Source organism: Scytonema sp. NUACC21, from assembly GCF_054684315.1.
The window spans coordinates 173015-606505 of sequence record NZ_BAAFZH010000109.1; the positions used below are offsets into that span (position 1 = coordinate 173015).

General features: G+C 41.9%; 349 protein-coding genes, 3 tRNA genes and 11 pseudogenes. 209 read left to right on the forward strand and 154 right to left on the reverse strand.

Annotation, left to right across the window (positions count from 1 at the left end; all coding sequences use genetic code 11):
- Positions 1-688: 688 nt before the first annotated feature.
- The 4 genes from ACYRY3_RS42960 to ACYRY3_RS42975 all read left to right on the forward strand — a co-directional run bounded on the left by ACYRY3_RS42960 (position 689) and on the right by ACYRY3_RS42975 (position 5696).
- Positions 689-1507: an SDR family NAD(P)-dependent oxidoreductase gene (locus ACYRY3_RS42960; protein ID WP_460207950.1), complete on the forward strand. Its 819-nt coding sequence runs from the start codon at positions 689-691 to the stop codon at positions 1505-1507.
- A gap of 14 nt (positions 1508-1521) precedes the next feature.
- Positions 1522-2532: a DUF389 domain-containing protein gene (locus tag ACYRY3_RS42965; RefSeq protein ID WP_460207951.1), complete on the forward strand. Its 1011-nt coding sequence runs from the start codon at positions 1522-1524 to the stop codon at positions 2530-2532.
- 283 nt (positions 2533-2815) lie between these two features.
- On the forward strand, positions 2816-4018 hold the full coding sequence (locus ACYRY3_RS42970; RefSeq protein ID WP_460207952.1) for a PQQ-dependent sugar dehydrogenase: 1203 nt from the start codon (positions 2816-2818) through the stop codon (positions 4016-4018).
- Between the two features lie 301 nt (positions 4019-4319).
- Positions 4320-5696, forward strand: a complete 1377-nt coding sequence (locus ACYRY3_RS42975; RefSeq protein ID WP_460207953.1) for a glycoside hydrolase 100 family protein — start codon at positions 4320-4322, stop codon at positions 5694-5696.
- Positions 5697-6098: 402 nt separating this feature from the next.
- Here the strand turns inward: ACYRY3_RS42975 and cysH are convergent, their stop codons facing one another.
- Positions 6099-6824 (reverse strand): phosphoadenosine phosphosulfate reductase, encoded by a 726-nt coding sequence (gene cysH, locus ACYRY3_RS42980; RefSeq protein ID WP_460208306.1) that lies wholly within the window; start codon positions 6822-6824, stop codon positions 6099-6101.
- 696 nt (positions 6825-7520) lie between these two features.
- Between cysH and ACYRY3_RS42985 the strand changes: the two genes are divergently transcribed.
- A complete protein-coding gene (locus ACYRY3_RS42985) occupies positions 7521-9245 on the forward strand; it encodes a pentapeptide repeat-containing protein (RefSeq protein ID WP_460207954.1) in 1725 nt (574 codons plus the stop codon).
- A 322-nt stretch (positions 9246-9567) separates the two neighbouring features.
- Here the strand turns inward: ACYRY3_RS42985 and ACYRY3_RS42990 are convergent.
- Positions 9568-9708, reverse strand: a pseudogene (locus ACYRY3_RS42990) (RNA-guided endonuclease TnpB family protein); the annotation flags it as partial.
- Between the two features lie 115 nt (positions 9709-9823).
- Here ACYRY3_RS42990 and ACYRY3_RS42995 point away from each other — a divergent pair.
- Both ACYRY3_RS42995 and ACYRY3_RS43000 read left to right on the forward strand, forming a co-directional pair.
- A complete protein-coding gene (locus ACYRY3_RS42995) occupies positions 9824-10453 on the forward strand; it encodes a restriction endonuclease subunit R (protein WP_460207955.1) in 630 nt (209 codons plus the stop codon).
- 56 nt (positions 10454-10509) lie between these two features.
- Positions 10510-10803 (forward strand): glutaredoxin family protein, encoded by a 294-nt coding sequence (locus tag ACYRY3_RS43000; protein WP_460207956.1) that lies wholly within the window; start codon positions 10510-10512, stop codon positions 10801-10803.
- A gap of 69 nt (positions 10804-10872) precedes the next feature.
- On the opposite strand, the gene ACYRY3_RS43005 is transcribed toward ACYRY3_RS43000, so the two are convergent.
- Positions 10873-11775, reverse strand: coding sequence for a nucleotidyltransferase (locus tag ACYRY3_RS43005; protein WP_460207957.1), 903 nt, complete (start codon positions 11773-11775; stop codon positions 10873-10875).
- A gap of 180 nt (positions 11776-11955) precedes the next feature.
- Between ACYRY3_RS43005 and ACYRY3_RS43010 the strand changes: the two genes are divergently transcribed.
- From ACYRY3_RS43010 to ACYRY3_RS43020, 3 genes are all read left to right on the forward strand, one after another.
- Positions 11956-12714, forward strand: coding sequence for a metallophosphoesterase family protein (locus tag ACYRY3_RS43010; RefSeq protein WP_460207958.1), 759 nt, complete (start codon positions 11956-11958; stop codon positions 12712-12714).
- A gap of 464 nt (positions 12715-13178) precedes the next feature.
- On the forward strand, positions 13179-13970 hold the full coding sequence (locus ACYRY3_RS43015; RefSeq protein WP_460207959.1) for an RNA ligase family protein: 792 nt from the start codon (positions 13179-13181) through the stop codon (positions 13968-13970).
- Positions 13967-15106 carry an AAA family ATPase gene (locus tag ACYRY3_RS43020; RefSeq protein WP_460207960.1) on the forward strand — a complete coding sequence of 380 codons (1140 nt, stop codon included), beginning with the start codon at positions 13967-13969 and terminating at the stop codon, positions 15104-15106. Before ACYRY3_RS43015 ends, ACYRY3_RS43020 begins: the two co-directional genes overlap by 4 nt.
- 6 nt (positions 15107-15112) lie before the next feature.
- On the opposite strand, the gene ACYRY3_RS43025 is transcribed toward ACYRY3_RS43020, so the two are convergent.
- Positions 15113-16330, reverse strand: coding sequence for a S8 family peptidase (locus tag ACYRY3_RS43025; RefSeq protein ID WP_460207962.1), 1218 nt, complete (start codon positions 16328-16330; stop codon positions 15113-15115).
- Between the two features lie 192 nt (positions 16331-16522).
- Between ACYRY3_RS43025 and ACYRY3_RS43030 the strand changes: the two genes are divergently transcribed.
- Positions 16523-19072 (forward strand): metallophosphoesterase family protein, encoded by a 2550-nt coding sequence (locus ACYRY3_RS43030; RefSeq protein WP_460207963.1) that lies wholly within the window; start codon positions 16523-16525, stop codon positions 19070-19072.
- Between the two features lie 22 nt (positions 19073-19094).
- A complete protein-coding gene (locus ACYRY3_RS43035) occupies positions 19095-19793 on the forward strand; it encodes an SAM-dependent methyltransferase (RefSeq protein WP_460207964.1) in 699 nt (232 codons plus the stop codon).
- Positions 19794-19806: 13 nt separating this feature from the next.
- Here the strand turns inward: ACYRY3_RS43035 and ACYRY3_RS43040 are convergent, their stop codons facing one another.
- On the reverse strand, positions 19807-20211 hold the full coding sequence (locus ACYRY3_RS43040) for a VOC family protein (RefSeq protein WP_460207965.1): 405 nt from the start codon (positions 20209-20211) through the stop codon (positions 19807-19809).
- A gap of 297 nt (positions 20212-20508) precedes the next feature.
- On the opposite strand from ACYRY3_RS43040, the pseudogene ACYRY3_RS43045 reads away from it, so the two are divergent.
- Positions 20509-20751 (forward strand): annotated as a pseudogene (locus tag ACYRY3_RS43045) (zinc-binding dehydrogenase); the annotation flags it as partial.
- Positions 20723-20896 (forward strand): zinc-binding dehydrogenase, encoded by a 174-nt coding sequence (locus tag ACYRY3_RS43050; protein WP_460207966.1) that lies wholly within the window; start codon positions 20723-20725, stop codon positions 20894-20896. The pseudogene ACYRY3_RS43045 and the gene ACYRY3_RS43050, both read left to right, overlap by 29 nt.
- 161 nt (positions 20897-21057) lie before the next feature.
- Here the strand turns inward: ACYRY3_RS43050 and ACYRY3_RS43055 are convergent, their stop codons facing one another.
- Positions 21058-22926, reverse strand: coding sequence for an aminopeptidase P family protein (locus ACYRY3_RS43055; protein WP_460207967.1), 1869 nt, complete (start codon positions 22924-22926; stop codon positions 21058-21060).
- A 345-nt stretch (positions 22927-23271) separates the two neighbouring features.
- On the opposite strand from ACYRY3_RS43055, the gene pepE reads away from it, so the two are divergent.
- Positions 23272-23994, forward strand: coding sequence for a dipeptidase PepE (gene pepE, locus ACYRY3_RS43060; RefSeq protein WP_460207968.1), 723 nt, complete (start codon positions 23272-23274; stop codon positions 23992-23994).
- 249 nt (positions 23995-24243) lie between these two features.
- Positions 24244-24642 (forward strand): hypothetical protein, encoded by a 399-nt coding sequence (locus ACYRY3_RS43065; RefSeq protein WP_460207969.1) that lies wholly within the window; start codon positions 24244-24246, stop codon positions 24640-24642.
- 165 nt (positions 24643-24807) lie between these two features.
- Here the strand turns inward: ACYRY3_RS43065 and ACYRY3_RS43070 are convergent, their stop codons facing one another.
- The 6 genes from ACYRY3_RS43070 to ACYRY3_RS43095 all read right to left on the reverse strand — a co-directional run bounded on the left by ACYRY3_RS43070 (position 24808) and on the right by ACYRY3_RS43095 (position 31056).
- On the reverse strand, positions 24808-24981 hold the full coding sequence (locus tag ACYRY3_RS43070) for a hypothetical protein (RefSeq protein ID WP_460207970.1): 174 nt from the start codon (positions 24979-24981) through the stop codon (positions 24808-24810).
- Positions 24982-25187: 206 nt separating this feature from the next.
- Positions 25188-26264: a glycosyltransferase family 2 protein gene (locus ACYRY3_RS43075; protein WP_460207971.1), complete on the reverse strand. Its 1077-nt coding sequence runs from the start codon at positions 26262-26264 to the stop codon at positions 25188-25190.
- A gap of 89 nt (positions 26265-26353) precedes the next feature.
- A complete protein-coding gene (locus ACYRY3_RS43080) occupies positions 26354-27631 on the reverse strand; it encodes an ABC transporter ATP-binding protein (protein WP_460207972.1) in 1278 nt (425 codons plus the stop codon).
- A gap of 2 nt (positions 27632-27633) precedes the next feature.
- Complete coding sequence (locus ACYRY3_RS43085; protein ID WP_460207973.1) at positions 27634-28506, reverse strand: ABC transporter permease; 873 nt, start codon at positions 28504-28506, stop codon at positions 27634-27636.
- A gap of 89 nt (positions 28507-28595) precedes the next feature.
- Entirely contained in the window at positions 28596-29663 is a 1068-nt protein-coding gene (locus ACYRY3_RS43090; protein ID WP_460207975.1) for a glycosyltransferase family 2 protein, read from the reverse strand.
- Between the two features lie 97 nt (positions 29664-29760).
- Positions 29761-31056: a glycosyltransferase gene (locus ACYRY3_RS43095; protein WP_460208307.1), complete on the reverse strand. Its 1296-nt coding sequence runs from the start codon at positions 31054-31056 to the stop codon at positions 29761-29763.
- Positions 31057-31528: 472 nt separating this feature from the next.
- Here ACYRY3_RS43095 and ACYRY3_RS43100 point away from each other — a divergent pair, with 472 nt between their 5' ends.
- The 14 genes from ACYRY3_RS43100 (at position 31529) to ACYRY3_RS43165 (ending at position 41048) form a co-directional block, all read left to right on the forward strand.
- A complete protein-coding gene (locus ACYRY3_RS43100) occupies positions 31529-31738 on the forward strand; it encodes a DUF433 domain-containing protein (protein ID WP_460207976.1) in 210 nt (69 codons plus the stop codon).
- Positions 31739-31768: 30 nt separating this feature from the next.
- A complete protein-coding gene (locus ACYRY3_RS43105) occupies positions 31769-31984 on the forward strand; it encodes a type II toxin-antitoxin system HicB family antitoxin (protein WP_460208308.1) in 216 nt (71 codons plus the stop codon).
- Positions 31985-32014: 30 nt separating this feature from the next.
- Complete coding sequence (locus tag ACYRY3_RS43110) at positions 32015-32560, forward strand: hypothetical protein (protein ID WP_460207977.1); 546 nt, start codon at positions 32015-32017, stop codon at positions 32558-32560.
- A 657-nt stretch (positions 32561-33217) separates the two neighbouring features.
- Positions 33218-33682, forward strand: a complete 465-nt coding sequence (locus ACYRY3_RS43115) for a hypothetical protein (protein WP_460207978.1) — start codon at positions 33218-33220, stop codon at positions 33680-33682.
- Positions 33683-33941: 259 nt separating this feature from the next.
- Positions 33942-34304 carry a single-stranded DNA-binding protein gene (gene ssb, locus ACYRY3_RS43120; protein ID WP_460208309.1) on the forward strand — a complete coding sequence of 121 codons (363 nt, stop codon included), beginning with the start codon at positions 33942-33944 and terminating at the stop codon, positions 34302-34304.
- Between the two features lie 9 nt (positions 34305-34313).
- A complete protein-coding gene (locus ACYRY3_RS43125) occupies positions 34314-34625 on the forward strand; it encodes a single-stranded DNA-binding protein (protein ID WP_460207980.1) in 312 nt (103 codons plus the stop codon).
- Positions 34626-34722: 97 nt separating this feature from the next.
- Positions 34723-35013 carry a hypothetical protein gene (locus ACYRY3_RS43130; protein WP_460207981.1) on the forward strand — a complete coding sequence of 97 codons (291 nt, stop codon included), beginning with the start codon at positions 34723-34725 and terminating at the stop codon, positions 35011-35013.
- A gap of 142 nt (positions 35014-35155) precedes the next feature.
- A complete protein-coding gene (locus ACYRY3_RS43135; RefSeq protein WP_460207982.1) occupies positions 35156-35800 on the forward strand; it encodes a DEAD/DEAH box helicase in 645 nt (214 codons plus the stop codon).
- 73 nt (positions 35801-35873) lie between these two features.
- A complete protein-coding gene (locus ACYRY3_RS43140) occupies positions 35874-37988 on the forward strand; it encodes a DEAD/DEAH box helicase (protein WP_460207983.1) in 2115 nt (704 codons plus the stop codon).
- Between the two features lie 178 nt (positions 37989-38166).
- Positions 38167-38556 carry a hypothetical protein gene (locus ACYRY3_RS43145; RefSeq protein WP_460207984.1) on the forward strand — a complete coding sequence of 130 codons (390 nt, stop codon included), beginning with the start codon at positions 38167-38169 and terminating at the stop codon, positions 38554-38556.
- A 108-nt stretch (positions 38557-38664) separates the two neighbouring features.
- Complete coding sequence (locus tag ACYRY3_RS43150; RefSeq protein WP_460207985.1) at positions 38665-39021, forward strand: DUF6876 family protein; 357 nt, start codon at positions 38665-38667, stop codon at positions 39019-39021.
- Between the two features lie 74 nt (positions 39022-39095).
- Positions 39096-40037 (forward strand): bifunctional DNA primase/polymerase, encoded by a 942-nt coding sequence (locus ACYRY3_RS43155; RefSeq protein ID WP_460208310.1) that lies wholly within the window; start codon positions 39096-39098, stop codon positions 40035-40037.
- Between the two features lie 21 nt (positions 40038-40058).
- Complete coding sequence (locus ACYRY3_RS43160) at positions 40059-40439, forward strand: hypothetical protein (RefSeq protein ID WP_460207986.1); 381 nt, start codon at positions 40059-40061, stop codon at positions 40437-40439.
- A 192-nt stretch (positions 40440-40631) separates the two neighbouring features.
- Complete coding sequence (locus tag ACYRY3_RS43165; RefSeq protein ID WP_460207987.1) at positions 40632-41048, forward strand: DUF4326 domain-containing protein; 417 nt, start codon at positions 40632-40634, stop codon at positions 41046-41048.
- 269 nt (positions 41049-41317) lie between these two features.
- Here the strand turns inward: ACYRY3_RS43165 and ACYRY3_RS43170 are convergent, their stop codons facing one another.
- The 8 genes from ACYRY3_RS43170 to ACYRY3_RS43205 form a co-directional block, all read right to left on the reverse strand.
- Entirely contained in the window at positions 41318-42703 is a 1386-nt protein-coding gene (locus tag ACYRY3_RS43170; RefSeq protein ID WP_460207988.1) for a hypothetical protein, read from the reverse strand.
- A gap of 135 nt (positions 42704-42838) precedes the next feature.
- The gene (locus ACYRY3_RS43175) at positions 42839-43498 is read right to left on the reverse strand and encodes a hypothetical protein (protein WP_460207989.1); all 660 of its coding nucleotides are present in this window, start codon (positions 43496-43498) and stop codon (positions 42839-42841) included.
- A gap of 30 nt (positions 43499-43528) precedes the next feature.
- Entirely contained in the window at positions 43529-45250 is a 1722-nt protein-coding gene (locus ACYRY3_RS43180; protein ID WP_460207990.1) for a type IV secretory system conjugative DNA transfer family protein, read from the reverse strand.
- Positions 45251-45254: 4 nt separating this feature from the next.
- The gene (locus tag ACYRY3_RS43185; RefSeq protein ID WP_460207991.1) at positions 45255-46088 is read right to left on the reverse strand and encodes a Mov34/MPN/PAD-1 family protein; all 834 of its coding nucleotides are present in this window, start codon (positions 46086-46088) and stop codon (positions 45255-45257) included.
- A 4-nt stretch (positions 46089-46092) separates the two neighbouring features.
- Positions 46093-46623 (reverse strand): ubiquitin-conjugating enzyme family protein, encoded by a 531-nt coding sequence (locus ACYRY3_RS43190; protein ID WP_460207992.1) that lies wholly within the window; start codon positions 46621-46623, stop codon positions 46093-46095.
- 3 nt (positions 46624-46626) lie between these two features.
- Positions 46627-46965 carry a ubiquitin-like domain-containing protein gene (locus tag ACYRY3_RS43195; protein WP_460207993.1) on the reverse strand — a complete coding sequence of 113 codons (339 nt, stop codon included), beginning with the start codon at positions 46963-46965 and terminating at the stop codon, positions 46627-46629.
- Positions 46962-47432 (reverse strand): ubiquitin family protein, encoded by a 471-nt coding sequence (locus tag ACYRY3_RS43200; RefSeq protein ID WP_460207995.1) that lies wholly within the window; start codon positions 47430-47432, stop codon positions 46962-46964. Before ACYRY3_RS43200 ends, ACYRY3_RS43195 begins: the two co-directional genes overlap by 4 nt.
- Before the next feature lie 16 nt (positions 47433-47448).
- Positions 47449-48612, reverse strand: a complete 1164-nt coding sequence (locus tag ACYRY3_RS43205; protein WP_460207996.1) for a HesA/MoeB/ThiF family protein — start codon at positions 48610-48612, stop codon at positions 47449-47451.
- Positions 48613-49018: 406 nt separating this feature from the next.
- On the opposite strand from ACYRY3_RS43205, the gene ACYRY3_RS43210 reads away from it, so the two are divergent.
- The 4 genes from ACYRY3_RS43210 (at position 49019) to ACYRY3_RS43225 (ending at position 51313) form a co-directional block, all read left to right on the forward strand.
- A complete protein-coding gene (locus ACYRY3_RS43210) occupies positions 49019-50119 on the forward strand; it encodes a hypothetical protein (RefSeq protein ID WP_460207997.1) in 1101 nt (366 codons plus the stop codon).
- Between the two features lie 55 nt (positions 50120-50174).
- Positions 50175-50372 carry a hypothetical protein gene (locus ACYRY3_RS43215; protein WP_460207998.1) on the forward strand — a complete coding sequence of 66 codons (198 nt, stop codon included), beginning with the start codon at positions 50175-50177 and terminating at the stop codon, positions 50370-50372.
- 66 nt (positions 50373-50438) lie between these two features.
- A complete protein-coding gene (locus tag ACYRY3_RS43220; protein WP_460207999.1) occupies positions 50439-51011 on the forward strand; it encodes a siphovirus Gp157 family protein in 573 nt (190 codons plus the stop codon).
- Positions 51008-51313, forward strand: a complete 306-nt coding sequence (locus tag ACYRY3_RS43225; RefSeq protein WP_460208000.1) for a hypothetical protein — start codon at positions 51008-51010, stop codon at positions 51311-51313. The genes ACYRY3_RS43220 and ACYRY3_RS43225 overlap by 4 nt, the downstream gene beginning before the upstream one ends.
- Before the next feature lie 127 nt (positions 51314-51440).
- On the opposite strand, the gene ACYRY3_RS43230 is transcribed toward ACYRY3_RS43225, so the two are convergent.
- The 4 genes from ACYRY3_RS43230 to ACYRY3_RS43245 all read right to left on the reverse strand — a co-directional run bounded on the left by ACYRY3_RS43230 (position 51441) and on the right by ACYRY3_RS43245 (position 56321).
- Entirely contained in the window at positions 51441-52634 is a 1194-nt protein-coding gene (locus ACYRY3_RS43230; protein WP_460208001.1) for a hypothetical protein, read from the reverse strand.
- Complete coding sequence (locus ACYRY3_RS43235; protein ID WP_460208002.1) at positions 52591-53028, reverse strand: hypothetical protein; 438 nt, start codon at positions 53026-53028, stop codon at positions 52591-52593. The genes ACYRY3_RS43230 and ACYRY3_RS43235 overlap by 44 nt, the downstream gene beginning before the upstream one ends.
- Positions 53029-53043: 15 nt before the next feature.
- The gene (locus ACYRY3_RS43240; RefSeq protein ID WP_460208003.1) at positions 53044-55053 is read right to left on the reverse strand and encodes a hypothetical protein; all 2010 of its coding nucleotides are present in this window, start codon (positions 55051-55053) and stop codon (positions 53044-53046) included.
- A 359-nt stretch (positions 55054-55412) separates the two neighbouring features.
- Positions 55413-56321, reverse strand: a complete 909-nt coding sequence (locus tag ACYRY3_RS43245) for a PD-(D/E)XK nuclease family protein (protein WP_460208004.1) — start codon at positions 56319-56321, stop codon at positions 55413-55415.
- A 223-nt stretch (positions 56322-56544) separates the two neighbouring features.
- On the opposite strand from ACYRY3_RS43245, the gene ACYRY3_RS43250 reads away from it, so the two are divergent.
- From ACYRY3_RS43250 to ACYRY3_RS43260, 3 genes are all read left to right on the forward strand, one after another.
- Positions 56545-57468, forward strand: coding sequence for a hypothetical protein (locus ACYRY3_RS43250; protein ID WP_460208005.1), 924 nt, complete (start codon positions 56545-56547; stop codon positions 57466-57468).
- A 117-nt stretch (positions 57469-57585) separates the two neighbouring features.
- Positions 57586-57822: a hypothetical protein gene (locus ACYRY3_RS43255; RefSeq protein WP_460208006.1), complete on the forward strand. Its 237-nt coding sequence runs from the start codon at positions 57586-57588 to the stop codon at positions 57820-57822.
- Positions 57823-58152: 330 nt separating this feature from the next.
- Positions 58153-58806 (forward strand): hypothetical protein, encoded by a 654-nt coding sequence (locus ACYRY3_RS43260; RefSeq protein ID WP_460208007.1) that lies wholly within the window; start codon positions 58153-58155, stop codon positions 58804-58806.
- A gap of 29 nt (positions 58807-58835) precedes the next feature.
- On the opposite strand, the gene ACYRY3_RS43265 is transcribed toward ACYRY3_RS43260, so the two are convergent.
- A complete protein-coding gene (locus tag ACYRY3_RS43265) occupies positions 58836-59336 on the reverse strand; it encodes a hypothetical protein (RefSeq protein ID WP_460208008.1) in 501 nt (166 codons plus the stop codon).
- A gap of 1102 nt (positions 59337-60438) precedes the next feature.
- On the opposite strand from ACYRY3_RS43265, the gene ACYRY3_RS43270 reads away from it, so the two are divergent.
- A complete protein-coding gene (locus ACYRY3_RS43270) occupies positions 60439-60813 on the forward strand; it encodes a transposase (protein ID WP_460208009.1) in 375 nt (124 codons plus the stop codon).
- A 568-nt stretch (positions 60814-61381) separates the two neighbouring features.
- Here ACYRY3_RS43270 and ACYRY3_RS43275 read toward each other — a convergent pair.
- Positions 61382-64480, reverse strand: coding sequence for a plasmid replication protein, CyRepA1 family (locus tag ACYRY3_RS43275; RefSeq protein ID WP_460208010.1), 3099 nt, complete (start codon positions 64478-64480; stop codon positions 61382-61384).
- Complete coding sequence (locus ACYRY3_RS43280; RefSeq protein WP_460208011.1) at positions 64480-64611, reverse strand: hypothetical protein; 132 nt, start codon at positions 64609-64611, stop codon at positions 64480-64482. The genes ACYRY3_RS43275 and ACYRY3_RS43280 overlap by 1 nt, the downstream gene beginning before the upstream one ends.
- 483 nt (positions 64612-65094) lie before the next feature.
- Here ACYRY3_RS43280 and ACYRY3_RS43285 point away from each other — a divergent pair, with 483 nt between their 5' ends.
- Positions 65095-65331: a hypothetical protein gene (locus ACYRY3_RS43285; protein WP_460208012.1), complete on the forward strand. Its 237-nt coding sequence runs from the start codon at positions 65095-65097 to the stop codon at positions 65329-65331.
- A gap of 244 nt (positions 65332-65575) precedes the next feature.
- Positions 65576-65899 (forward strand): hypothetical protein, encoded by a 324-nt coding sequence (locus ACYRY3_RS43290; protein ID WP_460208013.1) that lies wholly within the window; start codon positions 65576-65578, stop codon positions 65897-65899.
- Between the two features lie 197 nt (positions 65900-66096).
- Here ACYRY3_RS43290 and ACYRY3_RS43295 read toward each other — a convergent pair whose 3' ends face one another.
- Positions 66097-66708 (reverse strand): hypothetical protein, encoded by a 612-nt coding sequence (locus ACYRY3_RS43295; RefSeq protein WP_460208014.1) that lies wholly within the window; start codon positions 66706-66708, stop codon positions 66097-66099.
- A 594-nt stretch (positions 66709-67302) separates the two neighbouring features.
- A complete protein-coding gene (locus tag ACYRY3_RS43300) occupies positions 67303-69186 on the reverse strand; it encodes a helix-turn-helix domain-containing protein (RefSeq protein ID WP_460208015.1) in 1884 nt (627 codons plus the stop codon).
- Between the two features lie 564 nt (positions 69187-69750).
- On the opposite strand from ACYRY3_RS43300, the gene ACYRY3_RS43305 reads away from it, so the two are divergent.
- A complete protein-coding gene (locus ACYRY3_RS43305; protein ID WP_460208016.1) occupies positions 69751-70224 on the forward strand; it encodes a hypothetical protein in 474 nt (157 codons plus the stop codon).
- Positions 70221-70829 (forward strand): PIN domain-containing protein, encoded by a 609-nt coding sequence (locus tag ACYRY3_RS43310; protein ID WP_460208017.1) that lies wholly within the window; start codon positions 70221-70223, stop codon positions 70827-70829. Before ACYRY3_RS43305 ends, ACYRY3_RS43310 begins: the two co-directional genes overlap by 4 nt.
- 53 nt (positions 70830-70882) lie before the next feature.
- On the opposite strand, the gene ACYRY3_RS43315 is transcribed toward ACYRY3_RS43310, so the two are convergent.
- On the reverse strand, positions 70883-71092 hold the full coding sequence (locus tag ACYRY3_RS43315) for a hypothetical protein (protein ID WP_460208018.1): 210 nt from the start codon (positions 71090-71092) through the stop codon (positions 70883-70885).
- A gap of 141 nt (positions 71093-71233) precedes the next feature.
- Between ACYRY3_RS43315 and ACYRY3_RS43320 the strand changes: the two genes are divergently transcribed.
- The 3 genes from ACYRY3_RS43320 to ACYRY3_RS43330 all read left to right on the forward strand — a co-directional run bounded on the left by ACYRY3_RS43320 (position 71234) and on the right by ACYRY3_RS43330 (position 76458).
- A complete protein-coding gene (locus tag ACYRY3_RS43320) occupies positions 71234-74995 on the forward strand; it encodes a hypothetical protein (RefSeq protein ID WP_460208019.1) in 3762 nt (1253 codons plus the stop codon).
- 303 nt (positions 74996-75298) lie between these two features.
- On the forward strand, positions 75299-75667 hold the full coding sequence (locus ACYRY3_RS43325; RefSeq protein WP_460208020.1) for a transposase: 369 nt from the start codon (positions 75299-75301) through the stop codon (positions 75665-75667).
- A 260-nt stretch (positions 75668-75927) separates the two neighbouring features.
- Complete coding sequence (locus tag ACYRY3_RS43330) at positions 75928-76458, forward strand: hypothetical protein (protein ID WP_460208021.1); 531 nt, start codon at positions 75928-75930, stop codon at positions 76456-76458.
- 68 nt (positions 76459-76526) lie between these two features.
- On the opposite strand, the gene ACYRY3_RS43335 is transcribed toward ACYRY3_RS43330, so the two are convergent.
- Positions 76527-77126, reverse strand: coding sequence for a hypothetical protein (locus ACYRY3_RS43335; protein WP_460208022.1), 600 nt, complete (start codon positions 77124-77126; stop codon positions 76527-76529).
- Between the two features lie 279 nt (positions 77127-77405).
- Between ACYRY3_RS43335 and ACYRY3_RS43340 the strand changes: the two genes are divergently transcribed.
- Positions 77406-77768, forward strand: a complete 363-nt coding sequence (locus ACYRY3_RS43340) for a hypothetical protein (RefSeq protein ID WP_460208023.1) — start codon at positions 77406-77408, stop codon at positions 77766-77768.
- On the opposite strand, the gene ACYRY3_RS43345 is transcribed toward ACYRY3_RS43340, so the two are convergent.
- Genes ACYRY3_RS43345 through ACYRY3_RS43365 form a run of 5 tightly spaced genes read right to left on the reverse strand, consistent with a single transcriptional unit; the run spans position 77765 to position 81991 of the window.
- Positions 77765-78808 (reverse strand): hypothetical protein, encoded by a 1044-nt coding sequence (locus ACYRY3_RS43345; protein WP_460208024.1) that lies wholly within the window; start codon positions 78806-78808, stop codon positions 77765-77767. The two genes, ACYRY3_RS43340 and ACYRY3_RS43345, sit on opposite strands and share 4 nt — an antisense overlap.
- Positions 78809-78824: 16 nt before the next feature.
- Complete coding sequence (locus ACYRY3_RS43350; RefSeq protein ID WP_460208025.1) at positions 78825-79520, reverse strand: DUF6753 family protein; 696 nt, start codon at positions 79518-79520, stop codon at positions 78825-78827.
- The gene (locus ACYRY3_RS43355; protein ID WP_460208026.1) at positions 79520-80416 is read right to left on the reverse strand and encodes a nucleotide-binding protein; all 897 of its coding nucleotides are present in this window, start codon (positions 80414-80416) and stop codon (positions 79520-79522) included. Before ACYRY3_RS43355 ends, ACYRY3_RS43350 begins: the two co-directional genes overlap by 1 nt.
- 4 nt (positions 80417-80420) lie before the next feature.
- Complete coding sequence (locus ACYRY3_RS43360; protein WP_460208027.1) at positions 80421-80870, reverse strand: hypothetical protein; 450 nt, start codon at positions 80868-80870, stop codon at positions 80421-80423.
- Entirely contained in the window at positions 80867-81991 is a 1125-nt protein-coding gene (locus ACYRY3_RS43365) for a ParM/StbA family protein (protein ID WP_460208028.1), read from the reverse strand. Before ACYRY3_RS43365 ends, ACYRY3_RS43360 begins: the two co-directional genes overlap by 4 nt.
- Positions 81992-82540: 549 nt before the next feature.
- Here ACYRY3_RS43365 and mobV point away from each other — a divergent pair.
- The 3 genes from mobV (at position 82541) to ACYRY3_RS43380 (ending at position 85856) form a co-directional block, all read left to right on the forward strand.
- Positions 82541-84394 carry a MobV family relaxase gene (mobV, locus tag ACYRY3_RS43370; RefSeq protein WP_460208029.1) on the forward strand — a complete coding sequence of 618 codons (1854 nt, stop codon included), beginning with the start codon at positions 82541-82543 and terminating at the stop codon, positions 84392-84394.
- Between the two features lie 195 nt (positions 84395-84589).
- Entirely contained in the window at positions 84590-84850 is a 261-nt protein-coding gene (locus tag ACYRY3_RS43375; protein ID WP_460208030.1) for a hypothetical protein, read from the forward strand.
- A 223-nt stretch (positions 84851-85073) separates the two neighbouring features.
- The gene (locus ACYRY3_RS43380) at positions 85074-85856 is read left to right on the forward strand and encodes a hypothetical protein (RefSeq protein ID WP_460208031.1); all 783 of its coding nucleotides are present in this window, start codon (positions 85074-85076) and stop codon (positions 85854-85856) included.
- Positions 85857-86017: 161 nt separating this feature from the next.
- On the opposite strand, the gene ACYRY3_RS43385 is transcribed toward ACYRY3_RS43380, so the two are convergent.
- The 3 genes from ACYRY3_RS43385 to ACYRY3_RS43395 form a co-directional block, all read right to left on the reverse strand.
- On the reverse strand, positions 86018-96331 hold the full coding sequence (locus ACYRY3_RS43385) for an amino acid adenylation domain-containing protein (RefSeq protein WP_460208032.1): 10314 nt from the start codon (positions 96329-96331) through the stop codon (positions 86018-86020).
- Entirely contained in the window at positions 96328-97920 is a 1593-nt protein-coding gene (locus ACYRY3_RS43390) for an MBL fold metallo-hydrolase (protein ID WP_460208033.1), read from the reverse strand. Before ACYRY3_RS43390 ends, ACYRY3_RS43385 begins: the two co-directional genes overlap by 4 nt.
- A 1290-nt stretch (positions 97921-99210) precedes the next feature.
- The gene (locus tag ACYRY3_RS43395) at positions 99211-99360 is read right to left on the reverse strand and encodes a hypothetical protein (protein WP_460208034.1); all 150 of its coding nucleotides are present in this window, start codon (positions 99358-99360) and stop codon (positions 99211-99213) included.
- Positions 99361-99893: 533 nt separating this feature from the next.
- Here ACYRY3_RS43395 and ACYRY3_RS43400 point away from each other — a divergent pair.
- From ACYRY3_RS43400 to ACYRY3_RS43460, 13 genes are all read left to right on the forward strand, one after another.
- Positions 99894-100928 carry a DUF2235 domain-containing protein gene (locus tag ACYRY3_RS43400; RefSeq protein WP_460208035.1) on the forward strand — a complete coding sequence of 345 codons (1035 nt, stop codon included), beginning with the start codon at positions 99894-99896 and terminating at the stop codon, positions 100926-100928.
- A 59-nt stretch (positions 100929-100987) separates the two neighbouring features.
- Entirely contained in the window at positions 100988-101368 is a 381-nt protein-coding gene (locus ACYRY3_RS43405; protein ID WP_460208036.1) for a DUF4342 domain-containing protein, read from the forward strand.
- A 408-nt stretch (positions 101369-101776) separates the two neighbouring features.
- The gene (locus ACYRY3_RS43410; protein ID WP_460208037.1) at positions 101777-102088 is read left to right on the forward strand and encodes an acyl carrier protein; all 312 of its coding nucleotides are present in this window, start codon (positions 101777-101779) and stop codon (positions 102086-102088) included.
- Between the two features lie 175 nt (positions 102089-102263).
- On the forward strand, positions 102264-103658 hold the full coding sequence (locus ACYRY3_RS43415) for a hypothetical protein (RefSeq protein ID WP_460208038.1): 1395 nt from the start codon (positions 102264-102266) through the stop codon (positions 103656-103658).
- 130 nt (positions 103659-103788) lie between these two features.
- Positions 103789-108651, forward strand: coding sequence for a type I polyketide synthase (locus ACYRY3_RS43420; protein ID WP_460208039.1), 4863 nt, complete (start codon positions 103789-103791; stop codon positions 108649-108651).
- Between the two features lies 1 nt (position 108652).
- A complete protein-coding gene (locus ACYRY3_RS43425; RefSeq protein ID WP_460208040.1) occupies positions 108653-113365 on the forward strand; it encodes a type I polyketide synthase in 4713 nt (1570 codons plus the stop codon).
- A gap of 11 nt (positions 113366-113376) precedes the next feature.
- Positions 113377-118194, forward strand: coding sequence for an aminotransferase class III-fold pyridoxal phosphate-dependent enzyme (locus tag ACYRY3_RS43430; RefSeq protein WP_460208041.1), 4818 nt, complete (start codon positions 113377-113379; stop codon positions 118192-118194).
- A gap of 61 nt (positions 118195-118255) precedes the next feature.
- On the forward strand, positions 118256-119989 hold the full coding sequence (locus tag ACYRY3_RS43435; RefSeq protein WP_460208042.1) for an ABC transporter ATP-binding protein/permease: 1734 nt from the start codon (positions 118256-118258) through the stop codon (positions 119987-119989).
- Positions 119990-120076: 87 nt separating this feature from the next.
- Complete coding sequence (locus ACYRY3_RS43440; RefSeq protein ID WP_460208043.1) at positions 120077-121225, forward strand: tail fiber domain-containing protein; 1149 nt, start codon at positions 120077-120079, stop codon at positions 121223-121225.
- A 216-nt stretch (positions 121226-121441) separates the two neighbouring features.
- Positions 121442-121747 (forward strand): acyl carrier protein, encoded by a 306-nt coding sequence (locus ACYRY3_RS43445; protein WP_460208044.1) that lies wholly within the window; start codon positions 121442-121444, stop codon positions 121745-121747.
- A 72-nt stretch (positions 121748-121819) separates the two neighbouring features.
- On the forward strand, positions 121820-123691 hold the full coding sequence (locus tag ACYRY3_RS43450; RefSeq protein ID WP_460208045.1) for a fatty acyl-AMP ligase: 1872 nt from the start codon (positions 121820-121822) through the stop codon (positions 123689-123691).
- 148 nt (positions 123692-123839) lie between these two features.
- Entirely contained in the window at positions 123840-125543 is a 1704-nt protein-coding gene (locus ACYRY3_RS43455; protein WP_460208046.1) for an HAL/PAL/TAL family ammonia-lyase, read from the forward strand.
- 13 nt (positions 125544-125556) lie between these two features.
- Positions 125557-127086 (forward strand): class I adenylate-forming enzyme family protein, encoded by a 1530-nt coding sequence (locus ACYRY3_RS43460; RefSeq protein ID WP_460208047.1) that lies wholly within the window; start codon positions 125557-125559, stop codon positions 127084-127086.
- 145 nt (positions 127087-127231) lie between these two features.
- On the opposite strand, the gene ACYRY3_RS43465 is transcribed toward ACYRY3_RS43460, so the two are convergent.
- Together ACYRY3_RS43465 and ACYRY3_RS43470 are read right to left on the reverse strand one after the other, a co-directional pair.
- Entirely contained in the window at positions 127232-131629 is a 4398-nt protein-coding gene (locus tag ACYRY3_RS43465; RefSeq protein WP_460208048.1) for an nSTAND1 domain-containing NTPase, read from the reverse strand.
- A 295-nt stretch (positions 131630-131924) separates the two neighbouring features.
- Complete coding sequence (locus ACYRY3_RS43470; protein ID WP_460208050.1) at positions 131925-132641, reverse strand: rhomboid family intramembrane serine protease; 717 nt, start codon at positions 132639-132641, stop codon at positions 131925-131927.
- Positions 132642-132865: 224 nt separating this feature from the next.
- Here ACYRY3_RS43470 and ACYRY3_RS43475 point away from each other — a divergent pair, with 224 nt between their 5' ends.
- A complete protein-coding gene (locus ACYRY3_RS43475; RefSeq protein WP_460208051.1) occupies positions 132866-134965 on the forward strand; it encodes a tetratricopeptide repeat protein in 2100 nt (699 codons plus the stop codon).
- 49 nt (positions 134966-135014) lie between these two features.
- On the opposite strand, the gene ACYRY3_RS43480 is transcribed toward ACYRY3_RS43475, so the two are convergent.
- Entirely contained in the window at positions 135015-136817 is a 1803-nt protein-coding gene (locus tag ACYRY3_RS43480) for a protein kinase domain-containing protein (RefSeq protein WP_460208052.1), read from the reverse strand.
- Between the two features lie 303 nt (positions 136818-137120).
- Between ACYRY3_RS43480 and ACYRY3_RS43485 the strand changes: the two genes are divergently transcribed.
- Positions 137121-137336 (forward strand): hypothetical protein, encoded by a 216-nt coding sequence (locus tag ACYRY3_RS43485; RefSeq protein ID WP_460208053.1) that lies wholly within the window; start codon positions 137121-137123, stop codon positions 137334-137336.
- Between the two features lie 28 nt (positions 137337-137364).
- Entirely contained in the window at positions 137365-138537 is a 1173-nt protein-coding gene (locus tag ACYRY3_RS43490) for an RNA-guided endonuclease InsQ/TnpB family protein (protein ID WP_460208054.1), read from the forward strand.
- On the opposite strand, the gene ACYRY3_RS43495 is transcribed toward ACYRY3_RS43490, so the two are convergent.
- Positions 138518-140086: a YcjF family protein gene (locus ACYRY3_RS43495; RefSeq protein WP_460208055.1), complete on the reverse strand. Its 1569-nt coding sequence runs from the start codon at positions 140084-140086 to the stop codon at positions 138518-138520. The genes ACYRY3_RS43490 and ACYRY3_RS43495 overlap by 20 nt on opposite strands.
- A 320-nt stretch (positions 140087-140406) precedes the next feature.
- On the opposite strand from ACYRY3_RS43495, the gene ACYRY3_RS43500 reads away from it, so the two are divergent.
- The 4 genes from ACYRY3_RS43500 (at position 140407) to ACYRY3_RS43515 (ending at position 144113) form a co-directional block, all read left to right on the forward strand.
- Complete coding sequence (locus ACYRY3_RS43500; RefSeq protein ID WP_460208056.1) at positions 140407-142104, forward strand: sensor histidine kinase; 1698 nt, start codon at positions 140407-140409, stop codon at positions 142102-142104.
- Between the two features lie 275 nt (positions 142105-142379).
- Entirely contained in the window at positions 142380-142904 is a 525-nt protein-coding gene (locus ACYRY3_RS43505; RefSeq protein WP_460208057.1) for a DUF937 domain-containing protein, read from the forward strand.
- Between the two features lie 446 nt (positions 142905-143350).
- Positions 143351-143635, forward strand: coding sequence for a hypothetical protein (locus ACYRY3_RS43510; RefSeq protein ID WP_460208058.1), 285 nt, complete (start codon positions 143351-143353; stop codon positions 143633-143635).
- 286 nt (positions 143636-143921) lie between these two features.
- A complete protein-coding gene (locus ACYRY3_RS43515; RefSeq protein WP_460208059.1) occupies positions 143922-144113 on the forward strand; it encodes a hypothetical protein in 192 nt (63 codons plus the stop codon).
- A 51-nt stretch (positions 144114-144164) separates the two neighbouring features.
- On the opposite strand, the gene ACYRY3_RS43520 is transcribed toward ACYRY3_RS43515, so the two are convergent.
- Positions 144165-144404: a hypothetical protein gene (locus ACYRY3_RS43520; RefSeq protein ID WP_460208060.1), complete on the reverse strand. Its 240-nt coding sequence runs from the start codon at positions 144402-144404 to the stop codon at positions 144165-144167.
- Positions 144405-144430: 26 nt separating this feature from the next.
- Between ACYRY3_RS43520 and ACYRY3_RS43525 the strand changes: the two genes are divergently transcribed.
- From ACYRY3_RS43525 to ACYRY3_RS43535, 3 genes and pseudogenes are all read left to right on the forward strand, one after another.
- Entirely contained in the window at positions 144431-144919 is a 489-nt protein-coding gene (locus ACYRY3_RS43525) for a HugZ family pyridoxamine 5'-phosphate oxidase (protein WP_460208061.1), read from the forward strand.
- Positions 144920-144999: 80 nt separating this feature from the next.
- Positions 145000-146475 carry an Asp-tRNA(Asn)/Glu-tRNA(Gln) amidotransferase subunit GatB gene (gene gatB / locus ACYRY3_RS43530; RefSeq protein WP_460208062.1) on the forward strand — a complete coding sequence of 492 codons (1476 nt, stop codon included), beginning with the start codon at positions 145000-145002 and terminating at the stop codon, positions 146473-146475.
- A 381-nt stretch (positions 146476-146856) separates the two neighbouring features.
- Positions 146857-147720, forward strand: a pseudogene (locus tag ACYRY3_RS43535) (amylo-alpha-1,6-glucosidase); the annotation flags it as partial.
- Positions 147721-147768: 48 nt separating this feature from the next.
- On the opposite strand, the gene ACYRY3_RS43540 reads toward ACYRY3_RS43535, so the two are convergent.
- Both ACYRY3_RS43540 and ACYRY3_RS43545 read right to left on the reverse strand, forming a co-directional pair.
- Positions 147769-148098, reverse strand: coding sequence for a DUF2973 domain-containing protein (locus ACYRY3_RS43540; protein ID WP_460208063.1), 330 nt, complete (start codon positions 148096-148098; stop codon positions 147769-147771).
- A gap of 214 nt (positions 148099-148312) precedes the next feature.
- Positions 148313-148636, reverse strand: coding sequence for a DUF2605 domain-containing protein (locus ACYRY3_RS43545; RefSeq protein WP_460208064.1), 324 nt, complete (start codon positions 148634-148636; stop codon positions 148313-148315).
- A 1083-nt stretch (positions 148637-149719) separates the two neighbouring features.
- Between ACYRY3_RS43545 and thrS the strand changes: the two genes are divergently transcribed.
- From thrS to ACYRY3_RS43570, 5 genes are all read left to right on the forward strand, one after another.
- The gene (gene thrS / locus ACYRY3_RS43550; protein WP_460208065.1) at positions 149720-151546 is read left to right on the forward strand and encodes a threonine--tRNA ligase; all 1827 of its coding nucleotides are present in this window, start codon (positions 149720-149722) and stop codon (positions 151544-151546) included.
- Between the two features lie 75 nt (positions 151547-151621).
- Positions 151622-151810 carry a hypothetical protein gene (locus ACYRY3_RS43555; protein WP_460208066.1) on the forward strand — a complete coding sequence of 63 codons (189 nt, stop codon included), beginning with the start codon at positions 151622-151624 and terminating at the stop codon, positions 151808-151810.
- Complete coding sequence (locus tag ACYRY3_RS43560; RefSeq protein WP_460208067.1) at positions 151795-152100, forward strand: type II toxin-antitoxin system RelE/ParE family toxin; 306 nt, start codon at positions 151795-151797, stop codon at positions 152098-152100. Before ACYRY3_RS43555 ends, ACYRY3_RS43560 begins: the two co-directional genes overlap by 16 nt.
- Before the next feature lie 249 nt (positions 152101-152349).
- Entirely contained in the window at positions 152350-152817 is a 468-nt protein-coding gene (locus tag ACYRY3_RS43565; protein WP_460208068.1) for a MarR family winged helix-turn-helix transcriptional regulator, read from the forward strand.
- Positions 152818-152932: 115 nt separating this feature from the next.
- On the forward strand, positions 152933-153502 hold the full coding sequence (locus ACYRY3_RS43570; protein WP_460208069.1) for a hypothetical protein: 570 nt from the start codon (positions 152933-152935) through the stop codon (positions 153500-153502).
- 5 nt (positions 153503-153507) lie between these two features.
- On the opposite strand, the gene bcp is transcribed toward ACYRY3_RS43570, so the two are convergent.
- From bcp to ACYRY3_RS43585, 3 genes are all read right to left on the reverse strand, one after another.
- Positions 153508-153993: a thioredoxin-dependent thiol peroxidase gene (gene bcp, locus ACYRY3_RS43575; protein WP_460208070.1), complete on the reverse strand. Its 486-nt coding sequence runs from the start codon at positions 153991-153993 to the stop codon at positions 153508-153510.
- Positions 153994-154075: 82 nt separating this feature from the next.
- A complete protein-coding gene (locus tag ACYRY3_RS43580; RefSeq protein ID WP_460208071.1) occupies positions 154076-154582 on the reverse strand; it encodes a pyridoxamine 5'-phosphate oxidase family protein in 507 nt (168 codons plus the stop codon).
- A 167-nt stretch (positions 154583-154749) separates the two neighbouring features.
- The gene (locus tag ACYRY3_RS43585; RefSeq protein ID WP_460208072.1) at positions 154750-155217 is read right to left on the reverse strand and encodes a GNAT family N-acetyltransferase; all 468 of its coding nucleotides are present in this window, start codon (positions 155215-155217) and stop codon (positions 154750-154752) included.
- 548 nt (positions 155218-155765) lie between these two features.
- Between ACYRY3_RS43585 and ACYRY3_RS43590 the strand changes: the two genes are divergently transcribed.
- The gene (locus ACYRY3_RS43590; protein ID WP_460208073.1) at positions 155766-155948 is read left to right on the forward strand and encodes a DUF4278 domain-containing protein; all 183 of its coding nucleotides are present in this window, start codon (positions 155766-155768) and stop codon (positions 155946-155948) included.
- Positions 155949-156101: 153 nt separating this feature from the next.
- Positions 156102-157802 (forward strand): tetratricopeptide repeat protein, encoded by a 1701-nt coding sequence (locus ACYRY3_RS43595; protein ID WP_460208074.1) that lies wholly within the window; start codon positions 156102-156104, stop codon positions 157800-157802.
- 121 nt (positions 157803-157923) lie between these two features.
- On the opposite strand, the gene zwf is transcribed toward ACYRY3_RS43595, so the two are convergent.
- From zwf to ACYRY3_RS43610, 3 genes are read right to left on the reverse strand one after another with little or no spacing between them, the layout of a single operon-like run.
- The gene (gene zwf / locus ACYRY3_RS43600) at positions 157924-159462 is read right to left on the reverse strand and encodes a glucose-6-phosphate dehydrogenase (protein ID WP_460208075.1); all 1539 of its coding nucleotides are present in this window, start codon (positions 159460-159462) and stop codon (positions 157924-157926) included.
- 9 nt (positions 159463-159471) lie between these two features.
- A complete protein-coding gene (gnd, locus tag ACYRY3_RS43605) occupies positions 159472-160488 on the reverse strand; it encodes a phosphogluconate dehydrogenase (NAD(+)-dependent, decarboxylating) (RefSeq protein WP_460208076.1) in 1017 nt (338 codons plus the stop codon).
- 11 nt (positions 160489-160499) lie between these two features.
- Positions 160500-160922 carry a hypothetical protein gene (locus ACYRY3_RS43610; protein ID WP_460208077.1) on the reverse strand — a complete coding sequence of 141 codons (423 nt, stop codon included), beginning with the start codon at positions 160920-160922 and terminating at the stop codon, positions 160500-160502.
- 985 nt (positions 160923-161907) lie between these two features.
- Between ACYRY3_RS43610 and glgX the strand changes: the two genes are divergently transcribed.
- The 6 genes from glgX to ACYRY3_RS43640 all read left to right on the forward strand — a co-directional run bounded on the left by glgX (position 161908) and on the right by ACYRY3_RS43640 (position 171270).
- Positions 161908-164028, forward strand: coding sequence for a glycogen debranching protein GlgX (gene glgX, locus ACYRY3_RS43615; protein WP_460208078.1), 2121 nt, complete (start codon positions 161908-161910; stop codon positions 164026-164028).
- 37 nt (positions 164029-164065) lie between these two features.
- A complete protein-coding gene (locus ACYRY3_RS43620) occupies positions 164066-166240 on the forward strand; it encodes an AGE family epimerase/isomerase (RefSeq protein WP_460208079.1) in 2175 nt (724 codons plus the stop codon).
- 151 nt (positions 166241-166391) lie between these two features.
- A complete protein-coding gene (locus ACYRY3_RS43625) occupies positions 166392-168116 on the forward strand; it encodes an FAD-dependent oxidoreductase (RefSeq protein WP_460208080.1) in 1725 nt (574 codons plus the stop codon).
- A gap of 2 nt (positions 168117-168118) precedes the next feature.
- Entirely contained in the window at positions 168119-169510 is a 1392-nt protein-coding gene (locus ACYRY3_RS43630; RefSeq protein ID WP_460208081.1) for an ATP-binding protein, read from the forward strand.
- 87 nt (positions 169511-169597) lie between these two features.
- Positions 169598-171013, forward strand: a complete 1416-nt coding sequence (locus ACYRY3_RS43635) for a sensor histidine kinase (RefSeq protein ID WP_460208082.1) — start codon at positions 169598-169600, stop codon at positions 171011-171013.
- Positions 171010-171270, forward strand: a complete 261-nt coding sequence (locus ACYRY3_RS43640) for a ubiquitin carboxyl-terminal hydrolase 14 (RefSeq protein WP_460208083.1) — start codon at positions 171010-171012, stop codon at positions 171268-171270. The genes ACYRY3_RS43635 and ACYRY3_RS43640 overlap by 4 nt, the downstream gene beginning before the upstream one ends.
- Positions 171271-171881: 611 nt before the next feature.
- Here the strand turns inward: ACYRY3_RS43640 and ACYRY3_RS43645 are convergent.
- On the reverse strand, positions 171882-171953 hold the full coding sequence (locus ACYRY3_RS43645; protein ID WP_460208311.1) for a hypothetical protein: 72 nt from the start codon (positions 171951-171953) through the stop codon (positions 171882-171884).
- Between the two features lie 433 nt (positions 171954-172386).
- Here ACYRY3_RS43645 and ACYRY3_RS43650 point away from each other — a divergent pair, with 433 nt between their 5' ends.
- The 22 genes from ACYRY3_RS43650 (at position 172387) to ACYRY3_RS43755 (ending at position 192703) form a co-directional block, all read left to right on the forward strand.
- Positions 172387-173070 carry a DJ-1/PfpI family protein gene (locus tag ACYRY3_RS43650; protein WP_460208084.1) on the forward strand — a complete coding sequence of 228 codons (684 nt, stop codon included), beginning with the start codon at positions 172387-172389 and terminating at the stop codon, positions 173068-173070.
- A 31-nt stretch (positions 173071-173101) separates the two neighbouring features.
- Positions 173102-173929: a type 1 glutamine amidotransferase domain-containing protein gene (locus tag ACYRY3_RS43655; protein ID WP_460208085.1), complete on the forward strand. Its 828-nt coding sequence runs from the start codon at positions 173102-173104 to the stop codon at positions 173927-173929.
- 111 nt (positions 173930-174040) lie between these two features.
- A complete protein-coding gene (locus tag ACYRY3_RS43660) occupies positions 174041-175771 on the forward strand; it encodes a thiamine pyrophosphate-binding protein (protein WP_460208086.1) in 1731 nt (576 codons plus the stop codon).
- A 34-nt stretch (positions 175772-175805) separates the two neighbouring features.
- Complete coding sequence (locus tag ACYRY3_RS43665; protein ID WP_460208087.1) at positions 175806-176255, forward strand: hypothetical protein; 450 nt, start codon at positions 175806-175808, stop codon at positions 176253-176255.
- Between the two features lie 137 nt (positions 176256-176392).
- Positions 176393-176773: a nuclear transport factor 2 family protein gene (locus ACYRY3_RS43670; RefSeq protein ID WP_460208088.1), complete on the forward strand. Its 381-nt coding sequence runs from the start codon at positions 176393-176395 to the stop codon at positions 176771-176773.
- Positions 176774-176820: 47 nt separating this feature from the next.
- Entirely contained in the window at positions 176821-178353 is a 1533-nt protein-coding gene (locus ACYRY3_RS43675; protein ID WP_460208089.1) for a GMC family oxidoreductase, read from the forward strand.
- A 35-nt stretch (positions 178354-178388) separates the two neighbouring features.
- On the forward strand, positions 178389-178832 hold the full coding sequence (locus tag ACYRY3_RS43680) for a VOC family protein (protein WP_460208090.1): 444 nt from the start codon (positions 178389-178391) through the stop codon (positions 178830-178832).
- A 117-nt stretch (positions 178833-178949) separates the two neighbouring features.
- Entirely contained in the window at positions 178950-179702 is a 753-nt protein-coding gene (locus ACYRY3_RS43685) for an SDR family oxidoreductase (protein ID WP_460208091.1), read from the forward strand.
- A gap of 69 nt (positions 179703-179771) precedes the next feature.
- Positions 179772-181169, forward strand: a complete 1398-nt coding sequence (locus ACYRY3_RS43690; protein ID WP_460208092.1) for an ATP-binding protein — start codon at positions 179772-179774, stop codon at positions 181167-181169.
- A 405-nt stretch (positions 181170-181574) separates the two neighbouring features.
- Positions 181575-182003 carry a nuclear transport factor 2 family protein gene (locus ACYRY3_RS43695; RefSeq protein ID WP_460208093.1) on the forward strand — a complete coding sequence of 143 codons (429 nt, stop codon included), beginning with the start codon at positions 181575-181577 and terminating at the stop codon, positions 182001-182003.
- Between the two features lie 192 nt (positions 182004-182195).
- A complete protein-coding gene (locus ACYRY3_RS43700; RefSeq protein ID WP_460208094.1) occupies positions 182196-182654 on the forward strand; it encodes a nuclear transport factor 2 family protein in 459 nt (152 codons plus the stop codon).
- 76 nt (positions 182655-182730) lie between these two features.
- Positions 182731-183159: a nuclear transport factor 2 family protein gene (locus ACYRY3_RS43705; protein ID WP_460208095.1), complete on the forward strand. Its 429-nt coding sequence runs from the start codon at positions 182731-182733 to the stop codon at positions 183157-183159.
- A gap of 39 nt (positions 183160-183198) precedes the next feature.
- Positions 183199-183675 carry a nuclear transport factor 2 family protein gene (locus ACYRY3_RS43710; RefSeq protein WP_460208096.1) on the forward strand — a complete coding sequence of 159 codons (477 nt, stop codon included), beginning with the start codon at positions 183199-183201 and terminating at the stop codon, positions 183673-183675.
- A 27-nt stretch (positions 183676-183702) separates the two neighbouring features.
- Positions 183703-184131: a nuclear transport factor 2 family protein gene (locus tag ACYRY3_RS43715; protein ID WP_460208097.1), complete on the forward strand. Its 429-nt coding sequence runs from the start codon at positions 183703-183705 to the stop codon at positions 184129-184131.
- A gap of 67 nt (positions 184132-184198) precedes the next feature.
- Positions 184199-184615: a nuclear transport factor 2 family protein gene (locus ACYRY3_RS43720; protein ID WP_460208098.1), complete on the forward strand. Its 417-nt coding sequence runs from the start codon at positions 184199-184201 to the stop codon at positions 184613-184615.
- A 13-nt stretch (positions 184616-184628) separates the two neighbouring features.
- A complete protein-coding gene (locus ACYRY3_RS43725; protein WP_460208099.1) occupies positions 184629-185870 on the forward strand; it encodes a cytochrome P450 in 1242 nt (413 codons plus the stop codon).
- Positions 185871-185967: 97 nt separating this feature from the next.
- Positions 185968-186984 carry an alcohol dehydrogenase catalytic domain-containing protein gene (locus ACYRY3_RS43730; RefSeq protein WP_460208100.1) on the forward strand — a complete coding sequence of 339 codons (1017 nt, stop codon included), beginning with the start codon at positions 185968-185970 and terminating at the stop codon, positions 186982-186984.
- Positions 186985-187064: 80 nt separating this feature from the next.
- On the forward strand, positions 187065-187529 hold the full coding sequence (locus ACYRY3_RS43735; protein ID WP_460208101.1) for a nuclear transport factor 2 family protein: 465 nt from the start codon (positions 187065-187067) through the stop codon (positions 187527-187529).
- A 150-nt stretch (positions 187530-187679) separates the two neighbouring features.
- Positions 187680-188084: a nuclear transport factor 2 family protein gene (locus ACYRY3_RS43740; protein WP_460208102.1), complete on the forward strand. Its 405-nt coding sequence runs from the start codon at positions 187680-187682 to the stop codon at positions 188082-188084.
- Positions 188085-188244: 160 nt separating this feature from the next.
- Complete coding sequence (locus tag ACYRY3_RS43745; protein WP_460208103.1) at positions 188245-189333, forward strand: aldo/keto reductase; 1089 nt, start codon at positions 188245-188247, stop codon at positions 189331-189333.
- A gap of 149 nt (positions 189334-189482) precedes the next feature.
- A complete protein-coding gene (locus ACYRY3_RS43750) occupies positions 189483-191141 on the forward strand; it encodes an FAD-dependent oxidoreductase (RefSeq protein ID WP_460208104.1) in 1659 nt (552 codons plus the stop codon).
- A gap of 368 nt (positions 191142-191509) precedes the next feature.
- Positions 191510-192703 carry an MFS transporter gene (locus ACYRY3_RS43755; RefSeq protein WP_460208106.1) on the forward strand — a complete coding sequence of 398 codons (1194 nt, stop codon included), beginning with the start codon at positions 191510-191512 and terminating at the stop codon, positions 192701-192703.
- A gap of 63 nt (positions 192704-192766) precedes the next feature.
- On the opposite strand, the pseudogene ACYRY3_RS43760 reads toward ACYRY3_RS43755, so the two are convergent.
- The 13 genes and pseudogenes from ACYRY3_RS43760 to ACYRY3_RS43820 form a co-directional block, all read right to left on the reverse strand.
- A pseudogene (locus tag ACYRY3_RS43760) lies at positions 192767-192886 on the reverse strand (IS5/IS1182 family transposase); the annotation flags it as partial.
- Positions 192887-193888: 1002 nt separating this feature from the next.
- Positions 193889-194020, reverse strand: a complete 132-nt coding sequence (locus tag ACYRY3_RS43765) for a hypothetical protein (protein WP_460208107.1) — start codon at positions 194018-194020, stop codon at positions 193889-193891.
- Entirely contained in the window at positions 194017-194955 is a 939-nt protein-coding gene (locus tag ACYRY3_RS43770) for an NAD-dependent epimerase/dehydratase family protein (RefSeq protein WP_460208108.1), read from the reverse strand. Before ACYRY3_RS43770 ends, ACYRY3_RS43765 begins: the two co-directional genes overlap by 4 nt.
- A gap of 270 nt (positions 194956-195225) precedes the next feature.
- A complete protein-coding gene (locus ACYRY3_RS43775) occupies positions 195226-196890 on the reverse strand; it encodes a CARDB domain-containing protein (RefSeq protein WP_460208109.1) in 1665 nt (554 codons plus the stop codon).
- A 397-nt stretch (positions 196891-197287) separates the two neighbouring features.
- Positions 197288-198094, reverse strand: coding sequence for an SDR family NAD(P)-dependent oxidoreductase (locus ACYRY3_RS43780; RefSeq protein ID WP_460208110.1), 807 nt, complete (start codon positions 198092-198094; stop codon positions 197288-197290).
- Positions 198095-198245: 151 nt separating this feature from the next.
- Positions 198246-199334 carry an aldo/keto reductase gene (locus tag ACYRY3_RS43785; RefSeq protein ID WP_460208111.1) on the reverse strand — a complete coding sequence of 363 codons (1089 nt, stop codon included), beginning with the start codon at positions 199332-199334 and terminating at the stop codon, positions 198246-198248.
- A gap of 67 nt (positions 199335-199401) precedes the next feature.
- Complete coding sequence (locus ACYRY3_RS43790) at positions 199402-200967, reverse strand: MFS transporter (RefSeq protein WP_460208112.1); 1566 nt, start codon at positions 200965-200967, stop codon at positions 199402-199404.
- Positions 200968-200994: 27 nt separating this feature from the next.
- Positions 200995-201174, reverse strand: a complete 180-nt coding sequence (locus ACYRY3_RS43795) for a hypothetical protein (protein WP_460208113.1) — start codon at positions 201172-201174, stop codon at positions 200995-200997.
- 238 nt (positions 201175-201412) lie between these two features.
- Positions 201413-202129, reverse strand: coding sequence for an SDR family oxidoreductase (locus ACYRY3_RS43800; RefSeq protein WP_460208114.1), 717 nt, complete (start codon positions 202127-202129; stop codon positions 201413-201415).
- Positions 202130-202309: 180 nt separating this feature from the next.
- Entirely contained in the window at positions 202310-202543 is a 234-nt protein-coding gene (locus tag ACYRY3_RS43805) for a hypothetical protein (protein ID WP_460208115.1), read from the reverse strand.
- 831 nt (positions 202544-203374) lie between these two features.
- A pseudogene (locus tag ACYRY3_RS43810) lies at positions 203375-203770 on the reverse strand (S-adenosylmethionine:tRNA ribosyltransferase-isomerase).
- A gap of 186 nt (positions 203771-203956) precedes the next feature.
- Complete coding sequence (locus ACYRY3_RS43815) at positions 203957-204130, reverse strand: hypothetical protein (protein WP_460208116.1); 174 nt, start codon at positions 204128-204130, stop codon at positions 203957-203959.
- A 231-nt stretch (positions 204131-204361) separates the two neighbouring features.
- A complete protein-coding gene (locus ACYRY3_RS43820) occupies positions 204362-205228 on the reverse strand; it encodes an NmrA/HSCARG family protein (protein ID WP_460208117.1) in 867 nt (288 codons plus the stop codon).
- A gap of 1218 nt (positions 205229-206446) precedes the next feature.
- Here ACYRY3_RS43820 and ACYRY3_RS43825 point away from each other — a divergent pair.
- A complete protein-coding gene (locus ACYRY3_RS43825) occupies positions 206447-207676 on the forward strand; it encodes an efflux RND transporter periplasmic adaptor subunit (protein ID WP_460208118.1) in 1230 nt (409 codons plus the stop codon).
- Between the two features lie 83 nt (positions 207677-207759).
- Positions 207760-210429 carry an efflux RND transporter permease subunit gene (locus tag ACYRY3_RS43830; RefSeq protein WP_460208119.1) on the forward strand — a complete coding sequence of 890 codons (2670 nt, stop codon included), beginning with the start codon at positions 207760-207762 and terminating at the stop codon, positions 210427-210429.
- A gap of 63 nt (positions 210430-210492) precedes the next feature.
- Here ACYRY3_RS43830 and ACYRY3_RS43835 read toward each other — a convergent pair whose 3' ends face one another.
- Together ACYRY3_RS43835 and nfi are read right to left on the reverse strand one after the other, a co-directional pair.
- The gene (locus tag ACYRY3_RS43835; RefSeq protein WP_460208120.1) at positions 210493-211191 is read right to left on the reverse strand and encodes an FHA domain-containing protein; all 699 of its coding nucleotides are present in this window, start codon (positions 211189-211191) and stop codon (positions 210493-210495) included.
- Between the two features lie 100 nt (positions 211192-211291).
- Positions 211292-211960: a deoxyribonuclease V gene (nfi, locus tag ACYRY3_RS43840; RefSeq protein ID WP_460208121.1), complete on the reverse strand. Its 669-nt coding sequence runs from the start codon at positions 211958-211960 to the stop codon at positions 211292-211294.
- A gap of 290 nt (positions 211961-212250) precedes the next feature.
- Between nfi and ACYRY3_RS43845 the strand changes: the two genes are divergently transcribed.
- Positions 212251-213090, forward strand: a complete 840-nt coding sequence (locus ACYRY3_RS43845) for a prohibitin family protein (RefSeq protein ID WP_460208122.1) — start codon at positions 212251-212253, stop codon at positions 213088-213090.
- A gap of 158 nt (positions 213091-213248) precedes the next feature.
- Here ACYRY3_RS43845 and mnmH read toward each other — a convergent pair whose 3' ends face one another.
- Positions 213249-214334: a tRNA 2-selenouridine(34) synthase MnmH gene (gene mnmH, locus ACYRY3_RS43850; protein ID WP_460208123.1), complete on the reverse strand. Its 1086-nt coding sequence runs from the start codon at positions 214332-214334 to the stop codon at positions 213249-213251.
- Between the two features lie 380 nt (positions 214335-214714).
- On the opposite strand from mnmH, the gene ACYRY3_RS43855 reads away from it, so the two are divergent.
- Entirely contained in the window at positions 214715-215800 is a 1086-nt protein-coding gene (locus ACYRY3_RS43855) for a hypothetical protein (RefSeq protein ID WP_460208124.1), read from the forward strand.
- 80 nt (positions 215801-215880) lie between these two features.
- On the opposite strand, the gene ACYRY3_RS43860 is transcribed toward ACYRY3_RS43855, so the two are convergent.
- On the reverse strand, positions 215881-216123 hold the full coding sequence (locus ACYRY3_RS43860; RefSeq protein WP_460208125.1) for a hypothetical protein: 243 nt from the start codon (positions 216121-216123) through the stop codon (positions 215881-215883).
- A gap of 393 nt (positions 216124-216516) precedes the next feature.
- Here ACYRY3_RS43860 and ACYRY3_RS43865 point away from each other — a divergent pair, with 393 nt between their 5' ends.
- From ACYRY3_RS43865 to ACYRY3_RS43875, 3 genes are all read left to right on the forward strand, one after another.
- A complete protein-coding gene (locus tag ACYRY3_RS43865) occupies positions 216517-216678 on the forward strand; it encodes a hypothetical protein (RefSeq protein ID WP_460208126.1) in 162 nt (53 codons plus the stop codon).
- A 188-nt stretch (positions 216679-216866) separates the two neighbouring features.
- On the forward strand, positions 216867-217160 hold the full coding sequence (locus tag ACYRY3_RS43870) for a hypothetical protein (protein WP_460208128.1): 294 nt from the start codon (positions 216867-216869) through the stop codon (positions 217158-217160).
- Positions 217161-217292: 132 nt separating this feature from the next.
- Complete coding sequence (locus tag ACYRY3_RS43875; protein WP_460208129.1) at positions 217293-218258, forward strand: aldo/keto reductase; 966 nt, start codon at positions 217293-217295, stop codon at positions 218256-218258.
- A gap of 429 nt (positions 218259-218687) precedes the next feature.
- Here ACYRY3_RS43875 and ACYRY3_RS43880 read toward each other — a convergent pair whose 3' ends face one another.
- A complete protein-coding gene (locus ACYRY3_RS43880; RefSeq protein ID WP_460208130.1) occupies positions 218688-219179 on the reverse strand; it encodes a DUF3368 domain-containing protein in 492 nt (163 codons plus the stop codon).
- Positions 219176-219418, reverse strand: a complete 243-nt coding sequence (locus ACYRY3_RS43885; protein WP_460208131.1) for a hypothetical protein — start codon at positions 219416-219418, stop codon at positions 219176-219178. The genes ACYRY3_RS43880 and ACYRY3_RS43885 overlap by 4 nt, the downstream gene beginning before the upstream one ends.
- Positions 219419-219735: 317 nt before the next feature.
- Between ACYRY3_RS43885 and ACYRY3_RS43890 the strand changes: the two genes are divergently transcribed.
- On the forward strand, positions 219736-220041 hold the full coding sequence (locus ACYRY3_RS43890) for a hypothetical protein (protein WP_460208132.1): 306 nt from the start codon (positions 219736-219738) through the stop codon (positions 220039-220041).
- Positions 220042-220191: 150 nt separating this feature from the next.
- Positions 220192-220380: a hypothetical protein gene (locus tag ACYRY3_RS43895; protein ID WP_460208133.1), complete on the forward strand. Its 189-nt coding sequence runs from the start codon at positions 220192-220194 to the stop codon at positions 220378-220380.
- Positions 220381-220524: 144 nt separating this feature from the next.
- Here ACYRY3_RS43895 and ACYRY3_RS43900 read toward each other — a convergent pair whose 3' ends face one another.
- Together ACYRY3_RS43900 and ACYRY3_RS43905 are read right to left on the reverse strand one after the other, a co-directional pair.
- Positions 220525-222165, reverse strand: coding sequence for a hypothetical protein (locus ACYRY3_RS43900; protein ID WP_460208134.1), 1641 nt, complete (start codon positions 222163-222165; stop codon positions 220525-220527).
- A 1-nt stretch (position 222166) separates the two neighbouring features.
- Complete coding sequence (locus tag ACYRY3_RS43905; RefSeq protein WP_460208135.1) at positions 222167-224329, reverse strand: CHAT domain-containing protein; 2163 nt, start codon at positions 224327-224329, stop codon at positions 222167-222169.
- A gap of 55 nt (positions 224330-224384) precedes the next feature.
- Between ACYRY3_RS43905 and ACYRY3_RS43910 the strand changes: the two genes are divergently transcribed.
- The 5 genes from ACYRY3_RS43910 to ACYRY3_RS43930 all read left to right on the forward strand — a co-directional run bounded on the left by ACYRY3_RS43910 (position 224385) and on the right by ACYRY3_RS43930 (position 227287).
- On the forward strand, positions 224385-225896 hold the full coding sequence (locus tag ACYRY3_RS43910) for a caspase family protein (RefSeq protein ID WP_460208136.1): 1512 nt from the start codon (positions 224385-224387) through the stop codon (positions 225894-225896).
- A complete protein-coding gene (locus ACYRY3_RS43915) occupies positions 225862-226752 on the forward strand; it encodes a hypothetical protein (RefSeq protein WP_460208137.1) in 891 nt (296 codons plus the stop codon). Before ACYRY3_RS43910 ends, ACYRY3_RS43915 begins: the two co-directional genes overlap by 35 nt.
- A 2-nt stretch (positions 226753-226754) precedes the next feature.
- A complete protein-coding gene (locus ACYRY3_RS43920; RefSeq protein ID WP_460208138.1) occupies positions 226755-226946 on the forward strand; it encodes a hypothetical protein in 192 nt (63 codons plus the stop codon).
- 112 nt (positions 226947-227058) lie between these two features.
- Positions 227059-227193, forward strand: coding sequence for a hypothetical protein (locus ACYRY3_RS43925; protein WP_460208312.1), 135 nt, complete (start codon positions 227059-227061; stop codon positions 227191-227193).
- On the forward strand, positions 227144-227287 hold the full coding sequence (locus tag ACYRY3_RS43930) for a hypothetical protein (protein WP_460208139.1): 144 nt from the start codon (positions 227144-227146) through the stop codon (positions 227285-227287). Before ACYRY3_RS43925 ends, ACYRY3_RS43930 begins: the two co-directional genes overlap by 50 nt.
- A gap of 410 nt (positions 227288-227697) precedes the next feature.
- On the opposite strand, the gene ACYRY3_RS43935 is transcribed toward ACYRY3_RS43930, so the two are convergent.
- The 3 genes from ACYRY3_RS43935 to ACYRY3_RS43945 form a co-directional block, all read right to left on the reverse strand.
- Positions 227698-228192: a TIGR00725 family protein gene (locus ACYRY3_RS43935; RefSeq protein WP_460208140.1), complete on the reverse strand. Its 495-nt coding sequence runs from the start codon at positions 228190-228192 to the stop codon at positions 227698-227700.
- Between the two features lie 42 nt (positions 228193-228234).
- Complete coding sequence (locus tag ACYRY3_RS43940) at positions 228235-228840, reverse strand: hypothetical protein (RefSeq protein WP_460208141.1); 606 nt, start codon at positions 228838-228840, stop codon at positions 228235-228237.
- Between the two features lie 318 nt (positions 228841-229158).
- A complete protein-coding gene (locus ACYRY3_RS43945) occupies positions 229159-230040 on the reverse strand; it encodes a 4-hydroxybenzoate solanesyltransferase (protein WP_460208142.1) in 882 nt (293 codons plus the stop codon).
- 277 nt (positions 230041-230317) lie between these two features.
- On the opposite strand from ACYRY3_RS43945, the gene ACYRY3_RS43950 reads away from it, so the two are divergent.
- Positions 230318-231970, forward strand: a complete 1653-nt coding sequence (locus ACYRY3_RS43950; protein WP_460208143.1) for a Ppx/GppA phosphatase family protein — start codon at positions 230318-230320, stop codon at positions 231968-231970.
- A 190-nt stretch (positions 231971-232160) separates the two neighbouring features.
- Here the strand turns inward: ACYRY3_RS43950 and ACYRY3_RS43955 are convergent, their stop codons facing one another.
- The 3 genes from ACYRY3_RS43955 to ACYRY3_RS43965 form a co-directional block, all read right to left on the reverse strand.
- On the reverse strand, positions 232161-232496 hold the full coding sequence (locus ACYRY3_RS43955; RefSeq protein ID WP_460208144.1) for an element excision factor XisI family protein: 336 nt from the start codon (positions 232494-232496) through the stop codon (positions 232161-232163).
- The gene (locus ACYRY3_RS43960; protein WP_460208145.1) at positions 232484-232840 is read right to left on the reverse strand and encodes an element excision factor XisH family protein; all 357 of its coding nucleotides are present in this window, start codon (positions 232838-232840) and stop codon (positions 232484-232486) included. The genes ACYRY3_RS43955 and ACYRY3_RS43960 overlap by 13 nt, the downstream gene beginning before the upstream one ends.
- A gap of 208 nt (positions 232841-233048) precedes the next feature.
- Positions 233049-233597 carry a GNAT family N-acetyltransferase gene (locus ACYRY3_RS43965; protein ID WP_460208146.1) on the reverse strand — a complete coding sequence of 183 codons (549 nt, stop codon included), beginning with the start codon at positions 233595-233597 and terminating at the stop codon, positions 233049-233051.
- Between the two features lie 345 nt (positions 233598-233942).
- On the opposite strand from ACYRY3_RS43965, the gene ACYRY3_RS43970 reads away from it, so the two are divergent.
- The 7 genes and pseudogenes from ACYRY3_RS43970 (at position 233943) to ACYRY3_RS44000 (ending at position 241950) form a co-directional block, all read left to right on the forward strand.
- Positions 233943-235019: a DMT family transporter gene (locus ACYRY3_RS43970; protein WP_460208147.1), complete on the forward strand. Its 1077-nt coding sequence runs from the start codon at positions 233943-233945 to the stop codon at positions 235017-235019.
- Positions 235020-235322: 303 nt separating this feature from the next.
- Positions 235323-236201, forward strand: a pseudogene (locus ACYRY3_RS43975) (peptidoglycan-binding protein); the annotation flags it as partial.
- Between the two features lie 320 nt (positions 236202-236521).
- On the forward strand, positions 236522-237133 hold the full coding sequence (locus ACYRY3_RS43980) for an IS607 family transposase (RefSeq protein ID WP_460208148.1): 612 nt from the start codon (positions 236522-236524) through the stop codon (positions 237131-237133).
- A 42-nt stretch (positions 237134-237175) separates the two neighbouring features.
- Entirely contained in the window at positions 237176-238354 is a 1179-nt protein-coding gene (locus ACYRY3_RS43985; RefSeq protein ID WP_460208149.1) for an RNA-guided endonuclease InsQ/TnpB family protein, read from the forward strand.
- Between the two features lie 196 nt (positions 238355-238550).
- Positions 238551-239516 (forward strand): S66 peptidase family protein, encoded by a 966-nt coding sequence (locus ACYRY3_RS43990; protein WP_460208150.1) that lies wholly within the window; start codon positions 238551-238553, stop codon positions 239514-239516.
- Positions 239517-239520: 4 nt separating this feature from the next.
- Positions 239521-240600, forward strand: a complete 1080-nt coding sequence (locus ACYRY3_RS43995; protein WP_460208151.1) for a glycosyltransferase family 4 protein — start codon at positions 239521-239523, stop codon at positions 240598-240600.
- A 96-nt stretch (positions 240601-240696) separates the two neighbouring features.
- Positions 240697-241950: an ABC transporter substrate-binding protein gene (locus ACYRY3_RS44000; RefSeq protein ID WP_460208313.1), complete on the forward strand. Its 1254-nt coding sequence runs from the start codon at positions 240697-240699 to the stop codon at positions 241948-241950.
- Between the two features lie 188 nt (positions 241951-242138).
- Here ACYRY3_RS44000 and ACYRY3_RS44005 read toward each other — a convergent pair whose 3' ends face one another.
- From ACYRY3_RS44005 to ACYRY3_RS44015, 3 genes are all read right to left on the reverse strand, one after another.
- Positions 242139-242885 (reverse strand): FkbM family methyltransferase, encoded by a 747-nt coding sequence (locus ACYRY3_RS44005; protein WP_460208152.1) that lies wholly within the window; start codon positions 242883-242885, stop codon positions 242139-242141.
- Between the two features lie 103 nt (positions 242886-242988).
- The gene (locus ACYRY3_RS44010; protein ID WP_460208153.1) at positions 242989-245061 is read right to left on the reverse strand and encodes a S9 family peptidase; all 2073 of its coding nucleotides are present in this window, start codon (positions 245059-245061) and stop codon (positions 242989-242991) included.
- Complete coding sequence (locus ACYRY3_RS44015; protein WP_460208314.1) at positions 245054-245686, reverse strand: hypothetical protein; 633 nt, start codon at positions 245684-245686, stop codon at positions 245054-245056. The genes ACYRY3_RS44010 and ACYRY3_RS44015 overlap by 8 nt, the downstream gene beginning before the upstream one ends.
- A 325-nt stretch (positions 245687-246011) precedes the next feature.
- On the opposite strand from ACYRY3_RS44015, the gene hemE reads away from it, so the two are divergent.
- Both hemE and ACYRY3_RS44025 read left to right on the forward strand, forming a co-directional pair.
- The gene (gene hemE, locus ACYRY3_RS44020) at positions 246012-247067 is read left to right on the forward strand and encodes a uroporphyrinogen decarboxylase (RefSeq protein ID WP_460208154.1); all 1056 of its coding nucleotides are present in this window, start codon (positions 246012-246014) and stop codon (positions 247065-247067) included.
- 127 nt (positions 247068-247194) lie between these two features.
- A complete protein-coding gene (locus ACYRY3_RS44025; protein WP_460208155.1) occupies positions 247195-248151 on the forward strand; it encodes an NAD-dependent epimerase/dehydratase family protein in 957 nt (318 codons plus the stop codon).
- 162 nt (positions 248152-248313) lie between these two features.
- Here ACYRY3_RS44025 and ACYRY3_RS44030 read toward each other — a convergent pair whose 3' ends face one another.
- Positions 248314-250833 (reverse strand): protein kinase domain-containing protein, encoded by a 2520-nt coding sequence (locus ACYRY3_RS44030; RefSeq protein WP_460208156.1) that lies wholly within the window; start codon positions 250831-250833, stop codon positions 248314-248316.
- A 596-nt stretch (positions 250834-251429) separates the two neighbouring features.
- Here ACYRY3_RS44030 and ACYRY3_RS44035 point away from each other — a divergent pair.
- Positions 251430-253013, forward strand: a complete 1584-nt coding sequence (locus ACYRY3_RS44035) for a B12-binding domain-containing radical SAM protein (protein WP_460208157.1) — start codon at positions 251430-251432, stop codon at positions 253011-253013.
- Between the two features lie 242 nt (positions 253014-253255).
- Here ACYRY3_RS44035 and ACYRY3_RS44040 read toward each other — a convergent pair whose 3' ends face one another.
- Positions 253256-255409, reverse strand: coding sequence for an ATP-binding protein (locus ACYRY3_RS44040; RefSeq protein ID WP_460208158.1), 2154 nt, complete (start codon positions 255407-255409; stop codon positions 253256-253258).
- Between the two features lie 869 nt (positions 255410-256278).
- Between ACYRY3_RS44040 and ACYRY3_RS44045 the strand changes: the two genes are divergently transcribed.
- The 6 genes from ACYRY3_RS44045 (at position 256279) to proB (ending at position 261281) form a co-directional block, all read left to right on the forward strand.
- Positions 256279-256476, forward strand: coding sequence for a hypothetical protein (locus tag ACYRY3_RS44045; RefSeq protein WP_460208315.1), 198 nt, complete (start codon positions 256279-256281; stop codon positions 256474-256476).
- Between the two features lie 201 nt (positions 256477-256677).
- Positions 256678-257937 carry a GNAT family N-acetyltransferase gene (locus tag ACYRY3_RS44050; protein ID WP_460208159.1) on the forward strand — a complete coding sequence of 420 codons (1260 nt, stop codon included), beginning with the start codon at positions 256678-256680 and terminating at the stop codon, positions 257935-257937.
- A gap of 28 nt (positions 257938-257965) precedes the next feature.
- On the forward strand, positions 257966-258460 hold the full coding sequence (gene ruvX, locus ACYRY3_RS44055; RefSeq protein WP_460208316.1) for a Holliday junction resolvase RuvX: 495 nt from the start codon (positions 257966-257968) through the stop codon (positions 258458-258460).
- 125 nt (positions 258461-258585) lie between these two features.
- Positions 258586-259155 carry a DUF3727 domain-containing protein gene (locus ACYRY3_RS44060; RefSeq protein ID WP_460208160.1) on the forward strand — a complete coding sequence of 190 codons (570 nt, stop codon included), beginning with the start codon at positions 258586-258588 and terminating at the stop codon, positions 259153-259155.
- Positions 259156-259356: 201 nt separating this feature from the next.
- The gene (locus tag ACYRY3_RS44065; protein ID WP_460208161.1) at positions 259357-259905 is read left to right on the forward strand and encodes a YqeG family HAD IIIA-type phosphatase; all 549 of its coding nucleotides are present in this window, start codon (positions 259357-259359) and stop codon (positions 259903-259905) included.
- A 266-nt stretch (positions 259906-260171) separates the two neighbouring features.
- On the forward strand, positions 260172-261281 hold the full coding sequence (gene proB / locus ACYRY3_RS44070; RefSeq protein ID WP_460208162.1) for a glutamate 5-kinase: 1110 nt from the start codon (positions 260172-260174) through the stop codon (positions 261279-261281).
- A gap of 192 nt (positions 261282-261473) precedes the next feature.
- On the opposite strand, the gene ACYRY3_RS44075 is transcribed toward proB, so the two are convergent.
- Positions 261474-262562 carry a helix-turn-helix domain-containing protein gene (locus tag ACYRY3_RS44075; RefSeq protein ID WP_460208163.1) on the reverse strand — a complete coding sequence of 363 codons (1089 nt, stop codon included), beginning with the start codon at positions 262560-262562 and terminating at the stop codon, positions 261474-261476.
- Positions 262563-263030: 468 nt separating this feature from the next.
- Positions 263031-263939 carry an alpha/beta hydrolase gene (locus tag ACYRY3_RS44080; protein ID WP_460208164.1) on the reverse strand — a complete coding sequence of 303 codons (909 nt, stop codon included), beginning with the start codon at positions 263937-263939 and terminating at the stop codon, positions 263031-263033.
- A 182-nt stretch (positions 263940-264121) separates the two neighbouring features.
- On the opposite strand from ACYRY3_RS44080, the gene ACYRY3_RS44085 reads away from it, so the two are divergent.
- Positions 264122-265066, forward strand: coding sequence for a RodZ domain-containing protein (locus ACYRY3_RS44085; protein WP_460208165.1), 945 nt, complete (start codon positions 264122-264124; stop codon positions 265064-265066).
- A 65-nt stretch (positions 265067-265131) separates the two neighbouring features.
- Here ACYRY3_RS44085 and gatA read toward each other — a convergent pair whose 3' ends face one another.
- Positions 265132-266586, reverse strand: coding sequence for an Asp-tRNA(Asn)/Glu-tRNA(Gln) amidotransferase subunit GatA (gene gatA / locus ACYRY3_RS44090; RefSeq protein ID WP_460208166.1), 1455 nt, complete (start codon positions 266584-266586; stop codon positions 265132-265134).
- Between the two features lie 255 nt (positions 266587-266841).
- On the opposite strand from gatA, the gene ACYRY3_RS44095 reads away from it, so the two are divergent.
- The 3 genes from ACYRY3_RS44095 (at position 266842) to ACYRY3_RS44105 (ending at position 269960) form a co-directional block, all read left to right on the forward strand.
- Positions 266842-268191 carry a helix-hairpin-helix domain-containing protein gene (locus ACYRY3_RS44095; protein ID WP_460208167.1) on the forward strand — a complete coding sequence of 450 codons (1350 nt, stop codon included), beginning with the start codon at positions 266842-266844 and terminating at the stop codon, positions 268189-268191.
- A 687-nt stretch (positions 268192-268878) separates the two neighbouring features.
- Positions 268879-269448: a hypothetical protein gene (locus tag ACYRY3_RS44100; protein WP_460208168.1), complete on the forward strand. Its 570-nt coding sequence runs from the start codon at positions 268879-268881 to the stop codon at positions 269446-269448.
- A 182-nt stretch (positions 269449-269630) separates the two neighbouring features.
- Positions 269631-269960 (forward strand): DUF6464 family protein, encoded by a 330-nt coding sequence (locus ACYRY3_RS44105; protein WP_460208169.1) that lies wholly within the window; start codon positions 269631-269633, stop codon positions 269958-269960.
- An 11-nt stretch (positions 269961-269971) separates the two neighbouring features.
- On the opposite strand, the gene ACYRY3_RS44110 is transcribed toward ACYRY3_RS44105, so the two are convergent.
- The 5 genes from ACYRY3_RS44110 to ACYRY3_RS44130 all read right to left on the reverse strand — a co-directional run bounded on the left by ACYRY3_RS44110 (position 269972) and on the right by ACYRY3_RS44130 (position 276991).
- Complete coding sequence (locus ACYRY3_RS44110) at positions 269972-270769, reverse strand: pantothenate kinase (RefSeq protein ID WP_460208171.1); 798 nt, start codon at positions 270767-270769, stop codon at positions 269972-269974.
- 29 nt (positions 270770-270798) lie between these two features.
- Positions 270799-272415: a WD40 repeat domain-containing protein gene (locus ACYRY3_RS44115; RefSeq protein ID WP_460208172.1), complete on the reverse strand. Its 1617-nt coding sequence runs from the start codon at positions 272413-272415 to the stop codon at positions 270799-270801.
- Positions 272408-274327, reverse strand: a complete 1920-nt coding sequence (locus ACYRY3_RS44120) for an ATP-binding protein (RefSeq protein WP_460208173.1) — start codon at positions 274325-274327, stop codon at positions 272408-272410. Before ACYRY3_RS44120 ends, ACYRY3_RS44115 begins: the two co-directional genes overlap by 8 nt.
- A 218-nt stretch (positions 274328-274545) precedes the next feature.
- Complete coding sequence (locus ACYRY3_RS44125) at positions 274546-275763, reverse strand: NACHT domain-containing protein (protein ID WP_460208174.1); 1218 nt, start codon at positions 275761-275763, stop codon at positions 274546-274548.
- Positions 275764-276172: 409 nt separating this feature from the next.
- The gene (locus tag ACYRY3_RS44130; RefSeq protein WP_460208175.1) at positions 276173-276991 is read right to left on the reverse strand and encodes an SDR family oxidoreductase; all 819 of its coding nucleotides are present in this window, start codon (positions 276989-276991) and stop codon (positions 276173-276175) included.
- Between the two features lie 210 nt (positions 276992-277201).
- Between ACYRY3_RS44130 and ACYRY3_RS44135 the strand changes: the two genes are divergently transcribed.
- From ACYRY3_RS44135 to ACYRY3_RS44155, 5 genes are all read left to right on the forward strand, one after another.
- Complete coding sequence (locus ACYRY3_RS44135; protein WP_460208176.1) at positions 277202-279397, forward strand: hypothetical protein; 2196 nt, start codon at positions 277202-277204, stop codon at positions 279395-279397.
- A gap of 18 nt (positions 279398-279415) precedes the next feature.
- Complete coding sequence (locus tag ACYRY3_RS44140; RefSeq protein WP_460208177.1) at positions 279416-280387, forward strand: Rab family GTPase; 972 nt, start codon at positions 279416-279418, stop codon at positions 280385-280387.
- A 121-nt stretch (positions 280388-280508) separates the two neighbouring features.
- Positions 280509-281267: a hypothetical protein gene (locus ACYRY3_RS44145; protein ID WP_460208178.1), complete on the forward strand. Its 759-nt coding sequence runs from the start codon at positions 280509-280511 to the stop codon at positions 281265-281267.
- A gap of 130 nt (positions 281268-281397) precedes the next feature.
- Positions 281398-282264, forward strand: coding sequence for a tetratricopeptide repeat protein (locus ACYRY3_RS44150; protein ID WP_460208179.1), 867 nt, complete (start codon positions 281398-281400; stop codon positions 282262-282264).
- A 419-nt stretch (positions 282265-282683) separates the two neighbouring features.
- The gene (locus ACYRY3_RS44155) at positions 282684-283274 is read left to right on the forward strand and encodes a hypothetical protein (RefSeq protein WP_460208180.1); all 591 of its coding nucleotides are present in this window, start codon (positions 282684-282686) and stop codon (positions 283272-283274) included.
- On the opposite strand, the gene ACYRY3_RS44160 is transcribed toward ACYRY3_RS44155, so the two are convergent.
- The 3 genes from ACYRY3_RS44160 to ACYRY3_RS44170 form a co-directional block, all read right to left on the reverse strand.
- The gene (locus tag ACYRY3_RS44160) at positions 283251-283433 is read right to left on the reverse strand and encodes a hypothetical protein (RefSeq protein ID WP_460208181.1); all 183 of its coding nucleotides are present in this window, start codon (positions 283431-283433) and stop codon (positions 283251-283253) included. The two genes, ACYRY3_RS44155 and ACYRY3_RS44160, sit on opposite strands and share 24 nt — an antisense overlap.
- A 104-nt stretch (positions 283434-283537) precedes the next feature.
- Positions 283538-285886, reverse strand: coding sequence for a sensor histidine kinase (locus ACYRY3_RS44165; RefSeq protein ID WP_460208182.1), 2349 nt, complete (start codon positions 285884-285886; stop codon positions 283538-283540).
- Positions 285887-286323: 437 nt separating this feature from the next.
- Complete coding sequence (locus ACYRY3_RS44170; protein WP_460208183.1) at positions 286324-287169, reverse strand: sucrose-phosphate phosphatase; 846 nt, start codon at positions 287167-287169, stop codon at positions 286324-286326.
- A gap of 155 nt (positions 287170-287324) precedes the next feature.
- Here ACYRY3_RS44170 and ACYRY3_RS44175 point away from each other — a divergent pair.
- Both ACYRY3_RS44175 and ruvA read left to right on the forward strand, forming a co-directional pair.
- Positions 287325-287675, forward strand: a pseudogene (locus tag ACYRY3_RS44175) (HAD family hydrolase); the annotation flags it as partial.
- Positions 287672-288307, forward strand: a complete 636-nt coding sequence (ruvA, locus tag ACYRY3_RS44180; protein WP_460208184.1) for a Holliday junction branch migration protein RuvA — start codon at positions 287672-287674, stop codon at positions 288305-288307. The pseudogene ACYRY3_RS44175 and the gene ruvA, both read left to right, overlap by 4 nt.
- 400 nt (positions 288308-288707) lie before the next feature.
- Here ruvA and ACYRY3_RS44185 read toward each other — a convergent pair whose 3' ends face one another.
- Positions 288708-288983 carry an RNA-guided endonuclease InsQ/TnpB family protein gene (locus ACYRY3_RS44185; RefSeq protein WP_460208185.1) on the reverse strand — a complete coding sequence of 92 codons (276 nt, stop codon included), beginning with the start codon at positions 288981-288983 and terminating at the stop codon, positions 288708-288710.
- A 180-nt stretch (positions 288984-289163) separates the two neighbouring features.
- Positions 289164-289391 carry a hypothetical protein gene (locus ACYRY3_RS44190; RefSeq protein ID WP_460208186.1) on the reverse strand — a complete coding sequence of 76 codons (228 nt, stop codon included), beginning with the start codon at positions 289389-289391 and terminating at the stop codon, positions 289164-289166.
- Between the two features lie 329 nt (positions 289392-289720).
- On the opposite strand from ACYRY3_RS44190, the gene ACYRY3_RS44195 reads away from it, so the two are divergent.
- The 5 genes from ACYRY3_RS44195 (at position 289721) to bioF (ending at position 293978) form a co-directional block, all read left to right on the forward strand.
- On the forward strand, positions 289721-291136 hold the full coding sequence (locus tag ACYRY3_RS44195) for a M23 family metallopeptidase (RefSeq protein ID WP_460208187.1): 1416 nt from the start codon (positions 289721-289723) through the stop codon (positions 291134-291136).
- 173 nt (positions 291137-291309) lie between these two features.
- A complete protein-coding gene (locus ACYRY3_RS44200) occupies positions 291310-291510 on the forward strand; it encodes a T6SS immunity protein Tdi1 domain-containing protein (RefSeq protein ID WP_460208188.1) in 201 nt (66 codons plus the stop codon).
- A 17-nt stretch (positions 291511-291527) separates the two neighbouring features.
- Positions 291528-292079: a DUF6939 family protein gene (locus ACYRY3_RS44205; RefSeq protein WP_460208189.1), complete on the forward strand. Its 552-nt coding sequence runs from the start codon at positions 291528-291530 to the stop codon at positions 292077-292079.
- A gap of 295 nt (positions 292080-292374) precedes the next feature.
- Positions 292375-292626 carry a hypothetical protein gene (locus ACYRY3_RS44210; RefSeq protein WP_460208190.1) on the forward strand — a complete coding sequence of 84 codons (252 nt, stop codon included), beginning with the start codon at positions 292375-292377 and terminating at the stop codon, positions 292624-292626.
- A gap of 182 nt (positions 292627-292808) precedes the next feature.
- Positions 292809-293978, forward strand: a complete 1170-nt coding sequence (bioF, locus tag ACYRY3_RS44215) for an 8-amino-7-oxononanoate synthase (protein ID WP_460208191.1) — start codon at positions 292809-292811, stop codon at positions 293976-293978.
- Positions 293979-294207: 229 nt separating this feature from the next.
- Here bioF and ACYRY3_RS44220 read toward each other — a convergent pair whose 3' ends face one another.
- A complete protein-coding gene (locus ACYRY3_RS44220; protein ID WP_460208192.1) occupies positions 294208-297999 on the reverse strand; it encodes an NB-ARC domain-containing protein in 3792 nt (1263 codons plus the stop codon).
- 292 nt (positions 298000-298291) lie between these two features.
- Here ACYRY3_RS44220 and psbA point away from each other — a divergent pair, with 292 nt between their 5' ends.
- From psbA to ACYRY3_RS44245, 5 genes are all read left to right on the forward strand, one after another.
- On the forward strand, positions 298292-299374 hold the full coding sequence (psbA, locus tag ACYRY3_RS44225) for a photosystem II q(b) protein (protein WP_460208193.1): 1083 nt from the start codon (positions 298292-298294) through the stop codon (positions 299372-299374).
- A 297-nt stretch (positions 299375-299671) separates the two neighbouring features.
- Entirely contained in the window at positions 299672-300268 is a 597-nt protein-coding gene (locus tag ACYRY3_RS44230; RefSeq protein WP_460208194.1) for a TetR-like C-terminal domain-containing protein, read from the forward strand.
- Between the two features lie 2 nt (positions 300269-300270).
- The gene (locus tag ACYRY3_RS44235) at positions 300271-301143 is read left to right on the forward strand and encodes an alpha/beta fold hydrolase (RefSeq protein ID WP_460208195.1); all 873 of its coding nucleotides are present in this window, start codon (positions 300271-300273) and stop codon (positions 301141-301143) included.
- A 663-nt stretch (positions 301144-301806) separates the two neighbouring features.
- Entirely contained in the window at positions 301807-302451 is a 645-nt protein-coding gene (locus ACYRY3_RS44240) for a TetR family transcriptional regulator (protein ID WP_460208196.1), read from the forward strand.
- 236 nt (positions 302452-302687) lie between these two features.
- Positions 302688-303269, forward strand: coding sequence for a hypothetical protein (locus ACYRY3_RS44245; protein WP_460208198.1), 582 nt, complete (start codon positions 302688-302690; stop codon positions 303267-303269).
- A 57-nt stretch (positions 303270-303326) separates the two neighbouring features.
- Here the strand turns inward: ACYRY3_RS44245 and ACYRY3_RS44250 are convergent, their stop codons facing one another.
- The 4 genes from ACYRY3_RS44250 to ACYRY3_RS44265 all read right to left on the reverse strand — a co-directional run bounded on the left by ACYRY3_RS44250 (position 303327) and on the right by ACYRY3_RS44265 (position 308388).
- Positions 303327-304058 (reverse strand): PAS domain-containing protein, encoded by a 732-nt coding sequence (locus ACYRY3_RS44250; RefSeq protein ID WP_460208199.1) that lies wholly within the window; start codon positions 304056-304058, stop codon positions 303327-303329.
- 367 nt (positions 304059-304425) lie between these two features.
- Positions 304426-305469 (reverse strand): terpene synthase family protein, encoded by a 1044-nt coding sequence (locus ACYRY3_RS44255; RefSeq protein WP_460208201.1) that lies wholly within the window; start codon positions 305467-305469, stop codon positions 304426-304428.
- Between the two features lie 215 nt (positions 305470-305684).
- Positions 305685-307100: a cytochrome P450 gene (locus ACYRY3_RS44260; RefSeq protein ID WP_460208202.1), complete on the reverse strand. Its 1416-nt coding sequence runs from the start codon at positions 307098-307100 to the stop codon at positions 305685-305687.
- A 178-nt stretch (positions 307101-307278) separates the two neighbouring features.
- The gene (locus ACYRY3_RS44265) at positions 307279-308388 is read right to left on the reverse strand and encodes an alkene reductase (RefSeq protein WP_460208203.1); all 1110 of its coding nucleotides are present in this window, start codon (positions 308386-308388) and stop codon (positions 307279-307281) included.
- Between the two features lie 1049 nt (positions 308389-309437).
- Here ACYRY3_RS44265 and ACYRY3_RS44270 point away from each other — a divergent pair.
- From ACYRY3_RS44270 to ACYRY3_RS44325, 12 genes are all read left to right on the forward strand, one after another.
- Positions 309438-310028 (forward strand): TetR/AcrR family transcriptional regulator, encoded by a 591-nt coding sequence (locus ACYRY3_RS44270; RefSeq protein WP_460208204.1) that lies wholly within the window; start codon positions 309438-309440, stop codon positions 310026-310028.
- Between the two features lie 240 nt (positions 310029-310268).
- Positions 310269-310667, forward strand: coding sequence for a carboxymuconolactone decarboxylase family protein (locus ACYRY3_RS44275; RefSeq protein WP_460208205.1), 399 nt, complete (start codon positions 310269-310271; stop codon positions 310665-310667).
- A 638-nt stretch (positions 310668-311305) separates the two neighbouring features.
- The gene (locus ACYRY3_RS44280) at positions 311306-311809 is read left to right on the forward strand and encodes an acyl-CoA thioesterase (RefSeq protein ID WP_460208206.1); all 504 of its coding nucleotides are present in this window, start codon (positions 311306-311308) and stop codon (positions 311807-311809) included.
- 567 nt (positions 311810-312376) lie between these two features.
- Positions 312377-314158, forward strand: a complete 1782-nt coding sequence (locus tag ACYRY3_RS44285; RefSeq protein WP_460208207.1) for a fatty acyl-AMP ligase — start codon at positions 312377-312379, stop codon at positions 314156-314158.
- Positions 314159-314278: 120 nt separating this feature from the next.
- A complete protein-coding gene (locus ACYRY3_RS44290; protein ID WP_460208208.1) occupies positions 314279-315754 on the forward strand; it encodes an acyl-CoA-binding protein in 1476 nt (491 codons plus the stop codon).
- Positions 315755-315939: 185 nt separating this feature from the next.
- Positions 315940-321156, forward strand: a complete 5217-nt coding sequence (locus ACYRY3_RS44295; RefSeq protein ID WP_460208210.1) for a beta-ketoacyl synthase N-terminal-like domain-containing protein — start codon at positions 315940-315942, stop codon at positions 321154-321156.
- Position 321157: 1 nt separating this feature from the next.
- Positions 321158-324031, forward strand: a complete 2874-nt coding sequence (locus ACYRY3_RS44300) for a type I polyketide synthase (RefSeq protein WP_460208211.1) — start codon at positions 321158-321160, stop codon at positions 324029-324031.
- Positions 324028-326898, forward strand: coding sequence for a type I polyketide synthase (locus ACYRY3_RS44305; protein WP_460208212.1), 2871 nt, complete (start codon positions 324028-324030; stop codon positions 326896-326898). The genes ACYRY3_RS44300 and ACYRY3_RS44305 overlap by 4 nt, the downstream gene beginning before the upstream one ends.
- The gene (locus tag ACYRY3_RS44310) at positions 326895-331121 is read left to right on the forward strand and encodes an amino acid adenylation domain-containing protein (RefSeq protein WP_460208213.1); all 4227 of its coding nucleotides are present in this window, start codon (positions 326895-326897) and stop codon (positions 331119-331121) included. The genes ACYRY3_RS44305 and ACYRY3_RS44310 overlap by 4 nt, the downstream gene beginning before the upstream one ends.
- Before the next feature lie 23 nt (positions 331122-331144).
- Positions 331145-335437, forward strand: coding sequence for a thioester reductase domain-containing protein (locus ACYRY3_RS44315; protein WP_460208214.1), 4293 nt, complete (start codon positions 331145-331147; stop codon positions 335435-335437).
- A gap of 45 nt (positions 335438-335482) precedes the next feature.
- Positions 335483-336235 (forward strand): class I SAM-dependent methyltransferase, encoded by a 753-nt coding sequence (locus tag ACYRY3_RS44320; RefSeq protein ID WP_460208215.1) that lies wholly within the window; start codon positions 335483-335485, stop codon positions 336233-336235.
- 87 nt (positions 336236-336322) lie between these two features.
- Positions 336323-337315 carry a Rieske 2Fe-2S domain-containing protein gene (locus ACYRY3_RS44325; protein WP_460208216.1) on the forward strand — a complete coding sequence of 331 codons (993 nt, stop codon included), beginning with the start codon at positions 336323-336325 and terminating at the stop codon, positions 337313-337315.
- A 390-nt stretch (positions 337316-337705) separates the two neighbouring features.
- On the opposite strand, the gene ACYRY3_RS44330 is transcribed toward ACYRY3_RS44325, so the two are convergent.
- Positions 337706-339106, reverse strand: a complete 1401-nt coding sequence (locus ACYRY3_RS44330; protein WP_460208217.1) for an RNA-guided endonuclease InsQ/TnpB family protein — start codon at positions 339104-339106, stop codon at positions 337706-337708.
- Positions 339107-339168: 62 nt separating this feature from the next.
- On the opposite strand from ACYRY3_RS44330, the gene ACYRY3_RS44335 reads away from it, so the two are divergent.
- The 4 genes and pseudogenes from ACYRY3_RS44335 (at position 339169) to ACYRY3_RS44350 (ending at position 342691) form a co-directional block, all read left to right on the forward strand.
- Complete coding sequence (locus tag ACYRY3_RS44335; RefSeq protein ID WP_460208218.1) at positions 339169-339354, forward strand: hypothetical protein; 186 nt, start codon at positions 339169-339171, stop codon at positions 339352-339354.
- Between the two features lie 347 nt (positions 339355-339701).
- A pseudogene (locus ACYRY3_RS44340) lies at positions 339702-339929 on the forward strand (response regulator); the annotation flags it as partial.
- A gap of 768 nt (positions 339930-340697) precedes the next feature.
- The gene (locus tag ACYRY3_RS44345; RefSeq protein WP_460208219.1) at positions 340698-341348 is read left to right on the forward strand and encodes a hypothetical protein; all 651 of its coding nucleotides are present in this window, start codon (positions 340698-340700) and stop codon (positions 341346-341348) included.
- Positions 341349-341371: 23 nt separating this feature from the next.
- Positions 341372-342691, forward strand: a complete 1320-nt coding sequence (locus ACYRY3_RS44350; protein WP_460208220.1) for a hypothetical protein — start codon at positions 341372-341374, stop codon at positions 342689-342691.
- Between the two features lie 261 nt (positions 342692-342952).
- Here ACYRY3_RS44350 and ACYRY3_RS44355 read toward each other — a convergent pair whose 3' ends face one another.
- Positions 342953-343891: a DMT family transporter gene (locus ACYRY3_RS44355; protein WP_460208221.1), complete on the reverse strand. Its 939-nt coding sequence runs from the start codon at positions 343889-343891 to the stop codon at positions 342953-342955.
- Between the two features lie 296 nt (positions 343892-344187).
- On the opposite strand from ACYRY3_RS44355, the gene ACYRY3_RS44360 reads away from it, so the two are divergent.
- Positions 344188-344535 (forward strand): hypothetical protein, encoded by a 348-nt coding sequence (locus ACYRY3_RS44360; protein WP_460208222.1) that lies wholly within the window; start codon positions 344188-344190, stop codon positions 344533-344535.
- 228 nt (positions 344536-344763) lie between these two features.
- Here ACYRY3_RS44360 and ACYRY3_RS44365 read toward each other — a convergent pair whose 3' ends face one another.
- The 5 genes from ACYRY3_RS44365 to ACYRY3_RS44385 all read right to left on the reverse strand — a co-directional run bounded on the left by ACYRY3_RS44365 (position 344764) and on the right by ACYRY3_RS44385 (position 348639).
- Positions 344764-345576 (reverse strand): lecithin retinol acyltransferase family protein, encoded by an 813-nt coding sequence (locus ACYRY3_RS44365; RefSeq protein WP_460208223.1) that lies wholly within the window; start codon positions 345574-345576, stop codon positions 344764-344766.
- Positions 345577-345946: 370 nt separating this feature from the next.
- A complete protein-coding gene (locus ACYRY3_RS44370; RefSeq protein ID WP_460208224.1) occupies positions 345947-346087 on the reverse strand; it encodes a hypothetical protein in 141 nt (46 codons plus the stop codon).
- A 421-nt stretch (positions 346088-346508) separates the two neighbouring features.
- Entirely contained in the window at positions 346509-347639 is a 1131-nt protein-coding gene (locus ACYRY3_RS44375; RefSeq protein WP_460208225.1) for a substrate-binding domain-containing protein, read from the reverse strand.
- Between the two features lie 548 nt (positions 347640-348187).
- Positions 348188-348526 carry an element excision factor XisI family protein gene (locus ACYRY3_RS44380; protein ID WP_460208226.1) on the reverse strand — a complete coding sequence of 113 codons (339 nt, stop codon included), beginning with the start codon at positions 348524-348526 and terminating at the stop codon, positions 348188-348190.
- Positions 348514-348639: a hypothetical protein gene (locus tag ACYRY3_RS44385; RefSeq protein ID WP_460208227.1), complete on the reverse strand. Its 126-nt coding sequence runs from the start codon at positions 348637-348639 to the stop codon at positions 348514-348516. The genes ACYRY3_RS44380 and ACYRY3_RS44385 overlap by 13 nt, the downstream gene beginning before the upstream one ends.
- 536 nt (positions 348640-349175) lie before the next feature.
- Between ACYRY3_RS44385 and ACYRY3_RS44390 the strand changes: the two genes are divergently transcribed.
- Positions 349176-349556, forward strand: a complete 381-nt coding sequence (locus ACYRY3_RS44390; RefSeq protein WP_460208228.1) for a hypothetical protein — start codon at positions 349176-349178, stop codon at positions 349554-349556.
- 275 nt (positions 349557-349831) lie between these two features.
- Here the strand turns inward: ACYRY3_RS44390 and ACYRY3_RS44395 are convergent, their stop codons facing one another.
- Positions 349832-350041 (reverse strand): TOBE domain-containing protein, encoded by a 210-nt coding sequence (locus ACYRY3_RS44395; protein ID WP_460208229.1) that lies wholly within the window; start codon positions 350039-350041, stop codon positions 349832-349834.
- A gap of 387 nt (positions 350042-350428) precedes the next feature.
- Here ACYRY3_RS44395 and ACYRY3_RS44400 point away from each other — a divergent pair, with 387 nt between their 5' ends.
- The 14 genes and pseudogenes from ACYRY3_RS44400 to ACYRY3_RS44465 all read left to right on the forward strand — a co-directional run bounded on the left by ACYRY3_RS44400 (position 350429) and on the right by ACYRY3_RS44465 (position 361793).
- Positions 350429-352303: an iron uptake porin gene (locus ACYRY3_RS44400; RefSeq protein WP_460208230.1), complete on the forward strand. Its 1875-nt coding sequence runs from the start codon at positions 350429-350431 to the stop codon at positions 352301-352303.
- 196 nt (positions 352304-352499) lie between these two features.
- Positions 352500-352763, forward strand: coding sequence for a hypothetical protein (locus ACYRY3_RS44405; protein ID WP_460208231.1), 264 nt, complete (start codon positions 352500-352502; stop codon positions 352761-352763).
- Positions 352764-352878: 115 nt separating this feature from the next.
- Positions 352879-353187, forward strand: a complete 309-nt coding sequence (locus ACYRY3_RS44410; RefSeq protein WP_460208317.1) for a type II toxin-antitoxin system VapC family toxin — start codon at positions 352879-352881, stop codon at positions 353185-353187.
- Between the two features lie 48 nt (positions 353188-353235).
- A pseudogene (locus ACYRY3_RS44415) lies at positions 353236-353357 on the forward strand (2Fe-2S iron-sulfur cluster-binding protein); the annotation flags it as partial.
- Between the two features lie 49 nt (positions 353358-353406).
- Positions 353407-354294 carry a helix-turn-helix domain-containing protein gene (locus ACYRY3_RS44420; protein WP_460208232.1) on the forward strand — a complete coding sequence of 296 codons (888 nt, stop codon included), beginning with the start codon at positions 353407-353409 and terminating at the stop codon, positions 354292-354294.
- Between the two features lie 194 nt (positions 354295-354488).
- Positions 354489-354905 (forward strand): hypothetical protein, encoded by a 417-nt coding sequence (locus tag ACYRY3_RS44425; protein ID WP_460208233.1) that lies wholly within the window; start codon positions 354489-354491, stop codon positions 354903-354905.
- Between the two features lie 392 nt (positions 354906-355297).
- Positions 355298-355522 (forward strand): hypothetical protein, encoded by a 225-nt coding sequence (locus tag ACYRY3_RS44430; RefSeq protein ID WP_460208234.1) that lies wholly within the window; start codon positions 355298-355300, stop codon positions 355520-355522.
- Between the two features lie 12 nt (positions 355523-355534).
- Complete coding sequence (locus ACYRY3_RS44435; RefSeq protein ID WP_460208235.1) at positions 355535-355840, forward strand: hypothetical protein; 306 nt, start codon at positions 355535-355537, stop codon at positions 355838-355840.
- Between the two features lie 153 nt (positions 355841-355993).
- On the forward strand, positions 355994-356356 hold the full coding sequence (locus ACYRY3_RS44440; RefSeq protein WP_460208236.1) for a hypothetical protein: 363 nt from the start codon (positions 355994-355996) through the stop codon (positions 356354-356356).
- A 292-nt stretch (positions 356357-356648) separates the two neighbouring features.
- Positions 356649-356840 (forward strand): annotated as a pseudogene (locus tag ACYRY3_RS44445) (PIN domain-containing protein); the annotation flags it as partial.
- Positions 356841-357198: 358 nt separating this feature from the next.
- Complete coding sequence (locus ACYRY3_RS44450) at positions 357199-359034, forward strand: glycoside hydrolase family 15 protein (RefSeq protein WP_460208237.1); 1836 nt, start codon at positions 357199-357201, stop codon at positions 359032-359034.
- Positions 359035-359183: 149 nt separating this feature from the next.
- A complete protein-coding gene (locus tag ACYRY3_RS44455; RefSeq protein WP_460208238.1) occupies positions 359184-360170 on the forward strand; it encodes an ABC transporter ATP-binding protein in 987 nt (328 codons plus the stop codon).
- Between the two features lies 1 nt (position 360171).
- Positions 360172-360990, forward strand: a complete 819-nt coding sequence (locus ACYRY3_RS44460) for an ABC transporter permease (RefSeq protein WP_460208239.1) — start codon at positions 360172-360174, stop codon at positions 360988-360990.
- A gap of 2 nt (positions 360991-360992) precedes the next feature.
- The gene (locus ACYRY3_RS44465) at positions 360993-361793 is read left to right on the forward strand and encodes an ABC transporter permease (RefSeq protein ID WP_460208240.1); all 801 of its coding nucleotides are present in this window, start codon (positions 360993-360995) and stop codon (positions 361791-361793) included.
- 146 nt (positions 361794-361939) lie between these two features.
- On the opposite strand, the pseudogene ACYRY3_RS44470 reads toward ACYRY3_RS44465, so the two are convergent.
- Positions 361940-362104 (reverse strand): annotated as a pseudogene (locus ACYRY3_RS44470) (MFS transporter); the annotation flags it as partial.
- A 207-nt stretch (positions 362105-362311) separates the two neighbouring features.
- Here ACYRY3_RS44470 and ACYRY3_RS44475 point away from each other — a divergent pair.
- Positions 362312-362791: a hypothetical protein gene (locus ACYRY3_RS44475; protein WP_460208241.1), complete on the forward strand. Its 480-nt coding sequence runs from the start codon at positions 362312-362314 to the stop codon at positions 362789-362791.
- Between the two features lie 161 nt (positions 362792-362952).
- Here ACYRY3_RS44475 and ACYRY3_RS44480 read toward each other — a convergent pair whose 3' ends face one another.
- Together ACYRY3_RS44480 and ACYRY3_RS44485 are read right to left on the reverse strand one after the other, a co-directional pair.
- Complete coding sequence (locus tag ACYRY3_RS44480; RefSeq protein WP_460208242.1) at positions 362953-365178, reverse strand: GumC family protein; 2226 nt, start codon at positions 365176-365178, stop codon at positions 362953-362955.
- A 671-nt stretch (positions 365179-365849) separates the two neighbouring features.
- A tRNA-Gln gene (locus tag ACYRY3_RS44485) sits at positions 365850-365921 on the reverse strand.
- A gap of 401 nt (positions 365922-366322) precedes the next feature.
- On the opposite strand from ACYRY3_RS44485, the gene ACYRY3_RS44490 reads away from it, so the two are divergent.
- The 9 genes from ACYRY3_RS44490 (at position 366323) to ACYRY3_RS44530 (ending at position 375804) form a co-directional block, all read left to right on the forward strand.
- Positions 366323-366643 carry a hypothetical protein gene (locus ACYRY3_RS44490; protein ID WP_460208243.1) on the forward strand — a complete coding sequence of 107 codons (321 nt, stop codon included), beginning with the start codon at positions 366323-366325 and terminating at the stop codon, positions 366641-366643.
- Positions 366644-367354: 711 nt separating this feature from the next.
- Positions 367355-367669: a PqqD family protein gene (locus tag ACYRY3_RS44495; RefSeq protein WP_460208244.1), complete on the forward strand. Its 315-nt coding sequence runs from the start codon at positions 367355-367357 to the stop codon at positions 367667-367669.
- Positions 367653-368105: a lasso peptide biosynthesis B2 protein gene (locus ACYRY3_RS44500; protein WP_460208245.1), complete on the forward strand. Its 453-nt coding sequence runs from the start codon at positions 367653-367655 to the stop codon at positions 368103-368105. Before ACYRY3_RS44495 ends, ACYRY3_RS44500 begins: the two co-directional genes overlap by 17 nt.
- Positions 368102-370132: a lasso peptide isopeptide bond-forming cyclase gene (locus tag ACYRY3_RS44505; RefSeq protein WP_460208246.1), complete on the forward strand. Its 2031-nt coding sequence runs from the start codon at positions 368102-368104 to the stop codon at positions 370130-370132. Before ACYRY3_RS44500 ends, ACYRY3_RS44505 begins: the two co-directional genes overlap by 4 nt.
- Before the next feature lie 188 nt (positions 370133-370320).
- Positions 370321-370524 carry a lasso peptide gene (locus ACYRY3_RS44510; protein ID WP_460208247.1) on the forward strand — a complete coding sequence of 68 codons (204 nt, stop codon included), beginning with the start codon at positions 370321-370323 and terminating at the stop codon, positions 370522-370524.
- A 177-nt stretch (positions 370525-370701) separates the two neighbouring features.
- The gene (locus tag ACYRY3_RS44515) at positions 370702-371622 is read left to right on the forward strand and encodes a serine kinase (RefSeq protein WP_460208248.1); all 921 of its coding nucleotides are present in this window, start codon (positions 370702-370704) and stop codon (positions 371620-371622) included.
- Positions 371623-371650: 28 nt separating this feature from the next.
- Positions 371651-373489 (forward strand): ABC transporter ATP-binding protein, encoded by a 1839-nt coding sequence (locus ACYRY3_RS44520; RefSeq protein WP_460208249.1) that lies wholly within the window; start codon positions 371651-371653, stop codon positions 373487-373489.
- 130 nt (positions 373490-373619) lie between these two features.
- Positions 373620-374408, forward strand: coding sequence for an FkbM family methyltransferase (locus ACYRY3_RS44525; RefSeq protein WP_460208250.1), 789 nt, complete (start codon positions 373620-373622; stop codon positions 374406-374408).
- Positions 374409-374544: 136 nt separating this feature from the next.
- Positions 374545-375804 carry a nucleotidyltransferase domain-containing protein gene (locus ACYRY3_RS44530; RefSeq protein WP_460208251.1) on the forward strand — a complete coding sequence of 420 codons (1260 nt, stop codon included), beginning with the start codon at positions 374545-374547 and terminating at the stop codon, positions 375802-375804.
- Here the strand turns inward: ACYRY3_RS44530 and ACYRY3_RS44535 are convergent.
- The 7 genes from ACYRY3_RS44535 to ACYRY3_RS44565 form a co-directional block, all read right to left on the reverse strand.
- The gene (locus tag ACYRY3_RS44535) at positions 375769-376950 is read right to left on the reverse strand and encodes a glycosyltransferase family 4 protein (protein ID WP_460208252.1); all 1182 of its coding nucleotides are present in this window, start codon (positions 376948-376950) and stop codon (positions 375769-375771) included. The genes ACYRY3_RS44530 and ACYRY3_RS44535 overlap by 36 nt on opposite strands.
- A 41-nt stretch (positions 376951-376991) precedes the next feature.
- A complete protein-coding gene (locus tag ACYRY3_RS44540) occupies positions 376992-378128 on the reverse strand; it encodes a hypothetical protein (protein WP_460208253.1) in 1137 nt (378 codons plus the stop codon).
- A 477-nt stretch (positions 378129-378605) separates the two neighbouring features.
- Positions 378606-379502: a phytanoyl-CoA dioxygenase family protein gene (locus ACYRY3_RS44545; protein ID WP_460208254.1), complete on the reverse strand. Its 897-nt coding sequence runs from the start codon at positions 379500-379502 to the stop codon at positions 378606-378608.
- Positions 379503-379607: 105 nt separating this feature from the next.
- The gene (locus ACYRY3_RS44550) at positions 379608-380834 is read right to left on the reverse strand and encodes a glycosyltransferase family 4 protein (RefSeq protein ID WP_460208255.1); all 1227 of its coding nucleotides are present in this window, start codon (positions 380832-380834) and stop codon (positions 379608-379610) included.
- A gap of 30 nt (positions 380835-380864) precedes the next feature.
- Positions 380865-381998: a glycosyltransferase gene (locus tag ACYRY3_RS44555; RefSeq protein WP_460208256.1), complete on the reverse strand. Its 1134-nt coding sequence runs from the start codon at positions 381996-381998 to the stop codon at positions 380865-380867.
- Positions 381999-382116: 118 nt separating this feature from the next.
- Positions 382117-383256: a glycosyltransferase family 2 protein gene (locus ACYRY3_RS44560; protein WP_460208257.1), complete on the reverse strand. Its 1140-nt coding sequence runs from the start codon at positions 383254-383256 to the stop codon at positions 382117-382119.
- Between the two features lie 9 nt (positions 383257-383265).
- Positions 383266-383469: a hypothetical protein gene (locus ACYRY3_RS44565; protein WP_460208258.1), complete on the reverse strand. Its 204-nt coding sequence runs from the start codon at positions 383467-383469 to the stop codon at positions 383266-383268.
- A 490-nt stretch (positions 383470-383959) separates the two neighbouring features.
- Between ACYRY3_RS44565 and ACYRY3_RS44570 the strand changes: the two genes are divergently transcribed.
- The 3 genes from ACYRY3_RS44570 to ACYRY3_RS44580 all read left to right on the forward strand — a co-directional run bounded on the left by ACYRY3_RS44570 (position 383960) and on the right by ACYRY3_RS44580 (position 391801).
- Complete coding sequence (locus ACYRY3_RS44570) at positions 383960-386044, forward strand: glycosyl hydrolase family 28-related protein (protein ID WP_460208259.1); 2085 nt, start codon at positions 383960-383962, stop codon at positions 386042-386044.
- Positions 386045-386862: 818 nt separating this feature from the next.
- On the forward strand, positions 386863-388932 hold the full coding sequence (locus tag ACYRY3_RS44575) for a glycosyl hydrolase family 28-related protein (protein ID WP_460208260.1): 2070 nt from the start codon (positions 386863-386865) through the stop codon (positions 388930-388932).
- Positions 388933-389746: 814 nt separating this feature from the next.
- Positions 389747-391801 carry a glycosyl hydrolase family 28-related protein gene (locus tag ACYRY3_RS44580; RefSeq protein WP_460208261.1) on the forward strand — a complete coding sequence of 685 codons (2055 nt, stop codon included), beginning with the start codon at positions 389747-389749 and terminating at the stop codon, positions 391799-391801.
- A 120-nt stretch (positions 391802-391921) separates the two neighbouring features.
- Here ACYRY3_RS44580 and ACYRY3_RS44585 read toward each other — a convergent pair whose 3' ends face one another.
- From ACYRY3_RS44585 to ACYRY3_RS44720, 28 genes are all read right to left on the reverse strand, one after another.
- Positions 391922-392929 carry a hypothetical protein gene (locus tag ACYRY3_RS44585; protein WP_460208262.1) on the reverse strand — a complete coding sequence of 336 codons (1008 nt, stop codon included), beginning with the start codon at positions 392927-392929 and terminating at the stop codon, positions 391922-391924.
- Positions 392930-392972: 43 nt separating this feature from the next.
- Positions 392973-394100, reverse strand: a complete 1128-nt coding sequence (glf, locus tag ACYRY3_RS44590; protein WP_460208263.1) for a UDP-galactopyranose mutase — start codon at positions 394098-394100, stop codon at positions 392973-392975.
- A gap of 136 nt (positions 394101-394236) precedes the next feature.
- Positions 394237-396267, reverse strand: a complete 2031-nt coding sequence (locus ACYRY3_RS44595; protein ID WP_460208264.1) for an HAD family hydrolase — start codon at positions 396265-396267, stop codon at positions 394237-394239.
- A gap of 109 nt (positions 396268-396376) precedes the next feature.
- A complete protein-coding gene (locus ACYRY3_RS44600; RefSeq protein ID WP_460208265.1) occupies positions 396377-397372 on the reverse strand; it encodes a ribose-phosphate pyrophosphokinase in 996 nt (331 codons plus the stop codon).
- 47 nt (positions 397373-397419) lie between these two features.
- Complete coding sequence (locus ACYRY3_RS44605) at positions 397420-398685, reverse strand: glycosyltransferase (RefSeq protein ID WP_460208266.1); 1266 nt, start codon at positions 398683-398685, stop codon at positions 397420-397422.
- A 450-nt stretch (positions 398686-399135) separates the two neighbouring features.
- Complete coding sequence (locus ACYRY3_RS44610) at positions 399136-400227, reverse strand: glycosyltransferase (protein ID WP_460208267.1); 1092 nt, start codon at positions 400225-400227, stop codon at positions 399136-399138.
- The gene (locus tag ACYRY3_RS44615) at positions 400208-401530 is read right to left on the reverse strand and encodes a prenyltransferase/squalene oxidase repeat-containing protein (RefSeq protein ID WP_460208268.1); all 1323 of its coding nucleotides are present in this window, start codon (positions 401528-401530) and stop codon (positions 400208-400210) included. The genes ACYRY3_RS44610 and ACYRY3_RS44615 overlap by 20 nt, the downstream gene beginning before the upstream one ends.
- Positions 401531-401619: 89 nt before the next feature.
- Positions 401620-402813 carry a glycosyltransferase family 4 protein gene (locus ACYRY3_RS44620; protein WP_460208270.1) on the reverse strand — a complete coding sequence of 398 codons (1194 nt, stop codon included), beginning with the start codon at positions 402811-402813 and terminating at the stop codon, positions 401620-401622.
- A gap of 27 nt (positions 402814-402840) precedes the next feature.
- A complete protein-coding gene (locus ACYRY3_RS44625) occupies positions 402841-403977 on the reverse strand; it encodes a glycosyltransferase family 4 protein (RefSeq protein ID WP_460208271.1) in 1137 nt (378 codons plus the stop codon).
- 43 nt (positions 403978-404020) lie between these two features.
- On the reverse strand, positions 404021-405652 hold the full coding sequence (locus ACYRY3_RS44630) for a GMC oxidoreductase (RefSeq protein ID WP_460208272.1): 1632 nt from the start codon (positions 405650-405652) through the stop codon (positions 404021-404023).
- A 73-nt stretch (positions 405653-405725) separates the two neighbouring features.
- Positions 405726-406376 (reverse strand): class I SAM-dependent methyltransferase, encoded by a 651-nt coding sequence (locus ACYRY3_RS44635; RefSeq protein WP_460208273.1) that lies wholly within the window; start codon positions 406374-406376, stop codon positions 405726-405728.
- A gap of 85 nt (positions 406377-406461) precedes the next feature.
- Entirely contained in the window at positions 406462-407739 is a 1278-nt protein-coding gene (locus ACYRY3_RS44640) for an ABC transporter ATP-binding protein (protein WP_460208274.1), read from the reverse strand.
- A gap of 188 nt (positions 407740-407927) precedes the next feature.
- The gene (locus ACYRY3_RS44645) at positions 407928-408881 is read right to left on the reverse strand and encodes a hypothetical protein (protein ID WP_460208275.1); all 954 of its coding nucleotides are present in this window, start codon (positions 408879-408881) and stop codon (positions 407928-407930) included.
- Between the two features lie 28 nt (positions 408882-408909).
- Positions 408910-411165 (reverse strand): N-acetylneuraminate synthase family protein, encoded by a 2256-nt coding sequence (locus ACYRY3_RS44650; protein ID WP_460208276.1) that lies wholly within the window; start codon positions 411163-411165, stop codon positions 408910-408912.
- Positions 411155-411841 carry an acylneuraminate cytidylyltransferase family protein gene (locus tag ACYRY3_RS44655; protein WP_460208277.1) on the reverse strand — a complete coding sequence of 229 codons (687 nt, stop codon included), beginning with the start codon at positions 411839-411841 and terminating at the stop codon, positions 411155-411157. Before ACYRY3_RS44655 ends, ACYRY3_RS44650 begins: the two co-directional genes overlap by 11 nt.
- Complete coding sequence (locus ACYRY3_RS44660; RefSeq protein ID WP_460208278.1) at positions 411841-412641, reverse strand: class I SAM-dependent methyltransferase; 801 nt, start codon at positions 412639-412641, stop codon at positions 411841-411843. The genes ACYRY3_RS44655 and ACYRY3_RS44660 overlap by 1 nt, the downstream gene beginning before the upstream one ends.
- 64 nt (positions 412642-412705) lie before the next feature.
- Entirely contained in the window at positions 412706-413995 is a 1290-nt protein-coding gene (locus tag ACYRY3_RS44665; RefSeq protein WP_460208279.1) for an ABC transporter ATP-binding protein, read from the reverse strand.
- Between the two features lie 2 nt (positions 413996-413997).
- Entirely contained in the window at positions 413998-414777 is a 780-nt protein-coding gene (locus ACYRY3_RS44670) for an ABC transporter permease (protein ID WP_460208318.1), read from the reverse strand.
- Between the two features lie 541 nt (positions 414778-415318).
- Positions 415319-416239 (reverse strand): NAD-dependent epimerase/dehydratase family protein, encoded by a 921-nt coding sequence (locus tag ACYRY3_RS44675; RefSeq protein ID WP_460208280.1) that lies wholly within the window; start codon positions 416237-416239, stop codon positions 415319-415321.
- Positions 416240-416243: 4 nt separating this feature from the next.
- Positions 416244-417293 carry a polysaccharide deacetylase family protein gene (locus ACYRY3_RS44680; protein WP_460208281.1) on the reverse strand — a complete coding sequence of 350 codons (1050 nt, stop codon included), beginning with the start codon at positions 417291-417293 and terminating at the stop codon, positions 416244-416246.
- A gap of 6 nt (positions 417294-417299) precedes the next feature.
- A complete protein-coding gene (locus tag ACYRY3_RS44685; protein ID WP_460208282.1) occupies positions 417300-418916 on the reverse strand; it encodes a glycosyltransferase in 1617 nt (538 codons plus the stop codon).
- 255 nt (positions 418917-419171) lie between these two features.
- Positions 419172-420119, reverse strand: coding sequence for a glycosyltransferase family 2 protein (locus tag ACYRY3_RS44690; protein WP_460208283.1), 948 nt, complete (start codon positions 420117-420119; stop codon positions 419172-419174).
- Positions 420116-421246 carry a glycosyltransferase gene (locus tag ACYRY3_RS44695; protein ID WP_460208284.1) on the reverse strand — a complete coding sequence of 377 codons (1131 nt, stop codon included), beginning with the start codon at positions 421244-421246 and terminating at the stop codon, positions 420116-420118. Before ACYRY3_RS44695 ends, ACYRY3_RS44690 begins: the two co-directional genes overlap by 4 nt.
- On the reverse strand, positions 421239-422651 hold the full coding sequence (locus ACYRY3_RS44700; protein WP_460208285.1) for a glycosyltransferase: 1413 nt from the start codon (positions 422649-422651) through the stop codon (positions 421239-421241). Before ACYRY3_RS44700 ends, ACYRY3_RS44695 begins: the two co-directional genes overlap by 8 nt.
- Before the next feature lie 115 nt (positions 422652-422766).
- Complete coding sequence (locus ACYRY3_RS44705) at positions 422767-424071, reverse strand: ABC transporter ATP-binding protein (protein ID WP_460208286.1); 1305 nt, start codon at positions 424069-424071, stop codon at positions 422767-422769.
- Positions 424072-424086: 15 nt separating this feature from the next.
- On the reverse strand, positions 424087-424914 hold the full coding sequence (locus ACYRY3_RS44710) for an ABC transporter permease (protein ID WP_460208287.1): 828 nt from the start codon (positions 424912-424914) through the stop codon (positions 424087-424089).
- Between the two features lie 219 nt (positions 424915-425133).
- Positions 425134-425955: a WecB/TagA/CpsF family glycosyltransferase gene (locus ACYRY3_RS44715; RefSeq protein ID WP_460208288.1), complete on the reverse strand. Its 822-nt coding sequence runs from the start codon at positions 425953-425955 to the stop codon at positions 425134-425136.
- A 466-nt stretch (positions 425956-426421) separates the two neighbouring features.
- A complete protein-coding gene (locus ACYRY3_RS44720) occupies positions 426422-426685 on the reverse strand; it encodes a hypothetical protein (protein WP_460208289.1) in 264 nt (87 codons plus the stop codon).
- Between the two features lie 784 nt (positions 426686-427469).
- Between ACYRY3_RS44720 and ACYRY3_RS44725 the strand changes: the two genes are divergently transcribed.
- Both ACYRY3_RS44725 and ACYRY3_RS44730 read left to right on the forward strand, forming a co-directional pair.
- Positions 427470-427673 (forward strand): type II toxin-antitoxin system HicB family antitoxin, encoded by a 204-nt coding sequence (locus ACYRY3_RS44725; protein ID WP_460208290.1) that lies wholly within the window; start codon positions 427470-427472, stop codon positions 427671-427673.
- A complete protein-coding gene (locus ACYRY3_RS44730; RefSeq protein WP_460208292.1) occupies positions 427670-427876 on the forward strand; it encodes a type II toxin-antitoxin system HicA family toxin in 207 nt (68 codons plus the stop codon). The genes ACYRY3_RS44725 and ACYRY3_RS44730 overlap by 4 nt, the downstream gene beginning before the upstream one ends.
- Positions 427877-428067: 191 nt before the next feature.
- Here ACYRY3_RS44730 and ACYRY3_RS44735 read toward each other — a convergent pair.
- From ACYRY3_RS44735 to murA, 3 genes are all read right to left on the reverse strand, one after another.
- Positions 428068-428151: transfer RNA gene (locus ACYRY3_RS44735), tRNA-Leu, on the reverse strand.
- Positions 428130-429008, reverse strand: coding sequence for a M48 family metallopeptidase (locus ACYRY3_RS44740; RefSeq protein WP_460208293.1), 879 nt, complete (start codon positions 429006-429008; stop codon positions 428130-428132). The genes ACYRY3_RS44735 and ACYRY3_RS44740 overlap by 22 nt, the downstream gene beginning before the upstream one ends.
- A gap of 214 nt (positions 429009-429222) precedes the next feature.
- Positions 429223-430620, reverse strand: coding sequence for a UDP-N-acetylglucosamine 1-carboxyvinyltransferase (gene murA / locus ACYRY3_RS44745; protein WP_460208294.1), 1398 nt, complete (start codon positions 430618-430620; stop codon positions 429223-429225).
- A 306-nt stretch (positions 430621-430926) separates the two neighbouring features.
- On the opposite strand from murA, the gene ACYRY3_RS44750 reads away from it, so the two are divergent.
- Together ACYRY3_RS44750 and ACYRY3_RS44755 are read left to right on the forward strand one after the other, a co-directional pair.
- Positions 430927-431008: transfer RNA gene (locus tag ACYRY3_RS44750), tRNA-Leu, on the forward strand.
- 62 nt (positions 431009-431070) lie between these two features.
- The gene (locus tag ACYRY3_RS44755; protein ID WP_460208295.1) at positions 431071-431859 is read left to right on the forward strand and encodes a TrmH family RNA methyltransferase; all 789 of its coding nucleotides are present in this window, start codon (positions 431071-431073) and stop codon (positions 431857-431859) included.
- A 21-nt stretch (positions 431860-431880) separates the two neighbouring features.
- On the opposite strand, the gene ACYRY3_RS44760 is transcribed toward ACYRY3_RS44755, so the two are convergent.
- A complete protein-coding gene (locus ACYRY3_RS44760; protein ID WP_460208296.1) occupies positions 431881-432132 on the reverse strand; it encodes a hypothetical protein in 252 nt (83 codons plus the stop codon).
- A gap of 112 nt (positions 432133-432244) precedes the next feature.
- Positions 432245-432670, reverse strand: coding sequence for an acyl-CoA thioesterase (locus ACYRY3_RS44765; protein WP_460208297.1), 426 nt, complete (start codon positions 432668-432670; stop codon positions 432245-432247).
- Positions 432671-433076: 406 nt separating this feature from the next.
- On the opposite strand from ACYRY3_RS44765, the gene ACYRY3_RS44770 reads away from it, so the two are divergent.
- Complete coding sequence (locus tag ACYRY3_RS44770; protein ID WP_460208298.1) at positions 433077-433406, forward strand: S-layer protein; 330 nt, start codon at positions 433077-433079, stop codon at positions 433404-433406.
- Positions 433407-433491: the final 85 nt, after the last annotated feature.

Sequence of the window (433491 nt, forward strand, 5' to 3'; positions counted from 1 at the left end):
ATGTATCTTCAATTGTCTTTGTGACGGCGAGCCTGACCCTTGTACAACACCGCTTTCTGTGAGTTCTTGGGGGGACTCGAATAGAGCCTAGGTATCAGTACCATGAGAGCGCATAGGGCTTCAATGATTCAAAAAGGTATTTTTTCTATTACTTCAATTAAAGCATTACAAATTCCCAATGTGTTCATCAAAGGTTCAGCCTCTGTAAAAATCACAAATTCCACTTGTGCTCCCTTCGCTTTCGGTGTTTAGCAGCACCCTTTTTTGACAGTGCTGATGCACCATAAAGCTAATACAGTTCAGTTAGCGTTACAACAGTAACAAACCTAGGTTGGGTTTCGATCCTCAACGCAACACAATCTTACATTTGTTGGGGTTCGCGCTTCACTCAACTTCTAGGACAATTCTTCTTAACTGAACCGTATTGCACCATAAGACGCTGATAACCGTCAAAAAAAGTTTCAACCTGTTTAATCCTTTTTAACAAGTTTGTACTCTGGGTTCCGGAACTTTCGTTCTGGTTATAGTACAAGATATGTTGATTCAATAAAAAAACAGACCCGAGATAGGTGTGACTAATGCTCTTCATGTCTAGACTGCAAGTCAGATCCAAAAATAGAGAAGGGTAAAGACAACCCTGTCTTGCTTACCCCGAACTCTTACTACTTAACATTTTTCAACCAATTTTATGGCTAAAACAGTAATTGTCACAGGGGCAACTCAAGGTATTGGTAAAGCAACAGCACTTTTATTTGCCCGTAATGGGTATGATGTCGTGCTAGCCGCCCGTCAAAAGGAGCGTTTAGAAGCTACAGCAACCGAGGTGCTTGCCTTGGGTCAAGATGCACTTGCTATCTCTACTGATGTTAGAGATCCAGTGCAAGTCAATCATTTAGTTGAGAAAGCTCTTGCTCATTTTGGTCATATCGATGTACTGATTAATGATGCTTCAATTTATTTTATGGGTCCTGTAGAAGAGAGTTTACTGAGTGATTGGCACCAAGTCATAGATACAAATCTCTGGGGGTACATTCATACTATTCATGCACTCTTACCCTATTTTTTAGAACGGGGAAGCGGCACAATTGTTAATGTTAGTTCTATTGGTGGTCTAGACCCAGTTCCTTTTCAAGTACCATACACCACAAGTAAATATGCTGTCACGGGACTCACCAAAGCGTTACGAGCAGAATTATCGCCCAAAGGTATCCATGTTTGTGGGATTTATCCTAGTTTTATCAGGACGAGTCTTATAGAAAGAGCCATCTTGCGCGGTAAAGATAAGGAGACTGCTCACAAACGCTACCAACTTATGGATAAAGCTTTCCACAGCCCCTTCCTAGAAAAGCCTGAAGATGTGGCAAAGGCAATTTGGCATGGAGTTCAGTATCAACAGTCTGATGTATTGGTTGGCACAGCAAAGTTTTGGACAACAGCTTTTCATTTATTTCCTGGCTTGATGAAGTCGATGACACGGCGGGTTTTTGGCATGAGAGAACGTCATTGAAGAGGAATCATACTTTGATAAATCTTAACAATATTCGCAACCGTTTTAATAACTTAACCAAAAAAACGATTATACCACAAGAACTCCAGGAAATCCGAAACGGGCTTTTGGAAGAATCAAGTATAGATGCTAATTATCTTGTACTGATTTTGGGTTCCTGTGCGATCGCCACCTTGGGATTGCTGTCTAATAGTGCTGCTGTCATTATCGGTGCTATGATAATCGCTCCCTTGATGTTACCAATTCGGGGGTTGGCATTTGGAGCCCTAGAAGGTGATATTGTTCTTTTTCGCAAAGCCTTAAGTGCGATCGCAGTGGGGACAGTTTTGGCTGTTGCGTTGGCGCTGATGATTGGGTTTTGTGTTGGACTGCCAGAGTTTGGTAGCGAAATTATCAGCCGTTCCAAACCAACGTTACTGGATTTGGGAATTGCAGTAGCAGCCGGGGGAATCAGTGGTTTTGCAAAAGTTCAACCAAAAATTTCTGCTTCTGTTGCTGGTACTGCCATTGCCGTTGCTCTTATGCCACCTGTCTGCGTTGTTGGCTTAGGGTTATCCCAGGGAAATTTGGCGTTGAGTACTGGTGCGACCTTGCTTTATCTCACCAATTTGTTGGGAATTACCTTGTCTTGCATGGTGACTTTTCTTCTGACTGGTTGCACTCCACTGAAACAAGCACATAAAGCCCTTTGGTGGACACTCGCTCTTACAGCAATACTGGTCATTCCTTTAGGCATAAGCTTTTTTCAGTTGGTTAGGCAAGCCCGACTTGAAGCCAGTCTGAAACGAGCACTCCTCAACCGAACTGTCACATTTCAGCGCCTGAGATTGCTAGGGAGTGATGTCAATTGGTTAGCCAATCCTCCAGAAGTCCGTTTAAGCGTTCGCGCCAAGAAGCCTGTCACACCAAGACAAGTCATGCTTTTAGAAAAGTTTTTAGAAAAAGAAATGGGTCAGCCATTTATTCTGATTTTTGAAGTAGGTGATATTGAGGAAGTTACAAGTACAGCACCAGAGGATATGTAAATCAAAAAATGACAAAAATTTGTTTTCTCTTATACAAAGTTTAAATCTATCTATAGAATGAGCGAGCAAGACAAGAAATAGGCATTTAACAAGTATAAGGTATATATCGCTACTTCATTAGAAAGATGTGGCGATCGCTTGATTTGTTTTAAACTGTATCCCAATATTCAATCTGTAATGATTATCAAATTAAAGGATGAAGGATAAACAGTTTTCTACTTTATACTTTTGCCTTCAGTAGCTTAGTTTTCTTCTACCAACTCAATACTTAAGGAAAAATACCGTGAAAGCTAAAAGCTTACTCATCGGTTGTGCTTTACTGCTGACCATGACTTTTCCTGGCAATGCACAGCAAACCCAGGAACAAAGGATAGAGCAACTTGAGGGTTATTTAGTCACGCCTGGGCAACTAGAATTTAACGAATCGCTTTTGCAACAACTCAAATTGCCTGCGGGATTTCGCATCAACGTGTTTGCTAAGGACTTAGGCAATCCCCGGATGTTAGCAGTAGCCCCTGATGGTACTATTTTTGTTACCCGTCGCCAACAGGGTGATATATTGGCATTACTTGACCCTGATAGAGATGGGCGTGTTGACGAAATACAAACAGTTACATCGGGTTACGAATACATTAATGGCATCACAATTCATCAAAATCGTCTTTACTTTGTCACAGATAGAGAACTTTATGCTGCAGATTTGTACTCCAATGGAGCAATAGGCGAAGTACAGGAGTTGATTAACGATCTGCCAGATGCAGGACAGCACCCCAACCGCACTCTTGCGTTTGGTCCTGACGGAATGCTCTATATTACTGTAGGGAGCACTTGTAACGCCTGTGATGAGACCAACCCAGAAAACGCGACTATCCTGCGGGCGCAACCTGATGGGAGTATGCGAAGGATTTATGCCGAGGGTTTGCGAAACACCATTGGTTTTGATTGGCATCCGGAAACAGGGGAACTGTGGGGCATGGATCATGGTTCTGACTGGCGTGGTAATGAGCAACCGCCGGAAGAATTGAATCTCCTTGAGGAGGGTGCAAACTACGGCTGGCCCTTTTGTTATGGCGATCGCCGTCCGGATGTGTACCTGCCTGCAAACCCTACAGGTACAACCAAGGAAGAATATTGCGCCAATACAAAACCGCCCGTGCTGACTTACACGGCTCACAGTGCGCCCTTAGCAATGTTATTTTATACAGCATCTCAGTTTCCTGAGGAATATCGTAACGGTGCTTTTGTAACTATGCGCGGTTCCTGGAATCGCAACCCTCCGTCTGGTTACAAAGTTGTACGAGTCCGTTACGAAGATGGCAAACCAATAGAGTTCGAGGACTTTATCACTGGGTTTTTCAACGAAGAGCAATTGACGCAGTTTGGCAGACCGGTGGGTCTTGCGATCGCACCTGATGGTTCGCTCCTGTTCACAGACGATACTAACGGTGTCATTTATCGCGTGTCATATGTAGGGGAAAACGATTAGTATACAGCCAAATACCAGAAATTACTCCCTTTAGCTGAGGGAAAATATCACTGTATATAGGGTGCGTTATAGCTGATATAACGCACCATATATTTTATTAAGTGATATTTATACTTGATGCGGTGCATTAGCTGGTACTAATGCATACTCCTAGAGTGTCTATTTAAAATGGTGCATAAATTTTTGCTCTCAGTAGTTCTTCTATAGGGTAGGTACTGTCAACCTTTGTTGAACTCTTAGAATCATGCACCAAATTAGGGTAGGCACGCCACTACACAATCGTTCTGCTGGTGCGTAGGTGATGAGAATAAAACAAGATATACAAGCAGAGGCTTGGAAACTCCTGGAACAATCAGTTATCTATTATCACGGTCGTCCAATTGGAACAGTAGCAGCTATAGATCCGGGTTTAGATGCACTGAATTACGATCAATGTTTTGTTCGAGATTTTGTCTTATCAGCGTTAGCTTTTTTAATAAAAGGTGAGCCAGAAATTGTACGCAATTTTTTGATAGAAACTCTTGCCTTGCAGAGCCACGAACCACAGATAGACTCTTTTAAACCGGGACCTGGGCTCATGCCCGCTAGTTTTAAGGTGGAATCAGAGGATGGTCGAGAGTTTTTGACTGCTGATTTTGGAGAACACGCGATCGCCAAAGTGCCACCTGTTGATTCTTGCTTGTGGTGGATTATCTTACTGCGTGCTTATGTGAAAGCCACAGGTGATATTTCACTTTTTCATCAAAAACAATTTCAGCAAGGAATCAAACTCATTTTACAAATGTGCCTTGTTCATCGGTTTGCCATGTATCCAACGATGTTGGTTCCCGATGGCTCTTTTATGATCGACCGTCGCATGGGTGTTTACGAACATCCTTTAGAAATTCAAATTTTATTTTATACAGCTCTACGTGCAGCTGGCGAGTTACTTTTGAAAAATGATGATAACGCTTGCAGCCTTTATGGCAGTGTGAATAAACGTTTAGAAAGTTTAATGTATCATCTTAGGGAATATTATTGGATCGATCTCAATCGCCTAAATGAAATTTATCGCTATAAGGGTAATGAATTCGGCAAAGAAGTTGCTAACAAATTCAATATATATGCTGATTCTATTCCTACTTGGTTGACTGAATGGTTACCAGATGATGGTGGTTATCTAGCAGGAAATCTTGGTCCGGGACGCATGGACTTTCGTTTTTTTACTGTCGGCAACTTAATGGCAGTTATCACCTCTCTGGCAAGCGATCGAGAATCTCAAAGTATCATGAACTTAATAGAGCAACGCTGGGGCGATTTGGTAGGAGCAATGCCGATGAAAATTTGTTTCCCTGCCCTTGAGGGTATGGAGTGGCGAATTGTCACAGGATGCGACCCAAAAAATACCCCTTGGTCATACCATAATGGTGGAAATTGGCCCGTTTTGCTTTGGTTATTAGTAGCAGCTGCTCAAAAAACAAATCGTCTGGAACTCGCTCACAAAGCTATTGAAATTGCTGAAAAGCGTTTGGTAGAGGATTCTTGGCCAGAATACTATGATGGTAAGAATGGTCGATTGATTGGTAAAGAAGCAAGAAAATATCAAACTTGGACTATTGCGGGATTCTTAGTTGCAAAAGAGTTTATCGCAAACCCTCGGTATTTGGATTTACTCAGTTTTGATAGTTATGATTTTTGACATCCTCCCCTGGCTAAAGCCTTTAGGGATTCCAAGCATCACTGTTTGGGTTTCCTCTTTCTACGAGTCGGCTTACCGTGAGCTATCCGCTTCAAAGAGACGGAGCTTTAGCCCAGAGCAAAGCGATAATGGTTTTCTTATAGGATGGGGGACACGAGTTAACCTAGAGCAACAGTCCAATCCCACGCGACCCAGTTTTTTTGCCTGTAAAGACTGAAATTTCGTTGGCTAAATTTTGATAGTTATTGGTCGAGGAAAAGTAGGCGTATGTTGAGGAAGATTTCCTTAATCCAAAAATGAATATTAACCCCCATCCTTATAAAAGGGGATGGGGTTCTTTTGTCTGATGAAATACCCCGCCCTCCACAATATAGAGGGATGGGGAATTCATGACGGTTTGCACTAAATGTGGATGCCACATTCTGTTTTACCAGTTCCCCTCCAGCGTCCGGCACGTTCATCTTCGCCATCAGCTACTGGAGTTGTAATGGGTTCATCACCAATGCTTGGATAACCTTGGTCGTGTAGGGGGTTGTAGATCACACCATGTTCGGCGACGTATTCCCAAGATTTTTGCCGTGTCCAATTAGCTAGGGGATTTATCTTAATGCGGTTCTTCGTGTCGAGTTCAAAGATGGGCATATTTGCACGAGTCACAGCCTGATCGCGGCGGCGTCCGGTAATCCAAGCAACAGTGTTTAGTTCCGATAGACCTCTTTGCAAAGGTTCAATTTTGGTGATTTCGTGGAATTTAGCAATATCTGTATCCCAAAGTGCTTCACCAAATTTTGCAGCAAAAGCTTCGCGAGTATCTACATCTGGGGTTTTGTAAACTTTTAAATCCAGATTATAGATGTCTTTTGCTTTGGCAACTAGTTCTAGAGTTTGGCTAAAGTGGTAGAGCGTATCCAGGAATATCACGGGGACTGGACGTTTGAGGTCTCGGTAAAAAATATCGGTAATAATCAAGTCATCTACGTTAAAAGCACTAGTCTGCACTAGCCCTGTGGGAATATTTTCCACAGACCATGCCAGTATTTCTCTTGGATGCGCTGTGTCATATCTCTCATTTAACTTATCCAAGTCAAAACTGGTAGCTTGGGCTCTTAACGTGGTTGAAGCAGTCATCATAATTTTCCAGTCCAATGGTTTCCTAGCTTAGTTAGCTTTATTTTACACTAAAAAGGCACATAACTTGACCGGAATTATGTACATACCATATTCGGGAATTACTGCCAAGGGGGTAGGGGATGAGGTGCAGGGGAAGGTATGTTAAAAAATATATTTACAAAACTACACATTTTCAGGGCTTTCGTAAAGCCATGTATACCTAATTAAGTGATTACTGTAGATTTTACGAAGATAGGTAACGCTTGTTTAACTTTTAAGATGTTTTTATTTGTATTATGAGTTCTACTGATATTGTTAGGATAATTCCTTAGAATCAGAGGTTTTAACAAATGAACGGTTCAAATACTCCAAATCCATTCGGCGTATCTGTAGCAATGGGCGCTTTGGTTATGCTGACCAGTGCGGGTATCATTACTATCATGAGCCTCTTCTAGGGCAAAAAGCTTAAAATTTAACAAAAAAACTTTACAAAAACCCCTTCAGGAAATGAGAGGGGTTTTTACATTTGGAAATACTGTTCTTTAAAACGAGGGTTTACCAGAAAAAGGCAGAGGGTGGATGGCAGTGCGCCGAAGGAAACAGCTTCAGGAACAAATATATTTGGAGAGCCATCACTGATATTAGTAGCGTTTTAGATACATTAGTGCCTTGCTACATCAGTAAAATACGCCTTCGGTCAAAGTAAAAAAAGTAATGTTGAAATCTATTACCCTTGATAAAAAAAACTCTAAAAAATTTTTAGCTACTATCGCGTTCTTTGCCCCGCTACTGGTAGCGCTTCCTGGTTATGCTGAAAAACCAGAACACGTGAAACAGTTACTAGATACCAACAAGTGTTCTAAATGTGACTTAAGCTACACTAACCTCAGCCGAAAAAATCTTGTTCGGGCTGACCTCTATGATGCTAACTTAACTAATGCAGATTTAAGTGGTACAGACTTAAGTGGTGCAGATTTGAGAGACTCTGAGTTAAACAGTGCCAAACTGTTTCGTGCAAATCTATTTCGCGCTGACTTGGGTAGAGCAAATTTAAGTAATGCTGATTTGAGTGGTGCTAACTTAAGTGGTGCAGATCTAAGAAATGCCAACTTAAATAACACAAATCTCAGTCAGGCTGACCTCAGTGGTGTCAATCTCAGTGGAGTTACCCTGACTAATGCTGACCTTCGGGGTGTGCGGTTAGATAATGTCAACCTGAATGGTGTCAGCCTGAATGGTGTCAACTTGAGTGGTGTAGACCTGAGAAATGTCAACCTCATTGGTGTAACTCTTAATAGTGTAAATCTTAACAGGGCAAACTTGGATGGTTTTAACTTGAGAGGCGTTCAATTGATGAATGGTAATCTCAGTTATGCCAACTTGCGGCGTGCGGATTTGAGTAATGCCAACCTGCAAGGCACTGATTTACAATATGCCAATCTCGATAATGCTGACTTAAGAGGCGCACAACTCATTGGAGTGAATTTTAAGGGTGCAAGTTTACTTGATGCCGATTTGAGAGGAGCTAATTTAGATACAGGGAAGCTACCTAGTGACGGATTTATTGCGGATGCTGCTGACTTTACTAGGTGGGGAGATAACCGTTATAAAAAGAGTGATTATAGAAACGCGATCGCATATTACAAACGGGCAATTGAAGTTAATCCCAAATTTGCGGAAGCCTACGCCAGTCGAGGTTTAGCTAAGAGCCAGTTGGAAGATTATCAAGGGGCAATAGCTGACTATAACAAAGCTATAGAAGTTGACCCGAACTATGCCAGAGCATATCACAATCGGGCGTTAACCCGTATCGAACAAAAAGACTACCCAGCTGCTTTAGCTGATTTCAACAAAGCAATTAGTCTAAACCCCAGATATGCCGATGCGTACAACGGACGGGCAACAATTCGCCGTATTCAAAAAGACTATGCAGCAGTTATTACAGACGCTTCTGAAGCTATTCGCCTGAATTCCAAATTAGCTGAAGCATATAATAATAGAGGTTTGGCACAGTATGCTTTGAAAGACTACCAGGCAGCAATTAAAGATTTTGACAAAGCCATTGATAACTCTGACAATTGGGCTTGGGCTTACTTAAACCGGGGCCTCGCCCGCCAAGCTATGGGAGACTATAGGAATGCAACTAAAGATTTTGATAAAGCAATTGATATAGATAAGGATTACACTGATGCCTACTACCACCGCAGTGTAGCCCGTTTTGAGAGGAAGCGGTATGAGGATGCCATTAAAGATTGCGATCGCGTGATTCAACGCAATCCCAATTACGCAGAAGCCTATGAAAATAAGGGGAATTCCCTGTTAGCTTTGAAAAAGGCAGCCTTAGCAAAGCAAGCGTTTGAGCAAGCCGCAAAAATTTACAATCAGCGCAATGATGCTAGCAGTGTGGAGAGGGTGCAACAGCTGATTGCTGGGCTGTAATCCCAGTGGAATGAAAAGTCTAATTTCTCCTATCTTGTACCATCGCCTTATTGCAAAAATAGAAGCCCAAAAATCTTATTATTTCGTGGTGGTCGATCGCAAAAGTTTTGATAGGTTCCTAGTTGCGCTGTCTTCGCGGTAAAAATCAAATACAACTCAGACCAACCCCCCAAAATTAATGCGATAGACCAGTAGTGGTCTGTCCCAAAAGTTTTGATAGGTTCGTAGTTGCGCTGTCTTCGCTATTACAACTCAGACCAACCCCGCAAAATTAATGGGACAGACCAGTAGGTACAGCTAAATAAACTAAAAATAACTGTATGATGGCTTGACGTAAGAATGTCACTGCAGCCAATCCCCTTTTCTTCCTGTATTTAGGCAAAGAAGGCTTGTCAACTTTACCCTGGTAATAGGCATTCACCAAGCCGTTATAGGAAGTGATTGGTTCTCCCACGGATTTTAATTAGCATTTCCTTGTAGGATGGGCGGCACGAGCCGTCCATGAAGAGCAAGTTAGACCGCCAGTATAAAGCTTGGCTATACAATATAAATTTACCAATGCTCGCTTGGATAGACCTATGGTTCAAACGCTTCAAGCAGAAAATATGACTCTTGAACAATTGATATCGCTTTACGGATTGGAATTGGTTGAATCCGAGCAATTTTTTCGAGAGTGGCAAGATGATTTACCAGAATTGACAGAACAAGAACAGCAGTTATTAGATCGAGTAAAAGCAGGTTACATTAACTTACGAAATTATCCTCCTTTACTAGAAAATACAGTTAATACCGTCGTATTATCACCACTGCTATTCATTGGTCAGTTTTACCTACCTCCCTTTCATCTTAAATTAGAGAAATCTGTTGAAATTGAAACGAGCGATCGACAAACTATCATTAAAGGACGAATTGACTTCTTACTTCTCAACCAAAAATTTTGGGTAACAGTTATTGAGTCAAAACAGGTAGCTTATTCTGTAGAGGCAGGGCTTGACCAGATTTTAGCGTATATGCTGGCTGCGCCTTTGTCACAGGATGAAGTGTTTGGCATGATTACCTCTGGTGGCAGTTTTATGTTTTTGAAACTCCTGAAAGGCAATCCACCTCGCTATGCAACCTCAGATATTTTTGATGTACGTAATCGCGGCAACGAACTGTATTGTGTTCTTCGCATACTCAAGCGTATTAGTCAACTGACATCACTCTAGCTCTGCTAAGGTGGGATAGTTCAGAATAAATTAGTAGTGCTACTTGGTTGAGGTGAATGCGATTAATCTTATATAGTAAGCCGGGATGCCATTTGTGTGAAGGTTTGCAGGAAAAGTTAGAACAAATTATACAGACTGAACATTTCCCGTCTCTAGAACTGGAAATTCGGGATATTATGACTCGTGAAGATTGGTTCCAAGCATATCAGTATGAGGTACCAGTACTTTTTTTAATGAGCGGTAGAGGTGCAGAGGGCACAGAGGAAGGCAAGAGAGAACAACCTTTGCCCCGTCCTTCTCCTAGAGCAACGGTACAGCAGTTAGAGAAAATGCTTCAGAATTATCTTTAGAAAATTTGGTGAGGGTTGGTATATTATCTGTCGTTTCCAACCCCTTTGATTTTAGAAATGTTTTCCTTCTCAATGAGATTTACTTTCGATTTCTTCAGTGAGTGTTGTTGTCCATTGAGAAACTTCTTCTGCTGTCAGATTGCCTGCAGGCTGAAGTCTTCCATCCTTATATCCCCACTGTTCTACATCAATGAGATACTGTAATGGTGAGAGTAGTGTTCCCTGACAGAGTTTTTCCTTTGGGGGGGGATTGTTGATTTCATCCTGCAACCGCTTGGATAATTCTTGCATCACCCAATTTGGTATGAGCGATCGCTCTGTTGGGTAGATAAAACCAAAAAGAATCAAATGGCTGAAAAGGACTCGCCAGTCTGAGCCAAAGCAATGAAGCAGGTATGACCAATCTAAACGTTCACCACAAGTGAGAAGTAGGTGGGCAACATCTGCTCCGTCATAGCGATCGCGAGCCATTACGAAGGACTTTGACCACAATAGGTCTTCAGGGGAACAAATTTGGACGGGAATGCCCAGCACTTCAACATTGACAGCACGTTGAAACCAGCCATTATCAACTTCAGTAATACCATTAGCGGAGTTAAAGATGATATCAACAAAGTTTTCACCACAGAAGGCTTTCGCTAACCAGTGTTGCGAATGAACTTCAGTTTCACAACTCGCCGCAGACAGAACCTCCATAGTTCGTTCTTTATCTTGTGGGCGAACGAAAATATCTAAATCCTTTGTTGGACGTGCAATACCTGTGTGACGCTCAAAAGCAAATGCTCCTGCAACCAGAAATGGCACTTTAGACTCATTTAGGAGTTGGAGTGCTTGACAGTAAAAAGCGCGAGTTTGTGGCTCAAGTTCAATTTGAGTGATTTTTTCAGTTTGCATATTATTCTTTATATTTGACCTTGCACATCCTTTTAACCCCCTCGTTTTCAGGTTTCTACCTAAAAATGAGGGGGACAAGTGCGTAACTGCTTAAGAACTCGATCGTCCTTGAAAAATCAAAATAAATCTTCAATCCGGAGAGCGAACCAGTTATCTGTAAAAATACTGATATATTTTAAAAACAAATGCTCCTATTGATGCATGAAAATCAACCCAGTAACTGCGCCATGATTTAGTTAAGTTTAAGGGGAAAAACTGATGGCGACAACGAAGGATGTAGTGCGTATAGCAGCAGTAGGAGATATCCATTGTACCAAGACATCTCAGGGAGCCTTGCAACCCCTGTTTGAGCAAGCGGGCGAGCTTGCCGACGTACTGTTGCTATGCGGCGATTTAACAGACTACGGGCTACCCGAGGAAGCCCACGTCCTCGTCAAGGAGCTAGCATCTACCAGAATTCCAACCATTGCTGTGTTTGGCAATCACGATTATGAATCTGGAAAGCAAGATGAGGTCAAACAAATTCTGACTGAAGCAGGTGTGCGGGTGCTTGATGGGGATGCCTGTGAGGTTAAGGGTGTTGGTTTTGCTGGGGTAAAGGGATTTGCTGGTGGCTTTGGTTCTAAGGCATTAGGAGCTTGGGGTGAAGAAGCCATCAAGCACTTTGTCCATGAAGCAGTGAATGAAGCTTTAAAACTAGAATCTGCATTAGCGAGATTAGAAACTTCTCAGCGCATTGCTGTACTTCACTATTCCCCAATCCAGGCTACCGTTGAGGGTGAACCGCCAGAAATTTTTCCATTTCTCGGTTCCAGTCGTCTTGAGGAACCCCTCACCCGATATTCGGTGACTGCTGCTTTTCACGGTCACGCTCATAACGGTCACTTAGAGGGGCGAACCATAAGTAACATTCCGGTGTATAACGTATCCATGCCGCTTCTGAAGAAAACGCTCCCCGACAAACCACCTTTTCACCTGTTAGAAGTTGCAGTTGATGCAGGCGTTGTGAATGCGTAATTGTTACCAATGTTGAATTAAGCACGTAATGCATTTTGTAGGGTAGGCATCTTTGCCCGCCCTTGAATTTAGACAATGAACAACTTTTTTTATACAGCAATACGGTTTAAATAAGACTACAACCCTTATTAGAAGCCAATGTAGAGACGAGCCATGGCGCGTCTCTACTAAAATGTTGTTTGTACACTTAATTTTCAATTAAATAAACACATCACTCATGCATCTTGTGGGGTGGGCATCCTTGCCCGCCTTAAAATCCGAAAAACCTTCCAGAGCTAGTGAAGTAAACAATATAAAATATCTACTCTTGGAAACCAACGGTTACCGCGTATGTAATCTCACATCTCACTTCAAGTTACCTCAAGGGCGAATGGCGGCACTTCTCGAATGAAATCGAGTTGCAAATCCGTGCAAGTTCGCTGCCATTCGCTGTGAAATCGCATCGCAGTTGCCAAGGTAAAGCAATGGAAAAACAAATATACAAATATCCGCGTACTCATCATATTGAGGGTTCGCGCTTGCAACCAGGGGATGAAGACCTCGATAGTGTCCCCTTTAGTGCTATACAATACCAGTATGTAGTCGTCGAAGAAAAAGTAGATGGGGCGAATGCTGCCATTAGTTTCCGTGCTGATGGTCAAATTCAACTGCAAAGTCGGGGGCACTATTTGACAGGAGGACAGCGAGAAAAGCACTTTAACTTGTTCAAACAGTGGGCAAATACCCATGCTGTTGCTTTTTGGCAGGTATTGGGGACTCGCTATATTCTTTTTGGGGAATGGCTTTACGCCAAGCACACGGTATTTTATGATGCTCTACCCCACTACTTTCTAGAGTACGATGTGCTCGATTTAGAGCAGCATGAATTTCTCAGTACAACCAAGCGCAAGCAGTTATTAGCTGGATTGCCTTTGGTTTCGGTACCCGTGCTGTTTGCTGGGGAACTTCTATCTTACAAACAACTGATAGGATTGCTGGGCAATTCTCATTACCAAACTCCTCAACATTTAGAACGCTTTCAGGAACTTTGCAAGGATTGGGGACTGGATGTGGAACGTTCTCTCAAACAAACTGACCAAACGTCTCTCATGGAGGGTTTGTACATCAAAGTCGAACCGGGAAATACGGTTATTGCCCGCTATAAGTACGTTCGTTCTAGCTTTTTAACAACTATTAAGCAATCGGATGGGCATTGGCTTAACCGCCCCATCATACCTAACATTTTGCGTCCTGATGTCGATTTGTTCCAACCATGAATACCTCTGTTTCTTCAATATCTTGGTCGTTTCCTCACTGTCCCAATGAAACGAACTGGTCGATCGATTGGTCGGCGCTGGAATCTGAATTTGACTGGCTCAGTGCTTTGGCTGACTGTCCTCAAGACCCACGCTACCATGCTGAAGGTAATGTTCTGATACACACACGTTTGGTATGCGAGGCATTAGTTGCCTTACCGCAATGGCGATGGCTTCCTCCAAACGAGCGCTCGGTTTTATTCGCAGCTGCTTTGCTTCATGATGTTGCAAAACCCGCTGCTACTCAAATAGAAGAAGATGGTGCTATCTCCTCTAAAGGTCATGTCCTACAAGGAGCAAAAATGGCACAAGAGATTCTCTGGGATTTGAATGTGCCATTGAGAGAACGGCAGGCAATTGTTTCTTTGGTCAAATACGGCAGTTTGCCCCTGTGGTTTTGGGATAAGCCCAATCCAGAACGGTCTGTTATCAAAGCCAGTCAAATCATACGTTGCGATCTGCTGGCAATGCTTGCTGAAGCAGATGTTCGGGGGCGTTATTGCAATGACCAAGCGCAGTTGTTTGAGCGTATTGAGTTTTTCCGCGAATTTTGTCAGGAAAATACGTGCTTGGAGCATCCGCGATCGTTTCCATCGGCTCACAGTCGGTTTGTTTATTTTCAAAAAGAGAATAGCTACCCAGATTATGATGCTTATGATGACACTCGCTTTCAGGTTGTTCTCATGTCAGGATTGCCTGGTTCTGGTAAGGATACTTGGATTCAGGAAAATCTGGCAGATTGGGAGGTTATTTCTCTAGATGAATTGCGAACAACAATGGGTGTTGACCCGGAAGACGATCAAGGTGTTGTTGTCAATCAAGCAAAAGCGATCGCCAAAGAATACCTGCGCTCCGGACAATCCTTTGTTTGGAATGCTACGAATCTCAGTCGCCAGTTGCGTGGGGGATTGATTCGTCTGTTTTCTGGCTATCAAGCACGGGTTCGCATTGTTTACCTAGAAGCACCTTGGGAAGAATTGCTGGAAAGGAATCGCACTCGCGAGGCTAAAGTACCGGAGCGAGTGCTTTACCGATTGAGGAATCGTTTGGATGTACCCGATATTACCGAGGCGCAGCAAGTCGATTGGATGGTGTAAGGAATATCAATCAAGTGGTGCCTGTACAACCCCTGCGCCAATATCCAAGGGGTCAACACCGGTTGCCATTCGGGCTTTTGTTGCTTGACCAATCAATCGAGCAGTCAATTCCGTCGCATTCACAGTTCTTGTCTCGGTTATGATTTTCTCAGCCCACAGCGCCGCAACTCCGGCTACATGAGGAGTTGCCATGCTCGTACCGCTCATATCGATATAACCACCACCTACTGCTGCAGAGTAAATGTCCACACCAGGAGCAGAGATATTAACACCTGTATTGGAAAAATCGGCTACTGTCAAAGCTCTATGGGGTTCTCCTTCTGTTTGGAGTGCGCCTACAGAAATAATTCCATCTGCTGTAGCCGGAGGTGTGACAGCCAATTCATAGTCAGGTTTAATATCTCGCTTACTTTCATTTCCTGCAGCTGCGATAATCACCGCACCTTTTTGAAACACTGCACCTCGCGATCGCGTTAATTCAGCCAAACTTTCAAATAAACGAATATTTGCTCGATAAGCCTCCAAAGCTTTAGAAGTTGCTAACTCCATAGGATAGTCCTGCTGCGCGACCAATTTATTCACCAAACCGGGAAAATCCAAGCTAAGTGACATGGAAATAACCTGTGCTCCTTCATTGATAGCCCATAAAATAGCTTGATATATGCCCTCAGTGGTACCGCGACCTACCCCATCCAAAACTTTACCAATCAAGGCACGTTGAATGCCAGGTGCTACGCCAAAACGCAAGCCATTGATTGACTGACCAAAGATGGTACCAGCACAATGGGTACCATGACCGTAATTATCGCCATTCCCTTCACCAGTGAAATCCCGTTGTACCAGTTGAACGCCTCGGAAAGCCTCATGCTCGGCATCAATTCCACTATCGAGAACCGCAACTGTTACACCCTTGCCAGTGTAGGGGCTTTCTGCCGCCCTCGTGACATTTACCCCCCAGGTTACTCCAGTTTCATGGGAAGTCTGTCTTTGTTGAGTTGCTACAGGTTTGACAAGTGCAACTGGCATCAGTGGTGCAATGCTCACAACCTCGGGATCTCGTCGCACTTCAAAGATACCTCGTTTGTCCAGGGATTCCACATCAAGGCGAAGACTGATTTCTTCCAATCCTCGAACTGATTGCAAAGAAAGCGATCGCCCTGAAAACGGATCGCTTAAATCTACACGGCTAGTGTTACGGAGAATGATATGTTGGTCTTGTTTCATAAGTCACGAAATTTGATTTGTATAAACCTACACTTTTAAGGGGTATAATAACGGTGCTAAAATGTAAAAGTTTTTTTAAACTTGTGTAGCAAAGCGATAAGTCAGCAACGTAGTGGTTTTGGCAGAATGGTATTTTCAGCGTTTCTCCTATAATTTAATAGAAAAAACTTATCATCTCCTCTTAATTAATAAATGACATGGACATCTGTAAAGGAACGGTTGAACAAGCTACCACTTGTTCTTGCCGGACCAATCCTAAGACGAACTGACAGTCATTCTGTCACTGTATGGTTGGCTTTGAAAGAAAGCCGCACTGTGACTTTAAAAATCTTCGACATTTGTAACAAATTATTATTCACAGGTAGTCAAACAACAATTCGAGTAGGCATCAATTTACACATTGTTGCTGTCACTGCTAAGACTTCATCGAATGTACTTATATATGGTGAAAATTATCTGTACGATCTAGATTTTGGGAATGAGGCAACACTGAACCAACCAGGTATATTAACTTTGGATGGTTCAATAAAAGACATCATCTATCCTCAATACGAATTGCCAAGCTTTGCACTTGTTCCCAATAATTTAAATAATCTGCGAATCATTCACGGTTCTTGCCGCAAACCGCATGGAGAAAGCCTAGATGCACTTGCAACCTTGGACAAAATCATTAGAGAAGCATTAGAAGAAGATCCAAAAAAACGACCCCATCAACTTTTTCTCACAGGTGACCAAATCTATGTGGATGATGTGGCAGATTCTTTACTTTTCATGCTTGTGGATGCGGCTGAAACTCTTTTAGGCTGGAAAGAAAGCCTTCCTAGTGTTAACAAGATTGAAGAGTTAAATCCCGGACAACGCAATAATTTAGCAACGCATATTGCTGGATTGACAGCTAGTCTGGGTAAATTTAATAAAATTTCTACCCTTGCTAAAAGTCACTTATTCACATTAGGTGAGTTTTTAGCAATGTATTTATTCACCTGGAGTGATGTATTATGGTCTCAATCTGAAGATATGCCTGCATTTGAAGATGTTTATCCTAATTTACCAAAAGTTGGAAGGGGTAAATCTTTATTTGAAGAAGAAGTAAACTGCTTGCAAGAGTTTAGAACAACCCTGAAAGAGGTGAGACGTGCCTTAGCGAATATTCCTACCTACATGATATTTGACGACCATGAAATGACAGATGACTGGTTTCTGAATATGGCATGGTGCTCCCGCGTTCTCAAACAACCTCTAGGCAAACGCGTGCTGCAAAACGGATCGCTTGCCTATGCTTTATGCCAAGGGTGGGGAAACACACCAGACCAGTTTGAAAATGGCAAACCGGGATTTGCATTACTCAAAGCAACGGAAGCGTGGTCAAATTCCCTAGGGACAAACCCACAGTACGAACAGGAAATAGCCCAGTGCATGGGGTTACCCACCCTTGCGGAGATTGAAGAAACTCAGCCCAGGCAAATACCTCAAAAACCCAACTCTCTCAAATGGCACTACACGGTGAGAGGTCCGGGTTTTGAAGTTATAGTACTGGATACGCGCACCTGGCGGGGATTCCCTGGGGAAAAAGACTTTCATTTTCCCGCACTTTTAAGCCGAGAAGGTTTCGATGAACAGATATCAAAAGTCCCTCGCCCAGATGATACAAAGGTAACAATTGTAGTATCACCCAGCCCAGTTATTGGCTTACCCTTTTTAGAAACCGTACAAAAGATAGCCAAAAACATGGCAGAAAAACTAGGAACTGCTGCTTGGGGTTTTGACCCTGAAGCCTGGGGGTTAGAAGAAACAGCAATTGAACGGCTACTTGCTAGACTTGCACTGAGGGCACTACCGAATCAAAAAAGCCGTGTCATTTTCTTATCTGGTGATGTTCACTACAGTTTTGCAGCCCGCTTGCAATATTCTGCAACACGTCCCTTCCAAAGTTCACCCAATGTAGAGACGCGTCATGGCTCGTCTGTTGATGGCGCGTCTGCTGATGTCATGTCTGCCAATGTCCCATCTCCTGATGGCGCGTCTTTACAGATGGTCATTGCCCAATTTACTAGTAGTTCTTTAAAGAATGAAGCTAAAGGATTTGGGGGCAGTCATTCATTGCATAAAAAAGGTTTTGTTCCTTTTGCGATCGCAAATAATCTCCCAACAGTAGAGATATTAGGATGGGAAAATCCAGAAAACAAGGGGCTTGAAATAGGTAATGTCTATACGTTCATTGACCAAAGTATTGACCAGGGAATTCACTGTCTTCCTTTGATACTCCAAGGTAGCCCTGCTAGGGTGAACTTAGTGAATGAGCGAAGTTTCTTGAGAGCATTACAAATCAACAAAAAACCTGAATGGTGGTATCGAATTGACTTTTTATCAGCCAGTTCAGAAGAGATCGACGAGCCACAAAACTCTCATAAAGTCAAATCAAATTCTGTCAAAGCACCCCTACCAGGACAAGACCGAAAGCAACCTTTAGAAGAATATTTAGCGATGGCGAAAAATTATCGGGACTACACTTCCAATAAAACAACAGGCAAAGAAATTGTAGGTTTAAATAATATCGGTGAAATCACGTTTGAGTTTATTGATGGTCAAGAAATCGCAGTACAAACATTGTGGTGGCGGTTAGAAAGTTGGGAAAAAGATAAGCTTTTGGAACCTTTTCCATTAACTCGATGTGAGGTGTCTCTAAATTTTGAAGATCCAAATTATCCAATGGATGAATTACTCAAGGAAGTCGAATTGTAACCAGTGTTAGGAAAAAACAGCAATGAGCGTAAAACTAAAAAAAATCGTGCTTTGGGGACGTTCTCTACAGGAATACATCAAAATGTTCGATCTCACTGCTGAGGAGCTCAAGTTGACAATCCTTGATTGCGGCGGTGGACCCTCAAGCTTCAATACTGAGATGGCTCATCAGGGGCATCAGGTTTACTCTTGTGACCCAATTTATCAATTCACCGCTAGCGAGATTGAACAACGCATCCAAGAAACCTATCCAATTGTTATAGAAGCTGCTAGAGCAAACGAAGAGAGATTTGTTTGGAAGGACATTGAGTCTGTTGAACATCTTGGAGTCATCAGGTTGGCAGCTATGCAAAAGTTTCTCGAAGATTTCCCGTTAGGAGTGGGACAAGGGCGTTATGTAGTAGAGGAGTTACCTGCTCTTTCTTTCAATTCAAACCAGTTCGACCTATCTTTATGTTCTCATCTGTTATTTACCTATTCAGAGCAGCTGTCATTCGACTTTCATTTAGCTTCAATCCAAGAACTATGTCGAGTCGCTAAAGAAGTGCGGGTGTTTCCAGTTCTTGTGAATTACAGTGGTGAAACCTCTCCGCATCTTCACCCAGTGATGACTCAACTGTCAGCGCAAGGATATCAGGTAGAATTAAAGCAGGTATCCTATGAATTCCAAAGAGGCGGGAATCAACTCTTACGGGTATACCGCTCTAAAAGTGATATTTAGATCGCTAGTTTTGTTAAACAATCCTTCCACCAGTATGTGAGGAAGTTATTGTAATTAAGTAGCCATCCGGTCCAGTAAGAACAAAGGATTTGTGAACTTTGCCCGTTTCTATTTCAGAAGCAGTTAGTCCCAAATCTATATAGGCTTGCCTTGCAACCAAGATATCATCCACCATCAGGTCAAAAGGAACCTTTGTCCCCAAAGTGATGGTTTCTTCTGTCTGTCGCAATACTAAGTGTGTTCCACCCCGTAACTCCAAAACAGCGAATTCTTTTGAATGGGTAATGTAGCGCAACCCTACCCTGAGGAAAAAATCAGTAGCTTTTGAGACATGTCTCACAGCTAATCTGATATGCCCTATTGCGACAGAAGGGCGGCTGTCCTTTGTTTGTGTTTCAATTGTGTCTTGTACTTGCATAACGGCTATCCTAAGAGTAGTTGGTACATTTTCTAAAAAAAACTCAATTAGTAATTATTAATTAGTAATTATGGCTTTTTATCAGGGGCTTGTTTGTTATGGATATTCGTAATGATTTACTTTTTGAAGCTTTAAATAACTAAAATAGTATCGTTTTACCGTAGATTAACAGATATCATTAATTTAGTCAAAGGCGATCGGAGTTAGCAAAACTCGAAATCTTAAGTACAGGCGCTCCCTTAAGGTTTGCTTGTACAAAAATTCATTTTGCATTCAACCAAAAGCAGGACATTTTCTATGGGTAAAATACGTGCTGTTGTTGTTGACCCCAGTGTACAAGGGCGTTTAGCGCTCCATGAAGTGGATGCACCAACACCTGCTCCCAATCAAGCAGTAGTAAGAGTCGCGGCAATCTCCTTAAATCGGGGGGACGTGAGACGTTCAACTACTGCAGATGCAGGTTGGCAACCCGGTTGGGACTTGGCTGGTACGGTGGTCACTCCTGCGGCTGATGGATCTGGTTCTCCTCAAGGGGCGCGTTCTGAAACGTCTTGCGAATTTAGTAGCAGTCGGTCAATTGCGTCCCCACATTGAAGTGGAAGCTCCTTGGACACAAGTTGCCGAGGTCGCACAACAATTGCTTGAAAGGCGCTATGTTGGCAAGGCTGTATTGCACGTTAAATAAATTAGTGAAGAGCCATTTGTAGGAGCGCTTTTGCCTTGCGCCCCCAAATCTCTAATTAGACTTATTAGAGAATGGCAATAACTAGAGTGTGGACTAGAAACTAATTTTTTGTCTTTTTTGTAGAGGCATTGGATACAACGTCTCTACAAAATGCAATTTTACTATAAACTGCAAGCCTCTCTCAGCCAGTCTGCTTCACTGGGTTCTAAGGTAGGAGCAACCTTCTCGATAATAGCTGCATAGTAATTTTCCAACCACTGACGTTGCCTTTGTTCCAGTAGATCGAGAGCAATCAAGCGTTTATCGAAAGGAATGTATGTTAGGGGTTCAAAGCCATACCAGGGGGTTTTGCTTGGATCTGCTTGGAGTTCTGTCTCTGGCGTTAAATTTTTCACTACGTAGAGGTTTTCAATCCGAATTCCTCCCCAACCCAGTAGGTAGAAACCCGGTTCAATGCTTGTCACCATACCCGGTTCCAAAGGTTCAGAAGCACGCTTGCTAATTCCATTGGGTCCTTCATGGACATTTAAGAAAGCACCAACTCCATGTCCCGTGCCATGACCGTAGTCAAGTTCTAACATCCACATGGTAGATCGGGTAATTCCATCGAGCTGGACACCAGTAGTACCTTTAGGAAACCGCTGCATGGCACAGTTAATATGTGCTTTTAAAACTTCGGTGTAGCGTAAAATTTGTTCCGGAGTTGGCTCACCTACAATAATAGTTCTCGTGGCATCTGTTGTCCCTCCCAAATACTGTGCTCCAGAATCTAGTAAAAAGAATTCACCGGGAGTGAGAAATTGCTCGGGGTTGGGTGTGCCATAGTGGACAATGGAACTGTTAGTGCCACTGCCAGCAATTGTATTAAAACTTAAGCCTTGGAAGTCGCCTTCTTGTTGATAGAATTGAGCGATCGCGTTTGCTACATCAAACTCACTCAAACGTTGACCCTTTGCCAGTTGTTCCGATATCCACTTTAAAGTTTTGATTTTCCCTCGACTTGATTTCAAATTTGCTGCTTTCATTTGCTCGACTTCAACCGCATTTTTTCGAGCCTTTATCCCCTCAATCGGATTGGAGGTTTCCACAATCTGAGCATTTTCTATCAACTGATAGGTACCCATTGTTGTATGTTTGGGATCTAAAAGTACCCGTTTGTACTTTTCTTGAGCACTCAAAGCTTTCAAAGTTTCTGCATATTGTTCGTAGGGAAGTAAAGTCACATAATCTTGCAAACTTTGCCGAACTTCTGCGTCAATACGCTCCAAATTAGTCAATAGAAACGCTTCATTTGGGGTGACGATCGCATAGGATATGAAAACCGGATTGTAAGAAATATCCCAACCTCGCAAATTAAACAGCCATGCCACTTGGTCAAGCTTAGTTATGGGGAGGATGTCGGTTTTAGCCTTTTGCATGGCTTCCCTCACCTTAGTGAGTTTCTGCCCTGTTGTTTCCCCTGTCACTTCATTTGACAAGGCAAATACCTTTGAATCTCCTGATGCAGGTATGGGTTCTGATTCAACCCAAGGACTTTGAGAACGAACAATGTCTACTAAATTTTTTTCCACGGGCACCAGTTCCACGCCAGCAGATTTGAGTTGCTTATTGTACGTCCGAAATTGCTCCACTGCAATGGTAAAAGGATCGAACCCCAGGCGAAAACGAGTAGCTTCTTGCCCCAAGGATTCCAACATTTCGACCAAAGTTTTGTGCCCTTCAACTCCCAACTTAGAGACCTGAATCAGCGACAAATCCACCTCTAAGTCTGCCTGTTCGTGGTAGCGGAAATCAACAAACAGCCAACTCGATTCCCGCCCCGCCAGAAAATCCCCTGCAGATCCTGTAAAGCCACTGACCCACATACGCCGCTGCTTGGCTTCTGGCAGGTACTCATTTAGGTGTTCATCAGCAGAGGGAATTAGGTAAGCATCTAACTGATACTCATCCATCAGCTTACGCAAATCAGTTAACTTTGCTTGGGTAGAGCCAACACGAGATGGAGAAGTTAACAATTCTGAGGGTGTCATGAACGATAAGATTTAGTATGATACATTAGTTTTTCAATTTTAACCTGACTCAGAAAGAACCAAGTACAAAAAGGCGCTCAGTATAAAGGCTAAAGGATGAAAGTAAAACGCTTATATTGCAATCTTTACAACGAGCGTGCAATGGGAGCCTTGTTTTCGCGCCCTGTGTACTAGTAAATTCCGTTGTTTGAGCGATTTGCTACATACACAAGCTCGGCTTTTATTTCTTTAGTGCAAGCCAACCAATTTCGTGTATTTTTAAAAAAGACTTGTCATTGCCCTCTCAAGTGCTTTTTATGCATTGCAACTTAATTTATCCATTCTTTGCTACATAGGAAATCAATCATGGCAAAACGATTGTTATTGCTGAGTAATTCCACAAATCCTACTGAAGACTATTTGTATTATCCACGTCAAGCCATTAAAGACTTTCTAGGAGATTCTATTAAAAAAGTCTTATTCATTCCCTTTGCAGCTATAACTTTTAGTTACGATAATTATACTGAAAGAGTTGACAAAGTCTTTCAAAAAATAGGTTATAAAGTTGAGGGTATCCATCAATATAATAATTATCAAGAAGCCATCAAAAAAGCAGAAGCAATAGTCATCGGCGGGGGAAACACTTTTCATTTAGTTCACTGGCTGCATAAGGCTGAAATTATCGAGTCCATAAAAGAGAAAGTTGACAATGGAACTCCTTATATTGGTTGGAGTGCCGGTTCTAATCTAGCTTGCCCTACAATAAAAACAACCAATGATATGCCAATTATTGAACCGATAAGCTTTCAAGGATTAAATTTAGTTCCTTTTCAGATCAATCCTCACTATACAGATGCAGTTATACCCAATCATAATGGAGAAACAAAAGCACAAAGAATTAAAGAATTTTTAGTTCTAAATCCAAAGGTCGCTGTTGTGGGATTACAGGAAGGCACTCTATTGAGAATTGAAGATTCTTCAGTAAGATTGATGGGCGACAAAACACTTATCTTATTTAAATCTGGAGAAGAAAGAAAAGAATACGACGCCAATTCTAACTTAGATTTTCTTCTTGTAAAAGGCTATTAAATGCTGAAGCAAAGCCGTAGAAGTGCTAAAAAAGTCTTTGCGGCTTTGGGTGAAAAACAAAAAATTTATACAATCGGTCTAGTGAAGTTTACTCAATATGTTGGTTAAAAGTATCTTAAATATTGATAATGCTGATAATCTTTTTTGGGAATGCAGTCATACTAGAAAATATGGGAATCGCAGTCAGCGTATTAAAGAGCTAGTGTTATTTAACAGAATTCTCTAGAGCGAACACCAGAGGTAAAGAGTATGAGCCGGAAAATTCTATTCAAAATCTGCTTACCCTTGATAGCAGCTCCTTTGCTGTCTATGTTTACTACTCCTGCTGCTATTGCATCATCATCTAGCCAACAAAGGCTTTGGTTGGAACCCGAAGTTGCTACCACTAAGGATAACTTACTACTCATATCACAGTGGGACGATGACAACTACCGAGAGCGCCGCCGAGAAATCCGTCAACGCCGTCGAGAAATTCGTCGAGAAATTCGTCGCTTGCGTGAAGAGGATAGAAAACTCCAGAATCGTCGGTACTCCAATCGCGATCGCTACTACCGAGGTAGAGATTATGACCGCCGTTACCGCAACAGGGACTCGGATCGCTACTACAGATACAGAGACTCATACCGTCGCTACCAAATTTGGCGTTGAACAGTCAAAGATTGGGCTTTAGCTGGAACAAAACAATATGGAACGGGCGTCCCCGCCCGTGCCACAACAAAATGCAGGGGACGTGCCACAACAAAATGCAGGGGACGCCCCTTGCATAACAAAATGCAGGGAACGTCCGTGCCACAACAAAATGCTGTGGTTCATTCACTTGAAAATTGCTGGAACTTGTGTTAAATTAAAGACCAGTAGATTGGTAAACACTTTGGCTTGTAAGTTCATTTCTGCCGAAGAGCTAGCTATCGTAGGTTGGTGAAATCCACAAGTTATAAGTGCGATCGTTAAAGCGCTAGATTCTACTACCAATCGTAATTTCTCCATAGCTCCTCTGTTGAATTTTGGTTAGTTGATATCTGAGTTATCAACACAGTAGATCCGTGTTCAACAGTTACGCTTCGTCCTGTGGAGTAGCCCGAAAGGGTGATTTTAACTGGATATTAGTCTCTGTAGCGGTCAGGCAGCAATTGTTAAAGGATTTGAAATTTTAGGAGATATGGATCGTCTAAAAAAATGATTGGATGAAAAAGTTATCTACAGCAATCCTCGACGCGGCTGCGAACATTGTTTGTGGTGTAAGCTTCTAGGCTGCCCTGGGTGGAGGTCTGTAAGGCAAACCGTTGTTCGTATATCGTTTGTATTTGCTGTATGAATGAATCGACAGTTTTTTTGGCTAACAAAAGACGACAAACAATGCTTTCAGTACGGCGGAAACCACAAAGGGATTGAATTAGATAGTAAACTCGTCTTCCGTTGTCTCGCTTAAAGTCAGGAAAGACAATCAAAGCCTCTTCTAACAAGCTTAAGTATTGTGAATAGTTGTCAATCGACAAAGCTTCTCTAGCCAGTTGAAAATAAGACTTAGCTAAGGCACACCGATACTTCACGGACATTAGGTTCAGTTGTTTCAGTTTTTGTTCAGCCTTAACTAAGACTGCCTGATGACTGGCTATCCAACGGGGTTTAGAGCTACTAGAGACTGTCACATCACCATATCGTCTGTAGATGGAATAACAACCTGGTTGATAGAGAACTTTAGCACCTTTTAGTACCACTGATAAGAAAAAATCTCTATCCTGTGCAGCTTGGAAATTTTCATCCCAACCACTAGTTTTTTCAACCGATGTTCTTCTATAAAGTAAAGAAGCAACCGCAGTCCACCAATTAGCTAGTAGAGATTCCAGAATATCTGCCTGTGCGCCGGGGAATTCTATATTATCCAAATAACTTGTTCCATCAGGTAGATGATGCTGATATCTCCAATCACCATAGACAACATCGGCTCCTGTTTCCTCCATGAAACACACTTGCCTTTCTATTTTTTCAGGCAAGATGTAATCATCTGCATCTAAATACTGGATGTACTTACCCTTTGATAATGCAAAGGCTTTATTCCGGGCATGATTTCCTCCTCTATGGTTGACACTTCGCCAGATAATTTTATTACCGTAGCTTTTGATAATTTCCAAAGAATTATCAGTTGAGCCATCATCAACAACAATAATTTCTACATTCGAGTATGTTTGTTGCAAGCAGCTATCAATTGCTTCTGATATCCATTTTTCTGCATTGAAGCAAGGGATAATAACGGAAACGAGAGGTGGCATAGATTCTTTCCTGTTTTCTAAAGAACATGGGGTAACAAATTAGGTAACAAGCCAATGCTCTGTTTATCCATTGATTGGTTGAACCTGGCTTACTGATTAATAACTTTCCAATGCCGGGGTTGATAAAACAAAGATTGACTAATAACCTTATTTGCTCTTACGGCAAATCTAAAAGACTCCACGATATCGAAAGAGCATACACCTTCTTTGACATATACTTTGGCACTGTACAAACCAGGTAATAAGCAACAGTAAGGCATCTGCATCTGGATTTCAACTTTTCCTGGGAGTATTTTAAGAATTTCGTTGTCACTAGCTGATGTTATATACAAAATTCGCTCGTTTTGTCCGGATAAAGCAGTAATCAATATACCTATATTTGCATTTTCAACTTGTATGTGTGCTTTGCATTCCACGCACAAATAGGCTGGTTCGCCAGAAAGGAGAGTGCCAAGTAAATTTCCTTGCTCATCCTTCAAGCTAAGGGAAACAATGTCAACACCCAAACTTTCACTTTTCTGTTTTTCTGGTAAATACATCACCCCTAAAGGTGCTTCTGTACCACCCAAACTAAGGTCATCTTCATATTTGCGAATAACCGCTTCTGTCTCACCAGAAGTGACCAAAGTTCCCTTTTTTAAGTAGATGGAAGATTCACAAACATTTAAGACAACATGGGGATTGTGAGAAACTAAGATAAAAGCTGTGCCCTTTTCTCTGAGTTTTGCTAGTCTTTGATAACACTTCATTCTAAACGAAATGTCTCCTACAGCTAGCACTTCATCAATCAGCAAAACGTCTGGTTCTATATGAACTGCACAGGCAAATCCCAATCTGGCTGCCATCCCAGAACTGTAAGTTTGAACTGGTGCATCGATCGCATCTTCAATTCCAGCAAAATCAACAACCTCCTGAAATCTTGACTCGATTTCTTTCGTTGGTAAACCCAGGACTGACATATTTGCATAAATATTTTCTCGTCCCGTTAGGATAGGATTAAACCCCGCACCAAGAGCAATAAGAGGAGCAACTCTGCCCCTCACTTTCACGCTTCCGGTGTCAGGCTTAATCAAACCACTAATGATGCGAAGTAGCGTACTTTTTCCGGCTCCATTTGACCCAACCAAACCTAACGCTTCCCCGCGCTTTAAGTTAAAGCTGACATCTTTAAGCGCCCAAAACTCTTTTGCTCTTAAACTATCACCCCTTCTATTTCCTCCTGTCAACTCTGTTGCAATATCCTGAATTCCATATAACAGGGAGCTTTTTAAATTTCTACAAAATTTTTTAGAAACGTTTTTAGCTGAAATGACAATCTGGCTATCTTCTGGGTGAACAGTAATTGGTTTTTCTATTAAATTAGTCATTGCTAAGAACTCACTCTCTCAACAACAAAAGGCATGGCAAGTCGAAATGCAATCCAAGTTAGTAGTAATCCCGCAAAGGAAAATGCACTGACGACCCAAAATCCTGAAGGGTTTGATACAACTCCTGTTGTTGCTAACTCTCGTGCTGTGACTAATAGAGGGGTGACTGGATTCAACTTTACTAATAACCCAAATGTTCCTTCTGTAGGAACTGGATAAACAACTGGAGTCAAAAATAGCCAGAACCCTGTTATCAGATTCAACCCTTTAGATATATCTTGATATAAAATTCCCAATGGAGCTAACAGAACACCAAGAAATGTTCCCAAAATCACCAAATGAATTAAGGCAACTGGTACTAAAACCAATGTCCAGGTCACAGAAATGTGAAACCAAATGTACAGCCCCATTATCAAAACCAGCTTGATAGCAAAGTTAAAAAAGACTTCGCCTACCTTTGCTAAAATTAGGGATTCTCGGGGAAAATTGACTCTGGCTAACATGGGTTTTGCCACTGTCACTGCCTGCACTGGACCATTTAACGCTTCTACAAAAGTTTGCCACAATGCAGTACTGAACATAACATAGGCTGGATAGGGTATATCTGTTTTTCCAACATTAATGACATTGGCATCATTAGCGAGGGTAAATCCAGCAGCCATGACAATTGGCGGTAAAAATGCCCAGATTATACCTAAAAATGACTGACGGTATTGAGCGCTAATATCGCGTATCATTAACCGCCATGCTAGTTCGCGAGAAGCTAGCAAGTCCCGCCACATTTGTTGAAATAATTCAATTGGACGTCGCAGTTGACTTTCTGGTGTGTAAATCACCTCAAATGGTTGAGATTTCAATTCCTCTTTCTGTTTCAAAATTTTTCACCTTACTGCTGCACATTCTACATCTGCGTATGGTAGACAATTCCTACATACATTCAAAGAAGAGCGCATTCTACAGAACATTATCCTTGCGTTGAGGCGGCGATAGTAGAATTCACGTCTGATGGAACAGGGTTTTGCGTCTTTTGCAAATGTCTTCTTGCATAACGGCTGGTTATATACCTGTTCAATAACTTGTCTATTTCGTATAGCGTTTTCCCGGCGACCCGTGAGCCAATTTTACCAAAGGGTACTTTACGGGCGAGGGGGCTAATAATGGTCATATCGCGCCGCCAACCCAACCGTTTGTACTTATTTTTAAAGTACTCATCTTCAGTGAGGCTCCACTTGTCGCGCAGCCGTTTTAAGCTAGCCAGTTCCCAAGCATCGCTCCAACGCAACATATAGTAATGTAGGTCTGTCCAATCAAGAGGAGGTCCTGGTACGTAAGTTACGAGGGATTCTGGTTCTAAGTAGACCGTACCACCAGCCTCAGAAACCTGTATGCACAAATCTACGTGTTCTTTCGTATTCAGTAGGGCTTCATCCAAAAGACCAATTTTTTGAAAGATCTCAGTACGTACCATCATGCAGTGGAATTCCGCTAAGCCCGTTTTTTGCCTTTGCAATTGGGGACGCACTTCTGCCACTCGCCGACCTTGCTTGTAAATTTTTTCAATGATTCGCCGTCTTGTTGTTTCGCCCTTGGTTTCTACCACAACCCCAGATTCTCCACCCGCACAATGCACTTCTTGATGTATGGGCGTTCCCTGACAAATCAAGGGGCTCACTACAGTAGCGTCCGTTTCTTCCGCACAGGACACCAACGCCTTTAGCCAGCCTGAGGTGACGACTACGTCGTTATCAATGAAAACGACATACTTGCTGTTCACTTGACGCAAACCAATGTTTCTAGCGTGATTGGGAGACAGGTAATATTCAGTACGAATCAGTTGAAATTGCTTTTGGAGCGCTTGTTCTGCTAGATACTGCTTGACATGAAATGGTGAACCTCCATCTACGTAGATTAACTGAAAAGGGGTTTCAGTATACTCGTAGATACTTTCAAGGGACTCACGGGTGTAACTGAAGCGTTCCCGTGGGACGACAACAATCGTAACTTGCGGGTTTGTTGTTTCTGATAAGTTCATATCCAAATCCTCTGCTAATGTCAAACGATTGTGTAATTGCAAATAAAGTTAACTCAGAAAACACCCCTTTGATTGCCTTCTACCATTTTAAACGTAATTACGAACTGATGTATTTACGATTTATCGTGACTGCTGGCAATTCCTCCTCACTTGCTTCATAGGGTTTCATCGCTACTTTTTGGTAAATCTTGACTAGTTTATCATTTAGCTTATTAATATCATAGTGTTCCTCTACGTAAGAACGACCTGCTCGACCCATTTCTTCCCACACCTCAGGACGATTGATAAGATAAATTAATTTTTCTGCTATGGCATTTTCATTTCTCTCGGGAACGAGAAATCCAGACACACCATCTTGTACGAGTTCGGGAATACCACCATGTAAGGTGCCTATAACTGGTAAACCCATTGCCATTGCCTCTTTTAAGGTGTTGACTGGAGCGTCTTGATTGCCATTCTCAGCAGTTACACTCGGAGCTATAAAAAGATGAGAATTGTCTAAAATTTCAATAATTTCTTTCTGATTTTTCCAGCCAAGAAGATTGACTTTGTCAGTTATTCTCAGTTTTTTTATCAGCAAATGTAACTCTTCTTTTAAATATCCGTCACCTATGATATCGTACTCAACATTTGGATAAATATTTGCCAAATTGGCAATAGCACGGATACCATATTCTATCCCTTTCTTCTCAACAAGGCGACCAACAGTAACAACTCTAATTTTATGATTTGGTTGAGGATGCCGCACTTTAAATTGGAATCTACTGCAATCTATTCCCGAACGCAAAACAAGGATTTTATTGCGATCGCAACCTAGGGTAATTGCTCTTTGCCGGAAAAATTCACAGTTGGAGAGAAAAAAATCTCCTTTCGTAAATAGTTCATCGTAAATGTGCTCGCCGCATTCCTGTACGTAGTAGCTGATATCATAACCCCGGAAGGAAGTGATTAGCTTTCCCGTAATAGCACCTAGGTCGCGGAAGATCTGACCCTCAATCCCGTGCATTCCGAACTGACCGTGTATAATATCGTATTGTTCGGGTTTTAATAATGGTATGACTGAGTACAGCAGCCTTAGGGAAGCAGCTCGTTTTCCATATTTAAAAAAGTTTAGCGATCGCAGTAAAACTACGGGACTTTTGTGAAAGTTCATCAGTATTAACCCCAGCCCTTTGAGCGATCGCCATAAGTAATTTGTGGGAATTAAAGGTACATAGCGAGTCCGCTTTAACACCTCATATTTTTCCACATCTGGGTGTACTTTAGAAATCTCATCCGGACGGTGACCGTAAATAACAACCTCATGTCCTCTGGAAATTAATCCTACAATTTGATTCAGGATAAAGGTTTCTGATAATACAGGGAATTCCCCTACAATGAAAGCAATCTTCATAAAAAACAACAGCCTAGCAGCTGTTTCCATACTGCTTTGATGCCTACTTTTCGAGTTGTAGGACAAATAATCACTAACTAAGATAATTACTTTTTCTAATATAAGGATAGTTTAAAGTATCTTCTTTACCGTATCTTTAAGTATATAAAGAAAATATAAAGTTGTTATTAAACTAATTATTTAGCAATCGTGCGGAGGATATGACAGTAGAAAAAGTGAGCTACAACCCAAACACCAAGCGCAAATCACACCTCAAGCCAAATAAGTATCACAATCTGCACCCATATCAACCCGGAACTCAGAGCTAAAGTCAGTTGACTTGACTAAAAGCTTGAATTCATCACTAATAACTTGCCAAAAGACCTACCTACTGCTTAATGGTTCTAGACCGTTGATGGTTGGGAGCGTAATGTCCTCATCTAACAGTTAAAATAATAAATATTTAAACCTTACTATTAAAAAAATCTTAATTATGGACTGGCGGCAATACATTCATTCCAACCCAAACGTATTATCAGGTAAACCAACAGTAAAAGGAACTCGATTATCAGTCGAATTCATACTAGGCTTGTTTGCTCATGGCTGGACAGTACAACAAGTATTAGACAACTATCCCACTATGACACCTGAAGCATTACAGGCTGTATTTGCGTTTTCTGCTGAGTTTATGCAATACGTATAGTGATTCTTAAGTACAATTTAGGAGGTCAAGATCGTGCTTCGCTATGAAGTTATTCTATATTGGAGCCAGGAAGACGAAGCATTTATTGCAGAAGTGCCAGAATTACCAGGCTGTGCAGCTGATGGTTCTACGTATCAACAAGCACTGGAAAATGTAGAAATTATCATGCAGGAGTGGATTGAGACAGCCAAGGAACTAGATTGTCCAATTCCACAACCAAAGCAGCATAGTAAGTATACTATTTAATAAATTCACTCCTAGAGATTTAACTAGACAATGGGATTAACAATTCATTATAAATTTAGTTTAAAAAATGCCACTATTAACGAGGCAAGGGAAAAAATTGTAGCTTTACGCAATTTGGCATTGCAACTTCCTTTTCAGTTCGTTGATGAGTTAGTGGAAATTGCAGGAGATAGTTGTTATTTTGATAAGGATGATTTCGAGGATCCTCATGCTTTTATTAAAATCAGGGCATTAAAACCAGTAGAAATTGCTATGAATGGCTTTTCTTGGGAAAATCCTACCTATATTATTGGTTTTAATTCGCTCCCAGGCAAAGGTTCTGAAACTCCTATTTTTGGTTTGGCTACCCACTCAGAAGTCAAAGATGTTAATGATTGGTCGTGGACGAGTTTTTGTAAAACCCAATATGCTAGCAATCCTGAATATGGAGGTTTGGAGAATTTTCTTAAGTGTCATTTGCTGATTGTGAAAATGCTTGACGCTGCTAGTGAGTTAGGAATTACTTGTGATGTTAGCGATGAAGGCGGTTACTGGGAAAACCGAGATATAGAAGAACTTGCCAAAATTATTCGCTGACATAATGTTTTAATAGCGGCTTTCACAGGTACAATCAAAGATGATTTAGCTGTTATGGGTAATATTCCTACTCAGTCTCCTATTTCATTGAGAAGTTACAACTCCGTCCGGCGCGTAAAATAGCCAAGGCACTAAACATAGCTCAGAAAGTGCAGGGCAAAAATGTACCCTTATCCTGGTTAAGATCGCAAATTAAAGCACGACTCAAAGAGCAACCAATCCAGACTGCCGAGGTGATTTCATCGGTACTACAACAAGCTAGTTAGCACAAATACTTAGGGGGCGGCAACTACTGCCCCAACAGCCACTAATAAAAGCGAAACAGCATTACTTAACGTACACTTACCTCACCAATGAAGCAAAAAAAATCACTCTCCACGCCTTAATCCCAAACAAAAGAAATGGGTCAAGAAGTTTGTTGAACAACACCCAGGCGCGTGTGTTCGGGAAATCAGGGAAGGCTTATCCGGCGATCGCATTGTCGTTATTGAGTGGCAAACAAATATTATTCCACCCCTTTTAGCAGGAAAAGAGAGGGGATGGGGGTGGATATCTCATCAATTAGTTGTAAAGTTACGAGTATCTGGTGTTCCCCGATACAGTGCCGACTACACAACTCGCATCACCTATCCACATTGTTCAATTGAGAAAACGCAAGTGGAACAGGAAGGACAACTGAGTTTACCGATTCCTGAACTAACACTACTTCCACCCTCTACTAATCCTGTAGTAGTCAAATACAAACCCCGTAATGCAAGAGCACCAAAACAAGCAATTCAACAATCACTCCCATTGTTCGGGGCTAGCGCCAAACTCCACTCTATCGCCATAGAAAAAGGTTATCCAACTTTGTCTGAGCAAACTCTACTAACTGAATCAATAGAACATTGGGACTCGAACCAAAACAAAATCATCAATCTTCCTGTAGCCCTGGTTGAACTTCTTAAAAAGGCAAACGCCAGCCAAGAAGAGTGGGAAAATGCAATCTCACTTTTTCAAGTTGCAGGCGCTGATGCTGCCCTCAAATACATTGAAGGACTACCCACTTTACGATTATTGCAACAACAAAAGGCAACAAAAATCAATAATGTGTTCGCACACAAAGATAATTGCAATAACTGAGCCAATCACTTCCCTTTGTGGGAAGTTTTCTTTTTAAGATGACAACTGCCACATTTAGTTATTTGTTTTTATTAAAACCACCCTGTTAATCATTTTGGCTCACGCCAAAGCATTATTGATATTTCATTTAAGTGACATGGGAAAAACATCCACTACTATTAACCTTGCACCCACTGATGACTCGCTGCCAACATCAGATACAAAAACAGTAGAAACAACAGAGCCAACAGTTGAGGATACAATTGCCCCTACACCTCAAATTCTCACCCTCAACTGTGTCAACTTAGTTGGTCGAGTTGGTGCAGATCCAGAAATTCGCTTTTTTGAGTCAGGGTGTGTCAAAACAACTTTATCTCTGGCGGTACGACGGCGAGTTAAAGATGCACCTCCGGACTGGTTCAGCATTGAATTGTGGGGAAAGACGGCAGAAATTGCTGTCAACTACATTCGCAAAGGCGACCAAATTGGTGTAACTGGTTACCTAAAAATTGAAACCTGGAATGACAACACCACAGGCACTTTGCGTTCCAAACCTGTTGTTAATGCCAATCAATTATACCTGCTGGGGTCTAGACAAGACAAACCTCAAGCAGAATATGACACTAATCTTGACACCTTTTAGGACTCACCTATGAATAACTGCACAATAGCAATTACGGTAGTCGCCACTCCTGAATACCGATACACCCGCGACGGAGACCACATCGCTCAGTGCTTGGGGGCATTCTACAGTCCTCACCACAATGAGAAGGAAACACCACCCTCTCCCTCAACTATCAAAGTAGTGGCGTGGGGGGAAACCCTCGCTACGCAGTTAACTAGTCTGCGATCCTCACAGCAATGCGTAATCCAAGGACGGCTTTCCATGAACACTATAGAACGTCCAGAAGGGTTTAAAGAAAAGATAACTGAGTTGACAGTGGAGAGAATCATCCCGTTGTAGCTTTCTGCCATAATACCTTTCCGTACCAAGCGGAAAGGTCGTTCATTTTCAATGGCTCACGCCATGAAGATGGTGAAATTTATCTCCACTACTATGCATGAAAACCATCACAATCAAATTCAATCACCCTAAAGCCGAACCTCCCAAATATACTTTCGGCTCCCGCGTTGCAATTACTAGTAGCTGTCAACCCAAACAATGGGCAACAGGCAGAATTACTGGGTTGCGACTTGATGACCGTTCTGTAAATCACTGGAATTACACGGTTGATTTAGATTCGCCACAAGGGTACTGCGAAGAATGCTCTCAAGAGGATTTGGTGGCAGAAAATGAACTTCCCGTGCGACAGCAGGAGTGGGAAGAAACCAACTCTTGCAATGCCATCTAATGAAGGTGGTATGCAACTACTGTAGCAGGGTTGCGTGAAATCGATGGTGTTGGGTGAATACACAGGGTCTCAACACTATCGGTTTTTTATATTGCTGCCTCACGGCAGTCCGGGGAAGAAATTTAGGTTTATGCAGATTGTCATGAGTCAATCAGAATCTTCCAAACCCGACTACGCGGCTCTTGTCAAAGCAGTATCATACTCTTCACCTACGCCACCAGACTGGCTTGCAGTTGGACAGCTAATTTACTCTCCTACTTATGGTTTTGGTCAAGTGATTGGGGTATTAGGGTCCCGGCTAATCGTTGACTTCGAGAAGTTAGACTCTCATGTATCTTTCTCCAACTGGCAGAACGCGGTGGAATCTGAAAACATCGTCAAAGCGGAAGACGCACCTGTGCAAGCGGCTAGTCCAGCTTTAGACCTAAAGCAGATTTGTCATCCCGTCTTCTTTGATGTTGCACTAGAATTAGCGAATAACCTGAAAGCAGTGGAGATGACTCCGCCCTCTGATGGCGAACTGTACCCTCTGCCTGACGATCTGCCTGCTGCACTCAGAACCGCTCTCTTGCATATTGGTATCAACCAAATTTACTCCCATCAACTAGAATCCTTAACAGCACTGCGTTCTGGTAAGGATATCTCCATCTTGACTCCAACTGCTAGCGGTAAGACCTGGTGCTTTAACATTGGTGTTGTTGAGTCGTGTCTCACCAGTGATGCAACTGCATTGTACTTGTACCCGCTAAAGGCGCTGGCAGTCGATCAAATAGGTAAGTTGCGATAGCGAAGCGCTGCTGCCTTGCGGCAGATCGCTTGTCACTGCCCTGCCTCAAGCCGCACAAATTAAGGTAGGCTTGATGACGGGTGACACCTCAATGGCAGAACGGCAGAGGTTGTTTAGCCCAAATCCACCCCAGATTTTGGGAGTCAGCCCCGACCTGCTGCACTACCAGCTTTACAATGTGCGAAAAAAAGACGAAGGAGAGCCGTTCCGTGAGTTCTTACGGCGGTTGCGCTACATAGTGATTGATGAAAGCCATACTTATGTAGCGACGTTTGGTGCCAACTTCACTAACCTCATGCGACGGCTGCGGGTTGCAGTTGATAGTGTTGGCGGGGATTCAAATTGTTTGCAATGGGTCTTCAGCAGTGCTACTATTGGCAATCCTGCTGAAATGGCACTGCACTTCTCCGGACGGGAGACGACACCTGAGCGGTTGCAGTTGATTGAGCGCAGTGGGGCTTCTATTGCAGGACGGACAACTCTATGCTTGAAGCCAAGCAGTAATGCCAATCCCGATACTGCCAAAATAATCCTTGGAATGCTGCAAAAGGAACTCACGGGAATTTGTTTCTGCAACAATCGCTCTGCTGTTAAGAGTTTGTTGAGCATAATCAAGCAAGAAGCCCGCAAACAGGGGTGTTCGCACCTTGCTGAAGGAGTGGCTATTTTCTACGGCTCACTCAAAAGCGATCGCCGCAGTGATATTATTGGGCAATTGCAGTCAGGTAAGATTCGGTGGATTCTGAGTACATCAGCCCTTGAAGCGGGAATCGATCTCCCCGAACTTGATTGCTGCTTGGTGCGCGGTTGGCCTGGAAGCTTAATGTCGTTCAGACAGCGAATTGGTCGCGCTGGTCGGCGAAATCCTGGGCTAGTGGTCTTCCTACCAGTAGCTCAAAGCCCTCTAGATAACTATTATGGCACCAACCCCGACGTACTCTTACATTCAGTAGCTGAGAGCGCTAGTTTCAATCCCGATTATCCCATACTGCTGGGCAAACACTTGATGGCAGCTGCTGTGGAAAGCAGCATTCCCATTGCTATGCTAACTCATTACTTCGGAGAACGAGCGGCAGCTGTAGCTAATGCACTCATGAACCAGAATCAACTGTTCCTCAACCGAAACGGACAACTGTGGGGACGGGGCTATCCTCACAAGGAAATCAATTTACGAGGAAACGCCATGACAAGTGTCAAGTTGATTGACAATGGCACTGGTGAGGACTTTGAGGAAATGTCTCTTGACATGGCTTTTCGAGAGGTATTCCCTGGTGCTATCTACAGCGCTCAAAATTCGGAGGGTGAGATTGCCAAATACAAATCTACCGTGTTGGATGTCACCCAACGAATAGCCATCCTCAACCCAATTGATTCCAAAAGCAATACTTTCACTATAGCTGAGACTGACCTAGATATCGAGATGCTCGAACCGCTGGCAGACTCCAAAACAGTCGTGCTTTCTATCCCTAAAGGTAAGTTAAAACTAACTCTGGGCTGGGGTGAAATTACATCATCAGTGACTGGCTACAAGCTGTGCGTCAAACAGTACGAACTCACTTGCACTTCTTCAGGATGTTGCAATTATCACCGTCCTATTTCTGGCAAGTCCTGTATGTATTGCGGTACTTGCCTCAAGAACGTCGAACTCGTAACCGTTATTGACGAAATAGTGTTTGACAAGCCCTACTGCACTCAGTACAAAACACCTATTGTCAAGGTGGAAATCAACGATGAGGCTAAACGGGCAATTTCAACCCTGGTTGGACAGTTTAAGGAACAAGTTCTTCGTTCCAACTACGAGAGTATTACACCTGCTTACGATGTTTTGTGGGAAGCGGCTGCTGACTCTATCGCCCTACACAGTATGGGTCATCAAATGATCTTTGCTGTGCCTCTTGTCATCCTGGGTTCTAGTCTGGATTTGAACTACATTGTTGTTGATGAAGGCGAAACAGTAGGCTATTTCTACGATGCGGTAGATGGAGGAAATGGCTGTAGCGAAGCGATATTCCATCAGTTTCAGAAGTTTGCTCATAGCGCTGCATTGCTCTCAAAAGCTTGTAGTTGTGAAACAGGCTGTCCCAAGTGCTTGCACTTGCACAGTTGTCCGCAAGGTAACTCGGCGCTCAACAAAACCGTCGGGCTAATGCTGCTAGAAGCGATCGCGTTTGAGGAGCGCGTGCCTTAGCCTTAGTACGTAGTGCGGCTGCCTTCAAACATCAACCAAACTAAGAACCAAGTGTTGTCTTAATCGCCAGTTTCTTTACCCATAACAACATGAGCCGAAAATTTGGTTCATGTTGTTTTTTTGGGGTTAGGCTCACGCCTTGGGGCAAATGAAATGTACCAAGAAACCCAGAGGTTCAATGGCTAAGACAAAAAATATGTCTCCTGAAAATAGGGTCAATATAGTAACAGAAAAGTTAATTGCAGCTTCACGTAAAGCTGTTCAATCAGCAACGCCAGTTGAGGCATTGGCAGTTTGGAAATTCATCAAAACCCAACAGTTAAGGCGTATTCCCGGACTGACTTCAGAGCAGATACAAAGCTTGGTAGAAAATCAAGCTAAAGAGTTAGGCGCTGATTGCATCATGGCAACTTCAAAAACATCTACCAACACGTTAGAGGCTGCTGTAGAAAATAACTCTTCGGATACTAACTTATTACCAACATCACCAGCAGATACCAGTATAGAAAGCTCTGGAGGGGCTAACGGAACCAAAGCAAAAACCGCGATCGTTAGCAAGTCTAGATAAACTTCTCACTTTACGCAACTCCTAAAAACAGCTTTTCCGCATTCTGACGGGAGAGTTGTTTTTGTTGTAGCTCAGAACATTTCATACCCTCTTCACTTAACACTAAAAATGACACTCAAGCAAACAGACCTTGACCAGTTTACAAGTTCAGAATCACTGTACAAACATTCAATGGGGCTGCTTTATACTTGCGGAGTCAGGTATGTAGCCACTGCTGGGAACGCCTACTGGCTAATTGATGCTATTGCTTCTTATCAAACTAACAAGTTGCTTGCGTTACCCAACTTGCAGAATTTCCAAATTTGGCAGTTAGTCGTAAATGAGAACAAATCTGCCACATTAATTTGTGAAGAAGATACAAACTTGGAAATTTTACGGCAGGAGATTGAGTCCACTGATTTTCCATTGCCTAGCATCAAACTTTATCTAGTTGAAAAGGTGTTGATGCTGCCCTCGGAATATTAGCTTTTGTCTTGAATGAAACGCATAGTAAAACAGTTTCTAAAACAACTTAAAGAAGTTGAAGAATTTGAGCAGTGATGCAACAACTTCATAAACAATTAAGCTCACTTCCCCCAGACTGGGGGTTAATTCCTGTCTTAGGGAAACAACCCCTTGGAGGAAAGGGCTGGAATCAGCGTCCTTATACTCCGGCGCAGCTCATCAAGTGGCTTGCTAATGGTCATCACTGTACGGGATTTGGCTTGCTGACTGGTACGGCAATTGAGTCGGGGTGTAACTATCTTTTAGCACTTGACCAAGATGGAGCAGCCGCAGCCGAAAGGTTGTTTCTACTGGCACAAGAAAACCCTCTGCCCGATACAATCGCCTTTACGTCTGGGCGACCGGGGCGCTGTCAGAGGTTGTTCAAAGTGTCAGCTGATATAGCTGCCTCACTCCACTCTCGCAAGCTGGACTGGGGATTGGAATTACGGTTTAAAGGATTGATGTCTGTTCTCCCCCCATCAATTCACCCTATTACCCACAAACCTTACCGTTGGCTAAAGAATTGCAGTCCCAGTGAAAGAGCGATCGCCATTGCTCCAGATTGGCTAATACAACTGATGGTCAAAAAGCAACCTAAACGCCGTGCGCCAATCACGAGGTATCCCGCTCATGTGACGCAGTTGCCAGCAGGGTACACTACGTACCGTCACATTGCTGCACTGCTGTCGCGACTTCATCCTCACCGCGCCGATGATTATCAAGATTGGATCAGAATCGGAATGGCGCTGTACTCCCACTCACCAGCACTGTTGCCTTTGTGGGAAGACTGGAGCCGACAGTCGAGCAAGTACAAGCCGGGAGAATGCGCTTATAAGTGGTCAACTTTCAACCCCACTAGGATTAGTATCGGAACGCTGTACTATCTAGCTGAACTTGATTCGCCCATGCATAACAAAACTAAAAAAAGCCACCTACAACACTCAGTTGTGCCTCCTGGTTCTTCAAAAGAATCGCTAACGCTCATGAAAAAGTGAAATTAAATTGGTTCTACTACTATGGCATCTCGTAAATCCACCACTGCTTCTGTCCAACCCATCGATACCTCTGCTCTCGGTGAGTACAACACTTCCGATTACTGTGAAAAGCGGTATGCCACGGTGTACTACGCTTTACGAGAGTTGCAGGGATTGTCGGTGAAGCGCTCTTTAGGAGATTCTTTCTCTTGGGAGCAACTCAAAGAACGGTTTACTGAAGTCTTCGGTACTGTTGAAGAACGGCGCTATTCTCTTGAGCAGTTGTTGGAATATGCAGAGCGTAAGTTCGGTAAGTCCCTGCAAGACTTACAGGAAATCAACGATCGTTCTTGGGCGCGGCGTAAGGCTCGTTCCCTACAGCAGAACAATGTTGTAGAACTTCCAACTGCTGCTGACTTCTAATCTAGTTGTCTGGTTCCTGTTTACACAGGAGCTTGACAATTCTTTTTTCTGGTGTCCGTTTTAACCATCATTATTTATCATTTTTAAACCATAAATTTCAATAAATATTAATAAGAAATACAAACTTAGCTTCATAAAAAATTTTAATAGCTCACGCTTCTAAAGGTGATGAAATACTTGCAATATTCAGTTATGAAAGGTCATATTACAGTAGGTAGCATGAGAAACTTGTCGCCTAAGTTAGGCTTTGTTGATATAGTATGCGATCGCACTTCTGTCCTCGGCAATCCGTTTGATATGCAACGAGATGAACAGAGGCGCGATGTAGTATGTGATGCTTTCAGACAGTGGCTCTGGCAAAATATTAAATTAGCCAGTACTGGCAGTAATGCAGTGGTTGACCCTACTGAATGGGGACTGCCAGTTACTAAAACTTGGTGCCGACCGACAAGTGCTCAGGTGTGGGAGGAATTAAATAAAATTGCCAATCTCGTAAGAGTAGGTAGTAATGTGCGACTGTTGTGCTGGTGCAAGCAACCAAATAAAAATGTTCGATGTCACGCAGATACAATAAAAGCTTGCGTTGAGTGGATGATCGATAAAAGTTAGCACTAAGTAGTTTACGTCTTATATCATGTTCGGATAAACACTTGTCATTACGAACGAAGCGACAGCGTAGTGAAGTAATCTCAAGATCTAGAGATTGCTCGCTAGGGCGAAATGTATACCCAGTCCAAGTACAATTGACACCAGCCTCAAAAGTTTCCATTTCCAATATTTGATAAGATTTTGAATAAATGACTCAAGTTATCTTGTGCATCTTCGCGTTGACTTTGATAGACACAAGTGCGATTCCCATAGAAGTCTATGATTTTTGCTTAGGTTTTATTTGGTGTCCTCGAATATCCCAGCCAAGGGCTAACTTCCAGAAGCCCTTGTTTGCGAAAATTTACTCTAAATAGAGCTATAGGTTCATTAATTATCCCATCACTTTTATCAGAACCATAAAGTAAGTTAGGTAAGGGAGTTTGTCCTGCTGCATAATTTGCCTCTTTGCTAAGTGCCTCGTAACCTACGACTGTACCATCAGCCACCACACCCACGCGGTAGATCAAATCTTGTGTCAGGCTAGAACGATTAGTCCAAGCTGGATTAATCTTGTTATAAATTTGGCGATTTAATGCACGTAGTTGTGAAGGATTGGTAATTTCAGGAACTTTTCTTATAAGTGCCTCTAAATTTCTAGGAGAATCAATCAGCCAACTGCTATTTTTTTTATCCCATACTAAAAATAAACGGTAAGCTTCCTCAACAGATTTATTTTTATCTTTTATAAAATATCTGGCTTGAACATATACTCTGGCATTCTCTTCCGTGTTGAATTCGATATTTGTGTCTAAAACCTCTACTCTTTCAATAGTTTTCCAAAAGTTTGTATAAGACGTATAACCTGCCTCATTAACTAATTTATTATTTTTAAAATTTGCCGATAAACGATTCCATGCTGTTGAATATTCACCATTATTAATAAGTGAGTAATAATCTTGCAAAAATTTATCTGGGGATTGTCTATTGAATTTAGATAATTGAAATTTTTCTTGTGAGACTAAAGATTGCCAAAATAGAGGGTTAATTAAATTTTTAAGTGGTGTTATATATGTAACAAACACTAAAAAAACTACAACACCAACAAACTTAAGTAATTTAAAAGATAAATTTGAATTATTTGTAGAGGGATTGTTAGTATTATTAGGAATATTGGTATTTATATTAGTCTGATCAGATGTTGAAAACTGCCTAATGTGAGTATTAGTATTACCTAAATTTACAGGGTTAGTAGAACTTGTTGAAGTGTTTGCGGGAGTAGTGTCGTGCGAATCTATAGGTATCCTCGTAACTTGGCGATTAATGGTTAAATTTGTTGGGTTAGAAGTCGTTGCTATTGCCTCAACAGCGTTAGTGCTTCCACAGAAGCAACGTCTTTTTTCATTCCATGCAGAAATTGTCATAACCCGTGGACAATTCGGATCAAGACATTTCATTCCTCGCTCACCTGATGCAAAAGTGTGCATTGTGTAGGGACATTTGACACCAGCCTCAAAAGTTTCTATTCTGGAATTTTCTATATCTGTGAAAGTTAGGTGAGTTTGTTCTATGTTCGCTTGAGTTTGTACTGGATTGATACTAGAAAACGCTATCGCTTCAACAGCGTTAGTACTTCCACAAAAACAGCGTCTTTTTTCATTCCATGCAGAAATTTTCATAACTCGTGGACATTGAACACATTTCATACCTCGCTCGTCAGCGCGAAATGTATATCCAGTCCAAGCACAATTAACACCAACCTCGAAAGTTTCCATCTCCAAATATTTACTAAGGTTTTAGGTAGATAGCTTAAATTATCTTGTATTTCTTAGCGTTGACTTTCTAGTTTTTTTAGATAAATTTTGTTGGTGTGTTATGGGTTCAGAGGCTGTTGTACTATCTTCATCTCGCCAAGTTAATATTTTTGTACTTGACTTAGATGTAGAGGCTGTTGTGCTATCTTCATCTCGCCAAGTTAAGGATAGTTTAGATTGTGTAGAAGTTTGATACTGCTGAACTTGCTTATTAAGAATCTCGGCTACGTTGCTATCTACTTCAACACCATGATTAGTACCTCCATATCCGGCATTACCATAAGCTTGACGCGCTCTGTAACCTGCTAATTTTTCAACTTCCCTGCGTGTAAAAGTGCGTTCTTCCTCATTTGTTAAATTAAGTTCTTGCTTTTCGGCTTCTGTTAAATCGAGCCTTCCTGTTTGATTTTGTCTTGCAATTCCTTCTATTAGATCGTCCTTACCAATTATGTGCTTATCACCACGTCTGCCCTGAAAATACCATTTTCCATTACTCTGCCAGTTGTGATCGTGATATACAACGCTATTTTTTTCTAGACTATCTTTATCGCCAGAAGACAAAATATGCCAATTTCCATTGTTATCTTTTCCAAACTTAAACCAAAGACCACTATTACTATCTAATTGTTGTGCTTGGCTCCAATTTATATTACCTGACATAAAAATATCTCTCAAATAACATACAATTTATTAATCTCGCCAGTCTAATCTTCGCCTACTTCTTTCCTGCTCCGGTGCCTCTTCCGCAACATCACTATCACGCCAGTTCAAGCTGGGATAATTTGAACCAGTAATAGCTCGTGGTTGAGACGCGGTATCACGCCAATTTAATCTGAATCTTGCTGAAGGTTGCCAAATAATACTTGGTTCTAACGTTCTTTCGTAATCCACTAGAAAAGGTTTGCGGCAAGCTTGTCTACAATGGACAATAGCTACATACTCATTTCCAACAGGATACTGAATTTCTCTAATATCTAGTACAGCAGTAGATTCACGCCAATTTTCATACCTTTGTCGTTCTGAGCGAGTCCGTAACCAAGGAAGTTCATCTTGCGGGTTAGGTTCGTGATATCTACGTTTTCTCTGATTTTGATTGCGGGAACCGATTCGGTTACTCAGCCACTCTGCTGCCCCATAACCAACACCGCGACAGAGAACAACAGTATCAAAATTCTCCATAACCTGTTCTCGATAATCTGGCTCAATTTGCTCTAAATTTTGAGCGGCAATAACTATACTTCCTCTAGCCGAACGAGCTACGCTGCTAAACTCCGCAATATCAATTTGTTTTTGAATTCTGGGAAATTCGTCTATCCAGAAAATAATACCTGTACCTTCTTCGTCTTGAGTCCATCGCTCATAGAATATGGTCATTAAAACATCAATAAGAGCAGACGATATTTTTTTAGAAATATCACGTCCTGCTAATTCAGCACCAATTACCAGTAAAGTAGGTCTTTCTTGAATATCCCTTAGTAAAATGTCGCTATGTTGTGTTACTTGTTCAAAATTAGACCAAGAAAAAAAGCTAATAGCATCTTGAATAACCCACGTAAAACTTTGCTCTGAATCATCACTTTCTTGCATCAATCTTATTTGAGATTGAATTGAATTTTGTAATCGAGCATCCTGCGATTGTTGTAAAAGTTCTGTTAATCTTTCTACAGGATTTTCAGTGATTTGGTAAATATGACTTAATGTTGCTGTATTACCATAAATATGCTTAACCAGCATTATCCACTGAGCAATCCAAGAGATATCTCTCATGGCGAAGTTCCGATTTTCTCCTAAGTCATCAGTGGTGCCATATAAAGACTTAGCGAGTATTTTCGCTTCGTGTAGAGAGCTAACATTGTCTAGAAGGTTAATACTATGGCTGCGATAAGCTTCCTGGGGAAGCGCGCTCCAATAAATTACTCTAACTCCTCTCTGCTCCGCATATCGTCCGAGTTTATCTATTAATGAACCACCTTTTACATCAATTACTATATTAGATAAACCCGCATCAATAGCTGCTTTAATACCCGGAATAACTAACCCTTCGGTTTTGCCAGAACCAGGAGGACCAATAATTGCTATATTTTTATAAATAGATTTTTCTTGCAACCAAATATTTTCAGTTTGGTTAGCTCTACCCCCAGCTATTTTCAAGAATCGACCTAAATTAAAAACAGGCTGTGTTGCAAATCTGTCTGAATTTTTGATAATTCTAGCTTGATTAAATGGAGAACTAGGACTGTCAAGAATATTAGTAATTTCGTTAATACTAGCAGTTCCAGAATAGTCTCTTATATCTCTAACATTTATATCTGTGGGAGGTAAAGGCTCGTTAGGACCAATTACAGTTTCTCCTCCCCCGAATAAGTTTCTTAGTCCCCATACCCAATTTTCAAATGTATCTTGCCATGTCATGGTGTTATTTTAAAAACGCTAATAAGAAGTTGCAACATTTTTCTAATATTACGAAAAAATTATCTAAATCTGATAATATTTCATCTTCCTCTTCGGCATCTGGAGATAAACTTCGCTGTTCATATAATATAGGTTGACTTCTATTTCTATTTCCTTGCTCTTGAATTACTTGTGCATTACTATTACTTAACTGCTCTGGCTGTAAATTAATATTTGATTCTGACTTGATATTTTCAGGCAATGCGGATGATTTATCTTTGATATATATAAGGCAAGAATTTTCAATTATTCTCCCGTTTTCCCCATAAAAATAGCCTATCTTATGTTGTATTGGGTCGTAAACTGTAGCAACTTGCCAAATCTGTTTGAAAGATAATCTCTGTGTATTCAAATCTGTACCAGAGAGAAAAATTCCATGACCTGGGTGAGAATGATACCAACCGACAATTGTAGTATTAGAAAAATCTTGCTTTTGAATTCTAAGTATTTCCTGCCAACATTCAGGAGTAAATTTAAAGTGAACTCGATTACCAACTGTGTATGGTGCTGGTATTGAGCCTACTATTTCTGTATAACGGGTTTGTGTTTCTTGACAAAAATATGCTTGTCCAACTAAAATACCTCCTGTTTCATTGTTAGGATCAAAACTTAGGTGTTTCATGAGTTTATCTTCAGCTTCCTTAACAACGAAAACACTCATTGTTTTTGTACAAAGAGTTTTGTATAGCTGTCTAATATTTAGTTCAATCAATATTTCTTTTTCTTGTAAGAAAGTCTTAAGAGGACGGTTAATAGGCTTGTAGACATCTTCAGAATCACGCCAATTAAGCTTGGACATGAGTTTACCTCCAGTTCAGCTTAGGCTTAGATTGATTACTTGTTAAACCTGTATTTAGAGGAAATAAGTTTTGATTTCTGTTTGCCCACTCTCTAGCATTTCCATTAGCAGGTGATCCAAACCGGAGATTTTCATACTGAATCATGCTAATAATTCTTTTGACTAAAGCATCTAGGGGTTGATTGAGAGTATCAATATCTTTTCCTTGAAAGCAAAAGGTTCCCGCAGGCTTAAAACTGCCTTCTGGATAAATATTTGGATGAAAAAGTGGAGTTTCCATTCTTACATTAGGTAGTTTTCCAGGATCGGGATACTCTGATGGAAAGTCACTAATGATAATGATGTGTTCCATCCGATAATTTGGTGTATCACCAATGACTGACTCCACCCCTTTACAGTAAGAAAACCGGATGCGGTAGAAATCTGGAGGTTGACCTCTTTTTTCTAAGATTTTGATTTTGACTGGTTCATTAAAAACGCAGAGCGTTTGCAAGGCTTGATAGTCGTTTGTCAATCTTTCCTCACGAATCGACATAATTCAACCTCCTTCAGCTTCAGGTGTAAGAACAAATACAGCACCAGGCTGAATACCAGCACTTTGGAAGGTGTCGTCATCTCTCATCACCTTATTTGTTTTCCCTTCTAGCACTAAAGTACAAGGAACAGTAGATAAACCAGCTTTTTCTTGCGCTTGCTGACGAAAAATTCCAAACAACATCTCTGGCGGTACGTCAACCGTTTTTTTAAAAGTTCCACTGATATCCCTTACAGTTACGGTAATTTCTTCCATAATTTCGCTGTCCTCCTGATTTAAATTAACTTCATTTGCTTCTGCTTGTGCTTCTGCTTCCGGTTCCACTATTGGTACAATTTTCAACCGTAACTTTCAGGCGCAAGAATAAATTCAGTACCAGACTGAACACCAGCACTTTCAAAAGTGTCATTATCTTTCATGACCTGGCTGGTTTTCTCTAGCGCTAGAGTACAAGGAACATTAGATAAGCTAGCAATTTCTTGTGCTGCTTGCCGAAATTCTCCCAAAGTCATATCTACCGGAACATCAACTGATTTATAGAAAGTCCCATTGGCAGTTTTTACGGTCACGGTAATATCTCCTGGTTGAAAGTTTGATTGTTCCCACTCAAAGGAAATTTGAATTACATTTTTGTGCCCATAATTTTTAATTTTTGATGTCAAAGTTACTTCCCTACGCTCCATAAATAAATTTCTTACTTTTTCATCGCGTACTTGCTGCAACAGGCTAGTTGCTAACTCTACCTTTTCTTTAAAAGAAAGCTGATTCGTTAAAGTTTCTACCTGTTGTATTAATGTAATCTCTTCCATTAGGTTGTTTTTGTAATTAAATGTTTTTACAATCAGAAACTAGCTCAATGTTGATGCACTGCTTATGATGAACGTACTGAATGACCTCGCGTTCGCATAAAGCAAAAGTCCAAAATGTCCGATCGGCATCTTCAGATACACTAGTAATTTGGAAATACTTTGTGGCTTCTCTATGGGATTCGCCACACTTGGGACATTTAAGCTGACCTTGTTTTATTTGTTGAAGAGGCTTTTGGATAGGTTCAACATATCCACAGTTATAACAAGTAAGCTTTGATACGAAATCAAAAGGTAGTTCTAACTTCCAATCATCACCCAGATCTAGTTTGGTTGCTACCTGTCTAGGTGTATGGTCAAGACTAAATTGTTGGTAAGGGATGTCTTGGGTTTTTGGAATTGACCAATGATCGGGACATTCTCTATCCAAGCTAAATTCGATTGTACGGAAACCGATTGGAACACTAACTGGCAAAATTAATTGTGTTCCTGGCTTGAGGCTGCTATCTCCTAGCAACAACTGTACTGCAACTTCGACTTGGTAAGCTGCAATTATAGAGGCAGTCATAATCGTTGTGGCAAGTTTTGGCTCTTGGTAATTATCTTTTAAAAATCCACAGGAGTACTTTTCATTGAGCCTTTCCCACGCTGATGTATCCATTTTGCAGCGATAGCAAGCTGCTTCAGGAACTCTTGGATCGAAAAGAGCAACGTTTCCCGAAGAGTGGCTAATTCCTCCATCTATCCAAGGAACGCCAGCAAAGTAGCATCGCTTGTTTAGTAAGCGTCTAGCACCAACGCTATCCAAACAACCAATTACTACATCCATTTCACGAACCAAGCCTCGACCAAATGCTAATTCTAACTTGCCGATAACTGGATATACTTGGATATCAGGGTTAAGTTCTTTTACCCTTTCAGTGACTACTTCAGCTTTGTGTCTACCTATGTCAGATTCTCGAAACAATACTGAGCGAGTCAGATTATGAATTTCTATGGTGTCATAGTCTACAACCCAAATGTTACCGATACCGAGCAAAGCTAGGTTTTTCAGTACCTCGTTACCTAGTGCGCCACATCCCACAACAGCAATCTTGGCTTTAGCAAGCCTTTCCTGCTTCCAGTTAGGAATTAATTTGAGGCGGTCGTATTTGGAGTCTGATATGGATAGTTGACTACTCACCTTTGCATCTTCCCAAAAACGAAAGTATAGAGATCTGGCATTTGTAATTTACTCTTATTTACTGAACTTAATGCCCTGATAACTCAACTACTTTAGACAGTGATAATGAGTACATACTTACGTAGTGTTACTTAAGTAATAAATTTATAATGTGATTTAAATCAATTAATGCTATGAACTTAATCACTTACAGAAAAACCAAATCCTGATTTAGTCAGTAGGCAACTGGTAAAATTTAGAAATCACTTTCACATCCACATCTGTTGCGTTTGCCATGCCGACACGATTAATAAGTGTAATATTGTTATCATGAAACAGCGCTTTTGGAAAGAGCCGTGATAAATCTGAATACAAAGGTTGCAGCCTCACGGCTGGGAGAGGGAGAGGTTTTTCCTATCCCTTATTTATGCAACAACTAGAACTCTGGGACTTGCTTTCCTCTGTAGAAAATGGCTCTCAAGACACAAAGTCACTACTGTTTCCCAATCCCCGCAAAGCTGAGAAGTTACGATCGCTAGCTGACGGCATGACTGAGGCAATAGCAGCAAAGAAACATCCGCCCATCGCTTCTCTCCCCTCTACCCGCCGTCGCGCCCAAATTGCTGACTCCCTTTATCAAGAGGGTTTGAGGTTGGAGCAAATACAATCCTGGCTTTACGCTATAGCTGACCGTGCAGAACAAGGAAACTTGCCCTCTATCTTAGAAGGAATCAGCGCCAAAACTCAACTAGAAGTCTTGGCGTCCATGAGCAAGGACAGCTGGGGCGACAAGGATATAGAGAAAGTATTTGCCTCAGACGGTTGGTACAAGGATTGGGTGAAAAAGCTGAAAAGTGCTGGCATCTCCACTCCCCAACAGTGTCGGAAAGCGATCGCAACTCTCAAGGAGTTAGGCGCGGAGCATTCTAGTAGTAACGAGGAAGCCGAAGCTTTAGAAATTAGCCAACTCAAGCGAGAGGCAGTATGGCAGGAAATACCCGATTACTTTCCTACCCCGCAGCACTTATTGGAGCGAATGATTCAACTTGCCAGACTCGAACCGGGAATGCGAGTGCTGGAACCGAGTGCAGGTTCGGGGTCGATCTGCTTGGAAGTCAGGGCAGCTGGCATTGAACCTGATTGCTTCGAGGTGTCGCCTACCCTGCGAGAAATCCTCACTCGCCAGGGATTCAACTTAATTGGTGACGACTTCATGGAAGCCACTCCAAAACCAATATATCACCGCGTCATTATGAACCCGCCGTTCAGTCTTAGCAACGACATTCACCACGTCCAGCAAGCTTTCAAATGGCTCATTCCTGGCGGACGCCTGGTGAGCATTGTTAGCTGTTCCTACACTTTTGGAGCAAAGCAAAAATACCAGCACTTCCGCTCTTGGTTGCGTTCTTTGGGAGCAACGGAGTTTGACAACCCAGCAGGTTCTTTCCTCCAGTCGGATCGGCGGACTAACGCGAACACAAGAATGCTTGCGATTGATAAACCTATCCACGACAAAGCAAATCTTTAATAACCCTAAGAGCGCTCACGCGCTAGAGGGAGTGATGTATGAGGAAAATCCTGGCATGATGAGCAATTCCACATTGACCCCACTCCAAAAAGCCGATTTATCCAGATGGTTTGACCAACTGGAACAACAATGGCTGACTGCGATCGAGCAACCTGAATCAGCCGAAGCTATTGCCTTAGCCGAGGCTGAGGCTGCTTGGGAGCAAGAACGTCAATATTACCACGATGCTTACCTGTATTCTGACCTCTGCTAAACCATCAACAAAACTATTGCTTGCACAGCCTCAATTGCTATGGAAGCGCACTCATTAAGAATATCTATGACAACAACCACCGATATCAACCATGCCAGCCTTGCAGTGCTATCAATCACCTCTGCCCAACTGTGGGAGGAGATCGACAACTGTGAGGACGAATTAGAGTTGCAAGAGTTGCTACAAGACCAACTCAATGTGCAACAAGCAACATTCGCCAAAGTAGACGCGATCGCCTACGTTGTTGACCAGTTGAAGCTAGACCTGGAAACCTGGGAGGCGCGGTTAGAAAAGATTGTAGAACTGCACTCTACAGTCATTCAACGACGTCGCAACCAGATAGCTCAAATAAAGGGGTATCTCTTGAAGTTGCATACTTCGGGAGTGCTGAGCGAGCAGGTAGCTGGAGTTGAGCGCCGCATTGACTTCCAAAACAATCCGCCCTCAGTTGTGCTGTTGGTTGAACCCAATGAACTACCAACTGAATTTCAGGATGTCAAGGTCAGTGCCAAGTCCAAAGACATCCTGGCTGCATACAAATGCGGTGAGGACGTGAGTGCCATTGCAGAAATCGTTACTGGAAAGCACGTTCGCTTCCGACACATGAAACAATCTAAATCACAACGGAGTCAGAAATGAACATTAGCAGAAACACAAACATTGCGATCGCACCTAACAGCTATCTCAGTTGTTTCATCAATGAAAACTTGGGAACAGCAACCCTGTACCTGAGTGGTTCAAGCGAGTCAATCGCGATTCAATTCAACCCAGATAATCTGCCAGTTTTGGAAACGCTAATATTGGAGCTACGAAAGCTAGAAGTACAGTCTCAGCAATTGAAACTGCAAGATTTGCAGCATCAAATCTCTGAGCTAAATCTGTCGCTCAATAATGGCAACAGCGACTGCAAGGCAATTGTATCTGTAGGTGAGTCTTTCTAGAAACCACCATTGGAACCATAACGCGTCCAGTCCATAGTACACAACGTTATGGTTCCTTTGATTTTAACTTAATGAAATGGATATTTAATCGTCTACACATTTGGAATAGGATTATTAATTTTTATTATCAACATGATACGGGTTGCAACAAAAGCGATTTTAGTTGCTCCACTGTTTGAGTTTCCCACTCTGCATACCCGGTTGGATTATCGTGAAACTGCTGCCATGCTTGTTGCATTAGCGACGGTAAGTTGTCGTTACTATTAGGTTGCTTGTAGTAAGGAACTAACCCAATCTGTTCGCATACAGCAATTACCTGTTGGGCAAGCTTGCGTAAAATTTCATCTGGGTAACAGTACCCGTATTCTCCATCAGGCAAGCCCACCATAATTGATTTAAACTGTTCCCATTGCTGAGAAATCTTCTCTACTTGCTCAGTTTCTCCAAGTTCTTTTAGTGTTAACAAGATTGCTCGCATCCTGGCTTCATCCGCAGGATGTGTTCCTTCATCTCCAAAACTTGGGTAATAAATTTCTGTCTCCGATTCAAGTACCAGTCTTAAATGAGACCAACCATAAGCAGAACCAACAAGATAAGTAGCAAAAATATCACATGAAAATTCAATAATGTACTCTTGCAGCCAGGTCTGTTCTAACAACTTAAAGTAATTCTGATAGCTTTTTGAAGCAGCTTTGTTTTTTAGACTTTCTCGCTGTTCTTTAATATACTGACGTATATTTTTTGTAAAAGGTTGAAGAATTTCGTTTTCATAGCAGTTGTAAAATAAATGCCCTAGTTCATGCACAAAATCTGGTATTGCTAATAAAAAATTATCTTCACATAAGGGAATATTAATTATATTTACCGTAGGAAGAGCAGAAAAGTAATCTGAACTGTGGGCACTGACCAAAGGAGATTCGTCAGAATATTGTACATTTTTGCAAAAGAGTTTAGCAAATCTGTAAAAATAGTAATCTTTCTGATTAAAGTGATATAGTAAAGTCAGCTTTGAGGTTTCTAAAATATTAACTTCTTCTGCACTGCGTCTATAGGAGTTTACTTGGTTTTTCAACAGATAACTGACACCAAAGTCTGGGTCATCAATAATTTTTTGTATATCATGTGTCAACTTTTCTAATTCAGTATCTATGTTGTTAAGGTACAAGTTCAGTTCTTTTGGTAAAGTCTTCAAAGACTGCAAATCCTTCCTTAGCGCCCAGCAACGTTTAAGCAGCAACCGAACTTGTCCGCAGAAAAACTGTGATGGCATCTTTAATTTACCTTCTTCGTAGCTTGCGATAAAGTCTTGTAGTCTCGGCATCAAGTTGTTCGCACAACTCATCAAGACGATTTATAAATTCGTCTGTTAGTTGTTGATTGTTACTTAAAATTTGTTGAACTTCTTTAAGGTCATCCTTATACCAATCAAGATCTCCTTTATGCTGTTCTTGTAGGCGTTTGATAAAAAATGGTGGTATTTGGGGCAAATCTTGTTCATTATCCTCAGACAAATTATTATCATTTAGTTGTGTAACAACTTGACTCAAAATACTAGCAAGGTTCTCTCTTGCAATTGAAAGTTCTTGTACTGTAATATTCTCTGCACTCTTTAAATGAAAATGATGTTTTTTCAGCAAAATAATAGACTCATTAAGAATTTTAAACAAATTAGCAGTATTTTTGTATTCTTGCGAAATTATTCCGATTCCACTCACCGCTTGTAACCTCCTTTAGGTTTCCACTTCATCTTCCTCACTCAAGTGCGTACTGACTTCCTCCTCGTCTGGTTCATCTTCACTATAAAGAGCAGCCTCATTATCAGAATCGCTCGCAATGGGTTCAAGGAAAGTATCTCCTACTTTAATCGTAGCTGGATACCGAGCAGCTTTATCTGGGGCCGACCAAGAACCTAGCTGTGCCAGCCCAAAGACATCGCTAAGTACATTTTTAATCTCTAAACTGCCGTATGCAACTTTTATGTGCAACGGATTGGCTGTACCGGAAAAGTTAAAGGGCCACCCAGTAGTACAAATAATGCCCTCCTTGTCATTGATAATGAAGTAGTCCCCAATAGTAGGATTATCTATGATTTCATCCTGTTCGTAGTAAAGCCTGAGACGCGCCGAACTGGTTTTGTGAATCTCAACCACTCCTACCTGGACATCTTCAGATAAAAATCCTTCTTTTTGTAGTGGATGAATTGCCTTGACAAATCCTTTATGTTCCTCGGCATAACTACGTCCGTCTCTGTGAATAACAATTGAGTTTGGCTGTAAATTCAGTGCGCTAATATCTTTTTGTAAATCTTTTTTGAGGATGCTAGTAATTTGTCTCTCTGTAAGTTTTTCTCCTTGCACAGATGGGTAATATCGGAAATAGCAGTTTTTGCCGCCATTGTATATGTAAGTGAATCCTGCAACATTATTAAGTACATCAATACCAATGTATACATGGTAGGAAAGAGGAGTTTTAAGTGCAAAGGGCCATTGGCGGTTAACTAATAACATTCCCAGCACTGTGTAGCGTATGTATGCATAATATTTTCCTTTTTTCTTGTCGTTGAGAACGTGTTCATTATTTGAATTTAAGAAGAAAAACTGTTTTAATTTGGCTGCATTTATACATTGAAACTGCAAAGTTTCAAATAGTTCTCGTTTAATAAAGTTATGAAGGTCTGGATGAGCTTGTTCTGGCAAGATTAATAATGCACATCCTCTATCAATGTTATTTTTTTCAACTTCTCCTTTAATTGCTTCTACCTGCTGACGTAGATTTTTTGCTTTTTCGTCATCATAGACAATCTTTTCCAGATTGTAAGAGTGAGACAAAAACTTTTTCATTTGATACTCGAAATTACTTTGGAACTTCTTAGCAATAGAGCGATGAAGAGACTTGGGTATAAAAATATATTGGAGTTGGAGTGGCTCTTTTACAAGTAATCCCGCTTTTTCGTCTAGCAGCAAGCTCAAGCGTGTTTTTCCGTAGTCTGGAATATTTACTCCTGTATCTTCATTATGTTGCTTAACATGGAGAACTTGTTCATTACCAAAAAGTAAATCAGGAATTTCAAACTTTTCTACAGATTTCTTTAAAGGTTGTACCGGAACTAGCAGTTTTGTACTGCTGCCAAAAGAAATTTCTTGAAAGTATTCATCTATGAATTTTTTACTTTTTTGTAATCGTTGTGCTGCTTCTAAAATAGAGTGTGGATGTAAGTTACATACTTTGGAATCATGAGTTTTATACGTTTTAAAACATAAAGCAGCCGCTCCATAACGTTCTATTGTCTTATATGGGTACTGATAGTTAATAGCAATTGAATTTGGGTCTAGCTGCTCTATGAAAATTGGACGAGAAGAGCCACAGTTTTCCAGCGTATAATCATAAACATTGTATGTTTTATTGTCTTTTTCTGAATAGAATAATTGCTCAACAATAGAGCTATCTGTGGTTCCCATGAGTTGTATTCGATACCATTGTGAACCAAACTTGTAAAGAAAATGTTGAAATTTATAATGATTTAACTCTTCACCATTATTAAGATACTCTAAAAGAGATAACCTATCAACATAACGTATTGTAGAGTCTAAAGAGATGTAAATCCTTTTATCTGGTAAATAATGAAGGCGGTAAACGAAGCCCGGTAGCACATCTACCTGACTATCGTCCTTTGAATTTACTGCTTCTCGAAAATAAAATGACCCATAAGTATCATTCCAAATTTCTGGGGCTTTGCTCAACGCAGTACGGATGTCATAGCTTAGTAACCTAAGCGCTAACTTTACTTGATCGGGGGCAATATTGCTATAGTTGAGTTCATATATCTTAGAGTCTGGTACAAGTCGTGCAACGTGGGGTATTAAACGCCATTCTGTTTTTATGGTATTTACAGGAGCAGTGGTAGCAAGATAAGCTTTTTTATCCTGCCAGTACACACAAACAGGCTTGCGTACTGAAGATGCTACCATTCCAGCTAACCGATGAACATTTTCCAGGTAATTTTTATGTTTCTCTGAGAGGTTAGTGATCTCTAGTAATTGGTAGGTACAGTGCAATTCTGATAAGTTTTCGATAGCAAAGAGGTTGAGAATATGGTTAGTCATGAAGAGAACCTCACACACATTTTTTCAAATTTACAATATTCGCAGGACATCGGACTATTTGCATACTCATAGTCATCTAAATTATCGAGATTATATTTGTGGTCACCAGTTAGCGCTCGAATATCTAAAAGACTGCGGTAAATTAAGTCCTCAATTTGAAGCAGATTTTCTCCACGAACAAAATGTTTTACCAATTTCCCCTGAAGAAGATTTGCTTCAACCAAAAATAAATCTCCTACTTTATAGCTACGCCACTTATTCAAAGCTGCAAGTGCATAGAAATTTAACTGTTTGGAGTAATCACTAGTTTGACTGCGGCTGATTTTCCAGTCAATAATGCAGAGCTTACTGCTACTGTAACTCATCACCAAATCTAGCTTAGCGACTAGCGTACAGCCGTTAAATTTAAAATTTATTAGAGGTTCTGCAATATAGCTATCACCATCTAGCAAAAATCTCAAGAATTTTGTGTGTGAGTAAAGAAACTTATAGCATTGCCTAATGTCTTCGTAAAAATTATCTATGTCTATTTGAGGAATTGATATCCCATACTCATGTTCTCGTAAGGCGAGAAAAGAATCTCCTGCGTCCTTTTTTTTAAAACTAGCATCTTTATATGTTTGTTGTTCAGAAAAATCGAACTGCTTTTTTGCTAAAGTAATAGTTTTTTCAGTGAGATCGCTTTCTGAAATGAGTTTGCGTTCCTGCAAAGATGGGATTAAGTATTTCTCGATGGCACGGTGGACTAAAGAACCTCGCCATTCATCAAGACTGCTTAGTTGTTTGAGTATAAATGCTTCCCGGCGAATTGGGTCTTTGGCATTATGGGATGCCATTATGTTGTTGAAAAAGTACTGCCTTGGACATCTGCGAAAGCAATTATATGTAGATATAGACCACTTCATTATCAGTAAGGCGAGGTTTTCCCAGTCACAACTTCTCTCAATTGTTACTCTTATACCGCCATTTACTAATAAAAGCCAGTAATTTTTTCAAAAATCTTAGCTTTTAAGCTATCGGCTAGTTTCTTCATATACTCAGTCTGCTTAGGAGATGAAGTTGAAAATAGATTTTTTGGGTACAATTGCGCTCACGCGCCGTCCGGGGTGATGTTTTTTACATAAATAGATGGCGACAACAATTGAATTCAATGGGTCTGCGTTTCCGTCTCTCATTTTAAGAGATGACCTGACCCAAACGTGGAATACTATCGGACTGGATTCTCTACCACCTGCGGAATCCGAACCATTGCTCAAGTTTCTGGAACTCATTGAATACGAGAAACTTGAGCATTTCAACCCAGATAGCGTACTCCTAGTCAAAGCGAATGGTGGTGTCATGCAAACAGTGTACGCCGCCGCCATCTTCCGGGATGGTGAAAGCATCGTCTTGAAGCTAGGAGATAACCAATTTCCTATTACTCAAAAGGGCGACTTGCTACACTGCGGTAAGCTCAAGGGGAAGGTAGTTGTTACCGAGGAAGAAGACCTTAGCGGCAATAAGTACCCCAAAGCTACCTGCTCCTTCGTGTCCAAGAATCGAGATGTATTTCGGGTTCCCATCCAGCTAGCTAGCCGGGATTTGAATCTTAGCGTAGCAGACGTAGAAGCCACAGTCATCAACGAAGAACCTATCTTACCTTTGTTACGGCAAATTCCAGGTAACTCCTTCAAAATGCACGAGCTTGGAGTTGGAGAGTACCAGCTTCACTCTTATATTTCATCCTCTGATGGAGAATACGGAACGGTGTACAAGTTGCACCTTTTGGATGGTCGAACAGTGCTATCGCGAGGCAATGTCACCATCTTACTAGAATCTGGCTGGCGACCCAATCCTGAAAAGCCATTGATGCTCGTCATCAGCAGGATTGAGAAGTTGGGTGAAAACAAGTTCTCCGTGGACTGTGCGCTACGGGAACGGTTGCCAATGCTAGGAGCCTCGACGCGCCCAGTAGTCACAGTAGACGCGCAGTCCCAAACTGTACCCGAGCCAGAATTGGTGACTGTAGGGGCAAACGACTTTTCAGAGGACGACGACGATATTCCTTACTAACGCTTTTTGACAGTAACTTTACCCATCACCGATAGCCCACTGGTAAAACATCAGTGGGTTTTTCCTCTTTAATTCAAGCTCACGCTTGCACGGAGATGAAGTTTCACCTGTAACCTCATGTATCCAGAATATTTTGAAGGATTTCACTACGTTGTGCAGGACTGGGAACCAGTTGAACGTGAGATTCCCCCTCTTGAAGAAAGGCTGAAAGACCAAAACCTTTGGCAAAGCGGTGATTGGTGCTGCTTTAACCGAGGTAAATATCATGGGGGCTTTGGCATTCCCCAACAGTGTCAAAATCCTTTTTATCTTTTGGGATATGCCAAAGGCTACGAGAAATACCAACAACACTGATGCTTCAGTCAGCTCCTAATTGTAGGGGCTGGTTAATTTTCTGCAATTGAGAGCGCGAGACAGTTTGAGAGCACTGATAGACAACAAACAGTGAACGACTCGGGAGATTGCCCTGAGGGGAAATGCCGTCACGTCACCGCACACAGATACCAGGCGGACTTTGTTTATATAGCTGCGATTTCTAGTCGCCAAGGCAAAAAGGGGTTGTAAAAGCGCCTTTAGTATTATCTCAATAAACTCATATTTTAAAAAAAGTTTTACTAGCTGATTTTTTCTATATGCGTAGTATACTTAAGAGTAATTTGTATTTGTTTATCTGAGGTATATTCAATGTCAAATGAAGAACACTTACTAAAATCAGAAGAACCCGCAAGGGAACCGAAAACGGGAAATCCGGTAGAATATCTTTTAATGCCATTTATAAGCCTTATAGATTTATTAAAAATCCCCGTACAGAAACTAACAGGGGAGAGTGGTTATCTGGTAACGGGTTCAGTTATTATCCTATTTTTAATTGCAGTAGCTCTAATCTTACAGATTCCGCAGGAACAAGTATTACCTCTATTATTAATTGGAATCTTTCTTTTATTGCTTGTTTGGTTGATTTTATACTTTACTAATGCAAGATATAAAGCTATACAAAGAAGGCTAAATGCTGTCAACAAAGACAACCAAAATTTAAACAAGGAAATACAAGAAGAATTCGAGAGGTATTCATCAGCTTTAGAAAATGAACTGTTATTTTTGGATAATAATATAGCTCGATTAAGTAGTTTGAGTAAAAAACTTAATGAATCAGAAGTTGATTTGATAAAAGATGTCAATGAAATTGTAAATACACTTAACTATAGAAAAAATAATATTCAACAAAAAATATCTTATAAATTAAGCCAAGCAAAACAGGGTCTAGAGCGATCTGAAAGCTTTGGCAAAGGATTAGACGAACTAAGGGCTAGCAAGCAGAGTAAAAGCTCTAGCCCCTAATAACTTGTTTATCTTGGAGTAGACTTAGTTTATTTAGATTTGTATTGTTTGAGCTGTTCTACCAAGTAACCAAAGTACGGTTTGAATAAGTTATGATCCAAACTATTATTTGATTCTCGGTCAAAGGTAAGTTGTTCAAACAGTTTTTTGTCGTCACGACACTTGGTGAATGCATCGATGTATTCTGAGACAGATTCAGCTAGAAGAGATTTACCCTTACCCAGAGGTAAATCAACTCCCCAGGTTTTTAGAAAGTTTTGAGAATGATCGGGGTCAATAATAATGCAATATGAGATAAGATCCAAATATTGTTTGCAGTCTGTAGCAAAATTCTTCGGTTGAGAAGGGAAAGGGTTGTTTTTATCTAAATATTTTTTTATCAAGGTACCGTACTTTTCCTTAGCTTTCATAATGTTAATCTCAAAGCTAAGTAGTGATTCAGAAATCTCTCTAATTTTCTCTTTAGATAAATCATTGCTAGATAGGCTTTGCTCTAGATTTTTTAAAAACATTTTGAACTGCTCAATCATGATCTTTCCAGAGGTTTAGGCAACTCGTGAGTAGAAACTGACTAAAAAGATACGTTAAGCCCAACTTTATCTAAAACAGAACTGAACTGAACTTTTTTGAACAAGCTCAACCCCTTATTTTTTCGTTCAAAGGCTGTTTGACTTTAACTTAGTTTATAAGGGTTCAAAGTAGGCTTTTTAGTGTGATTAAAAGGATAATATTGCTGCACCTGGAATTATAATCTGGCCGACGAAAGCGTGGCTTAAAAGAAAAGCTTGCTGTCAGCCTGAGAATCAGAAGTGTAAGCACTATTTGGTGGCAATGTTATCGTTTCACGGATATTTAGTAAGCTTTCTTTCTAGCCCGCAGCTACTCAAGTTTGATGTACAACTTAGATGATATTGATTACTTCTAACAGGAACTATACCGTTAACTAGGACAGTAGATAGTGTGGTTTCGCACATTTATATGTACTTTCAACTGTTGAAATGGCTGAAAGTCTGGTCAAAAGGTAATTCTACATTCTAGACACTGTCTACAGTGTGAATAGTTAGGAGCATTTGATAATTCAGGTACAAACCAGAAACTCAACTTTATAGGGTTCTGGGCATAGTGGTCAAAACTCTGACATATGTGCTCGTATTAGAACTTGGCAAAATTGTCAAATTTCTGTGTATATGAAATAAACTGCTTTTATTAAACAACTCAAAAATACATGACACTATAAAACTTAATTTTTAAGTAAGGACGCGCTAATCGTTGGGGCAGCGCTGCAAATAATTTTGCGACAACTAACGCCAAATGACTAAGTTTTGAAACTGAACGTTAGCGTGCTCTTGGATAATTTCATGTCACTCAGAATAAAATACTGCTCGGATTTTGCTTTGTTAGCAAAATTTTTAGATATGCAGAGACGCACTGTTTGAAGTTAATAATTTTTTTTCTGAGAGTATCAAAAGAAGGTTATAGAGAGTTAATTAATTATAGTAAATAAAACATATCAAGTATAAAGACACAGACATTTTAGGTAAGTTGCCTCTGTGCTTTATTTTAGTATTTTATCCATTTTTTTATTCAGGAGTAATTTTTGACATCTTTAGACTCAGAGTTAGGAGTCTAAAGATGACGCTAAATCATGAACAATGTCTTGCTATTCTTGAGCAAATCCGATGGAATGGAAAATCAAAGTGCCCATATTGTGGTTCCAACAATGCTACAGCATACAAGAACGAACATAGATATCATTGTCATTATTGTTACACTTCTTATAGCGTTACAGTTGGTTCTATTTTTCATAAGACGCATGTAGAATTACAAAAATGGTTTGTAGCAATTCATCTTGTACTAAATACACCTGGAGGTATCAGTGTGCGTAAGCTTGCTAAGGAAATTGGTGTTAATAAGAATACAGCTTGCTATATGATTGAGCGTATCCGTAAAGCAACGGTAGAGGAAAAGGAACTACTACAAAGACTTGTAGAAAAAGCAAATTTATAAGAGATTGAGCCAAGATAACGGCTAGAATGGAATTACGGCACTACGATCCTTTTTACTCCCTAAACCTAGCAGAAAGCGATCGCGCTTGCAGCCTTGCTGTTTAGCAGCATTCACCCCCTCAACTTCCACACGGAATGAAGCACTGAACAAATTTAATTGCCGGATGATACCGCGATTTGATCGCGGTTATGAGTTCATCCAATCACAACTGTCGTCTTAAAGAAGAATCAAAAATCAGTCAACTCAAAAGTGAACAAGATGTGGTTGTTGAGGGTCACAGCAGCTCCTATTTCGTGTATCTTAATCGCTGTAAAGGTTTTGGGTTTCGCACCGTCAACTAGGATCTTGGCAACTGTTGATGATGATTTTTGCAGTTTGCTACACCTAGTAATCATCCACTACACGGATTCTCTGGGCTGGGTTTACCATGTATTACACCATTGCTATCAATCCCCCTTTTCCACGTATTACACGGCTGGGTTTTTCCCCGATCCACAGCCGCATTGAAACCTTACCCTGTCAGGCATTAATTCCTCTCTCCCTTCAATCAGGAGCGAACGTACAGTTATCACTCATCTGCTTGTTCTTTATCAATGTCTACTACTTCTATTCGGATATTGGTATCTACCCCCATCTCTAGAGATGAATAGTCTCCATTAGTAGGGGGGGAGGATACGGAGTCATTACGTGGTGCAACACCGTACTGAGCTTGTATTCCGGCTTGATATCTTTGTTGTTCTTCTGCTACATCCTGCTCGCGTTTTTCCTTTAACGCCCGCTTGTGCTTTCTATGAGCAATGACCGCTAGAGCAAACTTTAAATCCTCTTGTGAAAGAGAATACAGTTTGACTTGTTGACCTCGTGCTCCTTTTTTACGAAAAGTCAGCTTTAATCCTAGTTGTTCCACTAAAATAGCTAGCAGCCACATGGGTTTGCAGTCAGGGGGAACTGTGAAACCTAAAATGGCTTTAACGTGAGCAGCACAATATATGGCATTTTCAGTCATTCTCAGTAAGTCTGGATCGGTGGCAGTCATTTCCTCGCCTGCTACTAATCGCTTCAAAATGCCACCCAATCCCAAATTAAATCTCGCTAACCAACGTGCTGAATAATTACTCCAGTCCATGCATAATGGCAGGTGTAATCTCTCCGAGCGGTCTTTCTCTGCAACAATTGTTGGTGGTGCGGGATATTGCAGTCCGGTGTGACCATCTTTTATTAGACCATCTGGTGCTGATAATATCGCTTCTAGTGATGCGATCGCAGCAAGCAATCGACCACCATCGTCTTTCTCGACAAGTGATTCTGTAACCTCCATACCATAAGCATCTTTGATACGAAATTTCTCACATTCAAAAATTTCTTCTGGCTTTAAATAGTCTTTACTTTGACGCTGGCGATATTCAGTAGGCGAGATATCTTTGGCTTTAGCAACACTTGTATAATAGGCAGTGTCTAATACCAAGGCAGCATCTTTTAGGGATTTTTGGGCAAGATAATTTGCCTCAGCCCCCATAGGTATAATTTGATTACCCATTTCGGTCAACAAATTACGTAAATTAGTCCGAAGATTATTTATCGATTGGTGACGAGCTGCTTGAATTTTGCAATACGCATCCAATGCCCAATCTTTTTCAGCACCTCTCTTACCTGTCTCGCGGTCAATCCTGATGAGGAAAGCTGTTATTTCATTCGTTTGCAACAACCGCTCTTTAATTTTGCTGGCATTGGTGTCAAGATAGCCAAAGGGTGGTCTTGGTGCAACCCATATATGAATGGGTACATTTGGACGATATCGATAAAGTTGTTGAGCGCACTCAGTAGCGGTTTGAGAAATTGCGTGAAATGCCCCAAAAACTGCATCAAAATGATATTCAGGAATATCTACCCCAGTTCCCAGGCTAGGGGAAGCTAGCAAGACATCTAAATTTTTAACGGAATTGGTAATATCCTTAATAAAAACTATATTTTCTTCGCTACCAGAATTATCAGAATGGATCGCCCATACCTTTAGTCCTTGTAAGGAATTGCCAGAATCAGGATTTTCCACCCGTACTTGGATAGCTAGCGAGTGTTCCAGTTTTTTTATAAATCGCTTGGAGTCAGAAACCACCATAATTTTCTGCCCCATCATGAGGGAAGCTGAAATTTGGGCAACCAGAGCAGAAGAATCTTCACCTTCATACCAATGAACAGTGCGATCGCCATTTTTCCACCCATTTTTGATAATGAACGGCTCTTCCCCATGAGGACGCATCGCCCTAAAAAAGTCCACCGTTATATCGTCCATGTGCGCGTCGGCAATAACCACCAGCGGTGCATTGTAAACTATATATTCCAGTACCTCCAAAATCTGCGCTCGATGTTCTTTACAGGTTTTGCTGTGCAGTAGGTGAGTCAAGTACTGACAAGCTTCATCAATAAACACGCATCCATAAGTTAGGGCATCAGTGTTGAGTTTGTACAAGCTGTCAACAGTAATACTAAGAGCTTTTGCTTGGGTTAAACCTGTATAACCTAAATCGCAGTACATCTGCGTGTTGAGGCGTTCTGCCAAATTTTTAAGCAGGTTAACTCGGTGTCCGTTATTCAGAAATCGCATTTCTGGATGCTCGTTGCGCCATTGTCGAAGCAACTCAGTTTTCCCCGTTCCCATGTCGCTCGACAATACAACCAAACCGGATTGTGGTAATCTAACAGCTTCGGAGAGATACTTGACATTGACTTGAAGGTGTGGTTTGTATTTATTGCTTAAACCCCGGTGGCTGATGAAGAAGGAGCGCTGATAATCTTTCAAGCTTCTGGCATCATCAATAATAGCAGTCAGTAGGGTGTTAGCTTCTTCTCCACGTTCGACTACAAAATCATCGACACCTTTTTCCGGTCCCGGTAGTAATGCTACCTCACAGGCACAACCACAAGCTTCAATTACCTTGCCAGTACGAATCGTTGCTTGGAAGACTGACCACCGTGTTTTAAGTTTTGTTTCATAATCGAAAAGAATAACAAACTGGCGTCCCTTTTGTGCTAATGGCAACAAGTCAGGGTGCAGGCGTTCATCAAAGTCTTTTTTGCCAACCCGACCGCTCCATATACCGGGGAGTGCGATCGCAACAAATCCAAGACTGAGCAAGCAAGCAGCTTTCTTCTCCCCCTCGCACAGTATCACAGGGATTTCTGGATGCCGCCGTACCCACTCCCAAAAATTTAGAGGATGCAAAAAGTCTTGTAACCGTAAAGCAAGCGGAGAGTGATATCGTTTTATCTTATACCGTCGCGCTACTAAGTCCCAAATACAGTTGGGAACATGAAAATAGGTAACGCGGTTCTGGGTTTTGGGAGGAGATTCGTATTTTACGGGTTTGTTTTTTACTGTATTAATACGGGGATTGGAGGGCTTAAAGCGTCCCCACTCCATCCTGTTCCAATTGTCGAAGGGATCGAGTCCAGAAATCCACAATCCACCACTGCTTGCGTGCTCATAAAGCTTTAAGAAACCATCGCGGACTCTCCCGGCGTTCTTACGAGGGATTTGGTTAGAAATAAAAAGATAAGAGTAAACGGCATCTCCTTCTAAATGAATGAAATTGCCCTCAAGGAGTGCGGGATGGATGGCACTACCAGTAACAAGCTCTTGGTACTCAGCAGGACTTAGAGAAGTATTCATTAATTCTCACCTCCCTTAAGCATCAACACATCTTCTAAAGGTTGATATTCCTTTAACAGAGAAAAAGCTGATGGATCTTGCGAGGGATTGCAGATGGTATAGGCAAAGGCACTAGGTATAAAAATCTTCACAGAGTTATCTCGGCAAAATTAGACACTCTGAATAAACCACATTCCGTACTAGGCACTTGGCAAGCCGATCAAAATTGATCAATATGATCTATTTGTTAACAACGTCTAAAACCATTATCTAGTAAGGATTCCAAAAAAAGTTTATCCGGCGATGGGGCGTTTTTATCCGGCGATGGGGCGTTTTTATCCGGCGATGGGGCGTTTCTTGTTAACCGCCGAAAACCTTACTCTGTAAAGATTTGAAGCCAATTTTGACAAGTTTTTTATTGTTAACAAAAAGCATATCCGGAGATGGGGCGTTTTTATCGGGGTAAAAGTAGCCAAGACGCATTTTGCCGCCATGCGTCGTCTGAAAATATTACTCAGACTATGTTTCAGAAAAAAAACTGACTTTTCCCTAAAAAGAGCGGATTTGGCAGACCAGATCCATTGCTTTTAGCCGTACCATTTGAACCCCTCTCATTTTTGTAACCTGAAACCCTTGTGGCTACGTTTCAAAACGCTGTGCCAAAAACTAGTGACTTTAATTGGTACAGCCAAAACAAGCTTTTTCTCCGGTTAGGGGTGAATGAGAGCGATTTTATTTCTGTAACTCTTTCACAGCAAAGTTTTCAAGCTGTGCATGGCGGCAAAATTTGTCTTCGCTACTTTTACGCTTTATCAGGCGATGGGGCATTTGTTGTTAACCTGTTGTTAACAGCCAAAAGCCTTATTATGTAAAGGTTTTAAGCCAATTTTGACAAGTTTTTTATTGTTAACAAAAAGCATATCCGGCGATGGGGCATTTGTTGTTAACAGCCGAGAATCTTGTAAGAGCGTGCATTCCGGGTTTGAAAACTACTGCTATGTCTACCTTTTAGCTATTATTGAAAAAAATGTGCTACACCAAAAAGCATGAACATACGGTTGACAAGAGATGGGATGAGCAAATTATGTGAAAAGAAAGAAATTAACTGAAACGATCTTGGAAAGCTCTTTCCAACTGGGATTGATTAATGTCACCCAGACAAAATACCGTCGCCGAACCAGCGTTGCATCACGATGCGCGTGTCTGCCGCCATGCTTTTTGATGGCTTTCATCATTGCATCCACTTCTTTTGGTAACAAGTATTCCCACGAGCGCACATCCTCATCTCTACGTTGGTTCCGAGACTTGCGGCTGGAGACAGTAGGCTCACTTTTTCCCTTTTTGCCAACTTTTGATGAAAGTACGGTGCGGAGTGCAAAAACTCAAGCATACTTTAATAGTTTATTTTGCCAACAAGTTTACGAACATATCGTAACTTGACTCCAGCATCCCTTACAGGGATCTCAGAGTACTGTCCCTATCGAGGAGTAAGCAGTCTAACGGTTAGCGCGTCACCGGACGGCGACAACATTTGCATCATACCCAACAGTATATATCTCCGTTCCGTATGCACGCGCTTGTTAGGCAACATATGCTAAGGGATTTCGATCTATCAACCACAGATTTTTATGTAAATACTATCGAATTGAAACTCTAAAAGGTCCCACTGCAATAGCTGTTCCTAGCAAAGTTTCCTGAAGTATTTCGCCCATCGACGGTGCCTCAACAAAACGAATTGGATCTGGAGAAGACAGCTTAATATCAGCAGGTTGTGCATCACCCTCTAAAGAAACTACATACAACTTAAGACGATATATGTTACCTCGATGAAAAGGCTGACAAGTAAAGTCCATTTTGGTTAGGGGGGTACTAGGACAAGCGACTTCAGCAGGAGTCATTACGTGATGCCGATCTTGCCCCTCTGTTTCAGCAAATATAATTTTCTTGGCTCCATCGAGAGAAATACCATAAGTAAGTTTATCTAAATCTTTATTTCCTCGGTTGATTAGCTCTACTTGTGCAATAAATAAATTATTAAAACTGTAAGGTTCATTGTCATGTAAGACAGTAATGCTGACTTGAAGAGTGGAAAATTCTTGAGTAGGAGTAAAAAGGCGATCGTTTTCAATTCTGTAGGCGATAGGTGTAATTCTATTTCTCCATTCAGTCCATAAATTAGTGATAAGAGAGCCTACTAAACCACCACCAGCTAGTCCAAAAGCAATTTTTATCCATTCATCTTGCGTCATACAAGTGTCCAGGTCGTTAACAAGATTTTTCCAAATCTAAAAAGGTTATTAAATTGGTTCACTAAAGAACATAATGTGTAGCCTAACTATTTATTATGCGAAAAATTTCTATATAACTACCTCAAATCGAGTGATTATACAGAATTTTCTATATAATATTCATATTTGGATCTTATAGGGAATTTTTCCGTATAACTACCTTAAGTAATCTTATTATATAAAATTTTTCCACATAACATCCTTCTAAAGTTCTTTAATCGCGACACGTCAGTCAAGTTTTTTCTTTCTGGCATAATTCCAATCACACACGCCGGAGTCATGGTTCTTTCCACAGTCAAGACCAGCCAGCTGCACAATGGTGTTAGAAGCGTTGACTCTGTTGGCGAATTGAGCTCACTATCCGGAAACCTTTGAGATGTCGTAGTTAATCGCGCCAGAAATTGCGGCTTACATGAATTCGCCAACAGAGTCAGGATCTCGGCTCAATACCAAGTAAGTTTCTCAAAAAAGAATAAGCTTAGACAGTTAATTATGACTCATATAACTTTATAACTCTAAAAATGCTTAACCGATTAGGGAGTACAGGTGACCTGATTAAACTTGGGTTGAATTTAGTGTCAAAAAGTCGATCCCCTTAATTAGCTCTTTTGCTTCTTTCTGGCTGATTTTCCGTTTACCTTTCTCTACCATACACAGCCAAGCTCGGGTTTTCCCTATCCAATTAGCCAGGGCTGTTTGGGTTATTCCTTTAGCTTCCCTTTGTTTCCGAATATCAGATCCAGTCAACATCGGTTGAGATTGGGCAGGTTTATCTGGCTTCGGTTTTAGTGGTTTATTTTGAATTGCTAGCTTGCTAGGAATAGGCTCTGGAGGTTTAATAATTAACATAGCTTGCCAGAGTCGGTCAATAATTTTCTCTTTTTTCCCATTAGATGGTTTCTGAGCTTCGCTATTGGGTTTTAGCCATTCTGGGTAAGTGGTATCGTCAAAGGTAACTTGCCAGCCCATAGTCATTAATAACGTTATTGCATTATCCCATTGTTGCTTCAGATTGTAAGCTTCTCGAGCACCTTGACGCGCTGCATTAATTCGAGCTTCAAGTTCTACGGCTTCTAACAAGCTACCAACTTTATGTTTGTACTGATTTTTGTCTCGTAATTTAATGCGGCTAGTCATTGTTAAATGAATCGCAAGCTTTAATGCTAATTCATCATGATATGGATCGATTTTTAGTATCTCTGTGGCTAACCAACCAAATTGATAGAGTGCTTCCCCTGCTTTGTGTCCCATTTTATTTAGCCATTTTTCTGCCCAAAGACCGGGAGCTACAGTAATATATACTTCATCTGGGTCATCACTCTTTCCTGTCAATACATTCATCTGCCCGTGAGCTTCAACCTCAACTACCCAAAGAGGAGAAACGCTTACACTAGCATCAACTTTTTTACCTAATGGTTTTCCTTCAATCCAAGTACATTGTATTAGCATCCTTCCTAAATGAAATGCCATACTAGCAATTGCAGCCAATTTTTTAGAAACCGTTAAACGATGTTTCTTATCCCAGCCAATTTGCTTAATAATATCCGTCCCTTTTAAAGTAAATTTAGATGAGACAGAATTCGTTTGCTTAAATAGATGAGAAGCAAATACTAACTGCATTTTAGCAGCATCAATACCCATTAACTCAATGACTTGACGTGCTGCTTCTAATGCTAGAAAATCACTGTCTTCACCGGAGATAAAAACTTCTACTCGATTATTCGGGTTACTTTTACTCTTTACTTCATAAACGCCATAGTTATCTGTATTCTCCTTCCATTTATCGGGACGGTAGTGAGCCTCAACTCCAACTCTCAGAGGTGCAGGCGTAGGGAAGGGTGTAATTTTAGATAGCTTGGGTTCAGTCTTGGGTTTTAGTTTTGGCGTTATGCCTAATAAATTTTCTAAATCTGATAAATTGAGTTTATCTACGTCTAAAGTCTTTTCTAATTCTACTACATTATGGGTAGCCAATAAGAAAATCAGGCTATCTTCAGTTAAAAAAACTTGACGGTTAGGATTGAGACTTAGGTTATCTTCTTGTTGGCTCCTGCTACTCTTATCCTCTAAGGTAACTATTGCATCAAATATATTGTTTTTATCCGTATCTTCATCATTAGAGAAATCAAAAGCTGATGGAGCGTGAGGATTTAATAAATTAAAGTTCCCGTCATTTCTTTGAAATACACCATAAACTTGCTTGAGAAATTCATATTTCTGTATCCAATAATTTTCAGGAATTATTAAATGAGTTTTTATCAAATCTCGTTTAGCTTGAAAATACATATCGTCAGGAACAGTCTCTGCTGAGATGGAAGCAGAAAAATCTTTTTGAGTTTTGGCATCTGCTTCTAATTGAGCAATCTTCTCCAAGAGTGAGTGTTCTAATAAATCTATTGTTGTCAGTTTTAATCTGGTAAAAAAATCTTCAGAAAACATAATTTTTTATTGATATATCTCTAATTATAAACATATGAAATTAATCAGTCTATTGCAACTGATGATATTCTCATTTTCATTCAATGAAGTTTGATGTAATAATTTCCCTTAATTCTACCTTTTACCACAGATAACCGTCATTTTTAGTTAGCACTTGAGCTAATGACCGTCAATTCTTCATCAGCTGGAGCTTCCCTGTAAAATTAATGCTCCTAACCTTGTAGAATTTAATTTAGCAATTCTCGCAAGTGCCTCAATTTCTAGTTCTTCCTATAACCAAAAGCGGTTTTTAAATTCTAATTTGTTTTAATTCTAATTTGATTAAAGTAGCGAAGGGGGACGGGGGAATATTTAAGGAATAGGTAGGGCGATACGGCTGAAATTGAAAATGACTCCTATTAGTACCATGCCAAAACTTGCATCGTACCATTCAGTACCCGCAGTGATGGTACGGTATACCATAGGCAGCATTCACACCTTCAACTGAGCCATGAAATTTAGCGACGAATATCTCGTCCTGCGTCACAATAGTAAGTAGTAAGTCATACGAGAAAATCTTCGCTCATGTTTGCTCAACGGGATACTGGCTGGGATTTAGCAGTTTACAACAAAGACGGTCAACTGGTGCTTGCCGTTCAGGTTAAGGGTAAACTCAATGCTTCGCAGGAGTGGGCTTCCCAACTACGAAGCAATATTCTCGCCCACGGGATCTACCCAAAAGCCCCTTACTTCCTCATGGTCTTCCCTGACAAGTTTTATCTGTGGGCTAATGAAGATGCACAACTTGACATGAGCGAGCCGACTTATGCTATCGATGCACGTCCCATCATTCAGCCTTATCTTGATAAAGCTGGAATAACACAAGAGCAAAAAATAAGTAGTCAGAGCCTCGAACTCATAGTAGTAGCTTGGCTATCAAAAATTATTTATAACGAGCTGCCTCTTGATGAAACGGATGAACTAGAGCGATGGCTAGTTGACTCAGGTCTTTATGCTGCTATCGCAGGAGGCAGTTTCGGTCGCGAGGCAGTTGCGTGAACGTTTACGTTGAAACTAACTTTGTCTTGGAACTTGTTTTTCAGCAAGAGCAGTTTGTCAGTTGCGAGCAAATTCTGCAACTAAGTGAGGCAGGACGTATAAAGCTTGTCGTCCCAGCGTACAGTCTAGCCGAACCACATGAGAAATTGAGTCGTCAAGCAAAGAATCGTAGAGAAATCCAGCAAGTACTTGATACTGAGTTACGGCAGCTTGCACGCACCGCATCTTACACAACTCGCATCAATAGCATTCAAGATATTGCAAATCTGTTGGTTCAGAGCAACAAGGATGAAAGTCAACGCTTTATGCAGTATAGAGATCGACTTTTGAAGAATACGGAAGTCATTCCATTAACTGCTGATATTCTTACTGAAGCAGCAACATACGAAGAGCCGTATGATTTGAAACCACAAGATGCTCTTGTTTATGCATCAGTAATTTCGCACCTCCAAATGAATCAACCAACCGTTGCGTGTTTTCTCAATCGTAACTCAAGAGATTTTGATAGTCCTGATATTATAAATGAACTGAACAAATTTAATTGTAGGATGATACCACGATTCGATCGCGGTTATGAGTTCATCCAATCGCAACTGTCGTCTTAAATGCAAATAATTGTTGATTTGTCAAGTAGACATCAATCGCAGTTAAACATATCTTAAAACTCCTCTCCTTCACCAATCTCCACATCAGGAATACCGTTTCTAATCAATTCAGCAATTGTTGGGTCTTTTTCATCATTATCTTCGTCTTGCGCTGGGTTATAAAAGTCATCAGCCTCCATATAACCCTCACTCATAAGTTCTTCAGGCATCAAACCGCGCATAGACTGCTCGCGAGTCAACTTGGGTAATTTTTGGTTAGTCATAAGTTTACAATAATCCATCATTCTATCTTAACTCTGTTAAGAATGAAACAAGTTTCTTTAATCTACCTACAAAGGCAGATCTCAACAGAAAATTCTATAATCCAATCTGGATATAAATGCGCTCACATTTCCAGATAAACCATGACTCTAATCCTCAAACATTTTGATACAAAGCTTAAGCAAGATACTGGGGTAGAAGAGAAGATAGAAAATTCCTTAGCGGAATACTTATATCCCGGTGTCGAATTTGCCATCGGTACGGTTTATCCTGGATCTACAACAGCCCAAGACTTGGGAGAACATGAGGGTAAGACGCTACAGTTCGCCGCAGGGGAACGAATGTATTTTGCCAGTGACGACAAAGTGCGCGATCGCATTTACCCCAATGCTTCAGACGGTGCAGCCTATGGTTCGCTGCTGTTCACTCCTTGTCGGGACTTCAAGGAACTTAAGAACTTACGCATTTTGGTGATAGACGACGCAACTGGGGAAAACGGAGGTTTTCTACCACTGGATATGGCAAAAAACTTAGTAGGTGACTGCAAAGGCTTAATCAGCCTGGACTTGGCAGAAGAACTTACAGGCAGCAGCAACACTCCATTTCAGTTTCGATTGGGGATCAAGGAGCAAGAGGAAAACCCCGTAGCCCGCATTGCTAAGGGAACATTAGCCCCCTTTAGACTTGAGCAAGTAGGAGAGGCGTTAATTAGGGATAAGGGCAAGACGGGTTATGACATCGTGCTAGCGACATCTTCTTTTAAAGGTAGGAAAGGGCAAGATGCAATTGCACCAGGTGAATATAACTTAACAGTCGGCTTAGGAATCAAAACACTGGCTGAGTATGGAGAACATAGCCTTGGCACGCAAATACTGGTCAATTACCCTCGTGCAGTTGAAGCTGATATGCTACCCCGGCTAGAAATGGATGCGATGATTTTGGCTTCCACCCAATCAGAACCCCACAAAATTGCTCAGCTTTATGTTGAAACTTACGAACGGCGCAAAGCACTTGTCAACTCCGCAGAGTCCGAAATGTCAGACTTTGAAGGTGACTTAGCTGAAGAAGTTGAATCAGTTTTCAGCAACTTGGGGGAAAGCGGTGAACTTAATCCAGAACAACAAGACCAGTTAGTTTATCGCCTGCTCAAAGCCGATTTAGAGGGTCACTTCCAAATACTGGAACACCCCAAAATTATTGCCGAGTTACAAGAATTTGTTCGCGCTTCCTGGGTAGATATCGCTACCGGACGGGCGATTAAATTTGACGCAGGGTTGGCTCAACCAAGTTGGCAGCTGGGTGAGGATGAAATTTGCGTTCCATATATTCCTGAAGGGGAAGAAATCATTGTCACTCGCTCTCCCTTGGTCAACTCAAATGGGGTAATTGTACTGACCAATCGGCATTTACCCGAAGCAATGAAGCTTTCTGGGACAGTACACATCCATCCCCAAACTGCTGCTGATAACTTGCAAGCGGATTTCGATGGCGATCGCTTGGCATTTGCCAAAGCGAGTGATTTTCCCACTCTAGCTGCTGAAGTCAAGGAATACAATCTGCCAGCCAACCGCTATCCCGATGTAGTCAAAAAAGCTAAAGTCCCCTATCAAGGAACTTTTGCAGAAATCGCCGTCAGCGCGATGGAAAATAAAATTGGACTCATTGCCAACGAAATTCAAAAAAATGTAGCGTTGCAATGGGAAACTCAGCTAATGCCCAAAGAAGAACAGTATGGGTATCTCAGACGCATATCCGCTCACTTAAGTCATATCGAAGCTAAACACAAAAACGGCGAGATTCATATTCCAGAAGAAATCTTAAAACAAATGGCTCCCATTGCTAAACTACCAGCGAGCCTAACGACACAACAAGTAGAACAAGGATTGAGCCAGGTAAGAAATTTATTGCGATCGCTTGTAGGACAACTTTCAAACGAGTTACAAGTAGCCGTAGATGGTCCTAAAAGCGCACTCCGCCCTGATGAATCTATCCTCAAATACTGCCAGGAAATATGCAATTACACCTCTGTTGGATGGTTGACAGATAAGAAAAACCCAGAAGCTTTCTTGAATCGGGGAATGAAAACCACGAACCACAGCCCCATTGACTTGATGGTAAAGCAGACTAATCAGCACTTTGAGTCAAACCAACTCATCGCCCGACAACCAGAGCAATTTAGAGCTTTATATTTTGGAGTTGAATTTACCCAAACCCATAAAGAACTAGCTACAACTATTAAAAATACCTACAACAGCTTGATTAAAGAAGCCATTAGATTAGAAGAAAAAAGAAAGTCAGAACCTGGTCCAAGTTTCGTAATTACATCACCAACAAGTGGTCGGCAGATCGAAGTCACTAATTTAATTAAATTTGATACCTCCCAAAATTCTAACTTATGGAAAGCTACAGAGCTAAGTATTAGGTTAGAAGATCGTAAAGCCACCAAAGATATGCCTCAAACACTGGCTGCCAATGTTACATTCAAAGACCCTATTACCGGAGAAAAAACAAGTCAAAGTATTGGCACGGTGTCCGTTGCCTCAGCCAAAGAACATAATCTCAAAGCTGGTATGACAATCAAACAAGGAAAAGTCGCCTTTCAGCCAGGAGTCAGCAAGAGTATGGTAGAAGCTGCCTTCTCAAAAGCGAGTGAATACCTAGAAACAGTCAGGAACGCTACAGCCCAATCCGAAAAACTTCCACTGGCTGCAGCTCTCCACAATATTACCCATACTGAAGAAAGTCAAAAGTACCAGGGGCGTAAGAAAGCCAGTGTAGCATTTGCTGCTTTCCCCGACCAAATCATCGGACAACTGAAGGAATTACAATTCACTAACCTTTCTGTAGTTGGCACGCACCAACCCAGCAGCGAACACAATGGACGCAACTGGCATGGTGAGAAAGTCCCCATCAAAATTGAATTGGATAGCGATCCCCGCGATCCCACCCGCTCCCAACGCTGGGTGGTAGCAGAAGGCAAGAAGCTCGCTATCTTTAATAGTGAATCACCCCAGCTGCCTACTGGCACAGAAGCGGTAGCAACAATCACTTCTCCCCCCAGCGCCTCAGTCATTATCACTTCCAGCAAAGGCAATCAGTTAAAGGTGGGGCAGATTAAAAAGTATGCCTTTGCCGATCGCGCATTCCAAGGAGAATCATGCACCGTCTCCATTGGGTTCAAGTCAAACTCCGACCCTCGTAAACCGCCTATGCCCCTTGCCCTAGTTAATGGTAAAGTGTTGGGGGTCATTGACAAGGATTCGTTTGCAGCACTGAGTGAAAAGGTGCAAGCCGCTCATCAATCCATAGACGGCTTTAAATTTAGTGCTACTATCCAATCTGCCCCCGCAACAACCGCTCATCTCATTATTGACCCAGCTACTGTCAGGTATCCCGAAGAGTGGACAAAGAATAAAGATGCGATCGCTCTTAGCGCAAGCCGTACCCGGCTTATCGCCCGTAACGGTATGCAAAGCGCGATAGGCGATCGCGAAGCGTGTCCGCAGAACTTAGGCTCAAAGGAGGCGATCGCCCAAAGCGAAATCATTAAAACCGAACCCTTGATTGACATCACGCCAACGTCCTTAAAACCTGCAAAACCTACCCCTACTCCAACCACAATCCGTGAAAAATGGGAGCAAAATTTAATCACCGCCAGTCTCAAAGCGATTCGCGCCCTACCCCACAATCAAAATGCCATTATTCAGACGGCGACCATTGGCAGTAAACACACCGCTATTTATTCAACATCAAACGACACATTGCAAATCATTAACGATCAACACCAAGTAGTTTACCAAGCTACAAGGGATCAAAAAGCCACGATTAACCGCCTCACAGAAAAGCAAAAATCTTATTGGCAATCTATGACAGTTAAAAACCAACAGTTTCAATCCGAACGCTAATACAGGAAGGAAATCACTACAGCAGCAAATGCTCATCAAGGTAGATTGGTAAATAGCAGACCGGGTTCGCATATATGACAACAGCACCATTCCCCAACAAGTTGTCGTTATCGAAAATGGTCAAATATCAGGTTCAATCCCTTGATGAGCGCTATCAAAGCCGCCCACAAGAAAATAACATTATCTAAATAATTCGGCTCTTCAGTACTTGTTATTTTAGCATAACAAGTACTGAAGAACCAAAATTCTGACGTGTCTTTAACAGGAATTTGACATCTTTAGCTCAGAGTTCTGAACTTAAAGATGTCACGAAATCACGAAGATTGCCTTGTCCTTCTTGAGCAAATTCGTTGGGATGGAAAGCCAAAGTGTCCCTATTGCGGTTCAACCAACGCCACAGCTTATAAAAGTGAGCGCAGATATAACTGTAACGAATGCTTTACTTCATATAGTGTTACAGTTGGTACTCTTTTTCATAAGACTCATGTAAAATTGCATAAATGGTTTTTAGCGATTCGTCTTGTGTTGAATTCGTCAGAGGATATCAGTGTGCGTCAGCTTGCTAAAGAGATTGGGGTTAATAAGAATACTGCCTGCTACATGATTGAACGGATTCGTAAGGCAATGGTGACGGAATATGGACTACTACAGAAGTTAATAGACATAGAGTAGTAATCATTGTTAGTCCGTTGTACAATCGGCTAAGATCTTTTAACAAGAAAGGCAGAGGGCAGAAGGGATTTATCACTTCTGCCTAATACCCGAAGCCTCTGCACGACCGCTCTGAGCAAGGGTTTAAGTCCCCCACCATAATTGTTATTTGGTGGCTCGCAATTGGTAGTGGGTTGAAGCCCCCACTATATTGCATCCTTCTGCCTTCTGCCTTCTTCACTTAATACAATAGCAAACAGCAATTTATTGAGGGTGTTTGAATGTCTAACGAACAACAGCCCGAACAAGGGCAAGACATTTTCACAGGCATAAGCGAAATCTTCAAAAAACTTTCTCCAGATGTTGTAGTTTTGGCATTACTTGCTGTAGCGATAGTATGGTTCTTGCCAGCTACAATTGATAAATTTCCAAATGAACAAAGACTTTTTGTATTATGTCTAGTATTGTCATTGGCTTTTGGGGTTGGTTTTTTTGTATTTCTTAAAGATAGGAAAATTGCAGCAATACGCAGACGTAATAGTAAATTACAAGAAGAAAAAAATAAGGCGAACATAGATACGTCAAGGTATCAGCAGAAGTTAAGAACAACGTTAGAAGAAGAAAGGAATATCTTGTTAAATACTCTAGACTTATTAGTACAAATTAACGAAGAAACCCCAAGAAGAAAAATTCAAAATTTAATAACAGAGAGAATGAAAAAAATTGATGAGGCTCTATCTAACATAGACGCATACTCAGTGTACACCGATGAAATAATAGAAGCCGCCACTCGAGAGGTAATCAGTGAATGAGTAATCACTCCCGTAAGGATAAAAACATGATCTATTAATTCTGAACCTAATTATAACAGGTCTACTTTTCAAGCTTTTACGTACTTAGGTAGTTCATCAACTAGATACACAAAGTAAGGTTTCACTTGTAGAGGTATCTTGTTCTCAATCAAAAAATTCGGTTGAGTAAAGAGTTGAATTTTTTCTACAAGTTCGTCAACATAACCACCAAGAAAAACACTTTTTTCTTGTTTATTAGAAGTTTTATCACTAATACAAAAATATTTAAGAGGGTAATTAATTCCCCATTTACGGATTATATAAGAATTCTCAGTGGGTAGACAGTATCTTACCAGTTTTTGATATTGCGTAATAACAGGAGCTAGTTTCTCCAAGCGATCTTTTTTATTAGCGGGAACTGATTTTTCAATAGGTGTAGAAAAAGGCTTATTTTGATTAAGATATAGATCGACCGATTTTATGTACTCTCGCTGAGATCTAGTTAGTTCTTCGTCAAATTTTTTGATTGTATTAAGCAATGGTTTTAAAGGATTATGTAATTTTTTATCATCGCTAAAATTATCAGGTATAATTCCTAAACCTATAGATTTTGTCGGTAACCAACAATCATCTGGTTGATAATCGTTAACTGTAAAGTCTTTATTGTTTTCAACTGCGAAATACACCACCAGCAAGTCCTCAAATCAAGTACAGACTTCTTTTATGAGAAAAATTTCTATTACTCTTAAATGTTATTTATGTACTTCTTGAGAGTCCACCCCGCTAACTAGGACACCGCAAGTTTATTTTTGTTGGTTGGAAACTAGGGTGTTGACTCTGAGGGTTTTTAGGCGATAATTTTTCAAGCAAAATCTATGTCTGAAAGCACAAAGATGAAAGCCTTATTAAATGGGCTGTTGTCCAAAAATTGACGACACAAAAACTGCATGAACTTTTTTCCTCAAAAAATGCACAAAGTCAACACCCTAGTTGGAAACCCTAAAACTGTCGTCAATGCTCCCGAAACCAATAAGTTTGGACTTTGGACAAAAAAGCGAGTTCGCGAAGATTTTGACTTTGTTGGCGAATTCGTTCAAGTCAAACTTTATACAGCTAAAGCAGCAAATCGAGAAATGCACGAACCAAAATTATTAGCTTCTGTCCACCACTGCCAAACCCTAACCAAATTCATAGCAGCAGCTGTCACTATACCTGTCACCCAGACAAATTATCGTCTGGGTGACAAAAAGCTCAAAATGGGGTTTTCCAGATGCCGTGAAAAGTCAGGTGAAGGAGAACGAAAAACCGGAGTCGCTGAAGCAATAAATTAATATCGTGTCCTATTTCGCACGAACTCTGGTATAATTCCGTTTTGAGTAAAACCATTAATTGCGAGATACCGATCGCGGTATTTTAACTTTGCCATCTTCTTAGCCTGCCGTTTCGTCCATTGCCGCATTTGAGGGACAGTACGCACATCCTGAAACTTCTTTTGATACCGCCTTATCCCCGTAATCAAAGCGATCGCACTAGCAATCTGCTTACAGCAAGACTCTGGATACCGCACCACCTGCTCTTCCGCAAACCGAATTACAATCCAATTGCCCTCTAAAAAGAAAGAATTGCGTTGAGAATCTTGGGGCTGGTCTACACAGTGAGTTGGCTTTCTTGAATTATAAGCGTAGGGTTCATCAATTTCACAATCAATAGCGAGTCCAATCTCATCAAATAAAATTGCAAAGTCGATGCTATAAGAATACTCTGTCCCGTCTATCGGAAACCTCAACTGAGTTTGTACCCGCCCCGGAAAATGCCGCTCCAGAACTTGTTTGAACAAAACCTCAGATGCGCCAACCGGAGCATTACTCACACCATCCGGTTTTCTCACTCGATTGTGGAGAGTGAGTTTGAGCTTTTTTAGTCGTTGTTGTAGGAATTGCCTTTGCTTTAAGTCCCCACGATTCACGACTTGGGGAGCGGATAATTTTTCACCAATGATGTCAGTTGAATGTTCATTAACACTCTTCTTAGTTGAAGAATTTGAGAAAAAGCGATTTATATCTGCCTTCAAACGCTGATAAAGCCAGAACCCACTCCCAATTGCCCCACCTCCTAACACCATCCACCCCCAATCTCCAAAAACCCCTAAAATGTTTAACACCATCAAACTGGCATATCCCATCACAATACAGGGATAGAAAAACCAATAATTTTGATGTTCCACAGTGCGAGCATCCATCAATTTTTTGGAGGTTTCATGAGGGATCGTTCGCACCTCGATCGCGCCTACCCCTGGTTCCACATCTGGTATTGGATTATCTGCTATAAAGTCAACTAGCAGCTTTGGATAGAGGACAACGGGATAGCTCATGATGCAAGTGCGTTTCTTACTTCTCAAACTCGCGCTTATCGGTTGGCACTACCCACACCAAACAAAATCCCGACTTAGCTCGCCGACCGTCCAAATTCAATACCACTTTTAGCCTTTGCACATCTTTAACACATTCTTTATTATCCAAGTACCCCCGATTCCACTGCATGAGATTACGGGCAAACTTCCCTTCCCCCGACTCAGCCCAGCGCAATGTTTCGGCTTGGGTTAATGTCAGGTGGCGGGGTCCGGTTGGATCGAATCCACCAGCCAACCAGGGGGGAATACTCATACCCATGATAAACCCGACACCCAGTATTGCCAAAAGTAAGCCAGCAGCTGGAACCAGGGAAGCGAGCAATCTTTGCCCTTCGGAAATCTGAGCTTTACGAATCAATTCCCCAGCTGCTTTAGCGATCGCTAACTTCTGGCGTTCTACAGTTGCTGACTCGACCAGTTCGAGGTTACGAGCAAGTTCGCGACTCCAGTTCTTAAATAGCTGCTCTAAAGTATCCGGCGCATCTTCTAGCAACACTTCTAACCTGCCCGTTGCCGCTAGAACGAGGAATAAAGGGTCATCCGGTTCTAACCCAGTTTTACGAACAATGTCCAAGACTCTGCCTTTAAATTCATCGCCGTAGCCCTCAAGCGCAGCATCTAATCGACTCTTGTTGACTGACTTTTCACCCGATCGCTCAAGTTCACTCCCCATCACGGCAGTAACCCCACTTTATCCAACTCGCCATGTGCCTGTTTCAAGAATGAATGCACCCGCTGAATTCCCAATACCCCCAGCTTGGATGTATAATTCTTTGCAGCACTAAACGTTAGCTTTTCTTCTAAGAGAATATCCCGTTCTCGGTAAGACAGTTTAGGAAAGACAACTTGCTTCACTTTATACTTTGCAATCGCACTTTTTAGTTCTGGTTTTTCTAATACCCGATCCCACTCATCACACATTGCGTAGTTCTTCACCAAAACATGAGTAATAGTGTCTTTAAACTTGTCAAGTGATTCCATAAATAACTTCACACTATCGTATGCCCCAGTACAAACGAACCATTTGACCAGACTCACATCATATTGAGCGCCGACTTCAAGAACATCGTTGCGTGAAATCCATTCGTTAACGAGGAGATAAACCTGCGCGGGGAGATTCACAATCACCGATTGAGTTAATGCCAAATTAAAAATCTCGTCAGCAGCATAAGATTTTTTCTCATCTTCACTAAATGAGGCAGTTATGGCTCCAGCTGGGTACACTTCACTCACATCGGCATTTGTGCGATCGGCATCTACCAGCGTTATCTTCATTTGCTTATCTACAACGTACTGCATCAAAGTTCTGGCAAACAACGACTTACCAACTCCTCCCTTCTCACCATCAATAAGATGAATTTTGGTCGGAGTTTTAGGATTTATCGGAGCTTCTTTTGAGCCATTTTCTGCATCTAATTCACTTATAGGAATAGCGCTCGTTGCAGCCCTAGACTCCTGATGCTCGTTCCCTTCATCTTTCCGATCTAAAGGTGGTGATATTATCGAATTTTCTAGTTGCAATTGCTCAATTTGCTTATCCATTGTTTCCGTCTTTTTTACTCGTGGCATCGTCTTATCCAAAAAGTTCTTGACTATCTAAATACAAATTCCTTTTCGAGCCGCCTTCCAAATTCGCGGATTCTTCCCTACTCTCACCATTCGTAGATATATTCCTAACAGTTGGTGGCGTGTTCGCATACATTACTGGAGTCATCGCTTCTCGAAAAGTTGAGTTCTGGGCGGTTGGACTCTCTAACCGAAATGCAGCCCGAATATAGCTAATATGTTTCTCCAAAGCATCCACACAGCCGAGTGCGACTAACCGCAATTCCTCTGGAGGTAGATTCCCTTGCTCTTGGTAAGCCAGCGCTAACCAACACATTGACAGAGTTTCTAGCACTGTTTTCTTCAGCACCCGCATTTGAGAACAATTGAGATAAGTCAGAACCACCCCCTCAGGGCTATCAGCATAAGGCGTATATCTTAGCGTCAGGTTTATCCTTTTTCTGGTTTGCCCACTCATACAACTGCCGCCTCCCGTTCTTGGAGATAAAGAAATAACCCGAATCCATCGAGCAGTCGAAATGCTAGCGCTGTTGCATTGGGATAATCGGCGAATATTGTGGTTTGTACCTGCTTCATTAATTCATCTCCCCAATATGTCGGTGTGTCAGAGAAATACTCTTGCAATTCCTTCTTAAAGTAATGTGCTGCACCACCACACAGAATGACTTCTGCTACATTCAACTGGGGTCGCAGTGTTGTATCCAGCCAAGCACTGAGCCGTCGCCAGTATGCCGTTCGGGATGATGCGATCGCATTGCTAATTACCCTCACTTCTTCAGCCCTGAGATGCTCATCTCGACTTTGTGCCAATGCTGCTATTACACTTTGGCTCTCACTAATCGCAGCACCAGCACTAAAAATTGCCTTAGTGAGCGTGTCCGCACTTTGCCCACTCGTTCGCCGCACTACCATCTCAACCATTTGGTGAAAGCCCAAATCTGTTGTAGTGGTATGAATATGGTTCAGCTTGCCCTCTATAAATACTAAAGCACTTGTGTTTCTATGCCCAAACATCAGCGTGGCAATTGACCGGGAACGAAACCAGTTCAGCCCTTTGGTATTGAGCAAACTCATTGCCAACCCACTCCCTTCAGGACGGCATTCAAAGTGTTCCAACTTCACCCGTAACCGCTCATCCCGAAATGTGTAATTCTTCAAACTTACCCGAAGCAGACGTTCAAAGCGCCCTCGGTCTGGATATTCATTCCAAGGCAACAACACTGCCAAACAGATAGAGAATTTAGTCGGAAGTCCCAGAATTTGCTTAATTGCTCCAACTGCTGCCAGTACCTTGTACACCGCTCGTTCGTACTTCAGTTCCCGCATTCCCGCATCTGCCAGAAACTCCCGTGCAAGACATCCGACCACAAAACACTTGTCATTGACTACCCCCCAAGCTTCGGCTTCAGGGCGGGGATTACCAATGCGGTTCGACACATAGCTTTTAATTGCCTCGTGTGTCACTAAAATGACTTCCGGTTGCATCACGAGCAGAGTTGGTGTTTTTTCATCCTTAACCTGATACACCACTTTATTCAATGAAGCACCAGGGTCAAAACTCATTGTTAAGTCCGTCATTCGTTTGTCATGTTTCTTATCTTTGTTCCCAACTATTTATTGATAACTTGTATGACTTTTCTCTTACCTCAGAATAAAGTTAGAGGTACGCTACGGAATTGTTTTTGTATTGAAATTTACTTTTCGTCAATTGCGACTCTTGTTATTTTTTGTTCCGATATGTTACTGTTGTGTTCTATTTGTGTTTTGTGGTTGATTGATTCTTGTTCTTAATCTGTCTGTAGGTTGACCTTTTATTGACTCGATTGTGTTTTCATTGTGAAATGACATAATGACTTCTCATATCGTTCATTTATATTTAATGAACCGACACTACAACATCGACTTTTTGACATTTACCAAACACATATTTGTCACTTGATTGACTCAATTATTATCTGCTTGCAATTTGTTTTCGGTTAGTCTTAAACTAGTTGTGGACTCACTCCACAATTTTTGCCCTCACGGGCATCGCTGCCGCTAAAATTGTTCCGTTCGCAACGTCAATTCAACCACCCTGAAACCAGACGCGAAATTCAACTGCTGTAGAGCCATTGTGGGAGCGTGCGATTGTCCGATCGCGCCCCAGCAGATGCTCTGCATCATTGCATCTTTGACATAGAGAAATTAGAAAAGAATTGCCTACAACTGTATTTCATGGCTTACACAGTTTGTCGCATCCAGAAAATAAAGGATTGGGGAACTCTGGCTGGTAGTGAACTACACACCACCAGGGAGCGGAATACACCCAATGCAAATCCAGCCGTACACAACATCCGCCTAATTGGTCAGGAGTCAGATCCAGACTTGGTGACGATGTTCAAAACTTATATTGGCGATCGGAAAATTCGCTCCAATGCAGTGCTGGGTGTTGAATTTGTCCTAAGTGCCAGTGCTGAATATTTCCGTCCCGATGACCCATCCATCGCCGGAACGTATAACCAAAAGCGTTTGGACGACTTTGCACAAGCAACGACAAAGTGGCTCAAACAATCTTGGGGCGATCGCGTTGTTCGCTGTGAATTACACTTAGATGAGGCGACTCCCCACATTCATGCCTACCTAGTGCCACTGGATGAACGAGGTAAACTTAACTGTCGGGCGCTGTTTGGTGGAACCCGCAAAAGACTGTCTGAGCTTCAAGACAGTTTTGCAGCTGCTGTTGCCCATCTGGGGATAGAGCGGGGTATCAAAGGTAGTACTGCCAAACATACCAAGGTCAAAGAATATTACGCCTCTGTGAATCGCCAATCTCTCAACTTGGACTTGGAACAAACTCTACCGACTGCCACAGAAACTGAGAGTGCGATCGCCTACCGAAAGCGCGTCAAGGAAACTTTGCAACCCTCCCTCGACATCATCAACCACCAGCTATCAGATCGTACTGCGGCAATAAAACGTTATCAAGACATGGAGCAAAAGGCAAGAGCATCTGAACTCCAAAGGCAGAAGTTGGAGCAGCGCGTACTGGAGTTAGAAGCAGAAGTTTTCAAGTATAAGAAAGAACTACAAGCGCTGCGAGACTTGCCCCTAGAAGATGTTGCTTACAACTTGGGACTCGATCCAGACTACAAGAATCAGCATCAGTGGAAGGGTCACGATCACATCATCAGCATTACCAACTCCAAGTTCTACGACTTCTCAGGTGAGCAGAAAGGTGGTGGTGCGATTGACTTAGTGATGCACGTTAAGAAGTGTAACTTCCGACAAGCTGTGGCGTGGCTGCGCGATCGTTTTGGTGAATCGGGGATGATAGCTGCTGTAACTCTTCATGCAATTAATGAAGCCCAGCAAATAGCGATCGTAGAACCAGTTCCCAAATTTACACCCCCAGTGCCCAATGAGAAAGGGTGGCAGGCAGTGCAACACTACCTGACGAAGGAACGCAAACTAAGCGAAAACTTAGTGCAGGCTCTGCGCGATCGCGGATTGGTTTATGCTGACTCTAAACAAAATGCCGTGTTCATCATGCGCTCTCTAGATGGAGATGTGACAGGTGCTTTCTTGAGAGGAACAGTAGGTAAGGATAACACCTTCATGGGTTTGGCTGCTGGCACAAAGCGGAACGCTGGTTGGTTCTACGTGCGGAGTGGTGGAACTGAAGACGATCCGATTCAAAGAGTGGTGCTAACCAAATCCCCAATCGATGCTTTATCTATATCTATGCTAGAGCAGCCGCAACTTAGGAAAACCTTGTACCTCGCAGTTGATAGCGATCGAAGCGTACCAGTGGAGTTTTTGAGAAAGATACCATCGGTAGTTGTTGCTTACGATAACAACACAGCTGGAAACGAAACGGCAAGACTTATCAAGCAGCTTTTACCACAAGCCACCAGGCTTAAACCAAAAGCCAAGGATTGGAACGAGGAATTGGACAAGCATCTCTACTTTGAGAGACAAAAGCGACAGCAGCAAGAACTGTAAGGCATTGAGCCACGAGCCTGATACTGTTGGCGAAATGTTACAAATTTTATTTACAGCAAAAATATACAGAAGTTATACAAGATACAAACTGTACTGTTTTGGTTGCTGTGCTGTATAATACCTTAATCTCCACGGGTTCTTCATTTTTCTTGTTTACTTTAATAACAGTACTCTCAAGGAAATGAAGACAAATTAATGAATTATAATCGCCGTACTAGCGAAGGAATGGCTTCCTTAGCTTCTAACGTTCTTAATGATCCGCGCTCTAGCGCTACCTGTAGACAACTTGCTGCATCTGTTTTGTCTCAGGCAGCGCCAGCAGATCCTAGAGGTATTGGTCAAAGGAGAACCAGTAAAGAAATGGCAACTCTAGCTGCTATTATTCTTGCAAGTTCTCATTCCCCTTATTTTGCTAAGGAATTGGCAGGTTCTGTCCTTTCACAGAGAGCGCTTTAGATTATTGGTAGGAGCCCCACAGTCATGCCATAAGCCGCAGGCTTAACGGAGTACAGCCGTATCGCGTACACGTCATGTGGGGTATAACATTTTAAGAGATTTAATATACTCTAAAAGCTCCCTATAAATCCCCTGCATAGGGGTTAATTCGAGATAAAAATTAATGGGATATGCACACCCCCTATTTTATACCCCAGTAAACCTAGTAAATAAAATAAATTTTATGGCTCAATGGCAACCAAAACCCAAAATAATTACTCAAAAAATTCCCAATCAGCACGTTTTTCTTTATCAAGGTTTTGCTGAACTGATTAATAATGAGCAAGTAGTTGAAGGCAAAGTTTTTGTCAAAATATCTTGGCATCCATCACCTAATATCAATTTTAAATTTGTCTATTCTGGTGAAGATAGGATTGACTTAGACAATCAAGATAAACTGGAACTAAAGTTAACTGAGCTAGTTCCTCAACATCGTTTAAGAGTACATATCTCTAGTAGTACACACTGGGGAAATAAAAAGAACCAGCTTTCGGGACATTTAACAGAACCTTTTATTCAAGGAAATACAAATAATTTAGCCTCAGTAGTTTTTCATATTCCTAACTTTTTGTGGTTTAATATTTCTAACCACTTTGATTATCAAGAAGATGAACAAGGCAATCCAGTTGAAGACGAAGAAGGTAATCCGGTAGCAATAGAACTAGAAGGCTGGTTAATGTTTGATGGTCAATTTATATTTGACCATGACAACTGGCATATCGTTCTATCAACCTTGGATAATTGTTATGAGCTAGAAGAATTGCTGAAATCTGAAGGAGGTTATGGTGTTACTCACATCTGCAAGATAGAACGTTTAGATAACACTACATTTACTTTAGATGATGCATATGAAATAATTAAAGCCTTTAGTTATTATTTGTCATTTGTAAGGGGGATTTGGATAGCACCCCTTTTGGTATCGGGTTTTGACAGTGAAGGTAATCAATTATTAGAAGAATCAGAGTAGGGCTGATAGGTTTTTCCAGTATACTGCCACAGGTTTTGACGCAATTTAGTCTGACTCATAACACCATCCTTTTTTGCCCAAAAAGAATTCCGAAAAAATACCATCAACACTTGGTTGGAGGAAGGAAATTTCAGGCAGATTAATTAACCTGCCAATTTATGTCAAAACTTCTCTGTTGTGCTTGAGAAGCTATCAGTCTCTTCCGTGAGAGAAGAACGCTTTAGGCGTCGTTTCTCACGAGGAATAAACTGGATTGAAGGTGATTGAACTCCAGCATCTTGTTTTACTAACTTGTGAATGACTTCAGCCATTTCTGCAATGGTAGGGTACTTAAACAACTCCCGTAATGGCAGTTCGATTGAGAAAGTTCCTCGTATTCGAGAAATGAGTTGGGTAGCTATTAGAGAATGTCCCCCTATATCAAAGAAGTTGTCATAAATACCAATCTTCTCTAATCTCAAGATTTGAGACCAGAGAGCAGCTAACGTTTCTTCTGTTGGAGTGCGGGGTGGCACAAATTCTAAAGTAGTCGTGTCAAGAGTGGGTGCTGGCAACTCCTGGCGATCGAGTTTACCATTCGGACTCAAAGGTAAACCTTCCAACTGCACAAAAGCTGTGGGAACCATGTATTCTGGCAATTTTTCCTTGAGGAAACCACGCAATTCTTGAGTATTCAGTACTCCCTCATAAAGAACAACATAAGCAACTAAGAGACTGTCACCTAGTTGGTCTTCACGGATAGTGACTGCCGTTTCTTGAACACAAGGATGCTGAGCGAGCACCGCCTCAATTTCTCCCAACTCAATGCGAAAACCCCGCAGTTTTACTTGATGGTCTAGGCGTCCGAGATACTTAATATTTCCATCAGCTAAGTAACAAGCTTGATCCCCAGTTCTGTAGAGGCGGGTTTTGGGTCTGTCACTCCAGGGACTGGGAATAAATTTTTCTGCTGTCAGCTCCGGGCGATTTAAGTAACCACGAGCAACACCAACACCACCAATGTACAACTCACCTGGAATTCCAATCGCCACTGGTTGACCCTCGTCATCCAGAATATAACTTTGGGTGTTAGCAGTGGGACGGCCTATCGGCACTGTCTGCAATTGGCTGTTGTGTCGCTCACATTCCCAGAAAGTCACATGAATCGCGGCTTCTGTTGGGCCGTAAAGATTGTACAATTCGCACCCCAAATGCTCAAAGAACCGATGTTGTAATTCAACAGATAGAGCTTCTCCACTGCAGAATACCCGCTTCAAACAACTGCAAGTTTCTAACTCCTGCTGTTGTAAAAATACCTGAAGCATTGAGGGGACAAAATGCACTGTGGTGATTTTTTGCTCTTGGATTAACTGTGCTAAGTAAGCACTATCTCGATGCCCACCGGGTTGAGCAAACACCAAACAAGCCCCACTTAACAACGGCCAGAACAACTCCCAAGCTGAGACATCAAAACTAAAGGGTGTCTTTTGCAAAACCCGGTCGGTTGCCGTTAGTTCAAACTTTTGCTGCATCCACAGCAAGTGATGGGCGATTCCCGAATGGGTGTTCATGACTCCTTTAGGTCTGCCTGTGGAGCCTGAAGTATAAATGACGTATGCTAAGTTTTCTGGCTTGACTTGATTGGACAGATTCTGTTGACGTTCCTGGGAAATGACACTCCAATCTGCATCCAAGCAAACTACCCGTGCAGGATTTTCGGGTAAACAACTCAGCAGATGCTCCTGGGTCAATAGCACCGATACCTGAGCGTCATCTACCATGAAGGCTAGGCGTTCTGTGGGATAACTGGGGTCTAGGGGAACGTATGCTCCACCTGCTTTGAGTATTCCCAATAGTCCGACTATCATCTCCATTGAGCGCTCAGTACAAATGCCTACGAGGACTTCTGGTCCTACCCCAAAGGATTTGAGATAGCGGGCTAATTGATTTGCACGGGTGTTTAATTCCTCATAGCTAAGCTGTAACTTTTCAAATACGACTGCAGGAGCGTGAGGTGTTTGTGCGACTTGTGCTTCAAACAACCGATGAAGACATTTATCTTGAGGATATTCTAGTTGAGTGTCATTCCACTCCACAAGTAACTGATGTCGTTCTGCTTGTGTCAGCAGGGGTAATTTGCTGAGTCTTTGGTCTGGATGAGCGACAATTCCCTCTAGTAGAGTTTGGAAATGCCCTGCCATCCGGGTAATTGTATCACTATTGAACAAATCGCTGTTGTATTCCCATGACCCAAGGAGCCCAAACTCTGTTTCTGACATCAACAGAGTTAAATCAAACTTCGCAGTTACATTTTCTATTTCTAAAGGAGTTAAGACGAGACCGGGCAATTCTAATTTGCCCATTGGCGCGTTTTGCAAGCCAAACATAACTTGAAACAAGGGGCTGTGGCTGAGATTTCGTTCTGGTCTTAGCTCTTCGACTAACTTCTCAAAAGGTACATCTTGGTGTGCGTGAGCATCTAAGGTAGTCTGTTGCACCCTTGTTAATAGCTCTCTAAAAGTAGGATTTTCCGTTAGGTCAACGTGCAGTACCAAAGTATTGACAAAAAAGCCAATTAAGGGCTCAATTTCGGTGCGGTTACGGTTAGCAATTGGAGAACCTATGACAATGTTTTCCTGCTTGCTGTAGCGTGAGAGTAAAGTTGCAAAAGCAGAAAGCAAAGTCATAAACAAAGTTGTTCCCGACTGTTGACTTAGGGTCTTCAGTTTTTGAGTTAGCTGGGCATCAAGTTGAAATTCCTTAGTACTGCCTTGAAAGATCTGTACGGGCGATCGCGGTTTGTCTGCAGGTAGTTCTAAAACGGGTGGAACCCCCATCAAATGCTGTCGCCAGTATTGAAGTTGACTCTCTAATACCTCCCCATCTAACCACTGCCGTTGCCATAGAGCAAAATCACCATATTGAATTGACAATTCTGGCAAAGGAGAAGGTTGTCCTTGAGAAAAAGCCTCATACAAGCTGGCAAGCTCTCGAAGCAATATCCCCATTGACCAGCCATCGGAGATAATGTGATGCATCACAATGAGCAACACGTGGGATTCCGATCCTAGTTCCAATAGAGTGACGCACACTAAGGGTCCTACTGCCAAGTCAAAGGGTTGTTGAGCTTGTGCAAATGCCATCCGTTGAACCTCTAACGATTGCTCAACTTCTGGTAAAGAGCGCAAGTTTATTACTGGTAGAGCTAGAGCTGAGACGGGAGCAACAAACTGCACCGGAAAACCATTTACCATTTTGAAGGTAGTTCGCAGGGTTTCGTGTCGGCGAATGATTTCACCGATAGCTTGCTTTAGAGCAGGTACGTGGAGCAAACCATTGAGGTGTACAGCAGCTGGCACGTTGTAAGTGGTGCTTCCCCCTTCTAATTGATCGAGGAACCAAAGTCGTTCCTGTGCCCATGACAGGGGTAAGTTTCCATTCCTGGGAATTGATTCGATAGCTGGTAATGATACTCCCGATTTATCCTGCTGAGCGGCAATAATACACTGAGTAAATTCGGCAACAGTAGGTAATTCAAATAAGCAGCGCAGAGGTAACTCCACAGAGAAAGTTGAACGCACCCGAGAAATGACTTGGGTAGCCAGTAGGGAATGTCCTCCCAATTCAAAAAAGTTGTCGTAAATCCCAATTTCTTCCAGTCCCAGCACCTGAGCCCAAATTTTCACTAGGGCTTCTTCTTCCGGAGTCCTCGGCATTACCAATGCTTCATCCAACTCAGGTCTGGCTGTATTGGGAGTAGGTAGAGCCAGACGATCCACTTTACCGTTTGGTGTCACCGGCAGTGCTTTCAGTCCGATAAACGTACTGGGCACCATGTACTCAGGCAAACTCTGTTCCAGAAAACTACGCAGTTGTGAGAAAAGATGGCGTGTCAATTGGCTTTGCAGAGGGTTATTCGCGTAGCTATTCCAAGGTTGGGACTGCTTTGTTTCTGCCAACACGGGAGGCATTGCAACAGACGCTAAAGCTGAGGAATGTCGTTGAAAGACAATATTGTAACAACTATGTGCTTTGGTGTTTGACCAGCTAATGTTGATAGTGTAAGGTATTTCATCAGCCAAACTCCATACATCTTCAGGTTCTATCCCCTGTTGATGAGACATTTCTTGCAAAGAACTTCGGAGTTCACCTACTGTAGTAAATTCTTCACTGACTTTCGATAATTCTAACAGCTGGACTTGATTCCAAACGCGGGCATTAGGCACATCTTCGATCGCCAGATTTTCTGGTTGCGTCTCTACTAAAATTTGGCGAACAGTTGGTAATGTCAGTTGCGCCTGCTGCCAATTCATAAACTGAGGCTGGATTGTAGGAGAAACTGCGTTGCCTATATGGAGAATAACGTCATAGCGGAAGCGAGTTAACTCATTGTGATAATGACCTCGCTTAAGCTGAATCTCAACTCGAGTAATTTGTGGAAGATAATGCTTAAGAGCAGTGAAAAAGACAGGAGCGATGACCAATTCTTGCTCTTCTTCCAGATTTTTTTGCACGCGCTGATGCCAATCTTTTACGGGCAAGTTATCGGGAACCTGATGCAGCAGTAGGTCAGCATGAAAAGCTTCCAGGAGTACTAAGTTACGTACATCGCCGATAAAGATAAAACCCCCTGGTGCGACAACTTGTACCGCATTTTCTAAGACATTGACTAAGTAATCAATGCTGGAAAAATACTGGACAACGGAGTTAAGGATAACTGCATCAAATTGTTCTGCTTGCAAGCCCTCAAAGTTATGGGCTGGTTTTTGACAAAGTGTGACTTGCGACCAGGAACCTCCCAACTTTGTCATTTGCTCTTGGATATAACTCAAAGCCGTTTGGGAAATATCAGTACCCAAGTAATTTGAGCAGTGGGGAGCAATTCGGAACAACAGCATACCCGTACCGCAACCAATTTCTAGCACGCGTTTTGGTTGTTGCGAAAGAATCCGCGTCACCGTAAAGTCCAACCATTCGCGCATCTCCGGTTCTGGAATGGGCAGACCTGTATAACTGTCATTCCAACCGATGATGTTGAATGTTGAGTCTTGAGTAAGTGCTGACTGACTGTAGGTATTATTAAATATTTGCTCCCATTGAGAAAGCTGGTCTCCATAAAACTCAAATTCTGAGGATTGAGCAGCAGATGAGTTGTTTTGGTTGGGAACTACGTAAGCTACTAACTGTTGCTCACCTGATTGATGTGTTCGGGCAATAACAACATTTTCAGCGACAGCCATGTGCTTGGCTATTGCAGCTTCGATTTCTCCCAACTCAATGCGGAAGCCCCGAATCTTAACCTGAGTATCACTCCGACCGAGATACTCAAGTTCTCCATTCGCTAAATAGCGTGCTAAGTCGCCTGTTTTATAAAGTCGCGCCTGAGGCTGGTTGCTAAAGGGGTTAGTAATGAAGCGCTCTGCATTCAGGTCGGGACGATTGAGATAGCCCCGCGCCAATCCCAGACCTCCAACATACATTTCACCTACAACTCCGATTGGCACTGGTTGTAGGTGTCGATCCAATACGTAAACTTGTAAGTCTGGTATTGGACGACCAATAATACTTTTGTGGGCAAGATTAATATCGGCTGCAGTGAGTGGGCGATAGGTCACATGAACGGTTGTTTCTGTAATACCGTACATATTGACCAACTGGGGAGAGCGATCGCCATAGCGTTCAAACCAAGGTTTCAAGCTTTGAAATTCCAGCGCTTCTCCACCAAAAATGACTAAACGTAGATGCTGAAGTTGTTCAGCACGCCCTAAAGCTTCCTGTGCCCAAACAAGTTGGCGAAAAGCTGAGGGAGTCTGATTCAGTACCGTTACCTGCTCTTTAGATAACAATTGGTAAAACTTTTCTGGTGTTCGGCTCACCCAGTAGGGTACCACAACAAGCCGTCCGCCGTGAATCAGGGCTCCCCAGATTTCCCAAACCGAGAAGTCAAAAGCGTAAGAATGAAACAACGACCACACATCATTTTTGCCAAAGTGAAACCATGACCTGGTTGCTTCAAACAACCGAACAACATTAGCATGAGTGACCAGGACACCCTTTGGTTTGCCTGTAGAGCCTGAGGTGTAGATGACGTAAGCAACATTGTCAGCCCGTACTTGTGCTAGTGGATTCTGCACCTTCTGTTGAGCAGATACACAACAGTCGCTATCGAGGCATAGCACCTGGGCATTATGCTCCGGAAGCTTATTCACCAAGTGCTGTTGAGTTATCAATATTGGTACCCGTGCATCTGCTAGCATGAAGACCAATCGCTCTTGAGGCAAGGATGGATCTAGTGGTACGTAAGCTCCTCCTGCCTTGAGGATGCCTAAGAGTCCCACTATCATCTCAATGGAGCGCTCTACATAGATGCCCACCAGCACCTCGGGTCCTACACCTAAGGCTTGTAGTTGATGTGCTAATTGATTGGCACGGCTATTGAGTTCTTGGTAGGTCAAGGCTGAGTCTTCACAGACCACAGCCAGAGCATTGGGAGTGAGTTCTACTTGCGCTTCAAATAACTGATGAATGCACTTGTCTGAGGTGTATTTGGTTTGGGGATGATTCCACTCTACCAATAACTGATGCCGCTCAGCTTCTGAGAGTAGGGGTAATTCCGCTAGAAGTCGATCTGGATTGATGACAATTCCTTCTAACAAGCTTTGGAAATGCTCGCTCATCCGACGAATTGTAGTGGCATCAAATAAATCGCTATTGTATTCCCACAATCCCTGAAGCCCCTCTTCCGTCTCAGAGATTGCTAAGAGTAAATCAAACTTAGCTGTATCGCTCTCTGTCTTGATGGGAGTTAGAGTTAAACCAGGAAGTTCTAGTTTCTTCATTGGGGCATTCTGCAGCACAAACACGACCTGGAACAGAGGGCTATAGCTGAGAGAACGTTCTGGCTGCAAAGCTTCTACTAATTGCTCAAAAGGCAGGTCTTGGTGGGCATAAGCATCTAGCGCCACCTGCACGAGTTGCCGTAACAGTTGTACAAATGTGGGGTTTCCTTGGAGGTTGGCGCGTAATACTAAGGTATTGACAAAAAAACCAATTAATGGTTCTATTTCCTGGTGATTCCGATTAGCGATTGGCGAGCCAACGACTATATCCTGCTGACCGCTGTAGCGTGCCAATAAGGTGACAAATGCTGCCAAGAGTGTCATGAACAATGTTGCCCCTGACTTGTGACTGAGGGTGACAAGTTTCTGTGTCAGGTGCTGCTCAATTTGAAAATACTCAACTCTTCCTTGATAAGTTTGTACCGATGGACGTGGACGGTCAGTCGGCAACTGTAGTAATGCAGGTGCTCCAGCTAACTGTTGCCGCCAGTAGTTTAATTGGGCTTCGAGTCCTTCACCACTCAGCCACTGGCGCTGCCAGCAAGCAAAGTCAGCATACTGAATGGGTAACTCCGGTAATGGAGAGGGCATCCCCTGGCTAAAGGCTTCATAAAGTGCAGCGACTTCACGAATAAGTATTCCTATTGACCAAGCATCGGAAACAATGTGGTGCATCGTCACAAGCAGTATGTGGGACTGCTCACCTAACCGCAGCAACGTTAAACGCACTAACGGTTCTGTTGCTAGATCGAAAGGACGTTGGGCTTCAGAGGTAGTCCATTGTTGCACTTGAAGCGATCGCTCTTGTTCGGGTAGCGACTGCAACTCTATGACAGGTATGGCCACATTTAAGCTGGGTGCTATCGCTTGAACTGCATGTCCATCTATTGTCAAAAAAGTGGTTCGTAAAACTTCATGACGCCGAACAATTTCTGTAAAAGCTTCTTCTAAAGCACGAATGTGCAGTACTCCTGCCAAATGTAAAGCAGTAGGAATATTGTAAGTAGGGCTTTTTCCTTCTAGTCGATCCAAAAACCAAAGCCTTTGCTGAGCAAAAGATAGAGGCAGTAGTTTGTTCCTAGTCACTGGTTCAATCGCAGGTCTGTGCAATCCCAACTCAGCTTGACGGGTTGCTTGAGTCAGTTCGCTGAGTCCAGCGATGGTGGGTGCTTCAAACAAACTGCGTTGGGGAAGTTCGACTGACAAGGCTTTTCCGATCCGCGAAATCACTTGGGTTGCTAAGAGAGAATGTCCGCCGATGTCAAAGAAGTTGTCGTGAATTCCAACTTGTTCTAAACCCAACACCTCAGCCCAAACAGCTGCAATAATTTCTTCTGTAGGGTTGCGGGGTAAAACCAAGTTTTTTTCTACATTGTTATTTTTATGGGGTATTGCTGATGCCAAAAGTGCTTGACGGTCAATTTTGCCGTTAGGGGTGAGTGGCAATTGCTCCAGTAGCACAAAAACCCCAGGCACCATATATTCGGGTAGCACATCGCTCAAGGCAACACGTAACTCCGAGCTAGCCAATTCCGGTTCGCCAACAACGTAAGCCACAATTTCTTGATTCCCGTCATGACCCGTTCTTGCCAGTACAACTGCCTGCTTGACTTGTTTTTGACGGCTGAGGGCGACTTCAATCTCGCTTAGTTCAATGCGGTATCCCCGGATTTTCACTTGGCTATCCTGACGCCCGGTGAAAATAATCTCTCCCGATGGCAGTCGCTTGCCAAAATCTCCTGTGCGGTAAAGCATCTCCCCCGGCACAAACGGGTTTTCTACAAACTTGCTGGCTGTTAAGTCCGGATTGTGCAAATATCCTCGGGCTACCCCAATCCCGGCTACACAAATTTCCCCAACCACTCCTATTGGTACGGGTCTTAAGTTTTGGTCTAGCAAATAAACGGCTGTATTGGCGATCGCTTGCCCAATGGGGATCGCACCTACAGCAATTGCTGACGGCTCAAGTTTGTAAGTCGTTGCACAAACTGCTGTTTCCGTCAGACCGTAAGCGTTAAAGTAGTTCAATTGATGAGCATAGTAACGGGCATCTTCCAACTGGGTGGCTTCACCCGCAGTAATCATCACCCGCAAATACTTAAAATCAGGTTGCTCTAGGGAGCGCAAGTAGGAAGGTGGAAAGGTGGCTACCGTGACCTTGTGTTTGTCCAAGTAACTGAGAAACTGTTTGCGTTCGCCAATGGTGGGCTTGTCAATTAAGACTAAAGTCGCGCCGCACAACAGCGCCATAAATATTTCTGATAGAGATGCATCAAAGGTGGCGTTGGCAAACTGCAGCACTCTGTCGCTGGGTTGGAGCTCAAAACTTTGAATTTGCGATAATGCCATGTTCACAAAGCTGCCGTGCTCGACCATCACCCCCTTGGGTGTGCCTGTAGAGCCAGAGGTGTAGAGGATATACGCCAAGTCTGAGGGTTGGCTTTTGGATAAGAGCACATCTTTTGGCTCGGAGAGTGCCGACAACTGCACGTCCATAGCAAACATTGGGATGTCCAGCAGGTTTTGCAGTTGGGGTAGTTTGTCTAGCTCCATCAACAACACTTTCACTTCGGCGTCTCGAATCAGCCATTCGGTACGCTCGCTTGGGTTGTCTGGGGCGATAGGTACATAAGTTCCACCAGCTTTGAGAATCGCCAGCAATCCGATAATTAAGCTTTCGGAGCGTTCGAGTAGAACACCAACCGGGTCATTCGTTTGAATGTGATATTGTTTTTGAAGATAGTGGGCCAGCTGATTTGCACCTTCGTCGAGTTCTTGATAGGTGATTGAGCCGTGGGCAGTTTGGATGGCGTGACGTTGTGGGGTCCGTGCCACCTGAGCCTGAAACACTTCATGGATAGTTTGCGGTTGACGAGCTTGCTTTTGACCCACCGCCCAATCCACAAGTAAGTGAGTTTTTTCTTCTACTGAAAAGATTTCTAGTTCTACTAAACGCGTCTCCCGACGTGCATAAGCTGAAAGCACATTCTGCAAATGCCGTGCAAAGCCACTGACAAAAAACTTATCGAAGCGATTCGGGTTGTAGTGCAGTCTCAAACTCACAGATGCTTCGGTGCAAATTTCGATGCCCAAATCATAATGATTCAGACGAGGGCATGAACCGTGAAGCTGGGGTAGCCAAACGATGACATTCGTTTTCAAATAATCTTTTGTTTCATCAGTTGCAATCAATTCTTGCAACGGGAAGTTTTGATAACTATAACTTTTAGAGATAATTTGGGAAATCTCAGCAATGTAAGCTTTTAAAGAATGTTGCTCATCCACTTGAGCAATCAGTGGCACTTGCTCTACGACTGCTTCAAAATCTGAGTTGGCTTTCAACAGTGGAGAATCGATTAAAATAGTAGACTTCCCACTATAACGACTACACAAGTAAACAATGGCTGAAACCACAACCACATAGGTTGCTAAGCCATCTTTTCGGGTAATGTCGTTGATGGTTTGGGTTGCTGTTTGATTTAACTCTAATTCGTGGGTTTGTTTTTCACCTTGGCTGGATAAGCCAGCTTGGCTGTTTCCCTCCAACACAAAAGGTGCTGCCATCTGACCCAGTTGTAATTTCCAAAAATCAGAGTAGGGCTGATAGGTTTTTCCAGTATACTGCCACAGGTTTTGACGCAATTTAGTCTGACTCATAACACCATCTCTTTTTGCCCGAAAAGGAATTCCGAAAAGATATTTCTTGACTTGCATTCAGCAATTAACCGATTGGATTCAACTATTGGGTTAGAATCTTCTTGGAGTTCAAGCCCTAAAATATATCTCAGCCAAGGTTCTTGCCCCATTGCGTAAACATAAACTTCTTGGGGATGGAAAAAATCGACTAATTGTATAGCCTCCTTATAATTACAGCCTCGTCCTAAACGGCTGCGATCCATTGCTCGCGGCAAGGTGGAGTTAAAGAGTGGGTTGTAGACCCAGGAAGGGGGTGAACCGTCACATTCCATGCCCAAAAACATCAAATCTATATCACCTACAAATGAGTGGATGCGGTTATACAAAATTGGATCTATATTGCAGGAATCTGCCAACACCAGTATGGAACGGTCGAACAGGCGCACTAAATAAGTCAATTTGCTACAAACTAAAAGGTCATGATGCTCGCCAATGAATGGAAGTCCAACAATGGCACCTCCAGGAATTGCAATCTCGTCTAGTTCCCTCAATTCAATCACGTTTTTGAAACCAAGATGTTTCAGCATCAAAGCAAGAGAGGGGTCTTGAAGAGAGCCTTCATAGTTATGACCTACAACAACGTGTCCTACTTTATGCCTTAATTGAATTAAAGTTTCCGGCAAACAGTGGTCTTGATGGCTGTGAGTAATCAGAACATAATCGATCCAGCTAGGTAAATCCTGGTAGGTGTAACGCTCAATCTCTGATTCATAAGCGTAGCTGATTACGGGATCGAATAAGATGCTAACATCTTTTGTTTCCAACAATATACAGGCATGACCGAAATACCGAATTCTCACTCCATCACCACTATACTTTTGGGGGGGTAATGGAGGCTGTTCTGTGAAAAATGATGCAAAAAGTTCTTTATCTTCAATTGCTATACCCAATTGACTGTAGATGTAATCATAGGTTTGCGGTACAGCCCTCATCTTAAACAACTCATCCAATCCCTGATGAGCAAACGGAATTGGTAAATGAATTGTCTTGTCACGCTGCAACCTGGGCGTACTGAAAATAAATGGACGACTGCGATCGCATTCAACCTTAGAGAGTGCAATACTCTGACAGGTTACATCATAAAAGTGGCTGCGATAAAGAAGTGGTTCAAAAAATCGGAATGTCGGGTTATTGTTCAGGTCATAGCACAGTTCCACATATCCTTGAAGAATGTCTGGCACTTTGGCATAAAGGGGTTCCAGACTGTAGCCTTTGGCATCTGAGTTTAAAAGTGTTTGTAGCTGTTTGACTGCACTGACAAAGTCAATTAAGTGTCCGTGCCGTTCTTTGGTTTGTTGCAAAAGTTCTTTAACTGCCGAAACCCATTTTCCATCTAGTGCTATGAACGGACCACCTTGCATGGCTGGGTTTTTCAGAGCCACAGCATGGAGCTCTGGAGAATTGATATATGAAGTCATTATTGCCATATGGCGTTCAACCATATTCATGGCAGCAGTTGCTGGGGGAATTAGCGCGATCCATGCCACCCACATATTAAATAGGGGTTCAACTTGGATATCCTGCCTGAGGTACAATTTTTGGCTCGACATTACATTTACTTGTAGTGAAGGGAAATTTAATGACGATATCTAAATAAACTTCGTTTCAACAAGTGGCTCGCCACAAATAAAGTGAACTAGTTGAAGCCCTCTTTTTTATTTGTCATCGATTTAGCATCAGGATTCTAGCTATTTTTACATTCCTTAACGTAAGTTACTTTTAATTGCGCTTACCTACTTATTAATCTTGTTTGCTTTTTCCTGTAACATAGGAAACATACACTGTAAAAAGTATATCTCACAAAAGTTTCATAATACTTTAATTTTAATGATTATTATTTTTTATAAAAGGTGTAGGAGAGTAATATTAATTTTTTCATGGAAATTTACTGTCTATACATTGCATAAATCACCTTAAATACGTTTTGTACAGAACCATCAAAAGTATAATCCATATATAAATATTTTTTATATATAAAAATATTTTAATTATTTCTTCAGCAATAGTTAACCTCAAAATGAAATAGTCAATTTTTTCTAAACATAAAGAAATGCAACCTTATGTAAACGAAGATAAGCTTATGTAATTTTTTAGAGAAAAAGTAGAGAGGGTTAACGTAAATAAGAATTTGAATGCAGCCATATTATGGCATCTGCAAAACCTTCAGTTCATCCACTTGAATCATATTATAAGTTCCATCCTAAAATCACGATTTTCAATAAAAAACAGATAACAAGCCTCTTCCTTAGATATATCAAGGGTTTTAGACGATTATCTGATGAAAAGAAAAAACAGCGTTATTTTGTGTCTTTCTAGCTTTATCTAGGACTGACGCGCTGTCATTAGCTAACGCAGCTACATCCTTAATGAAACTTTATTTAAAAAAATTTACAAAACCCCATAAGATTCTCACATCTCGGGTGTAGTCTCAATAAAGTTACTATTGGGACGAAATAATGTATCTCAACAGTTCAAACTGAAGGTTTACCTCAATTCACATAATCAAATTTTTAGCTCTGTAGCAATGGATGGCAGTGGCCAACTTTGGCGAACGCATAATTTATATTTTCTTTAGCAATGCCTGCGATTCCCAGGAAATACAACATTGGGCATATTTCGTGTTTCTTTCTTGAGACCATTTCCATATAAATGAGGTCTCATCCAACCCCCTATAATCCCCCAAGGTATCAAAGGGAAGGTGTTTTAGCCCTTGGAGCAAACACTTTATAATTTTAGAATAGAAATGATATGAGTTTTCAATAGCTCAGAAAAACATTATCTTCTCGAAGAGGGTGTAAGCAGAGTTAAGACAGTTAAGACAGTTAAGACAGTTAAGACAGTTAAGCAATATCTCTACTTTTGTTACTCTCTGAGAAGTAAAATACGAGCGACAGTGCTTGCAGATATTTTAAGGCTCCAGCCACAAATAAATGTAGTGCTAGAAGTATTGCAGCACAAAGCACGACTATCGCACGCCACTTGTCGTTCATATATCTATACGTAAATGAAATATGTTCCACTGTTAGAGACAGTAGTGTAAGATATTAGCGAACCCATCGTTAGCAGGTAAAAGCTAGTAAACTTGAATTATGTGAACAATAGTTAAGTATGGGATATCATTGAAAAAATTTACGTATTATGTAAAAAATATGACTTCAGATACTCATGTACGGTAAGAGACTAGAGGAATTAAATTTTGCAACAATTCAGGTCAAATCAAATACTTTAGCTTTATAAAAAAAAGATAAAGTTATATAGATTGCACTAAAAACTGTTGTTGACTTATTACACGAAGACTAGTTTTCGTTTTTAGACTGACGTTCAATATTAAATCCGCTATCCCATAGTTGAGAACTTAGGCTAGTACACGCGTCGCAGCGTTAATCTTAATTACGAGTATTCAAACAAAATTTGTTATGGGAGCATTTTGCTACTTGGCAATTTTGATTGCTTGTACACTAAAAGAAAGTATCTGGAACAAATTTTTCGTCGTACAGCTTTTAATGTTAGGAGAGTTTACACTGTGAAACGTCTTGTAGTTTGTAGTGAAGGGACTTGGCAAAAATTAGAAAGCCCTTATCCGTCTAATGTGGTAAAGCTAGCTCAAGCAGTGAAACCAGTTGCTGATGACGGAATTCCACAAATCGTATTTTATGATGAGGGAATTGGAACTGATAGTAATATAGTTGAACAGATGTTAGGGGGAGCCACTGGATCGGGAATTGATAAGAATATCCAGGATGGCTATCGTTTTCTTTGTCTCAACTATGTTCCTGGGGATGAAATTTATCTGTTTGGCTTCAGTCGTGGCGCTTATACTGTCAGAAGCTTAGCTGGTATGATTTATTGTTCGGGATTGCAATCGCGCTCTTACATTTCAGAGGCACCAGAAGCTTACGAACTTTATCGCAACAGAGGTATTAAACCCAAGGATCAAGAAGCCGTTGATTATCGCCAGGAACACGGCGAGCGCGTTCCAATCAAGTTGCTCGGTTGTTTCGACACTGTCGGTGCGCTTGGTATCCCACCACTTGCCATTTCCCTGGGAATTGGAGCGCAGTTCAATCAAAGGTACAAATTCCACGATACAACTTTAAATCCATGCATCGAAAATGCATTGCACGCAATGGCGTTAGATGAGTTTCGTGATGCTTTCACGGTAACTCCCATGACAAAGAACCCCAAAGCAGAGAACCAGAGGGTGCGTCAAGTTTGGTTTCCAGGCGAGCATGGCTGTGTTGGTGGTGGGACAGAAGAGTACAGTGGATTATCAGACGCAGCATTGCAGTGGATGATAGATTCAATTCGCGAGCTTGGATTGGGTCTAGATTTAGATCCAAGCGCCATTCCAAGCGGTATTAACCCTGACTGTGAATGTGATTTTAAAAACGATCCTGGATTGTTCTTATTGGGGGGAGTTCGCGATCGCCAGGTAAACCCTGAGTTGGATGAGCTTCACATAACCGTGGTTAAGCGTTGGAAAGCTCGAAAAGAATACCGTCCTCGAAGTTTAGCAAAATATGCAGATAAACTGAGTGAGATATTAGACAAGCTGTAGAAAATATTTTCTTCATCTTCAGCTTCTTAATGTTTATACTGTCAAAAGGAAACATAAAAATGAGAAAATCAACCAATAAAAATCAGGAAGAAGTAACTACTACACAAGAAATTACAACTATTAAACTGGAAACAATCCATACAGAATCCTCCGATGCTGATGTTGTTGTAAAACCAAAAGTTCGTGTAGAAGAATTAAGTATTGGTAGCAATCTTATTGACGATCTCAATCAACTAGTATATCAAGCTAATATTAGGAGGATTTTAATTAAGACAGAGGATGGAAATACGCTGTTAAACATTCCCTTAACAGCAGGGCTAGTAGGTGGAGCCCTGGGTTTGTCTTTCTTCCCCTTAGCATCAGTGTTGGGTAGTGCTGGTCTGTTGGCTACTAACTTTTTGTTTACTCGTGTAAAAATTGTAGTCGAAAGGGAAGAGTAGACAAACTAAATTCCTTAATGAAAAATTTCTCTACTAATATCAGTGAGGTTTAGATGTACGTTAGACAATGCTGATTTATCTGACATCTTCCAGCAGGTACCTACAATCGAGCTAACTTTTTAGGGTGGGCGCTGCCCACAGATGACGAAAACGTTCATTTTGATGTTGTAGGCACTGCCCACCCAACTCATATTGAGAGAAAGATATCCCACTGAGATTTATGACAGTTTAGATGTCACATATATGATGAATTGAGTGAAAACGCTGACTTAAGAAGGAATCTTGGTAAAAAAACACAAATCATCAATGAGAAATTAGCAGAAAACTAAGATTTGCTTCATTGACTGTAATTAAGCATCAAAAATTTGCAGAAAACCCAGTATTTTCTTAAGTAATAAGGTGAGAGCGATGGACAGCAAAATTATTCAAATATCAGACAAATTTGAGTTGGAAAAAAGCCAGAATAATTCTCTGCAAAAGCCCCTCACATCAGACGAAATACAAGATTGGTTGGTTTCTTACATGGCTGAATTATTAGAAGTCAATCCAGATAAAATTAATACGTCGATTCCTTTCGATCGCTACAATCTCAATTCCTCATCAGCTATCGAATTAACTGGAGAATTGGAAGACTTGTTAGGGAGAGAATTACAACCTACTTTAATTTATGATTACCCTAATATTGAAGCTTTATCAAAAAAACTAGGTAGTTCAATGTAAAAAATAGGAAAAATTAGGGTGTGTAAAGCAAAGCTGTCATACACCCATTTGTTAAATTTCCTGACATTTGTTTGTCTTGGAAGACAAAAGACAGAATTAATGGAAAATTTTGTTGACTTTTTCTCTAAAAAAGTAAGTCTTAGGCTTAAGTTATCAAAAAAAGGAATGATAAAAAATGCCAGAAGCTACCGAGGGAAAATCTACAAGCGATCGATCTTTAAAAGTAGATCGAACAGTGTCACAAAAACCTGTTAAACTCATACAAAGTGTTTATGAAAATAATCTTAAATCTGGTTATACAGAGACAATTCACGAGTTAGATAAAAAATTTGATTACGATAGTAACAGCGATAAATATTGGAGTGAACCTCAGCAATCCCTTCTATATGGTACACCGCTGTATGAAGCAAGTTCTTCTTCACAAAAATTAGCTCTAAATCACCTGTACTGGGCAACACAATATAGCAAAATAGCTACTGATGAAATCACAGCCTTGATATTCAATCCAATGACGGGTAGTGTTTTCTCTAAATTCCAAGACCTGGGAACTCTCTGTCAAGAATTAGACCTGGAAACAGAGCAAGAACGCTATCATATTCACGCCTTTCAAAGGATTAGCCGCTTAACGAAGAAAGCTCTAAAATGCGATCGACTAAAGCAATCCACTGTAAAAAAATCTTCGATACTAGATAATAAACATAACTACTTCTCAAAGCATGATTCTTTTGTCGCTCGTTTTGAGATCGAACGTTCTTTGCGTAAGTCATCTTATTCGAGCTTACGGTTCATTAATAAATTTTTGTTAGAAACACAAGAGAAAGAACCTTGTAAATTTTTACAAGAACTAGAACAGCAGAAAGAGGGTGTTCAAATACCAGTAAATGGAGTCTTTAGCAAATTCCCATTTCGGTATCAAACAATGCAACTGCTAACTATCAACTTTGGGACTTCACCTTTCTTAGCATCTACTTATTATGCTATCCGCTTAATTGCGAATATGATGCTCAAGAACTGGGAATACAATTACGTTCAATATTTTAGGCAGTTAGAAAAAAACGGGGAGTTTATTCCAGCGCCAACATCTGTCTCCTATTGGCATTTTTTGGATGAGTCTTTCCATACTACAATTTCCAAAACTATTAGTCTTGATGTGTATAAGTTGTTCTCCAAGCCAACAGCTTATGAGCAATTTATTGCTAATATGTCATATTATGCCATGCAACGGAATCTTAAGGGACTTTCTGGTGCTGTTCCTTACCGTTTTATTGAAGATGACCCTTCTTTTTTAGATTTTATCTACCAGATCCTACAAACTCCCGTCTTTAATATGTCTGCTTCTGAAGCACTCTACTGGTTAGAAAAATGCTTCTGTCAAGAGCATGAGGGTTTTCATCTGACTTTGAATCATCACCAGAGGTTACTGTCAAATCTCCGCCAAACCTTTGCTGATGTTGATTATCTGTGGCCTGTAAACCGGGAAATGCGTTTGGTGAGTTCAGGAGCGAGTATTAGTAGATCGGTTCATCATAACATTAAAGCTTTTAAAAGATTTTCTCAATCTGTTGCCTAAATTCAGTAGCCAGTCATAGGTGGTTTTGGATGAATAGTACGTTATAGCTTCCCTCCCCACATCTCACTTATCTGCTAACTATCAATGTTGTACGACCACAAGTATCCATTTTTAAGGTGATTAAGTGTAAATGGAACCCATAGCAATTATTGGTCTTGGCTGTCGCTTTCCTGGTGCTGAGAATCCAGAGTCCTTCTGGCAACTTTTGCATAACGGGGTAGATGCTATTACTGAAGTACCACCAGAGCGATGGGACGTTAATGCGTGTTATCACCCAAAACCAGCTACACCAGGTAAAATGAACACTCGCTGGGGTGGCTTTTTAGAGAAAGTGGATTGCTTTGACGCTAGTTTTTTCGGTATTTCGCCTGGTGAAGCAGAGCGTATGGATCCCCAACAGCGGCTGGTTTTGGAGGTCGCCTGGGAAAGTTTAGAAAATGCAGGAATAGCACCGTCAAATCTTTCTGGTACTCAAACAGGGGTTTTTCTTGGAGTCGCCAACTACGACTATAGCAAGTTACTGGCAGCAGATTACAGCCGTATGACTGCCTATGATGCCACAAGTAATGTTCTATGTATTACTGCTAACCGCTTATCTTATATTCTAAATCTACAAGGACCGAGTTTGGCGATCGGCAGCGCTTGTTCTTCTTCATTAGTGGCATTGCATTATGCTTGTAGAAGTTTGCAAAGTGAAGAATCTGACTTGTGCTTGGCAGGAGGGGTAAACTTAATTTTGTCTCCTGAGGCAACCATGAATTGCTCTCAAGCTTTGATGCTTGCACCCGACGGTCGATGTAAGACATTTGATGCGAGTGCTGACGGTTATACTCGTGGAGAAGGATGCGGTCTTGTTGTACTTAAACGTCTTTCTGATGCTAAAAAAGATGGAGACAATATTCAGGCAATTATCAGAGGTTCTGCAGTTAACCAGGATGGTCTTAGCAATGGACTCACAGCCCCTAATGGTCCTTCTCAGCAAGCCGTTATTCGTCAGGCTTTGAAAAATGCCCTTGTAGAACCTGCCCAGATTAGCTATGTAGAAGCTCATGGTACTGGCACATCTTTGGGTGACCCAATAGAGATGAATTCTATCAAGGCTGTATTCCTGGAAAACCGCCAACAGAACAAACCATGTTGGGTTGGTTCTGTCAAGACTAATATTGGTCATTTGGAAGCAGCAGCTGGAATTTCTGGTTTGATAAAGGTAGTGCTTTCCTTAAAACACGAAGAGATTCCACCCCATTTACACTTAAAGCAGTTAAACGCATACATTAAAATTGAAAACACTCCTATAGCGATTCCTACTGAGGGACAGCAATGGGGTCGCGAACAACAAAGATTTGCTGGGGTGAGTTCTTTTGGATTTGGTGGAACCAATGCACATATTATAGTTGAAGAAGCTCCTGCATTCCCATATCTTGTAAGAACCATCGACCGCTCGCGGCATATACTGACCTTATCGGCTCAAAGCGAGCAAGCCTTGGGGGAACTGGCGCAAAGGTATAGAAATTTCTTGGCATCTCATGCCGATCCTGAAGTATTGTTAGGAGATATTTGCTTTACAGCCAATACTGGGCGATCGCATTTTCACCACCGTTTGGCTGTTGTCGCTGAGTCTGCATCACAGTTATGTGAAAAGCTGAGCCTAGCCTATTCTGAAAACACTCCTCAACTTATTAGAGGTGAGGTACTTAATAAAAAGCGTCTAAAAATTGCATTCTTATTCACAGGTCAGGGGTCACAGTATATTAACATGGGGCGTGAACTTTATGAACAGGCTCCTACTTTCCGCCGAACCGTAGACAAATGCGATGAAATTTTACGCCCCTACTTAGGAAAATCCCTGCTTAGCATCTTGTATCCCAAATCAGGAGAAACTTCACTAATTGATGAAACTGCTTACACCCAACCTGCTTTATTTGCCATTGAGTATGCTCTAGCGGAATTATGGAAATCTTGGGGCATTACCCCCAGCACAGTCATGGGTCACAGTGTGGGAGAATATGTTGCTGCTTGTATAGCGGGTGTATTTAGTTTAGAAGATGGTCTAAAACTGATTGCCCAACGGGGACGTTTGATGCAAGCACTTCCCCAAAATGGCAAGATGATAGCAGTGATGGCATCTCAAAGCCAAGTTCAAGCAGTTCTAAATGATTGTGGCGAAAAATTGACGTGTTTGGGAGAGCCTTCCGTAGGGAAGCCGGATAAAGTAGTGGCCATTGCAGCTATTAATGGTCCCCAAAGTCTTGTGATTTCCGGGGAGTATCAAAGTATTGATACTATCTGTGCAATTTTGGCAGCACAAGGAATCAAGACAAAGCCATTACAAGTGTCCCATGCCTTCCACTCTCCGCTAATGCAACCTATATTAGCGGAGTTTGAAAGTGTGGCTGGGGAAATCACTTACTCACCGCCTCAAATTCCCTTTATTTCCAATCTCACTGGAAAACCTGCTACGGTGGAAATCACCACTCCCAGATACTGGTGCGAGCATTTGCTACAGTCGGTGCAATTTGCAGCAAGTATGGAGCATCTGTCTGAGAAAGAATACAGGTTTTTTGTAGAAATTGGTCCCAAACCCATCTTATTAGGAATGGGTCGCAACTGTCTGTCAGCACTCAAGACAAACAGCGGAGAGACTGTACATTGGCTACCGAGTTTACAACCGGGTCAATCGGATTGGCAGCAGATCCTGCAAAGCCTTGCAACATTATATGTGCATGGAGTAAAAGTAAACTGGTCAAGCTTTGACCAAGACTATCCTCGGCGACGGGTAGAACTACCGACTTACCCATTCCAGCGTCGGCGTTACTGGGTTGAGAGAGGGCAACAGGGCAACCAAACAAATGGATCTTTATCCCCTCAGCTCGCCCAAATGCCAATGCTCAACCTCTTGCACAAAGGTGAGACGGAAAAGATTGCTCAAGAGTTAGCAATGACAGGAGAACTTTCAGAAGATGAGATGCAATTACTGCCTAAAGTGATGGAACTCCTAGTTAAGAAACACCAGGAGCAACTAAGCGCTAGTAACATTAATGATTGGCTCTACCACCTCAATTGGCAAGCCAAACCCCTAAACAGTTCCAAAAAGACTATAGTTACAGCGACTGGTAGCTGGCTCATTTTCGCTGACCAAGAAGGGGTGGGGCAAACTCTAGCCAAACTTTTACAACACCAAGGTCACAGTTGTCTCCTTATCTATGCTGAAGAGATTTATCAGAACAAAGGAGGCGGAATTTGGAGCCTCAACCCATGTCAATCAGAAGATTTTGAGCGTCTGTTCCAGGAAGCCATAGAAATCCTCAAATTACCTTTGCAAGGAGTTGTTCACCTTTGGAACTTAGACGTAACGCTGTTCAATGAGTTGACCATCTCTACCCTGGAGAAAACACAGGCTTGGGGATACGCTAGTGTACTGTATTTGGTGCAAACTTTAGTTAAACACAAGCCGCTAAGTTCGCCCAAGCTTTGGCTCGTTACTCGAGGAGTGCAGCCAGTCAAGTCGGAACCCAGTTCTCTAGCAGTGGCACAATCTTCTTTGTGGGGATTGGGCAGAGTGGTGAGTTTAGAACACCCTCAACTTTGGGGAGGAATGGTAGATTTAGCTCCTAAAGGGACAGCTGATGAAGTAAGGATGCTGTTGACAGCCATTGAGAATTCACCAGACACAGACCATATCGCTATACGAGAAGGAAAGTATTATGTTGCTGCTCTAGCACCACGTCGATTGTCAAAATCCTCAAAAGTTAAGATAAAGTCAGATAGCAGTTACCTGATTACTGGTGGGCTTGGGGCATTAGGGCTAAAGGTCGCTCAGTGGATGGTCAAGCAAGGGGCAAGATCTTTAATTCTGACCGGACGTAGTGCTCCTTCCAGTGAGGGACAGGAGGCGATCGCTCAAATGCAACAAGCAGGGGTGAAGGTTTTAGTTGCACAAGCAGATGTGTCTGAACAAAGCGATATGCTCAAAGTCCTCAAGGATCTTGAGGGCTGCATGCCACCCCTGGGAGGAATCATTCATGCTGCTGGTGTCTTAGATGACGGAATCTTGTTACAACAAGATTGGCAGCGCTTTTTACGAGTGATGGCTCCAAAGGTCAAAGGGGCGTGGAATCTACATATATTGACGAAAGATTTGCCGTTAGATTTCTTTGTTGTATTTTCTTCCGCCGCCTCTTTGCTTGGTTCACCAGGGCAAGGAAATTACGCCGCAGCTAACGCTTTTATAGATACTTTAGTCTATTATCGTCTCTTTTTGGGTCTGCCAAGCTTAAGCATCAACTGGGGACCTTGGAGCGATATTGGTATGACAGCTCGTTTAGGCAGTCATTACCAAAACCGTATGACTGGGCGGGGAATCAGTTCCATTTCTTCAGAACAGGGATTACAGGTGTTAGAGCAGTTATTAGGACAGGTATGGGGACAGGTTGGTGTAATTCCCTTTGATTGGTCAACCCTAAAGCGGCAGTCTAGGACAACTCCTCAATGGTCGTTATTGTCCGATTTAGTTCGTGAAAACGGGTTGCAAGAGGAATTTAAACAAGTACGAACACAAACAGAATTTTTACAACGATTAGAACAAGCAACCGCAAGCAAACGTCAAGAACTTTTATTAGCCCACGTACAAGCTCAAATTGCTCAAGTGCTGGGACAAGAACCATCTCAGTTATCAACAACTCAAAATGTTTTTGAGATGGGAATGGACTCTCTCATGGCAGTTGACTTCAAGAATCGTTTGGAAATGTCTTTAAATTGTTCTCTTCCTGCAACTTTAGCAATAGAGTTTTCTACTATAAAAGATATTACTGACTATTTGGTAAACGAAGTCTTCAAGTGGAACCAATCTGTTGTTTATGCTGAAAGACCACTGAAAGAAGAAGAGCAACGAGATAGAGTTTTATCAAAGATAGAACAGCTTTCCGATGATAGAGTAGAAGAGTCGCTTTCGGAGGAACTGGCAAAATTAGAAATCTTACTGAGAGGTCAGTAAAATGAGCAGCATTTCCGAAAGAGTCGATCGACTATCTTCATCAAAGAGGCTGCTTCTTGCTCTTATGGAAGCGCAAAGTAAGCTGGAAGCTGTTGAGCATTCCAAAACAGAACCAATCGCTATTATTGGCATGGGTTGTCGATTTCCTGGAGGGGTCCAAAACCCAGAAATGTTTTGGCAACTCTTACGTGATGGAATGGATGCTGTCACAGAGATTCCTTCAGAGAGATGGAATATTGATGCTTATTACGATCCAAAGCCTGAGAGTTTGGGGAAAATATATACCAAATTTGGTAGCTTTTTGCAGCAGGTAGACCAGTTTGACCCCCAATTTTTTGGGATTTCTCCTCGGGAAGCGAAAAGTATAGACCCCCAACAGCGTTTGTTGTTGCAAGTGAGCTGGGAAGCACTAGAGAACGCGGGAGTCGCACCCGAGCGACTCAGTGGTAGCAATACGGGAATTTTCGTAGGCGTTGGTCAAAACGATTACGCTCAATTACAACTCAACTGTGGCGATCCAACACGCATTAACGCCTATGATGGCACGGGTAATGCCTTTTGCTTCGCCTCGGGTAGGTTGTCTTATACTCTGGGTTTACAAGGACCGAGTATGACAATCGATACAGCTTGCTCGTCTTCCTTGGTCGCCGTTCATTTAGCTTGCGAAAGCCTGCGTAGGAAAGAGTGCGATATGGCTTTAGCAGGCGGGGTACATCTTGTCCTGTCACCGGAAGCTACTATTTTTCTCTGCCAAACTCATGCTCTCTCCCCTGATGGTCGCTGTAAGACCTTTGATGCAACTGCAGATGGTTACGGGCGAGGTGAAGGATGCGGGGTTTTAGTTCTGAAACGCCTCTCTGATGCTGTGGCACAAGAAGACAATATCTTAGCTTTAATTCGGGGTTCGGCAGTGAACCACGATGGTTCTAGCAATGGGTTAACGGTTCCTAATGGCTTAGCTCAACAAGCCTTGCTTCGCCAAGCCCTCAAAAGAGCAAAGGAAATCCCCGCTCGCATTAATTATTTAGAAACCCACGGTACGGGAACATCTTTGGGAGATCCGATTGAAGTCAGAGCCTTAGCAGCCGTGTTTGGAGAGGGGCGATCGCCACAAGAACCCCTAGTCATTGGTTCAGTTAAGACCAATATCGGTCATTTGGAAGCAGCAGCGGGAGTTGCAAGTTTAATAAAGGTAGTCCTTGCCCTTCAAAATCAGGAAATACCGCCCCATCTGCACTTTAAGAAACCCAATCCTCATATCAACTGGCATGAACTACCAGTGGTGGTACCTACAAAACGGATGGCATGGGTCTCCAATGGAAGACAAAGATTAGCAGGAGTTAGCTCCTTTGGCATGAGTGGCACCAATGCCCATGCTGTGTTAGAAGAGGCACCAGTACCACAACCAAGACAAGGGCAAGTAGAACGCCCCCTGCATTTGCTGACGCTCTCAGCTAAGACCGAGGAAGCACTACAGCAATTAGCTATTCGGTATAAAAACTATCTAGCAGACAACCCTTCTTTAGCTCTGGGAGATATTTGCTGTACTACGAATATTGGGCGATCGCATTTTCAATACCGACTTAGTATAGTAGCTTCCTCAACTGCCGAACTGAGTGAACAGCTAGTCGCCTTTACTTCTGGACAAGAAGCACTTTTCCAAACGGGGCAAGTGCAAGAAATAACTCAGCCTAAAATAGGTTTCCTATTTCCAGGCAAAGGTTCCCAGTCGCTGAAAATGGGTCATCAACTCTATGAAACCCAACCCACCTTCCGCGCTGCCCTCAACCACTGCAATGAAATTCTGCAGTCTTATTTAAAACAATCCCTGCTGGAATTGCTTTACCCCCAATCTCATAACACTGGTCTGCTGGATGAAATTGCTTACACAGAGCCTTTACTATTTGCAGTAGAGTATGCCTTGGCGCAGTTGTGGCAATCCTGGGGAATCAAGCCCGCAGTTGTTATGGGTCACGATCTTGGGGAATATGTAGCCGCTTGCGTCGCAGGAGTCTTTAGCCTGGAGGATGGGCTTCGCCTAATATGTACGAGGGCTGGTTTGATGCAGCCCAAAACGCAGAATGGGCGGGCTTGGGAGCAAATAAGCCAGGAAGTGACTTACTCATCTCCACAAATCAGTATCATTTCCACTGTCACAGGGGAACTCGTGACAACAGAGATGCAGAATCCTAAATACTGGTATTATCGATCGCAAGAACCAGTCAATTTAGTAGCGAGTATGAAAACTCTGCAGCAGGAAGATTATGAGCTGTTTGTAGAGTGTGGACCAAACCCAGTTTTATCAGAAATGGGTCGCAACTGTTTCCCTGAAGGAGTAGGTACTTGGTTACCCAGCCTGCGTGCAGACCAATCCGATTGGCAGGTCATCCTTCAGACTTTAGGGATATTGTACAACCGTGGAGTACCTATAGACTGGTGGGGCTTTCACCGGGATTATTCACATCGCCGTCTGCAATTGCCAACCTACCCCTTTGCCAAACAAAGGTACTGGGTTGATAAAACTAAACAGGAGCAACAAAAAACTCCATCCTTATCACAAGAACAAATTCCAACCCCAATTGTGCAACTTTTGCACCAAGGGGATAGTAAAAAACTATCGGAACTGTTACAACAAATAGGGAATTTTGCAGAAGAAAAGATAAAATTAATACCTGAAATACTGGAAGTATTGGTTCAGCAACACCAACAACAGATGAGAGGAGAATTCATCAAAGATTGGTGTTATCAATTGGAGTGGGAACTCAAACCACGTTTGGCAAACACCGCTCGAGAAAGAATTTTGAGCCAACAACAAGGTTTGTATCTCATTTTGGCTGACTTTAGTGGTGTAGGACAAGCGCTGGCAGAACTTTTAAAATTGCTGGGTTATACTTGTGTTCTTGTTTATCCTGGGGAAGCATACCAAAGTTTAGCAACTCAAGGAACTTGGTATCTTAACCCTGCTCATCTTGAAGATTTTGAGCGTCTGTTCAAAGAGATTTGGAAAACTTATCAACTTTCAATCCTGAAGATCGTCCACTTATGGAGTTTAGAGGCAGCACCTCTAAATAAGTTAGCACTTTCTACGCTCAAACAAGCTCAAATTTTAGGATGTGGTAGCGTCTTACATCTCGTGCAGACACTCGTTAAGCAGGATAAAATCGCTTTACCTCGATTGTGGTTGGTGACGCGAGGTGCAATGGCTGTAAGTTCCGCATTACCAGCCGTAGGGCAAGTTTCTTTATGGGGCTTTGGGAAATCTCTTTCTCTTGAATACCCAGATTTATGGGGTGGTATCCTCGATTTAGCCCCGAAACCTGTCTTAGATGAAGCAAGGACATTGTTAGCAGAAATTGAGGATTCCCAAGGAGAAGACTATCTCGCCTTTGACTCAGGAAAACGACACGTAGCCCGTTTAGTAAAAACCCAGGTATCAGAACCTCAAAAACTACTATTGTTAAAGCCAAATGCCACTTACTTGATTACGGGAGGGCTGGGATCTTTAGGGCTTAAAATAGCTGAGTGGATGGTAAGAAAAGGAGCCCGCTACTTAGTTCTTGTTGGACGTAGCCAAGCTTCCACTCAGGCACAAGAAACCATTCGGGCTTTTGAAGAAACAGGAGCTAAAATCTTAGTGGCTCAGGCTGATGTCTCTAATGAGACAGATATGGTGAAATTGCTAGAGCACGTTAAGTTAACAATGCCCCCGGTGCAAGGTATTATTCATGGCGCTGGTGTACTGGGGTTCCAAACTATTGAGGATATGAATTTAGATGCACTCTTAGCTGTGCTTAGTCCCAAGGTGTTTGGAACTTGGAATTTGCACGTACTCTCCCAGAGTCTAAAACTAGACTTCTTCGTGAGTTTTTCCTCAATTGCTGCGGTGTGGGGCTCAAAAGGACAAGCTCATTATGCCGCAGCCAACCATTTTCTTGATGGACTAACCCATTACCGTCAAGGATTGGGATTGCCGACATTAAGCATAAATTGGGGTCCGTGGGCTGACGCTGGGATGGCTGCTTCTTTGGAAGCACAGCAGTGGTTAACTCAGGTAGGAATTAAAGCGCTGGAACCAGAGCAAGCTCTGACGGCTTTAGAATTTTTGCTCCAAGGCAATTATTCCCAAATGACAACAGCTAATGTAGATTGGGCTCTCTTTAAGAGACTTTATGAAGTGAGGGGTCCACGTCCGCTGTTAGAAAAGATAAAAGTACTGCCACAGATTGTCACCACTCAGCAGAAGCAGCAGTCAGCAATTCTACAAAGATTAGAGGTAGCGACCGAAAGTGAGCGCCAGGATCTTTTAATTAGTTATCTTCAAACTGAAGTTGCTAAGGTTATGGAACTGGAACTTTCTCAATTACCAGAACCACAACAAGGTTTTTTTGATATGGGTATGGATTCCTTGATGGCTGTTCAGTTAAAGGAGGAACTAGAAGCCAGCATAGGCTGCTCTCTGCCTACAACGTTAATCCTGGAATGTCCAAATATTAGAGAGTTGGCTAGGTATTTAGGGCAGAAATTGTTACCAAAGGGGGTTTCTTTAGCATCCACTGTAACGTCAAAACAAGCACATTCTGTAAAGCCACAACCAACAGGTACTGTAACGTCACTACAAGCAGATGAGGATGGTGAGTTATCAACCCACTTGCAAACATTGTCTGAAGAAGAAATTGCCGACTTACTGGCTCAAAAATTAGCTTGCTTAGATTGAAGGGGGTAGGGATGAGCGATCGCTCAACAAGTATCAATTATAGATCGTTGATGGAAAATGCACTGCTGAAGCTGGAAAAAATGCAATCCAAGCTCAGTGCTTTAGAAAATGCTCAAACTGAACCTATAGCCATTATTGGCTTATCGTGTCGTTTTCCAGGGGGAGCAACTGACCCAGAATCATTCTGGGAACTTTTGATGAATGGGGTAGATGCCATCACAGAAGTACCTCCACAGCGATGGAATATTGATGCTTACTACGATCCCAATCCAGATACTCCAGGGAAAATGTGTACCCGACACGGAGGGTTTTTGCAGGAGATAGACCAGTTTGACCCTAAATTCTTTGGTATCTCCCCCAGGGAAGCAATGAAAATAGATCCCCAGCAGCGCTTAATGCTTCAAGTCAGTTGGGAAGCGTTGGAAAGAGCTGGGATTGTTCCAAATCCGAATGATGCTCCTCAAGCTGGGGTTTTTGTGGGAATTACAACCCATGATTACGCACAACTTCTTGTACTATCTGGCGTTAACCAAATAGATGCCCATTATCTGACAGGTAACCCCCTGAATGCTGTTGCAGGACGCTTATCTTATATTTTGGGACTGCACGGTCCTTGTATGGCGATCGATACAGCTTGCTCGTCGTCCTTAGTGAGCGTTCATTTGGCTTGTCAAAGTCTACGCAATTACGAGTGTACTTATGCTCTAGCAGGTGGAGTGAACGTAATTCTTTCTCCAGAAAACAGTGTAGCCCTTTCCAAAGCTAAAATGCTTTCTGTAAATGGTCGCTGTAAAACCTTCGATGCTGATGCCGATGGAATCGTCAGAGGCGAAGGCTGTGGAATGTTGGTACTCAAACGCCTTTCTGACGCAGTTGCAAATGGAGATAACATTCTAGCAATCATTCGCGGTTCTGCCGTAAATCAAGACGGTGCAAGTAGTGGGTTTACGGTTCCTAATAAAACAGCTCAAGAAGTTGTTATCGGTCAAGCGTTGGCAAAAGCAAAGATAAAACCATCTGATGTGGACTATGTAGAAACTCATGGCACGGGGACTTCCTTGGGAGATCCCATTGAAGTGAAAGCCTTGGGGGCTGTGCTAGGTGAGGGGCGAACAGCAGAATCTCCCCTCATGATTGGTTCGGTCAAAACCAATATTGGGCATACGGAATCGGCAGCTGGAGTGGCAAGTTTAATCAAGGTGGTGTTAGCACTGCAACACCAGCAAATTCCTCCCCATTTGCACTTTTCTCAGCCGAACCCTTATGTAAATTGGGATGAACTGCCTATAACTGTAACAACCAAGCAAACACCTTGGTTGAGGGGGGAAAAGACACGGATTGCAGGAGTGAGTTCTTTTGGAGCCAGTGGTACTAACTGTCATATCATCTTGGAAGAAGCCCCCGTTTCAAAATCTGAGGAAACTCATCCAAAATCCCTAGAACGTCCTTTGCACTTGTTGACGCTTTCCGCTAAGACAGACGAAGCCTTATTACAGTTAGCCCAAAGGTATGAAAAACACCTGACAAGCCATCCAGAGTTGCCATTCGAGAATATTTGCTTTACCTGCAATACAGGGAGAAAGCATTTTAATTACCGACTGGCGGTGTCAGGTTCCACCACTGCAGAAGTTTCTCACCAACTCGCTACCTATATTCGCGATCGCATTGCCCCAGGCGTGCTGACAGGTCAAGTGGAAAGAACAACATTTCCCAAAATAGCATTCTTGTTTACCGGTCAGGGATCGCAGTACATCGGAATGGGTCGCCAACTCTATGAAACGCAACCTATTTTCCGGCAAACTCTTGAATGCTGCGATGACATTTTGCGGTCTTATTTAGAACAACCTTTATTGGAAGTACTTTACCCCCAATCTGAAAATTCACTACTCGACCAAACTGCCTACACGCAACCAGTATTATTCGCTGTGGAATATGCCCTCTTTGAGTTATGGCGGTCTTGGGGAGTGGAACCAGCAGTCGTTATGGGTCATAGTCTTGGGGAATACGTCGCTGCAACTGTTGCGGGAGTCTTCAGTTTAGAAGATGGGCTAAAACTGATTGCCGAACGAGGGCGACTCATGCAAGGACTACCTCCAATTGGGGGAATGCTGGCTGTATTTGCGGATGAAGCGCAAGTAAACGCAATTATTCAACCTTATATCCGAGATATTTCTATTGCTGCTATCAACAGTTCCCAGAATGTCGTGATTTCCGGTCAGAGCCAAGTGTTGGAGGTTGTACAGGCTATTCTGAAAGAACGGGGTATTGAAACAAAACCTTTAAAAGTTTCCCACGCCTTTCACTCTCCTTTAATGGAGCCGATTTTAGCGGAATTCGAGGAAATAACACGTCAGGTTCCTTGGCAACCACCATCCATTCCACTCATTTCTAATTTGACAGGTCAAATAATATCCCCCTCCCACACACTTGATGCTAAGTACTGGCGACGCCACTCTCGGGAGGCAGTGCAATTTGTCTCAGGTATCAATACTATATTGCAACAAGGTTATGAAATATTTTTAGAAATTGGTTCAAAACCTATATTATCTAATTTAGGCAGGCACTGTCAGCAAAAAGCCAAAGCAACTTGGTTACCTTCTTTAGTGCAAGGACGGGATGATTGGCAGGTGTTGCTTGAAAGCTTATCTGCTCTCTATGTACGAGGAGTTAATATCAACTGGACTGGCTTCGAGAGTCATTACACAAGAAGTCGTCTATCGCTGCCCACCTATCCTTTCCAAGAAAAACGTTATTGGTTTGAAGAAGTAGGTTTGCCTGTGAATCATCATTTAAATCACACAGCTAAAAAGAACCTAAGTGAAAAGGAGCCTGAACTTCAAGTTGCGGCACCTCCAGTCAAGACCCAGCGAGACATCATACTTTCAAGATTAATTTCTCTAGTAGCGGAATCGCTTCGGATCTCTGTGTCTGAAGTGGATATTCATGCTCCTTTTTTGGAGATGGGAGCTGATTCCATCATTCTTATAGAGGCATTGCAAACTGTTGAAAGTCTTTATGGGCTTAAGATTGCTATTCGCCAGGTGTTTGAGAATTTGACAGACGTCAGTAAACTAGCAACTTACATAGACCAGAATTTGTCTCCAGAATGGATTTTGACGAATAACCCACAACCTTCTGAAGCTGAAGTACAAATGCAACCTCCTAACCAGAGGGATGCGATCGCATCGGTGTCTATAGAGACACCAAGGCAGAACATCCAAGCATTTGCACAGGGAGAAATCTCTGAGACTGCATTGGAACGTATTATGAGGCAACAACTTCAAATTATGTCCCGACAGTTGGAGATTCTCAGTAACAATAGTCTGCCTGCAGACAATGTTTCATCAGATGAACATCAATTGTTACAGTCTGCTCATCCAGCAAAACAACCTGCTACCGATTTGCCAAGAAAACATTATCCCTCTGAACAAATTTCTTCCATTCCTCCCTTACAAAATTCAGAAAATGGTCTAAAGACAAAGCAACAGCAGCATTTGGAAGCGTTAATAGCAAGCTATACTAAACGTACTCAAAAATCAAAACAGAAAGCACAAACTTATCGCCAAGTTTTAGCCGACAGCAGATCTGTGGCAGGTTTTCGTTTTTCCATCAAAGAAATCCTATATCCTGTCATTGGAGAAAAAGCTCAAGGCTCGAAATTGTGGGATATCGACGGTAACGAGTACGTGGATTTAACAATGGGATTTGGAGTTCTTCTTTTTGGTCATAATCCACCATTTGTCAAAGCAGCTATAGAATCTCAACTTCAACAAGGCTTACAAATTGGTCCACAGTCAAATCTAGCAGGAGAGGTGGCTGAACTCATTTGCGAACTAACGGGTATGGAACGAACAGTCTTTTGTAACTCAGGGACAGAAGCTGTGATGACAGCCCTGCGTCTGGCACGTACTACAACTGGGCGTCATAAGATTGCTCGATTTACTAATTCTTATCACGGTCATTTTGATGGAGTTTTAGCAACAGCATCAAAGCATGAAGTTGATGCTGTGCCAATGGTAGGAGTATCTCCGCAAGCAGTTAAAGATGTTTTAGTACTGGATTATGGGTCTTCCGAATCAATTGATATTTTGCAAGCCCACGGTCATGAATTAGCTGCAGTGCTAGTAGAACCCGTTCAGAGTCGTCAACCCGAATTACAACCCAAAGAGTTTTTACACAAATTAAGACAACTAACACAAGCAGCAGGAACAGCCCTGATTTTTGATGATGTATTGACAGGCTTCCGCATTCACCAAGGTGGAACGCAAGCGTGGTTTGGGGTTGAGGCAGACATGGCTATTTATGGCAAAATCATAGGCGGTGGCTTGCCAATTGGGGTTGTCGCCGGTAAAGCAGCTTATATGAATGGAATCGATGGTGGTTGGTGGAACTATGGAGATGCCTCCTATCCTCAAGCAAACAAGACATTTTTTGCAGGAACTTTTAATAAAAATCACATGACTATGACGGCTGCAAAAGCAGTCCTTCAGCATCTTAAGGAGCAAGGCAATAACCTTCAGCAGCAATTAAATCAGCGCACCTTGTATTTAGCTGAAACTCTGAATACTTACTTTAGAGCGGAAAATGTACCTATTTCCATTGTTCATTGTGGTTCTCTGTTTCGCTTTTCTTTTTCCGGCAATCTAGATTTGCTATTCTATCACCTATTGGAGAAAGGAGTTTACATTTGGGAAGGGCGCAACTGTTTTCTTTCTACAGCCCATAGTGATGCAGATCTTGATTATGTAATTCAGGCAGTTAAAGATAGTATAAATGCTCTACGAAAAGGAGGTTTTTTATCTGCAATTGGATATAAGCATTCATTGTAATGTTTATTTATAATATCGGCAATAAGCCCTACTTCAATATGCTTTTCAGCAGTGAAAATATATGATGAATATATTTGATAATCAATTTTGGAAGCAATTTTTAGCAATTGCCAAACCTTACTGGTTTCCAGTGAAGGAAGAAGGAAGAACAGTTCAAGAAAGTTTTTGGTCATGGTCGATGGTAGCTATGTTGTTGGCATTGCTACTAGTCATTAATGGAATTGGTGCATTTAATAGCTATCTAGTTGCAAACTTAATAGATTTACTCGAACTACATGATGTTTCAAATTATACTAAGCAACTAATTATCTACGCTCTTTTGCTTGGTCTGCTAGCACCAATTTTAGCCTTAAATAATTATATCAAAAGAACACTTGCTATCGATTGGTATAAATGGCTAACAAATCACGTTTTGGATAAATATTTCCGCGATCGCGCTTATTATCATATAAATTTTGAACCTTCTATTGAAAACCCAGACCAAAGAATATCCCAGGAAATAGAACCAATACCCAGGACAATTATAAATATATCTTTTACTTTAATTGATAAATTTATAGAAATAGTTATTTTTACTAGCATTCTGTGGTCAATTTCTAGATGGGTGGCAGTTTTACTAGTGATTTATGCTATTGTTGGCAATGGGATAGCGCTTTTTTTTGGTCAAGAGTTGATTAGAATTAAATCCGAACAAGTTGACACTTTAGCAGACTACAGATATAGTTTGACCCATGTACGTGATAATGCTGAATCTGTGGCTTTTTATCAGGGTGAAATTCAAGAATCACGTATTGTCAGGCAAAAATTCACTAACGTCATCCAAGATGATGAGCGAGTGAATGGCTGGCAGAGAAATAAAGAATTGTTTACAAATGGATATCAGTTTCTTATCCTTTTAATTCCATTTATAGCGCTTGCCCCCTTATACTTTATGGATACAATAGAGCTAGGAGAAATTATCCAAGCAAGCACAGCTGCTAGTGTGATTTCATCAGCTCTAGGAGTGGTTGTGGGTGAATTAGGTTCGGGAGGTCGGGTAGCTAATTTGATAAATCGTTTAGCCACCTTCTCTGATGTTTTGGAAGCAGTCACTAGACAACAGCAATTGGCAAGTAGAATTGAAACAGTTGAAGAAGATCGTATCGCCCTCGATCGACTCACATTGCAAACTCCCAACTCAGAGCGGGTTTTAGTTCAAGATTTATCAGTCTCGGTAGAAACAGGTACGGGATTGCTGATTGTAGGTTCAAGTGGTCGTGGGAAAAGTTCTCTTTTAAGGGCGATTGCTGGGTTATGGCAAGCGGGCATCGGTCACATCATTCGACCCAACTTAGAAGAAATTTTGTTTCTACCACAACGTCCATATATGATTTTGGGAACGTTGCGAGAACAAATGTTATATCCCAACAGGAATCGCCAATTGACAGACGAGGAACTTGAACAGGTGCTGCAACAAGTTAACCTTCAAGACTTATTGACAAGAGTTGGTGGTTTTGATGCAGAAAAATATTGGGAAAATATTTTATCTTTAGGAGAACAACAACGTCTTGCATTTGCGCGAGTATTAGTTACACGTCCTCACTACATCATTTTGGATGAAGCAACAAGTGCTTTAGATTTAGAGAACGAGGAGAATGTTTATCGTCAGTTGCAACAAACTGGCTCGACTTATATTAGTGTTGGGCACCGACAAAGCTTATTACAGTATCATGACACAGTTCTAGAATTTTCAGGAAATGCTAGTTGGCAAGTGGTACCAGCACAAGACTATCGCAGTAATTATGGCTGGGAGTAAATTTTATCTTTACATTCTTCGTAAGCTTTTTTGCGATCGCGGAAATCATGCAATCTTCTCATTCAGTGACATAAGGAGGAAAAAAGTATGGCTCAGCAAACAATTGATGGCGAACTTCATGTAACGTCTAACCTTTCCGTAGGATTGATTGATTTTGGTCAAGGCGAAGGTCAAATTGTTGCTTCGGGAAAATTAGCAGGTATATATCTTTACAGACGTAATCTAACTTCTTATCCTAACCCACACGTAGCGGGTGATAATTTCTCTCTGTATAACGCTGACGGTACACTTCGTCTTGGTTCAAGTGAAACAGGTGCTTTGCTCGGAGTTACAGCTAATGGCAATGTTGGTATTGGCACAACTACACCTCAAGCAAAACTGCAAGTACGCAATGGAGCTATCATGCCAGAAGTAGGAAGAAGTGATACAGCAGGAATTTTATTTCCAAGAGACCCTGGTGGAGGTTATGGTGATAAAGCTTACATTCGCTACTTCATTGATGGTGGTGGAGAAAAAACCAAGTTGTTGATTGGGTGTGAAAATGATGCAGATGATAGAATTAGTTTCTTTCAATTTGGTGCTGAAAGATTAACTATTAACAACGGGAACGTTGGTATTGGTAAAGGCATCACTAATTTCAATCGTCCTCTGATCGTTGAAGCTGCTGGGGCTGCTCAAGAATTGATTAGCTTCAATGAACCAAATGGTTCTACCAAATGGCACATTAATCAGAAGTTTAACAATAAATCTGGGCTCAACTTTGTAGAATCGGGAGTTGCAGATGGTCGATTATTTCTTCAAGCTGGAGGGAATGTTGGCATTGGAACAACAACCCCCAGTGAAAAATTGGATGTGAATGGCAATATTAAAGCGACAAATATCACCGCACCTTCCGACCTGCGTTACAAAGAGGATATAAGTCTCATATCCGATGCTTTGGAGAAAGTGCTGGCAATGCGCGGTGTGCGTTACCAATGGAAGCAAAAAGAATTTTCCGAAAAAGAATTTGGCGATCGACCGCAAATTGGCTTCATTGGACAAGAGATAGAAACGGTTTGTCCGGAGTTGGTTTTTACTGACTCTCTTGGTTACAAAGCTCTTGATTATTCTCGGTTAACGCCGATTTTAGTCGAAGCAATTAAGCAACAGCAGGAACTCATTAACCAACAGAAATTAGCACTGGAAGCCGTACAAGAGGAATTAGCCACCTTAAAAGCAACTATGCAAAATAATTAAAAGGCATATTCTACAGAGCGTTAAAGTGACAGAAGTTTAGACTGTGAGTAGGTCGGCATTAATAACTAACTCTTACTTTGTAGTAGTATTGTTGAGCCTACAGCAGCTAGCACTTTTTGCCCTAATACAAGCTAATTTTCACTTAGTTTCCTTTGTTCTTGCCTACTTACTTAATTCACTATTGATTGATAATTGGTAACTAGGAGTAGATTGAAAATGCAACAAAACCAAGTAAATCCAGTGAAAGCAGATAACAGCAGTCAAGCCTATTCTGAGGTAGAAATTCAAAATTGGTTGATATCATATATGATTGAGCAGTTAAAAATTGACTCAACAAGACTAGATATAACAGTTCCTTACGATCGCTACGGGCTTGATTCTACAATTCTCATAGGGATGGTAGCAGATATAGAAGATTGGTTAGGTTGTAGTTTACCTCCAACATTAGTGTATAATTACCCAACTATCCAAAGCTTGGCTGAACATTTATTTTCTCAAATTATAAACAAGAAATTTGAATAAATAAGCTCTTCTAAAAAATTTAATTTTTTGACTGGTAAAGAGTTTCTAATTGTTTGACAAATTCCCAAAATTATGGCAATTACAAATAATCCACAAGGTGCAGAAGATCTATTTCCAATTTTCTCGAAGACATTACAGAAAAAACACATCCAAGTTAATGAAATTTTTCCTCGCAACAACATTAACTTCAATTCCATTGAAGCTATAAAAAATTTAGAAAAAAACAATGTGCGGTCTTGGGTAGATCTCCTGATGTACAGGGCACGGCACCAACCCGACCGGACAGGATACATTTTTTTAGGGGATGGAGATCGAGAAACTGCCCGACTGACATATCAAGAGTTAGACACAAAAGCCAGAGCGATCGCTGCATACCTGCAATCACAAGGCATGACTAACGACAGGGCTTTACTAGTGTACCCACCTGGTCTAGAATTTATCACTGCTTTCTTTGGGTGCTTATATGCAGGTATACTAGCAATTCCTGTGAACGCTCCTCGTCCAAATCGTCCCATGTTGAAACTACAAGCAATCATAGCTGATGCTGATGTATCAATGGCTCTCTCCACAGAATCTTTTCTTCACACGATACAACCTCAGTTAAAAGAATATCCTGATTTAGGAACATTAAATTGGATAGCTACTTGTACGATTGGTGACGAGCAATCCGAGACTTGGCAACCCACTACAGCTAGCTGTGATACCTTAGCATTCTTGCAGTACACCTCTGGCTCTACTGGAAAACCGAAAGGAGTGATGGTTAGTCATGGAAATTTGTTTTCCACTGCAGCAGACAATGACTATGCGTGGAAGCACAACTCCGAGAGTGTTATGGTGACATGGCTGCCAACATTCCACGATATGGGACTGATTTATGGGCTGCTTCAGCCCCTATACAAAGGGTTTCCAGTCTACATGATGTCACCTCTGTCGTTCGTACAGCGTCCATACCTATGGCTAAAAGCAATTTCACGGTTACGGGCAACCCACAGTGGAGGTCCTAACTTCGCCTATGACCTTTGTATACGTAGGATTACAAAAGAGCAACGAGCGACTTTAGATCTCAGTAGCTGGCAAGTGGCTCTCAATGGATCTGAACCAGTGAGCGGAGACATTTTACAGAAGTTTGTAGAAACCTTTGAACCATGCGGTTTTAAAATGAGCAGCTTTTGCCAAGGCTACGGCTTAGCGGAAGCTACGCTGAAGGTAACAGCAACAAGAAAAGAAGATGTGCCAACTTTTTATAAAGTTGACGCTGAAGCGTTAGCGCAAAATCGAATCGTGCAAGCAAATGGCTTTCAGTGCAAAGCACATACTCTTATTGGATGTGGATATTCTGAGATTAATGCCAAAATTGTCATTGTTCATCCTGAAAACTTAACTTGTTGTGCGCCCTTAGAGGTAGGAGAGGTTTGGGTATCAAGCACCAGTGTAGCTGGGGGCTACTGGGGATTACCCGAGGAGACAATCCAAACTTTTCATGCCTATTTAAAAGACACAGGAGATGGTCCATTCTTACGCACTGGAGATTTAGGTTTTTTCAAAGATGGCGAATTATTTGTTACAGGGCGCATTAAAGACGTACTGATTATTCGGGGTAATAACTTTTATCCTCAAGATATTGAGCGCACGGTTGAACAGAGCCACCCCGCACTGCGCTCTAGTTGTGGAGCAGCTTTTACTGTTGAGGTTCAATCTCAAGAACGGTTAGTGATTGTTCATGAAATTGAGCGAACCTATCTACATAAATTAGATGCACATGAAGTCGTGGGAAATATTTGTCAAGCATTAAAAGTCGAACATGAATTGGAGGTGTACACTATAGTGCTACTCAAAACTGGAACCATTCCTAAAACGTCTAGTGGTAAGATTCAGCGTCAAGCCTGTCGAACAAAATTTTTAGAAAAAACTTTAGACTCTGTGTATCTTCTGAGTAATTCCTGAAGTTAAGAAACTGAATAAACCTCTTTTGTCACTGGTTTTTACATACTTTTACAAAAAGTTTAATGAAATGTTTTTGTAAAGATGCCATTTCTGGCAAAAATTCTCCAGTTTTCGAGACTAGATACATAGGCGCGGCAAGGAAATCGCAATGAATACAGCATCACCACCAAGTAATAAAAGCTCCGTTGGTTCATTAACATTTACAAAAAATTCAAATTCAACCGTAGTTGTAGGCAAACAGAACTTAACAATAGACGATGTAGTCAGCGTGGCACGTTATGGCGCACGAGTATGCTTAACAGATAGGGATGATATCTTGCAAGGTGTTCAAGCATCGTGCGATTACATTGCCAATGCTGTGGAATCGGGAATGCCAATTTATGGAGTGACAACGGGCTTTGGTGGCATGGCAAATATCGCTATTTCCCCTGAAGAAGCCGCTTTGCTACAAAATAACCTCCTTCGTTTTCTGAAGTCAGGAGTAGGAAAGCGATTACCGCATCCAGATATCCGTGCAGCCATGCTTTTGCGTGCTTGTTCGCACTTGCATGGTGCATCCGGCATCCGCCTCGAACTTATCCAGCGTATTGCAACTTTCCTCAATGCTGGTATTACACCACACGTGTATGAATTTGGCTCAATTGGTGCCAGTGGGGACTTAATCCCTTTGGCTTATATCACTGGTGCGTTAATTGGTCTCGATAACAACTACACAGTTGACTTTCAAGGCGAAGACATAGATGCTCCAACAGTGCTTCAAAAAATTGGTTTGCCGCCACTGCAACTGCTACCAAAAGAAGGGTTGGCAATGACAAACGGCACATCAGTGATGACGGGAATTGCTGCTTTATGTGTATATGACGTCCGAGTTTTACTAGCCCTATCCATAAGTGTTCATGCCTTGATCGTCCAAGGTTTGAACGGAACAAATCAGTCGCTTCATCCATTTATTCATCAAGGTAAACCACATATCGGTCAAAAATGGGTAGCAGCACAATTGCTAGAACTTCTTGCTGGTTCTCGTTTAATTTGCGACGAGTTAGATGGTTCTCACAATCATCGAGGTCAACAACCAATACAGGATCGTTATTCTCTCCGTTGTTTGCCACAGTACATGGGACCAATTGTCGATGGGCTAGCCCAGATAGGAAGGCAAATTGAGATTGAAATGAACTCTATCACTGATAATCCAATCATTGATGTTGAGAATAAAGCCAGTTATCATGGTGGCAATTTTCTGGGACAGTACGTAGGTATAGGTATGGATCACCTGCGCTACTATATGGGGTTATTAGCTAAACACTTAGATGTACAAATTGCACTACTTGTTGCACCAGAGTTTAACAATGGATTACCACCATCTCTGGTCGGTAACCAAGAACGTAAAATCAATATGGGGCTTAAAGGTCTGCAGATAGCTGGAAACTCACTCATGCCGTTGTTGGCATTTTACGGAAATTCAATCGCAGACCGCTTTCCAACCCATGCTGAACAATTTAACCAAAACATTAATAGTCAAGGATTTAATTCGGCAACTCTAGCACGACATGCGGTCGAAATTTTTCAGCAATACATGGCGATTGCTCTTATGTTTGCAGTGCAAGCCGTTGACCTACGGACATATTTAACAGTTGGTCATTACGACGCACGTTCTTGTTTGTCACCTGCAACAACTGAATTGTACACTGCAATGCGTGAAGTTGTCGGACGAGCACCAAGTACAAACCGACCATACATCTGGAATGATGATGAGCAATCCTTAGATGAGCATATTGTGCAGATTGCAGTTGATATTGCTGCCAATGGCAAAATTATACAAGCAGTTAAAGAGCTTGTGTCCAACTTAAAGTGAATCTTCAAAAATTATGAACATTGCACAGCATGTAGAACGGGGACACCACTTTTTTCCCAATAAAACTGCTCTCATCTTTGAGGAAAGATCTTTTACTTACAAGGAGCTTAATGAAATAAGCAACCGCGTTGCTAATGCTTTACGTAAATTAGGTATTGAACGCGGTGAAAGAGTGGCACTATTATTACCAAACATTCCTGAATTTATCTTTTCATATCTTGGTATTTTAAAAATTGGTGCCATAGCAGTTTCACTAAATTTCAACCTTCAAAAGAACGAAGTTAAATTTATTCTTCATGACTGCTCTGTCAAAGTACTCATAACAACAGATTCACTTAGCGAAAATGTACCAGATTCAGAAATACCCGATCTGAAACACATTTTAATTGCAGAAGGTCAAGCAAGAGTTGGAACTAGCTTGCAAGATTTAATCTCAAATGCTTCACCTAATGCGTGTGCTTTAGATATGGATTGCAACGATCCAGCTATCATTATCTACACATCAGGTACAACAGGCTTTCCTAAAGGGGCTATGCTTTCGCATGGCAATGTAATTTCCAACATTGACGCCGCTAACCATTGTTATCAAACTAAGCCTGAAGACCGATTACTGCTTTACTTACCCCTATTCCATTGCTTTGGGCAAAATGCTATTCTCAATGCTGGACTGAACTCTTACGCAACCATCATTCTGCAACGCCGTTTTCATCCCAAGCAAGTCCTGAAAAGCATTGCCACTGATGGTATTACCCTCTTTTTCGGTGTGCCAACAATTTTCATCAAACTACTGAATACAGATACATCAGACTACGATCTGACATCTGTACGCTATTACTTTACAGCGGCAGCACCCATGCCAAAAGAAGTCATACAGAAATGGCAATCAAAATATGGTATGGTCATCCATGAAGGATATGGTCTGACGGAAACATCTCCTTTTTCCAGTTATAACCATCACTTGAAATACAGATTTGGTTCAATTGGCACTCCTGTTAAGGATGTGGAAATGAAGATTGTTAATCTTAATGGTGAGCCAGTACAACCAGGGGAAATTGGTGAAATCGTTGTTCGTGGCCCAAATGTCATGCTTGGTTATTGGAACCGCCCTGGTGAAACTGCTCAAGTTCTCAAAAATGGTTGGTTTCATACTGGAGATCTTGGACAAATGGACTCAGACGGCTACTTCTATATTGTTGACCGCCTCAAAGACATGATCAATGTCTTTGGCTTGAAGGTTTATCCCAGCGAAGTTGAGAATGTGATTTATCAACACCCAGCAGTTGCTGAATGTGCGGTCTACGGTGATTCCCATCCAATAAAAGGTGAGATAGTTAAAACCAAGATCGTCCTAAAACCAGGTGAAACCGTCACAAAAGAACAAATTATTACTTTTTGTTCTAAAAGAATAGCAAACTATAAAATACCTCGTGTGGTTGAGTTTATTGATTCACTGCCAAAAAGTGAAACTGGCAAAATTCTGAAAAAGCTTCTACGTCAGGAAGCTACCCACAATTTGTCAACAGCTAGAACAGTATCTGTTTAGGAAATTTGACCAGAAACAAGGTAGAGAGCATATTTTTTATCATGTTTGGTGAAATAGAAATACTCCTCCCCTTATCTAACTAAGGGGAGGATGCTGTCAGGCGGGTTTGGTTCCCTCAACCCAACCTACCAACACATCGGGCATTTTATTCCCAAACGTGTTTTTTACAAGTTTCGCAGGCTTGTTTCTCAACTTCAGTAGGAAGTTCGTTGAAGATGGGATGATAGCGCAAGCGATCGCAAGCAACTTGGAGCCAGTTTTTCCAGTTACCACCTTGCCACAACCGTACTATTCCATCCCAGCTGCCACTGACAATCGTTTGACCATCATGGCTGATAGCGACAGCGCTCACAACGTCGGTGTGTCCTTGAAGGGGTTCACCGATGAGGTTACCCTGCCGATCCCACAAGCGCACGTAATTATCGCGACTGCCACTGACAACATACTGTCCATCAGGGCTAACGGCGATTGACCAAGGAATTGGATTGGGCAAAGGTTCACTGATAGGCTGACCCCACCTATCCCACAATCTTAAAGTTTCATCATCACTACTTGTAACAATAGTTTGCCCATCGGCACTAATAGCTACTGAAATAATGAAAGAGGAATGGCCCTTAGAAATTTCAGCGATAAGCTCACCCTGCCCGTTCCAGAACTGAATCTTCACAACATCGCTGATACTCACAATACTCTGTCCATCAGCACTAATAGCGACTTTCCGCAAAGGGGTTATCTGACCTTCAAAGAAAATCTCATCAATTTTGTTGCCCTCTAAATCCCACAACCGTATCTTATCAACACTCATGTCGTCACTTCCACAAGTGATGATTGTCCTGCCATCATTACTGACAACAATTGAATTGACAACAGCTTGATACGCCTGAAAATCCTTAATTAAATGACCCTGTGAATCCCACAAACGTACAGTTCCATCATCGCTGCCACTGGCGATGGTTTGCCCATCAGTGCTAATAGCAACTGACTTAACAGCAGACTTATGCTGAAGTTGCTGGCAAATAGTATTTCCCTTAAGATTTCGCAGCCATGCAATTCCATCATCGCTGAGGCTCACAATGCTTTGCCCGCTAGCACTGACAGCCACAGAATTGATAGCAGCTTTATGTTCTGAGAAGACATCAATTTCATTGCCTTGCAAATCCCATATCGTCACCTTACCACGGTTGCCACCACTTCCTGTCACTGCAAATTTTCCATCTGCAGTGATAGCAATATTGCTAGGATAGAGTGCGGGTTTTTGTAAGAGATCCCCTTTTAAATTCCACAATCGCAGTATAACTGATTGTGTGTCTTCCTCACATTGGCTGATACAAATAATCTTGCGCCCATCAGTGGTGAAAGCAACAGATTTAACGCCATCTTCGCAAATGTTAAGCTCCTCCTCATTTAACACGAAGCTTTTGATGAGCTTGCCTTTAAAACTCCATAACTGAACTTTTCCTGGGCTACCAGCACTACCAATAACAATATATTGACCATCAGGACTAAAAGCAACGGAATTAACTCCCTCCTTAATCGCTGGAAATTCTTTGACTAAACTACCTTTGAGATTCCATAACTGAACTTTACCAGGGTTCCCAACACTAGCAGTGACAATGTATTGACCATCAGGACTAAAAGCAACGGAATTAACTCCCTCCTTGAACACCGTAAAATCTCGGATTAAATTGCCTTGAAGATTCCATAATTGAACTTTCCCCGGACTCCCAGAACTGCCCGTGATAATTTTTTGACCATCAGGGCTAAAAGCAATAGAGTTAATAGTATCTTCAGACACAGCAAAGTTACTGATGAAATTGCCGTTCACGTCCCACAGGTATACTTGATATTCATGACTGACTGCCACAAGGGTCTGACTGTCAGGACTGAACGTGAGGGTTCGGATATGATTGCTATTGGGTATAGGCAAATCTATGATGACATCACCATGGAAATCACACAAATGTAATGAGTGAGGATGAGATATACTGTAAGCGATGTACTGCTTGTTGGGGCTAATGGCAACAGCCGATATATATCCATCTCCTAAAATATCGCGTTCTCTGGCTTTTTCTACAGCAGTCCTTAAACTGGATTGTACGGGGCTGAGAATTTCCACTGGCAGTTCTTTTAAATTCTGTCCGATTGTCGCTACTGCGAGAACTAAACCATCGAGAGGTTTTATCGGAAGTAGATTTTGGACTCTGGCTGCTTTGAGTTGCAGTTCTGCTCTTGCTCGACGCTCTTCCGAAATTTGTAGCAGTTTCTTAGTTTCCTCAAGCTCATCCTTCCTTCTCAGAATGCTATCTCGAACAAATTCCGTTTCTATCTGATTCAGCCAGTTATTATCCTTAGACTGCAGTGCTTTTTCTAGCTGAACGAGCCGAGGGTCGCGAATCCATAAGTAATTCGTGGCTCGATTATTCTTGCACCAATCATTAACAGCTGGTGTTAAACGTTGTTGCAATTCTATATTTTCTTGTTCTTGGAGCTTCCATTGCTGTAACTTTTCCCAGCCGCGTACCAACACATCATGGGCTGGTTCCACATAAGGTTCACCGCCTGTTTCTTGTCCTCCAACAATCAAACGAGCTTGAGAAAGACGTGTGAGGACTTCTTGCACGCGCTGATTTTCTCGCGCATTTGCATACACCAGTTCTAACAAAGGCACTCGCCGCCGTGCTGACTCCCCACCCTCATTGGTTACCATTCGTAACATGACTCGTTTCATCGTTGCCCGTTGCGCTGGGGTCAGTTTGTTATATTCTTCTGTGGCTCGACGTGTTAAAGAACCTGCAACTCCTCCTAATGTTTCATAATCTTCTTCTCTCAAAGTTCGCTTTTCTCGTTCTACACATTTTACATACAGTTCGCTGAGGGTAAAAGATAGCAGCGACAAAGCCCCTGGCATCTGCCCAACTTCATCGCTCAAGCGTTCGACAAGAGTTGGGGGATCGAAGTCCAACATCTTTTCACGAGCAGGTCTTTCAATGCAGGCACGTAATTCCTCAGATTTCATGGCTCGTACTGGAAAGCGTGCGGCAATCCAAGTAGATTTGAGAGGACAATCAATAAAACGTGGTTCAAAGTCAGAGCGCAATGTCAATACAATATAAAGTTGAGGATTTGCCTCTAATGCTTGTGCAAGGAAATTCAAGAAATCCTCTCGCTCTTTTTGTTTGCACAGTGTAAAGAGTTCCTCAAATTCATCAATGACTAGTAAAAATTTGATATTAGCAGGAACTTGGCTGTACTTTTCGATAATATTGGTAAGTTGTGTTGGCTCTTGTTTGAGTGTTTTGCTTAAGCGATGGATTTCCTCTTGTTTCTCTGCTATCGCTGTGTAAGCATTTTGTAAAACTGACTCTGAAAGTGCTGTAAAGGGAGACTTCCCCGGTCGAAACGTAGGTAGAATCTCAAATTCTTCCTTATGGTGGTTGCGTAAATAAGGAATAAGCCCTGCTTTAACCAAGCTTGATTTGCCAGAACCAGAAACTCCTAAAACTACAGTCAGTTGGCGATCGCTTTGATTAACATGGGTGTACAGTTGGCTAATGAGTTCATCCCTACCAAAGAACAATTGAGAGTGTTTTTCCTCATAGCTTTTTAGCCCCCGGTAAGGGTTGTTTTCTGGGTTAAGTGCAGGTGCGTCCTCTAACTTATCGCGATTAAAGTGAGGTAGTACAAAAATAAACTCACCTTTGTCATGCTTTTTAAAAGGAAATAAAAGAGGTGTTTGGCGGATGTTACGATCCTCTGTAATTTGCTCAACTTTATCGCGGACGTAGGAATAAATTTCTGTGGCAGTGATAATACCATCGCCTCTCTTGAGGGTTGTGTCGGCATCACCTTGCAACGCTTCAAATAATGCACTTGCAAACGGTGAATGCCCTTCCGTATTTTCAGTTTCTCGCTTCCCAAAGAAACCCAATAAATCAAGTGCTTTTTGATCGTTAGCTGCAGAGGCAATCGCTTGCCATGCAGGTTCGCTAATAAAGCGATCGTAACGTTGCTTGTATACCTTTCGTACAGGCATAACGTTCCTATAAAAACTTGAACGAAATGCTCCCGCAAAACAGCAATCTAAAATAACTAGCATATGACGGCACGGTAGTTTTGCTAGAGCATCATGCAAAACTTGCATGGGAAGGAGAAGATTTTGTTTTTGAAAGAGAATATCAGTTTTTGCATCACAAGGGACAAGATACCCTCTGCAATCATCGTTGTTTTCCAGTGCATCAACAGGAGCAATCCCGTGTCCGGCAAAGTAAAACAGCACCCGGTCATTTTCTTCTACCTGGACGGTAGTATCACCGAGAGGAAATTTCTTGTTCTCAAAATTGGCAAGCAGAGAGTTTAATCCAGAAAAGGTGGCTTGTGAGTTGAGTAGAAGCTGAATCTCATATTTGTAAACACGCTGAAGAATTTCTGCAAGTTTCTTAGCATCAGCAGCAGGAGTCTTTAAGGATGGAATACCATTTGAGTATTCATCGATACCGATAACAATAGCTAAATTACGTTTAAAATCGTACTGAGATTTAGCCATAAGTTTAATAGATAAATCAATAAATAGATTGAAAGGTCAGAACTTGTGCAGTCGAATAAATAAAAAAAAGTTTTTATTATACTTAAAGCTACACTGAGGGGTAGCTCTTTTCCGGAGATTTGACTATGTCAGCAAAATAATTTTATAATCAAATCTACAGGAATTAACTTACCTAATGCACCTACCTGTAGAATTTATCGGAGATAGATACGGATTTTACGCAGATTCCAAGATGGTGCTTATTTTGTTTACATTACTTTATATTTGGTTGAATTAGCGTGAGTGCCCTTCTTAACTAAGCTTGATTCAGTGAATCTGATAACTTCATATAAACCGCGCCGATAACTATTCCCAAACCATGTGTCCAGTAACCAGGGCTAAAAGGGTTAACACCACTGGAAATATTTAAACTCCCAATTCCATAAGATAATTGCTGCACAAACCACCAAAATAGATAGAAAAAAGCTGGTAGTTCTAGGGGAATAAAGATAATTATTGCAGGAAAAATAGTATCAATTTTAGCTTGAGGAAATTTCAACACATAGGCTCCTAATATAGACGCAATAACCCCATTTGTACCAATTAACGGTACCGTTAAACTGGGCTCGGTTACAACTTGTATAAGCCCAGTCAAGAGACCGGAAACTAAGTAAAACAATAAAAACCGTTTAGATCCAAGAATACTTTCAATAGTTGTCCCAAAAACCCACAGAAAGATTAAATTCCCTAAAATTTGGCTAAAACTTCCGTGTAGGAACATTCCTGTCAGTAGAGAAGTCGAACGCATGAGAACAGCTATCCAAGCTGCTGGGTTACCGGACAATGCAGTTGCGATCGCTCCACTTATCTGTACGGGAACAACACCCCAAGCATTCAAAAAAGTACTTAATTCCCCACTGTACTCCAGTTTTAATTCCCATAAAAACAAGGCAATATGAAAACCAATCAGCCAGTAAACGATAATTGGCTTTTTACGCGTGAAAAAGAAAACGTTATCACCAACAGGAATCATGCGGATTTGAGATTATAGATTTGAATTGTAATTAAATTAGTACACATTGGCGAAAATAAGGCTACCATTGCACGCTCGTTATAAAGATTACAGCATAAACCTGTGACTTTCATCCTTTAGCCTTCATACTTCAACCTTTTTGTACTACTACCCACGAACCCCTACTTTAAAAAGCTGTGGCAAGATTGGAATCAGAATAGTCAGTATTAGACCGGGCAAACAGAATGTTAGGAAACATACTTGTTGGAAGATACCAAATTATCAGTCACTTGGGAGGAGGAGGATTTGGCGAAACTTTTGTTGCTAGTGATACTCAATTACCAGGATCGCCGCAATGTGTTGTCAAAAAACTTAAACCTCAAGCTAACGATCCTGTAACTTTAGGAACGTCAAGACGCTTATTTGATACGGAAGCTCAAGTTCTTCATAAATTAGGGACTCATGACCGCATTCCCCAACTTTTAGCTTACTTTGAGGAGAAAGAGGAATTTTATCTCGTACAGGAGTTTATTGAGGGGTCAAACCTCAGCCATGAAATTATACCTGGCAAACCTCTGGAACAAGACCAGGTTATTGCTTTGTTGGAAGAAATTTTGACAATTTTAGAATTTGTTCACAATCAGAAGGTCATTCACCGCGATGTCAATCCACACAACATCATTAGACGTCAGGTTGATGGTAAGTTAGTCTTGATTGATTTTGGTGCGGTTAAACAGATTGCAACTCAAGTTGTCAGCCCTGGGGGCTATACAAAATTTACTGTCGCTATTGGGACTCCTGGCTATATTCCAAGCGAACAAGCCCAGGGCAATCCAAAGTTTAGCAGTGATATCTATGCTGTGGGAGTTATGGGTATTCAAGCACTGACTGGATTGTCCCCAGAACAATTAGATAGAGATCCAGACACCTGCGAAATTATTTGGCAAGACCGTGTCTCAATCCGCGAAGATTTTGCCAAAATTCTAGACAAAATGGTACGCTATGACTTTCGGGAGCGCTACCCTTCAGCATCGCTTGCCTTGCAGGCTTTGAAAGAATTACACAATTCTCAATCTCATACTATAACATTGAGCCCTGCTATATCAAAGAATAATAATATAAAAAGTCATACAACAACTAACAAACCCCGTAAAAGTATATTACTCAAATTGTTGGCAGCCATCAGTTTAATCGGTATAGGTACAGCAGGGTCTGTCTATGTTGTCAATGCTATTAACTCTACCAATGCCACAGAATTGTATCAGCAGGCAAATACTCTTTATGAATTGCAACGTTACCAAGATGCTCTCTCAAACTATGAAAGAGCGTTAAACCTCAGACCAGATTATGCTAAAGCATGGAATGGTCAAGGAAAAACATTATATGAGTTAAAAGAATATAAAGAAGCACTTGCTGCTTATGATAAAGCAATTCAACTTAAGCCAGATTACTTTGAATCTTGGCGCGGGCGGGGCTTTGCTTTGAATCAGTTACAAAGATATCAAGAAGCCATCGCCTCATTAGATAAAGCCTTATTATTCGATAGCAATCAGCCGGAAATTTGGAATGCGAAGGGAGAGGCTTTAACGCAAATAAAGCAGTACGACCAAGCTATTCAATCTTACGAAAAAGCTATTGAATTAAGGCAAGACTATTATGAAGCTTGGTATAATGTGGCGCTGGTATTGAATAATTTAAAACGTTATGATGAGGCACTTGTTGCTTATGATAAAGTCACTGAACTCAAACCTGCTTACGATAGGGCTTGGTACAATCGCGGTAATGTTTTAGTAAATTTGCGACGCTATCAAGATGCGATTGCATCATATGATAAAGCAATACAATACAGACAAAATTACTATCTGGCTTGGTTGTCTAAAGGAAATTTACTCAACAGTTTACAACGCTATCAAGAAGCAATAGAATCCTTCGAGCGAGTTATCAAATACAACCCCAATAACTACCAAGCATGGTACGGTCGGGGTTGGTCGTTCCATCAAATACAACGCTATGAAGATGCAGTTGCATCATATGATAAAGCTGTTCAATTTAAACGAGGAAACTATCACACATGGTATAGTCGGGGAAATTCTTTGTATAACTTAAAGAAATATCCAGAAGCGATCGCGTCTTACAATAGGGCTATCAGTCAAGAACCAAACCGCTACGAACCTTGGTACAGCAAAGGTAATGCTTTATTAAATCTAAAACAATATCAACAAGCTATTGCAGCATATAATAAAGCTATTAAACTGAAACCGGATTACCAACAAGCGATCGATGCTCGCAATCAAGCGCAACAGCAGTTATTGCCAAGTTTAGGGTCTACAGTTAAAAGTCAATAGTCACAAACTTTAGACTATTGACTAATGACCATTGACTGTTAACCATTGACTACCTTATGTTCGCCTCGTTTAATACAGTACCTAGCTCGAATTGTTGCAAGCTTGTAGCAGAACTGTTATCTACAAATGGCTCTACCATATCTAAGGGAGTATTCGTTATTTGTGAGGAAGCCACTTTTTGACCTTCTGCTTGCAGGCGCTGCTTTTGACTGTACTCAGTTAGTTTGACTTGAGCAGTATTGTAGACAGGAGTGTCCTTGGGAACCTGTTGGAGAAATTGGACAGCACTCCCAAAATCTCGTTCCGCCGCTTTGCTATAAGCTTTTTGCAATAAGTAAGCCGCTCTAATTTCTTTCTTCTTATTGTACTCAGTTAACTTTTGTTGAACGAGGGCTCCTGCAGAAGTTTCTTCTGGAATTTGGCGGAGATAATTGAGTGCGGTACTAAAGTCTTTTAATGATGCTCTTTCATAAGCTTTGGATAATAACTTTTTGGTTTCTTCTTCGATGTTGACTTGTGCTTGCTCGACTAATTTGTCGGTTTTCGACTGCCAATACAAATTATCAGGTATTTTAGAAGCTGTGCGAAGGACTTCCGACCAACGACCTTCATGAAAAGCTTTTTCAGCTGCTTTATACTGTCGATCCGCATCTTGCCATTGTTGTTCCCATTCTTCAATGCTAGCTTGTGCCTCAGGATAAACATTACTATTTGAGGGAATAGACTTAGCTAGAGCAATTGCTCCTTGCAAATCACCAGATTGAAATTCCTCAGTTGCTTTGTATAAAGTCTCTGTTTCTGAATAGGCAGGGGTATTGTAAACAAGCGAATAAACACCAAATCCCATTACTAAGGAATTAGCCGCTAAACCCACCTTCACTCCCGTTAAAACTGGAGATGACTTGGGTGAAGAAACACTGCGATTGGTCTTAACTTTTGAAGAACCATTGTTATCTGTATCTGAAACCGTATACGGCACATCTACGACTGTTTGCGATTGCCAAGTTTCTAGTGGCATTTGCTGAAGCGCCCGCAATACTTCACCTACTGATTGATAGCGGTCTTTACAATTATGACGAACCATCTGGCTAATGACAGCAGAGAGATAATCACTGACTGGGGTAGTATTGGAACGCCAGATAATTTCTTGAGTGTTGGGATCTAACTTTAATTGCAGTGGTGTTTGCCCTGTTAAAGCTTGTATGGCAATCATACCCAAAGCATAAATGTCACTGTTGGCTTGAGTTTGACCGATAAATTGTTCTGGTGGAATATACCCTAAGGAAGTTACGGGGATTCTATAGATGGGCAATACCGTATCAGATCCAAAGTCGATAGGCTGAATTGAACCGAAATCAATCAGCACTAAATTGCTATCACAAGCACGTCTGATCAAATTCTCTGGTTTTACATCACAGTGAATCACTCCTTGAGCGTGAACAAAATCCAGAATATTCAAAACTTCTTGTAAAAATTCAACTACTTCGCTTTCACTCCAGAGATAACCCAATTCTGGATTAATTGGCAGTTCTGCTGTGAGTGCGTGTCCTTCGATAAACTCCTGTACTAAGTAGAAACGTTCGTTTTCCTCAAAACAGCTTATCAGTTCGGGAATTTGATTGTGGTGTCCCAGATGTTTGAGTGTTTCGGTTTCTGTTAGAAAACGCAACCTGAGAATTTGTAAGTAGCTAGGCTGAACGCTAGTCACTTTTAGTTGTTTAACAACGCATTTGGGATTCTCTGGATTTTCAATATCTACGGCAACATATGTTTCACCAAACACCCCAGCCCCCAAAGTCTGGACTATTTGGTAACGTCCTTGTAGTACCTTGCCTATCATATGATTAGTCATTAGCTAGTTACTGAGTCACTGCTTATATAGGTTTTCTATTTTTGCCCCCTGTTTCCGGAATGGGTTGTAAAGAAATGAACAAAGTAACTATCTATTGTAATAGTAACTCTTATATTAGTTATTATTACGGAGAATAGCACAAACATTTGTGTTTTATGTAACAATTATTGGATGATTTGCATCAGGAACACTGAAGGTTAAAGTCTAGAATTTTCAGTATAAAAAGAATAATGGCGTGTTTTATCCTTTAGCGGTCTAATTTAATTATTTGTTGGTAGAGTTAAATTCTTCATCATCTAGAAAATGCGGGAGCGGGGAAACCTTGCGGCTTCAGCCCAAGGACGCCAGTTGCTCTACTTGGGGAAACCCCAAGACCGCACTGGCTCAGGAACCGCGACTCGTGCCCTTCGGGTTCGCAGTTGCTGTAGCCTGTGGAACCCGTCCACCGCACTGCTCACCATTTTAATGGCAGTCCAAAATTCTTGGGAACCCATTGCGCGGATTGCTTGTTCTAGGTGATAATTGGATGAGTTATTAAAGCAATCAGATGCAAACAATATCTGTAAAATGCAAGATTGAAGTCCCGGTAAAGTTACGACAAGAGGTTGACGCAACTTTGCAGGGATTTGCTGATGCTTGCAACCAGATATTGTTCGTGGCAAAACGCGAACGGTGTTGGAACACAACCAAGCTTCACCATCTGGTTTATAAACCAGTTCGTGAGTCTACTGGGTTGAAAGCCAACCACGTTTGTCAGGCAATCCGCCGGGTGATTGGCAACGCTAAGGCAGTAAAGCAAATCCACGCCTTCAAGCCAACTTCCATGAGCTTGGATATTCGGACTTTTCAATATATTGAAGAATCTCAAACTGTTGGCGTGACCTTGATAAGCGGTCGCAAAAAGTTTAAGTTGAGCATCGGCAACTATCAATTGGGCTTGCTCAAAGGGCAATCTCCGACTGCGGCCACTCTCAACAAAACCAAACGAGGCGATTACTACATCAACATCGCTGTCGATGTCCCAACCCAGCCACCTGGTAAAACACCCAAAGTTATTGGTGTCGATCTCGGTAGGCGAGACATTGCTACTACAAGTACGGGAAAATCTTGGAGTGGCAAAAAGATTCAGATCGTCCGTGACCGCTACAGCAAGGTCAGGGCTAATGTTCAACGCAAACGCACTCGGAGTTCCACAAGACTCCTGAGACGGCTCTGTGGCAGAGAACAAAGGTTTCAGAAATGGTTGAATCACAACATTTCCAAGCAAATCGTCAATGAAGCAAAGCAAAATAATGCGGCTATTGCTTTTGAGGATTTGACAAACATTCGAGAATCGCTCAACGAAAAACCACGTTCCAAAACCGAACGACGCAGAACTCACAATTGGGCTTTTTATCAGTTGCGGATATTTACTCAATACAAAGCGAATATTGCTGGAGTGCAAGTAGTTTTGGTTCCACCCGCTTATACGAGTCAAACCTGTTCGCGGTGCCACCACATCCATCCGGTTCAGGGTAAATCGTATCGTTCTGGTAAGTCGTTCAAGTGTGAACATTGTGGTTTTGAATGTGACGCCGATTTGAATGCAGCTGCCAATATTGCAGTTTTGGGGTTGTCCGTAAGTCAGCCTGAAAGTCCGGGGATGAGTTGTTTGTTGGAAGGACAGCTTAGCCTGTTTCCGACAAATACCTTGAACTGGGCTAAAGCCCCGTCTCTTTAGAGCGGGGTTGCTTACACTCAGCTACCTCTGCTGTATCAGTTAACGGTTTCACCACTCTTGCGATCGCCTCTTGAATAAACGCCTTAATAAATTCATCTCGGCGATTGAGTTGAAACTGACGCTGCACAACTTCAGTTATGCCACCATCGCCCCAATCTTGGTCATTGCGAAAATACTCAATAAAACTTTTCCCAGCAATACGCGTTAGATAAGCCGCTGTCACACCTTGAATTGCTCTACCAATAATAAAAGTACCGATATTTGTCTGTAGTGCTATGGAAAGTAACTGTACTGCCCCTTTCACTATTCCCAAACTAGCGAGGGTTTTCCCCAAAGACAGCGCCAATTCCCGCCCGCGTTCCAAATTCAGTTCGCAACCGTAAACCCTACCAATTTCTACCACCATCTGGGCATTAACAGCAGCTGTTGCTAGCAAATCGACTACTGGCAAAGGTGTCACTGAAACCACACCCGCAACAATCCACTGGAATCGCTCGACTATTTTGTTAGCTTGTCGGCGGCGCTGGGCATCAATAATTTTGCGTGCTTCTTCTCCCAGGCGTAGGGATTGCAGGAGAATATTATCTGCTACCAAATCTTCACCCTCTGCCCGTAAAATTGCTGCCATGCGTTTGAGTAATGGTGAAATGTCGGCATCTGGTTGAAAAATTCCGCCATTGTCTAACTCTACTGCTTGGGGATTGGCGGCAATTGCCAAAACATCATGAGGAGCAATAAACCCCCGCACCCGCGATCGCAAACGTGCCAAAATGACTTCTTTATCCTCTTCTGTATATAGATCGGTTTTATTTAAAACAACGAGCGATCGCTTGCCAATTTCAGCCAGAGCCCGCAATGGTTCGTATTCAGAGCTACGGATATCATTATCGACTACAAATAACAGTAAATTTGCTTCTGTTGCCAATGCTCGTGCAAGTTGCTCTCTTTCGGTTCCTGCGACCCCCGCTTCTAATATCCCTGGTGTATCCGTGATTAAAATCTTCCGTTCTAATCCTTTTAATCTCAGACAGTAAGTTTCTCCAACTTGTGTTGTTCCCATTGGCGCACTTACCTTGCCAACCACGCGTCCCATGATTGCATTTACCAAAGAGGTTTTGCCAGCACTTCCAGTTCCAAAAACGACAACTTGAATCTCTCCACGAGCCAGGTTAGCTTCAATCTCTCGTGATTTACTCAGTAAAGCTTGGCGGGAAACTTCATCTTGAATTTGCTCTACCTGTTGCCGCACTGCTTGTAGAGTCGAAGAAGCAGCATCCGGTCTAGTATCTGGAACTGGGACATTTGCACGTTGTCTGCGCCTGCTTTGTTGGCGCTGCTCACCTGCCTGAATAACTAATATATAGTAGACAAACGCAGCAATTAACGCTCCTATAAAAACGATCGCTAATAACAATAGTAAATTGCCCAGGAGCGGAGATGTCCAGGATAACTGCCAGTAAAGCTGAATCAGAGAATTAATCAACCACAGGCTGAGTCCCAGAATGGTTATTAAACCAACAATTAATGCGATCGCACGCGGTAGAGACATGAGTAAAAAGGGCTATTAGGTAAGTACTCTGATGCTTCTCATCTTAATAGTTTCAGAAGGTTTCAGCCGTTTTCTTCAAGGTATAAAATGCCTATTTTGCTTAATTATTGATATATTTTGTATAAAATTTATCGTAAAATACTGAGTAAATAGTTCCTTCTATGATATGCAAACGCCTTTGGCTATCTCAGGCGCGGAAGCGCTACACGTTGCGGCAAGGCTATGCCCACAGGGCTATACGCCAGTTGATTGGATTGGGCTAACCCTCTTTAAGGACTGGTTTCACCACCTGCACTTCCCAAATTAAAATTGAGTTCATTATGACTTCTACACCTCAATTGAGTTACTCTAACTTGGTTAAACGAGTCTTCCATCAACTGAGTATTCGACAAAAAATTGTTGTTGGATATGTTCTTGCCTTGGGGATAGCGGTTTTGGGGACAATAGCAGGTTTGGACGTTGGCGAGCGCTACTATCAACGAGCCAGATATCAAATGATAGTAGCAGATGAAGAAGGAGCATTATTGAGTGAATTGCAAGGAGTTTTACTAGAAATCCAAAGCCATCACCAAGAAATTGTGCCTATTTTAAGCCAACCACAAAGTTTACAAACAGAAAACTCTGATTTATTGAGGAATTTAACGGCAGCCGAAAAGTTACTTTCTCAGTTACATAAATTTAGCCAAACTCATTCACAAAAAGATTTACAAGCTCTACTAGAGAAACATAAAGCTGTAGTAACAGAGCATTTTCAAGAATTTAGGCTTCTGCCACAAAAAATAGCATCACTTAATTTAAACGCACAAGATCCTTCAAAAGTGCAGCCCTTCTTTTGGCAATTTTATCAAAATCCTACTGCAATTCAATTTAATCAATTTATCCACGAATTAACTGACTTTGCTGTAACAGTTCGCCGGCGTCAAGAAGAAGCTGATGTAGCCCAAAATCAGGCAGCTATACTACAAGCACAAATTATCATCGGAAGTATACTGTTATCCACTGCCCTTGCAGCTGCCTTAGCTCTTTACGTAAGTCGTACTATTGCTCGTCCTATAAAAGCAGTGACAGAAGTTGCACAACGAGTAACCAGAGAAGCCAATTTTGACTTACAAGCATCAGTCGTGACAGAAGATGAAATTGGCGAGTTAGCAATTTCTCTTAACCAACTGATCCAACAGGTCAAGCAGCTTTTAAAAGAACAAGAAGCTGAAACCCAAGCACGACTGATTCAAAGTGAAAAAATGTGCAGTTTGGGAAATATGCTTGCGGGTGTTGCTCATGAAATTGTCAACCCCGTTAATTTTATTTCTGGCAATCTCGTACACGCAAAAAACTACATTGATGACCTTCTCACTCTATTGCAAACCTACAAAACTGAAATTCCCAATCCTCCCCTTGCAGTGGAAGAACTAGCTGAGGAGATAGATTTAGAGTTTTTAGAAGTTGATTTACCCAAATTATTAAATTCGATAGAATTTGGAGCTACTCGAACCCGTGAAATAGCTTTGAGCTTAAAAGATTTTGCCCGTTTGGATGAGGGTGAAAGCCAGTTTGTAGACCTACACGCTTGTTTGAACAGTACTTTATTGATTTTACAAAATAGGTTGAAGAAAGGTATCGACGTTGTTCGGAAATATGGGGACATACCAGCTATTCCAGGATATACAGGTTTACTCTATCAAGTGTTTATGAACTTGTTATCTAATGCCATTGATGTTTTAGAGGAAAAGTCAGCTTTAGAGTCCCAGTTTTCACCCAAAATTACCATTATAACTGAAGCTGATGATAATTGGGTAGTCGTGCGAATTCTAGATAACGGTTTAGGGATTCCACTAGAAAACCAAAGCAAAATCTTTGAAACATTTTTTACAACTAAGCCAAGAGGTGTTGGCACTGGTTTAGGTTTAGCAATTACCCATCAGATTGTTGTTAAAAAACATAGTGGTAAAATTACTTACCAGTCAGAATTAAATAAAGGTACAGAGTTTAGCATTTATTTACCAATGGCTCACAACTAAAAATACAATTTTTATGTAGGTGGTTGGGAATAAACAGAACTTGGGGCATTCAGGGTAAGCTAGTCAAATAAACTAAAATTATTAACAAATTGAGGCATAATAGCATCTTTGATGCTATAGGCACACAAACAATGACTACTCAATTGATGTTCAACCCTCATCCTTATGATGCCTGGTAGGGAAATGCTTATTTTTTGCTAATAGGTAGAAACAAGAACCAGTTTACGTGTCAAAATTTGGTTTTGGTGGCATGAGGATATACGGAGAAGAAACTCATGGGACTTTTTGACCAAATTATCAACGCGCTTGACAATCCCAATCAACAAGCCAATTCCGATCAATTGGGCAGTATCATCAACACCGTGCAGCAACTAAGCGGCAATACTGGTGCAGACCCCTCGACAATGCAGTCAGCTTTGGGCATTGTCGGGAACTATGTACGTTCTGCGTTACAAGAAAAGCGCAATACAGAAGGCAACGAGGCAGCACAAGAGGTAGTGAATCAATTTGGTGGTACCTCTCCCAACCCCCAAGCTGTTGATTCACTGTTCTCTTATGGGTTACAGCAGCAGGTTGCCAACGTTGTTGCCCAGCATACAGGGTTGAATACTGGTATGGTTCAACAATTACTGCCAATTTTGGTTCCTTTGGTGCTTAATTTATTGAAATCTGGAGCTAATTCCCAAAATCCCCAAGCTGGGGGAAATTCTGTACTCAATTCTTTCCTTGATTCTGACAACGATGGTGATGTTGATATTGCTGACGTAATGCGAATGACTAGTCGATATTTGGGAAGATAATGGGAATTAGTTAGTGGTTAGTGGTTGGTGGTTAGTAGTAAGTATTAATTCACAACCAATGTGGAGAAGTGCTGAATAAAGGCGTTTCTACAACTAACAATATTGCAGTTGTCAGTTGGTAAAATACACAAATTATTATCGGGGCGCAAGGTATTGTGCCCTTTTACTGTCTTAAATTCATTTGAGAATGGCTATATTGCAAGTTAGCACCTCTACCCAAGGGAGTACAACTTAAGATAGAAAAATTAAGTGACACTCGAACACTATAAAGAGTCTAACTAAACTTAATTCATCTTAATGAAGAAGCTTGAGGTTCCCTCACAAGTTCCTCACATTTGCAATCTATTTTTAAAACTTGAACAGTTTGTTTTCCATCTCCTATGGGTTGTCAACAGGCTCTTCTGATGTGCAAATAAACACATTTAGTATTAGAACCTTTAGAAATTATGAATTACTGTCCTTGCTGTTCTCATCAACTTTTACGGCACATACGTAGTAATGAAATTTACTGGTTTTGTCGTAGTTGCTGGCAAGATATGCCAGTAGTGAGTTGGGAAAAATGCACTTTAGTCCCTGAGGTACCCAAGGGAGGTATAAAGGAGTTACCCGTGAGAGCCAAGAGAACAGAAAAGACACATATCCCCCATTCCTTAAACAACGGAAGTATTCGCGATCGATTGATGGAAGGGCAAAATTTGCACCAAACCGTCAAAGTAGCTGATTGTGGTTAAGTTTCACAACATTAAGTTACCGTCAGGGAACTAAAAAGCAAAATTTTAAATCTTTTTTTAAAAAGCTAAATTATTGATATCCCACAAAGCAATAATTTGGTAAATTTTAAAACAACCTGATTTCCAATTGCTCTTTGCATAACCCTCGGATAGAATCGAGGGTTTTTTATAATGGGAAGGAGGCTCGTTTTGATATCACCGTCAATTGTGAAAAAGTTTTGGGCACATCATTAAATATGATTGAGCAAAATTACCTTTATTTCTTATTTGTTGGAGGTTTATAAGTATGCAAGACTCACAGTTCCTCATATTCATCATATTTGGGTGTATTTGGATATTAATGGGAGTCGGAGGCTGGATTGCTGTACTCAAGTCTGAGGGAGAAGAAATTCGCTTTGGTAAATGGGGGCTTATAGTTGCTATCCCTATCGTTATCCCGATAATTTTTACCCTCATTATTGGCGCACTGTACTACTAGTACAAAAAGGCTGAAGTATCAAGGCTAAAGGTTAAACTGAACCCAGCTGTTTCAAGTTTGGGGTATTTTCCTGACACCTGTTAAATTGACACTCCCTGCCTCAATATGTTTTTCCACCATTTCTGGACTGAAGCGATCGACATAATTAAGTCGGTATTGATTGGGTGCGACGAAATTTTGAGCATTTCCCAATGGTCGTTGAACCAAATCTTTCACGGTAAATCTTGAGTTTTCGCTAACATGAGGTGTGTTGGCGAAAAGAGTACTTTGCTGTTGGCGAATTAAAATCATAAGCAAGTCGTATATTTTCTTTCTCCATGTCACAATTTGAAACTGCCCTTGCCGCATTCCAAGGCTTCACAGATCGGTTCCAAAGTGTTGCGATCGCAACTGTAAACACAGATGGTATGCCCAACGCTAGCTATGCTCCATTTGTAATGGATGAGAGCAAGAATATTTATATATATGTCAGCGGTCTTTCTACCCACACTCAAAATCTACACGCAGTTCCCAAAGTCAGTGTACTTTTTATTGAAGATGAGTCCCAAACCAAACAAGTGTTTGCTCGCAGGCGTCTTACCTTTGACTGTACGGCGACCTTAGTAGAACGTGATAGTGAACCTTGGAAGCAAATAGTCGATAACTTTGAAGCCCGTTTTGGCGACATTATTCAGATGTTGCGCGATTTGCCTGATTTTCGTATCTTCAAGCTGATGCCAAAAACAGGTCGCTTTGTGATTGGTTTTGGAGCAGCTTACGAAGTAGACCCCAATGACTTTGGCACCTTAAAACATATCACTCAATGAAAGCAAAAGCTGATGGGAGAGTAGAGCAACCGCTAAAATACCTTAGTGATTGATTAAATAAAGCCACAATTAGCAATCTTATGACTTCTTCTGCTCCAGTCAAAACTGAGTACGAGGCAATCATTGGTCTTGAAACCCATTGTCAACTCAGCACGGAAACAAAAATTTTCTCCACAAGTTCTACAGCGTTTGGTGCTGACCCCAATACCAACATTGACCCGGTTTGCATGGGTTTGCCCGGAGTTTTGCCCGTACTTAATGAAAAGGTACTAGAATACGCTGTCAAAGCAGGTTTAGCGCTCAATTGCCAAATCGCTAAATACAGCAAATTCGATCGCAAGCAGTATTTTTATCCTGACTTGCCTAAAAATTACCAAATTTCTCAGTACGACCTTCCCATTGCCGAACATGGCTGGTTGGAAATCGAGATTATTGATAAGGATGGTAACCCCACCCGCAAGCGGATTGGAATTACGCGCTTGCATATGGAGGAAGACGCAGGTAAATTAGTTCATGCAGGTAGCGATCGCCTCTCAGGTTCCACCTATTCTTTGGTAGATTACAACCGTGCTGGTGTGCCCTTGGTGGAGATTGTTTCAGAACCCGATTTGCGTTCCGGACAAGAAGCTGCCGAGTATGCCCAAGAATTGCGCCGGATTCTACGCTACCTTGGTGTTAGCGACGGCAATATGCAAGAAGGTTCTCTACGTTGTGATGTCAATATTTCCGTGCGTCCTGTGGGACAAAAGGAGTTTGGCACCAAGGTAGAAATTAAGAACATGAACTCCTTCAACGCCATTCAACGGGCGATCGAGTATGAAATTGAACGGCAAATTGCAGCGGTAGAAGCTGGTGAGCGTATTATCCAAGAAACTCGCCTGTGGGACGAAGGCAGTCAACGCACAGTTAGTATGCGGACTAAGGAAGGTTCTAGCGACTACCGCTACTTCCCCGAACCAGATTTGGCTCCAATTGAGGTTTCACAAGAGCAATTGGAAATCTGGCGCAATCAACTCCCCGAACTACCAGCCAAGAAACGCGAGCGTTATGAAGGTGAGTTGGGTCTTTCTGCTTACGATACACGAGTGCTGACAGAAGAATGCTCGGTGTCTGAGTATTTTGAAGCGACAATAGCAGCAGGCGCTAGCCCCAAACAAGCAGCTAACTGGATCACTCAGGATATTGCAGCATATCTCAACAAAAATAAACTAAATATCAGTGAAATTGGCTTAACACCTGCCAATCTTGCTGATGTCATCACTCGCATTGAAAAAGGCAAAATCAGCAACGCCATAGCGAAAGAGAACTTGCAAGAGTTACTGAATGGTCGTTCTCCTGACGAATTGTTCAAAGGTAAGGAGCTCATTAGCGATCCTAATGTGCTTGAAGCCATCATTGATGAAGTTATGGCAGCCAATCCCAAAGAGTTAGACAAATACCGCAAAGGCAACACCAACCTCAAAGGCTTTTTTGTGGGGCAAGTTCTCAAAAAGACTAATAAACTGGCTGAACCCAAACTCACTAATGAATTAGTGGAGAAAAAGCTGAATAGCTAAGTGGATAGTGGTTAGTGGCAAATAACTACCAACTACTAACCACTAACTACTAACTAATAGCAGCCCTAAAGATTTCTTAATCTTATCTTTAGAAAAACAAAATAAATGAGGGGTCGTACCCCTCACTACTAAAATGATATAATGTGCTAAGTAGATGCACCCTGATGATTCGGAGAGCTGCCCAAGTTGCTCTCCTTTTTCCTATAACTAAACCAATTGTTACTGGTAAGTTATTTTCTAGCAAGAGGATAATAACGGAAAATTGATAAGTCCTCCTTATAAGCTTATAACAGCCTCTTAAGAAATTTTTGACTAAAGATATAATGAGGGGTCTTGCCCCTCAGCCCAAAAGTGATATACTGTGATAAGTAGATGCACCCTTCTGGTGATTGTATTGTCAATCGCAAAGGAGAGTTAGCTAACGGTTCTATTGCTCTTTGTGAAGTACAAGCTTATGTTTACGCTGCAAAATTGCGCCTTGCAGAAATTGCCAGGATGAAAAAGCGCATTGATTTGTCCGACCGATGGACAGAAGAAGCTAGAAACCTTAAGCTTCGCTTCAACAGGGACTTTTGGATGGAGGAACAAGATTTCTGTGCCCTGGCTTTGGACGGTGAGGGCAATCAGGTGGATAGTATTACGTCAAATCCCGGTCACTGCCTGCATTTAGGCATTTTCACGCCAGAAAAAGCTTACAGCGTTGCCGAGCGATTGCGGGCACCGGATATGTTTAATGGTTGGGGTATTCGTACCCTCAGCAGTTTGTCACCCGCTTACAATCCAATGGGGTATCATATCGGTTCGGTATGGCCCCACGATAACTCCCTGATTGCAATGGGTATGCGTTCCCTCGGACTTATTGACCAAGCCTTGGAACTTTTTGAAGGTTTATTCGACATGACTAATCAGCAGCCTTATGCTCGACCTCCAGAACTGTTCTGCGGTTACGAGCGCAATGGTGATAATGCTCCGGTGCAATATCCTGTTGCCTGTACGCCTCAGGCTTGGGCTACTGGCAGTATCTTCCAACTGCTGCAAATGATGGTTAATTTAGTGCCTGATGCTCCCAATAATTGCCTGCGAATTATCGATCCTGCCCTCCCAGAGTCAATAAATCGCCTGTCTCTACACAATTTGCGCGTCGGTCCTACCATTCTCGATTTAGAATTCGAGCGTTCTGGAAGTACGACAGCTTGCCGTGTTGCTAAGAAACGCGGAAATCTCCGGGTAGTTATTGAAGCTTAGAATGGGGCAAATGGAGTGGGGAATCCACAACTACTCCCCACTCCGCGTTTATCCTTCCTCTTGTTGGTTTTCGATTTTCTGTCCTGGAGAAGCTTCGTATAATGCATCTAACTTTTGACGGGCGTCTTCAACGTTGATCGATCGCATAACCAAGAGTGGCTCTCTAATAAGGTTGCCGGTTGCGTCTAGTAGTTCCGGATGTGGTGTAAATTGCTTTTTCGATGAAATATAAGGATTTCCCCGCTCTCCTAGAGGTGCGGATCTTGGTGGGTACATCCGCTCTCTATCAAAACTAAACATAATCAAATTGCGGATTAAGTTAGCCACGGCTATAAAAGCAAGCAGGGTAAAAGCAAAAATGTAAAGCAGGTGTAACATTGTTTTTTCCTCCAAATTTAACAATTTTTAACAATTCGGTTTTTAAATGCAGTTAATCCCAACTATGCCAAATGGTTAACGCACTCAGAGTGCGCCTATTTCTGTAAAAATGAGAACTTTCAACTCAGAAAAAAGAATGGTAGCTTAGGGTACATATTAGTTTTTCAAAAAATGTTATAGAATTCTGACTATCTAACTTAATACTGCGGTCTCTCTACTGCTCATTATCTCTGATTTGACGAAAGCGCATCGCCACATTCCAACATTGTGATAGCAATTGATGCCAAGGCGTTAAAGTTGCCATATCAATCCCAACTTTGCCGTCCGTTGCATTAAAGAGCATCTTGGCTGTGTTCACTTCGTCTTGCGCTTGTTTAACACGCATAAGTAAGTCCGATTGTTCATGTGGACTCATAAATAAGAGCTGCTCTGTTTCCAGAAGTTCACGCGAGCGTGCAAACCAATACTGAAAATCTTCCAACAATGGCTGCAAAACCGTTTTTAGCAACTCCGATTCTGGTAAATTAGAGTCTTGCATAAATGAGATGCATATTCCTAACTTTATTACTAATATTAACCTTATTTAAGATTCTTAACATTTTTCCTCTCTCTCCCATAAGTCAGAAAAATCTAAAAATATGTAACATTAGTTACAGTTTATCCATTATATAAAGTCTTTCAGGCGGTTGTACAGATTCCCCAGAGGGATCTCAAAAAACCTTAATCAGTGGAGGCAAAGTCGCTGAAGAATTCCGAAGATGTATGTATTTTAAATCACATAGTAACTCCTGTCTCCCTGGTTACAAAAATTTTCACGTATTTGCTTGCTGTGTTACAAGTTACTCAGAAATGGGACTTTGTGACTGGTGTGAATACGCTCCAACACGATCGGGCAGCATTATTGTAATGCTAAACTTACAGATGCTCGTATAATTAACAGTTAGTGATATACAAGTTAAACTTGTGTACAGTTAAAGAAAACTATAAAATCAAAAAAGACACTTCCGTGGTTAACTCCTGTTAATAGCAGAAGGTCTTGACAATTGTATTGGTTGCTAGAGCGGTTACTCAAAGTCTTGTTCTAACTCTTTATTAGAAAAAACCTAGTAGCTGGGACTATAAAAATAAACCTAAAGCAAACAAACTCGTTATATTTAGAGTAGAGCCCGCACTTGAATGTGTATGCTAACTGTAGTTTAGTAAGGGAGAGACTGGAGGCGGCAAGTCTCTAGTGCGCTCTATTACTAGTAAAAAGTAATCAGGAACTCGCGATCGCATCTAGTTAATTTCTAAGCCTGTAGGTGGAGAAAAATCCAATTATGTTAAAAAAAGTTAAAAATCGGAAACCCTTACAAATGGGAGAGGACAAATGACAGCGTTCAGAAGTCCACTGTATTTGTACCGAGTTATTTATTGGTGACTTAATAGTTAGCTAAAAATAACTTGTTGAAAATATTAACGATGCATGCGTTTATTTGATGATACAAAATGCTAAGAGGATTAACCTAAGACAAACAAAAGTTTATGGACTTGAAATCAAGTTATGTTATATTTTTGTTTGATTTTTATAAATGAAATTCATAAGTAGATTTCAATCACTTCGCCAATACTTGTATAGCAGATGTCGCCAGAATCATCTAATAAACTAGAACAACCTGAAAAAATGTATTTGCCGCGTACTAGCGAGTCGGAAACTTTAAAAAAAATTCGCCACACGGCTTCTCATGTCATGGCGATGGCAGTACAAAAGCTCTTTCCCAAGGCACAAGTTACAATCGGTCCTTGGATTGAAAATGGCTTCTACTATGACTTTGATAATCCAGATCCTTTCTCAGAACAGGATTTGAAAGCCATTTATAAAGAAATGGTTAAAATTATCAACAGGAAATTACCAGTCATTCGGGAAGAAGTCAGTCGCGAAGAAGCTGAACGGCGTATCAAAGAAATTAATGAGCCTTATAAGCTAGAAATATTAGCAGATATTAAAGAGGAACCAATTACAATTTACCATTTGGGAAATGAATGGTGGGATTTGTGTGCCGGACCTCATGTAGAAAATACAAAAGACTTAAACCCAAAAGCAATTGAATTGGAAAGTGTGGCGGGAGCCTATTGGCGAGGAGATGAAACCAAACCCCAGTTGCAACGCATCTACGCTACCGCTTGGGAAAACCCAGAACAACTGGTTGAGTACAAACGGCGTAAAGAAGAAGCGCTGCGACGAGATCACCGAAGACTGGGTAAAGAACTGGGATTATTTATATTTTCTGACTTGGTGGGACCGGGGTTACCATTGTGGACGCCAAAGGGAACTTTGTTGAGGAGCCTTTTGGAGGACTTCCTCAAACAAGAACAGCTCAAACGTGGATATCTACCAGTAGTAACACCACACATTGCTAGAGTAGATTTATTCAAAACCTCCGGTCACTGGCAGAAATATAAGGAAGATATGTTCCCCCTGATGGCAGAGGATGAAGAAGCCGAAAAACAAGAGCAAGGTTTCGTTCTCAAGCCAATGAACTGCCCGTTCCACATTCAAATCTATAAAAGCACTCTACGCTCTTATAGGGAACTACCTATACGGTTGGCAGAGTTTGGTACCGTTTACCGCTACGAGCAATCTGGGGAATTGGGCGGGTTGACAAGGGTGAGAGGTTTCACTGTTGATGATTCTCACTTATTTGTAACGCCGGAACAGCTTGATAATGAATTCCTAAGTGTTGTGGATTTGATTCTGTCAGTCTTTAACAGCCTGCAACTAAAGAATTTTAAAGCCAGACTCAGTTTCCGCGACCGGGCAAGTGATAAGTACATTGGCTCGGATGATGTTTGGGACAAAGCAGAAGGAGCCATTCGCCGTGCTGTGGAACAACTGGGCATGGAGCATTTTTTGGGAATTGGGGAAGCAGCATTTTACGGACCCAAGCTGGACTTTATCTTTCGTGATGCCCTAGAGCGAGAGTGGCAACTCGGAACGGTGCAGGTGGATTATAACCTACCAGAACGGTTCGATCTGGAATATGTCGCTGAGGATGGTTCTCGCAAACGACCGGTCATGATTCACCGTGCGCCTTTCGGTTCCCTAGAACGGCTCATCGGCATCTTGATTGAAGAATATGCGGGGGATTTCCCATTGTGGTTAGCCCCAATACAAGCAAGATTGCTGCCAGTGGGCGAAGGACAACTCGATTTTGCTCAAGAGGTAGTAGCGAAGATGAGAATGCTGGGTATCCGCGCTGAAGTTGATACTAGTGGCGATCGCCTAGGCAAACTCATTCGCAATGCCGAGAAAGAAAAAATTCCTGTTATGGCAGTCGTGGGAGCAAAAGAGGTAGAAACAAATACCCTCAGTATCCGTACCCGCACTTCGGGAGAGTTAGGCACAATGCCTGTCTCCGAGGTGTTGGACAAGATGAAGGATGCTATTGCTAAGTACGAAAACTTTTAACAGAATGTAGAGTAAGGGTAGGTTCTTTGCCTACCCTTAAAAAATAATTCATATAAATTTACTAAAAAAAATGCTATGAGTACTACAAAGGAAAAAGTCCAATCTCTGCTGAGCAACCTACCAGACGATTGTTCTGTTGAGGATGTTCAATATCATCTCTACGTGCTTGAAAAAGTACGTCAGGGTTTGTTGGCAGTAGATAGTAAGGACACTATCTCTCAAGAGGAAGCCGAAGCGCTTTTACGTAAATGGCTTATCGAGTAGTTTGGTCTCCCAAAGCGCTTGAAGATGTAGACGCGATCGCGGCATACATATTTCGTGATTCTGCTTCCTATGCTGCCACGGTAGTTCAGAGAATACTTGACTCTTCTCGTAAGTTGGGCAAGCTTCCCTTTTCTGGACCTGTAGTTCCAGAATTTAATGACGATACCATCAGGGAACTGTTTGCTTACACTTACCGAATCATTTATCAGATTCAAGGTAACACTGTAACGATTGCGGCAGTTATTCATGGCAAAAGACTCTTAGCACAGGCACATTTGGAGACGGATTAATAAGATGAAAGACAATCAAAACACTGGAAAAGACAAAGTATGAAGGATAAAGGGTGAAGGATAAAAAAATTCATCCTTTATTCTTGAGCTTCATCCTTTCTTTACATAATTGCTTCAAACCCGATACCACTACCATCGGGTTTGTTTATTGGGAAAGTAGTGGAAATTTAGTTAATGTCTTGACTAAATATGTATTGAGTACTTATAGTTAAAGAACAACAGCCAACAAAAAATCAAACCTGCCTTCTCATGTCCGATCCGTCCACTCATCAAAACTTTCTGAAACAGTGGCGTCATTTTTTAGCACCATATGACATGGGGTATAAATTTAGGCTGGTTTCCCAGCTGATGTACCGAGATTTTTTGGGAAAACTAGAACCTTTTGGTCTGACTCCCTTTCATTGGTTTGTACTGTGTTGTCTGTGGGAAGAAGATGGTCTGCCAACTTCAGTTATTGCTGAGAAACTTGGACAGTTAGGTGCGACTTTAACCGGTGTTGTAGACCGGATGGAAGAACGTCACCTAGTGCGTCGAGAACGCGATACTTCAGACAGGCGGATGGTTCGGATTTGGCTAACCCCTGAAGGTGAACGATTAAAAGAAGTTTTACCTCCGTTGGGAGAAAAAGTGATTGAAAAAGCTTTGGCTGGAATTACAGAGCCCGAGCGGGAATTTCTGGAGAACATTCTGGAGCGTATTGTGTCGAATCTCGATTAAAACACGAGTCCGATCCAAGAAGATAATTTTGGCTTCATTACTTAAAACATTAAATATCAACCTATTAATAAAAACCCAAATGCAAATACCCAATGTCAAGCACCAGGAGAGTAAAATGACTGCCGTCAATGGGAAAGAGAAGGAAAACAAAGCTCCAAGACTCAGCATCGCGCAGAAAAACTGGCTGCTAACAGCTCATGTAAGTTTTGCTGCGCTTTGGACGGGAACCGTGTTGAGTATGTTTCTCCTGGCTTGGAGAAATCAACATTCAACCCATGCCGATATTCTGTATGCTCTGAACTCAGCTATTAACCTGTTGGACGATTTCATTGTGATTCCCTCTGCGATCGGTTCTTTAGTAACTGGTACATTGCTGTGCTGGCTGACAGTCTGGGGATTTTTCAAGTTTTACTGGGTGATTGCGAAGTGGATTGTGACCGTTGTTCTAATTGTCTTCGGTACGTTCTGGCTTTTTCCTTGGGGAAATGCTGCAACTGCCATGTCCCAGGAGCAAAGACTGCAAGCATTACAAAATCCGCTTTATACGTTTGATGCCAAAGGAGTACTTGTTGGTACTTTTGTGCAGGTTTTGTGTCTCGTAACCATGATTGGTATTTCCATTATCAAACCGTGGGGAAGACGACTGACAAAGGACACTGGACAAATGACCACCAAAACTTGTTAACTGTTTTAAGCCTGACCGGATAATTTTTGCAATTGAGTGAGTACTGCAGCTGCATGACCCTTTGCTTTAACTTTTGCCCAGGTGTAGGCAATAGTTTGGTCAGGTGCAATGAGAAAGGTTGAACGCTCGACACCCATGTATTCCTTACCCATAAACTTTTTCAATCGCCATGCTCCATAAGCGTCAGCCATTTGGTGCTCTGGATCGCTTAATAATGTAATGGACAAGTTATGCTTGTTGATAAATTTACAATGAGATTTTTCCGAATCTACACTCACCCCTAGAATTTTGGCACCCAATTGGCTAAATTCTTGATTTAACTCAGTGAAGTCCTTAGCTTCAGTTGTACAACCAGGAGTGTCATCTTTGGGGTAAAAGTATAGGACAATCCACTGACCGGAGAAATCACCCAAACTCACTTGATGACCATCTTGGTCTGGTGCGGAAAAATCAGGTGCTTTTTGTCCTGGTTGAGGTATTTTATCTACCATAAAATAGTCGGGGCGATGTGTTAAATTAAACGCACAAAAACCCGGTCTTTTCAAAAAACCGGGTTTTTCTACTGCAGTTATTTTACCTCAAGCTGACTTTTTCATTTTCGCCAACATTAGCTTTTTCGCCTGTGGTTATTGCCTTTACCAAACCAATTGTATGTGCTACAAAACCTGATGGGGCATCCCAGTATTCAGCCTTTTCTACATTGACTTTCAGTAAAGCAAGATCGGGTTCTTCCAGTTCTTTGGGAAACCAAGCTTTGAGTTGGGGTTTCCACAACTGTTGTATCTTGTTGCGATCGCGCACCAGTTGAGCTTTACCCGACATCGAAACATAGGTTTGCGCTTTAGGGTCAGAAAAACTGACGTTGACCTCTTGGTGCTGCTTAATTTCTATAACTTTATGGGAACTGGCATAGGTGAAGAACCAAAGGTCGCCGTCAAATTCGACCTCTGAGTTGGTTGACATGGGACGGCTGTGCAGACTACCGTCTTCATCGACAGTAGTTAGCATCCCAATGTCCATATCTTCGATCAGTTCACGCAGCTTCTTAAGTTGTTGATTGCGGTCTTGTGAATCTGTCATTTTTACTACTCTTATCTCTACTATCTTCAATCAGCAACCAGTGAACAGTAACCAGTGAACAAATCACCAAGTAATTCATAAGTAACTGGTAACTGATAACTGATAACTATTTTTAGTGTTAGCGCCTATACAAAATTAATACTTGAGCCTAGAGATGGAGTTTTACCTTATTTCTCACCTTGGTAATGCATAAATACTACGGGAACACCTATCAGCCTCTTCCCTAATTGAGATAATCCAAACTTACGTTTGAGCGATGGCGGTAAATCCTCAAAAGAGACTGGTATAAAGCCAAAACGGCTGTAAAACAATGGTAGCTGCTGACCCAGACATTCCAAATACAATGGCAAAGTGGCTTGGTTAATCAGATGCTGTGTCAAAACAGACCCCAAACCACAACCTTGATGTGCAGGTAATACCACCAAACTACCAAGTTCTTGTGCGCCAGAAAAGTTGCGGAGTTGTCCGCACGCTACGATATGCCCATTGCACTCTATGAGCCAAAACTGCTGCCATTGGATTTGAGTGGGGTCAAGTTTTGCCCTAAGTACTAGTAACCGAATAGACCAGATGTCCTCAGATATGGCTTTGCGAAGGATACATCCTGTTGGCAACGAAAGATTGCTTTGGGTCATAGCAGTTTATAAATCATATATCATCTTTTTTGACAAGCTGAAATTGAATGTTAAATCGCTATCTCAATGTTACATGAAATTAAGTTTGTCATAAAATGTCATAAAAAGTAATAGCTTAACCGCTAGGAATTCAACTTTTACGAAAACCTTCCAATTGCAGATGAATCTAGGTATAGAGTCAAATTCGGAAAGAAAATTCCAAACCAAAAAATCCAGATAAAGTTAATAAATTTGAAATCAATAAAAACTAAATTTCTTAAACAAGGAGTTGTAAATCGTGCAAGTGAATTCCCAAGAATTATGCGATAAATTGAATCCTCTAGTTCATGAAAATTTTGACAATATCTTTGCCCAAAATCCAGGCTGTACTTCAAATTCTAACTATGTGAAAACTAGTGCTGGAAAACCTCGTATCACTGCTAAATGGTATAAAGAAAACGGCAAAATGATTTGTAAGTGGATACCTATGTAAAAACTGTAAGTTCTGACATCACTAGAAATTCTTCATAATTTATTAAACAATATAACAGCAAAAGGAGCCTTATAGTATGCGTCTAACCTATCGTGGTTTACCCTATACCTCTAGTTCTCAAACTGTTGAGACTATTGCATCTGATATTTCTGCACGGTTTCTCGGACAAGTCTATCAAATTCGTCTTCCAGCAGATCCTTATGTACCTCAGCCAGCAACTAGTCTCCGGTTTCGCGGGTCTTTATATTTCAAAGTTTAAACATCTTGAGACATAAGTAGGTGAGTGAGAATAAAGCCAAGTAAATGAAGAAATGTAAAAAAATAACAAATAACAAAAAATAATCTGAACTAACTAACTTTATTTATGCGAACCTACTTATACGAAAGTTAGAGATTCCAATGGGAGATTTTAATGAACAAAAAATTGATTTTATTTACTTTGTTTGTTGTGATGGCAGTTGGACTATTTGCATATCCCAACAAAATATTTAAACAAGCGATCGCAAATCAGTCTAGTAGCATTCATAGTGGTTCGCCTCATCCCTGGGTGAAGCTGCTGGATAATTTGGGCAATCACCATCATCCCATCTCCACCAGATCGAAACTTGCCCAACGCTACTTTGACCAAGGGCTTATCCTATCCTATGGATTCAATCATGCTATGGCAGCACGCTCTTTCCAAGAAGCAGCAAGGCTAGATCCTAACTGTGCCATGTGCTATTGGGGACTTGCACTGGTACAAGGGCCAAATATTAATGCACCGATGAACCCAGAAGCTATACCACCAGCATCTCAAGCATTGCAAAAAGCAATTGAATTAAGTAGAAATGCGACCCCGAGAGAAAAAGCTTATATTCAGGCGCTAGCAAAGCGCTATTCTTCACAACCAGTTGAAGACCGCAAACCTTTAGATATTGCCTACGTTAATGCAATGCGAGAGGTAAAACAACGTTATCCAGATGATTTGGATGCAGCGACTCTGTTTGGTGAAGCCCTTATGGATACCATGCCTTGGAATTACTGGACAAGAGATGGTAAAGCCAATCCAGGGACAAATGAACTTCTTTCTACATTGGAATCTATCTTAGAACGCAATCCCAATCATCCAGGGGCACTTCACTTACATATCCATGCTGTGGAAGCATCTTCTTATCCAGAAGGCGGTGTAGCTAGTGCAGACCGCCTCCGGGATTTAGTTCCGGCTGCTGGTCATTTGGTGCATATGCCCGGTCATATCTATATTAGAGTAGGGCGATATCATGATGCAGTTATTGCAAATCAAAAAGCGATCGCTGCTGACAAGAACTTCATGTCCGAGACCCAATGCCACACGAAAGGTCTTTACCAGCTGGCTTACGTACCCCATAACTATCATTTCCTTTTAGCAGGTGCTGTGATGGCGGGAGAGGGTAAACTAGCCATTCAAACAGCCCGCGAGACATCTGAGATAGCAGATCCAAAAGTGATGCGGCAACTGGGATATGGGACTTTGCAGCATTACTACGCATTGCCATTTTACACTTTAACAAAGTTTGGTAAGTGGGATGAGATTCTCAAAGAGCCAGCACTAGCAGCAGACCTAAAGTATCCCAATGGAGTTTGGCATTATGCAAGGGGAATGGCGCTTACAGCAAAAGGTCAACTCAAGCAAGCAGCAGAGGAATTAGACAAGGTAAGAGCTATTACTGCTGACCCAGCCTTGCAAAAAGTCACGGTTTGGGATATAAATTCCAGCGTCAGCTTGATGAAAATTGCATCTGAGGTTTTAGCGGGTGAACTAGCTGCGAAACAAAAAGATTATACACAAGCGATCGCTCACCTAAAAACTGCTGTTTCACTGGAGGACAATCTGAGATATGACGAGCCTGCAACTTGGTACTCTCCAGTTCGGCAATCATTAGGAGCCGTTTTGCTTGAGGCTAACCGCGTGACAGAGGCTGAAACTGTGTACCGGGAAGATTTAGAACGCTATCCCGAAAATGGATGGTCACTTCTAGGACTTGCACAAAGTTTAACTGCACAAGGCAAGACAAAGGAAGCTCAGTCCGTGCAAAAGCGCTTCGAGCAAGCCTGGAAGTATGCCGATGTCAAGCTGGTTGCTTCGCGGTTGTGATTCTATACTGAATCTAGTACACGGGGCGCGAAAATAAGGCTACCATTGCAAGTTTGACAACGATTTGCAACGGTAGTCTGTTAATTTGATCCTTTAGCCTTGATACTTCACCCTTTTTGTACTAGTCTATTCTTCGCCATTGCCTACCGTCGCGCTCTAGCAAATGGTCTGCTTCTAATGGTCCCCAAGTTCCGGCAGCGTAATTAGCAAAATCTCTTGCTGGTAAAGCTTTCCAGACATCTAGAATTGGCGTAACTACACTCCAGCTTAATTCTACGTTGTCTGACCGCTGAAACAGGGTTGCATCACCAATCATGCAGTCGTAGAGCAGAGTCTCGTATCCTGTGGTTCGCGTAGTGGCAAAATAATCACTGTAGGCAAAATCCATTTCTACTAAGCCCATGCGTACCGTAGGACCGGGAATTTTTGCTCCGAATTGCAAGCTAATGCCTTCATTTGGCTGAATGCGGAGTACAAGGAAATTGGCACTTAGTTGAGAGATTGAGGTTTGACGGAACAGTAAAGAGGGAACCTGTTTGAACTGGATAGCAATTTCCGTTACCCGGTGAGGTAAGCGTTTACCAGTCCGCAGATAAAACGGCACACCTGCCCAACGCCAGTTATCAATCATCAACTTTAAAGCGGCGAAGGTTTCAGTTTGCGAATCGGGGGCAACGCGAGGCTCGGAGCGGTAGGCAGGCACTTGCTCACCTTTGATGACCCCTTCACCGTACTGTCCTCGAACAGTTTGGGTAAGAACTTCTTCCGGTGTTAGGGGTTGTATCGCCTTCAATAGTTTAGACTTTTCATCTCTGACAGCATCAGCTTCAAATGAGACTGGTGGTTCCATTGTGACCATTGCCAGTAGCTGGAACATATGGTTTTGTACCATGTCCCGAACTGCCCCTGCCCCTTCGTAAAAACCGCCTCTACCCTCGACTCCCACTGTTTCCGCTACAGTGATTTGTACATGGTCGATGTAGCGGCGGTTCCAAACTGGCTCAAATAATCCGTTGCCAAACCGGAAGACTAGGATATTTTGCACAGTCTCTTTACCGAGGTAGTGGTCGATGCGATAAATCTGGTTTTCCGCAAGCACGCTACTAATAGTTTTGTTGAGGGCGCGGGCAGACTCTAAATCGTGCCCAAAGGGTTTCTCGATAATCACGCGCCGCCAGTGTCCGTTTTCTTCCTGAGTCAGCCCAATAACACCAAGTTGCCAAATGATGTCGCAGAAGTAGTTGGGTGCAGTTGCTAAGTAGTAAAGGTAATTGCCGCCTGTACCGCACTCTTGGTCTACAGTTGCCAGCAAACTTTGTAACTGGTTATAGGTGTTGGGATCGTGGAAGTCACCCATGAGATAATAAAATCTCTGCTCGAACCATTGCCATAACTGTGCATCTACGGTTGTGGTGGCAAATTCATGAATTTCTCGGCTCAGTTTAGTGCGAAAGTCATCGTGACTCATGGGAGCCCGACCCACACCAATGATTGCAAACTCCTTGGGTAGTAAGTTACTGCGGGCCAAATTGTAGAGGGCGGGTATTAACAAGCGCTTGGTCAAATCTCCCGCAGCACCGAATATCACCATAGCGCAAGGACCCGCAGGTTGGCTGAGTTTTTTTTCTCCTAGAACGTTGGCTGTGTTTGTTAACGTCATGGCTTACTCTCAACTATGTTGTTCAACGTGTCCGCCAAATTGATAGCGCATGGCAGAGAGCACTTTGTCGGCAAACTCATCTTCTCCACGTGAGGTGAAACGTTGGTAGAGTGCAGCGCTGAGAACTGGTGCTGGAGTTCCGGTATCAATAGCCGCGTTTATTGTCCAGCGCCCTTCGCCAGAGTCTGACACACGACCAGCGAATTTTGCTAGGTCTGGTTGCTCAAGGAGTGCGATCGCAGTCAAGTCTAGCAACCACGAGCCAATGACACTACCGCGACGCCATACTTCTGTAATGTCTGTGAGGTTCAAGTCGTACTGATAGTGTTCGGGATTTCGCAATGGTGCTGTCTCTGCATCGGAACTCCGATTTTGCTTACCGATGTTGGCATGGTGAAGAATGTTCAAACCTTCGGCATAGGCTGCCATAATGCCGTATTCAATTCCATTGTGAACCATTTTTACAAAGTGCCCAGCACCGCTAGGTCCACAATGCAAATAGCCCTCTTCAGCTGTACCACCGACTTTCTCCCGCCCTGGTGTGCGTGGATTGGCACCGCGTCCTGGTGCAAGTGTCTTGAAGATGGGATCGAGGTACTCAACTGCTTCAGATGGTCCACCAATCATCATGCAGTATCCGCGTTCCAGCCCCCATACACCACCGCTAGTTCCAATATCAAGATAGTGAATGCCTTGAGATGCAAGTTCTTGCGATCGCCGAATATCATCTATGTATTGGGAGTTACCACCATCAATGATTATGTCTCCTGTTTCCAGTTTCAAAGAAAGTTCTTGCACCATCTTCTCAGTTGTATCGCCAGCTGGAAGCATGAGCCAGACAACACGAGGCTTACTGAGTTTTTCAATAAAATCTTCTAGAGTGTAAGTCCCTTTTGCTCCTTCTGCAGCTAATTGTTTTATTTTTTCTGGAGTCCGGTTAAATACTACACACCCATGCCCGTAGCGCAGCAGGCGTCGCACAATATTTCCACCCATGCGTCCAAGACCAATCATACCAATTTCCATTTGTTTTCTCCTTAGTGTCTTATTGCTTTGCTTTCCTCCGATGCTTCTAGATCGGAGAGTTCAACTAATTTTTTTAATTGGAGATATGCTTCTTCTGGAGTCAGAGGATCGGATTCATTTTCATGAGGGATATAGAATTGCCAGGTATCTGAAAAATAACGGATAACAAAACTAGGAATTAACCCTAACTCCATTGCCCTTTTTCCCAGTTCTTCTGCTCTTTCTGCCAAAGTGGTTTCATCGTGGAAAGAATAGTCAATCATATACTGCAAAACCTTATTTTGAAGGAACATTTGAGGAAAGATTATCTCTAACGGAAAACTCGATGCGTAAGCGTAAGAGTTGAGATATGATGAATGCGGACGGAGATAAACTTGTCCGCAAGCAAAGTTAACCTTTAAGCTGAAGAGAGAGCGAGACAAGTGAGTCTTCATAAATCTTCAAAGAAACTTCTACACATATCTGAAATTTTTTATCAAGTTTTAATTTGTCTGAGAACGTTATGATTTTCGGTGTATTAAATACAACTTTTTGTTATGAGTTTGTAAAAATCAATACTTCAAAGATATACAGTACCACTAAAATAGTGACAAGTCCCCCCTACTTAAGCAGAGGAAATATAGTAGCTGACAAGTAGATATTCTAGAGAACTCCTACCTTTCTGAATCTAACTTGTTGTAATCTTCCATCTTCATATAGAGTTTTAGCAAGTTAAGATAGAAAAGTCAAGCAGAAAATTTTGAGTGTTTGGTTGTTAAGAATGCAGCCCAGATTCCGTATCCTGAAGTGTCACATACTCTAAGCTGTAGGTAAATTATTTTTTGGAATTCTCTAACCTATTGACAAAATATATGTTTTTTAACCTGTTAAAGATGGTTATTTTAGTTGTAATTACATTATTTTGCAGACCAAAAAAAATACAAACTTATTCCAAAATTTCAACCCTTGCAATCATGCTTTACGTTCCTTAAAGTTAATCATAATAGTCAATAAAAAACATGATGTTTTTGAGCAATCAATTCATTTATGGTTGTAAAAACAAAAAATTCTTGAGTTTGTCTTAATGAAAATAAGCTTTTGATTCCATATTAATTCTAGACAAAGGATTGAACCAATAGATATGAAAAAAATTGTAATTCTAAATCTTTTTTTTCTAGAACCACCAAACTTAGGTTTCACTCATAGCTTTCTTACTGCGCTTGTAGAAAGCATGAATAGCAGCAATTCATAACAGGTGCCTTATTTTCACATAAACAATTGAGAACAAAGCAAAATAACCTTGCCGAGTGGTCTCAACATTAAATGCGATGAAATTGCGACAGTATTTAACCCAGATGTTAAAGTCGAAAAGCCTGACCGAAGTAATAGATATAGGCAAATAGCGATAAGTTCAAATTCTGTAAAGAGCAAAAAAACAAAATGAATGCAACAATATTTACTAATCAAGGTGAATCAGCTACAACTATTTATCAAGTAGAACCTGGACGCTCGCATCCTTTAGGTGCGTTGTTAGACAAAAACGGAGTGAATTTTTCAATATTTTCAGAATATGCCACATCTGTCGAATTGTTGTTGTTTAATAAACATGACGATTTAGAACCTATACAGATTATTCAATTAAACCCAAAAATAAATAAAACTTTTTATGTATGGCATGTTTATGTAAGAGGATTGAAAGTCGGCGCTGCCTACGCCTATCGAGTTGACGGTCCTCAGGATTTACACGGTTCGGGACACCGATTCAACAAAAATAAGGTATTGATCGATCCTTACTCTAAAAGTAATAGTAATGCCCTTTGGAACCGCATAGATGCTTTGGGACCGGAAGACAATTTGACTACTTCGATGCGTAGTGTCGTCATTGATATCTCAGATTATGACTGGGAAGGCGATTGTCCTCTCAAACGACCAATGAGTGAGACCATTATTTATGAGATGCATGTTGGCGGATTTACTAAGTCACCTACTTCAGGATGCAAACATGACGGGACTTTCTCTGGAATCATTGAGAAAATCCCTTATCTAAAAGAATTGGGCATCACAGCTGTTGAACTTTTGCCAATATTTGACTTTGATGAACAGGATACTATTCGAGAAGTCAACGGTACACCACTCAAAGACTACTGGGGATACAACCCGCATAGCTTTTTTGCCCCTGAAACTTCATATTGTGCTTCCCCTACTGAAAGAAGCCCAATTAAGGAGTTTCGAGACATGGTCAAAGCATTGCACAAGGTCGGAATCGAGGTTATTTTGGATGTGGTCTTTAACCACACTGCTGAAGGCAATCATCTTGGTCCAACAATCAACTTCAAAGGTTTTGATAATAGCGTCTACTATCACCTTGTGCCGCATGACAGACAGTACTACATGGACTACTCCGGGTGTGGAGACACTGTTAACTGTAACCATCCTATGGTAACTAAGTTGATTGTGGATTGTCTGGAATTTTGGGTGAAAGAAATGCACGTTGATGGCTTCCGCTTTGATGAAGGCTCCATCCTTGCTCGCGGTCAGGACGGAACGCCAATGACCCATCCACCAGTCATCTGGAATATTGAGACATCGGAAGTCTTAGCTGATACCAAAATGATTGCTGAGGCTTGGGATGCCGGTGGGCTCTATCAAATTGGTGACTTTCCTGGTTATCGTTGTGCAGAATGGAACGGACGTTTCCGAGATGACATTCGGCGTTTTGTTAAAGGGGAACCGGGACTTGTGGCGGCAGTTGCTTCGCGTATTGCTGGAAGTGCCGACCTCTACGAGGCACGCTCGCATTTACCAATTAACAGCATCAACTTCATCACTTGTCATGATGGGTTTACGCTTAACGATTTAGTTTCATACAACTACAAGCATAACGAAGCCAATGGTGAGGATAATAGGGATGGCATCAATGACAATTTGAGCTGGAACTGTGGGGTTGAAGGAGAGACTGACAATCCAGAAATAAATGCATTGCGGCGGCGACAAATTAAAAATTTTGCCACTATTCTCTTGGTTTCTCAAGGTGTACCAATGATTTTGGCTGGGGATGAAGTCAGACGCACTCAAAAGGGCAACAACAACGCCTACTGCCAAGACAATGAAATGAGTTGGTTTAATTGGGATTTTGTAGAAAAGAATTCTGATACACTCAGGTTTTTTAAGTTAATGATTGATTTCCGCAAGCGCAGTTGTAATCCTACCTTGCGCCGCCGCCATTTCTTCACTGGAGAAATTAATGAGCGCGGTTTAGCAGATATTTCTTGGCATAGTTGCAAGTTATTCAGCCCAGGTTGGGACGATCCGAATGCCAGAGCCCTAGCATTTACTCTCGCAGGCTTTGAAGGGGCAGCAGATATACACGTTATGCTCAATATGTACTGGGAGGCTCTCAATTTTGAAATTCCCTTTGTTGAGGGTAGAGAATGGTACAGAATTGTAGATACGGCTGAGCCTTCACCCAGAGATATTGCAGATTTGGGGAAAGAGACTGTAGTTTCAGATAATTCCTATATTGTTCAAAACCGTAGCATTGTCGTTTTAATTTCCAAGTAGTTTTTAGCTATTTAATTTCCACTTATGGAGAAAATCAATGAATAATATGGGCTTCTCGTTTTCAGATTCAATCGCTGGCTATATTACTGATTTTGACTCACAAAAGGGAGCTTTTGGTACCTTTTGTCTGAAAACGTCAGATGGGAGGATCTTTGAGGCAGCATTAACCGAAATGACCTCTGCTGAATTAGTACGCAATTTGGGAGAGCCTTATTATGATTGTACTGTTCAGATGAGTACAATGCTTGTACCAGATCGGTATATCTTTGTATATGGCATTTTCTATCCTGAGGATCTTCAGTACAACTTTGAAGCCAAACACATCGTCTTTCTAGGTCGGGTAGAAACTGAGTATGTTTTTGAAAAACCAGATTGGTGGATTAATCAAATACGAAGTCTTGCGAATTTTTATCTGAAAGCACAGTTTGAGGACGGTGAAATTGACTATCGCAAATATCGCACCGAGATAAACTGGGTTGGTGCAAAATCAGGAACTAATCGTCAAGAAACTGACACCATTTCGCGCCTGGTTTATGGTTTTGCCACAGCCTACATGATGACCGGAGAAGACCGATATCTAGAAGCTGCGGAAAAAGGGACTGAATACTTACGCCAACATATGCGTTTTCTTGATGAGGGCGAAGGAATTTGTTATTGGTACCATGCGATTGACATTCAGCCCGATGACAGCGAACAGAAAATATTTGCCTCAGAATTTGGGGATGATTATGATGCTATCCCAGCATATGAACAGATTTATGCCCTAGCAGGTCCTACCCAAACCTACCGAGTCACGGGCGATCCACGTATCATGAATGATATAGAGTTGACCGTCAATCTGTTTAATCGCTATTTCTTAGATAAAACGGACAACGGAGGGTATTTCTCACACATCGATCCGATTACCCTCAGCCCCCACTCTAAGAATTTGGGTCATAACCGGGCGAAGAAAAACTGGAACTCGGTAGGTGACCATGCGCCAGCCTATTTGATCAATCTCTGGCTGGCGACAGGTGAGGAAAAGTACGCCAATTTCCTCGAGTACACTTTTGATACGATTGAAAAGCGTTTCCCAGATTACGAGCATAGCCCGTTTGTTCAAGAACGTTTTTATGAGGATTGGAGCCACGACACGACATGGGGATGGCAGCAGAACCGAGCCGTTGTGGGTCATAACCTCAAAATCGCCTGGAACCTCATGCGTATGCACCAGTTGAAGCCAAAAGAGAAGTATGTAGCTCTAGCCGAAAAGATTGCAGATATCATGCCGGAAGTTGGTAGTGACTTGCAACGTGGAGGGTGGTATGATGTTGTAGAACGCATACTAATACCAGGGCAAAAAATACATCGCTTTGTATGGCATGACCGGAAGGCTTGGTGGCAGCAGGAACAGGCAATTTTAGCTTACTTCATCCTTACTGGCTCACTAGGTAACCCTGTATATCAACGATTGGGTCGTGAATCAGCAGCTTTTTATAACTCTTGGTTCCTCGATACCGAGATGGGGGGTATCTATTACAATGTTTTTGCCAATGGGCTTCCTTATCTACTGGGAAAAACTGAGCGAGGCAAGGGCAGTCACGCGATGAGTGGTTACCACTCCTTCGAACTGGCATATTTAGCTACAGTTTATACAAATCTGTTGATTACTAAAGAGCCGATGGATTTATACTTCAAACCTCAACCAGGAGGATTTAAGGATAATATCCTGCGGGTTGCCCCAGATATTCTTCCACCTGGTAGCGTGTACATTAGTGAAGTATGGATTAATGGTCAACTCTATTCCAATTTTGATGCTGAAAGTCTAACTGTCAATCTGCCTGTCACCCAAGACGAACTCAAAGTTCGAGTGAGAATTCTCCCCACTCAAGTATCTTTCAACGCAACACTGCTAGAATTAACTGAAAGCACTGCTCAAATATCTTTGAGCGGGTTACTAGATGCTAATGCTGTGCGATTGCTTCAGGAAGAGTTGGACAAAGCAATGTCTCGGCCAATCAAACGTCTCGTATTGCTGCTACAAAACCTGAAATGTATATCTAGTGCGGGTTTGCGTGCCCTAATTTTCACTAAGCAAAAGTTAGGCGCTGATATTGACATCTATGTAGTTGGCGCGAGTGAGCATGTGTTGCATTTCCTCAAGATGAGTGCATTCTGCGAAGGCATCACCGTGTTGGATCGTTATGACGCTGTCGAGATGGCGAGCGTGTAGAATTCCGTTGTCAAAACTTTTTAAAGTTTTTCCCTGCCTTGTGTGATACCCAAAACAGAGAGCGTATTTAAGAAGTTAACAAAACAGCGATACCGGTAACAAGATTGTACCTGTGGTCGTATACTTATTAGGTTTTAAGGAGCAACTGTGTGTGGCTAACCCTGTACTAGCAAAGCCTATACTGCTGACGGTAGACGATGACCCTGAAGTTCTGCGGTCAGTGGAGCGCGATCTTCGAATGGAGTACGCCAAGGACTTCCGGGTAATGCGAGCAGACTCGGGTACAACAGCCCTGGAGGTGCTGCAAAAGCTGAAACTACGCAATCAGCCAGTAGCGCTGTTGCTCGTGGATCAGCGTATGCCGCACATGACCGGAGTAGAGTTCCTCGAACATGCAATGCAATTCTTTCCCGAGGCTAAACGGGCGTTGCTGACGGCCTATGCAGACACAGATGCTGCTATCCGTGCCATTAACACTGTGAAGATTGACTACTACCTGTTGAAACCATGGGACCCCCCTGAAGAACGCCTGTATCCTGTGCTAAACGATTTGCTTGATGACTGGAAAGCATCTTTCCATGCTCCATTTGCGGGGATTCGCGTTATCGGTCATCGGTGGTCACCTAAATCGCACCAAACCAAAGACTTCTTAGCTCGCAATCAGGTGCCCTATCAGTGGTTGGACATTGAGACAAATGAAGAAGCACGTTGCTTGGTCACCTGTGCTAGCTCGAATGCCCCACACCTGCCGCTCGTGCTCTTCCCCGATGGCACGCAACTTATAGAACCGACAAATGTCGAGATCGCCCAGAAAATTGGGCTGAGGACGCAGGCTGAACGACCGTTTTACGACCTGATTATTGTAGGTGCTGGTCCATCTGGTTTAGCTGCGGCGGTCTATGGGGCATCTGAAGGGTTAAGTACAGTCATGATTGAACGAGAAGCTCCTGGTGGGCAGGCGGGCTCGAGCTCCCGCATTGAAAACTATTTAGGCTTTCCAATTGGACTTAGTGGAGGGGATCTAGCTAGACGTGCCGTAACTCAGGCTAGGCGGTTCGGCGTGGAGATCCTTACACCTCAGGAGGCAATTGGTGTACGCGTGGAAGATGCTTATCGGATAGTCACTCTAGCAAATGGAAGTGAGATCGGCTGCCACGCACTTATGATTGCGTCTGGCGTGGCATGGCGCAAACTAGACGTGCCCGGTATTGAGAAATTGACTGGTGCTGGCGTGTACTACGGTGCAGCACAGAGCGAAGCGATTGCCTGTAGCGGTGAAGAAGTCTTTATTGTTGGTGGGGCAAACTCCGCTGGACAAGCCGCAATGTACTTTTCTAAGCACGCCCGTCAGGTAACCATGCTGGTACGCGGTCATTCCCTTGCTCAAAGTATGTCACAATACCTGATCGAACAGATTTCGGCGACAGACAACATTACAGTACAACTACATTCCAGCATCGTTGAGGTCAAAGGTGAAACTAGCTTGGAGGCGATATCGATCGCTAATACTATCACTAGCGAGACGCAAACTGTTCCTGCAACTTCGCTGTTCATCTTTATTGGTGCGTTGCCGCGTACCGATTGGTTGGATGGTCTTGTGGAGCGAGATAAACAAGGGTTTATCTTGTCTGGACCTGACCTGATGCGCGTTCGTGTTGGCGAAGCCTCTCAACAAGGAGAGGGGTCTCTAATCGAGAATCGCCGTCGCCTAAAAGGATGGACTCTCGATCGCGATCCCTTTTTACTTGAAACAAGTGTACCCGGCATCTTTGTTACTGGAGATGTGCGTTCTGGGTCGGTAAAGCGAGTCGCATCTGCGGTGGGCGAGGGTGCGATCGCGGTTCAATTTATCCATCAATACCTTAGCAAAGTATGATCATGCTCAACAACATAGACGTTTTACGCCAGGTGCCGATCTTCACACAATTAACAGAGGAGCAATTGCACTTGTTGTCCAAACAGGGGAGCAAGGTATGGCTGGAACCAGGTGAGTACATATATGTTGAGGGATCTCCGGCTAACAATTTCTATGTGCTGGTAGAAGGCGAGCTTCAAATTACAAAAAAGGTCGGCAATGTAGATAAATATGTAATGACCTTTAAACCCGGAACATTTTTTGGCCATGAACTGATATTACTAAATACTTCTTACCTTGCTAGTTGCCGTGTTTCAAGCAAAAGCCATTTATTGAAATGGGATACAAATGGTTTCTGGCAGATGCTTAAAAGTTTTCCTGCAATTATATGTGAGCTTCTAATCGTGACTACACAAAGGGTGCAAACCTTGGAGTCGATGTCACGACAACACGAAAAGCTGATTGCGCTTGGTACTTTAGCCGCTGGACTCGCCCATGAGATGAATAACCCCGCTGCTGCGGCCCAAAGGGCAGCGAGCCAATTACACGAAATTGTTCAAAAGTTATTATCACTGAAAGTCAATCAGCAGCAAATGACGAAAGCGCAAGTGGCGTTTATTGCCGACTTGCAGCGCAATCTGACAGAGAAATTAACGACACCGTTACAGCTCGATCCACTGGTACAGAGCGACCAAGAAGACAAAATCATAGCTTGGCTTGATGCACACAACGTGGCTGATGGCTGGAGTTTAGCTGCAACTTTTGTAGAAGCAGGTTTGGACACAGAGTGGTTAGACACGTTTGTGGATTGTTTAAATGCCGACTCAATAAACGACGTACTAATCTGGTTAAAGACGACACTGACAGGTGTTGGGCTGTTATCTGAGATTGAACAAAGCACGAAGCGTATTTCCGATCTGGTGAAAGCGATCAAGAGCTACTCGTATATGGATCAAACCTCGCTACAGGAAGTGGATGTGCATGAGGGGCTTGAAAGCACGCTAACGATCTTGAATCATAAGCTCAAGCGAGGGGTGGTTGTGACGCGCGATTATCAAAAGAGCCTTCCATATATCAAAGCGTATGAGAGCGAACTTAAGCAAGTGTGGACTAACTTGATCGACAATGCCATTGATGCAATGGGTGGACAGGGTCAGATTTGGATACGCACTTTACAAGAAAATAACTGCGTGCTGGTGGAAATCATCGACAATGGACCAGGTATTCCGTTAGATATCCAGCCCCGCATCTTCGAGGCGTTTTTCACAACCAAGGGTGTAGGAGTAGGCACAGGGTTAGGTCTAGACATCAGCTACCGCATTGTCGTCGGGATGCACCACGGCGACATCAGCTTTTTTTCCCAGCCAGGGGACACCCACTTTCTGGTTCGTCTGCCTATCAATTTGTCCCGCTAATACCATTTCTCTTTTGTATTGGAGGAGAATCAGGGAGCCAGTCTTATCTGAATAGTATTGCATCAGTATCTTCAACAAGGTGAGAGCATGATCGACATCGACGCTTTACGCCGAGTGCCCCTTTTCTCTAACTTAACCGATGAGCAGTTCAGATTCGTCGAACACGGAACCGAATTATGGCTCAATTTAGGAGAGCGACTTCTGACAGAAGGAGATCCTCCTGGGGCTTTCTACGTGCTACTTCAAGGCGAGGTTGAGTTTACGAAGATGATCGGCAACCAAGAAGTACACATCATAACCTACGAAACTGGGACTTTCTTTGGTCACGAGCCGATCTTGTTAGATATGCCAATTCCTGTTACAGGACGCGCCGTCCGCGACAGTCACCTGCTTAAATTGGAAGAATCTGTTTTCTGGCAAATGCTTGCGACCTGTTCCTCGATCGCACGCGAGTCGCTGCGAACGATCGCGCAACGACTGCAGAATTTGGAAGCAGTGACACAACAGCACGGAAAGTTGATTGCACTTAACACCTTATCTGCTGGGCTTGCCCACGAGTTGAATAACCCCGCCGCTGCAGTCAGACGAGGTGCGAGGCACTTGGAGGAGATATTTCAAAGTTTACTTTCTCTGACACTAAAGCTGAATTGCCAGCAGATGAGAAATGCACAATTAACGCTTCTTTTTGACTTGTTGCAAGATACAACAGAGCAGGTTAAAAAACCTTCTCAACTCGATCCACTGACGCAGAGCGACCGGGAAGACGAGATTGCAAGCTGGTTAAAAGCGCACGGTGTAGCTGATGAATGGAAACTTGCTCCAACTCTCGTGGGAGCAGGACTGGGAACTGATTGGCTAGACACCGTTGTAAATTGCGTCCCTACTGACTTACTCGGCGATGTACTGACCTGGTTGACAACGGCACTGATAGGGGTAGGATTGTTATCCGAGCTCGACCAAGGAAGTATGCGTATCTCCCAATTAGTCGAAGCGATTAAAAAATACTCCTATATGGATCAGACCCCCTTGCAAAACGTGGATGTGCACGAAGGGCTCGAAACTACACTGACAATCCTGAGTTATAAGCTCAAGCAAGGGGTAATCGTAACACGTGAGTACGATCGCAGCTTGCCCCGCATCTACGCCTATGGCAGCGAACTTAATCAAGTATGGACTAATTTGATTGACAACGCCATTGATGCAATAGATGGACAGGGTCAAATTTGGATACGCACGTCACAGTTAGACAACCGGATTTTAGTAGAAATTGCCGACAATGGATCGGGTATTGCGCCAGAGATCCAATCTCGTATCTTCGAGCCGTTTTTTACTACTAAAGACGTGGGCAAAGGAACCGGGTTAGGATTGGACATTGTCCGCCGTATTGTCGTTGGGAGGCAAAAGGGAGACATTCGCGTCTTTTCCAAATCTGGAGAAACGTGCTTTCAGGTGCGGTTACCTATTAATATATCCAAGAGATCTGTCAAAAGGAAGATTTTATGAATCTAATTTGTACACACCTTAATCTAATCCAGAAGGTTACACCTAGCGCGGATGGTTGTAAAGAATGTCTAGCACTTGGGGATAGCTGGGTGCATCTGCGAATCTGCCAAACCTGTGGCAACGTCGGGTGTTGCGATTCCTCAAAGAATAAGCATGCCACCAAACACTTTCACGCCACTGGCCATCCAATTATAAAGTCCTTCGAGCCGGGTGAGGATTGGGGCTGGTGTTATATCGACAAAACTTACATCGAATAGTCCGGACGAGATCTGGACGGTATTAGGCTTTGTTGCAAAAGTAGTCTACTCCCACTATTCTTTAAATCTATTGTATTGCGCGACTAAAATACTTCTCTTGCTTGAGGGTTAACGATTGCCTCAAAGAATGGGAAGGAGCTTCAGCCAAACGGACTAAGTTTTAGCATAAAATATGCTTTCTTTTTTGCTTATAAAAGTTTGCTATTAGCGCTAAATTCTTTAACGAGCGCAATCTCTAAAATTTTGGATTTAACATAATAGTGTTCGGTTAAGTTTTCTGAGTGAGTGTTTCAGGCGTACAGAGACGCGAAATTTCGCGTCTTTATAGAAATTATGACTGAGTATAGTGCCTTATTACAAATCATATTGGTCAAGAGTAAAATAGAAAATTAAAAGTTTTATAAAAAATAATTAATCGCTTGCATTAGATAAATATTATCATAAAATTTATTGAATTTCAAAAAGAATAATATTAGTGCTTTTGAGTGAAGCACTATATTTCTATTCTTCTTCAAAAAGAGTTAATTTTCTTGCTAGTAGTGCTGAATGAGAATACAAATTTCTTGATATCCTTCCTGTCCCAGTTTCTCGACGTAGCTTGGTAAAAACCATTAAGCTTTCTGTTGGCTAAAAAAAGAGCCAAAGTAGTGGGTAAAGTAGGGTTGCTTAGTGATAATTTTTATCCACCAGGCTAATTATATTCCAGGGGTCGTATTTCGGGCAAAGTTTACATTGTTTCGGTTTTGCAAAAGTTTTTCTAGCATTGAACTCTTGCTTTGCCAGAACCCGATACTGAGTAAACATTTAAGCCAAGTGACATGTGCTTGCTGATATGTAGTGTATACTCCAGTTTCATAAATTAAATAGGATTGCTATATGAGGAATTTGGAAGCCTCTTAAACTGGACTTTGACTGTTCCAACAATCGCAATCTATCATTAGATTAAACTAGTTTGTTACTAAGTAAATAAGTAGAAACGAAACAATACCAACACATTCCGAAATATTACCCCTTGCGGATATTTTTCGTAGTTTCTAAACTGATTAACAAAGACTTAAGAAAAGTCCCTGGCATTTCCAGTTAAGAATCTAGTAAATCCAAGGAAATTTAAACAGTATGATACCTAGATCGCTGGGAGGGAAAAAAATTGCTATTCTCGTCGAAAGTGAGTTTATTCCTGAGGAAATTGAGTGCTATCAGCAGCGCTTTGCAGAGCTCAGGGCAACTGTGCATTTTATGTCTAGACTTTGGGGCAAACCGAGTGTTCGCTTCTTCAGCGATGAAGATACGGGCAAGACGCCTCAAACCCTAGAAGTGCATATCGATTTTCAAGATGTGGACGTTAACGACTACGCGGCTGTAATTATGGCCGCTAACTACACTAGCGTTCGCTTGCGTTACTTCGAGCCGCCACCAGGTGTTCCAATTAGTCCCGAACAAGTTGCCAGTTCACCTGCGGTTCAGTTTTATGCCAAGGCGATGGCGAATCCCAGGATAATTAAAGGTGCGCTCTGCCACGGACTGTGGCTAATGACACCTATGCCAGATCTGCTTAAAGGGCGACGGGTTATCTGCCATGAGGTAGTCCTTGCAGATATCATCAATGCTGGTGCCACTTACGTACCATCACCTTCAGGTGTTGTAGTAGACGGTGACCTTGTTACCGGTCGCTCAAGACACGAAGTTAACTCATTCATCGACACCATCACCGAACAAATCCAAAAAGTTTCTTCTGCAACAAATCGCTTCTCACTCAAAAGGTCTGTCACTCCTCTATCAAGAGTAAAAAGTGCGAGCTAATTAACTTAAAATAAATTCATGAGGTAATTGCATGAAAAAGATTCTCACAATTTTATCAGAGTGGGGTTATTGGGGTGAAGAACTGGTAGGCCCTCTAGACAGCTTTGATAATGAGGGCTACCATGTTGACTTTGCAACGCCGACGGGAAAAAGACCTGTAGCACTTCCTCCTAGCATGGATCCTTATTTCATCGACCCACCTTTGGGAAAGACAGTCGTGTCACAGGAGATGGCAGAGAAGGTCAAGAGGCTGGACGATCCTACAAACCCTCGACTTGACAACCCGATTGTATTGTCAAAATGGTTACCAGATCGACCTTACTGGAGTTCTCCAAAACTTCTTCGGGAAATGGAAGCTTATTACAAAGCGCTTGATGAAGTGCAACAGGATTTGGAACAATACGATGCCATGCTGATAGTCGGCGGCAGTGGTCCGATCATCGATTTAGCAAATAACCATAGGGTTCACGATCTCATCCTTAGCTTTTACAGGATGGGGAAGCCGATTGCAGCAGAATGTTATGGTGTTACTTGTCTTGCCTTTGCTCGCGATCTTGGAGACCGCAAGAGCATTATCTGGGGTAAACATGTTACAGGTCACTGTAAGGAATACGACTATCTGGATGGAACTGGATTTGTAGGAACTGACCTTAACATGGGTCCACCTCCATATCCCTTGGAGTATATCCTCCGTGATGCTACGGGTCCAGACGGGCAATATCATGGCAATGTTGGTAAAGCGATCTCTGTAATTGTTGATTATCCGTTTATCACGGGTCGCTCTACCCCAGACTCTTATATGACTGGTCAGAAGTTGGTAGAAGTTTTGGAAAAAGGACTTACGCGCTACGGGTGGTAAATTCTTCTAGGTCAGCCTTTAATAGGTCAGCAAGAATTATGACTGCCAAAGAATTTGGATTTAACCCATCGAACTTTGAACAACTTTGTGAGTACCGCCAGAAAACAGATTATGCCTAAGGAAGCGGAAGTTATGGTAAACAGAAATGGTCGCTTTGCCATCATCGAACAACTTCTTGCAGATGGTATACGCTATATGTTTGGCAACCCCGGTACAGTTGAAGAGGGGTTCCTGGACGCGTTGAGCGACTATTACCCGAAATTTGAATATATCTTTGCATTGCAAGAGACAATAGCAGTGGCGGCTGCCGACGGTTACGCCCGCGTCACTAAGAAGCCAGCAGTTGTGCAACTCCACAGCGGAGTTGGTACGGGAAACGCTATTGGGACGATGTACCAGGCAATGCGCGGTCATGCGCCCCTGGTAGTACTGGCTGGTGAGGCTGGTATCCAATACGATGCTATGGATGCCCAAATGGCTGCCGATCTTGTAAGTATGGCTAAGCCTGTCACAAAATGGGCAACTCGGGTCGTCCATCCCTCTTCTCTATTGCGCGTGCTGCGTCGGGCCATTAAAATAGCTGCAACACCCCCTATGGGACCCGTGTTCGTGTCCCTGCCAATGGATGTTCTGGATGCTCCTAATGACGAACAAGTGGTTCCGTCTTCCTTTCCAGTCACACGGGTTGCCCCTGAGCCCGACCTACTGGCAAAGGCGGCAGGTATACTAGCCGATGCATCGGAGCCATTGATGATTGTGGGCGACGGTGTAGCTTTTTCTGATGCACAGGTTGAATTGACCCGCGTAGCCGAACTCATTGGAGCCCAAGTATGGGGAGCAGATTCATCTGAACCAAACATGAGCGCCACGCATCCTCTATTTAGAGGACTGTTGGGTCATATGTTTGGGGATGACAGTCGCCGCATCACCTCGCAGGCGGATGCGATATTGATTGTTGGAACTTACGTTTTCCCCGAAGTATTCCCTGCTCTGTCTGGCGTTTTTGCTAAGAGCGCAAAAGTTATTCACATTGATTTGGATACTTATGAAATAGCAAAAAACTTTCCAGTAGATATCGGGCTGCTGGGCGATCCGAAAACCACGCTTGCCAAGCTGGCTAGTGCGCTCGAATCAACTATGACGGTTGGCAAGAAAGAGGCGGCAAACGAGCGGGCTGCCCTAATAGCAGAGACCAAGAAGCAGGAATTAGCTGCTCAGTTTGAGGCTGACAAGTCAGTTCGCGACTTAGTGCCTTTGCATATGACACGTTTTGCAGAGGAGTTAGCTGCACAATTGCCACCAGATGCGATCGTTTTCGATGAAGCACTTACCAATTCTCCAGAACTATGTCGTTACATACAACCGACAACCATAGGACAGTATTTCCAGACACGAGGTGGCTCTTTAGGCGTCGGCATTCCTGGGGCAATTGGTATCAAGTTAGCCCATCCAGATAGAACGGTAATTGGGTTCACGGGCGATGGCGGCAGTATGTATACTATCCAGGCGCTCTGGACCGCAGCACACCATAATATTAATGCCAAGTTCGTCATCTGCAACAATCGCAGCTATAAGATATTGAAGCTCAACATTCTGCATTATTGGCGCGAGCATCAAATACCAGAGCACAACTATCCATCTTCTTTTAGCTTATGCGATCCAGATATCCATTTCGTTGAATTAGCTCGTGGCATGGGGGTTCAAGCTATCCGGGTCGAGAAGCCAGACCAAATTGCTTCTGCAATCCAAAAAGCGTTGGACCATGATGGGCCTTTCCTGATTGATTTGGTGCTTACAGACGAGATTGTAGGTACAAAGATTGGCGTTAAATGTGGTCAGTAGCCAAGTAAATTTTTCATTAAAACGGAGAAAAACAATGACAGTAACTAATTTAGCACCTTTAACTGAGCAGGAAATAAAGCAGTTTGCGGCAAATTGGTATCAGAAATTAGACGTTCACGCTCCGCTTGAGGAATATATTTCCTTGCTTGCTGAGAAAGATTTAGAAATGCGCTTCCCTGAAGTTACGGTGTATGGCTTTGATGGATTCAAAGGTTGGTACGAGCGCGTTATCGGTATTTTCTTTGATGAAGTACACACCCTAAAAGAAGTTACCGTTACCCCTTCAGGAGATAAGGCGAATGTTAAGGTTGTCGTCAAATGGGAAGCTAGTGTTTGGAAGGCACCAGCAGCAAAAAGTGAACGGATTATTTTAGATGCTTATCAAACCTGGGTTATGGAGCGCTCGCCCAAGACCGAGAACCCAGTGATAAAAACTTACATTGTTGACTCACTGGATTATGCAGAGGGATCTGCTAAGCTTTGAGCTTGACCAAGACAAAGAAAATTTGACACAGCACATAGCGTCGAGAGTTAACTGGTCGGGTAAACTTCTCCTTACTCGATCAATACAGCCACTCCTATTGAAAAAACGGTTTTCTACACACCCCCCAAGAGGCTCTTATGAATACTAACGAAGTAATCGGCAACTACTACAACTATGTCAATGCTGGTGACTGGAATAATTGGCTAACCTTATTTGATGAAAACATCATTATGGATGAACAGTTAGCAGGCCATCTTGAAGGTCTTAAAACCTTGAGGAATGCAATAGGAGGACTTGAAAAGGGCTACTCCAAGTTCCTCATGCATCCCCAGCAAACCGTAATTGAGGGTAACAAAGCCTGTGTTATTTGGCACTGTGAGGCTGCAAATGCCAATGGTGTGCCAATTGATGCCAAAGGCGCTAATTTTTTCCAAGTGGAAAACGGAAAAATCACTTATATGTCCAATTTCCATGACACAAGACCTTTTGACCCGTTTATGAATCAGAAGTTGAGTTGAACTTAGCACTGAATGATGATTCTTAACTAAGAGGGGTAGGGCTTGCTGTGAATGAATACGATTTTATTATTGTCGGAGCGGGTTCAGCAGGAACAGTCGTTGCCAATCGGCTTAGCGAGAACCCAACAGTAAAGGTACTTGTTTTAGAAGCTGGTGACTCTAAGGTTCCGCCCAATGTCGAGAATCCTTCATTGTGGTACACCTTGCTTGGTTCAGAAATTGATTGGGCTTACACTAGTGTACCACAATCGGGACTCGAAAACCGGGTAACCCGTGAACCACGTGGCAAATTACCAGGTGGAAGCAGCAATTTATACATTATGATGCACATCCGGGGGTGTCCATCGGATTATGATAATTGGGCCTACAATGGTTGTCCTGGCTGGAGTTACAAAGAGGTTTTACCCTACTTCCAAAAACTAGAGGACCAGGAAGATGACACTAGTGAGTGGGCTGGCAAAGGCGGTCCGCTTCACGTTGCCAATGCCAAATTGCACAACCCAAACCCGACTTCTAAAGCATTTCTCGATGCTTGCTTGGAACTCGGTTATCCCTTGACTCGGGATTTTAACAGCCCTCAAATGGAAGGAGTTGGCTGGCATCATGTCAATATTAAGGACGGCAAGCGTCAGAGTATGGCATTGGCCTACCTCAACCCAGCGTTAGTTCGATCCAACCTCACGCTCAGTACTAAATCTCAAGCTACTCGGCTGTTGTTTGATGGCAAACGTTGTGTGGGAGTAGAGTATAGCCAGGACGGTGAGATTAAGACCGCTAATGCTAACTACGAAGTGATAGTTTGTGCAGGTGCAATTGAGTCTCCTAAGTTACTGTTACTTTCTGGTATTGGCAATCCTACTCACCTGAAGGAGTTCGATATTCCTGTAAAAGCTGATTTACCTGGTGTGGGCGAGAACTTCCACAATCACGTTCTGGTAGGAGTCATCAATGAAGTATCGCAGCCAGTTCCATCTCCTCACTTAAACCTGTCGGAATGCGCCCTGTTCTGTAAATCAGATCCAAATTGGGTTGGACCAGATTTGCAAATGGCTTTTGTACACGTGCCATTTGACATCATTGTTGGTCAGAAACACCCGAACTCCGTCAGCATTTTACCTGGTATTGTCCGCCCGATGTCGCGTGGCTGGATTAAACTAGCTAGTAAGAATCCGCTAGAAAAACCGCTTGTGAACCCCAACTATCTAAGTGCCGAAGCAGATGTCGAGAGGTTAATTCAAGCTATTAAGCTTGCTCGTGACATATTTGCAACAAAGGCTTTTTCAAGTTGGGTGAAGCAAGAATTAATGCCAGGACCAGACGTGCAGAATGACGAGCAACTGCGTGCATTTGTTAGACAAAATGCCGACTCTTATCATCACCAAGCTGGGTCGTGCAAGATGGGTTTAGATAATATGGCAGTTGTAGACCCTCGATTGCGTGTTTATGGCGTTGAAGGACTCAGGGTGGCTGACGCCAGCATCATGCCTGCCGTACCTTCAGGAAACTGCCACACAGGTATTGTCATGATTGGCGAGAAAGTCTCTGATTTAATCAAAAAAGAGCACAATTTGCTCCCATAACTTTAGTTATGGGTTAATAATGGAGAAAGTGAAGTATGACTTTACAAATTTTTTCTCAAGTGGCACTCACTTGCAAAGATCCAATTGCCACTGAAAAATTCTACACTAAACACTTCAGTTTTAAACGGGCTAGGGTTGCAAAGCTTCCAGACGGCGAGCAGATTGTCTTCATCAAGATGGGTGATAGTGCATTCTACTTTGAGCTTTTTAAGGCAAAGGAAGAACTTCCTGTAAGCCCTCCTATTAACGATGGACCCCAATACCCCTCAGTGCGTCACCTTGCTTTCAAAGTTGATAATGTAGACGCTAAGCTTGCAGAAATTGGTGATGATGCGAAAATTACCCTAGGACCCCTTAACTTTGATGATTACATCCCAGGGTGGCGTACAGCCTGGATAGCCGATCCAGATGGTAACATCGTTGAGATAAGCCAGGGATACGTGGATGAAGATAGTCCACCACCTTTAAAGGCAGATTGAGCAAAATGGTCTCCTCAGGCAGCAAAAATTCAAGACATTCTCTGGAACACCTGAGAGGACCCTATATTTTCAATATTTTTCCTCAAAGTCAATCTTTATCAAACGCGAGCAATACTTATGGAATTTTCAGGTCAAAGAGCATGGGTCACTGGTGCAAGCAGTGGTATTGGTGCTGCCACGGCGAAAATGCTGGCAAGTGCAGGGGCTGAAGTTGTGCTTTCTGCCCGACGTAAAGAACGTTTGAACAACCTTGCGGAAGAAATCACTGCGACTGGCGGTAAGGTCCTAGTCAAAGTGGTGGATGTAGCAGATAAACAGGCTATGACAGCGGTAGGACAGGAACTTGATGCGTTGGGTGGTGTCGATCTTCTCATCAATAATGCTGGTGTAATGCCGCTTTCCCCTTTGTTAGAAGGTCGAGTAGATGAGTGGGATAGCATTATAGACATCAATATCAAAGGCGTTCTCTACGCCATTAATGCCGTCTTACCCGGCATGGCAAAGCGTCAAAGCGGCCACATCGTCAATTTAAGTTCAGTTGGAGGTCGTAATACTTTTCCAACTGGGGCTGTCTACAGTGGCAGTAAATTTGCTGTACGTGCTATCTCAGATACTTTGCGCAAAGAAGCCATTTATTATGGAGTGCGAGTAACCGATATCCAACCAGGAGGGGTGGACACGGAACTTGTGAACTCCATCAAATACGCTCCGGTACACCAAGCAATGACCAGCAAAGGAGGATTTTATGGACAGGATAGCGAAAATCTTCAGTCAGAAGACATTGCCAATGCAATTTTCTATGCTCTTAGTCAACCAAAGTACGTGGATGTCAGCGAAATTTTGATCCGTCCGCGAACTCAGGAAATATAAGCTTTTTAACCAAGTTAACGTCTCACCTCTAGCATGGGTGACCCTCAAGGTGGGAGCCTGGAAAAGAACATGATCCACATCAAAGAAGAACTCCACAAGCTGCCACTTTTTGCACAACTTTCAGACGATCAGTTCGAGTCTATCTTACACGGTACAGAGGTTTGGCTGCAACCAGGTAATCAAATAGTAAAGCAAGGAGAGCCTTCTATTGCTTTTTACATTTTGCTTGAAGGTCAAATTGAATGGACAACAAAAGTTAACCAGCAGGATGTTTATGTACTGACTCATCAACCTGGGATGGTTTTTGGGCATGAACCTCTTCTTCTGAACATATCTTATCCCGTCAGTGGACGTGCTTTGAGTGCAGTTCGGATGTACAAGTTGGAAATTCACACTTTTTGGCGTATGCTCTCTATCTGCCCTTCAATTCTGCCCGACCTTCTCACCGTGATGACACAGCGCTTCCAAAGCTTGGAGGCAGTAGTACAACAGCATGGCAAACTTATTTCCTTGGGTACTATGGCCGCTGGCTTGGCACATGAATTAAATAATCCAGCAGCTGCAGCACTCCGGGCAACCGCATTGTTGCGAGAGAAATTTGGAACCATGCAAATTGTTACCCTCAAGCTTTTTCAAGAATGTCCTTCTCCGGAACAATTAAAGTTTTTTACCCAGTTTGAGCGTCACACTATTCAGCGTGCACTTACACCGCCTTTACTCGATCCTCTCACGGAAAGCGATCGCGAAGACAGCATTCTTAACTGGTTAGAGGCACACGGTATCACTGAGGGGTGGAAGTATACTCCAGTTTTGGTAAGGGCGGGATTTGACGCCCAAGAACTCAATGCGATCGCAGAACACTTATCGACCGCTTTGCTTGGCAAAGTCTTGGACTGGATCGAGGTGGAAGTTTTAATTGCAGAACTATTGGAGGAAATGGAACGAAGTACCACTCGCATCTCTTCTCTGGTCGGATCTGTTAAAGAGTACTCCTATATGGATCGGGCTCCCTTGCAGGAAATTGACGTACATAAGGGGTTGGAGAACACGCTAGTTATCCTGAATCATAAATTGAGACAAGGCAACATTATTGTGTTGCGTGACTACGATCCAAACCTAGGGTGCATTACTGCATATGGTAGCCAACTCAATCAAGTATGGACAAATCTGATTGACAATGCCATTGATGCACTGGATGGAACCGGACACATTTGGATACGAACATTGCAAGAGCCCGAGCGCGTGTTGGTCGAGATTGCCGACGACGGACCAGGGATTCCTTCGGAGATCCTAAATCGGATCTTTGAGCCTTTTTTTACAACAAAAGAAGTGGGTAAGGGGACTGGGTTGGGTCTGGATATAAGCCAGCGCATCATCGTCGGACGCCATCGCGGTGATTTGCGCGTGCAATCAAAGCCAGGCGATACACGCTTTCAAGTTCGTCTACCCATGCATCAATATAAGTGACAAAAGACTTGTGCTACAACAAAAAATGCAACCTAGTTGCAAAACATTAACCCTTATGATTACGTTTTTAGTTTTTTAAAATGAATGCATGAATACTCAAAAAACTCATATGACTGCCACTAAGAATCTAATATCTCTGATTGATGACTTTCTCTGAGTCAACTAAAAAACTGGAAAAGTCACGTGATAAGCCTTACTATGCACAAGCTAGAACATATTAGCATGAAAATTTAACTCTAAGCTTTCACTGATGCTCCTTCAAAAGTGACTTTAGATCGTGACCTTAAAAGAGATAAGATTGCTGGGTTCTAAGACAGTAATGAGTATAAAGTCCTGAAGAGTTCACCAAATTGTTAGGTTTAACCGGATTGTGAAAAGTTAACCGTAGCCAATGAGGAACTAAAAATGTCGAATCAAAATGTATCCGTCGTCGAAAAAATGTATGAGTGCTTTAATCAAGGAGACCTAGAAACCATCCGTAAAGAAGTTTTCGATCCCAATCTAATTTGGAATCTACCCGGACGTCATCCACTAGGTGGCACCAAGAAAGGTGTTGATGAAGTGCTTGCTTTCTTTGGCGAACTTGTTAAAACAAATATTAAAGTCGATCTCATCAAAATCGATGCTTTTGGTGAAGACACCGTTGTAGAAGTCCACCGTGGACATGGAGAAGCCAATGGATTTGCTCTAGATGCCCTTAACTGCACTCATTATCATATACGTAATGGCAAAATTGCAGATGTACAAGTTTATATGAGCGATCAATATTCAGCAGATAACTTTTTCTCTGCTGTTTTTGAATACAAACCGATACCAGCACGTTTGGCAAACTGAACTTTCATAGCAGGCAAGGGAGATTCAATAGTGACAAAATAATTGCAAACCATGTTAGCAATAAAAGCGAGGCATTAGGGGTAGGTAACTAATGACTCCCTTGTTATTTTAAAGTTTGCTAAATTCATGAGAACGTTAAGGTTCAATTTCTCAAATTCAAATATCAAATTTAAAAATAGGAGAGAGCTAAAAATGTCAAATGCTAATGTAGCCACAGTTGAAAAAACATCAAATGCTAATATAGCTATTGTTGAAAAAATGTGGGAATGTTTTAGTAACGGAGATATGGATACGCTGCGTAATATTTTTGCGCCAGATATTACCTATCGCATGCCCGGTTACCACCCAATTGCAGGCACTAAAAAAGGCATAGAGGAGCTTTTTGGCTTTTTTGGTGAACTTGGAAAATCGAATGTAAAAGTTGACCTCCTTAAAATTGGTGCTTTGGGTGAAGACATGGTTGTAGAAGTACATCATGGTTATGGGGAAACTCAGGGAGCCGTTTTGGATGTCACCAATTGTAATGTTTACCAGATTAGAGACGGCAAAATTGCCAAAGTAGATTGTTACAACGGTGACCAACATACAATCGACAACTTTTTCAACGCTATTTATAGACTTAAACCCATAACAGAGCGCTTAGCAGACTAAACCTGCAAGTATCTAAAAGTTTTAAGAACAACAAATGTGTCTGAAACCGTGTCAACAGAAGTAAGGAGAAATAAAGGTGACACATCCAAATGTAGCTGTTGTCAGCAAGATGTACGAATGCTTTGGTAAGGGCGACATGGAAACGCTCCGCAAAGAGGTTTTCTCTCCCGATCTAGTGTGGAACTTACCAGGGCACCATCCGTTAGCGGGCATTAAGCAAGGAGCCGATGAGGTAATTGCCTTCTTTAGTCAGTTAGCTAAGACAGGGATAAAAGTTGACCTAATCGCAATCGATGCAATTGACGAAGACACGGTTGTAGAATTACATCGTGGGTATGGTAGTGCTCAAGGAGAAGTTCTAGATGCAATCAACTGTACCCATTACCAAATTAGTGATGGCAAGATTGCAAATGTTCAAGTGTATATTGGTGACCAACACCCAGTAGATATCTTTTTCTGGGGAACCTATAATCTCAAACCAATACCCGCTCGCCTAGCTAACTAAATTGTAAGTTGTTTTTAAATTAGGGAAGAAGAACTAAAAATGACACATCCAAATGTAGCCGTTGTCAACAAGATGTGGGACTGTTTAAAGGCCCTTGTTGGTTATGGAGATGGAACTGAGTCTGACAGTTCATATGCACAAAGCTTGCAAGCTCTTCATAATGAGGTTTTTACACCCGATCTAACGTACTATATGCCAGGACACCACCCGATTGCTGGTGTAAAACACGGTATAGATGAAGTGCTTGCCTTCTTTGGTAAAATGGTCGAAAAATCGGGTTTATTGCAGGACGATCAAAGTATCCACGCATTTGGAGAGGACGGCGCTGTGGAAGTACACCGTGCTCACGGAGGAAATGGTAAAGCTTATTTAGATATCATTAACTGTTTCGTGTTCCAATTGCGTGATGGAAAAATCGCAGAAATTCGAGTTTTTAACAATAATCAACAAGCAGTTGATAACTTTTTCTCCACCATTTATTCTTTCAAACCGATACCAGAGCGCTTAGCTGACTAAGTTTTGTAATTTCATGAGGGACTTGAAATGGCTCATTCAAATATAGCTATTGTTGAGAAGATGTATCAAAGCCTGGGTAAGGGTGACCTGGAAACCCTTCGCAATGAGGTTTTCACTGCCGATGTTGTATGGAAGTTACCTGGGCACCATCCACTTTCAGGCACCATGCAAGGTATTGATGAAGTGCTCGCCTTTTTTAGGAAACTAGGTACGTCGGGTCTACAGGCTGAGGTGATTAAAATTGATGCAATTAATGAAGACACGGTTACGGAAGTACACCGGGTGTATGGGGAATCTAAAGGCGTCTCTATGAATATTCTGACCTGCACCCATTACCAAATTCGCAATAACAAAATTGCTCAAGTTGAAGATTACATTCACAACCAAGCTGTTGCCGATAGGTACTTCTGGGCTAATTACAGTCTTAAATCCATTCCAGAGCGTTTAGCTAGTTAAACCTTTGAATGTCTATAAGTCAAAAAACGGTTCAGTCAAAGTCATAATTTAAACAAGGAGATCTCGCGTGCTTGCAGCAGAAAATAAGGCGACAAACATAGAAGAGAACAAAAAGCTTGTACTGAATTTCTTTGAAAACTTCTCCAGAAGAAATACCGATGCGGTGTTAGCAGCAATGGAGGACACTTCAACTTGGGAAATTGTAGGTAGTATTTCCTTAGCAGGTGTAAGAACTAAACAGGAGTTTGGTGAGGCGTTCAAGGGCTTGGCTTCTATCGTACCACAAGGTGTCAGGATAACCCCTAAAGGCATAATCGCCGAGGGAGACCGAGTGGCGCTGGAAGCAGAAGCTTACGGCGAACTTATTAACGGCAAGATTTACCACAATCGGCTCCATGTCCTGATTGAAGTACGCGATGGTAAAATTCAAGCGGTACGCGAGTACTTTGACACCGCGCACGCTAACGAAATTTTTGGTAGCTAGTAAAGAGGTAATTATGACGCAAACAGTGGCCTCAGAAGCATTACCTTTGCAGGCAGGAACTTCATTCAGTGACCTCTTTCAATTAGGAAACGATCCCTATCCGATCTACCACCGCATGCGTGCTGAAGATCCAGTACATTGGAGCCCTGATGTCATACAAGCATGGTTCATATTCCGCCACGCAGACGTATTGACGATCAAAGAAGATGATATAAGGTTTAGCAGTAGTAAGGTCATACCAGAATTCCTCAAAGCAGACCAGCGTAATACCTTGTGGTGGGTTGAAAGTAAAGGCATCCTCTTCCTGGATGGTGTTGACCACACTCGGGCACGTAGGTTGGTATATAAAACTTTTACGCCTGAGTGGCAAGAAAGTATGCGTCCCCGCATCAATGAACTTGCAAATGCCCTGCTCGATCAAGTTCAAGATGTAGGAAGCATGGATGTAATTGCTGATTACGCCGTTCCATTGACCATTACGCAAATCTGCGATGTTTTGGGAACAACATGTCACGATCTCAAAATACTCAAGCAGTGGTCAATTGATATTTTTCGTGGGCTCGATCCAATTACAAAGCCCGATCTTGTCGAACGCGGTCATGCATCAGCACGACAATTAATAGATTACTTAAGGGCTGGTATAAGAGAAAGAGCCAAAAATCCTCAAAATGACCTCATCAGCGCCATGCTAACAGTTGAGGAAAATGGAGTTAAGCTCACTGAAGACGAGATTTTAGGTAACCTCTTTCAAATGTACATTGGAGGTCATGATGAAGCAACCAACTTAATTGGTAATGGTGTGCTTGCTTTGTTGCGTCATCCTGACCAATTAGATCTGCTCAAACAGAATCCTTTGCTCATTGAGGATGCTGTAGAAGAATTTTTGCGTTATGATGCTCCATTGCTTGGGATAATGCGAGCAGCGACAGAAGATATGCACATTGGTGGTAAGACTATCCAAGAAGGACAACGCGTCTTTCTCCTGTATGGGGCAGCAAATCGAGATCCAGAAAGATTTCCCGATCCTGACAGGTTAGACATCACCCGCCGCTATTCTCTTCACTTCTCTCTTGGCTGGGGTCGCCATTTTTGTATAGGTGCAAAGTTGGGGCGTCTACAGGCGCAGGTTGCTATTAACACGCTGATTCAAAGGCTGCCCAATTTGAGGTTAAACACAGACGAACTTGAGTGGCGCAAGAGCTTTACTATTCGTGCTCTGAATGCTCTCCCTGTTGCTTTTACACCAGGGAAGTAAAAGTGCTAGTGGGATGATTGATTGAAGCCAAGATTTTGAAAAGTCATCAAGTATTCAACGGATATTGCAAAAATGTGATTTCAAGGAAATCCTTTGCATGAAAGCTGCTGTCTTACCAAATTATCATCAATTTCTCCAAATCCGTGACCTGCCAGTACCATCTATTAGTCCCCAAGAAGTTCTCATTCGTGTTCGCGCTTGCGGGATCTGCGGTTCAGATGTCCACTTACTAGATGGGGATTTTGCTCCATATTCTCAAGTACCGATAATTCCCGGTCACGAAGTCGTGGGAGTGATTGAACAGGTTGGTGAGCAAATTAATTACCTCAAGCTTGGAAACCGGGTTGGTCTTCCCTGGACTCAAGGAACCTGTGGTCACTGCCGCTATTGTGTGCGTGGTGAAACAACTCTGTGCCCCGAACAACAGACTACTGGTATCAACCTTAATGGGGGTTACGCGGAGTATATTAAGGCTCCTGCCCGCGATGTCACGGTGATTCCAGATGCTATATCTTTTGAGGAAGCAGCGCCTTTATTTTGTGCAGGAATAACTGTCTTCACCCCCTTCAATTACACGAACTTCCAACCGGGGCAGAGAGTTGCTGTTTTAGGTGTAGGGGGACTTGGGCATTTAGCGCTTCAGTTTGCCCATGCGCTTGGAGCACACACTGTTGCGGTGAGCCGAGGCGCAGACAAACTCAAGTTGGCTAAGGAAAAACTGGGAGCGGATGAGGTAATCGACTCCGCTAATGAAGACTGGGTGCAACAGCTACAACAGATGGGTGGTGCCGAGGTGATCCTAGCAACTGCCAACTCTTCAAAACTAATGAGTGAGGCAGTTAATGCTCTCGCCCCAGATGGAACACTAGTATTACTGGCTGTAGATAACGAACAGTTGCTCTTACCGCCCTCGCTGTTCCTAATTAATGGTCGTCGAAGGGTGATGGGTAACCCTGCAGGCTCCCTCAAAGATATGCGCCAGATGCTGGAATTCGCTGCCGCCCACGGCATTCGCCCACTGATAGAAACCCACCCCCTCAAAGATGTTCAACTTGCCCTCGATCGTGTGCGTGCTGGCAAACCACGTTTTCGGGCAGTGTTAACAATGGCTTGAACCCAAGGTTCGCTCCATACTCGACGTTTCCAATTTAACTGGTGACAATGTTTACGTTCTAAAATATAAGGAAGGAAAAAATGACTGTTGCTCAAGAAACTAACACAAAAACACTACAACATTTGATTAAATTTATGGAAGAGCATTGGGTAAAGGGATGGGTAACCCAAGACCCAGAACTTTACGTGACAGGCTTCACTCCTGACGCTAAGTTTGCCGACACACCATTTACCCAAAGACCGACTCATGAGGGAATTCGCAATTACTTCCAAGTTTTACTCACTCAAAAAGATTGTAGGGCTGGTTACGAAGTTGTGGCAGTTACAGGGAACAAAGGCATTAGTAAATGGTGGGCTGAATATACCGTTATGCCTCAAAAAGATTGGCCGTCTAACCTCAGTAAGCTTGCAGAATCATATCAAGCAATTGGAATAGATGTGGAAAAAGGCAACTTCTTATCTCAAGATGGAATTCTCATTGCCGAGTTCAACGAAGATGGTCTTGTTACCAAACTTGATGAATGGTGGTTTACTCAAAAATCTTAGTGAACTGTGTAAGTACAATTCAAAAAAGCGTACTTAAGAAGTGCCCGAAAAATCGCTGAAATGGCAACATCCTGTACGTAATTGCATTTATGTTGTCCTTGGCGCGGATGATGACTTGAAAAAGATAAACAAGTTACGGGATTTTCATCTATGTCTCAAAACGCAGAACTTATCCGCGAATTGTACAAATCCATTGCACGGGGAGATCAACAGACAAACCGTGCATTGACAGACCCAAATTTTGAGTGGCATCTCGCCAAGTACTATCCTTATGGTGGTCCTTTCATTGGTCATGATGCCGTATTCTACGAGTTTTTCTCGCGCCTGTTAAACGATTTCGATGATTGGAGTGTTCAACCGGACGAACTTCTGGACGTTGGCGATACAGTAGTGTCCCTCGGTCATTACCGAGGACTGGCTAAGGCCACCGGAATCAAGGTAGACGCGCCCTTCGCACATATTTGGAGGCTCAAGGATGATAAGGTCATGCATATGCAACAGTACACGGATACGTATATGTTCGTGGAAGCGGTAGGCAGAACCTCCTATCCCTAAAGCGATCGCGTTTTGCAATCGTTTTGTTGTCGTCTTGCCATTGCCATTGTCAGCATGGTGCCGACAATGGCAGTTATACCGCGTAACGCAATCAAGACATTCTGGAAACAGGAAAAATCCTTAGGTCGAACGTCTATCCAACTATGTATAAGGTAGAAATATGGAACTCCAAAAATTTTCTGAACTGAATCATTATCGTTTACTGGGTAATAGTGGTCTGCGAGTATCACCTTTATGTTTAGGTACTATGACCTTTGGTAAAGATTGGGGTTGGGGATCTGATAAAGAAGAAAGTCAAAAAGTATTTGATTTGTATGCCGAGCGAGGCGGCAATTTCATTGATACTGCAAACAACTATACAAATGGAACAAGCGAAACTTTTCTTGGAGAGTTTCTTAAATCGCGTCGAGAGCAGTTTGTTTTGGGAAGCAAATACACGAGCAATATGCGTCAGGGAGATCCCAATGCAGGCGGAAATCACCGGAAAAATATAGTCCAATCCGTGGAGGCAAGCCTTAAACGTCTACAAACAGACTACATAGATCTCTATTGGTTACACGCGTGGGAATTTCGTACCCCGATTGAAGAAGTCATGCGTGCTTTAGACGATCTAGTTAGAGCCGGAAAAGTTCTTTATTTGGGGATTTCTGATGCTCCTGCTTGGAAAGTTTCTCAAGCGAATACCATTACCGAGCTTAGAGGTTGGACATCTTTTATTGCCCTTCAAGTTCAATACAACCTGGTCGAACGAGGTGCTGAACGTGATTTGATACCGATGGCCCAGGAATTTAATATTGGTGTCCTTCCTTGGTCTCCACTTGCTGGAGGAGTTCTCACTGGAAAGTACAGTCGCAACAATCAATTAGGTGCTAATCCAAACAATGGAACATCACAGGAAGTGACGGAAGGTACACGTAAGAGTTTAACAAAAAATTTGGGAATGTTAACTGAGAAAAACGTTACTATTAGTGAAAAAGTTCAAACAATTGCACAAGAGATCGGTCGTTCTCCAGCACAAGTGGCATTAAATTGGTTACTCCAAAAACCTGGTATTGTCAGCCCAATTCTAGGTGTACGTACTGTCAGGCAGTTAGAAGATAATCTTAAGAGCTTGGATTTTATACTTTCATCAGAACAGATGAAGGATTTAGATAACCTCAGCGAAATTGATTTAGGGTTTCCTCACACTTTTCTAGAAAGCGACACGGTTAAAAATATTATTAGTGGTGGAACACGTATTGCAGTCTAGCTAAAGTACTCAACGATATGCCAGTAAAACTAACCTGGGTTCCGTGCTCTTGACTATCTCCAGTCTCCAACTACACATCAAGGGTAGGAACTCCTGGAACTGGCAATTATAGGTCTGGTTAGTAGACTCGTTATAAAATAAGGAGCTTTATGGCGAAGCCTGTGCTGTTGACAGTGGATGATGACCCAGAAGTACTTAGGGCTGTTGTGCATGACTTACATCGCGAGTATGGCGATCGCTTTCGGGTGCTACAAGCCAATTCGGGTGCAACGGCTCTTGAAGCCTTGAAACATTTGAAACTACGTAATCAAGCAGTGGCACTTTTCTTAGTAGACCAACAAATGCCACAGATGACAGGTGTGGAGTTTCTAGAACAGACCATAAAACTCTTCCCAGAGGCTAAACGGGTTTTGCTTACAGCTTATGCGGATTCCGATGTAGGTATGCGTGCTATTAACAGGGTGAAACTTGATTACTACTTGCTAAAGCCCTGGAATCCCCCAGAAGAGCACTTGTATCCTATGCTGAACGATTTGCTTGAGAGCTGGCAAAAATCTTTCCTGCCATCTTTTGAAGGAATCCGTGTCATTGGACGTCGATGGTCGCCCAAATCGCAACAGATTAGAGAATTCTTAGCCCGAAATCAAGTGCCATATCAATGGCTGGACATTGAGACTGATGAAGAAGCGCGATACTCTGTCTCATACACCAATTGTGATACCCTAAGTCTGCCCTTAGTACTTTTTCCGGATGGTTCTCATTTCATAGAACCAACAAATGTCCAAATTGCTGAAAAAATCGGGCTAAAGATCCACGCTGAAAAGCCTTTTTATGACTTGGTTATTGTCGGTGCTGGTCCGGCAGGTCTAGCAGCAGCAGTCTATGGTGCATCTGAAGGACTACGTACGGTGTTGATTGAACGAGAAGCACCTGGAGGGCAGGCAGGAACCAGCCCCAGTATTGAAAACTACTTGGGCTTCCCAAGCGGTCTAAGAGGTAGCGATTTAACCTGGCGGGCGGTTGCTCAAGCTAAACGCTTTGGCACGGAGATCCTCACACCGCAGAAGGTCAGTAGTATTCGTGTCGAAAACCCATATCGATTTGTCACCCTGGCAGATGGGACTGAACTCAGTTGTTACACACTGGTGATTGCAACAGGCGTCTCTTATCGCAAGCTCGAGATCCCCGGCGTTGATAGACTAAATGGGGCTGGAGTGTACTACGGTGTTGCCATGCCTGCTCCGTCTTGCCGTGATGAGGAGGTCTTTATCATCGGTGCAGGAAACTCAGCAGGTGAAGCTGCTCTGTACTTTTCTGAGTACGCCCACACCGTTACCATACTAGTACGCGGCGACTCTCTCGCTAAGAGTATGGCTAATTACTTAATCGAGCGGATTGAAAATACAGAGAATATTAGGTTGCAATTGCACTCTAGCGTAGTTGAGGTGAAAGGTGAGAGCAAGCTAGAAGCTATTACCATTGCTAATAAACATACTAACGAAACGCAAACCGTCCCCGCAACTATACTCTTCATCTTGATCGGTGCAATGCCGTGTTCTGATTGTTTGACTGATATCGTAGAGCGCGACGAGCAAGGATATATTCTATCTGGGCCTGACCTAATACGTAACGGACAGCGCCCACAGGGTTGGGCACTCAGTCGCGATCCCTTTTTGCTCGAAACCAGTGTGCCCGGCATCTTCGTGGCTGGAGATATCCGTTACGGATCTATCAAACGGGTTGCCTCTGCAGTAGGTGAGGGTTCGATTGCAGTTCAATTCATTCATAAATACCTCAACCAGGTGTAAGTATGTTTAAATAATTGTACGAAGTATCATTGCAATGCCCAGGAGGACTCAGCGAGCGTATTCTTAACGGGTAGTAGTGATGGGCGCACAACAGCCCCTGGCTTGAAGGTGGATAACGATGCAGCCGCATTTTATTTATTAATTCCAATCGCCTTGCTTTAGGAACTTTTTTCACTGCTACAATCCTGGCGGCGATCGCACACCCAGGAAATTAGCAATACTACTTCTTGGGAATCTGGGCACGCCAAGAAAATCAGCTGACCACTTTGCTTAGTCCAGATTTTTATTTGTTCGAGCATCCAATTTCAATTCCTAAATTATTTGCTGTTTCTTAGGTACCGCATAATCATCATTATAAGAGCAAATTTATGCAGTCAGCAAGTGCCGATAGCCAGCAGCCAAAGCAAAAAAAACTGTACCTAGATAAAAATTTTAAAATTATTTGTGCAGTTTCTCTGATGGCAGTTCTCGGAGTTTCCAGCATTACTCCGGCTTTTCCCAAGTTAGCACAAGCATTGAATGTCCATCCAAAAAATATTGGATTATTGGTTACAGTATTCACATTTCCATCTCTTGTTTTAGGTCCTATTATTGGTGTCTTGGCAGATAGATTGGGTAGGAAAAAAATTATCGTTCCTTCACTGTTTTTATTTGGTCTTGCTGGGACAGCTTGCGCCTTTGTGCGTGATTTTAACCTTTTGCTGTTGCTGCGTTTCCTGGAAGGAATGGGTGCTGCTTCTTTGCTGTCTCTCAGCTTTACCTTAATTGGCGATTTGTATACGGGAGACAAACGTACCACTGCTATAGGTTACAATGCGAGTGTCAACAGTATAGGCACAGCAATTTATCCCACTATTGGCGGCGCACTCGCAACATTGGGATGGTATTACCCCTTTATTCTGCCCATAACAGCAATTCCTATTGGGTTGCTGGTGTTATTGGCATTAAAAAACCCGGAACCGAGAGGAGAACGAAACCTAAAAGAGTACTTGACAAACGCTCTGAGGATTCTTAGAAATCGTCAGTTTTTTGGAATTTTTATTGCTACTGCTGCTAGCTTCGTTCTCCTCTATGGAGCCTATGTAACTTATTTGCCTCTGCTGATTAATGATACTTTTAAAGCACCGCCTTCTACAATAGGATTGATTCTCTCTAGTGTATCGGTAGCTATTACAATTACATCTTCTCAGCTAGGAAGACTAGCCAGATACTTTCGCACCACAATTTTAATTAGAGCATCTTTTATTTTGTATGCTTTAGCTCTATTTATTGTTCCCTTCGTACCGAACGTCTGGTTACTCTTAATCCCAACCACAATTTTGGGCATAGGTCTAGGTATTGGTTTTCCTAGTATTCAAAATCTTTTGGCGGAGTTAGCACCAAGAGAATATCTCGCTACGATTTTATCTGTAAACGGGACATTTTTCGGTTTAGGGCAAACCCTAGGTCCGCTACTTATGGGTATAATCTTTAGTTTTGGGGGTATGAGTAGCGTGTTTTATGCAAGTGTCGGAATTGCAATTCTTACGCTTGTTGCGTTTAGGTATTGTACTTGCTTGTAATTTAACTTATATTTTGTAGGTGCGATTGTAAAACATGAGATTTTTGAAAAATGATAGCTTCATTTGACCTGGGCTGAGAATAAAAGTTATTGGTTTATCTTTTCCCTCACAACGTATGTGTATTTTAGTACTGAAACCACCGCGAGAACGCCCTAATTTTTCGTCTTCTTCGCCCCCTTTTTTCCAGCTGCGGAATGCTGGTGGGCGCGTATGACCGTTCCATCAACGTAGTGAACTCCCAATCAAGTTTTCCTTGTTCGTTCGCGTAGCGTGCCGTAGGCAATCGCTTGGAGATGTTCCCAGATTTGATTCCAAACTCCAGCTTTTTGCCACTACTATCCCGGCAACTATCCCCAAATGGTCTATATTCCGTATAGACATTTCTTTGCCATTCAACATAACAACAGAATTCTCCTCGCCAATTCTGTCTCAATTTTTCTATATTTCTTTTGAGAAAACTTAAATTTTCTATTTCTTTTATTTTCGTGAATTAATCCTCCCCAAGGTTTCCCGATACGGCAGTATAGCCGTAATCGCTTCTCGATCGCCTAACGCGCCCTATGCTCAATCCAGCTTGCTGGATTCTTCTGACTTCGTCAGAGGCAGACTGGACGGAGTCTAGTCCGGAGCATATACGGACGGTCGCTCTTTGCTAGGAAATATTCCTCTAACTTCTCTTGGATATCTATTGCTAGTAATTCTCAGCTGCTTGATTGTTACCTACTCTTTTTTAGTTTTCATGTACTACCTTTTCTGACTCTTATTCATGTGTGACAGTTAGGGTGCGGAATGGGGGATACATATACAAATAATACAACCAAAACAATCTAGAGAATTCACTAAAAAACCAAAACTCAAGCCATATAAACGTCAAATTGATTGGCGAGAAGTTAGAGTGGCTTTTGCTCGGACAATGCATGATAAAGATCAACGAACATATGTGTAAGGCATGAGTAAATATCTTGAAGTTGTTGAATAACTCTATCATGCTGCCCTTGACCAAGGCTTGATAGATAAAACTCAAGTTTATGCTGTTGCTGATGGAGGTAACGGATTACGCGAAGCTCTGGAACAACAATTTTCAAATCTTCAGTTTATTCTCGATCACTCTCATCTTAAACAGGATAAGTTAATGCACAGGTAGGTTTATTTGTAAAGTGCGTAATTCCTAGCTGTTACACGCGCTTATGAGCGACCATTGACAATCACGTGCGCTCCTTTACTAGCAAGACCGACAGCAATTGCCTTGTTAATACCTTGCGTCAAACCAGTAAAGAGTGCTAGTTTTCCTTTAAGTTTCAAATCTATTGTTTTCACCCGACCAGTTGACGATATGACCCATGTTCAATATCTTTCAGAAGAGATAGCATCTGCGGCTTCCACCCAAGTTGCTTGCGTGCCTTGGCTGCTGTAATCCGCTCATTTGTCGCTGCAAACAGTGTAAAGTCAGGCGTCCACTTCTCGCGTGCTTCCTCCATCGTCCAGCTTTGCGTTGCGCCGCCTAGACCGACGGCGTAACTAACGGCTACGGCGACCTCTTTCATTGTCACCTCAAAGCTTTCGGCGTTATATATCTCGCCGACGGGCGCACGCTCAAGCGCCAGCACGTACAAGTCAGCAAGGTCATCCACATGCACCACTGAGAGCTTGTTCGCACCTTCATTGATGTAAGCACTAACGCCTAACTTGCAAGCAAACTTCAGCAGTTGTGGCACAAGAAAGCTGCCGCCACGCCCATAAACGTGGGAAGGACGCAGGACGATGCTGTGCGTATCACCACGCTTAGCGGCGGCAAGCACGAAATGCTCTGTCTTGGCACGCAGCACCATGAAGTCCGGCGGATTGAGCGGTGTATCTTCGTCAAAAACCTGTTCGTTTGCATTGCCATGTGCTAAGTCGGCGACGACCATCGCGCCACTAGTGTGGATGAATGGCTTACCCGAGCCGTTCAACGCGGCGATGATTGTCTCTGCCGCTGCTTGATCTGTCGGGAACGCGACATCGGCATCAAAGTTTTCACCGCTGCTGCCAAGCATTGCAAGATTGATGACTGCATCAGCTATTCGCACACCAGCCGCAATGCTCACGCTATCCAGTAAGTCGCCGCGATGCGCTTCGATACCTTGGTGTTGCAACTTCTCTGCGGCCACGTCGGAACGTGCCAGCCCCAGAACCTTGTGACCGGCAGCGTGTAGTTTTTCAGCAACGGGGCTACCCATATAACCTGTAGCTCCTAATAGGAAAACTTTCATATTCCTCACATTGAGTTCGACGGAGAATCGGCACCAATTCACGGATTGGTAACCCGTTGTATATCTATCCTAAATATTAAAAATCAGACCAAGTTAATCGCCAAAGTATTTGGAATCGCTGCATGAGCTACACAAAAAGTGAGCGCCTTACAGACATTTGCGTCCCAAGGCTATGTCTGTAACAGAACTGCTTGCAGACGCATCTATTTAGAACTTGCGTAAATGAAACTCAAAGCCTACATCGAAGTTTTTAGAACCATCTAATGCTTACTACCCCAAAATGCTCTGAGATACATAATCGCCTAAACCTGTTGACAGCTCTTGTTCATTGGACGGTAATAAAATGTTCTGAGCTATGTAGTTGCCAATTTCTAGACCTGTCGCTAACCCTTGTTCATTGGATGTTCGATAATGAACACCCCCGTAAAGGCGGCTGAGGGCATTCTCGTCCGCTGCCTCGAAAAAGTTATCGTATGAGCGAGAAATACCAGGTAATTCTGGTGAAGTGGTGGTAAAACTGTAGTCATCGCCGAAGAAAGAAGTTAAAATTACGGCTGATGCACTACCCTGTAGAGAATGCCCCGATAGGTAGTCGGGCGCTGATGGGGTTGGTAGCAGGGGTGTCCAATCCGGAGCGGCAACTGTGTCTTCCCTGCTGTCAGTGTCAGCTTCTCTGATTGCGGTAATCGGTCGCCATTGATTGTACGTGTACTTGGTATCCAGAGTAACAATGCCTCCATCAGCCTGTGCAATGTTCAGTAGCGCAAACAAACGGGCATTCTCTTCCAGCGTATTGCCCTGTTTTATGGCCACTTCTTCCGCAATCTTGTTCCAAAGACCCGTTACCCCGATATTGTTCGTGTGATCAAAGGACCAGAATTTAGCAATTTCCGTCTGGTCTAAGGTGCGTATCGAGCTGTTAGCATCACCTAATGCCTTGACTTCATTTAAATCTGCCGCATACAAGTCACTATCCAACTTCGGAGGAGCAGACGGACGGAAGTCTGAGACTTTGGGTATAGCAAAGGGAGTGACTAGGCCCCATTGCGGTGATATTGCTGGAGCAAAATTGGGAGGAGTCGGTCGCCAATCACCTAGCTCAGTTCCTGGCGTGTAAGAGCCCTCCGCCTTAGCCGCACCATCCGTATTCCGCAAGGTCAGTATTTGATCGGCGACGTATTTTCCTAAAGCAATACCTTTACTTTGCGATGGACCATCGGGGATTTCCGCAAGCGACCTGCTTAGCTGTAGGTCGAATGTGGCTGTTTGTTCTGGGTATAAATTTACCAGCGTGCGGTGGGCTGCGGCGGCTGCAGCCGCCGCAGGCGAAGCATTTGCAGCTTCAGATGGATCTACATTCACAAAGTAAGCACTGTGGCTCCGATCGATTGCGTTGACGGCGTCATAGATTGCCGTGTGAACTATCGCCTGGTTACGTGCTGCTTGTGGTGCAAATGTCCCATCAGCCTGTATGGCATTTAAGAGCGTTGCATTCCAATCAATAACCGTGTCGGTACCATCCGCAGAAATGTGCGTGCTAGTCAAGTTGTTTTCTTCATTGCTCTCAGCAATGGTGTAGCCTGGGTCAACTCCGGCAAGCAGATAGTAAGAGCCCGGTGCCACAACAGAGGCAGTACGGAACTCAGTTTCAGCAAAGTTCACGATGAAACTTGTAGATTCGCCCGGCGCTAAGTTAACCAGGCGGTTCAAACTACCCAGTAGTTCATCTGTACCCTCCAGATTGCCCTCATTAAGGGGTAAATCGAGGACTGAGTCGGTAGATGCGTAAAGGTTAATGTCTAGAGGTTCACTGAACTGTTTATCACCTTGATTGGTAACAACAACCTGCACTATGCCCTTTTCCTCGGGAAAGCTTGTGGGTGTTTCAATGTTGTCCAATTGGACAACTAAGTCCGGCAATAAATATTCAGCCATAAAGTTTTTGTTCCTTTTTTCGAAAGTAGAATGGGTTGTGCTACAGAAGAACTTACTCAAAATCCGGTTTACTCCGGCTGATATTGAGCACGTTCTAACATTAGCGTTGACAATGCTGGCATAGAGAAGGATTTAGAAATCTAATTAAGCGGGTACTGGTAAAAATTCATCCCTTCTTCTGGCAAGTATCCACTACAGACAAAAACACCTCCCAAACCCAGATTTCTTCTGGAGTCCTCGTCCCCTTAGAGAGCTTAACTTACGCTCGAGTATATATTCACAAGCGAGATTGCGTCGCTGGAGCTTACTTTTAATCTAGGTTCAAGTGCTTTACATTTTGACTTCTGCCCGGACACATTAGTCACTTTTACTTCCCCACTTAAATGCTTGTATGAAGTCAGATTGACTGTACATAGCCGCCATCCACGCGTATGTTTGCACCGTTGATGTAGCCTGCGCGTGGACTAGCGAGGAACGCAATTAGGTCGGCAACTTCTTCGACTCGGCCAAGCCGACCGGAGGTGGTGTGCAGGTGTACCCTTTCTTTGAGAGCACGCCTCTCGATCTCGGCCCAGTCGTCTCCCCAACCCTGGGTTTGAGCGATACGGCGGAAAAGCTTTTCAAATCCAGCGGTCACGATCGGACCGGGACTAACCGTGTTCACAGTGATGTTTGTACCAGCGAGTTCTTTTGAGAGGCTGACGGTGAGGTTGACAACGGCAGCTTTGGTGGCGGAGTAGTCGGGTTGGAAGGCGAAGGGTTGTATCGCCTCGCCGCTTGACATCTGGATGAGACGTCCCCAACCGAGTTCCTTCATCTGTGGCAAAAGAAGCTGAATCAGTCGCACCATGGAAAGCACGTTGACATTGAACGTTTCGGACCATGCATTTGGTGCCGTATCCATCCAGCCACGGTCTTCAAACACACCCGCGTTGTTTACCAGAATATCCACGCCGCCAAGAGACGATAATATCTCGTCGGTCACATACTTTGCGCCTTCGTCCGTTGCGAGATCGCCAATAACGACAAACGCTTTGCCGCCGTCGGTAGTAATCTCCTGAGCGACTTGATTCACCCGCTCCTCATCTCGTCCGTGTACAACAACAAATGCACCTTCTTGGGCTAGCACCTTCGCAACGCTCTCACCAATGCCGTTGCTACTGCCGGTAACCAGAGCCCGCTTGCCCTGCAATTGCAAATTCATGGATTCACCTCGTTAATTATATTATTTTGTAAGCATTATCAAAGTGATGTTTTGCATTAGCAATCGTTAAGAGTTTCTCAGAAACTCATCTAGATGTGATTACTGGTCCTGTCATATTTGTTTAAGGCAATGAATCCCTAAGGACAAACAACTAAGCTGCGATATGCGCCCCACCACTGATAATGTTTTTGATCAGGTCGCTTTCTAGAAAAGTGTGAGGAAACCCTAAATCAATTTCACTTAGGTTATCTAAATGCTCCATCTGTTCTGGTGAGAGCACAAAATCCAAGCACTCAAGATTATCTTCTAGATGGCTAACCCTACGTGCACCCAGAATTGGACTGACAACACCGGGTTTTTGGAGTAACCAATTCAAAGCCACTTGTGCTGGAGAACGACCAATCTCTTGTGCAATGCTTTCAACTTCTTCAGCAATAGCAACATTTCTTTCAGTCAACATCCCCATTGTCTTGGTTAAATCTTTACGCATACTTTCTGTAACTTCTCGAGATGTTCCATTGTTTGCATTAGCACCTGATTTATTGTTGCAATTGTACTTTCCAGTGAGAACTCCTCCGGCTAGCGGAGACCAGGGAAGAACACCAATATTAAATTCCTGGGCCATCGGGAGCAAATCACGTTCAGCACTGCGTTCGACCAGGTTGTATTGAACTTGAAGGGCAATAAAAGATGTCCAGCCTCGAAGCTCGGCAATCGTATTCGCTTGCGAAACTTTCCAAGCAGGAACATCAGAAATTCCCAAATAAAGCACTTTTCCGGCTCTAACTAAATCGTCCAAACCACGCATGACTTCTTCAATCGGGGTACGAAATTCCCAAAGATGTAACCAATAGAGATCGATATAATCTGTTTTCAAACGTTTCAGGCTCGCCTCCACGGATTGGATAATATTTTTCCGGTGGTTTCCGCCTGCATTGGGATCTCCCTGACGCGTATTACCTGTATATTTAGTTCCCAGCACAAATTGCTCTCGGCGCGATTCGAGAAATTCTCCCAGAAAAGTTTCGCTTGTTCCATTTGTATAGTTATTTGAAGTGTCAATGAAATTGCCGCCTCGCTCGGTATACAAGTCAAATATTTTGCGACTTTCTTCTTTATCGGCTCCCCAACCGAAATCTGTACCAAAGGTCATGGTACCTAAGCACAGGGGTGATACTCGCAGACCACTATTACCTAGTAAACGATAATGATTGAGTTCAGCAAACTTTTGAGGTTGCATATTTCTGTCTCCTTAGATGATAAATTTTTGAGCTACGAATTTCTCCTGTTTTTAAAGTGTCCTTCATTCAGCCAGTCGGTGTCACCGGGCGCTGATGTTTAGGAATGTCGCGTGTCCGCACGAGCACGAAGGCCAGAACCGCCCCGACGATTGCGATGACGGCGGCGACGAGAAGGATGAAATCGATGCCGCTGATGAAGCTCTCTTTGGCTGCTTGCGTGAACAGGCGTTGGGCTTCTGGAGGAAAGGAAGCAGCCGCTCTGGAGAAATCTCCTGCAGCAACCATGTTCACAAGATTGGTGTTATGCTCATCAACTGCTGCTGGGGTACCCCAAGTAAGATCGAACAGTCGGCTCGAAATTCGCTGGGTCAGGATGGCACCAAGTCCAGCGACTCCGAGAGCAAAGCCGACCTGGCGCATAGTATTGTTAATGCCCGAGGCCATACCGCTGCGCTCGTCAGGCACAATGCCGATCGCGACATTTGACACTTCCCCGAGGCTTAGACCGCACCCAATGCCTGCCACTAAAGAGCCGCCCAAGAGCGCCGTCCACCCAGAGTCTGCGCCTAGGCCTTTCATCCACAATAGTCCTAGACCGTTGATCGCCAGTCCTGCACTTAGCAGCACCCGCGTTGGCAGGCGAGATACGATCTTACCGCTCAAAATTCCCATAACGAACAGCGGAGCGTTCAATGGGAGAAGCGCCAGCCCTGCCTGCACAGGGGAGAAGCCCAAAACGCCTTGGAAATACAAGGGCAGGTAGATGAAGAACGTAAAAAACGAGATACTTTGGATGACGGCAACGAGCGAAGCACCAGTGAAGGTTCCATTGCGGAACAGCTTGAGGTCGAACATCGGGCGGCGCTGGCGCAGCTCTACGGCTAGGAAGGCACCGAGCATTACGAGCACACCAACCAGCGCGCCAACTATCAGCAAGCTGCCCCAACCGTGTTCGTTGCCGGTGACCAAGGCGAAGATCAGCAGGAACAGCGCTGTGGTGAAGGTCACGAGGCCAACCCAGTCCAAGCCTCCAGTTTCGGGGTCACGCGACTCGCGAACCTTCGCTAGTGTCAGCCAGATAGCGAAGGCACAGACCGGGACGTTGCCGAGAAAGATCCACCGCCAGCCGAGACCTGCGGTCACCAGCCCACCAATCAACGGCCCGAGAGAAAGACCGGCCCCCTGGAGCGCGCCCCAAATGCCAAAAGCCATTGCACGCTCGCGACCATGAAACTCCTGCACCAGCAGGGCCAGCGTAATGGTAAAAGTGAGCGCCGCACCGAGGCCTTGCGCTCCACGGGCCAAGTTGAGCACTAACGGGCTCGGCGCAAGGCCGCACAGCAGCGACATGACCGCAAACAGGGTGAGTCCCGTGATGAAGATCCGTCGACGACCGAACCGATCGCCCAGCGTCCCGCCCGTCATTAAGAAGGCAGCAAAGGTTAGCGTGTATGCGCTGACGATCCACTGGAGTTCGGCGAAGCTTGCGTCCAGTGACCGCTGGATGGTGGGTAGCGCCACCACAACGACAGTGGTGTCAAGTGGCTCCAAGAAACTGGCGATGCAGACGGTGATCAGGGTTGCCCATTTGCGATCGAGCTGTTGAGTTTTGGTTTTGTGTACACGTGCCAAAGTGTCGTTCTCCTCTCATTATTTGTCCTAATAAGCAAATGCTGATGTGATAGCCAACTGGAAGTTGCCTGCCTTGTTTACCTGCTGCTGCCGATTTAGGAGCATCGGGAGTTCGTGCAGTAGCACATTAGGGTTATCCTCCATGCTATGTGGCTCTGGCAAGCGTGCTGCTGGCACATTTAAGAATCGGCTGAGATAAATTCTCATTGCCGCGTTGAAAATACCTTGATGTCTGACTATACGTCCCTACCGATAACGCAACTTGCCGCAATACTTGGAACTCGAGGATGTAGTCAGCGTCGATATAAGAGCGTTCGGTGACCGCAGTGAAGATAATGTCAGCTATCTGACAATAATCAGCACCAGCACGCACAGTCGACGCTAGATAACGCCCAGAACCCTCTGCATCACGCACTTCAAATTGCATCCCCTCTACGTCCCATTCCTACCAGTCAAGGGGTTTGCGATCCCGGAAAAAGCCGCCTGTCGGACCTTCATCCGGGAGTGTCGCCAGCCACATGATTGTGTCAGCCCCTTGCTCCGGAGTTCGGGGAGCGTTAGAACCACCCATATCAGTTTTGACCCAGCCAGGGCAGACTGCATTGACCAACACATTGATGCCTTTTAACTCGTAGGCTAAAATCCGTGTAAGCGCATTTAGTGCTGTTTTGGAAACGCGGTAGGCTGGGTAGCCGCTATGCATATCAGACAACTGCCCTGCGCCAGAGGAGACATTTACAACCCGACCATAGTTCTGCTGTTTCATTAATGGCACTAAAGCCTGGCAAACCTTTAGTGGACCATAGAAGTTTGTCTCCATAGTTTCACGAAATGTATCAACCTTCGCGTTTAACAAACTATCCCCCCCTCCGGAACCATCCAGATAGACAGCCGCGTTGTTCACCAACACATCCAACCGACCAAATTTCTTACTAATGAAGTTAGTAAGCTGCCCAATGCTTTCAGGTTGGGTGACGTCGAGCTGATGGTAAAAGACATCTAACCCCTCTGCAAGCAGTTGATTAACTGATGCTTTGCCCTTTGCCTCGTTGCGACTGGTAAGCACAACCTGTGACTTGTTTTTCGCCAGTTGTCTGCAAGTTTCAAATCCGATGCCACGGTTAGCACCCGTAACAACAGCTACTCTTGTTATTGCACTCATAATATCTTATCCTGTGGGCGGTCAACAATTATAGAAAAAACCAGGTGGTTCATAACCACAGGCTCATACTTAAACGACACGGTCGTAGGGGGTCGGAAGGCGTACATTCATGACAATTTAAGACAATACTGCATTTGTCAATGAGTAAAATTCCTTAAATATTTGGCGTAGGTTGAGATGTCAAACTAATCGTTCAGGAGTTTGATTGTCACCATGCCCAAACGGACGCATTACAATTCGGATCGTGTACACAGGCACAATTGACCCAGCCATCATAACGAAGCGATTGCCCGAAAGGCACTGCGCTTTGTGCAATCGCCAATCAATTGGAAGAATTGTTAACCCCGCTATCTGGGCAGACGCGATGAATGCGCTTGCAAAGGAAATTGTTAATTCTCTTTGCGTAGGAATCAATCAGTGCCTTGTTTTTGTTAAAGCGGTGTCCTACCCTTTGTAAATTGTGAGAATCGTCAACCCAAATTGATTTTTGGCTAACTATCAATAATTAAGTTTAAAGAGCGCCAAGTATTGGTGGCAAGGATCTATTTTTCGGAGCAAGTTTGTATTCTTTCGGTCGTGCTTGGTATTGAGCTAGTCATCTACCACCCCAGTTTTGACTGGTCGTCTATGCTGTTAAGAAGGCAGAAGTACGCTCGTCTGAGGGCAGATCTGTATCCCTACGCATAAATGCGAGGGATTTGATAAAGTTCGCACTAAGATTGTTTTCCGACCTACTTAAAAGTAGAGAGAAGTTCTGATAGCGAAGCGTGGCACGAAAGTGCCATAGGCGGGTCTCCCGCCGTAGGAAACTTCTCTGGGCTTTAAACCGTTTGGCAGAGCACAGAGAACTTGGTAATGTATTAAAATTTACAATTTTTCCTTCAGCATAGCTGCCCTCTGCCCCCTGCCTTTTTTCGGTAAACAAAAGTCAGTAAATCGACAAATTTTTCTCCAAAAGAGCGATTGCCCAAGGGGCATTAGCGGAGCCTACCACCAATTTTTTGTAACTTGAGATACATTTTTTGCTGAACTATCCTAACCTGTGGATTGGAAAAAATTGTAGAGTTAGGTTAGCGATCGCCCCTTGGGAAAACTTTACGATTTACTGAAAGTACATATGCTTCTGTTCAAAATAGTTTGCGAGTTTTACTCTGGTCAATCCAGCCTAATAAGCTTAAATATTTTCAGCAAGCGCTGAGGGCATCAGATGTGGTACAGTCTACGTTCTAACTCCTTGTCACCGCGTCAGACAATCAGGTTAAGATCCCCGAACTCATGCCACAGGTAAGCTCTTTGCACGGCTTGCTCGTATGCTTCCCGAATCTTCTTAGCTGGCAGGAAGGCGGTAAGCAGGTCGAGGTGCTTCGCCTCCTTGTGTCAGTCGGTCAGCAAAGCTTCTACTGCTTTGAGCACATGAGTGGCTGTGATGTGCAATCGCATATAGTCATGCCCTGCTTCAACCTTTCCAGCCTCATCTGCCACCGATTCCAATGTCCGCACCACAATAGTTCCTACTGCAATAACGCATCCACCATGCTGTGACTTGAAGAAGATTCTGGACAGGTTGTCCAACTTTACCTTCCAAAAATAGCGATCGCTGGGGAGTAAACTTAGAACAGGGAGACTGGAAAGGTTTACCAAAAGCTAATTTCGCTCAAACTGACTTTTGTTATTATGTCCATTTTCTTCTTCCACTTTATGTACTATGTCCATTTTCTTGTTCCAAAATTCCCATTGCTGTATTAACGCCAAACACGAAGTTATAAGTATTTCAGCTTATAATGTGTCCAACTTCTTCTTCCAAAGCTGTCCAAAATCTTTTTCAAGTCACACATGCTGATGCGTCCGGTTAATCTTCTCCATTGCTACCTCGCTGATGAAGTACTCCTCCTCTGAGGCAGGGTGTTGGGCATCACGCCGAGCGTCCACATAGGAGGAGAGACTAGTGTGGAGTACTATATACGCTGTTTCAACGCTACGGTGCTTCAGGTCGAAGAGCAATTTCTAGGTGAACGCGTGCCCCGCCGATGCCATCTCCACTGAACCTGACTCCTGAGCATAGATGCTTTGATAGTAGTCCAGATCTCAAGGGTTTGAATCGAAGTCAAAATATGTGCCTCTCTACGAATAATGGTTATGGTCATGTAGCTCCCCGAAAAACTGTGAGGAAATCCTAAATCAATTTTACTTTTCCTTACGGTTTTGTTTCACATCTCGTGCCTTATTCTCTGTTCACAGCTTGTCCCACCCGATTTTGCGTAGCCATGCCTCGAAAGTGAGCAGTTCTGGGTAGAGCGCACGGCAAGCTGCAATGTCAGCTCGGTAGTTGCAATAGCCTCGGGCATCGAACATCTCCCCGACTCTCGGATCGACCTTTTTCAGCTTTTCCCCTGCGATTCTGCTAAATTGGATCGGGATTTTAAGAACTCGGCTGAATATCTCGGCCATCTCCACCCCTGTCAAGTCATCGCCAGCCAAGTCGAGCCTTTCACCCACGAAGCGTTCAGGGTTCTCAAAGGCTAGTCGGGCAAAAGCACCAATGTCTTCGGTCGAGATGTGCTGGTGTGGGGCATCCGGTTCCATGTCCCAAGTAACTAAGCCTGCGAACACCATGATGAAGAGCACAGGAGAAAGGTAGTTCTCCATGAAGGTGGGTGGTCCGAGGACGGTGCTCGGCAGCTTGAGCGTCTTGAGGTATTTCTCAATCTCGAGTTTGCTGTCGTAGTGCCGAACAACGCCAGGGTTTCGGTCGATACCGCTGACGGAGGTGTATACCATGTGTTGCACACCAGCCGCAACAGCCGCATCCGCCAAGAGCTTGCCTTGTGCAATTTCTCCTTCGTAGCCCGTTTGCCAGTAGTCCTGCACACTAAAGACACCATAAATGCCCTGCAGCGCCCGATCAACGGAAGCGCGGTCGTTGAGGTTGCCTTGAACCACTTCGGCTCCAGCCTCTGCAAGCTTTCGAGCTTGGGGGCTATTTGGATTGCGGGTCAGCGCTCGGACTTTCCATCCACCAGCCAAAAGGTGATGTGCGGTCGCACCGCCCTGACGACCCGTTCCTCCTGTAACTAAAATCGTGTTGTCATCCGGTTTCATAATTTCCTTCTTTGATAGATTCTACCGATGCAAGGTCAGAGACATCAGCAGTAATAGACAATGCCTTTCCATCCGACTTTTCAAAGCCTTAGCAATTAGCAGTTTCCACTAATTACCTTTAATTCTATACCCAATTATTGATAATTTTAGTAGTCAAACACATGAGTTACTGTTAAATTTCTTCCCTATTTATTAAAAATCTAATCTTAACCTTTTCGATACAAATATTACTTGCTTATAAATATAGATGAAGTCTCGCCACTACGTAAAATTTTCCAACTTTAGTTGCTACTTGCCTTGATGTATCTTGCTTTTATCCCTGAAGGTCATAAATAAAAAAACACACAAGCATTACTGAACTGAGCAAAATATTAGCACCTGCAGAAGCTTTTGTAATTAAAAGTATGCCACTGCGGCAAACAATTCCTTTAAGTCACAGCTTTATAATTCCATGCGTGCATATGCGGAAAAATTATGCTTCTTATGTTATGAATAGTTGACAAACTCCCTACGTAATAATCAAGCTTCCAAGAGCTGAAATACGCAGTTATGCTTCCAGTCCCTGAAAACTTTTGGGTCTAGTTACAACTTAACGCGTGCATTAGCACGCCTAGTTTGATTACACACACTTTTGCTGTATTACTCCTTCTACAAGCAAAAGAATACAAACTTGCAAACGAAAAATCAACCCTTGTGTCCTTGCAGTCGCGCTCTTTAAAATTAATAGTGTATATTTCTATAATCCTGCAAAAAGCAAGCTAAGTTGATAAAAAGTTCCTGTAATGAACGCGTTCCAAGATGCATACAAAATGCAGATTTTCAACCTAGCGTAGTACTTACAGGGCTTTAGCAATCAGGAAATTGATGCGTGAAAAACTTTGCAACCTACTATCAGCTGTTGATACCAATTTTATATGAGGTTGCACTTTGTTCACCTGCTGACTACAAACCTGGGGCTATACAAACAAAGCTTGCCTCCGCAGGCTAAATAGATGCATCTTCATAAAGAAACGGTAAGAAAGACATAACTGTCTTCTTCCCAATGCATAATATCAAGTCCGTCTAATTAACCACAAAAAAATGACCCCACCCCCCAGCCCTTCCCCTAATCTATGGACTAGTGTGGCAAAGTCGGGCAGGGGTAATATCCAAATGGGCAATTTACTGGACATGATACAAGTTTTAGTAAACACGAAGTATGTCTAAACATCATTTTGAATGTTAAAAGTCAATACCTTACTCACAATAAAGCTGCTAGGTATAGCTCTTCTAGCCTCTGGTCTGACTGGCGGGTGCAAAGGAGGTGAAACTTCGGCTCAAGAAAGTGAATCTCCACCTCCTATTCCTGTGAAATTGCAGGTGTTAGAGCGCACCCAGATCGAAAACAGTTCTGAGTTTGTGGGATCGCTAGAAGCTTTAGAAAAAGTTGACCTAAGGCCGGAGATCGAGGGTCGGATTACTGAAATTCGAGTCTCAAACGGAACTCGGGTTACGAAAGGGACACCGATTGTGCAACTCCGTCCCGATCAAACTCAAGCTCAATACGCGAGTGCTATTGCCAGAGCTAACTCTGCCAGAGCAGCCCGTGACACTGCCCAAGCGAGGCTCCGAGCCGCAGAGGCAGATCGGGTCAGGGCTGCATCGGAAGTAAAACTTCAGAAAGTACAGTTCCAACGAGCTGAACAACTCGTCAATCAGGGGGTACAGCCCAGGCAGCAATTGGACATTGCCCAGACCAACCAGGATACAGCGCTTGCCTCCCTCCGTGCTGCCTCCGAACAGGTGGAAGCTGCAAAATCTAGCTTAAATCAGGCGAATGCCGAGCTCAAGCAAGCTCAGGCAGATGCAGCTGCTGCAAATGTCTCTGTCCAGTACAAACAGGTGCTTGCGCCCATCACAGGTGTGGTTAGTGACTTTCCAGTTAAGGTCGGAGACTACGTTAGCACTGGTCAAACCCTAACCAGTATTATTCAAAACGACTCTCTAGACTTGCGAATTTCAGTTCCTATAAACCGCTCATCGCAACTGAGAGTGGGGCTGCCAGTAGAGCTCATTGACCCCAATACACGCCAACGCCTGACCAAAGGAAATATCTACTTTATCTCGCCTGAGGTAAACACTGGCAATCAGGCAATTTTAACTAAGGCACGCTTTCCTAACCAAAAAGGCACCTTACGCGATAGGCAGTTTGTCAAAGCAAGAGTTATTTGGAGTCAAGGTTCGGGGATTTTGATCCCCACGGTGGCAGTGTCTACCATTGGTGCACAAAACTTTGTCTTTGTAGCTGAGAAAGGGCAAAAACCAGTTGTTCGGCAAAGACCTGTTCAATTAGGAAATATTCAAGGTCAAAGTTATCAGGTGCTTAATGGGGTCAAGGCGGGAGAAGAGATTGCTGTAACGCAAATTCTTAACTTGAAAAATGGCACTCCCATTCAGCCTGGTTCCTAGATAACTAGTATTGGGTCTTTATTTAACCTTGTGGCAATAACTCTCTCCCACCGCCCCTAACGATTAACAGGATTTCCTGAACTATGCTGCTGAGTATTGCTGACATTTTCATCAAGCGACCGATCTTAACTACAGTTTGCACTGTACTTATTCTCTTAATAGGAGGAATTGCTACACCTCTCCTTCCCCTGGATAAGTTACCAGAAATGGCTCTCAAGCAGGTTACTGTAACTGCCAACTATCTCGGTACCGATGCCAAAACAGCGGAAGAAAATGTGACTACCGTGCTTGAGCGGCAAATCAATGGCACGGAGCAGGTTATGTATATGTCCTCTCAAACGACAAATAATGGTGACACAACCATTAACATATCCTTCCCGACAGAGATGGACAGAAATACTGCCCAAGTTCTTGTTCAAAATAATGTGGCGATCGCAGAAGCCGAGCTACCGGAGGCAGTTAACCGAACTGGTGTTATAACTCAAAAACAATCCCCAACAATTACCTTAGCTTACGCCTTCTATTCTGAAAAGAACCAAAACGGTAACTTTACATACGATAACGTTTTTATCAGTAATTACGTCGATCGGCAAGTTCTCGATGAGATCAAACGGATCGAGGGCGTAGGTTACACCAGAATTGTTGGAGAACGTAAATATGCCATGCGTATCTGGCTCGACCCCGATGCCCTCGCGGCTAGAAATTTGACGGCTCAGGATGTCATCAATGCTATTTCGGAACAGAATATTCAGGTAGGAGCAGGAAGAATTGGTCAGCAGCCTACAGCAAGCGAGCAACAGTATGAAATTGCTCTGCGGGCAATCGGTCGTTTCACCACTCCTGCGGAAGCTGAAGATATTGTGGTGAAAGTAGGTGGGGATGGTACCCTAACCAGGGTTAAAGATGTGGGTCGAGCAGAGGTGGGGGCACAAGATTACAGCACCACAACTTTGTTTGATAGCTCACCAGCAGTTATTCTTGTAATATACCAACTTCCAGGAACTAATGCCTGGAATACAGCTAGCTCGATCAAAGCCACAATGGCTGAGTTAGAGCAGAATCTTCCTCCAGGATTGAAAGCGACAGTCGCCTTAGACAATACTTTATTCGTAGCCGCTTCTCTCGACGAAGCCTTCAAAACCCTGATGGAGGCGGTCGCTCTGGTGTTTTTGGTGATTTTCATCTTTTTACAGGACTGGCGCACCACAATCATTCCCTCTATTGCCATTCCCGTTTCGCTAATTGGAACGATGGCCTGTGCATACGCATTCGGGTTCACCCTTAATCAGTTGACTCTGTTTGGTGTTATCTTAGCAACCGGTTTAGTGGTGGATGATGGGATTGTGGTAGTAGAGGCCATCTCTGCCAAACTATCTCAGGGGATGAAACCTCTTCAGGCAGCCTTGGATGCCATGGAGGAACTGACTTCGGCAACTATCGCTACATCAGTTGTACTGATGGCAGTGTTTATCCCCGTTACCTTCTTTCCTGGCACTACAGGAATCGTCTATAAGCAATTCGCCCTGATTATTGCCTTCTCCATCGCCATTTCCACCTTCAACGCTCTGAGCTTGTCTCCCAGTATGTCAGCTATTATCATGCGACCGCAGCAGGAAGTGCACGGTCCATTGGGCTGGTTTTTTCGTTGGTTTAATCGCGGTTTTGACTGGTTCCAAATAGTATACGTTAAGGCAGTGAAATTTCTGATCTGGATTCGGCTACTCGTCATTCCAGTTTTTATTGCCGGTTTAGTGGCGACGGGTTGGATCTATCAGACAACTCCCCAGGGATTTATCCCAGAAGAAGATCAGGGGTATTTGTTTGCGATTATCGAAGCCCCATCTGGGGTTTCTCTGAATTACAGCGTTAATTTAGTCAAGCGAATTACTGAGGAAGTAATGCTGCCACTACCTGAAATTGAGCATGTTGTAGGTAACGCGGGTTTTGGGTTTGAGGGGAATGCCAGCAACAAAGCACTCTTTTTCGTGAAACTTAAAGAATGGGAGGAGCGTCCCGGTGCCGATAAATCAGTGTTTGGGATTCTGCAAAAAATCAACGAGGGGTTACGCCAAAAAGTTCCAGAAGCTAGGGCAATTGCAGTGAATGCACCGCCAGTCGATGGATTAGGTTCTACAGGTGGATTCGAGTTATATGTTCAAAACAGAGCAGCCCTTCCTATGGAAGCACTAATCGACAATACGCAAAAGATGATAGAGGCAGCCCAGAAGCGACCGGAACTGGCTGGAGTCTTTACCCAATTCACCTTCAACACGCCGATGATGCAAATTGTCATCGACCGCAACCAAGCCAAAGCGCAGAATATCCAGGTCAGTGACATTTTTAATACCATGCAGACCTACTTAGGCGCAAGTTTTGTCAATCAATATGTTCTTAACGGGCGGCTCTATAGGGTGTATGCTCAAGCAGAAGGGGAATCACGCTCCGATCCTGAGGATATAAGTCGCCTGTATGTACGCTCTCAAGATGGCAACCTAGTACAACTGAACATGGTGGTACAGTTGGAAAAAGTGAGCTATCCGCCTATTGTGACTCACTACAATGTCTACCCGTCAATCAAAATCCAAGGAGCTCCAGCACCAGGCTACAGTACAGCACAAGCCATAAAAGTCATGGAAGAAATTGCTGATGAAGTGTTGCAGCCAGGATTTGGCTACGCCTGGACAGGGACTGCTTTCCAGGAGAAATCTTCTGGTGGTGCTGCACCGATTATTTTTGGCTTAGCCAGTCATTAGTCATTAGTCATTAGTCATTAGTTATTCAGTTATAAGCTATACACAGAGAATTCCCCATATCCCTTAAGCACCGGGTGGAACTAAAACACTAGCTGCTGCTGCTAAGGAAGTACCGCACCAAGGACAACCAACTTGTAGGTGTTCTAAAGAAGACACTTTATGGCATTTGGGGCACTCTAACCCGTAACTGCCCTGCTGTACTGGTGGAGTTGGTGAATGATAATGATAGCCCTGTCCCACTGGTTGTTGTCTAACAGGAGGTGTGGGTGGATGGGGGCGATGTCCTTGTCCCACTGGTTGTTGTCTAACAGGAGGTGTGGGTGGATGGGGGTGATGTCCTTGTCCTACTGCAACTGGTGTAACAAGTTGGGGATTTGCGATTGGTGGTTGCGGTACGGACAAAATTGTTTCTGGAACACTGCTGGCTGGGGAAATGGAAACATCAGTGATTTGGAGTTGTTGTTGCCCCAAGCAGATGATACTGCCTTGACTTAAAGGCATTTCGCCCCGAACAAGTTGCCTCCCATCAACAAGTGGGGGATTCTGTTCCCGTAAATTTCTAATAAAAAAGCATTGTTGTTGTAATTGAAAGTAGATTTCAACGTGCAAACCTGACACAGTAGGATGACTGAGAACAATGTCACACCGAACTGGATCGCGACCAATGCGAACAGTACCTTTATTTTTACTTTGCTGTTGCTCGTATATTTTCTGTGATTTATTTATACCTGCATCCTGCCACTGTAAAGTTAAAGCATTCATCGTTCCAACACCGTAAGTCTTAATCAGTTACTTCAGTTCCGTTCTGTGCGATTCCTAACACAGTTAGATAGAAGCAAGCAACTATTCTTAAAAGATTTTTTTACGCTTTTGAAGATGCTAGTTGATCGGCAAGGCGTGTTGTTTCTGGCAACCGATATTTTGTCGTACAGCGCAAAACATAATCAATTGCTGTAGGTAGACTAACTTTATGACCGCTAGACACATAAACTGGCTTAACTCCCGTGCGTGTTCGTAAAACCACCCCTACAGTTTCTCCTTGATGTATCAAAGGTTGCCTACTACCTTTTGCTTCTGATAAGTCTTCATGCTTGCCAATAAGTAAGGATTTGGCGACACCAATAGTAGGTATATCCGCAATTATCCCTAAATGACAAGCTATACCTAACCGACGAGGATGTGCAATTCCCTGTCCATCACAAAGAATCAAGTCTGGTGTTGTTTTAATCTTCTCTAGGGCATCTAGTACTGCGGGTATTTCCCGAAATGAAAGGAAGCCTGGAATGTAAGGAAATGTTGTAGGACGACGTGCTATGCTTTGTTCCTGTAACTGCAAATCAGGGAAACTGAGTACCACCACAGCAGCACGGCTAATCGTACCATCTTCTTCAAAACCCATATCAACGCCAGCAACGTATTGCACCGATTCGTTAAGATTGTCTTCCGTAATAACCTCAGACTTAAGTTGTTCTTGTATTTTTATGGCTTCATCCAGTGTATTTGGCCAAGGATGACGTTGATAAATCTTCATAATTTAAAGCTTGGTTTCAAGGTTGTTTTTCCGAAAGTTTGTCTGACCGGAGTGTATCTATTTTAAAAAGGTTTTACTCGTTGAGCAAACTCATAAGTAGGTGGGCAGGAATAAACGGAACTATATTACAAAATGTAAATATGTTGGAAAGTTTTACCAATGACGAATGACAAATAACTAAGAGCAACCTTCTCCAGTTACCTTTTTTCATACCTACCTACTTATAACCAAAATAACTTGTAGGGGAGGTAATACTTACTCTAATGTAGCTCAATTTATGAAATTAACATATGCAGAACATTAATAGAATTGCCTCAAACAACTTTAGATTCAATCTTTCCTTAACAGGGGGAATCTTTGTCTTGCTTCTAGCGATTCTTTTCCGTCCCTTTACAATTGTGAATGCAGGTGAAAGGGGTGTTGTTATGCAATTTGGAAAAGTTCAGAACCAAGTATTAGATGAAGGTATTCATCCTATAATGCCTATCGTGACATCAGTTAAAAGACTAAGTGTTAGGGTGCGACAAAACACTTTTAATTCTGATGCTGCCTCTAAAGACCTCCAAAAAATAACTACAGAACTTGCAGTAAATTGGCATATTGACCCGACAAAAGCCAATAGAGTTTATCAACAAGTCGGCGATGAAGAGCAAATTATCACCGGGATCATCACTCCTGCTGTTTCTGAAGTTCTAAAAGCTGCGACCGCCAAAAAGACGGCAGAGGAAATTATTACTGTCAGAACGGAACTGAAAGAAGAAATTGATAAAAACCTGAAAGTCCGCCTTGCTGCCTATGGTTTGATAGTCGATGATGTTTCTCTAGTAAATTTTGCTTTCTCTCCTGAGTTTAGTAAAGCGATTGAAGCAAAACAGATAGCCGAACAAGAAGCTAAACAGGCAGAATTTATTGCCAAAAAAGCAACTCAAGAAGCCCAAGCAGATGTTAATCGTGCTAAAGGTCAAGCAGAGGCACAAAAATTGCAAAGACAAACTTTGACACCAGAGTTATTACAAAAGCAGGCTATCGAAAAATGGGATGGTCATTTTCCAACAGTGATGGGTGGTAATGGTACCCTACCTCTCATCAATATTAATCCTGCTAGTTTTGCTAACAAGCAAGGAGAATAATTTTACCGATAATCGTAGGTTGGGTTGAGGAACGAAACCCAACATTTCAAGTATGAAGTATAAAGCATAAAGGATGAACGTAAAACGTAGGTTGGGTTAAGGAACGAAACCCAACAAAGCCAATAAGCAACAAGGAGAATTTTACTGAGTTTCTTGCCTCATTCAAACATACAGGATTTTGAAGAAACACACTCTGGTAACAATATATTTAACAAATTATCTATGCTACTGTTAGATAAATCGGGAATAAATAGCGTTTGTTCTACTTTTATAAAATCCCTTTGCATAGATTTACGATAAGTTGGGTCGTAGTGAAAATCTAACATATTCTCCACAAATGTCTCCCACTTTTCAGCATCTATCAACCGATACCATTCACGTAATTTTTCTTTGCCATAACGAGATTTAAGCTTTTCTAGTTTTGCTTTTAAGATATAGGGGTGAGTTGTCATGTGTGGATATTCCTGCAAAAGATACTGAACTCTTGCAGCTAATGGAATTTGAATTTCCACACAACTTGCCTGTTTCATCTTTTCCCACAAAGATTGGGGCAAATAAACTTGCCCGATTTTATTGCTTTCCGATTCTACCCATACGGTTTGATTTGGATTAAAGCTTTGTAGTTGTTGCAAAAGTAGAGATTCAAAATATTTTTGAGATGGTTGGGGTGAAGCTTGTCCGTCCCATTCTTCCCCAAGCAAGGAACCGCGATGTTTAGCCAAAGCTTCTAAGTCTAAAACTTGGGCGTCAGGATTTAGGCGCATCCTCTGTAGAATGTGAGTTTTGCCACTACCAGTTAAACCACACAGGATTTTATAGGTAAATTTTTCTGGCAGCTTTTCTAATTGCTCGCGGACATAAGCACGGTATGTTTTATAACCACCTTCAACAACTGTGACTCGCCAACCAATCTGTGTCAGTACTGAAGCTATGCTGTTGGAACGCTGTCCCCCCCGCCAACAATAGACTAAAGGATGATAATCTTTTCCTTTTGCCGCAAAATGTTGAGTGAGATGGTGGGAAATGTTGTTTGCAACCAAAGCAGCACCTATTTTTCGGGCAGTGAAGGGGCTATCTTGTTTGTATATCGTTCCCACTTGGGCTCGTTCTGCATCATTTAGAACTGGTAAATTGATTGCACTAGGAATGCGATCTTCCCCATACTCGCTGGGAGAACGGACATCAATTATTTCACTGTAAGTTTCTGTCCAAGGTTGTTTGGTATACGTAGGTAAAGGTGGCATTCAGTCATTCAAAATTCAAATTCGCGTATTAAGAAAATTAGTGCTGACCCCTAAGTGCCAAACACTCTCTTTATTTTGGCACTCCAAGCCGTTGGTCGGTGAAATCCTCCGATTCTGTCACTCGTCACTACATTTAGAACATCTTCCTCTGGAAGGATGGTAATTGCTGATAAAATTTATACCAGCTAATCGATCTCTTATTGGGAAGCGTATTATGACAAAACATGGTTTAATGCGTCGGTAAGGTTTCTGGTCTGTAACCATACAAACAATTTTTACCACAGTAGTAATGCTTAACAACAACCAGAGTGGCACTACTGTAGTGTCATTGTCGGTAGTGCAGAAATCTATCCACTTAAGCGAAATGTGGGAGGTGTGAGATGAAAAAATTCGGATTACCCTTGTGGCTGCCTTATCCTAACGCGTGGTTGAATGCTTTGATATTGTCAGTGTTTATGACTGGCTTAGCAGCTGGTATTAGGCGTATTGGTTTTTTGGACTCCTATTTGGCTAAATGGTCAGAACAGCCAGAACTATCTATTGTAGTGTTGATATTGTTAATTATTTTACCAATACCTGCGATCGCCCTATTCCATCACTTTTTTCTGAGCCGCTTTATTCCTGTTATCCCAGGGGAACGGGTCAATATGCCTCAAGGTATGGTACCTGGGGTAATGAGTTGGTGGGAAAGTTTATACAGCTGGCTGGTATTTGTTCTGTCTAGTCTGATAGCAACATTATTTTGTATCCCTTTTCTATCTCTATTTAAATTCAATTATGAAAAAATTATCTATACCTACAACCAACCTCACAAAAACGTACAAGTTCTTTTTGCGATCGTCTGGATTGTAAGCGCTGCTATTCTTTATCAGATTCAATATCTATTTAAAGATCGTCTCCTGTTTGCTGATGAAGCGATCGACGAACCAACCAATGTTAAGGAGGACTTACCAGTAGAGATTCAACCTGAAAACGTACAAGATGATGTGAGTGCAACTCGCACTCAATTGACCGAGCAAGCCCCTAAGAAAAAAACTAATGTCGCCGAACTGATTGCTAAGTATCGTAAATTACCACAAAGACTCTTCACACTTGTTTTGATTTCCATAGTAGCTTTGTGGGTTTATTCTTTTACGAACTTACCGCAAGTAAAACAAACGCTATCTGTGAATTTATCTTCGATTGAAAAGCAATTAATAGCCACTCCTGAGCCCCCACCACCACCACTACTTGAAAATGATACCTATCAAAAAGGTGTCAACAAAGCAAAGTCAGCAATAAAGCTAACAAAATCAGCGCAATCTGAAGATGAATGGCGAATAGTTGCGCGTCGTTGGGAAGACGCAATTAAACTTATGGAAAATGTTCCCACTTCTAGCCCTAACTATGGATTAGCACAGCAAAAGATTTTGCAGTATCAGGTTCATCGAGAGTTTGCCAAGCAAATGCTTGCAGGAAGTTATTAAGTTTTCTTGAATTATAGCTGCACTTTCTTGCGTAAGTTCTGTTACAAACTTTTATAGGGTGGGCACTGCCTACCAATATATTAGTGACACCCAACAATTCGATTAAATGTTGGGTTTCGCTGCCCATCAATGTCACAGTCAAACCTAACAATTCGATTAAATGTTGGGTTTCGCTGCCCATCAATGTCACGGTCAGACCCAACAATTCGATTAAATGTTGGGTTTCGCTGCCCATCAATGTCACGGTCAGACCTAACAATTCGATTCAATGTTGGGTTTCGCTGCCCATCAATGTCACGGTCAGACCTAACAATTCGATTCAATGTTGGGTTTCGTTCCTCAACCCAACCTACAAATCAACTTTCATACATCCTTTGAGATGATGCCGTAGATATAACATCTCAATTTTACAATTGAAAAATCATGACATTTTTGACTTATTTTTTGTTCCTGCCAATATAAAATTTTAACTTCACTGAAAAATTTTAAATATAAGATTTTCTGAACGAATTTTTAGCATGGTTCTTATGTCTTATTAAGGTGTCTTTTGCTAAACTTCTTATGGACTTATCAAAATAGCAAAGAGTTAACGAGTGAGTTATTACGATTTTAATAACCATTTCTGGACGCCAGAGTCCGTTTGCAGCCAATGCGAACTCACAAAGACAAAGCGAAAAAATGCAAAATCCCGTAAAATAAAGGGTATTTTGAGCATAATGTGTGTCGCTGTTTGGACACCACTGCTACTCTATCTCTTGCTTCCAGCCCAAGCTCCAAATCAGGAAAAGATTTCTCCAAATAATCATGAATTAGGTGGCGATCGCGTTTTAAGTCGCGAGCATTACTACCTTTTCTACCGATCTATACAAAATGAATAGCTAGTAGAGAAAGGCTAAAGTATAAAGGATGAAATTAAAAGGCTTACATTGTAAGCTGCGGAGCAATTTACAATAGTTGCCTTATTTACGCCGACTTGTACTAGTTAAGCTACAGCTTCCTTAGGATGCAACAGGGTGCATGACCGCTGAATCCACATGCACATTCAAATTTCAAGAAACTATTCTTCATGGATCAAGAACTACGTACTCCGTCTCCAAAAAGAGAAACTCAACCCATTCCATCCTTAAGAATTGAAGTACAACAACACCTTAGACTCTTGGACGTTGACAAACCACAAGGACGAGTTATCTGTGAATGCTGGAACTGCAAGCAGGGGCTACTGATTCAGCATGAAAGACAACCGCAGCAAGAAACAAAAGTTACCTGTCCAAATTGCGGTAGGGTAGCTGTAAAACTTCAAGTAGCGAAAATTTTATCAGTTATCCCTATTCCATCACCTTGGGCACCTTGGGGAAATTAGCTTTCATCTACATTGTTTAAAATATTTTTGTAGGGTGGGCACCGCCCACCAATATCTGCTGTGTGGCTTACCATAAAGTATTTTTTCAGTAACATACAAGAAGAAAAGCGATTTCAACCCTGAAAAAAAACTATGTCAGGCAAATCGACAAGGCGAGGCTTCTTGATAACTAGTGCTGCTGTCGCTGGCGGAATTGTTGGAGCTAATGCGTTGCAACAAAACATAAATACTACCGCAGCACCACCAGCTACTATGTCAGAACGAGTGCTGGGACGTACAGAAGTCAAAGTTCCTATCTTTGGATTGGGTGGTGCGGGTCAAACACCTCTATCCTGGGAAGGAAGAGAAAAAGATGCTGTAGCAATTATTGAGAAAGCTTTGGAACTCGGTATTCGTTACTTTGATACTGCTGCTGGTTACGGGCCAAGTGAAGATTATCTAGGGAAAGTACTACCAAGCCATCGGTCAAAGATTTTTCTAGCAAGCAAAACCGATAAAAGAGATCGTGATGGTGCGTGGCGAGAATTAGAAAGAAGTCTCAAACGTCTCAACACAGATCGTTTGGACTTGTGGCAACTTCATCACGTCTCTTTTTCGGAGGAACTTGGCACTATCTTTAGTTCCTCTGGTGCAGTGAAAGCTTTAGAAGAAGCAATGCAGCAGAAACTCGTTCGATTTGTTGGTATTACAGGACATCGCGATCCAGAAGTCATTGCTGAAGGATTGCGGCGCTATCCCTTCCATACAACGTTAATTCCCGTGAATTCTGCTGACAAATATCATCCCCGTCCATTTCTTCCCGTTGTTTTGCCCCTTGCTCAACAAAAAAATGTGGGTGTGATTGCCATGAAAGTACCTGCATATGGACGGTTATTTAAACCGGGTGGCTTGACAGGCATGGAGCAAGCTTTGGGATACAGTTTGTCCCAGCCGGGAGTACATTGTTGTGTCATTGCAGCTGAGAACGTTAAGCAGTTAGAGGATAATGTCAATGTTGCGCGAGCTTTTCAGCCACTAAACCCCAAGGATTTAGCTGCAATTGAACACCGGACTGCTGCAATTTGGGAAGATAGTACGTTTTTCCGCGCTTGGAGTTAAATTTGCTCTCGGTTTGTGAATGCTTGTTCGGCTATCAATGCTAATGCAATCGAAGGAAGGCAGTAGCGGAGCGCTCGTACTAGAGCGTCGGTACAGTAGTCAAGCAGAGAAGCAAAACACACATTTTCTCTTGACTGCAATCCTTGATATTTCGTGAATTTAGAGACGCGCCATGGCTCGTCTCTACACAAAACTAGGTGATTTATGATTTTTGTACCGATGCTCTATGGCTATATCCAAAAAAGGTTCAAGATTAAAATTACAGCAAATTGCAACGCGGAGGAGGTAAAGATTGTTGTAAGGGCGTCAGTCCTGCAGACAGGCTTCGCCAACGTGTAGCGTGCCGACGCTCGTAGGCATACGACCAAGAGCCCCTTCCGCTATACTTCATTTACCTGAAATATGCTGTAAATACATGAGCTTATATTTTCATTCAGTAAATATAGCATCAAATACTGAACGTTTTACCCTAAAATTAATTTCCATTAATCTTTGATATAAATCATCGAAATTATCTATAACTATTGTGCCTTCTACACTCAACTTTCTAATAATGGCTAGAGTACCTTTGACCTTTAAACCCAATCGCGTTGCTTCTTTTCTAGCGGTAAAATCGTCAAGGATAACGTAATCAGCTTGTATTTCTGTTGCTAAAGCTATTGCTTCAGATTCTCCTTTCCCCAGACGTGCATTAAGGCTATTTGCTAAAGATATTAAGTTAACTGTTTTGACTTCAATTTGATTCTCATTAATTAATCGATTGATTCGTTGACTTGCTTCGTCTTGTTTAGCTTTTATTTCAGTAATGACAATTTTTGGGAGATAAAATTCATCTAATGTATCAACAATTTTTTCCAAAAAATCTAACTTGGTCAAGAAAATTAAAGGTGATGAATTAAAAACTATTTTCACTTTTGTCACCAATTTCTTTCAATTGTTATATCCTCTGGTAATAAGTAAGAAAAATCAATTCCCATGACTTCTAGTAATTTCAAAAATACTTCAGTCTCTAATTCCATAACTTCTGCTGCTTTTTTTAAGCTTATAATTTTAGCAGATAAAGCACCAAGAACAAAGAGGAATTTTTCTTTTTGTTCTTGATTTGGAAATATAGTAATTCCCGAAGCAATATCTTGAAGTATTTCTGTTTTTATAGTCATGATAATACTTGAAAATAGAGGTCTAGGGCAAAGAAAGATATTTATGGGTGTTAATATACACAGTTCATGAACTGCTACTTACCATTGTATCTCATCACTCATTCAAAATTGCTGAAAAGCAACCTTTAATTCCTGTCCGTCGCAGTCGAACATTTGCACCCAATGGGGGATTAAGATTACTGTTGAAATAGTGGAAATAATGTTTGCTAACATTTCAACATACAAATCTTGTGGGACGGGCATCCGTGAGAGTCTATCTGTACCTTACTGAGGCAATGCCCACCAAAAACCTCCGTCCTGCATCATCAATACATCCTATGGCTATATCCAAAAAAGGTTCAAGATTAATTGTAGTGAATGGCGATCGCTACCGTTGGCGTATTCGCAAAAAACCTACCTACTCTCAAGGTAATGTGTGGAACACACTTACCGTCGCAGTAGAAAAAGCTGAAAATCCAGGCGCTACTCTTATTATTGAAATGCCGCAAGCCCATCCTTGTAATTGGATGGGAGAAAAACCTGTACCTGTTCTTCCGTCTAATGTAGAAAATTGTATTAAAAGAGCATTGGAGCTTGGTTGGAAACCTTCTGAACCGGGTAGCACATTTGAATTGTCATATTAGAGGGCAATATACATGTGGTAAGACTTTATTAAATAAACTAGGTTTTATTAATGCTAACTTCTACTTGAAAGATGGGGAGGAAATCGATGTATATACTGCATAATTTCGTGCCTAAATAGTAGAATGCCCTAATTGTAATCATCGCTGGAATTGGTAGGACATATTAGCCAGGAAGAGCTATTTGAAAGTTTGGCAATAACTAACAATCTTGATGCATGGAAGGGAACCACTCAGGTATTTGTAGCAAATTTACACCAACAAGAACATACTGCAAAATGCATTTCTGGACTGATGACCATCCTACGTCAAGGAAATTTATCTGATGACATTATCAGATAAATTGACAGATGTTTTGAAGAAGAAAACAAAAGAAAATTTATTAGGCGCGAGTTAGCGATCGCATTCCTGCCCTCAGACGAGCGTACTTCTGCCTTCTTAACCCAAAATTTCAAAATCGATGCAGGTAGTTAACCAACCATAAGCTTACTTTTCCTTTTCTTCTCCCCCCGTAAAATTACTCAAACTCCGACTAGCCACGTCCGCACTCAGTCCCCAAACTAACAATCCGAAATAATCAGAAAAGGGGTCAGCGCCAAAAGTTGTTCCTTTTTGCACGTAAAGCGATCTCAACCCCACTACGGACAAACCAACTAACAACACCAAAGAAAACAATGGTCTTGCAAACCAATAAGTGACTTGAGTCCGAAATTTAGTTCCAGATAAGATAATCAGAGATTTCTGCAACCATAGCACCCATTTATCTACAGGTTTGTTTACACTAGATTGAACAGCACTACCAACAGCTACCACAGCATCTTTTATCCCCTTAACAACTTCTGATAAGTTGACGGGTGTTTTATCTGGTCCCATCATTGACGGTGGTTGCAACTTAGTAACATCTTGCTGTAACTCTCCTAGTAAACTTTTTGCCTGCTCATCCTGTCGGAAATCAATTTGCGATCGTACACTGTTGATTTTTTGAAGAATGCCATTGTCTCCCTTCACTTGAGGAAGATTTTTGAAGGGTTCTAACTTTTGTTCTATATTCCGTAACTGCTGCAAACATTCCCGACGAGCATCAATTTTCTCTACTTCTGTTGTTGCAGCTTCTAATTTCATCTGCTGAACCAATTGCTCGGCATCTGATATCATTGGAATAAGAATTTTTTGGTCTTCTGGGTTACTCTGAGTTACTTGCTTTTCTAGCTCTTTTACCTTACCTAGTGCCTCAGACTGGGGAATCCCCTTTTCTTGCATATATTTAATTAATCTACCTAAAAGAATGCCCACGAACAACACCAACAGTGGCATAAAGGGAGCAATTCGTACAGTCAAATTTACTGGAATAATTAAACGCTCACGCCCACCTTCTAAAGTTAAGTAAGCTGCTCCCGTGTAGCGGTCTGAGGGAATTTTAGTAGTGTCCCAAGTTAAAGGTAGTTTGACAATTTGGTCGGCTTTTAAAGTTTGAGGGATATTAGGTATTTTGATTTGATTGGAACTTAACTGATAGCCTGTTTGTTCGCCTTTTAACAACACCTCCGCACCAGTTACTTTTACAGATGCATCCTCTGTATTGTCAAAAGCTAAATCCCAATTTTGTAAAAATGCACTTTTTGGAAAAAATAGATGTGCTAAACCACAATCTAACCACGAACTACACTGGGTTAATTGTAACTGTACCTGTTCGTTTCCCTTCAAAAGTGTTAGTTTGGGTCGAGCTTTTACTAATACACTCATATTAATAACTTGTGCTTTTTGAGCAGGAAGTAATACTTGAATTTGTCCTTTATATGTTCCTGGTAACTGAGGATTACTAAGTTTTACCTGGAAATCTTTGGGTATACCAGCTTGTAATTTAGTTTCACCTATAAACGAGACTTGCTGACGCCCAATGACTTCATCCCCTTCTTGACGCTTCAAGTCGGAAGCTAAAAAAGAGAATTGTTCTACCTTTGCTGAAGCAGAAAGACGTATGCTACCTATAAGAGTATTTTCTTCATTCAACCATCCCTTAATCTCCAAAGGATTGTCTTTCGCATCCACCTGAATATTGGTTTGAGCTAGAGCCGATGGGGGACAAATTAGTAATAAGCAGACAGCAGCAAAAATCCAGCGTTTCATATTATTTCTGCAGTACGGAACAAGCTAAAGCTATTTCATGGGCAGCATATAGAGAATAGACTAAGCCAAGGGGATTATAATGCTGTTGTAGCAATTCTCGACGCACTGCAAGCATGGATTGTCCCATTGGTTCTCCTGCAAACAAACGTTTAAACACCTCCGTAGCATAATATTCAGCCAAATTTTCTGATACGGGACATTCTGTACCAACCACTCCACTTGCTCCCGCATTCAGAAAATCATCAATTAAACTTACGTAACTTTCAGGTCCGTAGTCTCCCGTTGCACAGCCATTGAGAAAAACAAGTGGGTGGTGTAGCCAATTTGACTCATAACACTCTAAAAAATTACTGTCAATGCGATCGTCACTTAGTTCTAAATATGGTCGTTTTGGCATTTCTTCTACTCCACCATGACAGTAAAAGTACACTAAATCCAATACTTTGCTGTGTTCTCCCCAAATGTGTTCTAGCTCTAATATTTCTTCTGCAAGTAGTATATTCACTGAAGCAGCAGTTTCTAGTTTGGGTAGATGTTCTCGCCAAAGTTGAAAATCGCGGTATACATTAAAACTCAACTGTAATGGCTGATTATTTTTGATTTGTCGTACTAATGCTATGGGAGCAGAGTGTTTGCTACTAGTCCAGCAAGGGAGTTGCTCGATTGAGTAACGGTAGCCCCAGAAAGCATGGGGACAAACATATTTTGGATCGTTTTTATGAGGGCAATTTGTACAATCTAAGTCATGTTCGCTAAAGCGATCGCATACACGAGCGAGATTGCTTTTGACTTTTCGCTCATACAGCAGCGCCCAAGGAATTGTTACTTTTCCTAAAATTGGGTTGACTTGGATGACTGTGTTTGGTTTAAGGATAGCTTGTAGTATTTCCCCTTGGTCATCTGTCAATAAGTTAGCTTGCTTGTGGGGTAAAAGTTGTCGGTAGAGTTCCCGTCCTAAACTTGCTAACTTGGGAAGCCAAGTATTGAGTAACTCCATGTTTCCCTCAACTTGTCCCAAATATCCATCGTACAAAGTTGAGTAGAGTTGTTGGCGAATTCCTGCGATCGCATTCCCTAATGAAGTAGGCTGCAAGGTGGTATCATAAAATGCTAGTTCCTTATTACCACCAGTCCGGTCAAAGAAACGAAAGTCAATACTGCCATCCCTTTGGTCAAGTTCCACATCTACAGTCAATATCCGTTCGGGAAGCAGTGCTAGCTGCTCATTGGTCAGCACGTCAGTGGTAGTAAAGCTGATGCGAGCAATTTGGGGTGGGTGCAGGGACTCCGAAATTTCAGCACCACTCGTGGGTATAATCAGGACTGCCAGTTGCTTGGACTGCAGCTGGTAGCCGCGATACAGTAACTCCACTTGGATGTAGCCCCGACCTTGAAATAGGTTAGGTTTAACGGTGAACTGTACGCTATCTGAAGTACCACTGCGGGGTAAGGTTAACTTTTTTACTGGTGCATCAATACTGAAATTCTTAGAACTAACGACTACATCTAGAACCAAAGTTTCCTGTTCATTCCAAACCTGAACCAAAGCCTGTTCTGGAAAAGGAGTTTGCTCCTGGTCTGTTCCTTTTTTTTCTGGACTAATATTTATGTATAAAATGTAAGCACACCCATGAATTAGAGGTTCACTGGATGGAACTGTTATTTGATTGCTAGGCTCAGCAAAGTAGGTATTAAAGTAACGGTAATTTTGAACGTAGTCTGAGATCTGCTCTAGAAAAATTAGCTGTTTAGCAGCTCGATCTTGATTTTCAGTTACCAAAATGTTACTGATAATAATAATTACCTCGTTAGGCTTATCATTTTGGTCACCCCTGGTCTGACCGTCAAAGGTTACAAGTTCTTTTGTCTCCCCAAAAAGTTCTTGCTCTAACTCAGCTAAGTTGGGAAACAATTTTCGTGGGATTTGACCGTCTAAAGCATCTAATTTTACTTTGTTATACTGGTAAAGATGATTTAAGGTGGAATTCGCCTCAATCATTGCCATTAGCTCTTCTCCAATAAAGTCCCAGTAATCAGGGCCACCAGACAGTAAGTGTCCGACTTCTTGCAGAACAGCTTGTTCATCAGTTGTAAGGGGGATTTTCAGTTCTCTTAGTGCCAATAAGAGAGCGAGTAGAGTTTTAGTGACAGAAGAATTTATCAAGCTAGGATGCCTTGGTAACAGGATAAAGCAGTTAATCAGTGTAGACTGAGTTTTTATGATACGAGATGCACTTGTAGTAGGTATAAACCAGTATCCTTTTTTGAAGGATACACCAACAAGTAAAGCTAAGCACCTAAAAACGCCTGCTTCTGATGCGGAAGCGATCGCTCAACTTTTGGAAACCGATGGCAATTTTCGAGTGCAACGATTGCCACGAAGCAACATTGATGGCAGATTGCAGGTTGATCCAGAAAAACCTGTTACTGCTGATGAACTGCTAAATGAAATTACCAAACTGTTTCTGGCAGAAGATGGTCGAGACACGGCACTTTTATTTTTTGCCGGACATGGGCTACAAAAACCTTTGGGCAGTCTCAAGCAAATCCTAATGGCAACTAGTGATGCAAATCCTGGAAACAAAAAGTGGAATGGTATATTACTGCGAGATTTACGGGAAATCGTAGAGCAAAGCCCTGTAAAAGAGCAAATTATTTGGTTAGATAGCTGCTATAGTGGCGAATTACTAGAACTTAAGGACAGCGATTTCCCAGAACGGGTTTCTGGGCGCAGGCGCTTGATAATTGCTGCATCTCATAGTTCAGAAGTTGCCTATGAGCGGTTAGATGGCAAGCACGGTGTACTGTCAGGGGCACTAATAGAAGGACTTAACCCCTATCAAATTTCACAAAACGATTGGATTACTGACCGGACACTGGCAGATTTTGTTGAGAGAGAACTAAAAACATATTACGAACAGACAAAAATCCCACAAATTCCACAAATTAGGAGACCTGACCAACCAATCGAACTAATTCTTGGTAAAGGAGAAAAACACAAAGAATTAGAAGATAGTAAAAAGTCCCTTTTAGATTCTTCTGGACTGTCACCTTTTGTATCCTGGGAAGATTTTTTTAATGAATGGCTAAATACTGAAAAGCCATTTAATCACACTTGGCAACTTGTTGGTCGGGCAGATTATCTGCAAAACATTAACAATTTTCTTCAGTCAGAAGAACAAAAGTTTCTGATTTTACCAGGACGTGGCGGAATTGGCAAAACCAAATTACTTCATGCTTTTGCAGAACAACTTAATACTTCTAAGTTAATCCTACGATTTGTAGAAGAAGGAGTACCCGTTACAGCAGAAAATGTAGTTAATTTACCTAAAAATAATTGTGTATTAGTATTAGATGATGCACACCGTCGTGAAAAAGATATAGAAGTTTTACTTGCGGTTTTCCGGCAAAATTCCACGAATAAATTAATAGTTTCATGCCGACCTTATGGTGTAGAATATCTGCAAATAATTTTCAGACAAGCTGGTATCGGTTCCCATCAAATTAAACGATTGGATGACCTCAAAGAATTAAGCCGTGATGATGCGAAAGCTTTAGCAAGTCAAGCACTCAGTGATAATTATCCAGAATTAGTGGATAAATTAGCTACAGTCACAAAAGATTGCCCGCTAGTGACTGTAGTTGGTGGGCGACTATTAGCAGAAAAGGCAATACTTCCCTCCTTACTTGAACGAGATGAAGACTTTCGATATAAAGCCAGTACAATTTAACCAGACTCTTTTAGAAGCAGTGACTAGGTGGTTGCGTTCATTCAGCCAAGCAGATGATGTATGTTTACTACTTGATATACTCGATCAATTTTTAGCCAAAAGTTCTTATTCTCAAGAATTTGAGAATTTTACAGTCACTTTTACTCCTTTTGCGGTAAGTTTTGAAAATACTCAGCAAATTCGGCAACAGGCTCTTCAGTTGATTGTAAATTGTACTAAAGCAACCGAACTGAATGTTGTTAATCGAGCAGTAAAGAGTCTAGAAAATGCACTCCAAAAACCTGTGGCTTTTTTCGGTAGAGAAATTACTCTTGAAGAAGAACAACGGTGGATACCCGAACAATCGAAAATACTAGATGAACTCAATTCTTTAATAAAAGAAAATATTAATCCAATAGTTAATTTAAGTATTATTGATGCACTTTTATGGCATACCAGCCATAACAACTTAACAAAAATCAAGCGAAAAGCTAAGAAAGTCCTCAAATCAATTCCCAAGTCTTTTGAATTAAAACTTACTGCTGCATTAAGGCATAGTAACAAATGGGATTGGTTGTTTGAACAGAAAAAGCGCTCAAGTATTAATTCCGATATTCGGAGTAAGCGTGCAGAAGGAATTTGTCTGCACATCGCTAAAGAGTTATTACAGAAATATCCAGATGCAAAAGAGGGAATGCAGAATATCAGTACAAAATTAGAGGATTTAGTCCGTACTGGTGTATCTCCTTTTCCTAACACTTTTTTAGGTCAATTATCTGAACTTAATCCTAAATATGCTGAAAAAATATGTGAAGAATTAATTGCTAGTCCATGCAAAGATATTCAAGTATATTGCAGCAGTAGTCGCGCTTACTAACATTGAAAAAAACAACACTGGTGTACTTTAGTTCACCTGTATTGCAACACATCAGTCGGGACGGTGCAGTGGCAAGTTTTATCCTAGATATAGTGTGCAAGCTTGCAAACTATGGCCAAGTAGCTCCAGGAAAACAAGCGCTTTGGACATTGTTGGAATATGTGCGATCGCAAGTATGTGTAAATGTGCAGTAAAGTATCCATAATTTGCGTCCTCTAGTTGATATGGGAGCGCTCTCTTCCATAGCAACTGGTAGCATATCAATAGATGTCATAGTGCAGAGAGTGCGCGGATAATGACTTAGTAATTAATGACCCATCTGTAGACAGCTTCCGTGCCAGGATTATTCGGCAACAAGACCAATATTTGCTGATTGACTTAGGAGGTAGCAGTGGTACGCGTGTCGGCAGACTTTTTTGGTTCTATGGTGTCTTGGTTTGACCGTTTATTTCGAGTAAAATCAGGATGGAAGAATAACTCTCCCATTAAAAACAATGCGGCTTACCGCAGTACTGAACGCTTGTGGAAATGGTAAGCCAATGTCACTCTAAGAGTGTCAAAAGTACGGGCTTTCTCAAAAATTGAAATAATTGATAATTAAAATAAAAAAGAATCTATTTCTAGGAAAAATATTTTTATTCAATCAAAAATATCTCAATTGAAAATTGCGAATCACACTTGCTTAATGAGCAAACTACCCTTTAGGCAAGAGCAAAGCAAGAGCAAAGCGATCGCGGTTAAAAATTAATACGGTTCGGTTAAGGTTAATGTGTAAAAATCCCGTGTGTAGAGACGCGCCATGGCGCGTCTCTACATCGTGTTTGCGATAACGGATAAGGGTTCTGGTTTTATCTGAACCATATTGGGTTAAAAATAATGTGTAGCTTCACAGAAAATTGGTATTAGAGAAAATTATTTTTCTAAAGAATAGCTATAATACAATCTTTATCTGTTACTTAAAATTACATGAGTTGTAGCGATCGCATTCTTCACATCATCTACAACATAAACATTCTCTGGCGAAAGCTTATGGAAAAAAACTTTGCTTTCTTCATCATCTGTCAACAAAATCACCTTTTTATTTGCTTTCAAAGCGAGGGCAATTTCTGAAGCAGTTCCTGTACCCATACCACAGGCAATAACCACATCACTACTGAGAACATTGATATTATTGCGAGCATTTCCCATATCGGTGAAAATGGCAATATCAACCGCTTCAGAAATACCCTTTTCTGTATCATTTGGAAGAACACCAAGAGTTAAGCCATTAGCAGATTTTGCTCCCTGATTTGCGGCTTCCATGACGCCGACATTTCTACCACCAGTAAGCAACACCCAACCTTCTTGGGCAATGAGTTTACCAAGTTCATAAGCATTTTGAACGTCAATATCTTTTGCTTTTTCTCCAGGTCCCATTACCCCAACAACAATCTTTCTCATTGCGATACACCCTGACTACCACTAACTACTAACTACCAACCACTACCACTCTTCCACCCAATAAACAATTTCTGAAGTTGAACTATCAATTGCTACCCCAAAACTCTCTCCATGATTCCATCGGAAATTTGAACTTCCTCTATCTTGCGCCCCTAACACAAGAACTTTAGAGGAGGGAGGAAAAGATTCTTCTTGAGAATCACTCGTATAGAAGAAGGTTGTTGGTACACCTTTAGCTTGGTTTGCGTGGTCGTTCGTGTTACCACCTTGATACTGGTGTTTTGCAATACTTGTATATTGGGAAAGTAAATTTTGTATTTGTTGTGGCGATCGCTTTAAACGCAGTTGAAAATAACGATTTCCTTCTAAAGCGCCAGAAGAATAAGCAACACGCACAACGGAAGCATCAGTAGGAATTTCAGTGGGGAAATGTTTTATTTGTGCCTGATTCGACCATAACTGATGGCGAATATCTTTGTAACGGGAGATATCAGTTACTATCTCCGCTTGATTTCCACTGTTCATGGCTTTTCTCAGAAAAAACCCACTTCCGGCTACACCTAGACTGCCAAGGAACAATAAAACGATAGTGGCAACGTTAACAAGCTGGGTAGATAGGTGAGGTGCTGTTGTTAGACTGCGCTTCATGAAAGTTGAGTGTATTTAACTATAGAGCTAGTACACCAACTAGTAGCTAAATCAGTGAGATTTCGTAAGGGCTATGAGAAAAATTTATGAAATTTTCATGAAAGCTTTATAAAAATAAAGTAAACCCCCAACTTTTAATAAGTAGGTCGGCAGAAATAAAGACCGTTATGTTAAGGAATGTACAAATGACCAATGACAAAGGACAACCGTAAAAAGCAGTTTTGTTAAGGAATATAAAAATGCCTATATCCCTTACAAATGACCAATGACAAAGGACGACCAAAACCAGTTAACCTTATTTCTACCGACCTATTTAATCTACAAACACCCGGCAATCATACCAGAAAGTATGATAAAACCAATCCACACGTTCTGCCGGAACATTTCACCGTATGCTGAGTTAGGCAGGTCTTTCTGTCCCAAGCGAATACTCTGCCAAATCCAACCAACAGAAGCAATTGCAAGGCTTATCCAAAAAATAAGGTGAAGTTGTAAAACCCAACCCAGCCAACCCAGTAAAAATACAGTACCTACAAAGAAACTTCCAATCGCTACAGGTGCATATTCCCCAAAAAATAAGGCACTGGAATTCACGCCAATTCGTTTGTCGTCTTCACGATCGCTCATGGCATAGACAGTATCAAATCCCAATGTCCACAACACAGTTGCACCCCAAAGTATCCAAGTGGGAAGTGAAAGGTTTTGCGTTACCGCACTCCAGCTAATTAAAACAGCAAAACCCCAAGCGATGGAAAGTACAAGCTGTGGAACGGGAAAGACCCGTTTTGCTCCAGGATAAAGCAAAATCGCGGGAACTGCTGCCACGCACAACCAAAATGTGAGCGCGTTAAGATAGAAAGCAAGGACGGCGGCACACCCCATTGCGACTGCGGCGACAACAATACCGACTTTTACGGAAAGCGCACGGCTTGCGAGGGGGCGATCGCGTGTTCTTTCAACTTGTGGATCTATATCTCTATCCCATAAATCATTGACAACACAACCCGCAGCACTGGTGGCGAGAGTACCCAGGACGATAACGCCAACAAGGAGTAGAGGTGGTTTTCCAGAAGCCGCTAAAAACACAGCCCAAAGGGCAGGAATCATTAAAATTAATCGTCCTTCTGGTTTATGCCATCGCAAAAGCCGGACAATCGCAAGCCATGTGGGTTGTGTGTTGCTTAGGGGCGTAGTTAGCATAGATGTGCAAAAAAGTAGATATGGACAGCGAGGTTTACGAAGCTTTACATATATAGAATATCTTTATTTGATATTTGTATAAGCACAACCACAAGTGGCAACTTTGGATATATCAAGGAAGTCACTTAAGGTCTCAGGTAACAGGGTGAATCAGCATTTCTCAGGCAAAGTAAAAAAATGCCGAACCTGAGAACAAATTCCTTTCACACCATGCACAATCATGCCGATAATCTCGGCGGTACTATCTTTTCCCATCCTAAACAGAGAGACACTATAGATGGTGAATTTAGTTTCGGCAAGCTGGGAGAGTTTTCCGACTCAAGCAGCAGACCAACATCGGATAATTGCAGCTATTGATTTGGGGACAAATTCACTACACATGGTAGTCGTGCGAATTGAACCCACACTACCTGCTTTTAGTATTATCGCTAGAGAAAAAGAAACCGTAAGGTTGGGCGATCGCGATATAACTACGGGTGATTTGAAACCAGAAGTGATGGAACGGGCGATTGGTGCTTTGGGACGATTCCAAAAAATGGCAAAAACTCACAAAGCCGAAACGATCGTTGCTGTTGCCACAAGTGCCGTGCGAGAAGCCCCCAATGGCAAAGATTTTCTCAAAAGGGTAAAAGACGAATTAGGTCTGGGCGTTGACCTCATTTCCGGTGAGGAAGAAGCACGGCGAATCTACTTGGGCGTCCTGTCGGGGATGGAATTCAACAACCAACCCCATATCATTATTGATATAGGTGGTGGTTCTACAGAATTGATTCTGGGGGATAGCCATGAAGCACGAACCCTGACCAGTACCAAAATCGGTGCAGTGAGACTCACAGGTGAATTAATTAAGACCGATCCCATCAGCAACATTGAGTTTGAGTACTTACAATCTTACACACGGGGAATGTTAGAACGTTCAGTAGAAGAGTTGCAGGCGAACCTCAAGTTTGGCGAACACCCTCGCTTGGTTGGGACTTCCGGTACGGCTGAAACTCTGGCATTGATTAATGCACGGGAAAAGCTCGGTTATGTCCCCTCCACTCTCAACGGTTATGAGATGAGTCTGAGGGATTTGCGGGATTGGGTCAACCGCTTGCGGAGAATGAGCCATGTAGAACGGGCTGCTATTCCCGGTATGCCTGAAAAACGGGCTGAAGTGATATTGGCAGGTGCGGTCATATTGCAGGAAGCAATGACTCTTTTGGGAACCGAGTCATTTATTGTGTGCGAACGTTCCCTTAGAGAAGGCGTGATTGTAGACTGGATGCTTGCTCATGGTTTAATTGAAGACCGTCTGCGCTACCAGAGTACAGTACGCCAACGGAGTGTACTCAAAACCGCGAAGAAATTTCAAGTCAATATAGAACATAGCGATCGCGTTGCTGTATTTGCCCTAAGTATATTTGACCAAACTAAAGGAATACTTCACAATTGGGGAGCAGAAGAACGGCAATTCCTTTGGGCTGCAGCGGTATTACACAATTGCGGTCATCATGTCAGTCATTCCTCACATCACAAGCACTCATATTATCTCATTCGTAATAGTGGATTGCTAGGTTATAACGAGACTGAAATAGAAATTATTGCCAACTTAGCACGCTATCATCGTAAATCTGCTCCTAAGAAAAAGCATGATAGTTACGGGAGTTTGGCAAGTAAAACTCACAGGCAAATTGTTAACCAATTGAGTGCTATTTTAAGATTGGCAGTTGCTTTAGATAGGCGGCAAATTGGAGCTATTACACGAGTGCAATGTGAATATTTTTCCAAACAACAGGAATTCCGTCTAAAAATCTTTCCAGCACATTTTGATGATGATTGTGCTTTAGAACTGTGGAGTTTGGATTATAAAAAAGGCATTTTTGAAGCAGAATTTGGTGTGAAATTAGTGGCAGTTTTGGAAACATCTACTGTTCCAAGTAGTTGTTAGGAGCTTCAAAATCAAAAAACCTCCCAAAAATTCTTGTGGTGCGGGCTTCTAGCCCGCCACTTATACATTACAGGCGAGGACATAAAAGATGAGCAATACTCACTTATTTAGCTCTCTTTTTGCTTACAGCTACTAATAGATAATTTCTTGAAAGCTATTGTAGTTAGTCATAGGCGATCGCTTTTGTATTTTACTCTACTGCAAAACCAGTATATTGGCGCATGAATTGAGATTTATACGCCAGGACAATGTCTTGTTTGGGAATGCCTAATTCCACTAACTCATTGGCGATTCCATCTTCCGTACCGTCATATTGAATCCAAATTTTGTCACCTTTGATATCAATATGAATTAAGCATCCATAAACGCGACGCCGATTTTCCCAACCCACGCTAATGACCTGATAGTGATCTTGCTCGTTATCAAATGCAGTGTAACGCTCAATGTCACCAAATGCTGGCTTGAATTGACTGTAATACGTCAAAATTTGCTTAATTGCTTGACGATACTGGTTTAGTTTATCCATTGTGCGATCTCCTCCTGTTTGGGGTCGAATACCAAAACCTTGACCTGATATTCTTTCAAGCTAAGCTGCGGCAATTCTTCAGAAAAGAAATCTTCATAGATATCTAGTGGAACTGCTAGGTAGAGAATTCGTTGTGGCTGCTTCAGACGCAAGAGAAGCCGATAGTTTAAAAACTGCCCCAACGCTGTATGAAACTCGGAAACATTAGAAGGCGCGACAAAACTCTTGATTTCAACAGCAATTTGCTGGTTATCTTTCTGTGCCGCCAGAAGTTTTTCCGCCCCAAGATCGACGTGCAACTGACGATCCCGTAAATCCAAGGTTAGAGGATCGTGTGTAATCACCAACCATCCTTTACAAGTGCATTTTTGACTGCATCATGGAATAAATCCTTAGCGGGCATCAGCTAACCTTGTATTGCCTACAATCGCTATTTTAGCCCCGTGTCAGGTAAACTCTCTTTAAGTTTATGTCAAGGTATGAGATGAACTTGCGACTGTGGCAGTTTTGCTGCTTGCATACAGAACAGATTCGGATCGTCAGCTCAGAACGTCATCCAATACACAGCTTTTTCCAATCATCCCTTGAAATAGCAAAAATCAAAGTATCCCACCAGCGACCCTTAAACCACTCATTCTCAAGAAATCTTTCCTCAAACTGCATCCCAACTTTTTCCATCACTCTAGCAGAAGCAAGATTTTCAGCAATGCACCAGCCATAAATACGGTTTAGCTTTAACTCCTCAAAACCAAATTTAATCATGGTGCGGGCTGCTTCAGTTGCATATCCTTTTCCCCAGTAATCTGGTGCAATTTCATAACCCAGGGAGGCTTCAGATAATTCTGGTTTGATTTTGCGAATACCGCAATTGCCAATAAATTTGCCTTCCGATTTTAATACGATCGCTAACTGAAATTTAGTTCTTGGCACTTGTTGTTGCTGTTTTAAAAACATTTGCACAAATGACTGCACCTCAGTTTCAGTGCGTGTTTCCCATTCATAAAATTCCAGGTACCGGGCGTCTGCTTGGTAGTCAAACACTGCTTGCCAGTCTTCCTGTATGAATTCTCTTAAAATCAGTCGCTTTGAAGAAAGAATCATCCTTAAAGTAGATGCGTTGAAAATGTACCGAATCCTGTCAATTATAAAACCCTTTTTGTATAGCTCAGGCTCATCTTCTTTTCCTCTTACTTTGCGCCCTATGCACGCTTCGCGATGCCATAGGCTATGCCCGTAAGGGCTATAGGCGTCTCGGCGGTTTTTAATCACCTAGATTTCGTTGGCTTGCCAGACCACTAGTGCCCCAGTCCCCTCATCCCCACAGGCAAACTTGAGGAATGCAACTCCGTATTCGCATAACTATTGTTTCCTTTACAAAAGGACATAATTCGGTACAATTGTGTAAAGTATTTCTCGCACCTGTAAAACAAAGGCGTAAGCAGCAAAATGCAACTGAAGTTCAGTGCATCTCAACAACCGTTCGCACCACTACTCTTGGTAGCCCCCTTTTTCTTGTGGGGTACTGCAATGGTGGCAATGAAAGGCGCGATCCCCCACACCACACCGTTCTTTATGGCAGGAGTGCGTTTGATACCGGCAGGGGCGCTCATTCTTACCGCAGCAGGATTCATGGGTAAACCTCAGCCCAAAGGATGGTTGGCATGGCTGTGGATAACTCTATTTGCTTTGGTAGATGGAACCCTATTTCAGGGCTTTTTAGCACAAGGGTTAGTGAGAACGGGTGCTGGATTGGGGTCTGTGATGATTGATTCCCAACCTTTGGCGGTAGCATTGCTGTCTTTATGGCTGTTCCAAGAACGCATTGGTTTATGGGGATGGTTGGGACTCGCACTCGGAGTTACAGGTATCAGTTTAATTGGCTTACCTCAGGAATGGATTTTTAGTCTTCTCTCCAATCCCTTCGCCTCAAAAGATACTCTTCACCTACCCTCCTCTCTCCTAGAAAGCGGTGAATGGTTGATGCTTTTGGCAGCACTGAGTATGGCGGTGGGAACTGTGTTAATTAGATTTGTCTGTCGCCATGCCGATCCCGTAACTGCTACAGGATGGCACATGATTTTGGGAGGATTGCCATTGTGGGGGATTTCAGCAGTTGCAGAAACTCAACAAGTAGAAAATCTTGTGCCCTCTGATTGGTTGGCTTTGGCTTATGCCACAATCTTTGGCAGTGCGATCGCTTACGGTTTATTTTTCTATTTTGCCTCCAGTGGTAGCCTCACAAGTCTCAGTTCCCTGACTTTCCTCACACCTGTATTTGCCTTATTATTTGGCAATTTGCTACTTCAAGAAGTCTTGAACCCATTGCAATGGGTAGGAGTTGGTTTAACTTTGGTGAGCATTTACCTGATCAATCAGCGAGATACTTTGGCTGAGGCGGGTAATAAGATGGTGGCAAGTGAAAAGAACTTAGCACAGCAGCAAGCTTTACTAGAAACCACATCAAAGAAGTTGAACCGAGTCACAATACCTTTGAGGGAATCAGAACAAGAAAGTTTACCTTAAGTTAAAAAACAGCATCAAAAAAGAAAAAATTCTCAAAATAATTAGTCTCTAAGGAGAGATTGGGAACTACCCGTAGTATGCTTCAATCATAGTGAGTTGTTAAGCTCTTGATTCACATAAGGTGAGTGGTTAGCTACTTGCTAGTTGCTGTTATCTCAAGATATAGTGTTGGATTGCTTGTTGTTAGGGTGTGGTTAATTATGTTGTAGCAAGAAAAAAACTTAACATTGAGATAGCTTGTTACCGTGGTATTGATGGCTTCTGATGCATATCCTGGCAGAAAATTTGGCTGAAAATATTTATATGGGGTTACGTAGTTCCTCAGTACTTCTCATTGCCTGCTTTGCTTGCTTGGCGTTTGACCAGAATTCAGCAAGTAAAGCCACACCTAGCCCAGCTGTGAAAAGTTTGGAACTTGCTCAAGCTAGTTCTACAGAAACAGCCAAGCAGTCTATTCTCCGACCTGGTAGCACAGGTGCAGAGGTGAGCACGCTACAAACCTCTCTGAAAGACTTGGGATACTATGATGGCGAGATAGATGGTCGTTACGGTTCGGGTACTAGCATTGCTGTCACTAAATTTCAGGAAGCAAAAGGTTTGATAGCAGATGGTGTGTTTGGGACGCTAACCAGGCAGACTCTTCAGAAAGTTGTTAAGGAAAAATCCTCCACTCCCCTGGCAATTGCTACGAATACCTCTGAACCCAGTACAAAGCAGGAACAAGAACAGGATATAGTGTGGTGGTTGCTAGTTGGTCTTGGTATTTTGGGAAGTGCTGGAGCGCTTGTTTATCTTATCAGGGGATTTAGCCAAGTCGGAAAACTTAGAAAATCTTCTGAAACGCTTCATCACGATAACACCAGCCCGATGACACCACCAGTATTAGAAAACCACACAAGAAACGAGGGGCTGTCAACAACCGCCACTATTGCCCCGCCAGAAACAATAGCAGCTTCTCAAACACAATTACTGCCAGTAGAAAAAACTGCTCGCCTTGCAAAAGTCAACATCATTGAGCAGTTGATTGAAGATTTACGCAGCCCCGACCCAACGCAGCGGCGAAAAGCAATTTGGGATTTGGGACAGCAGGGAGACTCAAGGGCAGTTCAACCACTTGTAGAACTGATGGTTGATTCAGATACTCAGCAACGCAGCTTAATTTTGGCAGCATTGGCGGAAATTGGTACCCGCACTCTTAAGCCAATGAATCGTGCTTTAGCAATCTCAATGCAGGATGAAAGTCCCCAGGTGCGGAAAAATGCCATCCGCGATTTGACTCGTATCTATGACATGATGGCTCAAGTTAGCCAAATGTTATCTCATGCGGTACACGATTCCGATGCTGAAGTACAAGCAACAGCAAAGTATGCTCTTTCACAAATGAATCGTATCCGTGCTTTACCCAACCAGGAACGAGAGGACAAGAAAGAATTAGAAGAGCTTGACTAAATAGCCAAATTCTTATTTAAACTTATTCATAGCTAACTATAGTGAGTAAGTTTATGTGGAAAGTATCTGAGTTTGGGGATTTAGTAGGTATTTCGCCATCTACGTTAAGACGGTGGGAAGAGGAGGGTAAGTTAATCCCAGAAAGAACATTAGGTAATCAACGAATTTATAATGAATCCCATTTAGCAATAGCTAAAAGTTTGAAGTCAGGGAAATACCCAACCAGGGTTGTTATATACTGCCGAGTTTCATCTAACAACCAAAAAGACGATTTACTAAGCCAAGTAAAAGTAATGGAAAGCTTTTGCTTGGCGCAAGGTGTTTGTGTGACACAAACAATGCAGGAGATTGGAGGAGGATTAAACTTCAAGCGTCCAAAATTTCTGCAAATTATTCAATGGGCGATTGCAGGTGAATTAAAAAGCTTGTATGTAGCACACAAAGATAGGTTATGTAGGTTTGGGTTCGATTTGGTTGAGCAAATTGTACTGTGGGGTGGAGGCAATATTATTGTTGCCAACGCAGAAACGTTATCTCCCCATGAAGAACTAACTCAGGACTTACTTGCAATTGTCCACTGTTTTAGCTCACGACTTTATGGGTTACGCAAATATAAATCAAAAGTAAAAAAGATTGTAGAAGGTGTTGACCCATGTACAAAATAAGGTTATACTTGCTCATGTAAGCAGGTTTGAATAAGTCTAGTAATGTACGCATTAAAAAAAGAGCTAAAATTAAATAACAAAGAACGCTCTCTGATGCGTAGCATAGCAGGATTTAAGAGATTTGTTTACAACTACGCTTTAGATTTAATCACGGCAAGCTGGGATTTTGATGGCATCAAAGCGGGTGATTCTAAGCGGTTAGATGCGATTAAGAAAGTATTTACTCAAGTCACAATGAATAAGAGCGAATATGGGTGGACACGACAATATCCATCCACAGTATATCAATCAGCTTTTCAAGATTTGAAGAATGCTTTTAGTCGTTGGCGCAAAGGTTTAGCCCAATTCCCAGTTAAAAAGTTAAAAAAGAAGGGAGATTCTTTTACTGTTTACAAAACGTCGGGAATCTATCTTGAAAAAGGTAAGCCAGCAATACCTTTTACTAATAGAGTTGTAATTAATCCAGGTAAGAGAATTACTCTGCCAGGAATTAAAAGTTTTCGACTTCATGAGGCAATTAACTTTATTTGCAGTTCACAAACATTCACTGTTTCTAGAACGGCGGATAAATGGTTTGTATCCTTCGCTCTAGATACTGAAAAAATCCCACCAATTATTCACCCTATAGAGAAGATTGGTGTGGATCTAGGAGTCAAAACTTTAGCCACTTGTTCTGATGGCACGACTTATGCCATGCCAATTACCACAAAAATAGCGAAAACCAAGCTTGGTAAATTGCAGTGGCGAAATCGTAACAAGGTACTAGGAAACAAAAAACTAAAAATTAGAGCATCTAAAAACGCCCTTTTGTTTTACGCGCTTGTAGCTAAATCCCATGCTCGAATTGCCAATATTAGGCAAGACGTGACACAAAAGATGACAACTGATTTAAGTCGTAAAGCGTACATAATTCGTATTGAAGACTTAAATGTTCAAGGCATGATTGCCAACAGTAAGTTAGCTGGTGCTGTTAGCGATAACTGTTTTTATGAGATTCGTCGTCAACTCACATATAAGCAATTTTTCTACGGAACAAAAGTCGAATTAGTTGACAGATGGTATCCCAGTTCAAAGATGTGCTGTAAATGCCATCATGTTCAACCGATGACTTTATCCCAAAGGATTTTTTGTTGTGAAAGTTGTGGGCATACACGGGACAGGGACGAAAATGCGTCCGTCAATCTTGAGAATGCCCCTAACAATAAAGTAAGGTTGGCTTGACCTGAACTTAACGCTTGTGGACAAGAAGTAGCCGTCTACCTTGGTTGAAGCAGGAAGGAAACGCTAAACGAATCAACAAGTTTGAGTAAGTTTAGGTAAGTTTTTCGGAGCAGGACGATAGGAATTAATCTTTAACGCATCTTGTGAATATCAAGGATTCTATCAAAACCACCCATGCCCGTGCTAAAAATTATTCATGAAATCCAATATCCAAAATCTAAATTCCAAAATTATGCCCCCGCCTCTCCAACCAGGGGACTTGCTAAGAGTAATCTCCCCTAGTGGTGCTCTGCGAGAATTTGAGGTGTTTCAACAGGGGGTTGAAATTTGGCGATCGCGTGGTTACCGAGTAGAAATAGTACCAGATATTGAGAACAGATGGGGATATCTCGCAGGGAAAGATGACAACCGCCGCCACCAGCTAAAAACGGCGTGGAAAGAGCCTGAGTGTCGCGGCATTCTCTGTGCGAGAGGTGGTTTTGGCAGTACTCGTATTTTAGAAAATTGGACATGGGACACAGATCCAGTCCCCACGTCTTCTTTCACTCCCAAATGGCTCATTGGCTTTTCTGACATCACCGCCCTTTTATGGAGTTTATACACAACAGGTATTTCCAGTGTCCACGGTCCGGTGCTGACTACTCTGGCTTTAGAACCCGATTGGTCAATTCAACGGTTATTTAATTTAGTGGAAGGTCGCCCTCTTGAACCCCTAAAAGGTCATGGTTGGGGTGGTGGTGTTGCCACTGGTATACTGCTGCCAGCAAATCTTACAGTCGCAACCCATCTTCTTGGGACTCCATTACAGCCCGATACGGATGGCGTGATTCTGGCATTGGAGGATGTGACCGAGGCACCTTACCGTATTGACAGGTTGCTGACTCAATGGCGGATGAGTGGTGCTTTGCAAAAAGTCCGAGGCATTGCTTTGGGACGATTTAGCCGATGCGAACCACCGCCAAATGTTCCCAGTTTTACTGTAGAGGAAGTTTTACGCGATCGCTTGGATGATTTGGGCATTCCTGTCGTCTCCGATCTGCCTTTTGGTCATGATGGACCGAATGCAGCATTACCAGTGGGTGTGAAGGTAACTCTAGATGCAGAGCAAGGACTATTAGATACGTGCAAATTCAACGATAATAATACGAGTGGTCTTGCATAAATAAATGAAGCTAGCATTTATCACAGCTACCCCCCAGAATGCCAAGCTTGGAAGCGGTACCTTCGTGGGTAACGCACACCTAATTGCTTACCTGCGATCGCAAGGTCATACCGTTGATGTTTTCACCCCATCTGAGCCATCCGGATTTCTGGGCTACATGGTAGAGCGTTTTCGCTGGAACTGGGCACTAGATTGGCGCAGCTTTGACAATTATGATGCGGTCGTTGGTCTGGATATGGATGGTTACACCATTGCCAATCGCATCAAAGTGCCATTTATTGCCTACATTCATGGTATTATTGCTGACGAAGCCAAGTTTGAGAGGGGGTGGGTGCGTACTTCCTTAGAGTTGATGGCAAAAGCAGAACAAGTTAGCGTCCACCGTGCCAATATGGTGATTGCTACGAGCGACTATTCCCGCACCAGGCTAGCCCAACTCTACAACTATACAAAAGACATCGAAATTCTACCGCCTCCTATTGACCTTCAGGGATGGGATACGGCAGTGGCATCTGTCACTCAAAGTCAAGAGAGCATCGTTAATGTACGTCCTACCGTATTGTGTGTAGGAGTCCAGTATCCCCGTAAAAATGTTGCTACTCTAATTCGAGCAACGGCAATTCTCCGCAAGCAGGTGCCAGACGTGGAAGTGCGAATTGCAAGTAAGGGACCGGAGTGGAACAACTTGCGTCGTCTAGCCCAAGAACTCGATTTAAATCAAAACGTAACATTCCTAGGCTACCTTCCCTATGAGGAGCTTGTACGCGAGTATGTCCGGTGTCATGTCTTCTGCTTGCCCAGTCTGCAAGAAGGGTTTGGCATCGTCTTTGCTGAAGCAATGGCAACAGCGAAGCCAATTGTCGCCAGTCGTTCTTCGTCTACACCTGAATTGATTCAAGATGGCGTACAAGGTTTGCTAGCGACCCCTTTAGATCCGGAAGATTTGGCACGCCAGCTAGCAGAATTACTCTTATCGTCAGAAAAAGGTATTTCCCTTGGCAAAGCGGGTCGCCTGAAAGTTTCAGAGTTTGATGCGCCTGTACTCGCCCAGCGCTTCAGCCAATTGTTAGCTAAAATCGGTTGACTTTTCACTAATAGCAAACTTTTAATCCTTTGTATGCCAGTCAATACCACTAAGATAAGCAGCAATCGGTTCGATCGCAAACCGGGCACTCTTGTGATGCGATCGCTGTTTCTAATTTTACTGAGTCTATTGTTACTCACCTTAGGCGGTTGTCAGACAGCCAACAAAACAGACAACGGAATTGTTCATATCACTCTCTGGCATGGTATCAATCCACCTTCCAATCGCGACGTATTTCAAAAACTGGTAGACCAATTTAATCAGTCCCATCCTGATATTCAGGTGGAATCTATTTATGCGGGTCAACTCGACCAACAGATCCCCAAAGTCTTAACCGCAGTCATTGGCAATGCTCCACCAGATATCTTGTTCTTCAACCCCCAAATTACAGGTCAGCTTGTAGAACTTGAGGCGATTCGACCTTTAGAAGATTGGCTTGATAAATCACCAATCAAGTCAGAGATTATTCAAAATTGCTTTGGCGAAATGCAATTTAACGACCATATTTGGTCAGTCCCCCTCTTTGCTGGTAATGTTGGCATTTTTTACAGACGCGATTTATTTAAAGAAGCGGGAATTACCGAGTTACCAAAAACTTGGGAACAATTACGGCAAGTTGCTAAAAAACTGACACAAGATCGCAATGGCGATGGCACCGCAGATCGCTACGGTATGTTAATGCCTCTTGGTAAAGGAGAATGGACTGTCTTTACCTGGTTTCCCTTCTTATTAAGTAGTGGCGGAACACTAGTTGAAAATAACCGCCCTAATTTGGTCAATCCCGGCACAGTCGCTGCTTTGCAATTTTGGCAAGACTTGATTAAAGACGGTTCTACTAAATTCTCTGCACCAGAACGGGGATACGAAGAAGACGATTTTATTGCCGGTCGTGTTGCCATGCAGTTAACTGGACCGTGGACATTCATTATGAAGAGTAAAGTAGATTACGGTGTACTGCCTATTCCTGTTAAGCGTCAACCAGCCACTGTCCTTGCTAGCGGCAATCTGTTTGTCATGAAAACCACAAATTCGAGAGAACAAGCATCTCTGAAGTTTTTAGAGTACATCCTCAGTGAGGAATTTCAAACTCCATGGAGTATTGGTTCGGGTTTTTTGCCCGTAAACAACAAAACTGCCCAAAGTCAGGCTTACCAAGAACATATCAAACAGCAACCCGTGCTGAAAGTTTTTCTAGACCAATTGTCTGTAGCGGGTTCTCGACCAATTATTCCTGGCTACAGTCGCTTATCTGAAACTTTGGGTCAAGCCATCGAAGCCACTATGCTGGGCGCGTCTCCAGAATCAGCTCTGAAAAAAGCCCAAGCACGTCTGGATTTAATGTGGAATTAACACCTCGAAAATAGCAAGACTGAGACTGCATTTGAAAAAAGAATGCAACACATTGATAATACCCCTTCCTAACCCTCTCCTTACTAAGGTAGGGTGCCCGTTAGGGCGCGTGGGGTATTACAAAATGTCAAGACGCCAGAAACCTTACCAATGACAAATGACAAATAACTAAGGGCGACCTACGTACTTTAACGCTTAGCATACAAATTAAAGGTATCAACATATGTAGAGGGCAAAAGTTCTCTTTTTCGCAGTTCTATGTCAAAACCATAGGAAGTCAGCATTTGTTTAACTTTTTCCAGTCGCCCGTCTTTATCATGAACCTCAGCAACTATTTGCTTGATTTTAGACCAGTCCTTATCTTCTATACCTTTCAAAACTTCGTATTCTTCACCTTCTACATCAATTTTCAATAAATCTATTGAGTTAATTCCTAATTCATCAATCACAGATGACAGAGTTCTTACCTCACATTTCACTTGTTTCTCTTCTTGAAAGAACTCTTCAAATAAATCTTCTATAACAACTTCAGGAACAACAGAATTTGGCTCGGCTAATACGTCTCCTGGTTTTGTTGTTGAGCTTCCAGCCATGTTGGGATAAAAAGTGAATACTTTTTCAGAGTTGTTTTCTGAACTCAAGCCATAATTAAATATCAACATATTATCTAGAGAGTGCAAATGCTTGTTGTCTTCTAACACTGCAAAGGTCTCTGGAATTGGCTCAAAAGCATAAATTTTCACGTTTTCTTGAAGACTATTTACATACAGCGAGAATAGTCCAATATTCGCTCCAATATCAAATATACAATCCCCTTCGTTAATTACGATACTATGCCCAATATATTGTTGTTCGGTAAAGATTTCTGAAAAAATATACTGCGTTTCCTCTGGACTGCTGATGTAGTAATATTCCAAGCCATTTGGAAAAGCCATTTTTTTCCTACTCATTGTTGACTCCCGAGTTATTATGTTGCTAAAAAAGATACTGAAGTACCGATGAAATCAGTATCTAGTATACAGGTAGATTTAGAGCTAATTAACTCTCTCCCAAACCCAACCTATCCAAAATAAAAGCATACTCAAAAGCAAGTTCTTTCAAGCTTTCATAGCGCCCGGATGCACCACTGTGACCTGCGCCCATGTTGGTTTGCAGCAAGAGAATATTATTGTCTGTTTTGAGTTGTCGCAGTTTTGCTGTCCATTTGGCTGGTTCCCAGTATTTGACACGCGAATCATTTAAGCCTGCTAGAACTAGAGTATCCGGGTAATCCTTAGCCTCTACATTATCGTAGGGCGAGTAGGACTTCATGTAGTCGTAATAAACTTTATCGTTTGGATTACCCCATTCTTCCCACTCCGTTGCTGAGAGGGGTAGGGAAGTATCGAGTATGGTTGTTACCACGTCTACAAAAGGAACATCTGCTACAACAACTTTAAAAAGGTCGGGGCGCATATTCATAACTGCTCCCATTAATAAACCACCAGCACTCCCGCCAGAAATAGCAAGGCGATCGCTTGATGTCCACCTTTCACCAATCAAGTATTCAGCACAAGCAATAAAATCAGTAAAAGTGTTCTTTTTCTTCAAGAATTTGCCATCTTCATACCACTTGCGCCCCATGTCACCGCCACCACGAATATGTGCAATGGCACACACGACCCCACGGTCTAACAGCGAAAGTCGATTAGATGAAAATGAAGCTGGATAAGGATAACCGTAAGAACCATATCCTGTTAGGAAAAGAGGGTTTTTGCCATCTTTTTGAGTGCCCTGTTTGTAAACGATAGAGATGGGGATTTGCGTACCATCTTGTGCGGTAGCTACCAACCATTCGCTCTTGTACTGTGTTCTATCGTATCCACCAAGAACTTCTGTTTCTTTTTTTAACTCTCGCTGATTGGTTTCCATGTCATAGTCAAACACGGCATGGGGAGTGATTAAGGAGGTGTAATTAAACCGCAAGATTGTTGTATTAAACTCCGGATTGCTACTTTCGTAAAAATCGTAGGTTGGTTCTGGAAAAGAAATTTGATGCGAATCCCCTGTCGATAAATTTTGTACGCGCCCAATAGGCAACCCTCCCTGTCGTTCGTAAATAACCATGTAATTGGCAAACAAGCTAATGCCTGAAAGCATGACATCTTCTCGATGGGGAATCACAGTCTCCCAATTCTCTTGTGCTGGCGAGGCGACGGGCGTTTTCATAAGTTTAAAGTTGATTGCCTCGTCATTAGTGACTATGTAAAAATAATCGCTGTGATGGTCAATATCGTACAATACCCCTTTCTTTCGTGGGTGAAAGATTTGAAAAGCTCCATTAGGATTGTTAGCATCTAAATAGTGTGTTTCTGATGTAATTTGGCTGCCCAAACTCATCACAATGTATGCTTGACTTCTGGTTTTACCTACTTCTAAAAAGAAAGCATCATCAGGTTCGTGATAAATCAGAACATCCTCATCTACAGAAGCTCCTAAAGTATGCTTGAAAAGTTGGAACGGACGGTTTGCCTGGTCGATTTTCGTGTAAAAAACTGTCTTGTTATCGTTAGCCCAAGCAAAAGAGTAATAGGTTTCAGGGATAGTTTCTGGGTAAAGCTGATGTGTGGTTAAGTCAAGAAAGAAAAGTGTGTATTGTTCAGCACCACTGGTATCAACAGAGTAAGCTAAGATTTCGTGATTGGGGCTAACCTGAAAGACTCCCAAGCTAAAAAATTCATGCTCTTTTGCTAATTCATTTTGGTCTAACAGCACTTCTTCAGGAGCATCAAGGCTACCCTGTTTGCGACAGTAAATTGGATACGCTTTTCCTTCTTCTGTACGAGAATAATAATAATAATTATCTTTGCGGGATGGAACCGACAAATCAGTTTCTTTAATGCGACCCAGCATTTCCTCGTAAAGCTTTGTTTGCAGCGCTTCAGTATGCTGCATCATCGCTTTGGTGTAAGCGTTCTCAGCTTCTAGATAAGCAATAACTTCTGGGTTTTCGAGATCTCGCATCCAAAAGTAGTTGTCGATGCGGCGATCCCCGTGCAACTCTAAAACTTGAGGTTGCTTAAGCACGATGGGTGGCGTGACTGTCGTTTGTAAAGCATTGTCTTTATTCATCTTCTTGAATCTGAGTTCGATGTTTTGTTTTTAAGGTACAAAAGCTAATTGCTGGGATAATTCCCAGAATAGCTGCTGTAAATGCTTGTCCGCTCAAATACACTACCCGATCTCGGGTAATTGCTGGAATAAAATCTTGCAAAAAAGAAAGCAATCCAACAAAAATACTAATCAGTAAAAATGATAATGAAGGGACAAAGTTCCACCACCAAGCACCTGTTGTATATCGTCGCAGCACTATCCATTGGAAAAACCCCAGCCAAATCCCTGAAAAAATGTATGCAATAGTTGACAAAATTCCAAAAATCACAGCCTCTTCAAACGATAAACTCCTATTGAACGATGCGGCGATAGATGAGATGTAGTTAATCCAAGCTGCAGAAATGTTGCTGGAAACTAGCCAACCCAAACTTGTCCCTAGCATCCACAACCAGCCAGATACGTATTGCCTGACAACCAGGGCTTGATCCGCACCAAAGATAACCGCAAACACACAACTGCTTATGTAGCTTCCCAGGGTGTACCATCTTGGCTGCTGAAAAACTTCAGGTGAAAGTGTTTCAACAAGAATCTTTTCTATGGCAATACTGGCAATTCCACCCACAACCCACCCCACAATAGTCATGAGGGTAAACAGGATAAAGAATTTTCTTTGCTGCGATCGCGGTATCAAAAACTGTTTTGAGATAGCAACATCAGAGGCAGGCGCTTCATTTGAGGGGTGGTTTGAGTTGGTTGACATAAAAATATATTACTTGGTCTGTACCGTATCGAAATCTGACCGATTCCTAGAAGTTGTCAATAGCTGCTTCTTAAAACTTTGCATTTGGATGCTCATTTTATAAGAAGTTTTGCGAACAGTACTTCAAAGCCATTCCTTGAGCAAAAGGACAAACTAGGAATGATAAGCTAAACAATGACAAAAAAAAGAGTTTAGGATGAATTGTTAAATGGGTGTTTCCTCTAACGATCCATTTCTCCTTAGGGCAGCTCGTGGTGAAGTTTTAGATCGTCCTCCCGTATGGATGATGCGGCAGGCGGGACGGTATATGAAAGCTTATCGAGATTTAAGGGAGAAGTACCCTTCTTTTCGCGATCGCTCGGAAATACCGGAAGTAGCGATTGAAATATCCTTGCAACCTTGGAAAGCCTTTCAACCAGATGGAGTGATTTTGTTTTCCGACATTGTCACGCCGCTACCAGGCATGGGCATTGATATGGATATCGCGGAAGGCAAAGGTCCAATCATTTACTCCCCCATTCGGACATCCGAGCAAATTGATAACCTGCGCCCTCTTGACCCAGAAGAATCCCTGCCGTTCATTAAACCAATATTAAAGGCGTTGCGGCAGGAAGTAGGCAACAAATCAACAGTGCTGGGCTTTGTGGGTGCGCCTTGGACATTGGCAGCTTATGCAGTGGAAGGCAAAGGTTCTAAAACCTACTCCATTATCAAAAATATGGCGTTCACAGACCAAAGACTCCTGCATCAACTGCTAGGAAAATTGGCAGACTCCATCGCAACCTATGTCCGCTACCAAATTGACTGTGGTGCTCAAGTCGTACAAATGTTCGACTCTTGGGCAGGTCAGTTAAGCCCTCAAGATTACGAAGTCTTTGCTCTACCCTACCAGCAACGGGTTTTCCAGCAAGTTAAGGCGACTCATCCAGAAACACCCTTAATTCTGCTAGTAAGTGGCAGTGCTGGTTTGCTGGAAAGAATGGCACAATCGGGCGCAGATGCAATCAGTGTAGACTGGACAGTCGATATGGCAGATGCACGGGAAAGATTGGGCAGGCAAATGATAGTGCAAGGCAATCTTGACCCAGGCGTGCTCTTCGGTTCCAAAGAATTTATTCGCGATCGCATCCTAGATACTGTTCGCAAAGCAGGTAATCGCGGACACATTCTCAACCTCGGTCACGGTGTTTTACCAGAAACACCAGAGGAAAACGTAGCTTTCTTCTTTGAGACGGCAAAGAATCTCAATGCAGTGGCTGTGTAAGGAGGAAATAGGGGTAGAGGGTTGTACAGACGCGCTATGGCGCGTCTGTACATGAGTAGGGACTAAGCAAACTCGGAACTTTTTACCTTTTTCCCAACTCTTAATCTCTAACTCCTAACTATTGTCTATGAGTCAGAAACGTATCTTTGTGACGGGTGCAAGTGGTTGTATCGGTCACTATATTAGCGAAACTTTAATACAACAAACAGACCACGAGCTTTATCTACTGGTAAGAAATCCCAAAAAACTGCAAGTTGATACGCAAGCACGTCCCGGTATCACTGTATTACAAGGTGATATGCAAGAAATAGGGCAATTTGCTGACTTGTTGAAAACAATAGATGTTGCCGTGCTCACAGCAACCGCTTGGGGTGGAGAAGGAACATTTGAAATTAATGTATCTAAAACCCTAGAGTTGCTAAATTTACTAGAGCCACAAAAATGCGAACAAGTCATTTATTTTTCCACTGCTAGTGTTTTGGATAGTAACAACCAACCATTAAAAGAAGCAGGGGAATTAGGGACAGATTATATCCGTTCTAAATATGATTGCTTGCAAAAGATACCACAATTAGCGATCGCCCCTAAAGTGACTTCCCTATTCCCAACTTTAGTCTTGGGTGGCGATTCCAAAAAACCATACTCCCATCTAACATCCGGTCTTCCAGAAGTCACAAAATACATAGATTTAATTCGCTTTTTTAGTGCTGATGGGAGTTTTCACTTCATTCACGGACAAGATATTGCCACTACCGTGAAATACTTAATTGAAAATCCTCCTCCAGCAAAAAAACCGCGACGATTTGTCCTAGGTCAGCAGCAAATAACTGCCAACCAAGCAATTGAAGAAATTTGTGCCTATCTTGGTAAAAAAATTTACTTTCGCATCCCTTTATCTTTATCATTAGCCAACATAATTATTGTTTTGTTCCGCATCCAAATGGCTGCTTGGGATAGGTTCTGTATGAACTACCGACATTTTACTTACAAAACTGTCGTTAATCCAGCAAGTTTTGCATTACCAAATTATTGCGAAACCATCAGTGATGTTTTAAAAATCAGTGGTGTCCAACCAGCAAAGTAGGGATGGTATAGCTATCTTAATAGATGCCATCAAATATACTCCTTGGACGCTCTAAAATTCCCAATTTTTGTAGGGTGGGCAGTGCTCACCGTTGACTGGTTTAGGCATTTATAATACTTATAATTAAGGGTACCTATTTTATATGGCGAAAGAAGAATAGACTCAAACTACCATTTCATCTACTTCCTTTTCTTCGCACTGTTGCCGAAGTGGAATTTCGATAATAAACTCCGCACCTTGACCGGGTGATGACATACAACTCAACTGTCCTTTGTGCTTTTCTTCGATAATCTGACGGCTGATTGATAACCCAATACCTGTTCCTTTACCTACCGGTTTTGTGGTGAAGAACGGGCTAAACAGCTTGCATTTCACCTCTTCTGGCATACCAGAACCATTATCTGCAATCCGAATGGTTACGCGATCGCTATCTGATATGTCTGTGCGAATATAAATTAGTCCTTTGCGATCTATCAAGCTTTCTTTGTCTTGTACTAATGACGCATGATACTTGACAAATGAGTCTTCAATAGAATCAATTGCATTAGCCAAGAGATTCATAAAAACTTGGTTGAGCAAACCAGCATAGCACTGTACCATTGGTAAATCGCTATACTCTTTAATAACGTCAATAGCAGGTCTGTGGGGTTGGGCTTTGAGACGGTGTTGCAAAATCATTAAGGTGGTATCTATTCCTTCATGAACATCTTGCAACGTCATTTCCAATGAATCTTGTCTGGAAAAATTACGCAAATTGCGAATAATTTCTTTAATCCGGTCTGCCCCTACCTTTAAGGATTTCAGCATTTTTGGCAAATCTTCTTGGAGAAACCCCAAGTCCATTGCTTCTATTTCATCTTTAATTTCATCAATTGGGTCGGGATAGTATTGCTGGTATAAATTAATCAGATGCAGCAAGTCTTGAGTATAGTTACTTGCATGGGAAAGGTTGGCATTGATGAAGGTAACCGGGTTGTTAATTTCATGAGCAATTCCTGCTACCATTTGTCCCAAACTCGACAGCTTTTCACTTTGTATAAGTTGTAACTGAGTATTTTGCAGTTGCTCCAATGCTTCTTCTAGCTGGCTTGCTTTTTCTCGTTCTCTAGTTTCCGATTCTTCCAAAGCCTGGTTTTTCTCCTCCAATTCTTGGGAGTAGCTTTGTAAATTTTGGTACAGGCTGGCATTTTCTATCGAAATAGACACTTGAGTGCATAACAGCGATAGGATTTTTAGGCGATCGCGTGTAAAAGCTCCCTGAGTTATACAATTTTCTAGATATAACAGTCCCGTTAGATTATTCTGGTAGATAATTGGCAGACACAGAATAGATTGAGGCTGGCGCTTGAGAATATATGGGTCGTTGATAAATAATTCCTCGTGAGTTGCATTATTAACAACTAAGGGTTCCTGAGTTTTCGCCACATAATTAATAATAGATATAGGTAAATCAGCGCTTTCTTCAACAGGCAAAGAGGGAATGAGAACAGCTTTTTCCGTTTCAATAGAACCCTCAGCCACTAAAACGAGTTTTCCAGATTTTTGTAAAATCAGTAACCCTTTTTGAGCTCCCGCATTTTCAATAAGAATGTGCATTAACTTATCTAACAGCTTGTCCAGAAAAATTTCTTCAGAAATAGCGTAAGAAACTTTAAGCACTGTTGATAAATCTAAAGATTCTATAGCTGTTGTGGTTGTAGATTTTGCCGTTTTTGTCACGGAAATCGGATAGGCAAATAATTCATCATTTGTGCGGGATGTCGAGTCAATCGCTGAAATTTTCTCTAATTTTTCAGCCACGAGCAATTGACTGGGTATATCCTGTTTTGCTAAAATAAATTTCTCGATTTTGCCTGTCCTGTTTAATTGGGTTAAACACAATTCGAGGTCAGATTGCAGCCCCAAAGCGCTTTGGTATCTATCTTCAGGGTTTTTTGCAAGTAGCTTCATGACAATCTCAGAAACCATTACGGGAATTTCTGAATTTAACTCATGAGGTGGAATGGGTTTTTTGGCAATATGACAATGGATGATTTCCATTGGATCGGTTGATACAAATGGCAACTGACCTGTCAGCATTTCATAAAAAGTCACACCCAATGAGTAATAGTCAGTGCGATAATCAATAGAACAATTCATTCTGCCAGTCTGCTCGGGTGACATATAGGCAAGAGTGCCTTCAAAGTTATTTGTACTGGCAATATTTTGTTTTTCATGACAGCAACGTGTAGCGATCGCAAAATCTGTTATTTTAACTTGCCGAGTTTCGAGATTCAGAAGAATATTTGAAGTTTTAATATCTTTATGAATAATTTGATTTTTATGCAATTCTGACAAAGTTTTTGCTAGCTGAATTGCGAAGTTCAAAAAATCACGAAGGTCAAACTTTTTACACTCAATCAATTTGTCGAGAGAGCACCCTTCAAAATACTCGAGAACCAACGCTAGTCCGTTTTCATGGTTCTCCAACCCATAAGGTTTGATAATTCCTTCTATATCTAAATCTTTTGTTATTTGATATTCATGTCTTAATAAAATGATTTCTTCCAAAGAAGGATATTTATTATGAGATGTTTTAATAATAACTGGTTTTCGATCTAGTATAGAAATGCCACGAAAAATAGCAGTATTATCACTGAGGTGAATTGCTTCAATAATGTTGTATCTACTCAACTTGAGCATATTGCTACACCTTCCCTTCATACCCAAGATGATATATTTTTTACTTGTAACCAGATTTTGACAGTGATCCGAGTCACAATTAAAGATGTATTAAATAAGGATGAAAAACTAAAATCAGGAGTCTAGTCTTCTGACATCGAATTCAATTTATACTGGATTTTATGAAATTATCGATATAGCATCTCTCATGCTGTATTAAAAAATACAAATGCTCGGAATTTGCTAGATTGCAGATGGTAACAAGTGCAGCAAGGTAAATCATTTACCTAGAACCGATAAGCACATCAAGTCTAAAACTTGCATATTTACAGCATTTTGCAGGTAATGTAGGAGCGCGGAGACCTTGCGCCCTTACAACCTGTGTATAGCAGATGACTAATGACCCACGATCCATGACGACCTTTTTGTTCAATCTGAAGCTGGAATTTTTTATTTGGAAAGCAGATTTTCCAAGTTTAATTGAGAATAGTGTAACATTTTTGTTTACAGCTAATAAAAAATAGAAACTACAAAGCAGTGAATTTCGTCTACAAGTACCTCTGGTATAAAATACCATTTTCACTAATTCGATGATTTTAAATGAGGCGTAACGGTTAATGCGAGTTTTATTGGTTTATCCTATTTTTCCCAAAACGTTTTGGTCCTACGAAAAAATCTTGGACTTAGTTAACCGTAAGGTTCTGCTACCACCCTTAGGTTTGGTAACGGTAGCGGCAATTTTGCCTCAAGAATGGGAATTCAAGCTAGTCGATCGCAACATTCGGTCAGTCACAGAGGAAGAATGGGCATGGGCAGATGTGTGTATCTTCAGCGCCATGATAGTCCAAAAACAAGATTTGCTCGAACAAATTCGTGAAGCAAAGCAACGCGGTAAGTTAGTTGCCGTGGGCGGACCCTACCCAACTTCATTACCTCACGAAGTCCGGGAAGTTGGAGCAGATTTTCTCATTTTAGACGAAGGGGAAATTACCCTGCCAATGTTTGTCGAGGCTATTCAACGGGGTGAAACCTCTGGCACTTTCCGCGCCACAGAAAAACCTGATGTCACAATCACTCCCATACCCCGATTTGAGTTGCTAGACTTCGATGCCTATGACATGATGTCGATTCAGTTTTCACGGGGTTGTCCATTTCAGTGCGAATTTTGTGACATTATTGTCCTTTACGGACGTAAGCCGCGCACCAAAACACCCGCACAGTTGCTGGCAGAATTAGATTACCTCTACAAGTTGGGTTGGCGGCGCGGTATTTTTATGGTCGATGACAACTTTATTGGCAACAAGCGCAATGTCAAATTGTTGCTCAAAGAGTTGAAAGTTTGGATGGCAGAACACAACTATCCATTCCGGTTTGACACCGAAGCTTCTGTCGATTTGGCACAAGATCCAGAATTGATGGAGTTGATGGTTGAGTGCGGTTTTGCTGCGGTGTTTTTGGGAATTGAAACACCCGATGAGGAAAGCCTGCAATTTACCAAGAAGTTTCAAAATACCCGCAGTTCTCTCACTGATGCAGTTTACTCCATTATTAAAGCTGGATTGCGACCGATGGCAGGGTTTATTATTGGGTTTGATGGGGAAAAACCAGGTGCGGGCGATCGTATTGTCCGCTTTGCCGAACTTGCAGCAATTCCCTCAACCACTTTTGCCATGTTACAAGCGCTACCAAATACAGCCCTTTGGCATCGCCTGAACAAAGAAGGACGACTGCGGGAAAACAAAGATGGTAACATCAACCAGACGACTTTAATGAACTTTATCCCCACCCGTCCCCTAGAAGACATTGCTAGAGAATACGTAGAAGCTTTCTGTACTTTATACGATCCAATAAAGTACTTGGATCGCACCTACCGCTGTTTCCTCATGATGGGTAAGCCAAGTTGGAAAGCACCGTTTAAAATGCCAGAGTGGGTGGTTATAAAAGCACTTCTCATTGTTATTTGGAGACAAGGAATCAAACGGGAAACTCGTTGGAAATTCTGGCACCACTTGTTTAGCATTATCAAGCACAATCCCGCAGTTGCAGAACATTACCTTGCCACCTGTGCTCACAACGAGCATTTCCTAGAATATCGCCAAATTGTACGTGACCAAATAGAAGTTCAGTTGGCTGAATATTTAGCACAGGGTGTAGAAAAACCCTATGAAAAACTAGATGAGTTAGTAGCTAGTGGTAAGTAGGGATGGGTTTTTCCAGCAATGTTTTACTATTCCAGACACTGGTTTTAGCTGCTTTACCCCTCCCTAACCCTCCCCTTGATAAGGGGGAGCCACTGCGAAGAACGCGGTTTCTCGACAGTCCCGCAAGTGGCGTGGATTATGGGGGGGAAATTCAACTTGTACACCACTAACCTTGCCTTACAAATGACAAATGACAAATGACAGATGACAAAAGACGACCTTAATTTTTAACGCTCTACTTATTAACCACCACCTTCTGACTGTACAAGAGGCAAAGTGATAGTAAAAGTTGTTCTTTGATTGGGCACAGAAAAAACTTCAATTTTGCCCTTGTGCTTCTGGATAATTTGATAGCAAATCCATAAGCCCAATCCAGCACCCTTACCCACTTCTTTTGTTGTGAAAAAAGGGTCAAAAATTTTATCTCGAAATTTAGGTGGAATTCCGGTTCCATTATCTGTGATTTGCAAGCATATACCTTGGATTGAGTTCTTGACTGTCACAACTTCAGTACTAATCTTGATAGCAGCAGAATTTGTCCTTTTTTCCTTATCGTGAGTTATTTTTCCTGGCTCCTCTACAAATGACCCTTCCAAAGCATCTATAGCGTTACTCAATATATTCATAAACACTTGATTAAGTTGTGCTGGATAGCACTCAACAAGTGGTAAATTCCCGTATTCTTTAATAACTTCAATTTTGTCTGTAATTCGATGATTGAGAAGTAATAAAGTACTGTCAATGCCTTCATGGATGGTTACAGCTTTCATTTCCGCTTCATCAAGTCGCGAGAAATTCCTCAACGAGAAAACAATATCACGAATACGTTGAGCACCCATTTTCATTGAAGACATCAGTTTGGGCAAATCCTCGCTAATAAAATCAAAATCTATTTCTTCTAAGTGAGTTTGAATGCCAACAGATGGTTGAGGATACTCTTGTTGGTAAAAAAATAGTAACCTTAGTAATTCTTCTGCATAGTCCTTTACATAGGCTATGTTGCCATAAATAAAGTTGATGGGATTATTGATTTCATGGGCAACTCCCGCTACCATATTACCAAGCGAGGACATTTTTTCAGTCTGAATTAATTGTGCTTGAGTTTGCTGTAGTTCGTTTAAGGCTTCGGTAAGTTGATCGTAAGCTAAATTTAATTCCTGATTTTTTTGTAGAAGTTGATGAGTCCGTTCTTGGACGCGTCTTTCTAAATTTTGCCTTTCTTGTTCTAATTGCTGAGTGTATTCTGATACTTTGCGAATCAGACTGTTGAGAGAAGCTGCTAGTATTCCCACTTCATCATGGCTAGTCACTGGGACTTGCAAATCAAAGTTTGATTCCTTTGTAACTTTTTGTGCCACTTGAGTCACGGCTAGCAAAGGGTCAGAAATTCTTCGTGCAATACTTTTACCTACAAAAATTGTTATTAACCCACCCAATACAAAAAAACTCCACAACCTCAACCATAAGAACTGTAAAGTTTTGTTCAACGGACCAAGAGATTTCAGTACTGCAAGTGTTAGAGAAGATTTGCTTAACCCAGTCAGAACGACGCTTTTAGCTAAATAATCTTCACCTGCAATTATGAGACGTTGCGGTGGATTGGAAACTGGAGGTAGTTGCCATTTAGTTTTGCAAGCTGCTGGTATTGTGGAAGCATAGACACAAAGTAAAGGCTTTTCGTCAGATCTTGCCACTGTATTTGTATTGAAAGCAACCACGTGTTCGCCTTTCATTGAGTCTAGGTGTTGAAATAATTCTTGTTTGATGACAGTACCAAGTTCAATCACTCCCATGACTTCTGCCCCATCCTTAACAGGTGCCAATCCAACCAACACTGACTGTATTTGTCCTTTTTCTCCAATAACATTGATAACATCAGAAGGATACAAACCACTCAGTGCTTGGGAAATACTTCTTCTATCCTCTAATAAGAGTGACTCATTCAATGCTGGTTGTCTCAAATTTAACAGGGTAGCACCGTTTTTGTTAACGACTTTCAGCAAATCTAGTTTTAAAGTGGTTTTTTGTGCAACTAATATCTTAAGAAGTGCTTGGTTGTCAGCCTGCTTAATTGCAGTACGCACGTCTTCTCGCTCAGCTATCAGCTTTGCCCAAGAGTCTAAAAGTTGTTTTTCTTGATGCAATTCTTGTAAAACTGTTAATGTAGTAGTCTCAAGGTGACTGGTTACCAGCTGCTGCATACTACTGCTAAACCAGTAAGCGAAGGTAATGACTGATAGCACCATGATGCTGAAGAAAACCAGAAGAAATGGCATGATGATTCTCTGGCTCAAAGCTAGTTTTGAGTAACTAGCTTGTAACTTCACACCTCGCACCATAGTTCCTGGTTTGACCTGTTGCCTGATGCTTTCCTTAGAGAAGTGGTGAATTGACATTTTTTTGAAAGATAAATCAGCAACAGCTGCTTGGGTTGCTTGGGTTTAGGGCACAAACCTTGCTTAAGTATGTGGATGGGAATAAACAGAACAATATGACAAAATGTAAATTTGTCAGAAAGCCATCAAATGACTTATGACTTATGACAAATGACGACCTTCTCCAGTTACGTTTTTTCATATCGACCTACTCATTGCAATATTTGGGTTGCTTCAACCTAAATGGTCTGTTGCTTGTTTATTTCTAGCTTAAGTGTAATTAATGATACGGTTAATCATTTATACATTCTTTGTAAACATCTTTAAATTCCATCAAAAAGAAATGCCTAATATCAAGCCAACTCATAACTCACCGGATATTAAGGTGTAATGCAACACTTTCCTTTAGTGTTGGATGGACTATACCCACCAACCGTTAATTTTTGCCCCCTATCTTTATGAGAATGAGGGGCTTGTGGCAAGATATTTGCTTGACCTATTGTCGGCAGACTCTACTCATCGAATTCTGATGTGTTTTTGGCAAATCAGGATTTTTTGGGAAATTTACCTAGACTTTGAGCAACAACGGTTAATTGTCAACCCAACTCTTCATGTTAAGAATACGTACCAAAAGTGAGTAACTGGTAAAGAAAATGTAAACTTTTACGAACAAACCCCCGTTCAATTGGTATGATAGGGGGTTAAACAATCTTTTATGTTTACAGCGTGCAAACCAAGCAAAGTGAAAAATCTTCATAAATTTTTACAATTTCCGAGTCATGCATTAAAGTTCATTGCAAAGTAAGAAGATAAGCAAAACAACGTGATAAGTATTGATAATGTAAATCAATCAATTGCAGAACGAAGATAATAAGGAGAACACAGTGGCAATGGAATCAACTTTCCTAAAGGGCGCGAACGCAGTGCGTGAAGATTTTAGTGAATACGTTGCCCACCTACAACTTCACATGGCTCTGCAAGCCCGCAATCTGGTTCCATCCCTAAAGCAGACTGTAGAAGATAGCCGAGAAGAACTCCTCCATCAAACCCAAGCAAATTTTGAGAAGCTCATTTCTCGGCAAATCTAGTTAGTCAGCAGATTTGTTAAATTCCGAAAAAATCAAATAAAATAAAAGCAGATTTTGTTACAATGGCGCTCGCGTCATTATAAATAAAATCTGCTATTTAAGTATTTTGTTGTAAAAATCACCCTTTTGGTCCACTGGAAGGAAGCGGAAAGCCGTTAAGATGATTGCAGCAGTTCCTTTGTTCCAGTTATTATAAGGTGAATGGCGGGTCGAATGAAAATGACTTCCTTGCTTCCTCGAAATCTCAGCGCGATCGTAAGACCAGTCCAATACCGGGATCTGGACGCCATTGAACGCCTAACTCAAGAGTCATTTGCAGCCCAAACACCCAAAGGAGCCAGTGATGCCATGCGGCAAATGCAATGGATGCGCCGATGGTATGGGTTATTAAAGTTGTTGAGTTGGTTCCCAAACCCACTACAGTACGGTCTTTGTGCTTTTGTGGCAGAACAGGAACGCACGCTTTTGGGCACGATTCAAGTATCGCCATTTAACTACACCCACAGCACTTGGCGCGTCGATCGCGTCGTGTTAGACCGTGGCACTGACAAGCAAGTCATAGGCTCCCAACTTCTTCGCCATTGCTTTGAATCCATTGTGGAAGCCCGGACTTGGATTCTAGAAGTGAACGTGAATGACAAAGACGCTTTGGCACTGTACAGACGAAATGGATTTCAACGTCTGGCAGAAATGACATATTGGGAAATCGACCCGGAGTTGCTTCAGGAATTGGCGCAAGCAGAACCAGACTTGCCCAATCTCCTTCCAGTTAGTAATGCAGATGCTCAGCTACTGTATCAACTAGATACATCATCCATGCCACCAATCGTGCGGCAGGTGCTCGATCGCAATGCAGATGACTTTAAAACGAGTTTGACGACTGCGTTGACAGAAGCAGTGAAGCAATGGGTGACAAAAACAGAAGTCGTCAGTGGTTATGTATTTGAGCCTCAGCGCAAAGCAGCAATAGGTTATTTCCAACTGCGCCTGGATCGCAAAGGGCAACAACCCCATGTAGCAACACTAACAGTCAACCCAGCATATACGTGGCTGTACCCAGAATTGCTATCTCAACTAGCGCGAATAGCTCAAGATTTCCCCCCACAAGCCCTTCAGTTGACTTCAGCAGATTACCATCCAGAAAGAGAAGAATATTTGGAACGAATTGGTGCAACCCGTACAGAGCATACACTGATGATGTCACGCTCAGTGTGGCACAAGCAGCGGGAGTCAAAATTTGTGTCGCTAGAAGGAATTCAATTACCAGAAATGCTACAAGGTTTGCAACCAGCACGCAAACCAATACCAGGAGGGATGTCATGGACAGGACAAAGACGGCAGGCATCACCAGATAGAGGATCTAAACCCAAATCATCTACAGATACTGTTGCCTTTTCATGCAATAAAAATAGCATGGAAACCTCATGCCAGCCGGAATCAGCAGAAACACAGCAGGAGTAGATTGGTGAGTTTTGAAGAAGAACAAGGTATTACGGGGACGCGCTTAAGTAGTCCCCCCTCCTCCTCCTCTAAAAAGTACGTCTCCGCACTGGGATTAGATGTAGGGCGCAAGCGGATTGGAGTCGCAGGGTGCGATGGCACGGGCTTGATAGCAACGGGGATCGCTACGGTAGAGCGAACATCTTTTCAGGAAGATGTGGAGAAACTCGGACAAATTGCTCGCGATCGCAAAGTTCAAGTCGTAGTTGTAGGATTACCTTATTCAATGGACGGGTCTTTGGGATTTCAGGCACGTCAAGTGCAAAAATTTGCCACAAGACTTGCAAAAGCTCTCAAACTGCCTGTGGAATATGTAGATGAAAGATTAACATCCTTTCAAGCAGAGCAGATGCTCATCGCTGAAAACCGTTCTCCTTCACGCCATAAAGGGCTGATTGACCGCAAAGCAGCCTGTATTATCCTGCAACAATGGCTGGATGCAAGGCGAACTAGTTCTAAACATGCAGAGGTTTCTGCTGACTGATACAATTTTTAAAGGCAATATTCGCCAGACTGATTATTTATCCCAATAGCCATTTGATTGATAATATTCAGTTAAAAGAATAAAGATACGTAAAGACCGTTTCAGATATAAATCACCCTTAGGCTATGTTTTCCTCTCCGTTTTCTGAAGAAGATAATGTTCACGCCGGTTCCATCACTTTAACCGACGAAAAATCGCGAACCCTCGAATGCTACATCGAGCATTCGCTGGAAGTAGATGGACAAGAATACGTCCTGCTTCTTCCGGTTGATTCACCAGTAGAAATTTTTTCTTGGCAAGGTGACGACGAGGAAGAGGAAGCGATTCTAGTTGAAGATGAAGCAGTTATTGACGAAATCTTTGACACGGCTCAAGTTGTTCTCGCAGAACAAAACCTCATGTTAAAGAACACTGCCTATGCTCTGACTGTAGCAGGGGAGTTGCCACCCGTAGAGGAGTCAGAACTCTTCACCTTAGAAATTGAAGATGAAGGCACTGATTTAGAACCAGAGCAATTACAACTTTTGGCAAACTTTTACCATAAAGAACAAGAGTACGCAATTTACACCCCTCTAGATCCCCTGCTGTTTTTTGCACGCATATCAAAAAATGGAGAACCAGAATTATTGTCTCCAGAAGAGTTTCGTAAGGTTCAACCACTTTTGGAGGAACACCTATTCAACGAAGTTGAGTAAAATTGGAAATCCCAAATTAAAAATTAAAAGGTCTTTTAATTTTTAAGAAAGGATTTTAAATTATTATAGGTGATGAAAAACTTTTGATAAAAACTCAGGCAGCGGTTATTGGTATAGAACTTTGCTGCCCTGAAGAATCTGACTTTATACTGGATAAAGTTGGAAATGTAGGAGCTGGGTAATCGCTGAATTGAGAACGCTATGAGCTGGAATAATTTCTTGCAGCCCGATTTGATATTAGAAGGTTCAGTGTTAAACCTAACACCAGATATTATCAGGAAATACGAACTCAAAGGGCTGGTGTTAGATGTGGATGAAACACTGGTACCAATAAGAGTGGCTTCAGCTTCCCCAGAATTGCAACAATGGGTAGAGGAAGTTCGTTCTTGTGCGAAGTTATGGTTGGTCAGCAATAACATAAGCGATGCCCGTATAGGTGGTATAGCTCGCTCCCTCGACATACCGTACTTTATCAGTGCCGCTAAACCCTCGCGACGCAAAATTAGAGAAGCACTCAAGGCAATGAATTTGCCAGTCAACCAAGTCGCGATGGTAGGCGATCGCTTGTTTACCGATGTGCTTGCAGGGAACCGCCTGGGAATGTTCACTATATTGGTCGAACCGATTGTACACCCAGATGCGGCCCTGCGCTCTCACCCAATACGAAACTTTGAAGTCTGGGCATCGGAAATTTTAGGAGCCTCGATTACGCCAAAGAAAAGAAGATTTAGAAATCTTGACAAAAAGTAATAAATAGTCAGGAAAATAAATCTAAAGAAATAGTTAAAAACTCTGAAGTATTCGCTGAAATCGGAGAGTATAAGTACATATAACAATGAGGTCAGCAAAATAAAGACCTCACCCATAATAAGTAAAGATAAAAATGTAGAGCGTCAGCCTTCACATATAGGAGGACTGGCGCTTTACAATTTAGTCATTTGTCCTTAGTCCTCAGTCCTTTGTCCAAAGTACTCTTGACTCTTGACTCTTGACTCTCGACTCTTGACTCTCGACCAATGACTCAAACAATCGTTGTTAAAATTGGCACATCTAGCCTGACCCAACCGGAAACCGGACAACTTGCACTTTCCACCATTGCCACCCTGGCAGAAACCCTTTCGCACCTGCGACGGCAGAAACATCGAGTGGTTTTAGTTTCTTCTGGAGCTGTGGGAGTGGGGTGTGCGCGATTGGGGCTAACCGAACGACCCAAAGCAATTGCTTTAAAACAGGCAGTTGCAGCAGTAGGTCAAGGCAGGCTAATGCGGGTATACGACGATTTATTTACAACTTTGCAGCAGCCAATTGCTCAAGTCTTACTCACCCGTAGCGATTTAGTACAGCGCAGTCGATATCTTAACGTTTACAACACCTTTAAAGAATTACTAGAACTGGGTGTCATTCCAGTTGTGAATGAAAATGACACCGTAGCAGTAGAAGAGCTAAAATTTGGTGACAATGATACGCTGTCAGCTTTAGTTGCTAGCTTGGTAGAAGCCAATTGGCTCTTTTTGCTAACAGATGTAGATAGACTTTATTCAGCAGATCCCCGTTCTGTACCCGATGCCCAGCCTATAGCTTTAGTCAGTAACATCAAAGAATTAGCAGCATTACAAGTGCAAACAGGTAGCCAGGGTTCTCAATGGGGAACAGGCGGGATGGTAACAAAAATTTCAGCAGCGAGAATTGCCGTAGCTGCCGGTGTCCGTACTGTCATCACCGAAGGGCGACAACCCCGGAACATAGAAAAAATCCTACAAGGCGAACCTATTGGAACTCACTTTGAAGCGCAACCAGAACCAACATCTGCTCGCAAACGTTGGATAGCTTACGGTTTGATTCCAGCAGGAAAATTGTATTTAGATGAAGGAGCAGCGATCGCAATTTCTACTGGTGGTAGGTCATTGTTAGCCGCTGGTATTCTAACAGTAGAAGGAGAGTTTGACACTCAAGATGCCGTGCAATTGTGCGACAAAAACGGTCATGAAATTGCTAGAGGACTTGTCAACTATACCAGTGCCGAATTGCAAAAGATTCGCGGACGCCGTTCCAATGAAATTCCCACAATTTTAGGCTATGTCGGTGCTGAAACTGTGGTGCATCGAGATAATTTAGTTTTGATTTGACCGCCCCACCTAGGATGACAGTACCAACTACGTGTGCCAGAGTTTTGCCTACTAGACCCAAGCCGCAACCGCTAGCAATGTAGTTATTAGACCTATCACCGATTTTGTGTGATATCAAGATAATGTAGGGGCGAACAGTTGTTCACCCTCCTATACGTATTGCACCCAATTCAAAACCGATACAGTCACCAATTACAAAGCCTCAGGTGGGGCAATATCAGAACCAACAACGATCCCCGCACCACTAGACTGTAAACCTGGTTTAGCAGTTGGTTTTTCATCTTTCAATGACTGAGTCACTGAAGAGGATGAAGGCACCTCACCTGTATCTATTGATGCATCAGCATTGGCTTGCTGAGACATAATTGATAATCCTCCTAAAGACCCAGCGACAAGAGCTGCGTAGCCTACATAGAGATGTACGGGCTTGATTCCAAGACCCAATCCACCAGATTGGAATTGAGATTGATAGGAAGTTGGTAAAACCAATTTTGTTGGTTCTGGAATGGGTAAACTAGCAGCTAGATTTGTGCCATCAAGCCCCAAGGCATTGCCCATGACACGGATGAAACCACGAACATAGACATCCTCTGGCAAAGCCTCCCAGTTCCCTTCTTCAATAGCTTGCATTTGATGAATTGGTACGTGGGTATAGACGTGAAGTTGGTTCAAAGAAAGATGTTGAGACTCGCGAATTTGCCGTAGTTGTTGACCGACTTGACGGAGGCTGTCTATACGCTGTTGAGCCTTTTGTTCGGCTAGTTCGGCTTTTGTAGGCTTTCTGTTTCTAAACCACCTGCCCTGTTTTTTCTGCTTGGGATGGCTTTCAGAAGTTTGGACAATCTCAGGCTTGGATGACACTTCAGCTTGAACAGTTGTTTCAACGGTCTCTTTTGGATGTACCCTTACGTCAGTTAAACACGGTGTGAAATCAACAACTTCTGCTTCTTCAGAAAGAGTCGCTAGGACCTCTATATTCTTATCTTCTGGCTGATGATTTTCTTGTTGCTTTTCTTCCTTTTCTTCTGCCTTTTCCGAGTGTTGCACAAATTGCCGAAATGCCAAACCAATAGCTTCTCTGCCTACTGCTTTAAACAAATCTTGTGCTTGTTCGGCTGATGAGCCAAGCATATTCTCTATCGCAGTGAGAGCGCGACGATAAACTTTACTTTGATGCAGTTCTGTTTCTATTTCATCTAAGAGCGATCGCAGTTCGTCTTGAGAAATTTCTATAGCTGGATGAATGGGAGTTTTTAACAAGTACAGGGATGTGGTAGCCATTGTGGGAAGCCTCTTTTGGCAGGAGAGCAATGCGAAGTTTTACTTATGTAATTTCTTCTACGGTTTACTATCTGTTCCGGATGGATACGTATTATTTTTCTACCTCCTGCGAGAGATGTAGTCAAAGTTTCATCAAACTAGCCTAAGACTATTATTTAACAGTCTTATGTGGTAGTAACCAGTATTTTTTCTACTCGGTATTTTTCAGGATAAAGTCATTTAAAAAGCACGCGTAAAAGAGTTTTCCTTAATACATTTAAGAAAAACACCGTGTATGAAAAAATAGGTGGTTAGTGGTTAGTAGTTAGTGGTTAGTAGTTAATGGGGAAAAATTACAATATGACAGTTTTGCAGAGCCTTCAAAGTCCCCCTTAAAAAGAGATGCTGAAAACTGCCGTGTTATCTTGAGCATTCATTCCTCACATTTAATGAGGGAATATCTGTGTGTTTCACAACTTGATACAAATGCTATTCTGATTTAAATGGCGATCTGTTGCGCTCCTGAACTTGTTTCACAAAAGACTGCACCGCCTGATGGTACACAGAAGGAGCAATCTCTGCTACATCATTATGTCCTGCTCCTGAGATGAGAACCAGATTTTTCGGTTCTGGAGCAGCTTCATACAGGTTTTCGCTCATGAACGCAGGTACGACCAAATCATCTGTGCCGTGAATGAATAAAACTGGTATTTTTAAATTGGGCACTTTCACGAATGAGTCAAAACGCTGTGTCAGAATCAAATTGACTGGAAACATCCAAAAATTGTTCCGATAAGCGATTACATCCCGAATGGAAGTAAAAGAGCCTTCTACAATCAATCCTGCTGCCTTTGGCGTGTTGACAGCTAAATCAATAGCGACTGCGCCTCCCAAGGAATGTCCGTACAGAAAAATTTTACTGGGTGGTATCTTGCGCTGGTGAACTAAGTAATTCCAAGCTGTCACTGCATCTTGATAAACTGCCACTTCATTGGGGAAACCCCCTTCGCTACGACCATAACCGCGATAATCAATAAGGAACACTGAAAATCCGAGTTGATGAAATCGATATGCTTGACCGACATTTGCACCAATGTTGATCCCATTACCGTGGAGATACAGCAAGACCTTGTCATTACCTTGGCTAGCTTGTATCCACCAAGCGTGAATGCGTTGCACTTTGCCAGATGGAACCCCTACGGGCAACCAGACCTCTTCATATTTCAGATTAAAAACCTCTGGTGTCCTTTCGATAGTGGAAGACGGAAAAAAAATAAACCGGGTTTGCCGAAAAAAAAGTAATAGACATACAGCGCAATACACTATTGCTACAGCGCTTCCTAACCAAATAAATAACGTAAATAGCAATTGTATTGGATGTTGCAACTTATCTGTCATGATGGAAGTATTTATAAATACAATATAAATAGCCAATCGAAGGAGGTTTTTCTCAATGAAATTATGAATACGTTATCAAAAAAAGATTTAAGATAATAATAGTAAATAGGTAAATATCTATATCACAGTTTTAGTAGCTGGTCAATTAATGATTAAACATTAGCAAAAAAGAGGAGAAGACGGTGAAGCTGTCCAGCAAGGCTCAAGAGGAGCAACTCATGGAAGTGGTTGCACATCTACGGCAAGTGAGAGAAGAAAGAGCGATACGTATAGATGAGCTAGCGGCTTATACACGTATTCGACCAGTTTTCTTACAAGCCTTAGAAGAGGGGCGATTTGAAGAATTGCCTGAGCCTGTTTATGTTCAGGGGTTCGTCCGCCATTATGGTGATGCCATAGGATTGAATGGCACTGCTTTAGCACAAGATTTTGCAAGTATTTGCTCTCCTCCCAAAGAACCAGAGCACGAAAATCAGGAGTTAGAAAAAAAGCCAAATATATACATTCCTCTAGCTGTCCCATACATCTTGTTATTAGCTGCTGCCACCTTCGGGCTGTTTTACGTACTCAATCCTCAACGTCCATCTGAATCTGTCAGCCAAAAGAAAACTGCTTCACCAACCGCAGTCCAGAAAACAGCATCAACATCCCCAACTTCATCAAAAGTAGCACCAACTCAAATTTCAAAAGTATCCGCAATCCCAAAGAACAGCTCTTCTCCCACCCCAACAGCAATACCTGAGACTTCATTTCCACAGGTCGCCCCAACCCCCACAGCACAACCAACACAAGAAGCAACTGCATCGGTTATCACCCCAACACCAGCCGCCGTCACCCCAACCCCTACAACATCTCCTTCAACAGAAGCAACTACACCTGTTGAAGTTTCTATTGAACTTCAAGATGAATCATGGCTGCGAGTACAAGTAGACGGCAAAACAGAATTTGAGGGAATTTTAACCAAGGGAGACCGAAAATCTTGGACAGCAAAAAAAGAGTTAGTCATTCGTTCTGGAAATGCTGGCGCGGTCTTGATTTCCACTAATAACCAGCAACCCACTCCATTGGGAAATCTGGGTAGGGTCAAGCAAGTTACTTTTACTTCAAAAACAGTTAATGGTCAGTAGTCATTGGCTAACAGTCCTTGGTTATTCGCAGGCATTACAAATGACCAAGGACAAATGACTATTGACTATAATTGCGGCTGGCGCTGGTGCCAAGTTGTTGATTGTTCGTAGGCGTAAGCAACTTGAAAAAGTTGGTCTTCTCTGAGCAAATTTCCAATCAACTGCAAACCGATGGGTAATCCATGACTATCAAACCCACACGGAATACTTATACCCGGTAAACCAGCAAGGTTTACAGGAATAGTCATCAAGTCTACTAAGTACATGCTTAAGGGATCGGAAGTTTTTTCCCCTGCTTTAAATGCGGTTGTGGGGGCTGTGGGACAGACCAAAACATCAACTTTTTCAAAGGCTTTTTCAAAATCCTCTTTAATCAGAGTGCGGACTTTTTGAGCCTTGAGATAGTATGCGTCGTAGTAACCAGCAGAAAGAGCATACGTGCCAATCATAATGCGGCGCTTGACTTCTGCACCAAAACCTGTAGCGCGGGTGCGGGTATACATCGCCATCAAATTCTCTGCATCGGAAACCCGGTAACCATACTTAACACCATCATAACGAGCCAAGTTGGCTGATGCTTCTGATGGAGCAATAATGTAGTAGCTGGGTAAGCCAGACCGGAATCGAGGACAGGAAATTTCTTGAATTTCAGCACCCAAAGCCTGCAGTTGTTCCAGTGCTTTGTTAACTGCTTGTTCAACCTCAGAATCTAAGCCTTCACCAAAGGTTTCTTTGATAACGCCAATTCTAAACTTTCCTTTAGCAAGTTCTGGTTGTAAATTGGCAGTGTAGTCAGGAATTTCTACTTTCAAACTCGTGGAATCTTTGGGATCGTAACCTGCGATCGCATTCAATAATATAGCTGAATCTTCCACCGTGCGACTCATAGGACCTATTTGATCCAAAGACGAAGCAAAAGCCACCAACCCATAACGAGAAACGAGACCATAGGTTGGTTTTATCCCCACAACACCGCAAAAAGACGCAGGCTGTCTAATCGAACCGCCAGTATCGGAACCCAAAGACACAACGCATTCCCCTGCAGCGACTGCAGCGGCTGAACCACCAGAAGAACCTCCAGGAACTCGCGATAAATCCCAAGGATTAGCGGTGAGTTTGAAAGCAGAAGTTTCGGTAGAACCCCCCATTGCAAACTCATCTAAATTGGTTTTACCGACCATCACCGCATCAGCATCCGCCAGTTTTTGCGTCACTGTTGATTCATATGGCGGGACAAAGTTTTCTAAAATGCGGGAGGCGCAAGTGGTGGGAATACCCTTAGTACACATATTATCCTTAATACCAATGGGAATTCCCGCTAAGATGCCGATGTCTTCTCCTGCAGCAATTTTAGCATCCACTTTCCGCGCTTGCTCTAAGGCAAGTTCTGCAGTCACGCACAAAAAACTGTTGACTTTGGGCTCTAACGCTTGAATGCGGTCTAACGCCTCTTGAGTAATTTCAACCGCAGAACGTTCTTTCTTGACTAACTGTGTGTGCAACTCGCGGATGAATGCCATGATAGCTCCTTTTTCACTCAAGTTCTTGATTTTAGTACAGGTTGAGGCTTTCTGCACAACTTCTATCACGTACTGTTATGTACGGCACTGCCCACCTTCTCACCATTGAACGGCTCGTGTCATATGTATTATGTAGGGTGGGCACTGCCCACCAACCTCAATTACTACCCACCCCACCAATGCACTCGGCATTACAATATTCTGTATCAAGCATATTGACAATACTATCCTTAAGAAAATTTCTAAACCTTAAAAATGGTAAAAATTATTGCGCGTAAATCTTTAGGTACACAAAATGTATACGACATTGGAGTAGAGCGCGACCATAATTTTGTGATTGTCCGTGGCTTAGTCGCTTCCAATTGTTTCAACAAATCTCACTCCACAGCATACGGTTACGTAACATATCAAACTGCATACTTGAAAGCCAATTACCCACTGGAATACATGGCAGCACTGTTAACCGCTAACAGTGATGATACAGACAAGGTGCAGAAGTATATTGCTACCTGCATCAGTATGGGCATTCAAATAGAACCACCAGATATTAATCGTTCGGGTGTAGATTTTACTCCCTCTGGAGGAAAAATTTTATTTGGATTATCAGCCGTGCGTAATGTGGGACAAAACGCAATAGGCTGTATTTTAGAAGCAAGAGAGGAGGGAGGAGAGTTTAAATCCCTAGCTAACTTCTGCGATCGCGTGGATTTACGTGCTGTCAACCGCCGTACAATAGATGCACTGATTTCCTGTGGAGCTTTTGACAAAATAGAGAGCAACCGCAACCAGCTCGTCCACGACCTTGAACTAGTATACGATTGGGCACAATCCCGTGCTAGAGATAGAGCAAGCGGACAGGGAAATCTTTTTGATTTACTGGGTGGGGGATTTGGCACCACAAGTAGCAATAAAACCCCAAATGGTTTTGAATCAGCCCCCAAAGCAAAACCCGTTCTTGATTTACCACCTCAAGAAAAGTTGCGGATGGAAAAAGAACTACTGGGTTTTTATGTATCAGACCATCCTTTAAAAGCTGTTCGTCAGTCTGCGCGAGTTTTATCTCCGATCAACCTTTCACAACTAGGGGAACAAAAAGAAGAATCTACCCTTTGTGCAATTGTCATGCTGAATGGGGTGAAAAAAGTCATGACAAAGAAAGGCGACCCAATGGCAATTTTACAGATAGAAGATTTAACCGCACAGTCAGAAGCGGTGGTGTTTCCTAAAGTTTACGAGCGAATCAATTCATTGCTTGCAGTAGACGTCAGGTTAATTATTTGGGGTAAAGTAGACCGACGAGACGACCAAACTCAATTGATTGTGGAAGATGCAGAACCAGTAGAGACAGTACAGATGGTGATGGTGGAACTCACCCCCTTGCAAGCGACCACCATTGAAGAGCAAGACCGCCTGAGAACAGTTTTGTTGAATTCACAATTAGGGGACAAAGAAAAAGCAAAAGTACCAGTTATAGGTATTATACAGAGTGACAATTCCCGTCATTTTGTGCGATTCGGTCGTCAATTTTGGGTACAAGATTCTAGAATAGCTCTTCATGCCCTTCAAAACGCCAGATTTTCTGCCCACGTACAATCCTTGGGTTAACTCAACAGAACAATTCCACCCGTGTAGCATAGTTCCCTCCACTTTATAAGGGGAGGGAGGGTTATTATCAATGTGTTGCATTCTTTTTTCAAAATGGCATAATATCATGTTCGGTTAAACACTTGTAATAAAAATACCCCTCCCTAACCCTCCCCTTAATAAGGGGAGGGTGCCGTTAGGCGGGTGGGGTAGAATTTGTGTATCGTAAGTAATGAGTCGAACATGATATAACACGCTTATACTGCAAGCTTTACAATGATTTACATTTGTGAGCCTTATTTTCACCGATGACTACTAGAGCATCGGTACAGAAATCGTAAAAAACCTAGTTTTGTGTAGAGACTAAGCATGGCTGGTCTCTACATTCACGAAGTATTGAGGATTACAGCAGAGAGAAAATGTGTGTTTTGCTCCATTTTGACTACCATACTGACGCTCTAGGATTCTACGTGCCTGCACGGGTTTCCAGGCACCATAAACACTTTATTTTATACGTATATTTACAGAAAATCTAATACTAACTTGATATTAACATATTTAAAACAATTTCGGTGAATTAACGTATCTACTATAGGCTTTAATTAGTTTTTTTCCTTAGTTCTGCGGATGATGCTTGCCTTAATTGCATGGTATCTTTTTATGCCAGGAGGGTATGTGCAACTATAAGGAGGAAGGAGCAAAAGCTTGATGACCGCAGATGAAATTCACAAATTTGTTTTGTACTGCAAAAGAATTCAACCCCAATCACAGGAAGATATCACAAGATTTTTTGAAGGGGTTGTAGGGTTTCCATATGACAAAGAACTGCTATTACAAGCATATTTGTTCCTGAATATAAGATATGTATTTCCCTCTTGTTCTGAATTGCTATTATTTGAAAAATCTCCTATTGCTGATTATACAGATTTGGGAAAGTGTGACTTTGTCTACCTGACATCTTCAGGGAAAATCTTTATTATCGAAACTAAATTTATTGATACAGCAGCAACAGGAGCAACAGAAAGAAAAAGAAGAAACAAGCATAGAAATAAAGTATTTGAGCAGGTTATAACTTTAAAAAGTAGATTTAGCGAGTATTGGAATATTCAGCTAGAGCAATTAGAATGTGGTGTTTTTACCACAGATCCAGAAGTTGCTTGGCGGGGCAATGGTGTTAATGTTGTCACCAGAACGATAACTATAGATAAACTTGAAGATTGGCGAATAAATTATAAGAAAACCTTAACTCAACAAAGTTTGAGAGCTTCCCATTTATAGTTAGTACATTATTACTAATAAAAATCAAATGACTTGACAGCTTGAGTGCTGTGCAACAAATTTTAAAACACAAATTTTTGGCGAAAACCCACAGTTCAGGCTGTAGCGGTTATGCTGAGTTAAGTGGCAGCAAAGGCTCTGCATAAACACACTCAGAAGGAACAAAGAAAGAAGGTGTTGAGGTGAAAACACTTTTAGTTATTGTCGTTGGTTTCTTACCGTCCCTGTTCTCCCTGTGGTTAATGCGGAAATCCCAGGCGAGGACACGTTTGCAGTTTAGGCGAGCTGCTGTGGCTTCCTCAAGAACGGGGATAAGACAAAACACCATATCTGAGAGTAGCGATCGCTACTACTTAGAAGGAGTGGGTTACCTGATTGGCGATATTAGTTGTCAATTTAACGCCCGTTCTGGCTACATACGCTGTGCCGTAAATCCCGACGGGCCATGTGAAGGCTGCCGTCATTATCAATCACGGGAAACCACTGTTGAGAAATCTGCAGAATATCTATGAACAGAGAAAAATTAACCAGACATCACGGCTTCCATTCCCAAGAAAATTAAATTTTGTTCGACAATCAAACGCGCTGCAATCTCAGGAAACTGGGATTGTAGATAGTTTACTAACAAAGTGCGATCGCCCCCAGTCATAACAATCTTGCCTTCAGGAAAATCACACCACCAAGCCCCGACAAAATCTTTGATTCCAGCAACTAGAGTATAGATAACCCCACTTTGCATTGCTTCTTCAGTATTTCTAGCAAACCGTAGGGGTATTTGCTGAGGTCGTTCAACCGGTGGTAATTGCCCAGTTCTTCTGGCTAAAGTAGCAAGCTGCAAGCCCAGCCCTGGAAGAATCGCTCCACCCACCAAATGCTGGTTAGCATCTGCGCCTGTAAAAGTCAGTGCTGTCCCCCCATCAATCACTAACATGGGACAACCCCAACTTTTAACAGCACCCCATAAAGCCAGGGCGCGATCGATTCCCAGTGTAGGGTAAACCCCTTGTAAAGGTATTTGGTCTAACGTAATGACGCGAGTATTTGGGTAAGTTTGCCATAGCGCCGTTTGGCTAGGGACGACAGAGGCTAAGAGGAGAGGGGGTAGGGGACAGGGGACAGGGGGTAAGCAGGAGACTGGGGGACTGGGCGAGAGATAGGCTAACAAATCCTCTATTGTTTTAGAGTGAGAGATTTGATGTATAACTTCTGGTGGCAAATAGTCGGTATCCCAAGCACAAATGAGAGATTTGCCCGCAAACCATGCCCAATGCAGCCGGGAATTCCCTATCATCAAAGCTAGCCAGAAAGAACTATCAGCCATCAGTTATTTTGCTTTCGTTACTTGTAGGGTTAGGTCATAGCTAAAAAATGCATCCTTCCTGACTGTTCCCCTGCCACAATTGTCACTCCATCCAGTGCTACAGCACAACAATATATTGGACTGTCACCTGTAAAAGTGGCAATGACTTTCCCTGTTTCCAAATCCCAAACTTTTAGTGTGTAGTCCTCTGAACCAGAAATCACGCGTTGACCATCCGGCGTCACGGCGACTGCTAATACCGAGTTACTATGACCAGTGAGGGTACGTAGTTCTTTGCCTGTTTTCACATCCCAAACTTTCAGCGTCTTGTCCCATGAAGCAGAAATTAGGCGTTGACCATCCGGCGTCACGGCGACTGCTTGTACCACATTACTATGACCAGTAAGGGTAAACAGTAGTTTTCCAGGTATAAATTTCTGATAAAATGCCAAAAACCCTCTTTTGATTTCTGCCTTCCAAACTTTTAGCGTGCTGTCCCATGAACCAGAAATCATGCGTTGACCATCCGGCGTCACGGCGACTGCTGATACTGCGCTACTATGACCAGTGAGGATGCGTAGTTCTTTGCCTGTTTCCACACCCCAAACTTTCAGCGTCTTGTCAAACGAAGCAGAAATCAGGCGTTGACCATCCGGCGTCACAGCGACTGCACTTACCCAGTCACTATGACCAGTGAGAGTACGTAGTTCTTTACCTGTTTCCACATCCCAAACTTTTAATGTGTAGTCCCATGAACCAGAAATCAGGCGTTGACCATCCGGCGTCACGGCGACTGCACTTACCCTCTCACTATGACCAGTGAGGGTGCGTAGTTCTTTACCTGTTTCCACATCCCAAACTTTCAGTGTATCGTCCCATGAACCAGAAATCAGGCGTTGACCATCCGGCGTCACTGCGACTGCTGATACCGAGTTACTATGACCAGTGAGGGTGCGTAGTTCTTTACCTGTTTCCACATCCCAAACTTTCAGCGTCTTGTCATTTGAAGCAGAAATCAGGCGTTGACCATCCGGTGTTACAGCGACTGCTGATACTGGGCTATTATGACCAGTGAGAGTGCATAGTTCTTTGCCTGTTTCTACATCCCAAACTTTCAGGGTGTTGTCATCTGAACCAGAAATTAGGCGTTGACCATCTGGTGTGAGGACGACTGCTCGTATCCTGTCACTATGACCAGTGAGAGTGCGTAGCAACTTTCCATCAGGGCGAGTTAAGCTAGCTGTGAGGGGACGCAACCAAGGTGCTTTTTGCCACTGTTTTGCTTGTGCTAAGATTGCCTGAATTTCTGGATTGGAAAAGTCTAGCAAGCGCCCTAATAATTGTCCCGCAAGTTGCGTTTTATCTTTTTCCAAAATATGCGCTGACACTCGCAATGCAGCTTGAATCAATTTTAGAGTCTCGGCTTTTTCCCCAGCAATCAAAACTGGTGGATCGAAGGCGCGGTCATAATCTTCAATGAGTTCCTGTAATTTAATTTCAGGATGCAAAGCTTTAGCGGCGATAAAATCAAAATCGGTCAGAAAGCGGTAAAGAAGTTCTTTTTTACCGACATTGTTTGCCTCAGCCATATGACTGGGCAAATGCTTTAAGGCATAATCTCTGTCTTCAAGAGACAAACTGGCTAACCAGTCACTCATCTCACTCATTGCCAAAAAATCCTTTAGTAAGACTATCGACAACCCGGTCGTTCATGGACTCAATCGTCTCACCAGCTGATTGGACGATGCTCAAGCGAGAGAGAAAATCGCGGAAACTGCTGTGATACAAGCTATAACGGATTTCACTTTCTAGATGTTGTTTCCTCAGAAACTGGTTCCAATCATCCAATACTTGCTGCACGGTAATAATATTCTGGGTAGCTAATCTTTTGGTAATCCAACTACGTGAAACTGGCTCTCGGGCGACTCCTAAAAGATATATAATCTTAATCTTCAATTCCAGTAAGGAGTCATCCTTCTTCACCATGCGTTCCCAGTGATCTTCGTAGTAACTGTTGAGACCTTTAGGCAAATTCTCAATATTCAAATTTTGATACTCACCAACTTCAATTGCTGGCAAAATATGGCGCAGATACTCAAAATTACTCTCGCTTTTGGTAGCCAGTTTAATCACAAATTCTTCATTTTCTAGTTTTTGATGCTGAATCCATGCCTTTAGCTGTTGACTTTTGTGGGTACGTTGTCTGATATGGTTTTGTACATCTTCTTCATTTTCAGATTTATATAGCATTAAGTTAAAAAACTGCTCGTCATTGATTCGCAAAGGTAGGCGCTGTGGTCTTTTTGTAACAATGAAGTAAACACCATTGGGCAATATTTCAGGCAGGTAAAGTACGTTAGCACCCGCACTCTGACTGTTCAAATCAACTTCATCCAAAGCATCAACGGCTATTACCAATCGTTCATTTGACTGGAGCGTTTGACTCGCTTCTTTAAGTAACTTTAAAAGAAAATTGTTATTACGCGTGTTTTCTGGCTGAATTTCTGTTGAGTAAGGTAGCTTGTAGCCTTCTATCAACTGAGTACACACACTCCTGATAAATTCTTCAGTACTAGTTATGCCTGCACTACGGTTGTTGAAATAAACAATGCAATCTTTGCGGCGAACAAATTCTGCCAGAATGGAACTTTTACCCATCCCTGGATCGGCTTCGATGATAAAATAACCTTTGGATTTCCCTTGGAAAGAGTTTTCAATTTCGGTAAAAACAAATTCTCGCCCGACAAACTCCTTAGTCTTTTCCTCTACAATTAGTTGGAAATTTAGTGGTACTGGCAAACGCCGTATTTGCACGGCTGCAATTGCTGACAATGCTCGTTTAATTTCTGCTAAGTCTTCCCCAATTCCAGACTCTACTCTTGCCAGGATTTCACAAACTTGCTGGGCTGTCGCTACATTCTCTAATCTTTTGACAATCTCAATATTTTGTGAATTACTTTGCTTCAGACTAGCAGTCATATTCCCCAGTAGCAATAACTGCATAGCGGCGAAAGCTTGACCCCCCTTAGCTGCATCCTCCTTCAGCACCTCACGCAACGCGCTGGGAAACATCACATACAGTCTCTCTGCTAAATAATTCCGCAATTCTGGAATGGAGACGTGATGTAAGTTACACAGCCAGTTAACGATTTGTTTCCAAGTTTCCAGATCCAGCAACCGTACTGCTTGAAATTCTTCAGCTTTGGTTGAAAAAATTGCTGGCAACTGGGTTTCTTCAATTTCAACCGTCGTATCCAATTGCACATCTATTTGTGGCTCTGCTAGCGTAGATTTTGCTAATTGTTTGAGAATATCTTTGTGGAGTGGGTAATGATTTTGTTCGGCTACCGACTCAATTACCAACGCGATCGCCCGCCATACTGCTTGAGACAATTCGCGATCGCTCAAAATATCTTTATCTTCACCCAATCGTTTAGCCAAATCCCCTAGGTCGTTTGCCAAAATGTTACCAGCAAGACCTGCTACCAAACCGCCGACAGCGCCTGAAACCAATGTCCCAGCAGTAATCACCGCACCCATAGCCAGCAGTCGTGTCTTAGTTTGTCCCAGATTTGGCATAACAAGAACGAGTAGGATTGACTAAAAATTAATATAAACCGATTCTACTGGTGGTTTTTGATGATTGCGGGAATCGGAGCAACTAAGGCGATGAACTTGTGGAATTTTTTCTTGATTGTGCGATCGCTCACTCAGATAATAATGCCATAACAAACGCGTTGCTACTGCTCTCCAAAGAGTAACCGTTCACAGGATTTAATGAACTTACGTTAAATTGTTTAATGACGTGAAAACAATAACATCCGAGCCTCAATGCCTTCCCAGGTTTTGGGTGACACCCGCACAGACGCTTGTTTACATTGGATGAGCAGGTTATTGGCGTAGAGATAATTTTCCAGTGCTTTCTCCTCTTCCTGAGATAAATTGATTATGTCTGGGCTGAGATTGAAAGCATCAAGTAAAGTTTGTTGGAGGCATTGAAGAAATGCCCGACGCACTTCCAGAGGTTGTTTCTCATCTGGAATTTTATCTTCCAGTTCTTTGAGTTGGTCAATCAACGCAGTAAAATTAACGTTACTGAAAATTTTTAATTCTTCAAGTTCACGAGTGTAATTAATAGCGATGGCGTAGGCGTTGGCGTAGGCGATGGCGATGGCGATGGCGTTGGCGTAGGCGATGGCGTTGGCGATGGCGATGGCGTTGGCGATGGCGATGGCGTTGGCGATGGCGATGGCGTTGGCGTTGGCGTTGGCGATGGCGTTGGCGTTGGCGTTGGCGATGGCGTTGGCGTTGGCGTTGGCGATGGCGTTGGCGATGGCGTTGGCGATGGCGTTGGCGATGGCGATCGCAAATGCACGTTTACCCACAGGTTTAAAATCCCCAGCAGATCCAGTTGTAATTTGTTCTGCCCAGTTTAATAAAGCTTGGAGTTTTGGTGTGTTAATGTACTTTTGCGCCTCTTCTTCCATCAACAACAGCAAATCATCTGTACCACCACGCATTAAACCGGCGACAAGTAAAAACACTTCTTTCCAGCTTTTATCTGTCAGGTGTTCGGTAACCAATTGCTCAACTAGGCGATGATCGTCAATATATTGCGCTGTTAAATATTCTTGGAGTGTCAGATGAGAAAAAGAAAATACATCCTCTGCTCGTTCTACCAAAATCCCTTGTTGAATAGCAATTGCATTTAACACCGCTTCTCCATCCAAATGTTGAGGTGCATTCAAATTACCTGCCAAAAATGCTTTAATTTGTTGAACCACATCACGCTCAGAAAAAAACAGTCTATCAGACTTGAAATTTGTATAAGCAATCTCTGATAGTAATATTTCTTCTAGCTCTGTATGTAAACCTTGATATATTTCATCTCGAAGAATTCGCTTTTCTGATGCCCATTTCTCTAGTAATATCCGTAATGCTTTTTTGTAAATTGTGCTGCGATTGTCTGGAAAGTTTTGTGACTCATCATATACCAAGCATAAAAATGTCAGCAATAAAGGTGTAAATGTACGTCGAGACAGAGTCAGACTACTTCGGTAGCGTCAGTCGATGAAGCGTAAAGAATCCCCACGCCTTTAGGCTGGGGAGTATGTCAAATATGCTGCTGTGGTTTCAGCCCGTTCACCTGAGCAAACGCTGGATATTATCAGGACGAGATATATAGCTTACTAAATACTCTAATGTAGGGCAGCAAAAATAACTAAGCAATTTTTCAGTACGATTAAAATGCCGAAAGCCCGGTTTATTATGACCGGGCTCTTAATAATAAATAGTTGGGCTATACGCGCCCATCGGCTAGTTATAGAAGATTCACTATAAATCGTTGCTCTGATAATATCTACAACTGCCCAGCCGGTAGTTCCGGAAAATTCTCTCCTAAAGTCGTAATTTCCACAAGGAAAACTAAAGTTTTGCAAACAGCGTTTCCCAGTCAATCGCAGGTGGTCTTGCTCCAGTATTGATTATCTCAAAGGCTTTCCCTTCAGCACTCGGGTATTGAATGGATTCTACACAGGCTGCTGCTACGTCAATGCGGCTGGTTTGTCCTGTCAATGTATCTCCCGTACCCAAAACAACACCATATTTGCCTCCTGTTGTCGCTTTCAATAGGGTGTTGAGGTCATAAGAAGTATAGGGACCATCAATCAAACGTCCGGGACGGATTATGGTGTAAGGTAATCCCGAATTGATAATCGCTTCCTCGCCCTTGAGTTTGGCATCCAGGACACCAAATCCATTCAGGACACTGTAAGGAAATTGCTCTTTGTGGAGAACTCCGCAGGAAGACACGAAGACAAAGCGTTTCAGATTGCGTGGGGCTGCTGCTACTAAGTTGCTGACTCCTTGTGCGTCAACTTTTAAAGGAGTGTTCTTTGCCCTTTTTTCCCGATACTCGGAATTTAAAAACACTTGCGGCCATTCAAGCAAATTGGGACTAGGGTCAAACTCCCATCTCGCAGAAGGAAAGGCGGTCGTTCCCGTACAGCAAATAATATAGGCGACATCCTGTACGGCTGATACGAGTGTACTTGAATCGCGTATGTCACCAACAGTGGCTTCTACTTTGCGATCGAACATCTTTTCCGCTTTTGCGGTATTGCGTGTCAAAACGCGAACTCTAAAGCCCTTTTCTAATAATTTGCCCACTGTTAACTGACCTACTCCACCAGTAGCACCAGCAACAAGTACTAAATCTTCAACCGACACGTTAGGAGAAGTCATAACTACATACTATAATGCTTACCGCAAATATTACTCAAATTCGCGATCGCTGGCTTCCCCTTGTGGACGTAACATTTACCTGATTAAACTGTAAATGTAGACAAACTCTACATTAGAATACCCCTTATATTTAGGTTTTGGTGGGCAGTGCCCACCCTACATTACTGGATTAAATACAATTGTTTTAACGAGATATACATAAACTTCTATATGAATTCGGTAACAAAAAGGGCTGGAAAAATTGCCAGCATTATAGAAAAGCGCCGCCCCTTAGTCCACAAAATTGAAAGGGTGGAAGCCAATTTAAAAACTCTTTCTTCTGCACTGCGCTATCTGGAAAACCATCGCAACGAACTGAATCAGCAGGTTGAAGATGCAAATGTGAGTGGGCGATTGCGGGAAATTGACTTAGCTCAACTGCAAATAAAGATTGCCACTGAACTAGAAGCACTGAGTAGGCTGAAGGTACGTTTTTGTCGCGATACTCTCAACATTGGAGTCGTGGGAAGAGCAAGGCAAGGCAAAAGTCGTCTACTACAGAGTTTAACAGGGTTGACTGCTGCGGAAATTCCAGATGGAGACAGGCAACACTGCACGGGGGTTCGCAGTATAATTCACCACAGTGCTAATGTCGTGACTTACGGTGAAGTTTGGTTCCACTCGGAGCGATCGTTTTTAGATGAAGTGATTGCACCTTACTACGAAAAGCTGTACTTGGGTGCCAAACCAAGGTCGATAGCTGAGTTTGCCAGCAATCCTCTCCCTGGGTTACCTAAAAATCTTCCCGGATATGCCGAACCAGGAGCAATGTACGAACATTTGAGCCGATACCATGCTCACTTAGAAAAGTACCGTCACCTCTTGCGAGAACCTTCACCCCGCCTCATTTCCCGAAACGAAATTCGCGAGTATGTCGCACAAGATACTGCTGATGGTCAAAGGGTATTTTTCAACTATTTAGCAGTGCGGTTTGTAAAGATTGTTTGTCAGTTTCCTAACGCCGATGTTGGACAAATTGCACTGGTAGATATGCCGGGATTGGGAGATACAGGTGTTGGTGATGAAGAACGACTGATAAAAACATTGGGACAGGATGTTGATGCAGTCCTTTTTGTCCGGATGCCAAAGTCATCTGGTGACTATTGGGCAGATGTGGATGTGCGTTTGTATGATACAGCCCGTGCGTCGTTGGTGGATTTGCCAATTGAATTGTGGTCTTTCATGATTCTCAATCGTACAGATGCTAATTCCAAAAATGGCGATAATTCTAACAACTGTAAAGATTTGGCAAATACTTTAAGTGAAAAACATCTGAAGGTTGTTGAATGTTTGACTGCTAACTGTGCCAATGTGGAGGCGGCAAAAGAAGTTTTGGATCGAGTTTTGGATGATTTGGCTGAAAAAATTACGTCTTTAGATGAGCAATACGCCTCCTCGTGTCAAGAAAGATTAATTCAACTCCGAAATGGGGTAACTATTGAGTTGGAAAAAGCAAAAATTGCCTTAGGAGAAGCAGTAAAACAAGATAATTGGTTCCCTGTTTTCTTGCAGCTGTTTGATGAGCTTTGGAACGACCTCACGGGTGGTTTGGAAAAACTGCTCCGACATCTCAAACAGCAGAGAAATGAGCGGGATATTTATTTTAAACAACAAGTGGAAGCGGCTGTTGAAGCTTGCCGTTTGGATACTGGTATACCTACTATAGAAGAGATAGAACAAAGACGCGATCGCATTGGTGGCTATCCCAACGCCTACTATCAATATTTAAATGAACTTCGCTCCCACCTATCACAACATTTCTTAACACTTGATAGCGGATTAAAGCAGTTGCTTCTGCAAGTGAAATCCCAAGTTGCAGAGGTATTGGTAGAACAGGGACGTTTGGGCGGGCTGACTGAGAAGAGAGGTTATGAGTTTCTCAATGAAATTGCCAACCAGTTACCCGAATCTTTCGAGAAACTCAAGTTAGGATTTCAAATCCTCTCAGAGTTTGATATTTCTTATCGGGGGCTCATTCAGCACCGAATTCGCAGGCATTTAGATGGTTTGACACCAGATGAAACATCACTGCAATTGTCTAAATCTCCTTCAGCAAAAGAACTGTTAACGAACCTGAAAACTCTTCATGCTGAAGCTCTCTACGGTTGTGAAACAGCTTTAGAAGATTTACTTTGTGAACCCAGCCTTGCAGCATTTGCCATAGTAGAAGAGTTTGTGGATCGCGTACTTCGGGCTGAGGGAGCAAAGACAGAATGGCGCATCTTTTTAGAAGAAATCCGCGCAATTGTTTGGCATGATGAATTTGAACAACTCGGCGATCGCACTCGATTGCGCCGGGAGTGGCTTGACTTAGTAGACAAAGCAGTCACAGCCAATCACATAGATTATATAAAATTTTTGCAGTAACAACGTCAGGAAACTTCAATGCACGAACTAAAAATTACCATGCTCGGTCCTAGTGGTGTAGGCAAGACAACTCTTTTAACAGCGCTCTACGAACAGTTTGAAAATACCATTGGTCAAACGGATTTACAACTTACGCCTGACGAAGAAAGCTCGGCAATTTTGCAAGAACGTTTGATGGAACTCAAAGGTCTGTTGGATGATTTTGAACCAAAAGGAGGAATTAGAGGGACAGAGGGAGAACCCGAACATCTTCGTTCTTTTATTTTTGGTTTGGGAAAAAAAGGGAAAAAACCCTCTCTTGAATTAAACTTTCAAGATTATCCAGGAGGTTATCACGCCGCTAAAGCCACTCCTGAAAAAAAGCAATTTGTCAAGCAACTGCTCAATGAATGTGTTGCTGTGTTAATTGCTATAGATGCACCTGCTTTGATGGAACAAAAAGGAAAATGGCACGAACAAATTAATCGAGCGCAACAGATGACAGATTTATTTAAAATCGCTTATCAAGACCTGGAATCACCAAGGTTGGTAATATTTGCTCCGGTGAAGTGCGAAAAGTACCTACAAGATGAAAAATCGTCTAAGGAGCTTTTATTGCGGGTTAAAGAAGGATATGCCAAGTTAATAGACCTTTTTAATTCGCCTGCTTTACACACTAAAGTCGCTGTGGTTGTGACTCCCGTGCAAACTGTGGGTAGTGTCGTCTTTTCCCGAGTTGAAATGAATAGTAATATCCCCCATTTTCTCTTTCGCAAATCCAGCCATGATGCGGAGTACAGCCCCATAGATAGCGAACAACCTTTGCGCTATCTATTGAGATTTTTATTAAAACTTTATTTGGATACGCGCAACTGGGGTTTCTTGAATTTTCTGCGCGAAATATTGGCAAGAGATTTTTACCTTAAGGAAGCTATACGTCAGTTTGCTAGGGAATGCAAAACGAATAATGGTTTTGCCGTTTTACAAGGAGAAGATTTATTGAAAGTTTAAAGTTCTTGGTCATTTGTCATTTGTCCTTTGTCCTTTGTAAGTGGTAAGTAGTTGGGTTGTTTTTGTGTTTTTTAACAGAGTGGCTTTTATTTTTACATACATAATTGGTTAGAAAATATTTATGGAAATTTACATACAAAGTCGTGGTTTTTCTCAAGATTATGACTATTGCTGGCAACCGGAAGTACCAGCAATTATCAAACAGTATCGAATTAACGATCTAATTCAAAGCGAATCACCTTCGGTTGTTTTGGGACGCTATGACAATAAACTTCTATTACTTATTACTGGGCTTGAGGCAAGTGAAAGAATAGATTTTCAGCGACGGAAAATTCGGAATTCCATAGCATATCTTGGGAAAGATTGTGAAGAAAGTGAGGAAAAAATTCGAGCGATCGCAGCTTGTGCATTACGCGGTTTGTTAGAAGCTGATATTGATAAAGCAGTAAGTTTTGGAGGGGAGTATGGTTTTGAAGTCTCCTTCGATGTCATTAACCAAATGAAGGTGGATGAAGTCAGAAATTTTGATGCAAAATTAGAAAGCAAAATAGGAAAAAATTCTGAATATCTAAGAAACGATTTAGCTTATGAACTAGAAGAACGTCGTTTGCCAAAAGGTAATGGCTTCAGTAACACTCCCCTTGTTGTTGTGACAGGGATAAAATCAGAAAAAGCTCTTAAGGAAGCTGGTGTTTGGCGTGGTTTATCTAATTTGGTGCGAGGAGAGGGATGGCAAGAACCCTATAAAAAAAGTTACTCTTCCGAACAAGCGCTTACAAGTAGCAGTCAGACGAATCAAAAGAACAATACATTAGTATTTCTTATGTTACTCACCGCTGCCATACCAGTTGCCGTGATTTTATTTCTGTTTATTCGTTAGAAGGTCTAGTTTTTAGCGTATGGAGACGTAGCCAGACGTTGCAAAATATCTAACTTGAATTATCAAACGCGATCGCTAATATATTAATTGGGGTTGTCTGTAACGTATGTAACTGTTTGGGGAATCGACCATGAGTCAAGTGGCAATAACAGGGGCAGATACTTCTTCCCCCGTCTCTGAAGACTATAGATACTGGCATCAGCAGGGCAAAAAGCTCAACCAAGAAGAGCGTTATGAAGAAGCGATCGTGTATTATGACAAAGCACTAGCAGCTTGTCCTGATGATTATTGGATTTGGTATGACAGAGGCAGTGCTCTTCGGGAATTAGGTCAATACGAGCAAGCCATTGTAAGTTACGATAGAGCCGTGGCAATCCGTCCTAATGATTACTGGGGATGGTATATCCGGGGCTGTATTGCGTTAGATGACTTGGACTGGTTTGAAGAAGCCATTACTTCTTTCGATCGAGTCCTTGAAATCCGTTCCTATGACTTCTGGGCTTGGTTTCGCAGGGGGGATGCGCTGAGGCATTTGGGGCGCTACGAAGACGCAATTTCCAGTTACGATCGCGCTTTATCAAGACGTTCCAACGATTACTGGGCGTGGTTGCGCCGTGGAGATTCTTTGAGACATTTGAATCGCTACGAAGAAGCGCTGAAAAGTTACGACGAAGCACAATATTTCCGTCCGGATGACTTTTGGATTTATTACAAGCTAGGGGATACTTTTAGATATCTAGGTCGATATGAAAAAGCGCTTGAGAGTTATGAAAAGGCAAGGGAACTCAACCCAGATGATGAGTACTCTTTGTACAACATAGCTTGTTGTGCAGCCCGGACAGGTAACCAAGCATTAGCACTTGAAAGTCTTGAGTTAGCCCTGAAAATCAATCCGAATTTTCAATTGTTTGTTAAGACTGACCCAGATTTGGAACTTATTCAAGATAGAAAGCAGGTCGAAGATTTGCTCAGCAAAATAGCTGAGTGGAACACTTAGAGCATCGATCTATTAATCATATTATCTGCGGGTAAACACTTACAAAAAATACCCCTCCCTCACCCTCCCCTTATAAAGGGGAGGGAATTGGATATGCTGACTTTTCATATCAATAGCTAGCTGTCTTAAATAACTCATACCTTATAAAGCAATAAGGTTCAATTAAGGCTGGGCAGTCTGGCGTCATGGGGTCGCGGGGAAGATAGCGGTTGTCTACTTAATAGAAGTGAGCCGACAAAGATATGTGCTGACTTTGTACACTACCAGTCCAACAGTCGGGTTTCTCCACACAGGGAACTGGTAAACCCGATACTCTTATCCGGAAAGTTTCAGGAAGATTTTGTAGTAATTAGAAGATTCAAGATAATAATCTGCAATCTAAAATAAAGTTAATCAGCGCAAGAAATAAGGAGTTAAAAATGAGATTATCTAGATGGTGGGCAGTTTTTTTAGCAGTTGCTACTGTTGAATTACTTTTACTTATAAAACTATTAACTAGTGAACACAACATACAGTTACTTATTACCATTGTAATAATTACGGGTTTACTAGTTCTAACTATTCGTATTGAAGATTTGAATAGAGTATCTCTTAGTAAAGAAGGGTTAGAAGCAGAATTATCTAGAATTAAAAAGGAAGTTAAAGGGAAGGTAGACGAAATAGGAAACAATATCAACGATAAAGTTAATCAGTTAGAAGATGATATTAATGCCCTGCTAATTTCAACAGTTTTAGACGCCTATGAATATATCACACTTAAAAAAATTACAGGTGCTGAAAAAGATGATAGCTATCAATTTACCTATCCAAAAGGTCAAGATTTATTGGAAAGATTAAAAAATCGAGGTTTAATTTGCGAATTAGAAAAGCCATCAATTTTTGACAATAAAAATCCCAGATTAATAAACGTTACAAAACATTTTCGTATTACTGAAAGGGGAAAAAAATATTTGGAAATCGTTGACGGAAAAGGTCTTGGTAAGGTATTAGAAAATATTGCTACACAGTGATAATATAATATCAAATAGAAAAAAATGAGTTGGTAGCGATCGTTTACGGTCTTCGTCTGCTTTTGAGCTAGCGAGCGCTTGTTCAATCGCATCAGATGGAATTGCCGTTTCTATAGCTTTGAGTACTGAACCTAATTCTACAACTGGTGAAATCAGCAATTACGTAGTTGGGTTTCGCACACGGTAAACCCAACCTACAATTTCTCTAATATATTGTTCTGCTCCTGACTGGAGGTAAGTGTTTACCCGAACATGATAGAAAACTAATTTGGCCCAACTTTGGCAGACATATAATTTAATGGCAATATCACAGTAAATCTTGTCCCCACACCTAATTGACTTTCTACAGTAATTTGACCCCCGTGTAGTTCAACGGCATTTTTGACAATCGCCAATCCCAGCCCAGTTCCTGGAAGATTACCCGTGTTACTGCATCTAAAAAAAGATGTAAATAGCTTGTCTGTTTCTTCTTTTGGGATGCCAATTCCTTCATCTTGAATGTGGAAAGTTGCGCTTTGGCGATCGCACATCAATTCAAAATCAATTTTCCCTCCTTGCGGAGAGTATTTGATAGCATTTGACAATAAATTTGTAAAGATATGCCGTAACAGCTTTTCATCCATAACGGGAAGTTCTTCTCTCTTACAGCCATAAACACATTGCTCAACAAAGTCGAGTTGATATTTTTCCCCTGCACTCAGTTGTAACTGTTCTACTAAATCCCAACAAAAACTGATTAAATCTATAGGTGCTGGTTCAAAATTGACTTTTCCCGCTTCTGTTTTTCCAAAAATTAAAACATCTTCTAATATCTGATTGAGATGTTTAACACTTGATTTTATTTTATGAAAATGGCGTTGTTTTTTCTCGTATGGTAACTGTTCGCTGTAATTTTGCAGAAATTCGCAAGAGAGCAAAATGGTAGTTAGCGGGGTGCGGAATTCATGGGAAGCGATCGCAATAAACTGTGATTTTAACTGACTAATTTCTCTTTCTTTTTCCAGTGCCAGACGTGTTTCTTCTATTTGCTTGCGCTCGGTTATGTCTTGGGAAATTCCAACTCGACGATAAACTTCTCCATGATTGTTTAGCACGGGAAAGCTGCTATCCCAAATCCAATGGATTGAACCATCGGGTTGCACAATTCGATATTCCTCTTGATAAGCACTAAGAACATTTTTCTTAATTGTGGCAACGACACGATCTCGGTCTTCTGGATGAATAGCATCTAACCAAGAATGGGGATTACTATACAAACTTTCGCAACTACGCCGCCAGATTTGTTCGTAGGCAGGGCTAATATAAATGAGTTCGTGGTTTTTGAAGTCTCTAATCCAGAAAACCTCTTGAATATTTTCTGCTAATTGCCGAAATTTTTCCTCACTTTGACGCAGCATTTCCTGCGCCATTAATCTAGAAGTAAGTTCTAGCTGCAATTGAGCATTGCTAGCTTTTAAGTCTTGCTCTTGCTGGGTTAAATTGGAGACAAGCTGGCTGAGAGATTTTGACAAATTGGCAATTTCATCTATGCCTCCGACCGCAGGAATTTTGACTTGTCTGTTACCGCGACGTATATAGTTAGCAGCTTTTGCGATCGCTAACATTGGCTGGGTAATTGCTGCTGCTACCAGCCAACCTAAAACCGTAAAAAAAGTACCTAATATCATGTTACAGATAAATATTTGTTGCTGTAGGTGCGCGACTGGGGCAAATGCCACATCAGTTTTCTGTCTTACCAGCACCAGCCACCCCAATCCAGGATAATTACGATAACCAACACTGTGGGCAAAGCCAGTGAGATAAGTATGACCATCAGACCAAGTTTCAATGAGATAACCGTTTTTGCCGCCTTGTGCTGCTTTCACACTTTTCAGGGACAGGGGGTTGGCATTTCTAAACTCGGGCGGCGCTAACAACAAATTGCCATTTTTGCTGAGAACAAACATTTCTACATAGCGTTTTTCCAAGGGGTGCAACAGAGATTTTTCTACCTCCTTAGACCACGCCCAACTCAGATGAGCACCCAACACACCTCGTACTTTTCCTTGTACATCCATGACAGGTACTGCGATATCTACAAAGCGCAATGGTTCGCCAGTTGCATTGGGCAGCAACTTTGCTAATTTCACAGCTTCATGGACATCACCTATATAAGGCTTTTTTTGCCCGTAGACATACCAAGGTCTTTGAGATACGTTTTGACCTTCCAGCAATTTTCCCGTACTAGCTTGGACTGTCCCCTTGTTATCGGTTAAACCTATCCAAGTATAATCATTATAAGTGCTTTGCAGTTTTTCTAAAAGTATACGCTTCTGCGAGATCGAAGAGGTAGGGCTGCTAATAGCATCAAGCGTACCGATAATTTGAATATCTTGATAGCGCTCAAACATTCCTCGGTCTAGCTTGTCAGTCATTTGGTATGCCAATTCTGCTAGCGACCCACCAACGTCAACTTTGACCTGTTGGCTTGCGTAATGTCCAACAATCAGACTGGCTAAGATTGCCAGTACAAAAGCGATGCTGCCAATTGCCAATCCCAAGCGGGTTCTCAAGCTACGGCGGGGGTTTAACTTGGCAGCCAAGGGATTTAACAAACTAATGATGCTTACCACGATACAACGCTCCTAGCTCCTAGCTGCTGCAGACCGGGTTAGAACTTAAGCGACTAAATTTTTCTGCTTATATTAAATTCAGCGTGCATCTTCTTAGTTTATCGACTCTTTTTTTTTGTACAAGTGTCTAAATTATCTAGAGAGAAAAAGATAAGATTGGTGCCAAAAGGGCATAAATTTTTTTTGCGGTGGGCACTGCCCACCCTACGTCTTTAAGTAAAATAATCGTAGGTTGGGTTGAACTCTCGTGTTACATAACAAGGACGAGTTTTTGAGTGTTGGGTTTCGTTCCTCAACCCAACCTACGCCTACGCCTGAATTCACTCCACTGCATCGTCCCAATATCAGCAACTAATATCCCTGTTTGCAGGAGTTTTCTCTAACTGACCAAATTCCCTTAGAGTGGCAGCACATCAAAACAGCAGTATACAATAGGCTTACAAGAAACCAAAATGTCTTAACCCTTCTAGTATTCCATCTGCACAATGGTTTTGTGCTTGGTAATGGTAATCTAATAAATTTTCCTTATGCCATTGCAGCAGTTCTGGACGAGCATTGCCAACTATAATTCCCCGTTCCGTACCAGCAGCAAATAATGCAATATCATTACCAGAATCACCACAAACAACTGTTTGCTCTGGTGAAATTTGCCACTTTTGACGCAGAAATTGTACTGCTTGTCCTTTATCACTGTGACGGGGTAAGATATCCAGATCTATCCCGCCACTATATATTATCTTGACCATCAACCCAAGTTTTTGCAATTCTGACTCCAGTTGTGGTATCAGTTTCCTTGCTGCTTCCTCTTCAATAAGAAAACTCACCTTAAAGGGACGCTGTTCCGAGTCTTGTTGCAGCTTCAATTCAGGAAATTTGCTGGTTACCTCTAGCACTTGGTCGCGATTCCACCCTGGAGATAACTTTTCTGACCATTCTGCATCGGGTGTTTGACTACCATCCAGGTAAATTTCTGTCCCCACCGCCAAAACTAACGCATCTGGTTCTAAAAGTTTCTTTTCTTCTTTAAGTTGCTGATAAAGAAACGGCGATCGCCCTGTTGCATACACTATTTTGGTACCAAATTCTTGCCGATGTTTCTGCAATCGGTTGTTTAATTCTTTCAAGGCGTCGTCTTCACCTACGACGGTATGATTTACAAGGGTATGATCTAAATCCGTAACGAATAAAAATTTACTAGTCCCCGTATTGTATTTGTTACTAGTAGCAGTACCAAGCTTTACGGGAACTTGGTTATTCAGTTTTAGTTCCTGCTTGGCACTCATGGCTTTGTTTACAAATTTTTAATAATTATAACTGAATGTTTAGCAGGGGTCAACACCGCTCTAGATGATGTTCAGGCTGAATTGAACGACAGCTTGCACGGACAACAGGACTCAATTTTAAGGTAATTTTTTGACTTCAATAAGAAGCGGTAAATATAATACCACAGATTGAGTCAAAGTCGGAGAAATGTGGTTTAATAGTCAAATTAATTTACAGCAGCGGTATCGACCTGGATATTGTCCCTCGCCATAGTGACAAAGGGCAGACAGTACAGTTTCTCCGCCAAAAGTGGAGATTTGTACCAGAGCAATCAGTTATTTGTGGTGTCTCTAGCAATGACATAGCTTTAGAAGCCGCTGGCACAGAACGGGAAATTATTGTTGGCAATGCTCGTCCTGAGCTACTTCAATGGCACAATGAAAATCCCGTTGACTATCACTACCTGGCAAAAAACTTTTGTGCAGGTGGAAGACTGGAAGGATTGAAATACTTTGGTTTATTATGATTAGTTATCTCAAAGGAATTGTTGCTGGTATCCAAAACAATAGCGGTAGCCGCCATATCCTCACTCTTGAGGTGAATGGGATGGGCTATGATTTGCAAATTCCCGCTCGGCTGGTGAAGCAATTGCCAGAAGTCGGTGGTGAAGTGCAAATTTTTACCCACTACCAAATTCGGGAAGAGGTACCCTTGTTGTATGGCTTTGGCTCACCAGGGGAACGCGATGTCTTTCGTCATTTATTAAGTGTCAGTGGTGTGGGGGCTGCTTTGGCGATCGCACTTCTGGACACCTTGGAACTTCCAGATTTAGTCCAAGCAATCATTACAGCTAACATCCAAATACTCATTCAAGCCCCCGGTGTTGGTAAGAAAACTGCTGAACGCTTGTGTTTGGAACTGAAAAACAAGCTCATAGAGTGGCGCAAGACAGCAGGATTTCTTGTCGCTACAGGTGGTCCTGCACCCGGTATTCTTGAAGAAGTGCAAATGACTCTCTTGGCATTGGGATACACAGCCAGCGAAGTCAGCCAAGCCTTGCACGTGGTGAGTGAAGATATTGGGTTACCCAAAGACGCTTTTGTGGAAGAATGGATTAAACAAGCGATCGCTCACCTAAGTAGCGAGTGCAGCACCTGATTTATTCTTATTTGAACCTTTAGTTTAACAGAAGGTGAGAAGAATTCCTAAACTAGATACTTGGATTGGAACTGGAAGCAACAGGTTGTGGAATCTGCTCACCTTGCGCGTTATCTTGAGGTGCTGGAATAGTCTTCTCAATTACTGTAATCGTAAATACTTTCTTATCAAGGGCTCTACCCTACTTATCGGTTACAGTCATTTCAATTCTAGGTTCTAAAGCTTTGTTAGCTTTAAGATTGTCACTGCACCTGAAGATTCAACCTTTCCGTTACATAAGACCTATACAAAGCTACTCATAGCTAGACATTTCTCGTCAATAGTCTAACTGAACTTTGTTGCTTAATTCCTGCTTCACTCTAGGGATGTCGGCATCAACTAGTCCACAGGCTCACCCCGTCTAACTGACGGTGACGGACGAATAGTTTTTGAAATTGATTGCGGCATTTAAGTCTCTGTTGAGGCTCAGACTACAGTCACAGTTAAACACTCTATCGCTCAATGTCAAATTTTCTTTGATGGCGTAGCAATTTGAGCAGGTCTTGGAACTGGGGAACCGTCTATCAACTATCACTAATTGGGAGCCGTACAACTGACATTTATATTGCAATTGGCGTCTAAACTCGTAAAAACCCATGTCAGCAATCGCTTTGGCTAGCTTCCGATTTGACATCATACTAAAATAAACAATCCTCGTAGGCTTGAGTTTACAGCCATTTTCAGGTAAGTAGACCACATCTGTAGGAGTGCAAGGCCGCCGCGCCCTTACAAAGGGTATAGTTGCATTCAGATGAAAACTGCTGTAAGTTCAATCGTGCCTTCAGTAGATTTAGAATTGGGTTGTTCGCAAGCCTTATCACCATTTGTGACACTTCATCACAAAATGTAAAGCCATCAATACCTTGAACAGGTGATGGGAATCCCATAGAGCTCGGTGGTGGGCAAATATCTCGAGGTCGTACAAATTTATTCCACTCTCATAGTTGGCAGCCTCTTGCAAGTAAGACTTGATAGCATTACGGATGAACTGAACTTTGAGTTGAAACTCGCAATGTTCCAAATGCGATCGCTCTATCACAACCATAATCTGTTTTCCTAACAATATTATTAGGTAAAAACCTGAACTAACGGCTAGGGACAAATTCAAGGTTTGAATGGTAGGTTTTATTTTGTAAAACAGGCGCTTCTCAAGTCTTCATAGTTAAATTGATAGCTATAACTGAATTATACTGTCAAGCTAGGTATTCCCAAAGCTTGGGATTTAGTACTTACTGTTGATCGAGTCAGGTATGCTATTAATTCTGAGTAAATTTAAGAAAGACCTTGAGCACGCCGACTTACTTATTTGCTTTTCAAGACTGTATGAATTCCCTAAATAGCTTCAATTGAATACTGTTTACTTAGGAAACTACAATGCGTACACTCAAATGGATTTTGATTGTGATGGTAATCATTGTGGGAATCTTTGCTATTCCTACCAAAATAGCAGTAGCCGAATCATCCACTGCTGAACCTACTTGGTCCAGATTTATTTGGCCGCTTTGTGGACGAATTAAAGAAGAATCTGGTAATAACTGGAAAATTGGTAAGAATATTGTTGATAATTGTGATTATGTTACTCGTATTGAACAACAAGGTAAAACGGATTTTCCCATTGATTACGGCTTCGGCTATCGGAACTTTGAGGATACTAGCCGTGCCATTTCCTTCCATCGAGGACTCGATTTAGCTACCCCCGGAAACACTCACAATAAGGATGCGGATAACCCAGTCTTTGCAGCAGCTGGTGGTATTGTTAAATCCGTTACTTGTCACAAAAATGGTCAGACAGATGCAGATTTAGATAACAAGCCTGAAAATTGTCTGAGTGCTCGCGACCAAAAAGTTGTATTGCTCCATCCTGCTAATGGGGCTTCAGAATGCTCAACTACAAATCCATGCCTAATCTCTGTTTACAATCATGTCCGCGTTCAAGATGTTAATAGCATTCCTCCTATTGTTAAGACTGACCTGAAAGTCGTTAAAGGTCAACATATCGCTTGGACAGGAACGAGCCGCGAGGGCAATTTCGATCATCTTCACTTTGAAATTCGAGATCCCTACGAACGAGCACGTGCGGCAAACAAAAAAACTTCAGGTGCAAGTTCTTTCGCTAAAGATGCTCGCAACCCCATGTTTTACTTGCCTTATCCAGTTTTAAATAACCCTGAACCACTCAATATTGAAATCAGTGAAACGTCCTCAGTTTCCACTCCTGATGTAGATGTTTGGGTCAATCTCAGTGCAAATCCAAACTACAACTTAAACTTAAAATCCATCCAAGTTAGACCTACTTATAGAGACAACAATGGAACACATCAGCGGGCGTTTGTGCCTACCTCAAGAACATGTGGTACCAACGTCAAAGAGTATGTAGTCAACAATAGCCTTTTTGATGTGGATGAGTGGAGTGTTCAACACACACCGTTTCCATCTACTTCCACCACCCTATGGAGTACAGAGAAAAATGAGAATCCATATTTCAATAATATAGATTCTACCGAACCTGACCAATTCTTAGAGAAGAATGCAAGCACGACTATCCAACCAAATGGTCATCGTTACGCAGATTTCGACTTCAAACTCATCACGGCAGGACGTCGTAATGATAATAGTACGGGGAATGAATGGTACACCCTAAACGTAGGTTTCACTGGTATTGAAGCTGCTCCTGTAGGAGCAACCCGTTGCTACGAAGTAGAGGTGGTTACGGCTTATCCCAATCCCATAACCAGTAGTAAATTTACAAGGCTTAACCAAACTAGAACTGTAACACAGTGCTTCTCCTAACAGCAACACTCATGGCATCACCTCGAACGAGAGTGATGCCTTGACTATTATACGTAGTAATCATAAGTTGCCTATAATACACATAGGCAAATGAACAAAGAACAAAAGTGGTGAGTGGGAATAAATTAAACTACATCAACAATATGTGCTTCTTTATAAGTTTTACCACGAGTATGAAACTGCGCTCGGAACTGCATTTCCAGAGTGTAACCCGTTTGGGGCAACTAAGCCCAGATGAATGTTTTGCTTTTGTACCAGCTATAGCATTGGGAGGTTCAGAAACAATTGAAACCGTGCAACGTGTACCAATACAAGAACATTTGGCTTTACTGGCTCAACTTGTTGAACCAATCGTAGTCGTGCCTTTTCAATAAAATGGACAATTGAAGATATGCCACTCATTGTAAAAAGTCGCCGTACATCTGCGGATAATTTGTCCAAAGCTTATCCCGATGCAATTATCCTTGATGTGACCTCTCGTGGTTGTGAACCTTGGGTTCGCTTTAGTCCTTTTTATCCTCATGGAGGCATACCAGTTCCCTTTTCACCAGATAAATTTAGCATGACAGTTGAGGGGATTTGGCAAGGGTTGAAAGTTTTTGATAAGACAGAAGTAGATACGTCTAAATTATTAATTTCTGATATGAAAGGAATCAAACGTTCAGCCAGCAAGTATGGAAAAGTACTTGGTCATCGTGCTGGTTTTTTTGGCGATCGCCTGCTCTCCTATGGAGACGCTCGTCGGCAAATTTACTTGCCATCCTATCGATGGGTGTTGGAGAACCGCGTTCAAGACTTGGTAAAAAATCTCCAGCAATTAGTTGATAAACAAACTGTTATATTACTTGATTATGAAACCAACTGCGATGTAAATGATTTGTCCCGTCCCTTATCTCACGCAGGTTTGCTTAAGTTATATCTTGAAGACAACTGGCCAAATTAAGCCCCAGTCATTCTCAATGGGAAGAAAGTATAGACTTTGGTCGAAAATAGCAGAGCTTTAATTAAGTTGTACTGTAGATATTAAGTAAGTCGGCACAATAAAACATAACTATGTACACTTCTATGAAGAGCCTCAAAGCCCAGTAACGACTAACGAAGAACCACTAACAGCCCTAACTCCTAGTTGTATTTATTTACGCCGACTTACTTATCTATAAAATGTTTTAGTCGAGAGGATTGGGTAGGATGAGCGATCTGCCCTCTGGGCAGGAGCGAAGCTATCGCGAACCATGAATATGACCGCACCAGAATATTCCCTACATGAGTTGACTCATGCAGCACAACAGATAGAAGTCGTGCAACGCCAATCAATAGAACCTAACCAAAATTCTGCAACATCTCCGTCAGATACGGAACTTCGCAATTCTCTGGCGAATATGTCAGACAGTGAGATTGCGCGAATTAAATGGAAAGGTTTCTTCAGGAGATGTCTTGGCAATTATCTTTTTGAAAGACTTTTTGGTGCCTCAACCCGGTCAGGGAAATGAGGAGGCTTTGTTGAGATTGTGCAATATCAACAATATTCTCATTGCAACTAATCACTCAACTGCAAACGCGATCTTGCATTACTTAGAAACAACAAAACGTTAAAAATACCCTTGTTATAAGAGATAATTCGGTTTACAATCATCTTATTTTAGAGGGTGCATTGACGACCCCTCTGTAAGTGATGTCTACTAACCCATATGCTTGGCTAAAGCAATCCCTGGCAACCATTCACCGCGCAGACTGGTACCGTTCCGTACAAACTATCCAAGGTCGCCCTGGTGCTACAGTTTTATTGGAGGGACGGGAGGTTATTAATTTTGCCAGTAACGATTACTTGGGATTGGCTGGGGATGAGCGCTTAGTCATGTCGGCTTCTGCTGCTGTGCAAGAATTTGGAACTGGTAGTACTGGTTCTAGATTACTCAGCGGGCATCGGCAATTACACAGAGATTTGGAAGCAGCGATCGCATCCCTGAAACAAACAGAGGATGCAGTAGTATTCAGTTCGGGCTATCTAACGAACTTGGGTGTCATAACTGCTTTAGTAGGCAAGCGAGATTTAATTTTATCAGACCAGTACAATCATTCCAGCCTGAAAAACGGGGCAATTCTCAGTGGTGCAACCATCCTTGAATACCCCCACTGTGATATGACAGTTTTGAAAACCCAGCTCGGTCAGCACCGACAAAACTATCGGCGTTGCCTTATAATCACCGATAGCGTCTTCAGCATGGATGGAGATTTATGTCCTTTACCAACCCTTTTAGATCTGGCTGAGGAATTTGGCTGTATGTTGCTGATTGATGAAGCTCATGCAACCGGGGTAATGGGAGAAACTGGTGCAGGTTGTGTTGAATATTTCGGGTGTACGGGAAAGCAGTTAGTTCAAATTGGTACTTTAAGCAAAGCTTTAGGCAGTTTGGGTGGGTATGTAGCAGGAGGTGCAACTTTAATTGATTATTTGCGAAACCGTGCCCCAAGTTGGATTTATACCACAGCACTTTCACCAGCTGATGCTGCCGCAGCGCTAGAAGCCGTCAAAATAGTACAACAAGAACCGCAACGTCGAGTGCAACTGTGGCAGAATGTGGCTTACGTAAAACAAGAGATGCAACAGCACCTACCCAACTTGAAATTGCTACCTTCTGAGTCACCCATTTTGTGCTTTGAACTGCTCAACGCAGCTGATGCACTCAAGGTGGGAAAGCATCTTAAATCCTGTGGCATTTTTGCCCCTGCTATCCGCCCCCCCACTGTTCCCACAAGTCGAATACGGATATCTGTAATGGCAACTCATGAAGTTGGGCATATTCAGAAATTAGTAGAAGCTTTAAGTAGTATTCTCACTTAGATTAGGGGGTACTAGAGTGAGGAAAATCTTGCGTTGATAGAACGATTGCCAGTAAAAGCTTGGCTAAAATGGTCTGCTTTTTTGCCCCCAACATACCAACAGCATAACTTTTCCCTAGAACATGGTGGAGTGGGATACGGCTAAATTTAATGCTTCGCTTATCGCCCTTCGTCCATGACTGTTGTGTTGAATATTTCGGGTGTACGGGAAAACGAGTGACAAAAGAGGATTATGCTTCTAGATCCGGACAAATTGTCGTTTGAGTGACAGCTCCTAGAGCTTTTAATGTAATTTTCTGAGCCTCAGTTAAACCAACCACACAAGTAATATTCATTCCTTCGTAAAGTCTTTTACTTCTAAGAATTTTAAGGCATTCACCTGTTTCAATATCCCACAATCGGATAGTCTGGTCTTCACTGCTACTAATTAGAACTTGAGGCGTGTTAGTTAAACATTCCTGGCGAAAGTGGCTAAACGCAATTGCATAGATACACGAGTTGTGACCTTCCAATACTTTCAGACATTGACTTGTATTAATATCCCAAATTCTTACCGTTTGATCTCTCCCAGCACTTGCCAAAAATTGACCGTTCGGACTGTGCATTACTGAAATCACAGATTTGGTGTGACCTTGAAAAGTTTTTAGACAGTGTCCTGTCTTAGTATCCCAGATTTTCACCATTTTGTCTTCGCTACCACTAGCAAGAGTTTGACCATCTGGGCTGAAGTTGACCGAATATACCCAGTTAGTATGCCCTTTGAAGATTCTGAAGCATTCACCTGTATTGACATCCCAAATTCTGATTGCTTGATCTGCACCGCCACTAGCTAGGATTTGCTCAACTGGACTATACGCGACTGAACAAACTGCACTCTCATGACCTTTGAAAGTTTTGAAACACTGCCCGGTACTGACATTCCAAACCCTAATCGTTTGGTCTGTACTGCTACTAGCAAGGAAGTGACCATCCGGACTGTAAGCCACTGACAGAACCCAATCAGTGTGACCTTTTAAACTCTGAATACTCTTACCTGTTTTGATATCCCATATTTTGACCATTTGGTCTGCACTGCCACTAGCAAGGGTTTGACAATTTGGGCTGTAGGTCACTGACAGAACCCTATTCGTATGACCCTTAAGGGTTTTCATGCACTCACCAGTGCTGATATTCCACAATTTAACCGTTTGATCTTCGCCACCGCTGGCTAAAGTGGCCCTACTGGAGGTATGTGGATTGTCTTGTGGGGATAAAGCTATTCCCCACACGCCGTTACCGTATCCTCGAAACGTCCTGAGACAATCCCCTGTCCTAACATCCCATAGCTTAACAGTTTGGTCTTCATCACTGCTGCTGAGAATTTGACCATCACTGCTAAAAACAAGAGAGCGGATACCATTTGTGTGTCCTTGCAACGTTTTAAAGCATTGCCCTGTGTTGATGTCCCACAGCTTTATTGTTTTATCATTACTACTAGAGGCCAAAGTTTTCCTGTCGGAACTACAATCAACACACCAAACACAACCCATATGACCTTGTAGGGTCTTAATATTTTGTCCTGTCTCAACTTCCCACAGTTTTACAGTTCTATCAGCACTGGCACTAACCAAGGTTTTGCCATCTGCACTAAACTTCACTGACCAGACTTTATTTTTGTGTCCGTTGAAAGTTTTAAGGCATTGCCCTGTATTAACGTCCCATAGTTTTACAGTTTGGTCATCGCTACCACTAGCGAGATATGTACCGTTAGGGTTAAGGGTAACAGACCAGATCCAACTTGTGTGTCCGTGGAAAGTTCTGAGGCATTGCCCTGTATTAACGTCCCATAGTTTTACAGTTTGGTCTGCACTGCCACTAACTAAAATTTGGCTATAAGATATGTTTGAATCTGGTTGCCGAGCAATAGCAACAGACCACACTGCCCTTGTGTGTCCTTTAAAAGTTTGGCGACAATGCCCATTACTGACATCCCATAGTTTGATAACTTGGTCTTCACCACCACTAATTAAGGTTTGACCATCAGCGCTAAAGCTAACAGAGCGAATCCAACCTTTGTGTCCCTCCCAAGCTAGTCTTTGTTGTCCGTCTACTATTTGCCATAGAGTAATTGTGCCATGACTATCGCCTGTTGCTAAAAGTTTGCCGTCTGGGCTCATTGCTAATGAAAAAACGTAACTCAGATTTTCAGTAAACGCGCATTTAGACAAATCGGAGTTAGAAAAGTTAGTCTGGTTTAAATTTATATCCTTTAGATTAGCTTGCCAAATTACCAGTTTGGAAAAGTCGTGTCCGCTAAGATCGATCTTTAGTTCACGCAGTAAGTTGATAGTATTTCCACCAGCATACCCTGTTTCAGCTAGCGCTTTATCTTGCAGCGATCGCAGAATTTGCATTAACTGGATTTTAATTTTCTCTGGCTCTCCAAAAATTTGTAGTAATTGCTTTATGACGGCTTTTAGAATAAATTCAATTTGGATATCTCGAACATATTCTTTTGCTTGAGCTTTGGTTAAGGCATATTTTTTAAATAAGAAGATTTCTTGTGATTCAATTTCGCTACAGACCTGTTCGACTAATGTCATAGTAAGATACTCCATAACAACAGGTTGTAATGTAAATAAAGTTATGTTTTGATTTGGTAGTGACAGTAACGCACGTTCTAGATAACAACGTCGCTCTAAGGATTCTAGAGCTTCAAGTAATCGCGAAGGCAATACAGCCGACAGCAGATCGGATGCAAGTTCTGCAAGGGTTATAGGTTCACGATTGATTGCCAACCAGTACATTAATTCTTTTTCCAAGTTAGATAGACGATTAAACTGCTGGTTTAGCATTTTTAGAATGTCACCGAATATTACTGTTCCCCAAGACAAAAAGTTGACAATATTACCATTAAATAAGTCATGAATTGTGGAGGCAACAATCTTTAGAGCCAGAGGATTACCTCCGTAGGACTGAATTAGAGTTTTCCAATCTTCGGGAGAACCAGAAAACTCACCCTTTGTAGTAAATATTTGTTGTGCAGCTGCTATTGTCAACCCAAACAGATGCAAAGACCTTACAGGCAATGTTTTCCCTTCTAGAATTGCAACTTCTTTAGGCTTCTCTCGACTGGTTAACACTAAACAGCTGTTGCTACGTAATTCTCCAACTTGCCAGAAGAGGTCGCCATAGGCTTCATACCCTGCTCGATAGTAGCCTCCAAGGTTGTTGTATGATGACCCAGACGTATCAGTGCTGCATAAAATAGTCTCTACATTATCAAGTATGATTAGACATCGATGTTTTTGTAGAAACTCCAGTAATTTTGAAATTTTTTGACTAACAGTCTCAGGTAAATTAAATTTCTGTTGATCCGATAAAACAAGAATCAGGTCAGCAAGAAGTAATTCAATAGACGGGGCGTTATGAAGCGATCGCCAAATGACATAGTCAAACTGTTCCTGCAGTTGTTCAGCTAACTTAACAGACAGTGCTGTTTTACCAATACCACCAATTCCCAGCAAAGCGACTAATCGGCAGTGTTCCCGAACAATCCACTGCTCAAGGATTGCCAATTCCTGAGAACGTCCGTAGAAAACAGACACATCAATTGCTTTGCCCCAGTCTAGACGACAGCCCGAATGAGCTCCATTAGTCTGATTAGTGACTGGAGAATCTTCTTGGCTTGAGCTTCCAGATTCATTTTTAAGGCTACTTAAGAGTTCTCCCTCCGAGTCACTTTTTTGCTGCGACGTGATGAACTGCTTTGCTGAAACGTTGTTACTTTGGGACGATCGCCATCGGCTTAGGACTAAGCGAAAGTTATTTTTAGTCACTTTCTCGCCTAACACCACTGAAAGCATCTTCCATAACTGGAAGCCTACATATTTGACGTAGCCATCATCGTAATCATAACTTTCGGCGATCTCCGAGTAAGTTTTTTGCTCCCAAGATTGGGAAATAACTGTCTTTTGTATATCATTCAGAGGCTCTTCGCCGAGAATTGCCTCTATGGTTGCCAATGCTTCTTCAAGCGTCATGTGTTATCAGACTGTTTACTGATTTTTTGAAGTTATTAACTTTCTAACATTTAGTTAAGTCTACTTGCGTTTGTCTTACACAAGAGTTTTTAGAGAACTACAGGGAGTTATGAAAAATACTTTGCTTTTCTAAGGTTTCCACAATATAGCAATTAGTTACTAACTTTTAGTTATAACTTTATAATAACTGACAAAACTTAAAAACAATCAGTAATATGTCATTAAAGGTTGTTACACAACTTGCAACTAACAACCTCATAACACAATACATATTACTGAAATCATTGAAATCATGACTACCACTTTACAGAGACGCGAAAGCGCCAATCTGTGGGAACAGCTTTGCAAATGGATCACCAGCACTGAAAATCGCTTATACATTGGCTGGTTCGGTGTATTGATGATTCCCACCCTCCTGTCTGCAACCATATGCTTCATTATCGCCTTTGTCGCTGCTCCTCCAGTAGACATTGATGGTATCCGCGAGCCTGTTGCAGGTTCTTTAATTTACGGCAACAACATCATCTCCGGTGCAGTTGTGCCTTCCTCCAACGCCATCGGTTTGCACTTTTACCCCATTTGGGAAGCCGCTTCTTTAGATGAGTGGTTGTACAATGGTGGCCCATACCAGCTGGTAATTTTTCACTTTTTGATTGGGGTATTTTGTTACCTCGGTCGTGAGTGGGAATTGTCTTATCGCTTAGGTATGCGTCCTTGGATTTGCGTAGCATTTAGCGCTCCTGTTGCTGCGGCTACTGCTGTCTTTTTGATATACCCCATCGGTCAAGGTTCTTTCTCAGATGGTATGCCTTTGGGTATTTCCGGTACATTTAACTTTATGCTGGTGTTCCAAGCTGAGCACAATATCCTGATGCATCCGTTCCATCAGTTAGGAGTTGTTGGTGTATTCGGAGGTGCCTTTGCTTGTGCTATGCACGGTTCCTTCGTAACCTCTGCGCTTATTCGGGAAACGACTGATAATGAATCAGCCAACAACGGCTATAAGTTCGGTCAAGAACAGGAAACTTACAACATCATGGCTGTTCATGCTTACTATGGTCGCCTGATATTCCAGTATGCTTCCTGGCGAAACAGCCGTGGTTTGCACTTCTTTTTAGGTGCTTTGCCTGTAATTGGAATCTGGTTCACTGCTTTAGGTATCAGCACAATGGCGTTTAACCTCAACGGCTTCAACTTTAACCAGTCAGTACTTGACTCTCAAGGGCGTGTGATTGGTACTTGGGCAGATATCCTGAATCGTGCTAATTTGGGTATGGAAGTGATGCACGAACGTAATGCTCACAACTTCCCTCTAGATTTGGCGTCAGGCGATGTTGTACCTGTTGCTTTAACTGCTCCTGCTATCAATGGGTAAGGTGGTTAAATTTAAACTTCAATAATCGGTTAACCTCTGTATAGTCACTGACCGATAACCAGTCAAAGCGCTCTTTTAAAGAGCGCTTTTTCGACTTCTGAAGTCCTTTGAGGATCTATCGGCTGGATTTCCGGTTTGTTTTTCCTTTTGTTACAAAACAGTTTGTCGTTAAAAAGTACATCTAATTGTGAGGGCGCAAGGCAATGCGCCCTTACTGATTTGGGAATCGCTATAATTCTTGACAAAGCTAATATGAATAGCTTTTAATTAATACTGTTAGCTAAAATCTTCCCAATTATGGGTCGTCCGCTTAAAGAAAATTCTCTGACCAAGCAGGACATTGTTCAAGCTGCAATTGTTTGCCTCGAAAAAGAAGGTGAGTGTGCTCTTGGTGTTAATCGTGTTGCACGCTCCTTGGGGATTAAACCACCTTCGATTTACAAGCACCTTGATGGTAATCCAGCATTGCGGCGAGCCGTGGCACTGGAAATTTGGCAGCGGTTTCTTACACTGTGTCATCAGCAGACAACAGAACTCAATGAACCCCTTGCCATGCTGCGTGCCCTACTGCACGCAGCACGAAATTTTGCGCGATCGCATCCAGCGCTGTATGCCGTTATGATTCAGGTGCAATTGCAGCCATCTGACCCAGATTTTGCACCGATTGTGGAGAAAATATTGAACTTTTATGAACGCGCACTCAAACCCTATGACTTAAGCCGCGATGAAATGATAGACACAATACGGATGTTGCATGCAGCCTTTTACGGCTTCGTTGCAGCAGAACTGTCAGGATTACTAACGTTGGAGCGTTCCACCGATGCTAGTTACGAAGTAATTATTGATGCACTTGTAGCAGCAATCAGCCATATTCGGCAACCTAGAGGTAAGTAAAAATGCAAACACCAACTGACCAATATATCAGCGTAGACGGTATAAAAACTCGTTACTGGCAAGTTGGCGAACAAGGAACACCCCTTGTATTGATTCATGGGGCTGGCGGGGCAATCGATTACTGGTATAAGAACGTGTTTGCTCTCGCAAAGCAGCATCGTGTCTACGCCTTGGATTTGGTAGGTTCGGGCAAGTCAGATAAACCCGCTCGAACTTACACTTATGATGATTTAAGCCGATTTACCATTAGCTTTATGAATGCGGTTGGGATACCGCAAGCTTCGTTGATTGGGGCATCAGCAGGCGGTGCTATTGCACTCAAGTTAACCCTGGCTTTTCCGGAAAGGGTAAATAAATTAATTCTTGTAGGTAGTGCCGGCTTAGGTAAAAAAGTAGCATTTACCGCACGGCTTACATCAATTCCAGGTATTGGTGAAGCACTGAATCGTCCAAGTCTTGCTACAGCAAGATTTTTTATTCGTCAATGTGCCTACAACCCAGAGCCATTTCTGAATGATGAATTTATTAACTTGGTGTATCGAAATTTATCACTGGAAGTCCTGCAATTTCAACTGCGAACCTTTCGCACTACCTCAAGCTTTTGGGGAATCAATTCAGAATTTTTACGTTCTATCGTTGAACGTTTATCGGAAATTCAAGTACCAACACTTGTAATTTGGGGTAAGCAGGATAAGCTTATTCCCGTTGCCTATGCGTCCATTGCAGCACAAAACATTGCTTTTGCCAAACTACAATTGTTCGAGCGGTGTGGGCATTGGTGTTATTTGGAATATCCTGACGAGTTCAACCAGTCAGTGATTGAGTTTTTAAGTGAGCCATCAAGAACTCCTCTCCTTCAAAAAAGTCAGGGGTAAATGAAAGGCGATTTCTAAAATGTACAAAGCGAAATTTTTGTAACGTTCCCCCATTTCCAGTCATTGTGTCGTTGATAACGTCTATAACCTAATTATAGCGGTAGTTTGACGTTGTTAGAATTTGCTGTAACGTCAACAGAAATAATAAATAGCGCTCTTAAAAAGAGCGCTAATTCAATTGCACTACATAAAAACATGACCTCAACCTTACAGTTACTTTGGGTATACTGCAAGTTTGAAGTTGCTCGCTAACTTCAACAAGCAACATAATTTAACAATAGAATATTAGCTAAGCTTTGTCAGTTATTAAAAAGTTAGATGTTTAGCTAAAGGCTGTAAACAGTTTGTTATATCGTTTCCGGTTGCATCTCAATAGTAAAAAAACTGACAAGAGACACGAAAGAGAAAGAGTTCCGATACAACCGGATTTGATATGACAGGTTACCGTGAGCTTTTTTGGCTTTCCAACAAAATATAACTAGATAGTAACTGACAAACTATACAAAAATCATTATTTTTTAAGAAGGGTTATTAAAAAACCATGTTGATAATTTAACTGTCAAAAGAGGCGATCGCTGCGTGTACGTCAGTTATAAGAAGTATATTCATAAAGTAAAGTACTAACGTCCGGATTTGTTAAATCGACTTGAAGATATATAAAATATGTCCTGCAAAGTTTCATTCTTACGTCGCCTACCAAAGCAAAAGCGTAGCAAGCAAGGTGTTGACCGGATTCTGGATGCAGCAGCTGAAGTTTTTATGGAAGTTGGTTACGAAGCAGCAACAACTCATATGATAGCTGCTCGTGCTAAAACAGCGATTGGTTCACTCTATCAATTTTTTCCAGATAAATTAGCAATTTTCTCCGCCTTAGAGGTGTTGTATATTGAGCAAGGACGTGCATTAGGTAGATCTCTGTTTACAAAAGTTTCTGCTCAACTTTCTTTAGAACAATTCATTGAACAAATGCTTGACGGATATATCCAATTTTTGGAACGTCCTGTCCCAAGGATTATATTTATGCAATATTTTGCTAATCCAAAAATGTTTCGATGGGTGAACTCCAGTTTTACTCAAGAATTTGTCAAACCTTTGTCAAATGCACTAAAATTGTGGAATCCTGCCTTAACTTCTGAAAAATGCGACTTGTTAGCAAACGTCTGCATACAATGTTTTAATACTTTAATGTTTGTTGCCCTACAGAGTGAGGAACCCTACCGCCAAGAGCTTTTGAAGCAAATTCGAGATTTACTTACTTCTTACCTGCGTCCTTACGTTAGAGACGAAGATTTCATAAGAAAGTCATGAAATATTCACATTGTCAGTAAACCCACTTACTGTTGGGTATGGGTACAGTAGGCTTGCTTTAAGCAAGAAAGGTTAAAAAATTTAGGATAATATAAATATTGTGGTGTCCCTTAAAATATCTTTATAGTTAAGCCAAATGTTATAGTATAAAAGTTAATCCAACCATTATTTTGTAATTACTGTAGTCACTTGCGTTCTCATTTTTCGAGGAAGCTGTACTGACAACAACTACTCCAATGTCCAATCCTCAAAACTCAGTAAATCCAGAACAGATAGCAAAACTAGTAAAACAACTTGATTCAAAACGACAGTTACTTTTGATTAAAGAGCTGGCTGGTATGTTAAGCCCCGCTCTGTTGGAAGTTATGAAGCTCGAGGCTGAGCAGGCATTGATCGTCAATCAGCTTGACGGAACAGAAGATACCGAGGAACTAGATGAGCCATCCAGTAAACATTTTGAATTAAAAAAAATTAAGCATAAATATTATGCATATCTACGATGGCGAGAAGATGGACACCACAAATCTGAATACTTGGGACCAATGCCTTTGCTACCCGGTCATACGTATACACTGATCCATAAAAAAGACGGTAACAAAAAGATTTTAACGCCATTGGGCTTAGAAATGGAGTATGACCGGATTTACCTGAAGGTTCAAGTTTTAAATCCCATTCGTACCATTAAAAGCTACCCCTATCCAGAGTGCTTAAAGACTGTATTTAATAAAAAAGAGTGGAATATTCAAAAAGTAGTCTCTCCTTCTAGCTCAAAGGAAAAAACACTTGACACTAGCTGCTTCGATCCACAGAGGCTGTGACGCTTGATTTGCCTTATGCTGCCAGTGTGCTTGTACTTAGTGAAGCCTCAAGTAGAGCTAAGCTATGTTAAAACGTTTTTCACTTTGTTTTTCTGCTATTTCTACTGGCTTGTTCTCGTTTAAATCAATAAAAATAAAAACTACTCCTATTATTTGAGCGACTGAATTCTCAACGGGCAAAGCGTGAAGTTCAACTTCAATTAGTTCATCATTGTCAACACACATTTCTACCTGACCCAGCCAGGTATACCCATTAAGTATAAGGTTGCAAATTTCTTCTCCAGCTTCAGTAGCCCCAACCCAACTGAATAGACCTCCGGTGGCATTTAACTCGTCTATTGAGTACCTAAATAATGGTAAAAAAGCTTTGTTGATATCAGTGACAAAACCATCGGCATCTGTAACGCAAATTGCCTCACTGAGGTCTTCAACTGCCTTGCAAAAACACAAGAAAGATTCTTTTGCCTGTAATTGGTTGCTCAATTGAATTTGGAGTAGATTAATAGCGTATTCTAGCCTATTTGTCTGTCTAACCATCAAGAATTCCATCTCATGCAAGCACTGCTGAGTTTCGTGACTTACTTGAGGTGTTTGATTGTGGGAAAATTTTGATTTAGCCTTCTTATAAGGCATTAATTGTTTGAATAGTATAATTATACTAACTATATCAATTGCTGCCAACACACCTAACTCTATATTTCTAAGCTGATTAAGAGATAGAGTATCGCTGTTGATGCCCTGACCTATCCAACTGTAGATACACTGATACAAGATGCAATTCAATGGCATAGTTTTTACCCGCAGCGAGTTGTAACAAGTTAGAAAAAATAAGCCTGTGTTAGGAAGAAAGGCAGAAGTATCCTCGTCTACTATGCTGAAGGAAGATAAATTATGGTACAGACTTACTACTAACAGTGGTTCACAGAAGTTTTTGTCACAAAATTTGAGACATATTTTTATTCTACTAAATAAAAATATATTATTTACTTAAGATTCCATAAGTTTCTCTATTTTTTTTTTGTAGAAAAGCCTAATTGACTGGGTGGGAGTAAATGTTTACTGTTAGGGAAAGGCAGGGAAAGAGAAGTGCTCGCGGTCAGTAACTGCTGCCCTTGTTTTGGAAGTCCCTTCGTGTACCTCGCTTACCTAGACTCTGCTATATTATACGTGAATCGACAGGGGCTGTCTTCAAAATCTTCTCGAGATAACTTACTGTCTCAGCTTGTACTATGTTCTCTAAATGGTTATAGCGTTTGGTTTCACTTGACCAGTCAAGATTACCACGCATCCAGGATTTCATGCCAGCTAAATACTTTTGTAAATCCTGAGTATGCATGGGAAAGAGTTCCAGCACCTGTTGTTCCAGGTTCAAAAACCGTCGAACTTCTGTAGAGATTAGCTCGCTAACACAGTGGAGGGCTTCTTGCTGCGTGAAATGGCAATCATTTTGTAGCACTAACACTAGATTATGATGTTCGTTAAGAGATTTTTCTTTTTCCAAAGAGTAAATATCATTGCACCAGCATACTACATTACTTGTCGCTTCTAAAGTCTGCTGGAATACTTGACTGTTGTAAACATATAAGGGTAGATCAATATGCTCAACTATTTCGATCAAATCCAAACATATGTAAATGGCTCCTGTATGCCGCCTTTGTTTAATGTATAGAATCTTGTTTGGAATGATACCTTGAACGCGGTTTTGTGCTTCCCAGCAGGCAGAGGCAAAGCAATCACTAACATGACGAAAAAAGCGCTGACGCCAGATTGGTGTAGATTGTGAGAACGTTCGCTGACATAAATCAGTAAGTGATGCGATGGCGATGGAACTGCGTGCAAAAGGTGGCGAAAGACTAAAGGATGTGCCTGTGTAATCTAAGACACAGAGGAGTTCAGCCAAGACTTCCCGTACCTGCTCTAATTGTCTCCCGGCGGTTCCATCGTCCAACTGGTCATCAATAAGGAATAACCATGCCAACCAATCACTTACCAGGGCAAGATTGTCAAGGTCTGCACTTGGGTAAGTAGAAGCAGCAAACCAAGCAAAGTTGGCTTGCATAAAACGTTGTCGTGCAGAGAAAGATTGCACTAAACCGAAGTGTTGCACCCAGTTGTCCAAGTGCAGTTGGGCTGCTTCAAGGTAAGGATTGATTTGTGGTGTAAAAGGGCAGAAGATTGGAGGTATTATGATTGGCTCCATGATGTTCTATTGTAAGCTCGTAACAAGTTGCTTTAGGTCAGTAAATCGGTGAGAAAAAACCAAACTATGTAACGAAAAGTCAAATCCTTGTATTCGGCTCGTAGTTGTGCTAAAGCTGACGCTATGCGTTGCCGCAGGCTATGCCCGTAGGGTTGTACGCGAACAGCCTATGCATCGCAACTACAAACCAGTAATAATTATTTGCCCTGACTTACTTATGCTATGCATTTGCTTTTATCGCATCTGTGCTCTAATCTCATACGAACCCCATTCTTTGGATGCAACGAGATCAATGCCAATTTCTCTACTGGAGGATATCCAGAAGGCAGTACTAGACGATAGCGTTGTGCTATCGTCGAAAGGATCAATTGGATTTCTGTTAGTGCAAAATTGTTACCAATGCAGGTGCGAGGTCCACTGCCGAAGGGAATATAGGTGTAACGGGGACGCTTGGAAACTTGTTCGGGACAGAAACGCTCTGGATCAAACCGTTCAGGATGGTTCCAAAAATCTGGATGTCGGTGTAACGTATGGTGGTTTAAGAAAATGATAGCATTTGCAGGTATACGATACCCATTGATGTTATCCTCCTCTCGCGCTCGACGCATGGTTTGCCAAGCGGGTGAGTAAAGTCGTAGGGTTTCGTCAATGACCATTCGAGTGTAGGGGAGGTATGGAAGATCGTCTATCGTTGGGACGCGACCCGCCAGCACGGTATCGAGTTCAGTATGGAGACGCTGTTCCACATGATGATGTTGAGCCAGGAGATACCACACCCATGAAAGTGTGTTAGTTGTTGTTTCATATGCCCCCACCATTATGTTCAAGACCTCATGATGCAGTTGTTCGATGCTCATACCCTCTCCCGTCTCCTCATCAGAGGCGTGCATCAGCATGGAAAGCAAATCACTATAGTTTTCTTTGCTTTGAAGACGGTGGTGAATGACAAGGGAAACAAACTCATCTAAACTTCGTATTGCTGCCCATAGCCGACGATGAGACGGTGTCGGTACACTCAGGGGTGGGAATGGAAAACGAGCAAACGCACCAAGAATACTGTTTGCTTCTGTAAATGCCTGCTCGAATGTACGTGCTTTGTCACCAACGTCTACGCTAAAGAGAGATTTGTTCACTATCTGTAACGCGAGATTCCCCATCTCATCTGTTACATTGATAATCTGACCTCGATCTACTTTTTGTTCCCAACGTTGTAGCATTTCTAGGGTCTTGCTGGTCATGTTCTTCCCAAACTCAGCAATACTTTGACGATGGAAGGCTGGTTGCATAAGTCGGCGCTGTCTTCTCCAGCTTTCACCTCCAGGATTACCAATCAGACCATTTCTAAGAACTGGTCTGACCACCCGAAAAAGAAAAGCATCTTTGTCGTAGTTTTGATTGTTGTCTACCAAGACGTGCTTGAAATACTCAGGGTGGTTAATGACAATCATGGGTATTGTAAGTAGGCGAAACTGGACTATATCGCCGTACTGGTGAACGATTTTTGAGAGAAAACCTAAAGGATCGCGCTGAAAAGCGAAGGTACTGCCTAAAGGATTGTATGTGTGAACAGAGGGGATTGTTTTAAGTCCTGTACGGTCTATAAAACTCGTTCTGACAGTCGCAGATGGCATTATGAAGCTTCCTTTTGTAGTCTTCAAGGTGAGAGTAGGTTAAAAGTAGCGAAGACACTGTTGGCGAACTGCTGAAAACCTTAAATTGTAGTTGGGGCTATAGTTTGGTTCCCCATACCCTACCTCTGCTAGCAATTGCTCTACTTTGCTGCTAACAGTATCAGTATAGACAAATGCTTTAAATTGACAATACCTGCTCAAGGCTGGGATAATCAATGTAGCCAACCTCTCCTCCACCATAAAATGTTGAGGGGTCTGGCTTGTTTAATTGAGAATTCTTAGCAAAACGCTCGGGCAAGTCGGGATTAGCAATAAAGAGCCTGCCGTAGGATATCAGATCGGCATCCCCCTTGGCTAATGTGGTATCTCCTTTTGCGCGATCGTAGCCACCTCCTGAAATTAATGTTCCCTGGAATATTTTCCGAAAGTGACCAACCCGTAGACCACTTCCGTTGTCAAAAAAGGGAACACCATTTTCAATAATAGGTTCAACAATATGAAGATAAGCCACATCAAAATGATTGAGAGCATGAGCTATATAGTTAAATGTAGCTACAGGATCGGAGTCGTGCATATCGTTGTAAGTGCTATTGGGCGACAAACGAATACCTATCCGATTTCTACCCCAGATGCTTGTTACAGCTTCGGTTACTTCAAGCAAGAGTCGGGCACGATTCTCAATTGAACCTCCATATCGATCTGTTCGTTGATTAGAGTTATCTTGAATAAATTGATCTAACAAATAACCAGTTGCGCTATGAATCTCAATGCCATCAAATCCAGCATTCATAGCATTTTTAGCCGCCTGCCGAAATTGCTCCACAATTCCTGAAATGTCTTCTGTCTTTAAAGGATGGGGTGTTACAAAGGGTTGTAGACCCTCAGAAGTCATAATTTCACCTTTTGGTGCGATCGCAGAAGGAGCAACGGGTAATCCTCCATCTAATTGCAAAGATGGGTGAGAAATCCTTCCCGCATGCCAAAGTTGTAAAAATATGTGTCCTCCACGAGCATGGACAGCATCTGTAACGAGTCGCCAACAGGCAATTTGTTCTTCGGAATGAATACCAGGAGTGTTGGGATAACCAACTCCTTGAGGTGATACTTGTGTAGCTTCAGTAATTATTAGCCCTGCGGAAACTCGTTGAGCATAGTAGGTTGCGTTCAATAAGCCAGGAGTATTTCTAATGCCAGCTCGATTCCGGGTTAGTGGAGCCATCACAATTCGATTTGGTAATGTGTAAGGCCCAAGCTGTACTGGAGAGAAAAGATTGATGTTAGTTGTCATTAATAAGGATTGGAAGAAAGGATCGATCGAGTTGATAGGAAATCAAAAAAAGTTCTGCCAGTCATTTTTTGTATGTTACTTATAGTATGTGACAAGCAAAAAATGGTTTAGACCAATCGTTACAAGTTTGACAATACCCGCATTTCTGTAGAGTAGTCGTCATAATTCGGGATTATTGCAAAATACTAAACAATTTTGCAGTCAGGTTGTTTGTTCTTCTATCAAGAATCTTAATGAATTCTAAATATTTTGTCAGTTACTAACTAGTTATAATGCTTTGACTCTGTTGTTGACGAATTGCGATCGCATCTCTTGCGAGCCAAAAGCGCCTTTGCATTCCTAAAACCTTCGAGCCTAGCCTTCTACAGGTAAATTGAACGTCCAGATGAATTCGCTCTCCAAAATCATGCTTGACGCAATCGTTGTTTTCTTACCCGTTCCATTAACTGGTATTCTTCCGTTTTAATACCTATAGATTTGCATTTTAGTAAGTTTAGACTATTTGAATGGCGATTACCGACTTTTAGTCCAAACTCTAGTATAAAGTAGGAAATAGCGAAAAATATAACTTTCTAATAACTTTTACTAACTGACACAACTTAGATAAGATTTTATATTGAAACGTAATAAATAAATTATTTGCAATGACTCCCGTTGCAATACTACTTTGTTCAAGGAAAAGGGAGAAAAGAACAGCCTTAACCCAACCCCAATAAGCTTTTTGCAAAACAAGATTCTTGAAAATTCTTGTTGGCTCGGTATTGACTGTCGTTCCATTATAAGGTTATCCATGATCTCTGTGTTTCTCTCCTCTGCGTCCACTCTTGCCTCGGCGATTTTTAGCTTAGGTATTCTTCGGGTATCGAAAGGTGCCATCTTCAGTCTTCAAGCAGTGAATTTTTATAACCAAGTTTTGGTTATCAAGAAAATATTAAGTGTGATTAAGAATTTTAGGAGTTTGAGAAAGAGTAAATCTTTGACACGCGCCAATCTTAACTTAAATAAATTAAGTTAGGTTAATATAGAACTATGCATCTTTTTGTCTTGTTATGGGTCGTCCAGTCAAAGAAAAGACATTAACGCCAAAAGACATTGTCGAAGCAGCGATTGCCTGCCTTGAAGCTGAAGGTGAATCTGCACTTGGTGTCAATCGGGTTGCTCGTTCCTTGGGAATTCAGCCACCATCTATCTACAAGCATCTCAATGGCAATGCTGCGCTACGTCGAGCAGTGGCTTTGGAGATTTGGCAGCGGTTCATTGCTTTGTGCAAACAACGTACTGAAGGCATGGAAAATCCAAGAGCTTTGATTTACGCAATTGGTCATGCCATTCGGGAATTTGCACGTGTCCATCCTATATTACATACCGTGATGACACAAACTAAGTTCGAGTCAACTGACCCAGACTTCGATCGCATCGTTCAAGAAATGCTGGCATTTTACACGATGGCTCTCAAGTCATATGGGTTTGATCAAGACGACTTGATTGACGTGATTCGGATGCTTCACGCTGCATTCTATGGTTTTATCCAAGCGGAAAAGGCTGACATATTTACGCTACCACGGTCACTTGATACGAGTTATGAGCGAATGCTCAATACGTTAATCAATACCCTTGAAATTCAATTAGCTCAATTATGAAGTTTCATGAATTGGAGATGGCAGTGACTCATAAGGTATTAGATATCCTTTGGCTCATTGCTCTTGGTTCAAAATTAGGTGTGAAGTATCGTAGGGAACAGTCTTGAGGGAAGATGCTGCCAATTAATTAGATGATTAAATTTTCTAATGGAAAAGTTAGGGTAAAAAACTAATTAATGTCCCCTAACTTAAAGTTGCAGATGGTATACTAGTCTCTTAGATTGTCAGGGAATGTGCAATATGGAATATTCTGAACGCTACCAGCGAGGTTGGCAGACTGCGCTTCAAGTGTATGGAGTGTCTGAGCAGGAAGCTACTGTTTTGTTAAATCAGGCAGATGCTCTTTCACCGGATCTGAAAAAATGGTTAGTTGAATTTGCCTTTGGGGACGTATATTCAAGACCACATCTTGATTTGAAGCAGCGCCACCTTGTCACTCTGGGTGCGTTAGTAACCCTAGGGCATACAGAGTTGCAATTAAGCTTACAGATTAAAAACGCACTCAAGCTGGGTTTTTCTGAAGATGAAATTATTGAAACCATTTTGCAATGCGTCATTTGGGTCGGTTTTCCAAGAGTGGTAAACGCGATGGTGATTGCCAGACAAGTCTTTGAAAAAAGTAAAGTGCCATCCCCTTAGCATATCGCAAGTTGAAGAAGGCAGATTTGCTGGAGGCAAGGCATTTAGGGATTTTCACATCTTGTACCTTTGTCAATAAGACCTAAACAATCGGGTTTATAAACGATAAATTAAGCTTTTCTAGTGTCACCATTTTTAAATACCCGGTTTTTGACCTAGGTGCAAGATATAGCAGTTTTCCCGAGCGTGAATTACACCTAATTGTCAGGAAGGTCGCCGTGACCCTACGACTGTGGTTTAATTACCAGAAGATTGCTCTAATAATAAGTAAGTTGGCGCAAATACTGATTGCTAATTTGTAGTTGCGCTGTCTTCGCTGTGCGCGTAAAGCCCTGCAAGTATAACCTGCGGCAACCCGAAGCATCAGCCAAAGCGCAACTACGAGCCGAATGCAGAGATTCTACTTTTCGTTACATAGTTTGGTTTTTTGTCGCCAACTGACTTAGTGTTGAGCAAATATAGCGGTTTGCCAGTCAACAAAAAAGGCAGGAAGCAGCTTTGCTGAGGGCAGAAGGTGCAATTAGTGAAGGTTTGAACCCACCGCTAATTGAGAACCGCCCTCACGGCTTTGCCATGCCATCTCATATTGTCTCAAACAAGTCTCTTAAAATTGCAATAATTAGGATTCAAAATTGTTCATGCAACCTCAATACAAGCTAATTTCCGCTGTTCAAGAACTACCTCAAGCTACAAATGAGAATTGGTTTGAATATCCTGTTAAAGTTCAACCTCATCACACGGATTATGCTGGTATAGTTTGGCATGGTTCTTACCTTGCATGGATGGAAGAGGCTCGGGTAGAGTATTTATCTTCTATTGGAATAGATTGTGCCAATTTGAATGCCTTAAACTGTGATTTGCACGTTGTCGAACTATCAATTCGCTATCATCAACCTATGCGGATGGGGATGGTAGCTGTTGTCAAGACCCTTATGAAACCAAAATTACGTGGGGTAAGGCTTGATTGGAGTTATAAAATTTTGTCTTTGGAGGGAAGCAAGACTTACGTCACAGCACAGCTGACGGTATTGGCAGTCGATCGCGAAAAAGGAACAGTCATGAATCAGTTACCATCAGTCATGGAAGATGTATTGCAGGTTATTCGCGAACAGTTAAGGCAACTGCCCCCTGTAATCAAGTAGCTAACAGGCAAAGTTAAAAAAGGATGTGGGGTATAGGGTATCTCGGTAAGTATCCGTTCCGTTACCAAAAATTAAAAACTTTGTAAATTTGACAAGGAGGATTGACTAAAATGTGTAATATCTTTATAATTATTTTATAATAAAATTAAAGTTAAGTATTAACTTAGCATCCATGCTAAAGATACTCAAGACTCTACCTTCCAATAAATGAAGCCAAACTTTTTTAAGATGAGTTTCAGTAAAAGGTAGAGAGTGAGAAGTTATTACCCTTTTAGTTAATTTTTACTTGCGGTCATAGCAGATATTGCTGTGCTTCCTTTGTTCTATAACTGCCATAGCACGCATACTTGCTCACCACAAATTAGAGAGTTTTGAACAGATTTAGAGATACATAAGCCTAAAGCAGTGTTATACCTTAGAGTTAATACTCTAGACCTCTAAGACCAGTATTGGAGGGTGTGACTAAATGTCTTAGGCAACTAGCTTGTTGTGCGTATCGGGAATTCGAGTTCAAAAACGAACTTTTATGCACTTGATACAAGTGTTAACTGGAGTTACTGGACTGCAATGAATGAAAAAAGTTTTTCTACGTTAGTATCTGTCCTGCGGAACAGAAATCTAAACAGTGCTAATCAAGTTGCTTACACATTTTTACAAGATGGGGTAAAAGAAGCAGGGAGCCTGACTTATCAACAGTTAGATCGTCACGCAAGAGCGATCGCTGCCTATCTTCAATCCTTTAGTTCCATAGGCGAACGGGCTTTGTTACTCTACCCACCGGGGCTAGAATTCATTGCAGCTTTCTTTGGATGTCTATACGCTGGAGTTATAGCCGTTCCTGTTTATCCCCCTCAGCCCAATCGATCGATATCCAGGCTCCAAGCAATTGTTGCAGATGCCCAAGCAACTTTTGCCCTCACGACTACATCGGTCTTGACGAGCCTGAAAGATGAGTTTTCTTTAGGCTCAGATTTAAACAACTTAAACTGGTTAGCTACCGATGGAATTAACATTGACTTGGCCAATTCGTGGCAAGAACCAGTGCTGAGCAGTGATACCCTCGCTTTTCTCCAATATACGTCAGGTTCAACAGGGACACCAAAGGGAGTCATGGTAAGCCACGGCAATTTGCTACGCAATTGTTTGGACCTCGATTTGGGATGGCAGCATACTCCAGACAGCATTATCCTCACTTGGTTGCCTACTTTCCATGATATGGGGCTGATATACGGAGTTCTTGAGCCTTTGTACAAACAATGTCCTTGCTACATGATGCCACCCATGTCCTTTCTCAAAAAACCAGTGCGTTGGCTAGAAGCAATTTCTAAGTACAAAATTACTCATAGTGGTGCTCCTAACTTTGCCTATGAGCTTTGTTTGCGTAAGATTACGCCGGAACAAAGAGCAAATCTAAACCTGAGCAGCTGGCGCATGGCTTTAAATGGTGCAGAACCAATTAGAGCTTCTGTCCTTAAACGCTTTGCTGAAATATTCAAACCTTGTGGTTTTAATTTAACTGCCTTCTGTCCTGGTTATGGTCTTGCTGAAGCTACTTTAAAAGTAGCTGCTGTACGACAACAAGACACGCCAACTTTCTGCAATGTTCAGACAGATGCACTATTAGAGAATCGCGTAGAGGAGGTGAATTCACATGAACAGAAAGCGCAAATTTTAGTTGGGTGTGGACGTAGCGAAATTGACACTACAATCGTTATTGTTCATCCTGAATCCTTAACTAAATGTACATCTGCGGAAATTGGAGAGATTTGGGTATCAGGTTCTAGTGTTGCTCAAGGTTACTGGAAAAAACCTCAGGAGACAAAACACACTTTTCAAGCTTACTTAGCAGAGACAGGTGAAGGACCATTTTTGCGTACAGGCGATTTAGGATTCTTGAAAGATGGCGAGTTGTTCGTTACGGGACGACTTAAGGATGTAGTGATTATCTGGGGTCGCAATTATTATCCCCAAGATATTGAACTGACAGTAGAGAAAAGCCATCCGGCGTTACGACCTGGTTGTGGTGTAGCCTTTGCAGTAGAGATAGAGAACGAAGAGAAATTGGTAGTTGTTCAGGAGGTGGAACGAAGCTATCTGCAAAATCTAGATATGGATGAAGTCATTGGAAATATTCGTCAGGCAGTAGCAGCACAATACGATTTACCTATTTATGCCGTTGTATTAGTTAAGCCTGGAAGTGTTCCCAAAACTTCCAGTGGTAAACTTCAACGTCGCGAGTGTCAAGCTAAGTTTTTAAATGGAAATTTAGATCTGGTGATTCCCATGAATGCAAAGCAAAAATTCCCAAAAGAAGCAGTCTCGCAAAATGTTGGTATCAGTGGAGGCTGATTCCCTTAAAATCTGCGAACAACGAGCAGTTTTATAGTGGGTAACTTAAACTCACAAACAATAAAACTGACAACTAAGAAACGTTAACAATCCCAGCATTAACTGAACAAGAGGCAAAATATGTATCCACTTACTAAAGGACAAGTCAAGCATTTTGAAGAAAAAGGATGGGTTGGTCCTCTCAATCTCTTTTCTGAAGCAGAAATTCAATCTGTGAAAGAATGTCTGGAGTTTAATAGTATTCTTAAAGAAGTAGATGAGCAACCAATGCTCATGTTCTACAACAATGTCATGAACATTAGTACATCTCGGGATCTTCATCTATTTCACAAACCTATTGCGGAAATGTTTCAAAACCCAAATTTAATTCGGGCGTTAAATCAATTGGGTGAACCCGATCTACTTTTTTGGCGTACAAATGTCTTTTGTAAAATGCCAGGTGAAGGTCAAATAAAATGGCATCAAGTTTACGATTCTTATAATCCAACTGGATACGACGACCAAAAGCAGACGTTAGTCTATACTGAAGAAAAAGATTTTTTGAATTTAACAGTATGGGTCGCTTTAGACGATGCTACCCTTGCGAACGGTTGTGTACATTTTGCCAACGGCACTCATAAAAAGAAATTTGACCGTTTGCAGGTTCCTGCTGAAGAAGGAATGTTTGCAGGCGTAAAAGTCCATAAAATGGTTTGGCAGGGGCGGAAGCCGTACTCACAAGTCTTTGATTTTAATGAAAGTGAATGGGAAGTAGAGGCAGTACCAGCAAAGGCAGGGCAAGTCATTATCTTCACTGAGCGAGTTATGCATTGTTCTCCTCCCAATAAATCTAACCAACGTCGTTTGGCTATTAACGCACGTTACATACATCCGAAGGTAAAGATTTATCCACATCGTTTGCAGGGTGATTTCATTGATGAAAATTTTCATAACATCCAAAGGCATTTCTGTATTCTTGTCTCAGGGCGTGATGATTATGGGATTAACTGTGTGAGAGAATGGAATGATTTAGATAACACAGAAGTTGAATTTCAAACCATGACAAACTTAGTGCGTTTTGGTCATGTGGATCTACCCAAGGGCAAGCAACAAATAGAAATTGAAAGTTTGTATCAACAAGCGACGATGGGTGATTGCTCAGAAGAGGAGCCCGATCCAATTTTGCATGCACGAAAATATATTCAATGGCATGCATGGAAACAACTTCAAGGAATAAGCCGTGCGGAAGCAATGCAACGGTATAGCAAGCTAGTGGCTGAATTGCCTCGAAAGGATAGGAAGGTTGCAACTCAGCAGGATAATAACAATAACGGTCATGGAAAGAATGGCCATTCTAATGGGGCACTTCCCAAAACAGCAGAGGTTCAAGCTTGGTTGGTTTCTTATCTCGCTGAACTCTTAAAGCGCCAGCCCGATCAAATTGATGTTAAGGTTCCTTTCGATCGCTATGGTTTGGGGTCTCTAGATGCAACCAATTTAATTGGTGATTTAGAGGATTGGCTGGAAAAAGAACTGCCTCCTACTCTACTGTTTAACTACCCAACTATTGAGGTTTTGGCTAATCATTTAACTGAGGAATCAAAAGTCGCGGTGTAAATACTCCCACAGGGTTTACACATAAAAGTTATTTTTTGAGACTGGGTGAAAGGAGGTGAAAACGTTAGAGTTTTTTACAGCCTAACACCCTGCCTTAACTCTTGATTTTTCTTCTCAATGTGTAAATCCTGTGAGTGTTTCAGTTATGTCTCGGAGCAAAGGTATAAAGAATTGGGAGTGTTAAATTGGAACCTATAGCAATTGTAGGCATTGGTTGTCGTTTTCCCGGAACCAACAATCCAAAAAGCTTCTGGCATTTGTTACAGAATGGTGTAGATGCTATCACTGAAGTGCCATCAGATCGATGGGATATCAATGCCTTTTACGATCCAGACCCTCTTAAACCAGGGAAAATGAACACTCGCTGGGGTGGCTTTTTGGAACAAGTGTCTCAATTCGATGCCAATTTCTTTGGGATTTCTCCTCGGGAGGCGGAGCGAATGGATCCCCAGCAGAGATTGGTTATGGAAGTAGCATGGGAAGCATTGGAAAATGCTGGGCTATCGCCAGAGACGCTATCTGGGACTCAAACAGGAGTGTTTATCGGAATTGGCAATTATGACTATGGTCTGCTTTTACGTAAAAATTTACGAAGTGCAAATGCCTATGACGGGATTGGCAGTTCTTTTAGCATTGCACCCAATCGCTTATCCTATCTACTGAATCTGCGCGGACCTAGTGTCGCGATAGACACTGCTTGCTCCTCATCTTTAGTCGCATTGCACTATGCTTGCCAAAGCCTGGAAAGCTTAGAATGCAATCTTTGTATTGTAGGAGGGGTTAACTTAATCCTGACTCCAGAGCTAACAGTTGCTCTTTCTCAAGCTAAAATGATGTCTGCTGATGGTCGCTGTAAAGCCTTTGATGCTCAGGCTGACGGTTATGCTAGGGGGGAAGGATGCGGTGTCGTAGTCCTCAAACGTCTTTCAGATGCGCTGCGGGATGGGGACAAAATTCAGGCGCTCGTCAAGGGCTCAGCCATTAACCAAGATGGTATGAGCAATGGGCTTACAGCTCCGAATGGGCTTTCTCAGCAGGCGGTCATTCGCCAAGCTCTAGAAAATGCAAACGTGCAACCTGCACAGATTAGTTATGTGGAAACTCACGGCACTGGCACTCCTTTAGGAGATCCCATTGAGATTGCATCTTTACAAGCAGAGTTGATGCCCGGTCGTTCGCCAAACCAACCTTGTTGGATTGGTTCGGTTAAAACCAATATTGGTCATTTGGAATCTGCTGCGGGGATAGCTGGCTTAATTAAAGTTATATTATCTTTACAACACAAGCAAATTCCCCCCAATCTACATCTCAAACAGCTTAATCCGTATATTTCTTTGGCAGGGACGCCCTTTTCCATCCCTACTGAATGTGTGCCTTGGTCTGTTGGCACAGAACGTCGTCTGGCTGGAGTCAGCTCTTTTGGTATTGGTGGAACTAACTGCCATGTCATTCTAGAAGAAGCGCCCTTACCTGTTTTGCAGGAAAATGACATTGAACGCCCTGTCCACCTCCTGACTCTTTCGGCACAAACTGAGGATGCTCTTGGAGAACTGGCGCAACGTTATGGAGATTTTTTAGCATCTCATCCTGAGTCATTACTGGCAGATATTTGTTTTACAGCTAATACAGGGCGATCGCATTTTGAGCATCGTCTGGCTGTTGTAGCTGAATCTACCTTGCAATTGCACGAAAAACTCAGTTTTTACGCTGCAGGGCAACAACCTAGTGGACTGACTCATGGTCAAATACAAAGCAAAAAACCCCTAAATATAGCTTTTTTATTTTCCGGGCAGGGTTCACAGTATGTCCGCATGGGTTGGCAGCTTTACCAAACTCATCCAACCTTCCGCAAGGTGCTGGATGAGTGCGATCGCATTTTGCGTCCTTACTTAAAATCTTCATTGCTCTCGATTCTTTACCCTGCACCTGATGCACCCCAGTTACTGCATAACACAGAGTATACACAGCCAGCATTGTTCGCCCTTGAATACGCTTTAGCCCAGCTTTGGCGTTCTTGGGGAATTATTCCTGATGCGGTGATGGGTCATAGCGTGGGAGAATATGTGGCTGCTTGTGTAGCAGGGATTTTTAGTCTTGAAGATGCACTAAAACTCATTGCTGAACGGGGACGATTAATGCAGACATTGCCACAAGACGGCATTATGGCAGCAGTGTTTGCCGATGTAACCAAAGTTGCAGGGGTAGTCGCTACTTATGCAAAAACGGTAGCTATCGCTGGGGTTAATGGTCCACATAATACTGTGATTTCAGGGATGCGATCTGATGTTGAGGCTGTGTTGCAGCTGCTAGAAACTACAGGCATAAAAAGTAAATTGCTCAAGGTATCACATGCTTTTCATTCACCTGCAATTGAGCCCATGCTTGCTGCTTTTGCTCAGGTGGCAAGTCAGGTAAAATATAACATACCGCAAATACCGCTGATTTCAAATTTGACCGGTCAGGTTGCAACAGAAGCGATCGCCACACCCGAGTACTGGTGTCACCATACACGAGAGGCGGTGCAGTTTGCTCAGGGTATAAAAACATTACATAACTTGGACATACGAGTTTTTATTGAAATTGGTCCCAATCCAGTTCTTATAGGAATGGGAAGCCAATGCCTTCAGGAAGGAAGTGGTACTTGGCTGCCTTCACTACGCAAAAATGTTGAAGATTGGCAACAGCTTTTAAACAGTCTAGGCAATCTTTATACTCAAGGAGTTAACATTAACTGGTTGGAATTCGACCGTGATTATCACCGTTCTCGAGTTTCATTCTTACCAAACTATCCATTCCAGCACAAACGGTACTGGGTTGAAGAAACTTTAGAAAGATCTCCGCAGCTACAACCTCCGTTACACCTTTGGGATTCTTTAGTCAAAGCAGGTCGCCACCAAAGCCACATAGGAGTGTCAGAATATAGGCTTCCGATTAGCTTTGAGCAGAACCAGTGTATGCACGATTTGTGCATTGCTTATATTAATTTAGCACTCAAGAATTTAGGGGCTTTTCATCAAGGCAAGGCTTATACCCTTGATGATTTCATGCAGAAATTTTCCATCCGGTTCTGCTATCAGCAGTTGGTTTCCCGGTGGTTGCAGATGATGGTAGAAAATGGGCAGTTGCAAAAAGAAGGCGATTATTTTACGAACCTTTTACCCATTCCATTTGATAATAACAATATCGAAAGTTTGCTGAAAGAGGTTAAGAAGCAGTGGGAAGGTACACCCGAACTGGTTGAACTGATCCAGCGTTGTGGAGAGCATTTAGCAGAAATATTAACTGGTAAAGAAGAGATTAGAGCTTTGCTATTTCCTGATGGTTCCTTAGACAGGATGGAAAAGCTTTATCGAGATACTCAATTTTCCAGCTACTACAATGCTATTGCTAAAGAAGTTCTACAAGCAGTTGTCAAAACTTTATCTCCTGACACCAACCTTAGGATAATAGAAATTGGGGCGGGAACAGGTGGAACAACCTCATGGTTGTTACCAGTTTTGCCAGAGCAACGAACGAAATACACCTTTACTGATGTCAGTACAATATTTTTAAATAAAGCTTCTAAAAAGTTTAGCAACTATCCATTTGTTCAGTGCAGTTTACTAGATATCGAACAGTCACCCCAAGAGCAAGGTTATGAAAGACACTGTTACGATTTAATTGTAGCAGCAAATGTCCTTCACGCTACGCGCAACCTCGAACAAACGCTACAAAATCTTCAGTCTCTCCTCGCTCCCGGTGGACTGTTACTAGTTTGGGAGGTGACTCAACCCCTGTTGTGGTTTGATGTGGCTTTTGGGGCTCTTGTGCAGCCAATTGAGGATGAACAATTACGTCAAAACCAGCCATTTATCTCAGTAACTCAATGGCAACAGCTGCTTCAATCCCAAGGATTTGTCAAGGTAGAATCTTTCCCTGAATCTGGTTTTGAGGCTGAAGTTTTGGGGCAACATATTTTGCTCGCCCAAGCACCCATATCTGCAACACTATCATCCCCTGCTGCATTCACGGTACAAATGACCGCAGCTTCTGCTCAAAAAGCTGTTAGAAAAAATCTAGCTTTGCCAGCAATAGATTTAGGGACAGCAATTCATCCTTTACTGGGTTATAAGCTGCGCTCAGCACTTTCAAATGTTCAATTTGAGTCTCATTTAACAAAGGATTCACTTTCTTTACTCAAAGATTTTCCAGCTTCTGGTAAAGTGGTATTGCCAGCAACAGCTAAATTAGAGATAAATTTGGCTGCAGTTATGGAAGTCCTTGGCACAGGGGCAAAAACTCTAAAAAATATTGCTTTCAAAGAAGATCTGAGTTTACCCAAAGGAGAAACCAAAGTTATCCAATCAATTCTCACCCCGACAGGTAGAGAAAAATATGAGTTCCAACTCTACAGTTTACTAACTGCAGTCGAACAAAGAAAAGCATCTTGGACTTTACATTTCACCGGAGAGTTCTGTAACTCACCTCAAGTAAACAAAGAGCAACAGCCACTGACAATCTCTTTTGCAGAAATTCAGGCACGTTGCCCAAAGGTGTCTGACATTGAGTTCTACCAAAGCTATTTCAAGCATACTTTACAGTACGAAGACATTTACCAAGGAATAGAAACTCTATGGCAGGGGGATGGGGAGGTTTTAGCACGACTGCGGCTACCGTCCGAGTTGGCAGCGACAGTAGATGATTACTACATACACCCAGCTCTGCTTGATGCTTGCTTTCAAATTGTTGGAACGAGCTTGCTAACTCAAAAAAACCGTATTACTCTTGACAATGGCTATGTTCCTGTAACTATTGATAGCTTCCAATTTCTCCATAAACCGGGATCGAACATTTGGAGTTATGTTATTCTGCGATCGGTTGAAACCTTAGATCGAGAAATAGCCATTGCAGATTTATATATATTTGATGAAACTCAGCAGCTTGCAGTATCAGCGCTCGGTCTGCATTTGCAACCTGTACGTGCTCAAAAGCCCGAACTTGTCTGTCAATTAGAAACGGCTTTGCCCGGTCATCGTCAAAAAATTCTCACTAACTTCATTTGCAATGAGGTGGCAAAAGTACTTAACCTAGATGCAGCCAATCAAATGAGTGTCCATAAGGGTTGGTTTGAAATGGGGATGGATTCTCTGACAGCCATTGAGTTTAAGAGCCGTCTTGAATTGAGCTTAGGTCAACGCTTACCTTCCACTTTGGCTTTTGACTATCCCAATACTGAAGCTTTAACCTGTTATTTAATTGAGAACGTATTTGCTTGGGAATCCTCCAAAGTCTCTGTCCTGGAACCGGAAACCGTTGATACTGACCGACAAGATACGATCGTCGCAGATATTGAACAGCTTTCCGAAGATGAATTAGTGACACTACTTGCTGAAGAATTAGCTTATTCTATTGAAGTCAATTGAGATGAATACACTCCCCGAAATTCCCGATCGCCAATCTGTACTGAAAAATGCTCTACTTGAAATCAAAGCTCTACGTGCTAAACTTAAGACTATTGAGGGCTCCCGTAAAGAGCCAATCGCGATCGTCGGCACGAGCTGTCGATTTCCAGGCGGAGCTAGTAACCCAGAAAGGTTTTGGCAATTGCTCCGCAATGGAGTAGATGCAATTGTTCCTGTGCCGGCGAACCGATGGGACGTTGAGGCTTTCTACGATCCAAAACCAGATACCCCCGGTAAAACTTATATGCGGTGGGGTGCTTTTCTAGACGAGGTAGATACTTTCGATGCTTCATTCTTTAACATTTCTCCCCGCGAAGCAGTTGGCATCGATCCTCAGCAACGATTGCTGTTAGAAGTCAGCTGGGAAGCTTTAGAAAATGCAGGTTTGGCACCCAAGCAGATATTTGGCAGTCAAACAGGAGTATTTGTAGGAATTTGTGCTAATGACTACACCTATCTGCAAATGCGGAGAAACTATTTTGAAAGCATTGACGCTTACCGGGCTACAGGAAATGCTCTTAGCGTTGCGTCTGGTCGTCTATCCTACAGCTTTGGGTTGAAAGGACCAAGCCTATCAGTTGACACAGCCTGTTCCTCATCTCTAGTGGCTCTTCATTTAGCCTGCCAAAGTTTGCGAAGTGGTGAATCAAATTTGGCTTTAGCAGGCAGTGTTAACTTAATTTTGTCGCCTTATGCTAGTATTGCTTTTGCTAAATCTCGAATGTTAGCCAGTGATGGTCGTTGTAAAACTTTTGACGCTGCTGCCAATGGCTTTACTAGAGGAGAAGGCTGTGGCGTCATAGTGCTCAAACGTCTTTCGGATGCTGTGCGGGACAGGGATAATATTATAGCACTGATCCGAGGGACAGCTATTAATCAAGATGGAGCAAGTAGCGGTCTCACTGTCCCTAATGGACCTTCTCAACAGGCGGTTATCCGTCAAGCATTAGCCAATGCCGATCTTACCCCCGATCTCATTGATTACGTAGAAGCTCATGGCACGGGCACTGCTTTAGGAGATCCTATCGAAGTGCAGGCTTTGGGGGAAGTATTCAAAGACCTTTCTCACGATTGTCCATTGCTGATTGGCTCAGTCAAAACCAATATTGGTCATTTGGAAGCGGCAGCTGGGATGGCAGGTCTGATGAAAGTTGTTCTGTCCTTACAGCATAAAGAACTACCCCCTCATTTACATCTTAAAGAACTCACTCCTCAAGTGTCGTGGGCAAATATCCCCTTGGAGGTTTCAACCAAGTTGAGACCTTGGCCCAACCGGGGGCGACGACGCTATGCTGGATTAAGTTCTTTCGGGTTTAGCGGCACCAATGCTCATGTGATTTTTGAGGAAGCCCCAATCCAAGAACGCGTGCCTGTAGAAGTACAGCGCCCCCTTCATATCCTGACGTTGTCTGCTAAGAGCCCGCAAGCTTTAAAACAACTGGCAAGCAGATTTGAAAAACATTTCGTTACGCATCCTGCTCACAACTTAGAGGATGTCTGCTTTACTGCTAATACCGGACGCAATCATTTTTCTCACCGTTTGTCTGTCGTCTCTGATTCATTGAGTCATATGCAAGCCGAATTAGCAGCATTTGTTACAGAACAAAAATTTTCTGGAACAGTGCGGTTTCGCAAGCAGACAGATAACCGTGCAAAAGTTGCATTTTTGTTTACGGGTCAAGGTTCTCAATACCTGGAAATGGGCCGTCATCTTTACGGCACTCAACCGACATTTCGGAAAATTCTTGACCAATGCAATGAGATCCTCGGTCCTTATCTTCAGCAGTCGTTACTTTCAGTGCTTTTCTCTGCATCCAAAACGACGCCCTTGTTACACGAAACCCAGTACGCACAACCAGCGTTATTTGCTCTGGAGTATGCGTTGAGCAAACTTTGGCGCTCATGGGGAGTTGTCCCTGAGGCGGTGATGGGTCACAGTGTTGGGGAGTACGTAGCAGCTTGCGTAGCGGGAGTATTCAGCTTGGAAGATGGGCTGAAGTTAATTGCACAACGGGGACGATTAATGCAGTCTTTGCCCCGAAATGGAATGATGGCAGCTACGCAAACTCATCAAGCTGAGGTTATTAAAGTACTTACTTCTTACACGGGGTTGGTCTCTATTGCTGCAATTAACAGTCCTCAGCAAACTGTAATTTCTGGAGAATTTGCTGCAATGCAAGCAGTTATTGAGGAGCTGCGATCGCAGCAAATTGCTGTCCAACCTTTGGAAGTTTCTCATGCCTTCCATTCTCCGCTCATGGAGCCCATACTCCACGAGTTCCGACAAATTGCACGGGGAATTAACTTTAGCGCCCCACAAATTTCTTTGGTTTCCAACCTTACAGGCGAGATATTAGAACCAGGGAAGATTCTAGATGCTGATTACTGGTGCGAACATATTTGCCAACCCGTCCAATTTATGGCTGGAATTCAATCACTCGCGGCAAACAACTATAAACTATTTGTGGAAGTTGGCCCAAACCCCACTCTTTCAAAACTAGGTAAGCAGTGCTTGTTACAAGATAATGAAATTTGGTTGCCTTCTCTTGCACGGGGGCAAAATGATTGGCAAGTACTATTAAAGAGTTTGAGTACTCTATACTGTGAAGGTCTGGATATAGATTGGGTTGAATTTGACCGTGATTATCCTCGTTACCGTCTTCCATTACCGACTTACCCGTTTGAAAGAGAACGTTACTGGTTTGACGAATCACCTTTATCTCAATTTTACTCCCCTACTACTAAGAGTCCTTTGAATAAAAAGTCTAATACCCCTATTCATCCTTTGCTGGGACGGCGTATATCCACTTTAGTTGCAACCAATGGTAAACAATGACACAATCCATAGCTATTCCTGAAATTAAATTTGAAGCTCAAATCAGCACATCCCATCAGCCCTATTTGCGAGATCACCGAGTTCGCGGAAAGATTATTTTTCCGTTGACTGGTTATATAGAAATGGCCTTGGCGGCGGCAACAGAAATCTTTGAGACAATTCATCCCGTTGTTACAAATATTGAGCTTAAAGAAGCGCTGCTTCTGTCAGAAACAGAAACGCGTACTATTAAGCTAGTGGTTTCTCCTCACCGATCTTCCAGACAAACGACTTTTGAAATTCTCAGTCAGCGTTATGATTGCGATCGCGAGTTCAACCAGTGGACATTACACGTTAAGGGAGAGATCGGCAACAACGTGACGACTGGTAACTCTTTATTGACGTCGTTAGTGTCCCTCACAGATATCCAAGACCGCTGCCCACAAGCAATATCTTCTGCTAAATTTTATGAAACTTTGCGTATTCGGGGTATGGAGCACGGTCTTAGCTTCCAAGGAACACAACAAATTTATTGCGGTAAAGGCGAAGCATTGGGTAATATCCAACTTCCTCCACTACTAGAGGAAGAAGCCACTCTTTATCAGATCCACCCTGCACTCCTTGATGCTTGCATTCAGGTTTTAGCGCTTGCTCTTCCCTCAAATAGTTCCCAATTAGTTAGTGGTGTTACATATTTACCTAGCCGTTTGGAAAAGGTGTGCGTTTATCGCCCCGTCAGTACTCGATTGTGGAGTTATACTTGCCTTCGTCCAAATGTAGAAGCAGACCCAGACTCTTTTGAGGGAGATATTTACTTACTGAATGAATTTGGAGAGGTTATTGTAGAAATATTGGGTTTGCGTTTACAGCGATTTGAGCGCCTTGCACAAAACCCTGTTCCAAGCTATTTTAAGGATTGGCTGTATCAATTACAGTGGCAGCCCAAAGCAAAAACGGCTCCAGATAAGTCTATAAAGCCCCTTGCAAGCCCTCGCCCAGGCAAGTGGTTAATTTTTGCAGAAAAAAACAGCGCTGTTGGGCAAGAATTAGCTACCTTGTTTCAAGCTCAGGGTCAAAACTGCGCGATCGTGTCTCCTAGCAAAAGCTATGGCATTTCTTCTGACAAGCAACAAGCCTGGATCGACCCAGAGAGTTTTGAAGATTACCAGCAACTGCTCAATGACATTTGTGGCAATGGGCAACAACCCTGTGGAGTAGTGCATCTTTGGAGTTTGATAGCCGAAACCGCAACACAAACCTCTGTAGCTTCATTAAAAGCATCTCAAACCTTGGGATGTCAAAGCGTATTGTTGCTTTTACAAGCCTTAAGTACCATTGAATGGAAGCACGCACCTAAGATATGGCTTATTACCCGTGGCGCTCAACCAGTCACTACAAAGCTTACCGATATGAGTGCAGCGCAATCAATTCTCTGGGGAATGGGTAAAGTTGTTGCCCTAGAGCATCCTGAATGGTTTGGTGGCTTAGTCGATCTAGATCCTGAAGCACCTGTAGAAGAAAGCTCTCGCTTGTTTCAAACCATTTGGCAACCGGACGACGAGAAACAACTTGCGTTCCGACAAGGGCAGCGTTATGTACCCCGCTTAAATCGTCAACACAGCTTTGAGCAGCCCGTACACTCGCTTCAATTGCGAGATGATGCTAGCTATCTCATTACTGGAGGACTTGGTGATTTGGGACTCCAAGTTGCTCGTTGGATGGTGCAGCAAGGAGCTCAAAACATATTGTTATTAGGACGTACAAAACTGCCCCCACCTTCTCATTGGAATCAAGTGAAAACAGGTGATTCTGTAGGAAATCGAATCAAAGCGATTCAAGAGTTAGAGTTAATGGGGGCAAACGTGCTTTATGCTGCTGTAGACGTTGCTAACGAAGCAGACCTATCCTCCTTTTTCAAACAGATTCAGCAAGATGGTTGGCCGTCAATTCGTGGTATATTTCATACAGCCGGACAGTTGCATGACAGTACTTTACTCAAGCTTGACACGACTGCATTTACAGAAGTTTTACGTCCTAAGGTTTTGGGAACTTGGTTATTGCACCGGCTACTAGCAGATGCAGACCTTGACTTTTTTGTTATGTTCTCTTCAGCTGCTTCCTTATTCGGCTCCCCAGGTCAAAGCAATTATGCTGCTGCTAATGCCTTTCTTGATGCTTTATCCCACTATCGATATGCTCAAGGTTTACCCTCACTCAGCATTAATTGGGGAGCTTGGGCTGAAGTTGGTATGGCAGCTCGAACCAGCCAAGCCGGACATTTTGACCCACGAGCATTAGGCAGCATGACGAATCAGCAGGGGTTGGAAGTCCTAGAATATCTTCTTCAACAACAGATACCCCAAGTTGGTGTTTTGCCTATTGACTGGTTAGAGTGGCATCAAGCGTATTCAAATATCGATCGCTCACCATTAGTTGCTGAAGTTTTTAGCCAAACGCTCGATCTCTTCAAGACAACAGAATCGGAAGTGTTGATACAAGAAGCTATTTTGGCCGCAGCACCAAACGCTCGACTTGCTTTGTTAGAAGGTTTTGTACACGAACAAGTTGCTAAAGTCTTGAGAGTGTTGCCTTCTAAACTTGATGTTCATTTACCTCTCAATCAATCTGGCTTAGATTCTCTCATGGCGGTGGAACTGAAAAATAACCTGGAAAGCACTTTGAGAGTTGCAGTTCCTCTGGTAAAATTTATTGAGGGAAATAGTGTTGCACAGCTTGCCGTACAAATACTCGATCGCTTATTGGCAACGCACCTTAAAATAAACGACCAAATGCAGGCAAGAAAGCTCCTTGCAGAAATCGATCGCCTGTCGGATTCAGAAGTGAACGAGCTACTTACCCAATTAACATTAGAAGAAGAACAGCAATGAGTATTTCCCCAAAAAATACCGACGCTCTGCCGTCAGAAGAAAAGCGTGCTCTATTGGCAAAACTGCTACAAAAAAAAGTTGAAATTGAGCAGGTAGAATCAAGGAAGCCTATAGATAAATTAGCTACAATAGTACCAAATCCGGAACAACGCCACCAGCCGTTTCCACTTACAGAGATTCAACAGGCTTACTGGATTGGGCGCATGGGAGCTTTTAAGGGAGGCAATGTAGCTATCCATGCTTATGTGGAAATTGAAAGTAGCCACCTGGATTTGCCCTTATTGAATGTGGCTTGGCAGCGCCTAGTTGACCGTCACGATATGTTGCGAGCCATTGTGCTACCCGATGGACAACAACAAATTCTGGCGCAAGTTCCTCCCTATGAAATCAAAGTTTTTGATCTGCGGAACCAAGATCGCACTACAGTAGAGAACCACTTGTTAGCTACTCGCCTTCGCCTCTCCCATCAGGTATTACCTGCTGACCAATGGCCCCTGTTTGAGCTATGTGCTTCTCGCTTGGACGACCGCCTCATCCGACTTCACATAAGTGTCGATGCTTTAAACATTGATATTGGAAGTTTTATGATCCTCATCCGAGAATGGATACAGCTCTATCAGGATCTAGATGTACCACTACCCCCACTGGAACTCTCTTATAGAGACTATGTCCGGGCTTTAGAGGCTCTACGAGATTCTCACGTGTATCAACAGTCACTAGAGTATTGGCGATCGCGTTTGGTAAACCTTCCTTCAGCACCTGATTTACCATTTGTTCAACTTTCTGAAGGTGCAGAGCATTCTCAATTTCGCCGCTTAAGTGCTCAGTTAGATAAAGAAACTTGGCACCGGCTTAAAACAAGAGCCAGCCAAGCAGGACTCACCCCTTCTGGAATATTACTAGCTGCTTACGCTGACGTCTTAACAAGATGGAGCAAAAGTCCCCACTTCACCCTGAACGTAACACTGTTCAATCGCCTTCCCATTCACCCTCAAGTGAATAATATTCTGGGTGACTTTACTTCAATTATTCTGCTAGAGATAGACAATTCAACAACAGATCCATTTGCCATTTTTGCTCAGCGAATTCAGAAACAGCTTTGGAGGGATCTTGAGCACCGTTATGTGAGTGGAGTTCAAGTTTTACGAGAGCTAACTCAGTATTGGGGTCAAACTGGTGAAGCTATCATGCCGATCGTGTTCACTAGTGCTCTCGACTCAATTGGCAGCACTCAAGGTCTGAATGCACTATCTCAGTTAGGAGAAAAAGTTTATAGCATTAGCCAAACGCCTCAAGTTTGGTTAGACCACCAAGTGTTTGAAGAGGATGGAGTACTATTATTTAATTGGGATGCAGTTGAAGCTATTTTTCCTGAAGGTTTACTTCAAGATATGTTCGACGCCTACTGTCGGTTGCTTCAGCATTTAGCAAACGATTCCAACAGTTGGCCAGAAGTTAACATTTGCTTAATTCCTCCTACACAACTCGAACAGATAGCAGTACTTAATAGTGTAGAGGCTGATATACCCAACGAACTGCTGCATACTTTGTTTACCCGACGTGCGAATCAACAACCCAGCCATCCAGCAGTGGTCACAACCACTTTAACTCTCACCTACGAGGAACTGGATCGCCGTTCCCAGCAATTGGGTTGGCAATTACGTAATTGGGGCGCTCGACCCAACACCTTGGTGGCTATAGTCATGGAGAAGGGATGGGAGCAAATTGTGGCAGTCTTGGGTATCCTTAAATCTGGTGCTGCTTATCTTCCCATCGATCCCAATATTCCGCAAGAACGCCTGTGGTTTCTACTGGAAAATGGGGAAGTTGAGTTTGTACTGACTCAATCTTGGCTGGACAATAAGATGAATTGGCCCGATCGCATTCGACGACTCTGTATAGATCGGCAAGACTGGAAGGATTTTAGCGATGGCCTGCTTGAATCCATACAAAACCCAAAGGATTTAGCCTACGTTATCTATACATCAGGCTCTACAGGTCTCCCTAAAGGAGTCATGATTGAGCATCGCAGTGTTGTTAACAGAATAACTGACATCAATCAACGCTTTCATATCAGTGCTCAAGACCGAGTTTTTGCCTTAACATCTCTGCATCACGACTTGTCTGTCTACGATATATTTGGTGTTCTGACTGTTGGTGGGGCTTTAATTTTACCTGATGCTGCATCAGTTCGCGATCCCTCCCACTGGGTGAAATTGATGCGTCAGGAAAAAGTGACGCTTTGGAATTCAGTCCCAGCATTTATGCAAATGTTGGTAGAGCATTTGGAAAATATTGCCAATCCTGACAACGTTGTACCCCATTCTCTACGGTTAGCTATTTTGTCTGGGGATTGGATTCCGGTAACATTGCCAGACAGGCTTAGATCCTTAGTCCATAATGTTCAGGTGATTGGTGCTGGAGGTCCCACTGAAACAACTGTCTGGGATATTTGCTACCCGATTGGAATCGTTGACCCCACTTGGAAAAGTATTCCTTACGGTCGTCCCCTAGCTAATGCTCGATATCATATATTGGATGAAAAACTAAATATCTGCCCGACTTGGGTGCCTGGAGAGCTTTATATTGGCGGTGCAGGATTGGCGCGGGGTTACTGGCGGGACCAAAAAAAGACTGAGGAAAAATTTATTCACCATCCCCAAACGGGAGAACGTTTGTACAAAAGTGGAGATCTCGGTTGTCGTCTCCCAGATGGCAGTATTCAGTTTCTTGGAAGAGAAGACTTTCAGGTCAAACTGCGCGGTCTCCGGGTTGAACTCGGTGAAATTGAAATGGTTTTGCGACAGCATCCTGCTGTACAAACCGGTGTCGTTACAACGGTAGGTACTCCTGGTAACGAGCGTTTGCTTGCTTATGTTGTTCCCAAACAACAGCACTCACAAGGCAATGATATACAAAACTCGTTAAAGCAGAAACTACCTGGAGAGTTTGATTCAGGTCAGCTTAAAGATGTTCTCCTCAACCCCCTCGAGCGTTTGGAATTTAAACTTAAACAAGCTGGGCTAAGACGGGACTTCGACCAACCTCATATCCAACTTTCACAACCTGAACTTGATGAAGCTTTCATCTCAAAGTATACTCAACGTCGCAGTTATCGAGATTTTCTGGATAGCCCAATTTCCATTGAGAAGTTTAGCAAGTTTTTTAGCTGCCTTTATAATGTGGAGCTTGATGCTTTACCGAAGTATCAGTATGCCTCTGCTGGTGGCTTGTACCCAGTACAGACTTATATCTATATCAAGCCTAATGGAGTCGAAGGACTATCAGCAGGAGTATACTACTATCACCCTAAAGAGCATTCCCTTGTTTTGCTTTCGGAGAATACTCTCATTGATGGAGATGTTCATACTCAGGCGAATCGCGGTGCTTTTGACGGGTCAGCATTTTCAATTTTTTTGATCGGACAACTCAATGCGATCGCTCCAATGTATGGAGAACTATCCAAAGAATTTTGCTTGCTTGAAGCCGGGTACATGGCTCAACTACTGATGAGTGCAGCACCTGCTCATGAAATTGGTCTTTGCCCAATAGGTGGACTTAATTTTGAAGGCATTCGCCATTTATTTGCATTAGAAGAAAGCCATATTTTGCTTCATTCTTTAGTAGGTGGTGTCATCGATCCGCAAAACATTCAAAAACCATCATTTGATGGGCAGCCATCAAGTTTTGCGGCTTCTTCGTCTGGTAAACTATCTAACAGTAATGATTCGTTAGCCGTTGATTTACAGAGCTTTCTTCGGGAAAAACTACCCAATTATATGGTACCTTCAAATGTAGTGTTCCTTGATGCCCTTCCCCTAACATCTAACGGCAAAGTTGACCGTAAATCTCTCCCCGAACCAGGAAAAATCGACCTAGATAAGAAGGTCAATTATGTAGCACCAAGCACTAAAATTGAGCTGATTCTCACGGAAATCGTGCAGGAAGTGCTGCAGGTGGAGCGCGTTGGTATCCACGACAATTTCTTTGATTTAGGTGCAAACTCCATACACATTGTTCAAATCCACAACAAACTACAAAAGACCTTTAACAGAGATATTTCCATTGTTGAAATCTTCCAATATTCTACGCTAATTTCCTTGGCGCAATTTTTGAGTCAGGACGCAGACGAGCAGCAGACTTTACAAAGTGCTGATAAAAGAGCTGAAGCTCGCAAAGGCGCTATGGGTCAGCGTAAAAAATCCAGTCAGAAGCATGGGTAAGTAGGAGAGCAAAGGGCATTTCCATGAGTGAAGCTACTTCTGTTGTATGTGATTATCCTAATGAGATAGCTATTGTTGGCATATCTGGTCGTTTTCCTGGTGCTAAAAACATTGATGAATTTTGGCAAAATTTACGGGATGGTGTTGAATCAATTTCTTTTTTCTCTGAAGAAGAACTTAAATTGGCTGGCGTAGATCCCAGCGATTTAGCTGACCCTAAGTATGTTAAAGCAGCATCTGTAGTAGCAGATACTGATTTGTTTGACGCCTCATTTTTTGGTTTTAGTCCCAGAGAAGCAGAAATTACAGATCCGCAGCATCGTCTTTTTTTAGATTGTGCTTGGGAAGCTCTGGAAAATGCAGGCTACGATTCTGAATCATACGAGGGTTCCATTGGCATCTATGCAGGTACGAGTATGAGCAGTTATTTGCTGTTCAATCTCTATCCCAATCACGACCTGATAAAATCTGTAGGAAAACTCCAAACTATCATTGGTAACGATAAAGACTATTTAGTAACCCGCGTCTCCTACAAATTAAATTTAAAAGGGCCAAGTGTAAGTGTTCAGACAGCTTGTTCGTCATCACTAGTAGCTGTTCATTTAGCTTCTCAAAGCTTGTTAAATCACGAGTGTGATATGGCTTTGGCAGGAGGTGTGAGAATAACCTCGCCCTCTAAAACAGGCTACTTTTATGAAAAAGGTTCGATTCTCTCCCCTGATGGACATTGCAAGGCATTTGATGCTGACGCACAAGGAACTATTTTTGGCAGCGGTGTGGGAGTTGTTGTCTTAAAGCGGCTAGCTGATGCGATCGCGGATAATGACTCGATTTATGCTATTATCAAAGGGTCAGCAGTTAATAATGACGGCTCTTCAAAAATTGGATACACAGCGCCTAGTGTCGATGGTCAAGCAAAAGTAGTTGCAGAAGCCCTTGCTGTTGCAGAAGTCGATCCAGAGACAATAACCTATATCGAAGCACACGGAACAGGAACTCCCCTAGGGGACCCGATTGAGTTATCTACTCTGACTCAAGTTTTTCGCGCCAGTACCAAGACTAAACAATTTTGTGCTATTGGTTCAGTCAAAACTAATGTTGGTCATTTGGAAGCCGCAGCTGGCATTACCAGCTTAATCAAGACCATCTTAATGCTAAACCATAAATTAATTCCACCCAGCTTACACTTCCAACGTCCTAACCCTCGGATTGATTTTGCCAATAGCCCCTTTTATGTCAACACCACATTAAAAGACTGGAAAGCCAGCAAGGGTGCTCGACGGGCTGGGGTCAGTTCTTTCGGAATTGGCGGTACAAATGCACACATCATTCTCGAAGAAGCTCCAGTCATTCCCGAGTCTTCCCTAAAATCAAAACCCTGGAAACTGTTACTCCTTTCTGCTAAAACCAACTCCGCACTCGAAACTGCAACACAGAATTTAGTTGCATATTTAAAACAGCATCCCGACCTTAATCTTGCTGATGTAGCTTACACCTATCAAGTAGGTCGGCGGGTTTTTAACTATAGACGTATGCTAGTTTGCGACAATCTCAATGATGCTGTAAATGCTCTAGAGTCACTGAATCCAGAACGAGTTTTGACACTCTACCAAGAACCCAAGCAGCGCCCTATAATGTTCATGTTTCCAGGACAAGGTTCACAGTATGTGAATATGGCACTGGATCTCTATGAGCTTGAATCAACTTTTCGCAAACAAGTAGACATTTGTGCAGAACTGCTCAAGCCGCATTTAGGGCTAGATATACGCTCTTTGCTGTATCCAAGTGCAAACGAGAGCGAAACAGCAGCACAACAACTTTGCCAAACTTCCATAGCACAACCCGTACTTTTCGTTATTGAATTTGCTCTAGCCAAATTGTGGATGGAGTGGGGCATACAACCCAATGCGATGATCGGTCACAGTTTGGGCGAATATGTAGCAGCATGTCTGGCTGATGTTTTTAGCTTAGAAGATGCTTTAGCTTTAGTAGTTGCCCGAGGTCAATTGATGCAACAGTTACCTAGTGGAGCTATGCTAACTGTGGCGCTGTCAGAAGAGGAGGTACTACCGCTACTGGGAAGTAAACTTTCTTTAGCTGCAAGTAATGCTCCAAATCTTTGTGTGGTTTCAGGTCCTAAAGATGATATAGACAGGCTGGAGTACCAGCTAACTAACATAGGCGTTACTTGCCGTCGCCTGCGTGTTTTCCATGCTTTTCATTCTAGTAGCATGGACGTAATTTTGGGAACTTTTACTCAGTTGGTCAGTAAAGTAAAACTGCATCATCCTAAAATCCCCTATATTTCCAACGTTACTGGTACCTGGATTACCAATACAGAGGCAACAGACCCCAGTTATTGGAGCAAGCATTTACGGCAAACAGTACAGTTTATGGCAGGGATACGAGAACTGACTCAAGCACAGAATGGCATCCTGCTAGAAGTTGGTCCGGGATCGACATTAAGTACGTTGGCTAAGTTAACTTTAGAGAAATCAGCAGCATCAGATGTACTGTGTTCGATGCGTCATCCTAACAATACGCAATCAGACATGGCATTGTTACTAAGTATCTTGGGTCAACTTTGGTTGAGGGGTATCAAGGTCAATTGGTCTGCATTTTATGCTTGCGAACGACATCGCCGTCTTCCATTACCAACTTATCCATTTGAGCGTCAGCGATATTGGGTTGATCCACCACTAGCTATTACTCAACATAACCAGCTTAAAACACAACAAAGAACAGAACATTTTCATTCAGAAGAGATATCGCAAACTTCGCTACATTCAAGACCCAGCTTGCAAAATACTTATGTTGCACCATCCAACGAAATTGAGCAAAAAATAGCCCAAATCTGGCAAAAGTTACTGGGTATTGAGCAAATAGGTGTTCATGATAATTTCTTCGATCTAGGAGGTAATTCTCTAATAGCTACCCAGCTCATCTCTCAACTACTGAGTGTTTTTGCCATTGAACTGCCCCAAAGGTGCTTGTTTGAAGCGCCGACAGTGGCTAAGTTAGCTGAAGTCGTTACAACTATTCAGCGTCAAGACACAACTGTTGAATCAGTAGTTTCTCTTTTTGATATCAAAAAAGAAGCTGTTTTAGATGCTACCATTAAACCTCAGGGAGTTGTTGCTGAGTCAGTGACAACTGAGGGAGCTAACTTTCTTTTGACTGGAGCAACAGGCTTTTTGGGAGCATTCCTACTGTATGAGCTTCTGCAGCAGACTGAAGCGAATGTTTACTGTTTAGTCCGCTCAAAGAATATTAAGGAAGGTAAGCGGAGAATTCGACGAAATCTAGAAGCTTATGACCTTTGGCAACACGGTTTTAGCGCTAGAATCATACCAGTCATTGGTGATTTATCAAAATCATTTCTAGGGCTTTCATCTCGCCAGTATCAAACGATGGCAACCCAAATTGATGCCATCTACCATAATGGTGCAATTGTTAATTTTACTTATCCATACAGCGTACTTAAATCAAGCAATGTTTTGGGAACGCAAGAAGTTTTGCGATTAGCTGCTCAAGTTAAGGTAAAACCCGTACATTTCACGTCTACAATTGCTGTATTTGAATCAGTCACTTTTGCTGAATCTCAGGTTATTGGAGAAGACTATGACCTCGATCGCGTTCAAGGTTTGTTTAGAGGCTATGCCCAAAGCAAGTGGGTTGCTGAAAAATTGATTGCAGAAGCAAATTTTAGAGGCATTCCGACTGCTATATATAGACCGGGAAACGTAGCAGGTCATAGTCAAAAAGGTGTTGGTAACACAGATGATTTTATCTGGAGAATGATGAAAGGCTGTATACAGTTGGGTAGTGCCCCAGATGTAGATAGTTTAATAGATATCAGCCCTGTAGATTATGTAAGTAGAGCTATTGTGTATCTTTCAAAACAGCAAGATTCGCTAGGAAAAACATTTCATTTAGTCAATCCTTATCCTATTAATTGGAATGAAATTGTTGATTGGATGAAATCTTTTGGTTATCCTCTGGTAAAGAAGTCATACAATCAGTGGCAACAAGAACTAGTCAAAAATATTCATCAATCTGAAAATAATGCTTTGTATCCACTGGCTTCTCTTTTCTTTGGGACTGGAAATATATCTACTGAGGGAGTATCCGATCAAATGAAACGACCAAAACTTGATTGTCAAAATACCATGAAATATTTAGCAGATTCTCATATTTATTGCCCCCCAGTCAGTTCGGAGTTACTTAACACTTATTTTGCCTATTTTATCCGCAGTGGATTTCTCAATCCTCCCTCTTCAATTGAGAACGCTCTGCTTAGTTTTGCCATTAAGTGATGTGTGCATTGATGTCCAAAAGTTTTTAATTTAGAGGTAATTTACATGACAAGCTCAGTTTTATTGACTAAAAAGTCTGCTTGGTCTTTCTTCTATCGGTTTGGTCTTTTTGATCCCGTTATCCCAATCAATTACGATCTCTCAATCAAAGGTGCTTTTGAGGCATTAGCACCAAAGCCAACAAACCGAGTGCTTGATGTCGGATGTGGTAATGGTCGCCTCTTCTATCATGCTCGTTCGTGGTTAGCTAAGGGTGGGCGTTTAGTTGGAGTAGAACTTAGTACAGGAGGAGCTGAGTCAGCGCGGTATAGAGCTGAGCAACTTGGGTTTGCAGACCAGATTACTGTTAAGCAGGGCGATATGCGTCACCTAAAAGAGCTGGAACTGGGAGTTTTTGATGGTGCAGTCTCTCACTTTTCTATCTATATGCTTCCGAAGCAGTCCGAAAGGCAAGCAGCAGTTAAACAAGTTGGCAATTTGCTGAAGCCAGGAGCCAAATTTGTGTTTGCTGTACCTAGTGAAACTTGGTCTGTTCGAGACATTTTCGTCGATGCTTGCCAAGTGGAATCAAAACGCAATGACATCAATTTGTTGCACCGTATTTTCCGCATGCGGCTAATCTATCCAATGACTGCTATTGGATTCCGCGATCTTGAAAAAGGACTCGATATAGATCTTTTCCACAGATATACGCCTGAAGAAATTACCGAACATTTAACGCAAGGAGGGTTTGAAGATATACAAATTGAGCGGATTTATGGCGGTAACGGTTATCGTGCTGTAGCTAGAAAGGTCTAAGCTGGTGAGGGGTGCAAGACTTTGCGCCCCCTACACCCAAATAAATATGGTTATATTTAGCACACGAATCAATGAGGGTATCATTAAATGAAAGCGCTTGAATTCTGGCATCCCGTTTTGCGAACAAAGGATTTGGGACGTAAGCCAGTTAGTGTAAATTTCTGTGGCAGAGAATTGGCGATCTTTCGAGGTCAAGATGGAACATTAGCAGCCTTGGAAGACTGCTGTCCACATCGCAGAATGCGATTGAGCAGAGGCAAAGTTCAGGGAAATCGTCTAGTTTGCCCTTATCACGGTTGGAGCTTTGATCGAAGCGGGAAAGGAAGTAGTCCCAGCACATCAGCACTCCATCCATGCGTCAAATCTTACGAAGTTACCGAGCGCTACCGTGCAATTTGGGTTAAGGAACACGAATCCACTGCTGAATTACCGACGCTTGCTCAACCTGGGCTTCACCAAGTATGTACTCTGCAGTACCGCATTCGAGCACCTCTGGAATTAGTAGTGGACAACTTCTCTGAAATTGAGCACAGTTGCACGACTCATCTTCTCCTTGGACACGACTTAGAAGGAATATCCCTAGTTGAAAGTCACATTGAAACTACTGATGATGCAGTTCGGATTGTTAATAAGGGACCGCAGAAGAAGATGCCTAGGTTGTTAGAGTATCTCCTTGGTTACAAGCGCGGTGATTTGTTTGTGGGCGAACTAGAAATTCTTTTTTCTCCAGTAAGAGTTAATATTAGAAATTACTGGACTTCTTTCAATTCTTCTGAATGTCGGAAAGGAGAGGCGCAAGGCACTGTAGTTTTTAATCCAGTAAGCGAGCAAGAAACGGAAATAATGATGTTTTCTTTTATGTCTCAAGAATTATCTGTATTTAGTCGTCTCCTAAATCCTTTAGCAACCTTTTTATTAGATTATGAAACCAGATTAGATAAAAAAATGCTGGAAGGAATAGCTGACCAGGATACAAAGCTTACAGGAATACAGCTAGGTCGTTTTGACAAACCGCTAGGACTTACTCGCGAACGCATAAAGCGTCTATACTGGCAAAAAGATTTTACTCCCGCACTTTAGTGAAAAGTCAGAATTTGGGACAGGAACATCCGGATATCGTCATGTAGAGATGCTTCCAACAGCGCGTCTCTACAAAAAAACTAGGTTTCTATGATTTCTGTACCGATACTCTAGGTTGCAAGCTGTTGTATTTGATTAAGATTTCCTACTGTAGAAATATTACTATCTATTTCAAAATTATTACCAATATTATATCCCCCATTCTGCACCCTGTTTTGTTTTGGCAGCCCACCTCAAAATTGACAAATTAGACAAGAAGTGCAGTAAGAGAAGCTAGGAAACCTGTCTTGCGCTACGCAAAACCTTGGCAAACTTAAGGATTTACGCCCTTAAGGCTAGGAGAACCGACAGCGCTGCGTTTTTTACGGATATGAGGGGTCAGTGAACTACCTACACCGCCAGCAAGCTGGTCGGTGTAGGCTTCTGGCGCATTTTGAATACTTCCAGAACCTCCTTCGAGGTACTATTAGTAGTAGAGTCACCTACCACTGGATTCCCTCTACGGCGTTTTATTGTTGGGAACAGTCCCAGCCCAACACGCTTTAAATTGATAGCGGCATTAATGTCGCGGTCAACCCAAAGCAATTCAAATTCGTCCCAGTACTCGCGGATATCGCAATCAATGAAGATGAATTCGTCACGATACGCGAGCAATTGAGATGTATACGCAGCTTTCACTGCTATGACCCTAGCCCCAGCTTTTGAAGCTATGTATTCTAGGATTGTAAAAAACTGTCCAAAAGCGGCGTCTAACCAGGATTTGTTCAATCCCGATTTGGCTGACTGACCATTTGGTAAATACTTGCCGTCCTCATCGAGTTTAGCTTTGTTTCGTTTTGACAAAGCTTTTAAGTTTAAGTCTTCATGAATAAAAACTTTTTTATTTGTCCGAACTAGAGCGTGAGCCGTCTTAAATGCGTGGTCTTTTCTCGCCCTGGCAATACGTTGATGTTCTCGCGCTTCTTTTTTGGCTAACTTACGTCTTGCCTTGCTACCTTTTTTCTTAGCTGATTTACGATGAGAAACCCTAGCCAAACGTTTTTCCGACTTCCTGAAAGACTTTAGTGAAGGTAACTTGGTATTCTCTGAAGTTGCCAAATAATCATCTTCATGTAGTACTGCGTCCAATCCCAAAGTGTTATCCCAAGTGGGTATTATCCGATCGGGAGTGAATTCAGGTACATTCGGATCTTCTAGACAAATTGTCAAATACCATCCATCAGCTTTTTTAGTTAATAAAGCATTTTTCAGTACAAAATCATTGGGTAAAGGTCGGTGTAAGCGGACTTTTATCCAACCATCAAGCTTTGAAATTGACAAGAACAACCAATTGTTTTCAATTCGTTCAATGGTTATAGCTTGTCCCTCAATCCTCATGGTACGGTAACGTGCCGCATTTTTAAAACGTGGCTTCCCGCTATGCTTGCCGTTAATGTCTCCTTGAATAAAACGAGAAAAAGCCTTATCTACTCGCTTAGAAACATCTTGCAATGTTTGCGAAGGAACGCGAGAAAAATCTAACAACTCTCCAGAATGACCCACTTTAAACAAATCTTCTTTAAAATTAGGGAGTTGTTTCTTTTGCAAGTAGTAACCTGGGCGCTCTCGTAGTTGAGGCAATGGACAACTGATTATTGAACAAGCGTCAATGCGACTACGGTTATTCTCCCACCAATCAAACCTATCTCCGAGTTGATTGTTGTACCAGTACCTGCAGATTCTTAACCAAGAATTCAATTCTAGTTTTTGATTGGTATTCGGATAAGCGCGGTACTGATAGTTCAGCAACATTATAATCACCTCCTTTGTTTCATCTATGCTAGCATATGTGTGATAACATTGGGTAAACAAACATGAAAACAACTAGATTAAATGTGCGGATGTCACAGAGGAGATTAAATAAGTTGCGATTATATGCAGCTTCCAAAGATAAAACAGTCACTTCCATAGTTGAGGACTGGATTGACCGCCTTCCCAACGCAGAAATTGGCAATCAAGTCACTGTCCCCACTCCCTCTTTCATCGACGGGGGAAATTGATCGGGGGACGTGGCTTGATTGCCCCAAAATTCATCCCACACTGCCTTCGGTCAGATGTGGGGCTTCTTTTGGTTTAAGCTAAAGTAAGTTGAGTGTTGATTCCTGAGCCAATATTCAGTAATAACTTCGTATTCCCAACCTTGTCTAGAGCAGTACCCAGCAAGCACAAGAGACTGACGTTGCAAATCGTCTTTCTGCGGTCGAGTACTTACCCAAAGCATAACAGATCGTTTTTCCTTTTCGTTCGGTTGTACCTAGAAGTTTAGCAACGTCGTACCTTCGCTTCTCCGCCTGCGGTGAGCTCTCGAGCGTAATTTTACCTTCGTCCTCCCACCTCCTCAACTGTCCTGACTCATTCTAAACCAGATATTCTGTTAAGCGATGGTATGCCCGAGATGGATGGTTATATGCTCTTGCGGGAAGTTAGAAAGCGATCGCCCCAAAAAGGCGGACAAATTCCAGCTATCGCCCTGACTGCTTACGCGGAACAGATGAACCAAAACCAAGCACTTGCAGCTGATTTCCAAAAACATATTGCAAAACCTGTTGAGCCAGTTGATATCATGTCCGGGTAAAGACTTATCATTAAGGCAGATGGGGAGAGGGGGAGCGGGTTTTCCGGTTTTTGCGATTATTGTTTAATAATAACTAATTAACCGGACTTAATATGAGTTAGCTATGGCTATTTTGCGTCTGATTAAACAGATCTAACGACTTATCAACTTATTTTTCTACATTTGTAAAATTATCAATCTATCATAAATAAGCTTCTTCAATACACTAATTCACTTGATATCTGTGATTTGAATCACAACATAATCCGAGTGCATATGTGTTGTGAAAAACTCACAAAACGAGTTGACTTTACAAAAAAACTCTTCTAAAAATTATTTATAAAGTCAACTTTAAAATTGGCTCTCAGTGGGGCAAAATGCACTTTACAAATAACTTCTTACCCTGATGGGGTTATGAGACAATATTTTAACTACCGTTGTCTCTGCAAAAACACGTATACCCTAAAATACCTAAATCATTTTTTTAAGAAAGAAAATCCAGAACCCCTTGTTTTCTGTAGAAAAATAGTGGAAGATATGAAAATTCTTTATTTTTATCAAAACAAAATTCCTTTTTTGTACGGACGAGGAATAATGCAACTATGACTTAGAGTTTGTGAAGCTAGCTTTATTTTATACACGATTTTTAAAGATTTATATGGGAATTCATGTAAATCCGGAAATAGTAACTACATAATTGGATCAAGAAATATCAAATTAAATATGAATCTCTACCCAGAGTAAATCAGCAGGTAACCTGCAATTAACTTACATATAAGGAAAAAACACGTGAATAATATATTTGTTCATCTGTTTAGTACATTTGTGTTTTCTGTCACCGCAATTACTGCTATATCTAACAATTCAATCGCAGCGGAGCCGCCAAAAACTGCTCCAGAAAAAACCGTACAAAGAATTTGTGCGTTTGATGCTGTCGAGAATTTATTACCCCCACTACAAAACCAGCAAAATCAATCTTCACTTTCCTACCTTGCACAACAAGGTTTTACACAAAATTCAGATGGTTCTTGGTCTTGTTACGCGAGCGATCCAAGAAAACAAGGACGCTACTACACCCTGTTTAAAGTCCAACAGGTAGATGGAAAGCTCATAGCGACTTCGTTTCTAGACCAAGGTAGCCTCATGGAGGGACAAGACAACCGCAGCCTAGAGTTATTTATGCTCCTGATTCAGAATCACACGAAAGCCAATCAGGGTAACAGAGAGAGTATACAGAGATATTTAGAATCTTTTATTTCTTTGATCAAGCAAGGTAAAGTAGAAGCCTCGCGTCGCGGCTATCTCTTCGACCAACCCAATCGTGGTTTCGTCCTATATCACCCGATTGCAGGGGAAAAGCTTAAGGGTACGGGGATCACGATTAACATCAATTCTCCACAAAATCTAGACTCTTCTACAGTTTCTTCAACTCAGTCATAGTCATTTAACGGAGGTGATTATCCTTGAAAAAATCAACAGTTACATCAATTGCTTGTGCGGTTTCATCCTTGGCAGCAACCGTAGCTGCACCGCAAGAAGCTTCTGCCCAGTTAAATGTTGGGCCCTATGGCATCCAACCAGGGCTGGAGACAAATTATCTGAATTACCAGTTGTCGGGGCGGGATTTGAGGGAAATGCGAGGCATTGCTGGATGCGCCGTCGGATTTGGTGCAGCTTGCAACAAGACTGGAGCAGTACTCCAGGAATTAGTGGCAGCCAACAATGGACCTAGCTACCAAGAGTTGCTGATGCGTGCAGCAGGTGGAGAGGATAACTTCCGCCAATTTGCTACGTTTTACGGTAATAACCCCAATCTCGAACAAATTCCATACACCTCATTCTGGCAAGACGATAACCCTGCCATTGTGGATGGGTATCGATATGCTCTTGGACAACCCGTCGGCAGAACTCCCGTACAAGGGCTAGGGCAAGTCACTAAAAACTTCTACTGGGCACCATTGCAGGGAAATAGTAACGCTCTCGATCCTCGGAGTGGTTTGCTGAACTTAAAATACGCCTTTGGACGTCTGTTGTTAGAAGAGGTTGCAAAAATTCCCGATTTTAAGAAGCAGTTTCAAGCTTTAGGGCTAGAACCAGAGCTGAAAAATTATTATTGGAAGCACCTGTCTCAAGGAATGCGTGCTTTAGACAGTGGGAATACGGCACAACTGGAAGAGAGTATTCTTAAAGTTCTCTCTATGCCTTACTACGGTAAAGGTAGTGGCGAAGATTTTGGAAGACCATATCTTGTGGAAAATCTTAACAACGAAGAAGGTGTTCTACTTCTAGCAGATACTGTTGATGTGGAAGAGTTCGGTGTGGCAGGTTTTACGACATTGGTTCCAGATGAGCCAGAAGAGCTTGCTGCTGTGGAACTTGCTCCCGAACAAGCAACAGTTCGGAGTCCTTCCTTCCCCACATATTTAGCAGCCCTACCTCTTCTTGCATTGCTGTTTTTTGTGGTTGGCGGGGATGACGGGGGAAATAATTCCACCGCAGCACGTGCTGTCGTTCCTCCATCCTCCACTACCACCAATCCACCCCCTGGAATTAACCAGCCACCTGGAGAGACTGTAACACCTGGAACCACCCAGCCACCTGGAGAGACTGTACCACCTGGAACCACCCAGCCACCTGGAGGACCTGTGCCTCCTGTTGGTACACCACCTCCAGAAGAAGTGAAGAAGGTACCAGAACCATCGACAGTAACACCTTATGTGTTATTAGCTCTGCTCATGTTCGTCTTCACTAAAAAACACTGGCGCTTACAAAGCAACAATTAAGTTTCTGGCTTTTTCACCAGGATATTATATGGGTTTTTCAGCTAAGTCATCGGGTGCAATTCGCAATACATCTCAATATAAATTAGTCGGTGTGAATAAACACAACTAGGAGTTGGGGCTGTTAGTAGTTAGTGGTTAGTAGTTACTGGGTTTTCAGGCTCTTAACAGAAGTATACTTAGTTATGTTTTATTGTACCGACTTACTTATACAAAAAAGTCTGCTTTCATAAAAGGCTTCCGTCTGTTCGCTTTTACCTGGCGCTATTTAAGGTAAAATAGTAATCCGATACCGGCGATCGCAACGACAGCACCTGCGAGCGCTCTAAGACTCACTCGCTCTCCCATCCAAATAGAAAGAGGAATCACAAACAGCGGGCTAGCCTGCATCAAAGTAGAAGCAATTCCAGCTGCTGTGAATTTAATAGCTATCTGTTGCAACCAAATTCCCAAATAAGTTCCGCAGAAAGAGGCAAAGATTGCCACTAAGATAACTCGCACCGATTGTAATGTTTTGAATTGGTAGTCACTTGGTTTGGTACCTAAAGATAGCCACACTAGAAGAATCACCTCCGCTGCACTCAACCGCAACAAAGCTGCCCACAATGGGTTAATACTAGTATTGGCGAATGCTGCGCGGGAGAGCACAGCCCCTGTTGCATTTGTCATGACTGATAGCAAACCAAAACCGATTCCTTTCCATAGATGCGTTGTGGTATTGCCTGTTGTATCCGGAGTGCGCTCTGTCACTACCCAAGCCACTCCTATAATAGTTAGCAGAATTCCGCACCAGGCACTTGGGTTTAATTTTTCTTGAATAAAAATCAGTGCTAATATTGCTGCAATTGGTGGGGCAAGGGTTCCTATAACTAAAACGCGACGTGCCCCTAAAAAATTTATAGCCGCTAAGAAAGCTGTATCTCCCAAGCTAATACCTACAATACCACTCAGAAGGAGCAGGCTCATAGGCAAGAGTGGAATGTTAGGGAACCATTCTCCGCTGATTAAGATGGTGAGCAAAAGGAAGGCGATCGCAACAATGCCTTTAATGAGATTAAGTTGTAAAGGTGGAATACGCTCTCCCAAGCGACCGTATATCACCGATGCAATAGCCCACAAACCAGCGGCAAACAAAGCTGCTGTTTCGCCTTTAAAGTCTGCGACCACAAAGTTTAAAGAATTATTAAAAGTACTATTTGACACTTTTCAAGTTTAAAAACTCTCTAATAATTTAGAATAAACACCCTTATAAACTTTAGCACTCAATGGACACAACTGCTAAATTCTTACTAAACAAACTTTAGCACTCAACGCAATACAATGCTAATTTTTCCCGAATGGGATTTAGCACTGATAAGGCTCAAGTGCCAATATTCTTAGTAGTTTAATACCTAAGATATAGGGCAAATGCATCTTTTTACAGACGCAGATAAAGGGCTTTTTCAGGTTTTAAATAATTAAGATTGCCAACAAATCATTCAAAAATTTTGAGGTGGAAAATGAAATATATCTTTGAAATTGTAGGTGTATCTCCAGTTTTGACATTTTTTAATCACCAACAGCAGAATTTGCAAAAATCAAAAAAACTCGCCTTGGAATATATTGCCAGTCACAAGTGTACCCTTGATGCTTTCATTAAATCTGTAGAACCAGTACCGCCAAAGTGGGGTTGGGATAAAGATGATGCGATCGGCAGCGTGATTGAGTTTTGGATGAACAACGCAGAGACTATCTGGTATTGGAAATCGCGTTTAATAGATGCGGGAAGCGATAATTTACTTGTAGCCAGAATTGGAGATCTCAAGGCTTTAAAAGCTGAATTTGACTTGCTACTAAAAGATAGTTAAACAAAAAATCACAAATGTTTTGGTTGTGGTTTGTCATTGGTCATTTGTCCTTGGTCATTTGTCATTTGTCATTTGTCATTTGTCCTTGGTCATTTGTCATTTGTAGAGGCTCTATTGCATGGGTAGGTTGTCTTGAGGAACTCTACCCAACAAATAACCGACGATCGCATGGGTAGGTTGTCTTGAGGAACTCTACCCAACAAACCATCAATGATATTGGATGTTCAATCAGTTCGAGAAAGTGAGACTTGATGCAGATAGGGCATCCGTTTGATTTTGGTTACCCTTAATGAAGCGATAAATTAATAAGCCAACTCCTATTCCCAATAAAGCTGGGGCAGCCACACCAATAGCAACAGCAGCACTACCACCAAGCATAGCAGCAGCCAGAGTACCAACAACTCCTCCACTAGTTGATGCAACTCTGCCTGCTATTCTGGCGTTTTTTCTGGCTTCACGTTCACGTTTGGGTAAAGTTTCATCATCTTCTAAAACTTTTCCGACAACTAAATTGGTTGCTATACCACTAACAAAACTACCCAACCCTGCAATACTACCAGCAACGCGACCAGCGACAGCAGGGGCTTGTTGAATGGCTGTATTTATGACTGTTTGTGACACTGGGCTGACAGTTTGTAAGGCAACTTGAGCTGCTTGTTGAGTAGCAAGTTGTGTCCCCAAACCCACAATACTTCCAGCAACCATACCACTGCCAATGGCTCCCCACTTTTTCACTTGCTCGCTTTCACGCTTACCTGTTTTGCAATAGTAGGCAAAATGCTCGCAGTTGTTGAAAAGAACATTGTATTCCTCTTCATATAACTTGCTCTTAGCGCGTTGTATAACAACATCATTTGCATCGCACTTGCCATACTCTTTTACATGAATTGCTCTACCCTTACCAAACTTATGCTTAGGAATGATGGAAACTCTTTGCATATCGTAATGAATGACGTAGCCATCACCACAGTCAACTCCATGATGAGTGACAGGAAAGCCATCAAAGAAAAAACTTACGTATATGTGGTCTCCTTTAAACATAAAAATCATCTCTCTATAGAAATACATAGGCAGTTACAATCTGTAAAAATCTTATAAGTATAATATTTGTCTTTCAATTGTGTAATTACGGAAAAGCAGAAAAAGCTCTTATAAAGAACTAGAGTATAAAACTTGGACAAATGTGGAGTGTTAACCAGAGGAAACTGGGATATGCAAACAAATACGGCAAAATTTTATCTATTTTTCTGCTTTATGCTGAATCAAATTGTTGGGTTGCTGGGTTGAGGAACGAAACCCAACCTTACCACCTTTACCGTAGAATGCTATTTGTCTAATCTTTTCGTCTGACATGATAAATTTTCTCCTGCAATTAATGAGTTAATGACTTGGTCTGTGATTCACGAGGCGTTCACACTGGAGTTACAGTTGTGACTTTTATGTAGAACGTTACACCTTGCTCGTCGGGGCTTCTGCCAACTGGAGGCAATTCGGCAAAGCCCAACGCCGGAGGCGAACGCTCTACCGCACATATATCAATAGGAAATATCATGTGAGTATTTGTGGGTGGTTATTAGACTTGTCTTACCGTACAGGAACTCATATCTTGCACCATCAACTCCCAAGCGAAAATCAAAGCCCAAAAAGCTTGTTGTTTTGTAGGGTGGGCACTGCCCACCGCCCCCTTATTGAGAAGATACAAGATATAAAGGCTCTTACTTCAAGGGCATTTATCTAACTTATTAATGAACAACCATTGCCTTTTACATCGCACAGTTCAATATTTCACTCTATCGGTGACACAACGTAGAGACGCTTCAAACAGCGCGTCTTTACACCAATGAGAATTTAAAAATTCATATGTTGATTCAGCACGCCGAATTTTCTTTGGTTTTGTTGCAAACACTGTTTGCAGACTTCAAGAAATTGAGCAAATCTCCAAAGACACCAATCGCAATCAATCCCAATCCACTCTAAATTGTTGCTACCAATTCCCCAGTTTTGCTTGTATCACAACCGCCGATAATCTGTAGTTGTGAATGCACAAACCGATGCTCTAAGGTATTGAGTAGCCGCTGTACTGGTGCTTCTTCTAAGTATTTCTTGAGAATCACTAAATCGTAACGCGACTGATGCCAAGGGATAAATTCCAATCCAAAAGCCGCAGCTACAGATTCTGTAGAGATACCTGCATCGGCAAGTCCTGAGACGACAGCTTGAGCAACATCGTGATGGCTTGTAGCAATCCGGTCAAATCCTTTAACAGCGTGGAATGGCAATTGCTCCTGTTGAAGTTTCCGTTCCAAAAGCATGCGAGTGCCAGCACCAATTTCGCGATTGACAATCGCTGCTTGAGCTTTTACTAAGTCGTTAACTGTTGTGATTTGCAACGGATTACCAGGCTGTACCAAAAGCCCCTCTTCCCAAATTCCAAGGGTCATGACAACAGCCTCTTTTCCCGCTAAAACTTCACGAACAAAGGGAATGTTATGCTCCCCAGTTTCGGGGTCGTACAGGTGCATTCCAGCGATATGAACCTCACCTCGGCACAAACTGTGCAAGGCAGCCATGCTATTAGCAAACCTATACTGAACTCGCAATTGAGGATACCAGCGTTCAGTGGCTCTCGCCCATAATGAAAGCATAGGCGCACAGCCAGCAATCACAACTGTGTTTTCAAATCTGTCGATATCGTCAAGAAGTTTGACTCGAACTGTATTTGCACCTGTTAGAGTATCAACCTCACCATCTGCTGGAATCATCTCCATGCGAAAAGCATCCTTCCCAACTAAGGGATACGCTACCCATTGCCCCCCAAGGCGTGCCAAACTGACTCGCTGTTGTTGACGACAAGGGACAGATTGCGCGAGAACTGCTTCCACGTGGGGCAAATCCTGCTCTAGCCAGAATAGGTCTTCGACTTGACAACCCAGCGCCTTTGCTAAACGAAGTGTCATGGCGACTGAAGGAGCGCATTGTCCAGACTCTACACCACTGATTGTCTGACGGGTGACACCAGCTAAGCTAGCCAATTCTTGCTGACTCATACCCAGACGGGTTCTGAGGGACTTCAAGTTGTTACGAAGGTCGCTATCGGTCTTCATGATGGCTCTATCTCTTGGTGACAAAAAGCATAGCGATTTGAGGCGGATTTACCAGAGCAATAGAACACAATTGAGGCAATCTCAATTTTTTCTTAATGGTTTTACGCTCTTGCTTTTTTGATTCCTAAATTTAAGATAGCACATCAATCGCTAATTTATTTGCTTGAAGAAAATTTATTTGCTCATTGTTCATTGATTTGTTACTGGCGGCACAATTTGCTATCTATTGGGTTAATTGGGGTATGTGATGGAAGGGCGTTACTGCAGCGATCGCCGTTTACTTTGGTTTTATTGCTACACCAGATTTATTGGAGCTACGCACCAGGGAGGGCGGTACTCATAGCCAAGGATAAAAAGAAGTTGTGTTTAAGCTGGGTGAAGTAGTTATCTAATTTTGCTGAGTTTAATGCAATCATAACTACCACATTTTGGGTGGCGACAAGCAAAGGGCGAAGAAACGAGAAACCCCGTCCGTATCTTAAGTTATCTATAACTCAAGCATGGGCGGGGCTAGCTGCTGCTTTAATTTTTTATCTGGAAGTACCTTATTACCCAACCGCAAATTCTGTATGTTCTCGTTGTTCAAGCGATCTAAAGCCCAAGACAATCTTCTCTTTAGGAATTCCAGCAGCAACTAGGTCAACAGCAATACCCTCTTCTGTACCATCGTGCTGAATCCAAAGCTTATTATCAATAATATCAATGTGCAATAACGTTCCATAGATGCGATAACCGTTTTGCCAGCCAGTTTCTACTAAAAGGTAACGATTTCGCTCTCTATCAAACACCAGTTCGACTTGAACTTCCTCGTCGTTACCCAAAAAATCAGCATAGTCTTGCAGAATTTTGATAATAATATCGCCATACTGGGTGTTCAGTGAATCCATCGGGCGATCGCCTCCTTAATAGGATCGAAGGTAACTAAACTAATAATGGCATCTTCAATCAGGGTTTGACCTGCTTCTTCTTCAAAGACTGTTCTATAAGTGTTTTCACTCACCGCAAGCTACAGAACATGTTCTGGATAGTAGCGTTTCAACAATCGAGCATACAAAACAAACTGACCTACAGCTTCTTCTAATAATAAGGGTTAATAACCCAAGTAACGGAATTGTCTTCAAGATTCTGCCTCACACCAAAAATTAGAGTGAACGCACTTTATCCAGAGATACCGATAGAAATGCGATCGAGATACTGTTAATGTCGCCTAATATACATCGTTAGTTTTGTATATCTTTATATAATTACCAGCAAAGTTGGTAAAAATCAAGTCCAACTGCATTACCAATTTTATTGGTAAAATGAGATGATTGATACAGTTTTGTGAAACTAATTCAGTTTTGATAGTGGTTAGGGGGCTGGTTATGTCTTCTATTGAGATATACCAACCAAAAGTTTCTTCTGTTGACTTTAGGCTTGGGTAGCCACTCTGCATTAACTTAAAAAGGTTGGTAGTTAGCGGTTAATAGTTAGTAGTCGAATCTTATTAATCACTAACAAGTAACGTTCTTACAATTCTTGACCCAAATATTCAGTATGGCATTTACACTAACAAACTCCAATTGGTATGAGCAAGAGCTCGTTGAAGAATTCATCACAATTATCAATAAATCTTTTCCAGAAGTACGGGCATTGCTCAAATACTGCTCTGTGCAACTCGTCCAATCTTTCTGGGGACAATCTCAGGAACACTTTTTACCTTACATCGCGATTTATTGTCCAAATAGTTTGTTCTTATCTGTTAAGGCACAAATCTCTGTATTTCGACAAGTTGTAAAATATCTGGGACTGGCTGAGGTTGTCTGTTTAAATGCAACACGCTTGCTGCAAGATCCCAAATCAACGCTTAAGCATGATAACCCCCAGCTGTGGTTGGAGTTGCAATGGATTACAGCTGAATCAGCGAACATTCAATAAGGTGCGACTCAAATGTATTGCTGACATAAATGTCGGAACGGACATTTTCTTTAAGAGAGTTTTCTCTTAATTCGGACATCGTGTCTGTAGGACATAGTTTGCGAAGGAGGAAACTAGAGCTAGTTAACCGGGATGGTAGACCTGTCTATAGTACTTGTCCTCCTCGCAACTTCTCTCCGTACAGAACAGTCTTCTTAGCCTCTATGTTTTGGAAGCTTTAGAGTTCTACCGGGTAGCTTTTAAGGTGACTGAAAACGATCTCAAAGATAAAGCTATCAATCAATAGCAACCATGACATCCGAAGATTTGATGATGGCATATGCTGTTTTACCTTCAGTCAATTGCAGTTTCTCTGCTGATGACTTTGTAATAATTGCTGTCACTTCTACTCCAGGAGCCACTTCCAGAATGACCTCTGTGTTAACAGCTCCTGCAACAACTTTCTTGACAGTCGCTTTCAGAGAGTTACGAGCACTAACTTGCATGGCTTTTTTGCCCCCGATACCGATAATGTTAACTGAAATATATTACTAGCTTACGCTAGCTTTAGAATTCACTATGTTAAAGTTGATACTTGTTATTTTTACCATATTTAATCTTTTCTTAAAGTTTAAATAATGATATTAATTATTGCTCGTGTTCCAGCAGACGAATTAAATAGAAAGGATGAAGGATAAAGGATAAAAAATTGGTTGATAGATAGATACTTGCTTCTTAATTTATATGTTAGTTTTATTTTATACTTAAAACTTTATACTTCATCCTTAAACAAGGTTTATTTGTAACGTTGAATACATTTTGTTTACCAACTTTGCTGGTAGATATATTTATACCAGTGAAGCTAGTGTTATTGTATAAACGGTGTGAGGCAAATGTCTAGTTTTGTTCGGAACTCGTTCTCGTTTTGGCTACCTGCGATTCTATTAGGAATGAATGCAAATGCTATCCATGCAGCATCTGTAAGTTCATTTGGACATGAAAGTCAGGAAATCAGCAATCCATTGACTCAAACACAAACTCAAGGAGTCTTAGTTTCTCAAGCACTGGGACAGGATGGTGTGTCTGAATTCGTAAAGCCAAGTCGCGATCGCCAACAGAAGCAGATTCAGGATTACGACAATACAAATCCAAATTCTTTAAAAAGTCAAGTCACCTCTGTATCGCAACTTTCTGATGTGCAACCAACAGATTGGGCTTTTGTTGCTTTGCAATCCTTAGTTGAGCGTTATGGTTGTATTGCGGGGTATCCAAATGGAACTTACCGAGGCAATAGAGCATTGAGTCGTTATGAATTTGCAGCTGGTCTTAATGCCTGTTTGGATAGAGTGAACGAGCTCATCGCTACAAGCACAGCCGATGCAGTGAGAAAGGAAGATTTAGAAACGCTTCAAAGACTGCAAGAAGAGTTCGCTGACGGGCTCAAAGAAATACGGGGACGAATAGATGGATTGGAAGCTCGTTCTGCTGTATTAGAAAGCCAGCAATTTTCTACGACGACAAAATTAAATGGAGAGGTCATCCTTACTCTAGGTAGTGTATTTGGTGATGAGAGAGCATTAGACTCTGACCGATGGAGAAGAATTGAGGCTACTCCTACAGGACCACAGCGAGAAGCAGTTAGGGCAAATGAATATGCACAGTCGGGAGGACGCGAGCTTCAGGATAATCCCATTCTTGCCAATCGCGTCCGCCTAAATTTAGTCAGCAGTTTTACAGGAAAAGACCAATTGTTTACTCGTTTGGAGTCAAATAATACGACTCCCTTTAGTGGGGCAGTCACAGGTACTAATATGACCCGTTTGGGATGGGATGGTGACACTCAGAATGACATTTTGTTGGGAAAGCTCTATTATCGCTTTCCTATAGGGGATAGATTAAACATTATTGTTGATGCTATTGGTGGAGAATTTTTTGATAACTTCAACACCATCAACCCCTTTTTCTCATCAGCACCACAAGGGGCTGTATCCCGCTTTGGTCGCTTTTCTCCTATTTACCGCGCTAGTAATACCGGTTCTGCTAGTAACACGGGTTCTGGTGTGAGTGCTATTTTTAAACTGAGCGACTCTGTCACTTTTTCTGCTGGGTATCTTGCTAGAAGAGGCAACGATCCGGGTGCGGGAAGGGGTTTACTTGATGGCAGTTACGGAGCTTTAGCACAACTCACCTTCGAGCCTAGTAAAAATTTTACCCTCGGTTTGTCCTACGCTCACTCTTATTTTAGCGGTACAAATAATGATGTGACAGTATCAGGTGCATATGGCAGTACTTTTGCCAACCAGCCCTTTGGTGCTAACGTTGCAACTTCAGCTAACCACTATAGTGTAGAAACAAGTTTTCGCCTTCACCCCAAATTTGCTCTTTCTGGTTGGGTGGGGTATACTCAGGCGATCGCAGAAAATGGTAGTAGTTTAGCGACAGTCAACACAGGTGACAAAGCAGACATTTGGAACTGGGCAGTTACATTAGCCTTCCCCGATCTAGGTAAAAGAGGCAACCTTGGGGGTATTATCTTTGGTCAACCTCCGAAAGTCACAGAAAATGACTTTGGTCCATCCAACCCCGGTCCTACAACTGCTCGTCGTGAGGACAGCGATACTTCTTTTCATCTAGAAGCCCTGTATCGCTATCAGTTGAATCGGAATATTTCTATTACACCTGGTGTCATCGTTATCTTTAATCCAGAACATAACAGTAATAACGATACTATCTATACGGGAGTCATCCGTACAACATTTCGGTTCTAAAACAGAAAGAGTTTAAGGGCTTCCAGATAAAAAAATATCCAACTTTCTCTTGTGGTGCGGGCTTCCAGAGAGCCACTTGTATAGAACGGGCGTCCTCGCCCGTTCTATTTGATATAATTATCTCATCGCTTGCTGCAGCTTTCTTCTATTTTAGAGTAAGATTTTTACCCTTCTTTGAGGAGGATAGGGAACGTCTATGAATATTCAGCTTGTCGAATCTTTAGCCAATGCAATCAAAGCTTTGTCCCCTGAGGAACGAGAGTTATTGAACCAAAAATTAACACATCAATCGAATTGGCAAAACTTACGTTCAACAATTATAGCCAATGCTCAAGCCATTCAGCAAAGGCGTAGTGGTCAGCCCTTTGAACCGGATATTGATGAATTTTTTCATCAAATGCGAGAAGAAAGAGATCGAGAATTGATGGCTCTTTGGTTTTCTAATAAAGAAAAATCATGACTATACGATTGATTTGTGTGGATGCTAATTTCGTAGTTAAGTTAATCAACAGTTCTTTAGAAACATCACCTCAACTACATTATGGGATACATGGGAGCAAACCCAGACCAAGATTATTGCTCCCACCCTCTTATGTTACGAAGTTACAAATGTATTTTATCGAATGAAACTGGCAAAACAATTACTGGATACAGAAGCCCAGCAATGTCTTAACAATGCTCTGAATTTATCCATTCAATTTTATGGCGATCTCCAACTGCATCAACAAGCCTGGGAACTCGCGCAACAATTTAACCTCCCTGCTGCTTATGATGCTCATTATTTAGCATTAGCTCAAAGATTTCAAGCAGACTTCTACACAGGTGATAAACGACTATTTAACACGGTTCATTCTGCTTTACCTTGGATTCATTTGGTTGAATAACCATAGACCGTCCCGAAATATCATTGTAACGAGCGATCGCCTCATGTTGCTCTGCGAGAGCGATTGGGCCTCACAGGCACGAAAAAAGGTGCGAGCGCGGTCAATGTGGTGCTTGTACGGTATTAGTTGAGGGAGAACGAGTCTACTTCTATCACGCGCTAGCCATCATGGGTTATACTGGCTTGAATTAATACATAAGACTAAGTGAGAAGATCGGGCATGACATACATAAGCTTAGATGTGACAACAGTAGGAAAGCTAGCTGAAAGCCTTCCTTCCCCACCAGTGCTCACAAGTCAACAAGCCAACTGGAATTATGTTTTTCTTGCTGATTACAAACATCCTGGTGCAGAACTTAATGAACCTGCGATTCCATTTCATGTATTGGAAGTAATGGATAATACTTCACAAGTACCGCATGAACGCCGCCTTGGGGAAAAGTTTTTGTCTCATCCCATTTGTCAGGGTGAAATTTTTTTATGTCCAGCTCAAACCGAGCAGTGGATTGCCTGGAAGAAAAAATTAAACTTCTCACTACTGGTGTTCGATCCTTTATTTATTGAACAACTAGCTTTAGAAGTAGAAATTTCTCAGGCGATTGAATTTCGACCACAATGGCAAGTTTTTGATCCTGTAATTCAGACCATCACGAATGCCCTCAAAGCTGACTTAGCAGCTGGATGTCCAGTAGGTTCATTATACGGTCAAAATTTTGGCACAGCTCTGGCAACACATATAATCACGAAATTTGCGGTGCATAAGCTAAAGGTGCCTAAATACCGTGATGGAGTGCCACATCGGAGATTACAACAAGTCCTAGAGTATATTGAGGCAAATTTAACTGAAAAAATTCAACTGGAAGACTTGGCAAAAGTTTCAGGAATAAGTGTGTTCTATTTCTCACATCAGTTTAAGCAGTCAATGGGGATACAGCCCCATCAGTACCTGCTTCGACGACGGGTAGAACGTGCCAAACAATTACTCAAATGCTCAGACTATAGCATCACCAGAGTAGCGGCAGAATGTGGTTTTGCCAATCCATCTCATCTTAGCCGTTATTTCTACAAGTTAGTTGGGGTGACTCCCGGAGAGTTTCGCAACCAATAGCAAGAATGTATTGAAACTCAGCAATAATATGTTCGCCTATGTCAAGTTAGATTTAATACGATTTCAATTATTCAACCCTAGAAAATTCATTATTAACAAGTGTCTGAGGTTATCCAATTGAATTTAATTATCTTTAATCTCCGAGCCAACTGTCGGCGTAGACTTCAGATGAACGACGTTGCTTTCGCAGCCCTATGCCATTGATTGCTGTTACACGCTTACGTTTGCGGTTTCGCCGCTATCTACCTTCATTCATCGTCTACACCTTGCTGTCTATATGGCAGGTTAAACGCGCACCTGGTAATCTCGGTATTAGTTTGTTAATTGATACCAAGCTCACATTCTGGACGCGAACTGCTTGGCAGAGTGAAGCAGCCATGTATGCGTTCACGCAAGCGGCAAGTCACGCTCAGGCGATGCAGAAGCCGATCGAGTGGTGTGATGAAGCATCCGTCGTGCATTGGAGACAAGAGACACCCGTACTTCCTGATTGGTATGAGGCACACCGCAAGATGGCTGCAAAGGGACATCGCTCTCATGTCAGGCATCCTTCGGCAGCCCACATTGCTTATGAAATTGCTGCTCCAAAGACTTTTATTAGCATTTTTTAAGCAAGTAACCGAATTAAGTAGTAGCAACTCAATTCAGCCAAAACCAATCTAGATACAAATCATAGGAATTTGGGACAAAATTAAGAACTTTATTAAAAAATCTATTTCAATAGGTTTTTTAAATGAATGTCCTAAGTGTGGTGCTTCTGACGACACTCCTACAAAATTTGACAAGATTAAAGGTTGGGAAATTTCAGTATTGATCCCGAATCATAACCCTAGTTTTCCTAAGAAAAAGTTAAGTACAGTTGCAGTTGTGAAGTATGTAGTCACAAGTGGACAAAAACAAAATCTGTTATCCACTAAATATGTCAGATTTCACTACTTTTAACTCAATTGACACAGATAAAAGTACAAACATAGCAAAATTAGACAAAGACTAAGAGGCAGTTATGAATAGAAAAGCATTCACTGTTACAAACAGTTGGGGTAATTGTTATATCCGTGTCAAGAGCATTGCTACAGGTAATCGTTATGATGTTCGCTATACAAGTCAAATTGGTGCTGATGATGGAGATACTGTCAGCGTTCTTATCGATGACAACGATAACTGGAAAACAATCATCAACGAGCGAACAGGTAAGTCTGCCACTGTGTCAAGCGTTAGCCGTGTATAGGTTAGATTTAGTATGTTTTTACTAACAATCAACGCTTTTGGAATTTTATGGGCTGCTATTCAGTGGGGAATTGCAGGAGTTTGTGCAGCTTTATTAGTCTTATTACCAGTCTTCATAATCTCTGTATCTCTAAGCAATTCTGACAACATAGCACAACGAATTACAGCATTTGTGGTTTCCGGAATTATTTTAATTGCAATTTTGATTGGAGGGCATATTGAGTATGACAAGCAGCTAAAAGAGCAGAATAAATCTTCACATTTATTGACTCAAAAGTCAGTTTCACTTCACTCTAATATTGTTGATTTAAAAACCTAAGCAAGTTACCTGGGAGAGACAAACCATGCCAGGAACTAACTTTATTTATCAGACTGCTAGGGGTGCAGCCTAGGGCAAAGTGGCTTCACGATGGCTAAGCAAGAGCCGTAGACCGAAAACTTTTCAAACCTAAGAATTAACAGAGTTATCTTTATGGCAGCATCTAACAAGAGACAAGCTAGAGAGCAAGCACGTTCAGCTATCAATAAATGGGCTTTAGGATTTGCAAGTGTAGCTTGGATTCCAGGTTCCCACTACGTAATGACTGGAGGCGATGTAACAATGGTCATCCAAGTCGGGTCAATTTTTGATGTTGATATGGATAGAACTAGTGCTGGAGCCGTTTTTACTACAATAGCAGCTCCACTCATTGGTAGTAAAATTGCCCACTCATTCCTTGACTTCGTTCCAATCTTTGGCTGGGCAACAAAATCAGTAGTAGCTGCAGGAGTTACGAAAGCCGTTGGTGAAGCGCTTATTGCCTATTTCAATGATTGCTCAAATCTTCCTGAATAATTCTATTGCTGAACCCTCTTTTATCACTTTCACGAGAGAATAATCTAGAATGCTTACACCGTAAAACTTTGTACCAAAAATCTTGATTTTAGCCATTTTGGAACGAAAATAAACGCTCAAATGCTCACCCTGTCTAGAGTTAAAAATTTGGCTTTTATTTTTCTTTTCCTAGAGTGACAGAAGAGGGTTAATTTTACAGTTATCCCGAATCGTAAATTTCCTTGTACCAGCTCAATAAATCCGGGTCAGCATTAATTCTAGGATTTACAAACTGTACAAATTAATCGTCATATTGTCAGCACAGTTTCTTGCACGCAGTAATCTTCCTCCCAAAGCTTCCAACGATGCGGTTCACATCGCTGCAGCAACTGTTCATGGGTTAGATTACCTGCTAACCTGGAACTGTAAGCATATTGCAAATGCTCAAATTCAAAGAAAGCTTGCAGCAATCAGCCTTGATTTTGGATACGAGTTACCAATAATTTCAAATTCAGCACGAGTTAAGCGTTTGCCACTTTCTAAGGGTGGAATGGGGGTAGAACGCGCAGGCTGCTGCAACACCAGGAGCGACCTCTAGACAATGAAGGAGATGGATTCATTTTAGCAGCTGTACTATGGCTCAAACGAATAAGGCAGCCTTCTTATGTGATATCAGATAACATCTTACCTAGAGGACACAATTGCGATACGACGAGTAAAACGCATAAAATATGCCTCAATAAATTTCTACGGAAAAACCCCTGATGTTTATTTGTATGTTTTGATAGTTTACCAATAAAGTTGGTAAAGATCAAGTTACCTACATTTTGGTAAAATATGTATATATACTTATTTAATTTCTAATGGAATATCAACCAATCGAAAACTACGGTATTGTTGGAAATATGCATACAACAGCCTTAGTAGGATTGAATGGGTCAATTGACTGGTTCTGCTATCCTCGGCACGACTCCCCTAGTATTTTTGCAGCTATACTTGACTCTGAAAAAGGGGGTCATTTCCAAATTATGCCTCTAGTCGAGGGGCTGACTTGCAAGCAGTTTTACTGGCCCGAAACCAATGTTTTGGTCACTCGCTTCCTCTCATCCCACGGCGTTGGGGAAATTGTTGATTTTATGCCTGTTGGGTTAACCTCGGATAAGCGTGGTTACCATTGCCTAATTCGGCGTGTAAGGGTAATTCGCAACATGATGGATTTTCGCATGAAGTGTTACCCCGCTTTCAACTATGCTCGCGATCGCCATCAAACAATCATTACAGATGGGGCAGCTATCTTTAAGTCTCCAGACTTGACTCTTGCACTGGTAACAGAAGTGCCCCTGCAACAAGACGATAAAGGGGTGTTTGCAAACTTTACTCTTGAAACTGGGCAGGAAGCTGTTTTCGTACTGAAACAATACCATCCAGAGTCGGGTTGTGGCTTACCAGTAAATCAAGACGAGGCACATGAACTTTTCAAACAAACAGTTGATTACTGGCGTCGTTGGCTATCAAAGTCTAAGTATAATGGACGCTGGCGTGGAATGGTAGAGCGTTCAGCACTAGTCTTAAAGCTGCTTACCTATGAACCTACTGGAGCGATTGTAGCCGCTCCTACTTGCGGTTTACCAGAAGAAATCGGTGGAGAACGCAATTGGGACTACCGTTATACATGGGTTCGAGATGCTGCTTTTACATTATATGGATTACAAAGAATCGGTTTTACTGAAGAGGCAGCCCAATTTATCGATTGGCTATCATGTCGCTGTCATCAACTCAAGACTGATAGCCCTTTAAATGTCTTGTACGGCATAGACGGGAACAAAAATCTCAATGAAGAAATTTTAGAGCACTTAGCAGGGTACAAAGGTTCTTATCCTGTACGGATTGGCAATAGCGCTTATAACCAACTGCAGCTAGACATATACGGTGAGTTTATAGATGCAGTATACCTTTATAATAAGTATGGCTCGCCAATCTCCTATGAACTGTGGAGTTACTTAAGAGATATCCTCAATTGGTTATGTGACAACTGGCAACGGGAAGACGAAGGTATTTGGGAAACGCGAAGCGGACGCAAACACTTTGTTTACTCAAAACTGATGTGCTGGGTAGCGTTGGATCGCGGTATCCGTTTAGCTGACAAGCGTTCTTTCCCTGCAGATCGAGAGCGATGGCTGACGGTTCGCGATCGCATTTATGAAGCAATCATGACTAAAGGATGGAGTGAGGAGCATCAAAGCTTCGTGCAATATTACGGCAGCGATACACTAGATGCTAGCAATCTCATTATGCCTCTGGTACTCTTTGTTTCTCCCAATGACCCTCGTATGCTCAAGATGCTTGATGCAATCAATCGACCACCAGAAGCAGGTGGGCTAGTCTCCAATAGCTTGGTATATCGATATAATCTGGAGAATGGTAGTGATGGTCTGAGTGGTAGAGAAGGAACCTTTAATCTCTGTAGTTTTTGGTTGGTTGAGGCTTTAACTCGGGCAGGGCGAACAAATCCCGCCCTACTTGACGATGCTCGACTAAAGTTTGAAGAAATACTGAGCTTTGCCAACCACTTGGGGCTTTATGCTGAACAAACAGGCGCAAGTGGGGAAGCTCTGGGAAATTTTCCTCAGGCTTTTACTCATTTGGCATTGATTAGTGCTGCATGGAATTTAGATAAGGCACTGGAGCGGGCAGAGTAGTGTTGGGTAAAATACGGTTTTTTTTAAGTTTTTTATGATACGTTTTTCGAGGGAGATCCAACTAATAAATCTAGCCCAGCCATGATTGCAAGGTGGGTTATGTATTAAAGTCCGTCTGATTTTCCTAATTAACTATACAATACCAGTATATGTCTCAAATTGTTGTCGAGAACCTCAAGAAAACTTTCTTTGTGTCTGAGCATGCCTCTGGGTTTTTTGGCTCAATTAGAGGACTTGTGCAACGAAAAACCAGAGAAGTCCATGCATTGAAAGGGATTTCGTTCTCAATAGAACAGGGAGAGATTGTAGGCTACATTGGTCCAAATGGGGCTGGTAAATCGACTACCATTAAAATTCTCAGTGGTATCTTAGTACCTACAAGTGGAAAATGCATTATTGAAGGACGGACACCCTGGAAAGATAGAATCCAGCACGTTAGTCGTATTGGAGTGGTGTTTGGTCAACGAACGCAACTATGGTGGGATCTCCCGGTAATTGAGTCTTTTGATTTGCTTCGGGATATTTATCGCGTTCCGCAATCTGAGTATCAAAAAACACGGGAAGAGATGATTGAGCTTCTTGACCTCTCAAGCTTTCTCTCTACCCCTGTCAGGCAATTAAGCCTGGGTCAAAGAATGCGATGTGATTTCGCTGCAGCAATGCTTCATAAACCTGATATTCTTTTTCTTGATGAACCCACAATAGGACTTGATGCGGTTTCAAAACTGGCTGTCAGAAAATTTATCAAAGCTCTTAATCAAAGCCATAAAGTGACTACTATCCTGACTACCCACGATATGGATGATATCGAAGCATTGTGCGAACGTGTCATTCTTATCGGTGGCGGTGAAATCCTTTGTGATGGTTCTCTTGCAACGCTTCGTTCTCAAGTTTCCTCTCGTCGGTACTTAAGAATAGACCTCAAAAACGATGAGTTCTTTTTTGAGGAGGATGGCGTGCGTACTGTCTCACAGGAGGGTCGCACTGTAACTCTTGCCTTCGATCCAATCAAAATTTCTGCTGCATCTTTAATTAGCAAAGTTACCTCAAATCACGAAGTAGAAGACCTGTTTGTGGAAAACCCACCGATTGAGGAGATAGTTGCTGAACTTTATGCAAAGTCTGAGGTAGTTTGATATGATAGCTTATTGGTCTCTTTTTGTTGCAAGATTTTCACTCCTACTACAATACCGTGCTGCAGCTTTGGCAGGGATTGCAACGCAGTTTTTTTGGGGCTTTGTGAAAGTCATGGTTTTAGAGGCATTTTTCACCCATGCAACCTCTGCTCAACCTATGACTTTTCATCAAGCTGTGGCATATGTGTGGTTGGGACAAGCGTTTTTGATAGCGATCGTTCCTTGGGGAGGCGATCGCGAGGTTCAAAATTTAATCCGTTCTGGGGCGGTAGGATATGACTTGCTCCGACCCACTGACCTCTATACTTTCTGGTTTACTCGTGCTCTGGCGTTTCGCACAGCACCCCTTATACTTCGTGCTGTTCCTCTGATTTGCGTCACAACTTTTCTTCTTCCCTCAATCGGACTTTCTAAATGGTCGCTTTCATTTCCACCCTCATTTGCTTCCCTCGTTGCCTTTTTTCTCTCCTTGATTGGTGCAATACTTCTATCCTCTGCATTGACGACGCTTCTTACTGTATCGATGATGTGGACGCTGTCTGGCGAAGGAGTTAATAGTGCCCTCCCCGCTCTTGTTACCATTTTTTCTGGTATGCTTGTTCCCTTACCACTTTTTCCTGAGTGGATTAAGCCTCTGTTAAACGCATTGCCCTTCTCTGGACTTGTAGACCAACCTTTTCGCCTATTTACCGGTCATCTCCAACCAAATGCGCTGCTGTACGTGTTGCTTCATCAAGTTGTTTGGATATTGATTATTGTTCTTCTTGGGCGTGTGCTTGTCAACCGTGGTATAAAAAAGCTGGTCATTCAAGGGGGATAACTGTGAATGCTTTTTTTCTTTACTTCCGATACATTTCTGTATCTTTCAAATCCCAGATGCAGTATAAAGTGTCTTTCTTGCTGCAAGTTTTAGGGCAATTTCTAAACACTGGAATTGAATTTTTCGGAATTTGGGCACTTTTTACTCGTTTTAATAGTATTGGTACATGGAATCTTTCTGAAGTCGCTCTCTTTTATGGAATGGTCAATATTTCTTTTGCCTTTGCTGATGCACTTGGACGGGGTTTTGATACGTTTGATAGGATAATTAAGAGCGGAGATTTTGACCGTTTACTCCTTCGTCCACGCACCACAGTACTTCAACTTTTGGGTACAGAATTTACATTGAAAAGAATAGGCCGATTTTCTCAAGGAATCATTGTTATCGGCTGGTCGCTGTCAACTCTCCACATTCCTTTTAATCTTAAAACATTGTGGCTTTTGGGTACATCATTTACTGGTGAGGTTGCACTGTTTGTCGGTATCGTCATTATGCAGGCAACACTTACATTCTGGACAATTGAATCCCTCGAAATGATGAATATCCTTACCTATGGAGGAGTTGAAACAGCTCAGTACCCTTTTGGAATTTATAGCAAGTGGTTTCAGCGGTTCTTCACTTTCTTTGTACCGCTTGCCTGCGTGAACTATTTTCCTCTCGTTGCCGTACTGGGAAAAGAAGATACTGTTTCAATGCCTTTGTCGCTCTGTTTCCTCTCTCCTATCGCAGGTATTTTCTTTCTTTTCGTTGCTCTTCAGCTTTGGAAAATAGGAGAGCGACATTACCGCTCTACTGGTAGCTAATGGAATTTCGAGCTTACGGTATCAGAACTTGGTCATCCGTGATTGGCTCCTTGCGGAAACAGGTGAAATCATTGACAAATCGTACAAAATCCCCATTAAGGCACTACCTATGAACCAAGCTCATCCATAACCGATTAACTAATCGTCAGATCTCCGAAACCAGCTACTAAACCCACTACAGTTCCGCTTGCTCCTAAAAATCCAAGGTATGCCCCTGTGATGCTACGTGCCCCTTCATAAGTTGCATCGGCGCACAAACTCACAAAACTAAGTAGAATCACAAACTTCAAAGCTGCTATTTTCTGTGGCATACCCTGACATCTTGAAATAAATACCCAATCAGTTTATCCTAACAATAGCGTTGGGATTAGCGGGGAAGCGCTTCAGAAAATTTTTCAGTACAAAGTTAACCATTAGTGAATTTTGCAATGTGCATATTTTTGTGGTTTTGTAGCCTATTTCGCGTTAAAATTATTACCCTTGGCTTGGTTAAATAGCAAATTTTCTGCCTAATTACTATGGTTCAGTACACTCTTGCCCAAAGCCCAGAAATCGTTCTTAGCGTTCCTGGAAAAGATTCAGCAAAAGCCCGTGAGAAAGCAATGGATCAGTTGATGAAACTGATGGATGATGGGAAGTTACCCACAGAATTAGAAGATGGATTTGGTCCGCAACAATTGATTGAGGTGAAAGAAACACCAAGTGACACCACAAATGATGAGGACGCCATTTCACAAGCTGTTCAAGTTTTGAGCAATTTAGCAACTCTCAAACTCAAAGTACAGGAGTCACGCACTGAAGCACTGGAGGTTCGTAAAGCAGTTGATGTCTTATTCTCAGATAAAACCGTCACTGAGGAGGAGATTACTCGTCTCAAGGAAGGTTTTAAAGTTTTGAAGAATTATGCCCAAGCTAATCTACGTTATCAAGATGCACGAGCAAAAGCAGAAGAAGCTCGACAAATTTTAGATCGCGCTTTGAAGTCACCAGACAAGTGATTGCTATTGCTTCTAATACAGTTGTTATGGGGTAGGAATCTTGCCTGTTTCATACGCTGACTATAAAAATCCTACTTGATTTTGGCAACATAGGTGGGGTGGGCAGTTGTTCAATTGGTGGGCACTGCCCACCCTACATTACTACTTCTGCCCGAATTGAGCTAAGACCGTTTCGTATCTTTTACAGAAGATCTTGACTGGGAACTGATGGAGTCTAACTCTTCGTCATCGTCAATTCGTTCAACGCTCATGCTCTTGTAATACTGTTGATAGTAGCTGTAAGAAGTTGTGGTGACATCCTTAGATTTGTTAGCTACCACCCCTAAAATCGGTGTGCCGGATACTTGGAGTTCCTCTAGTGCTTGCTGGAACATTGTACGTTTGAGCTTGCCCAATCCAGCAACCAGTACAAGACCATTGGTGTTGGCTGCTAGCAAGTTAGCATCTGCAAAACCCAGTAGAGGTGGAGTATCATAAATTACTAAATCAAAAGTGGCTTGCAGCTCGTTCATTAAATCCTGCATTTTTCGAGATGCTAACAGCCTGATTGAGTCAGGGGGAGTCGGACCAGCACTGAGGACAAACAGGTTATCTTCGAGGGGCGATCGCTCGATCACATTGTTCCAGTCTAAATCTTGTGCAATGATATCGGTGAGCCCTTGAATATTCATCAACCCCACACGACTGTGTATGATGGGAAAACGTAAATTGGAATCCACCAGTAAGACTCGATGACCCATTGCTGCAGCTGCAAGGGCTAAGTGTATTGCAACAGTCGTCTTTCCATCTTCTGGTCCCGGTGAACTGATAACTAACGAACGTATGGGAGTATCTGAACCCAGTAGAAGAATATTAGTATAAAGAGAGCGAAAGACTTCAAAAAAGGAGGCTCTAGCTGCTTGTTGAAGTTCTCCAGCTGCTTCTTGCCAAGCCATTGCTCCAAGTTCTTTCCTTAAAGGAATGACACCTAAGAGTGGCAACCTAGTAGCTTCTTTGAGGTCTTTGGAAGAATAGAAGACATTGCTGAGCTTATCTACCACTAAAGCTGCACCTGTACCCAGTAGCAAACCTAACAGCGTTCCCAATGCTAAGTTACGTTTGGTACTATCTTTGACAGCCTCTGGATCTGTCACTTCTTGTAACTCGGGATCGAGTAATTTCCATGATGGTAGCGTTTGAGCTTTCTCAATTTCCAAAGCTTGTTGCTTACTGATAAATTGTGTCAAACCCTCATTAGCAATCTTTAATTGCCGCTGAATATTATCGTGATCCCGGCTGATAGTTGCTAAACTTCTCAGGTATTGATTGAAAGAATCAATTTTCTCCGCCAAAGATTGGTCACGTGCTTGAAGTGCGCGGATGCGGCTTTGATAATCTCTTCTTACCCGGTTTTCTTCTGCAGTTAGCATCGGAAGCAAGTTAGCTTTTTGTTCCCGTAAGAACTGCATACTTGGGTTTTGATCCGTATACTTAGCTGCCTCTTTGTTAATTTCAACTTCCACGGTTTGAAGCTGGTCTAATATCTTTTGATAGCGAACATTTTCACTCAACACGGAGTTACCAGCCCTCTCTCCAGGTCGTTGCGCTAACTCCCTTTGTAAGTCTTGATAGCTAGCTAGCATTTGTTCTAGCTGTACCTTATTTTCTACTCGCTGTTGTGTCAATGCAGTAATTTGGGTAGAAATTTCTTGAGCTTTCTGCGTTGGATCGACAAAGTTATTTTTTTGTCGCAGCATTCGCAGCTTTTCTTGCCATGCTTGAACCCGAATCTCTAGAGGCTTTCTTTGTTCTTCAACAAACTGAATTGCCTGCTTGACTTCATTTTGCCGTTCTTCCAAACTATACTTTAAATAACTATCTTTTAGTAAAGTTAAAGTATCCCGAACTAACTCTTCGTCCGGGCTTGTGAATTCGACTTCTAAAATATTTTGCTGTTTCGATTCTATTGTTAGAAGGCTGTAGATAAATTTGTAATCCAACTTTGGATACTTAGTTTTATACTTAACCTCAAGCTTTTTAACAACTGGATCTAACATCCCACGGCTCTTGAGAACTTGAATCGTGGTTGTAACTGGTTGTTGTACTTGTTCGGGAGGTGCGATCCCTTCTTGAGCCCCTAGGGTTTGGGGGACATTGGCTATTGCCCGACCCTCTCCAGTAACAGGTTTGGTTAAAATCTCAAACTTGCCTTGATACACTGGAGGGTCTGTTTCTGCCTTCATCACTGCGGCTGTTGCCACTACGCCTGTTACACCAGCAATCAATAATGCGCGACGACGAAGAGTCGATCCTACTTGACCCAGATTCAACCCACCTTCTTCTTCATTATTGAATTGGCGTGTGTAGGTTTGTGACAAAGAATGAGAATATTGTTCTGACTTCAGCATAGGCTTGATAAATTTTAAACCTTCTAGTTATACGCAGTCACACCTTGTATCAAATTTACTCAATTGATTAACTGTATCTCACTCCCAAATTGTTCAACACACCGGGTAAATCAACCAATCTAATAGCTAACGTCATAGTTCTGATAATCGTCAGACTACTTGAGTATTATTAAAAGCCAAGCGATAAATTTGTCACCCTGTCTGAAGTCGCCGAAAGAAATGCTGATGGTATTGGAGGGATGCACTCTATAGATACAGTAGCATTACACAGGAAAAATTGGTTAATGAATTCTTACTTGTAGTACAAAATATGAAAGATTCCATATCGCAAACACGCTCGCACTATAAAATATGCTCCGTCCATGAAAATCATAGGGTGTGAGTGCTGAAACAGGCTCAGCACGGTAGTTGCTTGGCTCTAGGAACTGTTGAAATACGTAGTTACACTCAATCCCCCAAAATGAGTACGTGTTAAGTCCTACTTTGTCACCAATTATATCGATCAAATAAACTTTCTAGCTTACCAGTAATTTTCCGGATAAATCTCAGTCCTCATGATTTCTTTTCCTAATCTTTACTATCAGCTAAAGTCTTCATCATCCACAAAATTCACAACAAGTGGGAATATCAAAAAAGTTAAGGGTAGGTTGACTAACCTACCCTCTAATATACTGGGGCGCTAGGATTCGAACCTAGGGATGGCGGGACCAAAACCCGCTGCCTTACCACTTGGCTACGCCCCATTGCTTGACACTATTTAATATAGCAGTGAGCCCTAGGGTAGTGTCAAGTAGGTTCAAAAGATTTTTTTAGCAAACTTTAACAACTCAGTTTATTGGGTACTCACTTAGGTAGGTTTAAACATTTGGGGCCTACAGCCAAATTCACCCGTTGAGACTGGTTATGGCGTCTTCGGTCAGCGAGTATGGCGGGTTGTTTAAAGTCAATTCGTCATCAGGGTATGTTTTAATTAGGTCGGCAGAAAGAAAATTAGTTATGTTAAGGGCTGTAAAAATAGCTACAACCCTTACAAATGACTCATGACTTTTGACCAAGGACGACCAAAACCCGTTAACTTTACTTGTACCAACCTACTCACTTAAGTTTAACCTTTATTATCAACATTATTTTTTCTCAAAAACTTATGTCTTTTATCAGGTCAGGCATTAACTTCAATACCATTGCTTTGTCGCTAACTAATTTTCTCTCAAATAAATTAAAACGGCATAAGAATAAAACTTATGATTATACTAAGTATGTTTGCGGTCGTGACTATGTATTTGAGTTAGCAGATAACCTGACGCAAGGTTACATGACAGGGCAAGGTAAAGGTATTCAACCAGGCGATTACATCATTTTACATGACGGCTCTAACTCCGAGCGATATCAGGTTGAAGCTATTGATTACTATTCTGAACCACCCGATATGTGGATCGCTTTACTTCAAAAAGTTATGATTGACTAACAATCAAGCTAAGTTAAGTAAGTTGGTGTGAGTAAACATAACTTGGTGTTAGGGCTGATAGTGGTTAGTGGTTAGCGTGCTTGCTTTCTTGTAAATGCAAGGAGTTGCTGTAGATGACTGGTACGTAGCACGAGGAAGCTTAAATGCAAACCAAAGAACGAAGTTATGAGAAACTTTAATAACGAACAATCAAAGTTTTGTGACTGGGAAATCCTAACAAAGCTAGATATTCTATAAGGTTTTTTAAATCTCCTTGATAGGAAAACATAATTTGCCTAAATCTCAATTACATTTTTACGTTTCCTTAATATAAATATGTTGTTTTTATAAATTTACTCAGAATGTGAGATAATTTACCTAGCTAGTACTAGAATGAGAATTAATTCAAAAAGCATCTCCAAATCTAAAACATAGGGATTGCTGTTTCAGGCAGAGTCTACCAATTTACCAGGCAAAATATAGCTAGCACCGTTTCCATGTGAAGATGCATAGAAAGAAACCCACCATCCCAGCCTTGGCTGTATAGATGGTGTTTGTGGTAATCGTTATGGAGCTAAAAAGCAATGGCTTCATATAAGTATTGCAAGCATTGGAAATAATTTGTTAATGGATAAAATTTTGTAAAAATTTACGAGAAAGAGGTTTGTTGTAAAAAGCTCAACAAGCTCAGAGGAAAAAAGTATTGAATCCAGAAAGGAAATTCCCAAGATTATGGCACCAAAATCACTGGACTGTAAAATCTTAGAGTCTTCTATGGTGGTAGCGACTGGAGAGCAAATCTCTTCGGCTCTCGGTGACGAAGCAGTGATTCTTAACCTCAAGACTGGAACATACCACGGATTGAATCAAGTGGGAGCACTGGTTTGGAATTTAATTCAGCAACCCAAGGCTGTGAAAGATATTCAACAAACACTTTTAGAAGAGTACGAAGTTAAACCTGAAGTTTGTATTTTGGATCTCTTGGGATTATTGAACGATTTGAAAGTCGCAGGGCTAATTGAGGTTAAGGATGATACGTCTGAGTAGCTTTTTTAGACTTTCTAGAGAAGAGCGCAATCTTTTAGCGATCGCCGTAATTTTATTAGGGTCAATGAGGATAGGGCTATGGCTCTTAGAATTTCGCATATTACTTAAAATTCTGAAAAAGATTAATGGTGCAAAATTCCTTATCCCGATCGACCCTACAAACCTAGTATCTGTCGGCAAGATTGTTTGGGCTGTTAACGTAGCAAGTAGGTATATGCCATTTGGTGTTAAGTGTCTGGCGCGTGCTTTGACTGCCCAAGCCCTGATGAACCGTTACGGTTACTCCTCTGAACTTCGTATAGGCGTTGCCAAAGGTGAAGGAGGAAAACTGGAAGCTCACGCTTGGATTGAGTATCAGGGACGAGTTGCAATTGGTAACTTAATAGACCTCTCCCGATTTACGCCGCTGCCATCCCTGGAAGGAGTCAAACTATGAGCGGCATCACGGGTATTTACTACCTTGAGAGTCATCCTGTCGATCGCCAAAAGTTAGCGCGAATGGTTGATACCTTAGCGCATCGCGGTCCCGATGGTGCAAACTTTTGGGTCGATGGGTCTGTAGGTTTGGGACACCGGATGCTGTGGACGACTCCAGAATCTCTATTAGAAAAACTGCCACTGGTTAACCAAAGAGGCGATTTGGTAATAACTGCTGATGCTCGAATTGACAACCGGGATGAACTGATTTCTCAGTTAGAGCTTGATAACAGTTTGCCTGAAAAGATCGCTGATAGTGAATTGATATTAACAGCTTACGAAAAATGGGGTCAACAGTGTCCAAAACATCTTTTAGGGGACTTTGCCTTCGTCATTTGGGATGGACGAAATCAAGTACTCTTTTGCGCTCGAGATCCTATGGGCGTGAAACCCTTTTACTATCACTATCAAGTTGGTCGAATTTTCACTTTTGGTTCTGAAATTAAAGCAATCCTTTGCCTGACAGAAGTACCGCGTCGGCTTAACGAGATAAAAGTTGGCGAGTATCTGGCATCGATACTCCAAGACAAATCCAATACTTTTTATCAAGACATCTTCCGTCTCCCGCCAGCTAGCTATATGACATTGAGTGCTAGGGGAATGTCCATTCACTCTTACTGGACACTTGACCCTACAACGGAGTTACGGTTGAGTTCCGACGAGGAATATGCTGAGAGATTGCGTGAAATATTTGCCGAGGCGGTGCGATGTCGCCTGCGTAGCGCCTTTCCAATTGGTTCCCATCTGAGTGGTGGGTTAGACTCCTCTTCTGTCACCTGCATGGCACGACAGATCTTAATGCAAGAAAGTAACAGTCGCCAGTTGCACACTTTCTCAAGTATCTTTAATACAGTTGCTGAATGCGATGAACGCCCCTTCATTCAGGTTGTACTCGACCAAGGTGGCATGATTCCCCATTACGTCCATGCCGATCGACAGGGTCCGTTATCCAACTTAGAGCAAATTTTCCAATACTACGATGATGCCATTCCTGCTCCTACCCATTTTTTGCTGTGGGATTTGAACCGTGCTGCTTATAAGGAGGGAATTCGGGTTGTCTTAGATGGCTTTGATGGTGATAATACAATCTCTCACGGAGATGGTTATTTAACTGAGTTGGTGCGGAAAGGACGGTGGGCAGAGTTTGCTCAAGAAGTTGGCGAAGTTTATAAACTCGGTCTTTCACCGTTCCATTATCTTCAACAACACGGTTTAACATTTTTAGAAGAACTAGCGAAGGCTTGGAGATGGGTTGATTTCACCAGAGAAGCCAATCAGCTGTTGAGACACTTCAATATTTCACGACAACAGCTTTTTCTACAACACGGGTTAAAACCTTTGTTACCTCAGCCCGTACTGTCAGCTTGGCGACTGTTACGAGGGCAAAAGCAATCCCTCAATAGTAAATACTCGATTATTAGGCGTAGCTTTGCCAAGCAAATAGCGCTGAAAAAACGCATCCAGACTCTAACAGGTTTTCAATCCAGCCAGCCCCTTACTGAACGAGAAAGACACTGGAATGGTCTCAATGCAGGTGTGCTAACCCATGGGCTAGAAGTATCAGACCATTATGCTGCAGCCTTTTCCTTAGAACTCCGCCACCCATATATGGATAAACGGTTGATAGAGTTTTGCCTGTCTCTACCTCCCGAGCAAAAGTTTAACAAAGGGTGGTCTCGCCTTGTGATGCGACGTGCTATGAACAATGTTTTACCAGAGCAAGTTCAATGGCGTCGTGGAAAAAGCGATATGAGTGCCAGTTTTGTCTGCGGACTTTTGGTACTTAACCGAGAAGTGTTAGACGAAGTGATGCAAAATTATTTGAACAGCATCACTGAATACGTCAATACAAAAGACGTACATAAAATCTATAAAGAATTAATATCTACAAGCGATATTAAGCCCCCTGAAAGCTTAATAGACGTATCCCTTTGGCAAGTGGCGATGTTTGCTCTTTGGCTGCATCACGCTCAGCTAAAGCGGTAGAAGCCAAATGAGATGAGATGGATTTGGGATTGAGAAAGCTTACATTTAGATTGTTTTTAGCATTTCAAACTACCTATACTGTCTATCGCAATTTGGTCTGAGCTCCATTATGAGTTTTGATATTGAAGATGGTTATATTCACCATCACTCTCGTAAAATCGCAGGTAACAAAAGGAAGTAAAAACGCCATGAAAAAGGTTTACGAAGCACCAAAACTACTCAACCACGGCAGTATCAGCGAAATTACAGCTTTAACCGGAGGATCTACTAGAACAGACTTTTTGTTTGGGGCAAATGGTCAACCAACTGGCATAACCGATCAGGGTTCATTTGACGCTTGTATTATTCGACCTGGAGCACCAACTCCAGGTACAAAGTGTAAACTCGACTAAACTATTAACATTTCAACAAGGTAGACTTTAGGAAAAGCTAGAATCTACCTTGTTGAAACTAGCGCTCAACGTCCAAGCGACTCTGAGTTTACCTTCCTTCGTTCTAAGGAATGGCTATCAACCAGCCATTCCTGTAAAATCATTCCCCATTTATTCCAACCGAAAGGTTATCTAGAAGTGTTTGCTTACTTTGCATACAATCTTTGTATTCACTCTGAACTGCCTTTTCCTGAATTGGTGTCCTGTGAGGCGATGCCAGAAGTTAGTAAAAAGCTACCAGATGTGATAATTTCCTTCCGCAAGATTAGCAATTTAGAGGTTGAGGCAGCTGATGGAGAGAATCGGTTGCTAGGGTTTATAGACAACCCACAAGTAGGTAGATTTTTAGTAGAGTTTGGAACCAAGATTGTTGTCGAAGCAGCACCAGGAATTGAACAGGATCTTCTTCGCCCTTGTATTTTAGGACCACTCTTTGCTGTACTGCTTCGACAACGCGGGTTGCTGGTTCTACATGCCAGTAGCGTTGTCATTGATGGTAGGGCTGTGGCATTTTTGGGTCAATCAGGATGGGGGAAGTCAACCCTGGCTAATGCTTTCTACAACCAAGGATACATACTCCTTACCGATGACGTAATGGCAGTCCAAGTCGAAGCCCAGTATCCGATTACCTTTCCCAGCTACCCTTATGTCAGATTGTTACCAGATTCTGCCGCCTCTTTTGGCTATGACTTTAAATCATTAGCTTTAATTCACACTGGGGCAGCAAAACGGAATAATCATCTGAACCGAGGATTTCTGCAAACACCCGTACCACTCAAGCAGATATACGTGCTGGAAAATGTTGGATGCTCCCGAAATGAAATAGAAAATTTCCAACCTCAAGAAGCGCTTGTAGAACTCATACGTCACTCACGGGCTACTAATATACTCACAACTCAAAGCTTTGTGAGTTCTCATCTAGTTCAATGTACAGAACTTCTCAAAAAGGTTTCTGTCTCTCGTTTGAGACGGCAAAAATCCTTAGCTGCACTTCTCAATATCGTGAAACTTGTAGAGGAAGACCTTGCTCAAACTGCACTTGTATCACGATCTACCTGAAAAAATTGCGTTGTAAGGTAATAAAGTCTTGGCTGTCAAGTTAAACCGCGCTATAAGTCAACTATCTTATTTGCCCCAGACTTTTGTGTTAGTTTGGGCTGCATCTCGCCACTGGACTGTAGCCTGGATGGTTCTGCTAGTGGTTCAAGGATTGCTACCTGCGGCAATAGTCCACTTAACGCGGATATTTGTGAACAGCTTGGTTGCTGTTATCGGTGCTGGTATTTCCTGGGAAACAATTCAAGTCGTTCTCATTCCAGCAAGCTTGATAGCAGGCTTGTCGCTGTTTGCAGAGTTTCTACAAAGTGCTGGGGAATGGATTCGCACAGCTCAGTCAGAATTGGTACAAGACTACATTAGTGGTTTGGTTCATTCCCAGTCTATGGCTATCGATTTGGGTTGTTATGAGTCCTCGGAGTATCACGACCACTTGAATCGGGCACGTAGCGGTGCAGGCAGTCGTTCTCTTGCTTTATTAGAAAACACGGGTAGCCTGCTGCAAAATAGCGTTACCCTTTTAACGATGGCGGCAGTTTTACTCCCTTATGGTGTCTGGCTACCCTTCTTTTTATTGTTCAGTACCCTGCCAGCCCTATACGTTGTACTGCGTCTTAATAAAGACTATCATCGCTGGTGGCGGCAAACAACTATCGATCGCCGTTGGCTTGACTACTATGAAGTACTGCTGACTGAAAGTACTTGGGCAGCTGAAATGCGCTTATTTAACCTAGGAGACTTTTTTCAGTCAGCTTACCGTAGCTTGCGCTATAGATTGCGTAATGAGAATTTGAAGTTAGTCAGACAACAGAATTTAGGTCGTCTTGCGGCTGGATTGTTGACTCTGTTAATTTCTGGTGCTGCTATTATCTGGATGGGTCGCCAAGCCCTACTGGGAATTATTACTTTGGGTGACCTAGCCCTCTTTTACCAAGCCTTTAATCAAGGTCAGGGGTTAATGAGGTCTGCCCTGGGAAACTTGGGGCAAATTTATAGAAATAGCTTATTTGTCAGCGATCTATTCGAGTTTTTGCAAATCCAACCCAAAGTTGTAGACCCACCACAGCCACTGCCTGTTCCTGAGAAACTTACACGGGGAATTCGTTTTCGTCAGGTTAGCTTCCGCTATCCAGGTAGCGATCGCGCCATCCTAGAAAATTTTAACCTGACAATTCCGGCTGGCAAAATTGCTGCCATTGTCGGGGATAACGGTGCTGGTAAAAGCACACTGATCAAACTCCTGTGCCGTTTTTACGACCCCGAGACGGGTAGTGTTGAAATAGACACAAAAGATATCCGGCATTTTTCAGTTCAGGAACTCCGACGCCAAATTACAGTTTTGTTTCAGATGCCAATTCCTTACTACGTAACTGCTGCCCAGAATATCGGCTTGGGTGATTTATCTGCTACTGCTAGTATGGCTGAGATTGAGGCTTCTGCTGAAGCTGCCGGAGTTCATGAAACCATTATGCGTCTACCTCAAGGTTATGATTCCATGTTGGGGAAATGGTTTCCTGGTGGGAACGATCTGAGTGGTGGAGAATGGCAACGGCTTGCCCTTGCACGATCTTTTTTTAGAAAAGCCCAAATTATTATTCTGGATGAACCAACCAGCGCTATGGACCCTTGGGCCGAGCACGATTGGCTGAGGAGATTCCGTAAGTTGGCACAAGAGCGTACTGCCATTGTCATTACTCACCGCTTCACTTTAGCAATGCAGGCAGACATCATTTACGTTATGCGAGCCGGTCGGATTGTAGAGTCAGGAAACCACGATGAATTGCTAGCGCTGGGCGGTCTTTACGCTAAGTCCTGGCAAGACCAAATGCAAACGAGCGCCCGTGATATTTCTGAAAGCAAAGTGGTTTAAAATTTTGGGCTGTCCCGAACTCAATTTATTGACATTGTAACACTAATTAAATAACGCCAGTTTTAGTAAATTTATTAATCTTATGCAACAATTAAACAAGCCTACCCTTTTCAATCTACTCGGAAAACAAATGGCTAAACCTCTCAGCCAACTGATTTTGAGTAATCCCCTCAAAACGAAAATCCGAGTGGTGGAAGCTTATATTGCGTTTCTTCAAGGCAAAGGTGCTGGCACGGGATGGGATCTTCTTGAAGAGGTTAAAGCAGCAAAGAATTTTATCTATCGAGAGCAACCTATAATATTTGACATCGGTGCTAATAAGGGAGTATGGTCAAAGTACTTACTGCAGTTAATTCCTACCTCAAAGATTTACTTGTTTGAACCTTCCAAAGGGTGTCAAGAAGAGATCCGTAAACTGAACTTACCAAATACACTTCTCTTGCCCTTAGCGGTAGGTCAGAAAAAATCTCAGGGAATTTTATACTCTCCTTCCCCCACTGCGGGCATCGCTTCGCTTCACAAGAGGCGTGATAGTTATTTTCAGCAGGAGACATTTAGTGAATTTGAAGTTTCTATCACTACAATCGACGATGTTGTTAGAGAATACTCTATCGATTTTGTCGATTTTATGAAGATGGATATAGAAGGAAATGAGTTTGATGCTTTGAAGGGCGCTTCTCAGACGCTCCTTGACAAAAAGATTGGAGCATTTTCTTTTGAATTTGGTTCGGGAAATATTAATTCCAGAACTTTTTTTCATGACTTTTGGGATTTACTCAATCAGAACTCCTATAAAATCTATCGAATTACACCAGGAGGTCAGCTATTAGACATCAACGAATATTATGAAGATTTAGAATATTTTCGAGGTGTTTCTAACTATTTGGCAATCCTTAAACAACACCCGTATGCTACATAATAAGTAGCAGCAAGTTGCTAGTAACAAAGAGTCTCTAGGGTGGATAATAGCCACCATATTGAGGTCTACAGGGTCAGGGAGAGATGGAAAAGTACATTTCTCTCTGAATACTAATAAACTTTTTTACTGTACAAAAATGAAAACATTATCTCAACCCTGTATCGAAAATCAAGATATTAAACATGGACGCGAAGTTGAGTTACTTCTTTGTTGCGCTCGCACTTGTCTATCTCCCTCAACTGTTGAGCGCACCAAAGTTTTACTTGAACAAGATATCGATTGGGAATATCTTCTGAAAACCGCGTATTGCCATAAAGTTTTACCCCTGTTGGCTTTAAATTTGATGAAATATCCGCAAGCTGTTCCTGTAGATACTCTCGAGCGCTTGCGGCAGTATTATTACATTAATGCTCAACATAACCTTACCTTAGGGAGTAAACTGATTCAGCTTCTAGATATTTTTGAGAAGAATGGAATTTCCGTGATTCCTTTTAAGGGTCCTGTCTTGGCTGCTTGCATTTATGGAGATATTGCGCGGCGAGAGTTTGGCGATTTAGATTTTTTAGTTCACAGGGAAGATTTTCTCAAAACTAAAGAACTTTTGACTGCTCGAGGGTACCAGCCCTATGCTAGTAGTAATGAAAAGGAGGCAAGTTATCTTAGGTCTCTAACCTTACAACAACAGGAAGCATACTTGCGCTCTCATTGGGAATTACATCTTGTAAACCAGCGCGATCGCGTTACCATAGATGTTCACCAAGGTATATTGCCAAAGCAATTCTCTTTTTTATATAATACCGAGTGGATGTGGAAAGACACTCAGCTCATCTCTTTTACTAGTCGGCAAATTCTCAGCTTTTCCCCAGAGGATTTAATCTTAGTTCTCTGCTCCCAAGGAGGTAAAGATTCTTGGCAATGGCTCAATCGAATTTGTGACTTAGCTGAAGTTATCCGTGCTTGTCGAGATGTAAATTGGGAGAAGATTTGGGAACGGGCTAGCAAACTCAGGATGAGGAGAATGCTGTTACTTGGTTTGTCACTAGCCCATGAACTTCTAGATGCAGTGCTTCCGGAAATAATGATAGAAAAGATAAAAGCTGACCCATCGATAAAAGTTTTTTCTTTACAGGTTTCTTTACAACTTTTTAACCAAGCTGAAAACTCGGTTACAAACTACAAATTTAAAAATTTATTCTTTCATCTTAAGTTAATAGAACATCCTATTGACAAAGTAGGTTACTGCTACGAACATATGATTGTCCCAACAGTTGCAGACAAGGCATTTTTACGGTTACCTAAGTTTTTCTCATTTCTATATTATTTACTCCGTCCTATCCGTTTAATCACAATGTATCTACTATCACAGCTTGGTAACTTGCTGATAAATTTCCATTAACTGCTTGTAATTAGCTTCTGGTGTGTATTTAGCTTCGTAAGTGCAGCGAGCATTCGTGCCCATTGCATTTATTGTATCAGGATTAGCGATCGCCCAATTTATCTTAGTTGCCAAATCTAGTGAATTCCCAGCTTCAAAATGCAGACCTGTGATTCCATCAGAGACAATTTCTGCCATACTCCCTAATTTGGGAGCTACCACAGGTAAACTGCAAGCAAACGCCTCTGCTATTGTCAACGGAAAGCCCTCATACCAAATTGAGGGGAAAACTAGAAATTGGGAATTATACATGAGTTCCAGCACAGTCGCTTTACTCTGCCGCCCTAAAAATGCGATTGCTTCCCCAAGCCCTCTGTTGTGTACCTGTTGGTGCAGTGCTTCAGCCATTGGACCTTCACCGACAATTTTTAGCGGTATACTGATATTACCTTGTGCATAAGCATCTATTAGCGTTGCCAAACCTTTCTCCTCAGAAAGTCTACCCACGAACAGCGCGTAGTTTTTCGACTTGCTCGATTGAGAAGGGGAGTCAGGAGATAAAACAAAATTGGGTTTGATACAAATTTTTTCTTCTGGCAACCCCGCCTGAACCATCTTAGCTTTGTGGAACTTAGTCAGGGCAATGTAAGCATCCACTCGGTTTTGCCAAGTGCCACGTAATGAGTGAACCGTCAGCATTGTTGCCACAGCAGCGCTTTGTAGTCGTGAACCACGATAACACCCGTTGACTACACCAGACCACGGTACAGCTTTGTTAATGCAGTCTTCACAAATTTTCCCATCTCGGAACAGCATTGCTTTTGGGCATCCCAAGCGGTAGTTATGAAGGGTTTGTACGACTGGTATGTTTGCATCTCGGCAAGGATCGTACAACGCCGGAGAAAGAAGAGGAAAAAAGTTATGAACGTGAACTACATCTGGACGGAAATCAGAAATTTTTTCTGCAATCTGTTTTCTTGATGTGGATGAATAAACAGCAGAAAATGCGGCTGTTAATTTACCTTGAATTCCCACAATGCTATCGTTATCAAGTTCCCACAGCAGAACGTCATTTCCATAAGACTTTAACAGCGTACATTCAGCCTGTACAACGGCATCTTCACCTCCTGCATATTTATAGCGGTTATGAGCAATCAGAATTTTCATAGGATTTATGGTAAGAATTTTAGAAAAACTTTTGATATAACCTAAAAATAAGGCTTTTCTAGGAAGGATTTTTGTTCAAAAAAATAGTCCTGCCTCTGTTGTTGCAATTTTTTAGTCTGATGAGCTTGATATTTTTGCCATTGTAGGCCAATGAGACTAGTCACAAAAATCATAAAAGCTGGTTCTTCCATCCAAGAAAATATGACACCAGAAACCATAATGGTTATTAGGAAAAATTTTGAAGTTTTATCTACACAAATATATTTCCAAACTAAAAACCAGAGAAAGAGATATATTCCCAGACCCAAAAAACCCAAATCTCCCCATATCCCTGCCCAGGAAAATAATAAAGAGTACATACTAGAGCCAGTATAACTATTAGACCAGTAATAGCTTTCTTGGGCAAGAAATACTTTCGGAAAAACGTCAGTGTAAGTAACACCTAATGGTTGCAAAAGATTTAAGTAATCTGGAATTAACCATCCTAGACGGCTAGTGGTATGACCGGGACCAAGGCCAAACAACCAATTTAAATCTGATTTGAAGAAGGAGATAATAATAGAAAATACAGAGAGTTTATATCTCGAAGCGTCCGTGACCACCGCCATATCTGATATATAACGGATTCCAGAGTACAGGCTGTTGATGATTTGAAGTACTATAAAAGTAACTGGAAGAGCAATTAGCAAGTACAGTAGTGCTTTCCAAACCTCCTTTAACTGTGTCAGAATCAAAATAAACCAGGATACAATAAATGCAAATATAACCTGTTTGACATCAGCAAAAAGAACATTTCCAAGGCATAACACAAACATTAGTATACGAAACCATAACGAACGAACTCCAGAAGCAAGAAGGAAATAAATACCAAAAGTGAGGGCAACATCGCCTCCTACATGGTGTCCTGCTCCCATGTTTAGAAAAATTCCCTTGACATCATCCGGATCGCCTGTATTAATAATAAATTTTTGAAAATATACAAAAATTAGATGAATATAAACAAATCTAAATACCCAATTTTGAAATCTTTTAATACTGGATTCAGGAAGTTTTGTACTGGTAATTGCTATCAAAAATATAAAAGGTTCGCCTAGCATCAAAAAGTTGAGCACGACATTGATAACACCTGCTCGATTGATTAGGGCGCTTATTATGCTTATTGTCAGGAGAACTGTCATTCCCAACAGTATATTTACAGCAATTTTACTACGAATTCTGGGAACTATCCATATAAGTAGAAATAAGGCAAAACCAAAATGCAAAAAGTTAACAATTGATGGAAATTTTATTGCTGTAAGAACACGCGGGAACATGACAGAAGCAAGAAATAGCACAATTATGCTAGAGCGTTTGATAATTCCCTCTTGAGATGATGTTCCTAAAGTCATTCATTTTACCTAGTGTTTCATCACATTGATTCTGATGATTTAATATAGTTTGTAGTCAGGGATTGCTTGGCTTGAAAAAGGAAAGACAGCCCTTACTACAAACTTTTACGTCTGTTCTACTACTAGTTAACCAGCTTATAGCAGTTCTCAATGAAGCTGCACATTATTTTTACCCCTCCTAACCTCCCCTTAATAAGGGGAGGTGCTGCAGGCGGTGGGGTTCTTTCTATGCATCTTCATGTAGAAACGGTATTATACTCAATATACTTATTGAAGTAATGCTTGAAAACGACGGAGTGTTTTTAGTAACAAAGGAGAATTGTAAATACGAACCTTAAAGCCAAATTTCAGTAAATTGAGAAAAGAGTAATCTGGTTGGTTTCTATAAAAATTCACTCCTTGATAATTTTTATATTTTATGAATTCTTTTGTTGTAAAAAGATTGCCAAACTTATATTCTGACGGAATGTAATGACCCGTCAATGATTTTCTTGAAAAGCTGGGGTCGAGAGTTGGTAAAGAACCATGAATAGTCCTTGAATTCCAAAATAAAACATCTCCCTTATTTAATTCAGGAGCTTTAATTTCATTTGTTCTGGCATCAACATAGCTTCTCATTCTCTTCAACCATTCTGAATGGCTCAGATTGGCAGTATCACTATGAAGATTAATGTTGGTAGATGTTGGAATTACATAAAATCTACCTGCTCTCTCATCAATGTCCTCTAAAGCAATCCAAGCACCAACTAAATTACCATTAGGTACGGTATCCAAGTACCACCAGTCTTGATGAGGTGGTGTTTCTGTATTGGCATCAAACAACATTGTTTGCATTAAATTAAACGACTCACTGTTTGTTAGTTGTTTGAGTGCATTTTGTATTTCTTTACTACAATATATATCTCTTGCTAGTGCGCTGAATTCTGGAAACTTTCGATAATCGTGGATATCCAAAAATGATTGCTTAACATAGCCAAAATCGTTGAGCTTGTTAGGCTCATAGGCATTAGTATTCTGACGAAAAAAAGGATATTTTGAAGGAACAAGATCTCTGGTATAAACTTTTACTAGCCTATCAATTAAAGCTTCAGGAATTAGATTTTTGAAAACAACATATCCGTTGGTCTGGTAGTAGTCTTTAACGCTCATTTCTTGAGTTTGCATTTTCAACTTCCTCCTAAACAAATTTTGGTTTTTTGAAGAAGAATGACAAATAGTGTTTTCAATAGACAAAAATACAAATCATGTGCTGACTTTGTCATTTTGTTATCAAACATTGTTGAAAAGTTCTTGATAAGACAAACTGAGGTGTTGTCCCTTAGCTTTCCAACTAAAAGGTTCAATTCTGACTTTTCTTTTCGCTGCTTGTCCCATCTGCCATCGCAGTTCTGAGTCTTTTGATAAACGAACCATAGCATCGGCTATATCTTGCACTGCCTGTTCTGGTGTGTGTGCGGGAACTTTTACCCCTGTTTCTTCACTCACAAGCATTGCTGGTCCTCCTAAGTCCAGACAAATTACTGTACGCCCAGCTGCCATCATTTCCAGGCATACCCATCCTCCAGACTCGTGAATACTGGGGTGAACCAGGACATGAGACTCTTGCATTTTGCGTAATGTTTCGCTGCGCGGTAAACCTCCCCAAAAATGGACTTTTTCTGCAATACCTAACTCTTGTGCTATGACTTCTAGACGTTGTCGTTCTGGTCCGTCACCTACAATCCAATACTCAGCTTTTTCTATTTTGGCGAGGGCAAACGCTTTAAGACCAAGATGAAATCCCTTCCAATGTAAAAGGCGACCAATGCTAATAAACTTTACTGATTCAGTTTTAGGCATCTCGTATTGTGCAAGATGCTCAATTTCTTCCTCAGGTAAACCAACATTAGAAAAGACTTGAATGTTTTTGACTGCCAGCCCTTGAAGCCTATCTGCCGTTTCCTTGGTTGTTGCTAACGCTAGAGCAGTTTTCTTGGCAGTCAAACGAACCAGTGGGTCTCTCTCACTGATAAATTGAACTATGTCCCGCACTGTTTCGTAAATCTTGCCACGAAAACTAAAATCTTTCAAAAAAGTTTTTGGTGTAAATTCTCCACCGCCAACTGGTCCTAAAACAAAGGGGATAGGAAGAAGTACAAGTAGGCTAAACCCCCAATACCTTCCATAAGTTACGTGTTGGGCAAAGTCTAAGTGAATTTGGCGATGCAGGCGTTGAGCAACAAAGTATGCCCAAATTTGCCAAAGGTAATAATGAAGCTGAATCCCCCGGTTATTTTTTTTCCAGTCATTAGTCCAACCAAAAGGATCGAAGTATATAAAGTGGAGATTGGGCACTGGGTTAGAACTGAGTTCTGCTTCGATCGCTGCCTGATGAGCAATTCGCGTCAGTACCCAAACCTCATGATACCTAGCTACCTCTCGAACTATATTCCAGCCAATACCGGGCTCCGATCCTGTTTTTGGTTCACAGGCATAGGCGGACATAAGGATTTTCATTGGAAAAATCTCTCCTCGGGCAAAATCACTTTAGACGGTTTGCAAAAAAGATAGCCACTGTTTGGCAATTGCCTCTGGCTGAAAAGCTTGAGCACGCTGTTTGCTCACTTCAATTAAATGCGATCGCCAACTTTCAGAACTGAGTACTTTCTGGATAGCGTCAGCCAGCGCTTGCACATCATCTATAGGTACTAAATTCCCGTATTTGCCATCCTCTAAAATGCTACGAGGACCACCACCAATGGCATCGGTAGAGATAACGGGTACCCCACACGCCATCGCCTCCACAAGCGCCAGACAAAACGCTTCATCTAGAGATGACATAACAAAGAGATCGGATTTGGCGATGTGACTCCACGGGTTAGCTACATAACCAGGTAAGCTAACATCTTCCTGCAAACCCAGTTTGGCAATCAATTCCTCCAAGTTTGTTCTTTCTGTACCCTCTCCCAAAATAATCAGCTTGACTTTAAACTGCTTTCGGATGATAGCAAGGGCTTCCAACAGTAAAGAATAGTTTTTACGCTTTGCCAAACGACCAAGGCTAATAATTACCGGGCTGTCCTTGTGCTGGAGCCAAGGATGTTCTGGTTCTGCTTGGCTATACTGAAAAAATTTATCTGTATCGACAGGATTGGGGATGACGGCTACACGATTCCGAGGGATGGGAATACGATCTTGTTTAAGGATATCAAGAACGCCTTGGCTGACAGTCGTTAAACCATGAGTTGTCGGATACAAAAGCCGTGCTAACCAAGGCATGATTTGCATCCGCAGGTCGTGTTTGTGGTCAATTGCAACATCTGAGGTCAAAGTATCTCCCTGATAAACCACAAATTTTGTCTTGCGCTGACCTGCCAATAGCCATCCTATAATCGCAGGAATACAAATAATTGTAGGCATGGCAATTAAGACATCTGGCTTGACCGTTCTCAAAAATCGGGATAAGGCAATGGGAGATGTTATGGATCGCGTCACTCCTAGTGGCACTAATTTCACGCCTTCTGGAAAAGTCACTTCCTCTGCTGGTCCGTTGGCAAGGTATAAGACGTATAACTCTCTAAGTCCTAACTTCCAAAAACCTTTAATTAGAGCTGCTGTCAGGTTTGCGAATGCTCCGCCGTCTAAGCCCCAGATGAAGATAGCAATTGATTTCTGAGTCATCTATTGTCCTTTATGAAATTCTCAAACGAAATTGGCGGGGTTTGATACGCTTTGTATATGACAAAGAAAATAACTGGCTCGCGTAATATTTCTTAACGATTTGTTTGAACATAGATGTCTATCTTTTAAATTTAAATAATGCAAGTGCTCCCCGCTGAATGAACCGGGCTAGACGTTTAAGTTCACTTTCGCGGGATATCTGATAGAAGACCGCAAAAAACAAAGGATTTGGCAGGTTCGCGCCCCATTGCAGTAAGAATTTCAAAGGCTTGTAAACAAAAGTTTGGTGAAACTTTGGATGCGCCACAAGTTGCCGGTGAATTTCCCGGATTTCTGATTTGGGTGTTCCTTTAAAACGAGCTAGCAAGTAGAGATTGTGATAATGCCAAGCGTTGGCTTCCAATCCTGCTAGCCTTTGTGCCACCTCTGGACCATAAATTTTTTTGAGAAACTGTTTCTGCTCCTGGTGTACTCGCTTTGCAGTTTCGTGCTCCCGTTCTAAAATGTTGGCTGTTAGGGAGGTAAAACTTGTCAGATTTGCACCGTGTAAGCGAAACTTGCTCAGTACTTCTGATACAGACCCTATTTCAGTGACAAACGGGGCAAGACGGAAAATCAGACTGTCAGCATTGCGTGTAAATGCTTCGTTCATCGGGAAGATTAATTGAGCTACTTCACGTCGGATGCTTAGTGCAGACGCGGGTGGGATACGATCGACGTACCCACCATTGTCCAATGCGGATAATGCCATCCAGCCTGATGCCAAGTTTTGCACCATAGGAGTCGGTTTAATCAGCTCTCCTTGACCATCAATTTGAAAGACATCGTGAATAATAAATCCACTTTTTGGTTGAGATTGAAATGCGGCGACGGTTTTCTCTAGTTTGTTAGACATCCACACATCATCCGCATCTAACAAACACAAAATTTCACCACTGCTGTGTCTGTAAACTGTATTTAATGCCGAAGCCACACCACCATTCGGTTGGCGTATGAGCTTGATTCTAGAGTCTTTTTGAACATACCTTTCGATAACTTCACACGAATTGTCTTTGGAACCGTCATCACAAACTATCACCTCAAAATGAGGGTAAGTCTGAGAAAGTGTACTTTCCAAAGTCTCTTCGATATACCTTTCATAATTGTAGTTTGCAATCAATACCGACACCAAAGGGTTTTTCGGTAGTTGGGGCAGTTCAATTGGTCGTAATTGTTCAATTTGCAGTTCTTGCATAAACTCATCCTTAACTTTGTGCATGGCGTAATCTTAAACTGCACTATGTTTGCGATACTTACTAAGAACTTCTGGCACAGGCGCAATTACGGTTACCAACGGCGCTAAGTGACAAATAAGAGTCTCCCCAATGTACTTTGCGTAGTTGTAGTTAGCAATTAGTATTGAGAATAGAGGCTTTTCGGGTAGTTGAAGAAGTTTTATTGGTTGTAGCTGTTCGGTTTGCAGTTCTTGCATCCACTCATACCTCTAACTAGATAGGGCTGCTGTAAGGTGTGCTTAATACTTACATCATCGGCTAATCACACGCGATACCAGAAAGTATATTCTCTCTACATTTGCTTGCGTAGCAACTTTTGAGAACCTACTTAGTAGTTTTCCCTAGAAGATTCTGTCATATTCTTTCGGCAAATTGGCACATATTCCGGATTTTTTTATTAAAAGATGTACTATTAAACGTTATAAAATTTATATAAAATTACTGGAATACTTATAGAACAAAGCTTTGAGACAAATAAGACATTAAGAAATATTTTATAAGCTCTGTAAGTAATTTGTAAATTTTTAATTTTTTTCCGGACATTGCCTTTATGGGTTTGAATAATATACGCTACTTTTTCAAATAAATTTAATTATTAAAAATCAACAGACATTTGGTTTATGCCTCACTTATAAGTAAGGTGAGAAGAAGTATCAAAATAACCTCCTAAGTAAAAATGAGGTAATTATGACCAAGTTTAATGGTAGTAAAAAATCTTTTCCCGTACTTTTCGTTCTTTGTGGGGTAATCGTATTTTCTCTTGTAGCAATTACAAAAGATACATTATTGGCTAACTTTCCCGTAACTCTACTGGGGATGTCTGAGAAGAAGCCTCTTACTCAGGGGCAGAAAAAATGTACCTTGCCCAAAATATCAACAGGAGATAAGCTTTTTCCCGAGCAAATAGTAGTTAATGTTAAGACTCGATATGGAGCTCGGGGTGATGGTGTTACAGACGATACTCAGGCAATCTTGAAGGCGATTCGGGAGAATGTGGGTACAAACAGAATTGTTTATCTCCCACAAGGGACTTATCTCGTGAGCGATCGCCTGGAGTGGCGTGACATAAATGGCAAGTGGCAATCACAGCTAAGGCTTCAAGGACAGAACCGTGCTACCACTATTATTCGGCTGAAGGATAATGCACCCGGTTATAACAACCCCAAAAAACCAAAAGCAGTGGTTCATACTGCATCTGGACTTTACGTGGAGCAGCCTTTGGGCGGCGGTAAAGACTATCCTGCTAAGGGAGAGGGGAATGAAGCGTTTGCTAACTACATTGAAGATATCACAATTGATACGGGTAAGAATCCTGGGGCGATCGCACTTGATTATTTAGCGAATAACACTGGCGCGGTTCGTAATGTCAGACTTAGGGGTCAAGGGCTGGTTGGGTTAGACATGACTCGAAAGTGGATTGGTCCTGCACTAGTTAAAAACCTGATTGTAGAAGGCTTTGACTATGGTGTTCGCATTGGAGAGCAAGTTAATGGTGTTACCCTTGAGCACATTAGTCTTTGCAATCAGAAAACCGTTGGTTTAGAGAATACGGGGAACGTAGTAGCAATCAGAAATTTGTCGAGCAACAACAGTGTTATAGCAGTACGCAACAGCAGTAGCACGAGCCTCATTAGCCTTCTTGATGCTAAGCTTTATGGTGGCAGTCCATTAGTAAGCGCGATCGATAACAATAATGGTCGCCTGTTTGCCCGTAATATCCGCTCATCTGGATATCGAGCAGCTATTATGCAAGATAAAAAGGTCGTGAAAGGAACTGTAGTCAAGCAGTATACCTCAAACTCGCCTTTTACTTTGCTTGCATCTTCTAAAACCCCTCCCAATCTCCCAGTCGAAGAACCCCCTAACTTTCATGATAATAATCCTGCTAATTGGGCAAATATAGAAGATTTTGGTGCCAGAGGAAAAGCAGCTGATGGAGGCGAAGATTGGGGCGATGATACAGAGGCAATTCAGAAAGCGATTGACTCAGGAAAGTCCACAATTTACATTCCTCCTGGTCGTTACTTGATTGGTGATACCCTCCGCGTTAGGAAAAACGTTCGTAAAATTATTGGCATGAATGCTACACTCTCTCCTGGTGGGAAGAACTTTGAAGATGCAAACAAGCCAAAACCGCTGATTCGTGTTGAGAATGGAGCCACAACTGATGTAACGATTGAACACCTGAATATCATTAACCTTATTCAACAAGCGCCCCCACAGGCTGGGCTTATTGGCTTTGAACATACTACCTCCCGAACATTGTTTTTAAAAGATGTCACTTGTTGTTCAGTACGACCCAATGACCAGAAGTATGTGTTTCGGAACACGCCAAAAGCCGGAAAACTCTTTATTGAGAATGTTGCTGCTGAAACTTGGCGATTTGAACATCCGCAACAGGTGTGGGCACGCCAGATGAACCCTGAAGGTAGTAGTAAGAAGATATTCAATAACGGTGGCAAGCTGTGGGTGCTGGGTTTGAAGACAGAAGGAGGTAACGTTAACACAGTGCTACATACAGCAGGAGGCGGTGTGAGCGAGTTATTTGGAGGATTGTTGTACGTGACTGGCAACATTCCACCAAATGAAGTGGCTTTTATCAATGACAATTCTCGGGTTGCACTCTCTTATGCCACGATTACCTATGGGGCTAAAGATTTTCAAATTCACATTAAAGAGACACGGCGAGGCAATAGTCGTCAACTGACTCGCGACCAACTGCTGTGGCATGGGAATGGTCGTTCAGTTCCTCTTTTTATTGGAGGAAAATAAAGGAAAGTTAAAAGATTTTGAGCATCGCGCTCTGCAATAGCAAATTTTTATTACAGGTGCTTGTCATTTACCAAAATACCACAATAGCTAGAAATTGCAGTCTCTTTACATTTCCTAAAGTAGCGGTTTCTAAGTACTTACTTAGTAGTTTTCCATAGAAAATTTTGTTGTTTTCTGTCATTTATTATGAAAGCAGAATTTTTTCATGAGAAAATCTACCGAATTGACGTTATTAACTTAATACAAAAGTGCTGAAAGAATTTAACAGCCCTATTTTGAACCAATGCTGTTCCGATCCGCACTATCTGCTTAAATCCAGTTTCCTCAAGAAATTGGGTTTTTTTGCATCCGGGCTCTTTCGGGCTCTTTAAAAAATGGCATTGTGTTTTGAACTAGTAAAAACTTAAAAAATACTCATTTTTTATTTTTGTAAAAATTAAAAAAAATCAGTAATTATTCGGTGTTTGATTTCTAACAAAAACAAAAAAATAGTACATAACCAACAGCGATTTGCTTTTCTCTTTATCTTGAGGTGCAGAAACAACTTTTCTAAAAGGAGCAAGTATTTAGCTTGCATATTTTAGTGTACTAAACATCGCACAGAAATCTTATTCATCCTTACATATATTTGTGGTATGAAGCTTTTTGGCCTATCTCACATAGGCTGAGCGTTAGCTTTATGGGATGGATATTTGGTTGAGAAAGTGCTTGTTTTGAAAGAAAAGTTTTAAGTACAGTAAAGCATCAATTTCCGCCTCCAGCTATAGGAAAGGCGAAGAAGTATCGCAATCAATTCCCTATTAAAAAACTAAGTGGCAATGACAAAGTTTAAACACGGCAAAATAGGTTTTTCTGGATTTTCCATTATTTGTGGTATGGCAGTCGTTTCTCCTGTCGTTACACAACCCACTCTGAATGCAAAAATCCCCTCTGTATTAAAGCCTTCTCAAGAAATAGCTCTTACAACAGCCGAAAATAGGTGTACTACTGCCAATACCTCGGAGGATAAGTTTTTTCCCGACAAGATGGTGATTAATGTTAAGACTCAATACGGAGCTAGGGGTGATGGTGCTACAGATGATACTCAGGCAATCAAGAGGGCAATTCAGGAAAACGTAGGTACAAATAGAGTTCTTTACTTTCCTCAAGGGACTTATATAGTGAGCGATCGCTTGGAGTGGCGGGACGTAAATGGCAAGTGGCAATCGCAATTGAGGCTCCAAGGACAGAACCGCGCCACCACTATTATTCGATTGAAGGATAATGCATCTGGCTACAGCGATCGCACCAGCCCGAAAGCAGTTGTCTATACGGCATCAGGGCTCTATGTAGAACAGCCTTACGGTGGCGGCAAAGACTACCCCGCTAAAGGAGAAGGGAACGAAGCATTTGCAAACTACATTGAAGATCTAACGATAGACACTGGTAATAACCCAGGAGCTATTGCACTTGATTATTTAGCAAATAACTATGGCGCTGTTCGTAACGTCACTCTTCGCGGTAAAGGAGTCGCGGGGATTGATATGACTCGAAAGTGGATCGGTCCTGCATTAGTGAAGAACGTCGTTATCGAAGGCTTTGACTATGGTGTTCGCATAGGGAGCGAGGTCAACGGTATGACTCTCGAACACATTAGTCTTTGCAATCAGAAAAGTGTAGGTCTAGAAAATACTGCAAACGTTGTAGCGATACGAGACCTTTGGAGTAACAACACTGTCCCGGCGGTACGCAATACCAACAGCACGAGCCTGATGACTCTTATTGATGGTACCTTTAATGGCGGCAGCGCCTCGGTAAGCGCTATTGAAAACAATAACCGTCTGTTTGCGCGAAACCTTCAATCATCTGGTTATCAATCGGCAATTATGCAAAATAACCAGGTAGTGGTAGGGAATACAGTTAAGGAATATACCTCGAACACCCCTTTTACGTTGTTTACATCTTCTCTAAACACTCCTAATCTTCCAGTTGAAGAGCCACCAAGCTTTCATGATAATAATATGTCCAACTGGGCTAACATTGAAGATTATGGTGCTAAAGGGAAAGCAGCGGATGGAGGCGACGAGTGGGGCGACGATACAGTTGCAATTCAAAAAGCCATTGACTCAGGAAAATCTACTATTTACATTCCGTCTGGTCGCTTCCTCCTCACCAATACCATACGAGTCAGGGGAAATGTTCGCCGCATTATTGCGATGGCTGGTGCTACACTCTCACCTGGCGGAACAACCTTTCAAGACGCAAACAATCCCAAACCTTTTATTCGGATTGAGGATGGAACCGCAACTGACGTAACAATTGAACGTATTAACATCCAAAACATTACTTCAAATCCCTCACCTGGATTGATTGGTTTTGAACATGCTACCTCCCGAACACTGTTTTTGAAGGATATGAGCTGCTGTTCTTGGAAACCGGGCGACCAAAAGTATGTATTTCGCAATACCTCAGGAGCTGGAAAGTTGTTTATTGAGAATGTCGCTGGTGAAACTTGGCGATTTGAAAATCCGCAACAAGTGTGGGCGCGTCAGCTGAATCCTGAAGGTAGTAATAAGAAGATTGTTAATAACGGTGGCAAACTCTGGGTGCTGGGTTTGAAAACGGAAGGAGGTAACATTAACACTGTATTGCATACTACAGGACGTGGTGTCAGCGAGTTGTTTGGAGCACTGTTGTACGTAACTGGAAATGTACCATCGACTCAAATTGCTTTTATCAATGACAATTCTCAGGTTGCCCTTTCTTATGCCACGATTAACTACGGATTTACTGATTTCCAGATTCACGTTCAAGAGACACAAGGGTCTGTGAGCCGTCAACTCACTCGCGATCAACTCCTGTTCCATGGAAACGGTCGTGCGGTACCGCTTTACATCGGAGGCTTGTAAACCTTTTTCACTCAAAATCAGCAATTGTTTTTGTAGGGTGGGCACTGCCCACCGTCATTGTCGTGGTATATACTGCTCACCCTACATTTGTGGTCTAATTATGGTTTAATTACTTAAGAACTGTCGTAATCTCTCTTAATTTTATTTTTTACACACTAAAAAACCAGCAATTGTTTTTGTAAGGTGGGCACTGCCCACCATCATTGTCGTGGTATATACTGCTCACCTTACATTTGTGGTCTAATTATGGTTTAATTACTTAAAAATTGCCGTAATCTCTCTTAATTTTATTTTTTACACACTAAAAAACCAGCAATTGTTTTTGTAGGGTGGGCACTTCCCACCGTCATGGTCGTAGTAGATACTGCCTTCCTTACACCTGTGGTTTAATTACTTGAAAATTGCCGGAATATGTCTTAATTTTATTTTTTACACACTAAAAAATCAGCAATTTTAGTTAGTTTCCTTTTTGACAAAATTTTAAAAATAGTAGATAGTTAATAAAAATATGCTTTAATCTACCTTGTGGTGCAAACTGACTCTTTCATAAAGAGTAAATCATCAAGCTGAATATTTTGGTGGACTCCGGAGCAGACAGAAATACTCTGAGCCATCTTCAAGTGATTGGAAATGTGAAGCCTTCGATTCTATTTTAAATAGGCTCACTAGTTCAATGTCAGCGTACTTACCTGAGCTATTGCTTCCAAGATATCAATAGCTTTAAATAGTGGTGATGCAAACCTCCTCGCCGCTATTTAATATCAAAAGACGAGTGACTATCAAAATAAGTTCCCTATTAAGCTAGAGGGTAGTAATGACAAAGTTTAAGCATAGCAAAACAGCTTTCTCTGGACTTTCCATTGTTTGTGGGATAGCATTACTTTCTCCCGTAGTTACAAAACCAACACTAATTGCAAGCATCCCTTCTCTGTTGGGAAATTCTCAGCAAATAGCTTTTGACTCTGGAGAGGATAGATGTGTCACCGCCAATACCTCAGAGGAAAAGCTTTTTCCCGACAATATGGTGATTAACGTCAAGACTCAATATGGAGCTAAGGGTGATGGTACTACAGATGATACTCAGGCAATCAACAAAGCAATTCGGGAGAATGTGGGTACAAACAAAGTTCTCTATTTTCCTCAAGGAACTTATATAGTGAGCGATCGCCTCGCATGGTGGCACCAGAGCGGCAAGTGGGAATCACAACTGAGGCTCCAAGGACAGAATCGCGCTACCACGATTATTCGATTGAAGGATAATGCACCTGGATACAGCGATCGCAATAAACCGAAAGCAGTTGTATACACTGCATCAGGGCTCTATGTGGAACAGCCTTACGGTGGCGGCAAAGACCATCCCGGTAAGGGAGAAGGGAATGAAGCATTTGCAAACTATATTGAAGACTTAACAATAGACACCGGTAATAACCCTGGAGCTATTGCAATTGATTATTTAGCAAACAACACTGGTGCTGTTCGCAATGTCACACTTCGCGGTCAAGGAGTTGTGGGGCTAGATATGACTCGTAGCTGGTTTGGTCCGGGTTTGATTAAAAACCTCGTAGTTCAAGGTTTTGATACTGGAATTCGGATTGGGAATGAAGTTAACGGAGCCACTCTCGAGCACATTACGCTTTGTAACCAAACAACTGTTGGTCTGGAAAACTTAGGGAATATTGTTGCCATACGAAACCTCTGGAGCAATAACAGTGAATCAAACGCCCCAGCAGTAAGCAATAGTGGCCCAGGCTTGATGAACATTATTGACGGGGAGTTCAATGGTGTTGCTACCTCAACAAGCGCTATTGAAAACAATAGCCGTTTATATGCCAAAAATATCAAATCATCTGGTTATCAGTCGGCAATTAAGCAAAATAACAGCGCCGTGGCTGGTACTACAGTCAATGAGTTTACCTCTAGCCCTCCTGCGACTTTATTTACGTCTATTGCAAATCCCTCTCTTCCTGTTGAAGAGCCGCCGAACTTTCATGATAACGATCTCTCCCAGTGGGCAAATATTGAAGATTTTGGTGCAAAGGGAAATGATTGGGGGGATGATACGGCTGCAATCCAGCAAGCGATCGACTCAGGAAAAACCACTGTTTACATTCCATCGGGTCGCTTTTATGTAACTAATACTCTACGAGTCAGGGGAAATGTTCGCCGGATTATTGCGATGGGTGATGCTGTGCTCTCTCCTGGTGGAACTACTTTTCGGAATGCCAACAATCCCTTACCATTCTTTAGGATTGAAGATGGAGCCGCACCTGATGTGACAATTGAACGTCTCACCATCAAAAATATTACTCCAGATGCCTCACCTGGATTGATTGGATTTGAGCATGCTACCTCTCGAACATTGTTTTTGAAAGATATGGGCTGCTGCTCGTGGAGATCCAACGACCAAAAGTATGTATTCCGCAATACATTAGGAGCCGGAAAGCTGTTTATTGAGAATGTTGCTGGTGAAACTTGGCAGTTTGAACACCCTCAAGACGTATGGGCACGTCAGCTTAATCCTGAAGGTAGTAACGACAAGATTTTTAATAATGGTGGTAAGCTGTGGGTGCTGGGTTTGAAGACGGAAGGAGGTAACGTTAACACTGTACTGCATACGGCAGCTGGTGGTGTTAGCGAGTTGTTTGGAGCATTATTGTATGTGACTGGAAATATACCGTCACATGAGATTGCTTTTATTAATGACAATTCTCGGGTTGCCCTTTCTTATGCCACAATTACCTATGGACCTAATGATTTCCAGATTCATATTCAAGAAAAACAAGGAACTCAGACCAATGAACTGACTCGCGACGACATTACCCCGAATGGCCATGCTCGTACAGTACCTCTCTATATAGGAGGGCAGTAAAATCGCCCGCACTCTGGAAGGGCTTTAATGAAAACTTGTAGCTAAGAGTAGTAGGATGGGTATATTGCCCATCCTACTACTAACCGTAACATATCTAGACCTATGTTGAATAGCTACCTCCTATAAGCTAGTCAACTCACACTCTTTTTCACTTTTTTTAATGGAAAGTTGTGGGTATATTTCTTGCAAGTAGTCTTTCATTGTAGACGCTTGAGGTCCAAAAGAGAAATGCCCAGCAAATAGGTTATGAATGACTACCATGACTCTGGACATTTCTATACAATCCTTACAAAGGTATTCTTCATCCATACCAAGCCCACCTTCTACCAGTGGAGTTCTAAAACCACCTATTTTCTCCCAAAACTCTCTTTCAAAAAGAATGGCTCCAATACTGAAGCGATGGGGTGAGGTAGAATATTTGAAAGGTTGAGCGGCTATATATTGAGCCACTTGATCGAATGGTAAGCTTTTTTTCCAAAGCCACTTGGCTGCTTCTCCATCGTTAAAAGCCTTGATTTCATTAACTGCGTGCTTGAGCTCGCCAAATTTAGCTCGGTACTCGTCATCAGCATGAATAGTTTTCAAAAAACTAATGTAAGAGTAGCCGTTAACGTTAAGTAAGGGAGAACAGAAACCGGGGTCATATAACCCCTCATTCTTGACAGATATATACCCCTCCAAAAGCTTCTCAAAAAAGTTTTCAGAGATAAAAATATCCTCGTCTAGTTTGTAGATCCATTTAGCTTTTGGATACTTTGCGATCGCCAAATTTTGAACGAGTGGAACCTTATTAAGTTTTGTGTACAAGTAAGACCAACCATAAGCCTCTGCTATTTCAGCTAATTGTTCAGAATACAGCCCAGAGGAAAGAACACAAACATCCATATCCGGCGGGGCAAATTCAGCAATTCTTGTAAGAGTCAGGGGCCACAAAAAACTTTTATAACCAGCTAGTATAAGCAGCAGGCGATCCGAACCTTGGCTTCTATTAATAAATTTGTGAGACCCAGTAAAATTTAGCCAACGAACACACCTCCTATTCACCTTTCTACCTAGACCAGTGACTAAGCAGAGTGGCCAATCACGACGCTTGAGAATTCTCTTTAAGTTCGCAAAGTTATCTGCCACATTTTCCTCCAACTATGTTACTACCTCAGATATTATTTGTCTTTCATTGAGGTTTCGCTATCTCTTTTTCAAACAGACCAAGTGCTCGCACCACTGCTTGATCCATGTCGTAGTACTTGTAATCTCCAAGTCGTCCTGCAAACAAGACTGTACCGTTGAGCTTCTCTACCTCTTTAAAGTAAAGTTCCAGACGCTCGCGATTCTCTTCACGCGGAATGGGATAGTAGGGGTCATTTTTTCCTGGAACATAAGCTTGAGGATATTCCATCACTAAAGTAGTTTTGGGTGAGGTTTGACCTGACAAATACTTCTGTTCGGTGATGCGAGTAATGTCATAGTCGTTTGGGTAGTTAACTGTTCCAACCTCTTGGTACCACTCTTGGTCTAAAGTCTCAAATTGAAAACGTAGGCTCCGATAAGGTAGTTCGCCATACATATAATCGAAGAAAGAGTCAATCGGTCCGGTGCAAATTATCCTGTTGAACTGAACGTCATTCATAATCTCGCGATAATCTGTATTTAAAAGCACTTTAATATTGGGATGAGCCAGCATTTTACGGAACATCTCTGTGTAGCCAAGCTTGGGCATAGCTTGATAGGGATCTTGGAAGTAACGGTTATCCCGACTGATATAGACTGGAACGCGTCCTGTGACTCCTTTGTCCAGTTCTTCTGGTTTCAACTCCCACTGCTTGGTGGTGTAGCGCAAGAAGACGTTTTCATAGATGTAGTTAGCTAAAAACTCTAAATCCCCACTGACGCTTTCACGTAGTTTCAGAATAGGCACCTTAACCCCAAAACCAAAATTTTCTAGAAGCAAATTCTCAAGCTTTTCTGCATATTTTGGAGGAAAAAGAGCATAGAGAGAATTGAGATTAAAAGGGATAGGAACTTTTTTCCCCTCTAACACTCCTAACACATGGTGATAGTAGTGTCTCCACTCAGTAAACTGGGAGAGATAATCCCAAACTTTTTTAGATTTAGTGTGAAAAATATGTGGACCATATTTGTGAACTAAAATTCCATACTCATTGTAGTAATCATAGGCATTGCCACCAATATGATCGCGTTTTTCTACAATTAACACTCTTTGACCAAGCTCATTAGCAACTCGTTCAGCTATTACGCAGGCTGAATATCCAGCACCTATAATTAACCAGTCAAATTTCATTTAATTTCTCCTTGCATAGGGCTAAATTGAGCTTTGCCAATTCTAAACTTAACTGAATCGTTTGAGTTTGGAATTAAAATTTTGAGGTTCTTCCGGCAGTCATTTTACAATGTGATACCAATATTACAATCTAAATTTAAGTTGTTCTAACAGTTTTGAATAAAAAAATGCGTTTAAATTTGTTTACAGCTTTTCTCATTATATGCTTCATATTGAGCTTCCTTAGTGCTAAAACTCTCCTTAAAATGATATTAGCTCTAGCAAGTGAGGCTGGATGCCAAACATCTCCGTGCGGATGTTTATTATGAAGCAGTAGTCTCCACCAATCGGCTAAAGTGTAAATGGGCGCTAGTTGATGAAAGGCATTTTCAGTTTGATCTCCAGACATGACAAAGGAACCAAATACTTCAGCTTCCTGATGGGAAGGATTTCGGGTAAGTTCTTTTGCCAAAATTTCAGATGCTTCTAGGAAAAGTTCAGTTTTACATTCCTGCGTACTCAGGATAGTCGTGATTTGCTCTGCAAATTCAACAGCAGCAGTTTGCAGGACATATAACCCCCAGTTGATTGCATGTTCGTTTTTTGGGTAACGAAGTACGGGAATATATCGCTCGCCACATAGTTTGTAATTCATAGTACTGCCATGATCTGCTGCAACAAAAAGCTCGAACAAGCATCTGTACTTGCAAATCAGACGGCGATCGTATGAACTTTCTAAATCATTATAAAAATAAGCTAGTGAACGATCTTTTTGAAATGGCTTAACCTGATTCTCAAGGGCAAAGTAAAATCCACAGATGCCAGATTCTGGATACAAACCAGCTATGTTTAGTAATTTACTAAAAGAGCGTTGTATGTTTCCACTCCAGCCGACATCGACAAAACCAAAAGGAACTCCATCGTCTAGCCCTTCTTGGCGAAAGTAGCCGATTACCTTTTCACGATAGGTCGCTGCAGTTGAGATGATAAGTTCAGTAATGCCCTTCTCGGTGAAAACCTGCCTCAGTAATTTACGTTCGTGCAACTGAAGATTAACATCCCATTTTGCTTCTGGAAAATTATATCGACTTAGGATATCTTTAATCTGTTCAGGCGTTATGTTTACTCGTTCGCAAATGGAACGAATTGATAAAAACCGAACGTCAGCATCGGAGTGAGCCAAAATCCACTCCAGCTGCTCTTTGCCAATATCTTGAAGGGCAGGCTGGTGCCATGCTTGGCGAGAACCATATAAGTAACGACAGTCTATTTTAAATCCCCAACTTTTGCAGATAACTTGAGCAACTTTTTGCAATATTTGTCCATCTCTGGCGACAAAATACAGTCTTTGAATACCTCTTTTTTGTGCTTCTAGGAGGCACCAATGAACAAAACCGAACAAAAGCGGAGCAACTACACTTGCTGTTGTGTTCCAGATAACTTGCTTATCAAAGCTGGTTTCTTGAGACTGCAAACGAGTTAGCCTGCTAGCACCAGCTAATAAGGATCTAAACTTTAAGGGCAGATGATTTGCTTCTGCTATTTTTTCCTCGTAGCGATTGAGATGGGTCTGAGTAAAAGCTTCACATGGAATACCAAGTTTTTTTGAAACTTTTACATCTGAGTGTAGGTTATCTCCAAGATGATACAACTGAGATGGTTGTAGCGATTCTTGTGACAAACAGTGTTTAAATAATTTCCCGGAACCTTTATTAATTCTTACCTCAGATGAGACGTACAATTTACTACCTGGTGTCCAGACTTTGTTTTCTTTCAAAAAGTTCCGAATAACCTCTTCAGGTAAATACATATCTGAGATATAGATTATTCGTTTATTTTCTTCATACAGTGATTGAATTCTCTTTTGAGTTGCTGGAACTGGCCGTAAACTCTGAAGCTCAATTTCTATTTCCTTTTGCAACGCTTTTTCAGATTCATCTTTTGTCCAGTTTAAGGAAAGAGCGAGTTGGTTATATATTTCTTCTAATGTAACTTCAAAATATCGCCCTGTTTCTCTCGCAGTTCTCTCAGCCTCCATTCTGATTTCAGACCAGGATTCAGGTAACATCTGAATTAAATTTTCTTTTTGTAGTTGATTTCCTAATTCCCAGAAGAGGTGGGTCGGTTTAGCCCAAATTCTAACTATGGAGGTGTCAAATACGTCAAATGAGTGAACTATCTTTTTCATCCGCTCTTCACCTATATTCTAAGGATGTTCAACAAGCAAACCAAACAAATGAAGCTAAGTAACGTTATTCAACTTAAAGCAGCCAAATGACTTATTCACCGTGTATTATTTAGTTGTGAAACATACTGCTAACAGAACTGTCTTTGTGGATGCGGAAAATTGTCTCACCTATTAGATTGGCAACCGATAATACTGTCAATTGGGGAAAGCGCTTCTCATCTTTCAGGGGAATGGTGTTTGTAACTATGACTTCCTTAAGGTAACCGTTTGATAGGCGTTCAATAGCAGGTGGTGAAAAAACTGCGTGGGTTGCACAAGCATAAACTTGGCGTGCTCCTTGCTTGCAAAGCAGTTTTGCTGCTTCGGTAATGGTACCTGCCGTGTCTATCATGTCGTCCACAAGGACAGCTGTTTTACCTTGCACATCTCCGATGACATTCATGACTTCAGCAACATTGTGTGCTTGGCGACGTTTATCAACAATCGCAAGCGGTGCATCATTGAGTTTCTTTGCAAATGCTCTTGCTCTTGCTACTCCACCTACATCAGGGGAAACGACGACCAGATCGCAAAGTTGCCTGCTTTGCAGGTAATTTAGCAAGACGGGGGAGCCATAGACATGATCTAATGGAATGTCGAAAAAGCCTTGAACTTGAGCTGAGTGCAGATCCATTGCCACAACGCGATCGGCACCCGCTTTGGTAATTAAATTTGCTATGAGTTTAGCTGCGATGGATTCCCGTCCTGCTGTCTTGCGATCTGCTCTAGCATAACTATAATAAGGCAACACTGCCGTGATTTGCCTTGCTGAGGCGCGACGGCAGGCATCAATCATAATCATCAATTCCATGAGGTGATCGTTAGCTGGACCACAGGTAGGTTGAATTAAATAAACGTCGCAACCTCGGATTGATTCCAGAATTTGGATATAAATCTCTCCATCGGCAAACCGCTTAGAAACTGTAGGAGTCAGTTCAATGCCAAGATATTGAGCAATTTCTTGAGAAAGTGGGACATTGGCTGAGCCAGATATCAGGCAAAGACGATTGTTCTCAGACGCGACTGAAGTAGCAGTTGAAAGTGTTAGAGTTGGAGTGAAAACCATAATTATGCCTCCAATGTGTTTTCTTTAGGGCAACGTCTGTGTCTGAATTATTTGTTTATTGCAACTTCAGTTGCTACAACAGACTGTAAGGGACTTTTCGATAATGAATGCTCAAAATTTTGATAGAGTTGCAAATGCCTTTTAACAAATGCAGCCTTTGAAAAATTATTTTCAACATCCCTTCTTGCCGTTTGACCCATTACTTCCAAATCAGCAGACAGCAATGCTTGGCGTAAGGCTTGATTCAGTGCTTGCTGATTGGTAGGCTCAACGAGAATGCCATTGCGTCCAGTCTGTATCATTTCCGGAACACCCCCTGTGGAAAAACCAACAACTGGAGTGGATGCAGCCATTGCTTCGAGAACAGTGAGCGGCAGGTTATCAGCAAGAGTACAGAAAAGCACAACATCAGTAGCAGAGTAGACTTGAGCTAAAAAGTTAGGATCTGAAATATAACCCATCTCTTTAAACTCAAGTCCTTCTAATGCCTGCCTTAATTCATCGTTGCACATTCCTATAGCTATAACAAATGGAGACAAATCTCGCACACTTTGAAGGGCTGCAATTGCGTACTTTATGCCCTTACGAGGATCGTTAAGCACGTGTGCTGAAATAGCGATTATTTTGCGGTTCTCTGGAATACCCAAACTAATTTTTACACTTGCTTTACTTACATAAGAAAAAGGCTTCAGTTCGAGGCCATAGGGAATGACAACAGGTGTAATTTTGAACTTTAAAGCTTTTTGAGCTTCTTGAAGCATCCACTGGCTTGGAAATACATAACCAATGTTAAATTGTTTTGCAACCCATCTTTTGATTACCTGAACCTGTGTTGTGCGATCGGGGGTATCAGCAAGTAACTGGGGACAGTTATGACAATGGCTAGTAAACTTTTGACACTCCATTGGATACAGACAACCACCAGTGAATGCAGAACAGTCATGTATTGTGAAAAAAGTGGGTTTACGTCGAGAAGTTAGAGCTAGAGTCAAGGGAGATATGGCAGTATAAAGATCGTGAAAATGGACAATATCGTAATTAATGAGAAATCTGCTGAAGTTAAGCCAGTATTCAACAGGCAACAACTCAGGAAAACCATAGTATTTAGTCTTCCTGTGAACCTTGTGACATAGTATTGCCCTCCGACCTTCTCCATAAAGATTTTTCTGGAATGAAAAAGGCTCTTTAAAGTTAAAAGCGACAAAATGATCTGTTGGATGCCCTGCATCATTTAACCAGGTAGCGAGATCCTCTGCAACTCTACTTGCCCCACCGCCATTTCTATCAGCCTTGCTTACAATAGCTATCTTCATTGTTCTGATTGTTACATTTACCAATAAATTAAGTAAACTTGGACTTGGTAGTACTTCTAAGATCTTTGATACTTTGCTCAACCTTAAGACAAGGTTGTTCAAGGACAATCCTCATAGGTTTTGATGAACCAATTGCTGCCGTACACTCGCGTGATAATAACACTCATTGTGCTTAACCTATTAGGGATTGTAGGACTGAGGGCGATAGGTAGCCGAATGGGTTCCGTGTTCCTACTAGATTCTTCGGTTACTCTCAGAAGAATCAGAATTAATTGCAAGAGATTCCATGTAGTTTTTGTAAAGTTTTTGTAAAGTCTGCTAGTACAGATGAATACCAAGGATTGACTTATAAGTTCAAGAAAGTTCTCTATAGGGGAATTGTAGCCCTTTACCCATAGTAGTACTGACTCAAGTTTTTATGTATTACGGTTTACACAGCTTCATCGTATTTTATGTATTGAATTTAATATTTTCTTTAAAGAAGAACCGAACAAATGTACGTGATAGTAAGTTTTTAATACCACGATACACGTATTTTAATACTCCTAAAGGATACCAGTGCAGAGCATAGAAAAAGACGAATATTTTTGCCAATAATTGATTGTTGAGGAAGGGCAACCAGGTTATGAACTGGTTACCAATGATGATGCGTAACTGATAGGAGATTTCACGCCCGAAAACATTTTTTTGAAGAGATGCATGAAATATTTCCTTGGTTATGTTATGTATAATTTTAGCTTTCTGTCTCGTTTGAAAAGACAGTATATCCCAATTCTTCATCCAAAATTTGTTTAAATATTTTGCTTCTTCTATGGTAATTTCTCGCTCAATAAGTTGACCAATATTATGTTTTACCTGAGTTAAAAGATAAACTTCTTGCTCTGAAGCTTTTGCGAAACTAATACTTTTCTTATGGCGACGCTGTTTTAGCAAAACCTCAGGTAATATGTAAATTTGTGAAACTTTAATTATACGACACCACAGTTCATAGTCTTGGCTATAGCGATAGCGCTCACAGTAGCCGTTCAAGTTTATGACTAGCTCTCGCCTAAAAATAACTTGGCTATGTCCTGCCACTCGATTATAAAAAAGTAAGTACCAACCTACTAACTCAGGAGAGCATACATTTTGATCTTTTCCTATAAGGTAACCTTCAAAATCTACATACTCAATGTCGCAAGATACTAGGGCTATGTTTGGATACCTATCGAGTAGAGATACTTGTTTAGCCAGTCGTTCTGGCAAGGATACATCATCTGCGTCCTGTCTGGCGATATACTCGGCTTTGACTATTTTTAGCCCCTTATTAAGGGATTTTGTTAAACCAAGATTTTCTTGATTCTGAATTAAGATAATACGTGCATCTTTTTTAGCGTATTCAGCGAGAATCTCCCATGTATTATCAGTGGAAGCATCATTAATAATGACAAATTCAAAATCAGTAAATGTTTGGTTTAGGATCGATTCTACTGATTCTCTTAGGTAACGAGAGCCATTGTAGACTGACATTAAAACGCTGATTTTAGGAATTTGTTTGTTCATGCCTTCTATACACTTGGGTGTGTTTATCCTTAAGTGCTGTATTACTTACGCTGCGTTGTATGGCTGATGGATCGTGATATCCAAGAAATGGTAAACGTCTAAAAGTGAATGTTTCAGCCGATGTAGAGTACAGCCATTGGCTTTGTGAAGCTAAACGTAACCCTAGAAGTCGAAACCAGGTTGAGAAGGCATTACTCTGCGCCATATCACAAGACAGCAACTGCCAGCAGACATTATATGTTCCACCTACCGGAATACAAGTAGGTGAAGTAATAAAGAGCGGTATTAACTTTGATAAACCTAACTTCCGTAAAAGTTTAGCGTTGCGTCCTTTGCGTGGGTCGTAAATCCACTGCTTACAATGAGCAAAGCCTCCATCAACCAGATTGTATAGCCCTAGCAAAGCGTAGTAGGCTCTCGTCATAGCTTGCTGTATTTCTTCAGCACGATAATCTGTAACAAGGGATGCCTTTGCTAGTAAATCCAGGGCATCATAGTCCAAGCAAGTGTGCCCAATTCCATCACCACTGAATAGCCCATCTGGTTCCTGCAACTTCAAACAAGAGTCAATAATTTGCTCTATATAAAGTAATGGACGGCGAAGATAGCTATAGTAGAAAGTAAAGTGGAACGTTGCTGCCATTGCATTTGTCAGCGACACTTCATAAGATCCTTGCCATAAACCTGTCTCTGGGCTTTGATGGTCATCAAGCCAGTCTAAAGCAACGTTCACTAAGTCTAGAAGTTCTGGCTTGTGATGTCGTTCTGCATCATGGCATAACTGACTGAGGGCAAACATTACTCGGTTGGAATCCAACCAGGGATTTTTCCAGAGGTATAACTCAAAATATCTAATTAAGCCATCAGCTGTGTGCCATCCATCTGCCCACACTCGAGGTGGTGCAGGTGGTGCCGACAAAGCATCAAGTGCCTGCTGGCATATCGTAGTTGTTTCTTGTTGAAAGTAGGTTAAGTCGTGTTCTGGGCTAAGAATGTCTTTTACACGGAACAGTGGATCGCGAAACGAACCATCTGGCTGTACATTAGCCATGAAGAACTCAATAATAGCAGTTCTCTGAGCATTCCTCAGTTGGGAAAGCCCCCCAGTAAACTCCAATCCCAAAACACAATATGCCGTTGCCATGAGGGTTACTGGTTGATGGGGCGCAAAACGAAAGCCCCCTGTTCTTTCATCCCACAGGCTTAACCAATATGAGTTAGCAGTACTTTTAAGATTGGCTAAGTTGTGTAAACCGGGTTTATTTGTTTCATAGCCTTTTTCCATTTGGAATGTTACAGTCATAAAACTCCTTAATGTTCTTAAACTTTAGTTAGAAACTGATTTATTTTGTGCCAACTTTGAGAGTAAATTGGTCAAGCCATAATTGTGTCCTAATTAATGTAGGTGATGGTTTTGTAATAGTTCAACAGCTCTTGAACTGTTTGCTCAATTGAAAATTCCTGAATTTTGTATTGAGCTGATTGACCAATTTCATATAATTTAGGGTGTGTCCATGCCTCAATGATTTTTTTTGCAAGTGCCTCTACATCACCAACAGGTACTAAAAACCCTGTTTTTCCATCTACAATGAGTTCGTCAAAGCTGGCTCCAATTGTCCCAATGACGGGTTTCCCTAACGCCATTGCTTCTAAGCAAGCATTTGGTAAATTATCGATAAGTGAAGGTAAAACAACTAGCTTAGCACCAGTAATAATAGGGTAAAGCTGGGTATGTGGCGTTTGTCCAAGGAAGATAAGTCGCTGGACGTACTGATTGCATAGAGATCGCGCATATTCCTTCATCGAAGGGGCGAGCGCAGATGGCATATCCAATCCTACAAAAACTACATGACAATCAGGATACTGTTTTAACACTTGGGGTAGAGCTTGCGCGAGGATATGAAATCCTTTGTGAAGTTGAAAACGACCGAAGAATAGTATGTAGTTCTTGTCCTTTAAGCTAGCATCATATATAGATGTGTCCCATTCAGTGGTTTCTAGATAAAAGGGTGTCCGGATGACTTGTACATTGAGGATGCGAGCTTCTTGGGCAAGCATTTTTTGCAATGTGTAGCTGGGCGCATAGATGTGTTTGCTAAAGCGAAGCTGAAGCCATTCCAACCACTCTGTTGCTTTGGCATCCAAGTTCCGTTTTAATCCAGCTTGTTCATTCCAAACAGGACGATAGCAAGAAATTCTTGTAACGTAGGGGATACGGAGTAACAAACTTGGAACAAGACCACAGGCACGCGAGTTAGGAAACTGAACAATATCAAAGGGTTTTTGAGTATTTAATTGTTTGAGCTTGCGATACGCTTGTAAGCTAAAATCCAGCCACCTAGCTGTGGTAGAGATGCGCGATCGCGAGAGCTTATTAAGTCTTTTATGAAGTTTGCCTACAACTATACGGTGAATTTGGACTCCTTCGCAGTCAAATTCAGCCTGGTTATTATCACTGAGAGTAATAACGTGTACTTCATGACCCAAAGAAACCAAAGCTTTAGAAACTCGGTGAACATAGTTTGCTAACCCACCACTAAAGTAGTTTTCGGTCACATATTCTGGGGTCACAAATCCAATACGCATATGCCTACCTATTTAGGTGGGTGTTGACTATGAGTTAATTTGAAAGTAATTTAGAATATCCTTGGCACGATTTGTCCAAGTAAATTGCTGGACATCCTGCCATGCCTGTTCGACCATTTGGGTGGACAACTCAGGGTTTTGAATGAGAACACGAAGCGCAAAAGCGATCGCATCAGATGAATCTGGTTCAATGAGGAAAGCATTTTCACCATGACGTAAAAACCCCTGAAGTGCAGGAATATTGGATGCAATGACTGGGCGTCGAGCAGCCATATATTCAAATAACTTTAGGGGTGAAGTAGAGTAAGCTAATTCATGATTCATGGAATTTGGTAGTAGAAGAAAATCAGAAGCTGCCAAGTATTTGGGCACCTGCTGATTGGGAACAAAACCAGCAAAATGAATGTTTTCTATACCCTTTGCTAGCTTCTGGCATCGTTCTATATCCCGATCCCACCCACCTACTAAGCAAAACAAAATGTCTGGTAATTCCTTTGCTGCAGCAATCACGTGCTGAACTCCCTTAGAATCATACAAGTGACCGCAGTATGTTGCTATTTTTGTTATACAAGGAAGCCCTAGCTCTTCCCGTAACACACTTGAAGAAGATAGGTTAGAAAACATAGACAACTCAACAGCATCCGGCCAAACAAGTATTTTGCTGTCAGGTATCCCTGCTTTGATATATTTTGTTTTTAAGTAATTGGTAACAGTTATCAATCCTTTAAAAAAAGGCTCTTGACAAACTGTTAGAATATGTTGAAATTCAGGATGTTCTGTTTCTATATGCGTTTCGATCATTGTATTTAACTTTAGTTGTACACATAAGCGACCTGCATAAGGAGAGCGAGTAAATATAAAATCTGGATTAGTAAATTTAGCATAAAGTGCGGCTAGCCTATCAAAATTAGGATAGCGGTATTTGGAAAAAAATTGTTCTCTTACTCGTAAATGAACAGGTAATCGTATCACTTTAAAAGAGCAAGGCACTCCATACCAATCTGTAAGACTGATATTATGTAATTGACAGGGTAAAAAGCTTCCTCCAGTCAACAAGCTTAATGAATTTACTTGACCAGTTAATGCTTCCGCCATCTTCATGGCTTGAAAGGTATGTGCCCACTTAGAGGGAATATTACCTTGAGAAATGTAAATGACTTTCAACGCCTACTCCAATACATTGCCCAGCAAAATTTTCGTTTCTATTTCAAATCGTCCTAGCTGTATCCATTGAGCCAGTCTCTTTAGTAAAATAAGTTACTAGATGATGGCAAAGCCTTCTAGATAAAGCGAGAATAGTATATGTAGGATTTGCATTTCCACCAGTAGGAAAAACAGAACTTCCAGCTATATAAAGATTTTCTATTCCAAAAACTTTGCAGTTAGAGTCAACGACTCCTTCATCCAGTGTATGACCCATCCGTGTCGTTCCCATATGGTGACTTGCATCTCGTACAAACTCCAGGTTCTTGTGTGCTTCATCATCTATCATGATTTCTCCTAATTGACTTTCAGAAAAGATTTCTTTCATTTTGTTAATAAATCTTTCAAAATAGATTTTATCTAAAGGAGATAGTTGCCAATCAATAACAATTTTTTTCATCCCAATTGCGTCAACTTCTTCCCCTAGAAATAACTTGCTATCATAATTGGGTGATTGCTCAAGGTAATGTGTTATTTCATAAGCCAATATTTTCTGATTTTTCCTTAAAAGTATTTTTATTAAAGCTTTGAGAAAAGCTTTATAATTTAAAAGTAATTCTTTTATTACCTCTATTAATTTATAAAAGCTTCTAGTCAAAAAAGCTGACTTTAGCTTTTTTGTAATATCAGAATATATTTTTCCATATTCATCGTATATTGGTTGACAATAAAAGTTATGATTTAACGTTTCACTCTCCTGTTGTTCATTTTCCGAGAGTGAAAAGCCAAATTTATAATTTGTATTTTCTATAAGAAAAAGTTTTGATAATGTATTATTAGTTAAAGGTTTGACTATACCAAGTTTACCTTTCGGATGATCCATGTAAAATCTTCCTACTAAATCTTTAGAATTACCAATACCAGACTTAACTTGATTGTTAGAATTTAACAATAATCTTGCATTTTCTAGACCACCGCACGCTAAAATAAAAACTTTAGCTATAACTGAATAAGCTTTTCCTTCTAGAGTTTTTAATCTTAATAATTGAACTTTTTTATGCTCGCAATCTAAGACTAATTCATAAGCATTTACACATAAAATAACTTTTACATTTTTTGATTTTTCTAGCTGCTGATAAAAAGCTGTAGCAAAATTAAGAGGAGGTTCTTGCGTATAATGAATTGTATATTTTAGTTTTGGAAATTTACTAAATAGACTGGGCGTTATTTCTGTTTTCTGGCTTTCAATTAAGCACTTAGTTAAGCTTGGAATATTATATTTTTCAGCAACTTCGTTATAATAAGGAAGAAGATCTTCATAAGAAATTGGCCAACCACTGAAAGATAACCAATCTTTTTTTAGAAAATCTATGGGCTCTAACATTTTCCATTTACCTGACCAGACATTAGTTGTTCCCCCAAACATTCTGACCCTGCATTCTTCTTTAAAATTTTTTGCTAAGTGAGAATTAAAATTATATTCCCCATTACGAATACTTTTACCTATAGATTTCATTTCATATAATTTTTGAATTTCAGGTATAAATTTAATGTCACCACTTTCTACTAATAAAACATTTTTTTCTGTCCCATTAAAAAACATTGATATATCAATTCCTGCTGCTCCAGCACCAACGACACAAATATCCGTTTCAAAAGATGTTTCCGGCTTGAATTGATTGATATTTTGAATCATGCTTTGTTCTAAAATTTAGAATTGCTTATAAAATTTTACTAAGTCATTTAGTAAATATTAATCCGAGTTGACTTTATTTGATAGCTACAGCCTGAATATTTGATGGCATCATCGAATCAATTTCTGTCTCTTGGCACCTATTGCGCGAGCTGTATTGCTTACCCAAAAATCTATCTAACTTTGGTAATAGTAAACATAATATTTCTACTAAAATAATAACTAATTTAGATTTCACATCACACTGTAGCAAAATTCGTTGTAAGAGGATAGCTATCGTTTCAAAAGGTTGTGAAGACCCCCTGATTGTAATATTGCTCCACTTACTAAAAAGTAATTTAAAACTAAAGGGAGTGAAATGAAAAAAATCATTGGGTCCTTCATGATAACAATATACTGCACTCGCATGAACGATCAATTTCCCTCCAGGCTTTAGTATGCGATGAAGGTCGTTAATAAAGTTTTGAGGTTCAGGGACATGTTCGAGCAACCCAGTACATAAAATCATTTCAAATGATTCATCATCTATTTTGCTTAATTCCTTGTTTAAATCACCTTGCACATCTGCTTTTATTCCTCGGCTTTTCGTCACACTATACACATTTGGAAAATATTGTTCGTAAGGAACATTTTCTGAGTCTATAACTAAGACTTGGTCAATGGTGGCGTTTTCTTCGTACAATCGTCGCAAGTTCTTAATAGATAGTTTTCCTTTCAATAAAACCATTTTTCTGTAATTCTTATTATGTTTTTGGCTTAACTAAGTGTGTGAGACAAGTAGTGCAGTTTAAATTGTTTTGAAATTATTCAATTTATAACAATTTCCATTGGCAAGGCTGGTAGAACATTGAGTCACTCATGTTTTTTTCGGAATGAACTGTGAATCTAAAATCTTCCACTATTTCCAATGTATATATAGGACCTTCTCTTATTAAAAGAAAACCATGATAGTAATTTGCTACTAAGCCAACATAAGGAAGTTGTATTTGTAGCTCATGCTTTCCAGGAGGAAGATTGAAGAATGTATTATCGTTCCAGTTACTTAAATATAATAAATTACCTTCACCTGATAAATCCTTAATTTTAAAGCGAATGTTTATATTTTCTATTTTTCTGTAAGCTTGAAATCCCAAACATAAATTTGCTGATTCACCAGTAATCAGGGAATCTAGAATCTGACCTTGTTCATCTTGAAATTTTATATAAGTTAAGCTAAATCCTATATTTCTACTTTCTGGTTTCTCTGATAGAAATGTAATTGCCTGACTGGTTGGTTTTTTAGCTTCAAATAAATCTTCTTCGTATTGATGAATTATATAATTTGTATCTCCAAAAGAAATAAATTGACCTTTTGATAAATAAACTGATTTCTCACATATAGACATTAATTGATATGATTTATGCGAAACTAAAATAAACGAAACATCATTTTTGCGGAGTTCTCCAAGTTTTCTCTGGCACTTGGCTCTAAACCTGGCATCCCCAACTGATAACACTTCATCAATTAACAAAATATCTGGATCGGTGTGTACTGCACAGGAAAAACCTAGCCGTGCTGCCATCCCAGAACTATAACTCTGTACTGGTGCATCAATTGCGTCTCCAATCTCTGCAAACTCTACAACTTCATCAAAGCGCTCCTTAATTTCCTTCTCCGACAAGCCCAAAATTGACATATTTGTATATATATTTTCTCTCCCTGTTAAAATAGGATTAAATCCAGCTCCTAAAGCTATCAATGGTGCTAGCCGACCATTAACTTCAACAAATCCAGCGTCTGGCTTGATTAACCCTGCGATAATTCTCAGCAGTGTTGATTTGCCACTACCGTTTTTTCCTACTAAGCCCAATGCTTCTCCCCGGCGCAATTGGAAGTTGACATCCTTCAGTGCCCAAAATTCCTGAGGGCGCAATTTGTCACTTTTTTCCCGCAGCCCCAATACTTCAGAGATAATATCTTGAACACCATAAAACAAAGACTGTTTTAAATCCCGGCAAAACTTTTTGGAAACTCCATTTACTGAGAGAACAACTTCACCATCAGTATGATTTAGCTTCTCTGATGCTTCTTGCTCATTGATGCTCGTCATAATTTACAAACTTATCCTCTCAAATGTAGGTTGCCAAAGAATAGATAGCAAGTAGCAACCCTGTGAATGTAAATAGACTTGCTATCCAAAAGCCTTGAGGGTTTGAAACGACACTTGTTAGCTTTAGCTACCATGTCGTCCTCGCTTTTTCACAGCAATATCGAATGAAATTAGAGAAAGAAGATTCACTATTGAATATAATTACTTTGCGTCTTTCTTTTTAAAGACATATATAGGCTGTGTAACAAAGGAAAAGAGTCTCTCACATAGCCCATTAACTCTTTTACGAATAATTTGAGATATTGTTTCTTAAATATTGACCGCCACAATAGCCACCTCATTTCAGACGGTGTCAGCATAAGTTCCTGCCCTAGTTCTGTTGCAGCTATTCTCCTTTGTGTTTCTATATTGCAATTAGGAAAATCAAAATACTGAGAGTACTGCGCTTCCCAATTCCTATGATGTTTTGTATAGTCTAAATGTTCATAGCTTGGGTCTTCAGATTTTGTTTCAAATTTAGGACCATAGAAGAAAGAAGATAAACCCATGACTGAGGCGAAGAGCAAAGCAGAGGTCATTTGATTGGAAAAGGCATACTTTTTATCACGCGTATTGGCAATAAAGTTTTTTAGAAACTGAGTTTCAAAGAGGCTGTTGCCATTACTTACAACCTTAAAACCTCTATCTAAAAAAGGTTTATCTAACCCTTTTTCTCGATCTAAATGATAAATACATACAGTAATAGGCTTGTATTCATCTGGCAAATTGCACAGCATTTCAGCATACTCTTCAAAGTCACAGTTGACATTTATCATTGCACTAGAGTGGCAGGGAAACACGATAGAGCCCTTTTTCTGAGACTTAGGTAGTTCAGAGTAGTTTATTAGTGTTAACAAATACAAGAATGGTGCTCCAACCGCTCTAGTGTTCAATCCATTAAATTTTTGTTTGTACCGATCTTCTATCGATGTAGACCAATACCAGTTCTCTGAAGCATCATAACGAGCATCATGTATCGTAGGAATAATGCTCCATCCATGTTGAACTGCAACAGGGCTCGGTAAAAAAAGGGGAAATTTTGCATACCTTTTTATGATTTCCCCAATACCATAATATGTTACGCCTTGATAAAACTCTTTCACGATTTTTCTCCTCAAAGGTTCAAAATTTTTAAACCGGGCTAAACAATCTTTCTAGTTGTTCAAGGGCTATCCAGAATCCTTCTCCTTCATTTTTATGTCCTTGCCAAATTTCTGGAATAAATGAAGCAGTTGGTGCGGTTTTCTCCAGAATTTCTGCTAGATCTGAAAAATCAATATCACCTTCTCCTATTTGAAGCCCTTCTCCATCTATACCTTCCGCATCGGCAATGTGTAAATGAGCAGTATATGGTCCTACTTGTTCAATAAACTTCTTAAATGACCACTTGTGATGATTGCAAGCTAGTTTAGAATGGGAAACATCCAAACACACTCGATAACCATTTTCGCGGCAGAATCTAGCGGTATCCTCAGGATCTACGAATAAGTTATGGAAACGCTGACCGCCAAAGTGCCAGGGAAATGGAGGCATCGTTTGAGGAATAATTTCTACTCCCTCCATATCTAGCCTAAATAAGCTATCAAGTAGTAGCTTGTATAAAGTGATCCGCTTAGGCAAGTGCAACGGTGCATCGATTGTAAAACCGCCAACATTGGTAACAATACATGGTCGAGATGCTTTTTTGAAAAAGGGTTTTAATTCACGGGTTATGTCAATCACTCGCTGCAGTTCTCGAATGGAAAGTTGGCGATAATTTTCATCCAGTGAACATAAATCCAAAACATGGTCGCCCGAAAATAACTCTGGGCTGTGAACTACTAAATCCAGATCGTAGGATTGGTCAAAATATTGATAAATATCTTGCTCTAAATCCTTGTAGCTGAGATGAAACTCTAGCAAATCTGGATTTGTTTTTGCCAAAATGGTTTTGAAGTCATGATAACGAACAGGTATACCCCAAGGAAGTGTGAATTTATAATGACGGGCTTGAACCTGCTCTTGTTCTAGGTCACTAGGGAAGAAAAAGTCACCAGCATTAAAGGGTCTTTTGGCTTTCAATCCGATGAGTTCAGCTTTGCGATTAGGTTGTAGACCACGTCCAGGACTTTTGACTTCAATCATTTCTGCTGTAATCATTTGCCCTGGTTCCAAATCGCAGTTAATTACCAAACTTTTAGCAAGAGTCTCGCGGTTCATGAGTTCGCCCTGGCTGAGTCTGCGCTCAGTAGCAGTTCCTAAAGCCTCCTCGATTTGGCGAATACCCCGCACCATCGCTTGAAACTCTTGTGGCAACAAACTAACTTTGTGGTCGTTGCCTTCCATTGATTTGTCAAGGGTAAAATGCTTTTCAATCACCTTTGCGCCTTTAGCAACTGCTGCAATCGCTACATGAATATCTCGCTCATGTCCTGAATAACCAACAGGGCAATCACCAATTTCTTTGAGCCTATCTAAATAGTTGAGATTTACATCTTTGAAGGGAGCTGGATAAGTAGAGTTGCAATGCAGTAAAACATACATAGCTCCCAAACGTTGCAAGAGATGGGCTACTTCAATAATCTCTGCCTCAGTGGACATACCAGTAGAGCAAATCAGTGGTTTGCCAGTTTTAGCAAGTGCAGTTAACAGGTCATGATTTGTCAAATCTGCTGAAGCGACTTTATAAGCTTGTATCCCATATTCTTCCAGGAGTGCCAGGCTCTCCAAATCCCAGGGAGTACACAGTGGTAAAATATCCCGCTCTTTACAGTAGTCAAAAGCAGCCAGCATTTCTTTTTGGCTAAGTTGGAAGCGAGAGAGTAAGTCTAGAGTATACTGGGAGCCTAAGTCTTCACTGGCATCATTAGCATTACCAGCATTGCGATACAGTGCTCGCATACTCCGCAGTTGGAATTTAGCACAATCAGCTCCTACAGCCACTGCTTCATCAATTAACTTCTTGGCTAACTCTAGGCTACCGTTGTGATTATTGCCTATTTCCGCAATTATAAAAGTCGGTGACTCTGCATCAATTTTAAACTTACCAATCTGGACGCCATCAGGTCGCTTTCTAGCAATGGCAACTAGATGGCGATTATGGTCTAGCAGTGGGATAAATTCAATTTCATGGGAGAAGTAAGACCGAATCTTTTCAGGGTCATCCTTAAAAAGGGCATGCTTAAAGTTTTTATTAGAAATTTTCCAAACAGGTTGATTTAAATCTATATTGTTCTGATTAACCAACCAACGTCTGAAGTCTCCATCAGTCAGGACACCTTCTAAAACCCCAGACTCCGTTACAGAAAAAATGATCCGACTCTTGTTGTCACTGATTTTTTTCAGCGCATTCAGTATACTGTCTTCAGCAAAAACAATATATTTAGCAAGATTTCTATCAATTAGCATTTGATTGTACCTGTTTCTTTATGAGAAATTCTGCAATTTCAAAATCAAGAATTGAGTCAATTTCCCAGGCGGCAGCTTCGTTCATTGGAAACAGGGAAATTTTTCCACCCAAACGATTGCCTAACTCTTTCAGTACCCAAGGTTTGAAAATATAGATAGAGCCATTTTCCATAAATTGAGGCTTCATGTCCTGACGACGTAAGCGGTGGCGATAGTCATAGTTAATAGATTTTGCAACCCCATTAACTTCTTCCCAAAGAAACCTGTGTGATGGAGATACTGATAATAATGAATCAGCATTTTCTGCTTGTATTTTTTCAATTGCACTATCAATATCTGCACCTGTTCTAATTGGAGAAGTACATTGCAGAAATACAATGAAATCTGGAGAGATGCCAGTTTTCTCAATTTCAGACAGTGCATGAATTAAGGCAGACTCTGAGGATGCAGTATCGCCTGCGAGCTCATTAGGACGATTGATTATTTCTGCTCCATATTCCCTGGAAGCTTCTGCTATTTCCGGATCGTCTGTTGAAACATAAACATTATTGATGAGTTTCGCTTCTTTACCATCCAAAATAGAATGGGCGATTAATGGCTTGTCTCCAAGCAGGCGTACATTTTTTCGAGGAACACCCTTGGAACCTCCACGAGCAGGGATAATAACAATTGACATTATTTAATTGCCTCAACATAAAGGCTATATATTTTGTGCTTCAATATGTCTATTGAAGGATTTATCATATATTGACAATCAGATTCTCCAAATGAAACCTTCCTAATTTTTTGAAAACCTGCCTTTTCTAAACTATGACGTAATTCTTCATAATCGTATAAGTGGATATGAGCGTGAATGCGATCTTGCTGTAGAAGAGAAACACACCAATCTCTAAATTCATATTTTGATAAAGTAGCTAATTTCTCCTCTATTAACTGCTTATCTACCACTGGCCCCCCACCTGTATCTAGTCGTCCTGAGTAGGAAGCAAACCAACCAACCAATCGGTTATGTATTAAGAGTGATTCAGGAGGTAAATCAGCTTTGCACACTCGGCTCAGTATGTAATTTCCATCTGCTTGTAAAAAAAAACGCCAATTTGCATCTCTATAGCGTTCTAGGAGTAAGTCCATATCAGGTGTTGAAAAACGACAGCAGCCTCCAGGCTTTAGACACCGATAGATTTCTTCAAAAAGCCGTAATCCATCTTCGTATGATATGTGCTCAATGACATGTGATAAATGAATTACATCTATAGTTTCATTCCTGAATGGTAGCTTTTCTTTTCGGAAATCAATAATATGATCTGCATTAATAAGATCGACCGTTTCCCAACCTGGACGATAAAAAGAGGAATTTGTGTCACCAAGAGAGACAAATCGTTTTCCAGAAAACCTAAGAAAATTCTCCAATTTCCTGACTATAGAACTACGACGTATAGGCCCTACTCTAGCTTTCAAATTATAAATTCCAAACATTCTTAACCTCGATTTTATGAATGATTATATTTATTAATAAACTTCATAGTTTCTTAAGATTTTGTTATGATTTTGATTGATTTTTGGGTCTAATTTTCCAACTACGTGATTGATAAATTCTGCTATAACTGATTCCTGCTTGCTTTTCTACAGCAAATTCAAAAGAGTCTACTCTATCGATAAGATCTCCATTTTCTTTTCGCATTAGAATTCTCATGGTGTAGGTACCTGGTCCTAAAACTAGATATGGTAGTTCTATTTGAAGTTCATATTCTCCTGGAACTAGTTCTAATAAAACATTGTCATCTGGGCTATTAAGATATATGACTTGTCCTACATCCCCAGAGTCTACTTGAAGATTGACTTGAAGATTATTAATATATTGATTGACTTTGAAGGCTATGGAAAAATATGCTGGTTTACCACTTAGTACAGAAGCAGTACTTGTACCATCATGATTTATTAAACTAATTGATTCAATAATTAAATCAGTTCCATTACTTTCCAAATGCTGTACTTGCATCTTACCCATCAGCTTCTTTGAACCAACGAATAAGTCAGCTTCATATTTATCCATTACAGAGCGAATACCCCCACATATAATAGGTATCCCCTTTGAAAGGTATACACCAGACTCACATACTGTTGTCAACGCATCATGATTATGGCTAACCATTATAAATGATGTTCCTTTTTCTCGTAGTTCGTATAGTTTACGAACACACTTAACCCTGAATTTGACATCTCCCACCGCTAATACTTCGTCAATTAAAAGAACATCAGGTTCTGTATAAATTGCACAAGCAAATCCTAATCTTGCAGCCATCCCAGAACTATAGCTGTGAACTGGTGCCTCTATTGCGTCCCCAATTTCTGCAAACTCTACAACTGCATCAATTCGCTCATCAATTTCCTTTGTAGTTAAACCTAAAATAGACATATTTGCATAAATATTTTCCCGTCCTGTCAAAATTGGATTAAATCCAGCTCCCAAAGCAATCAATGGTGCTACCCGACCGTTAACTTCGACAAAACCTGTATCTGGTTTTATTAAACCTGCAATAATCCGCAGTAGTGTTGATTTCCCACTACCATTTTTCCCTACTAAACCTAGTGCTTCACCTCTTCGCAATTGGAAGCTAACATCTTTCAGTGCCCAAAATTCCTGTTTTCTTAGTTTCTCACTTTTTTGCCGTAATCCCAGCAACTCAGTAGTAATATCCCGAACACCATAGAACAAAGAACGCTTCAAATCCCGACAAAACTTCTTAGAAACTCCATTAACTGAGAGGACAATTTCATCACTAGTATCGTAAAGTTTTGCTTCCATTTCTTGCTCGTTGATACTCATCATAATTATGAACTAATCCTCTCAACTACAAAGGGCATTGCAAGACGGTAGAGAAGCCAAGCTAGCAGCAATCCCACGATCGCAATTACACTTGCTATCCAAAAACCTTGGGGGTCAGAGATGACACCTGTAGTTGCCAACTCCCTTGCTGTCACTAATAAAGGTGTAACGGGGTTGAGTTTTACGATGCTGCCAAATACTCCCTCACTAGGAACTGGGTATACCACTGGCGTGAGAAACAGCCAGAACCCAGTAATCAGAGTAATCCCCATTGAAAAATCTTGATAGAGAGCACCAAGAGGGGCTAACAGCAAGCCTAAAAATGTTCCCAGTAATATCAAATGAACTATAGCTACTGGCGCTAAAAGTACGCTCCAAGTTATTGGTATTTGAAACCAGATAAACAAGCCTATAATGAGAATTAACTTAATGCCAAAGTTAAAACACACTTCACCCAGCTTAGCAACAATTAGCGCCTCACGGGGGAAATTAATCCTCGCCAACATCGGCTTTGCAGATGTTACAGCCTGAACGGGTCCATTAAGTGCTTCTACAAAGGTTTGCCACAAAGTCATACTGAACATGACATAAGCAGGATAAGGCAAGCCCGTGCTACTGATATTAAGAACTCCATTTCCTTTGGCAAGGGTAAAACCAGCTGCCATAATCACTGGAGGTAAAAATGCCCAGAGAATTCCAAGTAATGACTGGCGGTATTTAGCACTGATATCCCGAACCAGCAGTCTCCAAGCCAGTTCTCGTGAAGCCAGCAAGTCCCGCCCCATTTCCTTGAATAACTGAAGTGGATTCCTCATTTGGCTCTCAGGTCGATACACGGCTCTAGATGAGGTGCGAGCTAATCCCTGAGGTTGCTTCGAGACTTGATTTTGTGTAGATTTCCGCAGGCTTTTGCGAATCATGATGGAATAAATTACCTCATTCTGTTACATCTGCATGGATTAACTTGCTTTACTCAATTGTTGAAACATCTGCATTCATTCCACAGGTATTTACAATACTGTTCCTCAGTTAAACCCGCCTTGGCGATAGGTTTTTTGCTGTTCATTTGCTTACCTGTATATTGGATCAACTCAAGAGTACGCGATCGCTTGTAACTAAAACATCAGTAGCCCCAGAAAAAATACTATTTGTTCGTTGCCCCACTAGTTACTTCTCTCAGTAATCTTTCTATCAGGAAGTATTTGTACTCTACTGGTCATCTTCATAAAAACTTAAAAAAATCTAAATTTTGATAAGAGAATATTATGCCCTTGAATTCAAGGCATATTAAGGATATTGCTGATTAATTAAAAACGCCCCGATATTTCACGATTCAACTAAAACACGCAAGCCACATGGAACTGACCATTGAGGTTTGAAATTGAATAGCGAAAATACCTTCGATATGTCAGCCTGAGAATGCTGAATCTCGCCAGGTCGGGCAGACGTAAAGTGAATTTCTGAGTTCCACTGGCTAAAGCAGGTTTTGAGAATATTTACCAGATCGAGAAGCGACGTTTCTTGACCAGTGCCCACATTACAGCTTAAGCAGGAACCTACAGGCAAGGGAGTTGTTAAGGCTCTTGTAAAAGCAACTGCAACATCCTTCACGTAAATGAAATCTCTGGTTTGTGTACCATCCCCGTAAATTGTAATGGGAAGACCTTTTTGTATAGCGCTAGTAAAGATAGAAATCACCCCAGAGTATTGTGAATTGGGAACTTGGCGAGGTCCAAATACATTAAACAAACGTAGAGCAATAAACGATAAGCCAAACTCTTTAGCAAATAAATTTACATACTGCTCGCTCGTGAATTTCTGTAATCCATAAGGAGAAATAGGACAGGGCTGTTGATCTTCTGAAATAGGTAAATATGCTTTATCTCCATACACGGCTGCAGAACTAGCAAAGACAAGTCTGGGGATGTTTAAAGCTTTGCACAAAGAAAGCACGGAAATTATTGCAGAAAGATTGTTGTGATGAGACTCTAGAGGTCGGGACCAGGATTGTGTAATTGATGGGGTAGCCGCTAAATGGGCAATTCCATCAATTGGCGGAGTGAAATCTTCTGGTTGACAGTCCAGTACATTTTTGAGCAATAATTGAAGACGAGGATGATCGGGCAAGTTTTTTAAGCTACCAGTAGTTAGGTTGTCAACCACAGTTACACAGTGACCTTCTATTAGAAGCTGTTCTGTGAGATGAGAGCCAATAAAACCTGCGCCTCCGGTGACAATAAAATGCATACTTTTAAGTCTCAAGATAAAACCATCTCGACAGTTGCCTAGCAAATTCCTCACCATCCCAATCCTGTACTACAAGGCGAGGGAGCTGAAAACAATCATTGTTTCGCTGCACTTTCGTAGGAATGGTGGAACAAGCACAAACAAAGCCAACTTTACGGGCCAGTTCTACTGTTTGTCCGGTGTAATCCCCGTGAGGATAGGCAAAGCTATTTACCGGACGCTCTATGATTTCTTCTAATCGGGTTTTACTATGCTCAATTTCATACTGCTGCTTAGACCCTGACAGCGTAGAGAGGAAGGGATGGTTGACCGTGTGAGCACCTACCTCAATCAGTGAACCCTGCTCTAATGCGTACACTTCCTCAGCCGAAAGGAAACGGTGTGTCGGGCGGCTTTTGCTCTCAGCACCAGACCATGTTAAGATTTTATCCATCAGATTTTGGCGCTCGTCTGGAGCCAAAGGTCGCAGTAGCTGATAAAGAGTACGGTACAGACGCTGGCGTGGACTGGGGTCAAATTCTTTTGGTACGCACCAAGTCCAAGTACGATGGCGCTGATAGGCATCCTTACTGTAGTAGGCTGCTTCGCCTAAATCCCACAGGTAGGTGGTGCCGTACATGCTTAGTTGAAGAATATTGGGTAGTGTACTCGGTTGCAGTAGCAGTCGTTCCAATTCATCCCACCAAGACTCTCGTTCGCGATCGAGGTTGCCAGTAGCTACAAACACTGTTGCAGGGATGTCATACTGCTCCAGCAATGGTTTAGCGTTATGGAGATTATCAGCGTAACCATCGTCGAAGGTAATTGCTACTGACCGATTGAAAGGTTTTCCATTCTGTACACTTTGGACTAGGTGTTGCAGTGACACTGGGTAGCTATATTTTTTCAAGACTTCGAGATGTTCGGCGAAGTGGCGTGGCTTCACGCATAGTTGAAATGGGTCTGAGGGTACATCAGCCACACGGTGGTAGAGTAGGATAAGCCCCCCTGGTGCGAATCGGTTTTTAAGCCGTGCTGCTACACGTCGCAATCTGCCAATTCTAAACGTTTTCATGGCTACCTATGGTTTCATCGCTCTGACCGTAATTAAAACCTGATAGCTGGGGTCACAGCTATCTAACTCTTCCTTTCGTAGTTCTTGAGCTGCTATCCCTTGTAGAAATGCAGTTGCTGCCAGCACATTTCCATGTATTTGGAGCGTCAGATTTGTCTTCGGGAAAACTTCTTCAAAAAGACGTTGTGCAGATAAATGAGTAAATCCCCAACACCAGTAATCTTTCCATTCATCAATGCAAATTTGACTGATTCCTGGAAAAGTAATCAGAGCAATTCCACCAGGCTTGAGAATACGCTCGATCGTTTTGAGGGCAGACTGCACATCGTAAATGAGATGGAGTGTTTGTGTCAGGACAAGACAGTCAAAAGTATCTGAGGGAATGAGATCGGCGTTAGTTAAATCCCCAACAATAGTTGCATCTGGGTTGCCTTCTACAACATGAAGAACATCGCTTTTTGTGACCCGTTCGCCGCCGAACTTCCGAGTGTAAAAGTTATCGCCAATTTCTAAAACACGACCTCGAATGTCATCAGCCTGAGTAGCAAGAAACTTTTCAATATAGTAACGGTCAATGGGAAGACCCCGGTCAAAGCCAAACACTCGACTTAGAGGCGTTACCCGTCGCAGGTCACCGAATTTTACCATTCCCACTGGTGGGCAATATTCAGTTCCTTTCCACCGAGATTGTAGTTTACTACGGATAGAAGCAGGCAATACCTTACGTGCGATCGACTTCACCAGTCTTTTTATCCCTCCTTCTTTCAATTGTTGAGCATATTGTGATAAACGGTATAAAGTTGGATAATGATAGGGCCACATAGCTTTTTTAAGCGCTTGCCAAACTTCAGTATCCTTAACTTCTTGTTCGGACAAATACTTTTCCAGCCAATTTAAAACAGTCAGATGGAAATCATTCGGCTTTAGTGGATGGAACTGTCCTTGAGAGATCGCCACTTGACAGCAGCTACTTGGATGCTGGCGATACCTATCCCAACACCCGCTCTCTACAAATACAGGCGCTTTGAGACAGAGTTTAAAAAAGAAAATTTGATCCTCATATAACCCCCGGAAAAATTCCTCAAATCCGCCAACATCTTGAATAGCCTCATGTCGTATAAGAACGCTACAAGTACCCGGTGTGAAAGCTTTTCCTTCTAAGTAGGAAATAAGCAGCTTTGGCGGTTGAAGTAGAGTATCTGGCTGGACACCCAGAGGTCGTTTGAAATCAAGTTGAGCAGTTTCAGGATCGCCAGTCCAACTGAACCACTGGTAAGTTGAACTATATACCATAGCCGCTTCAGGCTGCGCTTCCAAGATTGCCACTTGCTTCTCCAATTTTTGAGGCAACCAAATATCGTCCGCATCCAGTAAGGCAATGTATTGACCTCTAGCATTGCTGACGCCCAAGTTCCGTGAGGCACTCATCCCCCGATTCTGGTGACCTTCATGCTCTAGATAGCGAACCTTACTAGGATGTTGTTTTGCATACCGCAAGGCAATCTCAGTGCTATTGTCAGTGGAGCCGTCATCTACTAACAACAGTTCCCAGTTGTCATAGGTCTGGGCTAATACACTTTCTATAGCCTCTTCAAAGAACTTCTCAGCGTTTAAGAAGATCATTATAACAGATACTAGTGACTTGCTACTCATTTCAAAATCTCTGCCTTAAATAACATTTTCTGTTTCCGCTAGATCGTATAAAATTTATTACTGAATTATTGAAAATATACGTTACGGCAAATCATTAAAATTTCTCCTAAGAATTCGGTTCACTGATTTAAAAAACAGCACAACTGAGAGCCCAAAAATTGCTAATGTTTTTCTGAAACTTAGCGTTTAATTATAAACAAACTAATTAATACAAAATACGGGTATCTAATTTGTAAACTCTTGAAAGACAGGTAATATCCGCCTTGCTATTAACTTCGCTAGACCTTTTATCCGCCCAATACCATATTTGATATGTCTTAACAGGCTATAAAACCTTGGATAACGATAAGGTAATAACGCCCTTTGGAGAGTTTGCCAAAGCTCGGTACCTTTAAAACCATGTTCAGATAAATAATTTTCCAACCAACTCAAAAAAATAAACAGGGCACGATCGTCTTCTCCCGTATACATTGAAATATGCCAGCTAGAATCATGGCGTTGTCGATATTTATCCCAGCACCCTCCTTCAACAAATACAGGTTCCTTGAGGCAGATTTTGGCTAAGAGAACTTGATCCTCATATAGATGTTGAATACTGCGTTCAAACCCACCAATATCTTCAACTACTTTACGTCTTACTAACAGACCACAAGTACTAGGTACTGTTCCTCGATCTTTAAGATAGAGACTAAGTAGCGTAGGCGGATGGTACAACACATTTGGTTTAACACCCAGTTTGGCGATAAAATCGCGTTGGTTATCTTGAGAATTTCCCGTCCAGCTATACCAATACTGAGTAGGTCCATAAACCATGCAAGCTTTAGGGTGTGATTCTAGAATTTCTACTTGTCGTGCTAGTTTTTCGGGCAAGTAAATATCATCAGCATCAAGAAACGCGATATACTCTCCTTTAGAGTTGCTTATGCCGAAGTTGCGCGAAGTACTTTTACCAAGGTTCTGGTGGTTCTCGTGTTCGAGATAGTGTATCTTTTCTGGGTATTGTTTGGCATACTTTTTAGCAATGGCGGTACTATTATCAGTGGAGCCATCATCTACCAATAAAAGCTCCCAATTCTCATAGGTTTGGCTGATTACGCTCTCAATCGCTTCTTGAATGAATTTCTCGACATTCAAGAAAATTGTGATAATAGATATCAGTGGACTGTGGCTCATTTCACTGTACTTGATTTACTTAACTTACTTGTTTGCCAGTTACGAATGTATTTAATCATTTTGCCAAAGCGATCGCCCATAAGCAACTTCAGAAGTAACCGTGCATATCTTTTTTCAAGCATCATAGGCCAGTGCAAACGATAAACTTTGACAACCAGCTGCCAAGCAAAGTAACGGTCTTGATGAAAATAGTAGTGAGCAAGTTGTATGAGTTGATTGCTAATATGATGACAAAGCTTTGCACGATGAATCTGGCAGTCTCGTCTATCGATCTTATAGAATTGGCAGAAAGCGGTGTAAAGTTGCAGTATCTCTTCTATAACACTATTAAAATTCTGTGAGTTCAAGTCGCCATGAGAGCCGAAGCTGAAAAGCAACGTAGTCATTCTATCAAAGCGCACCTCATTGAGGTCTATCTTGGTTTTGTCCCAGCCAAGTAAATGAGTGACGGTGGCAACACTAATTTGGTAGCCCTCCAGAGTTTTTTCTCCATAGGTCTGTGTCATAGACCAAGGATTAATCCTTAATTTCAGCAAATATTCATCTAAGTTAGCAACCACTAGATGGCGTGCAATTCTACACCAAAGCTCGTAATCTTGGGCATAAACAAGAGATTCGTCATAAAATCCAATGTGCTCTAGAACAGTGGATTTACGTAGCATCACAGCACTATGCACAAACGGACAGTAAAATAAAAGACCCCAGCGAATTTGTATGTAGTCACAGGGCAGTTGTCTGTCTCCAATTAGCTTTCCATAAGCATCTATCTCCTTGTACCATGTACCCACCAATACCACTTCACGGTGTCTTTCTAGAAAAGCAACTTGCTTAGCTAACCTTTCAGGCTCTGAAATGTCATCCGCATCTTGACGAGCTATTAATTCTCCTTTAGCTAATTGCAATCCTTTGTTTAGACTTCTGGTTAAACCAAGGTTGTTGTCGTTGTTTACCAATCGAATACGCGGGTCATTATAGGAAAGAATTATTTCACGAGTGCTATCTATCGATCCATCATTAACAATTAAGAACTCAAAGTCCAGAAAAGTTTGATTTAAAATACTTTCGATAGCCTCTTGAAGATAACGTTCTCCATTGTAGACCGCCATCAAAACTGTGACTTTAGGCATTTGACAAAACCACCTTAGATACTTGAAGTATCTTATCGTAAAGTGTGCTATAGCTATCAATCATTGCTTCTCTTGAAAACAGTTGTTGTGCTCTTTGGCGATTTGCTATACCAATTTTGATTCGCCTTTCACGATCGTCAAGCAAATCAATGATAATACTAGCTAATGTGTCACTATCTCCCGGAGAAGCTATTAGCTTACAATCCCCAACAATCTCCTCGATAGCTCCAACATCATAGCCAACTACTGGAATTTCCATACCCATTGCAAAAGGGCTAACCTGACCAAAACTCTCTGTATGAACGGGAGCAACAAATATACTCATTTGCTTATAAAGCGCAGGTAAGTCTTCATAAGATACATAGCTAGTAAAGGTGAATGCATCGCTAAGTCCTGCTTGCTGAACTTTATTTTGATAAAGTTCCAAATAGTAGCCTCCTCCAACAATCAGAGCCCTTGTTTTTGACCGACGCTGAATTACTTTGATAAAAACATCAATTGAGTTCTCATTTAGCTTATCTCCTTCAAGACGGTATACCATGCCAATACAATCATCTGGAATATCATCTTCATCTTTCCTGGAAAAAAGAGAAAGATCGGAACCTGGATAAATTGTTATATTTCGGCTACCAAGATAACCAAATTCACGGCTAACGTAATCACTTACATAGACATAGTAATCAACCACAGGACTTACATATGGATCGGTTGGTATATTAATATTCTCAATAATTCTGCAGCCATATTCTTGAGCCGCTTGAAAGATATTGTTATACCATTTCCAATCAAGTTCACTGTAACTATCTCTATGATGGCCTAAATAATGCACGTGGAGAAAATCAGGTTTAAATTGTTGCAAGAAAGAAAGTGCTTCCCAAGAATTTTTAAACCGTTCATAGTGATGGACACTTAACCCTACATAACCTACTTTGTTTGGATAATCCCTAGTAATAACTTCTTGATCAAATTTATGACCAAGATATTCAATCAAATCTACAACTAAGCGTGATGAACCTCCAGTATAAAAGTTGGCAATTACGTGTAGAACTTTTGGTCTATCCTGCTGTAGAGGATGTACAATTTGAACTTGATAAGGACGAAAATCAGAGGAGTATGCGTTGTCTTCCTTAAACGCACAGTTCTTGTCGTTATTACTAAAGAAAATGCTCGTTATAGTTTTTTTAGTTTGGTGAAATTTCCAAATTGCTTTTTCCCGGATGATATTAACAATTCTATGGAGTAAATAGCGCAAATTTGAAAGATAGTTTAGTTCTACTCGAATATTTTCTAGTTCTATATGAAGTGTTTGATTTTCTAATCTAAGGTTATCAAATTTAACTTTCAAATTTTGATAGTTTTCCCAAATATGCTCATTATTACTACAAGTTTTTACTGGTTTCATCATTACTTGCCTCAAGAAATATTTTTTAAGGAGTTTTATTAGAATGCATTGTGCTAAAAATTAGTTTTAAAATTTATTTTACTTGCAATTGTTGACATTTATTTCTTAAAATATTTACCTATATCATTTCTACAATTTTAAAATTAGATGTTACAACTCCTTGAGAATCTGGTCTTATACCAAAGTCTCCAAATTCCATGCTCACCACCTCAATTTCAAATATATTTTCAGCACAATCTAAAATAGTAAATTCAGAAACGATGCCCATACTTTTTGCAAGCCATAGTCCAACCATATACACATCAGGTTTAAGGTGTAACTCTTCAATTTTTAATTTAACTACGTTATGCCCCTTCTGGAGAGTGATAGTTTGACCAAGGGAAAGAATATCAACGTTAATCAACTTAATTCCAGACTTCTTCTCATACAACATGATGCTCAGGCTATCAATAACTCTGGATGTATCTGAGGTAATGGCTAGTAAAAATTCTATTGGTCCATTTGAGTACGCTTGGAACCCAGCAGCTTCATTTAGACTACTGTACTGAATCGCTGTAAACCGAGCCTCTCCCGTTCCACTTCGTTTGGCACTCGATAGATCTATCCACTCCTTAGGTAAAGCTTTGAAAGTAGTTCTGGATAAATAGCAAGTTACAATTTTAGCAGTATTGTCAAAAGCAAATAATTTTCCTCCTTCAAGCATCACACACTGAGAGCATAGCCGTTGAATCGTCTCCATATTATGACTTACAAATAAAACTGTTCGACCTTGATTATTGGATACATCTTGCATTTTTCCCAAACATTTTTTCTGAAATTCGATATCCCCTACCGCCAGTACCTCATCTACAATTAAAATCTCTGGTTCCAAATGAGCTGCAACTGCAAATGCTAGTCGCACGTACATCCCTGAGGAATATCGCTTCACTGGCGTATCTAAGAACTTTTCAACTTCTGCAAAAGCAACAATTTCATCAAACTTGCGTTGAATTTCTACCCGGCTCATTCCTAGAATTGCGCCATTGAGAAAAACATTCTCCCTACCGGTGAGTTCTGGGTGAAAACCGGTGCCAACTTCTAACAGGCTTGCCACTCGTCCCTTAATCCTAATCCTTCCGTTGGTTGGCTCTACAATCCTGCTTAAAATTTTCAATAAAGTTGATTTTCCTGCACCATTGCGACCGATAATACCAACTCTATGACCTTGTTTGATTTCAAACGAAACATCCTTCAATGCCCAAAATTCTTCACGGGCTCGATTGAAGATTTTGTTGCTAGAAGGTTTTAATATTCCCTTACCTACAGCCTTCGCTCCGTTTACAATGACATCCCGTAAAGTCTTATGGTTGTCGTTCCCTTCTTGCTGGTGATTCAGAACGTACTTTTTACTCAGATTTTCAACTCGAATGACTGTATCAGACACCTAATCCACTCCTGGCTAAATTACGTCAGCAAACTTGCGCTCTGTCTTTCGGAAATACCAAAGCCCGCTTACTAGTACCAGCGCTACTAGTCCCAGAGACAGCACAAATCCCGGCAAATAAATGCTTGACTCTCCCCCTAAAATTGCCCATCGGAAGCCATCAATCACTCCTACCATCGGGTTTAACGAGTAGAGCAAGCGCCACTGGTCTGGAATAATCTTGCTACTAAAACCAATCGGTGATATATACAGACCAAACTGCACTAAGAACGGTACAATATGGAGTAAATCACGATACTCGACATTTAGTGCTGCAAGCCAGAGTCCTCCTCCGACTGCAGCAGCACAAGCAATAAAAACAAACACCGGTAGTGTTAAGACACGCCAATCAGGCACAAAGTTGTACCACGCCATTAACCCTAGCAAGATGATGGCAGAAATCATAAAGTCTACGAAGCTGACAATGACTCCACTAATTGGCACAATTAAGCGGGGGAAATAGACTTTAGCAATCAAATTAGAATTTTTCAGTAAACTGTTGCCACATTCTGTAAGAGCGCTAGAGAAGAACTGCCAAGGTAGCAGTGCCGCAAATACTAAAATTGGGTAAGGTGCATTACCTTGAGTCGGTAACTTAGCTAAAGTGCCAAACACGACTGTGAACACTACCATTGTCAAAAATGGTCGAATCAACGCCCAAGCCAGTCCAATAGCAGTTTGCTTGTAGCGCACTAAAATATCACGCCATGCCAGGAAGTAAAAAAGTTCACGGTAGGTCCACAGGTCTTTCCAGTACTGGCTTTCACTCAGACCCGCCTCAATAATCAGTTCTTTGCTGTTCATCTACTTACTTGTATCCCACATCCTGCAAGTGCAATATCTTGCAGCCAAAATATATGAATTTTCTAAAAAATACTGTCTGTTCGATGTCCCACTATTTACTTCCTTGCGGAATCTTTATATCAGGAAGTATTTGTATCTTCCTTGAGAGGGAATGCTTTTGGCATGATGAAGGCTTTTAGATAGGGGCTAGAAGCCCCTAAATCGCTCTTCACCAATCTACTAATCCACTGTCTTCCAACCTAAGTATCGTTCGCGGATGTGTAATGGCGTACTAATCACAGCACTTGAGGTCAAAAGTTGCTTAAAAGCCAACCATACAAATGGTGGAATAGTCGTTGTATAGCGATTCCAAAGGCGACGGGGCTCCTGTAGCCACCGATATAGCCATTCAAAACCCAAATCTCTCACCAAGCGAGGCGCTCTTTGATGAAGCCCTGCGTAAACAGGGAAAACTCCACCCAACCCAATCATCACCGCATGAATCTTATCCTTATGTTGAGCCATCCAATTTTCTTGCTTTGGACACCCTAAGGAGACAAACACCAATCCAGCACCACTAGAATTAATCCTTTGAATCAACGCTTCGTCTTCATCTGGTGTTAGGGGACGAAAGGGTAAGGGTTCCATCGCCGCAATTTTTAGTCCTGAAAATTCCTTGTCCAATCTTTTTTTCATGCGAGAAAGAATCTCTGCCTGAGAACCTACAAAGAAAACACTGACGTTCAGCTTTTGAGCAAGTTCGCACACGGCTAATAAAATATCCATCCCTGCAACACGGTCTTGAGACTTCGCTCCCAAAAGCTTCATCATCCATACGAGAGGCATACCATCAGGAGTTACTAAATCTGCGTTTTTCAACACGGTGCCAAAGTCTGGATTCCAATAAGCCTCCATCAACATATGGACGTTGGCAACACAGACAGTTTTGCTCTCTCGAGCTTTAGCCCACCTCAGTATTGTCCGTATCTGGTCGTGAAATTGCAAGGCAGTAATAGGAAAATCTAGCACTCTTTGAGTAGGTAGAAAGGCTCCTCCTACCATAAGTCACTCCTTGTGTCCAACAAAATATCAACACTGACTTAACCATTCCCAAGATTGAAGATTGTTATCAATATTATTTCTAACTATCTTCAAGGCTTAGGGCTAGGCCGTAAGTTAACACACGGAGATGCAGTAGCTTTTTTAGTAAATCGCTGACTTCCCTGGTAGTCATTCGTTTATTTAGACCTGTATAGCAATTTACTCTAAAAAGATGCCAAATTTGCATTTTTCTTTGAACTTTACAGTAACTTCATATTTACTTCTTATTTTTTTTATAAAGAAATACGTATCAAAAAATTAAATATATGAGAAGTTAAAATATCAAGGCAGCAAAGCAAAATTCCAGAAGATTAAGCTACTGAATTTTAGTCATTCAATATGGTAAACAAGAACTGTAACCTCCTATACTTTTTCTTTGGACAGACGCGATTGAAGCCAAATGAATAATAGAAATTGCGATCTTTATCTAGCTTTGGCTATCTCTTGTTTTCAAATAAAACACTTGGTTTTTCTGAAAAAATGGACAAAAAAAGAGGAAGATTAAATTATCTTCCCCTTTTCTCCTATTCTTGCAGTTATCTGGCTTTTCCTTGTCAGGTTTATTCCCTTCTTTGAGTTTTTTCCGAAGCGTCTGCTGTTGCTTCTTAAGTTGTCGCTGTCTGGCAGAACCACCTCTACCCTTATCGTTCCTACCTTCTCGTCGTGGAGATTCCCACCTTTTCAGTCGCATAGTTAGACCCTTTACTTAATTAAAGATTTGAAAGAAAACTCAAAAACTAAACTTTGCAAAAGACATTTGTACTATGTATTTATTGCTTTTTAGTTTGACTTTATATTCATATTATAGTTCACGTTTATTTTATCGTCAAATTACGTTAACATTAGAAATAAACTATATCAACTCTTGGAATTGTATGGGCTTTTACAGTTACTTACTTAAGTAGAGCCTCAATGTATAAGAAAATCCTTGGCTCTTTATCAAAAAATATCATCAAGTCCAAATACAGAAAACCTTATAAGCTATACAAAGATGAGTTGCGATCGCATTCTCCTGGTCTAGAAACAGTGTTTTTTCATCTCCCTCTTTTACAATCTGAGCCTTTCTGGTTAAACAGAATACTTAGTTCTTTACAAAAAATTTACACTTAATATCAGTATTCACGGTGTCTTCCAACTCTCCGGAAATATATGTAGAATTCTCAAAAAAGAACTGATAAAAATATCTAATGAAGATACTGTTAAGCGAAAAAGGGGTTGATTCCTCCTATGGTAAGATTCCCAGCCCAATTTTTCCATCAGGGGGAGCTATTTTCATTACCTATAGCCACAACAATATCCAGCTTCACTCCCAATACTCTATATTAGTTTTCATTTTTATATAGATGAAGTACACCCGCCGCTATGCATATGTTTAGAAGTGGTTGGTTGAGGCTAACGCGGTGAGGGGCATTGACGTCCGGCATATTTAGAATAATGGCTGATAACATAGAGAATAAATCTCCTATACATAAAGTATGAAGTTTAAAGCAATTGTTCATCAAGCTGAAGAAGGTGGATACTGGGCAGAAGTCCCGGCGCTACCTGGTTGTATCACTGAAGGTGATACTTGGGAAGAATTGATGGCTAATCTTAAGGATGCCATTGAAGGATGGCTTGAGGTGGCTAACGAAACTTATTCCACAGACGATACAGATCAAATAGTAGAAATTGCTGTATGAAGTCTATTTCTGGGAAAAAGCTATGTTCAATAGTAGAGAGAAAAGGATGGATTTTGAGAAAAATAACTGGAAGCCATCATATATATGAGCACCCTGAGTCCAATCGGATATTATCAATTCCTGTTCATAAAAATAAAGATTTCAAGATAGGAACCTTGAAAGCTTTAATGAAGATAGCAGAGTTAAATGAAGAAGATTTATAAAAGAACAAAGATTGAAGATTGTGAAGATTACCCAGAATCTATAGATTGGCTGTGCCGTCTTCTTGAGATGTGCCGATGCTGTCCATACAAATGTTCCACCAAAATTGCAATAGGTGGGCAGTGCCCACCCTACTACTTAAATTACATAACTCCCCGGTTTTGAGAAGGGGCTATATATAGCATTACGTCAGTGGGCAAGAGGAGAATCGAACTCCTATGAGCGCAAGCTCGCCACATTTTGAGTGTGGTGCGTCTACCAGTTTCGCCACTCGCCCTTGTTAGCAACTTTTTGATTATACTCTACTTTTTCATAATTTTGCAACAACTTTTGATATTCTTTGCTACTTGCCCAGCGATCGATTTCTCTGGCTCGTAAAACGGGCACTGGATGGGTTAATTGGGATGTCTGGGCTGCCTTCACCATTTCACCCAGTTCAGTTTTGCTAATGTCATCATAGGCGCGAGCTTGGGCAATAAAAGCATCCAGGTTGAGTTGTGGTGCTATGGTAGGCGAACCACCGGCTAGTTTCATTAACACCGACATCACAACTCTAGGATTTTGAGTAGCCAACAACGCAGCGCGATCGCAGGTAAATTCTGCACAGCGTATCCATTCCAAAAGTTGTGCCTGTATTGTTTGAGCCAGAAAAGTTCCAACGTTGGGCACCGCTGCTGCTGCCAATATTAATATGTTCACCGGAGTCAGGTAAACACTATGGTCACACTTCAGGTGTCCCAACTCATGGGCAATCACCGCCTGAATTTCTTCTGGTTCAAGCATATCAATCAAGGAAGTATGCAGCACTATAAAAGGCTGTTTACCCCGCATAGCAAACGTGTAAGCGTTAGGAGCTGGGTGCTGTTTAACATAAAGGTGGGGTGTCTCAATATCTAATATTTTACAAGCCTCCAGCAACAGCTGGTGCAGATGGGGCAGTTGTTTTTCACCCACCAGAACACTTGATGCGATATTTTCTGCATAAAAAACCTGTTCTGCCACAGGTCCGAGTATGCTTCGCACCATCATATCCAACCCCGGTAACTGCTTGAGAGATCGAGTTGCCTCAAGGTCGAGTGGGTGACGAAATGAATCAGCTTTGAGACCAAGTAATGGAGTTTTGAAGGGTAACATGGCGAGAGTATGGAAACAAAAAATGTTAAAGCAGGATTGGTTATCAAACCTGTTCCTACCCCCGAGTCCAGAGGTAGGTTTTAAGCCTTGTGCTGATTATTGCCATTGTATCACGGGTTAAATTAAGGCATTGCTTTGCTATGGGAAGACAAACCAGAGGGAGAAGACAAGGTAGCAATTTCCCCCCTTCCCCCCTTCCCTTGTCTTCCTTGTCCTAAATCGCAGCCGACTCCTGAGAATTCACAACGCTAGAAGTGTCCTCTACATTGGCATCTGGAACAACAGGCAAGCGCTCGATTTTAGCTCCCAATTGCTGCAACTTCAGATCGAGTCTATCGTAACCCCGATCCAAGTGGCGCAAGCCTTGAACTACAGTTTTTCCTTGTGCGCCGAGTCCGGCTATCACCAACGCTGCTGATGCTCGCAAATCCGTTCCCAGTACAGGGGCACCTGACAACAGAGGCACTCCCCGAACAAAGGCAGTATTCCCTTTAACGCGAATATCTGCTCCCAAACGGTTTAACTCTGAGGCATGGCGCAAGCGGTTTTCAAACACGGATTCATTAATCACGCTGTCCCCTTCAGCAAGTGTGAGCAATGCCATGAAGGGCGCTTGCATATCTGTGGGGAATCCTGGATGAGGCAAAGTTTCAATATCAGTTGCCCTAAGGCTTTCTGCTGGTAGAGTCCGCAAGCAATCTGGAGCTTCCTCAATCACAGTTACACCGATATCTCGTAACTTGGCAATCACTGGCACGAGATGTTCTGGGACAACCGGCGACAGGAGGATTTCAGAACGGGTGATGGCTGATGCCACCAAAAATGTACCTGCTTCAATGCGATCGGGAATAATACTATATTCTGTAGAATGTAACTCAGGCACTCCAACTATAGTAATCGTGCTGGTTCCTGCACCGTATATTTTGGCTCCCATTGCAATACAGAAGTTAGCCAGATCTATAACTTCCGGTTCGCGTGCTGCATTTTCGATGACAGTTTCACCATCTGCAAGAGTAGCTGCCATCATCAACGTTTCCGTTGCACCTACGCTAGGAATATCTAAATATATCTTTGCTCCCTTTAATCGCGGATTACTACCAGGAACATAAGCATTACAAATACCATGCTCAATCTGAACCTCCGCCCCCATTGCTTGAAGCCCCCGAACATGCAAATCCACCGGTCTTGCCCCAATTGCACAACCTCCGGGTAGGGGTACCTGTGCGACTCCCAACCGTGCCAAAATTGCACCAATGGCAAAAAAGCTTGCCCTCAGTTGCGTAACGAGTTCGTAGGGAGCTTTTGATGTTGTAATTTCTCTCGCATCAATATTTAAAATGTCCCCGTCTTGCTGCAAACGAACGCCTAAAGCTGATAAAACTTGACCCATCCGTGCAACATCTGCCAGTAACGGGACATTGCGAATACGACATTCACCAGAGCAAAGTAAAGCCCCAGCCATAATGACTAGTGCTGAATTTTTCGCCCCACTAATTTTTACATGACCGTGTAAACGATGCCCACCCCATATTTGCAAGACTGAGGAGTCTGCTTCGGGAGAAAATTTGGCATCTGGTAAGCCGTTAGAAGGAATAATAAGCCCAGCCTCCAATTAAGGATATTAATTCTATATGAAGTTGGTTTCGATTCTACACGATAGATACTGATTGTCCACAATATTGCATGACTATCTTGAATGAAAAAACTTCTTTTGGCTGAACTTAAGCCATACAACTCTTTCTCTAGGCTGATTTTTAAATTTCAGTTTTCATGCTAAAAACCAAAAATTTTAAGTGTAAAAAAATACTCATTAGGTATGGGAACTAGGAGGTACGAGGGCAAAGGGGCGAAAAATTGTGAGTTGACAATCAGAAAGAATTGAGCAATAATGAAAAATCGTGAGAAAAAAATATTGCGAGCGGAACTGGCGGAATTGGCAGACGCGCTAGATTCAGGTTCTAGTGCCGCAAGGCTTCCGGGTTCAAGTCCCGGGTTCCGCATACAAGGTAAAAGTAGAAAGCACTCAAGGAAAGCTTTTTACTTTTATTTTTTAATTTAAATTATGCTAACAAGTCTACAAAATACCCTAGTCAAGCAAATTCGCAAACTTCATACCTCGAAAGAGAGGCACAAGCAAAAGTTATTTTTACTGGAAGGAACGCACCTGATAGAAGAAGCTGTAAGAGTGAATTATTCACTAGATGCAGTGTGTTCTACTTTAGAATGGCAAGCAGCACACCCCTCTCTGTGGCAAAAAGCCAGCAGTCTGAGCGAACGGGCAGAAACTGTGAGTGAGGAAGTTTTAGGGGCGATGGCTACCACAGTACAACCAGATGGTGTAATCGCAACGGCAAAAAGGAGCGATCGCACTCTTGAAGTTCCGTTTACTGATATAGTGCTAGCACTGGAAACAATACAAGACCCCGGTAATTTAGGTACCATAATCCGTACAGCTGCAGCAGCTGGGGCATCAGGATTGTGGCTCAGTGAAGACAGTGTAGATTTAGATAACCCGAAGGTGTTACGTGCTTCCGCAGGGCAGTGGTTTCGCATGAATATGGCAGTCAGCCCCAATCTTAAAGCGACAATTCGGCAAAGTCAGCAAGTGGGGATGCAAGTTGTAGCAACCTTGCCCACTGCGACTTTAACTTATTGGGAAGTGGACTGGAACAAACCGAGTTTAATTCTGTTAGGGAATGAAGGTGCTGGATTGTCAACAGAATTAACGGCGATGGCGGATTTACAAGTCAAAATTCCCTTGAGTCCAGATGTAGAGTCATTAAACGTGGCAATTACTGCCGCTTTAATGCTGTATGAGGCTCAAAGACAAAAAAGTTTTGCTAATTGCTAATTGTTTAGTTTCTACTAACCACTAACCACCAACACTTCCATTTCTACGTGCCATATATTGCTCAATATCAGCAACGGCATCCTCAAAAGCCGCCAAATCAATTTCCGAGGAATCGTTAGCAGCTACTTGCTCTTCACTGGCACTTTCACCAGACGATTCTGGGGTTTCTTCAGCCTCAGCTGGATTTTGGTGTAACATATCTTCTAACTCGTTAAGAGATTTAAGAAACTCCTTAGCGGCAGCGCGGCGCTGTTCTTGTTCATTCTGCTCCATATCTGTTCAATCCCCAATGTCTACTTTTCCTGCACCCCACCTCCCCATAAAGCTAAACCTTTACAGGATAAACGTAGATCATACACTTTCATAGCTAAAATCGCCACCTTCGTCAATTGCTCATAACAGATTGTTGTAATTGCAAGAATTTTTCCAGCATAAGATTGGGAATTGGTCGGGGACGCATTGTCTTGTAATCTACCCACACCCACAGCACTTCAGCAGTTACCAATAAATCTTCTTGATTCTGCTTGCGAATTTCGTACTGCCGATAAGCACGAGTTCCTCGCATTTCTTTTACCCAAGTTGTAACTTCTAGTGTATCCCCTGCGATCGCCGGACGCAGATAGTCAATTTCCACCCGCCTCATAACAAACACACCTCCGAGTTCGCGATACACAGCCAGATTTAAACCCAAATGTTCTGAGTGTTCGATCGCTGCTTGTTCCAAGTAGTTTTGGTAGACTGCATTGTTCACGTGCCCAAGAGCATCCATTTCATAATGCCGAACTCGCAGTAGCGTCTTAAAGGTTTGCATGAGTGTAATGAGATATAAGGTATTGCCCTGCGGAATAGTTTACGCCAAGGGTTGGGAGTTTATATATCTCTAATTAATAAGCAATTATTAAAAATTTTCTCTAAATATTAAAATACATGAAGTGTAAATCTTGACTTGTGCAAAATGTGAAAGAATTTAAATAATCGGAAAATTAAAAATGACTGAGTAAAAACTCAATTAGTGGCGTCTGGTATGAGCTACTAAAGCATCGGAGGGCTAAACCTGGCAATCTATCACAATTCCATGTATACTAGGCGTCTTGAACAAAGAATGTAGGGACGCGCTATTTGAAGCGTCTCTCTACAACTAGGAGCATTCATACTTTAGGCGGCTGAATTGTTATCGTATAAGTAGTGCTTCGCTATATTTTCTACTAGCTACTTATATGAATTTCTTTAAGATTTTGGCGGCAACCACAGTAGTACTAACAACTACCAACTTAGCTGGTAACGTTAACGCTCAAGAATTGCCAACAGCTAAACAAACTCAAACAAGTCAAGTACTTGAGGCTTGCACCCGCAATCAAGCAGAAACCTTGCCTATCCCCTTTAGCGATGTATCACCTGACCATTGGGCATTTAAAGCGGTCATGACGATGCATTATTGTGGAGCATTCCGTCAAGCAACTCCACCCGCTTTATTGCAACAAACTCAACCAACTCAAAGCCAGCAAGTACCTCAAGAAGAACCCAAATCGCAACAAGTTAACTGGTGAGGGTCGTCCTTTGTCATTTGTCATTAATCATTTGTCTTGAACAAAGGACAAAGGACTAAGGACCAATGACCAATGACCAATGACC

Coding starts and splice junctions, on each gene's coding strand:
- ACYRY3_RS43915 (WP_460208137.1), top strand. CDS start 225,862: ATGAAGACTTTCGATATAAAGCCAGTACAATTTAACCAGACTCTTTTA.
- ACYRY3_RS44550 (WP_460208255.1), bottom strand. CDS start 380,834: ATGAAAATCCTTATGTCCGCCTATGCCTGTGAACCAAAAACAGGATCG.
- ACYRY3_RS44660 (WP_460208278.1), bottom strand. CDS start 412,641: ATGTTTGGAATTTATAATTTGAAAGCTAGAGTAGGGCCTATACGTCGT.
- ACYRY3_RS43375 (WP_460208030.1), top strand. CDS start 84,590: ATGAATTATAATCGCCGTACTAGCGAAGGAATGGCTTCCTTAGCTTCT.
- glgX (WP_460208078.1), top strand. CDS start 161,908: ATGAATGCAACAATATTTACTAATCAAGGTGAATCAGCTACAACTATT.
- ACYRY3_RS44765 (WP_460208297.1), bottom strand. CDS start 432,670: ATGCAAACCTTTAAGACGCTACTGCGAGTTCGGCATTATGAAATGGAT.
- ACYRY3_RS43140 (WP_460207983.1), top strand. CDS start 35,874: ATGACGGGTGACACCTCAATGGCAGAACGGCAGAGGTTGTTTAGCCCA.
- ACYRY3_RS44335 (WP_460208218.1), top strand. CDS start 339,169: ATGAAAACAACTAGATTAAATGTGCGGATGTCACAGAGGAGATTAAAT.
- ACYRY3_RS44435 (WP_460208235.1), top strand. CDS start 355,535: ATGTTTTTACTAACAATCAACGCTTTTGGAATTTTATGGGCTGCTATT.
- ACYRY3_RS43010 (WP_460207958.1), top strand. CDS start 11,956: ATGGCGACAACGAAGGATGTAGTGCGTATAGCAGCAGTAGGAGATATC.
- ACYRY3_RS44715 (WP_460208288.1), bottom strand. CDS start 425,955: ATGGTAGGAGGAGCCTTTCTACCTACTCAAAGAGTGCTAGATTTTCCT.
- ACYRY3_RS43655 (WP_460208085.1), top strand. CDS start 173,102: ATGAAAAAGATTCTCACAATTTTATCAGAGTGGGGTTATTGGGGTGAA.
- ACYRY3_RS44080 (WP_460208164.1), bottom strand. CDS start 263,939: ATGACAGATAAGTTGCAACATCCAATACAATTGCTATTTACGTTATTT.
- ACYRY3_RS44730 (WP_460208292.1), top strand. CDS start 427,670: ATGAAGTCTATTTCTGGGAAAAAGCTATGTTCAATAGTAGAGAGAAAA.
- ACYRY3_RS43700 (WP_460208094.1), top strand. CDS start 182,196: ATGTCAAATGCTAATGTAGCCACAGTTGAAAAAACATCAAATGCTAAT.
- ACYRY3_RS43595 (WP_460208074.1), top strand. CDS start 156,102: ATGAACAAAAAATTGATTTTATTTACTTTGTTTGTTGTGATGGCAGTT.
- ACYRY3_RS43475 (WP_460208051.1), top strand. CDS start 132,866: ATGTTAGGAAACATACTTGTTGGAAGATACCAAATTATCAGTCACTTG.
- ACYRY3_RS44460 (WP_460208239.1), top strand. CDS start 360,172: ATGATAGCTTATTGGTCTCTTTTTGTTGCAAGATTTTCACTCCTACTA.
- ACYRY3_RS44400 (WP_460208230.1), top strand. CDS start 350,429: ATGTCTAGTTTTGTTCGGAACTCGTTCTCGTTTTGGCTACCTGCGATT.
- cysH (WP_460208306.1), bottom strand. CDS start 6,824: ATGACTGCTTCAACCACGTTAAGAGCCCAAGCTACCAGTTTTGACTTG.
- ACYRY3_RS43425 (WP_460208040.1), top strand. CDS start 108,653: ATGAGCAGCATTTCCGAAAGAGTCGATCGACTATCTTCATCAAAGAGG.
- ACYRY3_RS43095 (WP_460208307.1), bottom strand. CDS start 31,056: ATGAAGATTGCTTTCATTGTAGGGGAATTCCCTGTATTATCAGAAACC.
- ACYRY3_RS44505 (WP_460208246.1), top strand. CDS start 368,102: ATGAGCGGCATCACGGGTATTTACTACCTTGAGAGTCATCCTGTCGAT.
- ACYRY3_RS43380 (WP_460208031.1), top strand. CDS start 85,074: ATGGCTCAATGGCAACCAAAACCCAAAATAATTACTCAAAAAATTCCC.
- ACYRY3_RS43465 (WP_460208048.1), bottom strand. CDS start 131,629: ATGGCTAAATCTCAGTACGATTTTAAACGTAATTTAGCTATTGTTATC.
- ACYRY3_RS43445 (WP_460208044.1), top strand. CDS start 121,442: ATGCAACAAAACCAAGTAAATCCAGTGAAAGCAGATAACAGCAGTCAA.
- ACYRY3_RS44695 (WP_460208284.1), bottom strand. CDS start 421,246: ATGCCTAAAGTCACAGTTTTGATGGCGGTCTACAATGGAGAACGTTAT.
- ACYRY3_RS44280 (WP_460208206.1), top strand. CDS start 311,306: ATGCAACCTCAATACAAGCTAATTTCCGCTGTTCAAGAACTACCTCAA.
- ACYRY3_RS44285 (WP_460208207.1), top strand. CDS start 312,377: ATGAATGAAAAAAGTTTTTCTACGTTAGTATCTGTCCTGCGGAACAGA.
- ACYRY3_RS43640 (WP_460208083.1), top strand. CDS start 171,010: ATGAATCTAATTTGTACACACCTTAATCTAATCCAGAAGGTTACACCT.
- ACYRY3_RS43410 (WP_460208037.1), top strand. CDS start 101,777: ATGGACAGCAAAATTATTCAAATATCAGACAAATTTGAGTTGGAAAAA.
- ACYRY3_RS43345 (WP_460208024.1), bottom strand. CDS start 78,808: ATGAGCTATCCCGTTGTCCTCTATCCAAAGCTGCTAGTTGACTTTATA.
- ACYRY3_RS44480 (WP_460208242.1), bottom strand. CDS start 365,178: ATGCTGAAGTCAGAACAATATTCTCATTCTTTGTCACAAACCTACACA.
- ACYRY3_RS43260 (WP_460208007.1), top strand. CDS start 58,153: ATGTCAAATGAAGAACACTTACTAAAATCAGAAGAACCCGCAAGGGAA.
- ACYRY3_RS43590 (WP_460208073.1), top strand. CDS start 155,766: ATGCGTCTAACCTATCGTGGTTTACCCTATACCTCTAGTTCTCAAACT.
- ACYRY3_RS43515 (WP_460208059.1), top strand. CDS start 143,922: ATGCAAGACTCACAGTTCCTCATATTCATCATATTTGGGTGTATTTGG.
- ACYRY3_RS43770 (WP_460208108.1), bottom strand. CDS start 194,955: ATGAAAGTTTTCCTATTAGGAGCTACAGGTTATATGGGTAGCCCCGTT.
- ACYRY3_RS43835 (WP_460208120.1), bottom strand. CDS start 211,191: ATGAATGCTTTAACTTTACAGTGGCAGGATGCAGGTATAAATAAATCA.
- ACYRY3_RS43435 (WP_460208042.1), top strand. CDS start 118,256: ATGATGAATATATTTGATAATCAATTTTGGAAGCAATTTTTAGCAATT.
- ACYRY3_RS43685 (WP_460208091.1), top strand. CDS start 178,950: ATGGAATTTTCAGGTCAAAGAGCATGGGTCACTGGTGCAAGCAGTGGT.
- ACYRY3_RS44200 (WP_460208188.1), top strand. CDS start 291,310: ATGAAACTGCGCTCGGAACTGCATTTCCAGAGTGTAACCCGTTTGGGG.
- ACYRY3_RS44040 (WP_460208158.1), bottom strand. CDS start 255,409: ATGTCAATTCACCACTTCTCTAAGGAAAGCATCAGGCAACAGGTCAAA.
- ACYRY3_RS43245 (WP_460208004.1), bottom strand. CDS start 56,321: ATGAAGTGGTCTATATCTACATATAATTGCTTTCGCAGATGTCCAAGG.
- ACYRY3_RS44555 (WP_460208256.1), bottom strand. CDS start 381,998: ATGACTCAGAAATCAATTGCTATCTTCATCTGGGGCTTAGACGGCGGA.
- ACYRY3_RS44245 (WP_460208198.1), top strand. CDS start 302,688: ATGTCCAATCCTCAAAACTCAGTAAATCCAGAACAGATAGCAAAACTA.
- ACYRY3_RS44310 (WP_460208213.1), top strand. CDS start 326,895: ATGAGTATTTCCCCAAAAAATACCGACGCTCTGCCGTCAGAAGAAAAG.
- ACYRY3_RS43560 (WP_460208067.1), top strand. CDS start 151,795: ATGGCTTATCGAGTAGTTTGGTCTCCCAAAGCGCTTGAAGATGTAGAC.
- ACYRY3_RS43715 (WP_460208097.1), top strand. CDS start 183,703: ATGGCTCATTCAAATATAGCTATTGTTGAGAAGATGTATCAAAGCCTG.
- ACYRY3_RS43395 (WP_460208034.1), bottom strand. CDS start 99,360: ATGAACGACAAGTGGCGTGCGATAGTCGTGCTTTGTGCTGCAATACTT.
- ACYRY3_RS43470 (WP_460208050.1), bottom strand. CDS start 132,641: ATGATTCCTGTTGGTGATAACGTTTTCTTTTTCACGCGTAAAAAGCCA.
- ACYRY3_RS43555 (WP_460208066.1), top strand. CDS start 151,622: ATGAGTACTACAAAGGAAAAAGTCCAATCTCTGCTGAGCAACCTACCA.
- ACYRY3_RS43945 (WP_460208142.1), bottom strand. CDS start 230,040: ATGCTAACTACGCCCCTAAGCAACACACAACCCACATGGCTTGCGATT.
- ACYRY3_RS43680 (WP_460208090.1), top strand. CDS start 178,389: ATGACTTTACAAATTTTTTCTCAAGTGGCACTCACTTGCAAAGATCCA.
- ACYRY3_RS43935 (WP_460208140.1), bottom strand. CDS start 228,192: ATGAGAAAGATTGTTGTTGGGGTAATGGGACCTGGAGAAAAAGCAAAA.
- ACYRY3_RS43415 (WP_460208038.1), top strand. CDS start 102,264: ATGCCAGAAGCTACCGAGGGAAAATCTACAAGCGATCGATCTTTAAAA.
- ACYRY3_RS44120 (WP_460208173.1), bottom strand. CDS start 274,327: ATGCCAAATCTGGGACAAACTAAGACACGACTGCTGGCTATGGGTGCG.
- ACYRY3_RS44100 (WP_460208168.1), top strand. CDS start 268,879: ATGACCGCAGATGAAATTCACAAATTTGTTTTGTACTGCAAAAGAATT.
- ACYRY3_RS44540 (WP_460208253.1), bottom strand. CDS start 378,128: ATGACAGTTCTCCTGACAATAAGCATAATAAGCGCCCTAATCAATCGA.
- ACYRY3_RS43190 (WP_460207992.1), bottom strand. CDS start 46,623: ATGTCGATTCGTGAGGAAAGATTGACAAACGACTATCAAGCCTTGCAA.
- ACYRY3_RS44525 (WP_460208250.1), top strand. CDS start 373,620: ATGGCTAAACCTCTCAGCCAACTGATTTTGAGTAATCCCCTCAAAACG.
- proB (WP_460208162.1), top strand. CDS start 260,172: ATGACTCAAACAATCGTTGTTAAAATTGGCACATCTAGCCTGACCCAA.
- ACYRY3_RS43795 (WP_460208113.1), bottom strand. CDS start 201,174: ATGAGAATTTATCTCAGCCGATTCTTAAATGTGCCAGCAGCACGCTTG.
- ACYRY3_RS43940 (WP_460208141.1), bottom strand. CDS start 228,840: ATGAAGCGCAGTCTAACAACAGCACCTCACCTATCTACCCAGCTTGTT.
- ACYRY3_RS44380 (WP_460208226.1), bottom strand. CDS start 348,526: ATGGATTCACTGAACACCCAGTATGGCGATATTATTATCAAAATTCTG.
- ACYRY3_RS43355 (WP_460208026.1), bottom strand. CDS start 80,416: ATGCCACGAGTAAAAAAGACGGAAACAATGGATAAGCAAATTGAGCAA.
- ACYRY3_RS44130 (WP_460208175.1), bottom strand. CDS start 276,991: ATGACTTCTCCTAACGTGTCGGTTGAAGATTTAGTACTTGTTGCTGGT.
- ACYRY3_RS44560 (WP_460208257.1), bottom strand. CDS start 383,256: ATGCACAAAGTTAAGGATGAGTTTATGCAAGAACTGCAAATTGAACAA.
- ACYRY3_RS43995 (WP_460208151.1), top strand. CDS start 239,521: ATGAAGCTAGCATTTATCACAGCTACCCCCCAGAATGCCAAGCTTGGA.
- ACYRY3_RS43670 (WP_460208088.1), top strand. CDS start 176,393: ATGAATACTAACGAAGTAATCGGCAACTACTACAACTATGTCAATGCT.
- ACYRY3_RS43200 (WP_460207995.1), bottom strand. CDS start 47,432: ATGGAAGAGATTACATTAATACAACAGGTAGAAACTTTAACGAATCAG.
- zwf (WP_460208075.1), bottom strand. CDS start 159,462: ATGACGTTAACAAACACAGCCAACGTTCTAGGAGAAAAAAAACTCAGC.
- ACYRY3_RS44075 (WP_460208163.1), bottom strand. CDS start 262,562: ATGGCTACCACATCCCTGTACTTGTTAAAAACTCCCATTCATCCAGCT.
- ACYRY3_RS43430 (WP_460208041.1), top strand. CDS start 113,377: ATGAGCGATCGCTCAACAAGTATCAATTATAGATCGTTGATGGAAAAT.
- nfi (WP_460208121.1), bottom strand. CDS start 211,960: ATGAAGATTTATCAACGTCATCCTTGGCCAAATACACTGGATGAAGCC.
- ACYRY3_RS43710 (WP_460208096.1), top strand. CDS start 183,199: ATGACACATCCAAATGTAGCCGTTGTCAACAAGATGTGGGACTGTTTA.
- ACYRY3_RS42985 (WP_460207954.1), top strand. CDS start 7,521: ATGTTGAAATCTATTACCCTTGATAAAAAAAACTCTAAAAAATTTTTA.
- ACYRY3_RS44755 (WP_460208295.1), top strand. CDS start 431,071: ATGCTAACAAGTCTACAAAATACCCTAGTCAAGCAAATTCGCAAACTT.
- ACYRY3_RS44370 (WP_460208224.1), bottom strand. CDS start 346,087: ATGATATTTCCTATTGATATATGTGCGGTAGAGCGTTCGCCTCCGGCG.
- ACYRY3_RS43885 (WP_460208131.1), bottom strand. CDS start 219,418: ATGACTATAAAAACAGAAATACTTCAAGATATTGCTTCGGGAATTACT.
- hemE (WP_460208154.1), top strand. CDS start 246,012: ATGGGTGTTTCCTCTAACGATCCATTTCTCCTTAGGGCAGCTCGTGGT.
- ACYRY3_RS43735 (WP_460208101.1), top strand. CDS start 187,065: ATGACTGTTGCTCAAGAAACTAACACAAAAACACTACAACATTTGATT.
- ACYRY3_RS44430 (WP_460208234.1), top strand. CDS start 355,298: ATGAATAGAAAAGCATTCACTGTTACAAACAGTTGGGGTAATTGTTAT.
- ACYRY3_RS42975 (WP_460207953.1), top strand. CDS start 4,320: ATGAGAATAAAACAAGATATACAAGCAGAGGCTTGGAAACTCCTGGAA.
- ACYRY3_RS43955 (WP_460208144.1), bottom strand. CDS start 232,496: ATGGATAAACTAAACCAGTATCGTCAAGCAATTAAGCAAATTTTGACG.
- ACYRY3_RS43365 (WP_460208028.1), bottom strand. CDS start 81,991: ATGACGGACTTAACAATGAGTTTTGACCCTGGTGCTTCATTGAATAAA.
- ACYRY3_RS44395 (WP_460208229.1), bottom strand. CDS start 350,041: ATGCAAGTTAGTGCTCGTAACTCTCTGAAAGCGACTGTCAAGAAAGTT.
- ACYRY3_RS44635 (WP_460208273.1), bottom strand. CDS start 406,376: ATGGTTTTATTGAAAGGAAAACTATCTATTAAGAACTTGCGACGATTG.
- ACYRY3_RS43845 (WP_460208122.1), top strand. CDS start 212,251: ATGCAGAACATTAATAGAATTGCCTCAAACAACTTTAGATTCAATCTT.
- ACYRY3_RS44290 (WP_460208208.1), top strand. CDS start 314,279: ATGTATCCACTTACTAAAGGACAAGTCAAGCATTTTGAAGAAAAAGGA.
- ACYRY3_RS44250 (WP_460208199.1), bottom strand. CDS start 304,058: ATGCCATTGAATTGCATCTTGTATCAGTGTATCTACAGTTGGATAGGT.
- ACYRY3_RS44405 (WP_460208231.1), top strand. CDS start 352,500: ATGAATATTCAGCTTGTCGAATCTTTAGCCAATGCAATCAAAGCTTTG.
- ACYRY3_RS43210 (WP_460207997.1), top strand. CDS start 49,019: ATGCAACAACTAGAACTCTGGGACTTGCTTTCCTCTGTAGAAAATGGC.
- ACYRY3_RS44565 (WP_460208258.1), bottom strand. CDS start 383,469: ATGCAAGAACTGCAAACCGAACAGCTACAACCAATAAAACTTCTTCAA.
- ACYRY3_RS43610 (WP_460208077.1), bottom strand. CDS start 160,922: ATGAAGACTCACTTGTCTCGCTCTCTCTTCAGCTTAAAGGTTAACTTT.
- ACYRY3_RS43270 (WP_460208009.1), top strand. CDS start 60,439: ATGACGCTAAATCATGAACAATGTCTTGCTATTCTTGAGCAAATCCGA.
- ACYRY3_RS43910 (WP_460208136.1), top strand. CDS start 224,385: ATGATACGAGATGCACTTGTAGTAGGTATAAACCAGTATCCTTTTTTG.
- ACYRY3_RS44270 (WP_460208204.1), top strand. CDS start 309,438: ATGGGTCGTCCAGTCAAAGAAAAGACATTAACGCCAAAAGACATTGTC.
- ACYRY3_RS44670 (WP_460208318.1), bottom strand. CDS start 414,777: ATGGGGCGGGACTTGCTGGCTTCACGAGAACTGGCTTGGAGACTGCTG.
- ACYRY3_RS44595 (WP_460208264.1), bottom strand. CDS start 396,267: ATGAAAAAGATAGTTCACTCATTTGACGTATTTGACACCTCCATAGTT.
- ACYRY3_RS43155 (WP_460208310.1), top strand. CDS start 39,096: ATGCAACAACTTCATAAACAATTAAGCTCACTTCCCCCAGACTGGGGG.
- ACYRY3_RS43580 (WP_460208071.1), bottom strand. CDS start 154,582: ATGACAGATTCACAAGACCGCAATCAACAACTTAAGAAGCTGCGTGAA.
- ACYRY3_RS43780 (WP_460208110.1), bottom strand. CDS start 198,094: ATGAATTTGCAATTGCAGGGCAAGCGGGCTCTGGTTACCGGCAGTAGC.
- ACYRY3_RS43250 (WP_460208005.1), top strand. CDS start 56,545: ATGGCGACAACAATTGAATTCAATGGGTCTGCGTTTCCGTCTCTCATT.
- ACYRY3_RS44475 (WP_460208241.1), top strand. CDS start 362,312: ATGGTTCAGTACACTCTTGCCCAAAGCCCAGAAATCGTTCTTAGCGTT.
- ACYRY3_RS43420 (WP_460208039.1), top strand. CDS start 103,789: ATGGAACCCATAGCAATTATTGGTCTTGGCTGTCGCTTTCCTGGTGCT.
- ACYRY3_RS43520 (WP_460208060.1), bottom strand. CDS start 144,404: ATGATTTTAATTCGCCAACAGCAAAGTACTCTTTTCGCCAACACACCT.
- ACYRY3_RS43040 (WP_460207965.1), bottom strand. CDS start 20,211: ATGCAAGTACAAGACACAATTGAAACACAAACAAAGGACAGCCGCCCT.
- ACYRY3_RS43175 (WP_460207989.1), bottom strand. CDS start 43,498: ATGTCAGGTAATATAAATTGGAGCCAAGCACAACAATTAGATAGTAAT.
- ACYRY3_RS43300 (WP_460208015.1), bottom strand. CDS start 69,186: ATGTTTTCTGAAGATTTTTTTACCAGATTAAAACTGACAACAATAGAT.
- ACYRY3_RS44320 (WP_460208215.1), top strand. CDS start 335,483: ATGACAAGCTCAGTTTTATTGACTAAAAAGTCTGCTTGGTCTTTCTTC.
- ACYRY3_RS43025 (WP_460207962.1), bottom strand. CDS start 16,330: ATGAAACAAGACCAACATATCATTCTCCGTAACACTAGCCGTGTAGAT.
- ACYRY3_RS43070 (WP_460207970.1), bottom strand. CDS start 24,981: ATGGAGAAATTACGATTGGTAGTAGAATCTAGCGCTTTAACGATCGCA.
- ACYRY3_RS43775 (WP_460208109.1), bottom strand. CDS start 196,890: ATGGCTGAATATTTATTGCCGGACTTAGTTGTCCAATTGGACAACATT.
- ACYRY3_RS43340 (WP_460208023.1), top strand. CDS start 77,406: ATGCACAAAGTCAACACCCTAGTTGGAAACCCTAAAACTGTCGTCAAT.
- ruvA (WP_460208184.1), top strand. CDS start 287,672: ATGATTAGTTATCTCAAAGGAATTGTTGCTGGTATCCAAAACAATAGC.
- ACYRY3_RS44630 (WP_460208272.1), bottom strand. CDS start 405,652: ATGATTCAAAATATCAATCAATTCAAGCCGGAAACATCTTTTGAAACG.
- psbA (WP_460208193.1), top strand. CDS start 298,292: ATGACTACCACTTTACAGAGACGCGAAAGCGCCAATCTGTGGGAACAG.
- ACYRY3_RS43505 (WP_460208057.1), top strand. CDS start 142,380: ATGGGACTTTTTGACCAAATTATCAACGCGCTTGACAATCCCAATCAA.
- ACYRY3_RS44330 (WP_460208217.1), bottom strand. CDS start 339,106: ATGTTGCTGAACTATCAGTACCGCGCTTATCCGAATACCAATCAAAAA.
- ACYRY3_RS44050 (WP_460208159.1), top strand. CDS start 256,678: ATGGCGGGTCGAATGAAAATGACTTCCTTGCTTCCTCGAAATCTCAGC.
- ACYRY3_RS43820 (WP_460208117.1), bottom strand. CDS start 205,228: ATGAAACCGGATGACAACACGATTTTAGTTACAGGAGGAACGGGTCGT.
- ACYRY3_RS43695 (WP_460208093.1), top strand. CDS start 181,575: ATGTCGAATCAAAATGTATCCGTCGTCGAAAAAATGTATGAGTGCTTT.
- ACYRY3_RS43755 (WP_460208106.1), top strand. CDS start 191,510: ATGCAGTCAGCAAGTGCCGATAGCCAGCAGCCAAAGCAAAAAAAACTG.
- ACYRY3_RS44000 (WP_460208313.1), top strand. CDS start 240,697: ATGCGATCGCTGTTTCTAATTTTACTGAGTCTATTGTTACTCACCTTA.
- ACYRY3_RS43305 (WP_460208016.1), top strand. CDS start 69,751: ATGTTTGCTCAACGGGATACTGGCTGGGATTTAGCAGTTTACAACAAA.
- ACYRY3_RS43545 (WP_460208064.1), bottom strand. CDS start 148,636: ATGCAAGACTCTAATTTACCAGAATCGGAGTTGCTAAAAACGGTTTTG.
- ACYRY3_RS44190 (WP_460208186.1), bottom strand. CDS start 289,391: ATGGTTGTGATAGAGCGATCGCATTTGGAACATTGCGAGTTTCAACTC.
- ACYRY3_RS43495 (WP_460208055.1), bottom strand. CDS start 140,086: ATGTCTCTACCGCGTGCGATCGCATTAATTGTTGGTTTAATAACCATT.
- ACYRY3_RS44530 (WP_460208251.1), top strand. CDS start 374,545: ATGAAAACATTATCTCAACCCTGTATCGAAAATCAAGATATTAAACAT.
- ACYRY3_RS43440 (WP_460208043.1), top strand. CDS start 120,077: ATGGCTCAGCAAACAATTGATGGCGAACTTCATGTAACGTCTAACCTT.
- ACYRY3_RS43110 (WP_460207977.1), top strand. CDS start 32,015: ATGGGATTAACAATTCATTATAAATTTAGTTTAAAAAATGCCACTATT.
- ACYRY3_RS43405 (WP_460208036.1), top strand. CDS start 100,988: ATGAGAAAATCAACCAATAAAAATCAGGAAGAAGTAACTACTACACAA.
- ACYRY3_RS44725 (WP_460208290.1), top strand. CDS start 427,470: ATGAAGTTTAAAGCAATTGTTCATCAAGCTGAAGAAGGTGGATACTGG.
- ACYRY3_RS43225 (WP_460208000.1), top strand. CDS start 51,008: ATGAACATTAGCAGAAACACAAACATTGCGATCGCACCTAACAGCTAT.
- ACYRY3_RS44500 (WP_460208245.1), top strand. CDS start 367,653: ATGATACGTCTGAGTAGCTTTTTTAGACTTTCTAGAGAAGAGCGCAAT.
- bioF (WP_460208191.1), top strand. CDS start 292,809: ATGTCTACTAACCCATATGCTTGGCTAAAGCAATCCCTGGCAACCATT.
- ACYRY3_RS43350 (WP_460208025.1), bottom strand. CDS start 79,520: ATGGGGAGTGAACTTGAGCGATCGGGTGAAAAGTCAGTCAACAAGAGT.
- ACYRY3_RS43985 (WP_460208149.1), top strand. CDS start 237,176: ATGTACGCATTAAAAAAAGAGCTAAAATTAAATAACAAAGAACGCTCT.
- ACYRY3_RS44510 (WP_460208247.1), top strand. CDS start 370,321: ATGAAAAAGGTTTACGAAGCACCAAAACTACTCAACCACGGCAGTATC.
- ACYRY3_RS43830 (WP_460208119.1), top strand. CDS start 207,760: ATGCTGCTGAGTATTGCTGACATTTTCATCAAGCGACCGATCTTAACT.
- ACYRY3_RS43150 (WP_460207985.1), top strand. CDS start 38,665: ATGACACTCAAGCAAACAGACCTTGACCAGTTTACAAGTTCAGAATCA.
- ACYRY3_RS44760 (WP_460208296.1), bottom strand. CDS start 432,132: ATGGAGCAGAATGAACAAGAACAGCGCCGCGCTGCCGCTAAGGAGTTT.
- ACYRY3_RS43065 (WP_460207969.1), top strand. CDS start 24,244: ATGAGCCGGAAAATTCTATTCAAAATCTGCTTACCCTTGATAGCAGCT.
- ACYRY3_RS43890 (WP_460208132.1), top strand. CDS start 219,736: ATGGCTATATCCAAAAAAGGTTCAAGATTAATTGTAGTGAATGGCGAT.
- ACYRY3_RS43315 (WP_460208018.1), bottom strand. CDS start 71,092: ATGACTAACCAAAAATTACCCAAGTTGACTCGCGAGCAGTCTATGCGC.
- ACYRY3_RS43650 (WP_460208084.1), top strand. CDS start 172,387: ATGATACCTAGATCGCTGGGAGGGAAAAAAATTGCTATTCTCGTCGAA.
- ACYRY3_RS44155 (WP_460208180.1), top strand. CDS start 282,684: ATGAGATTATCTAGATGGTGGGCAGTTTTTTTAGCAGTTGCTACTGTT.
- ACYRY3_RS44545 (WP_460208254.1), bottom strand. CDS start 379,502: ATGCAAACTCAAGAAATGAGCGTTAAAGACTACTACCAGACCAACGGA.
- ACYRY3_RS44255 (WP_460208201.1), bottom strand. CDS start 305,469: ATGGAGCCAATCATAATACCTCCAATCTTCTGCCCTTTTACACCACAA.
- ACYRY3_RS43230 (WP_460208001.1), bottom strand. CDS start 52,634: ATGCCGAGACTACAAGACTTTATCGCAAGCTACGAAGAAGGTAAATTA.
- ACYRY3_RS43385 (WP_460208032.1), bottom strand. CDS start 96,331: ATGAGTCAGACTAAATTGCGTCAAAACCTGTGGCAGTATACTGGAAAA.
- ACYRY3_RS44675 (WP_460208280.1), bottom strand. CDS start 416,239: ATGCATTTTATTGTCACCGGAGGCGCAGGTTTTATTGGCTCTCATCTC.
- ACYRY3_RS44005 (WP_460208152.1), bottom strand. CDS start 242,885: ATGGCTTTTCCAAATGGCTTGGAATATTACTACATCAGCAGTCCAGAG.
- ACYRY3_RS44700 (WP_460208285.1), bottom strand. CDS start 422,651: ATGATGAAACCAGTAAAAACTTGTAGTAATAATGAGCATATTTGGGAA.
- ACYRY3_RS43325 (WP_460208020.1), top strand. CDS start 75,299: ATGTCACGAAATCACGAAGATTGCCTTGTCCTTCTTGAGCAAATTCGT.
- ACYRY3_RS44375 (WP_460208225.1), bottom strand. CDS start 347,639: ATGAAGACCGATAGCGACCTTCGTAACAACTTGAAGTCCCTCAGAACC.
- ACYRY3_RS43980 (WP_460208148.1), top strand. CDS start 236,522: ATGTGGAAAGTATCTGAGTTTGGGGATTTAGTAGGTATTTCGCCATCT.
- ACYRY3_RS43585 (WP_460208072.1), bottom strand. CDS start 155,217: ATGACCCAAAGCAATCTTTCGTTGCCAACAGGATGTATCCTTCGCAAA.
- ACYRY3_RS43055 (WP_460207967.1), bottom strand. CDS start 22,926: ATGACACCCTCAGAATTGTTAACTTCTCCATCTCGTGTTGGCTCTACC.
- ACYRY3_RS44690 (WP_460208283.1), bottom strand. CDS start 420,119: ATGAGCCACAGTCCACTGATATCTATTATCACAATTTTCTTGAATGTC.
- ACYRY3_RS43455 (WP_460208046.1), top strand. CDS start 123,840: ATGAATACAGCATCACCACCAAGTAATAAAAGCTCCGTTGGTTCATTA.
- ACYRY3_RS43080 (WP_460207972.1), bottom strand. CDS start 27,631: ATGACTAATTTAATAGAAAAACCAATTACTGTTCACCCAGAAGATAGC.
- thrS (WP_460208065.1), top strand. CDS start 149,720: ATGTCGCCAGAATCATCTAATAAACTAGAACAACCTGAAAAAATGTAT.
- ACYRY3_RS44685 (WP_460208282.1), bottom strand. CDS start 418,916: ATGATCTTCTTAAACGCTGAGAAGTTCTTTGAAGAGGCTATAGAAAGT.
- ACYRY3_RS43525 (WP_460208061.1), top strand. CDS start 144,431: ATGTCACAATTTGAAACTGCCCTTGCCGCATTCCAAGGCTTCACAGAT.
- ACYRY3_RS43490 (WP_460208054.1), top strand. CDS start 137,365: ATGCAAACAATATCTGTAAAATGCAAGATTGAAGTCCCGGTAAAGTTA.
- ACYRY3_RS43015 (WP_460207959.1), top strand. CDS start 13,179: ATGGAAAAACAAATATACAAATATCCGCGTACTCATCATATTGAGGGT.
- ACYRY3_RS43630 (WP_460208081.1), top strand. CDS start 168,119: ATGCTCAACAACATAGACGTTTTACGCCAGGTGCCGATCTTCACACAA.
- ACYRY3_RS44665 (WP_460208279.1), bottom strand. CDS start 413,995: ATGATGAGTATCAACGAGCAAGAAATGGAAGCAAAACTTTACGATACT.
- ACYRY3_RS44110 (WP_460208171.1), bottom strand. CDS start 270,769: ATGGCTGATAGTTCTTTCTGGCTAGCTTTGATGATAGGGAATTCCCGG.
- ACYRY3_RS43255 (WP_460208006.1), top strand. CDS start 57,586: ATGTATCCAGAATATTTTGAAGGATTTCACTACGTTGTGCAGGACTGG.
- ACYRY3_RS43855 (WP_460208124.1), top strand. CDS start 214,715: ATGAAAAAATTCGGATTACCCTTGTGGCTGCCTTATCCTAACGCGTGG.
- ACYRY3_RS44655 (WP_460208277.1), bottom strand. CDS start 411,841: ATGTCAATTGTTATTATCCCTGCTCGTGGAGGTTCCAAGGGTGTTCCT.
- ACYRY3_RS44360 (WP_460208222.1), top strand. CDS start 344,188: ATGAAATATATCTTTGAAATTGTAGGTGTATCTCCAGTTTTGACATTT.
- ACYRY3_RS43000 (WP_460207956.1), top strand. CDS start 10,510: ATGCGATTAATCTTATATAGTAAGCCGGGATGCCATTTGTGTGAAGGT.
- ACYRY3_RS44115 (WP_460208172.1), bottom strand. CDS start 272,415: ATGAGTGAGATGAGTGACTGGTTAGCCAGTTTGTCTCTTGAAGACAGA.
- ACYRY3_RS43725 (WP_460208099.1), top strand. CDS start 184,629: ATGACGCAAACAGTGGCCTCAGAAGCATTACCTTTGCAGGCAGGAACT.
- ACYRY3_RS44135 (WP_460208176.1), top strand. CDS start 277,202: ATGAATTCGGTAACAAAAAGGGCTGGAAAAATTGCCAGCATTATAGAA.
- ACYRY3_RS44010 (WP_460208153.1), bottom strand. CDS start 245,061: ATGAATAAAGACAATGCTTTACAAACGACAGTCACGCCACCCATCGTG.
- ACYRY3_RS44535 (WP_460208252.1), bottom strand. CDS start 376,950: ATGAAAATTCTGATTGCTCATAACCGCTATAAATATGCAGGAGGTGAA.
- ACYRY3_RS44185 (WP_460208185.1), bottom strand. CDS start 288,983: ATGATGTCAAATCGGAAGCTAGCCAAAGCGATTGCTGACATGGGTTTT.
- ACYRY3_RS44365 (WP_460208223.1), bottom strand. CDS start 345,576: ATGTTTAAAGGAGACCACATATACGTAAGTTTTTTCTTTGATGGCTTT.
- ACYRY3_RS43485 (WP_460208053.1), top strand. CDS start 137,121: ATGCGGGAGCGGGGAAACCTTGCGGCTTCAGCCCAAGGACGCCAGTTG.
- ACYRY3_RS43275 (WP_460208010.1), bottom strand. CDS start 64,480: ATGAATACTTCTCTAAGTCCTGCTGAGTACCAAGAGCTTGTTACTGGT.
- ACYRY3_RS43900 (WP_460208134.1), bottom strand. CDS start 222,165: ATGAAACGCTGGATTTTTGCTGCTGTCTGCTTATTACTAATTTGTCCC.
- ACYRY3_RS44030 (WP_460208156.1), bottom strand. CDS start 250,833: ATGCTCAAGTTGAGTAGATACAACATTATTGAAGCAATTCACCTCAGT.
- ACYRY3_RS43135 (WP_460207982.1), top strand. CDS start 35,156: ATGAGTCAATCAGAATCTTCCAAACCCGACTACGCGGCTCTTGTCAAA.
- ACYRY3_RS43875 (WP_460208129.1), top strand. CDS start 217,293: ATGTCAGGCAAATCGACAAGGCGAGGCTTCTTGATAACTAGTGCTGCT.
- ACYRY3_RS44205 (WP_460208189.1), top strand. CDS start 291,528: ATGCCACTCATTGTAAAAAGTCGCCGTACATCTGCGGATAATTTGTCC.
- ACYRY3_RS44720 (WP_460208289.1), bottom strand. CDS start 426,685: ATGCGACTGAAAAGGTGGGAATCTCCACGACGAGAAGGTAGGAACGAT.
- ACYRY3_RS43090 (WP_460207975.1), bottom strand. CDS start 29,663: ATGAACTTATCAGAAACAACAAACCCGCAAGTTACGATTGTTGTCGTC.
- ACYRY3_RS43690 (WP_460208092.1), top strand. CDS start 179,772: ATGATCCACATCAAAGAAGAACTCCACAAGCTGCCACTTTTTGCACAA.
- ACYRY3_RS43635 (WP_460208082.1), top strand. CDS start 169,598: ATGATCGACATCGACGCTTTACGCCGAGTGCCCCTTTTCTCTAACTTA.
- ACYRY3_RS44390 (WP_460208228.1), top strand. CDS start 349,176: ATGGCATTTACACTAACAAACTCCAATTGGTATGAGCAAGAGCTCGTT.
- ACYRY3_RS44025 (WP_460208155.1), top strand. CDS start 247,195: ATGAGTCAGAAACGTATCTTTGTGACGGGTGCAAGTGGTTGTATCGGT.
- ACYRY3_RS44605 (WP_460208266.1), bottom strand. CDS start 398,685: ATGAAGATAGCTATTGTAAGCAAGGCTGATAGAAATGGCGGTGGGGCA.
- ACYRY3_RS44145 (WP_460208178.1), top strand. CDS start 280,509: ATGGAAATTTACATACAAAGTCGTGGTTTTTCTCAAGATTATGACTAT.
- ACYRY3_RS43740 (WP_460208102.1), top strand. CDS start 187,680: ATGTCTCAAAACGCAGAACTTATCCGCGAATTGTACAAATCCATTGCA.
- ACYRY3_RS44770 (WP_460208298.1), top strand. CDS start 433,077: ATGAATTTCTTTAAGATTTTGGCGGCAACCACAGTAGTACTAACAACT.
- ACYRY3_RS44315 (WP_460208214.1), top strand. CDS start 331,145: ATGAGTGAAGCTACTTCTGTTGTATGTGATTATCCTAATGAGATAGCT.
- ACYRY3_RS43020 (WP_460207960.1), top strand. CDS start 13,967: ATGAATACCTCTGTTTCTTCAATATCTTGGTCGTTTCCTCACTGTCCC.
- ACYRY3_RS44265 (WP_460208203.1), bottom strand. CDS start 308,388: ATGACAACTAACATCAATCTTTTCTCTCCAGTACAGCTTGGGCCTTAC.
- ACYRY3_RS44425 (WP_460208233.1), top strand. CDS start 354,489: ATGCCATTGATTGCTGTTACACGCTTACGTTTGCGGTTTCGCCGCTAT.
- ACYRY3_RS43825 (WP_460208118.1), top strand. CDS start 206,447: ATGTTAAAAGTCAATACCTTACTCACAATAAAGCTGCTAGGTATAGCT.
- ACYRY3_RS44195 (WP_460208187.1), top strand. CDS start 289,721: ATGCGTACACTCAAATGGATTTTGATTGTGATGGTAATCATTGTGGGA.
- ACYRY3_RS44490 (WP_460208243.1), top strand. CDS start 366,323: ATGTCTTTTATCAGGTCAGGCATTAACTTCAATACCATTGCTTTGTCG.
- ACYRY3_RS43160 (WP_460207986.1), top strand. CDS start 40,059: ATGGCATCTCGTAAATCCACCACTGCTTCTGTCCAACCCATCGATACC.
- ACYRY3_RS44450 (WP_460208237.1), top strand. CDS start 357,199: ATGGAATATCAACCAATCGAAAACTACGGTATTGTTGGAAATATGCAT.
- ACYRY3_RS44325 (WP_460208216.1), top strand. CDS start 336,323: ATGAAAGCGCTTGAATTCTGGCATCCCGTTTTGCGAACAAAGGATTTG.
- ACYRY3_RS44035 (WP_460208157.1), top strand. CDS start 251,430: ATGCGAGTTTTATTGGTTTATCCTATTTTTCCCAAAACGTTTTGGTCC.
- ACYRY3_RS43100 (WP_460207976.1), top strand. CDS start 31,529: ATGGACTGGCGGCAATACATTCATTCCAACCCAAACGTATTATCAGGT.
- ACYRY3_RS44060 (WP_460208160.1), top strand. CDS start 258,586: ATGTTTTCCTCTCCGTTTTCTGAAGAAGATAATGTTCACGCCGGTTCC.
- ACYRY3_RS43035 (WP_460207964.1), top strand. CDS start 19,095: ATGAGCGTAAAACTAAAAAAAATCGTGCTTTGGGGACGTTCTCTACAG.
- ACYRY3_RS44095 (WP_460208167.1), top strand. CDS start 266,842: ATGGTAAAAATTATTGCGCGTAAATCTTTAGGTACACAAAATGTATAC.
- ACYRY3_RS43540 (WP_460208063.1), bottom strand. CDS start 148,098: ATGTTACACCTGCTTTACATTTTTGCTTTTACCCTGCTTGCTTTTATA.
- ACYRY3_RS44495 (WP_460208244.1), top strand. CDS start 367,355: ATGGCACCAAAATCACTGGACTGTAAAATCTTAGAGTCTTCTATGGTG.
- ACYRY3_RS43785 (WP_460208111.1), bottom strand. CDS start 199,334: ATGCAACCTCAAAAGTTTGCTGAACTCAATCATTATCGTTTACTAGGT.
- ACYRY3_RS44740 (WP_460208293.1), bottom strand. CDS start 429,008: ATGTTACCCTTCAAAACTCCATTACTTGGTCTCAAAGCTGATTCATTT.
- ACYRY3_RS44275 (WP_460208205.1), top strand. CDS start 310,269: ATGGAATATTCTGAACGCTACCAGCGAGGTTGGCAGACTGCGCTTCAA.
- ACYRY3_RS43320 (WP_460208019.1), top strand. CDS start 71,234: ATGACTCTAATCCTCAAACATTTTGATACAAAGCTTAAGCAAGATACT.
- ACYRY3_RS43390 (WP_460208033.1), bottom strand. CDS start 97,920: ATGTCGAGCCAAAAATTGTACCTCAGGCAGGATATCCAAGTTGAACCC.
- ACYRY3_RS44610 (WP_460208267.1), bottom strand. CDS start 400,227: ATGAACAAACAAATTCCTAAAATCAGCGTTTTAATGTCAGTCTACAAT.
- ACYRY3_RS44305 (WP_460208212.1), top strand. CDS start 324,028: ATGACACAATCCATAGCTATTCCTGAAATTAAATTTGAAGCTCAAATC.
- ACYRY3_RS44210 (WP_460208190.1), top strand. CDS start 292,375: ATGACCGCACCAGAATATTCCCTACATGAGTTGACTCATGCAGCACAA.
- ACYRY3_RS44170 (WP_460208183.1), bottom strand. CDS start 287,169: ATGAGTGCCAAGCAGGAACTAAAACTGAATAACCAAGTTCCCGTAAAG.
- ACYRY3_RS44065 (WP_460208161.1), top strand. CDS start 259,357: ATGAGCTGGAATAATTTCTTGCAGCCCGATTTGATATTAGAAGGTTCA.
- ACYRY3_RS43220 (WP_460207999.1), top strand. CDS start 50,439: ATGACAACAACCACCGATATCAACCATGCCAGCCTTGCAGTGCTATCA.
- ACYRY3_RS43745 (WP_460208103.1), top strand. CDS start 188,245: ATGGAACTCCAAAAATTTTCTGAACTGAATCATTATCGTTTACTGGGT.
- ACYRY3_RS43660 (WP_460208086.1), top strand. CDS start 174,041: ATGCCTAAGGAAGCGGAAGTTATGGTAAACAGAAATGGTCGCTTTGCC.
- ACYRY3_RS43125 (WP_460207980.1), top strand. CDS start 34,314: ATGAATAACTGCACAATAGCAATTACGGTAGTCGCCACTCCTGAATAC.
- ACYRY3_RS43130 (WP_460207981.1), top strand. CDS start 34,723: ATGAAAACCATCACAATCAAATTCAATCACCCTAAAGCCGAACCTCCC.
- ACYRY3_RS43965 (WP_460208146.1), bottom strand. CDS start 233,597: ATGATTCTTTCTTCAAAGCGACTGATTTTAAGAGAATTCATACAGGAA.
- ACYRY3_RS43180 (WP_460207990.1), bottom strand. CDS start 45,250: ATGACATGGCAAGATACATTTGAAAATTGGGTATGGGGACTAAGAAAC.
- ACYRY3_RS44600 (WP_460208265.1), bottom strand. CDS start 397,372: ATGGTTTTCACTCCAACTCTAACACTTTCAACTGCTACTTCAGTCGCG.
- ACYRY3_RS44710 (WP_460208287.1), bottom strand. CDS start 424,914: ATGAACAGCAAAGAACTGATTATTGAGGCGGGTCTGAGTGAAAGCCAG.
- gnd (WP_460208076.1), bottom strand. CDS start 160,488: ATGGAAATTGGTATGATTGGTCTTGGACGCATGGGTGGAAATATTGTG.
- ACYRY3_RS43865 (WP_460208126.1), top strand. CDS start 216,517: ATGTGTGTCGCTGTTTGGACACCACTGCTACTCTATCTCTTGCTTCCA.
- ACYRY3_RS44260 (WP_460208202.1), bottom strand. CDS start 307,100: ATGCCATCTGCGACTGTCAGAACGAGTTTTATAGACCGTACAGGACTT.
- ACYRY3_RS43620 (WP_460208079.1), top strand. CDS start 164,066: ATGAATAATATGGGCTTCTCGTTTTCAGATTCAATCGCTGGCTATATT.
- ACYRY3_RS44300 (WP_460208211.1), top strand. CDS start 321,158: ATGAATACACTCCCCGAAATTCCCGATCGCCAATCTGTACTGAAAAAT.
- ACYRY3_RS44620 (WP_460208270.1), bottom strand. CDS start 402,813: ATGCGTATTGGATTTGTGACCCCAGAATATGTGACCGAAAACTACTTT.
- ACYRY3_RS43185 (WP_460207991.1), bottom strand. CDS start 46,088: ATGTCCAAGCTTAATTGGCGTGATTCTGAAGATGTCTACAAGCCTATT.
- ACYRY3_RS43450 (WP_460208045.1), top strand. CDS start 121,820: ATGGCAATTACAAATAATCCACAAGGTGCAGAAGATCTATTTCCAATT.
- ACYRY3_RS44640 (WP_460208274.1), bottom strand. CDS start 407,739: ATGACGAGCATCAATGAGCAAGAAGCATCAGAGAAGCTAAATCATACT.
- ACYRY3_RS43870 (WP_460208128.1), top strand. CDS start 216,867: ATGGATCAAGAACTACGTACTCCGTCTCCAAAAAGAGAAACTCAACCC.
- ACYRY3_RS43730 (WP_460208100.1), top strand. CDS start 185,968: ATGAAAGCTGCTGTCTTACCAAATTATCATCAATTTCTCCAAATCCGT.
- ACYRY3_RS43075 (WP_460207971.1), bottom strand. CDS start 26,264: ATGCCACCTCTCGTTTCCGTTATTATCCCTTGCTTCAATGCAGAAAAA.
- ACYRY3_RS44440 (WP_460208236.1), top strand. CDS start 355,994: ATGGCAGCATCTAACAAGAGACAAGCTAGAGAGCAAGCACGTTCAGCT.
- ACYRY3_RS42960 (WP_460207950.1), top strand. CDS start 689: ATGGCTAAAACAGTAATTGTCACAGGGGCAACTCAAGGTATTGGTAAA.
- ACYRY3_RS43565 (WP_460208068.1), top strand. CDS start 152,350: ATGTCCGATCCGTCCACTCATCAAAACTTTCTGAAACAGTGGCGTCAT.
- ACYRY3_RS44015 (WP_460208314.1), bottom strand. CDS start 245,686: ATGACTATTGTGGGGTGGGTTGTGGGTGGAATTGCCAGTATTGCCATA.
- ACYRY3_RS44575 (WP_460208260.1), top strand. CDS start 386,863: ATGACAAAGTTTAAACACGGCAAAATAGGTTTTTCTGGATTTTCCATT.
- ACYRY3_RS44680 (WP_460208281.1), bottom strand. CDS start 417,293: ATGAAAACGTTTAGAATTGGCAGATTGCGACGTGTAGCAGCACGGCTT.
- ACYRY3_RS44240 (WP_460208196.1), top strand. CDS start 301,807: ATGTCCTGCAAAGTTTCATTCTTACGTCGCCTACCAAAGCAAAAGCGT.
- ACYRY3_RS43050 (WP_460207966.1), top strand. CDS start 20,723: ATGGATCTGGTTCTCCTCAAGGGGCGCGTTCTGAAACGTCTTGCGAAT.
- ACYRY3_RS44045 (WP_460208315.1), top strand. CDS start 256,279: ATGGAATCAACTTTCCTAAAGGGCGCGAACGCAGTGCGTGAAGATTTT.
- mnmH (WP_460208123.1), bottom strand. CDS start 214,334: ATGCCACCTTTACCTACGTATACCAAACAACCTTGGACAGAAACTTAC.
- ACYRY3_RS43500 (WP_460208056.1), top strand. CDS start 140,407: ATGACTTCTACACCTCAATTGAGTTACTCTAACTTGGTTAAACGAGTC.
- ACYRY3_RS43480 (WP_460208052.1), bottom strand. CDS start 136,817: ATGACTAATCATATGATAGGCAAGGTACTACAAGGACGTTACCAAATA.
- ACYRY3_RS44580 (WP_460208261.1), top strand. CDS start 389,747: ATGACAAAGTTTAAGCATAGCAAAACAGCTTTCTCTGGACTTTCCATT.
- ACYRY3_RS43295 (WP_460208014.1), bottom strand. CDS start 66,708: ATGACGCAAGATGAATGGATAAAAATTGCTTTTGGACTAGCTGGTGGT.
- ACYRY3_RS44220 (WP_460208192.1), bottom strand. CDS start 297,999: ATGACGCTTGAAGAAGCATTGGCAACCATAGAGGCAATTCTCGGCGAA.
- ACYRY3_RS42995 (WP_460207955.1), top strand. CDS start 9,824: ATGGTTCAAACGCTTCAAGCAGAAAATATGACTCTTGAACAATTGATA.
- ACYRY3_RS44650 (WP_460208276.1), bottom strand. CDS start 411,165: ATGCTAATTGATAGAAATCTTGCTAAATATATTGTTTTTGCTGAAGAC.
- ACYRY3_RS44615 (WP_460208268.1), bottom strand. CDS start 401,530: ATGACTGTAACATTCCAAATGGAAAAAGGCTATGAAACAAATAAACCC.
- ACYRY3_RS43665 (WP_460208087.1), top strand. CDS start 175,806: ATGACAGTAACTAATTTAGCACCTTTAACTGAGCAGGAAATAAAGCAG.
- ACYRY3_RS43750 (WP_460208104.1), top strand. CDS start 189,483: ATGGCGAAGCCTGTGCTGTTGACAGTGGATGATGACCCAGAAGTACTT.
- ACYRY3_RS43165 (WP_460207987.1), top strand. CDS start 40,632: ATGAAAGGTCATATTACAGTAGGTAGCATGAGAAACTTGTCGCCTAAG.
- ACYRY3_RS44570 (WP_460208259.1), top strand. CDS start 383,960: ATGACCAAGTTTAATGGTAGTAAAAAATCTTTTCCCGTACTTTTCGTT.
- gatB (WP_460208062.1), top strand. CDS start 145,000: ATGACTTCTTCTGCTCCAGTCAAAACTGAGTACGAGGCAATCATTGGT.
- ACYRY3_RS44150 (WP_460208179.1), top strand. CDS start 281,398: ATGAGTCAAGTGGCAATAACAGGGGCAGATACTTCTTCCCCCGTCTCT.
- gatA (WP_460208166.1), bottom strand. CDS start 266,586: ATGGCATTCATCCGCGAGTTGCACACACAGTTAGTCAAGAAAGAACGT.
- ACYRY3_RS43145 (WP_460207984.1), top strand. CDS start 38,167: ATGGCTAAGACAAAAAATATGTCTCCTGAAAATAGGGTCAATATAGTA.
- ACYRY3_RS43800 (WP_460208114.1), bottom strand. CDS start 202,129: ATGAGTGCAATAACAAGAGTAGCTGTTGTTACGGGTGCTAACCGTGGC.
- ACYRY3_RS43030 (WP_460207963.1), top strand. CDS start 16,523: ATGACATGGACATCTGTAAAGGAACGGTTGAACAAGCTACCACTTGTT.
- ACYRY3_RS43970 (WP_460208147.1), top strand. CDS start 233,943: ATGCAACTGAAGTTCAGTGCATCTCAACAACCGTTCGCACCACTACTC.
- ACYRY3_RS43460 (WP_460208047.1), top strand. CDS start 125,557: ATGAACATTGCACAGCATGTAGAACGGGGACACCACTTTTTTCCCAAT.
- glf (WP_460208263.1), bottom strand. CDS start 394,100: ATGAAATTTGACTGGTTAATTATAGGTGCTGGATATTCAGCCTGCGTA.
- ACYRY3_RS44140 (WP_460208177.1), top strand. CDS start 279,416: ATGCACGAACTAAAAATTACCATGCTCGGTCCTAGTGGTGTAGGCAAG.
- ACYRY3_RS44230 (WP_460208194.1), top strand. CDS start 299,672: ATGGGTCGTCCGCTTAAAGAAAATTCTCTGACCAAGCAGGACATTGTT.
- ACYRY3_RS43170 (WP_460207988.1), bottom strand. CDS start 42,703: ATGAAAATTTCTGCATGGAATGAAAAAAGACGCTGTTTTTGTGGAAGT.
- ACYRY3_RS43265 (WP_460208008.1), bottom strand. CDS start 59,336: ATGATTGAGCAGTTCAAAATGTTTTTAAAAAATCTAGAGCAAAGCCTA.
- ACYRY3_RS43215 (WP_460207998.1), top strand. CDS start 50,175: ATGATGAGCAATTCCACATTGACCCCACTCCAAAAAGCCGATTTATCC.
- ACYRY3_RS44420 (WP_460208232.1), top strand. CDS start 353,407: ATGACATACATAAGCTTAGATGTGACAACAGTAGGAAAGCTAGCTGAA.
- ACYRY3_RS43510 (WP_460208058.1), top strand. CDS start 143,351: ATGAATTACTGTCCTTGCTGTTCTCATCAACTTTTACGGCACATACGT.
- ACYRY3_RS44235 (WP_460208195.1), top strand. CDS start 300,271: ATGCAAACACCAACTGACCAATATATCAGCGTAGACGGTATAAAAACT.
- ACYRY3_RS43330 (WP_460208021.1), top strand. CDS start 75,928: ATGTCTAACGAACAACAGCCCGAACAAGGGCAAGACATTTTCACAGGC.
- ACYRY3_RS44455 (WP_460208238.1), top strand. CDS start 359,184: ATGTCTCAAATTGTTGTCGAGAACCTCAAGAAAACTTTCTTTGTGTCT.
- ACYRY3_RS43570 (WP_460208069.1), top strand. CDS start 152,933: ATGACTGCCGTCAATGGGAAAGAGAAGGAAAACAAAGCTCCAAGACTC.
- ACYRY3_RS43360 (WP_460208027.1), bottom strand. CDS start 80,870: ATGAGTGGGCAAACCAGAAAAAGGATAAACCTGACGCTAAGATATACG.
- ACYRY3_RS43950 (WP_460208143.1), top strand. CDS start 230,318: ATGGTGAATTTAGTTTCGGCAAGCTGGGAGAGTTTTCCGACTCAAGCA.
- bcp (WP_460208070.1), bottom strand. CDS start 153,993: ATGGTAGATAAAATACCTCAACCAGGACAAAAAGCACCTGATTTTTCC.
- pepE (WP_460207968.1), top strand. CDS start 23,272: ATGGCAAAACGATTGTTATTGCTGAGTAATTCCACAAATCCTACTGAA.
- ACYRY3_RS43990 (WP_460208150.1), top strand. CDS start 238,551: ATGAAATCCAATATCCAAAATCTAAATTCCAAAATTATGCCCCCGCCT.